The 461,373-nt window shown below is 58.0% G+C and carries 403 protein-coding genes and 26 pseudogenes (2 of these 429 running past the window's edge); 217 read left to right on the top strand and 212 right to left on the bottom strand.

Features of this window, described 5'->3' with window-relative positions:
- From AB8B29_RS26830 to AB8B29_RS26820, 3 genes are all read right to left on the bottom strand, one after another.
- Nucleotides 1-121 carry the beginning of an SPW repeat protein gene (locus tag AB8B29_RS26830; RefSeq protein WP_081999604.1) on the bottom strand. It extends 239 nt beyond the left edge of the window, so the window shows 121 of its 360 coding nt (coding positions 1-121); the start codon lies at nt 119-121; its stop codon lies off the left edge, out of view.
- A gap of 159 nt (nt 122-280) precedes the next feature.
- Nucleotides 281-2,374 (bottom strand): ABC transporter permease, encoded by a 2,094-nt coding sequence (locus tag AB8B29_RS26825; protein ID WP_439006864.1) that lies wholly within the window; start codon nt 2,372-2,374, stop codon nt 281-283.
- A 13-nt stretch (nt 2,375-2,387) separates the two neighbouring features.
- Nucleotides 2,388-3,644: an efflux RND transporter periplasmic adaptor subunit gene (locus AB8B29_RS26820; RefSeq protein ID WP_439006863.1), complete on the bottom strand. Its 1,257-nt coding sequence runs from the start codon at nt 3,642-3,644 to the stop codon at nt 2,388-2,390.
- A gap of 507 nt (nt 3,645-4,151) precedes the next feature.
- On the opposite strand from AB8B29_RS26820, the gene AB8B29_RS26815 reads away from it, so the two are divergent.
- Nucleotides 4,152-4,772, top strand: coding sequence for a GAF domain-containing protein (locus tag AB8B29_RS26815; protein ID WP_439006862.1), 621 nt, complete (start codon nt 4,152-4,154; stop codon nt 4,770-4,772).
- A gap of 297 nt (nt 4,773-5,069) precedes the next feature.
- Here the strand turns inward: AB8B29_RS26815 and AB8B29_RS26810 are convergent, their stop codons facing one another.
- The 5 genes from AB8B29_RS26810 to AB8B29_RS26790 form a co-directional block, all read right to left on the bottom strand.
- Nucleotides 5,070-5,861 carry an SDR family NAD(P)-dependent oxidoreductase gene (locus AB8B29_RS26810; RefSeq protein WP_047639786.1) on the bottom strand — a complete coding sequence of 264 codons (792 nt, stop codon included), beginning with the start codon at nt 5,859-5,861 and terminating at the stop codon, nt 5,070-5,072.
- Nucleotides 5,862-6,050: 189 nt separating this feature from the next.
- Nucleotides 6,051-6,374 (bottom strand): hypothetical protein, encoded by a 324-nt coding sequence (locus AB8B29_RS26805; protein WP_439006861.1) that lies wholly within the window; start codon nt 6,372-6,374, stop codon nt 6,051-6,053.
- Nucleotides 6,375-6,382: 8 nt separating this feature from the next.
- Nucleotides 6,383-8,182, bottom strand: coding sequence for a PHA/PHB synthase family protein (locus AB8B29_RS26800; protein WP_439006860.1), 1,800 nt, complete (start codon nt 8,180-8,182; stop codon nt 6,383-6,385).
- Nucleotides 8,183-8,338: 156 nt separating this feature from the next.
- Nucleotides 8,339-9,061: an acetoacetyl-CoA reductase gene (gene phbB / locus AB8B29_RS26795; protein ID WP_037191213.1), complete on the bottom strand. Its 723-nt coding sequence runs from the start codon at nt 9,059-9,061 to the stop codon at nt 8,339-8,341.
- 188 nt (nt 9,062-9,249) lie between these two features.
- A complete protein-coding gene (locus tag AB8B29_RS26790) occupies nt 9,250-9,681 on the bottom strand; it encodes a hypothetical protein (RefSeq protein WP_141694117.1) in 432 nt (143 codons plus the stop codon).
- Between the two features lie 29 nt (nt 9,682-9,710).
- Here AB8B29_RS26790 and AB8B29_RS26785 point away from each other — a divergent pair, with 29 nt between their 5' ends.
- Complete coding sequence (locus AB8B29_RS26785; protein WP_439006859.1) at nt 9,711-9,869, top strand: hypothetical protein; 159 nt, start codon at nt 9,711-9,713, stop codon at nt 9,867-9,869.
- 89 nt (nt 9,870-9,958) lie between these two features.
- On the opposite strand, the gene AB8B29_RS26780 is transcribed toward AB8B29_RS26785, so the two are convergent.
- The 4 genes and pseudogenes from AB8B29_RS26780 to AB8B29_RS26765 all read right to left on the bottom strand — a co-directional run bounded on the left by AB8B29_RS26780 (nt 9,959) and on the right by AB8B29_RS26765 (nt 13,051).
- Nucleotides 9,959-10,318 carry a hypothetical protein gene (locus AB8B29_RS26780; protein WP_439006858.1) on the bottom strand — a complete coding sequence of 120 codons (360 nt, stop codon included), beginning with the start codon at nt 10,316-10,318 and terminating at the stop codon, nt 9,959-9,961.
- 195 nt (nt 10,319-10,513) lie between these two features.
- Nucleotides 10,514-10,665 (bottom strand): annotated as a pseudogene (locus AB8B29_RS26775) (IS6 family transposase); the annotation flags it as partial.
- Between the two features lie 1,031 nt (nt 10,666-11,696).
- On the bottom strand, nt 11,697-11,858 hold the full coding sequence (locus AB8B29_RS26770) for a hypothetical protein (protein ID WP_173411603.1): 162 nt from the start codon (nt 11,856-11,858) through the stop codon (nt 11,697-11,699).
- Nucleotides 11,859-12,178: 320 nt separating this feature from the next.
- Entirely contained in the window at nt 12,179-13,051 is an 873-nt protein-coding gene (locus AB8B29_RS26765) for a LysR family transcriptional regulator (protein ID WP_047555620.1), read from the bottom strand.
- A 189-nt stretch (nt 13,052-13,240) separates the two neighbouring features.
- Here AB8B29_RS26765 and AB8B29_RS26760 point away from each other — a divergent pair, with 189 nt between their 5' ends.
- The 7 genes and pseudogenes from AB8B29_RS26760 to AB8B29_RS26730 all read left to right on the top strand — a co-directional run.
- Entirely contained in the window at nt 13,241-14,203 is a 963-nt protein-coding gene (locus AB8B29_RS26760; protein WP_439006926.1) for a TRAP transporter substrate-binding protein, read from the top strand.
- A 56-nt stretch (nt 14,204-14,259) separates the two neighbouring features.
- Nucleotides 14,260-14,724: a TRAP transporter small permease gene (locus AB8B29_RS26755; protein ID WP_246704816.1), complete on the top strand. Its 465-nt coding sequence runs from the start codon at nt 14,260-14,262 to the stop codon at nt 14,722-14,724.
- A complete protein-coding gene (locus tag AB8B29_RS26750; RefSeq protein ID WP_439006857.1) occupies nt 14,721-16,007 on the top strand; it encodes a TRAP transporter large permease in 1,287 nt (428 codons plus the stop codon). The genes AB8B29_RS26755 and AB8B29_RS26750 overlap by 4 nt, the downstream gene beginning before the upstream one ends.
- A gap of 2 nt (nt 16,008-16,009) precedes the next feature.
- Nucleotides 16,010-17,242 carry an aspartate aminotransferase family protein gene (locus AB8B29_RS26745; protein ID WP_439006856.1) on the top strand — a complete coding sequence of 411 codons (1,233 nt, stop codon included), beginning with the start codon at nt 16,010-16,012 and terminating at the stop codon, nt 17,240-17,242.
- Nucleotides 17,243-17,292: 50 nt separating this feature from the next.
- Nucleotides 17,293-17,745, top strand: coding sequence for a type II 3-dehydroquinate dehydratase (gene aroQ / locus AB8B29_RS26740; protein ID WP_037191196.1), 453 nt, complete (start codon nt 17,293-17,295; stop codon nt 17,743-17,745).
- A complete protein-coding gene (locus AB8B29_RS26735; protein ID WP_439006855.1) occupies nt 17,742-19,664 on the top strand; it encodes a bifunctional sugar phosphate isomerase/epimerase/4-hydroxyphenylpyruvate dioxygenase family protein in 1,923 nt (640 codons plus the stop codon). Before aroQ ends, AB8B29_RS26735 begins: the two co-directional genes overlap by 4 nt.
- 123 nt (nt 19,665-19,787) lie before the next feature.
- Nucleotides 19,788-20,260, top strand: a pseudogene (locus AB8B29_RS26730) (GSU2403 family nucleotidyltransferase fold protein); the annotation flags it as partial.
- 139 nt (nt 20,261-20,399) lie between these two features.
- Here the strand turns inward: AB8B29_RS26730 and AB8B29_RS26725 are convergent.
- The 5 genes and pseudogenes from AB8B29_RS26725 to AB8B29_RS26705 form a co-directional block, all read right to left on the bottom strand.
- On the bottom strand, nt 20,400-21,170 hold the full coding sequence (locus tag AB8B29_RS26725; protein WP_047639821.1) for an ABC transporter permease: 771 nt from the start codon (nt 21,168-21,170) through the stop codon (nt 20,400-20,402).
- A 4-nt stretch (nt 21,171-21,174) separates the two neighbouring features.
- Entirely contained in the window at nt 21,175-21,957 is a 783-nt protein-coding gene (locus tag AB8B29_RS26720) for an ABC transporter ATP-binding protein (RefSeq protein ID WP_439006854.1), read from the bottom strand.
- Nucleotides 21,958-21,964: 7 nt separating this feature from the next.
- Complete coding sequence (locus AB8B29_RS26715) at nt 21,965-23,011, bottom strand: ABC transporter substrate-binding protein (protein ID WP_439006853.1); 1,047 nt, start codon at nt 23,009-23,011, stop codon at nt 21,965-21,967.
- Between the two features lie 49 nt (nt 23,012-23,060).
- Nucleotides 23,061-23,501 carry a VOC family protein gene (locus AB8B29_RS26710; RefSeq protein ID WP_037191186.1) on the bottom strand — a complete coding sequence of 147 codons (441 nt, stop codon included), beginning with the start codon at nt 23,499-23,501 and terminating at the stop codon, nt 23,061-23,063.
- A 105-nt stretch (nt 23,502-23,606) separates the two neighbouring features.
- Nucleotides 23,607-24,561: pseudogene (locus tag AB8B29_RS26705) on the bottom strand (helix-turn-helix transcriptional regulator).
- A gap of 267 nt (nt 24,562-24,828) precedes the next feature.
- Here AB8B29_RS26705 and AB8B29_RS26700 point away from each other — a divergent pair.
- A pseudogene (locus AB8B29_RS26700) lies at nt 24,829-25,091 on the top strand (DDE-type integrase/transposase/recombinase); the annotation flags it as partial.
- A gap of 174 nt (nt 25,092-25,265) precedes the next feature.
- On the opposite strand, the gene AB8B29_RS26695 reads toward AB8B29_RS26700, so the two are convergent.
- The 4 genes from AB8B29_RS26695 to AB8B29_RS26680 all read right to left on the bottom strand — a co-directional run bounded on the left by AB8B29_RS26695 (nt 25,266) and on the right by AB8B29_RS26680 (nt 29,273).
- Nucleotides 25,266-26,288 carry an ABC transporter permease gene (locus tag AB8B29_RS26695; RefSeq protein WP_439006852.1) on the bottom strand — a complete coding sequence of 341 codons (1,023 nt, stop codon included), beginning with the start codon at nt 26,286-26,288 and terminating at the stop codon, nt 25,266-25,268.
- The gene (locus AB8B29_RS26690) at nt 26,272-27,807 is read right to left on the bottom strand and encodes a sugar ABC transporter ATP-binding protein (RefSeq protein ID WP_439006851.1); all 1,536 of its coding nucleotides are present in this window, start codon (nt 27,805-27,807) and stop codon (nt 26,272-26,274) included. The genes AB8B29_RS26695 and AB8B29_RS26690 overlap by 17 nt, the downstream gene beginning before the upstream one ends.
- Nucleotides 27,808-27,963: 156 nt before the next feature.
- Nucleotides 27,964-28,950 (bottom strand): sugar ABC transporter substrate-binding protein, encoded by a 987-nt coding sequence (locus AB8B29_RS26685; protein WP_037191174.1) that lies wholly within the window; start codon nt 28,948-28,950, stop codon nt 27,964-27,966.
- Nucleotides 28,951-29,057: 107 nt separating this feature from the next.
- Nucleotides 29,058-29,273: a hypothetical protein gene (locus tag AB8B29_RS26680; protein WP_037191172.1), complete on the bottom strand. Its 216-nt coding sequence runs from the start codon at nt 29,271-29,273 to the stop codon at nt 29,058-29,060.
- A gap of 11 nt (nt 29,274-29,284) precedes the next feature.
- On the opposite strand from AB8B29_RS26680, the gene AB8B29_RS26675 reads away from it, so the two are divergent.
- Complete coding sequence (locus AB8B29_RS26675) at nt 29,285-30,295, top strand: LacI family DNA-binding transcriptional regulator (protein ID WP_439006850.1); 1,011 nt, start codon at nt 29,285-29,287, stop codon at nt 30,293-30,295.
- A 334-nt stretch (nt 30,296-30,629) separates the two neighbouring features.
- Here the strand turns inward: AB8B29_RS26675 and AB8B29_RS26670 are convergent, their stop codons facing one another.
- The 7 genes from AB8B29_RS26670 to AB8B29_RS26640 form a co-directional block, all read right to left on the bottom strand.
- On the bottom strand, nt 30,630-31,364 hold the full coding sequence (locus tag AB8B29_RS26670; protein WP_439006925.1) for an NYN domain-containing protein: 735 nt from the start codon (nt 31,362-31,364) through the stop codon (nt 30,630-30,632).
- Between the two features lie 227 nt (nt 31,365-31,591).
- Nucleotides 31,592-32,341, bottom strand: a complete 750-nt coding sequence (locus AB8B29_RS26665; protein ID WP_037191163.1) for a ribonuclease activity regulator RraA — start codon at nt 32,339-32,341, stop codon at nt 31,592-31,594.
- Between the two features lie 21 nt (nt 32,342-32,362).
- Complete coding sequence (locus AB8B29_RS26660; protein ID WP_037191160.1) at nt 32,363-33,526, bottom strand: mandelate racemase/muconate lactonizing enzyme family protein; 1,164 nt, start codon at nt 33,524-33,526, stop codon at nt 32,363-32,365.
- 33 nt (nt 33,527-33,559) lie between these two features.
- Nucleotides 33,560-34,657 (bottom strand): ABC transporter ATP-binding protein, encoded by a 1,098-nt coding sequence (locus tag AB8B29_RS26655; protein WP_037191157.1) that lies wholly within the window; start codon nt 34,655-34,657, stop codon nt 33,560-33,562.
- An 11-nt stretch (nt 34,658-34,668) separates the two neighbouring features.
- On the bottom strand, nt 34,669-35,559 hold the full coding sequence (locus tag AB8B29_RS26650; RefSeq protein ID WP_439006849.1) for a carbohydrate ABC transporter permease: 891 nt from the start codon (nt 35,557-35,559) through the stop codon (nt 34,669-34,671).
- Complete coding sequence (locus AB8B29_RS26645) at nt 35,556-36,515, bottom strand: carbohydrate ABC transporter permease (RefSeq protein ID WP_037191152.1); 960 nt, start codon at nt 36,513-36,515, stop codon at nt 35,556-35,558. Before AB8B29_RS26645 ends, AB8B29_RS26650 begins: the two co-directional genes overlap by 4 nt.
- Nucleotides 36,516-36,589: 74 nt before the next feature.
- A complete protein-coding gene (locus AB8B29_RS26640) occupies nt 36,590-38,068 on the bottom strand; it encodes an ABC transporter substrate-binding protein (RefSeq protein ID WP_037191149.1) in 1,479 nt (492 codons plus the stop codon).
- Between the two features lie 209 nt (nt 38,069-38,277).
- Here AB8B29_RS26640 and AB8B29_RS26635 point away from each other — a divergent pair, with 209 nt between their 5' ends.
- The 5 genes and pseudogenes from AB8B29_RS26635 to AB8B29_RS26615 all read left to right on the top strand — a co-directional run.
- Nucleotides 38,278-38,988, top strand: coding sequence for a GntR family transcriptional regulator (locus AB8B29_RS26635; RefSeq protein WP_439006848.1), 711 nt, complete (start codon nt 38,278-38,280; stop codon nt 38,986-38,988).
- Nucleotides 38,989-39,040: 52 nt separating this feature from the next.
- Nucleotides 39,041-40,207, top strand: a complete 1,167-nt coding sequence (locus AB8B29_RS26630) for a mandelate racemase/muconate lactonizing enzyme family protein (protein ID WP_439006847.1) — start codon at nt 39,041-39,043, stop codon at nt 40,205-40,207.
- Nucleotides 40,208-40,274: 67 nt separating this feature from the next.
- The gene (locus tag AB8B29_RS26625; RefSeq protein WP_037191143.1) at nt 40,275-41,636 is read left to right on the top strand and encodes a mandelate racemase/muconate lactonizing enzyme family protein; all 1,362 of its coding nucleotides are present in this window, start codon (nt 40,275-40,277) and stop codon (nt 41,634-41,636) included.
- Between the two features lie 17 nt (nt 41,637-41,653).
- On the top strand, nt 41,654-42,853 hold the full coding sequence (locus tag AB8B29_RS26620) for a mandelate racemase/muconate lactonizing enzyme family protein (protein ID WP_037191140.1): 1,200 nt from the start codon (nt 41,654-41,656) through the stop codon (nt 42,851-42,853).
- Nucleotides 42,854-43,030: 177 nt separating this feature from the next.
- Nucleotides 43,031-43,462: pseudogene (locus tag AB8B29_RS26615) on the top strand (transposase); the annotation flags it as partial.
- A gap of 216 nt (nt 43,463-43,678) precedes the next feature.
- Here AB8B29_RS26615 and AB8B29_RS26610 read toward each other — a convergent pair.
- From AB8B29_RS26610 to AB8B29_RS26580, 7 genes are all read right to left on the bottom strand, one after another.
- Nucleotides 43,679-43,837 (bottom strand): hypothetical protein, encoded by a 159-nt coding sequence (locus AB8B29_RS26610; RefSeq protein WP_156151568.1) that lies wholly within the window; start codon nt 43,835-43,837, stop codon nt 43,679-43,681.
- Nucleotides 43,838-44,445: 608 nt separating this feature from the next.
- Nucleotides 44,446-44,907 carry a MarR family transcriptional regulator gene (locus tag AB8B29_RS26605; protein ID WP_047640932.1) on the bottom strand — a complete coding sequence of 154 codons (462 nt, stop codon included), beginning with the start codon at nt 44,905-44,907 and terminating at the stop codon, nt 44,446-44,448.
- 110 nt (nt 44,908-45,017) lie between these two features.
- Nucleotides 45,018-45,734 (bottom strand): SDR family oxidoreductase, encoded by a 717-nt coding sequence (locus AB8B29_RS26600; protein ID WP_047640931.1) that lies wholly within the window; start codon nt 45,732-45,734, stop codon nt 45,018-45,020.
- Nucleotides 45,735-45,802: 68 nt separating this feature from the next.
- Nucleotides 45,803-46,177: a hypothetical protein gene (locus tag AB8B29_RS26595; protein ID WP_047640929.1), complete on the bottom strand. Its 375-nt coding sequence runs from the start codon at nt 46,175-46,177 to the stop codon at nt 45,803-45,805.
- 27 nt (nt 46,178-46,204) lie between these two features.
- Entirely contained in the window at nt 46,205-47,086 is an 882-nt protein-coding gene (locus AB8B29_RS26590) for an NmrA family NAD(P)-binding protein (protein WP_439006846.1), read from the bottom strand.
- A gap of 558 nt (nt 47,087-47,644) precedes the next feature.
- Complete coding sequence (locus AB8B29_RS26585; protein ID WP_047640927.1) at nt 47,645-48,679, bottom strand: SDR family oxidoreductase; 1,035 nt, start codon at nt 48,677-48,679, stop codon at nt 47,645-47,647.
- A 28-nt stretch (nt 48,680-48,707) separates the two neighbouring features.
- Complete coding sequence (locus tag AB8B29_RS26580) at nt 48,708-49,703, bottom strand: aldo/keto reductase (RefSeq protein ID WP_439006845.1); 996 nt, start codon at nt 49,701-49,703, stop codon at nt 48,708-48,710.
- A gap of 102 nt (nt 49,704-49,805) precedes the next feature.
- Here AB8B29_RS26580 and AB8B29_RS26575 point away from each other — a divergent pair, with 102 nt between their 5' ends.
- Nucleotides 49,806-50,753, top strand: a complete 948-nt coding sequence (locus AB8B29_RS26575; protein WP_439006844.1) for an AraC family transcriptional regulator — start codon at nt 49,806-49,808, stop codon at nt 50,751-50,753.
- 300 nt (nt 50,754-51,053) lie between these two features.
- On the opposite strand, the gene AB8B29_RS26570 is transcribed toward AB8B29_RS26575, so the two are convergent.
- The 4 genes from AB8B29_RS26570 to AB8B29_RS26555 all read right to left on the bottom strand — a co-directional run bounded on the left by AB8B29_RS26570 (nt 51,054) and on the right by AB8B29_RS26555 (nt 57,683).
- Nucleotides 51,054-51,692 (bottom strand): glutathione S-transferase family protein, encoded by a 639-nt coding sequence (locus tag AB8B29_RS26570; protein WP_037191121.1) that lies wholly within the window; start codon nt 51,690-51,692, stop codon nt 51,054-51,056.
- 260 nt (nt 51,693-51,952) lie between these two features.
- Nucleotides 51,953-55,090 (bottom strand): efflux RND transporter permease subunit, encoded by a 3,138-nt coding sequence (locus AB8B29_RS26565; RefSeq protein WP_439006843.1) that lies wholly within the window; start codon nt 55,088-55,090, stop codon nt 51,953-51,955.
- The gene (locus AB8B29_RS26560) at nt 55,087-56,124 is read right to left on the bottom strand and encodes an efflux RND transporter periplasmic adaptor subunit (RefSeq protein ID WP_051963282.1); all 1,038 of its coding nucleotides are present in this window, start codon (nt 56,122-56,124) and stop codon (nt 55,087-55,089) included. Before AB8B29_RS26560 ends, AB8B29_RS26565 begins: the two co-directional genes overlap by 4 nt.
- 95 nt (nt 56,125-56,219) lie before the next feature.
- Nucleotides 56,220-57,683, bottom strand: a complete 1,464-nt coding sequence (locus AB8B29_RS26555) for an efflux transporter outer membrane subunit (protein ID WP_439006842.1) — start codon at nt 57,681-57,683, stop codon at nt 56,220-56,222.
- Between the two features lie 292 nt (nt 57,684-57,975).
- On the opposite strand from AB8B29_RS26555, the gene AB8B29_RS26550 reads away from it, so the two are divergent.
- The 3 genes from AB8B29_RS26550 to AB8B29_RS26540 all read left to right on the top strand — a co-directional run bounded on the left by AB8B29_RS26550 (nt 57,976) and on the right by AB8B29_RS26540 (nt 61,378).
- Nucleotides 57,976-58,659, top strand: coding sequence for a response regulator (locus AB8B29_RS26550; protein ID WP_439006841.1), 684 nt, complete (start codon nt 57,976-57,978; stop codon nt 58,657-58,659).
- Complete coding sequence (locus AB8B29_RS26545; protein ID WP_047555665.1) at nt 58,659-59,924, top strand: HAMP domain-containing sensor histidine kinase; 1,266 nt, start codon at nt 58,659-58,661, stop codon at nt 59,922-59,924. Before AB8B29_RS26550 ends, AB8B29_RS26545 begins: the two co-directional genes overlap by 1 nt.
- Nucleotides 59,925-60,049: 125 nt before the next feature.
- Nucleotides 60,050-61,378: an efflux transporter outer membrane subunit gene (locus AB8B29_RS26540; protein WP_162693736.1), complete on the top strand. Its 1,329-nt coding sequence runs from the start codon at nt 60,050-60,052 to the stop codon at nt 61,376-61,378.
- A 56-nt stretch (nt 61,379-61,434) separates the two neighbouring features.
- Here AB8B29_RS26540 and AB8B29_RS26535 read toward each other — a convergent pair whose 3' ends face one another.
- On the bottom strand, nt 61,435-62,136 hold the full coding sequence (locus AB8B29_RS26535) for a hypothetical protein (RefSeq protein WP_439006840.1): 702 nt from the start codon (nt 62,134-62,136) through the stop codon (nt 61,435-61,437).
- A gap of 228 nt (nt 62,137-62,364) precedes the next feature.
- Between AB8B29_RS26535 and AB8B29_RS26530 the strand changes: the two are divergent.
- Together AB8B29_RS26530 and AB8B29_RS26525 are read left to right on the top strand one after the other, a co-directional pair.
- Nucleotides 62,365-62,743, top strand: a pseudogene (locus tag AB8B29_RS26530) (IS5 family transposase); the annotation flags it as partial.
- Nucleotides 62,744-63,234: 491 nt separating this feature from the next.
- Nucleotides 63,235-65,154, top strand: coding sequence for a methyl-accepting chemotaxis protein (locus AB8B29_RS26525; protein WP_439006924.1), 1,920 nt, complete (start codon nt 63,235-63,237; stop codon nt 65,152-65,154).
- Between the two features lie 288 nt (nt 65,155-65,442).
- On the opposite strand, the gene cysG is transcribed toward AB8B29_RS26525, so the two are convergent.
- The 7 genes from cysG to AB8B29_RS26490 form a co-directional block, all read right to left on the bottom strand.
- Entirely contained in the window at nt 65,443-66,921 is a 1,479-nt protein-coding gene (gene cysG / locus AB8B29_RS26520; protein ID WP_439006839.1) for a siroheme synthase CysG, read from the bottom strand.
- On the bottom strand, nt 66,893-69,547 hold the full coding sequence (locus AB8B29_RS26515) for a nitrate reductase (protein WP_439006838.1): 2,655 nt from the start codon (nt 69,545-69,547) through the stop codon (nt 66,893-66,895). The genes cysG and AB8B29_RS26515 overlap by 29 nt, the downstream gene beginning before the upstream one ends.
- 232 nt (nt 69,548-69,779) lie before the next feature.
- The gene (nirD, locus tag AB8B29_RS26510; protein ID WP_376774291.1) at nt 69,780-70,124 is read right to left on the bottom strand and encodes a nitrite reductase small subunit NirD; all 345 of its coding nucleotides are present in this window, start codon (nt 70,122-70,124) and stop codon (nt 69,780-69,782) included.
- A gap of 10 nt (nt 70,125-70,134) precedes the next feature.
- On the bottom strand, nt 70,135-72,585 hold the full coding sequence (nirB, locus tag AB8B29_RS26505; RefSeq protein ID WP_439006837.1) for a nitrite reductase large subunit NirB: 2,451 nt from the start codon (nt 72,583-72,585) through the stop codon (nt 70,135-70,137).
- Nucleotides 72,586-72,603: 18 nt separating this feature from the next.
- Nucleotides 72,604-73,869 carry an MFS transporter gene (locus tag AB8B29_RS26500; protein ID WP_439006836.1) on the bottom strand — a complete coding sequence of 422 codons (1,266 nt, stop codon included), beginning with the start codon at nt 73,867-73,869 and terminating at the stop codon, nt 72,604-72,606.
- Between the two features lie 298 nt (nt 73,870-74,167).
- A complete protein-coding gene (locus tag AB8B29_RS26495; protein ID WP_439006835.1) occupies nt 74,168-75,403 on the bottom strand; it encodes a CmpA/NrtA family ABC transporter substrate-binding protein in 1,236 nt (411 codons plus the stop codon).
- Nucleotides 75,400-76,002 carry an ANTAR domain-containing response regulator gene (locus AB8B29_RS26490; RefSeq protein ID WP_047555896.1) on the bottom strand — a complete coding sequence of 201 codons (603 nt, stop codon included), beginning with the start codon at nt 76,000-76,002 and terminating at the stop codon, nt 75,400-75,402. Before AB8B29_RS26490 ends, AB8B29_RS26495 begins: the two co-directional genes overlap by 4 nt.
- Nucleotides 76,003-76,240: 238 nt before the next feature.
- On the opposite strand from AB8B29_RS26490, the pseudogene AB8B29_RS26485 reads away from it, so the two are divergent.
- Nucleotides 76,241-76,555: pseudogene (locus AB8B29_RS26485) on the top strand (GlxA family transcriptional regulator); the annotation flags it as partial.
- A gap of 219 nt (nt 76,556-76,774) precedes the next feature.
- On the opposite strand, the gene AB8B29_RS26480 reads toward AB8B29_RS26485, so the two are convergent.
- The 13 genes from AB8B29_RS26480 to AB8B29_RS26420 form a co-directional block, all read right to left on the bottom strand.
- Nucleotides 76,775-77,584 carry an IclR family transcriptional regulator gene (locus AB8B29_RS26480; RefSeq protein WP_037191093.1) on the bottom strand — a complete coding sequence of 270 codons (810 nt, stop codon included), beginning with the start codon at nt 77,582-77,584 and terminating at the stop codon, nt 76,775-76,777.
- A 170-nt stretch (nt 77,585-77,754) separates the two neighbouring features.
- Nucleotides 77,755-78,525 carry an amino acid ABC transporter ATP-binding protein gene (locus tag AB8B29_RS26475; protein ID WP_047555673.1) on the bottom strand — a complete coding sequence of 257 codons (771 nt, stop codon included), beginning with the start codon at nt 78,523-78,525 and terminating at the stop codon, nt 77,755-77,757.
- 13 nt (nt 78,526-78,538) lie between these two features.
- Nucleotides 78,539-79,198 carry an amino acid ABC transporter permease gene (locus AB8B29_RS26470; RefSeq protein ID WP_037191089.1) on the bottom strand — a complete coding sequence of 220 codons (660 nt, stop codon included), beginning with the start codon at nt 79,196-79,198 and terminating at the stop codon, nt 78,539-78,541.
- 6 nt (nt 79,199-79,204) lie between these two features.
- Nucleotides 79,205-79,867 carry an amino acid ABC transporter permease gene (locus tag AB8B29_RS26465; RefSeq protein ID WP_092575308.1) on the bottom strand — a complete coding sequence of 221 codons (663 nt, stop codon included), beginning with the start codon at nt 79,865-79,867 and terminating at the stop codon, nt 79,205-79,207.
- Nucleotides 79,868-79,924: 57 nt separating this feature from the next.
- Entirely contained in the window at nt 79,925-80,767 is an 843-nt protein-coding gene (locus tag AB8B29_RS26460; RefSeq protein ID WP_113084755.1) for a transporter substrate-binding domain-containing protein, read from the bottom strand.
- A gap of 483 nt (nt 80,768-81,250) precedes the next feature.
- A complete protein-coding gene (locus AB8B29_RS26455) occupies nt 81,251-82,573 on the bottom strand; it encodes an NAD(P)/FAD-dependent oxidoreductase (protein ID WP_439006834.1) in 1,323 nt (440 codons plus the stop codon).
- A gap of 11 nt (nt 82,574-82,584) precedes the next feature.
- Nucleotides 82,585-83,484, bottom strand: a complete 900-nt coding sequence (locus AB8B29_RS26450) for an ABC transporter permease (protein WP_439006833.1) — start codon at nt 83,482-83,484, stop codon at nt 82,585-82,587.
- 10 nt (nt 83,485-83,494) lie between these two features.
- The gene (locus tag AB8B29_RS26445) at nt 83,495-84,445 is read right to left on the bottom strand and encodes an ABC transporter permease (RefSeq protein ID WP_439006832.1); all 951 of its coding nucleotides are present in this window, start codon (nt 84,443-84,445) and stop codon (nt 83,495-83,497) included.
- Between the two features lie 81 nt (nt 84,446-84,526).
- Complete coding sequence (locus AB8B29_RS26440; RefSeq protein ID WP_112442171.1) at nt 84,527-86,200, bottom strand: peptide ABC transporter substrate-binding protein; 1,674 nt, start codon at nt 86,198-86,200, stop codon at nt 84,527-84,529.
- 78 nt (nt 86,201-86,278) lie between these two features.
- Complete coding sequence (locus AB8B29_RS26435; RefSeq protein ID WP_439006831.1) at nt 86,279-87,610, bottom strand: NAD(P)/FAD-dependent oxidoreductase; 1,332 nt, start codon at nt 87,608-87,610, stop codon at nt 86,279-86,281.
- 2 nt (nt 87,611-87,612) lie between these two features.
- Complete coding sequence (locus AB8B29_RS26430) at nt 87,613-88,311, bottom strand: SDR family NAD(P)-dependent oxidoreductase (RefSeq protein ID WP_037191069.1); 699 nt, start codon at nt 88,309-88,311, stop codon at nt 87,613-87,615.
- Between the two features lie 23 nt (nt 88,312-88,334).
- Entirely contained in the window at nt 88,335-88,820 is a 486-nt protein-coding gene (locus AB8B29_RS26425; RefSeq protein ID WP_047555692.1) for a MarR family transcriptional regulator, read from the bottom strand.
- A 277-nt stretch (nt 88,821-89,097) separates the two neighbouring features.
- Nucleotides 89,098-90,744 (bottom strand): ABC transporter ATP-binding protein, encoded by a 1,647-nt coding sequence (locus AB8B29_RS26420; RefSeq protein ID WP_439006830.1) that lies wholly within the window; start codon nt 90,742-90,744, stop codon nt 89,098-89,100.
- 348 nt (nt 90,745-91,092) lie between these two features.
- Between AB8B29_RS26420 and AB8B29_RS26415 the strand changes: the two are divergent.
- Nucleotides 91,093-91,311 (top strand): annotated as a pseudogene (locus tag AB8B29_RS26415) (DDE-type integrase/transposase/recombinase); the annotation flags it as partial.
- Between the two features lie 444 nt (nt 91,312-91,755).
- Here AB8B29_RS26415 and AB8B29_RS26410 read toward each other — a convergent pair.
- Nucleotides 91,756-91,974, bottom strand: coding sequence for a conjugal transfer protein TraD (locus AB8B29_RS26410; protein WP_037191065.1), 219 nt, complete (start codon nt 91,972-91,974; stop codon nt 91,756-91,758).
- On the bottom strand, nt 91,964-92,248 hold the full coding sequence (locus AB8B29_RS26405) for a TraC family protein (protein WP_047555898.1): 285 nt from the start codon (nt 92,246-92,248) through the stop codon (nt 91,964-91,966). The genes AB8B29_RS26410 and AB8B29_RS26405 overlap by 11 nt, the downstream gene beginning before the upstream one ends.
- Before the next feature lie 177 nt (nt 92,249-92,425).
- Between AB8B29_RS26405 and traA the strand changes: the two genes are divergently transcribed.
- Both traA and AB8B29_RS26395 read left to right on the top strand, forming a co-directional pair.
- Nucleotides 92,426-96,391, top strand: a complete 3,966-nt coding sequence (gene traA, locus AB8B29_RS26400) for a Ti-type conjugative transfer relaxase TraA (protein ID WP_439006829.1) — start codon at nt 92,426-92,428, stop codon at nt 96,389-96,391.
- Between the two features lie 229 nt (nt 96,392-96,620).
- A complete protein-coding gene (locus AB8B29_RS26395; protein WP_092575335.1) occupies nt 96,621-97,235 on the top strand; it encodes an HlyD family secretion protein in 615 nt (204 codons plus the stop codon).
- Nucleotides 97,236-97,267: 32 nt separating this feature from the next.
- Here AB8B29_RS26395 and AB8B29_RS26390 read toward each other — a convergent pair whose 3' ends face one another.
- Genes AB8B29_RS26390 through AB8B29_RS26375 form a run of 4 tightly spaced genes read right to left on the bottom strand, consistent with a single transcriptional unit; the run spans nt 97,268 to nt 101,274 of the window.
- Complete coding sequence (locus AB8B29_RS26390; protein ID WP_168596008.1) at nt 97,268-98,353, bottom strand: extracellular solute-binding protein; 1,086 nt, start codon at nt 98,351-98,353, stop codon at nt 97,268-97,270.
- Between the two features lie 44 nt (nt 98,354-98,397).
- Nucleotides 98,398-99,195 carry an ABC transporter permease gene (locus tag AB8B29_RS26385; protein ID WP_047555902.1) on the bottom strand — a complete coding sequence of 266 codons (798 nt, stop codon included), beginning with the start codon at nt 99,193-99,195 and terminating at the stop codon, nt 98,398-98,400.
- Nucleotides 99,196-99,253: 58 nt separating this feature from the next.
- The gene (locus tag AB8B29_RS26380) at nt 99,254-100,159 is read right to left on the bottom strand and encodes an ABC transporter permease (protein WP_439006828.1); all 906 of its coding nucleotides are present in this window, start codon (nt 100,157-100,159) and stop codon (nt 99,254-99,256) included.
- Entirely contained in the window at nt 100,156-101,274 is a 1,119-nt protein-coding gene (locus AB8B29_RS26375) for an ABC transporter ATP-binding protein (protein ID WP_112442189.1), read from the bottom strand. The genes AB8B29_RS26380 and AB8B29_RS26375 overlap by 4 nt, the downstream gene beginning before the upstream one ends.
- 252 nt (nt 101,275-101,526) lie before the next feature.
- Here AB8B29_RS26375 and AB8B29_RS26370 point away from each other — a divergent pair, with 252 nt between their 5' ends.
- The 5 genes from AB8B29_RS26370 to AB8B29_RS26350 all read left to right on the top strand — a co-directional run bounded on the left by AB8B29_RS26370 (nt 101,527) and on the right by AB8B29_RS26350 (nt 106,875).
- On the top strand, nt 101,527-102,216 hold the full coding sequence (locus AB8B29_RS26370) for a GntR family transcriptional regulator (protein ID WP_112442191.1): 690 nt from the start codon (nt 101,527-101,529) through the stop codon (nt 102,214-102,216).
- 108 nt (nt 102,217-102,324) lie between these two features.
- Nucleotides 102,325-103,680: an aspartate aminotransferase family protein gene (locus AB8B29_RS26365; RefSeq protein WP_439006827.1), complete on the top strand. Its 1,356-nt coding sequence runs from the start codon at nt 102,325-102,327 to the stop codon at nt 103,678-103,680.
- Complete coding sequence (locus AB8B29_RS26360; RefSeq protein ID WP_439006825.1) at nt 103,680-105,395, top strand: acetolactate synthase catalytic subunit; 1,716 nt, start codon at nt 103,680-103,682, stop codon at nt 105,393-105,395. Before AB8B29_RS26365 ends, AB8B29_RS26360 begins: the two co-directional genes overlap by 1 nt.
- Entirely contained in the window at nt 105,392-106,168 is a 777-nt protein-coding gene (gene fabG, locus AB8B29_RS26355; RefSeq protein ID WP_439006824.1) for a 3-oxoacyl-ACP reductase FabG, read from the top strand. The genes AB8B29_RS26360 and fabG overlap by 4 nt, the downstream gene beginning before the upstream one ends.
- A gap of 20 nt (nt 106,169-106,188) precedes the next feature.
- A complete protein-coding gene (locus AB8B29_RS26350; protein WP_112442199.1) occupies nt 106,189-106,875 on the top strand; it encodes a response regulator transcription factor in 687 nt (228 codons plus the stop codon).
- A gap of 477 nt (nt 106,876-107,352) precedes the next feature.
- Here AB8B29_RS26350 and AB8B29_RS26345 read toward each other — a convergent pair whose 3' ends face one another.
- Both AB8B29_RS26345 and serA read right to left on the bottom strand, forming a co-directional pair.
- The gene (locus AB8B29_RS26345) at nt 107,353-107,862 is read right to left on the bottom strand and encodes a L,D-transpeptidase (RefSeq protein ID WP_439006923.1); all 510 of its coding nucleotides are present in this window, start codon (nt 107,860-107,862) and stop codon (nt 107,353-107,355) included.
- Between the two features lie 407 nt (nt 107,863-108,269).
- The gene (gene serA / locus AB8B29_RS26340) at nt 108,270-109,508 is read right to left on the bottom strand and encodes a phosphoglycerate dehydrogenase (RefSeq protein ID WP_112442204.1); all 1,239 of its coding nucleotides are present in this window, start codon (nt 109,506-109,508) and stop codon (nt 108,270-108,272) included.
- Between the two features lie 561 nt (nt 109,509-110,069).
- On the opposite strand from serA, the gene AB8B29_RS26335 reads away from it, so the two are divergent.
- The 6 genes from AB8B29_RS26335 (at nt 110,070) to AB8B29_RS26310 (ending at nt 114,046) form a co-directional block, all read left to right on the top strand.
- Nucleotides 110,070-110,279, top strand: a complete 210-nt coding sequence (locus AB8B29_RS26335; protein WP_037191038.1) for a cold-shock protein — start codon at nt 110,070-110,072, stop codon at nt 110,277-110,279.
- 133 nt (nt 110,280-110,412) lie between these two features.
- Nucleotides 110,413-110,637: a hypothetical protein gene (locus AB8B29_RS26330; RefSeq protein ID WP_047555713.1), complete on the top strand. Its 225-nt coding sequence runs from the start codon at nt 110,413-110,415 to the stop codon at nt 110,635-110,637.
- Nucleotides 110,638-110,668: 31 nt separating this feature from the next.
- Nucleotides 110,669-111,049, top strand: a complete 381-nt coding sequence (locus tag AB8B29_RS26325) for a DUF6481 family protein (RefSeq protein ID WP_047555715.1) — start codon at nt 110,669-110,671, stop codon at nt 111,047-111,049.
- Between the two features lie 328 nt (nt 111,050-111,377).
- Entirely contained in the window at nt 111,378-111,557 is a 180-nt protein-coding gene (locus AB8B29_RS26320; protein WP_131511974.1) for a hypothetical protein, read from the top strand.
- A gap of 57 nt (nt 111,558-111,614) precedes the next feature.
- Nucleotides 111,615-113,006 carry an FAD-binding oxidoreductase gene (locus AB8B29_RS26315; protein WP_439006823.1) on the top strand — a complete coding sequence of 464 codons (1,392 nt, stop codon included), beginning with the start codon at nt 111,615-111,617 and terminating at the stop codon, nt 113,004-113,006.
- A 335-nt stretch (nt 113,007-113,341) separates the two neighbouring features.
- The gene (locus AB8B29_RS26310; protein WP_113084765.1) at nt 113,342-114,046 is read left to right on the top strand and encodes a hypothetical protein; all 705 of its coding nucleotides are present in this window, start codon (nt 113,342-113,344) and stop codon (nt 114,044-114,046) included.
- Between the two features lie 12 nt (nt 114,047-114,058).
- Here the strand turns inward: AB8B29_RS26310 and AB8B29_RS26305 are convergent, their stop codons facing one another.
- The 4 genes from AB8B29_RS26305 to AB8B29_RS26290 form a co-directional block, all read right to left on the bottom strand.
- Complete coding sequence (locus AB8B29_RS26305; RefSeq protein WP_439006822.1) at nt 114,059-115,915, bottom strand: dipeptide ABC transporter ATP-binding protein; 1,857 nt, start codon at nt 115,913-115,915, stop codon at nt 114,059-114,061.
- A gap of 1 nt (nt 115,916) precedes the next feature.
- The gene (locus tag AB8B29_RS26300; protein WP_092575363.1) at nt 115,917-116,774 is read right to left on the bottom strand and encodes an ABC transporter permease; all 858 of its coding nucleotides are present in this window, start codon (nt 116,772-116,774) and stop codon (nt 115,917-115,919) included.
- Between the two features lie 2 nt (nt 116,775-116,776).
- Entirely contained in the window at nt 116,777-117,799 is a 1,023-nt protein-coding gene (locus AB8B29_RS26295) for an ABC transporter permease (RefSeq protein ID WP_439006821.1), read from the bottom strand.
- A 78-nt stretch (nt 117,800-117,877) separates the two neighbouring features.
- A complete protein-coding gene (locus AB8B29_RS26290) occupies nt 117,878-119,413 on the bottom strand; it encodes an ABC transporter substrate-binding protein (RefSeq protein ID WP_439006820.1) in 1,536 nt (511 codons plus the stop codon).
- A gap of 435 nt (nt 119,414-119,848) precedes the next feature.
- Here AB8B29_RS26290 and AB8B29_RS26285 point away from each other — a divergent pair, with 435 nt between their 5' ends.
- The 6 genes from AB8B29_RS26285 to AB8B29_RS26260 all read left to right on the top strand — a co-directional run bounded on the left by AB8B29_RS26285 (nt 119,849) and on the right by AB8B29_RS26260 (nt 125,611).
- The gene (locus tag AB8B29_RS26285; RefSeq protein ID WP_439006819.1) at nt 119,849-120,277 is read left to right on the top strand and encodes a hypothetical protein; all 429 of its coding nucleotides are present in this window, start codon (nt 119,849-119,851) and stop codon (nt 120,275-120,277) included.
- 8 nt (nt 120,278-120,285) lie between these two features.
- Nucleotides 120,286-121,902: an AMP-binding protein gene (locus AB8B29_RS26280; protein ID WP_439006818.1), complete on the top strand. Its 1,617-nt coding sequence runs from the start codon at nt 120,286-120,288 to the stop codon at nt 121,900-121,902.
- Between the two features lie 76 nt (nt 121,903-121,978).
- Nucleotides 121,979-122,407, top strand: coding sequence for an organic hydroperoxide resistance protein (locus tag AB8B29_RS26275; protein WP_439006817.1), 429 nt, complete (start codon nt 121,979-121,981; stop codon nt 122,405-122,407).
- Nucleotides 122,404-123,585, top strand: coding sequence for a thiolase family protein (locus tag AB8B29_RS26270; RefSeq protein WP_113119460.1), 1,182 nt, complete (start codon nt 122,404-122,406; stop codon nt 123,583-123,585). The genes AB8B29_RS26275 and AB8B29_RS26270 overlap by 4 nt, the downstream gene beginning before the upstream one ends.
- Nucleotides 123,582-124,823 (top strand): SDR family NAD(P)-dependent oxidoreductase, encoded by a 1,242-nt coding sequence (locus AB8B29_RS26265; protein WP_113119459.1) that lies wholly within the window; start codon nt 123,582-123,584, stop codon nt 124,821-124,823. Before AB8B29_RS26270 ends, AB8B29_RS26265 begins: the two co-directional genes overlap by 4 nt.
- On the top strand, nt 124,820-125,611 hold the full coding sequence (locus AB8B29_RS26260) for a cyclase family protein (RefSeq protein ID WP_439006816.1): 792 nt from the start codon (nt 124,820-124,822) through the stop codon (nt 125,609-125,611). The genes AB8B29_RS26265 and AB8B29_RS26260 overlap by 4 nt, the downstream gene beginning before the upstream one ends.
- On the opposite strand, the gene AB8B29_RS26255 is transcribed toward AB8B29_RS26260, so the two are convergent.
- Complete coding sequence (locus tag AB8B29_RS26255; RefSeq protein ID WP_162740660.1) at nt 125,590-126,132, bottom strand: winged helix DNA-binding protein; 543 nt, start codon at nt 126,130-126,132, stop codon at nt 125,590-125,592. The two genes, AB8B29_RS26260 and AB8B29_RS26255, sit on opposite strands and share 22 nt — an antisense overlap.
- Before the next feature lie 97 nt (nt 126,133-126,229).
- Here AB8B29_RS26255 and AB8B29_RS26250 point away from each other — a divergent pair, with 97 nt between their 5' ends.
- On the top strand, nt 126,230-127,036 hold the full coding sequence (locus AB8B29_RS26250) for an aspartate/glutamate racemase family protein (RefSeq protein WP_439006815.1): 807 nt from the start codon (nt 126,230-126,232) through the stop codon (nt 127,034-127,036).
- 23 nt (nt 127,037-127,059) lie between these two features.
- Here AB8B29_RS26250 and AB8B29_RS26245 read toward each other — a convergent pair whose 3' ends face one another.
- From AB8B29_RS26245 to AB8B29_RS26225, 5 genes and pseudogenes are all read right to left on the bottom strand, one after another.
- Nucleotides 127,060-127,224 (bottom strand): amidohydrolase, encoded by a 165-nt coding sequence (locus tag AB8B29_RS26245; RefSeq protein WP_162740659.1) that lies wholly within the window; start codon nt 127,222-127,224, stop codon nt 127,060-127,062.
- A 258-nt stretch (nt 127,225-127,482) separates the two neighbouring features.
- Nucleotides 127,483-127,884 (bottom strand): response regulator, encoded by a 402-nt coding sequence (locus AB8B29_RS26240; protein WP_037191006.1) that lies wholly within the window; start codon nt 127,882-127,884, stop codon nt 127,483-127,485.
- Nucleotides 127,885-127,902: 18 nt separating this feature from the next.
- Nucleotides 127,903-129,147 (bottom strand): annotated as a pseudogene (locus AB8B29_RS26235) (sensor histidine kinase); the annotation flags it as partial.
- Between the two features lie 312 nt (nt 129,148-129,459).
- The gene (locus AB8B29_RS26230) at nt 129,460-130,236 is read right to left on the bottom strand and encodes an SDR family oxidoreductase (RefSeq protein ID WP_047640595.1); all 777 of its coding nucleotides are present in this window, start codon (nt 130,234-130,236) and stop codon (nt 129,460-129,462) included.
- 53 nt (nt 130,237-130,289) lie between these two features.
- Nucleotides 130,290-131,183, bottom strand: coding sequence for an aldose 1-epimerase (locus AB8B29_RS26225; protein WP_113119454.1), 894 nt, complete (start codon nt 131,181-131,183; stop codon nt 130,290-130,292).
- Between the two features lie 282 nt (nt 131,184-131,465).
- Between AB8B29_RS26225 and AB8B29_RS26220 the strand changes: the two genes are divergently transcribed.
- From AB8B29_RS26220 to yjfF, 8 genes are all read left to right on the top strand, one after another.
- Complete coding sequence (locus AB8B29_RS26220; protein WP_439006814.1) at nt 131,466-132,449, top strand: arabinose ABC transporter substrate-binding protein; 984 nt, start codon at nt 131,466-131,468, stop codon at nt 132,447-132,449.
- 74 nt (nt 132,450-132,523) lie between these two features.
- Entirely contained in the window at nt 132,524-134,029 is a 1,506-nt protein-coding gene (gene araG / locus AB8B29_RS26215) for an L-arabinose ABC transporter ATP-binding protein AraG (RefSeq protein ID WP_113119453.1), read from the top strand.
- Between the two features lie 16 nt (nt 134,030-134,045).
- The gene (gene araH, locus AB8B29_RS26210; protein WP_113119452.1) at nt 134,046-135,002 is read left to right on the top strand and encodes an L-arabinose ABC transporter permease AraH; all 957 of its coding nucleotides are present in this window, start codon (nt 134,046-134,048) and stop codon (nt 135,000-135,002) included.
- A gap of 195 nt (nt 135,003-135,197) precedes the next feature.
- The gene (locus tag AB8B29_RS26205; RefSeq protein ID WP_439006812.1) at nt 135,198-135,884 is read left to right on the top strand and encodes a FadR/GntR family transcriptional regulator; all 687 of its coding nucleotides are present in this window, start codon (nt 135,198-135,200) and stop codon (nt 135,882-135,884) included.
- A 379-nt stretch (nt 135,885-136,263) separates the two neighbouring features.
- Entirely contained in the window at nt 136,264-137,226 is a 963-nt protein-coding gene (gene ytfQ, locus AB8B29_RS26200; RefSeq protein ID WP_047555919.1) for a galactofuranose ABC transporter, galactofuranose-binding protein YtfQ, read from the top strand.
- 129 nt (nt 137,227-137,355) lie between these two features.
- Complete coding sequence (gene ytfR, locus AB8B29_RS26195) at nt 137,356-138,879, top strand: galactofuranose ABC transporter, ATP-binding protein YtfR (RefSeq protein ID WP_439006811.1); 1,524 nt, start codon at nt 137,356-137,358, stop codon at nt 138,877-138,879.
- Nucleotides 138,876-139,904: an ABC transporter permease gene (locus tag AB8B29_RS26190; RefSeq protein ID WP_037190980.1), complete on the top strand. Its 1,029-nt coding sequence runs from the start codon at nt 138,876-138,878 to the stop codon at nt 139,902-139,904. Before ytfR ends, AB8B29_RS26190 begins: the two co-directional genes overlap by 4 nt.
- Nucleotides 139,901-140,869: a galactofuranose ABC transporter, permease protein YjfF gene (gene yjfF, locus AB8B29_RS26185; RefSeq protein WP_037190979.1), complete on the top strand. Its 969-nt coding sequence runs from the start codon at nt 139,901-139,903 to the stop codon at nt 140,867-140,869. Before AB8B29_RS26190 ends, yjfF begins: the two co-directional genes overlap by 4 nt.
- Nucleotides 140,870-141,200: 331 nt before the next feature.
- Here the strand turns inward: yjfF and AB8B29_RS26180 are convergent, their stop codons facing one another.
- The 6 genes from AB8B29_RS26180 to groES form a co-directional block, all read right to left on the bottom strand.
- Nucleotides 141,201-143,459 (bottom strand): EAL domain-containing protein, encoded by a 2,259-nt coding sequence (locus tag AB8B29_RS26180; RefSeq protein WP_037190976.1) that lies wholly within the window; start codon nt 143,457-143,459, stop codon nt 141,201-141,203.
- 253 nt (nt 143,460-143,712) lie between these two features.
- Nucleotides 143,713-144,084, bottom strand: a complete 372-nt coding sequence (locus tag AB8B29_RS26175; RefSeq protein ID WP_037190974.1) for a response regulator — start codon at nt 144,082-144,084, stop codon at nt 143,713-143,715.
- A 71-nt stretch (nt 144,085-144,155) separates the two neighbouring features.
- A complete protein-coding gene (locus AB8B29_RS26170) occupies nt 144,156-145,208 on the bottom strand; it encodes a PAS domain-containing sensor histidine kinase (protein ID WP_037191935.1) in 1,053 nt (350 codons plus the stop codon).
- A gap of 215 nt (nt 145,209-145,423) precedes the next feature.
- The gene (locus AB8B29_RS26165; RefSeq protein WP_051963192.1) at nt 145,424-145,684 is read right to left on the bottom strand and encodes a hypothetical protein; all 261 of its coding nucleotides are present in this window, start codon (nt 145,682-145,684) and stop codon (nt 145,424-145,426) included.
- A gap of 54 nt (nt 145,685-145,738) precedes the next feature.
- Nucleotides 145,739-147,367, bottom strand: a complete 1,629-nt coding sequence (gene groL, locus AB8B29_RS26160; RefSeq protein WP_037190970.1) for a chaperonin GroEL — start codon at nt 147,365-147,367, stop codon at nt 145,739-145,741.
- Nucleotides 147,368-147,418: 51 nt separating this feature from the next.
- Nucleotides 147,419-147,733: a co-chaperone GroES gene (groES, locus tag AB8B29_RS26155; RefSeq protein WP_037190968.1), complete on the bottom strand. Its 315-nt coding sequence runs from the start codon at nt 147,731-147,733 to the stop codon at nt 147,419-147,421.
- Between the two features lie 279 nt (nt 147,734-148,012).
- On the opposite strand from groES, the gene AB8B29_RS26150 reads away from it, so the two are divergent.
- The 3 genes from AB8B29_RS26150 to AB8B29_RS26140 all read left to right on the top strand — a co-directional run bounded on the left by AB8B29_RS26150 (nt 148,013) and on the right by AB8B29_RS26140 (nt 149,349).
- Complete coding sequence (locus tag AB8B29_RS26150) at nt 148,013-148,285, top strand: usg protein (RefSeq protein ID WP_037190967.1); 273 nt, start codon at nt 148,013-148,015, stop codon at nt 148,283-148,285.
- A 222-nt stretch (nt 148,286-148,507) separates the two neighbouring features.
- A complete protein-coding gene (locus AB8B29_RS26145) occupies nt 148,508-148,981 on the top strand; it encodes an Hsp20 family protein (RefSeq protein ID WP_037190965.1) in 474 nt (157 codons plus the stop codon).
- Nucleotides 148,982-149,049: 68 nt separating this feature from the next.
- The gene (locus tag AB8B29_RS26140; protein ID WP_047555928.1) at nt 149,050-149,349 is read left to right on the top strand and encodes a DUF982 domain-containing protein; all 300 of its coding nucleotides are present in this window, start codon (nt 149,050-149,052) and stop codon (nt 149,347-149,349) included.
- Between the two features lie 631 nt (nt 149,350-149,980).
- Here AB8B29_RS26140 and AB8B29_RS26135 read toward each other — a convergent pair.
- A complete protein-coding gene (locus AB8B29_RS26135; RefSeq protein WP_081938662.1) occupies nt 149,981-151,156 on the bottom strand; it encodes a DUF2252 family protein in 1,176 nt (391 codons plus the stop codon).
- 303 nt (nt 151,157-151,459) lie between these two features.
- Here AB8B29_RS26135 and AB8B29_RS26130 point away from each other — a divergent pair, with 303 nt between their 5' ends.
- Together AB8B29_RS26130 and AB8B29_RS26125 are read left to right on the top strand one after the other, a co-directional pair.
- Nucleotides 151,460-151,756 (top strand): PRC-barrel domain-containing protein, encoded by a 297-nt coding sequence (locus tag AB8B29_RS26130; RefSeq protein WP_037190963.1) that lies wholly within the window; start codon nt 151,460-151,462, stop codon nt 151,754-151,756.
- Between the two features lie 107 nt (nt 151,757-151,863).
- On the top strand, nt 151,864-152,052 hold the full coding sequence (locus AB8B29_RS26125; RefSeq protein WP_439006808.1) for a hypothetical protein: 189 nt from the start codon (nt 151,864-151,866) through the stop codon (nt 152,050-152,052).
- A 42-nt stretch (nt 152,053-152,094) separates the two neighbouring features.
- On the opposite strand, the pseudogene AB8B29_RS26120 reads toward AB8B29_RS26125, so the two are convergent.
- The 3 genes and pseudogenes from AB8B29_RS26120 to AB8B29_RS26110 all read right to left on the bottom strand — a co-directional run.
- Nucleotides 152,095-152,184: pseudogene (locus AB8B29_RS26120) on the bottom strand (NAD(P)-dependent oxidoreductase); the annotation flags it as partial.
- Nucleotides 152,185-152,378: 194 nt separating this feature from the next.
- Nucleotides 152,379-153,086 carry a DUF72 domain-containing protein gene (locus AB8B29_RS26115; protein ID WP_037190960.1) on the bottom strand — a complete coding sequence of 236 codons (708 nt, stop codon included), beginning with the start codon at nt 153,084-153,086 and terminating at the stop codon, nt 152,379-152,381.
- Between the two features lie 474 nt (nt 153,087-153,560).
- Nucleotides 153,561-154,376: a transglutaminase-like domain-containing protein gene (locus tag AB8B29_RS26110; protein WP_037191927.1), complete on the bottom strand. Its 816-nt coding sequence runs from the start codon at nt 154,374-154,376 to the stop codon at nt 153,561-153,563.
- A gap of 384 nt (nt 154,377-154,760) precedes the next feature.
- Between AB8B29_RS26110 and AB8B29_RS26105 the strand changes: the two genes are divergently transcribed.
- From AB8B29_RS26105 to AB8B29_RS26095, 3 genes are all read left to right on the top strand, one after another.
- Nucleotides 154,761-155,069, top strand: coding sequence for a hypothetical protein (locus AB8B29_RS26105; protein ID WP_037190959.1), 309 nt, complete (start codon nt 154,761-154,763; stop codon nt 155,067-155,069).
- 67 nt (nt 155,070-155,136) lie between these two features.
- Nucleotides 155,137-157,785, top strand: a complete 2,649-nt coding sequence (gene ligD, locus AB8B29_RS26100) for a DNA ligase D (protein WP_037190956.1) — start codon at nt 155,137-155,139, stop codon at nt 157,783-157,785.
- Between the two features lie 56 nt (nt 157,786-157,841).
- The gene (locus AB8B29_RS26095; RefSeq protein ID WP_037191925.1) at nt 157,842-158,732 is read left to right on the top strand and encodes a hypothetical protein; all 891 of its coding nucleotides are present in this window, start codon (nt 157,842-157,844) and stop codon (nt 158,730-158,732) included.
- Nucleotides 158,733-158,941: 209 nt separating this feature from the next.
- Here AB8B29_RS26095 and AB8B29_RS26090 read toward each other — a convergent pair.
- The 4 genes and pseudogenes from AB8B29_RS26090 to AB8B29_RS26075 form a co-directional block, all read right to left on the bottom strand.
- Nucleotides 158,942-159,043: pseudogene (locus AB8B29_RS26090) on the bottom strand (Ku protein); the annotation flags it as partial.
- A 573-nt stretch (nt 159,044-159,616) separates the two neighbouring features.
- Entirely contained in the window at nt 159,617-159,976 is a 360-nt protein-coding gene (locus tag AB8B29_RS26085) for a hypothetical protein (RefSeq protein ID WP_037190952.1), read from the bottom strand.
- 179 nt (nt 159,977-160,155) lie between these two features.
- A complete protein-coding gene (locus AB8B29_RS26080) occupies nt 160,156-160,584 on the bottom strand; it encodes a hypothetical protein (protein ID WP_156143612.1) in 429 nt (142 codons plus the stop codon).
- A gap of 275 nt (nt 160,585-160,859) precedes the next feature.
- Entirely contained in the window at nt 160,860-161,072 is a 213-nt protein-coding gene (locus AB8B29_RS26075) for a hypothetical protein (protein ID WP_037190950.1), read from the bottom strand.
- Nucleotides 161,073-161,326: 254 nt separating this feature from the next.
- On the opposite strand from AB8B29_RS26075, the gene AB8B29_RS26070 reads away from it, so the two are divergent.
- Nucleotides 161,327-161,593 carry a hypothetical protein gene (locus tag AB8B29_RS26070; protein ID WP_113108969.1) on the top strand — a complete coding sequence of 89 codons (267 nt, stop codon included), beginning with the start codon at nt 161,327-161,329 and terminating at the stop codon, nt 161,591-161,593.
- Between the two features lie 257 nt (nt 161,594-161,850).
- Here AB8B29_RS26070 and AB8B29_RS26065 read toward each other — a convergent pair whose 3' ends face one another.
- Nucleotides 161,851-162,348: a BON domain-containing protein gene (locus tag AB8B29_RS26065; protein WP_037190946.1), complete on the bottom strand. Its 498-nt coding sequence runs from the start codon at nt 162,346-162,348 to the stop codon at nt 161,851-161,853.
- Between the two features lie 170 nt (nt 162,349-162,518).
- Nucleotides 162,519-162,974 carry a hypothetical protein gene (locus AB8B29_RS26060; RefSeq protein ID WP_439006807.1) on the bottom strand — a complete coding sequence of 152 codons (456 nt, stop codon included), beginning with the start codon at nt 162,972-162,974 and terminating at the stop codon, nt 162,519-162,521.
- 470 nt (nt 162,975-163,444) lie between these two features.
- Between AB8B29_RS26060 and AB8B29_RS26055 the strand changes: the two are divergent.
- Both AB8B29_RS26055 and AB8B29_RS26050 read left to right on the top strand, forming a co-directional pair.
- Nucleotides 163,445-163,648, top strand: a pseudogene (locus tag AB8B29_RS26055) (DUF2934 domain-containing protein); the annotation flags it as partial.
- A 44-nt stretch (nt 163,649-163,692) separates the two neighbouring features.
- Entirely contained in the window at nt 163,693-164,109 is a 417-nt protein-coding gene (locus AB8B29_RS26050) for an HD domain-containing protein (protein WP_037190945.1), read from the top strand.
- Between the two features lie 439 nt (nt 164,110-164,548).
- Here the strand turns inward: AB8B29_RS26050 and xth are convergent, their stop codons facing one another.
- The 4 genes from xth to AB8B29_RS26030 all read right to left on the bottom strand — a co-directional run bounded on the left by xth (nt 164,549) and on the right by AB8B29_RS26030 (nt 169,361).
- The gene (gene xth / locus AB8B29_RS26045) at nt 164,549-165,328 is read right to left on the bottom strand and encodes an exodeoxyribonuclease III (RefSeq protein ID WP_037191916.1); all 780 of its coding nucleotides are present in this window, start codon (nt 165,326-165,328) and stop codon (nt 164,549-164,551) included.
- Nucleotides 165,329-165,494: 166 nt separating this feature from the next.
- Nucleotides 165,495-165,953, bottom strand: a complete 459-nt coding sequence (locus tag AB8B29_RS26040) for a response regulator (protein ID WP_051963189.1) — start codon at nt 165,951-165,953, stop codon at nt 165,495-165,497.
- Nucleotides 165,954-165,990: 37 nt separating this feature from the next.
- Nucleotides 165,991-168,666, bottom strand: a complete 2,676-nt coding sequence (locus AB8B29_RS26035) for a PAS domain S-box protein (protein ID WP_081938660.1) — start codon at nt 168,664-168,666, stop codon at nt 165,991-165,993.
- Between the two features lie 215 nt (nt 168,667-168,881).
- Nucleotides 168,882-169,361, bottom strand: a complete 480-nt coding sequence (locus tag AB8B29_RS26030; protein WP_037190943.1) for a pyridoxamine 5'-phosphate oxidase family protein — start codon at nt 169,359-169,361, stop codon at nt 168,882-168,884.
- 350 nt (nt 169,362-169,711) lie between these two features.
- Here AB8B29_RS26030 and AB8B29_RS26025 point away from each other — a divergent pair, with 350 nt between their 5' ends.
- From AB8B29_RS26025 to AB8B29_RS25985, 9 genes and pseudogenes are all read left to right on the top strand, one after another.
- A complete protein-coding gene (locus AB8B29_RS26025) occupies nt 169,712-170,110 on the top strand; it encodes a hypothetical protein (RefSeq protein ID WP_439006806.1) in 399 nt (132 codons plus the stop codon).
- Nucleotides 170,110-170,886 (top strand): SDR family oxidoreductase, encoded by a 777-nt coding sequence (locus AB8B29_RS26020; protein ID WP_037190939.1) that lies wholly within the window; start codon nt 170,110-170,112, stop codon nt 170,884-170,886. Before AB8B29_RS26025 ends, AB8B29_RS26020 begins: the two co-directional genes overlap by 1 nt.
- Nucleotides 170,853-172,709: a malto-oligosyltrehalose trehalohydrolase gene (gene treZ / locus AB8B29_RS26015; protein ID WP_439006805.1), complete on the top strand. Its 1,857-nt coding sequence runs from the start codon at nt 170,853-170,855 to the stop codon at nt 172,707-172,709. Before AB8B29_RS26020 ends, treZ begins: the two co-directional genes overlap by 34 nt.
- The gene (locus AB8B29_RS26010) at nt 172,710-173,078 is read left to right on the top strand and encodes a hypothetical protein (protein WP_037190937.1); all 369 of its coding nucleotides are present in this window, start codon (nt 172,710-172,712) and stop codon (nt 173,076-173,078) included.
- Nucleotides 173,045-173,293: pseudogene (locus AB8B29_RS26005) on the top strand (mandelate racemase/muconate lactonizing enzyme family protein); the annotation flags it as partial. The gene AB8B29_RS26010 and the pseudogene AB8B29_RS26005, both read left to right, overlap by 34 nt.
- A gap of 184 nt (nt 173,294-173,477) precedes the next feature.
- Nucleotides 173,478-174,353, top strand: a complete 876-nt coding sequence (locus AB8B29_RS26000) for a carbohydrate ABC transporter permease (protein ID WP_037190935.1) — start codon at nt 173,478-173,480, stop codon at nt 174,351-174,353.
- Nucleotides 174,350-175,258: a carbohydrate ABC transporter permease gene (locus AB8B29_RS25995; protein ID WP_051963186.1), complete on the top strand. Its 909-nt coding sequence runs from the start codon at nt 174,350-174,352 to the stop codon at nt 175,256-175,258. Before AB8B29_RS26000 ends, AB8B29_RS25995 begins: the two co-directional genes overlap by 4 nt.
- A gap of 4 nt (nt 175,259-175,262) precedes the next feature.
- A complete protein-coding gene (locus tag AB8B29_RS25990) occupies nt 175,263-176,366 on the top strand; it encodes an ABC transporter ATP-binding protein (protein ID WP_037190933.1) in 1,104 nt (367 codons plus the stop codon).
- 42 nt (nt 176,367-176,408) lie between these two features.
- The gene (locus tag AB8B29_RS25985) at nt 176,409-177,656 is read left to right on the top strand and encodes an ABC transporter substrate-binding protein (RefSeq protein WP_037190931.1); all 1,248 of its coding nucleotides are present in this window, start codon (nt 176,409-176,411) and stop codon (nt 177,654-177,656) included.
- 70 nt (nt 177,657-177,726) lie between these two features.
- Here AB8B29_RS25985 and AB8B29_RS25980 read toward each other — a convergent pair whose 3' ends face one another.
- Both AB8B29_RS25980 and AB8B29_RS25975 read right to left on the bottom strand, forming a co-directional pair.
- Nucleotides 177,727-178,170, bottom strand: coding sequence for a VOC family protein (locus tag AB8B29_RS25980; protein WP_037190929.1), 444 nt, complete (start codon nt 178,168-178,170; stop codon nt 177,727-177,729).
- A 3-nt stretch (nt 178,171-178,173) separates the two neighbouring features.
- Nucleotides 178,174-178,608, bottom strand: a complete 435-nt coding sequence (locus AB8B29_RS25975; protein ID WP_037190926.1) for a VOC family protein — start codon at nt 178,606-178,608, stop codon at nt 178,174-178,176.
- 89 nt (nt 178,609-178,697) lie between these two features.
- Between AB8B29_RS25975 and AB8B29_RS25970 the strand changes: the two genes are divergently transcribed.
- The 8 genes and pseudogenes from AB8B29_RS25970 (at nt 178,698) to AB8B29_RS25935 (ending at nt 188,378) form a co-directional block, all read left to right on the top strand.
- Complete coding sequence (locus tag AB8B29_RS25970) at nt 178,698-179,717, top strand: IclR family transcriptional regulator (RefSeq protein ID WP_439006804.1); 1,020 nt, start codon at nt 178,698-178,700, stop codon at nt 179,715-179,717.
- Nucleotides 179,718-181,115: 1,398 nt separating this feature from the next.
- On the top strand, nt 181,116-182,105 hold the full coding sequence (locus tag AB8B29_RS25965; RefSeq protein ID WP_113102930.1) for a BMP family protein: 990 nt from the start codon (nt 181,116-181,118) through the stop codon (nt 182,103-182,105).
- Nucleotides 182,095-183,699: an ABC transporter ATP-binding protein gene (locus tag AB8B29_RS25960; protein ID WP_113102931.1), complete on the top strand. Its 1,605-nt coding sequence runs from the start codon at nt 182,095-182,097 to the stop codon at nt 183,697-183,699. Before AB8B29_RS25965 ends, AB8B29_RS25960 begins: the two co-directional genes overlap by 11 nt.
- A complete protein-coding gene (locus AB8B29_RS25955) occupies nt 183,696-184,778 on the top strand; it encodes an ABC transporter permease (RefSeq protein ID WP_113102932.1) in 1,083 nt (360 codons plus the stop codon). The genes AB8B29_RS25960 and AB8B29_RS25955 overlap by 4 nt, the downstream gene beginning before the upstream one ends.
- Entirely contained in the window at nt 184,775-185,731 is a 957-nt protein-coding gene (locus AB8B29_RS25950) for an ABC transporter permease (RefSeq protein ID WP_439006803.1), read from the top strand. The genes AB8B29_RS25955 and AB8B29_RS25950 overlap by 4 nt, the downstream gene beginning before the upstream one ends.
- A gap of 6 nt (nt 185,732-185,737) precedes the next feature.
- On the top strand, nt 185,738-186,466 hold the full coding sequence (locus tag AB8B29_RS25945; RefSeq protein WP_113102934.1) for a creatininase family protein: 729 nt from the start codon (nt 185,738-185,740) through the stop codon (nt 186,464-186,466).
- 36 nt (nt 186,467-186,502) lie between these two features.
- Nucleotides 186,503-186,859, top strand: a pseudogene (locus AB8B29_RS25940) (elongation factor G); the annotation flags it as partial.
- Nucleotides 186,860-187,158: 299 nt separating this feature from the next.
- Nucleotides 187,159-188,378 (top strand): IS3 family transposase gene (locus AB8B29_RS25935; protein ID WP_439006802.1). Its coding sequence is split into 2 segments (ribosomal slippage): nt 187,159-187,495 and nt 187,495-188,378, totalling 1,221 coding nucleotides; the frame shifts between segments, so codons are not numbered across the junction.
- Nucleotides 188,379-188,520: 142 nt separating this feature from the next.
- Here AB8B29_RS25935 and AB8B29_RS25930 read toward each other — a convergent pair.
- Nucleotides 188,521-188,790 (bottom strand): hypothetical protein, encoded by a 270-nt coding sequence (locus AB8B29_RS25930; RefSeq protein ID WP_113109130.1) that lies wholly within the window; start codon nt 188,788-188,790, stop codon nt 188,521-188,523.
- Nucleotides 188,791-189,859: 1,069 nt separating this feature from the next.
- A complete protein-coding gene (locus AB8B29_RS25925; protein ID WP_439006801.1) occupies nt 189,860-190,711 on the bottom strand; it encodes a helix-turn-helix domain-containing protein in 852 nt (283 codons plus the stop codon).
- A gap of 97 nt (nt 190,712-190,808) precedes the next feature.
- Here AB8B29_RS25925 and AB8B29_RS25920 point away from each other — a divergent pair, with 97 nt between their 5' ends.
- From AB8B29_RS25920 to AB8B29_RS25875, 10 genes and pseudogenes are all read left to right on the top strand, one after another.
- Nucleotides 190,809-192,125 carry an alpha-glucosidase/alpha-galactosidase gene (locus tag AB8B29_RS25920; protein ID WP_439006800.1) on the top strand — a complete coding sequence of 439 codons (1,317 nt, stop codon included), beginning with the start codon at nt 190,809-190,811 and terminating at the stop codon, nt 192,123-192,125.
- Between the two features lie 147 nt (nt 192,126-192,272).
- Complete coding sequence (locus AB8B29_RS25915) at nt 192,273-193,067, top strand: DeoR/GlpR family DNA-binding transcription regulator (RefSeq protein ID WP_037190907.1); 795 nt, start codon at nt 192,273-192,275, stop codon at nt 193,065-193,067.
- Nucleotides 193,064-194,014, top strand: coding sequence for an N-acetylglucosamine kinase (locus AB8B29_RS25910; RefSeq protein WP_168596053.1), 951 nt, complete (start codon nt 193,064-193,066; stop codon nt 194,012-194,014). Before AB8B29_RS25915 ends, AB8B29_RS25910 begins: the two co-directional genes overlap by 4 nt.
- 36 nt (nt 194,015-194,050) lie before the next feature.
- Nucleotides 194,051-195,304: an ABC transporter substrate-binding protein gene (locus AB8B29_RS25905; RefSeq protein ID WP_037190902.1), complete on the top strand. Its 1,254-nt coding sequence runs from the start codon at nt 194,051-194,053 to the stop codon at nt 195,302-195,304.
- Nucleotides 195,301-196,218: a carbohydrate ABC transporter permease gene (locus AB8B29_RS25900; RefSeq protein WP_037190900.1), complete on the top strand. Its 918-nt coding sequence runs from the start codon at nt 195,301-195,303 to the stop codon at nt 196,216-196,218. The genes AB8B29_RS25905 and AB8B29_RS25900 overlap by 4 nt, the downstream gene beginning before the upstream one ends.
- On the top strand, nt 196,218-197,075 hold the full coding sequence (locus AB8B29_RS25895; protein ID WP_037190898.1) for a carbohydrate ABC transporter permease: 858 nt from the start codon (nt 196,218-196,220) through the stop codon (nt 197,073-197,075). Before AB8B29_RS25900 ends, AB8B29_RS25895 begins: the two co-directional genes overlap by 1 nt.
- Before the next feature lie 11 nt (nt 197,076-197,086).
- Nucleotides 197,087-198,040 (top strand): SIS domain-containing protein, encoded by a 954-nt coding sequence (locus tag AB8B29_RS25890; RefSeq protein WP_047555785.1) that lies wholly within the window; start codon nt 197,087-197,089, stop codon nt 198,038-198,040.
- Complete coding sequence (locus AB8B29_RS25885) at nt 198,037-199,350, top strand: D-tagatose-bisphosphate aldolase, class II, non-catalytic subunit (RefSeq protein ID WP_439006799.1); 1,314 nt, start codon at nt 198,037-198,039, stop codon at nt 199,348-199,350. The genes AB8B29_RS25890 and AB8B29_RS25885 overlap by 4 nt, the downstream gene beginning before the upstream one ends.
- 41 nt (nt 199,351-199,391) lie before the next feature.
- On the top strand, nt 199,392-200,450 hold the full coding sequence (locus tag AB8B29_RS25880) for an ABC transporter ATP-binding protein (protein ID WP_037190893.1): 1,059 nt from the start codon (nt 199,392-199,394) through the stop codon (nt 200,448-200,450).
- Between the two features lie 32 nt (nt 200,451-200,482).
- Nucleotides 200,483-200,623: pseudogene (locus AB8B29_RS25875) on the top strand (sugar kinase); the annotation flags it as partial.
- Between the two features lie 176 nt (nt 200,624-200,799).
- Here AB8B29_RS25875 and AB8B29_RS25870 read toward each other — a convergent pair.
- A pseudogene (locus AB8B29_RS25870) lies at nt 200,800-201,200 on the bottom strand (IS6 family transposase).
- A gap of 562 nt (nt 201,201-201,762) precedes the next feature.
- Between AB8B29_RS25870 and AB8B29_RS25865 the strand changes: the two are divergent.
- From AB8B29_RS25865 to AB8B29_RS25845, 5 genes and pseudogenes are all read left to right on the top strand, one after another.
- The gene (locus AB8B29_RS25865) at nt 201,763-202,083 is read left to right on the top strand and encodes a nuclear transport factor 2 family protein (RefSeq protein WP_037190890.1); all 321 of its coding nucleotides are present in this window, start codon (nt 201,763-201,765) and stop codon (nt 202,081-202,083) included.
- A 650-nt stretch (nt 202,084-202,733) separates the two neighbouring features.
- Nucleotides 202,734-203,273, top strand: a pseudogene (locus tag AB8B29_RS25860) (SDR family NAD(P)-dependent oxidoreductase); the annotation flags it as partial.
- Between the two features lie 55 nt (nt 203,274-203,328).
- A pseudogene (locus AB8B29_RS25855) lies at nt 203,329-204,178 on the top strand (alpha/beta fold hydrolase).
- Between the two features lie 102 nt (nt 204,179-204,280).
- Nucleotides 204,281-204,806, top strand: a pseudogene (locus AB8B29_RS25850) (VOC family protein).
- Between the two features lie 11 nt (nt 204,807-204,817).
- Nucleotides 204,818-205,247: pseudogene (locus tag AB8B29_RS25845) on the top strand (L,D-transpeptidase); the annotation flags it as partial.
- Between the two features lie 340 nt (nt 205,248-205,587).
- Here AB8B29_RS25845 and AB8B29_RS25840 read toward each other — a convergent pair.
- Together AB8B29_RS25840 and AB8B29_RS25835 are read right to left on the bottom strand one after the other, a co-directional pair.
- Entirely contained in the window at nt 205,588-205,938 is a 351-nt protein-coding gene (locus AB8B29_RS25840; protein WP_051963178.1) for a DUF2934 domain-containing protein, read from the bottom strand.
- A 944-nt stretch (nt 205,939-206,882) separates the two neighbouring features.
- Complete coding sequence (locus AB8B29_RS25835) at nt 206,883-207,821, bottom strand: nucleotidyltransferase and HEPN domain-containing protein (RefSeq protein WP_037191887.1); 939 nt, start codon at nt 207,819-207,821, stop codon at nt 206,883-206,885.
- A 284-nt stretch (nt 207,822-208,105) separates the two neighbouring features.
- On the opposite strand from AB8B29_RS25835, the gene AB8B29_RS25830 reads away from it, so the two are divergent.
- Both AB8B29_RS25830 and AB8B29_RS25825 read left to right on the top strand, forming a co-directional pair.
- A complete protein-coding gene (locus AB8B29_RS25830) occupies nt 208,106-208,792 on the top strand; it encodes a winged helix-turn-helix domain-containing protein (protein WP_439006798.1) in 687 nt (228 codons plus the stop codon).
- 141 nt (nt 208,793-208,933) lie between these two features.
- The gene (locus AB8B29_RS25825) at nt 208,934-210,187 is read left to right on the top strand and encodes an 8-amino-7-oxononanoate synthase family protein (RefSeq protein WP_439006797.1); all 1,254 of its coding nucleotides are present in this window, start codon (nt 208,934-208,936) and stop codon (nt 210,185-210,187) included.
- 365 nt (nt 210,188-210,552) lie between these two features.
- On the opposite strand, the gene AB8B29_RS25820 is transcribed toward AB8B29_RS25825, so the two are convergent.
- Nucleotides 210,553-210,909 (bottom strand): transcriptional regulator, encoded by a 357-nt coding sequence (locus tag AB8B29_RS25820; protein WP_037190881.1) that lies wholly within the window; start codon nt 210,907-210,909, stop codon nt 210,553-210,555.
- Nucleotides 210,910-211,008: 99 nt separating this feature from the next.
- Here AB8B29_RS25820 and AB8B29_RS25815 point away from each other — a divergent pair, with 99 nt between their 5' ends.
- From AB8B29_RS25815 to virB11, 13 genes are read left to right on the top strand one after another with little or no spacing between them, the layout of a single operon-like run.
- The gene (locus tag AB8B29_RS25815) at nt 211,009-211,548 is read left to right on the top strand and encodes a hypothetical protein (RefSeq protein ID WP_037190879.1); all 540 of its coding nucleotides are present in this window, start codon (nt 211,009-211,011) and stop codon (nt 211,546-211,548) included.
- A gap of 3 nt (nt 211,549-211,551) precedes the next feature.
- On the top strand, nt 211,552-212,220 hold the full coding sequence (locus tag AB8B29_RS25810) for a lytic transglycosylase domain-containing protein (protein ID WP_037190877.1): 669 nt from the start codon (nt 211,552-211,554) through the stop codon (nt 212,218-212,220).
- The gene (locus tag AB8B29_RS25805; protein WP_037190870.1) at nt 212,217-212,519 is read left to right on the top strand and encodes a TrbC/VirB2 family protein; all 303 of its coding nucleotides are present in this window, start codon (nt 212,217-212,219) and stop codon (nt 212,517-212,519) included. Before AB8B29_RS25810 ends, AB8B29_RS25805 begins: the two co-directional genes overlap by 4 nt.
- A 4-nt stretch (nt 212,520-212,523) precedes the next feature.
- Nucleotides 212,524-212,862 carry a type IV secretion system protein VirB3 gene (locus tag AB8B29_RS25800; protein ID WP_037190867.1) on the top strand — a complete coding sequence of 113 codons (339 nt, stop codon included), beginning with the start codon at nt 212,524-212,526 and terminating at the stop codon, nt 212,860-212,862.
- Complete coding sequence (locus AB8B29_RS25795) at nt 212,837-215,221, top strand: VirB4 family type IV secretion/conjugal transfer ATPase (RefSeq protein ID WP_439006796.1); 2,385 nt, start codon at nt 212,837-212,839, stop codon at nt 215,219-215,221. The genes AB8B29_RS25800 and AB8B29_RS25795 overlap by 26 nt, the downstream gene beginning before the upstream one ends.
- Entirely contained in the window at nt 215,221-215,919 is a 699-nt protein-coding gene (gene virB5 / locus AB8B29_RS25790) for a P-type DNA transfer protein VirB5 (RefSeq protein ID WP_037190863.1), read from the top strand. The genes AB8B29_RS25795 and virB5 overlap by 1 nt, the downstream gene beginning before the upstream one ends.
- Entirely contained in the window at nt 215,916-216,149 is a 234-nt protein-coding gene (locus AB8B29_RS25785; RefSeq protein WP_037190860.1) for an EexN family lipoprotein, read from the top strand. Before virB5 ends, AB8B29_RS25785 begins: the two co-directional genes overlap by 4 nt.
- A gap of 3 nt (nt 216,150-216,152) precedes the next feature.
- On the top strand, nt 216,153-217,058 hold the full coding sequence (locus AB8B29_RS25780; RefSeq protein ID WP_037190858.1) for a type IV secretion system protein: 906 nt from the start codon (nt 216,153-216,155) through the stop codon (nt 217,056-217,058).
- Between the two features lie 32 nt (nt 217,059-217,090).
- The gene (locus tag AB8B29_RS25775; protein WP_081938678.1) at nt 217,091-217,372 is read left to right on the top strand and encodes a hypothetical protein; all 282 of its coding nucleotides are present in this window, start codon (nt 217,091-217,093) and stop codon (nt 217,370-217,372) included.
- A 5-nt stretch (nt 217,373-217,377) separates the two neighbouring features.
- Complete coding sequence (locus AB8B29_RS25770) at nt 217,378-218,049, top strand: virB8 family protein (RefSeq protein ID WP_037190856.1); 672 nt, start codon at nt 217,378-217,380, stop codon at nt 218,047-218,049.
- Entirely contained in the window at nt 218,046-218,906 is an 861-nt protein-coding gene (gene virB9, locus AB8B29_RS25765) for a P-type conjugative transfer protein VirB9 (RefSeq protein ID WP_439006795.1), read from the top strand. The genes AB8B29_RS25770 and virB9 overlap by 4 nt, the downstream gene beginning before the upstream one ends.
- Nucleotides 218,907-218,916: 10 nt before the next feature.
- Nucleotides 218,917-220,089: a type IV secretion system protein VirB10 gene (gene virB10, locus AB8B29_RS25760; RefSeq protein WP_439006794.1), complete on the top strand. Its 1,173-nt coding sequence runs from the start codon at nt 218,917-218,919 to the stop codon at nt 220,087-220,089.
- Between the two features lie 7 nt (nt 220,090-220,096).
- Nucleotides 220,097-221,110 (top strand): P-type DNA transfer ATPase VirB11, encoded by a 1,014-nt coding sequence (gene virB11, locus AB8B29_RS25755; protein WP_037190850.1) that lies wholly within the window; start codon nt 220,097-220,099, stop codon nt 221,108-221,110.
- 144 nt (nt 221,111-221,254) lie between these two features.
- Here the strand turns inward: virB11 and traG are convergent, their stop codons facing one another.
- The 4 genes and pseudogenes from traG to AB8B29_RS25735 all read right to left on the bottom strand — a co-directional run.
- A complete protein-coding gene (gene traG, locus AB8B29_RS25750; protein WP_037190848.1) occupies nt 221,255-223,168 on the bottom strand; it encodes a Ti-type conjugative transfer system protein TraG in 1,914 nt (637 codons plus the stop codon).
- Nucleotides 223,168-223,386, bottom strand: coding sequence for a conjugal transfer protein TraD (locus AB8B29_RS25745; protein ID WP_051963176.1), 219 nt, complete (start codon nt 223,384-223,386; stop codon nt 223,168-223,170). Before AB8B29_RS25745 ends, traG begins: the two co-directional genes overlap by 1 nt.
- A complete protein-coding gene (locus tag AB8B29_RS25740; protein WP_037190846.1) occupies nt 223,379-223,663 on the bottom strand; it encodes a TraC family protein in 285 nt (94 codons plus the stop codon). The genes AB8B29_RS25745 and AB8B29_RS25740 overlap by 8 nt, the downstream gene beginning before the upstream one ends.
- 266 nt (nt 223,664-223,929) lie before the next feature.
- Nucleotides 223,930-224,291 (bottom strand): annotated as a pseudogene (locus AB8B29_RS25735) (site-specific integrase); the annotation flags it as partial.
- A 390-nt stretch (nt 224,292-224,681) separates the two neighbouring features.
- Between AB8B29_RS25735 and AB8B29_RS25730 the strand changes: the two are divergent.
- Together AB8B29_RS25730 and AB8B29_RS25725 are read left to right on the top strand one after the other, a co-directional pair.
- Nucleotides 224,682-225,536 carry a type IV toxin-antitoxin system AbiEi family antitoxin gene (locus AB8B29_RS25730; protein ID WP_037190842.1) on the top strand — a complete coding sequence of 285 codons (855 nt, stop codon included), beginning with the start codon at nt 224,682-224,684 and terminating at the stop codon, nt 225,534-225,536.
- Nucleotides 225,523-226,440: a nucleotidyl transferase AbiEii/AbiGii toxin family protein gene (locus AB8B29_RS25725; protein ID WP_037190840.1), complete on the top strand. Its 918-nt coding sequence runs from the start codon at nt 225,523-225,525 to the stop codon at nt 226,438-226,440. The genes AB8B29_RS25730 and AB8B29_RS25725 overlap by 14 nt, the downstream gene beginning before the upstream one ends.
- Before the next feature lie 595 nt (nt 226,441-227,035).
- Here the strand turns inward: AB8B29_RS25725 and AB8B29_RS25720 are convergent.
- Nucleotides 227,036-227,746: a helix-turn-helix domain-containing protein gene (locus AB8B29_RS25720; RefSeq protein ID WP_037190835.1), complete on the bottom strand. Its 711-nt coding sequence runs from the start codon at nt 227,744-227,746 to the stop codon at nt 227,036-227,038.
- Between the two features lie 182 nt (nt 227,747-227,928).
- Between AB8B29_RS25720 and AB8B29_RS25715 the strand changes: the two genes are divergently transcribed.
- The 15 genes and pseudogenes from AB8B29_RS25715 to AB8B29_RS25645 all read left to right on the top strand — a co-directional run bounded on the left by AB8B29_RS25715 (nt 227,929) and on the right by AB8B29_RS25645 (nt 246,827).
- On the top strand, nt 227,929-230,667 hold the full coding sequence (locus tag AB8B29_RS25715; RefSeq protein WP_037190831.1) for a nitrate/nitrite transporter: 2,739 nt from the start codon (nt 227,929-227,931) through the stop codon (nt 230,665-230,667).
- A 15-nt stretch (nt 230,668-230,682) separates the two neighbouring features.
- Nucleotides 230,683-234,426 carry a nitrate reductase subunit alpha gene (locus AB8B29_RS25710; protein ID WP_037190828.1) on the top strand — a complete coding sequence of 1,248 codons (3,744 nt, stop codon included), beginning with the start codon at nt 230,683-230,685 and terminating at the stop codon, nt 234,424-234,426.
- Complete coding sequence (gene narH, locus AB8B29_RS25705) at nt 234,423-235,949, top strand: nitrate reductase subunit beta (RefSeq protein ID WP_037190825.1); 1,527 nt, start codon at nt 234,423-234,425, stop codon at nt 235,947-235,949. The genes AB8B29_RS25710 and narH overlap by 4 nt, the downstream gene beginning before the upstream one ends.
- Nucleotides 235,949-236,653 (top strand): nitrate reductase molybdenum cofactor assembly chaperone, encoded by a 705-nt coding sequence (gene narJ, locus AB8B29_RS25700; RefSeq protein WP_112441718.1) that lies wholly within the window; start codon nt 235,949-235,951, stop codon nt 236,651-236,653. Before narH ends, narJ begins: the two co-directional genes overlap by 1 nt.
- A 14-nt stretch (nt 236,654-236,667) precedes the next feature.
- Complete coding sequence (narI, locus tag AB8B29_RS25695) at nt 236,668-237,447, top strand: respiratory nitrate reductase subunit gamma (RefSeq protein WP_037190821.1); 780 nt, start codon at nt 236,668-236,670, stop codon at nt 237,445-237,447.
- Between the two features lie 114 nt (nt 237,448-237,561).
- Complete coding sequence (locus AB8B29_RS25690) at nt 237,562-238,353, top strand: peptidylprolyl isomerase (RefSeq protein ID WP_037191880.1); 792 nt, start codon at nt 237,562-237,564, stop codon at nt 238,351-238,353.
- Nucleotides 238,354-238,363: 10 nt separating this feature from the next.
- Nucleotides 238,364-238,648 carry a hypothetical protein gene (locus tag AB8B29_RS25685; protein WP_037190818.1) on the top strand — a complete coding sequence of 95 codons (285 nt, stop codon included), beginning with the start codon at nt 238,364-238,366 and terminating at the stop codon, nt 238,646-238,648.
- A 2-nt stretch (nt 238,649-238,650) separates the two neighbouring features.
- Nucleotides 238,651-239,901, top strand: a complete 1,251-nt coding sequence (locus AB8B29_RS25680; protein ID WP_051963174.1) for a molybdopterin molybdotransferase MoeA — start codon at nt 238,651-238,653, stop codon at nt 239,899-239,901.
- Nucleotides 239,902-239,906: 5 nt separating this feature from the next.
- The gene (gene moaA / locus AB8B29_RS25675) at nt 239,907-240,905 is read left to right on the top strand and encodes a GTP 3',8-cyclase MoaA (RefSeq protein ID WP_051963173.1); all 999 of its coding nucleotides are present in this window, start codon (nt 239,907-239,909) and stop codon (nt 240,903-240,905) included.
- A gap of 123 nt (nt 240,906-241,028) precedes the next feature.
- Nucleotides 241,029-241,589, top strand: a complete 561-nt coding sequence (locus AB8B29_RS25670; protein WP_112441720.1) for a DUF2478 domain-containing protein — start codon at nt 241,029-241,031, stop codon at nt 241,587-241,589.
- A gap of 107 nt (nt 241,590-241,696) precedes the next feature.
- Entirely contained in the window at nt 241,697-242,170 is a 474-nt protein-coding gene (locus AB8B29_RS25665; RefSeq protein WP_037190816.1) for a membrane protein, read from the top strand.
- Nucleotides 242,171-242,206: 36 nt separating this feature from the next.
- A pseudogene (locus tag AB8B29_RS25660) lies at nt 242,207-242,476 on the top strand (NnrS family protein); the annotation flags it as partial.
- A gap of 91 nt (nt 242,477-242,567) precedes the next feature.
- Nucleotides 242,568-242,906, top strand: a complete 339-nt coding sequence (locus AB8B29_RS25655) for an NnrS family protein (RefSeq protein ID WP_051963169.1) — start codon at nt 242,568-242,570, stop codon at nt 242,904-242,906.
- 906 nt (nt 242,907-243,812) lie between these two features.
- Nucleotides 243,813-245,495, top strand: a complete 1,683-nt coding sequence (locus AB8B29_RS25650) for a GMC family oxidoreductase (protein ID WP_081938651.1) — start codon at nt 243,813-243,815, stop codon at nt 245,493-245,495.
- Between the two features lie 336 nt (nt 245,496-245,831).
- Nucleotides 245,832-246,827: a GntR family transcriptional regulator gene (locus AB8B29_RS25645; RefSeq protein ID WP_112441722.1), complete on the top strand. Its 996-nt coding sequence runs from the start codon at nt 245,832-245,834 to the stop codon at nt 246,825-246,827.
- Nucleotides 246,828-246,842: 15 nt separating this feature from the next.
- Here the strand turns inward: AB8B29_RS25645 and AB8B29_RS25640 are convergent, their stop codons facing one another.
- The 3 genes from AB8B29_RS25640 to AB8B29_RS25630 all read right to left on the bottom strand — a co-directional run bounded on the left by AB8B29_RS25640 (nt 246,843) and on the right by AB8B29_RS25630 (nt 250,443).
- Entirely contained in the window at nt 246,843-248,372 is a 1,530-nt protein-coding gene (locus AB8B29_RS25640) for an altronate dehydratase family protein (RefSeq protein ID WP_112441724.1), read from the bottom strand.
- A gap of 104 nt (nt 248,373-248,476) precedes the next feature.
- A complete protein-coding gene (locus AB8B29_RS25635; RefSeq protein WP_037190806.1) occupies nt 248,477-249,208 on the bottom strand; it encodes a response regulator transcription factor in 732 nt (243 codons plus the stop codon).
- Complete coding sequence (locus tag AB8B29_RS25630; RefSeq protein WP_112441726.1) at nt 249,205-250,443, bottom strand: sensor histidine kinase; 1,239 nt, start codon at nt 250,441-250,443, stop codon at nt 249,205-249,207. Before AB8B29_RS25630 ends, AB8B29_RS25635 begins: the two co-directional genes overlap by 4 nt.
- A 299-nt stretch (nt 250,444-250,742) precedes the next feature.
- Between AB8B29_RS25630 and AB8B29_RS25625 the strand changes: the two genes are divergently transcribed.
- The 5 genes from AB8B29_RS25625 to AB8B29_RS25605 all read left to right on the top strand — a co-directional run bounded on the left by AB8B29_RS25625 (nt 250,743) and on the right by AB8B29_RS25605 (nt 256,176).
- The gene (locus AB8B29_RS25625) at nt 250,743-251,759 is read left to right on the top strand and encodes an ABC transporter substrate-binding protein (protein WP_037190798.1); all 1,017 of its coding nucleotides are present in this window, start codon (nt 250,743-250,745) and stop codon (nt 251,757-251,759) included.
- Between the two features lie 110 nt (nt 251,760-251,869).
- Nucleotides 251,870-253,333: an ATP-binding cassette domain-containing protein gene (locus AB8B29_RS25620; RefSeq protein ID WP_439006922.1), complete on the top strand. Its 1,464-nt coding sequence runs from the start codon at nt 251,870-251,872 to the stop codon at nt 253,331-253,333.
- The gene (locus AB8B29_RS25615; RefSeq protein ID WP_092576175.1) at nt 253,330-254,274 is read left to right on the top strand and encodes an ABC transporter permease; all 945 of its coding nucleotides are present in this window, start codon (nt 253,330-253,332) and stop codon (nt 254,272-254,274) included. The genes AB8B29_RS25620 and AB8B29_RS25615 overlap by 4 nt, the downstream gene beginning before the upstream one ends.
- Nucleotides 254,271-255,221 carry an ABC transporter permease gene (locus tag AB8B29_RS25610; protein ID WP_037190793.1) on the top strand — a complete coding sequence of 317 codons (951 nt, stop codon included), beginning with the start codon at nt 254,271-254,273 and terminating at the stop codon, nt 255,219-255,221. The genes AB8B29_RS25615 and AB8B29_RS25610 overlap by 4 nt, the downstream gene beginning before the upstream one ends.
- 34 nt (nt 255,222-255,255) lie before the next feature.
- Complete coding sequence (locus AB8B29_RS25605; RefSeq protein ID WP_037190790.1) at nt 255,256-256,176, top strand: SMP-30/gluconolactonase/LRE family protein; 921 nt, start codon at nt 255,256-255,258, stop codon at nt 256,174-256,176.
- Between the two features lie 560 nt (nt 256,177-256,736).
- On the opposite strand, the gene AB8B29_RS25600 is transcribed toward AB8B29_RS25605, so the two are convergent.
- From AB8B29_RS25600 to AB8B29_RS25575, 6 genes are all read right to left on the bottom strand, one after another.
- Nucleotides 256,737-257,117: a hypothetical protein gene (locus AB8B29_RS25600; RefSeq protein WP_037190787.1), complete on the bottom strand. Its 381-nt coding sequence runs from the start codon at nt 257,115-257,117 to the stop codon at nt 256,737-256,739.
- Between the two features lie 203 nt (nt 257,118-257,320).
- A complete protein-coding gene (locus tag AB8B29_RS25595) occupies nt 257,321-257,584 on the bottom strand; it encodes a hypothetical protein (protein WP_037190786.1) in 264 nt (87 codons plus the stop codon).
- Between the two features lie 119 nt (nt 257,585-257,703).
- On the bottom strand, nt 257,704-257,898 hold the full coding sequence (locus tag AB8B29_RS25590) for a hypothetical protein (protein WP_037190784.1): 195 nt from the start codon (nt 257,896-257,898) through the stop codon (nt 257,704-257,706).
- A gap of 70 nt (nt 257,899-257,968) precedes the next feature.
- Complete coding sequence (locus tag AB8B29_RS25585; RefSeq protein WP_037190781.1) at nt 257,969-258,184, bottom strand: hypothetical protein; 216 nt, start codon at nt 258,182-258,184, stop codon at nt 257,969-257,971.
- 363 nt (nt 258,185-258,547) lie between these two features.
- On the bottom strand, nt 258,548-259,438 hold the full coding sequence (locus tag AB8B29_RS25580; RefSeq protein ID WP_037190777.1) for a transglutaminase-like domain-containing protein: 891 nt from the start codon (nt 259,436-259,438) through the stop codon (nt 258,548-258,550).
- Between the two features lie 449 nt (nt 259,439-259,887).
- Nucleotides 259,888-260,925, bottom strand: a complete 1,038-nt coding sequence (locus tag AB8B29_RS25575) for a LacI family DNA-binding transcriptional regulator (RefSeq protein WP_439006793.1) — start codon at nt 260,923-260,925, stop codon at nt 259,888-259,890.
- Between the two features lie 162 nt (nt 260,926-261,087).
- On the opposite strand from AB8B29_RS25575, the gene AB8B29_RS25570 reads away from it, so the two are divergent.
- From AB8B29_RS25570 to AB8B29_RS25535, 8 genes are all read left to right on the top strand, one after another.
- Nucleotides 261,088-262,062: a substrate-binding domain-containing protein gene (locus AB8B29_RS25570; protein WP_439006792.1), complete on the top strand. Its 975-nt coding sequence runs from the start codon at nt 261,088-261,090 to the stop codon at nt 262,060-262,062.
- A gap of 94 nt (nt 262,063-262,156) precedes the next feature.
- Entirely contained in the window at nt 262,157-263,152 is a 996-nt protein-coding gene (locus tag AB8B29_RS25565; RefSeq protein WP_037190771.1) for an ABC transporter permease, read from the top strand.
- Nucleotides 263,153-263,163: 11 nt separating this feature from the next.
- Nucleotides 263,164-263,976 (top strand): ATP-binding cassette domain-containing protein, encoded by an 813-nt coding sequence (locus AB8B29_RS25560; protein WP_037190769.1) that lies wholly within the window; start codon nt 263,164-263,166, stop codon nt 263,974-263,976.
- Between the two features lie 97 nt (nt 263,977-264,073).
- A complete protein-coding gene (locus tag AB8B29_RS25555) occupies nt 264,074-264,979 on the top strand; it encodes a sugar phosphate isomerase/epimerase family protein (RefSeq protein ID WP_037190766.1) in 906 nt (301 codons plus the stop codon).
- A gap of 119 nt (nt 264,980-265,098) precedes the next feature.
- The gene (locus tag AB8B29_RS25550) at nt 265,099-266,271 is read left to right on the top strand and encodes a Gfo/Idh/MocA family protein (RefSeq protein WP_037190764.1); all 1,173 of its coding nucleotides are present in this window, start codon (nt 265,099-265,101) and stop codon (nt 266,269-266,271) included.
- Between the two features lie 79 nt (nt 266,272-266,350).
- Complete coding sequence (locus AB8B29_RS25545) at nt 266,351-267,292, top strand: sugar phosphate isomerase/epimerase family protein (RefSeq protein ID WP_037190762.1); 942 nt, start codon at nt 266,351-266,353, stop codon at nt 267,290-267,292.
- 433 nt (nt 267,293-267,725) lie between these two features.
- Complete coding sequence (locus AB8B29_RS25540; RefSeq protein WP_051963270.1) at nt 267,726-267,962, top strand: antitoxin MazE family protein; 237 nt, start codon at nt 267,726-267,728, stop codon at nt 267,960-267,962.
- The gene (locus tag AB8B29_RS25535; protein WP_037190759.1) at nt 267,959-268,312 is read left to right on the top strand and encodes a type II toxin-antitoxin system PemK/MazF family toxin; all 354 of its coding nucleotides are present in this window, start codon (nt 267,959-267,961) and stop codon (nt 268,310-268,312) included. The genes AB8B29_RS25540 and AB8B29_RS25535 overlap by 4 nt, the downstream gene beginning before the upstream one ends.
- Nucleotides 268,313-268,553: 241 nt before the next feature.
- Here AB8B29_RS25535 and AB8B29_RS25530 read toward each other — a convergent pair whose 3' ends face one another.
- On the bottom strand, nt 268,554-269,534 hold the full coding sequence (locus AB8B29_RS25530; RefSeq protein WP_037190757.1) for a zinc-binding dehydrogenase: 981 nt from the start codon (nt 269,532-269,534) through the stop codon (nt 268,554-268,556).
- On the opposite strand from AB8B29_RS25530, the gene AB8B29_RS25525 reads away from it, so the two are divergent.
- Nucleotides 269,535-270,533 (top strand): LysR family transcriptional regulator, encoded by a 999-nt coding sequence (locus AB8B29_RS25525; protein ID WP_439006791.1) that lies wholly within the window; start codon nt 269,535-269,537, stop codon nt 270,531-270,533.
- 62 nt (nt 270,534-270,595) lie between these two features.
- Here AB8B29_RS25525 and AB8B29_RS25520 read toward each other — a convergent pair whose 3' ends face one another.
- The 5 genes from AB8B29_RS25520 to AB8B29_RS25500 all read right to left on the bottom strand — a co-directional run bounded on the left by AB8B29_RS25520 (nt 270,596) and on the right by AB8B29_RS25500 (nt 277,207).
- Nucleotides 270,596-272,539 carry a heavy metal translocating P-type ATPase gene (locus tag AB8B29_RS25520; RefSeq protein ID WP_037190755.1) on the bottom strand — a complete coding sequence of 648 codons (1,944 nt, stop codon included), beginning with the start codon at nt 272,537-272,539 and terminating at the stop codon, nt 270,596-270,598.
- Complete coding sequence (gene hflK, locus AB8B29_RS25515; RefSeq protein WP_037190753.1) at nt 272,536-273,576, bottom strand: protease modulator HflK; 1,041 nt, start codon at nt 273,574-273,576, stop codon at nt 272,536-272,538. Before hflK (AB8B29_RS25515) ends, AB8B29_RS25520 begins: the two co-directional genes overlap by 4 nt.
- Nucleotides 273,577-273,578: 2 nt before the next feature.
- Nucleotides 273,579-274,589 (bottom strand): protease modulator HflC, encoded by a 1,011-nt coding sequence (hflC, locus tag AB8B29_RS25510; protein WP_037190751.1) that lies wholly within the window; start codon nt 274,587-274,589, stop codon nt 273,579-273,581.
- Nucleotides 274,586-276,313 carry a protease modulator HflK gene (gene hflK, locus AB8B29_RS25505; protein WP_439006790.1) on the bottom strand — a complete coding sequence of 576 codons (1,728 nt, stop codon included), beginning with the start codon at nt 276,311-276,313 and terminating at the stop codon, nt 274,586-274,588. Before hflK (AB8B29_RS25505) ends, hflC begins: the two co-directional genes overlap by 4 nt.
- Nucleotides 276,314-276,901: 588 nt before the next feature.
- Nucleotides 276,902-277,207 (bottom strand): hypothetical protein, encoded by a 306-nt coding sequence (locus AB8B29_RS25500; protein ID WP_037190746.1) that lies wholly within the window; start codon nt 277,205-277,207, stop codon nt 276,902-276,904.
- A gap of 445 nt (nt 277,208-277,652) precedes the next feature.
- Between AB8B29_RS25500 and AB8B29_RS25495 the strand changes: the two genes are divergently transcribed.
- The gene (locus tag AB8B29_RS25495) at nt 277,653-278,480 is read left to right on the top strand and encodes a transglutaminase-like domain-containing protein (RefSeq protein ID WP_037190743.1); all 828 of its coding nucleotides are present in this window, start codon (nt 277,653-277,655) and stop codon (nt 278,478-278,480) included.
- Nucleotides 278,481-279,234: 754 nt separating this feature from the next.
- Entirely contained in the window at nt 279,235-280,278 is a 1,044-nt protein-coding gene (locus AB8B29_RS25490; RefSeq protein WP_156143688.1) for a sulfotransferase family 2 domain-containing protein, read from the top strand.
- Nucleotides 280,279-280,415: 137 nt separating this feature from the next.
- Here the strand turns inward: AB8B29_RS25490 and AB8B29_RS25485 are convergent, their stop codons facing one another.
- Nucleotides 280,416-281,465 (bottom strand): hypothetical protein, encoded by a 1,050-nt coding sequence (locus tag AB8B29_RS25485; protein ID WP_156143689.1) that lies wholly within the window; start codon nt 281,463-281,465, stop codon nt 280,416-280,418.
- Nucleotides 281,466-281,815: 350 nt separating this feature from the next.
- Nucleotides 281,816-282,919, bottom strand: a complete 1,104-nt coding sequence (locus AB8B29_RS25480) for an acyltransferase family protein (RefSeq protein ID WP_051964182.1) — start codon at nt 282,917-282,919, stop codon at nt 281,816-281,818.
- A gap of 119 nt (nt 282,920-283,038) precedes the next feature.
- Between AB8B29_RS25480 and AB8B29_RS25475 the strand changes: the two genes are divergently transcribed.
- Nucleotides 283,039-284,253: an IS701 family transposase gene (locus AB8B29_RS25475; RefSeq protein ID WP_439006094.1), complete on the top strand. Its 1,215-nt coding sequence runs from the start codon at nt 283,039-283,041 to the stop codon at nt 284,251-284,253.
- A gap of 167 nt (nt 284,254-284,420) precedes the next feature.
- Here the strand turns inward: AB8B29_RS25475 and AB8B29_RS25470 are convergent, their stop codons facing one another.
- Nucleotides 284,421-284,729 (bottom strand): hypothetical protein, encoded by a 309-nt coding sequence (locus AB8B29_RS25470; protein WP_037200273.1) that lies wholly within the window; start codon nt 284,727-284,729, stop codon nt 284,421-284,423.
- 45 nt (nt 284,730-284,774) lie between these two features.
- Here AB8B29_RS25470 and AB8B29_RS25465 point away from each other — a divergent pair.
- A pseudogene (locus AB8B29_RS25465) lies at nt 284,775-285,467 on the top strand (IS5 family transposase); the annotation flags it as partial.
- A gap of 13 nt (nt 285,468-285,480) precedes the next feature.
- Here the strand turns inward: AB8B29_RS25465 and AB8B29_RS25460 are convergent.
- The 6 genes from AB8B29_RS25460 to bcsN form a co-directional block, all read right to left on the bottom strand.
- Nucleotides 285,481-286,424 (bottom strand): IS630 family transposase gene (locus tag AB8B29_RS25460; RefSeq protein WP_439006789.1). Its coding sequence is split into 2 segments (ribosomal slippage): nt 285,481-286,100 and nt 286,100-286,424, totalling 945 coding nucleotides; the frame shifts between segments, so codons are not numbered across the junction.
- Nucleotides 286,425-286,649: 225 nt separating this feature from the next.
- Nucleotides 286,650-289,031 carry a cellulose synthase gene (locus AB8B29_RS25455; RefSeq protein WP_439006921.1) on the bottom strand — a complete coding sequence of 794 codons (2,382 nt, stop codon included), beginning with the start codon at nt 289,029-289,031 and terminating at the stop codon, nt 286,650-286,652.
- Between the two features lie 14 nt (nt 289,032-289,045).
- Nucleotides 289,046-290,095: a glycosyl hydrolase family 8 gene (locus tag AB8B29_RS25450; RefSeq protein WP_037200276.1), complete on the bottom strand. Its 1,050-nt coding sequence runs from the start codon at nt 290,093-290,095 to the stop codon at nt 289,046-289,048.
- On the bottom strand, nt 290,092-292,566 hold the full coding sequence (locus AB8B29_RS25445) for a cellulose synthase BcsB subunit (RefSeq protein WP_037200278.1): 2,475 nt from the start codon (nt 292,564-292,566) through the stop codon (nt 290,092-290,094). Before AB8B29_RS25445 ends, AB8B29_RS25450 begins: the two co-directional genes overlap by 4 nt.
- Nucleotides 292,566-294,755, bottom strand: coding sequence for a UDP-forming cellulose synthase catalytic subunit (bcsA, locus tag AB8B29_RS25440; protein WP_037200279.1), 2,190 nt, complete (start codon nt 294,753-294,755; stop codon nt 292,566-292,568). The genes AB8B29_RS25445 and bcsA overlap by 1 nt, the downstream gene beginning before the upstream one ends.
- A 57-nt stretch (nt 294,756-294,812) precedes the next feature.
- Nucleotides 294,813-295,796: a cellulose biosynthesis protein BcsN gene (gene bcsN / locus AB8B29_RS25435; RefSeq protein WP_037200281.1), complete on the bottom strand. Its 984-nt coding sequence runs from the start codon at nt 295,794-295,796 to the stop codon at nt 294,813-294,815.
- A 691-nt stretch (nt 295,797-296,487) separates the two neighbouring features.
- On the opposite strand from bcsN, the gene AB8B29_RS25430 reads away from it, so the two are divergent.
- Complete coding sequence (locus tag AB8B29_RS25430; protein WP_156143690.1) at nt 296,488-298,413, top strand: hypothetical protein; 1,926 nt, start codon at nt 296,488-296,490, stop codon at nt 298,411-298,413.
- A 403-nt stretch (nt 298,414-298,816) separates the two neighbouring features.
- On the opposite strand, the gene AB8B29_RS25425 is transcribed toward AB8B29_RS25430, so the two are convergent.
- A complete protein-coding gene (locus tag AB8B29_RS25425) occupies nt 298,817-299,719 on the bottom strand; it encodes an alpha/beta hydrolase-fold protein (protein ID WP_037200283.1) in 903 nt (300 codons plus the stop codon).
- Nucleotides 299,720-300,003: 284 nt separating this feature from the next.
- Between AB8B29_RS25425 and AB8B29_RS25420 the strand changes: the two genes are divergently transcribed.
- The gene (locus tag AB8B29_RS25420) at nt 300,004-302,193 is read left to right on the top strand and encodes a TonB-dependent siderophore receptor (RefSeq protein ID WP_037200284.1); all 2,190 of its coding nucleotides are present in this window, start codon (nt 300,004-300,006) and stop codon (nt 302,191-302,193) included.
- A 305-nt stretch (nt 302,194-302,498) separates the two neighbouring features.
- Here the strand turns inward: AB8B29_RS25420 and fhuB are convergent, their stop codons facing one another.
- The 8 genes from fhuB to AB8B29_RS25380 all read right to left on the bottom strand — a co-directional run bounded on the left by fhuB (nt 302,499) and on the right by AB8B29_RS25380 (nt 313,587).
- Nucleotides 302,499-304,490: a Fe(3+)-hydroxamate ABC transporter permease FhuB gene (fhuB, locus tag AB8B29_RS25415; RefSeq protein WP_439006788.1), complete on the bottom strand. Its 1,992-nt coding sequence runs from the start codon at nt 304,488-304,490 to the stop codon at nt 302,499-302,501.
- Nucleotides 304,487-305,395: an iron-siderophore ABC transporter substrate-binding protein gene (locus tag AB8B29_RS25410; protein WP_439006787.1), complete on the bottom strand. Its 909-nt coding sequence runs from the start codon at nt 305,393-305,395 to the stop codon at nt 304,487-304,489. Before AB8B29_RS25410 ends, fhuB begins: the two co-directional genes overlap by 4 nt.
- Nucleotides 305,385-306,197 (bottom strand): ATP-binding cassette domain-containing protein, encoded by an 813-nt coding sequence (locus AB8B29_RS25405; protein WP_037200286.1) that lies wholly within the window; start codon nt 306,195-306,197, stop codon nt 305,385-305,387. The genes AB8B29_RS25410 and AB8B29_RS25405 overlap by 11 nt, the downstream gene beginning before the upstream one ends.
- Before the next feature lie 46 nt (nt 306,198-306,243).
- Nucleotides 306,244-306,717 carry a GNAT family N-acetyltransferase gene (locus tag AB8B29_RS25400; RefSeq protein ID WP_439006920.1) on the bottom strand — a complete coding sequence of 158 codons (474 nt, stop codon included), beginning with the start codon at nt 306,715-306,717 and terminating at the stop codon, nt 306,244-306,246.
- Nucleotides 306,718-306,761: 44 nt separating this feature from the next.
- Complete coding sequence (locus AB8B29_RS25395; RefSeq protein ID WP_439006786.1) at nt 306,762-307,352, bottom strand: sigma-70 family RNA polymerase sigma factor; 591 nt, start codon at nt 307,350-307,352, stop codon at nt 306,762-306,764.
- Between the two features lie 141 nt (nt 307,353-307,493).
- Nucleotides 307,494-308,237, bottom strand: coding sequence for a 4'-phosphopantetheinyl transferase family protein (locus tag AB8B29_RS25390; protein ID WP_439006785.1), 744 nt, complete (start codon nt 308,235-308,237; stop codon nt 307,494-307,496).
- A gap of 1 nt (nt 308,238) precedes the next feature.
- Nucleotides 308,239-309,558: a lysine N(6)-hydroxylase/L-ornithine N(5)-oxygenase family protein gene (locus tag AB8B29_RS25385; protein ID WP_439006784.1), complete on the bottom strand. Its 1,320-nt coding sequence runs from the start codon at nt 309,556-309,558 to the stop codon at nt 308,239-308,241.
- A 24-nt stretch (nt 309,559-309,582) separates the two neighbouring features.
- Entirely contained in the window at nt 309,583-313,587 is a 4,005-nt protein-coding gene (locus AB8B29_RS25380) for an amino acid adenylation domain-containing protein (RefSeq protein ID WP_439006783.1), read from the bottom strand.
- 326 nt (nt 313,588-313,913) lie between these two features.
- On the opposite strand from AB8B29_RS25380, the gene AB8B29_RS25375 reads away from it, so the two are divergent.
- From AB8B29_RS25375 to AB8B29_RS25350, 6 genes are all read left to right on the top strand, one after another.
- Nucleotides 313,914-315,065 (top strand): GNAT family N-acetyltransferase, encoded by a 1,152-nt coding sequence (locus AB8B29_RS25375; protein WP_439006782.1) that lies wholly within the window; start codon nt 313,914-313,916, stop codon nt 315,063-315,065.
- Nucleotides 315,065-316,453 carry an MATE family efflux transporter gene (locus tag AB8B29_RS25370; RefSeq protein ID WP_037200295.1) on the top strand — a complete coding sequence of 463 codons (1,389 nt, stop codon included), beginning with the start codon at nt 315,065-315,067 and terminating at the stop codon, nt 316,451-316,453. The genes AB8B29_RS25375 and AB8B29_RS25370 overlap by 1 nt, the downstream gene beginning before the upstream one ends.
- On the top strand, nt 316,450-317,631 hold the full coding sequence (locus AB8B29_RS25365) for a PLP-dependent transferase (RefSeq protein ID WP_439006781.1): 1,182 nt from the start codon (nt 316,450-316,452) through the stop codon (nt 317,629-317,631). The genes AB8B29_RS25370 and AB8B29_RS25365 overlap by 4 nt, the downstream gene beginning before the upstream one ends.
- A 105-nt stretch (nt 317,632-317,736) precedes the next feature.
- Nucleotides 317,737-318,981: a diaminopimelate decarboxylase gene (gene lysA / locus AB8B29_RS25360; RefSeq protein ID WP_439006780.1), complete on the top strand. Its 1,245-nt coding sequence runs from the start codon at nt 317,737-317,739 to the stop codon at nt 318,979-318,981.
- Nucleotides 318,982-319,168: 187 nt separating this feature from the next.
- On the top strand, nt 319,169-320,641 hold the full coding sequence (locus AB8B29_RS25355; RefSeq protein ID WP_439006779.1) for a cytochrome P450: 1,473 nt from the start codon (nt 319,169-319,171) through the stop codon (nt 320,639-320,641).
- A 1-nt stretch (nt 320,642) separates the two neighbouring features.
- Nucleotides 320,643-321,653: a lysophospholipid acyltransferase family protein gene (locus tag AB8B29_RS25350; RefSeq protein WP_439006778.1), complete on the top strand. Its 1,011-nt coding sequence runs from the start codon at nt 320,643-320,645 to the stop codon at nt 321,651-321,653.
- 71 nt (nt 321,654-321,724) lie between these two features.
- Here the strand turns inward: AB8B29_RS25350 and cysN are convergent, their stop codons facing one another.
- Nucleotides 321,725-323,617 carry a sulfate adenylyltransferase subunit CysN gene (gene cysN, locus AB8B29_RS25345; RefSeq protein WP_051964172.1) on the bottom strand — a complete coding sequence of 631 codons (1,893 nt, stop codon included), beginning with the start codon at nt 323,615-323,617 and terminating at the stop codon, nt 321,725-321,727.
- The gene (gene cysD, locus AB8B29_RS25340; RefSeq protein ID WP_037200301.1) at nt 323,617-324,513 is read right to left on the bottom strand and encodes a sulfate adenylyltransferase subunit CysD; all 897 of its coding nucleotides are present in this window, start codon (nt 324,511-324,513) and stop codon (nt 323,617-323,619) included. The genes cysN and cysD overlap by 1 nt, the downstream gene beginning before the upstream one ends.
- 355 nt (nt 324,514-324,868) lie before the next feature.
- Here cysD and AB8B29_RS25335 point away from each other — a divergent pair, with 355 nt between their 5' ends.
- Nucleotides 324,869-327,979 carry a glycosyltransferase gene (locus AB8B29_RS25335; RefSeq protein WP_051964178.1) on the top strand — a complete coding sequence of 1,037 codons (3,111 nt, stop codon included), beginning with the start codon at nt 324,869-324,871 and terminating at the stop codon, nt 327,977-327,979.
- Nucleotides 327,980-327,994: 15 nt separating this feature from the next.
- A complete protein-coding gene (locus tag AB8B29_RS25330) occupies nt 327,995-328,519 on the top strand; it encodes a hypothetical protein (protein WP_156143691.1) in 525 nt (174 codons plus the stop codon).
- Nucleotides 328,520-328,597: 78 nt separating this feature from the next.
- On the opposite strand, the gene AB8B29_RS25325 is transcribed toward AB8B29_RS25330, so the two are convergent.
- Nucleotides 328,598-329,404 (bottom strand): capsular biosynthesis protein, encoded by an 807-nt coding sequence (locus AB8B29_RS25325; RefSeq protein ID WP_037200328.1) that lies wholly within the window; start codon nt 329,402-329,404, stop codon nt 328,598-328,600.
- A 676-nt stretch (nt 329,405-330,080) separates the two neighbouring features.
- Between AB8B29_RS25325 and AB8B29_RS25320 the strand changes: the two genes are divergently transcribed.
- A complete protein-coding gene (locus AB8B29_RS25320; RefSeq protein WP_037200304.1) occupies nt 330,081-331,109 on the top strand; it encodes a hypothetical protein in 1,029 nt (342 codons plus the stop codon).
- A 63-nt stretch (nt 331,110-331,172) separates the two neighbouring features.
- Here AB8B29_RS25320 and tnpC read toward each other — a convergent pair whose 3' ends face one another.
- The 5 genes and pseudogenes from tnpC to AB8B29_RS25295 all read right to left on the bottom strand — a co-directional run bounded on the left by tnpC (nt 331,173) and on the right by AB8B29_RS25295 (nt 334,352).
- Nucleotides 331,173-332,708, bottom strand: coding sequence for an IS66 family transposase (tnpC, locus tag AB8B29_RS25315; RefSeq protein WP_037200306.1), 1,536 nt, complete (start codon nt 332,706-332,708; stop codon nt 331,173-331,175).
- 68 nt (nt 332,709-332,776) lie between these two features.
- Nucleotides 332,777-333,130, bottom strand: coding sequence for an IS66 family insertion sequence element accessory protein TnpB (gene tnpB / locus AB8B29_RS25310; RefSeq protein WP_037200307.1), 354 nt, complete (start codon nt 333,128-333,130; stop codon nt 332,777-332,779).
- Entirely contained in the window at nt 333,127-333,513 is a 387-nt protein-coding gene (gene tnpA / locus AB8B29_RS25305; RefSeq protein ID WP_037200309.1) for an IS66-like element accessory protein TnpA, read from the bottom strand. The genes tnpB and tnpA overlap by 4 nt, the downstream gene beginning before the upstream one ends.
- 119 nt (nt 333,514-333,632) lie before the next feature.
- Nucleotides 333,633-333,734, bottom strand: a pseudogene (locus tag AB8B29_RS25300) (transposase domain-containing protein); the annotation flags it as partial.
- A 153-nt stretch (nt 333,735-333,887) separates the two neighbouring features.
- Nucleotides 333,888-334,352 carry an Imm26 family immunity protein gene (locus AB8B29_RS25295; protein WP_081938859.1) on the bottom strand — a complete coding sequence of 155 codons (465 nt, stop codon included), beginning with the start codon at nt 334,350-334,352 and terminating at the stop codon, nt 333,888-333,890.
- Between the two features lie 121 nt (nt 334,353-334,473).
- Between AB8B29_RS25295 and AB8B29_RS25290 the strand changes: the two genes are divergently transcribed.
- Nucleotides 334,474-334,563, top strand: a complete 90-nt coding sequence (locus tag AB8B29_RS25290) for a hypothetical protein (RefSeq protein ID WP_439006919.1) — start codon at nt 334,474-334,476, stop codon at nt 334,561-334,563.
- Nucleotides 334,564-334,635: 72 nt separating this feature from the next.
- On the opposite strand, the gene AB8B29_RS25285 is transcribed toward AB8B29_RS25290, so the two are convergent.
- The gene (locus AB8B29_RS25285) at nt 334,636-335,208 is read right to left on the bottom strand and encodes a hypothetical protein (protein ID WP_037200310.1); all 573 of its coding nucleotides are present in this window, start codon (nt 335,206-335,208) and stop codon (nt 334,636-334,638) included.
- A 215-nt stretch (nt 335,209-335,423) separates the two neighbouring features.
- The gene (locus tag AB8B29_RS25280) at nt 335,424-335,843 is read right to left on the bottom strand and encodes a hypothetical protein (protein ID WP_156143692.1); all 420 of its coding nucleotides are present in this window, start codon (nt 335,841-335,843) and stop codon (nt 335,424-335,426) included.
- A 49-nt stretch (nt 335,844-335,892) separates the two neighbouring features.
- Between AB8B29_RS25280 and AB8B29_RS25275 the strand changes: the two genes are divergently transcribed.
- Nucleotides 335,893-336,282: a hypothetical protein gene (locus AB8B29_RS25275; protein WP_037200313.1), complete on the top strand. Its 390-nt coding sequence runs from the start codon at nt 335,893-335,895 to the stop codon at nt 336,280-336,282.
- A gap of 85 nt (nt 336,283-336,367) precedes the next feature.
- Here the strand turns inward: AB8B29_RS25275 and AB8B29_RS25270 are convergent, their stop codons facing one another.
- Entirely contained in the window at nt 336,368-336,529 is a 162-nt protein-coding gene (locus AB8B29_RS25270; protein WP_156143693.1) for a hypothetical protein, read from the bottom strand.
- 648 nt (nt 336,530-337,177) lie between these two features.
- Here AB8B29_RS25270 and AB8B29_RS25265 point away from each other — a divergent pair.
- Together AB8B29_RS25265 and AB8B29_RS25260 are read left to right on the top strand one after the other, a co-directional pair.
- Nucleotides 337,178-337,947, top strand: a protein-coding gene (locus tag AB8B29_RS25265; RefSeq protein WP_423742918.1) for an IS5 family transposase whose coding sequence is annotated in 2 segments (ribosomal slippage) — nt 337,178-337,517 and nt 337,517-337,947 — 771 coding nt in all. Because the reading frame shifts where the segments join, the coding sequence is not laid out codon by codon here.
- Nucleotides 337,948-338,085: 138 nt separating this feature from the next.
- Nucleotides 338,086-338,184, top strand: a pseudogene (locus AB8B29_RS25260) (IS5/IS1182 family transposase); the annotation flags it as partial.
- 6 nt (nt 338,185-338,190) lie between these two features.
- On the opposite strand, the pseudogene AB8B29_RS25255 reads toward AB8B29_RS25260, so the two are convergent.
- A pseudogene (locus AB8B29_RS25255) lies at nt 338,191-338,391 on the bottom strand (transposase domain-containing protein); the annotation flags it as partial.
- On the opposite strand from AB8B29_RS25255, the gene AB8B29_RS25250 reads away from it, so the two are divergent.
- Both AB8B29_RS25250 and AB8B29_RS25245 read left to right on the top strand, forming a co-directional pair.
- Nucleotides 338,388-338,888 carry a hypothetical protein gene (locus tag AB8B29_RS25250; RefSeq protein ID WP_439006777.1) on the top strand — a complete coding sequence of 167 codons (501 nt, stop codon included), beginning with the start codon at nt 338,388-338,390 and terminating at the stop codon, nt 338,886-338,888. The pseudogene AB8B29_RS25255 and the gene AB8B29_RS25250 overlap by 4 nt on opposite strands.
- A complete protein-coding gene (locus AB8B29_RS25245; protein WP_439006936.1) occupies nt 338,875-339,000 on the top strand; it encodes a hypothetical protein in 126 nt (41 codons plus the stop codon). The genes AB8B29_RS25250 and AB8B29_RS25245 overlap by 14 nt, the downstream gene beginning before the upstream one ends.
- 11 nt (nt 339,001-339,011) lie before the next feature.
- Here AB8B29_RS25245 and AB8B29_RS25240 read toward each other — a convergent pair whose 3' ends face one another.
- The 3 genes from AB8B29_RS25240 to AB8B29_RS25230 form a co-directional block, all read right to left on the bottom strand.
- Nucleotides 339,012-339,758, bottom strand: coding sequence for a hypothetical protein (locus AB8B29_RS25240; protein ID WP_037201268.1), 747 nt, complete (start codon nt 339,756-339,758; stop codon nt 339,012-339,014).
- Between the two features lie 451 nt (nt 339,759-340,209).
- Nucleotides 340,210-341,220 carry a zinc-binding alcohol dehydrogenase family protein gene (locus AB8B29_RS25235; protein WP_037201267.1) on the bottom strand — a complete coding sequence of 337 codons (1,011 nt, stop codon included), beginning with the start codon at nt 341,218-341,220 and terminating at the stop codon, nt 340,210-340,212.
- A 156-nt stretch (nt 341,221-341,376) separates the two neighbouring features.
- A complete protein-coding gene (locus tag AB8B29_RS25230; RefSeq protein WP_037201265.1) occupies nt 341,377-342,513 on the bottom strand; it encodes a D-mannonate oxidoreductase in 1,137 nt (378 codons plus the stop codon).
- Nucleotides 342,514-343,006: 493 nt separating this feature from the next.
- On the opposite strand from AB8B29_RS25230, the gene fba reads away from it, so the two are divergent.
- Complete coding sequence (gene fba, locus AB8B29_RS25225; RefSeq protein ID WP_037201263.1) at nt 343,007-344,071, top strand: class II fructose-bisphosphate aldolase; 1,065 nt, start codon at nt 343,007-343,009, stop codon at nt 344,069-344,071.
- 10 nt (nt 344,072-344,081) lie between these two features.
- On the opposite strand, the gene AB8B29_RS25220 is transcribed toward fba, so the two are convergent.
- From AB8B29_RS25220 to AB8B29_RS25190, 7 genes are all read right to left on the bottom strand, one after another.
- Nucleotides 344,082-345,824, bottom strand: a complete 1,743-nt coding sequence (locus AB8B29_RS25220) for a glycerol-3-phosphate dehydrogenase/oxidase (RefSeq protein ID WP_037201261.1) — start codon at nt 345,822-345,824, stop codon at nt 344,082-344,084.
- A gap of 61 nt (nt 345,825-345,885) precedes the next feature.
- Nucleotides 345,886-347,415, bottom strand: a complete 1,530-nt coding sequence (locus AB8B29_RS25215) for an FGGY-family carbohydrate kinase (RefSeq protein ID WP_037201260.1) — start codon at nt 347,413-347,415, stop codon at nt 345,886-345,888.
- A 53-nt stretch (nt 347,416-347,468) separates the two neighbouring features.
- The gene (locus AB8B29_RS25210) at nt 347,469-348,311 is read right to left on the bottom strand and encodes a DeoR/GlpR family DNA-binding transcription regulator (RefSeq protein WP_037201257.1); all 843 of its coding nucleotides are present in this window, start codon (nt 348,309-348,311) and stop codon (nt 347,469-347,471) included.
- Nucleotides 348,312-348,495: 184 nt separating this feature from the next.
- Entirely contained in the window at nt 348,496-349,443 is a 948-nt protein-coding gene (locus tag AB8B29_RS25205) for a D-ribose ABC transporter substrate-binding protein (protein WP_037201256.1), read from the bottom strand.
- Nucleotides 349,444-349,547: 104 nt separating this feature from the next.
- On the bottom strand, nt 349,548-350,600 hold the full coding sequence (locus AB8B29_RS25200; protein WP_092577636.1) for an ABC transporter permease: 1,053 nt from the start codon (nt 350,598-350,600) through the stop codon (nt 349,548-349,550).
- 22 nt (nt 350,601-350,622) lie between these two features.
- Complete coding sequence (locus AB8B29_RS25195; RefSeq protein WP_047639594.1) at nt 350,623-352,167, bottom strand: sugar ABC transporter ATP-binding protein; 1,545 nt, start codon at nt 352,165-352,167, stop codon at nt 350,623-350,625.
- Entirely contained in the window at nt 352,164-352,820 is a 657-nt protein-coding gene (locus tag AB8B29_RS25190) for a DUF2291 domain-containing protein (RefSeq protein ID WP_439006776.1), read from the bottom strand. Before AB8B29_RS25190 ends, AB8B29_RS25195 begins: the two co-directional genes overlap by 4 nt.
- A 921-nt stretch (nt 352,821-353,741) precedes the next feature.
- Between AB8B29_RS25190 and AB8B29_RS25185 the strand changes: the two genes are divergently transcribed.
- From AB8B29_RS25185 to derI, 7 genes are all read left to right on the top strand, one after another.
- Complete coding sequence (locus AB8B29_RS25185) at nt 353,742-355,292, top strand: FGGY-family carbohydrate kinase (protein WP_439006775.1); 1,551 nt, start codon at nt 353,742-353,744, stop codon at nt 355,290-355,292.
- A gap of 69 nt (nt 355,293-355,361) precedes the next feature.
- Entirely contained in the window at nt 355,362-356,873 is a 1,512-nt protein-coding gene (locus AB8B29_RS25180) for a glycerol-3-phosphate dehydrogenase (RefSeq protein WP_439006774.1), read from the top strand.
- 31 nt (nt 356,874-356,904) lie between these two features.
- A complete protein-coding gene (locus AB8B29_RS25175) occupies nt 356,905-357,837 on the top strand; it encodes a TIM barrel protein (protein WP_439006773.1) in 933 nt (310 codons plus the stop codon).
- Between the two features lie 127 nt (nt 357,838-357,964).
- The gene (locus tag AB8B29_RS25170) at nt 357,965-358,903 is read left to right on the top strand and encodes a sugar-binding transcriptional regulator (protein WP_047561472.1); all 939 of its coding nucleotides are present in this window, start codon (nt 357,965-357,967) and stop codon (nt 358,901-358,903) included.
- Nucleotides 358,904-359,022: 119 nt separating this feature from the next.
- The gene (locus tag AB8B29_RS25165) at nt 359,023-359,799 is read left to right on the top strand and encodes a DeoR/GlpR family DNA-binding transcription regulator (protein WP_037201241.1); all 777 of its coding nucleotides are present in this window, start codon (nt 359,023-359,025) and stop codon (nt 359,797-359,799) included.
- Nucleotides 359,796-360,566: a triose-phosphate isomerase gene (locus AB8B29_RS25160; RefSeq protein ID WP_037201240.1), complete on the top strand. Its 771-nt coding sequence runs from the start codon at nt 359,796-359,798 to the stop codon at nt 360,564-360,566. Before AB8B29_RS25165 ends, AB8B29_RS25160 begins: the two co-directional genes overlap by 4 nt.
- 10 nt (nt 360,567-360,576) lie before the next feature.
- A complete protein-coding gene (derI, locus tag AB8B29_RS25155; RefSeq protein ID WP_037199693.1) occupies nt 360,577-361,032 on the top strand; it encodes a D-erythrulose-4-phosphate isomerase in 456 nt (151 codons plus the stop codon).
- An 87-nt stretch (nt 361,033-361,119) separates the two neighbouring features.
- Here the strand turns inward: derI and AB8B29_RS25150 are convergent, their stop codons facing one another.
- The gene (locus AB8B29_RS25150) at nt 361,120-361,992 is read right to left on the bottom strand and encodes a glycerophosphodiester phosphodiesterase family protein (RefSeq protein WP_037199728.1); all 873 of its coding nucleotides are present in this window, start codon (nt 361,990-361,992) and stop codon (nt 361,120-361,122) included.
- A gap of 216 nt (nt 361,993-362,208) precedes the next feature.
- Here AB8B29_RS25150 and AB8B29_RS25145 point away from each other — a divergent pair, with 216 nt between their 5' ends.
- Entirely contained in the window at nt 362,209-363,336 is a 1,128-nt protein-coding gene (locus AB8B29_RS25145; RefSeq protein ID WP_037199687.1) for an ROK family protein, read from the top strand.
- Nucleotides 363,337-363,473: 137 nt separating this feature from the next.
- Here the strand turns inward: AB8B29_RS25145 and AB8B29_RS25140 are convergent, their stop codons facing one another.
- Together AB8B29_RS25140 and AB8B29_RS25135 are read right to left on the bottom strand one after the other, a co-directional pair.
- Entirely contained in the window at nt 363,474-363,938 is a 465-nt protein-coding gene (locus AB8B29_RS25140; RefSeq protein WP_174157327.1) for a hypothetical protein, read from the bottom strand.
- A 67-nt stretch (nt 363,939-364,005) separates the two neighbouring features.
- Nucleotides 364,006-364,971: a DUF1402 family protein gene (locus tag AB8B29_RS25135; RefSeq protein ID WP_037199685.1), complete on the bottom strand. Its 966-nt coding sequence runs from the start codon at nt 364,969-364,971 to the stop codon at nt 364,006-364,008.
- A 221-nt stretch (nt 364,972-365,192) separates the two neighbouring features.
- Between AB8B29_RS25135 and AB8B29_RS25130 the strand changes: the two genes are divergently transcribed.
- The gene (locus tag AB8B29_RS25130) at nt 365,193-365,408 is read left to right on the top strand and encodes a hypothetical protein (protein WP_051964093.1); all 216 of its coding nucleotides are present in this window, start codon (nt 365,193-365,195) and stop codon (nt 365,406-365,408) included.
- 177 nt (nt 365,409-365,585) lie between these two features.
- Here AB8B29_RS25130 and AB8B29_RS25125 read toward each other — a convergent pair whose 3' ends face one another.
- The 4 genes from AB8B29_RS25125 to AB8B29_RS25110 form a co-directional block, all read right to left on the bottom strand.
- A complete protein-coding gene (locus tag AB8B29_RS25125; RefSeq protein ID WP_197072844.1) occupies nt 365,586-366,713 on the bottom strand; it encodes a putative sugar O-methyltransferase in 1,128 nt (375 codons plus the stop codon).
- Between the two features lie 464 nt (nt 366,714-367,177).
- Nucleotides 367,178-367,903 carry a hypothetical protein gene (locus tag AB8B29_RS25120; protein WP_439006772.1) on the bottom strand — a complete coding sequence of 242 codons (726 nt, stop codon included), beginning with the start codon at nt 367,901-367,903 and terminating at the stop codon, nt 367,178-367,180.
- A gap of 59 nt (nt 367,904-367,962) precedes the next feature.
- Complete coding sequence (locus AB8B29_RS25115) at nt 367,963-369,963, bottom strand: glycosyltransferase (RefSeq protein ID WP_081938835.1); 2,001 nt, start codon at nt 369,961-369,963, stop codon at nt 367,963-367,965.
- 432 nt (nt 369,964-370,395) lie between these two features.
- Nucleotides 370,396-371,499 (bottom strand): class I SAM-dependent methyltransferase, encoded by a 1,104-nt coding sequence (locus AB8B29_RS25110; RefSeq protein WP_051964088.1) that lies wholly within the window; start codon nt 371,497-371,499, stop codon nt 370,396-370,398.
- A 424-nt stretch (nt 371,500-371,923) separates the two neighbouring features.
- On the opposite strand from AB8B29_RS25110, the gene AB8B29_RS25105 reads away from it, so the two are divergent.
- On the top strand, nt 371,924-372,259 hold the full coding sequence (locus AB8B29_RS25105; RefSeq protein WP_113108437.1) for a hypothetical protein: 336 nt from the start codon (nt 371,924-371,926) through the stop codon (nt 372,257-372,259).
- On the opposite strand, the gene AB8B29_RS25100 is transcribed toward AB8B29_RS25105, so the two are convergent.
- On the bottom strand, nt 372,247-372,918 hold the full coding sequence (locus tag AB8B29_RS25100) for a transglutaminase-like cysteine peptidase (protein WP_113108438.1): 672 nt from the start codon (nt 372,916-372,918) through the stop codon (nt 372,247-372,249). The genes AB8B29_RS25105 and AB8B29_RS25100 overlap by 13 nt on opposite strands.
- Nucleotides 372,919-373,830: 912 nt before the next feature.
- Between AB8B29_RS25100 and AB8B29_RS25095 the strand changes: the two genes are divergently transcribed.
- Genes AB8B29_RS25095 through AB8B29_RS25055 form a run of 9 tightly spaced genes read left to right on the top strand, consistent with a single transcriptional unit; the run spans nt 373,831 to nt 383,431 of the window.
- On the top strand, nt 373,831-374,748 hold the full coding sequence (locus AB8B29_RS25095) for a hypothetical protein (protein WP_051964086.1): 918 nt from the start codon (nt 373,831-373,833) through the stop codon (nt 374,746-374,748).
- 9 nt (nt 374,749-374,757) lie between these two features.
- Nucleotides 374,758-375,930 (top strand): glycosyltransferase family 4 protein, encoded by a 1,173-nt coding sequence (locus AB8B29_RS25090; protein ID WP_081938834.1) that lies wholly within the window; start codon nt 374,758-374,760, stop codon nt 375,928-375,930.
- 24 nt (nt 375,931-375,954) lie between these two features.
- On the top strand, nt 375,955-377,250 hold the full coding sequence (locus tag AB8B29_RS25085) for a glycosyltransferase family 4 protein (RefSeq protein ID WP_081938833.1): 1,296 nt from the start codon (nt 375,955-375,957) through the stop codon (nt 377,248-377,250).
- Between the two features lie 23 nt (nt 377,251-377,273).
- Nucleotides 377,274-378,926 carry a hypothetical protein gene (locus tag AB8B29_RS25080; protein ID WP_156143679.1) on the top strand — a complete coding sequence of 551 codons (1,653 nt, stop codon included), beginning with the start codon at nt 377,274-377,276 and terminating at the stop codon, nt 378,924-378,926.
- Between the two features lie 48 nt (nt 378,927-378,974).
- Nucleotides 378,975-379,742 carry a glucose-1-phosphate cytidylyltransferase gene (gene rfbF / locus AB8B29_RS25075; protein WP_037199665.1) on the top strand — a complete coding sequence of 256 codons (768 nt, stop codon included), beginning with the start codon at nt 378,975-378,977 and terminating at the stop codon, nt 379,740-379,742.
- A 2-nt stretch (nt 379,743-379,744) separates the two neighbouring features.
- Nucleotides 379,745-380,821, top strand: a complete 1,077-nt coding sequence (rfbG, locus tag AB8B29_RS25070) for a CDP-glucose 4,6-dehydratase (protein ID WP_197072840.1) — start codon at nt 379,745-379,747, stop codon at nt 380,819-380,821.
- On the top strand, nt 380,818-381,369 hold the full coding sequence (gene rfbC, locus AB8B29_RS25065; protein ID WP_037199663.1) for a dTDP-4-dehydrorhamnose 3,5-epimerase: 552 nt from the start codon (nt 380,818-380,820) through the stop codon (nt 381,367-381,369). Before rfbG ends, rfbC begins: the two co-directional genes overlap by 4 nt.
- Nucleotides 381,366-382,592, top strand: a complete 1,227-nt coding sequence (locus AB8B29_RS25060; protein ID WP_037199658.1) for a class I SAM-dependent methyltransferase — start codon at nt 381,366-381,368, stop codon at nt 382,590-382,592. Before rfbC ends, AB8B29_RS25060 begins: the two co-directional genes overlap by 4 nt.
- A complete protein-coding gene (locus tag AB8B29_RS25055) occupies nt 382,589-383,431 on the top strand; it encodes an NAD-dependent epimerase/dehydratase family protein (protein WP_037199657.1) in 843 nt (280 codons plus the stop codon). The genes AB8B29_RS25060 and AB8B29_RS25055 overlap by 4 nt, the downstream gene beginning before the upstream one ends.
- A gap of 86 nt (nt 383,432-383,517) precedes the next feature.
- Here the strand turns inward: AB8B29_RS25055 and AB8B29_RS25050 are convergent, their stop codons facing one another.
- Together AB8B29_RS25050 and AB8B29_RS25045 are read right to left on the bottom strand one after the other, a co-directional pair.
- Entirely contained in the window at nt 383,518-384,261 is a 744-nt protein-coding gene (locus AB8B29_RS25050; protein WP_034511416.1) for an ABC transporter ATP-binding protein, read from the bottom strand.
- Between the two features lie 37 nt (nt 384,262-384,298).
- Nucleotides 384,299-385,120, bottom strand: a complete 822-nt coding sequence (locus AB8B29_RS25045; protein ID WP_439006771.1) for an ABC transporter permease — start codon at nt 385,118-385,120, stop codon at nt 384,299-384,301.
- 300 nt (nt 385,121-385,420) lie between these two features.
- Between AB8B29_RS25045 and AB8B29_RS25040 the strand changes: the two genes are divergently transcribed.
- Nucleotides 385,421-387,892, top strand: a complete 2,472-nt coding sequence (locus tag AB8B29_RS25040) for a glycoside hydrolase family 3 C-terminal domain-containing protein (RefSeq protein WP_037199652.1) — start codon at nt 385,421-385,423, stop codon at nt 387,890-387,892.
- 45 nt (nt 387,893-387,937) lie between these two features.
- Here AB8B29_RS25040 and AB8B29_RS25035 read toward each other — a convergent pair whose 3' ends face one another.
- A complete protein-coding gene (locus AB8B29_RS25035; RefSeq protein ID WP_037199650.1) occupies nt 387,938-390,016 on the bottom strand; it encodes a bifunctional diguanylate cyclase/phosphodiesterase in 2,079 nt (692 codons plus the stop codon).
- Between the two features lie 535 nt (nt 390,017-390,551).
- On the opposite strand from AB8B29_RS25035, the gene AB8B29_RS25030 reads away from it, so the two are divergent.
- On the top strand, nt 390,552-391,817 hold the full coding sequence (locus tag AB8B29_RS25030; protein WP_037199716.1) for a pilus assembly protein TadG-related protein: 1,266 nt from the start codon (nt 390,552-390,554) through the stop codon (nt 391,815-391,817).
- A gap of 365 nt (nt 391,818-392,182) precedes the next feature.
- Here AB8B29_RS25030 and AB8B29_RS25025 read toward each other — a convergent pair whose 3' ends face one another.
- Both AB8B29_RS25025 and AB8B29_RS25020 read right to left on the bottom strand, forming a co-directional pair.
- Nucleotides 392,183-392,590: a helix-turn-helix domain-containing protein gene (locus AB8B29_RS25025; RefSeq protein WP_037199647.1), complete on the bottom strand. Its 408-nt coding sequence runs from the start codon at nt 392,588-392,590 to the stop codon at nt 392,183-392,185.
- Nucleotides 392,591-392,838: 248 nt separating this feature from the next.
- Entirely contained in the window at nt 392,839-393,750 is a 912-nt protein-coding gene (locus AB8B29_RS25020) for a LysR family transcriptional regulator (protein ID WP_037199644.1), read from the bottom strand.
- Nucleotides 393,751-393,892: 142 nt separating this feature from the next.
- Between AB8B29_RS25020 and AB8B29_RS25015 the strand changes: the two genes are divergently transcribed.
- From AB8B29_RS25015 to AB8B29_RS24985, 7 genes are all read left to right on the top strand, one after another.
- Nucleotides 393,893-394,999 carry an aldo/keto reductase gene (locus tag AB8B29_RS25015; RefSeq protein ID WP_037199639.1) on the top strand — a complete coding sequence of 369 codons (1,107 nt, stop codon included), beginning with the start codon at nt 393,893-393,895 and terminating at the stop codon, nt 394,997-394,999.
- Between the two features lie 169 nt (nt 395,000-395,168).
- Nucleotides 395,169-395,879: a 7-cyano-7-deazaguanine synthase QueC gene (gene queC / locus AB8B29_RS25010; RefSeq protein ID WP_037199636.1), complete on the top strand. Its 711-nt coding sequence runs from the start codon at nt 395,169-395,171 to the stop codon at nt 395,877-395,879.
- The gene (gene queD, locus AB8B29_RS25005) at nt 395,879-396,235 is read left to right on the top strand and encodes a 6-carboxytetrahydropterin synthase QueD (RefSeq protein WP_037199635.1); all 357 of its coding nucleotides are present in this window, start codon (nt 395,879-395,881) and stop codon (nt 396,233-396,235) included. Before queC ends, queD begins: the two co-directional genes overlap by 1 nt.
- On the top strand, nt 396,232-396,960 hold the full coding sequence (gene queE / locus AB8B29_RS25000) for a 7-carboxy-7-deazaguanine synthase QueE (protein WP_037199632.1): 729 nt from the start codon (nt 396,232-396,234) through the stop codon (nt 396,958-396,960). Before queD ends, queE begins: the two co-directional genes overlap by 4 nt.
- A gap of 285 nt (nt 396,961-397,245) precedes the next feature.
- The gene (locus tag AB8B29_RS24995) at nt 397,246-397,968 is read left to right on the top strand and encodes a response regulator transcription factor (RefSeq protein WP_037199715.1); all 723 of its coding nucleotides are present in this window, start codon (nt 397,246-397,248) and stop codon (nt 397,966-397,968) included.
- Nucleotides 397,965-399,344: an ATP-binding protein gene (locus tag AB8B29_RS24990; protein WP_037199628.1), complete on the top strand. Its 1,380-nt coding sequence runs from the start codon at nt 397,965-397,967 to the stop codon at nt 399,342-399,344. The genes AB8B29_RS24995 and AB8B29_RS24990 overlap by 4 nt, the downstream gene beginning before the upstream one ends.
- A gap of 204 nt (nt 399,345-399,548) precedes the next feature.
- Complete coding sequence (locus tag AB8B29_RS24985) at nt 399,549-400,205, top strand: DUF3313 domain-containing protein (RefSeq protein ID WP_197072838.1); 657 nt, start codon at nt 399,549-399,551, stop codon at nt 400,203-400,205.
- Between the two features lie 61 nt (nt 400,206-400,266).
- Here AB8B29_RS24985 and AB8B29_RS24980 read toward each other — a convergent pair whose 3' ends face one another.
- Nucleotides 400,267-400,620 carry an ArsR/SmtB family transcription factor gene (locus AB8B29_RS24980; RefSeq protein WP_051964083.1) on the bottom strand — a complete coding sequence of 118 codons (354 nt, stop codon included), beginning with the start codon at nt 400,618-400,620 and terminating at the stop codon, nt 400,267-400,269.
- Nucleotides 400,621-400,954: 334 nt separating this feature from the next.
- On the opposite strand from AB8B29_RS24980, the gene AB8B29_RS24975 reads away from it, so the two are divergent.
- Nucleotides 400,955-401,188, top strand: a complete 234-nt coding sequence (locus AB8B29_RS24975; protein WP_037199625.1) for a hypothetical protein — start codon at nt 400,955-400,957, stop codon at nt 401,186-401,188.
- A gap of 135 nt (nt 401,189-401,323) precedes the next feature.
- Here the strand turns inward: AB8B29_RS24975 and AB8B29_RS24970 are convergent, their stop codons facing one another.
- A complete protein-coding gene (locus tag AB8B29_RS24970; protein WP_113119589.1) occupies nt 401,324-402,214 on the bottom strand; it encodes an SMP-30/gluconolactonase/LRE family protein in 891 nt (296 codons plus the stop codon).
- Nucleotides 402,215-402,304: 90 nt separating this feature from the next.
- Between AB8B29_RS24970 and AB8B29_RS24965 the strand changes: the two genes are divergently transcribed.
- A complete protein-coding gene (locus AB8B29_RS24965) occupies nt 402,305-402,724 on the top strand; it encodes a heme-binding protein (RefSeq protein WP_113119588.1) in 420 nt (139 codons plus the stop codon).
- Nucleotides 402,725-402,786: 62 nt separating this feature from the next.
- Here AB8B29_RS24965 and AB8B29_RS24960 read toward each other — a convergent pair whose 3' ends face one another.
- Both AB8B29_RS24960 and AB8B29_RS24955 read right to left on the bottom strand, forming a co-directional pair.
- Entirely contained in the window at nt 402,787-403,818 is a 1,032-nt protein-coding gene (locus AB8B29_RS24960; protein ID WP_113119587.1) for an L-idonate 5-dehydrogenase, read from the bottom strand.
- A gap of 10 nt (nt 403,819-403,828) precedes the next feature.
- Nucleotides 403,829-404,776, bottom strand: a complete 948-nt coding sequence (locus tag AB8B29_RS24955; RefSeq protein ID WP_113119586.1) for a 2-hydroxyacid dehydrogenase — start codon at nt 404,774-404,776, stop codon at nt 403,829-403,831.
- A gap of 86 nt (nt 404,777-404,862) precedes the next feature.
- On the opposite strand from AB8B29_RS24955, the gene AB8B29_RS24950 reads away from it, so the two are divergent.
- From AB8B29_RS24950 to AB8B29_RS24930, 5 genes are all read left to right on the top strand, one after another.
- Nucleotides 404,863-405,621 carry an SDR family oxidoreductase gene (locus AB8B29_RS24950; protein WP_113119585.1) on the top strand — a complete coding sequence of 253 codons (759 nt, stop codon included), beginning with the start codon at nt 404,863-404,865 and terminating at the stop codon, nt 405,619-405,621.
- On the top strand, nt 405,590-406,132 hold the full coding sequence (locus AB8B29_RS24945) for a gluconokinase (RefSeq protein WP_439006770.1): 543 nt from the start codon (nt 405,590-405,592) through the stop codon (nt 406,130-406,132). The genes AB8B29_RS24950 and AB8B29_RS24945 overlap by 32 nt, the downstream gene beginning before the upstream one ends.
- Nucleotides 406,129-407,016, top strand: a complete 888-nt coding sequence (locus AB8B29_RS24940; RefSeq protein WP_047561513.1) for an NAD(P)-dependent oxidoreductase — start codon at nt 406,129-406,131, stop codon at nt 407,014-407,016. Before AB8B29_RS24945 ends, AB8B29_RS24940 begins: the two co-directional genes overlap by 4 nt.
- Nucleotides 407,013-407,345: a hypothetical protein gene (locus tag AB8B29_RS24935; protein WP_034511374.1), complete on the top strand. Its 333-nt coding sequence runs from the start codon at nt 407,013-407,015 to the stop codon at nt 407,343-407,345. The genes AB8B29_RS24940 and AB8B29_RS24935 overlap by 4 nt, the downstream gene beginning before the upstream one ends.
- Before the next feature lie 135 nt (nt 407,346-407,480).
- A complete protein-coding gene (locus tag AB8B29_RS24930; protein ID WP_439006769.1) occupies nt 407,481-408,512 on the top strand; it encodes a LacI family DNA-binding transcriptional regulator in 1,032 nt (343 codons plus the stop codon).
- Between the two features lie 47 nt (nt 408,513-408,559).
- Here AB8B29_RS24930 and AB8B29_RS24925 read toward each other — a convergent pair whose 3' ends face one another.
- Genes AB8B29_RS24925 through AB8B29_RS24915 form a run of 3 tightly spaced genes read right to left on the bottom strand, consistent with a single transcriptional unit; the run spans nt 408,560 to nt 412,277 of the window.
- A complete protein-coding gene (locus tag AB8B29_RS24925; protein ID WP_047561519.1) occupies nt 408,560-409,654 on the bottom strand; it encodes an ABC transporter substrate-binding protein in 1,095 nt (364 codons plus the stop codon).
- Between the two features lie 39 nt (nt 409,655-409,693).
- Nucleotides 409,694-410,764, bottom strand: coding sequence for an ABC transporter permease (locus AB8B29_RS24920; protein WP_113119582.1), 1,071 nt, complete (start codon nt 410,762-410,764; stop codon nt 409,694-409,696).
- 16 nt (nt 410,765-410,780) lie between these two features.
- The gene (locus AB8B29_RS24915) at nt 410,781-412,277 is read right to left on the bottom strand and encodes a sugar ABC transporter ATP-binding protein (RefSeq protein WP_113119581.1); all 1,497 of its coding nucleotides are present in this window, start codon (nt 412,275-412,277) and stop codon (nt 410,781-410,783) included.
- Nucleotides 412,278-412,489: 212 nt separating this feature from the next.
- Between AB8B29_RS24915 and AB8B29_RS24910 the strand changes: the two genes are divergently transcribed.
- The 4 genes from AB8B29_RS24910 (at nt 412,490) to AB8B29_RS24895 (ending at nt 416,286) form a co-directional block, all read left to right on the top strand.
- The gene (locus tag AB8B29_RS24910; RefSeq protein ID WP_439006768.1) at nt 412,490-413,692 is read left to right on the top strand and encodes an AraC family transcriptional regulator; all 1,203 of its coding nucleotides are present in this window, start codon (nt 412,490-412,492) and stop codon (nt 413,690-413,692) included.
- Nucleotides 413,693-413,877: 185 nt separating this feature from the next.
- On the top strand, nt 413,878-414,495 hold the full coding sequence (locus AB8B29_RS24905; protein WP_037199599.1) for a type IV toxin-antitoxin system AbiEi family antitoxin domain-containing protein: 618 nt from the start codon (nt 413,878-413,880) through the stop codon (nt 414,493-414,495).
- A gap of 164 nt (nt 414,496-414,659) precedes the next feature.
- Nucleotides 414,660-415,004, top strand: a complete 345-nt coding sequence (locus AB8B29_RS24900; protein ID WP_113119579.1) for a nucleotidyl transferase AbiEii/AbiGii toxin family protein — start codon at nt 414,660-414,662, stop codon at nt 415,002-415,004.
- A gap of 436 nt (nt 415,005-415,440) precedes the next feature.
- Nucleotides 415,441-416,286 (top strand): S1 family peptidase, encoded by an 846-nt coding sequence (locus AB8B29_RS24895; RefSeq protein WP_113119578.1) that lies wholly within the window; start codon nt 415,441-415,443, stop codon nt 416,284-416,286.
- Between the two features lie 86 nt (nt 416,287-416,372).
- Here the strand turns inward: AB8B29_RS24895 and AB8B29_RS24890 are convergent, their stop codons facing one another.
- Both AB8B29_RS24890 and AB8B29_RS24885 read right to left on the bottom strand, forming a co-directional pair.
- On the bottom strand, nt 416,373-416,783 hold the full coding sequence (locus AB8B29_RS24890; RefSeq protein ID WP_113119577.1) for a hypothetical protein: 411 nt from the start codon (nt 416,781-416,783) through the stop codon (nt 416,373-416,375).
- A gap of 82 nt (nt 416,784-416,865) precedes the next feature.
- Nucleotides 416,866-417,081, bottom strand: coding sequence for a hypothetical protein (locus AB8B29_RS24885; protein WP_162740670.1), 216 nt, complete (start codon nt 417,079-417,081; stop codon nt 416,866-416,868).
- 162 nt (nt 417,082-417,243) lie between these two features.
- Here AB8B29_RS24885 and AB8B29_RS24880 point away from each other — a divergent pair, with 162 nt between their 5' ends.
- The gene (locus AB8B29_RS24880) at nt 417,244-418,386 is read left to right on the top strand and encodes a polysaccharide biosynthesis/export family protein (RefSeq protein WP_047561879.1); all 1,143 of its coding nucleotides are present in this window, start codon (nt 417,244-417,246) and stop codon (nt 418,384-418,386) included.
- An 11-nt stretch (nt 418,387-418,397) separates the two neighbouring features.
- Here the strand turns inward: AB8B29_RS24880 and AB8B29_RS24875 are convergent, their stop codons facing one another.
- The 14 genes from AB8B29_RS24875 to tssA all read right to left on the bottom strand — a co-directional run bounded on the left by AB8B29_RS24875 (nt 418,398) and on the right by tssA (nt 437,024).
- On the bottom strand, nt 418,398-419,282 hold the full coding sequence (locus tag AB8B29_RS24875; protein WP_162740669.1) for a serine/threonine-protein kinase: 885 nt from the start codon (nt 419,280-419,282) through the stop codon (nt 418,398-418,400).
- Between the two features lie 23 nt (nt 419,283-419,305).
- Nucleotides 419,306-420,691: a type VI secretion system-associated protein TagF gene (tagF, locus tag AB8B29_RS24870; protein WP_113119608.1), complete on the bottom strand. Its 1,386-nt coding sequence runs from the start codon at nt 420,689-420,691 to the stop codon at nt 419,306-419,308.
- Nucleotides 420,692-420,702: 11 nt separating this feature from the next.
- Nucleotides 420,703-424,194 carry a type VI secretion system membrane subunit TssM gene (gene tssM / locus AB8B29_RS24865; protein ID WP_113119575.1) on the bottom strand — a complete coding sequence of 1,164 codons (3,492 nt, stop codon included), beginning with the start codon at nt 424,192-424,194 and terminating at the stop codon, nt 420,703-420,705.
- Nucleotides 424,191-425,711 carry a type VI secretion system protein TssL, long form gene (gene tssL, locus AB8B29_RS24860; RefSeq protein ID WP_113119574.1) on the bottom strand — a complete coding sequence of 507 codons (1,521 nt, stop codon included), beginning with the start codon at nt 425,709-425,711 and terminating at the stop codon, nt 424,191-424,193. The genes tssM and tssL overlap by 4 nt, the downstream gene beginning before the upstream one ends.
- Nucleotides 425,708-427,048 carry a type VI secretion system baseplate subunit TssK gene (gene tssK, locus AB8B29_RS24855; protein ID WP_113119573.1) on the bottom strand — a complete coding sequence of 447 codons (1,341 nt, stop codon included), beginning with the start codon at nt 427,046-427,048 and terminating at the stop codon, nt 425,708-425,710. Before tssK ends, tssL begins: the two co-directional genes overlap by 4 nt.
- Nucleotides 427,045-428,238: an FHA domain-containing protein gene (locus AB8B29_RS24850; protein WP_113119572.1), complete on the bottom strand. Its 1,194-nt coding sequence runs from the start codon at nt 428,236-428,238 to the stop codon at nt 427,045-427,047. The genes tssK and AB8B29_RS24850 overlap by 4 nt, the downstream gene beginning before the upstream one ends.
- A complete protein-coding gene (gene tssG / locus AB8B29_RS24845; protein WP_113102709.1) occupies nt 428,228-429,253 on the bottom strand; it encodes a type VI secretion system baseplate subunit TssG in 1,026 nt (341 codons plus the stop codon). The genes AB8B29_RS24850 and tssG overlap by 11 nt, the downstream gene beginning before the upstream one ends.
- Before the next feature lie 21 nt (nt 429,254-429,274).
- Nucleotides 429,275-431,056: a type VI secretion system baseplate subunit TssF gene (gene tssF, locus AB8B29_RS24840; protein ID WP_113119571.1), complete on the bottom strand. Its 1,782-nt coding sequence runs from the start codon at nt 431,054-431,056 to the stop codon at nt 429,275-429,277.
- Nucleotides 431,049-431,558: a type VI secretion system baseplate subunit TssE gene (gene tssE / locus AB8B29_RS24835; RefSeq protein ID WP_113119570.1), complete on the bottom strand. Its 510-nt coding sequence runs from the start codon at nt 431,556-431,558 to the stop codon at nt 431,049-431,051. The genes tssF and tssE overlap by 8 nt, the downstream gene beginning before the upstream one ends.
- Nucleotides 431,551-432,378, bottom strand: coding sequence for a type VI secretion system accessory protein TagJ (locus tag AB8B29_RS24830; protein WP_113119569.1), 828 nt, complete (start codon nt 432,376-432,378; stop codon nt 431,551-431,553). The genes tssE and AB8B29_RS24830 overlap by 8 nt, the downstream gene beginning before the upstream one ends.
- Complete coding sequence (gene tssC / locus AB8B29_RS24825; RefSeq protein WP_092575021.1) at nt 432,375-433,763, bottom strand: type VI secretion system contractile sheath large subunit; 1,389 nt, start codon at nt 433,761-433,763, stop codon at nt 432,375-432,377. Before tssC (AB8B29_RS24825) ends, AB8B29_RS24830 begins: the two co-directional genes overlap by 4 nt.
- Before the next feature lie 64 nt (nt 433,764-433,827).
- Nucleotides 433,828-435,306, bottom strand: coding sequence for a type VI secretion system contractile sheath large subunit (gene tssC, locus AB8B29_RS24820; protein WP_037199572.1), 1,479 nt, complete (start codon nt 435,304-435,306; stop codon nt 433,828-433,830).
- Between the two features lie 110 nt (nt 435,307-435,416).
- Nucleotides 435,417-435,929: a type VI secretion system contractile sheath small subunit gene (gene tssB / locus AB8B29_RS24815; protein WP_034511320.1), complete on the bottom strand. Its 513-nt coding sequence runs from the start codon at nt 435,927-435,929 to the stop codon at nt 435,417-435,419.
- Between the two features lie 105 nt (nt 435,930-436,034).
- On the bottom strand, nt 436,035-437,024 hold the full coding sequence (gene tssA / locus AB8B29_RS24810; protein ID WP_439006918.1) for a type VI secretion system protein TssA: 990 nt from the start codon (nt 437,022-437,024) through the stop codon (nt 436,035-436,037).
- 287 nt (nt 437,025-437,311) lie between these two features.
- On the opposite strand from tssA, the gene tssH reads away from it, so the two are divergent.
- From tssH to AB8B29_RS24740, 14 genes are all read left to right on the top strand, one after another.
- Nucleotides 437,312-440,059 (top strand): type VI secretion system ATPase TssH, encoded by a 2,748-nt coding sequence (gene tssH, locus AB8B29_RS24805; RefSeq protein ID WP_092574932.1) that lies wholly within the window; start codon nt 437,312-437,314, stop codon nt 440,057-440,059.
- A gap of 63 nt (nt 440,060-440,122) precedes the next feature.
- On the top strand, nt 440,123-440,599 hold the full coding sequence (locus AB8B29_RS24800) for an Hcp family type VI secretion system effector (protein WP_034511314.1): 477 nt from the start codon (nt 440,123-440,125) through the stop codon (nt 440,597-440,599).
- Between the two features lie 117 nt (nt 440,600-440,716).
- Nucleotides 440,717-441,265 (top strand): hypothetical protein, encoded by a 549-nt coding sequence (locus AB8B29_RS24795; protein ID WP_092574930.1) that lies wholly within the window; start codon nt 440,717-440,719, stop codon nt 441,263-441,265.
- Nucleotides 441,266-441,272: 7 nt separating this feature from the next.
- Nucleotides 441,273-443,597, top strand: coding sequence for a type VI secretion system tip protein TssI/VgrG (gene tssI / locus AB8B29_RS24790; RefSeq protein ID WP_092574929.1), 2,325 nt, complete (start codon nt 441,273-441,275; stop codon nt 443,595-443,597).
- Between the two features lie 7 nt (nt 443,598-443,604).
- Nucleotides 443,605-444,666, top strand: a complete 1,062-nt coding sequence (locus AB8B29_RS24785; protein ID WP_439006767.1) for a DUF2169 family type VI secretion system accessory protein — start codon at nt 443,605-443,607, stop codon at nt 444,664-444,666.
- Complete coding sequence (locus AB8B29_RS24780; RefSeq protein ID WP_092574926.1) at nt 444,666-446,357, top strand: PAAR-like domain-containing protein; 1,692 nt, start codon at nt 444,666-444,668, stop codon at nt 446,355-446,357. The genes AB8B29_RS24785 and AB8B29_RS24780 overlap by 1 nt, the downstream gene beginning before the upstream one ends.
- A 3-nt stretch (nt 446,358-446,360) precedes the next feature.
- Complete coding sequence (locus tag AB8B29_RS24775; protein WP_092574924.1) at nt 446,361-447,047, top strand: GAD-like domain-containing protein; 687 nt, start codon at nt 446,361-446,363, stop codon at nt 447,045-447,047.
- A gap of 220 nt (nt 447,048-447,267) precedes the next feature.
- Nucleotides 447,268-447,930 (top strand): GAD-like domain-containing protein, encoded by a 663-nt coding sequence (locus AB8B29_RS24770; RefSeq protein ID WP_092574922.1) that lies wholly within the window; start codon nt 447,268-447,270, stop codon nt 447,928-447,930.
- A gap of 12 nt (nt 447,931-447,942) precedes the next feature.
- Entirely contained in the window at nt 447,943-448,614 is a 672-nt protein-coding gene (locus AB8B29_RS24765; protein WP_092574921.1) for a T6SS immunity protein Tdi1 domain-containing protein, read from the top strand.
- A 248-nt stretch (nt 448,615-448,862) separates the two neighbouring features.
- A complete protein-coding gene (locus AB8B29_RS24760) occupies nt 448,863-449,570 on the top strand; it encodes a GAD-like domain-containing protein (RefSeq protein WP_113108575.1) in 708 nt (235 codons plus the stop codon).
- A 38-nt stretch (nt 449,571-449,608) separates the two neighbouring features.
- On the top strand, nt 449,609-449,731 hold the full coding sequence (locus tag AB8B29_RS24755) for a hypothetical protein (protein WP_280518158.1): 123 nt from the start codon (nt 449,609-449,611) through the stop codon (nt 449,729-449,731).
- A gap of 277 nt (nt 449,732-450,008) precedes the next feature.
- A complete protein-coding gene (locus tag AB8B29_RS24750; protein WP_092574917.1) occupies nt 450,009-450,206 on the top strand; it encodes a hypothetical protein in 198 nt (65 codons plus the stop codon).
- 18 nt (nt 450,207-450,224) lie between these two features.
- Nucleotides 450,225-450,467: a hypothetical protein gene (locus tag AB8B29_RS24745; protein ID WP_092574914.1), complete on the top strand. Its 243-nt coding sequence runs from the start codon at nt 450,225-450,227 to the stop codon at nt 450,465-450,467.
- Nucleotides 450,468-450,545: 78 nt separating this feature from the next.
- Nucleotides 450,546-451,016, top strand: coding sequence for an SMI1/KNR4 family protein (locus tag AB8B29_RS24740; protein ID WP_092574912.1), 471 nt, complete (start codon nt 450,546-450,548; stop codon nt 451,014-451,016).
- A 68-nt stretch (nt 451,017-451,084) separates the two neighbouring features.
- Here AB8B29_RS24740 and AB8B29_RS24735 read toward each other — a convergent pair whose 3' ends face one another.
- The 10 genes from AB8B29_RS24735 to AB8B29_RS24690 form a co-directional block, all read right to left on the bottom strand.
- Nucleotides 451,085-451,513, bottom strand: coding sequence for a hypothetical protein (locus AB8B29_RS24735; RefSeq protein ID WP_092574910.1), 429 nt, complete (start codon nt 451,511-451,513; stop codon nt 451,085-451,087).
- A gap of 414 nt (nt 451,514-451,927) precedes the next feature.
- Nucleotides 451,928-452,956: an IS110 family transposase gene (locus AB8B29_RS24730; protein ID WP_113119303.1), complete on the bottom strand. Its 1,029-nt coding sequence runs from the start codon at nt 452,954-452,956 to the stop codon at nt 451,928-451,930.
- 205 nt (nt 452,957-453,161) lie between these two features.
- The gene (gene dhaL / locus AB8B29_RS24725; protein WP_113119302.1) at nt 453,162-453,821 is read right to left on the bottom strand and encodes a dihydroxyacetone kinase subunit DhaL; all 660 of its coding nucleotides are present in this window, start codon (nt 453,819-453,821) and stop codon (nt 453,162-453,164) included.
- 57 nt (nt 453,822-453,878) lie between these two features.
- Nucleotides 453,879-455,975, bottom strand: coding sequence for a bifunctional sugar-binding transcriptional regulator/dihydroxyacetone kinase subunit DhaK (locus AB8B29_RS24720; RefSeq protein WP_113119301.1), 2,097 nt, complete (start codon nt 455,973-455,975; stop codon nt 453,879-453,881).
- 139 nt (nt 455,976-456,114) lie between these two features.
- A complete protein-coding gene (gene dhaL, locus AB8B29_RS24715; protein ID WP_113119300.1) occupies nt 456,115-456,756 on the bottom strand; it encodes a dihydroxyacetone kinase subunit DhaL in 642 nt (213 codons plus the stop codon).
- A gap of 13 nt (nt 456,757-456,769) precedes the next feature.
- On the bottom strand, nt 456,770-457,762 hold the full coding sequence (locus AB8B29_RS24710; protein ID WP_113119299.1) for a dihydroxyacetone kinase subunit DhaK: 993 nt from the start codon (nt 457,760-457,762) through the stop codon (nt 456,770-456,772).
- A 33-nt stretch (nt 457,763-457,795) separates the two neighbouring features.
- Nucleotides 457,796-458,569, bottom strand: coding sequence for an SDR family oxidoreductase (locus AB8B29_RS24705; RefSeq protein ID WP_113119307.1), 774 nt, complete (start codon nt 458,567-458,569; stop codon nt 457,796-457,798).
- Nucleotides 458,570-458,631: 62 nt separating this feature from the next.
- Complete coding sequence (locus tag AB8B29_RS24700; protein ID WP_113119298.1) at nt 458,632-459,621, bottom strand: substrate-binding domain-containing protein; 990 nt, start codon at nt 459,619-459,621, stop codon at nt 458,632-458,634.
- 85 nt (nt 459,622-459,706) lie between these two features.
- Nucleotides 459,707-460,711 carry an ABC transporter permease gene (locus AB8B29_RS24695; RefSeq protein WP_037199162.1) on the bottom strand — a complete coding sequence of 335 codons (1,005 nt, stop codon included), beginning with the start codon at nt 460,709-460,711 and terminating at the stop codon, nt 459,707-459,709.
- Nucleotides 460,712-460,765: 54 nt separating this feature from the next.
- Nucleotides 460,766-461,373, bottom strand: partial view of a sugar ABC transporter ATP-binding protein gene (locus AB8B29_RS24690; protein WP_113119297.1) — the end only. Its footprint extends 871 nt past the window's final position; only the last 608 of its 1,479 coding nucleotides appear in the window; the start codon falls outside the window, past its right edge; it ends in the stop codon at nt 460,766-460,768.

The following is a 461,373-nucleotide window of genomic DNA, read 5'->3' as shown; positions in this document are numbered from 1 at the left end:
TCCAAGCGGGCGCGCCAATGGGAAAGGAATCGGGGCCGTAGCTCCCGAATACCCATGGCGAGGCAATTAGCCACATGCCAATGATGAACACAATATGGTCCTGCCAGCGACGCTGTTTCATATCGCTTCTCCTTCACGCAACAAATAAAACTTATCGTGTCTTCAGGAGCCAATCATTGCGTTTGGTCAAATCCAATCGGTGTCTGCTTCAGCGATAAGCCGGCTGCGTACATAAGCTGCGAGATAGCGTGACGAACGATGCCCCCTGCTCGCAACACGCTCATTCGTACCGGAGCGCCTCGATGGGATCGAGATTGGCTGCCTTATGGGCCGGATAGTAACCAAAGAAGACTCCGACCATTGCCGAGAACAGAAAACCTCCTGTCATTGCGGCCACCGAAAGTGGCGCCGGCCAGTTGAAGACCTGTGAAATCACCAGGGAAACAGCAATGCCCATGACAATTCCGGCAATGCCGCCACTGACGCTGAGAAAGATCGCTTCGGCCAGAAACTGCAATAGAACATGTAGGCGCCGGGCACCGATCGCCATGCGCAGACCAATCTCCCGAGTTCGTTCCGTCACCGATACCAGCAGAATATTCATAATGCCGATTCCGCCGACAAGAAGAGAGATCGATGCGACGACCGCAAGCAGGAGGGCCATAATCCGGCTGCTGCTTTTAGCCGCCTCCGCGAATTGGCTGAGGTTACGGACATCGAAATCCTTGTTTTGGGTCGCCTTGATGTTGTGGCGTCGCGTCAGAATATCGTTAATGTCTTTGACCGCCTCGGATACTTGGTCGGCGCTCTTTGCCTGAACGAACAGCATATTGGCAAATCCCGTCAGGCGGGGTTGCAGATTGTAGGGATTCGGTACCGGCAAATAGACCCAGTTGTTGGGCGTTTGCACCTGGCTCGGTGCTGCAACACCCAGTACGCGTCGTTCGGCGGTCGTAAACGGGATCATGACAACATCGTCTTGATCTTGTCCCATTGCCGACTGGCCTTTGCCCGCCAGCAGGCCAACGACTCGCATCGGAACATTCCGAATTCTGATCGTCGCTCCGATCGGATTTTCGGTCGTAGCGAACAGCTGACGATAAACCGTCTGACCGATGACGGCGACCAGATCGCCATTGCGTTCGTCTTCGCCGCTTATCGGCGCGCCGGCGGCGATATGCCAATTGGTGATGGCCGGATAGGCTTCGCTGACCCCCTGAATATTCGTTGTCCAATTTTTGCTGCCATATTCGGCCTGGCCCTGCTGGCGGATGAGATAGCCGATATTCGCGACAGCTGTATCCTCTCCGATCGCCCTGGCATCCGCAACGGTCAGCGTGCTTGCGCTGCCATATCCTATCCGCGCGCCACCGCTTGTGAGCGCTCCTGGCAGAACCACCACGACGTTCGTTCCAAGGCTTTCGATTTGTCTCGCAACGGCGTTGTTTGCACCTTGTCCAACTGCCACCATCACGATAAGCGCCGCCACACCGATGAAGACGCCCAGCATCGTCAGTATCGATCGCATCTTGTTGCGACGGATAGCCTGCCCGGCTGCACCGAGCGCCATAAGCCCGAAGGCGAGGCCACCACTGGATTCCGATCGCACTCTGCCATCATTGTCGGCGCTCGGCACTAGAGACACATTGGCCCGGTTGCGTTCGATCTTTCGTTCATCCGCAACGATCTGGCCGTCGCGCATGGTTACGATACGATCGGCATAGGCGGCGATGTCCGCCTCGTGCGTGATCAGCACTATAGTTACGCCTTGGTGGCGATTGAGAGCGACAAGGACTTCCATGATCTCATGCGAGGTCTTCGTGTCGAGGTTTCCCGTTGGTTCGTCCGCCAGAAGCAGATGAGGAGAGTTGATCAAAGCGCGCGCTATGGCGACTCGCTGCTGTTGGCCGCCGGATAGCTGACCGGGCGTGTTGCGTTCGCGATCTCCAAGCCCCAAGCGAGCAAGCGAAGCGCGCGCATGTTCTACCGCACCGGCACCGTCGACCGTGCCAGCTTTGGCATAGTAGAGCGGCAGGCGAACATTTTCGAGGGCACTCGTACGCGGCAACAGGTTGAAGCTCTGAAAGACGAAACCGAGTCGTTCGCTTCGAATAGCGGCGAGAGCCGGTTCTGTAAGTTTCGCGACATCGACGCCCTCAAAAAGATAGCTACCGCTGCTTGGGCGATCGAGGCAGCCGAGAATCGATATCAATGTGGATTTTCCTGAACCTGACGACCCTACGATCGCAATGAATTCGCCCCGCTCGACCTTGATATTGACCCCGCGGATCGCCTTGACCTCCGTGCCGCCGACCACAAAAGTTCTTGTGACATCCTTCAATTCTATAACGGGCTGAGTTTCCTGAAATGTCATGGCAGAACCGCCTTTACAATCTAAGGAGGCGGGAGAGAGCCGACGAATTCGATGATGTACTTTGTCCGACGATGACCTTGTCACCGACGGACAGGTCGCCCGCCTCGATCGCGGTGAAGGACTGGTCGCTTATACCTGTTCTTACGGGCACCAGGGTCAGCACACCGCTGCGCTGCACCCATACATGTGCCGCCTTCATATCTGCGGGGTAGGGTGTTGTGGACGGAATCGAGCCCTCTCTTGGCTGGAACCGCAGAGCCTGGTTGGGAACGCGAAGGACGCTCGTCTGATGATCGGTAACAATGCTCAGCGACGCGGTCATACCCGGTTTCAGGGCAAGATCCGCGTTGTCGACGCCGACGACCGCATCGAAAGTGACGATATTTTGAACGGTTTGCGGCGATTGCCGAACTTGTTTGACTTTACCTTCAAAGGCTCGCGCCGGAAAGGCATCGACACTGAAAGTAACCGGCTCGCCCTCTCGGATAGCCCCGATATCGCTTTCGCTGATGTTGGTATCCACCTGCATTCTGGTTAGATCGGTGGCGATGAGGAAAAGTGTGGGGGTCTGGAAGCTCGCGGCCACAGTCTGGCCCTGGCTCACATTGCGGGAAACTACGACGCCATTAACGGGTGAGCGTATGTTCGTATAGTCGAGATTGATCTGCGCGGCGGCAAGCTCGGCTTTGCGCTGCTCGATTACCGCCTGGTCAAGGGCCACCTGCGCTTCGGCCTGCTCGGCAAGGTTTTTGGCGATATCGACGGTGTCCTGAGAGACTGCTTGAGGCTCTATGAGACGGCGGCTCCTTTCATAGTTCAATTGCGCATAATCCAAATTGGCCTTATCTTTGCTCATCTGAGCATTGGCGACCGATAGATTTGCAGAGTCCTGATTGACGGTGGTCTGGTAGGGGCGTGGGTCGATAGTCGCACACACCTGTCCCGCCTTGACCACGGTATTGTAGTCGCAGCGGATCTCCGTGATCGGGCCGGATACATAGCTGCCGACGATGATGGTGAGTTCCGGATTGACTGTTCCGGTTGCTGTCACCTGCCGTACCACGTCACCTTTAGTCACGAGGGCGATCTCGAAGGACGGCGTTATAGGTTTTCCAATGCGCTGCCAGACAACGATGAACGCAAACGCCGACACGACCGTCATGCTTGCCAGCAACCAAGGCCAAAGCACCCGGCGTTTCCGCGCCTTCGGCGTTGTCGCCGGCGCGGAAACCTCACGCAGTAGCGGTCGCGCTTCGATTGAGCCATCCATGCACCATACTCCTTCTGTGCTCCAACTCTGCCATCGCGAGACAGTCTGGACATTGATCTGGCGCAAAGGTCATAGAGTGGACGTGGCGGCTATCGCCTCCAAAACGTCGTGAGATCGATCTCATCTCCAAGAGCGATGCATCTACTGCACGCCGGCTGGGTATCCCCGGTTACGAAGGCTGTGCCAGAATGGCTGTGCTCCGCTGCGCCGCAGTAACTCCGCGCAGGCGGGCCACGATTATGTGGCGTGAGAGCCTCCGGTCGGCCAATCTGGAAGCGATGGCGTATCCGATATCGATTGATACGGCCATCCAGCCATCGATCGATCATTATGACGATATCCAGACGCATAAGCGCTAGATTTTGGTATTTACATTCCTCTTGCTGAAACAAGCAAAAGTAGAAATCCCTCCAATGATTCCGAAATCAAAAGCTGTTCTCAGCTGTACATGCGAAGATTTGGAGGTTAAGCTAATTTAGCCTTCTGCAAAGACTATGTGAGGGGCGGATGCGACGCTTCATCGTTCGGCAGAATATCGAGCGCTTCGAGCGCCTGCTTAGCGAAGGCTTGGACGATCATGAGCGCTCGATGTTTGAGCAACTGCTCGCTCAAGCGCGCAATGAATTATACTGGCTGGAGAATATTTGGTCACAAACCTGTCCGCATCTCGGTATTTCGGATTCCGCCGGGGCTAACGCCGAAAGATGTCTCGATCGCGTTGTCATGGCCCGGGGCGCCAACTTTGGAAGTTTGCAGCTGTTGGATATCGACACGGCTCATCTCTGCCTTATTGCCCACCACAATTTTGATCGCTCTTCCGTCGAACAGTTTGCAAGGGTGCGGAACGGAGAGGCGACGACCTGCGATGCCGCTCGCATTTTACAAGCATCCGTCTTCGTTGAAGATATCGAGAGTGCCGATGGGTTTGCTTCTTTGAGAGGCTGGACTCGCAGGATCGGTATTCGAGCGATCCAGACAACGCCGATATTCGGCCATTCCGGAAAGTTCATTGGCGCGTTTTCCACGCACTATGCGAGTCCACGTTCCTTTTCGAGCGAGGAAAGGGAAATGAATTCTGTCAGTTCTGAACAGTTTAGACGCTTGTTCGCTGACATGGGACGAACATAGGTTGCGAACCGGCATTAGTTTCCGATGCCGATGAGAGCGACAAATAGTTGTTGGCTGACGTGGCCAAAATGGCTGTTTTTGGAGATCCGTTCTGGTGGTGCGACTTCTATTTTCTGAAGGATTCCTAGAAATTGAACGCACTCAGCGCTGCTCATCCGCAGTTTGTTCTTCTGAGGCAACGGAGTGATCGCCGGTTCAAATCCCAACAAGAGCCTCACCTGCGTTTATAGTCACGCAGGCATGGCGCGGATAGAGTCAAGGCTTCGGATGCAAGGACGGCGTTCTCTCCCGTGACAATCAGAACGCGCTCTTCACAACGCCGCCATCGACCCGCAGTGCCGCGCCATTGGTGGCCGAGGATAGCGGGCTTGCCACATAGGCAACCATGGTTGCGATTTCCTCAGGCGTCGTGAAGCGTTTGATCAGTGAAGTTGGTCGGATTTTCTCGAAGAACTCGGTCTCGAATTGCGCGAAAGTCTTCCCTTCGGATCCGGGCAACGCGGCGACAAAATCGATGACGCCGCGCGACTTCGTTGGACCTGGCAACACGCTGTTGACCGTGATCGCGGTGCCAGCAACGGATTCGGCGATACCGCGCGCCGCTGCGATCTGGGCCGCCTTGGTCACGCCGTAGTGCACCATCTCGGCAGGAATATGTACGCCGCTTTCGCTCGATATAAAGATGATGCGGCCCCAGTTACGCTGGCGCATCGCGGGCAGATAAAGACGGGCGAGACGAACACCTGAAAGCACGTTGACATCGAAGAAATGCCGCCAGTCAGCATCCGGGATTTCTTCGAACGGCTTGGGTTCGAAGATGCCGAGATTGTTGATCAGGATCTCGACATTTGGAAAGCGTTTCGTAATCGCATCGGCGGCTGCTTCAGTTCCGAGATCGCCGGCAAATCCGTCAACGCGACCGCTTCCAATCGCGACAAGTTCGGCGACCGTGCGATCGACGGCATCTTGGGTTCGTCCATTAACGATGACATGGGCGCCCTCGCGAACAAGAGTTGCCGCGATTGCATGACCGATGCCGGCGGTGCTGCCGGTAACGAGAGCCAGTTTACCGTTGAGTTCGAGGTTCATGAGAATTCTCCGATGAAAGACACAACAGATCGATTGAGCATGAAAAGCGCGTTAACCGAGAGGCGGCGGCGTCGCATTGAGCTTTGCCACCCTACGGCAGATCCGGTTGGTAGACCAGTTTGCCTTCCTTGATAACGATGGTCGATCCACAGGGCTCGCGAGACGCGACTGCCAGCGCATCATCGGAGTTCATTGCTGTGTAGACGACCTTTCATCCGCGCATCGACCTCCTTGCGCTGCAAATTCGACTGCTCGCGCGGCAGCGGCATGGCTGTGTGCCGTCGTCTCGATCTCGACCCCGTCGAGCGATATGCCGGCGTTGGTCGCCGCGGCGCGAATCTTCGCCTCTGGTCCTATCAGCAGCGGGGAGATCAGGCCCTCGTCGCGCGCCTCCACCGCCGCCAGGATCGCCTCCGGGCTACAGGGGTGCACGCCGGCCGTCCGCAGCGCAGGCGCGGCTCGGGCCCTGGCGATGAAGTGTTCGTAACGGTTATGTGGGAGGAAATCGGTCATGGGCCGGATCATCGCTGCATCACGTAGCTACCAGGCGCATCGCAAAGCGGAGGGTAGCCCTTGATCGGAGCGCCCATGGTGGGCGGCGCGACGGGTTCGCTATTTGTCTGCGCCGACAGCCACGCCTCCCAGGCAGGCCACCAAGATCCGTCGCGAACCGGCGCTACCGAGTACCATTCATCCGCGCTAAGGCAGGGGTCGTCTGGCTTTTTCTCCAGCATTCGGAAATACCGACCGCGATGGCCTGGCTCGCTGACAATACCCGCGTTGTGACCACCGCTGGTCAAAACGAAGGTTACGTCGGTATCGGTGAGATAGTGGATCTTATGGACCGAGCGCCAAGGGGCGACATGGTCACGTTCCGTGCCCACGGCGAGGATTGGAACACGAATGTTCTGGATGACGGCAGGTTGGCCATCAACCATATAGCGGCCGGAAGCAAGGTCGTTATGAAGAAAAAGGTTGCGCAGATAGTCGGACTGCATTTGGTAGGGCATGCGGGTGGCGTCGGCATTCCACGCCATCAGATCGTTCAGCGGCTCGCGTTCACCCATCAGATATTCGTGGATCATGCGGGACCAGATCAGGTCGTTGGACCGGAGCATCTGGAAAGCGCTAGACATTTGCGAGGCCTCGAGTGTGCCATGCTGCCACATCATGGCCTCTATAAAGGCGATTTGACTGTCGTCGATGAAAAGTTGCAATTCACCCGGCTCGGTGAAGTCGGTCTGTGCGGCAAAGAGCGTCACCGAGGCAAGACGATGGTCGCCGTCCTGCGCCATGGCGGCTGCCGCTAAGGTCAGTATCGTTCCGCCCAAACAGTAGCCGGCTGCATGAATCTTACGATCCGGGACGATAGCCGCGACTGCGTCGAGTGCCGCCATCACCCCGAACCTGCGATAATCATCGAGCGAGAGATCGCGATCTTCCGCGGTCACATTGCGCCAGGAAATGCAAAAAACGGTGTGGCCGCGTTCCACGAGGAAGCGGATCAGGGAGTTGGCCGGCGAAAGATCAAGGATGTAATATTTCATGATCCAGGCCGGCACGATGAGTACCGGCTCGGCTTGAACGGCGTTTGTCGCTGGTGCATATTGTATTAATTCGATCAGATGGTTGCGGAAGACGATTTTTCCAGGTGTCACCGCGACGTTCCGCCCGACCACGAAATCTTCCGTCCCGACTGGAGGCTGTCCCATCAGGAGGCGGTGACAATCCTCGGCCAAGTTTCGGGCGCCAAACAATAGATTTAGACCGCCGGTCTCCATTGTGCGCTGGATCGTTTCGGGATTGGCCCATAGCATATTGGCCGGCGATGCCATGTCGAGCCATTGCCGTATCGCAAACGACACGACGTCCTCATGATGCTGGGAGACGCCCGTGACATCGTGCGTGGCGTTGTGCCACCATTGCTGGGTCAAAAGGAACGCCTGCGCCCAGAAGCGATGGGGCCAACGCTGCCAGGCTTCATCCTGAAAACGCTCGTCGCCCGGGAGTGGCTCGATGCACCAGGGTGTGTCGGGATCTAGGATGGACTGTAGCATGTGAGTGAGGAGACGCATCGACTTCTGGTCCGCCTTTACGGCGAGTTCCGTTCGCTTACCCGGCGCCGCGGCGAGATGCGCCCCCCAATCGGCGAAGGCGAGCCAGAAAGCGGTCGGTGAAAACCCAAATGTCGCGCGGGCGATCGACGCACTTGTCATAAGATCGATTGCGCGGAAGCTTTCACCCAGGAACGGATTGCTCATGTCGGGTTCCGACGGCGCGAGGAGCTGAGCTTCCGTGGCTTTCATTGGGAGTGTGTCCATAGCAACATTTCCTTGAGCGGCGAATGAACCATCTTCCTTCGTTCTCACGCGGTTTCGTCGCAAAGTGTGGGGCAGCTTTCCGAATCTGAGTCTGTTACCTCCCGGAAAGGGGCGAGTAATCGGGCAATCCTGGGAGATGAGATTTCCCGCGTTACGCTACGACATATATCTACCGCCGTTGATCGACAGTGTTTCGCCGGTAATGAAGCCGGCCTTGTCCGAGACGAGAAAAATGGCGCCGCGCGCGATTTCCTCGGGTAGAGCCAGCCGTCTGGCTGGAACCGCATCGACGATCATCTTCAGGATATCGGGTCGCACGGTCGCGACCATGTCGGTCTTCGTGTAGCCCGGTGCAATCGCGTTGACCGTGATACCGCGCGGGGCACTCTCAAGCGCCAGTGCTTTGGTGAAGCCGATCATTCCTGCTTTGGCCGCTGCGTAATTGGTCTGCCCCGCCTGGCCCATGAGGCCGTTGACCGAACTGATGTTCACAATACGTCCAAAATTTCGCTCGCGCATGCTCTCGATCACGGCTCGGCACATGTTGAAGCATCCACCCAGATCGATATCGATGACAGAACGCCATTGCTCCTTAGTCATCTTGTGCAGCATGGAATCTCGCGTAATTCCCGCATTGTTGACGAGTATTTCGACCGGACCCAGCTTGGCAGCAACCTCAGCAACGCCGTGTGCGCAGGCATCGAAATCGGCGACATCCCAGGCGAATGTCGGAATTCCGTTTGACCGACCGAAGGCCTCGGCCCCTGCTTCATTGCCGAGATAGTTGACACAAACCCGATAGCCTGCCGCCTTCAGCGCCAGGCTTGTGGCGGCACCTATTCCTGTGACACCGCCCGTGACAAGTGCGATACGATTCATCGATGCCTCTAATCTTGTTGATCCAGCCGAGCCGCAAATATCAAGCGCTCACGTCGCCTTTGCTTGTTTGTTCTGGACCAGCATCAATCCGGCTGCGGGTCAGACACCATTGGAATCCGACCACGAGCACCGGTTTCGTCCAGCTTCCTTGCGTGCGTGGCGCGAGAAAATGCAATCCAGGAAGTTGTTTATTTCAGCGTTACAACAATGCCGCTTGCTGCAAGGTTGAGCTTCAGGCCCGACGTTTTTGAATGAAAATGGACGATGACCCCGTTTTGGTTTTCGAGCACCGCCACCGAGCCACCGCCGGCGATCGTCGCGCCGGCGCCAGCGGCGAAATAAGTGCCCGCGGCGTCGGCGGGATTCTTCAGATTGTAGACTGTTCCGGCGCCATCAATGCGATCAATGCCGATGTCAACAACACTCAGTCCCGAAACGGTGAAGGGATAGGGCTTGCCTTTGAACAACAGAGTTCCGTTGCCCCAGGTATATCCAACGCCAGCGGCGACACTGCCACCAGAGAATGCAATCGTAGCCGATGGGGCTTCTTGAGCGAAGCTGACAGCCGGTGACGCCAGAAGTGCGATGGTCATCAGACAAGTAGTTGACAAGCGTGACATGCGAACGTTCCTTCTTTGAGATAGAAATTTTGGAAATCAAGAAAACCGGCGTGGGCGCAAAACCGGCCTCGAAAAGCGCGACAATCTCGGAGCCATCGGTGGATGCTGAGTTGAGCGTGCTGCCCGCCAATTTCGTGATCGACCAAACCTCGGGTACTTTCCATTGGCATCCCGCTGCTATTTTCTAGCCATCAGCGGGCAAGAAGATTGCGGAATCATCGATGGTTAAGGAGGCGAGGGCACTCCCTGGCGCGTGACCGCGCTCACGGTTGCAGTGTTAAGCGTTTTTGGCCTCTTCTCGCACGATGCCGGCGGTATCGGACGCAAATCGCGCGTTGATCGCCAGGGTTTTGCTGATTTCTTTCGCATAGTCCGAAACCGCATCGCGCCAATAGTCGCCGATGACATCCAGGGTATCATTGGTTTTTTCCGCAGCTATGACGTCATCCATCAGCTTGATGTCGCGCTGAAAACGGTGCTGAAGGAATGATAGGCCTTCGACCTGATAGCGAAGCAATGCTTTCGCTATCGTTGTCGGTATCTTCAATGCGGACCCAGTCGGGTTGTTGCCATCGCTCAAGGCCAGGAATGACGCCATCGGAAGCTCGAAAGCAGACTTTAGAACTTGTTTCTGCATGACACGTTTTCTCCATTGAATACGCAGAAGCCTACCGCGCCGAGAAGGAAGCCACTTTGATCGAAGTCAAGAACCGATCTTCAGTTTCATCGGAAGCCGGAACCACGGTCGCACGATATCGGACAGCGGATTTCCGGCAGCTCACGTCGGTGGAAAGTTGTCTCTCGCGGAGATGAGCGTAATAGCCATGGATCGGCGGACGATCCAGCGATGAACCGTGGAGTGGTCGACGTGAATCCGCGCTCGGCCATCATCTCTTCCAGATCACGCAGGCTGAGATTGTAAGCCAGACACCAACGTGCGCACAGCAGGATTACAGATCGGTCGAAGTGACGGCTATTGAACATCAACGAGCTCCCTGAAATGGAAGAGCCTATGCTCCAGCCAACGTTACCGTGTGGTTTGCGACAGAGCAGACGCAGGTGCCCCAGGTTCCGGCGGGTGAAACTTTGCGCAAGCGTACCGGTTCGAAAGAATGTGATCTTCCGGCTTTCGCTCATCTGCGTTAAACACGCGCCGCAGCTCTAATATCTCCCGGAGCAGCACCAATTTAGCCTCACTCCGGTGGGGCTTTTCTTTGACTTCAATCGTGGCGGTCGTTTCGCGAATGGCGTCCTTGCGCGACATCTTGCAATGTCAGCGCCTTCGTCCTCTGGTCTGGTGAAAATCGCTTGGGGCTGCATGATGGAAACGTCCCGAGTCGAATCGATGACTTCGGTCGTCCCCGTCCTGTACAGCAATGCATGTTCAACCCCCGAGGTTGGCAATTTTGCAACACCGACTATGTCCGCTAAATTTCGAAGTTCTTATAGATGGACAACGGGAGAGGTTAGCGCTGATATGAAGTCGCAGGGTCCGGTCTTGGTTCGAAAGCAATGCGATGGGATTTTTAAGCTGGTGGCACATGGAAATGATCAGATTGCGCAGCTGGCTCGATACTCGCGCCGTTGCTGGATCATACGAGCCGTGGGCCTGCGATGCGATTGATCGCTTCGAGCGTGAGATCGAGGCTTTCTGTCGACGATCGGGATTTTTCGTCGTGATGTGAGGGTCGAAACTTGTGCAGGCAGCAAATGTTTCAACCCAGACAATAAGTCGGTTGGAACGAGGAGACCAATTACGAAATGGCACTCTGGACGGCATAAGGCAGGTGCATCGAAGATGCTGGTATAGAATTCATTCTGGAAGACGCCGATGGCTATGGAATCCGGATCAAGAAGCCGCAATTGCCGCCATCGTAGGCTCGACTGCAAACAAGCTCGCGCGGCATGGGGACATATGTAGCGAACATCGTTGTCGTATGGCGGACCGCTTTAAAGCAGAGGACGGGGCAAACTAGATCTCTTTTGATTGGGGAACAAAGACGTAAAAGCGGTGGTCAGGCCCGGTCTTGCTCGAATGCGTCGGCATCGAGCGCCTCGATCCGTTCGACATCGACGTCGTCCAATGCAGTGAACTCCTTCGTGCGTGCCGTCTGCGACAGCCGGCCGTCGATCCGTTCGAGGAATTTGTGCAGCAGTTCGACTTGAGCTGTTGGCATGTCGACGATCATTGCCAGGGCGCTGAAAAATGTCGCAATCAGGCTGGGCGAGCTATTTGGCCCATTGGATAATCTCCAGTGTCGCGACGACCTTCCTTAGACAACCATCGTCTTCGACCCTGCGGACCACACCATGCGATTGGCCAATTACGGCAATTGTACTTGTAATGCATTGCGCTAGCATAGACGACCACCTTTCGTCTGTGCCCACCGTTAACGTTCATTCCTATCGAACGACGCGCTTTCCGGCGAAAAATCCGAAATGACGCTCTTAATGGAAGCAGGACCGCCGACCGCGCCGTCACTTCGGGGCTGCCAGCCTAAGATGCCTGGAGCCGTTCAGCAGTGAGTTGAAATTCCGACCTTAGGAATGATGCAAGCTGGCGAACAGGAAGACGCGGTTGCATCGGCAGAATCATGGCAAGGCGCAGCAGAGGGAGTGTGGGCAGGCCGTCTCCTTCGCCGAGGCGGCGCCAATCGACCGGAACCGCGCTTTCCGGCAGCACTGTCAGAACATCTCCCGAAGCAACTGCCAAGCGAATGCCTGCGATGTCCGACGAGGAGTAAACGATACGCCAGTTTCGGGCCTGCTGGTCCAATGCCGCAAGTATCTGGGGTCGCGCGCGGCAGCCATCGGGAAAAAGTGCAAGGTGAAGATTGGTGGCCGTCTCCGGCGACCGGTTTGGGCCGCAACACCAGACCTGGCGCTCCTCGCGAATGATCTCCCCCTTGGGCTCGGAAACGCTCTGCGTCACGATCGCGACATCTAGGTCGCGCGATTCTACCATCTGTTCCAGCCGATGCGAAAAATCGTGCCGAAGATCGAGGCTGACATTCGGATGGCGAGGCACGAAACGATCCAAAAGGGCGGTGCCGAAAAGGGTGAGGTAGTCGTCCGGCATGCCGAGCCGAACCCGGCTTTCGTTTCGTCCTTCGAGAAGCATCGCAAGCGCCTCGTCCTCGATCGCGCGGATCCTGCGCGCATAGCCTAAGAGCCGCTGTCCCGTCGGGGTTAGTGAAACACGTCGATGCGCGCGCTCAAAGAGGCGCAGATCGAGCCGCTCCTCCCACTTCGCGACGGCCATGCTGACGGCAGCCTGCGTGCGGCCAAGCCTCTCGGCTGCGGCTGTGAAGCTCCCGGTTTCCGCTACGGCAAGAAACGCAGCCAAGGCATCGCTATCGAGGTTTCTCATGATCTATCGCACCAGTTTGATAGCGTTTCTATACGCCTGATGCAGCCTTTGTGAAAGATCAGTGACGCTTATGGATCAATAAGAAATCTCTGCTTTCGCCTCCGGCTGGCGCGATTATGGTTTCATCCCGTGCTTACCAATCCTAAGAAAAAGGGGAACAACGTGAAACACAAATTCCATGCCACGCTCATCTCGGCACTCCTGTCTGGCGCTGTACTTTCATGCGCCTTTGCCTTTCCGGCCGCAGCGGAAACTACATTGCGGCTCGCGCATGCATCGTCGCCGGACAGCCTGATCAACAAGGCGGTTGAAAAATTTGCGGCGGAGGTGAAGGAGGAGAGCAAGGGATCAGTCGTGATCCAGATCTTCCCGAACGGCCAGCTTGGCGACGAAGGCCCGATCGCGGACGGCGTCGGCGCCGGCGCGATCGACATCGGCCTGGGTGGATCGATCGACGCGATCGATCCGCGTCTCAACGTGCTCTCGCTGCCGTTCCTCTTCAAGGACGCCGCGAATGTGCACAAGTTCCTGGATAGCGAACAGGGGCAGGCAGTGCAGCATTTCGGTGAAAAACGCGGCTATCTCATGCTCGGCGCACTGGATTCAGGCTTCCGCCAGTTTGCCACCAGCAAAGCCATCGAAAAGCCCGCAGACCTCTCGGGCGTCAAGATCCGCACTCCGCCGAACCCGGTCATTCTCGCAACCATGAAGCAGTTCGGCGCGCTTGCCGAGTCCATCCCCTTCGGCCAGGTCTACACCGCCCTGCAGTCGCACGTCGTTGCTGCGGTGGAGCCAGAGATGCGCGATTATTACGATTCCAAGTGGTATGAAGTCGCAAAGCATCTGACCATATCCAACTATATCTGGACCGCGAATTGGTGGTTCATGAACAAGGACCGGTTTGACGCTCTGACATCTGAGGAGCAGGTGGCCTTAAGAAAGTCGGCGACGGACACAGTTGCCTGGTATCGCAGCGAACTCGACAAAGCTTACGCCGACACCCAGGCATCTCTCGAATCCAAAGGCGTGACGGTAACGAAGGTCGACACAGCTCCATTCGCCGAGATGGTCAAGCCGGTTTATGCCCAGTTCGCTAAAGAATGGGGCGCCGATCTCGTTTCCGCGGTCGAAAAGTCCGCGGCCTCGAACTGAGGTCTAAGCCAATGGAACGAGTTCACAATTCTGCCTCGCCGCTGCGGCGGGGTCCGTTGACGCGCGCACTGGAGCTTCTGGGCGTTATCGCGTTCGTCGTGATGTTCTTTTCGACCTTGCTGGGCGTGATTGCGCGTTTCTTCGAATTCGGCGGCGTCGAGTGGTCGTTCGAGGTGGCAGGCATCGCCTTCATCTGGATCACCTTCATCGGACTGCTCAATGCAGAACTGCGGGGAGAAAACGTCGCATTTGAAGCGCTCAATCAGTCGGCGCCTCCCGCTTTGAAGCGGGTATTCGACCTGATCTCGATCCTTGCCCTTGTGACCATGGGCGGTGCATTCCTGATCAGTGGCTGGGCCGTCTGGCAGCGTTCCGCGATGGTTCCAACTGCCGTTCTGCGCATGCCGACGGGTGTCATCACAGCAACGGTGCTGATCCTCGGCCTCGGTGCGCTGGTGATTGGCATTAGACGCCTGCTTGTCCTCACTGGTTTCAAGCAACGGCAGGAGGAGCCGGTATGACCGTCGCTGTTCTCATCATCAGCTTTTCCTTTTTGCTCCTGATCGGCGTTCCGATCGCCTGGTGCATGGGCATCGCAAGTCTCATCACAATCTATGTCGGCGGTCTGCATCTTCCGACTGCATGGTTCGCACAGCAGACGCTGCGCGGCGCTGACGCGATCACGCTTGCCGCAATCCCGCTCTTCCTCTTTGCCGGTGAGTTGATGAACCGTGGAGGGTTGACGACACGCATCATGAGGGTCGCCGAGCATATTTTCGGCCGCATCACCGGAGGCCTCGGTCTCGTCAATGTCGCAACCGCTCTCGTCTATGGCGGCATCAGCGGTTCGGCGACGGCCGACACCGGCGCGGTAGGATCGATCATGATCCCCGCGATGGCGCAGCGTGGCTACCCTAAGGCCTTTGCGGCTGCAGTGACGGCCGCCTCCGGTACCCTCGGCATCATCGGCCCGCAGAGTGTTATTCTGATCCTTTACGGAGTCCTGACCAACACCTCGATCGGGGGTCTGCTGGTGGCGGCTCTCATTCCCGGCGCTTTCATCGCCGCAACTTTCATGATCACGTCCTACATTGTGGCGCGACGCCACAATTTTCCGAGAAACGAGGCCCCTGCGATCTGGGGCGAGATCGGGCGTGACGTTATTGGCGCCCTGCCGGCACTTCTGATGCCGGTGCTCGTGCTCGGTTCGATCATCGGCGGCATTGCTACCGCGACGGAAGCCTCTGCATTGGCAGTGGTCTATTCCTTCCTGGTCGGTATCCTCGTCTATCGCGAGCTACCGCTTCGTTCTCTCTATGCTGCGGCATCCGCGGCAGTCGCAACAACCGGCGTCATTATGATGATCATGGCGTTGGCAACCCCATTCGGTTGGATTTTGACCGTTGAACAGGTTCCGGCCAACGCGGCGGCCTGGATCACAGGGCTCCATACGGGACCGATTGTAACGATCATTCTCGTTCTGGTCCTCCTAAAGGTCGTTGGCTTCTGGCTCGACCTCGGGCCGGCCCTGATCATTCTCGCGCCGATCCTGGTTCCGATTGCGCTTGCCGCTGGCATGACGCCCTACCAGACGGGGATCGTCTTCACCATGACGCTCGGCATTGGCCTTTTCACGCCGCCGATCGGCACAAACATCTTCGTGGTCTGCAACGTGGCCAAGCTCGACATGTGGTCGGTTTCTGTTTGGCTCGTCCCCTATTGGATCGCAAGCATCGTCTGCGTGGCGGGTCTCGTCGCGTTCCCGTCATTGACAGAATGGCTCCCGAAGCTTTTTGGAGTTTAAAAATGCAACATCTCGTCTGTGGGATATCCAGCGCGGGTCGGGTCGTGCCCGATGTGGATGGAGAGCCGTTTCTGGTCGAAAAAGCTCAGGGTCCCTACGTCTGGGACCAGAAGGGCCGAAGGTACGCAGATACGGCTCTCGGTTTCGGCGCGACGTTCTTAGGTCATACTGATCCGGACGTGACCGAGGCCGTGCGGGTTGCCATGGAACGTGGCTCGATGCCGGCCTACGCTCACGCTCTCGAGGAAGAAGCCGCCTCTAGTCTTGCCGCTCATACGAAAGACCTCAGTAAGGTGATCTTTCTAAATTCCGGCAGCGAAGCGGTTCATCTCGCCTGTCGTACCGCCCGTGCAGTCACGGGGCGGCGCAAGATCGTCAAGATGGCGGCTGGATACGACGGCTGGTTCGACGATGTCGCGTTCGGCAACGCCGGATCACAAGAAGCTCTGATGGGATCCAACGTTCGACCGAGCAACGGAGACACACTTCTGCTCCGCTTCAACGACGTTGCGGATGCGGAGCTTCTCTTTTCTGAATGCAACGACGTTGCAGCCATTGTCCTGGAGCCCATGATGGCGAATGCCGGGTGCGTCGTGGCCAAGCCCGGCTACCTCGAACACGTCGTATCGCTTGCGCGCAAGCGCGGTGCGTTGGTCATCATGGACGAAGTGCTCATGGGCTTCCGTCTCCATCCGGGCTTAGCCTCGCACCATCTTGGCATTTCTCCTGATCTTGCAACTGTCGGCAAAGCGATCGGTAACGGCTACGCAGTCGCAGCCTTGGTTGGCCATCCGGACATCATGTCCGCCTTCGAGGACAAGCGCGTCGCGCGCGCCGGGACCTACAGCGGCAATCCGGTAGCCTGCGCTGCCGTAAACGCATCGATGAAGGTCGTCGATACGATCGATTACGCTGCCTTGCGTCAGGCCGGCGACGCCTTGCGAGAGACCATCCGCGTGTCGTTTGAAGAAAACGGCGCAGATGTTGTTACCAGCGGATACGGCACTGTCTTCACCCTCTGGAGCTCGCGCAGCGCCCCAATCGACTATCGGGAGGCGGTCCAGAAGGCCGACCCGTCGTTTTCCGCCAACATGCATATCGCACTTCGCCGCGCCGGGGTGATGTCGATGTTCGGCACTTATGGCAGGCACTACATCTCTGCACGAAATAGCGCACCTGTCATGCAGCAACTGGCGGAAGGTTTCGCCTCCGCCGCCCAGCAACTTGCAGTCTGAAGTTGTCGGCCGGAGCAGTTCCGGCCGTCTTTTGCTTTAAGGGAGAGAGAATGCCTGTGATCTATGTCCTCAACGGACCAAACCTCAACCTTCTCGGAAAGAGGCAGCCACACATCTATGGCGGCAAGACCCTGGCCGACGTCGAAACCGAAGTTCGCGGCCTTGCAAGCGAGCTCGGATTCGATATTCGCTTTCATCAGAGCAACCGGGAATATGAGATAATCGACTGGATCCACGAGGCCCGGGAGGACGGGGCCGCGGTCGTGATCAATCCGGCCGCATTCACGCATACTTCGGTCGCAATTCTCGACGCCCTTAACGCCTTTGAGGGGCCAGTCATCGAGATACATATTTCGAATGTGCACCAACGCGAGAGCTTCCGACATCATTCGTTCGTGTCGCTGCGCGCCGACGGCATCATCGTCGGAATGGGGACCGATGGCTACCTGCTGGCTCTGCGCGGCGCGATTTCAAGACTGAATGCGCAGCGTAGCAAGAAATGAAGACGTCGATCGCAACAGTCTCGATCAGCGGCGAGTTTCCGGAGAAGCTCGCGGCGATCGCCAAGGCGGGCTTCACGGGCGTCGAAATCTTTGAGAACGATTTTCTAACCTATGACGCATCGCCGCGTCAGGTCGCTGCCCTGGTCCGTGATCATGGGCTTGAGGTCACACTGTTCCAGCCGTTTCGTGACTTCGAAGGCATGCCTGAGCCGATGCGCGCACGCGGCTTCGAGCGCGCCAAGCGGAAATTCGACATCATGGGCGAACTTGGCACCGATCTGATGCTGATCTGCTCGAACGTGTCTCCGTTCGCGGTCGGCGGAATTGACCGTGCTGCTTCGGATTTTCAGCAGTTGGGAGAACTCGCTGCGGCACACGCGGTCAGGGTTGGCTTTGAGGCGCTCGCCTGGGGACGGCATGTCAGCGACCATCGCGACGCTTGGGAAATTGTTCGACGGGCGGATCATGTAAACGTCGGCTTGATCCTCGACAGCTTTCATACGCTTGCCCGCAAGATTGACCCCAACACGATTAGATCGATACCAGGCGACAAGATCTTCATCGTCCAGCTTGCCGACGCGCCGTTGATCGATATGGATCTTTTGTACTGGAGCCGTCACTTCAGAAACATGCCAGGCGAAGGCGATCTCCCTGTTGTCGACTTCATGCGCGCCGTGGCGGCAACCGGATACGACGGTCCGTTGTCTCTGGAAATCTTCAACGATCAATTTCGAGGCGGCTCTCCGCGAGCGATCGCAGAGGACGGGCATCGTTCGCTGATCTATCTGATGGATTGCGTTGCGAGGCTAGAACCAGATCTGAGCACTGACGTCCCCGCTATGCCCAATCGGGTTCGTGCCGCAGGCGTCGAGTTTCTTGAATTTACGACGGACGAAGAGCAGAAACTTGAGCTCGAAGCACTGCTGTCGACGCTTGGATTTGCAAAAACCGGAAAGCACATCAATCGCTCGGTCGACCTTTTTACACAGGGCGATATCCGGATCGTAGTCAATACGGACACGAGAGGAGATACTTTCGCAAGTTCGTCATACGCGGTGCATGGTACCAATGCCTATGCGTATGGAATGAAAGTCGATGATGCGCGAGTGGCCGGCGACCGCGCCCGAAGCCTGGGCGCCGCTACGTTCTCAGAACCGCGATTTGGGGGAGAAGTCGCAGTGCCGGCGATCCAAGGGGTTGGCAATAGTGTGATTTATTTCCTGGATGATTCCGACGATCTGAAAACCATCTGGGATCGGGAGTTTGTTCGGGTACCCGTTGCTGATCCGGCAGACGATGCCCGCCTCACGCGGGTCGATCATATTGCCCAGACCACTCACTATGACGAGATGCTGACGTGGCTCTTGTTCTATACGTCGATCTTCGAGACCAGACGAGCGCCGATGATCGACGTGATCGATCCAGGCGGCCTTGTCAGGAGCCAGGCAATCGAGAGCCTGACCCAGCCGGGCTTCCGACTGACTATGAACGGTGTCGACAATCGCAAGACGTTCGCCGGCAAGTTCCTGGCCGAAGGCTTCGGAACGAGCATTCAGCACATTGCATTTGCGACTCAGGATATATTCGCAACGGCAGCTGCATTGCAGGCGCGCGGATTTCAGCCGCTGCCGATCTCTCGCAATTATTACGACGACCTCGAAGCACGTTTCGGGTTGTCGCCAGAGTTCTCCGACAGGCTTCGAGCGCACAGCATCCTCTATGACCGTGACGAGGCCGGCGAGTACTTTCAAATTTACAGCCGTACTTTGGGCCAGGGCTTCTTCTTTGAGATCGTTGAGAGAAGGGTCGGATACGCCGGCTACGGCGCTATGAACGCGCCGTTTCGCATTGCGGCACAACGCCGTCTATCTCGACCGGATGGTGTGCCAAAGGTGGGAGTGGGAAAAATGCGCGGGTAAGAGTCTTCCGGTACCCACATGCGACGACCGGATGCTGCCGGCCTGGCGATGGACAGCTGATTTGCGCAGCCCGGATCGAACTCAGGGATGCGTTACGTGACAGCAAGCCAGATGGAAATTAACCCGGTGGGTCGGTTCACCCCGGCGAACATCAAAGGGCGCAAATATTGGTACTTCGACATCCCGGACGGACACGGCGATACGAAACGTCGTTACGTCGGTCCTGCCGAAGATCCGGTTATCGCGCAGCGTAGCTGATCATAAGCGGGACAAGGATGACCTACGCGCTCGCAGGCGCTTGCCGATGGCGGTCTCTTTCGACTCTGGGGTGTTCTCATCGGGACGGTGGCCTTTCAGTGCTATTCGGGACTACTTGGCGTCCGCCTTCCCATGGCGCGGATCCACTACGCTTTCTCGACTTCCTCATAAGGGAGCCCGTCAGGACAATGCTGCTCCACCGAGGCGGTGTCCCAGTCGTCGTCCCTGACCCATCCCGGTATGCGGTCCGCAAGCTCATCGTCGCCAGCCGCCGAAACACTGACGGGCAGGGGCCAGCGAAGCGAGAGAAGGACGTTCGTCAAGCCGCGCTGCTCTTTGGGAACGGTCTATACCTCATAAGCTCAACGATCGTCCGACGCTGCGGACTTGCGCAACCTGCTACGCAAAGTTTGGGACTGATTGAGCGACGATGGTCGCCAAAGGCGTGAACGGCTGTCGCCACATTCAGCAACCGGTTCAACCACTCTGTCCCTGTCGTCGATGGAAAATTCGCTCGATCTGGGCGACAGCTGTGAAGAATACGATACCCGATAACGACGCAAGGAGCACCGCAGCGAAGAGCCTCTCCGCCTGATAGTTGAATGTCGACTGGATGATGACGGCGCCAAGCCCTTCGTTCGAGCCGATCCATTCCCCGACGATCGCGCCAATGACGCATGTCGTCGCGGAGATGCGCAGCGAAGCAAAGAGGAGAGGGGTTGCGCGGGGCGCACGCAGGCGCCAGAACGTCTCCCAATCACTGGCCGAAAGCACATGCATCAGCTCGAGTTCGTTGGCAGTTGCCAAATTGAGGCCCCGCGTTGTGTTTACCAATGTGGGGAAGAAGCAGAGCAGAGCCGCGATAATAACCTTGGGGAGAATTCCGAGACCGAAGACGAGGATGATGATCGGCGCAAGCGCAAGCACCGGGATCGTGTTGAACAACAACACGACCGGGAAATACGCCGTCCGAAGGCGAGGATTGTAAACGAAAACAATGGCCAAAAGCACAGCGAGGATATTGCCGAGCAGGAAGCCAAGCAGCGCTTCGTACCAAGTCGGAACTGCGTTCAACAACAGAAAACGCCATTCCGTTGCGAAGGTACGCACTACCGCAGCCGGCGTCGGCAGGATGTAGGCCGGAACACCAAGCGCTGGGATTAGCCATTGCCAAGCAGCCAATAGCGAACCGGCACCGATAGCAGGAAGGCCGGTCATTTCGACGATAGAGAGACGGTGCTTTATCATCCGGTCAAGCTCCTCCATCCCGCAACAACTGGCGCAGATGGGTTGCCGTTTCCTGAACCTCGGGGCTTTCACGGCGACAGAACCCATTATCGTCCTTCATCGGCAGCAGATCGATCAATGCCTGGACGCGTCCGGGATTGGCAGCAAGCACGAGCACCCGCCCGCCAAGATAGATGGCTTCGGTAATGCTGTGTGTCACGAAGAGGATGGTTGTTCCGGTGCGGTGCCAGATCGCCAGCAACTCATCGTTCAGGCGGTCGCGCGTGATCTCGTCGAGTGCGCCAAAGGGTTCATCCATAAGCAGGATGTCCGGCTCGCACTGCAGCGCCCGCGCGATGGCAACCCGCTGGCGCTGGCCTCCGGAGAGCTGATGCGGATAACGGCTGCCAAGATCCGAGAGGCCGACGAGGTCGAGCCAGTGGCTTGGCTTCGAATCCACCGATCGTGAAATGCTTTTCTTTCCGACCTGAAGCGGCAGTTCGACGTTTTGTCTGACCGTGCGCCAAGGTAGCAGGGTCGCTTCCTGGAAAACGAAGGCGACTTCCCTGCGCCGGCGCGCATCCGATGCCGTCTTGCCAAGCACGGTCAGCTGACCGCCAACAGGTGGGAGCAGGTCCGCCACTGCACGCAGGAAGGTCGACTTGCCGCAACCGGATGGGCCGAGAATTGTCAGGAATTCGCCCTTGCGGACAACCAGGTCGACGCCGGAGAGAACGCGGACTGTCTCGGTCGATCCTGCATATCCCAGATGCAATCCCTCCGCTTCGATAGCTATCGTGTCCCCCAACCTGTCCTCACGCAATCTTCGGACGGTCCGCAGCCGTCATCTCGAGAATCTTGGTTGAATAACAGTCCTCCAGCTTCGGAGCGCCAGACTTGAATTGACCGATTTTGTCATAGACGGTGATCTGTTCGGCAATTGCTGCCGGATCGAAGTCACCCCAGCCATCCCTGCCGGTCGCCGCGTCGAAGCTGAGCGACAGTATGCGCGACACCGTCTTCAGTTCGACGGCGAGATCGAGCTGCGGATAGGCCTCCACCGCGAGCTTGACTGCCTCGTCGGGATGTTGATGCGTCCATGCCCAACCCCTGGCAATCGCTCGTAGCACTTTTGCCAACGTATCGGCATGGTTTTCCAGGGCGTCGTCGGTCGCAAAATATACGTTGGCGTAGGAGGGCAATCCCGTATCTTTCATCATGAGATCGATCCTATCTGGTCCGATCACCGAAAGAGCCTGCGTGTTGGTGATCCAGCCGGTTACGGCATCGACCTGACCGGTGGTCAGAGGCGTTATATCGAAGCCAATGTTCGTAATGGTCAGGCTCGCAGGGTCGATGTTGTTCTTGAGAAGAATGGCATCCAGAACGTAGCGCGCCGTTGGCTGAATGCCGATACGCTTGCCCACAAGGTCTTGGACTGTACGGATGGGGGACTTGGGAAGGGAGTAGAAGGCAAAAGGCGCCATACGGAAGCCGCAGGCGAAAATCTTGATCGGAACGCCAGATGCACGGGCGAGCAGGAGCTGAGCCGAGTCCGAGAACTGGCCGAGCTGCGCCTGGCCAGTCACAACCGGCGGTACTGTCGCCGAATTGGGGCCGCCGGGAGAAAATTCAACTTCCAGGTCTTCCGCTTGGAACAGTCCCTGCTTGACGGCGACGATGTCGCCGATTTGTCCGTTGCTCATTAGCCAATCATATTTGATGACGACCTTGGCCGGATCTGCCTTTGAAATACGTGGGGTGAAGATGCTAATGCCTGCTGTTGCTGCAGCAAGGGCAAAAGCGCCTCCCTTCAGGACCGAGCGTCTGTCCAGGATCGTTCGCTTTCCATGTTCTGTCATGGCTTTGCCTTTCTCCTCTTATGTTCGGATGGTTTGACGGCATGGCATGTCAGTCGCTCTGGTCGATGTCTCCGACCGGGCCGCCATCGGCCCATGCGTAGATTTCCCAGAGATTGTCGTCCAGGTCAGCAAAATAACAGCAGCGTGCGTTCCAGTTGTAGTTCTGCGGCGGTGCCTGGAAGATCACGCCGGCGGCCTTGAGCTCCGCGTAGGCGGCGTCGACCTTTTCCGGGGAGGGGACTTCAATAGCTGCACAAGCCTTGTGCACACCGGGCGGTGCTTTGCGACCGGAGATGCCTGTATTCTCGGCAATATGGCCGATCTCCCAAAGCGCCAGCGTGATGCCCGCTCCTTTGAAATCGGCGAAGCCCGGAGCGCGACGACGCGGTTTGAAACCGAGGCGATCGACGTAGAAGGCAGAGGCTCTTTCGACATCCTCGACCAGAAAGCAGATGTCCGTAATCGGATTGATTTGCGCAAAAGCAGCCATATGAACTCTCCTGATGCGAAGAGTGTCGCAGGCCGCCGCCGCCAGGGATTTCAAATTCTTGCGATGCTCTTACGCAAAACTGCTAAGTTTGTTTCGCTCATTGGATCAAGGGCGGACCGAGCGCCGATATTCTTTTGGTGTCATTCCCATCAAGCGGCGGAAAACGCTGGAAAAATGTGCTTGGCTGGAAAAGCCGGTCGCGTAGGCTATTCCGGAAAGCGTTTCCTTTCCATCGGCGAGATAGAGCCGGGCCCGCTCGATTCTGCGCTCAAGGATGAAACGATGGGGGGCCATACTGGCAGCCTTCTTGAACTCCCTGCTGAAGTGGAAGGGGCTCATATTTGCCACACCGGCGAGTTCTTCGACGCTGAGATCGGCTCGTCCCAGCAGGCTCTCGATGTAATCGATCACGTGTCTGAGATTTTGCGAGGTCATTGGACGATCGCTCGGCGGAGACGCCGCCCCCAAAAGCTTCACGACGCAGCAGGCGAGCGCCATGCCGAGATGTTCTATCAGCAACGGATCGCTGCGGTCTCTCTGCTCGATGGCGAGGGCGAGGGATAGCGCGACCTGCAATGTCGTTGGGTCCGTCGTCGCGCTAAGTGCGTCGCCGTCCATATGCTCGGGATCGAAATCTCCGTTGACGAGACTGCTATAGAGCTTCGGCGATTGAAAGATGGAAATATAGTCGGCTTCGTCGCCGTCAACTTCAAGAGAAATGGTTGCGGGCTGAAAGCCCAAGGTAAAAGGTGCCCTAGTGACCTTGTGGAAGCTTCCTGTGCCAAGGCGATAGGCATATCTCCCGTGGGCTGTGCGGTTGATGGAGATGCGATGGAGCGAACCTCTTGAAATCATCTGACCCGCTGAGCTGCGATAGGTCTCGACGATCATGTCGTGCTGAATGAACGCCCGATAGTTCTCAAGCGACGGCCGGCTTATCGAAAATATCTGCGGATGGATGTCGAGCATTCTGTGTTCTCCATCGAGGAGAGAAGCAAATTTCGCGCCAAACTTCCAGCTCGGCTATGTCAGGCTGATTGGACAGTACTACCGGCGCGATCTGGTTTGCCCAGCCCAGCGAGTGTTGGCGCAGAATTCAACGTTGGAATATCGGAGCGATGCGTAGGCTTATTTTCGATGTCACTGCAGCGCATACAAGTTAGTGAGACTAACTCTTGGCGGAGCGAAGGTTGGCGGGAGTTTGATAAATCGTTGGGCATCGTAACGTTAACCTGTCGGCGATTGGCCCGTGCGATTTTGTGGCATGCACCGACGCTCTCGTGATCTCCTTTATCGCCGCCACCGTTTCCCAGCTGAAGTGATTGGCCACGCCGTCTGGCTGACTGTCGATCAGGGTGGTTTCGTTCTCCACATGTCGGTGCAAAGCCGCCGCAATACCAAGGCCGCCAAGCGTCTGATGCGAAAGCTTATCAAGGGCAGGGCCACTCGCCGCGTGTGATGATTACCGATAAGCTGCCATGCTACGGTGCGGCAAAGCGCGACATTACGCCCGGCGTCGAGCATCGCTCGTACAAAGAACTAAATAACCGTGCGGCGAATTCCCATCAACCCACACGACGGCGCGCGCGGCCGGCAAGAGGTCTCACCCGAGGTCCGTCAACTTTACGATGCCGGGCCGAATGTTCAAATCCGCTTAAGGTACAAATCGGCTCAGAAGATTCGCCCCGTTACTATCCGCGACAGCCATAGAGCCAGCCAGTAGTTCGGCAATGGCTTGATATGGCGTTGACGCGACGTCGCCAATCACCGCGTCTCGAGCATCCGCATTAAGCGGCCTCGATAGCTGTCGAGGATAACGGCCAGCACGATGACGGCGCCAATGACGATCGGCTTGATGTTGTCGTCAGCGCCCAACAGCTGCAAGCCCGTCGACAGCACCTGCAGGATACAGGCTCCCACCAGCGTTCCGACAATCGAGCCCTTGCCGCCCGAAAGGCTGGTGCCGCCGATAATGACCGCCGCGATGGCATTAAGCTCATAGCCAACGCCTGCAACCGGGCTGCCGACATTGAGCCGAAGCAGATAAACCATGGCTGCGATACCCGCCGTCAGCCCGGAAATCGTGAAGACCGCGATTTTGATCTTTTTTGGCTCATGCCCCGACAGCCGGACCGCCTCCTCATTGGTGCCGACCGCGAAAACAAATCGGCCGAACACCGTGTAGCGCAGGACAAACCAGCCGATGAGGACAACGACGATCGCAATCAGGAAGATCGATGGGAGTATGTCCCAGAAGATAAGGTTGCCGAAATCGACGAAAGGCTGCGGCAGGCCAGTGATGGTGGAGTTATCGCTGACGACGCGCGCCAGGCCGCTTGCAACATTTAGCATGCCGAGCGTGACGATGAAGGAGGGAAGCTTCCATTTCTCGCATACCCACCCGTTGACCGCTCCAAGGACGGCACCTGTGCCCATCGAAGCCAGCGACGCCAGCACGATCGCCTGCCAGGGGGAAAATCTGGGGTCGACCATGATCGTCGCACCGATGACGGTGCAAAGGGCAAGCAGCGAGCCGACCGAGAGATCGATGCCTCCAACGAGAATGACGAAGGTCATGCCGGAGGCAAGCACCGTGTTGATGGCGATCTGCACGAAGATCTTCAGAAAGTTCTCCGGCGTTGCGAAATATGGCGCCGTCACCGAGAAGAATATCAGGATCAGAACGAGAGCGATGGCAACGCCCGCTTCCTTCATCGAAATCCGGATGAGCTTGTCCCAGACGGTGCTCCCTTTCGCCTCGGCCTTGTTTTCAATGTTGCCGGACACGACTGTACTCCTTGTAGGCGAGTGAGAGGATCCTGCTCTCTTCGAATTGGTCCCGGGCGATCTCGCCGGCTATCTTGCCGTCCGAGAAAACGATGATGCGATGACAAATGCTGATGAGCTCGGGAAGGTCGGAGGAAACGACCAAGACCCCCTTTCCTTCAGCGGCAAATTTCCACAGAAGATCGTAGATCTCAGCCTTTGCGCCCACGTCGATCCCCCGGGTCGGCTCATCGAAGATCAGCACCTTTGGGCCGCGGAACAGCCATTTGGCAATAACCACCTTTTGCTGATTGCCGCCGGAAAACGTCCGGACTACCTGATGAACGGACGGCGTTTTTATATGCAGTTCCCGCACGAGGCGTTGCGAATGCTCGTCCTCGATCGTTCGACTGATCAAGCCTCTGCGAGAGACTTTGCCAATATCCGTGATGGTGGTGTTTTCGGCACAGCTCATGTCGAGCATCAAGCCCTGCATCTTGCGGTCTTCGGTTGCCAGGCACAGCCCTGCCGCAACCGCATCCTTAGGCGAATTGATTTGGACCGGCTCGCCATCTATGCGAATTTCCCCGGCCGCTTTCACATCTGCTCCGAATATGGCGCGAACTGCCTCCGTTCGACCACTGCCCACCAGCCCCGCAATGCCGACGATTTCACCCTTGGCGACGGAAAATGACAGTTTCGGGCCGTTTCGTGTCACCTTCAAGCCGGAGACACCGAGCGCTTCGCCCGATACGACGCTGTCGCCGCGAAAAGCACTATGATGCGAGAGCGTTCGTCCGACCATAAGTTCAACGATCTGCGGAATGGCTAGTCCTGCGAGCGACCGTGTAATCACATGCTGGCCGTCGCGCAGGATAGTGACATCGTCACCCACCTCGAAGATCTCCTCAAGCCTATGGGAGATGTAAAGCGTCGTGACGCCCCGCGCTTTCAACCGCTTCAGAATTTCGAACAGGCGATCGACCTCCTTGGAGGTCAAGGTCGCCGTCGGTTCGTCAAGAACCAGAAGCTTGCTTTCGTAGCAGAGCGCCTTGGCTATCTCGAGCAACTGCAACTGCGCGATGCTCAGGCGACTGGCAGGCGTCGTCGGGGCTACGTCGAGACCGACTTCTGCCAGGAGTTCCGCCGCCCTGGTGTTCATTTGCGTGTAGTTCACCAGGCCGTATCGGCGGGGTAGATGTTCAAAGAGCAGGTTTTCGGCAACGCTAAGATTGGAAAGAGGATGCAGTTCCTGGTGAATGACGCGGATGCCTGCCTTGAATGCCTCCAACGGAGAGGCTGGATCATAGCGCTCGCCGTCAAATAGGATTTGACCGTCATCAGGCCTGAAGACACCGCCGAGCAGGTTGATAAGGGTGGACTTGCCCGCGCCGTTTTCACCCAGAAGAACATGTCCCTTGCCGCGACCGATGCGTATCGAAACATCCCTGAGCGCCACGACGCCCGGGAATCGCTTGCCTATCCCCTCCAGCTTCAAGATGTAGTCATCTGCCGCGTCTGACACGTCCACCTCATGCATGGTCTATTGAAATAAGAAATGGCCGCCCGCCCGTTACTACGCCAAGGTGGCTCGAAAACCAGCTTTACCGGGCATTCCACGGGAAAGCGATCCGGCAGCGGATAGCGCCGGCCGAGCAGCCGGCGCTTTGTTTAGCCACTAAGCCAATGGCTCGGACTACTTGATGTCCTTGGCGGTAATGAGCGTGACGTCCGTCTTGACCCAGCCGCTGAATTTTTCGCCGGCGTATTCGCGAAGACCATACTTGATACCCAAGGCCGCCATCTCGGCACCATATTGCTCAACAGTGGCAAGCATTTTACCATCCTTGATCAACGGCTTGACAGATGGAATATTGTCGAAGCCGACGACCTTGATTTTGCCGCTCTGGCCAGACGCATCGAGAGCCTTGACGACGCCGAGCGCCATGGAGTCATTTGCGGCCATGACGCCCTGAATATCCTTATACTTGGTCAGGAAATTCGTCATGACGGTGTTGGCTTCTTCCGTCTCCCAATGGGCGGTCTTGCTGTCGAGAAGTTCGAGCTTGCCGTTCTTGATGGAGTCCATGAAGCCCACCTTGCGCTCCTTGGCGTTGTCGGCCTCAGGATTGCCTTCCAGGATTACGACCTTCGCGCCCGGCCCCAGCTCCTTGGCAAGAGCATCGCCCGAAAGCTTGGCGCCCTCAGTGTTGTCCGGCCCGAAGAAAGCAAGATCGACCCCGGCGGCCTTCTTCGCGTCCGCATCCAGGGGCACGTCGATGTTGATGACCTTGACGCCGGCCTTCACTGCCTTTGCAAGCGGAGTGACCATCGCCTTCGAGTCGGCCGGCGCAACGACGATGATGTCGTATTTCTGCGTCACGAAGTTTTCGACGGCATCGACCTGTGAGGCGAAATCACGCTCGTCCTTCATGCCGACGGCCTTGAAGTCGAACTTTTCCTTGTTCTCAGCCGCATACTTGTCGGCGCCTTCCTTCATCTGCTTGAAGAACTCATTGGACAAGGACTTCATGATGAGACCGACCTTGGGCTTGCTAGCCGCGAAGGCGGGCGACACGCCGCAAGACAGCGCAAGCATCAACGTGCCTGCAAGGCCAAGCTTCAACGCCGCACGGCGCGGCGCGCTGATCAAGACGGATTCATGCTTTTTGGAATTGGACATTTCTCTCCTCCCGAACGGTCCTGGGCTCAGCTCCACCTGAGTTGTCAACGACAATGAACCGTTTCCAGATACAATTGGGTAGCATGCTCTCAACAATTGTCAAGACGTCACAAATTAGAGCTAAAGTCGGCGTGGATTGCAATTTTCTCCATATGCTGCAGTATATGCGGTGAACCGTTTCCATCAGGCAGATGCGCTTTCCACTGCATGACGTCGCCGGCAGTCGAATTTGGATGCGTCGCTTCGATTAAGACGGTAGAGAGCACTTGCTGAAGCCCCGGATCACGCGACTTTTGGCCGCTGACGGCGAAGATGAAGGACATACGTTTCTGTTATGCCAAAGGTCGGAATTCGAGACGTTGCCAAGCTCGCGGGAGTTTCCACCGGGACCGTTTCGAGAGTTCTGAACAATCATCCCTCGGTCACACGGGATTTGAGGGCGCGCGTCAGCGGCATCATAGAAGAACTCGGCTATATGCCCGATCCGTCCGCAAGAAGCATGCGCAGCAAGGTTAGCCGCCTGATCGGCATCGTCATCCCTGATCTGACCAATCCCTTCTTCTCGGAACTCGTCCAATCAGCCGAGCAAGCTGCCGCAAGACGCGGCTATAACATCATCGTCATGACGTCTTTCGATCATGCGGCAAAGGAAGCAGACCGCATCGGGCAACTGACAAGCCGAAAGGTGGACGGCATCATTCTCGTTCCGAGCAACGATTTCCATACGATCAAGCTGCCGAAAGGGCTGCCGATCGTCGTGGTCGACCGTCTTATGCCCGGATATTCGGGCATCGCCTCCGACCACCGCAGCGGCGTTCGACTGGGTGTCGAATACCTTTTGAAACTCGGCCATCGTCGTATCGGCTTCATTTCAGGCCCAAAACATTCGGTCCCCGCCAGTGATCGTTTAACGGGTTATCGGGATGCGATGGAGCAGAACGGCGGCAAAGTGCAAAATGCCGAACCGTCGCTGATTGCCGAGGCGGCATTCGACTACGAGAGCGGGCGAGCGGCGGGAAACTATCTCCTCGCGCGTGCGCGTAGCGAGCGCCCGACAGCCATATTCGCGAGCTCGGACCAGCAGGCGATCGGTTGCATGCGGGCGGCATATGATTTGGGTATCCCGATACCCGCAGCCCTTTCCATCGTAGGCTTTGACGGCATCCCGCTGTCAAGCATGACAATCCCACGCCTGACGACAATGAAGCAGCCGATCCAAAAAATCGCGGCAGCAGCCGTGGCGGTCCTGTTGAATGAGCGGCCCGCACCAAGCGTCGACCATCCGATCTTATTCGCCTGCGAGCTTTCTGAGGGCGAAACAACTGCGGCTCCTCAACCAGACTAAGATTTTGGCATAGTCGCGCGGCCGCTTTATCGCAAGGAGCGCAATTTCTGACGCTCGCGGGCAGGGCGTCGAGCGTTTCGCCCACAGCAAATTCCACCACAACACAAAGTGAGGAAGTCCCCGTTCAAATGCAAAGCGACCGCGCAACCTGCGGCACCAAGGCTACCGTCCCTTGGGGTGGAAAGGACCGGTCAGCTCAGGCTTTTCTAAGTTCCTCAAATGGAACAACTTGATTGCGGGGTAGGGAGCGCTTGCCCAGCTTGCGAAATAGTCAACGCTGACGTCGTTATCCAAGCCGCGGACATTGCCCTTTGTCAGCCGCGGTTCGGTAGAATTACTTTTTGTCTCTTCGTTTCAAACGGATACTGATTGGACCGCCCTCATCCTGACTGAGCTCGAACTGATTTGTCTTGCGAACAAGGTCGCTGAGTTTTCGAAAGCCGAATGTGCGTGGGTCGAAATCCGGCGCGAGATTCAGGAGCTGCTTGCCAACTGTGCCCAGATTGACCCAGCCGTCCTCGCTGTCCTCCTGCAATAGGACTCTCTTGATCAGTGGGACGGCGGTGCTCGCCGGCTGCAGCGGTTTGTCGGCAGACGCGATGGCCTGGCCGTCCTTGGCCCCGCCGGGCAGCAGGTTTTCGGTATAGATGAACCGCCTGCAAGCCTGACGAAAACTCTCCGGTGTCTTCTGTTCGCCGAAACCGAATACATCCACGCCCTGTTCGCGGATACGAGCGGCAAGTCGGGTGAAATCGCTGTCCGATGACACGAGGCAGAGCCCATCGAAACGGCCGCTGTGCAGCAAGTCCATCGCATCGATGACCAAAGTAATATCCGAAGCATTCTTTCCTGTCGTATAGGCAAATTGTTGCTGCGGAATAATAGCGTGTTTGGCTAGCACATCAGCCCACCCTTTCGAGCGCGTACCGGAAAAGTCGCCATAGATCCGGCGGACGCTCGCCTCGCCGATCTTGGCGACTTCTTCAAACAAGCCGTCGGCGATCTTGGCCGATGTGTTGTCGGCGTCGATCAGCACGGCGAGGCGCGGAGAACGTGTTTCAGATGGCATTTCGCTCCTCATAGGTGAAACGGACCCGAACCTCACACAGGGTACTCGTTCGAAACCGACGCGTCAGCCGCTGTCACCAGAATTGGCCGTACTTCGTGCTCTCTCTCTCTTCGGCGGCAGGACCAATTGGCATAGACGGCGAGACGCTCGCGTCTCGCGTCCGTTGGACGTAAGCCTACGATTTGTTGCTGCTGCTCCACCTGCTTCCGTAGATGCTGCAATATAGGCTAACTTCGGTTCACCAGGTGGTTTGTTTTACGCCATTCTTCGTACTCTCCACGGGCATCGTCATGCAGCGGATAATATCGCTGCAACGACCCACCCTCCATAAGCTTCACTCGCGAAAACTCCTCCCAATCGTGATGCTTTTGCGACTCTTCGATTACCTTAGAGGCCATTGCGACTGGAAGCACCACCACCCCGTCGTCGTCGGCGACGATGATGTCGCCGGGGATTACCGTGACACCGCCGCAGGCAATCGGAACGTTGACGGCATTGGGATAGATGCTGGTCTGCACATGATAGTTGGGCGTCCAGCCGCGCAGCCATAGGGGGAGATCCAGCTTTTCAACATTGGGCCGATCGCGCATGCACCCGTCGATTACGATACCAGCGCCGCCTCTGCCTTTGAAATACGTCGACATCATATCGCCAAAGACGCCCGAGCTCATGTCGCCGCGCGCGTCGACCACGACCACATCGCCCTCCTGGGCGTGATAGAGCACGTGCCGGTGCAACTGCGTCTCCGGATCGGCATATTCTCCCTCGGTGAAGAGGTCGGGCCGCTGCGGCATGAACTGGAGGGTCAGCGCCGGCCCGACGATCGACTTCCCGCGGTTCTGCGGCACGGGACCGACCATGTGCGGATTGCGGAAGCCCATGTGGCCAAGCGTGCCGGCAACCGTCGCGGCGCCGATTTCCTGCAGTGCGTCGATCAGGTCTTTAGGCGGTCGGGTAATATCGGGAGTATGCGTCATTTTAGCCTCCGGTGGATGGAACTACCAGTTCGTAACAGAACCGTCGCGGCGCTTCAGGTGAGGTGCTTCCCAGAAACGAAAACTCTCCGCCTTGACCACCTCTTCGTTGACCTCGACGCCGAGCCCCGGCAGATCGCTCACCGGATAGTGGGGGCCGTCGAGCCGCGGTTGCACTGGGAAAAAGTCGGCATTGTCAAAGCCCAGCTTTGTTTCGGGCGCCCTGGTCTCGAGCCAAGCGAAATTCGGTACCGCAGCGGCGAGATGGATGGTCGCGGCCGTGCAGACCGGGCCGAGGGGATTATGCGGCATCAGGTCTACATAGTGCGCCTCGCTCCAACCAGCGACCTTCATCGCTTCGGTGAATCCGCCAACATTGCAGATATCGAGCCGGTTGAACTGATGGATGCCACGCTCGATGTAGGGCAGGAATTGCCACTTGCTGGAAAATTCCTCACCGATGGCGAACGGGATGTCGGTCATCGTGCGCAGGGATTCGTAGGCCTCCGGCGTCTCGTCTCGTATCGGCTCCTCGAGGAAGTCGAGTACGCCACGACCGAGCTTGTTACAGAAGCTCGCCGCCTCTGCCACCGACAGCCGGTGATGATAGTCGATACCGAGTACGACGTCGTCGCCCAGTGCCGCGCGCGCCTTGTTCAGCATAGTTGCGGTGGCACCAATCGACTCCCGCGGCTCAAAGATGTCCTTGCTGTTTTGCCCGACGGGGAAGAAGCGGATCGCCTGCCACCCCTGTGCGCGTAGTTCGCGGGCTCGTTCGATGGCAACATCGCCCTCGGCCTCGTCGCCGGTCGAGGCGAAGGTGGGAATTCGGTCACGCTGCTTGCCTCCCAGCAGTTCATAGGCCGGCACCCCCAGCGCCTTGCCCTTGATGTCGTGAAGGGCAATGTCGATGGCGGAAATCGCCGCCTGCAAAACGCGCCCGCCTTCGAAGTATTGGCTGCGATAAACTTCTTGCCAGATCCGACCAATCTGCATCGGGTCGCGGCCGATGAGAAACTCGCGATAGTGCTCGATCGCGCCGGCCACGGCCTTCTCGCGACCGCTCAAGCCGCTCTCGCCCCAGCCAAAGATGCCGTCGTCGGTCTCGACCTTGACCAGCATCTGGTTGCGCGTCCCTACCCATACCGGATAGGGTTTGATAGCGGTGATTTTAAGCTTCGCAGTCATCCACACCCTCGTTTCACACGCATCCGCTCTGTCTCAGTTGGCCTTGAGGGCCATTTCTGTTTCGCCATCGAACAGATGCATCCGCTCCTGATCGAACTCGAGCCAAATTGGCTCGTCGGGCGCGACGGCAATGGTCGGCGGGACGCTGACATTGACGATGGCGCCGGACAGGAACGCCTGTACGAAAGTGACGTCTCCGGTCGGCTCCACGGTGTAGGCCTTTGCAGGGACGCTTCCTGGCACCGCACTCTTGTGCAGTTTGATCGTCGAGTGACGTGCGCCGAGCACGATTTTCTTGGTGGTTGCCCGCGCGACCTTCCGGGCGTTTTCTGACGAGAGCTCGAGGCGCCAGCCCTCCGCGCTGGTCAACACTATGTTGCCGCTTGCCGTTGACGCCTCCAGCGGAACAAGGCTCATCGCCGGGCTGCCGACGAAGCTGGCGACGAACATGTTCACCGGATGGGCAAAAACCTGCGCTGGTGAATCGTATTGCTGCAGGTAGCCGCCGTTCATCACCGCCATCCTGTCGGCCATGGTTACCGCTTCGAGCTGGTCGTGCGTCACATAGATGATCGTCGCCTTGAGGTCCTGGTGGAAACGCTTGATCTCCGACCGCATCTGCACGCGCAGCTTTGCGTCGAGGTTGGAGAGCGGTTCATCCATCAGGAATACCGCCGGATCGCGAACGAGGGCACGGCCCAGCGCCACGCGCTGCTGTTGCCCGCCCGAAAGTTCGCGTGGCTTGCGCTCGAGCAGTTGCGTCATGTCGAGCACTCGCGCTGCTTCCTTGACCTTCCTGTCGATCTCGTCCCTTGGCAGTTTGCGCATCTGCAGGGGGAACGCCAGATTTTTGTAGACCGATTTCTGCGGATAGAGCGCGTAGTTCTGGAACACCATTGCGATGTCCCGGTCCTTGGGGTCGAGGTCGTTGACCATCCTGTCGCCGATGACGATGTCGCCAGATGTGATGGGGATGAGCCCTGCCACAAGGTTGAGTGTGGTTGTCTTGCCGCAGCCCGAAGGGCCGACGAGCGCAACAAATTCGCCGTCGTTGACCGTCAGCGAAACGTTGTTGACAGCTTTGAAGCTGCCATAGGTCTTGACCAGATCTTTGAGGACCACGTGGGCCACCGGCAACTCCCCTAGTGCTTGACTGCGCCTTCCGTAAGGGCGCGTACGAAGTATCGTTGCAGTACGAGGAACAGGACCACGACAGGCACGCTCATCATGAAGCTGGCCGCCATCAGGCCCGGAAAGTCCGTTGTATTTTCCGAGAAGAAGCGCTGGATGCCGACCGGCAGTGTCAATTGCTCGTTCTTGGAGAGGAAGGTGTAGGCGTAGATGTACTCATTCCATGCGCCAATGAAGGAATAGATCGCCGTGGCGATGATTCCCGGCGCCGAGAGCGGCATCACGATCAGGACAAAGGCCTGGAACCGCGTTGCCCCGTCGATGCGCGCCGCCTGCTCGAGTTGCACCGGGATGTTGTCGTAGAAGCCCTTGAGGAGCCAGATTGCCAGCGGCAGCCCGAATGTGAGGTAGGTGAGGATGAGTGACCCATGTGTGTTCACCAGCCCGATCGCGCGCATCAGAATAAAGAGCGGCACGAGAAAGATCACTGCCGGGAACATGTTGCGAAGCAAGACGGCGAAGAACAGAAAGTTCCGTCCCGGGAAGGTGAAGCGTGAAAACGCGTAGGCCGCAGGAACAGCCACGATTACCGAAAGGATGGTCGTGGCGGTGGAGACGAAAAGGCTGTTCCAGAAGAAGCGCAGGAAGTCCCGGCCGACGCTGTTTTGCGGATCGAGCAGCTTCTGGTAGCTGGCGAGAGTGGGATGGTCCGGCCACCATTGTGGCGGGAATTGCATGGCCGCGAAGCCGGACTTGATCGAGGTGATCAGCATCCAGATCATCGGCAAAGCGGTGTAAAGCAGCATGAAAACAAGGAAGACGCGTCCGCCCCACCGCCAGCCATCGATGCGCATATGGCGACGCGCCCGGCCTCGATGAGCAGTTTCGGCGATCGCGCTCATTCGCTTCCATCCTTCTGTTCGTTGCCGCTCAGCGCCCGGACGTAAAAGTAGCCGAACGACATAAGGATCAGGAACAGCAGCACCGAATAGGCCGATGCCACCCCCCAGCGCTGGCGACCGAAGGCAAGTTCATAAATGTGGGTGATCCAGATGTGCGAGGCGTTCGACGGCCCGCCGCCAGTCATGATCCAGGGGATGATGAACGAATTGAAGTTGGCCACTGCCAGCAGGAGGATCGTCACCGTCGAGACGTTTCTCAGGTGCGGAAAGGTGACGTGCCAGAACCGCTGCCATGCATTGGCTCCGTCGACTTTTGCCGCGCGCAGCAACTGATCGGGAACCGTCTGCAGGCCGGCCATCATCATGATCATGGCAAACGGAAACTCTCGCCAAATATTGACGACGATCAGCGAGGGCAACACTGTGCTGACGCTGTCGATGAAATTCGGCGGCCTGTCGGCCAACCCGAGGCCGACCAGCACCGCGCCGATGATCCCAAAGTCCGAATGGTAGATCCACTTCCAGATATAGGACGCGGCGACCGCGCTGATGACCCAGGGAATGATCAGGATGGCCCGCAGGATGCCGCGGCCGATAAAGTCGCGATGGAGCGCCAGGGCGCAGGCAAACCCCAGGACAAATGAGATGAGAGTGGATCCCAGTGTCCAGATAAGAGTGTTCGAGGTGACCGTCCAGAACACCGGACTTGTGAGGATGGCGATGTAGTTGTCGAGACCGACGAAAATCTTGTCCCGGAGTTGCAGGCCAGGCGGTGTGTTAAAGAACGACAGCTCGATCGTGTAGTAGATGGGATAGGCAATGACGATGAGCATCACGGCGATCGCAGGAAGCACGTATGCGTAGTCAGCGCGATGCTCCCAAATCTTTCGCAGCACGCCGGACCTGTCGGTCTGCAGTCTTCGGCGCGCCTCGGCCTTGCCAGTCAAGATCGTCACTGTGCCCTGCCCTTATTCTTTGGAGGAAAACCGGCTGCTATCGGGGCGCAGCCGGTCAGATCGGCAGGCTCGGACTAGAGTCCGCCACCCATCAGCTCTTTTACCCTCTTGGCTGCGTCGTCTGCTGCTTGATCGACGGTCATGGCTCCTGTCAGGGCATTCTGCAGCATATCGGGAACGATGATGTTCATGATCTCGGGCGATTGCGGCAGCGCCGGGAACGGGATGCCGTATGGCAGCATCGAGGTCGTGACATCAAGGAACTTGATGCTGTCCAGGCGTTCCTTCATCCATTTGGTCTTGAAGCCGTTAAGGTTTCCGGGGTTCGAGCCGGCGTAGGCCATCTTCAGCGACCATTCGGGGCTCGCCCACATGCAGCCCAGAGCCTTTGCAGCCGGCTCATCGACCTTGCCGCCCTCGACATATTCGGGCTTCAGGATGTGAATGTTGGAGCCGCCAAACACCACGGCACGCTTGCCGTCGGGACCAGTCGGTATCAGACCGTAGCGCATGTTGTCGATGACGGTCTGCGCTTTGTCCTTGTCGCTGCCCGTCGTCTTCTTCTGCAGGTCGAGCATGACGTTATAGTCGGAAGGGTGCGATACCATCATGGCGAGCTGACCAGCGAGGAAGAGGGGCTGGTTATCCGCCTGCTGATTGGTGAGTGCCGAAACCGGAACCGACTTGTCGCGAACATACATATCGTACGAGGCTTGCAATGCCGCCTTGCTCTGCGGGCTATCCAGCTCGACCTGCTTATAGGTCGGGCTCGCCGTAGCTTCGTCGAAGACGCCGCCGCCATAGGCCCACAACTGCGGCATGAAGCGATAGGGCGTATTGCCGGCGTTCTTGCGCGCCACGAGGCCGTAACCGGCAATACCGAGCTTGTCGTGGATCTGCTTGGAATATTTGACGACGTCGTCCCAGGTCGCCGGAGCCTTGTCTGGATCGAGGCCTGCACGCTTGAAGATGTCGGCGTTCCAGATGAACGCCATCGTCTCGTTGTTGGTTGGAACGCCGTAGGTCACCCCCTCCCAGGTTACGGCCTTCATTGCACCGGGCCAGAAATCCTCGGTCGAATACCCTACATCCTCAGGTTTGAGCGGTTGCAGATAGCCCTTTGCGGCGAACTCGGTGCCCCCCAGGATTTGCAGGCGCACCGCCATGGGTGCTGCATTGCCCAGAAGTGCGGTCCGAAACTTATCCAGAAGGTCATTATAGGTGAGGGCTTGTTCCTCAAGCTGGATGTTTGGATAGGTTTTGCGGAAGGTCTCGAAGAACTCCTTATAATACTGGCGCAGGAGGTCGGGGTCACCCTCGAAGACGCCCTGATACCAGAAAGTCAGTCGCCCCTTATAGTCGAGAGGGGTGACCTTGGCGCAATCGCCCGCCGTGTCAAATTCCTGTGTGCCGGCAATGGAGCGCACATATTCCGGCGACCACTTGCTCAAGTCGACCGGCGCACCCAGCGCAGACGCTGACATCAAAGATAGCGTCAAAGCGGTGGATAAAGTTCCGCGCACGACGGCACCGCCGAGTGAAATCCTCGTCATAGGTATCCTCCAGGTTCTCTCCCAAGCCGCTCTGCGTCGAGGCGAACGGTCTTTGCTCCCCCGGCCACGGGACTTTCCACCCAATGTATCCCTTTGACCGGATTATACGTTTTCAGATTGTAGATTGCCTGTCAATTGAAGAAATCGTACATTGTTTACGGAAAATTTGCGTGATATTGGAGTGGTGTGTGTATTAATTGGGGAAAGTCTTGGCTGAAACGAGCGATTTTAGAGCAAAGCCACCCGAAGGGATCGACGCTATCGGAGCCTCCAGCGAGGGCGCCTCGGTTTATCGACTGATCAGGGACGACATTATCGAAGGGCGGCTCGCTGCCAACGAGCGGCTTGTGGTTACCGACCTCGCCCGGCGCCACGGCACCTCAACCAACCCCGTGCGCGAGGCTCTGCAACTGTTGCGCGGGGAGGGCTTTGTCACCCTCATTCCCAATCGCGGAGCGCGCGTACGGCCCATAGATCAGGATTTTGTTCGGGACATCTACGAGATCGGAGTCTTGATCGAACCGGCACTGACGCGATGGTTCGTGAATATGGCCACCGTCGAGGACATTGCTGAACTCGAACGCATCCAAAGCCTAATTGAAGAGAACAACTTTGCCGACACGTTCAGGCACAGCGAGTTGGACACCGCCTTTCATACCGTGATGTATCAAAAGCACTACAACCGCCATGCGGCCGAGCTCTGGTGGAAGCATCGCGAAGTGCTTCGAGCCGTGAGCCGGCGTTTCAACTTCACGCTCGCCCGGCGTGCCGCGGTCCTTGGCGAGCATCGCGAGCTTATCACGCATGTGAAAGCGGGAAATGCGAACGAGGCAGCCGAACTCATTGCAAGCCATGTCGAGGGCTCCGGCCGCCATATCCTGGAACATATGCGTGCCCGTAACGCCGCTCGGGCGGGATAGAATACAGAGTCTGAATATCTTTATACGGACCACTTCAGCAAAGGCATTTGAGATGAAAATCACCAGCGTCCGGCCGTGGCTCATCAGATCCGATGCGTCCTATTGGGGAGAGTATCTGTTCGTCGAAGTGACCACAGATGAGGGGGTCAGCGGCTGGGGAGAGATCACCACCACGACAAGGCTCGCCAATCGCGCCCTCTGCACGATCTTGCGGCAAATCGGGGTCGCTTTGACAGGTGAGGACCCGGCGCGTATCGAGTATCTGTGGCACAAGATATTCCGCAGCTTCACCTACATGGGCAGTCGCGGCGCGGCAGTCGAATGCGTAAGCGCCATTGACATAGCTCTTTGGGACATCCGAGGCAAAGTTCTTGGCAAGCCGATTTACGAGCTGTTAGGCGGACCGGTACGCGACGAAATCGCGCTCTACACCCATCCCAACCAGGCCAAGTTTACCAGTAATGAAGCTGTGGTCCGGGAAATTCGAGACATTGTCGAGTCCGGCCACACTGCGCTCAAGTTCGATCCTTTCCCCCATCAAGGCTGCGCCGTCGATGGACAGCCTCGCGAACAGCGCGACGGCTATCTTGATGGTAGCATGACCCGCAAGGATGAGCGTGAAGCCGCCGAACTCACGGCTCTGATCCGCGAAACGGCGGGCTCTGATGTTGATATCCTCATCGATGCGCATGGCCGGTTCGACGTTCCCACCGCCATTCGCCTTTGTCGGAGCCTTGAGGAAGCTGGTCAGATCGACTGGTTTGAGGAGCCCTGTCCGCCTGAGAGCCTCAACGCGCTCAAACAGGTCCGTGAGAAGGTCAGTACCGCTATCTCCTGGGGCGAGCGCGGCCACACGAAGTGGGATTTCGTGCCGGTGCTCGAAAACAAGCTCGCCGACTACATCATGCCGGACGTCACCTGGACCGGCGGCATCACCGAACTCAAGAAGATTTCTGCCCTATGCGAAGCCTATTACATCCCGGTTTCGCCGCATGACGCAGCAGGGCCGATCAACGTGGTCGCGGGAGCGCAGGTGATGATGACCGTTCCTAACTTCTACAAACTTGAAACGTCAGAGTGGAACTTGGGCAAATACGATCATCTCATCGACAGACCACTCGATGTTTCGAACGGCAGCCTCAAGCTTACGTCCAAGCCTGGTCTCGGCGTTGAAATGAACCGCGACTACCTTCAAAATCACGAGATAGAGTTGGCCTAGCCAGCAACGCTCTGCGCCGCCTCAGCGTGCGCGACGACGAGCCCGCCGACCAGAACGAGGATAAATCATGGCAGAGGCAAATGGAGCCGACCAGGCGCTCAATCGGGTGAACACGCATTCCAAGCCGTCCGACCTTCGCATCACCGACATGCGGGTAGCCGAAATTGTCGGCGCGCCGTTTACCTCAACGCTACTCAAGATTTACACCAACCAGGGCATCGTCGGGCTTGGCGAGGTGCGCGATGGCGCCAGCGCCACCTACGCACTGATGCTGAAGAGCCGGTTGCTTGGCGAGAACCCTTGCGACATCGATCGTCTGTTTCGTCGGATCAAGCAGTTTGGCGGGCACGGCCGGCAAGGCGGCGGCGTATCGGCGGTTGAAATCGCGTTGTGGGATCTTGCCGGCAAGGCCTATGGCGTCCCTATCTACCAGATGCTCGGCGGCCGGTTTCGGGAGAAAGTGCGCGTCTACTGTGATACCGACGCCACCGTGCCGAGCGGTACCGAGACCGGCAAGCGCCTCAAGCAGCGCATGGAGCTCGGATTCACCTTCCTCAAGATGGATTTGGGATTGATGCAGATCGCGGATGTGCCCGGTGCGGTCGTGTTTCCTGCCGGCTCACTAGAAGGATACCGCGACGGTCCCCGTCGCGGGCCGCTGAAGACCATTGAGGAGCGGCGTGTCCGCAATGCTGCGTACGATTTGCATAACGTCCCGCACCCGTTTACCGGCCTGCACTTTTCCGAGAAGGGCCTCGACCTGCTTGAGCAATATATCGCCGAGGTTCGTGAGGTCATCGGCATGGATGTGCCGCTTGCGATCGACCATGTTGGCCATATCTCTGTGCAGAACGGCATTCGCCTTGCCAGGCGAATTGAAAAATACGTGCCAGCCTGGCTCGAGGATGTGATCCCATGGCAGTATACCGAGCAATACCGACAACTGCAGCACGCCACCACGGTGCCGATTTGCACGGGCGAGGATATATACCTCAAGGAGGGCTTCGAGCCTCTGCTCAATAGCGGCGGCGTCTCCGTTATCCACCCGGACCTGCTCACCAGTGGGGGTATCCTCGAGACCAAGAAGATCGGCGACATGGCGCAGGACCGTGGCGTCGCCATGGCCATCCATATGGCAGAAAGTCCGATCGCCGCAATGGCCGCGGCACATGTCGCGACCGCGACCGAAAATTTCATGGCGCTCGAATACCATTCCGCCGATGTTGACTGGTGGGACGATATTGTCACGGGCCTTCCCAAGCCGCTGGTGAAGAACGGCTTCATCACTGTTCCCGACAAGCCGGGTCTGGGGATTGACGATGTCGTGGACGAGGTGATTTCGGGGCATCTGCAGCCGGGTGTCACCGGCATTTGGCAGCCTACGGATCGCTGGGACGATGAGTATTCCTGGGACCGCACCTGGAGCTGAGACGAAAAGGAACGAAGATGAAGATCGCCGATCTCCGCTGCGCCGTTATCGGTAAACACCCGATCGTTCGCATCGTTACGGACGAGGGCCTCTATGGCTTGGGTGAAGTCGAATTCACTAAGCCCTACCTCAAACCCTTTGTGCTGCATTTCCGCGAGGCGCTGATCGGCGAAGACCCGACCGACGTCGAGAGAGTGATGCTGAAGATCCGTCAACGTGGTTCTTTCAAGCCGTACGGCGCGGCGGTGAGCGCTATTGAGCATGCGCTGTGGGATATTGCTGGCAAGGCCGCGGGCGTGCCCGTCTATAAACTGCTCGGCGGCAAGGTGCGGGACAAGGTTCGCGTCTACAACGGCTCGATTCGCCAAAAACGCATGGGCGACCGGCCGGAGGATTACGCCGCTGACGTCAAATGGATGATGGAGCAGCCGCAGAACTTCTTCATGGTCAAGCAAGGAATCTCGTTCCACTCCAACATGAAGGACACCATCGACGACTTCCACTACGGCGTGACGCAGAAGAAGGCCGGCTATCACGGTGCCATGGATCAGGGCGTGATCAGCGAGCGCGGTTTCAATCACATGCTCGATTGCGTGATCGCGATGAAGGAAGTGCTGGGCGACAAAGTCAGCCTGGCGCTCGACTGCGGCCCGGGCTGGATGCTGCCCGATGCAATCAAGTTCGCTCGGGCGGTCGAGAAGTACAATCTGATGTGGCTCGAGGACATGCTCACTGGCGACTATGTGCCTTGGGTCAATCCGCAAGCCTATCGGGAATTGACGACCTCCACCTCGACGCCAATCCACACTGGCGAGCAGATCTACCTGCGGCACAACTTCAAGGAACTGATCGAGACGCAGGCGGTACGCGTCATCGGCCCCGATCCAGCCGACGTTGGCGGCATCGCCGAACTCAAGTGGGTCGCCGAGCACGCCTACATGCACTCGATCCTGATGGCACCGCACGGCACCGCTAACGGCCTGCTGGGGCTCGGCGCGTTGATTAACGTCTGCGCCACATTGCCGGCAAATTACATCGCGTTCGAATATCCAACCGCCTCCGACCCCTGGTGGGAGGATCTGGTAATCGGCCTGCCGCCGCAGATCGTGAAGGACAGCATGGTGGACCTACTGGAAGCGCCGGGGCTTGGCCTCGATATCGACGCCGAAGGAGCCAGAAGATATCTCAGGGAAGAAGATGCGGGCTTTTTCGACTGAACCCTCCACCTCCCTGCCCATCTTGTCAGGCGCCAGGCAATAGTGTGCGGCCTGACGTATCGTCCGCATTCTGGGCATAGGAAGATAGACCGACGCCTGTATGGCGCTTCTCTGATCGAACAGTCCTGCAACCCGAATTCGAGCGTCCTTCGTTTGGCGACCTCCCGGCGCGGCTGACGAAAGCTGCATCTGGCTGTTGATGCCGGCCGTGGCGAGATCATCGCACATAGCCTGACAAATCAGGAAACCGGCGGTGTCTCGCAGCTGGCGCCGTTGCTTGATCAGATCAATGATGAGATCGACCAGTTCACTGCCGATGGAGCCTATGATGGCTATCCAACCTACGATGCAATTTTCCGTCATACCATGGACGCAAGGGTCGTCATTCCACCGCCCGCGAACGCGGTTGGACGGCCTAACGCCCAAAAGTCCTGCCAGAGAGATGTCCACATAGAAACCATGCAGTCAGATGGCCGGCTGAAATGGCAGACGTGCATCGGCTGTGGCAAACTGATCGAAACGGCAATGGGTCGATGCAAAGGCGTCATTGGACCGCGTATGCGTGCTCGCTCATTCCTTGCTCAACAGACAGAGGCTGCGATCGGTGTCGAAAGCAGTGCCCGGGATAAGCAGCGCATAGCGAACGCCTATCGCGACGCACGGGCCGTGTAGTGCTCCCGCAAATGTCGGACGCGTACTTTTTAGGTATGCCGTTGCGAGGGTCGCGTCGCGCTAGCTCATCAAAAAGCGGTTCGCGCTGCGCCGTACGGTAGCGTCCTTCGTGCAGCGCTCGCTGGAGCGCTGCCATTTTGTCCTGAGATCAACTTATACAGCAAATCCCGTTTCGGGCTCAATAATAACGATGGTGCCGATAATGGGGACGGTGCCGGTGATGGTCGTACCAACCCCGGTGATAACCACGCCAGTAGTGGCTCCGATAGCTGCGATGCGGTCTCCAATGATGCCGATGATGCCGTGGACCATGCCAATGGCGGTGATGACGATAGTGGACCGTCTGAACGGACGATTGAACTTCCGGCTTTGTCATATTCATCATCGGCGCGGCCGATGCAGCGCCAGCTCCGATAAGCAAGCCGACACCTAGGATTCCAGCAAGTAGCGTTTTGAAGACTTTCATAGTGAACCTCCCTGATCCTCCTCATCCTGAAACCTAAAGACTGAATGGGGGATGAATGATCGTCGGGCATGCAATTTGACGCGATGGACGGCCTACTGCTCGTCGGGAGGTTCAGTATCGATGTTGAAAGCGAGCCGCTCGTCCAAAGCTGCACGGTTCATCAACCGGCGCACCGCGACTTTCCGTTCATAATGTTCACAAGAGCTTCGGCAATCATGAGTTGACTGCGCGGCATCTCGCTAGAGGCTCGTCAAGGTGACGTCGTCTCACTCCTTGGCGGATACAGCTCCGGAAAATCAACGCTGCTGCGGCCACCGCATGTACACTTATCGAAAATGCAGCCGAAATTCAGCGAACCAGACAAGGCGCTTGCGAGAAATTTTTCGCTCACAGAACCGACGCGGGAACGTTGTGACTGACCTTACTCGCTCAAACCGGACGGCTTTTCGAAGGCTCAGTCTCCGGGCGAGACGACCGGCAAGTCGCCAACGACGATCTCTCTCAGGCTGTGCCGGAGCGTTGCGACGTTGGTGCTACCGTTCAGCAGCTCGAATTCTCGCTGCGCATCCTGCCAGAGAGGAGCCGCTCTCTCATGCAAGCGTCGGCCTTCGTCCGTGAGTTCAATGATACGAACTCGGCCGTCCACGGGTGATGGCTTGATCGTGACGAAGCCGTCGCGTTCCAGAAAGCCAACCATCTTTCCCATCGCCGTCCGCTCGATATCGAGCCGTTCCGCGAGAGCGTTGACAGCGGCACCGTCGGCTTCGTCGAGCGCCGCCAGGGTCAGGAACTGCGTGATACGAAGCCCGACGGGCTCAAGATGGGCATCGTAGAACCGCGTGATCTGGCGGCTTGCCTTTCTCATGGCAGAGCAATTGCATTGATCGATCCCAAGCGGTTGGTTCGCCGACAACATCTCGTTTTCCTTTCGAATCCTACTTATCGTCCGCAGGCTATATGGCGCAAAGTCCAAGGCTTCCGCATCACACAGCCTGCGGCTTGGCTGTTTCTCCACCATCTTCGCGCTTAGAACAATCCTGGCGGCGGCGTGACATAACCGGGCACCTCGGCTGAAAGCGTGCTCTTCAGCAGTGTCGTTCCCTGGTCGGCCATGATCTCGCTCTTGCCGGCGGCGAGCGCGTCATAGGTTTGGCGCACCACATCCCGCGGGCTGGCTTTTGGCACATCGATGCCATTGGTCAGGTCGGTATCCACGAAACCAACATGCAGACCGAGAACCTGGATGCCACGATCTTGAAGGTGAAAGCGAAGCTGGTTCGTGAAGCTCCATGCCGCCGCCTTTGATGCAGCATAGGGTGTCAAAATGGGCCGCGGAAGCCACACGATGTCGGATAGCACGTTGATGATGGCAGCACGCGGCTTGGCCGACAGGATCTGCTCGAAGGCCTGCGTGACGCGGACGACGCCATAATAGTTGGTGTCGAACAGACGCTGCGACTGCTCTTCGACATCGGTTGCCAGAGGTCCGTCGATAAGAGCAGCGATGCCCGCGTTGTTGATCAGCAGATCAGTATCCGCCGCCAGTTCCGCTGCCGCGGCGATCGATGCTTTGTCCGTGACATCGATCCGGACGGGGATGATGCCCGGTTCGTCGAAGCCGTTCGTATTGCGCATGCCGGCATAGACCTTCTTCGCTCCGCGACGATGGGCCTCGCGCGCAAACGCTAGGCCCAGGCCGCGATTGGCACCGGTGATAAAGACGGTGGTGTTGGTGACATCCATGACAAATTACCTCTCTAAAGCCACAGATCAGGGCATCCAATGTCGATACCCGCCTGCGGGCGTTGGGTTTAAAGAAAAAGGTCTTCCGGCAACTGGCCGGACAGTGCCTCGCGAAGATTGGTGGCGAGAGACAACACAGCACCAAGCGGGCTCATCCGCACGCTGACGCGTGGCACCGAACCATCGGGGTTGCGGTCGACAACTACGACGGCGTGCAGGCTCTCCCCGCTTGACAGGACCGCCTCGTATTCGAGAAAGAGGCGCGAGCCGACAGTCTCGAGAAACGTGGGATTCTGCGAAGCGTAGAAGGTCCCGACCGTGTTGACGGCCAGCTTGATCTCGTCCCGTCCGATGACCGCGCCTCGCAGCACGGAGCTGGTCAGTTCCGCGTCGACGGACAGGTCGTCCAGAAACGGGTGACGTTCGCCTTGAGTATTCGACATTGTTCAAACTCCTTGCCTCGACGGCTTTCACGCAAAGGCGGCACGATTGTTGGCGATGAATTGCTGGACCGAGAGGGCCGGCGTTCCGGTGATTTTCTCGACGGCATCGTTCGTGCCCGCGAAGACTCCATCACGATAGTTCTGAGCGACTTCGACCAGGTGCTGCACGAGGAAAGGCGGAAACTTGTAGAGATTTTCCATCTTGTCCTTGAATACCTCGATCGAGGTTGGCGCGTAGTCGATCTTCGCGCCAAGCACTTCGCTCGTGGCGGCGGCGATCTCGGTGTGGTTCATCTCGAGTGGTCCATGGAGGGGATAAACCTTGCCTTCATGTCCCAGCGGATCGGCAAGAAGATGCGCGATCACCCGTCCTTGATCATCCGTCGCGATCGGTGCATGACGCCCATCGGCAAAGGGGAACTCGATCTTTTTCGTGGCCCATATTTCCTTGGCAAAATGCGGATAGACGAGCCAGTCGGCAAAGAAGGTCGGGCGCAGATGCGTAGTCGGAACACCGGACCAGTCGAAGACTCGCTCGGAAACCCAATGGTCTTGCGCAGCGTGGCTCGCCGATTCACGACGCGCAGAAATCTGCGACATGTTGACGATTGCCGTGACGCCTGCTTCTTTTGCGGCCTGTGCGAAATAGGCCGCAGCACCGATAATGCCTGGCGCGATCGGATGCAGGAAATAGGCCGACCGAATGCCTTCCATGGCGGCGCGGATGTCATCGATGTCGGTGAAGTCCCCGACAGCGATATCAACTCCCCGCTGCCTAAGGGCCGTCGCCCGCTCGTCATCTGAGCGCACGTAGGCGCGCACCGACTTGCCCATCTTCAGTAACTCATCGATCGCCGCACCCCCCGTCCGTCCGGTTGCTCCGCTTACAAGTATCTCAGCCTCACTCATGATCTCGCTTCTTTCGTTTGTGAGAGCATATGCTCCTATACGGACAAAGATAGGGGCATATGCTTTTATCGTCAATAGGAGGCATTTGCATTTTTTAGGAGGCTCGTTTTTGGATCGACTGTGAACCGGCACCGAGGTCGCCGAATGTCCGGTAGTTAAGCTAATTTTGGACACTCTGCGTCATTGCTGTGTCGCAGACCATGCAGCGCGACATTTTTCTTTGATTGAGGAGGAGCTCTGCATGGTTGCTTCTACAAGTTCGTCCATTGCCCGGCGCAGGGTTGTCTACGCGGTCGACACGTGGTCGCTGCATGATGGGTTTTCGCGGGGTGGATCTTCCTGTGTTCAAGGCGCAATCTCGATCGAGCTGCGACGGATTCGACGGAATGACCCGACCCACGTCCACAGCAGGGACGCCCAGTGTCTCGTGAGGAGGGCGGTCGCCGCCTCGTAAAGTAACCCCGGTAGCTGACGTCGCCTCGTCGCGAGAAACGGCCATCATAGTCGATCTCGCCGGACCGATCGGCATATAAAGTACGATGTGGCAGTCGCCAGTCTCTATTCTGTCGTGTTGACCAACCCCAGCTTTATGAGGCTTTCGGCCGTGGCGACGATTGCGTCTTCACGTGAGCGTGGCGCCCAACCAAGCAGGCGCTTGGCTTTGTCTCCACTGGCATTCATGTTGACGCCGAGATGCGGCACGATCCCCCTCATCGCCGGATTGAAAAGCGCGACGACGCGGATGAACCAGTTGGGTAGCACGCGGGTGGAGACCTTTTTTGCGCCTTTCCCGAGACGTTGATTCAGCAGCCTGGCGATCTCGACCATCCACAGGCTCTCACCCGATGCGGCAAGGAAGCGCTCGCCGTTGGCGGCCGGATCGGTCATTGCGCGCAGATGCAGGTCGGCGACGTCGCGCACGTCGACAACGCAGGTGTTGATCTTGGGACAGCCCGGCTGACCATCCAGCAGGTTCTTGATGAGCCGGATCGAGTGCGAGTAATCGGATCCCAGCGCCGGTCCGAGAACGGTCGTTGGGTTGACGGTGGCCAGTTCCAGCCCGCTGCCTTCACGCGCGATGAAGTCCCATGAGGCTCGCTCGGCCAGTGTCTTCGATCGCTGATAGGGCGCGACGTTGCCGTTCAGGTCGCTCCAGTCGGTCTCGTCGAAGGGACGGCTTCGCGACTTGTGGCCGACGCCGATCGCACCGAAGGCCGAGGTGAGCACCACCCGCCTTACACAGGCATCGCGTGCCGCACGCAGCACCCGCAGGTTTCCATCGACCGCAGGCCGGATCCAATCCTCTTCGCGCACCTGATCGCCGGACGGCGTCGGTGAAGCCCCGTGGATGATATAGGCGCAGTCTGCGGCAGCCTCCACCCAGCCGTCATCGGCTGTGAGGTCGGCGGCGACAAATGAAAGGCGATCGCCCGGCTCGGCACCCCCACTCCTGAGGTTGCTGAGAACCTCTGCCTCTCGCGACAGTGACCTGAGCGTAGTCCGCACGCGATAGCCCGCCTCCAGCAGCGCCAGAATGCAGTGCTGCGCGATGAACCCGCTTCCGCCGGTTACGAGTACCAGCTCTTCACTCATAATGATCTCCAGTGTTGTTTGTCGCGCATCAGCGGTCGATCCCTGCCATGATCCAGGCGGGATAGCGATTGCCGGAGACGGTGCCGATCGCCAAAGCCTTGTCGAGTATCTGCATGTCGGCAGGCGTCAGCCGGACAGCGTCTGCCGCCACATTCTGCTCGAGGTAGGCGCGACGCTTGGTGCCGGGGATCGGCACGATAAAATCGCCCTTGTGCAGCAGCCAGGCGAGCGCGATCTGCGCAGGCTTTGCACCATGGGCTTCAGCGATGTCGAACACCGCCTGTGCGGCACGCACGTTTGCGTCGTAGTTCTCACCCTGATACCGCTCGTCGATGCGGCGGGTATCGCCCTCGGGATAATCTTCAGCGCGCTTCACCCCGCCGGCCAAAAAGCCACGTCCGAGCGGACAGAACGGCACAAGACCGATGCCCAGCTCGCGCAAGACGGGGATCACGTCGGTTTCGAGATTGCGTTCCCAAAGCGAATATTCGCTCTGCAGCGCCGAGACTGGATGGGTGGCATGCGCGCGGCGCAGCGTGGCAGCCCCCACCTCGGACAGGCCGAAGAAGCGCACCTTGCCTTCCTTCACCAACTCGCCGACCGTGCCGGCCACATCTTCGATCGGCACCTTGCGATCGATGCGGTGCTGGTAGAGCAGGTCGATGTGGTCGGTTTGCAGTCGCCGAAGCGAGCCCTCGACCGCCTGGCGGATCGCGGCGGGGCTGCTGTCGGTCTCGGCGCCGAGCTGGCGTCCATCCGCGAATCGGAAGCCGAACTTGGTGGCGAGGATCACTTTCTCCCGGCGGTCGCGGAAGGCGCGGCCGAGCAGCTCCTCATTGGTGTATGGTCCATAGCCTTCCGCCGTATCGAAGAAGTCGCAGCCGAGCTCGATGGCTCGATGAAGGGTGGCGATCGACTCCGCCTCGTCCGCCGGACCATAAGACTGGCTCATGCCCATACAGCCCAGGCCAATTGCGCCGACCTGCGGGCCTTGGGTACCCAACTTCCGCTTGCTCAATATCATGGGCCTCATCCTCTTGTGTTCGCATGGTGGCCCTGAACATAGACGCGGCAGTTCGGACGTTGAATGCTTGAGAATACGCAATACTTGCGCGATAATACGAAAATGATCACCGATCCCTTCTCGCAAATTCTCAGACTCGTGCGTGCCGAAACGCTGGTCACGGGTGGCTTCACGGCTGGAGGCCCTTGGGCGATCCGATTCCCGGCCCCGAAGACGATCAAGTTTTTCGCCGTCGTGAAGGGGAGTTGCTGGGTGGCGCTTGACGGCGAGGCGCCCATCCGGTTTGCAACGGGTGATGTAGGGCTGCTCTCGGCGCCGCGAGCCTTCGTGCTCGCCAGTGATCCGGATGTCACTCCCGTCGACGCGATGACGCTGTTCTCAGGAGTTGGGCGAACGACGGCCCAACTCGGCGACGGTGGCGACTTCGCGCATATCGGTGGGCACGTCCTGCTTGATCCGGCCAGCGGCCGCCTGTTGGCGGATGTGCTGCCGCCCTGGATCCACGTGCGGGCGAGCTTGTCCGCGGCCGCGACGTTCCGGTGGCTGCTCGATCGGCTCGTCGAGGAGCGTGCTTCCGATCTGCCTGGCGCCGAACTCGCATCCGCTCAACTGGCGCAGTTGCTCTTCATCCAGATCCTGCGGGCTCACCTGGCCGGAGCGCAGGACGAAAGCGGAGGCTGGCTAAGGGCGCTCAGCGATCCACGCATCGCGCCGGCCCTGCGTTTGATGCACCAGGATCCGGCGCGGGCATGGCGCCTTGAAGATTTCGCCGCCGCCTGCGCCATGTCGCGGACGACCTTCGCCGAGCGGTTCCGCAGCGTCGCTGGCATCGCGCCGCTGGCCTACCTCACTGAGTGGCGCATGCGACTGGCCGAGCAGGCGCTCCGGAATGAGGATGGAAAATCGGTGGCGTTGATCGCGCACTCCGTCGGCTATGCATCCGAAAGCGCCTTTAGCAATGCATTTAAGCGGGAAACCGGTAAGTCGCCAAAATCTTACCGGAACAATAATATGCACAAACGCAGTTTGACACAGCTGGAGGATGTCTGATGCGGCTCGGATTTGTTCCAACCATGTGCTTGATCCTGAAAAGACCGGAAATTCATATGCCAATGTTTTGACGGCCCGTAGCGGCGTAAGATCAATCGATCCTGGTTCAGGCTCACATTCTTTCAAGACCGCCGGGTCGAGCGTGACAATCAAGCGGGAAGCCAGGCTCGATGGCATTTGCCGCATTCAAGCACAAAACCTTCGGCGCTCTACCTCTCGAAATGGAACGGCGGCCTTTCACTCCGACAGATATCCTAGAGCCCTGCACCTTTAGCATCACCATCGCCCAGCAGGCCTATTTCAGTTGGGAAGCGGTGGCGGACACGGCGCGTCCAATCCGCGAAACGGATCGCGCCAGGCTTCGATCTGATCCAGGCGATCAGACCAGTGTCTTATGGCGGGATAGTCCTCTATCGGAAGGCGCGCAGCGTCGTTGAACGGCAAGAACGTCGCCATGCGAAAATCGGCGAACGAGATTGTCTCGCCAAGGATCCACGGTCGACCGGACAATTCACTTTCGAGAATGACCGCTGCTTTGTGGAATTGACTTAGACCCTCTGCAACCATCGTGTCGTCACACGGCCCAATACCGTAACGCAGCTTCGTGCCGCGCTCCCAATGAACGATATCACATGCCTTCATGAAGTTCTCCTTCGCCCAACTGATCCAGCGGATCATGTCCGGTTCTTCGTCATCGGTTCTCCAGAAGTTCGAGCCGGCGTGCCTGGACAGCCAGCAGGCAATCGCATCGCTCTCCCAAAGCGTTCGACCGGAGTGCTGCAAAATCGGCAAAAGAAGGTTTGGGTTGAGCGGCAGATATCGCTCCGATTGCCCCGGAGCCATCGGTGCGGCGAACTCGAATGCGATATCTGTTTTCAAGAACCGCGCAACGGCAACTGCAAGGCGTGGATTGGGGTTTCTGCTGAAATACAACTTCATTCGGTTTTGCCTCCGGTGTCCTCGTCGTAGAAGACGAACGAAGGCTCATCCTTTCGACAATCGCGAATCAAAAATCTTTCCCGAGGCTCTCGCCGAAGGTCGAACTCTTCGCGCGCCAGATGAGTGACGCCTTACTCAATTCAAACAATCTCCAATGGGCGCTCAGCCGATGGACGCTTGATGACGACTACAGGGAGGTCTAAAGCCTGTGCAATCGTCGCAATGCCGGCAAACCCTACCAGCAGACCAGCCAGCATTTGTCATGAAGCGGATCCATGTGACGGTCGGCGGCGCTCATTTTCTTTGATGATGCCAGCTTCCACGCGTGGGGGCTCCCCATGCTGTCCTTGATTGTGGCCGAAGAGCCGCCTCAGGAAGCTCACCAAGTCATCTACGAATGTGAAGATCGTCGGTATGACAAGCAAGCTCAAGAATGTCGAGGTGAGCAAACCGCCAATGACGACGATCGCCATCGGTTGGCGAAAACTGGAATCGCCACCACTCAGGCTCAAAGCGACCGGCAACATACCTGCGCCCATCGCGATTGTTGTCATGACGATTGGCCGGGCCCGCTTATGGCAGGCATCCACCAACGCGTCAAAGCGCGAGAGACCCTGTCGCCGGGACATAATCGCGTATTCGACCAGGAGAATGGAATTTTTCGACACCACTCCCATAAGCAATATCAGTCCAATAATGGCTGGCATCGAAAAGCTGGTGCCTGTGATGGCCAAGGGAAGCAATGCCCCGCCAAGTGCAAGCGGAAGCGCCATCAGGATCGTGGCAGGTTGGAAAAAATCATGAAACAGGAGTACGAGGACGGCATAAATACAAAAGACCCCTATAGCCATCGCCGTTCCAAAGCTCTGAAATAACTCCGAACTGCGTTGCAGCTCCCCCTGTTCTACCTGATATACACCTTGTGGTAGTTTGCGCAGTGCGGAAAGGGCTTGAGCTTCCTTATTCACATCCCCAAGAACGCGTCCATTGAGTTCTACCGACAGCGTGATATTTCGGGCACGATCGATCCGATCGATTTCGGACGGGCTGCCTCCAATCGTGATCGTTGCTACGCTTCCAAGCGACACCTTGCCATTTGTACCTGCGACCTGCAGCTGCGATATGGCATCGATGTCCCTGCGAGAACGGGGGTCAAATCGCACCCGAATGGAAATCTGTCTCTGCGGCAGATTCAGTTTCGACAGCTCGCTGGAATAGTCTCCATTCGTCGAAACCCGCACCGCCTCGGCGATCGATTCAGACGTGATACCAAGTGCTGCGGCCTTAGTGAAATCCGGCCTTATCTGGATCTCAGGGGCTTGTAGCGAAGCGCTGGACGTGACCGCTCCAACACCTTTGAGTGTTCGCAACTGGTTTTCAAGCGCGCTTGCGGCCTGTTCCAAGACATTGGAATCGTCACTTGCGAGAGTGAGCTCCAGTTTGGTGCCATTGCCTCCGGTCCCGACCTCCACGCGTACGCCGGGCAGCACGGAAAGAGCGTGACGGATATCGTCTTCGATCGCAGACTGTTTACGGCTGCGCTTATTAATGTCTTTCAGGTCGACGACAAGAGTGGCCTTTGTCACATCCGTCGTTGTCGTTGAATCGAGTCCGCTACCGCTTGAAGAGGTTCCGACGGCGCTGAAGACCTGCGTGACATCGGGGAGTTTGGAAATAATGTCGCTTGCGCGCTTCGATATGGCATCCGTCTGATCCAGGGCGCTGCCCGGTTGAAGTGTCAGACTAACCTGCGTCTGAGCATCGTCAGAGGCAGGAAAGAATCCAGTCCTCAGAAATGGAATAGTTGCCAAAGACAAGACGAGTAGAGTGCTCGTGGCAAGCAAGGTCAATTTGCGGTGGTTAAGGCAAGCTTTGACCATCGCAATGTATCCTCGCATGACCAGACCGTCCTCCTTCTCCACATGATGAGGTTTCATCAAATATGCGGCCATCATTGGGGTCAGAAAGCGCGCAACCAGAAGAGAGGACAACACCGCCACGGAAGCCGTTATGCCGAATTGCCGGAAGATGAGGCCGGGAATCCCGCTCATGAATGCAGTTGGGAGAAACACTGCAACCAAGGTGAACGTTGTTGCGATCACCGCCAGCCCGATTTCGTCAGCCGCCTCCAGCGCCGCATTCATGGGTGTCTTGCCCATCTGAATATGACGAGTGATATTTTCCACCTCGACAATTGCGTCGTCCACGAGAATGCCGACAACAAGCGATAGCGCGAGAAGCGTAACCGTATTGAGGCTGTAGTCAGTCAAATACATGACCAGGAACGTCGGTATGATGGAGAGTGGGAGAGCAAGCGCTGAGAGGCAGGTCGCGCGAAAGTCGCGCAGAAATATCCAGACAACGACGATGGCGAGAATGGCACCTTCATAAAGCATGTGCATCGAGCCATCATAGTTCTCGATGACGGGATTTACCGTTGTATAGGCTTCAACAAGCTCGACCTCCGGATGCGCAGATGCGAATTCCTTCATTTTCTTCTGGACGTCATCAGCAACCGCCGTATCGGAAAAGCCCTTTGATCGCTTGATCTCGACGGCTATCACGCGCTCTCCATCGAAATAGGCAAGAGAAGAACGGTCAGCGAAGCTGTCAGTGACGCTGCCTATTTCATCGAGCCGGACGCTTTTTCCGTTGGACAGCGGAATTGCCAACTTTGATAGATCTTCAATGGAGGGAAGAGCACCGAGGGTCCGTATGGTTTGACGGGCAGAGCCGATTTCGCCACGACCACCGGATTTGTCTGATTGAACAGACTTCACGCGGGAGGAAATATCCGAGGCGGTGATACCGAAGGATGTCATGAGGTTGGGATCGAGATCGATGTGGACCTCGCGGTCCACGCCGCCCAATCGATCGACTTCTCCTACGCCCCCTACCGATAGCAATGCCTTGGTCATGTCGTTGTCGACAAACCAGGAAAGCTCCGTCTCGTCGAGGTCTTTGGAGCGCACCGCGTAGGTTACGAGAACGGAAGATTGCACCGTCACCTTGGAAACCGTCGGCGATTCCATTTCGGACGGCAAATCGCTCTTGGCGCTATCAACAGCGTTGCGTACTTCGTTAAGTGCGGTTTCGCTGTTCTTTTCGAGCTTGAACGAGACGCTGATCGATACCGATCCGTCGGTGATCGTCGTTGTAATATGATCAAGAAGGCTGAGAGAGGCGAGCTTGTCCTCAATCTTACGTGCAACCTCAGTTTCAAGCTGGGTTGGCGCAGCACCTTCAAGCGATGCGGAAATTTTGATGGTCGGCAGATCCATGTCGGGAAAATTCTGGACCTGGAGCTTCGAAAAGGCGAGCAAGCCGCAAACTGTCAACAACACAAACAGTAATACAGAGGGCACGGGGTTGCGAATTGACCAGGCGGAAATGTTCATTTTGCCGCCCCTTCAACATTAACAAGCGCGCCTTCCGAGAGGAAAGCCCCGCCAGATCGCACAAGCATCTCATCGCCCGCCAAGCCAGCTGTAATCTCGACGCGGTTCTCTCTTCGGCGACCGACATCAACGCGGATCCGGTGTACTCGGCGTACTTGATCAATGGCAAAGACGTAATTGATACCGTCTCTGAAAACCAAACTGGTTTCCGGCACGGTCAATGCTCTTTTCGTACCAATATCGATGTTACCAGATACATAGAGACCAACACGGGGTTGAGGCTCTTTAGGCAACTCCACATAAACAATCGAGCGGCCTGTATCGCTGCTGACGGTTGGTGCGATAAGTCTGACCTTACCCTGAAACGCCTTTCCGCCCGGCTCCGTGACTTCCGCGGGCAACCCTATCTCGACCTGCGGAAGATATTGAGCTGACACTTCAGCCTGCCATTCGACGCGCTGCTGGCGAATAAGACGAAAAAGCTCCGTGCCGGTGGACACGACTGCACCTAGCGAGGCTGATCGCGAGGTGATGATGCCGTCGTCGACGGCGGTGATAGTGGTTTGCTCAAGTTTAATTTGCTGGCTCTCAAGCGTGGCCCGTTCAGAATCAAGATCTGCCTTCGCGGTCTGCTCCGTGGTCAGGTATTCCACTCTCTTCTGGTCGGACAACGCGCCCGATCCTCCGATCGTGCGCGCTCGATCCGCGTCGACCTTCGCCTTTGCTAGATCTGCCTCTTTTGTAGCGACAGCCGCCTCCTCTTTGCGCAGATCGGCCAGCACGGCTTCCTGATTCAGCCGGACAAGAGGATCGCCCTTCTTGACGATGGATCCGACGTCGGCAAGGACCTCTGTGATACGCAAACCGCTCGTTTCAGATTCAATCACGGCTTCATGCCAAGGCTTCAGCCATCCACTCGCCGGGATTGTTTGAGGCCAGTCTTGGAGCGAAGGTTTAACCGTCGCGACAGTCAGTGCCGCGGCCCCCTTGGTTTGTCCCTGTTCTTCTGCCGCGACAGGGCGTGTTCCAACCATGCACGTCGATATGACGGCAAAAAAAGCCCCACAAATAACGCGCTTTAGGTCGTCGCGGAGATGGGGATTTCCCAGATAAGTCTTATGTGAAATAGTCATTGAGCGGATTGCTTTGCCTGAAGGTGCGGAGCCTCGTTCACGTCGCGAACGGCCGGCTGTGAAATGTCGATCGGACCGGTCCATCCGCCTCCGAGCGCTTTGTTAAGCGAGATATAATATGTCGCGATATCGGCTTTGGTCTCGATGAGACTTTTTTGGGCCGAGTACAAAGACCGGTCGGCGTCCAACACGTCGAACAGATCCCCTTCGCCGGCGATTTGCAGCTGCTTTGAAAGCTTCGCTGCCGCCCGATAGCCTTCGACCGACTTCGCCAGATCCACCGAGCGCGCCCTCGATCGATTGAGAGAAATTATGGCGTTCTGAACATCCTCTAGAGCGGTGAGGACGGATGACTGGTAGGAGAAGAGGTACTGATCACGTTGTGCCTTGGCGACATCAACCGCCGCCCTCAACTGGCCACCCTTGAAGATCGGAATCGTAACCGAAGGGCCAAACGACCATCCGATGGTAGATTTCTTACCCAGATCAGAAATGCTCGTGGCGGAAGAATCAATGGATCCGGTAAGGCTCAGCGACGGGTATCGATTAGCCTCGGCCTCGCCAATCTTTGCTGTCGCTTGGGCCAGTTCACGTTCTGCCTTGCGCACGTCTGGGCGGGTATTCAATATGTCGGCAGGTATTCCGACGGAGATCTTCGCGGGAGGAACGGGAAGCCTTGACCTTTTGCCGAGGACGCTCTCAAGCAGCAATGGCGACTTGCCGAGCAAGACCCCCAACCGATTGACTGACTTGGCATAGGAGATTTCATAGGATGGAACATCGGCATGGGTGGACGCCGCTTGAGCTTCGGCCTTGGTAACATCGACCAACGACGTACCACCCGCGCTATATTGTGTGCGCGTCAGCGCGGCCGTTTGGGCCTGAGATTTTGAAGAATCTTGAGCGAGTTCCGCCAGCTGCTGATATTCGCGTGCCTGAAGATAATAGGTCGCGACATCCCCAATCAGGGTGACGAGCGTATCGCGCAGGTCTTCTTCCGCGGCGTCGACGCCATATTTCGCAGCCTCCGCCGTACGCTTATTGCCCCCAAATAAATCAAGCTCCCAGCTGGCATCGAAACCGGGCTGATAATCATTGTAGGCGGTAGCCGGCGTGCCACCAGACGCGGCCGTGCGGTTGCGTGTCGCGGAGGCCGTGCCCTCGATCGTCGGGAGCAGTGCGCCAACCTGCTCGCGATAGGTCGCGCGAGCTTCCCTTATCTTTGCTTTCGCCGTAGCGACATCGAGATTGGCCGCGACGGCTTGAGCAATAAGGTCATCGAGGATCGGATCCTTCATTTGCTTCCACCACTCCGCAAGTGCTGGTGGCTTGTCCGGATTATCGTGCGCTCTGGTGTTCCAGCTCTTGGGCATGGAAAGCCCCGGCTTCTGGTAGTCTGGGCCGACGACACAGCCGCTGAGCGCACCAGCCAAAAGAAGCAGAGTGCTAAACTGGTGCATATTCAGCCATCGGGCTGAGCTTCGACACCAGCCCTGTGTTGTAGGCGCCAGCTTGCTCCTGCGAGCTCCGCTATCGGTATCCAGTCCCGCCCCCTCTAATGGCACGGGATAAGACTGCGAATGGGATTCAGTTGTCTCAGTCAATACGAGGCTCCAGGGGCAAATTGCCGACGGCCCTCTGATAGCGACTGTGATGTTAAGCGACGTTAAGGAAGTGTAAAGTTGTGTAAAACTTCTTCCGATCGGCGTTGTTGGGTGTATTCGTGCCGAGGAAATGCTCACGGAACCTGATATGGCGAAAGTACTTTTGATCGATGACGACAGTGAGCTGACGACCCTTCTCAGCGAATATCTTGTAGAGGAAGGGTTTCAGGTTGAGACGTCGGAAGATGCCCGTGTTGGCATAGCTAGTGCCGCCGACCAATCGGTGGACATCATCGTTCTCGACGTGATGATGCCGCGGATGAACGGCATAGACGCTTTGCAACGCATCCGTCGCCTAGGCGATGTACCCGTTTTGATGCTGACGGCAAAGGGAGATGACATCGATCGAATTTCCGGTCTCAATCTTGGCGCGGATGATTATGTCGCAAAGCCGTGCTCTCCCGGTGAACTGGTCGCTCGCATTCGCGCTATTCTTAGGCGAGCAGGAAGCAGGCCCGGTGATGAAAATATTCTTCAGGTCGGTGACCTCGCCTTACATCCGGCCGGTCGAACCGCCCAATGGCAAGGCAAGCCGCTGGAATTAACGGGTGCGGAATTCAACATACTCGAAGTGTTGGCACGCAATGCCGGGCAATTGGTACCAAAGCAGGAAATCTCTCGGCGCGCATTCGGCCGACCTCTTACGCCATTTGACCGTCGCATCGACGTTCATATCAGCAGCGTACGCCAAAAGCTCGGCACCCGTGATGACGGCACGTCCTGGATTCGCTCCATCCGCGGCCAGGGATATCAACTGGTGCAGGAGTACTGATGCGAAAGTTATTTTGGAGGATTTTCGCAATTGTTTGGCTTACAATGGCTCTATCAATCGCGATACTGTTTGCGATCGGTTCTGTCTTTGGACTGGTACCTCCCGCGCAAGAACTCCGCGACCAACGGACATCTTTCGCGCTCGATACAGCCGCTAGGTTATTGGCGACAGGCGGGGTTGACGTATCACAACAATTCCTGTCCGCCGTTGCGCAGACGCCGTCGCCAGTCCATCTGAAACTGACGGTCATCGGCGGACCAATGGAATGCACCATCAAGGTTACGGATAAATTTGAAAGACGTGTCGTCAATGCAGACCATTGCTTTCAACTGAGCGCCGAGGCGACGGAAGTCGGCTTTCTATCACGCAATCTGCCGAGGCTCGTCCCTTGGGCTTCAGCCATGTTTGCTGCTGCACTCGCTGCCTATTGGCTGGCGCAATATCTAACGCGGCCCGTGGAACAATTAAGGGGTGGATTGCGCGCCTTGGCGCTCGGCCAATTCGATATACGAATCGGCAATAAGATCGATCGAAAGAGGGATGAGATTGCAGCGCTTGCTCATGATTTTGATATCACCGCGGCGCGTCTGCAGGAGTTCCAGAATATCCAACAGCGTCTCTTTCACGATATATCTCATGAACTTCGATCACCTCTGTCTAGGCTGCAGGCAGCAATTGGCCTTCTGAACAAGAATCCCAGTCGATTGCATGCAATGACCGAGCGTGTCGAACGAGAAATCGCAAGAATGGATGATCTCGTTGGCGAGATTCTGACTCTCGCCAGACTCACCACCACCGAGATTGAACCACTGGAGCGACAGACCGTTGATCTAGTCGACCTGCTTCGCGAGATTGCCGACGATTGCGCGTTTGAAGGCGCTTCGCGCAACATCACTCTGCTTTACGAGGGAGTAGGATCCTGCGTGACATCCGTTAATGGTGAGCTCATTTACAGAGCGATAGAAAACGTGGTGCGAAACGCTGTCAAATATTCCCCATCAAATACACAGGTCCTCATTCGAACCAAGAGGGAAGATCAGGCCTTCGCGATTACCGTGGTGGATCAAGGTCCGGGCATCCCCAAAGATATTCTCGAGGCAATCTTTCAACCGTTTCGGCGTGGAAGTGATCTTCCCCCTGGTGCCGTCGGTTTTGGCCTCGGATTAGCGATAACAAAACACGCCTTCGCACGCCATGGCGGCGAAGTACAGGCCGAGCTTCCAGCGGAAGGCGGACTGCTCATGCGTATGATTCTTCCTGTTTAACCACCCATAATTTTGCGAAAGTGCAGGCCATGTTCCACTCGCATGCTTTTTGCATTCCCATGATTCTTGCAATCGGAACCCTCAGCAGCTGCGTCGATACATCCGTAAGTGCACCGGCGGCAGACATGCCAAAGACATTCGTTGGCGCGACAAGACTAACAAGAGCCTCACCGATCAGCCAGGATTGGTGGCGCGCTTTTGCTGATCCTGAACTCAATAAACTCATTGAGCTTGGGAGCGCGAAAAATCCCGAGATATTGGAGGCTCAAGGCCGTGTTGGGCAGGCTCGTGCGAACGTCGATCTTGCATCGGCAAACTTGCTGCCGACGGTCTCCGGCGGGGTCGGCAAAGCGCGGGGTGACAAATACGGATTTGGCACATCGACAAATAGTTATGGTACCGCTTCGGGAAGCTGGCTTGTGGATATTTTTGGTGGCGCGCGGGCACAAAAGCGTGCGGCGGAGGCGCGCTTTGATGCTGCGGTGTTTGACGCCGCCGAAACGAGCCTAAACGTACTTTCGTCAATTGGGTCAACCTATGTGGACCTACGCTATTACCAAGAACGAATTGCGCTGGCACGCCAGACCGTTGAAAACAGAAAGCGCAATCTATCCTTGATGCGGGACAGTCAGGGCGTTGGACAAAGCAGTGGACTGCAGATCGTTCAAGCCGAACAGCTCGTGGCGAAAGCCGATGCAGAGCTTCCGTCACTCGAGATCCAGCTTGAGAGTTCTATCGCCACTCTCGCGAGCCTGACCGGGGTGCCGGATGCAGAGCTGCGTGCTGAACTTCATGATAAAGCGGCTCAACCGCGCCCGCGATACAAAATCGGAGTTGGCATCCCTACCGATGTCATCCGCAATAGACCGGATGTGCGGCGAGCGGAGAAGAACTTCATCGCCGCCGCCGAAAGCGTTGGAGTTGCAAAGGCGGCCTTTTATCCTTCCTTGGAGCTCAGCGGCTATATTACGCCGACAGCAGTCGTACACACCGGCCATGTCGACATCTGGCAAATGGCTGCCAATCTAACCGCACCCATTTTTGATGGGGGAAAGAACAAGGCAAATCTCGCTTCCGCGAAAGCACAATTGCAACAAGCACAAGCCGCTTGGCAATCCGCGGTTCTGAATGGCATCGCCGAAGTCGAAAAAGCGCTTGCGGCTTATAATAGAGATGGACGCAATATTGCCGCGCAAGAAAAACTTGCCTCAACGTCAGAAGAGACATTGCGACTTGGTAGGGTGAGTTTCCAGCTAGGTGCGAGTGAATTCTTCAATATTCTCGATGCTGAGCGCGACTACCTCGAGGCCCAGCAGTCGAGAGCACAAGCCATCCGCGATCAGGCACTGCACTACATAGCGCTCTGCAAGGCTGCCGCACCAGTCACGCAAGGTACTAGGGCGCGTGGACAAATCGCTGACAGTCCGCCGACCTACCGCTTGGGTTACAAGTGATGTCATACTTGTCCGGCGGTGGCTGCATGATTGGTATCGGCTAGCCGCGTTAGCCGCTATGCGACTAAGAACGCGGTTATTTCATCGGCCAAGCCAGCGAGAAAAGTGTTCCGATCCGGATGAGGTTCCGGCACATTTGGCGGCAATTCGTCCATGTAGGTGAAATGGCCGGCATCGGGATCAACTTGGACCGCCACAGATGCCTGAGCGGCGAGCACATCCATGAGAAAGCGAGATTGAGCCGGCGGCGTGATAGTATCCTTGGCTCCCACCCAGATTTTCATCGGCATCCTTATACGGTGAAGCGCGCCTGGACGGCGGAAGAAGTTCGTTGGCGGAGCCAAGAGGGCCAATCGCTCAAGGCGTGGAGTCGCGCCCGTAGTCAGTTGCTGCCCATCAAGGGTTTCGCCCTCGGCGCCTTGAAGGGCGAGCAGAGCTGTAGCTCCAATGGAATGCCCGATGCCAACGATGGGGAGGTTGCTGTAGGCGCAACTGTCTATAGATGCTTCGAGCCTGTGGATGCGCATGTCCAACTCGGCTTTGGTCGGGACACTTGAGGCCAGCATTTCGAAGTGTGGCGCAATGACCGTGCAACTCCTGTTAGCCATGGTCTGCAGCAAATGATGGTGGCGTGCCGGGTTACCGCCACGACCGACTGCGAACAAAGCAATGCACTTTGGCTGCTCGGCCTCGATCCGAGTGATGGTAAAGGGTTCCAACTCGTTGGATGCGATGTTGGTATCGGACTCAATTCCCATATTTTTCCTCAATCATCACAATAGGTTTAGCATCGTCTTCCGCGACAAACGAAGCCCAAAGTATCTCAATCATTGACGTCCCGACCAGTCACTGATTCAAGGCTGCTTTTTGGTGGCAGGTTTGAGCCGGGGCGATCTCACCGAAACAGAATGGCGCATTCTGAAGGGTCTGTTGCCAATCGAACCGAAGAACCGGGGTCGAGGCAGACGGTCCAAGAAGAACCGCTCGACGCCCTCGGACGACCGCTCGCCTTCATTCTGACAGGCTGCGAAGTGGCCGATTGCAAAGCATACGATGCCCTGATTAGCTTACCCGAACGCTCGCCGGGCGCCTTGATGGCAGACAAAAGCTACGATGCTGACGCCATCCGTGCCGAGCTCGCCGAACGGAAAATCGAAGGGGTCATCCCCGGCAGATCAAACCGCCGCGTAGATCGAACATGACCGGGCGCTCTACAGGCAGCGCAGCCGCATCGAGCGCATGTTCGGCCACCTAAAGGTCAATCGTGCCATCGCTACCCGCTACGATCAATTAGCCAACAGTTTCCTGGGCATGGTCTATCTCGCCACCGCCAGATACTGGCTTAAATTTGTCCACGCCGCCTAGTGTCCCAGAGGAAATGGATCCAGCCAGGCGCCCGCTGTCAAGCTAATGCCATCTCCGACACTGATTGATCGGGACCATTTCGCTCGGATAGTTAATTGCCCGCAGGGATCTGCTGCGCCTTAGAAGCGCACTGGAATCCGCGGAGCTGGAGCGCCGCCCTTACTTGGGCAAGCAGTCGGGAGCCAAGACAGCGACAGAATGACATTGGAGGAACAGTGGCTATGCACGAAGGTGATGAGGCCACAGTCGGCGGTCTGGCAGATATTTCCATTTCCTTCGCCCGCGCATTGTTTCATGCGTTGGGAACGTCGTTAAATGGCACCTTTCGATCGTATCCCGCGACCTGTTGATGGAAGATGCCGATTCCCACGTCAATGCAGCCGCCCTTTCCCGGCGTGGTGCACCAGCTTAGATGACGGGTAGCCCAGTTAAGCAATTCGCTATCTTTATCGGCTAGTTTATTGAAAATTTACCATGGGGAGGGGCTAAAAATGAAAATGTCTATCAGGACAGGACTGACATCACTCCTTGTCGTGCTTGCGCTCGCCTTCTGCGGCAACGCGCTTGTGTCGTTGGTGGGATTGAACGAAACAAACGCATCCACCATCTCACTCGGCAAGAATATGCTGCCGAGCGTTCGGACCATCGGCGACCTGGAGGCCGCCCTTACTGATAAACGCTTGGCCTATGCACAGCACATCCTATCGTTAACGCCAGAGACCATAGCCAAGGCGGAGCAGCGCATCAATGACGTGAAGCAAAAAGCCGCCCAGCAAATTACCGCCTACCGTGCTCTCGCCGCGTCGGATGTCGAGCGGAAGCTGATTGACCAGATTGATGCCGGTGTTGCGACTTACGACACTCTCGCAGCGCCAATGATCGAACTGTCGCGCCAAAACAAAAACGAGGAGGCAGCCGCCATCCTCAATGGGGCGATGCGGGATCAAGCGATCAAAAACGGTGAGCTGCTCAATCAACTCAAGGACGTCAACCTGGACGTTGCCAACCAAGCCGTCGGCAGCGCGGCAAAGGCATTCTCGTCGGCAATGGGAATCTCCATCGCGACCATCGTCGTTATTCTCGGGCTGAGCGGCTTTGGCATCTACTATGCGGTCAGGATCGTTTCGCTACCGCTGACCCGGATCACCGGCTCCATGAAGGAGTTGGCAGAAGGCGCCCTTGATCGAGAAATCCCTTATCGGTCGCGTGCCGACGAAATCGGGAACATTGCAGCTGCGCTGGAAGTCTTCCGCGAAAGTGCACTTGCCAATCAAAGATTGGAACAAGAGGTTGCTGCCCAGCGAACGCTCTCCGAGCGGGAGCGCGACCGCATTGCTCAGCTCGAAGAGGTGCGGGCCGAAGCTATGGCCTACGCAACGGCGCAACTCGGGAGGGGCCTGAAGCAGCTGTCTCATGGGGACCTGACCGGCCGAATCACGGAACCATTCGTCGCGGAACTCGAGAGCCTAAGGGCGGATTTCAACAGCGCCACGGCCCAGCTCGCGGAAACGCTGCGAGCGGTTGCCGATGCAACCGGCGCCATCGACGTCGGGACGAGCGAAATCAGCCAGGGCGCGCAGGATCTATCGAAGCGAACTGAACAGCAGGCGGCGTCGCTTGAGGAAACTGCCGCGGCCCTCGATGAAATTACCGTCAATGTATCGAACTCCTCAAAGAGAGCCGATGAGGCCCGAGCTGTAGCCGCGCAGGCAAATGCGGGCGCGGCACATTCGGGCGTTGTCGTGTCAAATGCTGTAAACGCAATGCAGAGGATTGAGCAGTCATCCAACCAGATCGCGAACATCATCGGTGTCATTGACGAGATTGCGTTCCAGACAAACCTCCTGGCGCTCAACGCGGGTGTGGAGGCCGCCCGAGCAGGGGAGGCGGGCAAGGGCTTTGCTGTTGTCGCGCAAGAGGTGCGTGAGCTTGCCCAGCGTTCCGCACAGGCAGCAAAGGAGATCAAGGATCTCATACGCAGTTCGAGCGTAGAAGTGCAGAGCGGTGTCAAGCTTGTTAGCGAGACTGGGGAGGCGCTGAAGACCATCGAAGGCTATATTATTACGGTCAACCAGCATATGGGCGCGATAGCAACCTCAGCGAAGGAGCAATCCGTAGGTCTTTCCGAAGTTAACATTGCTGTTAACCAGATGGATCAGGTAACGCAACAGAATGCCGCAATGGTCGAACAAACAAACGCGGCAAGCGCAACGCTCGCCGGCGAAGCAACCAGGCTGCGAGAGCTGCTCAACCAGTTCCAACTCGGCGTGACAAGAGCGTCGCAGGATGCGCCGCGCCGCAAACCTCCCGCCTCGCCGGTTGCCGTCACCGCTCTCCACAAGCCGGCCATTTCTCCGGCACGCAAAATGGCTAACACTGTAGCCGCAGCCTTCGGCGGAAAGACAGCGTGAGTGCTGGCAGTCGGGAAGAGTTTTGACGATAATCGGGGTTGATCCGTCAACGTTTGGAGTGTCAAACGGCGCGGAGAGCGCACCCCTCGGGCGGAGCGCAAAGTGCCGATCTTTGAAAATAATTTGAAAAAGAAAGTGGGGCCGCAAACACGATCGATGACGGTTCTATGGCATCTGCCTTTGACATCAGCACCACATCTTTCAGGAGTGAGTTTCCGGTCGCCAACCTGTTTCACAATGTTCTCCGACACGATATCTCGCCTACTTGTTGCGTGACGCCAAATCAGATCAAGCTACAGCAACGAAACCCACGGCCTTGACGGGAGTTTCTCGAAGATTGTCGGCGTCCGCGCTCGCAGTCCCGCAGGCTGAAACAGCGCCACCCACGGCGATCAGCACGGGATTTTCGTAGCCGATCTTCTCCATGCCCTTGGCAAGGTTTTTGAGGCTGCCGTGCCATTCCCGCTGGGTAGCGCGGCTGACGTCGGCCATGATTACGGCAGCGGTGGAAGGCGGCAGGCCGTTGGTGATCAGCCGATCGGCAATGAGCGGTGCTGTCCTGCCTCCCATGTAGAACACGGTTGTCGTATGGGGATCTGCGACGCATGCCCAGTCAACGTCTTCCGGCAGTCCGCCATGCCGAGAGTGGCCAGTGACGAAGCGCACGGACTGGGCGTGTTCCCGGTGGGTGAGCGGCATGCCAAGGCAAGAGGCCATGGCGCTTGCTGCCGTGATGCCGGGAATAACGTCGACGGGGATGTTCTCGCGACGAAGATGAGCAATCTCTTCGCCGGCACGGCCGAAAATCATCGGGTCGCCTGACTTGAGGCGAACGACTCGCTTGCCGGCCTTGGCGAGGGCCAACATCGTTGCGTTGATGTCCTCCTGCCTGCAGCTTTGGCGGCCACCACGTTTGCCTACCAGCATGCGTTTGGCCTCACGGCGGGCAAGTTCCAGCACCTCCGCAGAAACAAGATCATCGAACAGGATGACATCGGCGGCTTGGAGGGCGCGGACCGCCTTCAGAGTCAACAGTTCGGCGTCGCCCGGGCCGGCGCCCACGAGCGTCACGTGACCGGCAGGGTTAGCATTGCTACGAATTCGGTCTGCCTCCGCGATCAGGCCTGGCACCGCATCTGCGTCGGGCTCCTCGCCCGCGAAGGCGCGATCGACGAAACGTTCCCAGAAGTTTCGTCGTTGAACTGAGGTGAGGGCGTCTGTCACATGGGCGCGGATAGCCTGCGCAAGCTGAGCCCAGGATTTGACCGACCGCGGGAGGAGTGTTTCGATGCGCCGGCGGATAGCTTGGCCGAGGATCGGAGCAGCGCCGTCGGTCGAGATGCCAATCACCACGGGCGAGCGGTTAACGATCGAGCCGAACTTGAACTGACAGAATGCCGGCTTGTCGATGACGTTGACGGGAACACCGGCAGCGACAGCGTGATCGTGAAAGCAGCATGCTTCCTCGTCGGTTTTGCAATCGCCTACCGCCAAAGCAAAGCTCTTGAAGCATGCCGCCTGCCAAAATGCATCGTGGTGGACAAACTGGTCAAGTTGCTTCCGAAAGCCCTCGGAAAGCTCGTCCATGGGGCAGAAGACATGCACCTCCGCGCCCGCTGCTGCCAGAAGTTCGGCCTTCCACGCCGCCCCGTCGCTGCCGCCGGCGATCAGCACGGATTTCCCCTTGAGATCGAAAAATACCGGCAGCGAGGTGAGTGGAGCGATCCGCTCCAGTCTATCATTCCGCGGCTTGACGAAGGCAGCCATCGATAATCCCCTTAATTTCAATGCGGCAAGAGCCACAATTGGTTCCGGCATTGAGCTGTCTGCCGATAGCCTCGACCGTGTGGCAGCCGCCTGCGACGGCGCCTACGATCTGGTTGATGCCGACCGAGAAGCAGGAGCAGACGGTTGCGCCAGGGTCCATCTGATCGGTACCTGGCCGGCCGGCGAGCACCGCAAAGCGCGCGCGCGCAGTCTCCAGTGGTGTGCTGAGTTGCTTGACGGCCCAGTCACGCGATACGGCGACAGGTTCGGGCGCGGCATAAAAGGCGAGCAACAGCCGTTCTCCGTCAAAGAAGCCATGACGTTGCTGTCGCGTCGGGTTGTCGACATAGGCGAGATGCTCGCCACGATCAAAAAGGCCGAACGTATCGCGACACCAGGCTTCGATATCGTCAAGTGCCTTGTCGAAGCCGAATTCCACGCGCCATCCGGCTTCTGTCTTCGCGACCGCCCAATAGGGCGCCTCTAGCCGCTCAGGGCGGAAGGCGACAACTGCAAAACCATGATATGCCATTTCGGCTGGCCGTACCTTGACGCCGATATTCTTGAGCGCGGGCTGGCCGGAGATGGGGTCAGTGTGTGGCGCCAGCAGAGCGGCCACGCGCGCATTTGCAGAATACTCATCGTTCCAGTGCATCGGCACGAAGACGCCGCCGCGTGGCTGCCGCTCTGTGAGCAAGGCTCGTAGCACGACTGAACCGAAGGAATTTTCCACCCGTACCAACCCCGCCTTGTCGATGCCAAGTTCAGCGGCGTCCGCCGGGTTGATTTCGGCGAAAGGTTCGGCGAGATGCGACGAGAGCCGCGCCGCCTTGCCCGTGCGCGTCATCGTGTGCCACTGGTCGCGGATGCGGCCGGTATTGAGAATAAAGGGGGCATCCTTGCTTGTGCGGTCATCGCGCTCAGATTTTACGGAGATGAACCTGGCCTTGCGATCCGGCGTGTAGAACTGGCCATCGGCGAAAAATCGCGTGACGCCTTCGGGAGCACCTTTGCGATGCGGCCATTGGAACGGTGACATAGCCTCGAAGATACCAGGAGAGATATCAGCTTTCGCGCCTATGTCGAAGTCGCGTGTGCCGCCATTTTCGAATCCAGAAAGGGCCGCGTGTTCGGCGAAGATTGTGGCGGGATTGTCGTAGTCAAAGCCGTCGAAGCCCATCCGCTTGGCAACTTCGGCCATATGCCACCAGTCGGGCTTTGCGTCGCCGGGCAGATCCAAGAAATTGCGCTGGCGGGAAATGCGCCGCTCGGAGTTGGTGACGGTTCCGTCCTTTTCGCCCCAGCCGGCGGCTGGCAATAGCACATGGGCGAGTGCGGCGGTGTCGGTGTTCTTTTGAATATCGGAAACGACGACGAAGGGGCAGTTGCTAATTGCTTCGCGCACCCGGTCGGCATCCGGCATCGAAACGACCGGATTCGTCGCCATAATCCACAGGGCTTTGATGCGCCCGTCCGCCACGGCTTCGAACATTTCGACGGCCTTGAGACCGGGCCTTGCAGCCATGGTTGGCGAATTCCAGAAGCGTTGCACACGATCGCGCGCGGCTTCGTCCTCAATATTCATATGCGCTGCCAGCATGTTGGCAAGACCACCCACCTCGCGGCCACCCATCGCATTCGGCTGGCCGGTCAGCGAGAAGGGTCCCATGCCTGGTTTGCCGATGCGCCCAGTGGCCAAATGGCAATTGATGATCGCGTTAACCTTGTCGGTGCCGATCGAGGACTGGTTGACGCCCTGGCTATAGCAGGTCACCACCTTTTCGGTTGTTTCAAACAGACGATAAAAGGCCCGCAGTTCACCGGCCGCTAAGCCTGTTTCCTCCGAAACATCCAGCATGCTCCTGGTTTGCGCGGCTTCCAGCGCATCGTTAAAGCCGATCGTATGCGCCGATACATAGTCCTGGTCGAAAGCCGACGATCCTGCGAGATGGGCAAGCAACCCATTGAAGAGGGCAACATCCCCGTCGCTTTTGATCATCAAGTGCATGTCCGCAAGATCGGCGCTAACCGAGCGTCGCGGATCGATCGTGACAATTTTCATATCCGGTCGGCTTTGTTTTGCCGCTTGGATCCGTTGGTTGAGCACCGGATGGCACCATGCGAGGTTCGAACCAACGAGTACGATCAGATCGGCGAGTTCGAGATCCTCGTAAGTGCCCGGCACCGTGTCCGAACCGAAGGCGCGTCGATGACCAGCGACGGAGGAGGCCATGCAAAGCCGTGAATTCGTGTCGATATTGGCCGAACCGATAAAGCCTTTCATCAGCTTGTTGGCGACATAATAGTCTTCCGTCAGGCATTGACCTGAGACATAGAATGCGACCGAGTCCGGCCCATGCTCGGCGATGGCTTCACAAAATTTCGAGGCTACGAGATCGAGCGCGTCGTTCCAGTTTGCACGTTGACCGTCGATTTCCGGGTAGAGGACACGGCCGTCGAGATCGATCGTTTCGGCCAGCGCCGAGCCCTTGGAACAGAGCCGGCCGAAATTGGCCGGGTGCCCCGGATCCCCTTTAACGGAAGCCTTTCCGTAATCGTCGACCGTCGCAATAACGCCACATCCGACACCGCAGTAGGGACACGTAGTCTTCGTTTCAGTGGGCACGCTTGGTCTCCCCGATGCTTAGTCGCCGATGGTTTACACCCTCCTCTGACATCTCCCCCTCAAGGGGAAGGATCAGGAGCTCGCCGTGCCACTGGTCTCCACCCACTGAACAAGAGCGATACATGCTTTTCTTGTTCAAACGGGCAGCAGCAAACTCAAACCGATCTTCCGTCTTGAGGGGAAGATGTCTGGAACGAACAGAGGAGGGTACCACCGCGCACACGGACATGATCTATTCCGCCGCCATCATCATGCTGTCGAGAGCGATCGACAGCATGCCGTTCTCATTGCGCACAGGAATGGTCCTGACCGAGCCCTTGTCCGCGCCGAGAGCTTGCCCGGTTTCGAGCGAGATGACCCAGTTGTGCAGGGGGCAGGTGACGGCAGCGCCGTGGACGATGCCCTGGGAGAGCGGGCCGCCTTTGTGCGGGCAATGATCCTCGATGGCGAAGACCTCGTTTTCGGCCGTGCGAAACACGGCGATCTTGCCCTGCGGGGTTTTCACGCAGCGTGCGCCGCGCAGCGGGATGTCAGAGATGTCGCCGATCGGATGCCAGGTGTCTTTTGGCCAGTTCATGTCCATCTCCTTACTCCGCAGCCTGATGGAAGCCGACCGTCGCCATCGGCCGGAATTCGTGCTTGTCCTTGCCGGAAACACGCTCCGACCAGGGATCGACCTGCGCGAATTTCTGGCTGAAGACGAAGCGCTCGTAATAGGCCCTACGCTTGTCGGCATCCGTCATGATCTGGCGGCGGATCTCGTCGAGGCCGATGCGCTTGGCCCATTTGTAGATGCGCTCGAGATAGCGGCCCTGCTCGCGGTACATCTGCGTCAGCGCGACGATATGCTCCAGCGCCTCGTCCTCGGTCTTGACGAGGCCGAGCACTTCCGTACCCTTGATGTCGAGGCCGGCGGCACCGGCGAAGTGGATCTCGAAGCCACTATCCACACAGATGACGCCGATGTCCTTGCAGGTGGCCTCGGCGCAGTTTCTCGGACAGCCGGACACCGCCATCTTGAGCTTTGCCGGCGTCCACGAGCCCCACATGAATCTCTCGATGCGAATGCCGAGCCCGGTGGAATCCTGCGTGCCGAAGCGGCACCAGTCGGAGCCGACGCAGGTCTTCACCGTGCGCAGGCCCTTGGCATAGGCCTGGCCGGAGATGAACCCGGCCTTGCCGAGATCGGCCCAGACGGCGGGCAGGTCCTCCTTCTGGATGCCGAGCAGATCGATGCGCTGGCCGCCGGTCACCTTCACCATCGGGATCTCGAACTTGTCGACGACATCGGCGATGGCGCGCAGTTCACCGGAATTGGTAACGCCGCCCCACATGCGCGGCACGACCGAATAGGTGCCATCCTTCTGGATATTGGCGTGGACGCGCTCATTGATGAAGCGGGACTGGTAGTCGTCGGCATATTCGTCCGGCCAGTCGCAGACCAGGTAATAGTTGAGTGCCGGCCGGCATTTGGCGCATCCGCAGGAGGTTTTCCATTCCAGCTCCTGCATGACGGCGAGGATGGTCTTCAAACCCTTGGCCTTGATCAGTCGGCGCACGTCGTCATGGCCAAGCTCCGTGCAGTTGCACATCGGCTGTACCGCCTTCGGATTATAGGCATCGCCAAGCGTGATCGACATCAGTTGCTCGACAAGGCCGGTGCAGGAGCCGCACGAGGCGGACGCCTTGGTGTGGGCGCGCACATCGTCGAGCGAGGCCAGGCCCTTGGCGGTGATGGTCGAGGTGATCTTGCCCTTGCAGACGCCGTTGCAGCCGCAGATTTCCGCGTCATCCGGCAAGGCTGCAACGGCCACCATAGGGTCCAGCGGCGACCCTCCCTGATAGGCCTGACCGAAGATCAGCGTCTCGCGCATCTCGGAGATGTCGGTCGCCTTCTTCTTCAGGTCGTTGAACCAAGCACCGTCGGCCGTCTCGCCATAGAGCACGGTGCCGATGATGCGGTTGTCCTTCAGCACCAGCCGCTTGTAGACGCCGCCGGCCGCATCGCGCAGCACGATCTCCTCGCGATCGTCGCCATCGGCGAAGTCGCCGAGCGAGAAGAGGTTGATGCCGGTGACTTTGAGCTTCGTTGGCGTGTCCGAATGCACGAAGGCGGCGGAGCGGTCGCCCGACAGATGCGATGCGGCGACACGCGCCATTTCATAGAGCGGCGCCACCAGGCCATAGACCTGGCCGCCGACTTCGGCGCATTCGCCAAGCGCCATGATGCTGCCATCCGAGGTCTGCATGCCGTCATCGACGACGATGCCGCGGTTGACGGCGATACCGGCGTCCTTGGCAAGACCGATATTGGGCCGAATGCCGACGGCCATCACCACCAGCGTCGCGGGAATGATGCGGCCGTCATCAAGCTCGATGCCCTCGACCTTGCCGTTGCCGATGATCGCCTTGGTATTGGCCTTGGTGATGACCTTGATGCCGCGCTCTTCGACGGCCTTCTGCAGCAGATAGCCGGCGGCGGGATCGAGCTGGCGCTCCATCAGCGTTGCCATAACATGCAGAACGGTGACATCCATGCCGCGCGAGGCAAGACCGGCAGCCGCTTCGAGACCAAGCAGGCCGCCGCCGATGACGATCGCCTTCTCGCGCGACTGGGCGGCAAGCAGCATCGCCTGCACGTCATCGAGGTCGCGATAGGTGATGACGCCGGGCAGATCCTTGCCCGGCACGGGAATGATGAAGGGCACGGAGCCGGTGGCGATGACAAGCTTGTCGTAGCTCTCGACGACGCCGTGATCCGAGGTGACGGTCTTGGCCACCCGGTCGATGGCGACGATCTTGTGGCCTTTGTAAAGGGTGATGTTGTTCTTGATGTACCAGCCGTCGCCGTGGATGATGATCTGCTCGTAGTCCTTCTCCCCGGACAGGACCGGCGACAGCATGATACGGTCGTAATTGACGCGCGGCTCGGCGTTGAAGATCGTGACGCTGTAGCGACCGGGTGCCTGTTCGAGGAGGTGCTCCAGCATGCGGCCCGGCGCCATGCCATTGCCGACGATGACAAGTTTCTGGGTCATAGTTCCAAGTCCTTGAGATTAGGTGGCGGCTACAACGGGGGCAGAGGACCCACGGCGCTCGAGTTGCCTTACGGAGAGATGCATCCAGACGAGCGAAATCGCCACAATCGCGAAAAGCAGCAGGAAACAACTGGACCAAAGGCCGGTGATGTCCTTGAGCAGGCCAAAGACGATCGGCAGGATAAATCCGCCAAGGCCTCCCATCATGCCGACAATGCCGCCGACCGCGCCGATGCTCTCAGGGTAGTAGGCGGGGATGTGCTTGAATACGGCCGCCTTGCCGAGGCTCATGAAGAAGCCGAGGACGAAGATGACGACGATGAAGACGGCCGGGGTAATTCCAAATGCCGAGCTCGTTGGTGTGACAGCGGGCAGGGAAAGGACTAGGATAGCGACGGCCGACACCGCAAGCATTGCATACATCACGCTGCGTGCCCCCTTCTTGTCGGAGAGTACGCCGCCGAAGGCGCGAAAGACGCTGCCAGGAATGGAATAGGCAGCCGCAACCATGCCGGCAACCTCAAGATTGAAGCCATAGGCGCCGACCAGATAGCGCGGCAGCCAAAGCGAGAGGGCGACAAAACCTCCAAAGGCGAAGAAATAGTAGAGCGAGAAGCGCCATACCTGAACGTTTTTCAGCGGTGCGAATTCCTGAAGCAAGCTCCTGGATGCAACCCCGCGATCGCGACGAGCGCGGAAGGCCGGATCGTCGGTGGTGGTGAACCAGAAAACGATCGCCATGGCCGCGAGTACCAGCGCCCAGATTTCCGCAACCGCCTGCCATCCCCACGCGATCAGCACGAAGGGAGCGGCAAACTTGGTGACCGCCGCTCCGACATTGCCGGCGCCGAAGATGCCGAGTGCCGTTCCCTGCTTCTCTGGTGGAAAGAACGGGGAAACATAGGCGACGCCTACCGCAAAGGAGCCGCCGGCGAGGCCGACGCCCAGGCCGGCAATCAGCATTTGCATGTAAGTGGTTGCATAGGACAGGAGGAAGGTTGCCACCGCAGCTGCCAGCATTGTGAGCGTGTAGACCAGGCGGCCGCCGTAACGCTCTGTCCATATCCCGAGCAGGATACGAACGACCGATCCGGTGAGCACGGGTGTGCCGACCAGCAAGCCGAATTCGGTCTCGCTCAGGCCGAGTTCCTGCTTGATGCGAATGCCTATGATCGCAAAGATCGTCCAGACGGCGAAACAGATCGTGAAGGCGAATGTGGAAATCCACAATGCTTTCGCCGGTTCGCCGGCGGACATGGGCTGTGTTTTCTTAAGAACAGACATGGCTTCTCCCGGGGCTCGACAAGGTCGTGCCAATCCATCATTGAGGGTCAGAAACACAAAAAGCCGCACCTCAGGGCGCGCGTACGAAAGTACACGGAATATCCTGATCGGCGGCTTTGCCTGAGGCGTCCGTCATTGGACGCTAAAATGCGGCCTTTCGGCTTGCTAGTTTAGAAGCAAGGACCGTGCCAATTCGAAATTGGCCCCCAGTTACGGCGTTCCAAGCAAAAAAGCTTCCGCCGGGCAGGCCATGAAGCGATTAAATCAGCAGTGCGCGCTCCCAATATTTGGGCATTGCTCACAAAGTAGGCATGTCGGTCGTGTTTTTTTGAGCCGCGACATATTCATCAATGCGATCAGGATCAAAAAGGGTGCCGTCGAAAAACCCGTCTGGGCCAAGCGTCAGCATGCCACTTGAGCCAACGGGCGTTTCCATACGCAAGGCGCCCTCGACCTTGGAGCTTGCGGCTGGCATCGCGAGACCCAGCGCCTTCAGAGCGTTCCGGTAAATATCCGGTCGATAAGTGTTGCCGGCGATACGCTGGTGAGATGCGGTGTGTTTGACCTGACCCCAGCGAACCATCTGTGTGTAGAACCAAAGCGCGTGGCTCTTCCACGGAAACGTCGCCGCCTTCGCGTTTGGGACGAAAAAGTCCTTTACGGTTTGAGTGTGCTGGCCACCGATTCTAAGCTCGCCCGTCACTGCGGGCCGCAAAAATTCCACAGACTTGTCGATGTATGCAGGTCCGGAAAGCAATATGGCAAGCTCCTCATGGTTGGCAACATCGGCACACCAGAGTGACGCATTGTAAAGCGCCGTGAGCAATGCGGCGAGGGCTTCGGGATGGCTGTCGCCCCAACGGCCATTCACTCCCAGTACCTTTTCGGGGCTGGATTTCCAGATCGCGGCCTTGACCGTCGCGAGATGCGCACCTCGTTTCAAAACGCCGAACGTATTCCACGGTTCACCGGCGCAATAGCCATCGATGAAACCAGCCTTCAGTGCATTTCCCATATCCGCAGGAGGCAGGATTACGATCTCAACCTCCCGATCGGGATCGATGCCGCTCGCAGCAAGCCAATATCGAAGTTCGTAGTTATGTCCGGAATAGGGATGCACCACGCCGAAACGGAGCTGATCTCCAGTTCGCTGTGAGATCACCCGCCGCAGCGCCATGCCGCTTGAGCGGGCATCGAGATTGCCAATCGCACCATTCTCGACCATTGCCCGCCACAAGCCACCCGACACCGTGACGGCATTTCCGCCGAGGCCAAGCGCCATGGGCACGATCATTCGCGGCGCCGGCGCCGTGAGTCCAAGGTTACAGGCGATCGGCATCGGCGCGAGGATATGGGCAACCTCAAAGTGCCCGACCGCTAATCTATCCCTGATCGTTGCCCACGAACGCTCGCGCACGAGCGTGAGATCCACCTGCTGCGCTTCGGCAAAGCCCTTCTCTTTGGCAACGACCAGGAGGGCACTGTCCACGAGCGGCAAGAAGCCCGCGGTGATTTCGTACCTACTCGTCTTCATGTGTCCCCTCCCGGATCGAGCAGGCTTGCCGCGGTAACGAGGCTTTGAGCAATCTCGACAATTTTCCTGTTCTGGCCCATCGCCGTTCGCCGCAGGAGTGCATAGGCCTCCATCTCCGAAAGCCCGCGGGCGCGCATCAGCAATCCCTTGGCGCGCTCAATCAGCTTTCGGTTTTCCAGCTCGCCGCGTGCTTCTTCAAGCTCGCGGCTCAGTCGCGAAAACGCATTGAAACGACTAATCGCCATCTTAAGGATGGGACGAACACGTTCCTGCCTTAGACCGTCGACGATATATGCTGAAACCCCAGCGTCCACGGCAGCTTCAATGGAAGCTTCATCGGACTTGTCTACGAACATCGCGATGGGCCGATTTACGGCACGTGATATCTGAAACATGCTTTCCAACACGTCCCGGTTGGGGTTTTCAAGATCGATGACAATCACATCAGGATTGATCTCGGTGATCCGCCTCGCAAGACCCGTCATATCGGCGATGATTGTTACGTTGTCGTACCCTGCGTCCCGCAAACCTTCTTCAATGATGGATGCGCGAATGCGGTTCTCATCAATCACCAGTACATTCAGACTGTTAGGTTTCATGAGATCGACGCCACAGGTTATCGGCATTCATTCAATGTCAGGCGCGCAAATAGTGACGGCCGAAACGAAGAGACTCCGCACATGCGGGAAGTCTGCTTCAAAATCAAGCGCTGTCTTGGGTATTGTTGCACGAATAGTGACATGGCAGATATTGGGGCGGGTGTCTTCGCCCATTGAACCTCGGGCCGCTGCAATCTGGAGTAAAAAATATTACCAGATGTCAAAACTAACCGAAGCAAGCGCGGCGATCGATCTGGTGATCGCATTGGTGGAACGGGATCTTGGCGTCGAAATCGCGTGATCTGTCGTACGCAAGCTGGTCGTCTATCATCGACGCCCGGGAGGCCAGCCGCAATTTTCGGAACTTCTGGACATCGTTCCCAAGCCGGACCGTATCCAACGGGCGTTGGCCTACGCGCGGTGCAACCTTCAAACGGAACTCTCGGTTATGCAGTTCGCGAAGGTAGCGAACCTCAGCCCGCGCCAGTTCAACCGAGCATCCCAGATGGAGACAGGTCAGCCGCCAGCGGGGGTGGCCGAGCGCTTGCGCGTGGGAAGCCGCCCGGCGAGGCTTAGCTGGCTGTTACCCTCCTGTTCGGGGTAGCGAACTCTAGTTGTGACTCCTCCTCCGACTGAATCGTGGGCTAGCGGAGGCTGAAGGCGGAGGATCCTGGCACATTAGAGCGTCGGCGCTTATCATGCACCGCATTTTCGGGATGAAACCCCTGGTCAGTGATGCTACGTGGAACAGGCGGCAAAAAGATTCTGTTCGTTATGATTGAGATCCGAAGAAACGGCTTTTTGTCGAACGGAAGCCGAGCCTTTCGGACATCTCATGCGCGGCTTTCAGAAGACTGTCTAGATAGGAGGCACGGTTGCGCAGGCCGTCCTCACGTGGGGCAACCAGGCAGAGAGTGGCGATGCACGAGCCCTCGGCCTGATAAATTGGGACAGCGAAGCAATGAGTGAAATTCTCCACCTCGCTGTTGAAGGTGAAATATCCGTCGTCGGAGGCCTGCCGCACCTGAGCGATGAAATCCGCCGGTTCCAGCTGTCTACCATCCGGCAAGACGAAATCCTCCGGCGGAATGAAATCAAGAATTTCTCGATCCGAAAGATGCGCGACAAGCAGACGTCCGGAGGCTGTCCAGGGAATGGCGACGAGTTCGCCGACATTCGAGGAGATGCGGAACGGACGGATGCCCTCGCGCATCATGGCGACCGTGTATTTATTGCCTTCCAGCAGGCACATCTGCGCGGTTTCGCGGGTCTCCTCTGCCAGAGCGTTCAGCACGCGATCGCATTCGCGCATTAAATCGAATTGTTCGGCATAGGCAGTTCCAAGGAAATAAAGGCGACGGCCGAGAAACACCCGGCCATCGTCCCCTTGATAGTCAAGCATGCCGTGGCCGAGCAAAAGATTGACGAGTTCATAGATAGACGAGCGCGGGGCGCCGATTTCCGTGGCGATCTCGTTCGGACGCATTGGCTGACGCTTCATCCGCAGAAATTCAAGGATTTCAAAAGCTCGATCTAGCCCACGCATGCGTCGCGATACGGTATCGTTCGGTGTGTCGGCCATGCTCTTCTCCGAATATTCTCAACCGGTCGCAACCGGCGCAATGGGATGCAGTGCGGCGGTGGGTTCTTGCCGATTATTCGGCATTGATGCCCGATGGCCCTCAAGGAGAGGCTGCGATAGCATTCGCCTGTGTGCTAACGCAACGCTTGTCCCGCGCCACCTTATCTCTCTCAGTTGAAACTTGAGGTCTTGAGGAATTCGGCAAGCCGATCTGTTTTCGGACGCACAAACATGTCCTTCGGGTCTCCTTCCTCACAAATGACGCCTTGATTCATGAATATGACACGCGATGAAACCTCGTAGGCGAAGCGCATTTCATGCGTCACGAGCAGCATCGTCATGCCGTCGGCGGCGAGCCCCTTGATGACTTGAAGAACCTCGCCCACCAGTTCGGGATCGAGGGCTGACGTCACTTCATCGAACAACATCAGCCGCGGCGCCATGGCGATTGCACGGGCGATGGCGACGCGCTGCTGTTGGCCACCGGAGAGCTGGCCGGGATAATGGTTGGTGCGGGTTGCAAGGCCAACGCGGTCGAGCCATGTGTCGGCGACGGCGCGAGCTTCCGGCTTCGACATCTTCTTCACCTTGACGAGGCCCAGCATCACGTTTTCGGCTGCGGTCATATGCGGAAAAAGATTGAACTGCTGGAAGGCCATACCCGTCAGCGCGCGTTGACGCGCGATTTCCTTCTCGCTCTTGCGGCGGCGGGTGCTACCGTCGACGTGATAGCCGATCTCCTCGCCATCGAGGCTGATCTTACCCCCCTCAAATTCCTCCAGCATGTTGACGCAGCGTAGCATCGTCGTCTTGCCGGAGCCGGACGAGCCGATAATGGAAATGACCTCGCCCTCCTGTACGCTACAGTCGACGCCCTTGAGGACCTCATTCTGGCCGTAGGTTTTGCGCAGGCCCTGGATGTCTAGAATTGTCTTGGCCATCGGTCGGATCTCCTCAGGACGGCAGTGCGGTCTTGCGCTCGACATATTTGCCGAAACGCTCAATACCGAAGTTGACGATGAAATAGAGAGCGCCAGCGAGAAAATAGAACTGGAGGCTCATGAAATTGCGGGAGATGATCTCCTGTGTGCGCAGGAGCAGCTCGGCAACGCCGATGACGGATAGCAGCGTCGAGGCCTTTACCATCTCGGCGGCTGTATTCACCCAGGCCGGCAGGCACTGGCGCATTGCCTGCGGCCATAAAACCGAGGTGAAAGTCTGGCTGAAAGTAAGGCCGATTGCCTTGGCGGCCTCCGTCTGACCTTTCGGGATGGCCTGAAGCGCGCCGCGCACGATTTCACCGACATGCGACGAGCAAAAGATTGCAAGGGCAAGGACACCAGCAGAAAACGGTCCCAGATTGAGACCTACCGCGGAAGAGACGTAATAGCTTGCCAACACGAGCACGAGCACGGGCGTGCCGCGGATGATATCCGTATAGGCCCGGACGGTAAGGCGTAAAACGGTACCGCCGTAGACGAGCGCCAGACCGACGAAAACACCGAGCAAGGAACCGGCGAGAATGGCCAGCAAAGAGATCGACACCGTCACGCCAACGCCGTTCATGATAACGTAGCGGGCGATCCAGATTTGTTCGAAAAATGTGTGGGACATCCGGTCTTACCTGGGCAGAGCCAGCCGGCGCTCGACGAAGCGCATCAGGGCAGCGATGAGGAAACAGGTTGCGACATAGAGAGCTGACGTGACCAGCCAGGTCTCTATGACGCGGAAACTCTCGACATTGATCTTGCGGGCCGCGAAGGTGAGTTCCGGCACGGCGATGGCGGCGGCGAGAGACGTGTCCTTGAAGAGCGAGATGATCGTCGAGGACAATGACGGCAGCACGTTGCGCAACATCAACGGGGCGATGATGGAGCTGCGGATCTGCATCGATGTCAGGCCGATGGAGAGACCGGCTTCGGTCAGGCCCCTCGGAATTGACAGCAGTCCGGCGCGGAATACTTCCGCCAGATAAGCTCCGGAATACAGCGCAAGCACCAGAACGAAACTCTGCAGCTTGTCGAGGCGGAAGCCCATCTGCGGCAGCGCGAAGTAGGCGAAAAGCACCAGGACGAGGATCGGCAGGTTGCGGACCACCGTGACATAGACCTGCGCCGGCACGACTGCGATACGTTTTTTTGACGTCAGCGCGAAGGCCAAGACGAGACCGATCGCAGAGCCGATCAGGATCGAGACTACGGCGAGGCCGAGGCTGAGCGCCAGACCGCTCAAGAGAAAGTCGAAGTTGCGCCAGACGGCTGCGAAATTCAGCGTGTAACCCATGGCGGGCCGTCCCTTTTCAGGCTGGCGGAGCGGGGAGGTTCCCGCTCCGCTCTGCTGTTACTTGAACTCGACCGGGAAGCCGATCTGCGGAGGGGTAAGATCCTTGCCGAACCAGGTCTTGTAGGACTTGGCGTAGCTATCGAATTCGACGCCCGTCATAGCTTCGTGCAGCGCGGTGTTGACGAAGTTCAGCCAGTCCTGATCGCCCCGCTTGACCGCGCAGGCATAGGTCTGCGGGTTCCAACCGAAGCCGGCATCCTTATAGCGGCCGGGATTCTGCGTCATGTACCAGGCGAGCGACGACTGATCGGTGGCCACCGCATCGGCACGTCCCGATTCCAGCGCTTGATAAATGAGATCGACGGATTCGTACTGATCGACCTTAGCGTCGGGTAGGGCCGCATGGACCATGGACTCTGCATAGACGTTCTGGAGAACCGAAATGGTGATCGAAGAGCCGGCCGCCTTCAACGCGGCATAGTCGCCATATTTGCCGTCAGCCTTGAGCATCAGCCCAACGCCTTCACGATAATAGGGAATAGTGAACGCAACCTGCTGCGCGCGTTCACCAGTAACGGTCATGAACTGGCAGGTAATGTCGACCTTGCCCGTCGTGATGTTCGGGATACGGGCGTCGGACGACTGGTTTACATATTCGATTTTATCGGGATCGCCGAAGAGTGCCTTGGCGATGATGTGGCCCATATCGACGTCGAAGCCCTGAAGCTTGTCGTCCGCGCTCTTGAAGTGCCATGGCGCGTTGGTGCTGCCGGTGCCGAGGACAAGGTGCCCGCGAGCGAGCACTTCGTCGAGTTTGCTGCCGTCGGCGAAGGCAGGCGTGGATGAGAGGAGGGTTGCGGCGACCAGCGACATCACGCCGGCGCGGAAGGAAATAGTCATAGCGTTCCCCTTGGTTAAGCGCTTTTGGATATCCAATATACCGGACATGTGTCTGTTCTCTTGGATGGGCATATCAAGGAGCACGGCTGATGACTTGTCAAGAGTGGCTGATGTTGCCGATCGTTAAGGATGTGAATGTGAGGACGAGTTGGCATCCGTCTTTCCGATGACCTGCTTCGGATCGCGGGCGTCAACGCTTGATCAGGAAGTCCAGAGCTTCGAGGATGTCATGCTTCCGAACCTGACGGCGACGGAGACGAACCCCGCCGTCCGGCAAGCTCGGGCGGTCTCGGATCAGTGTATTTTCAGCAATGCAAGTGTGAGGCCGGATGATGATCAATCTGTCCGTCGTGATTTGACCCGTCTTTCCGCTTGGCACCGACCCTGCTAGGCGGAGACAGGCCTATGAAATGCTTCACTATTCTGAACCAATTGCGGGATCAAAGGTTTGCTCGTTCGGAAAAGCTTAAGGTGATGTTACCGTTAAGCGTGCGGCGGCAGGGGAACACCGGCGAGTTTTGTCTTGATCCAGTCCGAAACGCGATAATAACGCAGGGTGAGCTTAGGCCCATAGTTCATGTAGAAGGGCGCTGACGTCAGCGGCTCCAGCTTGAGCGAAAGATCCTTCTCGGGCACGCCCCTAGCCCATTCCGCCAGAATGCCGCCAAGCATGCTGCCTGTCGGCACACCGCGGCCGGAAAGACCGGTCAGCGCGACAACGCCGGTTGCCAGGTCATAGAGGCGCGGGACCGTGCGATATTGCATGTCCAGCTCGCCGAACCAGAAGTATTCCCAGCGGATCTCCTGTTTGATCTGCGGATGCAGCCACTTCAACCTATCGCTCATGACTTGCCGCGTGTATTCCATGTCGCGGCCACGTCGACCCATTGGAAACATGGAGGCGACGATTCGTCCTTCGGCATTGTATTTGTAAACATAGATATCGCCGCGGCCATCGTAGATGGTGGTGTTTCGCGGCAGGATCGATTGGCGCTCGTCATCGGAAAGCGGTTGGGTAGCGGCGACGAAGACTTTCTGGATTTTGAATGTCTGGTCAAGTTTCGGCCAGCCGCCCACAGTGTAGGCGCCGGTCGCGAAGATCACCTTGTCAGCGATGACCTTGCCCTTGGCCGTACTGATCGCCCATCCGTCGGCCTGGCGCTCGCATCCGGTCACCGGCGAGTTGGTGTGGATGATGCCGCCTTCCTGGATCACCGCCCGCGCGAGACCCCGGGAATAGCCGAGCGGGTTCAGATGCCCCGCCTCCTCATGCAGCCAGCCGCCATGAAAGCGCGGACTGCCGGTGATAGCCATCACTTCGTCCTTGTCGAGCGCCCGGGTCCTGGCGCCGACGGCATTGTAGGTCCGCACCTTCTCCTGGATCGTCTTCATCGCGCTAGGGTAGGGAGCGCCCATGACATAGCCGTTCTGCTGCCATTCGCATTGGATCTGATAGCGCCGGATCATGCTGGAAACGCGGTCATTCGCGCGGGTCTGCCGGGCGATCAGCCGCTCGGCCCAGGGCTCGTCCAGCATCGCGCGCAATTCGGGCAGGCTGTAGTGCGTGAAGGTCGGCGTGCAATGCCCGGCATTGCGGCCGGAGCCGCCGAAACCGATTTCTTCCTTTTCGAGAAGCCCGACGCTGATGCCGCCGCTGGCAAGCTCCAGCGCCGTCGTCAGTCCGGTATAGCCACCGCCGACGATGCAGACGTCTGCCTTGGTTGTGCCTTCCAACTCCGTGGTTTCGGGAGCCGGCGGTGCCGTCGCGTACCACAATGTCGTCTTGAACGGCGAAAACTTGGCCATGGCGGTTTTCCTCAGTTCAGGTCGCTGCGGGCGTCGAGCGCGTCGCGCAAGCCGTCGCCGATAAAATTGAAGCTGGTGACGGCAAGGGTGATGGCAACGCCGGGAACGATCGCCAGCCACGGGGCACTGGCTAGATATTGCTGGGCACCGTTCAGCATGTTGCCCCAGCTTGGCAAGGGCGGCTGGATGCCGTAGCCGAGGAAGCTGACATAGGCCTCAAGCAGAATGGCACGTGCCACCGTCAGGGTAGCCGCTACGATGATCGGGCCCATTGCGTTCGGCAGCAACTCGCGAAACATGATCCAGCCGTTGGAAAGGCCGAGCATGCGGGCCGCCAGCACAAAGTCGCGTTCGCGCAACGAGCGCACCTCTGCCTCGACGATGCGCGCGACCTCCATCCAGCTCGTTACAGCTATAATGACGGTGATCATGAAAGGGCTCGGCTTGATGAAGGCGGCGAGTGTCAGCAGCAAGAAGATGCTGGGGAATGACAGGAAGGCGTCGACGAAGCGCATCAGAAGCATGCCGAGGCGGCCGCCATAATAGCCGGCGACGACACCGATCGTGGTGCCGATCAAGGTGCTGAGCACCATGGCGAAGAAGCCCACCAGAAGCGAGATGCGGCCGGCCATGAAAAGGCGCACGGCAACGTCGCGCCCGAGCGGATCGGTCCCGAAAATATGGTAGCCGGCCGTAAAGGGCGGCGCGAAGCGGTGGCGCAAATCGATGAAAAGCTCGTCATAGGGAAGTAGCGACGGCCCGATTAGGCAGGTAAGGATGATGAGCGTGATCATGGCGACACCGAGGAGGGCGAGCCTGTGGCGAGCGAAACGGCGTAGCGTACGGTTCTGCCACCAGCGCGTATGCGCGGATACGGGCGAGGAGAGGCTGGTGGGGGAAGAGGAAGACATGGCGTTTCTCCTAACCGAGCCGGACGCGCGGATCGACGAAGGCGACCAACAGATCCGCGAGCAGATTTCCGATCAGCGCAAAGACTGCCGAGAACATCAGAAGGCCCATGACGACCGGGTAGTCGCTGTAGCCGAGACTATCGAGAAAGAGCCGCCCCATTCCCGGCCAGGTGAAGACGGTTTCGGCCACCAGCGCGCCCCCGAGGATCGTCGGCAATTGCACGCCGGCAAGGGTGATCATCGGCAGCAGAGAATTGCCGACGACATGCCGCATCAACACGCGTCGAGGCGATAGGCCCTTGGCCTTGGCGGTGCGGACGAAATCCTGGTTGATGACCTCGAGCGTGGCGGTGCGCATGTAGCGGCTCCACACAGCAATGTTGACAAGGGCAAGCACCAGGCTCGGCATGATCAGGTGGATCGCATAATCACCGAGCGAGCCATTGCCGACCGTGTACATGTTGCCGGCCGGCAGCCACTTCAGCTTCAGCGAGAAGATATAGATGGCGACAAGGCCGAACCAGAAGGTCGGGATCGACAGTGCCACCATGGCGCCGATGGTGGCGCTATAGTCGAAGATCGAATAGCGCTTGGTCGCACCCCTGATGCCGATCCAAGTGCCGAGAACGATCGAGATCGCCATCGAGGTGCCCATCAGGAGCAGCGTGGCGAAGAGGTGGCCGAGAATGATCGACAGCACCGGCTGGTTGTCGCGATAGGAATGGCCCCAGTCGCCCATCAGCATGTGCCGCAGCCAGTCGAGATACTGGATGGGCAGGGGACGGTCGAGGCCCATCTGCGCGGCGATCCGGTCGAGAGCCTCCTTGGTCATGCCCGGCGTCAGCGTATATTGGGATAGCGGACCGCCGGGTGCGAGGGTGAGAACGGCAAAGCCGATCATCGATACGAGCAGCAGCAGTATCAGGCTCTGCCAAAGGCGACTGAGGAGATAGCGAAGCATGGCATTCGTCTCCGACGGTGATGAGATGGGAAGCAGCCAGCCCTCCGACCCGCAACGGATCGAAGGGCTGGAACGGGACGGCTAGGCCTTGGCCCAGTACCAAGTGCCGACGTTCCATGTGTCGATGCGCACGTTGACGTTGGGGATGACGTTTTCAACCCCTACCTTGTGCCCGCGCACGGTCGCATATTGGAACAGCGGCAGAAAAGGTAGGTCGTGGCGCATGATCTCCTGGATCTTCTGGTAGACCTTCTTGCGCTCCTCCGGCACGAAGATCTGGCCGCCTTCAGCCAGGAGTTTGTCGACTTCCGGATTGGCATATTGCCAGGAGTTCTGACCGGCTCCGCCTTTGGCGGTGATTGCGGTGGAGCGGAAGTAATCCGACGTGTCGGGATCGGAGCCGGTCTGGAAGTTGATGCCGACGACGACGGAATCGAACTTCGACATTGTCCAATAATCGCCCCACATGACCGCCGGCGGCAGGTTGGAGATGGTGAGCTCCACGCCGATATCCTTGAAGGTCTGCTGCATGAACTGCTGCACCTGCTCACGGATATGGTTGCCGGCGGTGGTGGAGTTGGTGAAGGCGAGCCTGACGCCGTCCTTCACGCGAATGCCATCGGCACCGGGCTTCCAGCCGGCATCGTCGAGGATCTTCTTGGCCTTGTCGGTGCTGAATTCCTGCTTCGGCAGGTCTGGATTATAGTAGAAGGACTGCTGCGGTATGTAACTCTCGGTCGGCGTCGGCAGGCCGTAATAGAGCGCATCGATAATCGTCTGCTTGTCGATCGCGCAATAGAGCGCCTCGCGTACCGCCGGGTCCTTGAACTGGGGGCGCTCCATGTTGAAGCCGACGGATTCGACGGTGGCAGCGGGAACAACGGCGACGGCCTTGCCATCCAGCCCCTTGGCCTCGTCATAGTGATCCGGCGTAATCCATTGGAGGCCAACGACGTCGATATCGCCGGTCTTGAACTGCGTATAAAGCACCGTCAGGTCGGGAATATATTTGTAGACCAGGGTCTCGAGGTAGGGACCCTCCCCGTAATAGTCGGTGTTGGCCGCAAGCGTGATGTGATCGCCGGCGATGCGTTCGACCCATTTGAACGGGCCTGTGCCGATGGGCGCGTTGTTGAAGGGCGCGCTGTTCTTGTCCTTCTCCGCGCCAAGGATATGCTTGGGCACGATGAAGGTGGCGGCGAGGATCGACGGGTAGGGCGCAAACGGCTTTTCCATCCGCCAGGTAATTTCCGTCGGCGAGACGACGGTGAGATCGCGCACCAGCTCGTGACCAGTCTTGCGCCAACTGCGGAAATCCGGATCGACCATGAGTTCGAGGGTGAACTTGACGTCTTCGGCGGTGAACGGAGTGCCGTCATGCCATTTCACGCCGTCGCGGAGTTTGATCTTCCACTTAAGACCGTCGGCCGAGATGCCGCCGTTTTCGACGGTCGGGACTTCGGTTGCAAGCGCGGGAGAGAACTTGCCATCCGGGGTGACGTTGAAGAGCGGATCGAAGACGCTGAAATGGATACCCTCATCGACTTCGATGTGTATCAGGTGCGGATTGAAGACGGTCGGCTCCTGCGAAAAGCCGATGACGAGCTGACCGGTCGGCTTGGCGGGCGGTGCCGCGAAGGCTTCGCCGCGGCCGAGAATATTGGGCATGATCAGCCCGGAAGCGCCGAGCGCCATCATGGTCAGCGCCTGACGGCGGGTGGGTTTCAGGAGGATAGTGTCGTTTGCGTCGGACATGTTGTTCCCCTTTTTGTTGGTAGGACGTTGGCTGTTCTTCTCTCTTATTGTTTTTGCTGTCTTTTATTGGCGAGCAGGTCAGAAACCGCTGATCAGTTCGATCTTCGAACCGTCGTGGAAGCGGGAGAAACGGAAGTTCTTGGGATCGACGATCGGCGGCTTGCCGGTGACGATATCGGCCATCAGCCGCCCGGCGGCCGGACCGATGCCGAAGCCGTGGCCGGAAAAGCCGGTCGCGATATGGAAGCCTGGAATGCTGTCGATCGCGTCGATCACCGGCACGGCATCGGGCGTCACGTCGATATAGCCAGCCCAGCGCTGCGCGATCTCGGCCTTTTCGAAAACCGGGAAGGCTTTCTTGAGGTTGGCAAGCGCCGTATTCGAAAGCTTGGTCGATGGTTTCGGATCGAGAACGCGGCAATATTCGAAGGGGCTTGCCTCATCCATCGCCCAGCGGTCGGGAATGCGGACCTCGTCAAGAAAACGGCCGGAGAGGCGGAAATTCAGCGAGCGCCATTCCTTTTTGAACGCCGGCAAGAACTTGCCGGCATAGCGGAAGGATTTCGGCACGATGTCGACGATGTTCTCGTGACCGGAGGCGATGGTGTAGCCGCCATCCTGGCGCTTTCGCAAAGCAAAGCCGTTGGCCCAGATCGCCTGCTCGGGGCCGCCTTCCAGCGGCTTGGTGCGCAGTACGGAGTTCATCACCTTCAACTGCGGCAGGTCGAGTCCGAACATGCCGGCAAACAGGCTTGACCAGGCGCCGCCGGCGAGAACGACCGCGTTGCAGGCGATCGGGCCGCGCTCGGTGATGACGCCCGAGATTTTGCCGCCGGCCGTCTCGATGCCGCGCACGGCGCATTCAGTGAGGATCGTCGCACCCTTGTCGCGCGCGGCTTCGGCGATTGCCGGCGCTGCGCGTTGTGGTTCCGCCCGGCCGTCTGACGCTGTAAAGAGCGCGCCTTTCAGGTCTAATTGGGAGCCCGGAAAAAGGCTCTTGAATTCAGCGGCGCCAACCATGCGGCTATCGAGCTGATAGCCCTCGAGATTCCGGTTCCATCGCTCATGATCAGCATATTGCTTGTCGTCGGCGCAGGTAAAGACGATGCCCGCTTTCCTGTAGCCAGTGTCGCGGCCGGTGCGTTTGTCGAGCGTGCTCCAGATGCGCAGCGCCTCCGCCATCAGCGGTACCTCGCGCGGGTCACGCCTGGAAATGCGTACCCAGCCCCAGTTGCGGCTCGACTGCTCCTGGCCGATTCCCCCCTTTTCACAAAGCGCGACACGCAGACCGCGCTCAGACAGTTCGAGGGCTGTCGAGGTGCCGATGATGCCACCGCCGATGACGACGACGTCGACTTCCTTGGGCAATTCCGTATCCCCATGCACGGGGACTACATAGGGGCCGGGCATACTCAGTAAGACTCCTCTAGCTGGCAGTTGATCGCAAACTCCGCGACGCTTGCTTCGTTCGGCAGCTCGATCAGCATGGAAACGATGCGGGCGAGATCCTGAGGGCTCGTCATCTCGCTATCGGCCTTGCCGCTGATGCCGCGCGCCATGTCGGTTGCGACAAAACCTGGGCATATGGCCGTCGCGCGGATGCCGAGATCGAAACCTGCGTGGCGAAGCGCATGGGCGAGAGCGACAGCTGCGAATTTTGATACGGCATAAAGCCCGGATTTAGCGCTTTTGACCCGCTTGCCGGAAAGCGAACCAATGATAATGACGCGACCTCGGCCGCTTTCGGACAAAGCAGCCCATGTGGCTTTTGCCAGACGCTGCGGGGCTTTGACATTGACCTCAAACAGCTGGTCCATGTCGTTGTCATCAGCCTCGATGACGGTCTTGGGGATCATGATGCCGGCATTGGCAACGACTGCGTCGATGCGTCCGAAAGCATCGATTGCCGCATCGTTCCAGCGTATCCCGGCCTGCGCATCAAACGCGTCATAGGCAAAGACATGGACGCGGGCAGGGTCGGCCCAGGCCGGCATTTCCGGCTGCCGCATGCCGAGCGAAAGGCGCCAACCGCGGGCGGCCAATTCTTGCGCCAGGGCAGCACCGATGCCGCGGCTGGCACCCGATATCAAGGCGACGCGGTCTTCACTCATAGCCTTCTCCAATACTCGGTTCGTCATGATCGCTCCAAGATACGCCGATAGGTCCGGCGCAAGATGTCGAGGACCAGGTCGTGCTCTTCATCGGTCATCTCCGAAAAGAATTCGCGGGACTGCAGCGTCACCAGCCTGCGCACATGCGCAGCAAGCTGGGCGCCTTTGTCGGTGATGTAGAGGGCTTGAGCGCGGCTATCCTCCGGTGCGATTTGTCGCCGCAGGAGCCCATGTCCCTCCATCTGATCGACAAGCCGCCCCATGGCCGAACGGTCCTTGAAAATCACCTGGGCGATCGTGGAAGGGCGGATGCCGGGATTTCCATCGACAAGAAAGAGCGTGGTGATCTTGCCCGTACCCTGGGCGACATCGAGACCTTCGAGCTTCTCGTCGAGATCGCGGGACACCGCGATGTTGATGCTGCGGATGTAAAAGCTCAGCGTATCCTCGAGCACATCGATGTCGATGTCCTTAACAGAGGTAGGGCCATTCTTAGTCGGTGTCGTCATGGCACGGGGCTCGCGAAGGCAGCAGAAATCCACGCCCGCAATCCGTCAAGAAAGGGGATATCGCTGAGATGAACGACAATGGATCGTTTGAATTTTCGACGATATGAAACGTCGGATAGTGGACAAATGCAACTATTTTTTTCGACGTCGGTACAAATTTTAATCGCGGAAAGTCATTGCCTATTTCATAAGCTTGGTGCGCCGTGAAAAAGGCAACATGATCAGAAACATCCCGTTTTACATCCGCAGCAGTAGAGTCCCGGACAAGCGATCCCCTTTAAGCACTTGCTTCCCAGTCACCGCCGGGAATAGCTGCGACGAGGCGTTGCGTATAGGCGTGAGCTGGCGCCTGGAAAATCTGTGATGGTGGTCCATATTCGACGATCTCACCCTTGTACATCACCGCCACCTCGTCGCAGATCTGGCTTGCGACGCGCAGGTCATGGGTAATGAAGACCATCGCCACTTTGGTATCCTGCTGAATCTCGGCAAGAAGCTGAAGGATCTGCGCCTGAATGGAGACGTCGAGCGCGGACACGGCCTCGTCGGCTACGAGCAGCACTGGGTCGAACATCAACGCCCGCGCGATACCGATGCGCTGTCGTTGGCCTCCGGAAAATTCGTGCGGAAAGCGATCATAGGCGCCCTCGTCGAGGCCGACGCGTTTGAGCAGCCGCAACGCCTTGGCCCTGGCCTCCTGCATCGACATCGCGTGTGCCATCGGCCCGACCGTCAAAATTCGGCCGATCGTATGGCGGGGGTTGAGCGATGCAAACGGATCCTGAAAGATCATCTGGATATAGGGTCGCATCGGCCTGAACGCCTGATCAGACATGGTCGCGATATCGCGACCATCAAACAGAATCTTGCCGCCGTCCGAGTTCATCAGCTTCAAGAGCACGCGGCCGAGCGAAGACTTGCCCGAGCCCGATTCACCGACGACTCCGAGCGTGCGGCCCTTACGAATGGAGAAGCTGACATCGTTCACCGCATGCACAACCCGCGCTTTGGAGAAAAAGCCGCCACCGCTTCGATAGGTCTTGTTGAGGTTTTGCACCTCCAGCACGACAGGCGTGTCGGTGGCCCCCTCCCGATCCCTACCGGTCATTCGAGGAACGGCGGCGATCAGCCTTTGTGTATAGGGATGGGTCGGCTCCGTCAGGATCTGCAATGCGGGCCCCTGCTCGACCATACGACCCTTTTCCATGACGATAACCCGGTCGGCAATTTCAGCGACGACGCCGAAGTCGTGGGTGATGAACATGACGCTCATGTTCTTGCGCCGCTGAATCTTGCGAATGAGATCGAGAATCTGCGCCTGCGTCGTGACATCGAGCGCCGTGGTCGGTTCGTCGGCGATCAGGATATCGGGATCAAGCGCCAGCGCCATGGCGATCATCACCCGTTGGCGCTGGCCGCCAGACAGGCGGAAAGGATATTGATGCTGCAGCATGACAGGGTCGGGCAATCCAACCTCGGACAACAACTCCTGTACCTTTTCCTGCCGGCTCGAAGGGGTGCCGACCTTATGGGTCTCAAGGACCTCCAGGATCTGATCGCCGATCGTCATCAAGGGGTTCAGCGCCGAAAGCGGATCCTGGAAGATAATGGAGACAGCCCGACCGCGCAGCCCCTGAAGTCTTTTCGGATCAGCGCTCAAAAGGTCAATGCCCTGGAATCGGATGCTGCCGCTCGTGACCCGGATAACCGGCGCCAGCAGGCCCATGATGGCGTTCGCCGTTACCGATTTGCCGGAACCGGATTCACCGATAATGCAGAGAATGTCGCCCCTGTACAGATCAAAGGAGATATCCTCGACCGCATAGGCGCGCTCCATGTTCTTGGGAAGGCTCACAGTCAGTCCACGCACCGAGAGAACCGGATCGCTGAAGGCAGCGACATTCTGGATATGGGATGGGGTCATGGAAACCTTCCTTGCTCTGAACCAGGGACAACACGCCGTCTCAGCGAGAACTCGTGATTGACAGAAGCAAGAAGGATGCCGGCATTACCGGACATGACGCAAGCAGAGAAATTCCTTGAGCGAATATTCAATTTCACGACGTCTGTGGCTTTTCGCAATCGTCCTTTGACGTTCAGGCGCTATCGACATTTCCTAGTGCTTGCTGGCTTGTAGGATTGGGAAAAGCCCGCCGACCATCTCGGCGTGCAATACGGGTCTCTTCAAGTGGGTGTTGCTGAAGAGCCCGGGGATGTCACTCCGTCGGACAGGTCAATTCACAAAGGTCCGGGGCACAAGGCGCCGATGCTGGTCAAATATCTCAACATCATTGAACAGGACCACCGGTTTATCAAGAAGCTGAGCCGCCCGATGAGAGGCTTCAAATCTTTCTAGTCTGCGTCAGCAACCCTGGATGGCATCGCTGTGGCGCGTATGACCCGCAGTCACCAATTTCCAACCAGTGGCCAATCGGCATTTCAGCAATTCGCTGCACAATTGCGTCCGGCGATAGCTGTTTCTGCGGCCTAAAAAAGTTTGCGACAGCCAGCCCTAATCACGAGAAATTTGCCATTTGACGATTGGGCGAAAACACTGAGGTCCGAGCGCCTGGCGCTCCGCACGACCTCATCATCCACCAGGTCAACATCCTCGAGATGGAACGGCGAAAGCTATCGTCTCGCTCAAAGCCGCGCCAGAAAGGCAGGCTAAGATCCTTTGGGAAATCACTACGCGCGCAAGACGCCCCCGGCTCGGGCTACGCCCTCCCGGCCGTCTCATACGCGCGTAAAGCGTGGCCGACTTTTACTCCGCCGCGTGGCAGGGTTTTGCTCCGCCCTTGACACGCCTCTGAAAGATTTTTGCGTTCCGCGGGGTTGCTATCCGGGCGAAGGGCCTTCAGTAGGTCCTCCTTGAAGAATTGATGCGTAAGACCGAGCTGCGTTTCTTGCAAAAGGTTCAGTGACTGAAGTGACTTTACCGCACTGACCGATCCGCCGATCGCGCGGATGCATTGAATTCTTCAATCCCGATACTGCGCAGTTGTTCATATTCGGGAGCGCCGGGAAACAGCTTCGCCAATGTTACGAGGCCGCCCAGCAAGAATGCTCGATCAGCATCTCCTAGGCCCGCTCTTACGACCATTGCACCTAGCAAAGCCTGCTGACGCCGTTGAGCCGTTTGCTCAGCCGACATGCGGATGTTCCTTAGCCGTTCCAGACCTATGATCCGCCGGTTGAGACGTTTCAGAGGTGGTGAGAGAGGTCTCTTTTGTCTGCCTGCGAAATCGAGCGGCAATCTCGTTAAAGAGTGCGTCGATCTGCGTGTCGGTAATCTCCATCTCGGCCACGCCCGACTTTGTTGCCGCACGTGCAAATCGTTCGGCAGACTTAACTATCAATAATCTTTTACGTTCCATCAGCGCCTGAATTTGAGTGTCGAGATCTAGAACCGTTGATTTTGAAGCCATATTATCCATATCCCCGTGTCGGTGAAGCTAGGTAGATGCCATTATACTGACTAGTAAGAGTTAGTAAAATAGATTATTTTGATCCGATAGAACCCGTCAGGCGAAACAAATGCCTCGCGTTGGCGGTTCAGGGAGCGATTTGACGGATGCATACTGAACTAGACGGAGAAACGACTATTGCCGATCATGTTTGTTAGGGCACAACTGATCAGTCGAGGCGCTGGACGTTGCGTGATTGCCGCCGCCGCCTATCGCCATCGTAGCCGGATGATCGATAAACAGACCGGCATAGCCTACCGTTCTCGGGGCGATACCGCGGAACTGGTGCATGAAGAATTGGCGCTTCCTGCGGACGTGCCGACCTGGCTAAGCAACGCGATCGAGGGCCGATCCGTGGCCGGCGCCAGCGAGATCCTTTGGAATGCGGTTGAAGAGTTTGAGACGAGAGTGGATGCCCAGCTGGCGCGCGAGTTGATCATCGCACTGCCGGAGGAACTCACACACGAGGAGAACGTGACTCTGATGCGCGAATTCGTGCGCGATCAAGTGACAGCGCGCGGCATGGTCGCCGACTGGGTTTATCACGATAAGCCGGGGAACCCGCACGTCCATCTGCTAATGACCTTGCGGCCTCTGGCGGAAAATGGATTCGGGTTGAAGAAGGTGGCGGTCATCGACGATGACGGTCAGCCGGTGCGCATGCCGGCGTTGGATGCCTCGAAGAAGGGCAAGCAGGTCTATCTGAGATGGGCCGGAGACAAGGAAACGATGAGGGAGTGGAAGTTCGCCTGGGCCGAAATGGCGAGCCGGCATTTGGCGCTCGCCGGCCATGATGTTCGTCTCGATGGCCGCTCTTATGAGGAGCAAGGGATCGGCGGACTTGCGCGGCACCATCTCAGTCCGGCTAAGGCAGCGTCGCAGCGACAGGGCGCTCAGATGTTGTTCGCACCCGCCGAACTTGCGCGGCGGCAGGCCATGGCCGACCGGTTGTTGAGGAATCCCGAGCTGTTGCTGACCCAGCTTTCCAACCAATATTCCACCTTCGATGAACGCGACATCGCCAGAGCGCTCAACCGCTACATCGACGATCCCGCAGCCTTCGCAAATATCCGCGCTAAGCTGATGATGTCGGATGAACTGGTGCTCTTGAAGCCGCATCAGGCATATTGGGAGAGTGACGCGTCAACAGAACCTGCAGTCTATACAACGCGCCAGACGTTGCGCACCGAATGGGAGATGGTAAAATCTGTAGAGGTATTGGTAAGAAGCGGCGGCTTCGCGATTGGCGCGAAACGGGTACGTGCCGCAATCGAACGACTTGAACACCGTGATCCCAATCTGTTGTTCCGGTTGGATGCTGAGCAAGTGGATGCGGTACATCATGTTACCGGAGACAGCGGGATTGCGGTCGTCGTCGGCCTTGCCGGTGCCGGCAAGTCAACACTGTTGGAGGCTGCCCGACTTGCTTGGGAAGGTGATGGTCGGCAGGTGGTCGGGGCAGCGCTTTCGGGCAAGGCGGCCGAAGGTCTGGCGGTGAGCTCCGGCATCCAGTCACGCACACTGGCTTCTTGGGAGCTTGCCTGGAGCAAGGGCCGTGATCTGCTTGGGCCCGGCGACGTGCTCGTCATCGATGAGGCCGGCATGGTGTCATCGCGTCAGATGGCGCGGATGTTAAGGGCGGGAGAGCAGGCAGGAGCCAAGGTGATACTGGTCGGCGATGCCATGCAGTTGCAGCCGATCGGGGCAGGGGCCGCCTTCCGCGCCGTCGCCGAGCGCATCGGCTTCGCTGAACTGTCCGATGTGCGTCGGCAGCAACAGCAATGGGCCCGCGCTGCATCGAGGCAACTTGCCGAAGGCGCGGTGGAACAAGCGCTCGATGCCTACGCCGCCCAGGGTCATATCATCGAGACGCAATGCCGCGACGAGGCGATCGACAGGATCGTCGCCGATTGGTCGCAGGCAAGGAAGGAGCGTCCGGACGACCGCAAAATTGATCGCAAACAGAGCCCTACTCGGGACCAGACGGAAGCTATTCTTGATAGCCGCGCTTATCCAGATCCTCATCTAAGGGGCGACCAACTCTTAGTGCTTGCCCATACGAATGAGAGCGTGAAGCGCCTAAATGAGGCATTGCGTTCGGTGATAAAGGAGGAGGGGTTTTTGAACCATCCTCGCTCATTTCGGACCGAACGAGGCATGCGTGAGTTCGCCGCTGGCGACCGTATCATCTTCCTAGAAAATGCTCGCATACCCGATCCTGGCCGAACAAAGCCGACGATGCAGCCGGTCAAGAATGGCATGCTAGGCACGGTTATGTCGACGACGGATCGGTTTGGCGCTACGCTATTCACGGTACGCCTCGACAATGGCCATATGGTCGTATTCGGCGAACGTCATTATCGTAACATCGATCACGGCTATGCGGTGACAATCCATAAATCGCAAGGAGCGACGGTCGAGCGCAGTTTCGTGCTGGCGAGCGGCATGATGGACCGCCATTTGACCTATGTGGCGATGACCCGTCATCGTCATCGCGCCGACCTCTACGCAGCACGAGAGGATTTCGCGCCGCGGCGGCGATGGGACGGAAAGACACGCGTCGCCCATAGTGCCGGCGTGACCGGCGAACTTATCGAGACTGGTCAAGCAAAGTTCCGCGAGGGAAGCGAGGTTGATCCGACGCCCTATGCCGATCTCAGGACGGACGACGGCAAGCGACATCGAATGTGGGGCGTTAGCCTACCGGCAGCCCTTGCGCAAGCCAACATCAACATTGGTGATAGCGTTACGTTGCGAAAAGACGGAATGGAGCCCGTCACGGTCAAAGTGCCCGTTATCGACGAAGAGACGGGCGCGAAGCGCTACGAGGAGCGGCGGGTCGAGCGCAATGTCTGGACGGCAATTCGGGTAGAGTCAGCTGGGGAGAGACAGTCACGGATTGAAATGCAGAGTCATCGCCCGAAACTGTTCAACGAGCTCGTCGAACGCCTTTCGCGCTCGGGCGCCAAGTCGACGACACTCGACTATGAGGCGGAAGACGGCTACCGGCGATATGCAAGGGATTTCGCCCGCCAGCGCGGGATCGTCTGGCTGGCGGACAAGGTCGGTGCCATCGAGGATGCCGTCCACAGACAATTGGCCTGGTTCGCGGAAAAGAGGGAGCAGCTTGCTGCTCTCTGGGAACGGGCGGGCAATGCGCTATCGTCCGCTATCGAGAAGGATCGGCGTGTAATCTATGGCGACGCAAGGCACGTTTTGCGAGATATCGACTCGGAGGATGGTGTAGTCAGCGCGTTAGCACGCAGGGAGCTGGGACATTCGTCGACCGTTGCCACCGCAGCAATGCAGCGAACCTTGCGTTCAACTGATGCCTCCGCTCCACCAATACTTCCCGCGGTGACCGAGTTCAGGACGTCGATCGAGGAGGAGGCGCGCGATCGGACACTGGCTAAACCTCACTATCATCAGGCGCGAAAGGCCTTGACGCAGGCCGCGGAGCGCATATGGCGTGATCCGGCAGGCGCGGTGCAGATGATCGAAGATCTCGTCGTCAGAGGTGTCGCACCCGGTCGGATTGCCGCTGCCGTGGACAGCGATCCCGCCGCTTACGGAGCGTTGCGTGGCTCGGGCAGGATGTTGGATCGGTTGCTGGCTGCCGGGCGCGAGCGCAGGCAGGCGAGCGAGGCCGTTGCAAACGCCGCGACGCGCCTCTCCTCATTGGCTTCGACCTATGCGTCCTCGTTCGAGACGGAGCGTCAAGCCGTCGAAAACCAGCGTCGGCGCATGGGCATCGCCATTCCAAGCCTGTCGCAAGTAGCCCAACGCGAACTGACGCGAATTATGGCAATGGTGAAGCAGAACAGACAGTTATCGGAGGAGATGATCGCCGGGCTCGATCCGAAAATCCGGGATGAATTTGCCACGGTTAGCACTGCGCTTGATGCTCGCTTCGGACGCGGCGCCGTCTTGCGCAACGACAACGATCTAGTCAGCCTAGTGCCTCCTGAAATACGAAAGACATTCGGCGCAGTGCGAGATAACTTTAAAATCCTACAACAGATCGCTCGTCTCGATGAAAACCAGAGGATTATTTCAGAGCGCAAGGCGCGGGTTGCGGGTCAAACGCGGACCATGGAAAGATAGACCTGGGGCAACGGGTAACCATGCCTTAACATCGAGTCCGAGGAAAGAATACTCATGGTGCCAACCGATAACCACGAGCAAAGTGGAGTCTTCGATGGGGATCTAAAAGCCAGCCTCGCCCACTGTTTTGAGCGCATATAGGACTTGGACTGCCAACGCCGCCCATTTTGATCAATGCTCGGTTATCCGCTCGACGCTGGTTGATCAAGACGCCGGTTCAAAGGCCGGTATGATCGCCGCTGTTGAGACGGACCAGAAGGAGGAGACGCTCGCCGCGGAGACCGGCCAGCTCGAAGAGCCAAAGGCGTCACTGGCGGTCACCACGAGCGATGGAGGGAAGACGGTTAGTACCTCTGTCGCTGACAATGTTCAGAAGGCGGGAGATGCTCACGGCAAGCCGACGAACTGGGACGATCAGCACTCCGATCGATGGCACCATCCGGTCGGCCTCGATCAACAAGCCTATATTCCGAACAGCGACATCGGCTTCGTGTCGGTCGGGCAACCGGCCGTGGTCAAGATCGAGGCGTTCCCGTTCACGCGCTATGGCGTGATCCATGGTCGCGTGACGGCTGTCGCCACCGACGCCATTCCGGAGCCGGATGCCAACCAGCTCGCGGGCGATCCGACCAAGCTGCCACAGGCAACCGTGCCAACGGCGAATGTGCAGCGGGTTCAGAACCTCGTCTTCCCCGTTACCATCAAGCTCGACAGCAGCGTCATGAACGTTGACGGCAATTCGGTAACGCTGTCTCCCGGCATGGCCGCGACGGCAGAGATCAAGACCGGTAGACGAGGGATCCTCGAATATCTGTTCTCGCCGATCGTCGAAGTCACGTCGTAGGCCATGCAGGGACGGTGAATCGAATCCACTCACTAGCGAATCCAATTGTTCCAGCGTTGAAGCAACATTGCATTGTTGGCGTTGATCCAGTCCGCATCCGGCACGACAATGTAATCGCGAACATCCTCAGCGCTTGGCATGGTCTTTCTAACCTCCTCAGGGATCAGTGCAGCCGCCTCGATGCTGGGAGGAGTGCAGGACAGAATAGTGCAGGCCTGTGCCTGAGCTTCGGGAGAGTTTAGCCAGAAGGCAATCAGTTTCAGTGCATTGTCGTGATGGGGCGCACCTTTGATCAGTGCGATGCGATCGCCAACCAGAAAGGATGCCTTATAGGACCAGCCAATGGGCAGACCCTCAGTTTGCATCGCCTTTGCTCGCGTTAACCAGATCTGGCCGAGTGAATAATCGCCATTGCGGAAACCCTGCACGCTCTGATCGCCAGTCTTCCACCAGATCGAGACAGCTGGGCGGATTTGATCAAGCCTCTTCAACGCACGATCGACATCGAGAGGAAACAACTTGTCTCGCGGTACGCCATCGGACAGAAGGGCAGCTGCCATCACCCGCCAGGGATCGTCAAAGTTGGGAAACGCACGCCCACCCGGAAATTTCTTCGTATCCCACATATCCGCCCATGTCTCCGGCAGGGGATCGCCGACCTTGCCAACCCGATAGGCCAGCAGAGTGGCCGTCGACTGAAGAAGAGCGCCGCCGGCCACACAGGCGTGAGGTCCAAGATCCTTGCGGTCGATAAATTGGCGGCAGAACTCGGTGAGATCCTCCGTGACCTCACGATGTGCTTTTGAGGCTGCCTGTATCTCGCCGTCAAGGTATAGATCCCAGGTGACGTTGCCTGTCTTTACCATTGCACTGGCTTTGGCGCGCATTTCAGCATTGGTGGCGACAACCGTCACAACCTCGATGCCTGTGGCCTTGGTGAATGGGTCGAACCACGCCTCTTTAAGGGCCCGGTCATACGCCCCACCGGTTGAGGCGATGATGACTTGTCCTGCAGCTGTCGCCGATTGTGGAGGGGCAAGTAGCCCCAGGAGGCCGGCAGCAGCATAGGCCAATCGCCGGAGTTGGAATTTACGTGTCGGATAGCTTTCAGATGACATGGAATGTTCTCTTTGTGTGTGTTTTGAATTTGTTGGCTTCGGCGTCATTGACCGGCTTTGCGGGCGGTCAGCAGGTGTGTCGTTCCCATCAGAAGCAAGGAGACGGCGACGAAAACCGCAGACGCAGCGGCAATCACCGGCGTCAGATTGAAATCGATGTCTTCGAACATCTTACGCCCGATTGATTTTCCGCCGGTGTCCGAGATGAAAAAGGCGACAGTCGCCTCGTCGAATGATGCAAGGAAGGCGAAGACGGAGGCAGATGCGATGCCGGGCGCAATATTGGGCAGCACAACTCGAAAGAATGTCTGCAGCCGGTTTGCGCCACAGCTCAACCCCGCAAGCTCCAACGTCGGATCGAGGCGCTGGAGCGATGCCGTAACCGTAATAACGACATAGGGGATGGCAAGCACGGTATGTGCGATCAGAAAACCGATAAAGCTTCCAGTAAGCTGCAACGGTGAGAAGACTAGATATAGGGCAACGCCGAAGACGACATGCGGAACGATCATTGGCCCAACCGACAGGACCTGAAGCGCGTTTTTGAAGGGAAGATCCCCCCGGACGATGGCAAGCGACGCCATGGTTCCTATGATGGTGGCGCTTGCAGTTGTCGCAATTGCGATCTTGATACTAAACCATGTCGCCGCCATCCAGTCCGGATCACTGAAATAGACCTGATACCAGTGCCAGGTCAGTCCCTGCGGCGGGAACTGAATGTAATCGGTTTGGCTTAGCGACATCGGGATGATGAGCAGCGTCGGCAGAATTAGAAAGAACAGGATGCTTCCGACGAGCACGCCAGCACCGATGAGCGCTGCTGCCCTGCCAAGGGGATGCAAAGCCGCGAGCCTGAGCCTGCCGGTCGCAGCGAAAAGTGGTGGTAAGGTGGAAGATTGATCAATGAACACTGCTGAATCCTTTGCTGAAGGAAAGCGCCTTGCGAAATACGACGATGAAGACGATCGTCATGGCGAGAAGAACCGTCGACAGGGCGGCGGCAAATGGCCAGTCGAGTAGAACAGTGGTCTGCTGGCCGATCAGGTTCGCCATCAGCATCGAACCCGGGCCTCCGACCAGAGCCGGCGTGATGTAAAAGCCCAGCGCAAGAACGAAACACATGGTTGCGCCGGCAAAGACACCTGGGAGGCTGAGCGGCAAGGTCACGAAGAGGAAGGTCCGGATCGCCCCGGCTCCAAGATTGCGTGCCGCTCGGGCATAGTCCTGTGGGAGCATTTGCAAGGTGGAAAAGATTGGGACAATGACGAAGGGCAGGAGCACATGCGTCATCGCCAGCACGACGGCACCTTGCGTGTAGAGAAGCTTGAGCGGTCCATCCGTCAGGTTTGTCGCGACGAGTAATGAATTGACGATGCCGTGACGCTGAAGCAGCACGATCCAGGCATATGAGCGGATGAGAACCGAGGTCCATAACGGAATGAAGACGCATGCCGCAATGACCAAGGCCAGCCTCCCTTTGAGGCGGGCCATGGCAAGGGCGACGGGGTAGCCTAAGAAAACGCAACTAACGGTGACAGCAGTGGCGATTCCCACGGTATTCGCAAGAACGGCCGCGTAGAGAGGATCATCCAGAAGGCGCCCGTAATTGGCGAATAGGCCTCCGATAAAGCTGAGGGTGATTAACTTGGTCAAAGGATAAAGGAAGCCGATCGCATAGATCGCCAGAAGCGGCAAGACAAGTAGCCAGGAAGAGATGGCTGCATAGTGTCGTGCAGAACCGGGCCGCATCCACGTGGCCGGCCGTAACTGGTTTGTCGCGGTCGAAGGGGAAGCTGGCAAGGTCATGCGGCAAATCCTTCCTTGATCGGGAAGGTTTGCACCCTCGCTTCATCGATCAGCAGATTGACACTGCTTCCTTGTTCGAAGGCCGTCGCTTGTCCGGCGGGCAACTGCACCCGCAGGACAACGCTGGGCAATCTTGTGAGGCGGACAAGCAGGATGTTGGTCGAGCCGAAGAAGACAGATGCCTCTACGATTCCGGCACCCGTACTGTCGCGATTTTGACCTGATGGTGCCAGACTTATATGTTCGGGCCTGATGGCAAGATGAAGCGGCGAACCCTTTACCAAATGGATGGCACTGCCATCCGAAACGGTTGGAGCCCTCAACAGGAGGTCTTCCGCCACCTGAAATACATGTTTGCCGCTCTCGGTCCCGACATAAGTACCGGGCACGAAGTTCATCACGCCTATGAAGTCAGCGACGAAGGCGTTGGCAGGTTTGCCGTAAAGCTCGGTAGGCGTTCCTATCTGCTGCAATTCGCCTTGCCGCATGACCGCAACTCGATCGGACATCGCCAGAGCTTCGTCCTGATCGTGTGTGACATAGACAACGGTCGCGCCGAGTCGCTGCTGTATGCGTTTGAGCTCGAATTGCATCGCCTCGCGCAGCTTCTTGTCGAGTGCGCCAAGTGGCTCGTCCATGAGAATGACCGGCGGATCGAAGACCAGCGCTCGGGCAACTGCAACCCGCTGCTGTTGCCCGCCTGATAGTTGGTTCGGATAGCGATCCCGGTATTCGGACAGTTGAACGAGTTGAAGTATCTCCTCCAGTCGCGATTTAAGCGGCGCTCCCGAAAGCGCGCGGCGCATCTTCAGCGGAAAAGCAATGTTCTGTCCTACCGTCAGATGCGGAAACAACGCATATTTCTGAAAGACCATGCCGATATCACGACGGTTGGGTGGCAGAGGCGTGACGTCTTTGTCGCCAATGCGGATCGTCCCCGCGGTCGGCATCTCGAAGCCGGCAATCATTGTCAGCAGCGATGTCTTGCCGGATCCAGACGGACCGACGATCGAGACGAACTCGCCCGGTTCGATCTCCAGATTTGTGCATCTGACAGCCCAGATGTCTGCATAGCGTTTTTGGAGTTCCGAAAGGATCAATCTTCGGCCAATCAAATCATTACCCTCCTTCTGTTAAGTGAGAATTCCCCATTTTTTTCGCGCTGCCTTAGCCATCCGCGAACGGTGCTAGCCTCTTTTTGGCAGCCCTGCAGATCGCTTGAATGCAGAATTCATTGAACCAGCAACCCGGTGACAGTCACAAAGCGGGCTGCTAAAGCTATTTTGATGTGACAATCGCTTTGCGAAAACTTCACATAATCTTTTTGTTGCATCAAAATATTGGCCTGTCAACAGCGGGAACGGAAAATGATATTAGAACTGGGAGAAGGTGCGGGTTTGGATAGGCAGGCTAGCGGGTTGGGGGATACCGCATATCGGGAAATGAAGGAGCGCTTGATCCGAGGTGTCTATGAGCCCGGCTACAAGATGACGGTACGCGCCGTTGCTGAGGAGCTGGGGATCAGTTCGACGCCTGCTCGCGATGCCATCAATCGCCTGATCGGTGACGGCGCACTGGTTTACGCCGGTCCCAAGACGGTGATTGTTCCTGTTCTTAGGGAGTCGGATTTAAAGGAGATAACCTCGATCAGACTTGCTCTGGAGGGTCTTGCGGCCGAGCGGGCAGCTTTGCATGGGAATAGTCAAGATATTGATACATTACGACAAATTCAGGATGAAATAAATTCGGCTCTGGAGGTGGGTGACTACACGGCAGCGCTTCGGCACAACAAGGAATTTCATTTCTCGGTCTATCGCATGGCAGACCTTCCCTATCTAGTCTCAATGATCGAAGGGCTCTGGCTGCGCATCGGTCCGTCGCTCTACAACCTCTATCCGGAGTTTGCTGAAGAGAAGTACGGCGTGCGCAATCATGAGATGGCAATGGAGGCACTCGCTGAGCGTGATGGCGCCGCTTTGAGGGCCGCATTTGAGAGCGATATCCGCGATGGCTATCGCAGCCTGCGGCGCGCGGCGAGGAGAAACTTGCGCTCTTGATGTCAAAATTTTGATGCATTGACTTGACGGCGAGTAATTTTGTTGCAACAAAAATATAAAGGCGGTGCAAAGACACGCGTCTGAACTTGCAACAGAAAGCCTCCTATCATGTTTACGGACAAAGCTCAGGGACGAGGCTGGTCGGCTATTCGAGCCCGATCAGCTCATCTCTTTCGCCGGGGAAAAGGCGTTTTTCCGGCTGGTGTTACACGCTCCACGATCGAGAGGGATCCCATCCCGATTTACGTCGCCAAAGGCGAGGGAGCCTATGTCTGGGATGCGGACGGCAACCGTCTGCTCGACCTCAACAACAACTTTACGACATTGATCCATGGCCACGGTTTCGCGCCCGTCACGGAGGCCGTCGAAAAAGTCTTGAAAATGGGCACATGTTTCGCCAATCCCACGGAATATGAGATCGCGCTAGGCGAACTACTGGTCTCGCGCCTACCGGCGATGGAACAGGTGCGTTTCGTCAATAGTGGTACCGAAGCCGTCATGTTTGCCATCAAGGCTGCGCGGGCCTTCACCCGACGATCAGCAATTGTCCGCTTTGCGGGTTCCTATCATGGCGCCTATGACTGGGCCGAGGCCGGTCAGGGTGGCGTGATCGTAGACGACGCTTCCGGGAGAAATTTGCCTAAGCTCGGTTATCCCGGCGCGCCGCAATCGATCGCCGACAATGTCCTTGTTCTGAATTTCAACGATGTTGCCGGTATAGAGCATTCAATCGCGCCGAGAGCAAACGACGTCGCTGCCATTCTCATCGATCCGATGCCGAGCAGGGCAGGCCTGCTGCATCCGGCGCCCGACTTCATCGCAACAGTATCTGCCGTCGCCCGCAAATACGGCATTCTTGTCATTGCCGATGAAGTTCTCAATCTAAGGCAGGGTTTTGCCGGTGCTTCGGCCCGCTATGGTCTTGAACCGGATCTGATCACAGTCGGCAAGATCATCGGGGGCGGCTTTCCAGTGGGCGCCATTGGTGGCCGCACGGACGTCATGGCTGTGTTCGGTAGTGACGATGAGGCGCCGCTCCTTTCACAAGGCGGTACGTTTTCGGCGAATCCCGTGTCCATGGTTGCCGGAAAGGCTGCAATGGAGGCCATGACGCTCGAAGCCTTCGACCGTCTAGAGCGATTGGGGGATGGTTTGCGCAAGGGGTTGGCGGATGTAGTCCTGAAACGGAGCGCCCCGTTTTCAGTTTCCGGAGCGGCGTCTTTGTTTCGCATCCATCCGAGGAGGATCGCGCCGACGAGTTTCCATATCGCGACCATGACATCGGAGGAGAATGACGTCATGCGGGCGCTCTCGCGACATTTCCTGGCATGCGGGATTTTGCTGCCGTTCGGCGCCGCGGCATGCCTGTCGACACCGATGTCTGGCGCCGATGTCGAAAGCATTGTCGCAGTATTTGATGACTTTCTGGAAAAGAACAGCAGAACGGGTTGGGAGGGACGGTAATGAAGGAAACCTCAATGATGGGTACGGTCGCCGATCGGATCGCAGAAGCGCTCGGACGTCATGGTGTTGAAATGATTTTCGCCCAGAGCCTGCCGTCCGCGCTCATCCTTGCCGCCGAGGCGCGCGGCATTCGCCAGATTGCCTATCGGCAGGAAAACATGGGGGGAGCCATGGCGGATGGCTATGCCCGTAGCTCCGGAAAAGTCGGGGTTGTTGCCGCCCAGAATGGCCCGGCCGCGACCCTCCTTGTGCCGCCGTTTGCCGAGTGCCTGAAGGCGAGCATTCCGGTTGTAGCAATGGTCCAGGATGTTGAGCGTGACCAGACGGACAGGAACGCTTTCCAGGATTTTGATCAGATAGCCCTATTCCAATCCTGCACCAAATGGGTCCGGCGCGTCACAGTTGCTGAACGGGTCGACGACTACGTCGATGCGGCGTTCACTGCCGCCACCTCCGGTCGCCCCGGCCCAGTAGCCTTACTGTTGCCGGCTGACCTCTTACGTTCGCCCGCGCCCGTCGCCGGAGCACCCCGCATCAGCAATCTCGGACGATGGCCGCTTGATCGAACCCGACCATCGGATCACGATCTGCAAACAGCCGCCGAACGGATCGCCAATGCCCGATCGCCCGTCGTTCTTGCCGGCGGCGGTATCCATTGTGCTGGGGCAGCTGAAGAACTGGCACGTTTGCAGGATGAGGCAGGCCTGCCTATCTTCACGACCAATATGGGGAAGGGCGCTGTCAGCGAATTCCATCCACTGTCTGCCGGTGTCCTGGGCTCCCTGGTCGGCCCGCGATCCCTTGGCTTCTACAGCCATGAGCTTATGTCAGAAGCGGATCTGGTCGTCCTCATCGGGACTCGCACCAATCAGAACGGCACTGACAATTGGCGACAGATACCGGCCAAGGCAAGTGTGATCCATATCGATATAGATCCAACGGAGGTAGGCCGAAATTATGAGGCTCTCCGACTTGTCGGCGACGCGAGGGAAACATTGGCGGCGTTGCGCCAGTCGCTTGAAAGCTGCGACCTCGCGCTCAGACGAAACTTGCGCGCGCCTCTCGAAGAGCGGACTGCTTCATTCTGGCGACATTTCGATGAAGCGCGCCATACTCAGTATGCCTCGGTCGATTCTCCCATTCGTCCGGAGCGGGTCATGGCTGAGTTGCAGCCCTGGCTGCAGCGCGATATCGCAATCGTCGCGGACGCCAGCTATTCCTCCATGTGGATTCTTGGGCAGCTGAGGGCGCCACGGGCGGGCATGCGTTTCATCACACCGCGAGGCCTAGCCGGACTTGGATGGGGTTTTCCGCTTGCGCTCGGCGCTAAGGCTGCCGAGCCGAAGCGTCCAGTGGTCGCGGTCGTCGGCGACGGCGGTTTTGCCCATAGCTGGGCCGAGCTCGAAACGATGATGCGGATGCGTTTGCCGGTGACCATCATCGTGCTCAACAATGGCATTCTGGGTTTTCAGCGCGATGCCGAGACAGTGAAGTTCGGCCAATATACCTCCGCGTGCCATTTCGCCGAAGTCGATCACGCCGCGCTTGCGAAAGCCTGCGGATGCCCTTCGATCCGCATCAACGATCCCGCAGCACTCGCAGCAGCTCTGAAACGTGGCATCGAAGGAAACGAACCGCTGCTCATCGAAGTGATGACGGATCCAGAGGCACATCCACCCCTGTCACTGTTCGCTGAGATGGATCGTGCAGCATGACCTCGGCTTCTCGGCAAAAGCTTGCTGTCGTGACCGGCGGCAGCTCGGGAATCGGCTTGGCAACCGCTGCAAGCCTACTCGCGCATGGCTACAAAGTGGCTATTTTCGGGCAGCGCCGCGACCATGTTGCAGCCGCAGAGCAAATGCTTTCGGCGCGGTTCGGCGCTGAGAATGTCTTTGCTCGGACGGTGAACTTGGCCAAGCCGATACAGATACAACGGTTCTTCCATGCGCTGGAGCGCAAGTGGACCACGGCGGATATCCTCATAAGCAACGCGGGTATATCCCCAAAGGGCGAAAACGGTGCAACACCATTCCTACAAATCACCACCAACGAGTGGCACTCGGTTCTCGCGGTCAACCTGACTGGCGCAATGCGGTGTTGCCAGGCCGTCCTACCGCACATGATCGACCGTGATTTCGGGCGCATCGTGTTCATCAGTTCGATTGCTGGCCGCACGATTCCACAGATCTCGGGTGCAGCTTACGCCGCGTCGAAGTCAGCGCTTGCCGGGTTGGCTCGCTCGCTAGTGGCTGCCTCTGCCGGTCACCGCATTACCATCAATCTTGTCGCTCCCGGCAGGATTACGACGCAAATGGCAGGGGCACCAGACGGTGAGACCAACAGGGCTGCGCTTGCTCGCATTCCACTCGGACGGATCGGGACACCGGAGGATGTTGCAGCCGCCATCTGCTTTCTCGTCTCGGAAGAGGCGGGGTTCATCAATGGTGCCGTGCTGGATGTGAATGGCGGTGAGTTTGCTCCGCTATAAAACAAGCCGGAGGAGGAGATATGGATTTTCGAATTCTTGTCCATTCGCACGATGTGCAAATGTTTCTGCTTCTGCAACATCTTCTCGCCATTGACGGGTTTCCTGTCGCACTTGTGCGCACTTTAGACGAAACGGTGCGCGCACTGCGTGACGATAGCGTGCGAGTCGTCATCATGTATGGCGCGTCCTCTGAAATGGGCCCTGGGGGCTTGCGATCTCTCAAGATCGCACGGCCTGAAATCGCAATTGCTCTCCTTTGCAATGAATTCGACAAATTGAGGGATCCATTGTTCGAAAAGGATGGTGCCGATCTTGTTTTAACGCGCCCCTTTGATCCGGTTCGTCTCATCGCATTTCTTCGCTGCCTCAGGTCAGATGCTCTGATCGAAAAAAGCGGCGTCGCGGCAGAGGCCAATGTGCTTCGCTACGCCGACCTCGAAATGAATTCAGCTACCGCCAAGGTGCATAGAAGTGGTCACGATGTCCCATTGACCGCCTTGCAGTTCCGCCTGCTACGCCATCTCTTGCAAAATCCTGAAGCTGTTCAAAGCCGTGAGACGCTGATTGATGCAGCGTGGCCAGCGGATGCTGATGTTGAGCCACGGACGGTGGATATTCATATAGGTCTCATTCGCAAGGCACTTCGAATGTTGGGGCCGGATCTTATTCGTACTGTTCGTACGCGTGGCTATGCGCTGACCAACTAGTTCAGCCTGCGGGCTGAACGCTCCACTCCAAAGTAACGAGGCGCCCCGCGCGCCTGTTCTTCTGCTCGCCATTGTTGTAGTAGCTTGCCGCCCTGGGTCACAGTTTTATACAGGGATTGTTGCATGGCTCCTGCAGGGGAACGCCACGATGCGCCGCCTCGATCAGATCGCTGGATCGAAACCCGTGGACAAAAAACCTCCGGATCCAGACCCGCTCGCTTGCAACGTGCGTTCAAGATTGATCCTTTTGCCCCCATTGATCGATACGGCGGAAAACTTGGCCGGGCAAGGACCTAGCGCGAGTGCGGTGGCATATCAGCGGAATTTATGACCGGAGCGCCATAAAGGCCGTGTTCCCAAGGGATATCGACATGCGCTGTGATTTAAGCCGGCTTGGAACAGCGCTGATCTGGCCCTTTCAAGGAGAAAACGGCATATGGCCAGATCTCGGCAGACCGCACCAGCGCTGGGGTGCAATCAAAGCACGACGACCTTTGTACCGACGGCGACTCGGCCATAGAGATCCATCACATCCGGATTTGCCATGCGGATGCAGCCAGAGGATACCGCCTTGCCGATCGAGTTGGGCTCATTGGTGCCATGGATGCGGTAGAGGGTGGAACCGAGATAGAGCGCTCTCGCTCCAAGGGGATTATTGAGACCGCCATCCATGTAGTCAGGCAATTCCGGCCGGCGAGCGATCATTTCCTTGGGCGGCGTCCAGGTCGGCCACTCTGCTTTGCGGCTGATCGTCTCCGTGCCCTTCCAGGCGAAGCCCTGCTTGCCGACACCGATGCCGTATTTGAGGGCAGTTCCGTCGTTGAGCACGAGATAAAGGCGCTTTTCCTTTGTGGAGATCACGATTGTGCCAGGATCGTAGCCGGAAAAGGGGACAACCGTGCGCGGGATGGGTGACCGCGCCAGGCTCGCCCGCCTGTCATCTTTGACGCCAGAATTGAATTGGGGAGAGATCGCGCCTCGATCGATCGAAGCCCGCCGTTGTGGACGGGGTTGCGACGGGAAATCGCCGTTTTCGTCGTCATAATAGCCATAGGGGTCACCCCGATAGTAATAGTCATCGTCGAAACGACGATCATCGCGATAGCGCGGCGGCGCCTCCCGCCCATAGTGCGGAGTAGCATAGCCGCCATCCAGGTCATCGCCATAATCCGGCAAATACCGCCATTCCTGGGCATGCACGGAGACGCTTGTCATCAGCACAGCCAGAGCGGGCAAAAGGATCAGTCTTGAAGTCTTCATGTCACAACCAACTTCCCGAACAACGCACGGGGCTGCGCCCCGCGTCGGCGGGGTATGCGTGCCGCCGACAATTTCGGAAGCGACAGGCATAATTGTGGCAGCGGCGATCGAAAACGAAGATTTTGCGGACGGCGTCAGTAGAGCAATCGAGCTCGTATCGTTCCGGGGATCTGGCGAAGCGCATCAAGTATGTCATCGGCTGTCTGGCCGACGCCCTCGGCTTCGATGACCACGTAGCCCGTGTCGCCGTGCGTCTGCAGGAACTCACCGACGATATTAAGTGCGCGGGACGAAAAAATCGCATTCAGACTGTTTAGCATGCCAGGGCGATTTTCATGAACATGGATGAAACGCGTGCCGTTTGGACGTGGCGGCAATTGAACCTGGGGAAAATTGACGGCGCCCAGCGTCGAGCCGACGTCGGAATATTCCACAAGCTTCCTGGAGACCTCTCCTCCGATGCGCTCCTGGGCTTCTTCGGTCGAGCCGCCAATATGCGGCGTCAGTATGACATTGTCCAAACCCTGGAGCGGCGTTTCGAAACGCTCGTTGTTTGATGCCGGCTCCTTAGGGAATACGTCCACGGCTGCCCCCGCGAGATGTCCTTCTTTCAAAACCTTCGCAAGCGCTTCGAGATCCACTACGGTCCCGCGGGAGTTATTGATGAAAAGTGCTCCCTTTTTCATTCTGCGCAGTTCGGTCTCTGTTATCATGTTTTGCGTCGAACTGGTTTCGGGGACATGCATCGTCACGAAATCCGAGATTTCGAGAAGCTCGCCGAGGGTGGCCATCGATTCTGAATTGCCGTGGCGAAGCTTGTCTGAAGGATCGAAATAGCGCACGTTCATGCCCATGCTTTCCGCAAGAACGCTAAGCTGCGAACCGATGTTGCCATAGCCCACGATGCCAAGCGTTTTTCCACGCACCTCACGACTGCCGACAGCAGATTTGTCCCATCCGCCCTCATGCGCAGAAGCAGAACGCGGGAAAATCCGCCGCGTCAGCATTATGATCTCACCGATCACAAGCTCGGCAACCGAGCGGGTGTTCGAATAGGGAGCGTTGAAAACTGGGATGCCGCGTCGGCGGGCCGCATCCAGGTCGACTTGATTTGTCCCCACGGAAAAACAACCGACGGCAATAAGTTTTTTTGCGGAGCTGAAAATCTCCTCCGTCAGCTGGGTGCGCGAACGAATGCCGATAATGTGCGCCTCGGCTATATGGCTCTTGAGATCCTTGTCATCCAAGGCCTTCGGCAAATGCGTCACATTGACGTAGCCGGATGACGTAAAATAGTCCACGGCGCTCTGGCTGATGCCTTCAAGCAGAAGGACGGAAATCCGCTCGCGCGGGAGAGAAAGTTGTCGGGTCATTGAATTGCTTTCGATTTTCGAATTCGACGAAGCCGGGGTTGCTTGTCGGCCGTAAAGCTCGCAGATATGGCAAAATCTTTAGCGACCATCCAACGGAAAACGCAACAACAAACTCCACTCCGACGGCAGATAGGGAGGTGTCAGTCCGTCCAATCGCGCCGAAAGATCCGCTAGGAGACGACATTGACGCTGTCGCTTTGGAGGCTCAAAGCCATCACCATCGATACTTGATCAGGACCGATTGAATTGACGAAGACAGCCAGGCTCGCAACGCGGCGGATGTAGGACGTACGGGCTTCCGGCTGGTGCCAGCCAACGATATCAGTGGCCGGATGTAAGATTGGAGCGTGCAACCTTATGTTGAGAGACGATTACCTGAAAACTAAAAGTTGACAATCCGATACTGGTGGCCTATACGGTGATCGTCGATATTTGCTTGCTGAGCTTTGGTTACCGCGCGTTTGGCACCGCGCCCTGAACGAACCTTCCTTTCAAAAATCGCTACCACCATCCGCAACGCTTTCGTGTTGTGGTTTCTTTATTGCTATGAAAGGGTTCATCATGACCACTGGCACAGTTAAATGGTTTAATTCCACCAAGGGCTTCGGCTTCATCCAGCCTGACAATGGCGGCACCGATGCCTTCGTACACATCTCCGCTGTCGAACGCGCTGGTATGCGTGAGCTCGTCGAAGGCCAGAAGATCGGCTTCGAACTGGAGCGCGACGTCAAGTCGGGCAAAATGTCGGCCTGCAATCTCCAGGCTGCCTAAGGCACCCGGTATCGGCTTTCCCTTGACCACGGATGTACTGGCACTGTTGAGAGCATGATACCAAACCAAGGTCAGGCAGATTGCCTGGCCTTTTTTATTGCCGCATTGACCCAGCCTTAATCCAGGAAAAATCATGACACAGACATACAGCAAATCTCGCCAGAAGGCGGAGATCGCTTTCGGCAATGTCCAATCGCAATTCTTTGCCCGCAACAACGCCGTCGATGAACTCGACTTCCTTGCCCGTTCCCGCGAGGAAAAGACCCTGCGCCTTCGTGAAGCGCGTCTTGCAAAGGAACTGCAGGACCGCACCGCGGCGACCGCTTCCCTCCTGGCTAAACGCGCCAGGAAGCCCTGATCTATTTTAACCCGAATCCCAGGATAGACATTTGAAGAACTCCAGAAACACCGAGCTTTCCGATCGCCGCGCGGCAGCCGCGCAAGCAAAGACGGCTCTCCTGACTGCCTATCGCACGGCGCAGACGGCGGCCCAGCCGACCAGGTTGGCGCGGGAGGCGGAACGCGTGGCCGTGGCCGCGGCCCGGGAGGAGCGGCGTCTTGAACGCGAGCGGGTAAAGCTTGAGGAGCAAGAGCGGCTGGTAGCCGAGGCGGCCGAGCGGCAGGAAGCCGTAGTTGCTGCAGCCCGCGCCGAAACCGAAGCGCGTGAGACAGCCGAAAAAGGCCGTATGGCTCGCTTGATCGAAGATGAAGCCACTCGAAAGGCTGACCGCGATCGGCGCTACGCCAACCGCAAGGCCCGACAAGCTTAGTGGCACGTCTCTCTAAGGCCGGTAATCGACCCACCTCGGTTGTTAATCGGCCTTGCTGCACGACCCATCGGCCCAATCCTGCGCAAGGTATGTCGCTGCGTTGAATGACGGTCGCCTACGGCATCGTCGCGACTTCGAACTAAACCCAGCGCCGAATGAATCGCTGCTGAAAGTCTGTCGCCTACGGGAGCTTCCATCGTAGAAAATACGGGCGAGCTTCAGGCAATCAACACGGTCGGGCAGATCGCTATTCAGGAAATCCTGCGGATGGTCATCCGCTCGATGGCGCCCGAGGCAACTTTACGACAACGCCAAGGCGGAAAACTTCGTGAAGACGCTGGGGGTTGAAGCGGTGTATCCGCTGGCGTTCGAAACCAATGACGATGTCAACGAACATCTTCCCTACTTCGTCGAAGAGGTCTACACAAACGTCGGCTCCATTCAGCGCTCTGCTTCTTGGGTCACCAACAGTTCGAGCATTAGCACGTCTAGCAGATCAGCAACCTGATCCTTGCCCACCCCAAGGGGACTACTTCAACTTCAGGCAATTCGAGACCATGGTTTGATGAGAGAAGACTTCATTCAATCGCTCAACGAGGAGCTTGGCGCCGACGTTCTCTTTGGCGCAGACATTCCAGCACGTTTCCGCAATGACTGGGCAGGGCTTGAACCTGTCACGCCATTGGCCCTGGTGCGTCCGCGCACGACCGAACAAATATCAGCAACGCTCAGGCTTTGTGATCGTTTCAAGATTTCGGTCGTTCCCCAGGGCGGATTGACGGGTCTTGCTGGCGGCGCCCGCCCGATCGAAGGCGGCGTTGCGCTATCGCTCGACCGCATGAACGGCATTGACGAAATCGACCCTGTCATGGCGACGATGACGGTCCAGGCCGGTACGCCGCTCGGTGTCATCCAGAGGGCCGCGGAGGAAGCGGGGCTTTTCTTTGGGCTTGATCTTGGCGCGCGCGATTCCTGCGTCATCGGCGGAAATCTTTCCACCAATGCCGGCGGCAATCGCGTCATTCGCTTCGGCATGGCGCGCGAACACGTGCTTGGCCTTGAGGTGGTCTTGCCCGATGGTACGATCGTGCGCTCGCTCAACAAGATGCTGAAGAACAACGCCGGCTATGACCTAAAGCAGCTTTTCATCGGCTCCGAGGGGACGCTCGGTATCATCACCCGCGCTGTGCTGCGCCTACAGGCGAAGCCCGCGGCGCTCGCCAGCGCCTTGTGCGGCTGTTCCGGCTTTCCGGCCATGCTGGAGTTACTAAAGAGCGCCCGGTTGCGCATGGGTTCGGCGCTGATCGCTTTCGAGGTCATGTGGCCGAGCTTCTATGATTTCATGACTGGCAATCTACCCGAGCTGCGGCGGGCATTGTCCGAACCGCACGGTATCTATGTGCTGATCGAAGCAGGTGGGCGCGACGCGGACGAAAACCGGACGATGCTCGAACATATCCTGTCTGATGCCCTTGAAGAGGGTTGGGTGTCCGATGCGGTCCTGTCGTCCTCGGAGCGGGAAGCCCGCGAACTCTGGGCGGTTCGCGATAGCGTTTCGGAATATGGGCGGCTCATGGGACCTCAGACTGCGTTCGATGTCGGGCTCCCCACCAGCGTTGCCGGCAGCGTGGTGAGCGAGATTGAAGCGGCGATGAAAAATCGCTGGCCCGATGCAATTGCGCTCAGCTACGGCCATATCGGTGACAGCAACCTGCATTTCGTCTGCAACATCCCCTCGCTTGGCAATTCGCAGCCGCATAAGGAAATCACCGAGCTTGTGTTTACGGCTGTCGGCCGGGCGGGCGGCACGATTTCCGCCGAACACGGGATAGGCCTGCTGAAGAAGCCCTATCTCAAGCTCTCCCGCACGCCGCAAGAGTTGGCCCTGATGGAGCGCATCAAGCGCGCTATCGATCCGAACAATATTCTCAACACCGGTAAGGTGCTGACGATTTGAGCCGCCCGTCTCTGAAGCTAACTCGGTGGACATACCGGCGAAGCAAGCTTCGAGTTCCTGAGCTCGAACCGGACCGGGCCTCCATGTTTTCATCGATAGCGTCCTTGGAGATTACATGAATCACCTCAAGGGCGACAGGAAGGCGGCGGAGAAAAGTCGTAAGAGGCAATCTGTCATGGCGAGTGCGCGAGGCATAGAGGAACCAATCGGGCGCGATATGTTTTAAGTTTAAACTTGTTTTTTGCTCTGTATCGCTCGATACTGAAATCTCCGCGGTGGGCTTTGAATACCGGTTTGGCCTGTCACCGTTTTCTAGCGAGTACGGAGAGTTCGACATGGCCTTCGCCTATCTTGCCTTTTTCGAAAGCTCCGACGACGGTGACCTCGCAATTAGCGAAGCCGATCTCGCAACCGTTGCCGCAATCATCAAGACAACTCCCGGCCTTGCATCCGCGAATCTCTATACGCCCGAGACGACCAACGACATGTACAACAAGGTCGAGCGATCGCCGGTTCTTGGACTTCAGCTTTATTTCGATCAACTGACCACACTCGAAAGCGCCATCGGCCCTTCGGGCCATCTGCAGCAGCTCGCGGCCTTTGATGTTCTCACCAGCATAAGGGGTACCAAGGCGACGCAGCAGGCGATGTATGTGCGGCCGTTTCCGGTCGATGACGGCAAGCTGCGCACCGGTGACGGTCAGTTGCCATGCAGCTACGTGGTTCACTATCCCGGCCCCGCCGGGGATATGAATGCCTGGCTACACCACTATGTTAGCCACCATCCGCAGGTCATGCGCACCTTTCCGGATATCCGCCAGATCGAGGTTCTATCACGGGTCGACTGGTGCGGCTTCCTACCCTGGGAGCGCGTCAATCACATGCAGCGAAACCGGGTGATGTTCGATAACCCCGTCGCCCTACAGACCGCCTTGCAGTCTCCCGCGCGCGTTGCCATGCGGGAGGATTTCAAGACGCTTCCTCCCTTTGAAGGCGGCAATTCGCATTTTCCGATGGCGACACGGATCATCGTCCCATAAGCAAAGACGCACCTATTCGACCTGATAACCTGTCTCGGTCAATACCGGCGACCATTCGGCTTGGACGTCGTCCGGCGGCACGGAAGCGAGCAGGCTCTGCGTATAGGGATGCTGCGGGTTGGCGAAGACCGTTTCCGTCGCCCCGCTCTCCACCACCTCGCCGCGATACATCACCAGCACGCGGTCGCAGAGATAGCGCACGACGGAAAGGTCGTGCGAGATAAACATCATGGAGAAACCGTGTTCGTCCCGCAACTTCAATAGGAGATCCAGCAGTTGCGCCTGAACCGAGACATCGAGGCCCGATACGATCTCATCGGCGACCAGAATGCGCGGCACCGAGCAGAGGGCGCGGGCAATATTGACGCGTTGCTTCTGGCCACCGGACAGTTGTGAGGGGAAGCGCATCGCCGCATCCGGCGGCAGGCCGATTTCAGCGAGCAGCTCGGCGGCGCGATCCATGCGCTCTCGCTTGCTGGCGTGGAGGCCACTCGCCTCATTCGCCTGGGTGACGATGCTACCGACCTGGCGGCGCGGATTGAGCGCCGATTGCGGATCTTGAAACACCATCTGGATATGGTCGCGGCGATAAGCCTTTTCCGACGATCCATTGGCGGTAATGTCGCGGCCCGCAAGCGTGAGGCGACCTTCGGTCGCTGTATCCAGCCCGACGACAAGACGGGCGAGCGAGCTCTTGCCGCTACCGCTTTCTCCGACGATGCCAACGAATTCGCCTTCACCGAGCGTGAAATCGACGCCGTTGACTGCCCTAAACTTGGGGTTCCTGTTGAAGGGGCTCCAGGCGACCGTGTAGGCCTTGGTAAGCTTTTCGCCTTGCAGATAGTTCTTCGCTGTTTCGACGTTGCGGGCCGGAGCCAACGGCGGCGGCACGATCTCAGGCGTCTTTTCCGTGCGGATGCAGGCGGCGATATGGTCGGGTGCAATTTCCGCAAGCGGCGGCTCGGCCTCGGTGCAGGCGGCGACGGCATTCGGACAGCGGGAGGCAAAACGGCAGCCGGTAATATCCTTCAACACGCGCAGCCCCGGCATGCGCTCCGGCAGGATGTAGAGGCCGCGGCGCTCTCCACTGATGGTGGGATTGGCGAGTTGAAGACAGCGCGTATAGGGATGTGCCGGCGCCGAGAACAGTTGCTTGGCGGGTCCGCGCTCGGCCGGACGCCCGGCATAGAGCACCATGATCTCATCGCTGATCTGCGAAGCAAGCCGCAGGTCATGGGTGATGAAGATGACCGCCGTGCCGTCACGCTTCTGCATCTCGGCGATCAGCTTGACGATACGGGCCTGGATGGTGACGTCGAGGGCCGTTGTCGGTTCGTCGGCGATCAGCAGGCGCGGGCGGCTGGCAAAGGCCATGGCGATCAGGATGCGCTGGCACATGCCGCCGGAAAGCTCATGTGGGTATTTGCCAAGTAGCGCTGCGCCATGTGGCAGGTGCACCGCTTCGAATTCGGCAAGCGCCCGCTGCCGCCAGTGTTCGCCCGGAGCAAGGCCAATTCGCAAGAGATGTTCCCTCATCTGCTGACCGACGGTCAGCACGGGGTTGAGGCCGGACAGGGGCTCCTGCGGGATGAAGGCGATGTCCCGACCGAGCAGATTGCGACGGCGCTCCGACGCCATTGCTACAAGGTCCTCACCGGCGAATTCTAGTGTCCCCTTGGTGACGGCGAAGCCGCTCGGGAGGAACTGCGAAATAGCGCGGCCGATCATCGACTTTCCGGCGCCGGACTCGCCGACGAGGCCGAGAATCATGCCCGGTACCAGCGTGAAGTTGAGATCGCTCAGGACGGGAAAGGACTCTTTGCCCCCGAATGAGTCTACACAGAGGTTTCGTGCGGCTAATATGGTCATGTCAGGTCCTCTCCGTCTGCGTCAGGCGCGTGTCGAGGGATCGGCGCAGACCGTCTCCGAGAATGTTGAAGCCGAAGACGGCAAAGAAGATCGCGAAAACCGGACAGAGAAGATTGAGTGGCGCCTCGTAAATGTTCTGCCGGGCGTCGGCGATCATCTGTCCCCAGGCGGGCGTGTCTGCACCGACGCTCATGCCGACGAAGGAGAGGATCGCCTCGACGATGACGGCGACGCCCATTTCCAGGCTCATGAGCGTGATCAGCAGCGGCAGTGTGCCGGGCAGGATTTCGCGCGTGATCGTGCGCCAATGGGAAAAGCCGACGAGCTGGGCGGCGGCCACATAGTCCCGCCGTCGCAGCACCAGCACCTCGCTGCGTAGCACCCGGCAAAAGCGCGTCCAGTCGACGAGCACGATTGCGAGGATCACATTGCGAATGCCGGTGCCGAGGCCGACCATCAGGATCAACGACAGGATGACGGGCGGGAAAGAGAGCCAGATTTCCACGACGCGCCCGATCAGCCAATCGACCCAGCCGCCGAAATAGCCGGCGATATGCGCCAGGATCGCGCCGATGATCATGGCGCCGAACGAGGCGATGAAGGCGACGGTGAGCGCAACGCGCGTGCCGAAGATCAGGCGCGAGAGGATGCAGCGTCCGAGGCTGTCGGTGCCGAGCGGAAACATCGCGTCGCTGCCATCCGCCCAGGCAGGCGGCGTCAGGATGGACAAGAGGTTCTGTTCATTCGGATCGTTGGGTGCGATCCAAGGCGCGAAAATCGCGCAGACCGCCAGGATGGCGATGATGACGAGGCCTGTCTGAACGCGGCCGGATCTCAACCAGAGCGGAAGATGTTTCATTATCAGCGCGCCGTCAGTTTTGGGTTGAGGATCAGGTAAAGACTATCGACCACGGTATTGATGACGAGGACGGCGACGCAATAGGTCAGGCCCGCGCCCTGAATGATCGGCAGATCGGCATTACGGATCGCATCGACCATCAGATTGCCCATGCCGGGGTAGGAATAGATGAGTTCCACCAGGAGCGTGCCGCCGAACAGAAAGCCGAACTGCACGCCCATCAGGCTGAGTGTCGGTAGGATGGCGTTCTTGAGCGCGTGGCGGATGAGGATGCGTTTCTCCGACAGGCCGCGCAGCCGCGCCTGCTGAATATAATCATCCTGATAGGCGTCGAGCAGGCTCGATCGCAGCACGCGCATGAGCGACGGCGAAAGCGCGATGCCGAGCGCGAGGCTCGGCAGTATCATATGCTTGATCGCGTCCCAGAAGACCGCAATGTTGCCGGTGATGAGGCTATCGAGCAGAAGAAAACCCGTCATCACCGGTCGCTCGAAGCCGGGGCTGAGGCGTCCGGTAAACGGCAGGAGATTGAAGAAGACGCCGAAAATCAGGAGCAGGAACAGGCTCCACAGGAACTCCGGCAGCGACAGAAGCAGGATGGAGAGGAAATCCATCGCGGCTTCTGCGCGCGTTCCGCGCACGTAGAACAGGAAAAGCCCGCCGGCGAGGCCGAAGACAGTGGCAACGACCATGGCGAGCACCGCCAGCTCGATGGTCGCGGGCAGCGTCGAACCGATCAGCGAGGACACGTCCTGGCGGAAATGGATCGAGCGACCGATATCGCCATGCAGGAGCTTGACGAGCCAAATGCCGTATTGCTCGATGAGCGGCCGGTCGAACCCCATCTCCTTGCGCATCGCCTCGATCTCTTCGACCGTCGCATTCGGTGGCATCGACATTGCCGCCGGATCGACCGGCAGGACGCGCAGGATGCAAAAGAGAAGCGCGGACACGATGAGCAGGATCGGTATCGCGGTCAGAAGACGTTTTACCAGCAGTTTGGCGATGGTCACGAACATGCGCATGCCTTGTCTTACGAAGCCAGGAAGGCAGCCCGGAGCGAACCCCGGACCCCATGGTCTTTCAAGCTATGCAGCGCAAACTCACGACCACGACATGGTGTTGCCCAGGATCCAGGCGTTGCCATACTTGGCGTAAGCGAGGTTCTTTTTGCGGACCAATGTCTGGACGCTCTGCAGGAGCGGAATGGTGGCTCCGGTTTCGACGGCTTCTTTTGCAAGATCCCGGTAGCCGGCCACGCGCTTGTCATAGACAGGCTCGGCGAAGAGGTTGAGAACTTTCTGGCCGATCTCCATTCCCTTCCATGCGCCGAACGGCATTTTTGGATTCAGCAGATAGCCGGAGAAGATCTCGGGGTCACCCGTGGCGTTGTCGAAGCTATAGAGGGTCGCCTCCGGCAGTTTGCCGCCACGATTGAGCTCGAAATACTTCGAATATTCGATCTGCTGTATCTCGCACTTGATGCCGACCTTTCCCCACATCTGAACAAGCGCGCGGGCGATGTCGAAATCGCTGGGGAACTGGCCGTTGGTGGCCGCAAGCGTGATGGTTGCAGGCTTGTCGGCGCTGAAGCCGGACTTGGCGAGCAGCTCCTTGGACAGGGCTGGATCGTATTTGAAGCTGTAACCTTCGACGAAACCTGGTGTGCCAGGCGTCGCGGGAACCGAGAGTGGGACGGCCGCACCGCCATAGAAAGCCTTGGAAAGGGCAGCCTTGTCGATGGCGTGGTGTGCGGCAAGCCGGACATTCTCGTCGGCAAAGCCCATGTCGTTGCGGATCTGCAGCAGGATGATGCGGGTGAACGGATTGATTTCGGCGGTGAGCCCCTCCACCTTGCCGAGACGTTCGGCCTCACGGACGGGGATGTTGACGGTGAGGTCGATCTGGCCGGACTGGATGGCGGCGGTGCGCGCCGAAGGATCCTTGATGATTTCGATGGTGACGTTCTTGATCTTCGGCTTTGCGCCGAAATAATCATCGTTGCGCTGAAGCACGATGCGTGAGTTCATCTGGTAGTCGACGAGCTTGTAGGGTCCAGTGCCGACGGGCTTTTTCAGGAACCCATCCTGGCCGACGGATTCCATGTATTTCTTCGGAACGAGATAGCTTCCGAGAAAAGCCAGCCATTGCGGCGCGGTCGGTGTCGGTGCCGAGAATTTCATGATGCCGCTGGTCGGCGACGTAACTTCGATCGCGGTCAGATTGCGCCAGGAATTGGCGATATCGAGCTTCAGGCCGGATTTGATGCGATCGACGAAGGTGTAGCTGAAGTCATCCATCGTCATCGGATCGCCATTGTGGAACTTGACATCGTTGCGGATCTCGAACGGCATGGAAAGACCGTCGGTGGCAAGGTCCCACTTGGTAATGAGATTGGGGATGAGCTTCAGATCGGGCGACTGATCGAGCGGCTGGTCAAAGACCAGCTTGAAGATCGGCTGCGCATCCGGAACGAAGCGCTGGTTCGGATCCCAGGACGGCACGTCGCTTGGCCAGCCGATGGAGACGCTGTCGGTGTCCGCCGCATAGGTGAAGCTTGCGCGCGAGAGCACGGCGCCGCTGACTGCAGCAAGGCCGAGCATCTGCAGGAGATTTCTGCGGTCTAGTTCAAAAGTCATCACGATCCCTCTGGTGTGCACACCTGGCCTTGCTGCTCTGTGCAGCGATAGGGGCCGGTGAGCCTGCGGCGGTTGTTGAACGCAAGCCTGCAATCTTGCCGAGGGCTTTTTGGTTTTTGCTATTTTAGCCTCTTTTCGCGGGCTTCCCCTTAGCAATTACGGAGATCGTAGAACGGGCTAAAAATTACTTCAAGCCTAAAATTTATTGATTACTCGAATTTCATTCGGCAAGGGATGTTCCGGGATAAAAGGCGGAAAAATAGGCGTTTCAGGTGGGTGGAAGCGCAAGGCGTCGTTTTCTTTCGGCGCAAGAATGTGGCCAGGTCCGATCGAAGCCGAAAAAAACATTGACGCTCTTTCAAGTTATTTTATGCTTAAAATGTCGTTTGAGCGAATTGATCCTATCATCCCGGCAAATCCGAAGAGGGGACGTTGATGCTAGACCCGCATTGCCATTCAAGTAGCATCAAGGTAGAGCGCCCCGCCGCTCTCGCATTTGAATTGATGTCGGATGGGCTGAAGCAGGGAAGCTGGGCATGGGGCAGCTTCGACCGGAGAGAGGTCGAGCCGGGCCTGTTTTGCGGCACATCGATTTTCTCCGGCAAACAGACCTATGTCCGCCTCGATGTGGATCGGGATCGTTTGCAGGTGGATTACGAGGTCGGCGGGTCGAAGGAGGCCATGCAGTTTCGCAACATGTCCCGCGTCATTCCCGGCGACCTGTTGAAGATGGGGCAGAACACATGCGTCGTCACGCTGCTGACCTGGCGCCTGCAAACCCAGACCGACGCGGAATGGATCCAATTCGGCACGATCCATGAGGCGGAGATGTTCCTGATCAAAGGTCTTCTCGAGCGCGAATGAAGGACAAGATGACACATTCTCCCCATCTATTGTTTGCCGACCGGGCACGCGCCAACCCCGAAGCAGCCTTGTTGATCGCACCGGCCAGCGCCGGGCTACCCTATGCGCCACAGGGGTTTCGTCACAGCTACGGCGAGGTGTTCGCTGAAGCTGCCGCGCTGAGCCAAAAATTTGCGGCCGCCGGTTACGGCCTTGGCTCGCGGGTGGCTCTGCTTCTGGAAAACCGGCCGGAATTCTTCACCTTCTGGCTGGCGCTGAATGCCATCGGCGCGTCGATCGTGCCGATCAATCCGGATCTGCGGCGTGACGAACTTCTTTTCCAGCTCGATATGGCCGAGGCGCCGCTGCTGATCGCGATTGCCGAGCGGCTGGCGGACCTTGCCGACATCCATCCCGGCAAGGTCACGGTAATCGGGGCGAACGACGACATTCCGCCGTCGCCTGTGAGGCTGACGGCGGAGCCGGGCGGCCCGGACGCGGAATGCGCCCTGCTGTTCACATCCGGCAGCACCGGCAAGCCCAAGGGCTGCATGCTCTCCAATATCTATTTCATCCGCCTTGCCGAGTGGTACACTACTCAGGGCGGAGTTGCTGATATGGCGGAGGGTAGCGAGATTGCGCTCACGCCGCTGCCGATGTTCCATATGAACGCGCTTGGTTGCACGGCGGTTGGCATGATCATGAAAGGCGGCGCCATTGTGCCGCTCGATCGCTTCCATTCCAAGAGCTGGTGGGCCTCGATCGCCGATTCCGGTGCAACCATCATTCATTGTCTCGGTGTCATTCCGGCCATCCTGCTGCAGATGTCGCCAGTCGAGGCCGAACGCGCGCACAGGGTCAAATTCGCGCTCGGCCCCGGCGTCGATGCCCGGCACAAGGTCGAATTTGAGGAGCGCTATCGCATCCCGATCGTCGAAGCCTGGGCCATGACCGAGACAGGTGGGCGGGCCGCCACCACGACGGCGGCCGACGATTACGCGCCGGGACTGCGCTGCATCGGCCGGCCGCGCGCCGGCATGGAGTACAGGATCGTCGACGATGCCGGCAACACGGTCGACTTGGGGACACCCGGTGAGCTTCTGGTGCGGGCGGAAGGGCGCAACCCGCGAGACGGTTTCTTCAGCGGCTATCTCAAGGATGAGAAAGCGACGGAAGAGGCCTGGGAAGGCGGCTGGTTCCACACCGGCGATGTCGTCTATGCCGGCGAGAACGGGTTGCTCTACTTCTTCGATCGCAAGAAGAGCATCGTGCGCCGCAGCGGCGAGAATATTGCCGTACTTGAAGTCGAGGCAGCGCTTGCCAAGTTACCCGGCATCAAGGCGTCGGCGGTGACGCCGGTGCCTGACGATCTGCGCGGCGAGGAGGTTTTCGCCTTCATCGTTGAGGCTGAGGTTACAGCAAGCGGCGATCTTCAGCAGCGCGCCTCGCGTATCATCGAGGCCTGCGGTGCATATATCGCCTATCACAAACTGCCCGGCTATGTGGTTTTCATCGAGAAGCTTCCCGTCAGTTCCACACAGAAGGTCCAGCGCGGCGAGATCAAGACCATGGCGGCCAAGGCGGTCGAAGACGGCTCGGCGATCGACCTGCGCAAGCTAAAGGCAATGATCCGCAAAGGTGGCTGATGTGGAGCGCTTTCGAAGAGCGAGTGCATCTGTTATATAATAAATCAAAGCTAAAATCCTTTCTAAGGAGATCCGTATGACACCGGAAAAAATTCTCTATGAAACCGCTGTCACCGCTTTCGGTGGCCGGGACGGCAAGGCGCAAAGCGCCGATGGCAGTTTTGTGGTTGATCTTTCCGTGCCGAAGGGGCTTGGCGGGCCGGGCGGGGAGGGCACCAACCCTGAACAACTGTTCGCTGCCGGCTATGCTGCCTGCTTCCTCGGTGCGGTGAAGCTGGTCGCGCGCACCCGGAAAATAGCGCTTGCCGGCGACACGTCGGTGACTGCCAAGGTCGGCATCGGCCCGGTGTCAGTCGGCTATGCGCTCGCGGTCGAACTCACGGCTTCGCTGCCGGGCATCGACAGAGCTCTGGCGGAGGAGATCGTTGCCGGCGCTCACGAGCGTTGCCCCTATTCCAATGCCACGCGCGGCAATGTCGATGTGGTTCTGACGGTGGCCGGATGACGGCTTCGCGCCCCCGCAAATCCTATGACGGCGTGGTTCTGGCGGTGCCGGTGGCGGTGCCCTATGAGCGATATTCGATCGAGAGCGCGCATTGGTGGATCGGTCGGGCGTTACGAACGCTGGCAGACGGAGCGGGCATCAGCCATCGGGAATTCGACGGCTTTGCGGTCTCGAGCTTCACCATGGGACCGGATGCGGCGATCGCGCTGACGCAGCATTTCGGCCTGACGCCCCGCTGGCTGGATCATCTGCCAATGGGCGGTGCCTCCGGCATCGTCTCGATCCGGCGTGCGGCCCGCGCCGTGCAGGCGGGTGACGTGAATATCGTCGCCTGTGTCGCGGCCGATACTAATCAGGTCGACACGTTTCGCAAGACGCTCGCCAGCTTCTCCCGCTTTGCCCAGGACGCCTCCTATCCCTATGGCGCTGGTGGACCCAATGCCAGTTTCGCGCTGATCGCTCGGGCCTACATGGATCGCTACGGCGCTACACGCGAGGACTTCGGCAAGCTGTGCGTCGCGCAGCGCGACAATGCGCTGCGCTATCCGCATGCGCTGATGAAGAAGCCGCTGACTTTGGAGCAGTACATGTCGGCACGGCCGATTGCCGAGCCGTTTCATCTCTTTGATTGCGTCATGCCCTGCGCCGGCGCCGAGGCTTTCCTGGTCATGCGCGAGGAAACCGCAGTGTCGCTCGGCCTTCCTTTCGTGCGGCTGCTGTCGGCGATCGAGCGGCACAATGCTTTCCCCGATGATGCCGTGCAGACGCGCGGCGGGTGGGTGATGGATCGCGACGAGCTCTATGGCATGGCCAGCCTGACGCCCGATGATATCGACTTCGTGCAGACCTATGACGATTACCCGGTCATCTCCATGATGCAGTTCGAGGATCTCGGTTTCTGCGGTAAGGGCGAGGGGCCGGATTTCGTGCGCCAGCACACATTCACGATCGATGGTTCCTTTCCGCACAATACCTCGGGCGGGCAGCTCTCGGTGGGGCAGGCGGGCGCTGCCGGCGGCCATCTCGGCATCGTCGAGGCCATGCGCCAGCTTCTGGGCGCGGCGGGCGGCACACAGGTGGCGGACGTCAAGGTCGGCCTCGTGTCCGGTTTCGGTATGATCAACTACGACCGCGGTCTGGCATCGGCGGCGGCGATCCTGGCGAGGCAATCGGCATGACCCGTCCGCTCGCAAAACCACTACGCAAGAACCCGCTTTCCCGCACCAAGGTGCCCTTGCTGCCTCCATCGGCGCGTAGCCGCAAGGCGCAAGGGCTGACGCTTGCAGCCGCCACGGGCCGCTTCATGCTGCAATGCTGCGCCGAATGCGGAACATATGCTTATCCGCCGCGCGACGCCTGCCCGCGCTGCCTGTCGGCAGCACTTCCCTTCGTCGATGCGCCGACAGGCGGTACGCTGCTTTCCAAGACTTCGGTTGAGGTTACCAGTGATCCCTATTTTCGCGAGCATATGCCGTGGCGGGTGGGGCTCGTTCAGCTCGATTGCGGGCCAAGTGTGGTCACGCATCTGCATGGCGATTGTGCCGGCACCGGTAGCCGGGTGACGCTGTCGCTGCAACTCGACAAAAGCGGCCAGGCCGTTTTCTTTGCCAAACCCGTTTCGGAGACGCCGCATATGGAAGACGATCCTCAATGGCGTGAAATGACAGCCGACCCGAAGTATCGGCGTATGCTGATCACCGACGGCCGCAGCCCCATGGCACTGGCTCTGGCCGCCGCACTGAAGAAGGCGGGTGCGTCCACGATTTATGTCGGCATCGCCAACCGCTGGAAGCCCTTTGACGGCCAGTTGCAGCTCGAGGCGATCGACGGTGTCGAGATCGTCGATCTCGATCTCACCAGCGAACGGTCGGTGCAGGATCTGGCGGCCGATATCGGCGCCAAGGTCGAAGTTCTCATCAATACGGCCGACCATGTGCGGCCTGCCCATCTTTTCGACGCGGGCGCGGCCAATACCGCGCGCGACACAATGGATCATACGGTCATGGGTCTGCTGCGCCTTGCCCAATCCTTCGGACCGGTGATGCGGGCGCGCGGCGCGGACGGTGTTGCCGCGGCCGCCTGGCTCAATATCCTCTCGGTGCACGCGCTCAGCAGCGACCCGCAATTCGGCGTGCATTCGGCGGCGCATGCCGCCTGCCTATCCCTCTCGCAATGGCTGCGCACGCAGCTTCGTCCCGGTGGTGTACGGGTGATCAACGCCTTCGCCGGGCCGCTCGACACGGAGTGGTTCCAGACTGTGCCGCCACCCAAGGTCGCGCCCAAGACGCTGGCCGATGCTATTGTCGACGGGCTGAAGCGTGGGCTTGAGGATATCTATGTCGGCGACGTCGCCAAGGATCTTTATGCGCGGCTTCTCGATAATCAAAAGGCCGTCGAACGCGAGGCGGAACAATGAGCGTCGATATTCTCGAAACAATGGCTGGTTCGCTTGCCAGCGGTGACATCCGTGTGGTGGATCTCACCCATACGCTTTCACCGGACTTTCCTATCATCGTCATGCCACCGGAGCTGGGCCAGCCCGCCCCCTTCCGCATGGAACGTATTTCCCGCTACGATGCCGGCGGGCCGGCCTGGTACTGGAACAACCTCTCCTTCGGTGAGCATACCGGCACGCATTTCGATGCGCCGATCCACTGGTATACGGGCCGTGATCTGCCGCTAAATTCCGTCGATACATTACCGCCGACGGATATGATTGCGCGGGCCTGCGTCATCGATTGCTCGCGCGAAAGCGTCGGAAACGCGGATTTCCTGCTGACTGTTGCCGATGTGATGGTGTGGGAAGAGCAGCATGGTCAAATTCCGCCACGCTCGTGGGTGTTGCTTCGCACTGACTGGTCGAAACGCAATGGTGCAGCTTATGCCAATCTCCTCGCCGATGGTGCGCATACGCCGGGGCCGAATTCGGAGGTCATGCAATGGCTAGTGACCGAGCGCGACATTCTCGGTTTTGGGACCGAGACCATCGGGACCGATGCCGGGCAGGCGGGCCATTTCTCGCCGCCCTATCCGGCGCATCACTATCTGCATGGCGCCGGGCGCTACGGGCTGCAATGCCTTGCCAACCTCGACCAATTGCCGGCGACGGGCGCGATGATTTTTGCGGCGCCTCTGAAGATCCAGGGCGGATCGGGAAGTCCTCTACGCGTGTTGGCCCTGGTTCAGTCGCGCTCGACGGTATGAGGGGCGATCGCCACGCGCCTGGCAGCGGTATCGTAGAAGCTCGTCAAAAGCTCCAGCATTTCGGTCGCATCGCCGAGTCCTTTTTCCGCGTGGTCCATTTTCTGGATGAGCGAGATAAGCAAATGCCGGCGCAGGGTGCGGTAGTCCTGCGTCAGCTTGCTGCCTTTGCGTGTCGGCACATAAAGCGTGTCCTTGCGCGACCGGCCCTTCACTCGCTCGATTAGCTGCAGGGCCTGCAATTTCTTGATCGCATATTGAATGTTGGCGGTGTCGTCGCGGCCGAGGAGGCGGGAGATTTCGGCAAGGCCCTTCGGCTTGTTGCGGTAGCGGATCGTATGAAGGACGGCGGTGTCGAGGCCGCTGAGGCCAGACCCGGCAAGCTCGCTGGCACATTCCGACTGCCAGCGCACGAAGGCCGCGGAAATCCGCCAGAGCGACCATTCGAATTCGGTCAGCGCCGCTTCCGCCACTTCCGTCGCCGTCTCGTCGAGTGGAATTTCGTTTGCTGTAGGCGAATTCATTTGGTTCTCCAGAGTGGATATGGCTACGATTAAAGCCTTAAATTCCCGTTTTGACGAGAGCAAAACGACGCGTGACAACGAACAGGACGAGGGAACAATGCGCATATTCTGGCAAAGCTTCATCGACGCCACGGCCAGCGCCACTTACATGCATAAGCTTTCGGACTACCTGAACGGCATCGCCGAGCTGGGTACGACAGTCGAGGTTTTCGGCATCAGTCCGCCGGACAGGCACTTCGGGCGGCTGGCGGAATTCCGTTGCGCGGCGATCGCGATAGACAACGGGCTCGAAGCCGAGAAGCGCGGCTATGATGCGGTGGTTCTCGGCCATTTTCAGGATCCCGGCCTTTTCGAGCTCAAATCAGCGGTGAACATCCCGGTGATCGGCGCAGGCGAGGTCTCGATGCACTATGCCGCCCGCTTCGGCCGGCGCCTTGCGCTTGTCACCCTCGATGACGTCTTTCAGACCTGGCACTATGAGCAGGCAGATCTCTACGGACTGGGCGACCGGGTGAAGCACGTGGTGGGGATGAATTGCGCGCCATCCGATTTCAGCGCCGCCTTTGCCGGCGACGGTGAGGCGCGCAAACGTATGCTTGCAGCCTTCAGTGCCTGTGCCGAACCGCTTGTGCGCGATGGCGCCGATGTCGTGGTGCCGGCCGGCATCCTGCCCGGCCTGCTGGTCGGCGGCGAATATGGCTTCAAGGTACTGCATGCGCCGGTCGTCAATCCAGCTGCGGTGACCTTAAAGAGCGCCGAAATGGATGTGCGCCTGCGGAAACTCAACGGCATGGACGTGAGCCGCGGCCCCTTCTGCTCGCTCGCAACGTCGGAAGCAGTCAAGGATTTCCGCAGCTTCGTCGCCCATGGCCGGCAGACGCCGTTGTTTTCAGACGACGTCTGAGTGATCTCATCCGATCGTTGGCGTCAGCGCAAGCGCAAGCGTTGCGGCGCTGCCTCTGCCGGGATCAGCGACGCATATTTCTCGCCATCGAGTTGCTTGCGATGCTCGGTTTTCGCCGCGATGACCAATGTCGGATCGGTCAGCGCCCGCACGGCCGAAGCGGCCATGATCTTGCCGGCTTGCAGCATTCAGTCGACTGACGGCAGCGAAGGTGCAGCTTTGTGTGGAATTCCTAGCCACGAGGCTCAAGGTGCAGGCGGCATTAATGCCTTCCTTGAGGAGCGCTTGCGATAGCATCCGGGATGCTTCTCCGGATTTAACCGTGAAAAGCTGCCAATTGTGCAGCCCCTCGATAAGGTCCTCGGTCGACTGTGTGTTCGCCGTCTGACTGCGTGCAGAAATACGCCATATGCTGCTCACCGTATCGGATCTGCTTCCTGCCTCGTTCAAAATGCCCGATCGTTCCTGATGTCATTTCCAAGTCGCGCCACGCAACCCTCAATCTTGGCCAGCAGGATCTCGAAATCGATCGGCTTAGTCAAATAGTCGGCCGCGCCGGCTCGCAAGCCAGTTACAATATTCTGCTTGTCGGTCATTGCGCTCAAAAAGATAAAAGGAACATTGGAAAGTTCCGGATAGTTGATTTGGATTTCTGCAAGCAGCTGATGTCCGTCCATCTCCGGCATCGTAATATCGCAAATGACGATATCCGGCCATTTGGATATCAGGAGTTCCAATCCCTCTCGTCCGTTGGAAGCCTCGAGCGTTGCGAACCCGGCTTCCGCCAGTTCTTCGACAATCAATTCCCTGATCTCTGCTTCATCATCAATGCATAGGATAGTGGTCATTGCGTTACCCTTTGATGCTCATGCAACATTCGAAAGTTCCGCCGATTGCAACAGGGTTTTCTGCCGGATCGGAAGCGTCACGATGAGCGACGTGCCCTTGCCTTTTTGGCTTTCAATTTCGATAAGTCCTTGGTGCAGCTCGACTATCTGTTTCACCAAATGCAAGCCGATACCTGTGCCGGGGATTCCTGTCGAAGTTCGCGCGCGAAAATATCGCTGAAATATCTTGGGCACATCGTCTGCGTCGATGCCGACACCATTGTCCTGCACCACAACTCTTATCACATCACCCTCCGCCGACCCCGAAACATGAATATCTGGGTTACCAGGGGCGTATTTGACGGCATTTGACAGGAGATTGGAAAAGACTTGCTCGAGAGCGAGCTTGTCGCCCTCCATATATTCAGGCAATGAATCAATGTTCAGCAGGATGCGATGAGACTTGCTGATCGACGACTGGCGATGGCAACAAGTCTCGATCATCGCTTTTAACGGACATTGCTCGTACCGAATTTGAATGGCTCCGTTTTCCATTCGGCTAGCGGCAAGTATGCTTTCCATCAGATCGACGATTCTCAAGACGGACGATCGAATCTGTTCGGCTTTTTCGCGGACAAATTGAGATGGCATCTCACCTTTCGCGCGTAACAAGCGCTGCGCGGCTCCATCTATAATGGCCAATGGCGTACGGAATTCATGCGAGGCAAGCGCGACGAATTGGCGCTGTAGTTCATTGATGTTTCGTTCTTGCAGCAGAAGCCGTTCAAGCTCACGCGCTTGCTCTTCGACTTCTCTCGTTCTCAAAGTGACGGTCGCTTCGAGTGTCTGCTTGTGTGCAAGCAAGGCCTCGGCGTTTCGAACGCTTTCCGTAATGTCTTCATGGGTCGCAACATAGCCGCCATCCTTCATCGAACTGTGCGTAATGCGGACGACCCGAGCGTCTTGAAGAATAACGTTTTGGCTAGCCCTTCCGCCTTTTTGCGCCGCTTCGCCAACCACATCGAAGTAAGTGGCTGTGTGAAGAGGTCCGATGCCGAGGCCAGCACGATGGTCAAGTATGGCTTCCAGCGCGGTTCCTGGCGCCGTAAGGTCTACGGGGAGATCATACATTTGTGCATAGGACAGGTTGCACAGTATCAGTTTCTTTTCGGCGGAAAACATGCACAAACCGTGAGGCATGTTGTCGAGGGCAACGTCGAGAAGACCATCCTGTCGCCTGACAGTCCAAATCCGTTCATCCGTCATCGTAAGAGAACCTCGGCGTTGATACCGGATCAGCATAAAAGCGGAATACTAAAGATATATTGACTTACGCGAGTAATTTTTCGTCGATTGTGTCCCCTATAGCAATCATGAATTGAGGATTGCCGAGTCCGATTTAGCTTGCTTCGAAGCGGGGCATCCAACGTTTCCGCACCCCGGCCCTGCGCTATTGTTTGTAGGTCAATGGGTGGCGAACTATCGGCTGGAGGCGCCGGTACTCAGCGGTTCCTTCCTTCGACATCATTGGATGGTTTCGGCAATAAGCTCTCGCCTAGACACTGCAGGCGCACTCGCCAACGGGAATTCCTTAGACTATTGGTGCTGCATGACGCTCAACCCGCCGTCCACAGTCAGGCAGGTTGCATTCATGAAGGGGCATTCGTCCGAGATCATGAAAACCGCTGCCATGGCGATCTCTTCGGGTGATGCGATGCGGCCGCCCGGATGAAGCTTCAGCGTTTCGGCCTTAGCTTTTTCCGGATCCGGGAAACTATTCCAGTAATCCACGACTTTCTGCGTCGCGACATAGCCAGGTGCCAGGGCATTCACGCGAACGTTCTTCGAAGCATATTCGATCCCCAGCGATTTGGTCATTCCCAGAAGGGCGTGCTTGGCGAGCGGATAGGGAAAGGTATGCGGAATGATCGTGAAGGCATGCGTCGAGGCGATGTTAAGGATCACGCCGCCCCCGTTGACGATCATCTGTGGCAACACGGACCGGCAGCAGTTCCAGGCCCCCTTGAGGTTGATGTCGAAGCAGCGCTGCCACTCCTCATCCGTTGATTGCAACGGTTCCGCAAATACATTGACGCCAGCATTGTTGACGAGCGCATTGAGGCTTCCGATCTGCTTGTCTGCCTCGGCGATGGCCGCCTTTATAGCCGCCGCGTCGGTAATGTCGGTGGCGTGGTGACCGAGGATGGCGCCCTTCGCCTTCAGTTCAGCAGCCGTTTGCGCAAGAACCGATTCATCACGATCGACAAGGAAGAGACGTGCGTCTTCAGCTGCAAAAGCCTCTGCGATTGCCCGTCCAATTCCCTGAGCAGCACCTGTGATAAAGACCCTTTTGTCAGAAAGGCGGTTCGGCATCCTGTATTTCCTCTTCAAGCATTGCTGAACATGATGGCTGGTCAGGATTGGCATTATCCCGGGATTTCATGGGGTTGCAGCCGGATTGAGCCCTCAAGACCTTCCCCGTGGTGAAGAACCTTCAGATCGCCCAGACCTGGCAGGTTATGGCCGTTGGCCAAATGGGACATTGGCTCGAAGCAGAAGTAGTCTCGGCGAAATTCGGGGTCAAACTTGCTATCCGAAAGAAATATGAACGTATGCTGGAAAAGTGGGTCCGCGGTCAGGGTGAGGGCCGTGCGGTTTTCCGGCCAGGTGATTTGCGCCTCGCCGCTCCAGTTCTCGAAGCCGTTGTTGATCCAGCGGTTGGGCAAGGGAGACGGTCGCGAAAAGTCGAGCTCGGTTGGAATGTCGGTGGGCTTACCAGGCAGCCAGCCGGCGGTCTCGGTCCAGTAACGCTGCGCCTTCGCGCAAAGCGTCGTCTGTTCGGTCAGCGGAAAGAACGGATGCCAGCCGAGCCCGAAGGGCAGGGCATCTTCGCCGGTATTCACCAATCGCATATGCAGCCTAAGCCCGTCGGCAGACAAAGTGATGGTCTGTCTCACGTCGTAGCTGTAAGGCGTCCCCTGTCCTTGGTGGCGGTAACCGATCTGCACTTCGTCGCGGCTGCGGGACAAAAGCGACCATTCGCCCAACCACCCGTCGCCATGAAGATAATGGGCGTCCCAGGACGTGTTGGGCAAAAGGGAGTAGGTGCGTCCCCCGAATGCGAAACGGTTGTTGCGGACGCGATTGCCGAAGGGGACAAGCGGATAGCAGGCGGAGGAACGTGCATCGGCAGCGTCCTGCGCGGGTCTCAGAAGCGGGATCTTGCGGCTATCCACCAACCAGGAGAAATCGAGCAACAGGCCGCCCGACGTCGAAACACGGGCCAAAAAAGAGCCCGCCTGCAAGTCGATGAGAGCCATTGAGCGGCTGCCTTCCCCGAGCTGATCCTGAATGCGCGGCACCCTATATTTGGTCAGGTGAAAGTCAATATATATGTACTATTTATTTCTATAGTTCGCTGGATGTATTCCGCTCAAATCCTTTCAATGACAGGGAAATGAGACATCTTCCTCAAGATTGACCGCTAGAAACCGCACTCATATCCAGAAAAATCATACACAAATATTGACTGGTATGATGTTTCTTTTTATTCAATATCGGCTGCCGATGCGTGGCAGACCGAGATTTTCAGGGAGAGAGACATGCGTTTGTTCAAAGCAGCCATCGTGGCTGGCACGTTAGCCGTTTTGGCGGCTGGCTCCGCTTTTGCAGAGGACGTCAAGATCGGCTTCATCGTAAAACAGCCGGAAGAGCCGTGGTTTCGGGACGAATGGAAGTTCGCCGACCAGGCCGCCAAGGAGAAGGGCTTTACCCTCGTCAAGATCGGAGCCGAGGATGGCGAAAAGGTCCAGTCGGCAATCGACAACCTCGGTGCGCAAGGCGCCCAGGGCTTCATCGTCTGTACACCCGACGTCAAGCTTGGCCCAGGCATTGTCGCCAAGGCCGCGGCCAATCAGCTGAAGCTGATGACGGTCGACGACCGCCTGGTCGATGCCAACGGCAAGCCGCTCGAAGATGTTCCCCATATGGGCATTTCGGCCTCGAAGATCGGCGAAACTGTGGGGCAGGCAATCGTGGACGAGGTAAAGAAGCGCGGCTGGGATTTGAAAAGTGTCGGTGCGATCCGCGTTTCCTACGATCAGCTTCCGACGGCAGTTGATCGCGTCGAAGGCGCCATCTCCGTGCTGAAGGCAGCAGGCTTGCCGGCTGCGAACATCTATGACGCCCCGCAGGCGAAGACTGATACCGAAGCGGCCCTCAATGCGGCTACGACGGTTCTCAACAAGCATGCCGACGTGAAGTATTGGGTTGCTTTCGGCCTCAATGACGAAGCCGTGCTCGGCGCCGTGCGCGCGTCTGAATCGGTCGGTATCGCGGCCGACAACATGATCGGCGTAGGCATCGGCGGCGCGGATTCGGCGATTAACGAATTCAAGAAGCCTTCGGCTACGGGCTTTTTTGGCACCGTCATCATCTCGCCGAAACGCCATGGCTATGAGACTGCGCTCGATATGTACGACTGGATCGCCAACGGCAAAGAGCCGCCGAAGCTGACGCTGACCTCCGGTTCCCTAGCGCTACGCGGCGATTACGAAAAAGTCCGCAAGGGTCTCGGCATCGAATAATCATCCACACAAGATGATTTTTAAATCCCGGCGGCGTCATCAACACCGCCGGGTTCTTCCCCGATGGAGCGATGATGGCCTTCCTCGAATTCAACAATATTTCCAAAGGCTACCCCGGTGTCCAGGCGCTTTCCAGCGTCTCCTTCGACGTGGAGAAGGGGGCGATCCACGGATTGATGGGCGAGAACGGAGCCGGCAAATCCACGCTGATCCGTATTTTGTCCGGCGATCAGGCCGCGGATCAGGGTAGCATTCTCATTGGCGGCGAGGAACAGAGGTACGGGTCGACCCGCGATGCGTTCCATGCGGGCGTCATCGTCATCCATCAGGAGCTTCAGCTGGTTCCGGAGCTCACTGTTGCCGAGAATCTCTGGCTCGGGCGCTTTCCGAGCAGGGCCGGGGTGATCGACAGCAAGACACTGATCCAAACCGTTCGCGCCAAGCTCGACGAGATCGGCATCGATGTCGATCCTTCTGCCAAGGTTTCCGCGCTTTCGATCGGCGCCCGCCAGATGGTTGAGATCGCCAAGGCGGTGATGCTGGATGCCCGGGTAATCGCGTTGGATGAGCCGACGTCGTCGCTGTCGTCGCGCGAAAGCGAAATTCTGTTTTCCCTGATCGACAGGCTGAAGGCGCAGGGCGCGGTCATCCTTTACGTTTCGCACCGCCTAGACGAGATTTTCCGGCTTTGCGACAGCCTGACCGTCCTGCGCGACGGCAAACTTGCCGCTCATCATCCCGATATCGGCGAGACGACACGTGAGCAAATCATCGCCGAAATGGTTGGCCGCGAAATCACCAATATCTGGGGCTGGCGCGAACGGCCGCGTGGCGATATCCGCCTCGACGTCAAGACTCTGTCCGGTTCAAAATTACGCAATCCGATCAGCTTTTCTGTCCGCAAGGGGGAGATCCTCGGTTTCTTTGGGCTGATCGGCGCGGGGCGAAGCGAGATGGCGCGGCTTCTATACGGTGCCGATCATCGCCATCAGGGTACCGTCACTATTGACGGCGTTACCGTTTCGCCCGGCAATCCGAAGGCCGCGATCAATGCAGGCATGGTTCTGTGCCCGGAAGACCGCAAGTTCGACGGCATCATCCAGGGTCGGTCGATCGAAGAGAACGTCACGATCTCCTCAAGGCGACATTTCTCTCCCTTCGGGATATTGAACCCGAAGAAGGAAGCCTCCGTCGCCGATCAGTTCATCGCCAAGCTCAAGGTTCGCACGCCGTCCCGCAAGCAGGACATCATCAATCTTTCGGGCGGCAATCAGCAAAAGGTCATCCTCGGCCGCTGGCTTTCGGAGCAGGGCATCAAGGTGCTGGTGATCGATGAGCCGACCCGCGGCATCGATGTCGGCGCCAAATCGGAGATCTATGAGATTCTTTATGAGCTGGCGGCCGGCGGAATGGCGATCGTCGTCATTTCGAGCGAGCTTCCCGAAGTCATGGGTATTTCCGATCGCATCATCGTCATGTGCCAGGGCCGCGCCGCGGCCGATGTCGCGCGCGCCGATTTCGATGAGCGCAGAATTCTGACTGCCGCCCTCCCCGATAAGAACGCCGCCGGCACAATTTAATTCAGGAATTATAACGATGAACTCGTTGAAAAAAATCCTTCTCGGCGAACAGGGCCTCGTGGTGATCTTCGCCATCGCCTTTGTGATCGTCTCGATCTTCGTTCCGAGCTTCCTGACGGAGCGCAATATGCTCGGTCTGCTGCAGTCGGTGGTGACGATTGGCATCGTCGCGTGCACAATGATGTTTTGCCTGGCGTCGCGTGACTTCGATTTGTCCGTCGGTTCTACCGTCGCCTTCTCGGGCATGATTGCCGTCATGGTGTCGAACTCGACCGGCTCGATCCCGCTCGGCCTCGTCGCAGCACTGATCTGTGGCAGCATTGTCGGCGTCGTCAACGGAGTCGTTATCGCCAAGTTCCGCATCAACGCGCTGATCACGACGCTCGCCACTATGCAGATCGTCCGTGGGCTGGCGCTGATCGCTTCCGATGGGCGGGCCATCGGCATTAACGATCCGGCCTTCTATCAACTGGCCCTCTCCCGCTTTCTGACGGTGCCGACGCCGATTTGGATTATGGTCGTCCTCTTCATCATCTTTGGTTTCGCTTTGAACCGCACCGTCTTCGGCAAGAATACGCTAGCGATCGGCGGCAATCCCGAGGCCTCGCGCCTTGCCGGCGTCAATGTCGTCAACGTGCGCATCTGGATCTTCGCATTGCAGGGCCTTGTGTGTGCCATTGCCGGCATTCTGCTTGCCTCACGCATCACATCGGGCCAGCCGAATGCCGCAACCGGGCTTGAGCTTTCGGTCATCTCGGCTTGCGTGCTCGGTGGCGTGTCGCTCGCGGGGGGCAGGGCGGCGATGACCGGCGTGATCGTTGGAGTCCTCATCATGGGTATCGCCGAAAACGTCATGAACCTGCTCAACATTCAGGCTTTCTATCAATATCTGGTGCGCGGCTGCATTCTTCTGATTGCCGTCCTTCTCGATAATTTGCGGTCGTCGGCCGCTGGGCGTGGTGCTCGATTGTGACGAACGATCAGATTCCTTGGGAGAAGTCCGCAGACCTTGCAATTGCGCATTGATGCCGGAGCGTGGCACCGCTCATGATCTTGGTCGGGCCAGCGGAAGGGAGTGCAGGTGAAGAGTACGCGTTTTGGATCTCCGCGAGCGACGCATGTTGATACGCCACCTGCACAGGGAAGGCGTAGCGTGCGGGAGGAGTTGTTGAAGAAACTGATTGGACAGATCGTCTCCGGAGATATTGTCGAAGGTTCCCTGCTTCCCAATGAGGCGGAGCTTTCCGAGGTGTATGGTGTCAGCCGCACCAGCCTGCGGGAAGCCATGCAGTATCTGTCGGCATTGGGAATGGTCCGGTCGCGCACGCGCGCTGGGACCAATGTTCTGCCTCGTGAGAACTGGAACTATCTGGATCCGCTGGTTCTGGATGCGACGCTGGAGCTCAGCAATGATCGTAGCTTTTATGAATCATTGCTCGATGCTCGACAGCTGCTGGAGCCGGCTGCGGCAGCGCAAGCCGCTGCGAATGCCACGGCAAAGCAATTGGCACAGATTGCAGAGGCTTTCGAGGACATGGTAGCCGCAAACGCACGCGACAATGAAGCATGGAGCCAGGCAGACCTCGAGTTTCATACCGCGATCATCAATGCCAGTGGAAATTGGGTCTTTCGCCAATTCGCGACTGCCATCCGGGCCGCGCTGCTTGCGAGTTTCCGACTGACCAACCGCGCCAGCCAGTCGCATGAATATGCGATTGCGCGGCATCAGGACGTGCTGGATGCGATCCGAATGCGAAGGCCGGATGCTGCTCGCATCGCCATGGAGCAGCTAATCGGCACTGCGCGGATTGAACTCAGTGATGCACTGCGCGAGAGTAGGCCAGAGGGAAAATAGGAGCGCAAGCGCCTTAGCCAATTTCCTCTCCTCTCGTCACGCTGTTAAGTCTTGTGTTTTCTTGACCCATTTCGATCGAGTGAACCGCGAGCCAGCTCAAAGCTCCTGCGCCGGATGGGTTAGCAAATGTTGACGAGGGCGCTTTAAACACTGGAAGGCGACGGCACGGGTCGAACGCCCCGTTCACTAAAGCGGATCACGCGCGAAACGGGCCACGCCCGTTCATTACATCTTCACATCGACCCTTGGTGACTGTTACCATGCCGTCCGCATGACACATCTTTTTGTTGCATCGCATCATCGAATACTGATTTACAAAAGTATTACTATATGATTTTTTGACTGCGGGCCTGAGAAGATGGGCCTTTGGGAGGATATCATGAAGTTGAAGACTGCACTGATCAGTGCCACGATTCTTGCTACCTGCATGTTCACAGCCGCATCGGCAAAGCAGCTGGTTGTCGGCTTCTCGCAAATCGGTTCGGAGTCCGGTTGGCGTGCCGCTGAAACGACCTTGACCAAGCAGGAAGCCACAAAGCGCGGCATTGATCTCAAGTTTGCCGATGCGCAGCAGAAGCAGGAAAACCAGATCAAGGCAATCCGTTCCTTCATCGCACAGGGCGTTGACGCAATCTTGCTGGCGCCAGTCGTCGAAACGGGTTGGGATGCCGTGCTGAAGGAAGCCAAGGAAGCCAAGATTCCGGTTATTCTGCTCGACCGTACGGTCAACGCGCCGAAGGACCTTTATCTGACCGCTGTCACGTCCGACTTGGTTCATGAGGGTAAGGTTGCCGGCGACTGGCTCGTCAAGACGGTCGGCGACAAGAAGTGCAATATCGTTGAGCTGGAGGGCACGACTGGCTCCTCGCCGGCCATCGCCCGCAAGAAGGGCTTCGAGGAAGCCATCAAGGGTCACGACAACCTGAAGATCGTTCGCAGCCAGACGGGCGACTTCACCCGCTCCAAGGGCAAGGAAGTCATGGAAAGCTTCCTGAAGGCTGAAAACGGCGGCAAGGACATCTGCGCGCTCTACGCCCACAACGACGACATGGCCGTCGGCGCCATCCAGGCGATCAAGGAAGCGGGCCTGAAGCCGGGCAAGGATATCCTGACTGTCTCCGTCGACTCGGTTCCGGATCTCTTCAAGGCGATGGCCGCCGGCGAGGCGAACGCGACGGTGGAGCTGACACCGAACATGGCTGGTCCGGCCTTCGATGCGCTCGATGCCTATCTGAAAAACAAGAAGGAGCCGCCAAAGTGGATCCAGACCGAGTCCAAGCTCTACACGCAGGCTGACGATCCGCAGAAGGTCTATGAGCAGAAGAAAGGCCTCGGCTACTGAGACGAGGGGCGACCGCACCGGGCGAACAATTCAGCCGATGCAGTCTCTTACATCGAATGCCGGCGCATCATCTGTATGCGCCGGCTATCGCTTTCGAATATTGGCTCAACCCAAGGACATTCACGCTTCATGGCTCACGACGTCGAGCGACTTCTGACAGCGACAGGCTTTTGCAAATATTTCCCAGGCTCGACCGCCCTCGATCATGTCGATTTCACTTTGATGCGCGGAGAAGTCCATGCGCTGCTCGGTGAAAACGGAGCGGGAAAATCGACCTTGATCAAATGCATGACAGGCGCCTATCGCCGAGATGCAGGCACTTTGGTTCTCGATGGCACTGAGATTGATCCGCATGATACACTCGCAGCCCAGAAGCTCGGTATTGGAACGGTCTACCAGGAGGTGAACCTGCTCCCGAACCTGAGTGTGGCGGAAAATCTGTTTCTCGGTCGCCAGCCGAGGCGCTTCGGCTTGGTCAGCAGCCGCGTCATGAACGGCATGGCCAGGGATCTGCTGGCGCAATACGGCATAGACATCGACGTTGGCCGTCAGCTCGACCGGTTCTCGGTCGCCATCCAGCAGGTGATCGCGATCGCCCGTGCCGTCGATCTCTCCGGCAAGGTTTTGATCCTGGACGAACCGACCGCAAGCCTCGATACGCAAGAGGTCGCCATGCTGTTCGGCATCGTCAGGCGGCTGAAGCAGCGTGGCCTGGGGATTGTTTTTATTACGCATTTTCTCGAGCAGGTTTATGAAATCTGCGATCGAATCACCGTTCTCCGCAACGGACGCCTGGTCGGCACGCGGGATGCGGAAGGACTTTCACGGCAAACGCTGATCGCCATGATGCTCGGCCGTGAGCTTGCGCAGGCGGAGAGCGCCGCAAAGCAGGTTACCAACGAAAGCGGGCCGGTAAAGTATCGCTTCGCGAATTTCGGCAAGCGCGGCAAAATCAAGCCCTTCGATATGGAGGTGCGTGGCGGCGAAGTGGTCGGCATCGCCGGTCTGCTCGGGTCTGGCCGCACCGAGACCGCCGAGGTACTCTTCGGCGTCGAACGATCAGACAGCGGCGAGGCGACGGTCGAAGGCAACACCGTTACGCTTTCCAGTCCGCGCGCCGCCATCAAGAACGGTTTCGGCTTTTGCCCGGAGGACCGCAAGACAGACGGCATCATCGGCGATCTTTCCATCCGCGAAAACATTGTCATGGCCCTGCAAGCGCGTCGTGGCTGGGCGAGGCCTTTGGCGCGCAGCGAACAGAACGCCATCGCCGATCGCTACATCAAGGCACTGGATATCCGCACGACCGACCGTGAGAAGCCGATCAGGCTTCTGTCGGGTGGCAATCAGCAGAAGGCGATCCTTGCGCGGTGGTTGGCGACCAACCCAAGCTTCCTGATCCTTGATGAACCGACGCGCGGCATCGACGTCGGCGCGCATGCGGAAATCATCCGCCTCATCGAAGATCTTTGCCAGCAAGGCATGTCGCTGGTGGTCATTTCATCCGAACTGGAGGAACTTGTCGCCTATAGCTCGCGCGTCATCGTCCTGCGGGATCGCGAGCACATTGCCGAGTTGACCGGCAGCGAGATAACCGCCGGAAATATCGTCGAGGCCATTGCCACCACTCAAAATACCCGTGAGGACGCATGATCTCGCAAATTAAGGCATCCCTGTTTCGCTTGATGCCGCAGCTCATTGCGCTGGCGGTCATTCTTCTGTTGAATTTCATTATGTTCCCGCAGTTTTTTCATCTGGAAATTCAAAATGGTAGACTCTACGGGAGCGTGATCGATGTGCTGAATCGCGGTGCGCCTGTCGCGCTGCTATCCATCGGCATGACGTTGGTCATTGCCACCAAGGGGATTGATCTTTCGGTCGGTGCGGTCATCGCGATTTGCGGCGCAGTAGCCGCAGCTTCAATCGTTGCAGGCTATTCGCTTGCCTATACCCTGTTGCTGACGATCGGCGTGGGTTTGGCATGCGGCCTCTGGAATGGCTTTCTCGTGGCTGTTCTCGATATCCAGCCGATCATTGCAACACTGGTGCTGATGGTGGCTGGCCGCGGCATAGCGCAATTGATTACCGAGGGCATGATCCTCACCTTCAACAATGACGGGCTGATCTTCCTAGGCAGCGGCGCCTTTGCCGCGTTGCCCATGCCCGTGGTAATCTGGGTGCTCGCGGCGCTTGTCGTCATCCTGTTGGTCAGGCGCACGGCGCTTGGCATGCTGGTCGAAGCGATCGGCATCAATCGCCGGGCAAGCACGCTCTCCGGCATCCAGACGCCGGTGCTGCTGATTGCGGTCTATGCGCTGAGCGGCCTTTGCGCTTCCATCGCCGGTATCATCGTTTCGGCCGACATCAAGGGCGCGGATGCCAACAATGCCGGCTTGTGGCTCGAGCTGGATGCGATCCTCGCCGTGGTCGTCGGCGGCAACTCGCTACTTGGCGGTCGCTTCAGCATTGTCGGTTCGTTGATTGGGGCGATGATTATTCAATCGGTCAATACAGGCATCCTTCTGTCCGGTTTTCCACCGGAGTTCAATCTGGTCATCAAGGCAATCATCGTTATCGTCATTTTGGTCATCCAGTCTCCTGCCCTGCAGTCCGCCACCGCGTTCTTCCAGCGGCGCCGAGGCGAGGGACAGATGGTCCATAAGGAGCAGGCGAAGTGAATTCGAAATATCTTCCACTGCTCGCGACCATCGTCATCTTCATCCTGGCCTATGCGGGTTGCGTGGCGGAGTATCCGAACATGCTGTCGACGCGGGTGGCCGGCAACCTGTTGACCGACAACGCCTTCCTGGGGATTGCCGCGGTCGGCATGACATTCGTGATCATTTCGGGCGGCATCGACCTGTCGATCGGTTCGGTCATCGCCTTTACCGGCGTTTTCCTGGCGATCATCCTGCGAGACACCTCGATCCATCCGCTGTTGGCTTTTGCTCTCGTGTTGCTGATCACTACGATCTTCGGCGCCGGCATGGGCGCCATCATCCACTATCTCAGCATGCCGCCCTTCATCGTAACGCTGGCCGGCATGTTTCTGGCGCGCGGAATTGCCTTCGTGATCTCCATCGACAGCATCCCGATCGAGCATGATTTCTATTCGCGGCTCAGCGATCTCTATTGGCTGATGCCGGGCGGCGGTCGATTGACCTTGATCGGCGGCGTCATGCTGCTCGTCTTTGCCGGCGGCATTGTCCTGGCGCATCGCACGCGCTTCGGCGCCAACGTCTATGCTCTGGGCGGCGGCGTGCAGACGGCCGAACTCATGGGGGTTCCGGTTGGCCGCACGACCATCCTGATATACGCCTTGTCCGGCTTTCTCGCCGGTCTGTCCGGAATCGTTTTTTCTATCTATACATCAGCAGGATATTCGCTTGCCACGGTCGGTGTTGAGCTCGACGCTATTGCGGCCGTGGTCATAGGCGGAACACTGTTGACGGGAGGCGCGGGGTTCGTTGGAGGAACCCTCATCGGAATCCTGATACAGGGCCTGATTCAGACTTACATCACCTTCGACGGATCGCTTTCCAGCTGGTGGACGAAGATTTTGATCGGCTTATTGCTGTTTGCATTTATTCTGATGCAGAAAGGCCTTCTTCTGCTTTCCCGATTCAATCGACGTTACGTCTAAGGGAAGGGCGGTGCGGTAACATCAGCGGAGGGTAGATGTGGAATGCGTTGTCACGGACGTTGACTCGCAGTCCGGCGTACAAAATCCGTTGCCGCTGGTTCGACTCCGCTCGAGAGCGCCGATTGTGGCTTTCTTAGCAGTCTCAGTTCGACAATAGCGATGCCGTTGTGGCTTTTGATCCGCTCGACAAGGCGTTGCGCGAGACCTTTGCGGCGCCTCCGCTGGCTGAAGCTCGAACCGAGCGATGAGGTCGCGGAGATTCACAATTTGGTTGACCAAGCCGTTTGTGGCTACGGCCGATTCCGGGGGGCGAGGAAGCAGAGACTAGCCTTTATCCCACCTCTGAAAGTTCTTTATCCTTCGGGCGGCAAAATTCGATCAACTGCTTTGAGCTCATTGGTCGTGCCAGAGCGTATCCCTGCAGAAAGTGGCAACCAAGATCTCTCAGGATCTTCACGTGCTCCATTGTTTCCACGCCCTCGGCAACGATGTCGATGTTCTGCGACCGGCCGATTTCGATAATCGAGGAGACCAGACGCCGTTGAGATGGAGACGCGACAATCGGCTTGATAATTTCCCGGTCGATTTTAAGCCTTCGCGGCTCGAGCCTAAGTAAGCTTATGATGCTGGCATGCCCGGTGCCGAAATCATCGATCTCGATTTCAATTCCAAGCTCTTTGAGAGCTGGAACTATGTGATTGAGAACAGGCTGAAGATCATCGAAGGAGATTGTCTCCAGCAGCTCGAAACATAGGCGACCTTTCGCGAAGGGAAGTTCGGATAGCTCGGCAAGCAGATTTGCCTCCACCAGCCGACGCGCAGAAATATTGACCGAAACACGCGGGATGCGCATTCCCAGGCTGTCCCATCTTGTAAGCTCGAACAGAGCCTTCTGCAGGATTAGCCTATCCATGTCGCCGGAACGTCCCAAATTTTCCGCGACAGCGAGAAATTTATCCGGGGCGAGCAGACCGTTTCGCGGGTGATCCCAGCGCGCAAGTGTCTCGACGCCGGCGATATCCAATGTGCTTGCATTGAACTGCGGCTGGAAAAATGCAACCAGTTCGTCGCAATCGAGCGCATGATTGAATTCATCCGCCAATTCCTTCGAACCGATTGCGGCGCTACGAAGCGCTTCGGTGAAAATGGCCGCGCGACCGCGGCCCACCTTCTTCGCCTCGTACAGAGCCAAATCGGCATCCAAAAGCAATTGGCTCAGGTCCTGCCCACGAGCATATTCAGTTTCCCAGGCGACGCCGACGCTTGCGCCGACCACACACTCCGAGCCATCAACGAATAGCGGCTGCTTGAGTGTATCGACAATCTGTTGGGCCAATTCATTTGCCTTAGGCGCGGGATCGGCGCTCCAGGTTGCGAAGATGAACTCGTCTCCACCGATCCGAGCCGCTACGTCGTTTGGGCCGGCCAAATTGACAAGGCGCGAAGCCACTGCCTGCAAGACCGTATCACCTCCGGCATGCCCTTTCGTGTCGTTGATCTCCTTAAATCGATCCAGATCGATATGAATCAGTATCAGACAATCTTCTGGATCGGGCCTCGGCGATTGCGAGATCATCTGATCAATAAATCGGCGATTGGGAAGCCCCGTTAGTGCGTCATGCAACGACAGGTATTCGAGCCTCTGCCGCGCTCGAACGAGCTTTTTCTTGTGAAGGCGAAGTTTTTCAATGGTTCTTTGGCGTGATTTGGTCAGAAAGCCTACCCAAACAATTGGCGCAACGACACACAAAGACAACAGGCAAGCATAGAGCTCAAAAGTGGCCATGCCGCTGTTTTGGCCCCATCCGCCCTTAGGCACTGCGACAAGGGTCCATCGGCCATAAGTCATATCAACGGATGCCACGACCGGATTCTTCGAAAAAGTTTCCAGGTCGCCGAGAAAAACTTGTTTGGCCAACTTCGGTTCCGCTACGGCGCTGACGGCAATCTCAAGGTCGGTCGATTCAAGGCCACTATCTTGGTAGAGCCTTGGTATGTCTACGATTCCAGAAACAAGACCCCAGAAGATCTGGCTTGTTCTGTCATTGATATAAACCGGGCACCTGACCACGAAAGCCGTTCCGCCCTGCACGAGCTCCACAGGGCCCGTCAAAACGATATTGTGGGTGTTGCGCGCCAGCATTGAGCTATCCCGTTGCTTTTCGTTCGTTCGATAGTCGAGTCCGATCGCTTTTTCGTTTCCCTTTTCTGGATAAACCCACTTGACCACCATGCCGGGGGCTGCGGCGAAGCTTCGCAATTGTGAATCCGGCTGCAAAATCTCCGCGGCGAGTTTGGAGAAAGCGCTTTGGTCCATCGCCGGATTGACTGTGATACCGGCCGCCAGGCCTTGCAACAGTTTCACGTTGCCATTGAGGTTCGTCTGAAGCCGAGATGATATGGTGGCAAGCTCACCGGCAACAATTGAGCGTTCGTCGGCTAGCGATCGTTCCAGCCTCCAGTTCGTTGCAACACAGACGACGAATACTGCAATAGTCGTCGCAAATATTGCCGGAGCAAATGCGCTGGTATGGCTTACTGCAGAACTCGCGAAGCCACGCAATATTTTTTGTTTTCTTCGAAACTTCATCAGATTGCCGGTATAGGAAACGGGCCTGCATCCTTACACAGTTTCTTTAAAGCAACGCTAAGTCCGCTAACCAACCTGCTATTGAGGAAAGCTGTCTATGTTGTTGGGAAAGCGCCGTAAAGTTATCGGCCTCGGGTTAAAGTGCCCTCGCAAATTCTCACGTCTGAACGAGAGCCGCGACGTCGCGTGGGGTAAATATCAAGCCGGCGTGCGATCAGACTCCGCACGCCTTTGCTCGCGCAGACGTGAGAGATCAGTTTCCCAAAAGCATCCCGGCTATCGCGTTTGCGATGGCATGATCGCCGTAAGGCTTCGAGAAGAATTGGCTTCCCTCAGGAAGGCTGCTCTCTTTGAGGATGGCCCTGCCGGAAGCAACGATCAATTTTACCGGCGGCCATCGGCTACGGATGTAGTGGGAGAGCTTGATGCCGTCCATTGTTCCGGGCATTTCCACGTCGGTGAAGACGAGATCGATATCGGCTCTCGATTCCAGAATGCGAATTGCCTCGTCGGCGTTGCTTGCCTCGAGCGCCTCGTAGCCGGCGGATCGGACGAGGTCGACGGCGCCCATTCGAATAAGCGCGCTATCTTCGACCACCAGGATGACCGCCTTGCCATTAAACATATGTCACTCGGTTTTTGTGTGAGCCGGGAACCCTGGACTCAGTTGATAACGTTTCGGTGAAAGGTCAGTTCCTATGCGGCCGCAGGGATTCTGGTTCGACGGTCGGCATCCCCGCGATGACTTATGATCACTGCGGTTCCTGGGCTTGCGTCGTTCAACTTAATCTCACCCTGTAGGTTCCGGGCGAGGGCCTCGACGATGCCTGTGCCTAGTCCAGCCTTGGCAGCAACGCTGCCAGTGGGCATGCCTACTCCATCGTCAGCTACCGAAAGTGTCCAGTCGCTGCCGGTCGAGCGATAGTCGATCGCGATCCTTCCCGTCTGCTGGTCAATAAAGGCGTGTTTGAGAGCGTTGATCACCAATTCGGTCACGATAAGCCCCAGGCTGACGGAGACGTCCGCTTCGACGGCGCTGTCATCCACCGTCACCGATATCGAGAACCGGCTCTCGTCAGCAATCATCGATGCGCCGAGGCTCTCGCAAAGCTGGGTGAAATAGCTACGAAGTTCGACATTGCCGCCGCTCGATGTCGAGAGTTGTCGCTGAACGGCCGCAATCGACATCACTCGGTGATGGGCGTTGTGAAGATGTCCGCGCGCTTCCTCCGACTGCACCCGACGTGCACTCTGCATAAGGACGCTCGCAATGATCTGAAGGCTATTTGCGACGCGATGCTGAACTTCCTGTATCAGGATGGCTTTGTCCCGGACGAGGTCATCTTTCAGTTTTGCTTGGGCGCGCGCGTCGGTCACGTCGGAGAGGGCAACCAGCAGCCGGATATGGTCCTTGTTGCCGTCGTCAAGGATTTGCGCATTGACGACCAGTTGGCGTGTCTTCCGGTTTGGCCGCATAAGGTCAATTTCGTAGGCCTCGATCCTCGCACTTCCGGCTGCCGTCGCCTTCAGAAGAGAGGTGAGCCTGGGCATCGCCCATTCGCCGTCTCCAAGCTGACTCAGCGCCCTGCCGGGAATTGTCGCAGGATTGATCTCGAAGGCTCGGCAGAACGATGTGCTCGCCGCAATGACCTTCTGGTCTGCAGATAGGAACAGCAACGGCTCGTTTGATGAAACCACGACGGCAAGCGTACTCGCTGCCTCGAAATGGGCAATCGGTTCTTTGGACATGAAAATGGCCCTCATGGGCCGAAAACTCGCGTAGCGAATCATCACTCGGCAGGAGCGCCGTCAATGCAAACCTTGGAATGACGCTCTAAGGCACGCTAGCACATCCGCTTCCGATCGGCATCACGCTTTATTGCCGTAGCAGGACCTTAAGCCAATCGATACTGGTTCGCCTTCTGCCAGAAAATCGACCCCAAAGATATTTGATCGTACTGGGTCTACTTGCCGGGATATTGAACGTCTTGCTCCTTGCTTCCAACACTTGTTGCTGCGCTGGACTGGAGATCAGCCATCTGCATCGCAGCCGACAGAAGTTCCTCTCGACTATGGAAGCCACTGTTATAAAGCCTGGCAACCGCCATTGTCAGCTTGCCTACAGCGACTGGATCTTTCGAGATACCCCTGGCACTGGAAATCTCCCTTACGACGCCTGCGCAAAGCCGGGCATCCTCCCGCGACAACAGTTGCGTTGAATTCATCTTCCCCTCCGAAAGTGGCCCGCCCCTTGATGGGGCGGGCTAAGCGTATCACTCTTAGAAGTCCATGCCGGCACCGGTGGGGATCGCCGGAGCGGCTTCCTTCTTTGGTTTTTCGGCGATCATAGCTTCCGTTGTTACGAGGAGGCCGGCGACAGATGCCGCGTCCTGAAGCGCCGTGCGCACGACCTTGGCAGGATCGATGACACCCTGGGCGTAGAGATCGCCGTATTCACCCGTCTGGGCGTTCCAGCCGTAGGAGAATTCCGCCTTCTCGCGCAGCTTGCCGACGATTACCGAGCCTTCGGCGCCGGCGTTTTCGGCAATCTGGCGCACCGGCGCTTCGACTGCGCGGCGAACGATCTCGACGCCGACACGCTGGTCCTGGTTGGCCGTACTAAGATTGTCGAGCGCCTTGACGGCCCGCAGCAGCGCTACGCCGCCGCCGGGTAGGATGCCTTCCTCGACGGCCGCGCGGGTGGCATGCAACGCGTCGTCGACGCGGTCCTTCTTTTCCTTGACCTCGACTTCCGTCGAGCCACCGACACGGATGACGGCAACGCCGCCGGCGAGCTTGGCAAGGCGTTCCTGCTGTTTCTCGCGGTCGTAATCGGAAGAGGTTTCCTCGATCTGCGCGCGGATCTGCGCAACGCGGCCGTCGATCTCGGCCTTGGAGCCGACGCCATCGATGATCGTCGTGTTCTCCTTCTCGATCGCTACCTTTTTGGCTCGGCCAAGCATGGTCAGCGTCACGTTCTCCAGTTTGATACCAAGATCTTCGGAGATGACAGTGCCGCCCGTGAGGATGGCGATGTCTTCAAGCATGGCCTTGCGGCGATCGCCGAAGCCAGGAGCCTTGACGGCAGCGATCTTCAGGCCGCCACGCAGCTTGTTGACGACGAGCGTTGCAAGAGCTTCGCCTTCGACGTCTTCAGCGATGATGAGGAGCGGCTTGCCGGACTGGACCACGGCCTCGAGCACCGGCAGCATGGACTGGAGGTTCGAGAGCTTCTTCTCATGGATCAGGATGTAGGGATCCTCAAACTCGACCCGCATCCTGTCCTGGTTGGTGACGAAGTAGGGTGACAGATAGCCGCGGTCGAACTGCATGCCTTCGACGACTTCGAGTTCGGTTTCGGCAGTCTTGGCCTCCTCCACGGTGATGACGCCCTCGTTGCCGACCTTTTCCATCGCTTCCGCGAGATAGCGGCCGATTTCCTCGTCGCCATTGGCCGAGATGGTGCCGACCTGGGCAATCTCGGAATTGTTGGAAATCTTGCGGGCGTTGGTCTTCAGTTCCTTGACGACCGCGTCGACAGCCAAATCGATACCGCGTTTCAGGTCCATCGGATTCATGCCCGACGCCACCGCCTTGGCGCCCTCCCTGACGATCGCCTGGGCAAGAACTGTTGCGGTCGTGGTGCCGTCGCCGGCAATGTCGTTGGTCTTTGACGCGACTTCGCGCAGCATCTGTGCGCCCATGTTCTCGAACTTATCTTCGAGCTCGATTTCCTTGGCGACAGTGACGCCGTCCTTGGTAATACGCGGTGCGCCGAAGGACTTGTCGATAACCACGTTTCGGCCTTTGGGACCGAGCGTCACCTTGACGGCGTTGGCGAGTACATCGACCCCCCGCAGCATGCGGTCACGGGCATCGGTGTTGAATCTTACGTCTTTCGCAGCCATTCTGTTCACTCCTTTAATAGGCAGCAAGTTCGACTGGTGATTGGAAGCGCCTTAAGCGGCCTGCTTCTGCGTTGCCTGGGCCTCGATGACGCCCATGACATCGCTTTCTTTCATGATCAGAAGGTCTTCGCCGTTGATCTTGATCTCTGTGCCCGACCATTTGCCGAACAGGATGCGATCGCCGGCCTTGACGTCGAGTGCCTGCAACTGGCCGGCATCATTGCGCGCACCGGGGCCGACAGCGATGACCTCGCCTTCCTGCGGTTTTTCCTTGGCGGTATCGGGAATGATGATGCCGCCTTTGGTTTTCTCTTCGGATTCAACCCGGCGGACAAGAATGCGATCATGAAGCGGTCGGAACGACATGTTTTCCTCCAATGGACAAACAATGATGACGTTGTTCCCCGGCCGGACCGGATGACCGGTCCGGGCGGGCGCAAAACCTCGATCGAGCGTCTTGCGCGAAATGATCTGGTTTGGCGGATTTTCGATTTCAAGAGGTCAAAATAAAAAAATTAGCACTCTTCAGGAATGGCTGCTAACACACTGGCAAGGAACAACAACCTGGCCTCGAGCATTCAAAAAATCATTGATGGCTGCAAAAATTTACACCACCTTCAGACTGTTACGAAACGGAGATGAAGCATGCGATTTTCATCGGATCTGGAGCGTCAGCTCAACGGTTATGGCCTTACCACCGCGCATATCCTCTACCGCATTCCCGATTTCGAATCCGTCCTTCAGACTTATGTCTGGCAGGACTATGATTTGGCTCCTGATTTTCCTGAGATGCAGAAGTTCCTCAACTACTGGCAGGCTAACCTTGACGGGCCGCTGCATTCAGTGCGCTACACCCATCAGCGTCTGATCGGACCCAGCGAATGGCGCCGCGTTGAAGGCGAGTTCAAGCTGCATTGAGGCTCGAGGGTCTCCATCCAAATCCGGACGTTATGGAGGCCCAAAGAGAGCTCAGTCGCCAAGGAATATGCAAGCGAGAAAAATTTTCAGTCGAGGCTCTTGAACTCAAAAATCCGAAAAACCAAATCGATTGCCGCCAGCCGCTGAGAAAAGGGCTGGTCATGCTGGGAGCGCTGTCTTTCGGCGCTTCCGTATCCATGTTGCTTCAAGGAGGATATGGCTATGGCAACGACTTATAACTATGCACCCCTGTTCCGCTCGAGCGTTGGCTTCGATAGGATCTTCGATCTTCTGGAAAATGCCCAACGCGGTCGTTCGATCAGCGATTGGCCGCCCTATGACATCATCAAGACCGGAGACGACAGTTACCGAATTACGATCGCGGTGGCGGGCTTTGCTCAAGACGATCTCGACATCACCTTCCAGTCCAACCTTCTAACCGTGACGGGCAAGAAGGAGGAGACCCCTGGTGAGGGCTACCTGCATCGCGGCATTGACGGCCGGCCGTTTGAACACCGGTTTGAGCTTGCCGACCATGTTAGCGTGAGCGGAGCCGATCTGAAGAACGGTCTGCTGTCGATCAACCTTATTCGCGAGATCCCGGAGGCACTCAAGCCGCGGAGAATCTCCATTGAAGCCGCGCCCGCTTCGACATCGGCTGCACCGGCACAGATCGACGCGCAGAAGGCAGCTTAATCCGCATTCTGTTGATGGACGCTGCCACGACGGCGCCCATCAACATCTGGGTTGGGAAGGAGAGCATGATGAAACCCGATATGTTCCAAGAGCCCGTTTCTATTCTTGTCGGTCTCGGCTTTCCGGCCGAGATTCGTTCGGTGACGGAAGCTTATCGACATCTCATGGAATGGCCGGCCTCTTCTAGAGACCCCGCGCATTCAATCGCGCTCAAGGCCTGCGATGCGGCACTACGAGGTGAAATTGAAGCTGAGACCGTGCGCGGCCTATTTGCCGCCTTCGCCGAGAAACACGATCTCCTGGCGCCGGACGGCGATGTCATCGTCGCGTCCCGGCTGCGGCGGGACAGAGATCCGCACGTGCGTTGAGAGGCGTCGATGATGGAGAATATCTTGAAACAAGCCGTCAGCGATTCCGTGGCGATTGGTCTGGCTGTTCTGATGTCGCGAACGTCAAGTTTCGGCGCCTCATTGACGTCGTGACGACAGTCCGCGCTTCCGAAGATGACAATCGGACGAACGTGGCGGACTGAGCGTTGGATATCCAGGGATCGATTCGAAGACGGTTTCGTACGGGGAGCGCTTAAACCGGTTCGATCCACGGGGTGCGTTTGCCTCGGTCAGCGCTTTGGCAGATGACGAACCATAGTCTCGATCCAGCGACGTGTTTCGTCGACTTGGTAACTGCCATAGCACCTCGACCAACGCACAAAATTTCCACGTCGTGAACGCTCACCGGGAAATGGATAGCCGCGAAGTTGGGGCAAATCTTCAACTCCGATCAATTTCGCGCCGGTTGCTGTCTTTCGCGCGAGATTGATTGTAGCGAGCGTTCAATAACGCCGCCGGGTCCGTTAATCGGAAAGTTTTCTGAAGGTCTATCGAAGTAACGAAGCTAGGCCGGTGGATGGCGGTTTGCTCCGTCGACGCGACAAGCTCTATCGGCTGAGCCAGCCCGTGCGGTTCATGATCGGTGCCTGTTTCGGCAGGGTTGCTGCTGCTAGTGATGTTCGAGCGCGATTTGCCGGCAATGTTCGAGATAGGCTTTGTCATGGATCGACAAGAGCTCGGTTACGCACGTCCAGAGCCACGACGGTGCATCCGGCTTCCTCTTGCGCCCGCTGGTAAGTTCGCCGGTCCACGAACGCCACTCTTGCTCGCCCATCTGCCGGGCGTGAGCAAGGCCCACGACCCCGCCGAGATAGTGGCCGATTTCGCAGAGTTCTTTTGCGCCAAGACGTCCGAGGTCGATTTTCATATCCTGGGGCGCGATCTCGCGAACGAACACAGCCTTGTCCATCACCCTTGCCGCAACCATGCGATTGCCGAGATTGGGTGACAGAGCCTTTGCTCCCGCGACGACCCTTTCGGCATCGTCGCGCGGCATTCCGGATCCGGCCGCCGAAGGGGCGGCGGCACCCATTGCCTCCTTGATATCAAGCAACGAAACCGGCCGGTGCTTGCCATCGCCAACCAAAACAGCGCATCGCAGATGGCCGAGCGAACTGCAGCCCTTGACCCAGTAAGCTGCGTCAAGCACGGTCTGATTGCCCGATTTTTGCAGTTTTTCCGGCTCAAGGACGATTTCCCCCAGTTTCCTCTGCCGGCAAAGCGCAAGAACCGCGGCGCGTTCGGATCTGTGCAGCGGCCAAAGGCGCTTGTTGCGGGGAAGCAAGGGGTGTTTTGTCTGAAAATTCTCCATTGCGAGATCTCGCCAGCGCCTACGCAATGAATGTCTGACAAGCTTTCTGATGTCCTTCGGTTGGCGCAGGTGCGGTGTGTGCGCCTGACTTTCCCCGGATGCGGATTCGTATCCACCAATAAGGGCATCCAGCATTCTCGCAGTGGTCACACCAGGAAGGTCAGAATCCCGCGCGGCGGAGGCGAGAGAAAGCCCCAGCCTTATGAGATCGTGAGCGGGATTGCCAATGACAGCCTGATCGAAATCCCTGATCTGAACGGCAACGTCGCCGTTGCGATCCGCCAATGCCCCGAGATTGCCCAGGTGACAATCACCACAGATCCACACGGCGGGTCCGTCAGGGACTGAGAAAGAGTGTCGGGCGAGCCAGTTGTAAAACAGTCTGGTGGTCCCCCTGATGTAGGCTTCCGGGGACCGTGCCATCTTGAGGTTTCGTCGGGCGATCAGGAGAGAATCGCGGTCCTTGGCGCTCATCCGTTAGCCCTCGCGTCGCACATCGTAAGGCGCGGCGTGCATCCTAATAGGCGGTAATTCAAAATGCGTGTCCGCTGCACGGCCATCCTCGCGAACGCTTGGAATAATTATCATAACGCCGCCTCGTCGGAACAGTTCCGCAGGCCGACCGGCGTTGCCTCTGAGCCCCACTTTAGCGATCGACCGGCTGGGCGTTGCCTTTCGCTGACGCCGTAGGACATTGAAACTCACTTGTGAGCGTGGGCACGGAACAAACTTCGTTCGCTTCGGTTACCCCTCCTCAGGAAACAAGGAGGATCACCAATGGATCATACAAATCATGTTCGCCTCGCCACGACTGAACTGACGCCTGCCGTGCTTGAAGGCGCGACCATTTACGGCGCGGACGACCACAAAATAGGCACGCTGGATCACATCCACGGCTCCGGCGTCAGCGGCACCGCCGTCATCGACGTAGGCGGCTTCCTCGGCATCGGAGCAAAGCCCGTAGGCATTGCGCTGACCGATCTGCAATTCATGCGCGACGAGGATGGCGATGTCCATGCCGTCACAAACTGGACAAAGGATCAGCTCAAGGACATGCCAGAGCACAAAGACTAGCGTCCTAAGCTCACGAACGTCAAAGCCCGGCCATCGCGCCGGGCTTTTCCGTATCTCGGCGACCTTGTAGAGCTCGGCGATCCGTAGGCAACTCCTGGGCGAAACAATTGAACAACGGCATTCAGTCGCAACTGTCGCTGATCGCGGTGATCGAAGCCGCGATCAATCCGTATTGCGTGGCGAACGCTGAGAAGGCTTCTTCGTTAAAATCGAGCAGGACGATGTCGGTCTTTTGCCCGCTTACTTCATTGATTTTCTGGAAATTCCTCACGGGGGAGGCTCATCGTTCGCAATGAATGATAAGGCCTCTGTTCCCCTCCGAATGGCGATCCTTGGCGTCAAAGGATCGGTCTACCGCCGGTAACCGCGATCGTGGCGCCAGAGACATAGCTGGATAGAGGATCGGCCAACATCACGTACGCCGTCGCTGAACCGCCGAAGAGTTCCGGTCCGATAACAGATCGCAGGACCCAACAGCCACCACTTAGACCAGATGGCGGCCATCTTCATCTTCAGACTACTACCAGGCGATTTCATAGAACGACGCCCCGCGGCTCTCTGGGTCACAGGAAGGGATATTCCTGTGTGGGACAACGTTGGCAACCAAGTGTCGTGGATCGATTTAGACGTTGAAGTTCGGCATTATGCCACGCAACGTTAGCGCATTTTCGCAGGCCGCTCCCGACGCAGTGTTGTCGAAAACGCACCAGCTGTCGGCGGCAAGCAACCCCGCAAAGGAAAGGATCTCCTGGTCGTTGTAGCTCGAATAGTAGATCTTTGGTTTGCCGTGCAGACGAACATAACGAGGCGGATGCAGAAAATCCACAGTCCGCCAGACCGGAGCGGGATCTGCCAGCACCCGGTCAAGCGAATATCGGTCAATCAGAGCCCTTGCTTGGGCCGCCGCCCAGCTTTCGTGTCGAACCTCAAGAACGATTGGGCCGGGATGCGCACTTCGCATCGTCTCGAAGGCGCGCTCGGCATCATACGGATCGAATATCAAACTCGGTGGCATCTGGCAAAGCAAAGGCCCGAGTTTCTCGCCCAGCGGCAAGATCTTCTGGAGAAAGATTTCGAATGCTCCGCCGATGTCTTTTAGCTTGCGAACATGGGTGATCTCTTTCGGAATCTTGATCGCAAACCGAAAATCTTTCGGAACTGAATCAGCCCATCGACTGAAGGTGGCTGCTTTATGCTGCCTATAAAACGTCGAATTTATTTCGACGCCCTTAAACACCGCCGCGTATCGGCTAAGTCCACTTCCCTCTTCGGGAAAGCGGTCGGCGACTGCTTTTGGAATTGACCAGGCGGCTGTGGCAATGATCGGCAAGTTCCAGTTCCTATCGATGGGCGGAAGCGCTTGAAGAAATTGCGTGATGCCTGTCAGTAACCGAGAAGCCGGGGCCGTTGTTCCAACTGTCCATCGCCGGCAGGCGGGCCTGAACACGGCGATACACCGCTCGGGCGACCTGGGCAGCCCGCGGACTCGCATCGATCTAATGCGACTGGCCGACAACAGCGCCAGCTTCTCGAGAGGTCAGATTTACGGAGCCGCTGGCCGAAGCGGCCGACCCTAATCTGACGCCGTCTCTGGCAAACGACCATTCAGCAGATGAAGCGCCCCGGTCCTTACAGTCGGTAGTTGGGCAAAACCGTACGAAGCTCGAGATCGATGGCCCGCCATGACTTCAAGAAGGAAATTGGCTCCGCACTCCCGTGATTACAATACGTCGCTCGAGCAACATCGCCCCGACCAAGTGTTGGCTCAGTGCCGCGTTTTTGTGACGCTTCCAGATGGCCACGTTTAAGCGGCTCCGGGAATTTCCTCTGTCACAACTTCGAAACGCGACAGGGTTGCAGGGCCGAAGGCAGTTGTGAGCGCAACATCGGTGGCGTCCCGGCCGGTCGCCATCAAAATGCGCCCAATGCGCGCCTTGTTGTGCCGGGCATCGACGGTATGCCAATGGCCTCCGAGATAGACTTCGAACCAGGCGCTGAAATCCATCGGGTTAGGATCCCTGGGGACGCCGATGTCGCCTAGATAGCCTGTGCAGTACCGTGCCGGGATGTTCATACAGCGGCAAAGCGTGATGGCGAGATGTGCGAAGTCGCGGCACACGCCGACGCGGTCATTGTATCCGCCAAACGCCGTCCGGAGGGGATTCGCCTTCTGATAGTCGAACGTGATGTGATTGTGTACGAAATCAAGGATTGCCTTCACCCGTGGCCACCCGAGGGGCGTGGACGAGAACTGCTTCCAGGCGAAGTCCGTCAGTTGGTCGGTATCGCAATAGCGGCTACCCAGCAGATAGACAAGCACCTCGTCCGGCAGATCCTTGATATCGTGCTGAAATGCATGTTGCGGCACCGGATCTGGAAGACCTCCGTCATAGATCTCGAACTCTGTTGAGATCGTGGTTAATCCGGGCGGTGCGACGATTCGGCTGCAAGCATTACCGAAGCCGTCAATGTATGACCAAGCCTCGATTGGCCGATCGAAAATCACGACCTGTTCCGTAAGAAGATCCACGCGGCGGGAGGGGTGAATGTTGAGGACCAACAACATGGGCGTGGCCTGCTGGCATTCATAAGCGAGGTGAAAGCCCGCGCGTATCTTCATCATTGTGTCCTTCGTACGAGATATCCGCCAGAAGCGATCATTCAGCGGCAACGCGCGGGCAACGAAGGTGTTCCGCTCACTCGTGGAGTCCTAATGCTGCGATCATCGGTCGTGACTTTCACCTGTACGGACATGTCGGCAAAATCGTATGGACTTCCGTCGCAGCTTAATTCCCCACCAAACAGGTCTTGTCGCTCATCCTAGCTTCAAGGATCCGGGAGCCGGCGCGGATCTCAGTTGAGGACATACGCCGAAACAAAGAGAGAACATAGTCAATCTTCGCGGCGGTATCAGCAAGTCCAACTATATGGCTCCTGCACACTGGGAAACTACTAGCCCGCCAGGGCGTTTTGATTCTGTGAGATTAATAGCAGGAGAAAGGCAATGGCAGACGACAGTACCACGACAACGTGGGCGACGTTTGACACCCGCGAGGCGGCCGAGCTTGCCGTCGAACATCTGGTTGAGCTGCGCGGTATCTCAAGGCCGGACATTTTCATTCAATCTGCCACGACCGAAAATACCGCAGGCTCGGCATTGTCCGGTAGTGACGCCTCTCACGATGGAGAAGCGCGCACCGACGTCGCGCTCGAAGGTGAGATCGTGATTTCCGCCGGCGTCGCCGCCGATCAGATCGCCGTCGTTCAACGCAGTCTGGGTGATGCTGGCGCGATCCGTGTATTGGGCCGCTAGGTCGCCAATGGAAGCCGGCAGGAAAGCCGGATCTCTTCTTTGCCAGAATTGGAGGAGCTTGGAGTTTATGACCGACAATCTTTCGACGTACCGTGCAAAGCGCAATTTCAAGAAGACCGGGGAACCGAGTGGCGAAGCTCAAGTCAAGCCGTCGAACCGCCGGCGATTCGTGATCCAGAAGCACGATGCTACCAGTCTCCACTATGACCTTCGGCTTGAACTCGACGGCGTCTTCAAATCCTGGGCCGTGACGAAGGGGCCTTCGCTCAATCCGCACGACAAGCGGCTGGCCGTGGAGGTCGAAGATCATCCGCTGGACTATGGAGACTTCGAAGGCACGATCCCGAAAGGGCAATATGGCGGCGGTACGGTCATGTTGTGGGACCGTGGCTATTGGGAACCGGAGGGCAGCAAGTCGCCAGAAGAGGCTCTGAGGAAGGGCGACTTCAAATTCACCCTGGAAGGCAAGCGCCTCCATGGGAGTTTCGTCCTCGTTCGCATGCGGCACGACCGGGATGGCGGCAAACGGACCAACTGGCTGTTGATCAAGCATCATGACGACTTTTCGGTCGAGGAGAACGGCGCCGCTGTCCTTGAAGAAAACGCTACGTCGGTGGCGTCCGCCAGGACGATAGAGGCAATCGCATCCGGAAAAGGCAGGAAGCCGAGGCCATTCATGCTGCAGAATGCCGAGGTCGAGGCGGATGCAGTATGGGACAGCAGTCACGGTCTTGCCGCCGAGGGACGCAACACAAGGACCAAGATCGCGAAAAAGCCGGCCGCCACCAAGCGGACGAAATCCGCCATGCCGGATTTCATCCCGCCGCAACTGTGCGAAACCCTGGCTCGCCCGCCATCAGCCGACGGTTGGATCCATGAGATCAAGTTCGACGGCTATCGCATTCAGATGCGAATTGAGGATGGTAAGGTGACGTTGAAAACCCGCAAAGGCCTGGATTGGACAGGCAAGTACCCGGCCATTGCCAGGTCGGCTTCCGCTCTTCCAGATGCCATTATTGATGGAGAAATCTGCGCACTCGACGAAAACGGCGCCCCGGATTTCGCCGCTCTGCAAGCCGCGCTGTCGGAAGGAAAGACCGACGCTCTGGTCTACTTCGCGTTCGACCTCCTTTTCGTCGGGGACGAAGACGTGCGCGAGCTCCCGCTCACCGAACGAAAGGAACGGCTTGCGGCGCTCTTGTCGGGCGCCGGCGAAGATCCGCGTCTGCGCTTCGTCGAGCATTTCGAAACCGGTGGCGATGCCGTTCTCAGATCTGCCTGTCGTTTGTCGCTGGAAGGGATTGTCTCCAAGCGGGGCGATGTGCCGTACCAATCGGGCCGCACGGAGACCTGGGCGAAGTCGAAATGCCGGGCAGGGCACGAAGTCGTCATCGGCGCCTACGCAAAAACCAATGGCAAGTTCCGATCGTTGCTCGTCGGCGTCAATCGCGGCGACCACTTCGTCTATGTCGGGCGCGTCGGCACGGGCTATGGCGCCAAGACCGTCGAGACGTTGCTCCCCAAACTGCGGGAGATGGAAACATCTAAATCGCCGTTCACGGGGATAGGCGCGCCGAAGAAAACTTCCGATATCGTTTGGCTGAAACCAGAACTCGTTGCCGAGATCGAGTTTGCTGGCTGGACGGCCGATGGCCAGGTGCGTCAGGCGGCCTTCAAGGGCTTGCGGGAAGATAAGCCGGCCGCAGAGGTCGAGGCCGAGAAGCCGGCCTCACCCGCCAAAACCGAGGTGCCCGACCCCGAGACGTCGAAACCTGCGCCAAAGCCCTTTCGCAAGGGCGGGAAGGTGGAGGTGATGGGCGTGATGATTTCCAGTCCGGACAAGCCGCTATGGCCGGGTGCCGGTGATGGGGAGCCGGTGAACAAGGTTGATCTGGCGCGCTATTATGAAGCCGTCGGCTCCTGGTTGATCGACCACATCAAGGGGCGACCTTGTTCCATTATCCGCATACCCGACGGCACTGGGGGAGAACAGTTCTTTCAGCGACACGCCATGCCGGGAACATCGAACCTGCTGGAACTGGTTACGGTTCTTGGCGACAAGAAACCATACCTACAGATCGATCGGGTCGAAGGTCTTGCTGCGATCGCCCAGATCGGCGGTGTCGAGCTACACCCGTGGAACTGTGAGCCTGGTCAGCCGGAGGTGCCCGGCCGTCTGGTGTTCGACCTCGATCCCGGTCCCGATGTCAAATTCTCCACCATCGTCGAAGCTGCCCGCGAAATTCGCGACCGGCTGGACGACCTCGGGCTCGTCAGCTTCTGCAAGACGACGGGTGGCAAGGGACTGCACGTGGTGACGCCGCTTGCCGTGCCGAAAGGCAAGAAACTCAGCTGGGACATAGCGAAGGGCTTCGCCCATGACGTCTGCGAGCAGATGGCACGTGACAATCCGGGTCTCTACCTGATCAAGATGGCCAAGAACCAGCGTGAAGGGCGCATCTTCCTCGACTACCTGCGCAACGATCGTATGGCGACGGCTGTCGCACCTTTGTCTCCACGGGCGCGGCCGGGCGCCACGGTGTCGATGCCGCTGACATGGACCCAGGTCAAAGCGGACCTTGATCCAAAGAGATTTACGGTTCGCACAGTTCCTGGGCTGCTTGCGACAAGCTCGGCATGGCAGGATTATTGCGACGGTCAACGGCCGCTTGAACAGGCTATCAAGCGCCTCGGGAAGTCCAGACAGGTAGCTTGAGCGTTCGTGGCGGCCTGGCGACTGAACAGGATTTCGAATTCGTGCGGCAAGGCACCATGGAAAAGGAACAGAACGAAGCCACCTCAACTGAGCCGCGCGTTGGCGCAACGACAGACTTGCCTCACGATCGGATTACCGTGCAGCGCTTTCGTGAGTCTTTCCCGCGTGCACGCTGGAGTGACACCTTAAATGCCTGGTTTGTGCCCGGCCGGACCGCCGAGAGGCGAATTGGACGCTGGCGCGCCGAGATGGAAGCGGAGGCGGACGCTTTTGCCGACGAAAAGGGCAGGGATGCTTTCGCATTCGATCCAATCGAAAGCCGCTATCTCGAAGCGACGCCTTCGGCCTTTCAAATCCGGACACCCTACTCGCGCACTGTCGTGAACGAAATACGAGAAATCCCGTTCGCGCGCTGGGACGCGGATCGCCGGCTGTGGACTGTCCCTTACCGATCATACGACGAACTCCGCCGACGATGGTCCGCAATCGAGGCGGCAGCCGCGCGCAACGAACCCGAGGTTAGGAAAGCGCGCCGCGAGGCCACTAAGGGCACGGAGGAAGAGGAGATATCGAAGGCGAAATTGAAGGAGCGTAGGCGAAAACGCTATCCTGTTCCCGCTGACGATGTCCCGCCGTTCGAGCGTGCGGTCGGTACGCATGCCGGTGTCGTTATCTTCATCGGCACGGATGCCGAGCTGGCAAACCCCGCGACTGTCAGTGCGTTCTATTTTCCTGCAGGGCAGAATGAGGAGCATGTATGGGCGCGGTGGCGGCTCGGTTCTTTGGAGGAGCTGGTGACGACCTGGCCGGCACGAATGCGATCTGGAGAGGAAGAACTCATTCGAGGTTGGTGGTTCCCGGATCTGGAAGAATTGCGAACCGCGCGGCAAAAGGCCAGATCAAGACGGCGCGCCCAGCAGCGCAAGGAAGAAAAGCATGGCAAGTAAGTGGTGATAGCTGGGAGAGAAGCGCCCCGATTGGGCAGGCGGCAGATGCTGAACGAGCTTGAAAAGCTTCGAGCTCGCCGCAGATCTACCCGCGTGAAATGGTCAGGCTACCGTCCGGTCGGGGCATCCCGTTCGGCCACCGTTGAAACGGGGTTTTGGAAAATCTCGGCTGGTTCGGCAAGCGACTCACACCGGAAATGTGCGCGGATGAGCGTGTTGGCGATCAGGCCCTTAGCATGTGGGCGAATGAGAACGGCGGGCATCCGTCGGAACAGAATAGTCCGGGCAAGGGCCGCGACCTTTTCCATTTTATGCCGTCCCGCAGCCTATCGCTTAGTCTCGACTAAGAGTAGCCATTTCAATTGTCTCGATCAGATCTGTGGGTGGCGAAGGCTTTGACAGCCATACGCCGATGCGAGGGCTGGCTCCCGGTCGGCGACAGCGATGACGTCGCGGAGTAGACCATAAATGGGACGTTTCTCTTTACTAACATCTGAGCATTCCGTCTCGCAGGCGCGGATCGACGATGGCGAATACAGGGCTGCTTCGGTTGAGCCAGGCTTCCGCGTCTGCGCAGGATGAGATGGTTCGAATTTCTTGAAAGCCCACATTGCCGAGAGCGTCTTCAACGTCGAGCGCTATTAATGGCTCGTCTTCTAGCAGTAGGACAACCCGACCGCCACCTCTCCCAAATACCGCACGAAAGTACTAATGACACGCGTTGCCGAAATGAGGAGCGCGCTTGAAACAAGATCAACGTCGACGAAAATCACTTCTCGCCAACCCTTTGGAGGTCCAGGCATTTTGCGTTGGCATTGACGCTGGAAGGAATAGCACCGGACGAAGCCTCTTCTGTCCAAGATAATCTAGATCGATCGGCGTTCTCAACGCGTTGCGCCGAAGACCCAGGCGAGGGCGGCGACGACCGCCACTGCTGTTAATGGTTGCTTGCGGATCCGATCTTCGATTTCACGAACCGCGCTCCAACCATCAGCCTTGGCAGTACGTGCCGTCTTCGAAACTAGCGGTGAGCCGAACGCCGCCTGCTGCCGCATCGCGCTGTTGGCCGCCTCGGCATCGACCCGCACGACCGAAACCGCACTACGCGTGGCCGAAATCGGGTCGGACGCGGGAAAAGTGCCCTCGAGCCCGGTATCGAGCTCGCTCATTCGGGCGCGGGTCCGCTGCTCCTTTTGTTCCTTACGCATGGACTGGACCGCAGGCGATTGTTTGGACGTCGGCATAAATGTTTCCTCCATAACGTTTAGGTGGTCAGGGTAGCGATCGCGAAAGACGGCCCCTGCCGATGGGGGCGCAGATTTGCCGGTTTCGGAAACCGACTTTCTTGGTTGTATGGCCATGGGACGGCCAGGCAATCGAGGAAGATCGCAGTACGCTGAACTTCGCATAGCCGCCCTCATGATCAGAGCCGTACCTCCTTACCAGGGTAAGCCGTCCCGATCGCGCTGACGACCAGTAGTTTTGCCGCCAATGCGATAAGACCCAGTGGTAAAGGATGGATAAGTCTTCCGGCCACAAAGGCCGCACCAGCTGCCGCCGAAAGCTTCAGCCATGGATGTGAACCCATCTGCGCATGCGCGCAGCCATCAACCCATTCAACTTTGGCGTCAACGACCCTCGCCGCCTGAATGAGGATTGTGTTGACGCGCGCTCGGACAATCGCAATGTCGGTCTCGAGAGCTTGCAAACGCATTTCCAGTTCTTCAAGAGCGTGAGGCTCGTCTACGACATCAGCACCCTCCTCAAAAGAACGGTATTCGTCGAGAATTGTCGGTGCGCCGGCAATTTTGTTGCCTCCAATGCTGTCAGATTCGATATCGTTCGGGTTCATTGTGAATTCCTCAACATCTGGAGGGGTCTCGCACGACATATGGTGGCTCATCGCCAGGGATTGTCACGAAGTCTCCCGGCATCGATCAGCTAGCAAGGAACTCGTGCAGACCAACAATGTTCCGCCAATGCAAGAGTGCCCTTGCCCGCCGCCCACGAAGTCTGGCGATCGGTGGTGTAGAGCAAGCGCGATACAGAACAGAAATTGGGTTACGTTTGCAACAGCGTAGCCCGGCGCATATCAGCGAAGAAGATTTTCCAGGCCGCTGTGATCCTCTACCGTACATCCATTTCTTTTGTTAGCTCGTTGATCGATGGGGCTCGTCGTTTCGCTGCCATCAGCAGATCCAATTCGATTGATGAGGGTCCGAACCGGACGAACAGGCTTTTGGCCGTTTCCGCCGTAAGTCCATACTTTTTCTGAAATTCTGCCAGAGAATAGGGAATACCGCGTATCGGCCGACGCCGCTTGCAAAGCTGCGCTTCCATCTGTAACCATCCCGTTTGTTTCACTCATCTAATGGATGGCCACATAGAAAGTTCCGTTCACCGCAGTGTTAAAAGTCTCCCTTTGAGGATGTGAACCGAACGTTTTTGGCCGCATGACATCACTGGTTGCTTGGCAGGGACGATACCATCGACAAAAGTAGCGAATTCAGGTCCTTCTCCCGCTCACAGTCCTCTCGAGCCGATCGATCCAATCATGCTTTTGAGAGTTTTTCTTGAAGGCAACATGGAAGAGCATGATGGACATCGATCCTCCAGTCGTCATTGGGGCCGGTCTCGGGTTGATGGCACCAACGCTTACATCCAGCTCTTTGGTGAGCGTCAAAAAGCGCGCTCAGGCATTGCAACTGGGTCTTCAATTCGGCGCGGAAAACGGCACCGTTCTGGGCATGGCGCTCGTCGGTTCGCTGGTGGTTCGTTCCGACGCCTTCGTCACTGGCGCGCATGCCGCGCTGATCATTTCAGCGTGTCTTCTTTTGGCGGCAGGGGTAGCTATTCTGTAGTGGTCACGTTTGGCTCTTGCAAGCGAACCGGCCGTGCTGACATTCCAGAAATTGGGCTTGTCGCTTCTGTAGCGTCGACCAAAAATCGTCCTCACCGCAACTTGTAGAAAACAGAAAACCGGGACCCTCCCATTCCAGGCCGGTTAATGCCCCGGTGGGATACACAACGACCCGCCTGGTAGTGCGATCCACCCGGCACAAGGCTAGAGTCAAGTGCAATGCAAGGTAGAAACTGCGAGCCCAAGCTCAGCTTTCTGCTATGCGTCCGGCGGTATATGGGACTCCACGCCAATAGTTCGCAGATTGTTGCGAACTTCGACGACGCCGGGCACGGACAGGACGAATACTTCAATGTCTCGGAACATTGACCTCGTTTCGACGCTGCCGTCCAATGTCACGATGCCGTTGTTGGCATGCACATCGATGCTGTCGGCATCGATCTCGTCGTCCTGATCGAGCCATTCGGTAATTGCCGCTTCCAATTCATCGCTGCCGATGCGATCCGTTGATAGAGGGCCGGCGGTGTGCGCGGAGTTTTCCTCAAGGCTCGTCGCGTTGGCTGCGTCTACGATGAGATACGTGTCGGCCTCTTCGTCGAAATTCGGCGGGTTGGCGCCATATCCCCGATTTTCCGTATTGGCCGAGCCGAGCCCACCTTCGTCAGGATACGGCCAGCCATCACGTTTGTCGCGGTCTTGATAATCGCGATAATCCTCTTCCCGTGACAGATTTTTCGATTTTCGAGACTGCGTCATGATTATCTCCTTTGTTCTGATCAGTTAAACAAAGGAGCCCCGATTTTGTTTCAATCATATCTGTCACGTGATGGCCAAATGGATGAATGATCAAGACCTGACATCCGACCTTCCAGGCTGGCGCGCGGTCCACTCATCTACCCATTCTGCGCCCCTTGCGCGAAACTTGCTCATTTGTTCGTGCGCTCGAGCAGGATACGCATTTCGTCGAAGCGCCGCTTCCGGTCGGCATCGGCATCGCTTGCGGAATAGCAGACCTGGGACACGCAGAACCGCGTGAGATGGTAAGGTGGGTCGGACTTATCGAATTCACATTCGAAGCTGTCGATCATATCTGACTTGCTGGTTCCAGGTCGGGTGGAGTACGTCAAACGAGCTCCGGGCGGCTTCAATTCTGGAAAGGATTGGATGATTCCGACGTTGAGATGATCCGTCAAAAGGAAATTCTTGGCGACGACCTGGCATATGTTTTCGAGCTGAGGTGATTGAGCCTCTGCCACGGCTGGCGGCAACAGGAGGGTGGCCGCCACGATCAACGTCTTCAATGCTTTTTCTCCGATGTTCGGGAGTTCGGTCATTCTCTGGCGGGGCCAAAAATCACTGCTAGTGCCTTGAATAGTACCCATGGATGATGGCCTTTCCGCAGTTCTAAAATGACTGCATATCGACGTTGAGCGCGCATTTTATAGTCTTTTCAAATGTCTGCTGTTGGAGCAGCTGTGCCGGTGATTGCGTTCAATGGTAATTGATGAGCGTCACCACTCCCGGAGATTCGCCTATGAACCGATGAAAGAACGATCCAACGTTCTTTCGGTTCCGGAGAAGCGGACGAAGACCGGGTTCTTTTCGCCCTTCCGCTGGAACAGATCGGCCGATGATCTCGTCAGAGGTGTCGCCATCAGGACATCCCTCCAAATACAGCATGTCTGCGCCAGTCGTCCGCGGAGTGAGCGAAAGCTTTTGGGGTCGGCGAGCACAATCGGAACAATGCTCCACAAATTGAGTTAGTCACGAGGCAACGGCACCAAGCAAGAGAAGTTGCGAAACACGTTCAATCCTTGCGGTGCGCGAATTGCCAATTGGGTCACGGGGAATTATGGCTACTGACAAACATGAACAAATCCGCCGCCGCGCTCACGAAATCTGGGAGAACGAGGGTCGCCCCGATGGCGCTGCGTTGCGCCATTGGCTGCAAGCCTGCGATGAACTGGAGGAGGACAATGAGCACGAGACATTGCAAGACCTGCTAGATGCGGACGATCATGACGCTGAAGCCCTTCTTCATGCCTCCGGCGAAGCGTCGTCAAACCGGACGCGTAAAAAGACCGCAGGGCATTGATCGTCATGCAACATCTTGACCACGCGATCCAAATCGCACTCGAGGCCCATGAGGGACAGGTCGACAAGACAGGCCGGCCGTTCTTTGAGCATTGTCAGCGGATCGCGCTTGTCGTTTCCGGCAGTGAAGCTCGGACGGTCGCATATCTTCATGACGTCGTCGAGAAGGGAAGAGGTTGGACGCTCGACCGCCTGAGGGAAGAAGGCTTTCCGCCAACGATTGTGTCGGCTGTAGATGCAATGACGCGACGGATGGGGGAAACAGATGATGAGTTCGTGAGACGGGCAGCATCAAATCCGCTTGCGCTGCCCGTCAAGCGAGCGGATCTCGAAGATAATTTGTGGCAGGCAGAGCAGACCGGCATGAACCCTGAGAAATATCAACGGGGGCTAGATATCCTGTTCGGCGTGATAAACGGCTAAACGGCGCCTTCGCCCGCCTAAAGCACCCGGCAGCCCATACCTCAACGAAGGCGGGTTCCGTTGGAAAACATCGCCGGGCTCCATATTCGCGGACGTGAAGAGCTTCTCGCGGACGATGCCTGGCGAGTGCGAAAAGATGCGCGGTTGCTGACTGCCGACGATCGAAGAACATTGCGATGCGCCACGCGGCCAACAGAGCGAAGCTCGGCCCCATCAGCGTCAACCAGAGCTAGGTGCCACACTTTCCTCACCAGCCTCTGGCAGCGTGCCTACGCCCGGTGTCTTTGTCTCGTCGATCAGATGTTCGGATGTTCCGCCGAACTTGCTGGCTTTTTCTCGTTTTGTGCCTCAATTGCCTGTTGCGCCTTCTTGTCTTCTTTCGCCATTCCTCTGATCCTTCCTATTCGTATCCCCTATTGGCCATCATCGATTTTCGTCTTCAGGCCGGTTCGTCTATCTCGATCATGACGGGGGCGTGGTCGCTGGTGTGGTCCCAGCTTCTCGGATCTCGATAGACGTTGGCTGACCGTAAGAACGGCGCAATGGCGGGACTTAGGAGAAGATGGTCGATACGCAGTCCGGCATCGCGCTCAAAGGAATTCCGCCAGTATTTCCAAAAGGTATATATCCGCTCGTCCGGATGAAGATGCCGGATCGCATCTGTCCAGCCCTGTGCGACGAGGCCCGCATAGGCCTGACGTACTTCTGGGCGGAACAGTGCGTCGTCCCGCCAGCGCTCCGGGGCATAGACATCCATATCCGTCGGCATGACATTGAAGTCACCCACGAGCAGCGCGGGAACCTCAAGCTCGAGCAGGTCCGCGGCGTAGTCATGCAGGCGTCGGAACCAGGCGAGCTTATAGTCGAATTTCGGGCCGGGTGCGGGGTTGCCATTCGGCAGGTAAAGGCAACCCACGAGCAAACCATTGACGGCCGCCTCGATATACCGGCTGTGGGTGTCTTCCGGATCGCCTGGAAGCCCACGCCGCGTGAAAACAGGCACCGTGCCCTTGGCGAGGATTGCCACACCGTTCCAGTTCTTTTGGCCGTGCCAGATCGCGCCGTAGCCGGCGCGCTCGAGCTCGCGATGAGGAAACCTGTTATCAGGTGCCTTGAGTTCCTGAAGGCATGCAACGTCCGGGATATCCTCTTCCAACCACCGAAGCAGAACCGCTAGACGCCCATTGATGCCGTTGACGTTATAGGTGGCTATCTTCAGCATGTTTTCCTCGTGCGTGACGCAGGGCCGTCGCATCCGCAGGTCCGTGTTGCGCGGCCCGCACTCGACAAGAAAAGGCGAGCGGGTGGCAATTTGTTCCGAGCGAAGGCACATCGCCGCGCCGGTACAAAGTAAGCGTCAACCGATAAGCCCTGCAGCGCTGCTATCACGAATTGCCGGTGCCGAGAGCAGATTGGACAGCTGCTACCAAGGAAGCCATCGAGTAGGGTTTAGTAAGCCATGCGATCGGCTGTGCCGGAGCGGCGCGAGCGCGGATCTCCAGATCCGAATGGGCCGTTGAGAAAATCGAGCGGAGGCCATATGTTTTAAACAGTTCGAGCGCGGTATCGACCCCGTCCAACGTTCCGGGGAGACGAACGTCCATCACCACCAGCGTAGGAGTTTCCCCGCCAGCAATTTGCAAGGCCTCTTCGGAGGAGCTTGCCAGCGTTACCTCGAAGCCGGCTGTTCTCAAAGCTTCCTCCATTTGGATTGAGATCAGGAAATCGTCTTCAACGATCATAATCCGGGTCGGCACGCCGGGGCTGCGATCGAGGGCCGGCTTGTCGACCCACTGTTTTGCCGGCAGTTTCTCGTGCGCGGGCATCAGGATGAGATCCAGCATGCAACGATGATGGGGTCCGAAGCCGTCGAATAAGCTTTCAGGAAAAATAAATGCTGCATCGTGTCCTCGGTTCAGTTGTGACAGAAAACTGACCACGCAACTGTCGTGCGAGGCCTTGAACCAGCTTCAATCCGGACGAACGGTGTCGAACAGATTCCCAGTCAAAGCCGGGACCATCGTCTTCCACAAAAAGGCAAATCTTGCCATCTGCCCTCAGGAGGCCCGCCTCAAGTGTTCTTTCGCGCGCGTTGCCACCGTATTTCAGGGCATTCGTCAGAAGTTCGTTCAATATGAGGGCGAGCGGCATTGCCGTATCGTTCGCCAGTACCGTATCATCGATCGAATATCGAATGGTGACCTGTCCTGGGAACGTCTGACGTGCGGTTTCGCAGACTGACTCTAGAAGTTCTCTGGCGGAAAAATGCGCGGCGTCCGTCGTGCTGTAAAGAACCTGCTGCGCCGCAGCCATTGCGGCAATTCGCTTGCTGGCATCGCGAAGAATTTCGCGCGCTTCGGTATTATCCGTCTTGCGACTTGCCAAGCTCACCAACGACTGGAGCATCTGCATATTATTTTTGACACGATGGTTCAGCTCGTTGAACAGCAAGCGTATCTGTGTTTCCGCCTCTTTTCGTTCGCTGATGTCGACCAGCATATTGATCCCACCGATGACGGCGCCCGTTTCGTCGCGCAATGGTGTGGGGTGAGGGATGAAAGGTATCCGCGTCCCATCCGGCCTTTCCGCGACGGCCTCCACCCCCCGCACGATACGACCCTCTTTCACCGCAATCGCCATTGGGCATTGGTCATGGGGCAGCGGCGTGCCGTCGGGCCAATAGAGTTTCGAACTCACGCACCATTCGTCAGAGCCGATTATGGGGATGCGGCCTGCAAGTTCAACGGCTGCTTCGTTGTAGTAGGTGATCTTGCCGTTGGCGTCGGTGGTATAGATTGCTGCCGGTATCGCTGCGAGCAGATCTTTCATTTGCTGTTCGTTGCTTCGAAGCTTAGCCTCCGCAGCCTTGCGATCCGTGATGTCGCGCGCGATTTTCGAAGCACCGATAACCCTGCCGTGATCGTCCCGGATGGGCGAAATGGTCAACGAGATTTCCACCAGTGCGCCGTCCTTGCGTTGGCGCACCGTCTCAAAATGATCAACGCGCTCGCCACGGCGAATACGCCCGAGGATGAGGGGTTCTTCATCCAAGCGATCCGGCGGAATAATCATGGTGATCGGCTTGCCGATGGCTTCTTCCGGCGGATAGCCGAATAGACGCTCGGCACTGTCGTTCCACGACGTAATGATGCCGTTAAGATCTTTGCTCACGATCGCGTCATGGGACGACTCTACGATTGCGACAAGCTGGTTGGCGGCGCGTTCGGCTAGCTTACGCGCAGTTTCGTTGCGAACCCGCTCCACAGCAAATCCGAGTTGCCGGGCGACGGTCTGGGCCAGCCGAATCTGCGATTGGCTGAAGGCATGCGGAAGATCATAATAAGTCATGAACTTCCCCAAAAGGCGGCCTTGCGAGATGATCGGAATGAAGGCCAGTGCGCCAATCCCCTCACTGCGTATCGCATCCCTTAGTGGTCTAGGCAGATCCGCTCTCTCTATATCTTCGATTGTAATAGGCTCCGGATTGGTACTCTGCAAGGACCAGGGAGAATGACCCGCGACCGCTGACTGATAGGCGGGTGAAAGGCGACGTGAGGCGACAAAGTTCAACTCTCCTGTCTCGCTGAACAGTAAAACCGCAGAGCGGTCGCAACGGAGTGCTCGCCCAATCACACTCAGAGCGAGCTGGTAAACGTCATCAAGGGTCGCCGCGCGCTGAAGGCCATCGGTAAATTCATAGAGCGCAGACTGTTCTTCCACGTGGCGCAGGAGGGCGATTTCAGCTTCTTTACGAGCAGTCACGTCATGCTGAACACGCACGGCATATAGAAATCGACCCTCTACGTCCTTGACACTCTCCGAGGTCACCGCAATCCATAGTTTGGTACCATCGCGCCGAACGATGCGCTTCTCAATGGTATAGTGATCTATCTCTCCGCGCACCTGACGTCGGAATTCATGTTCGTCGATATCAGCGCTCTCCGCCAAGAACGGATCGAAGATCGAGCGATCCAGCAATTCGCTCGCAGGATAGCCGAGCAAATCTGCAAGGCATTCGTTAACGCGCCGAAGTTTACCATCTGCGTTGACTTCGGCGAGGCCGATGCCTGCGTGATCGAAGGTGGCGACGAGGCGCTGCTCCTGGCGCTTAACGGTGTCCTCTGCCTGAATGCGCCGAGTAATATCGTGAAAGCAGCTGATGGCCCCATCGATTACCCCATTTTCGCCCTCCACAGGCTCGATGTGGACCATCACCGAGATCACAGACCCGTCAGGCCGCTCAAGTTTTCCCTCTAGCCCGTGAATTGCTTCTCCCGTCCGCAGCACGCCCGCCATGGGCGCTCTTGCGGGCGAAATCTGCCGGCCGTTCAAGTAGAACTTGTGGGAGCCGCAAAACCGGTCGTCGTCAGAACCGATCGCCGGTACCCGACCCCAGAGTGCTGCTGCCTGCTTGTTGAACCAAAGAATGCGGCCCCGGACATCGCAAGCATAAATTGCCAAAGGCAGGTTTTCGATCAGATCCGGCTTGGGCTGTAGTGGGAATTCAGACCGCAAGACATGAGGTAAAGCGGACTCCACTACAATATCATTACGCATATCAGGAACCTTCGCTTGAACCCGTCTTTGCTGAAACGGCGCGTCATGTGGAAAGTTCCATTAAGGACGCGTCGCTGGCTGACGTCTTCATCCAAATTCCGGATCTCGTCAGGATCGTGGGGACCAACAGCTCGGCAGGGAGGAAAACGCGATGGCACCTGCGTACCAAAGGCCACCGAACGTCAATCTCCCTGCGCCGAAAATGCATTCATAGCTCAGAGATCAACCTTGGCATTTTCTCCGATATCCGGCTTTGCACTCGATATCGCGGCAGCGACCATTTTGATGTAGCTGACGATCGTGCCCGAGCAGTCCCAAAACTCCGCAAAGGACGGGGTGACTTTCAAAACCCTGATCGCAGGGTCATTCGGGCTGTCCCACCATATCTTCGCGGGTGGCCCCCATAACTCGTCGATCCACCGCCGATCCTTAAGAATCTCGACTCGCCCGGAAACCGAGACATATTTCTGCCTTTTCGTGTCGGCGTAGGCCAGGCACACGTCGGGTCGCAACGCAATTTCCTCGTCCTTGTGAGCCTTAACATCGGTCAGGAAATAGATCGCGTTTTCTATGCGCTCAGCGTGAGCCGTCATCGGCCGCGCACGCAGCTCAGACCCATTTTGCGTGGCCAACATGCAAAAGCCGATTGTTTCGACGAGATCCCAAACGCGCGTCGCATCGTCCTGTTCGGTCATGTCGCTCTCCCGCTGTTAGAGATACCAAACCCCCAATGCCGTCTGGTTGTTCCCTTCCTCTGGGTTGCTGTCTTGAAGTCTCGCTACCTCGCTATCCGGTGATGTTACGTGGGCGGAAGGGGAGTGAAGGGCCGCGGCTGCGGGTCAGATCAACCTGCGGCTAGTCACGGTGTTCCGGCGCGCCGAAGTCCGATGCCGATTAGAAAGTGCGAACCTCCGTGGATGTCACGCTGGAAATCAGCAGGAACCGATCGGCACAAATCCCGAAAGTCGCCAGTCCGTCCGACAGTGGACAGGAACCTGACGAGGCCTTCGCGAGTTCTGCTTAATGATGTGATAGGAGAGATGAGATGCAGGTTACAGAGACACGCGTTGCGTTGAGCGATGGGTCGACAACGGTGGAATTCGTTAGCGAGGGATCCGAATTCGTTTCGTTCACCTTCAGTACCCCGAACGACGCCCTCGACGACTCAGGGGCGATCACCCACGCCAAGGCCCTTATGGTTCAGCTTGCCACTTTTGGCGACGAACAAGAAAGAGACGGTAGCGTCAACCGCTACGATGCTTTGAGCAACGGCAATTTTGATGAAGGAAGTAGGGCCCCGGAGCCTGTTCCCAGTGCTCGGTCCAGCAAGGACGCGGATGTTTTTGAAGAAGAACTCGAACAGGGGCTGGAGAATAGCTTTCCCGCCAGTGATCCTGCCTCCGCAACCGTGACAAGTATTCCCTCGAGGCGATCGGGCAACTGATGGCGAACCGTGTCGCACTGGTGACTGGCGCGGGTTCCGGGATCGGACGGGCCTCGGCCATACTCCTAGCCTCCAGGGGATATTCGGTTGGCGTTCTCGGTCACAACCAAGAAGAGATAATAGCCACGGCTGCCGCGATTGCGGAGAGTGGCGGAGCAGCCATTGCTCTGGCCGCGGACATAGCCCTCGAAAATCAGATGAGAGAAGCCGTTCGCGCGATTGTCAGACAATTTGGCCATCTTGACGCTGTTGTCGCCAATGCTGGGATTAACGGTGTGTGGGCTCCAATCGACGATCTGAAGCCGCACGAATGGGACCAGACTGTCAGGGTGAATCTAACGGGAACCTACCTGACACTTCACATCACGGTCCCGGAATTGAAGCGCAGCGGCGGCGGCTCGATCGTCGTCGTCTCGTCAATCAACGGTACGCGCACATTCACCACGCCCGGTGCGACGGCATATACCGCGACGAAGGCTGCACAGGTCGCCATTGTCCAGCAACTGTCGCTGGAACTTGCCCGCCACCATATCCGTATCAACGCTGTCTGCCCCGGCGAAATTGAAACCAACATTGAGGCCAATACCGCGTTGCGAGACGAGGCCGAAACTGCGATCCCCGTTATCTGGCCGGAGGGTCAGGTTCCCATTACAGGCGGCGCACCCGGCAAGAGCGAGGACGTTGCCGAAGTAATCGTTTTTCTCGTCTCCGACGCGGCGCGGCATGTCACCGGAACGCCGATATGGGTCGACGGCGGCCAGGGGCTGCTGCGCTGATGGACGCCATCAATTTGAACAGACAATTTGCCTGGGGGCCAATTCTTCATGACGACGGTAGCGCGAGTTTTCGCTTGTGGGCGCCGGCCCTCCGGGAATTGAGCCTCCGAATAGACGGCCAGGTTCTTGCGATGGAGCGGAATATCGAGGGCTGGTTCGAAACGCTTGTCGAGACGAAGACGGTCGGCACGCCATACGGATTCGTGCTTCCGGATGGAAGGATCGTGTCCGATCCAGCGTCGCGCCAGCAGGCGACGGATGTTAGTGGCCTATCGATCCTTGGCGATCCGCATTCATATCGCTGGCAAAATCGGGATTGGAAAGGCCGTCCTTGGGAAGAGACGATAATTTATGAGATCCACATCGGGACATTTACGCGCGAGGGAACTTTCCGGTCGGCAATCTCAAAGCTGGAACAGCTCGCGAGTGTAGGCATCACTGCCGTTGAGATCATGCCATTGGCCCAGTTCCCGGGCGGGCGTGGCTGGGGCTATGATGGTGTCCTTCACTATGCGCCCCACAATGCCTATGGCTTACCCGATGATTTCAAGGCATTTGTGGACGCGGCCCACGGCCATGGCCTGATGGTTTTCCTCGATGTGGTCTACAACCACTTCGGTCCGGAAGGCAACTTCCTCGCGGACTATGCTCCCGACTTTTTCCATAGCGACAACCCAACGCCATGGGGACCAAGGATCGCATTCGAACGGGATCCCGTGCGGCGCTACTTTCTCGACAATGTCGTCTACTGGTTGAGAGAATTTCGCGTCGACGGGCTGCGCTTTGACGCTATCGATCAGATTGACGATAGTAGTCCTCTTCACATCCTGGAAGAGATACCGGAGACGGCCCATGCGGCAATCGGCAATCGGCGCCTCCATCTGATCACGGAGAACCCGGCAAATGGTGCCGAGCTGATCGCGGACAGGGCGGGTGGCGGACGCCTCTACACGGCCGACTGGAACGACGATTTTCATCACGTCTTGCATGTCATCGTCACGGGCGAGAACCAGGGCTACTACGCGCCGTTCAGAGAACATCCCTGGGAGAAGCTTAGGAGGGCTATGGCCACCGGCTATCTCCGGCAGGGAAAGCACATTCTTGGCGACCGACGCGTGCTGACTGAGGCGTTATCTCCAACGGCATTCGTCCACTTTCTGCAGAACCATGATCAGGTCGGAAACCGGGCGCTTGGCAATCGTCTTCATACCATGGTCGACGAGCGTGCCCTTCGGGTACTCACCGAAATCCTTTTCCTGTCTCCACAGATCCCGCTTCTCTTCATGGGCGACGACCATCTAAGCTCGAAGCCCTTCCGTTTCTTTTCGGACTACCAGGGGGATCTCGCCGCGGCAATTCGGGAGAGCCGCCCGAAAGAGGCTGAAAACTTCGGCGGGCTGCCAGAAGGTATGCGTGTGAGTGATATCCCCGACCCCAGTGCTGCCGAGACTTTCCTGCAATGTAAGCTCGATTGGCAGGAGATCTCCGACGAAGGGCGCCGCGAATGGAGCGACTGGCTTCGACGCCTGATCGGCTTCCGGCGCGATCACATCGTTCCCCCCCTATTCCATGCCCGGGGATATGCCGGCTCGATTGTCACCGCGCCGGAGCGGTGTCTCTTTGTGGACTGGCGGTTCGTAGACGTTGTCCTGCATATGCGCGCAAACCTGTCGGAGGAGGACGTCATCTGTGACAGATCGGCTTCGGAGACGATTTATCCGTCCGAGCAGCGGACGGAATCTGGCTTGCCACCCTGGTCCGCGACCCTATTCATGACGAGGCTGTCAGAGCGGGAAGCCGTTAACGATGACGAGGTTCGTTAGATGAGCGACACCGAGATGATCAATGGATTTGAGCTTACCATGATCGATGTGGGACCGAGGTCTCTGCCCGTGGGTTACGGAGGCTCGGGGCCGCCGCTGCCGCTCACGGACATCCGCGCACGGCATATGACGTGGGGCCGCGTAGCTGATCTGCTGATTACATGCAGAATGGTCAATCGTTTGGGAATTCGTCATCCCTTGGTCGCGCCGGCCGTCAAGCCCCCCGACGAAGAGTTTCTGGAAGTAGAGAAAGAGAAAGGCGATCGGGACGGTCATGACAACCGATGCTGCCATGACCGCGCCTCAATCAGTGTTGAATTCGGTGGAGAACTGATACCGCGAACGATCTCCTCGGACTCGGCGCGCTGATCCAGGTCTGCGCCAGCCTGCCGAACAATTTCATCGCCTTCGAATACACGACCGGCGATCCCGACTGGTGGTGCGACATCGTGGAGGGCCTGCCCCAGACGATCGTGAGGAGCGGCTTCGTCGATATCATCGAGCGGCCGGGCATGGGCGTCGATCTCGTGCCGGAGAAGGCGAAACGCTATCTTGCGGAAGACGATCGCGATTTCTTCGACTGACGCGAATGTCTCGGCGGCAGTGGCTCGTCAAACTGCGCAATCGGGAAACGAGGCTGAAATCCGATTGACATTGCTGTTTTACGATTCCTATAGTTGGTCCGTTATGAACTAGAGGAAGTTCATATAAAAACTGGTTGGCGGCGTTTCAGAGGAGTGAAGCGCTTGCAGCCAAAGGAGGAGGCTCATGGGAATCCGATGGAGCCGCGTCACCCCGCATTTGGCCGTTGCGCCTGCGGCCCTGCTGACGCTTGTCTTTTTCATTGGGGCAATCGGCTGGACCGTCTATCTATCATTCACGGCCAGCCGCCGCTTTCCGGACTATGAACTGATCGGTTTGAAACAATATTGGCGGCTGTTTCATGATTCATCATGGCTGCTGTCCCTGCAAAATCTGGTGATCTTCGCCCTTGGCAGCCTGCTGTCGATCGTCGTCGGCTTCATCCTTGCGGCGCTGATCGATAAGGAGGTGCACGGCGAGGGCTTATTCAGAACCATCTTCCTTTACCCCTTGGCGGTTTCGCTGATCGTGACCGGCCTGGTGTGGCGATGGCTGTTCAATCCCAGCCTCGGTATCGAGAACGTTCTTCATTCGCTTGGCTGGCAAAGCGCATCCTTCAACTGGCTCGCAAGCCAGGACACGGTCATGTTCGGCGTCATCCTTGCCGCCGTCTGGCAATCGACCGGCTTCTTCATGGCGCTGATGCTGTCCGGACTGAAATCGATTAACACCGAGATCTGGCAGGCCGCGCGTCTAGACGGCGTACCCTTCTGGCGCCTCTACATCGAGGTGATCATTCCGATGATGAAGCTCACCTTCCTGACCTGCATCATCTTGCTCTGCATCGGCGTGGTGAAGGCCTATGACATCATCGTCGCCATGACCAACGCCGGCCCGGGCGGCGCGTCCGTCATGCCTGCCTATTTTGTCATCGACGCCTACTGGCAGAAGCAGAACCTCGGTTTCGCCTCGGCGGGCGCGACCGTGATGCTGCTGACCACGCTCGTTCTTTTCCTGCCGCTCGTCATCGTCACGGCTATCAGGCAGAGGAATGCGACATGACGGCGATACCCCTGACATCGCAATCCGCTAACCAGGTGAAAGCCCGTCGTCGCCCGTTCATTCGGCCGCATCGCGTGGTGGTCTTCGTCTTCCTGCTGATGGCCGCCGCCTTCTTCGCGGTGCCGCTCTACGTCATCGTGGTGACGTCGTTCAAGACGATGGACCAAATTCGGCTCGGGCAGATCTTCTCCCTGCCCTCACCCTGGACGACCGATGCCTGGACCTACGCCTGGACGCAAGCCTGCTCCGGCATGAACTGCAACGGTGTGCGGGTGGGTTTCGTCAATTCGCTCTATATTCTTGCGCCGAGCCTCGTGCTGACGATTTCGCTCTCGATCATCACCGGCTACGGGCTTGCGCTCTGGAACGTCAAATGGGCGAACGGCTTCCTGTTTGTGCTCTTCATCTGCGCCTTCGTGCCCTTCCAGATCATCATGTATCCGCTGATCAAGATTGCCGGGACGCTGCATATATACGGCACGACCTTCGGCATCGCGGTCATTCACAGCGTCCTGTCGCTGCCCTTCCTGACCCTGATCTTCCGCAACTACTTCCGAGGAATGCCGCCGCAGATCATCGCGGCGGCGATGATCGACTCAGGCTCGTTCTGGCGGATCTTCTTCGAAATCGTGCTGCCGATGTCCGGCAACATCATGATCGTCGTGCTGATTCTGATGATCACCGGCATCTGGAACGACTTCCTGGTCGGCCTGACCTTTGGCGCGCAGGATACGCAGCCGATGACAGTCGTGCTCAACAACATCACGGTTACGACCACCGGCGCCAAGAATTATGCCGTCGACATGGCGTCGGCGCTGCTGACCGCGCTGCCGCCGCTCGTCATCTATTTCGTCCTCGGTAAATTCTTCGTGCAGGGCATCACGGCCGGCGCCATCAAGGGATAGAGGCATGCCATCCATCGCATTCAACAATATCGTCAAGAAATTCGGCGCGCTCACCGTTATCGAGAACCTCAATATGAGCATCGGCGACGGTGATTTCCTCGTGCTCCTCGGCCCATCGGGCTGCGGAAAGACCACTCTCCTCAATCTGCTGGCCGGGCTACTGGAAATCGATGGCGGCGAGATCCTGATCGGCGAGCGCGACGTCAGCTATCTCGACCCCAAGGATCGCGGCCTCGCGATGGTGTTCCAGTCCTACGCGCTCTATCCGACCAAGACCGTGCGCGGGAATATGAACTTTGGGCTCTCGTCCCGCGGCATCACCAAGGCGGAAGCGGAGCAACGCATCGCCTGGGCGGCAAAGCTGCTGCAGATCGAGCATCTGCTCGACCGCAAGCCTTCCCAGCTCTCCGGCGGCCAGCGCCAGCGCGTTGCCATCGGCCGGGCGCTGGTCAAGCAATACGGCGTCTGCCTGTTCGACGAACCGCTCTCCAACCTCGACGCGAAGCTGCGCAACGAGATGCGGATCGAGATCAAAAAGCTGCACAACCAGCTGAACAACACCGTCGTCTACGTGACGCATGACCAGATCGAGGCCATGACCATGGCGACGAAGATCGCGGTCATGAACAAGGGCGTCATCCAGCAGTTCGGCACGCCCGATGAAATCTACAACGAGCCCGCCAACCTGTTCGTCGCCGACTTCGTCGGTTCTCCGGCAATGAACGTGCTCGACTGCACAGTTCGGAGAAACGGCAGCGGGCTGGTGGCCGTGGAGGACAAGGGCAGCGCCGAGATCAACCTCGGCCACTATAACTGGAAGGGACAGGCGGCGGAGAGCGGCGCGGTCAAGGTTGGATTCCGCGCAGAAGAACTTTTGACGGAAGAACGAGGTGATGCGGGCGCGACCATTCGCTTCGATTGCCCGGTCGAATATTTCGAAAAATCGGGCGCCGATGCCTTCGCTTTTCTGACCATGTCCGGAAAGAGCATCGCCGTCCGCGTCGATGGACGCGATGCGAATCGCTATCGCGGCAGACAGAGTCTGCCCGTCTATCTGCCGCTCGATAAGCTTAATGTCTTCGATGCGCCGACCGGCCGGCGGCTCTAGCCAGAATTCAAAAGGCCGGGTTTCAAAAGGGAGGAATGACGCATGAGGAAATGGAAATTTCTGGCGGGGGTAGCGCTGCTGCTTGCAGCCACCACACTTGCAGGCAATGCGCGGGCGGACGATATCGTTGTTTATCACACATGGTCGAAACCTTCCGAAATCGCTGCACTCGGCGTGTTGCGTGATGCCTGGGCCAAGGACGGACACCAATGGAAGGATCTTTCGATCGCCCATGATTCCGGGGCCAATGTCAGCCTGATGAACATGATCACGGGCGGCAATCCACCTGCGATTTTCATGAACTCCGATCCCGGCATCTATCGCGATTTGAACAAGCAGAATCTCGGCATGCCGCTGACCAAGCTCTTCAACAGCATTGGAGCCACCAAAAACTTTCCGCCTTCGGTGCTGAACAACATTACTGTCGACGGTGAGATCATGAAAGCGCCGGCGACGGTGCACATCGACGGCATGATCTATTACAACAAGCATGTCGCCGATGCGGTCGGCATCGATCCGAAATCCTGGAAGTCGCTCGATGACCTGTTCGCCGCCTTCGACAAGGTGAAGGCCGCGGGCTATATCCCAATCGCTCAAGGCGGCGATCAATTCCAGAAGGCATATCTGCTGCAGGCACTTATCGCGGCTGAGGAGGGCCCTGATATCTACAACCGCTTCTACGGCGAAAAGCCCGACAAGAGCGTGCTCGACACACCCGAAATGCGCGCCGCGCTGAAGCGATTTCGACAGATCGCCAATCACACAGATCCGGGATCGCCGAACCGTCAGTGGAACGATACGACCAATCTGGTCATCACCGGCAAGGCGCTGCTGCAGATCCACGGCGACTGGATGAAGGGCGAGTTCCTGGCGGCGAACAAGAAACTCGGCACTGATTTCGATTGCATGAACATTCCCGGTACCAGGGCCGTCGTCGTGACCGTCGATTCCTGGGGGTTTCTCAACACCGGCAATGCGGAAACTGCCAAGGCACAGGAAGACTTTGCCAAGCTTGATGTCGATCCAAAACTGAACGCGGAATTCGTCCTGAAGAAGGGCGCAAGTCCGGTTCGAACCGACGCCGACACGACCAATCTCGATGCCTGCAACAAGCTCGTACTCGATACGCTTAAGGACCCGAACAAGCAGGTATCGAACCCCTTCAACACGGCCGACGCCGATTGGTACCGGACGATCTGGGAAGAGGCCGACAAGTATTGGAGCGATCCGAAGCGCACTGACGACGACTTCATCCATGCCATGCAGGATGCCTACGACCACATCTTCTGAGCTAAGCGCAAAAAAGCCGAGGCCGCCAGGCTAGGCGGCCTCGGGACCCATAGTAACGGTTAGAGGCCGGTCAAACGGTTTCCGCCCGCAGCTTTTCAATTGCCTTCAGCTGGATGCAATGGGGCGCCATTTCCATTACCTCGATCTGCGTGCCGTCGGGATCTTCGATCCATCCGCCGCGATTGCCATCAATCCCGCGTTTGGTCTGGCGCGGCTGGCTCGGTTGAATGCCAGCTTCTGCAAGCTCCGCGAACGTCTTGTCGATATCGTCGACCGTGAGGCAGATATGGAAGATGCCAATCACATCCGGTCCGGTTTGCGGCCGTTTTACGCCCTTTGGGAAAAGTTCGAGATACTGGTCGTCATTGATCCTGAGATAGACGATCCACGCCTCTCCCTGATCATTCAGCAGGCGCGTCATTTCGCGAAAACCAAGCTTTTTGTAGAAAGAAAGCGACTTGTCGAGATCGCTCACGCGCAGGGCGATATGCCCGAGATGTCTGAACAGATCCATGGCTCAGGCCTGTCCATTGATGCGGCGGATGGCGGCCGTCTGCATGGCGTCGGCGCCGAGCTGCATCAGCTCGATCCGGTTGCCTTCGGGGTCGGCGATCCAGGCCTGGTAGTTATGATCGACGCCAAGCTTCTTTTCGGCCGTCAGGGTAACGCCGCGACCGGTAATTTCCGCGATAGCCGCATCGATATCATCGACTTCAAGGCAGAGATGGTTGTAGCCGACATTAGCAAACGGCGGCGCGCTGTCGCCGACGCCCTCGGGAAAGAGTTCGATGAACTGCGTATCGGTAATGCGCAGATAGACGATCCAGAGACGGTTATCACGCTCCAGCCTGAACATTTCATCGAAGCCGAGTTTGTTGACGTAGAAATCCATCGAACGTTCGATGTCCTTCACGCTCACGGCAACATGCCCGATCGCTTTCACATTTTTCATTTTTCTTCCTCCTCCTTGAAATCCTCCGGAAGCGCGGCTTTTCAAAGAGCGCCTTGCTCCAGAGCAGCATCAGGCAACGATAGAATAGCTTGAGTATTCCGTTGCCTTGTTTACATTTGAACCGGATGAAGTTCATTTGCGAATTTATCGAAACTTTCGCTCCAGAGTCAACCGAAGCGAGCTACAATTGCGCCAAAGGCATGCATTGCTTATTGAACGCAGAGCATCCCCTCATCAGGCCAACAGGGTTCCGAATGCACGAGATCAGTGAAGACGCCGCCCAGAAGTATCGCATCCCGGTCATCGAACAGATGGTCGAGGTCTTCGCGCTATTGGAGCGCACCCCCGAGGGTGCGACGATCCGTGATGTGGTCAAGGCGGTGAAGCTTTCGCGGACGACGGTCTATCGAATGTTAAACACACTGAGCGCTCACGACTTCGTCCATCGTTCTCCCACTGGCAGTTATACACTTGGCCGGCGGCTCCTGACACTTGCCGCCCACGTCGCTCCGTCTGTGGCAAGCTACGACTTGCTGGCGATTTCACAGCCGTATCTGAATAGAATTTCGGAGGTGACAGGGGAGGGCAGCAAGCTCACAGTTCCCTCAGGTGACAATGTTCTGGTGGTCGCTGCTGCCCAGGGCCGCGGTCAGTACGCGCTGACTGCGTCGGCAGGCCAGCGGCTTCCCTTCCATGCTGGGGCTGCCGGCAAGGTCCTGCTTGCTTTCGCAGCGCAGGAGGATATTGCTCGCCAGCTGACAAAGCTCGAGAGTTTCACCAGCTTCACGATTTCCGACCCTCACCGGATGCTAAAAGAACTAGAGAACATTCGTGCCGCCGGATGGGCGCGGGATATGGGCGAGCAAATGTCCGGCGTTCATGCCATCGCCGCCCCGATCCGCGATTATCAAGAGAAGGTCGTCGCGGCGGTCAGCGTACCCTTCGTTGCTGGCGTCAATGAACGGCGAATTGAGGAAATCAGGCGCGTTGTGCTTTCGACAGCGGACGCAATCACGAGGGAGATCGCGCAGGCGAAACCAGCGGTCGTTTCGGTTGAGGCAGCCGCTGTCAACCCCAGCCTGCATCGCAAGACGGCGAAGAGGAATTAAAAGCGCTTCGGCGAGATCCGAGCCTCTCCTCTATCTGCCTGCGAATATCGTTGGCGAGTGGATGGAGCGCTTCAGCGGGTAACGAACCACAGGGCTGTAGCCCATCCGTTTTATGACCAGGCGCATTAGCGGCCGCGCTGGAGTGACATGAGGTGGTCGTCAAGCTGTCGCGCATGCGATATCACGTTATCTCGTCAACGACGAGAGAGGGTGTGGTTTTGTGAAATCAGGCCAGCGTGCCGATCACGGCCTTCCTGTCAGACATTCGAACACGCTCCAATAGCATTGCTGCACGGACCAAATTTCAACATTTTGCATCTATGCGGCCCGGATCGAAAATAGCTTGATTGGTCCAGCATACCGCATAAGCGCAACGCGTCCCCTCGACGGGCTTGCGGCAGTCAACCTTTCGAGCCTCACGGCGGAGTTCTAACTCGCTCATAGTTATGTGCCCCTCGGCAGAGAAGGTAGCATGAAACCGCTGCTAATTAGAAATATGGCAAATGACTGGGCCATATAGGAAAACGCGATGGCAAACGCTCTCTACACGCGACTGCAGGCCACGGCAAAGCGCCAGATTGAGATTTCTGGCCAAAGCGGTAGAGGGCGGCGAAGGTCCCGAAATGGCATACACTGCCAAGCTCGTGCCGACGACGTGCGAGCAGCGCTGTGTCGACGGCACCACGATCCTCGCCGTGAGAGGCACATCTACAGTTCATCAGTCGGGATCGCCATCGTGCCTCAGGTCGGTGACATCGTTTCAGCAGGCGGCGTGGACGACCACATCGTTGCCGACGCTGACAACTATGATGGCGTGACCAGTACTATTTTCATCGTTCATAAAATATAAGTTGAAACATATGAGCGGAGTACTCCCTCTTGGATGGTTGTCGCGGCGTCTATTGTGGCGACAATTAATAAGAATGATCTATTAATGCCGTGGCCGACAAGGCGGACATTCATAATCACATGGCGCCACGGAGATAGCGCCGGCGCCCGCCCGTTCCATATTCCCGCCTCGCATGCCAGAGCGACACTGCCGTGATGTGAAAACATGTCCGTGTTCTCTTAGGGAGTTAATTTTTAGACGGCACGTTTACAAGCCTAGTAATTGAGCAATAGGGTATTGCCGGAAGCTTCGCTTGAGGCTCAGACTGCCCCATTTCAGTAGGCATTTTCGTGGCATCCTCATCCTCAAATCTTACCGATGGCCTTCTTATCAACGCTCTTAATGAGGTGCTGGTACGCTGGGGTTTAACGCTAGTAGCCCTCGTTAGGTACGGGGCTGACAAGCTGCTGTGTGTGGGTCACCTCTGTGAACGTATAGACCGGGCAGACTCATCCGATCGTCTGGTGATCGAGTGGCCCTGAATTCACAAAAAACAAGAGAGGGAACTGATGATAAGTATTTTCAAAACATTGAGAGAAGGGGTGCAGCTTCTGGCGGCGGTCATGCTGATCGCTTTTGGTGGCTCGCAGGCGGTTCATGCTGCCGGGTTGAAAATCGCGATGGTCATGCCTGGTCCGATCAGCGACAATGATTGGAATTCGGTCGGCTACAACGGGCTTCAGGCGGCTGCCAAAGCGTTGGGTGCAGAGGTTGCCTATTCAGAAAATGTCAGCGATGCGGATGCCGAGCGTATTTTGCGCGACTATGCATCGCGCGGCTACAAGTTGATTTTTGCTCACTCGTTTTCCTATGGCGATGCCACCCTGAACGTCGCCGAGGATTTCCCGGACACAACGTTCATGGCGGGAACTGCCAAAGAACTCGCTCCCAATGTCGGCAGTTATTCCAACCCCGATTATCAGGGCGCCTATCTGGCCGGCATGCTGGGCGCCGGGGCATCCAAGAGCAAGACCATCGGCTGGGTCGGCGGCATGCCGGCGCCGAATATGCTTGCCAATTTCCACGCCTACGAAGCCGGTGCCAAGGCGATGGTTCCTAGTGTGAAGGTTCTCCATAGCTTCATCGGCTCCTGGTTTGACCCGCCCAAGGCCAAGGAGGCCGCGATTGCTCAGGTCGAGCAGGGGGCCGACGTTTTATCAGCGCAGGGCGTCGGCGTGATCGATGCCGCAAATGCCAGGAATGTGTTTGCGCTCGGCGCCATGACCGATCAGAACCATCTTGGACCTAAAACCGTGCTGACGAGTGTTCTATGGGATCTCGGTCCTCTTATCACAGCTGTCGGCAAAGCTGTCGAGGATAAGACTTGGAAGAGCCAGAACTGGTCCTTCGGCATTCCGGAAGGTGCCGTCAGGCTCGCCGATTTCCACGGGCTGGATGCCGGCGTTTCCCCGGATGTGCTGACGGCCGTCAAGGCAAAGTTTGATGCGATCAAGTCTGGCGCTTTCACCGTGCCGCTGGATACGTCAAATGCCGACTGAGAATGAAGGTTTTTCCGCAACTTCCGGCATAGCGTCGGAGGTTGTCGGGGAGGCTGAGACGAAAGCTGCGCCGCTGCTCGACATGCGGGGCATTCGGGTCATTTTTGGCAGTTTTGTAGCCAATGATGCTGTTGATCTCACCGTCAGGGCAGGAGACATTCATGCCCTGCTCGGGGAGAATGGTGCTGGCAAGTCGACCCTGATGAAGGTTTTGGCCGGTCTCCTGGTTCCCTCCAAGGGCGAGGTACGGATCGGCGGGAAGAGAGAGACAATAGCAGGTGCTGCTGAAGCCATGCGGCTTGGTATCGGCATGGTCCATCAGCATTTCATGCTGGTGCCTCCGCTCACCGTTGCAGAAAACGTGTGTCTTGGTCTTTCTTCTGCCGGGAGGCTCATTCCCAATCTCAAGCAATGCGCCAACAATATTCGGGCGCTGGCAAAGGCCTATGATCTGGATGTTGACCCGAATGCCCGCATCGCCGATCTTTCGATTGCCAGCCAGCAGCGGGTGGAAATCTTGAAGGTGCTATATCGCGGCGCCCGCATCCTTATTCTTGATGAACCAACAGCCGTGCTGGCGCCGCAGGAAGCCAGCGGATTATTTCGCATCCTGCGCCTGCTCGCAGCGGAGGGCGTGGCAATTATTTTCATCAGCCACAAGCTCGACGAAGTGATGGCGTTGACCTCGCATGTCACGGTGCTCCGACACGGCCGCGTCGTGGCGAGCGCCGCCACCGCGGATACAGATGCACGCAGTCTGGCACGCATGATGGTTGGGGCAGATATCGCTTTGCCAAAGCTGGAAGACGCAGTCCCCTTGGGCGCTGTTGCCGAAGACGGCAAAGGCCCCGTGCTTTCGGTCGAGAGCCTCGTCTGCCGTGATACAAGCGGCGTTCGGTGCGTCAGCGGTGCCAGCCTGAACGTAAGGTCAGGCGAAATTGTCGGCATCGCGGGCGTTGATGGGAACGGTCAACAGGAATTGGCCGAGGCGATCGTCGGCCTGCGCAAAGTCGAAGGTGGCTCGATCAGCATAAACGGCTACGCGGTCACGCATGGTTCTGTCGCGGAGCGGATCAACCTTGGTCTTGCCCACATACCAGAGGATCGCCACCGCACGGCATTGGTGGAGTCGATGACGATAGGCGAGAATGCCGTGTTGGAGCGCGTCGGAGATGCGCCATTCTCCAGAGGCGGTTGGATCGACAAGGCGGCGATAGCATCGCTTGCAGATACGATCATCAAGGATTTCGACGTACGCACTACGGGCCGGGAGCAGAAAATCGGAACGCTCTCGGGCGGCAATCAGCAAAAGGTCGTCCTCGGGCGGGCACTTTCGCGTGATCCCAGCCTGATCGTCGCCGTTCAACCCGTTCGTGGTCTGGATATTGGTGCAACCGCATTCGTTCATCGAGAGCTTCTCGCCCGCCGCGCTGCCGGGGCCGGAGTGCTTCTGATCTCGACTGAGCTCGATGAAATCCTCGCGCTTTCAGACAGAATTGTCGTCATGTTCAATGGCAAGGCAATCGGCGAGTTGAAACGGGAAGAGGTGACCGTCGAACGGTTGGGTTTGATGATGGCGGGGCAGGTGACATGAGCGGAACAGAAGATGTTCAATTGAAACGGCCGTACGTTCCACCCGCATTGGTCAGCAGCACGGCTTCGGTATTAGCCGCCTTCATAGTGGGCGCAGTGTTGATCGCTGCAGTCGGCGTCAATCCGCTGACGGCATATGGTGCACTTTTCGATGCGGCCCTCGGCAGTCGCAATGGGCTGTCGGAGACCTTGGTGCGCACCGTACCGCTTGCGCTTTGCGGTCTCGGCATTGCACTTGCCTTCCGGGCTGGCGTCTTCAATGTTGGCGCCGAGGGACAGTTATATCTTGGTGGGACCGCAGCGGCTGCCGTCGGCGTCGCAGGTTCCGCTCTTCCCTCTGTCCTCCTTCTGCCGGCAATGATGCTGGCGGCGGCGCTGACTGGTGCGCTCTGGTCGGGGCTCGCCGCCTGGCTGAAACTTCGCTTTCGCGCTGATGAGCTGATCACCACGATCATGCTGAATTACGTGGCAATCGATTTCGTCTCCTTCCTTCTGCATGGACCGCTTAAGGATCCCAATTCGCCGTTGGCGCAGACAGCGCGACTGACCACAGAAGCGCGGCTTCCCACTCTTTTGTCTGGAACGCGCCTGCACGCCGGCGTTCTTATCGTCGTAGTCGCTGTCATTCTGGCACATCTGTTTCTCTGGAAACGGGTGGGTGGCTTCCGGTTGCGTGTGGTCGGTTTTAATCCGCGCGCTGCGCTCAACGCGGGGATCGATGTGCGTTACACTCTCATGCTCGGCTTTCTGATCAGTGGCGCGTTCGCCGGCCTTGCAGGCTTTGCCGAGGTATCCGGCGTGCAGCGGCGCATGATCGAGAACCTTTCACCCGGTTTTGGCTACAGTGCCATCATCGTAGCGCTGCTCGGTCAGACCAATCCTGTCGGTGTATTGGCATCAGCGTTCCTGTTTGCGGCGTTGCAGATAGGAGCGACGACTATGGAGTCGGCGGCGGGCGTGCCGAGCACGCTGACGACAGTCATTCAGGGGCTTGTCGTTCTGTTTCTCATCGGCAGAGCGGCGTTGCCGCTCGTCTCGGGCTGGCTTTCTCGCCGATTGCGACCGGGGGCGGTAACATGAATATGCTGTCCGCTCTGAACGATCCGGTATTTGCTGGCTTTCTAGCGGCTTCAATGCGGTTGGCTATACCGATCATGCTCGCAGCCCTTGGCGGACTCTTCGCGGAGCGGTCGGGTGTCCTGAACATCGGACTGGAAGGCATTATGCTCATTGGAGCCTTCGTAGGTTTCGTTGTCACATTTGCAACTGGGCAATTGGCCATAGGTATTGTTGCCGCCGTGCTCTCTGGCGTCACCGCCGGCCTTCTGCTCGGCCTATATACGATAACGCTCAGCGCCAATCAGGTGGTGGTTGGGATTGCCTTGAACCTGCTGTCGGTCGGCGTTACTTCCTTCTTCTATCGCCTGTTCTTTGGGGCGGCCACGGATCGACCGCGGATCGAACCCTTCGCGCCTGTTGACTTCGGCGGGCTCGGTGATGTCCCGCTGGTCGGCCCGCTGCTGTTTCGTCAGGACATGCTGGCTTATCTCGGGCTCTCATTGATCGTTCTTACCTGGTTTGTGATGAAGACGACGCGATTCGGGTTGAATATCCGTGCTGTCGGCGAGCATCCCGAGGCAGCCGAGACACTTGGCGTCGATGTCGTCCACACGCGGTATATCGCGATCGCTCTTTCCGGTGGACTGGCGGCACTCGGCGGTGCTTTTTTGTCGCTTTCAGCAACAGGCGTCTTTCTCGACAACATGACGGCGGGTCGCGGCTATATCGCCCTTGCCATCCTCATTCTCGGTCGCAGACATGCCATTGGCATTCTGTTTGCCGCTCTCCTCTTCGGCTCCGCGGATGCTCTGCAACTGCGAGCCCAGCTTCTGCCCATCAATGTACCACTGCAATTTCTACTCATGTTGCCGTATGTCTTGACGATTGTGGTGCTTGCCGGATTTGCCGGCCGTCAAGGCACGCCCGCTGCCCTCGGGTTGCCCTTTCTCCGCAGTGGTTCGCAAAAAGGATAACTGACGATGCTTGATCTTCATGAAGCTACCTCGCCTGAAGTTGGGCAGGCGATTAGCAAGGGTGCGGTCGCCGTGCTGGCCGTTGGTGCACAGGAACAGCACGGTGCACACCTGCCGCTGTCGACGGATACGGTCATGGCACAGGGCGTAGCGCGGCGCATTGCCGAGGCAATCGGCGGTCTTCTGTTGCCGCCGATTGCCTACGGTGACGCATGGAACAACGAAGGATTCCCGGGCACACTGTCGCTTTCGCCAGACACCATGCGCGCGATCTTCATGGATATCGGTCGGGGACTTTCACGATCCGGCTTCAGGGCGCTCGTCATCGTCAACGGCCATTTTGGAAATCGAGAGCCGATCGCGCTGGCCGCCCGTCTGCTGAAGCAGGAGACGGGTTTCCCCGTGTTTTATCTGGATTATCCAGGCATAGAACAAGCCGCAAACGATATCTGCGACAGCAAACCCGCCGCGCCGACCTTCTACCATGCGGACGAAGTCGAGACCTCGATGATGCTGGCGCTGGCCCCTCATCTGGTGAGAATGGACAAGGCCGCAGCGGAATATCCGACATTCCCCGCGACGTTTGGCATGGAGGCGATCAGTCTCAGCACGTTCAACAAATCCGGCGTCTTCGGCGACCCAACGTCGTCCACGGCAGCCAAGGGTGAGGCGCTGATTGCGCGTATCGTTGATGAGAGCGTCAAACTTGTCGATTTATTCCTCTCGGATAGATGACAAATGCGATCCGATCGCTGTTGCTTCCTACCGGAGACGCCGTGCATCCTCTTCGTCAACCGGATGGACGAACCGAGAGGGCGGCTAAGGGACGTGGTCGCCGCGCTTCAAGACTACGCCAACCACACGCTTTTGCTTCGCCAGATCCCGATCCGCGAGGGGGACAGGATCATAGGCAGTTGCGATCTGATTTCGGGACGGGCGTGGCGCTATCGGGAAGGCCAGACTTCGGCGCTGATCGCAATCCCCGAAAGCGCGGCCGAGCGCGAGCACGAAGCGCGCAGCGAGCTCCTGGAACACCTGTCCGAATTCGATGACCGGCTTCTCGAAGAACTGATCGAAGATCGCGAGCCGCCCAGCAACGCGCTCTATGCCATTTCATCGCGGCTTGTGTGACCATTCGCTGACGCTCGGGGATGGTTATCCGGCATGGGTATAGCATGGTTAGTCGTTGAAGTATGTTGGAGGCTTGATGACACCAGTGAAAAGTTACTAACTTCTGCGCAATGTGTCGCCCACTTAGGGTTCCAATTGCCTCAAAGAAAATTGCCCTGCCAGGTGGGGCCAGGCAGGGCAACAACAGGAGTACTGTTAAGAGCGCGAGTCGGATGTGAACTGGAGTTGAATTAGCCCCCGAAAGGCCCGGACATGCTCCCCCACTTAGCTAAGTGGGTAGGAGTAATGTTGGTAATATGACTAGTAGCAACTTTAAGATGGAAGTCCTTTCGGGCCCCGAGCGCCGCCGTCGCTGGAGCACGTCGGAGAAGCTGGCGATCATTCAGGAAACCTACGAGGCGGATGCGACGGTGAGCATCGTCGCTCGTCGGCACGGCATCCAGCCAAACCAGTTGTTCGCCTGGCGCAAACTGGCGTCCCAAGGGGCGCTGACGGCGACGGCCGCCGAAGAGGAGGTCGTTCCGGCTTCCGAATATCGGGCACTTCAGGCCCAGGTGAAAGAGCTGCAGCGCCTGTTGGGCAAGAAGACGATGGAGAGCGAAATCCTCAAGGAAGCTCTCGAGATCGCCGGTGGCCCAAAAAAACATCTGTTGCGCTCGCTCTCTCTTCCGAGGGGGATTTTGGAATGAAGACCGTCTGTCAAACTCTGGGTGTCGCCCGCTCGAATATCGCCGCCCGTGCCACAGGCTCCCCTTCCAAAGCCAGAGGACGCCCGCCACTCCCGGATCGGGAATTAGTGGACGACATCAAGGCCGTCATCGCCGACATGCCCACCTACGGCTATCGGCGTGTCCATGCCATCCTGCGCCGGAATGCCCGCAAACAGGGGCGTTCGTGGCCCAATGCCAAGCGCGTCTACCGAGTCATGAAACTGCACAACCTGTTGCTTGTGCGTCATACCGGAGCGGTCGATGATCGCCTTCACGACGGCCAGGTCGCCGTCGCCCGCTCGAACACCAGATGGTGTTCCGACGGCTTTGAGATCGGCTGCGACAACAAGGAGAAGGTTCGTGTCGCCTTCGCCCTCGATTGCTGCGACCGGGAGGCAATCGCCCATGTCGCCACCACAGAGGGCATCAAGAGTGAAGACGTGCAGGACCTCGTGATCACCGCCGTCGAGAACCGCTTCGGCCGCATCAACATGCTATCCGAGCCCATCGAATGGCTCACCGACAACGGCTCCTGCTTCATCGCCAGGGACACCGCATCCTTGCTCCGCGACATCGGCATGGAGCCGTGCACGACGCCGGTGCGCAGCCCACAATCGAACGGCATGGCCGAGGCGTTCGTCAAAACCTTCAAGCGCGACTACGTCTCGGTGAACCCCACCCCAGATGCCGAAACCGTCATCGCTCAACTGCCGTTCTGGTTCGAACATTATAACAATCTTCACCCGCACAGCGCGTTAGGATATCAATCGCCCCGCGAGTTCATCAGCTCGCATTCTCAAACCTGAGCATGTCCGGTCTTTTGGGGGCAACTCCAGATGTGAACTGGAGTTTAGTAACTTGCGCAGCTCAATCTATCATTGTGTGACAGTTTTGTGAATTGTGGCATTCGCATCAGGCGAGAGGGGAAGAACTCGCCGTTCGCACCAACTACTCGCAAACGGTTTCGCGCACTACTACCCGATGATGATGACGGTAGCCGTAGCGCCTCTCTGTCCAGCACCGGCGATGATACCTATAGCGCGGAGCGTCATAGTATCCATCATCTGCGTAGGTCGGTGGATCGCTGTAATAGCGTGGCGGCGGCGCATCATAGTCGTAGCGAGATCCGACTCCGTATTCAAAGTAGACCTGAGAGAATGCCGGCGATGCGGCCAAGGTCGTTGCGAGCGCCAGCGACGCGATTACAATTCTTTTCATGTCTTTCCATTCCCATTTACATACAGCTGTGACGCGCTATCCCGCGCCTCAGATGTAGTATGCCATGAGCGGCGCTCGTGAATACGGACCAAAGTCCCGACCAAGTAAGGACTTAGGCCTTAGAGCTTGTGAAAGCTCTGTTCGCTAGCGTTGCGTGGCCTCCTCGTACTCAAATCGTAAGATGAGATATCGTCTCCAACCGAATAAGTAGGCGGTGGCGACTGAGGGTTTATACGTGCTCCCGCCTGCAAGATGAGCGGTGTTATGCCCTTTCAAAAATATGCATCTATTCCAAATGATCTCAATTTTCGTGAAGCGTTATTGCTTTGGGCTCGCAAGTTTGTCAGATCCGACACGGGGGCAACGCGCGTTACTCAGCGGACGATTGATGTGTTGTGCGCCAATCCCAGCCTCCTCGACGGACGTGAAATAAACGAAGCGACTTTCATGCTATTGCGTCGGCACGCGTTCAATGAATTCGAATTGTCGTCTGAGCAAGGCCATCGAGGTGATGGCGCCATGTCCGGGAAAAGCTGATGTGCTGAGGCGAATAGGCCGTTACGATCGGCAGACCGAGCATGTCGGCGTCCGCCCTCACACGCATGGGAGCATTGTTTACGGAGCAGCGTCGACTAAAATTATCTTATTTGTATTAGATACTTAACTCCGGGCTGAGGCGTCATATAACGCCTCCATCGGATGAGAAGTTCGATTCCTTTCCTCTCCGCATTGACTGCTCGGTCCGGCGACGACATGTCGTCGGCCGACGCCTGCTCAGGCAAAACACCGATTCCCTTGAAGGCGGGGGCTTGCTCCCTTTGGAGCGTTGAAAATCGGATATCATTTCCGCAACCGGATGGTTTTGACCACTACTAGGTGTTCTTACCAATGAGGTGATCCGCTTCACGTCGACGACGGAACCCCGATATCCACCAATTGGTGGTCTTTGGTTGTCTCTCCAATAAACGTCGGCCGATAAGTTCGATCAACGCGGGCGCCAATGTTGTGCGTTTTATGGTGGTGGCCGTTGCTCGGGCTAAGTAATCCCCATTCCAGTTTCGACACCTTGCTACCTCGGCCTGGTGGAAACGCGAAAGTGCCTGGGCGTCATACCCGTCTGCCTTTTGAAAACTTCGTAGAAACGAGCAGCCGACCCAAACCCGCAATCGTCCGCGATGTCCAAAATCGAGTCATCCGTTTCGGCTAGCCTCTGCATGGCGCGAGCCAACCGATACCGGGTCAAGTACTCCATCACGGATATTCCCAATACGCTGCGAAATGCTCTGCTGGCAGTGGTCGAGTGGACGTTCGCGTGCTTTGCCATCGCCGCCAGTGTCAGCGCTTCACCATACCGCTGACCGATCAAATTAGTTAGGAGTTGGGTGTATCGTATCTCCGAACCCGACAATCTCGGATTGGAGGCCATTACAGGCCTGTCGAACGTGTGATCGAGAATCAATCGCCGGACCACGATCGACACTTCATCCTTTACCAGTTGCTGGCGCGCCGAGCCGCCTACCAGCCATTCATCGGCCCAGCGCTCGCGAACGTTGATGGTCCCGCTGGAGGCTCCGGCTTCGTTTACGAACGCACCCTGAAGGACTGCCTGTCTCGACGCCGCGTCGATCGGCAAAGCGAGAAAGTCCACGAGAGGGAGATAGACGCATACCAGCGGAGACTCCGGAGTGACGAAGATGGTCTGGTGCGGGATTGCTGCCCAGAACAGCACCATTCGACCCGCTTCTACATATTCCTGTTTCCCGTTGAACAGGTAGGTCATCGATCCCTCAAGGAGGAGATTGATCTCTATGTGGTCGTGCCAATGGGCAGAGATCATCGTGTCCGCGACGTGGCGCTCAACCGTAAAGTCTCGCGGGGATCCAATCCACTTACCTTCGCTTGCCGTCGATTCGTTGCCCACACATGCTCCGATCCTGGAATTATTTTCCATTTAGCAGGAAGAAATTCTCGGTGGGAAGAGGCAATCAGTTGTCGGTCATCAACTCGGGAGCAACCCCATGCCGAAAATTTGCCTCGTTGGAGCCGGAAGCACCGTCTTCGCTCAAAACATTCTCGGTGACGTCTTATCGACGCCGACCGACCACGACTATGTCATCAGCCTTTTCGATATCGATCCGGAGCGGCTGAAAACTTCAGAGATCGTGGCCCGTCGCATCTGCGAGGCCTTGCATCTGAACCGTGTGCGGATCGAAGCGACGCTCAATCGGAGGGAAGCGCTAAAAGATGCGGATTTCGTGATCCTGATGATGCAGGTGGGCGGCTACAAGCCTGCGACCGTGACGGATTTCGATATCCCGAAGCAATACGGTCTGCGTCAGACCATTGCAGACACGCTGGGCATTGGAGGCATTTTCCGGGGCCTTCGCACCATCCCAGTCCTGGAAACCATCTGCCGCGACATGCAGGAAGTCTGTCCAGACGCCTTGCTTATGCAATACGTGAACCCGATGGCGATCAATTGCTGGGCAATCAAGGAGATCGCGCCGGAGATCCGCAATGTAGGTCTCTGCCACAGCGTTCAGCACACAGCGGGCCACCTTGCCGAATGCCTGGGAGAAGACATCGGCGAGATCAACTACCTTTCCGCAGGGATCAATCACATTGCGTTCTTCCTGAAGTACGAGAAACTTCATGCCGACGGCCGGCGCGAGGATCTGTATCCCCGGCTAAAGGCGCTTGCCGCAGAGGGCAACGTGCCCGAGGACGACCGAGTGCGGTTCGATGCGCTCAAGAGGCTCGGCTTCTTCGTTACGGAGTCCAGCGAGCACTTTTCGGAATATACGTCCTGGTACATCAAAGATCGACGCCCGGAACTCATCAATGAGCTCAACATCCCGCTCGACGAGTATATCCGCCGATGCGAGGTCCAGATATCCGAGTGGCACGCTCTACGACAGGATCTGGAGGGCGGCAAGCCAATAGACATCTGCCGGAGCAACGAATATGCTGCTGGCATCATCCATGCTGCGACGACCGGGAAGCCCGCTCTCATCTACGGCAATGTGCCCAACGCAGGGCTGATTGAGAACCTTCCCCCCGAATGCATCGTCGAGGTGCCGTGCCACGTGGATCGCAACGGAATTCAACCTATCCGGATCGGCCGGATTCCTTCTCAGCTTGCCGCTGTCATGAAGTTGAGCATTTCCGTCCAGGAACTCACGGTAGAGGCCGCTCTTACTGGGAAGCGGGACAGGATTTACCAGGCAGCGCTCCTTGATCCGCACACTTCCGCTGACCTGTCGCCGGACGAGATCTGGCGCATGGTCGATGACCTGATCGAGCGACACGGCGATCTGCTACCCTCCTATCGCTGAAAAGCTCAACATCGGAAGACACACAACGGCGCTCATCCAGCGCCGTTTTTTGTTCGTTAAATCGATCATAAAACGTCAATATTATGATTGACAATGAGCGAAATGACCCGTTATGTGATCATCATTGAATGACGAGAGGAGGTGCTCATGAGTCTGACCAATGGTTTGAAGACCGATCGGCTCGATCTCATACGTAGTCATCTCTATGCGAATGGGTTCTCTAGTATCCAGGATATTGCCGACGCCGTGGGCGCGTCGCTCGCTACGGTTCGACGCGATCTTCAGGTGCTGCAGGAAGCGGGCGCCATCGATCGCGTGCACGGGGGTGCCCGGATCGCGGAAGGTACTTCTGTGGAACTGGCATTCCAGGAGCGCGAAAAGCGGCAGCTGGCCGCCAAGCGCGCGATCGCCGCGCACGCGTATGAGCTCCTGTCCCCCCGAACGGCCATCTTCCTCGATGCCGGGACGACCGTTCTGCAGTTAGCCAAGCTGATCCGCATCAATCCGATTCCTCTGCGGATATTCACGAACGGTTTGATCGTGGCTCAGGAGTTCATAAACGTTCCAAACCTCGAAGTCGTTCTGGTTGGAGGACAGCTTCGCAGCGAAAACGCGTCCCTCGTGGGTCCGCAAGCCGAAGCCATGCTGGAATCCATCTGGTTCGACCAGCTTTTCCTTGGTGCCAGCGCGATCAGCAACGATGGCGCGATCTACAGCGTCGACAGTGCAGAAGCCAGCGTCAATCGAAAGATGCTGGCTCGGTCAAACAGCAAGTTCGTCCTCACGGACTCGACGAAGTTCGGTACGACTGCGACCTACAAGGTTGCCCCACTCAGCGAGGCAAAGTTGATCACGGACGACGGTCTGTCCAACGAATGGCGCACGCAGCTCGAAAAGGCCGGTGTCGAGACTTTGTTTGCTGATCAGGGGGCGAAGTCTTGAGGCCTGACCTGATTCTCGGCGTTGACGGTGGCGGCACGAAAATGATGCTCGCTCTTGCCGACCGAAACGGCACCTTCCTTCGAACTGGCTTCGGGGGTGGTGTGAACGCCATGGACAATCCCGGTTGGCGTGACGAACTCAGTCGATGCCTGGAGCCCTTCCGTCACCAAGAAGGGTTGGTCTCGGTCGCGGCAGCCCTCCCGGTCTTCGGTGAAGTGGCGACGATTTCGCGGCAACTGGACGAGGTCGTCAACCGAGCGTTTCCGAACGCCCGCACTCGCGTCCTGAACGATGTAGATGCGGCACATCTTGGAGCCTTTGCAGGCAGGTCCGGGATACTCCTGCTCTCGGGCACGGGGTCGATGGCTTGGGCGCGAGATCGGGCGGGTGAATCTTTTCGGGTCGGCGGATGGGGCGACATTGTCGGGGATGAGGGCAGCAGCCACTGGATCGGTCGATTGGCACTCAACGCGGTGAGTCAAAGCATCGATCGGCGTTCTGCTCCGACTGCCTTGACCGAAGCGATCTTCTCTCACCTCGGGCTGGACCGGAACAATCCTATGGAGTCGCTGGGCTCCTGGGCAACAGCGCACGCTAGACGTTCAAGCATTGCCGCTCTGGCGGCGGTCGTCGATCGCACAGCGGCAGCAGGCGATGATACCGCAATTGCTGTTCTCGAATTGGCTGCGGACCAGCTTGCGAGCCACCACCTTGCGATAGCCGCGCAGTGCGAGCCGGGAGCAAACTGGACCTACGCGGGCGGAACGTTCCGAAGCAGGCTGCTACTCGATGCACTGGCAAAGCGGATTGGCCGTCCCCCGGTTTGTCCGAGCTTGCCCCCAATCGGCGGAGCTCTTTTCGCTGCCGCCCAACTTCTCGACTGGCCCACAGATGAAGGCTGGATCGAACGCGTCGCAAAATCGGCGAAGGCGGCGTTTGAGCATTGAACCGATGCCGGGTCTAAACATAAGAAGGATGGGAACATGCGTAAGAAATTCTTGTTACTGCTCACTTCGGCCGCGCTGGCCATCGCTCTCCCTGCTGCCGCACAGGACAAGCCCCTAGCGGGTAAGTCCATCACCGTGCTGATGCCATCGCCACAAGGGCCTGACATTGCATCGGCATTCGAAGCGGAGACGGGCATCCATGTCGATTTGCAGACACTCTCGTGGGATGACATCCGACCGAAACTGGTGACGGCCCTCGTCGCAGGCACTGCCCCCGCCGACGTGACGGAATTCGACTGGTCCTGGACGGGCCAGTTCGCAGCTGCCGACTGGTATATGCCCCTGAACGATGTGGTCGACGCTGACACGATCAAAGACATCGGTGTTGCCAAGATCTTTACCGTCGATGGCAAGCTTCTCGGGATCCCATACACCAACGATTTCCGCGTGATGCTGGTCAACAAAAAGCATTTCGCCGACGCGGGGGTCACAGAGACGCCCAAGACTCTCGATCAGCTGGTCGCAGCGGCAAAGAAAATCAAGGAAAAGGGCATCGCCACTTATCCGATCGGCCTACCGCTTTCAGCTACCGAAGGCGCATCGACGAGCTGGTATCTTCTGACGAAGGCCTTCGGCGGCGAGTTGTTCGACAAAGATTTCAATCCGCTCTTCACCAAGCCTGACTCGGCAGGTTACAAGGCGCTCGCATTTGAGCTCATGCTTCTGAAAGAGGGTCTGGTCGATCCTGCATCTACCGGACTGAAAGATAGCCAGATCAACGAAGGTGTCTTCTCACAAGGGCTCACAAGCATCATGATCTCGGGTGAACCCGGTCGCCTTGGCTCGATGAACGATCCGAAGCAGTCGAAGGTTGCCGGACAGGTCGAGGCAATCCTCGTTCCGACGGAAAGCGGAGAAACACGCAGCTTCGGTCTGCCGGAGGCGCTTGCCATTCCGAACGTTTCCCCGAACAAGGACGCGGCAGTGGCCTTCGTCAAGTGGTTCACAAGCCGCGAGTTTCAAAAGAAAAACATGGCGAACGGCTTCCTTCCGACCAGGACGTCTGCATTGAGCGAGCTGAACTCCGAAGGCAAGTTGAACAGCGGTGACGCGTTGATCGCGCAATCGAAGACCGTCGAAGCGCTTTTCCCGCAGGGAACACCTCCGTGGTATCCCCAGCTCTCGAGCGGCGTGAACACCGCGATCAACAGCGTTGCCAAGGGCCAGATGACCGTTGATCAGGCAGTGGAAAGTATCGCTTACGCAACGAAGCAGGCAATGGCGCAATGAGCGCTGTCTCCTATAGCGGGACCGCGGCGAAGAAGGGTGTCGGCCGGAATGCCGACACCGCGCTAGGCGTGCTGTTGGTGTCCCCGATATTCATAACGATGGCGGCCCTCGTCTTCTACCCGATGACGCGGACGATGTGGGACAGCCTCCATCGGATCAACCCGATGCAAGCCGGGACGCCATTCGTCGGACTTGATAATTACACTCGAATGCTGTCCGACGCCCAGCTCGGCAGCACTTGGATGAATACGCTTATCTACGTTGTGCTGGCGGTTGTCGCCGAAACGGTATTTGGCGTCCTGGCCGCATCGTTGATCAACCAAATCAGGGTAGGTCGGCAGTGGGTGCTCGCGGCGGTCATACTACCGTGGGCTCTCCCGGGTGTCGTAAATTCGGTCATCTGGCTCTGGATATACCAGCCGGGCGCAGGCCTCCTGAATGGTATCCTGACATTTTTGGGACTGCCTTTCGAGAACCATGTCTGGTTCAATGACCGCACGAGTGCGATCATTGCCGTCACTGTCGTCCACGTGTGGCGGATGATGCCTTTAACGATCGTGATCGTACTGGCGGCGATGCAAAGTATCCCGGCGCACCTTTATGAAGCAGCCCGTATCGACGGAGCGACACGACCACAGATGTTCGCTCTCGTCACGTTGCCGCTGGTACGAAGCGCGATCGCTGTGTCGATGACCAACGCTACGGTGAATGCATTCAACCTCTTCGACGAGGCGTGGGTCTTGGGCGGATCAAGCCTGGAAACTCGGCCGATCCTTGTTCAGATCTATCTCGAGACATTCCAGAACTTGCGTTTCTCCTATGGCATGGCCTTGTCGGTTGTCATCACCTTCGTCTCATTGCTCATCTCGCTCGTCTACGTTCTCCGGGTCTATCGCAACACGAGGTTCGATTGATGAAAACATCGCTCCATCATCGTGTGATGATATGGATGGGCATCGCCGTTCTGCTGGTCTGGTCTCTCGGCCCGATCTACTGGACGGTCGCCAGTTCGGTAACGCCAACGGACGACTTCTCGGTCAGGCCGATCCATTTCTTCCCGCAGCATTTCACGTTCGACCACTATTCTCGACTTCTCGGCATCAATGTCGACCGTATCGGAGGGGTCGAGGTATGGCGGCAGTTTCGACTGGCGCTTCTAAACAGCGTGATTACTTCGGCGGCCGCCACGCTTCTATGCGTCGCGGTGTCCGCGCTCGGTGCCTATGCGTTCACTCGCATGCGCTTTCCCGGGCGTGACGTTCTCTTCGGACTGGTTGTGGCAACTCTTGCCGTTCCGGCTTACGCCGTTCTGATCCCGCTCTACCAGATCATGATCAAGATGCATCTCGTCGATACCTATGTCGGGGTTGCCCTTATTTACGTGTCTGCCTACCTGCCGCTGTCGCTCTGGCTGTTGCGCAGCGTGTTCGAAGCGTTGCCGCTGGCACTCGAAGAGGCTGCGCAGCTTGATGGGGCAGGGCGCTTGTACATCCTTTTCAAGATCGTACTCCCCCTTGCAGGCCCCGGTCTGACGGCAGCAGCGATCCTGACGTTTCTAGGGGCCTGGGGGCAGTACCTCGTGCCGCTCATTTTCTCGCCTCAGGCGACCAAGCCGTTGACGGTATTGATCCCTGAGTTCGTCACCAAGAACTTCATCGACTACGGGCTGATCACGGCCAGCGGTTCCATCGCGATCGTTATCCCGGCCTTGGTCGTCATCTTTCTCAACCGATATCTGGTCAGCGGATTGCTGGCAGGCTCGGTCAAGTAATCGGAGCTAAAATGAACACCACCGAAAAAGTCATCCGCGAGCAGTTTCCATTTTGGGAAAAGGCGCGGGGTGCGAACAGTGCGACTGCCAGACAGGACGTCCTCGTTTACGTGGGATGCGGAACTTCCTACTACCTCGCCATGTCGCTTGCCGCCTACGCGAACCGCGCCGGCCGCCGAGCTATCGCGGTTCCCGGTGCCGAATGGCTCAACCGACCCTCCTACTTTTGGTCCGACTGGAAGAACACCCATGTCGTTGCGATCTCTCGCAGCGGTGAAACGACCGAAACCGTTGCCGCCGCGAAAAACAGCCGGGAAAACGGCGCCTTCGTGACGGCACTCACCGTCGAGGCGGACAGTACGCTTGCCAAGAACAGCGATTCGGTCGTCACATCGCCGACACATGCAGAGGAAGGTATCGTCATGACCGCCTCCGCGAGCTTGATGCTCTTGCTCGGTCTGCAGATGGTAGGCTCCGAAATCCCCGCATCGATCGTCGCTTCTGCCCAAACTCTTGCAGAGAAGCTGGATGAAGTCCTCGACTATGAAGTTTTGGACCGCGGCCATTTTGTCTTCCTCGGTGGCGGCCCCTTGTTCGGTATCGCTTCGGAGGGCGCGCTGAAGCTTTTGGAAATGAGCCAGGTTATGACGCAACCGTTTCATCCCCTCGAGTACAGACATGGCCCGATCAGCCTCGTCGACGCCAAGACGGCAGCCGTCATGCTCTACAGCACCGATCAGAAGGATGCGGAAATGAAGCTTGTCGAGGAGCTGCGCGAAAAGGGTGCCTTCGTGATCGGGATCGGCGGTCCGGGCGATATCGAACTCGCGGTCGACTTCGATCTGTCGCTTGCGGGCCTGGCTCTCCTGCCTGCGCTTCAGATCCTCGGAGAGCGGGTCGCGCGGTCCCGCGGCATCGACACCGTCCAGCCAAGGCACCTCACGAAGGTTGTGAAGCTGGCATGAGCGAGATCGTCGACCAGAACCGGAAAATCGCATTCTCCAAGCTTTTCGGCGAACGGAAGCGAGAGTTGCCACGCGGCATCGTTTCCGTTTGCTCCGCACACCCGCTCGTCGTCGAGGCCGCGCTACGGCGCGCCTCTGACGAGGGCAGCGTTGCCTTGATCGAGGCCACCTGCAATCAGGTCAACCAGGAAGGCGGCTACACGGGGATGACACCGGCGGCTTTCCGCAGGTTTATCGAGAGGATAGCCGAAAAGGTCGGCTTCCGTCCAGAAAACATAATTTTCGGCGGCGATCATCTCGGACCCAACCCGTGGAGGAAGCTCGCCGCCGAAGAAGCGATGTCGCGGGCTGCGAAGATGGTGGAAGCCTATGTCGAGGCGGGCTTCGAAAAGTTGCACCTCGACACCTCAACGGGATGCGCCGGGGAAGCAGCGGCTTTGCCTGATGAACTGACCGCCGAGCGGGCGGCACGGCTTGCGAAAGCAGCGGAGGACGCAGCGCGACGCGCCGGCCGCCGACCGCCTGTCTATATCATCGGAACCGAAGTTCCGCCTCCCGGCGGCGCGACACATGCGATCGAGGAACTCGAAGTGACGAGGTCAGAAGCTGCGGCGAAGACGCTGGCTGTGCACGCGGCCGCATTCGACGAGGCGGCCGTCTCGGAGGCAATGGACCGGGTCATAGGGGTCGTCGTTCAGCCCGGTGTCGAGTTCGGAAATGCGAACGTGGTCTTGTATAAACCTGAAAAGGCCCGCGAACTTGCATCCAGACTCAATCGTATGCCGGGTTTGCTATTCGAGGCCCATTCTACGGATTATCAGACCGCTGAGGGACTTTCCTCTCTCGTCGATGACGGATTTGCGATCCTGAAAGTCGGACCCGGTCTGACCTTCGCACTGCGGGAAGCGTTTTACGCTCTTGATGCGATCCGAGCCATTCTCTTGCCGGAACGTACCGCAGGCAATTTGCCAGCAGAAATGGAAGCGATCATGGTAGGCCAGCCGCAGCATTGGTCGGGCCATTATCATGGCTCCAGCGATGAGATGCGATTGCAACGGCACTTCAGCTACAGCGACCGCATTCGCTATTACTGGCCAGAGAGCGAGGCACTGCGCGCGGTGGAAAGCTTGTTTGCAGAGCTTCCCGATACAATCCCTGAAACCCTCATAAGCCAGCACCTGGCTCGTGTTTACCCAGACGTTGTAGCGGGACGGGTACCGCCGCGAGCGAGGGATCTCTGCCTCGCAGCGATCGACAGCGCGTTAACGCCCTATTCGGTGGCAACGGCCACTACTCGTCAGTTGCGATAAGCGCAGCCCTCGCCGCAAAAGCGTTCAAACCGGAGATACCCATGGCGTCAGTCAGCGTCGCGAATGCTCGCAAGAGTTATGGCCACCACGAGATCCTTCACGGGGTCGACATTGATATCCAGGACGGCGAATTTGTCATCCTCGTCGGCCCGTCGGGGTGCGGGAAATCCACGCTTCTGCGGATGATTGCTGGGCTCGAAGAGATTTCCGATGGGCGAATCTCCATCGGAGGTCGCGTCGTCAACGACGTAGCGCCAAAGGAAAGGGACATTGCGATGGTGTTCCAGTCATATGCTCTTTATCCTCATATGACCGTCGAGGAGAACATGGGGTTCTCGCTCAGACTGGCAAAAGCTCCTAAAGACCAGATCAAGGCGCGCGTTCGAGAAGCAGCCCAGATATTGAGCCTCGAACATCTTCTCGAACGCCATCCCCGCAACCTGTCAGGAGGGCAGCGCCAGCGCGTCGCGATGGGTCGAGCTATCGTTCGCAATCCGCAAGTGTTCCTTTTCGACGAGCCGCTTTCCAATCTCGATGCGAAGCTACGCGTGCAGATGCGCTCGGAAATAAAACAGCTGCACCAGCGGTTGAGGACGACCACGATCTACGTGACGCACGATCAGATCGAGGCGATGACCATGGCCGATAAGATCGTTGTGATGCGTGATGGCTACGTGGAGCAGATCGGTTCGCCCCTCGACCTCTACGACCGCCCGGAGAACCTTTTCGTCGCTGGGTTCATCGGCTCACCCGGAATGAACTTCATCAAGGGCAAGAGCATAGGGGGCAGCTTTGTTTCAAACGATGATGTCACACTTCCGTTGCCTCCGGGGATTTCGGTTCATGATAGCCACGAGATCACTTATGGCATACGACCCGAGCACCTTGGCGTGGAGGGCGACGGCTTGAACGGCGAGGTCGTGCTTGTCGAACCGACCGGTGCCGAGACGCAAGTGACCGTGAAAGTCGGGCCTGACCAGATGATTGCAAGTGTTAGGGAGCGCCTTGACCTTAGAGCCGGCGATCATATCAAATTGTCGCCCAATCTCGCGAAGGTGCATTTGTTCGACTCGGTGAGTGGAACGCGGCTTACGTCGTAAATGTATCCGCTTGCCGGCTATGGGAGATCATATTGAATAAGATCCTAGTTATCGGAGAAGTCCTCGTCGAGATCGTCGCGCTCGAAAAAGGCTATGGCTTCCGATCTCCCATGAACCTAGTCGGCCCGTTCCCGTCCGGTGCGCCACCGATTTTCATCGACCGAGCCGCAAAACGGTTCTGTCGCAAACAGGTAGCGAACCGACCGCCGGCATTGGGATCCGTGATTTTCTGCCCTGTTTCCCTGCAAACCGTGTCTTGGTGAGGTGAAGGGTATCCAACTCTTCGGGCCCGAAAACGGTATTGCCAAGTTGTTTGAGGCTGGTTGCGTGCCATTACGGGGCGGCTATTTTACGCCGCCATTTCAGCGGTGTACTCGGCCCACAGGCCGAATGCGTCAATCCGTGCATGGCGGTATGAAATGGCGGTAAGACTGTCGCGGCGAGGGCGGAAGATCGTATTGATTTGGTCATGAGCTGACAGGAAGCGTTGCGCCTGACGAGGCGATTTGAACCGCCCCATGATCTTCTCGCGTTTTCGGGTCAACCGGTGCGAGTTTTCAATTCTGTTGTTCAGGCCCTTATGCGCCCGATGATCGGCATCCGGCGCCAGGGTCTGTATAAGCTCGACGTAGCTGCCAAGCTTGTCCGTCACGACGACGCGCGGCTCGCCAAATTGCCCCTGACCAGTCCGGAGAAGAAACGCTTGGCCGCCTTGGTGTTGCGGCGCCGCTGAACCAAGATGTCGAGCACATCGCCATCAGCATCGATCGCCCGCCAGAGCCAGACTTCTGTCCGCCGATTGCAATGACGGCCTCATCCATATGCCACTTGTCATTTGGCTTGGGGCGGTCCCTGCGAATGCAGGTGGCAAAATGGCGATCAAAGCGATTAATCCATAATCGGACAGTTTCCCGGCTGACGATCACGCCGCGTTCAGCAAGCAGGTCTTCCACATCCGTCGTGCTCAGCGAAAACCGGTGAATAGGCCCACACCGCATAAGCAACAATCTCACGCGGAAAGCGAGACCCCTTCAGCCGGGGAAAAAGGCTCGGCAATTTCATTGCGCCTCGATACCTGATAAGCTAGCCTCAAACAACTTGGCAGTACCGTTCCGGCAGGTGATGAACCGGCTTCCGCCGGAATTCCCCTCAGATCGGCTCGTGAGAACAGTGCGGCTTTCCGCCGGGCTTGATCTGTGGAGGCCCGTAAACTGGTTTGCGGCTCTGGCTTTGCGGCCGCTCTGATCAGTGGAAAGTCGAGCGCTCGATGACTGGGCGCTCATGTCAAACCCCAATTGAAGAGGGAATATGTATGCGTAGAAGCTTCATATCGACTGCGGACGTGGTGGATATCCTGTCCATCCAAAGGGTTTTGAGCCGGGTTGGATCGTATGCCGATCAAAAGCGATGGGAAGATCACCGCCAACTTTTTTCGGATGAGGTGGTCATTGATTTCGGAGGTGTCAAACCGTCGCAGATCATTAGCTCCGATAATCTGATGAAATGGAACAAGGCGTCCTGTAAGGGCGTGAAGACCCAACACATGTTCACAAACCAGGATGTGGAGATTATGGGCGATACCGCGACAGCTACCTCAATCTGTGCAACATATGCTGCAGCTAGCAGAGCTTGACGATTATCTTGTCTGGGATCTGTCCCTTAAGTTCGAAATGCAGATGTAAATAATACGCCTGTCCATCGCCGCCGCGACTTATACTCCTACGCCGCTGCGTTTGATGTTTGAGCTCCATTGGTGATAGGTTCAAAGCTATCCAGCTGGAGCATCATCGACTTCTACCCTGCTGATGCTCGTTCGACGTAACGCAAAATTCTGGTGACAGTTGACCGACTAACACCTGCCTCTCGGACGATACAATCCGTTGACTTACCTTCGGCCTTCAGCCGCAATACGTCGTCGGATTTGTGTCTCATGGCGGAAGCTGACGAATCACGTGCCACCCGCGTGCCGAGGGAGAGGGACACTGTATTTTCGAGCGCTGAGGTTTCGTAATCCTCGGTCTTAACGGGCGCCATAACACGCTCCTTTGCAATCATTGGACTGTCAGAATTAATGACGCCGATGTTGCTGCGAGTAAATTCAGATCTTAGGAGTATCTGATGCAAGCTTTATTCGGTACGGACGCTGAGGCACGCATACCGGCCTCGTTGCAATACTAGTGAACCGCGTACAAAATAACTTACTCTGGAACCGACGCCATTTGAAATGCCGTCTTTTGTAAGTATGCGGATTCCGACGTGAAGCCGGCATTCCGATCAAAGACCGGCACGCCCGAAGAATATCGACCGATGTTCGAAGTGAACGTTTTTGGTCTTGTCGAAACTACAAAAGCAGCCTTGCCCATCCTGCGACGTTCGAGGGGAACGATCGTCAACATGTCGTCCGGCGCAGGGATCGCGGGCAGCGGCGGCGGCGGATATTACAATGCCGCAAAGTTTGCCGTGGAAGGGATTTCCGAAGTGCTCGCCGGCGAGCTGAAGCAGTTCGGCGTCCGCGTACTGATCGTTGAGCCTGGGCCGTTTCGCACCGATTTCCTTGGGCGCTCCATCACGATGGTGGCCAATGAGATGCCGGAATACGCCGCGAGCTCGCGCAAGCACTACCGTGAAACCAACAACGGCAGTCAGGCGGGCGATCCCGACAAGGCGATCGCGGTGATCCTGCAGGCAGTCGATGCCGATGACGCCCCGCTTCATCTGCCGCTCGGCCCGATCGCGCATTCGATCGCTGAGCGAAAGCTGGCGTCCTTCCGCAGCGATATCGACGCCTGGCGCGAGATCACGATTGCCACCGATTTCGACTAGCACTGACCGCTGGCCGCAAAATCTTTCGAACGTTAACATCGACTGGAAAATCATTATGATCGCAACTTTGAAGGGGTTTACCCAACAGCTGGTGCCGGTGATTGGCATCAAGATTAACGCCGTCACGGGGGGGCGCGGGTCCGCCGATCCTTCTGCTTCACGGCTGGCCGGAGATATGGTGGGAATGGCATCATATGATGCCGCTGCTGGCCGAGTATTTCAGCGTGGTGGCCATGGATCTGCGCGGCGCGGGTTTTTCCGACTGCCCGCTTGACGGCTATGACAAAGCGACGATGGCGCGCGACGCGCACGAGGTCATGGTTGCGCTTGGGCATGAACGCTACGCCGTGTGTGGCCATGACATTGGCGGAATGGTGGCATTGCCGCAGGCCGCCATTTATCGAGAAGCTGTTACGCACCTGGCCGTTCTCGACGTTCCGCTTCCCGGCTGGACACAATGGGAGGCGACGACTGCAGGGATTTGGCACTTCAGCTTCCATATGAACCGGGATTTACCAGAGCGCCTGATTTATGGCCGTGAATATGATTATGTTTCGAGCTTCATGGCGGAGCGGTTCTACGATCACAGCACCTTCAATCCGGCGGACATCGAGATCTACGCGAAAGCAATGGCCCTTCCTGGCCGCACGCGTGGTGGCATGGAATGGTATCGTACCTTCGCTGCCGATCATGCGGCCGCGCTCGAGTACAAGAAGCAACCGCTCGATATACCGGTGCTAGGTCTCGGCGGGGATAAGCGCTTTGGTGCGGATATGGTCCCGATGCTTAAGGAGTTTGCCAGCGACGTGACTGGCGGCTCGATTGCGCGGTGCAGCCACTATGTCGCGGACGAGCGGCCGGATGAAGTAGCGGCCGCTCTGATCGATTTCCTCAAGGCCAATTGAAATTCTCTAATGCCCCGTCGCGGGCGCGCGGAGCACGACATTGCAGGCGATTTTCGCCCGCAACTATCGCGTTCGTCGATTCAACAAGAAAGGAAAACTACTATGACCACACCTGTCGTTCGCGGCGTTAATCATATCGGCATCACGGTGCCCGACATCGAAGCAGCAAAATCGTTTCTGGTGGAAGCGTTTGGCGGCCAGGTGATCTACCAGTCCTTCGGACCGCAGGATCCGCCGCGGTAGGGACCCGAGTTCGAGCGGGCCACTGGCGCTTTCCCTGGAACGGTCGTGCGTGCACAGGCGATGGTTAAGATCGGAACCGGACCGAACATCGAGCTCTTCGAAATGCACGGCCCCGAACAAGCCCAGCCCGTCCGGCCGAGCGACTTCGGCACTACGCACTTCGGTGTCTACACCGACGACATCGACGCATCGGTGGAGTGCTTCGAAAAGGCTGGAGGCACGTCTCTTGCCGCACCGCGCGCTATTCCCTACGCAACGGAAAAAGGTGCTGGAAACAAGGTCTGCTACTGCCGCATGCCTTGGGGCACGGACGATTGAGTTCATCACCACTCCCGACCGCATGGCCTACCATGACCAAACGGATCTGCGCCGGTGGCAGGACTAGGACAGAGCGGTATGAGTTTTGAAAACACAACGTCTCGCCGCAGCTTTCTGTCCTTCTCTGCGATGGCTGCGGCCCCGGCGCTGGCAGGTTGCGCCTCCACCTCCGGCGCCGGCCGGATGGTGGGGCAGCAGCCGACGCCTCTCCCAGATCCGATCCGCCCCATTCAGACCGCCCCGGCGCCGACGGATGCAGAGCTGGCCACACCATGTACGGCCCAATTGAGAATGGTGGCTTCCTCATTCCGCCGGTTCCTTACCAGCAGATCGATCCGCGCCACTATTGCCATCAGGTCATCGATCTGACTGGCGAGGCACTCGGCACCATCGTCGTGGACACCTCCTCGTGCTTTCTCTATATCGTCCAGCCGGGCGGGACTGCGATGCGCCACGGCGTCGGTATCGGCCGCGAGGGCTTGCTTGGCGGGGCGATGGCCTCATCCAGTAACGTCAGAAGTGGCCGCGCTGGAAGCCGCCGAATGGCGTTGATGCACGGATCGCCTAACGATGATGGGATAGTTGGCTGCGATCGCCTCAACCTCGTGCCACCGCTATGCCCTTCAAACACAATGCCGCCCGCCGCCATCGTATCGGCAAGATGAAGTTCAAGGGGACGAACTGGGCATAATACGAAGCTGGCCTTCGCCGTCGCGGCAGTCTGACACTCCTCCGGGTGTCAAGCGAAGTGAAGATTTGACCCCGCGGCTTCTCATTTCGCCTGCCACCGGGGTTTCCTGGTTAGAATAAGTTGGCAGTCAGCGTCTAATGCGTCGTAATTTCCACCGCTATTCTTGGGTGCCCGCGATAGTCTCGCGCTCACTTGCGTCTTCAACGTCGCTCGCGACAGGCAGGGTATCCCGATGCTCTCGGATGAATTCCTTTCGTGCGGCGAGCTTGGATACTTCGTCGTTCCCAATCGCTACACCACCAGGCGCGAACTCACCGTCAATCTGCTTCTCCGCCCGTTCCCAATGTTCAAGGTGTTTGCCCTCGGGCTTTCCTTCATGCTCCCATATGGCATACGCCCGCTCTCGGATCTCGTTTTCGCGATCGCGGACGTTGGACGGCTGCGAAGTTTCAACATTCCCACTAGCTGTAGGGTCGATTGATGATTTGGTTATCCTGTCGCGTGCCATGATGATCTCCTCTTTGGGTTATCAACAAATGTGAGGAGCGAATGTTCCAAACATGGTTGCGCTATGCGCACGCCGGGCGCGACCGCTTCGAATACGGGATCGAGGACCGATCGCTGGGAGGAGGCGCCGTTAAGTGCCCTAGCTTCCGACGCGACGGGAACGCAGTTCCACCCGCGAACGTTGCGCTGCTCGCGTCCTGCCGGACCAGCCGCACCAAACCCACCACCAAAGAAGTTAGCTCGCTCGGAATAATGCGAGGAGCGGGATGTCTACCCTCATGAACACTTCGAGAAAGATCAGGATATGACAGTGACAGCCTTCTTTTGCGGTATGCGCATTCTGGTGGCGACATCGTTCCTCGCCATCGCGCCGTTCATGGGTCGATGAGACGTATGTGAAGGTCAAGGGCAAGTAGGGCGTCTTTACCGAACCGTCGGCAACACCGTGATTCGATCGATCCCTTTCTGTCCCCGAGCTACAATACCAAGGCCGCAAAGCGCTTCCTAAGCAAGGCACTTTCTAGCTTTATCCATCAATGAGAACGGCGCCTTTCTAGTTGCGCAGGCGGTGGAAGATGCCCAGCCAGAATTGATGTTCTTCATCGTCACCCTCGCACCAAGCCTCAAATGCGCACCATGCCACGGTCGTTGGCGCGCTGTCTCCGCAAAGCGCGATCGTGTCATGGACTATTTGATGATTATTACGAGCAGTATCGGATTTGCCGTCAAAGCAGCCGCCAGAACGCGTCGTTGAATTTCGAGACAAGTCAATACCTCCTGCGTCCGGCGCAGGGAGTTGATTTTGGAGCCGGACGTTGGAAGCTCATTTAGGAGCTGCGAAGGTCGATCCAGCCGACCATCCTATCGTCCTAGGCATTTTGCTCGTGACAAACATGTCACGCCGAAAGGGCTTCGTGGAAGAAATCCGAATTCTTAATTCTGCGACTATGATCGTTTCCGTGAGCGGCGATCGGCTTCTTCCACCTCTATCCTCAATACTTCAAGATGATCCTGACAGACTGCTTCCACCTGATCGATCAAATCCGTCGTGCGGTTCAAGAGCCAGGCGAGCGCCTCACGGCTTATCTCATAGTGCTTTGAATAGCGCGCCTTGACATATGCTTCATTGAGAATGTTGAACCAGGCGACAAAGCGCTGCTGATCGCGGGGCCAAGCGTTCGCCAACTGCTGCGCCTGACTTTCAGCGAGGCCACGCAGGTGCTTGAGATTGTGGGAGGCTGGGCTGTAGTTGGTCAGCACGAGCAGCAATGTTGCGTAAGCCTGCTCGATCGATTGGTGCAGTAGGAATGCCGCTTCCTTAAGCTTGCCTTTCGCCGTAAAAAACTCAACTCCCTCCGAGAAGCTCTTCGCGAGAGGCAGCCGATCTTGCAAATACTCTGCTGCAAATTTGTAGGCGTCCGCAGGGTGAAGAAGATTGGGATTGGCTAGCGGCGTGTCATCAAGCTCATATAGCACAATGCCATCTCGGCGGAGGTCGACGAACAAATACCGGCCTTGCTTGAGTAGGGTGTTTACCTCGCGAAGTGAATGCACGATGAAGTTCACCGGCGTCTTGATTTCCGGCAAATGCATGAACCGATCCGCGGCCTTCTGCCAATAGCCGGAGAAATCGGTAAGCTTGCGATTGTTGACGACAATCAGCAGATCGAAGTCCGAGCGGTATCCTTTTTTGGTATACGGCTCATCGACCCAGCCACCCCGCGCATAAGATCCGAACAAGATGATTTTCAGGATGCGGCCACGCTTCTTGAAGTCCGCTGAGCCGCCCTTCAGCGCGTCTTCAAACTCCTCATGTAACACCTCGATGACCCGAGCGAGCTCGCGCTGCTTGAGCGGCGGTAGATGGTCGATGCTGGACTTCATGAACAAGGGCGGCTCTTTCACGGACATTAGATAGGCATAAAGGAGCTTGCGCTCCAAATCCACAGGGTGCGCGAAGGCTGCGAGAAAAGCAACAAAAATGTTGCATCAAAAATCGGAGAATCATACTAGACTTTTATGTAGGAAATGCGAATATTGAGCGACGTAGCGCCAAAATCGACAGAAATATGCGAAATGCGACGATTTTTCCGCTATGTTTGATGCAGCATAATTCCAAATCATTGATCTGGTAGCTACAAGAGAAGGGCTGTCGTATGAACCCAGAGGTGCTTTTCTGGTCGCAAAATCCCGACTTTTATCTCGTGTTCAGCCACATTCTCGCAGTGGAGGGGCTGAGTTGCGTGCTCTTGGACGAGGAAGAGGTGGGAGAGCTTGCAGGACGCACATCTGTTTTAGCGATTGTCCTCGACACCGAAAACAATGCTGAGCATGCGCTGCGCGTTTGCAGCCTGATCAAGGCCGATCGGACAACGGCGCATATTCCTTTGCTCGCGCTGATTCCCGGCGGCGATGAGCGGCACTATCTGGATCTCCTCAAGGCCGGTGTGACCGAAAGTTTTGTTCGCCCGATTTCGCCGGCAAGGATATTGGGCTATCTGCAATCTCTCCTGTCGGGATTGCCTCTGGGAATGGGAGGCATTCGGCGGGACGGCAGTACGTTCAACGTTTGGAAACTCAGTATCGAGGTAAGCAAGAGGCTGGTCAGGCACGGTTCGAAAGAAATTCAGCTAGGCCCGATCGAATTCAAGCTTCTATGCCGTTTGCTTCAAGCACCAGGCCGCGTCTTCAGCCGATCGGAACTCATCGAAGCGGCCTGGCCTCCGAATTACTATGTCCAGCCAAGAACGGTCGACGTTCATGTCGGCCGGTTGCGCCGCATGCTGGAGCAGATGATCGGTCGCAACATTATCCGCACGATCCGGTCCAGCGGTTACGCGGTTGAATTTGGCTAGTCCCTACAGCTTCACATATGATCGACTATGTCACATCAGGCATATTGTATATTGCAGAAGATTTCCGGCCCCGTTTATTGAAGTTGCTGGGGCGATGATTTCAACCTCCGGTCTGCACACTGACTGACCGGAGTTTGAAATATGGAAAAGAAGATTTCCGCACGTTCTAATCGAAACGGGAAAGCAACTCATCGTAATACGGGCAGCTTGATCGATACGGCTGGGCGCCATTTCGAAGCTGCCCATTACCAAGGTATCATGTCGATTTACGCCCATCCGTCGGAAGGTAGGGCCGTCAGGCCGAACTTCGAGGATCGCGTGGTTGTCGACTTTGTCCGATGCTCCTATTTGGGTCTGGACAATCATCCCGACATTGTCGAGGGTGCCGCTGAAGCCGTACGGAGTTCGGGCACACTGCATTGGTCGTGCGCCCGCACCCGGTTGAACTTTGCAAGTCTCGGTGAATTGGAAGAATCCCTCTCCGATCTCTTCGCCGCGCGGGTGATCACTTACACCACAGTGCTCGCAGCCAATATGAGCGCCCTGCCGTTGGTCGCATCTGGCCATCTTACTGGTGGTCTTAAGCCCGTCATGGTGTTCGATCGCCTAGCGCACGCAACCCTTGCCCACCACAAAGGAACCATTGCCCAGGAGACACGTGTCGAGACAATAGCCCACAACGACCTCGATGCTCTCGAGCGGCTATGCCGCCAGAATAAAGCCGTCGCATACATCTGCGACGGCGTCTACTCCATGGGTGGCAGTGCTCCGATATCCGCGCTGCGCCGTGTCCAAGAGCAATATGGCCTGTTTCTCTATATTGACGATGCGCACGGAATCTCGCTCTTCGGCAGGCGTGGTGAAGGCTTTGCGAAGTCCCTAATTGGTGAATTGGGCGACAGGACCATTATCGCAGCCTCTCTCGGCAAAGGCTTTGGTGCATCTGGCGGCATGCTCATGCTGGCTACGGCGCATCAGGAGGTCCTGTTCCGCAGATTTGCAGTGGCTCATGCATTTTCGGCATCGCTCAACACGGCCGCTATTGGTGCCGGCCTGGCATCCGCACAATTGCATCGAACCGAAGAATTACCCCATCTGCAGCGAACGCTACAGCAAAAAATAGCCTTGCTTGACGGTCTGATGCCGACGGAACAGCATGGAGCCCGGCTTCCGATCCGCACTGTCCATTTTGGTGATGAATTACTCGCGATTGGCGCCGCGACGAGTCTCTTCAGGCAAGGCTTTTACACCTCGGCGATCTTCTTTCCCACCGTATCAAGGGGCAACGCCGGCCTGAGGATATGCGTCACTGCAGGCCACGCAGATGAGGAAATCCGGTCTCTCTGCGCAGCAGTAGTTGCGATCCAGGATGAAATCCAGGCAAATTCGGAATAATCGGCGAGCAGATCTCGGCGACGAGTTCAAACGGCACATCTGATCTCGCATCCTGCAAACGTCATTCTGTGATCGGCGACCATTTGGAGCGCCGACCTAGCAGTAGCTGCAAGAAACGAAGATCCGAGGCGTATAAGTGGATTTAGTCCAAATCGCTTGCAAACGCTCTATAGAAACGCAGGTTCTCGCGAGGTTTGGCGAGCCTTTTTGACGAGGGGCGCGAGCCAATCGTTCGTCCGCAGTTAGAAAGCGCTTGTTCAGCATCTTTTCTGCGCAAAACCGATATTGCAGATGCGATCATCTGCAATCGGTCATCGAATTATAGTGCATTATAATATATAGTATAATCGCACCCCTTGCCCGTGCTAGCTACTCTGCCCAAAGGCTCGAAGCTTCTCAAAAATCTCAGGTGCGATCTCGAATTGACGTGCCTTGCCGCGTCCCATGGAATTCTTCACGAAGGTCTCCGTGAGCATGCCACGTTTGAGTAGCGGTTCTATGACTTCCGAAACGCCCATACGCGTCAGCTTCGTAATTTCAACGAGATTTGAGATAGTTAGGGCCTGATGCCCCTGATTCATGATGTAGAGAATGCTCATCATACCGACCTGCTTCAGTCTGGATTGCGGCGTCTCGTCTTCCTGCGGATGGTCCATGATTTCGCGCAGGATGAAGGCTGCGAACGAAAGACTGTGCAATTGTGTGTTGAAGGTGCTTGTCATCTTTTTAACTGCGTTATATAAGTTAGTATGAGCGACGAAAGACTTCCCAAGGGAAGTCGCAACGATCGCTTGATGCTGTCACATCGAAGGGTCCTAGCCATGAAAAACCTTCTGGTTGGTATAGTCTCCGCCGTTGCCGGCTGTGTTCCCATATACCTTATTTTAGGGGGTGATGCGCGCGCCGATGACTGGGGATGCCAGGTTATCCTGTGCCTTTCCAATCCGGGTGGCCCAACGCAATTTGCCGAATGCCGCCCACCGATCAGCAAGCTCTGGCAGGCGCTCGCCAAGGGGGCTTCCTTTCCAACTTGCAGCGGCGTCGGCTTCCGGGCCTCCCAACCCGGCTATGAACCCTATTCATGCAATGACGGCTATAGCCTTTCCGCACGCTATGGTGACCGCGGCCAGGAGGCCATCTGTATTTCCGCAACGCTTCAAAAGGTCGATGCCCGATATTGCCGCTCCGGCCGCGATAGCGCTGCCGAAAACACCGATTTGGTCGCTTTGGCTCGATGGCAGCGTAGGGAAAGGCACCTGCAATGCATGGGTTATCCGACTGAGCGACCGAGCAGGCGCTTGCAGCCGCATTACGTCGACGTGACCATCGACGGTGTCGGTAGCCAACGTGTGTGGTATTGACCGATGACCGTCGCCTTCACAGATCTTGCTGAAACCTGCGCACCAGCGGTTGCGATGGAAACGCTGGCTGCCGTCGTCAGCCTGGAAAGCAATTTTCAGCCCTTCAATATCCGCATCAATAGCGGCCTTCCGCTTGAGCGGCAGCCAAAAAGCAAGGCGGAGGCGATCGAAACCGCAGTCACGCTGGTTGCTGAGCACCAGGACATCCAGCTCGGGCTTGGCGGTGTGGGGATCGAGGAACTGCGTAAGCTCAATCTAACAATCTCCGATGCTTTCGATCCCTGTCTCAATCTTAAGGCGACCGCGACCTTGCTCGACGGTTACTATCGTCTGGCGGTCCGCGCAGGTGCTGTTTCGGGACAGGCCGAGCGCGTGATGCTGCAATCCTATTATGGGCGCTCCGATCCTTCCGTCGGGAAAATGGTTCGATATGACGAGCAGATCCGGCATGAGGCAAAGCGGCTTTCGGCGAGATTGGCCTCGTTGGCGATCGGGCAGGGACCTCACAGGCCGGATGGTGTCGACGCCAAGGCAATTGCGACACCCTCCGTCGCTAACTCCGAGGCATCGCAACAGCCGGTAGCGAGAGCGCCATTCTGGGATGTGTTCAATGTGGCGCGACGCTCGTCCGCGCTCGTTTTCCAAAACGATCAACCGGAGCAGCCTGAATGATATCAAGGATTAACATCCGTGCACTTGCGGCCATTGTCTCTATGGCTGCTGTGTTTTCGGCAGTCACGATCGAACCCGCCTTCGCCCAGAGCACCGGCGGCATCGAGACGGTTCTGCAGAACATCGTCACATTGCTCACGGGCAATGTCGCCAAGTTGCTCGCGACGATCGCCGTCATCATCGTCGGAATTGCGTGGATGTTCGGTTATCTCGATCTGCGAAAGGCAGCCTATGTCGTGCTTGGCATCGGCATCATCTTCGGTGCCTCGCAGATTGTCAGTACGATCTCAGGGGGCTGAGACAATGCCAGACAAAGTCAAACTTGAGGAAGACACGCTTTTTCTTGCTTGCACGCGGCCGGCGATGATTGCCGGTGTCACAATGGAAGCTATGGGCGCCAACGTCATGATGACGACAATCCTCTACATCATCGCAGGCTCGATCGCCTACGCGCTTGTCGGTGTAGTCTTCCATCTCATCTTTCGCGCGCTCGTCAAGCATGACCACAACATGTTCCGCATTCTGCTCGCCTGGATCGAGACGCGCGGCCGTTCGCGCAATGGCGCCTACTGGGGCGGTGCTTCGCTGACGCCATTGAGGCTCGTGCGGCGCTACGATGAGAGGGACTTGGGCCTTGCATAGCGCTTCTCTCCTCAAATCCCGCGAACTCGATCCAGAGACCTTCATCCCCTATATCCGTCATGTAGATGAGACGGTGATTGCGCTCGATTCAAGAGCTCTAATGGTGATGATCTCAATTGAGGGCGTATCGTTCGAGACAGCCGATAGTCTAGATCTGAATGGCCTTTATCGCGACCTCAATACGCTCTACCGCAATATCTCCGACGAGCGTTTGGCAATCTGGACCCATATCATCCGGCGCCGCGACGACACCTATCCCGATGGCGAATTCTCCAATCCTTTCTCGGCATCGCTCAACGGCAAATATCGCGAGCGAATGGTGCGGGAGGACTTGTTCCGCAACGACCTCTATCTCAGCTTGCTATGGTATCCGAACCGCGATCCCGCTGAGAGGTTTGCGAGCTTATTAGTGCGGCTGCGCAAAGCGCGCAACACAGCTTCCGAGCTCGACGCGGATGGGGTGAAGCATCTGCGTGACAAGCTCGCTGATCTAATGGCGGGGCTGCAGCGTTTCGCGCCCCGCGTGTTGTCGATTTGCGATGAGAAGGGCATTCTGTTTTCCGAGCCCAGCGAAGTGTTGCATCAGATCATCGGCGGTCGCCGTGAGCGTATTCCGCTGACACAGGGAAGGATTTCCGCCGCCATTTATTCTGATCGCGTGATCTTTGGACGAGAGACGGTTGAGATCCGCCACGAGGGCGCCAGCCGCTTTGCCGGCATGTTCGGCTTCAAGGAATATCCGGCGAGGACCCGCAGCGGCATGCTCGACGGCATTCTATCGGTCCCTTTCGAGTTGATCCTGACGCAGTCCTTCGCTTTCACCTCAAAAACGGATGCGCGCTCCATCATGGGACGCAAGCAGAACCAGATGGTGAGTGCTGGCGACAAGGCGGCGTCACAGATCGAGGAACTCGATGCGGCGATGGACGAGCTCGAATCGAACCGTTTCGTGCTTGGCGAGCATCATCTGACGCTTGGGGTATTCGCCTCCACGGTCAAGGAACTAACCGACAATCTCGCCAAGGCTCGCTCCCATCTGACCAGTGGTGGCGCCGTCGTTGCACGTGAGGATCTCGGGCTTGAGGCGGCCTGGTGGGCACAATTGCCGGGTAATTTTCGTTATCGAGCACGCTCAGGCGCAATCACATCGCGGAATTTTGCAGCACTCTCGCCGTTTCATGCCTATCCGTCGGGCAAGAAGGACGGCAATGAATGGGGGCCGGCCGTCGCCATGCTCAAGACCGCGTCAGGTGCGCCGTTCTATTTCAATTTCCATTGCGGCGATCTCGGCAATACTTTCGTCTGTGGCCCGTCGGGCGCCGGTAAGACCGTGCTGGTCAATTTCATGCTGTCACAGCTCGAAAAGCACGATCCGCACATGGTCTTTTTCGATAAGGACCGTGGCTCCGATCTCTTCGTGCGCGCCGCCGGCGGCATTTATCTGCCGCTCAGGAACGGGGAGCCGACGCGATGTGCGCCGCTGAAGGCGCTGGAGTTGACGCCGGCAAACAAGGTGTTCCTAGCCCGCTTTATCGGCAAGCTAGTCAGCTCGACGGCACGCGATCTCTCCGCTCGCGAAGCCGACGAGATTGCTCTCGCGATCGAAGGCCTCGTCGATTTGCCAAGAGGACAGCGCACGATCGGGGCGCTGCGCGCGTTCCTTAATAATGCCGATCCGGAAGGGATTGCCGCCAGACTGCGCCGCTGGGAGAGCGGAGGGCCACTAGGCTGGGTCTTCGATAACGAGGCCGATGACATCGGCATCGGTTCCAAATTCCTCGGCTACGACATGACGGACTTTCTCGACAACGAGGAGATCCGCACGCCGCTCATGGCCTATCTCTTCTACCGCGTCGAACAATTGATCGATGGCCGGCGCATCATCATCGTCATCGACGAGTTCTGGAAGGCGCTACAGGACGAGAACTTTATCGATCTCGCCCAGAACAAGCTTAAGACCATCCGCAAGCAGAACGGCTTGATGCTTTTTGCCACGCAAAGCCCTCGCGATGCCATCAACTCAGCGATTGCGCATACCATCATCGAACAATGCCCGACGCAGGTCTTCCTGCCGAACTCACGTGGCGATCGTGCCGACTATGTCGATGGCTTCAAGCTTACCGAACGGGAGTTCGAGTTGCTTTCGCGCGAGCTCTCCATCGAGAGCCGCCGTTTCATCGTCAAGCAGGGGCACAACAGTGTTGTCGCCGAGCTCGATCTCGGCGGCTTCGATGACGAACTCGCAATCCTCTCCGGCCGGACAGCAAATATTGAACTCGCCGATGCAATCCGCGCCGAACTTGGAAGTGGCGAGGATGACTGGTTGCAGCCTTTTCAGCAAAGAAGGAGTGCAGGCTGATGTTTCGACCCAAACTGGCTACCCTGACGATGGCGGTCGCCCTAATTCTTTCAACCAGTCCCGCGGACGCACAGGGCATACCTGTGATCGACCAGGCAGCGATTGCCAAACAGATCGAAAGTATCATTCAGCTCAAATCGCAGCTTGATGCGCTGAACCGGCAGATCCAACAGGCCGAGCAGCTTTATGGCTCTCTGAACAAGCTGACAAATATGGCCGATATTGCCGGCGTCTTAAACGATCCCTCGATCCGAAAGGCGTTGCCTGAGGATTTCTCCACTATTGAGCGCCTTCTTAAAGGTTCAGGTTCAGGTGCGCTCGGTGACGCCGCCTCAAAATTCTTAAGCAACAATTCGACCTATAAGACGAGTGCCAATGATTTTTACGCCCAGGAACTGTCGCGCGTTCAGAACAGGAATGCCGGACAGATGAGCCTCGGTCAGCAGATCTACGACGCCGCAACCAAGCGGATCGACGGCATCGACCAGCTGCGCCAACAAATCTCGTCAGCAAGCGACGCTAAAGACATTGCCGACCTACAGGCGAGGTTGCAGGCAGAGACGGCCTTTCTCCAGACCGATGTGCTGAGAATGCAAGGCCTGCAGATGGTGCAGCAGGCCGAGAGGCAGATCGATGAACAGCGCAAGGCCGAAGATTGGCGCAAGCGCATGGATGCCATGGGAGCGGCACTGCCATGAAGTTTCTTGTTCTCTTCACACTGGTCGTCTCATTGTTCGGCTGCTCAAAGGAATCCGAGCGTGTCCATTCCGTCGAGGAATTTCTTGCGGACGAGCAGCTGCTTACCAACACGATTGCAAAGTGCCGCAACAATCCGGGTGAACTCCAAGGCACGCCAAACTGCATGAATGCCGCAGCAGCCGGTTGGAAAGCTCGCCTAGAGCGCATGGGTAAAGCGCTCGGGGGCTAAGCCATGTATCAGGTCTTTGCTTTTGTCGATGGGCAGTTCAAGGCGCCGCTGGAGAGCTTCATTTCCTCGGGCACATCAAATATTGCCAGCTGGGTCGCCGGCCCACTAACGGCGGCTTTGACACTTTATGTCATTCTCTATGGCTTTCTGATCCTGCGTGGGTCCGTGCACGAGCCGATTTTGGATTTTGCCTTTCGGGCGATGAAGCTCGCCATCATCCTGATGCTGGTCAGAAACGCCAGCGAGTATCAAACCTATGTCAGCAAGATCTTCTTCGATAGCTTGCCAAAGGAGATCTCGCAGGCGTTGAACTCCGGAACCGTTCCAAGTGCCTCGACCTTCGATAGCCTTCTGGACAAGGGTCAGAAGTGCGCGAGGGAAATCTGGTCGCACGCCTCATGGGGCATCGACATCGTCACTGGTATCGGCGGTATGCTGGTCATTTTGGCAAGCTTCGTGGTCGCCGCGATCGGTTATATCGTCTCGCTCTATGCACGGCTCGCGCTGGCGATCGTGCTCGCCATCGGACCGATTTTTGTGGCGCTCGCTATGTTCCCCTCGACGCGGCGCTTTACCGAGGCATGGATCGGACAGCTGACCAATTTCGTGGTTCTGCAGGTACTGGTTGTTGCGGTCGGATCGTTGCTGATTACCTGTATCGATTCCACCTTCACAATGATCGAAGGTTACAGCGACGTACTCATGAGGCCCGTCGCGCTCGGCGCGATTTGCCTCGCTGCCGTCTACGTCTTTTATCAGTTGCCAGGAATAGCCTCGGCCCTTGCCGCAGGCGGCGCCTCGCTCACCTACGGCTATGGCGCGGCGCGCGATGCGCATGAAGGCACGCTTGCCCGGGGGGCGCGTGCCGTCGCCCGTGGCCTGCGATCAAAAGGGGCTGGCTGGTGGTGAATTTCAAGCAACGACAAAATGGCTTCTTCAGGATGATGCGAATATTTGTGGTCTTATTCGTCGCGTCGGCACTTGGCAGTTGCGCGTCACTCTCCTATCCCCTGCCCAAATGCGATGGTCACTCGCGTCGACCGCTCAATCGAGCCATGTGGCAGTGGGACGATGATCGTCGACCTATACCGCAATCCCTGGACCGTCCGTCAAGGCAATCCGCCGGCACGCCGCATGGATATATCGAGGAAAAACCGGACGGCGTTCCCACCGCCTTTGCGCATTTCGATGTCGCGAACTCCTATCGACCGTGCGTGGAGTAATGGCGATGGTCACGACGGATAATCTCAAGAGCTATTTCGAAAAGGCGCGGCGCTTCGATCAGGATCGCATGATTCAGTTGGAACGCTCGGCCCGTATCGCCTGGTTCATCGCGATTGCGGCCGGCGCTCTTGCCGCAGTATCGATAGTTGCGCTTGCCGGCCTCACACCGCTGAAGACCGTCGAGCCTTTCGTGGTCAGGGTCGACAATTCGACCGGTATTGTGGATGTCGCTTCCGCGCTTACCTCAACCGCCGGCACTTACGATGAAGCGGTGACGAAATATTTCGCGGCGCGCTATGTGCGTGCTCGCGAAGGCTACGTCTGGAGCGAGGCGGAAGAGAATTTTCGCACGGTCTCACTACTGTCGACGGCATCGGAGCAGACCCGCTTCACTGCTCTGTATCGTGGCAGCAATCCGGATTCGCCCCAGAACATTTACAGCCGCAGTGCCTCGTCACGGGTCAATATCGCCTCGATCTCGCTGATCAGCGGCAACGTCGCGTCGGTTCGCTACATGCGTACGATCACTCGCGGTGACGAGGCGCATACGACCCATTGGGTGGCGACGCTCACCTTTTCCTATGTAAATGCGCCGATGTCCTCGACCGATCGGTTGGTGAACCCGCTCGGCTTTGTCGTCAGCGATTATCGGTCCGACCCGGAGGCCATCAATTGAAACGTCGCTATTTGATTGTTCTGCTCGCGGTAGCAGGCTGGTCTTCGCCCGCCCTTGCGCTAGAGACGCCGCGCGGCGCTCCGCAAGACGGTCGTATCCGCTTTGTTGACTATCAACCCTACAATATCACTAGGGTCGTAGGTTCGCTGCGTTCGTCGGTCCAGATCGAGTTTGCGGCCGATGAAGAGATCGCTCATGTGGCGCTTGGAAATACCGTTGCCTGGGAAGTGGCACCGGCCGGCAATATTCTCTTCCTAAAGCCACGGGAAAACCAGCCGGTCACCAACATTTCGGTGATAACCACGCGCCGGGATGGCTCGACTCGCAGCTATCAGATGGAGCTGACGGTCCGAGATGGACCGGTTGCTGCCGGTCAGGATACTTACTTCTACGTCAAATATCGCTATCCGGCCGACGAGGCTGAGCGTCGGCGCCAAGACGCCGCCGCGCACGCGCAGGCGGCTCAAGCAGGGCAAGCAGACCAAGTATTGGCACTGCACGAGCAACATGGACCACGCAACTGGCGATATGCGGCACAAGGATCGACAGCCCTCGAACCACAGGCGGTCTATGATAACGGCAAGATCACGACCTTTGCCTTCAGCGCTAATCAGGAAATGCCGGCAATCTATATGGAAAACTCAGACGGCACCGAAAGCCTGGTACCGAAGTCGGTCGATGGGGAGCTTGTGCTCGTTCACGCGATCAGCCGCAAGTTCATCCTCAGAAGGGGAGGCGATGTGCTTTGCGTTTTCAACGAAGCCTACGATCCAGCAGGCATCAATCCCGATACCAATACCACGTCTCCTTCAGTGGAACGCGTTGTGAAATCGCAGGCACCAGCCGCGCAGCAATAGGGAGACGGGAATGTCTGATGAGATGGAGGAACCTATTCCCGGAGAACGTGCCGAGACCGCTGTCAGCGGGCGGGCCAATAGTAATCCGGTTCTGAAGCGCGGCGCCGTGGTCTTGGCGATGGTTGCTTTCATAGGATTTTCGCTCTGGTCGATGCGCGATCAGCAAAAGCCAGATGCCGGTCAACCCGAGCGTGTCGTCATCCGCCAGAATACGGACTTCGAGCCAGCCAAGGAGGAACCGAAGACTACAATCACTCTTCCGGAAGCGCAGTTGCCAACGCCTTTGGCGAGAGAGCAAGCCGTCGTGACAGAAGATCCGTTGTTGGAGTCTGCCCGTCGTGCGCCCGTGATGGCCTATAATGGGCAGCAGACTTCGCCGCCACAGCACGGCGATGGCGCCGTTTCCTCAGATACTAGCTCCAATTACCTTCCCCTCCCGGGAATTTCCGCGGCGCTCAACGGACAGGGTGAAAACGTAGATCAGCGCTTCAATAGGATGTTAACACCGACGCGCCTGGAAGGATCGCGTGCCGGCACGCTAGGCAACCGCGATTTCATCGTCGCCATGGGCACCTCTATACCTTGCGTGCTTGAGACGGCCCTTGCATCCGACCAGCCGGGGTTCGCCAGTTGCGTGATTAGTCGCGACGTGCTCTCCGACAACAGCCGGGTGGTGCTCATGGAAAAGGGAACACAGGTCGTTGGAGAATTTCGTGGTGGCTTGACCCGCGGCCAGAAGCGCTTGTTCGTGCTTTGGAACAGGGCAAAGACGCCGAAGGGCATCATCATCACGCTTGCGTCACCCGCAACCGATTCGCTCGGGCGAGCAGGTATGGACGGTTATGTCAACACGCATTGGTGGGAGCGGTTTGGAAGTGCCATACTGCTTTCGATCGTCGGCGATGCCACCACTTATGCTGGCACCCGGCTGCAGGACAGCGATGTCCAGGCGCAGAATACCACGTCAGCGGGCCAGCAGGCTGCGGCGATCGCCGTCGAACAATCGATCAATATCCCGCCGACGCTGACGAAGCATCAGGGCGAGCTTGTATCGATCTTTGTTGCCCGTGACCTTGATTTCTCCGGTGTCTATAGCCTGCACGTCATCGAGCCGCGCAACAAGGTTCTTGATCGGGCGGCATCGGGGGATTTCAGATCTCGAACGACGTTAGTGACGAAGTAGGACGAGGATGACCGAAGCTTCCGACGCAGGCGTCGTCCGTGAGCTGCTTTCGCCACTATCGCGCTTCCTAAAAGACGCATCACTTTATGAGATCGTCATCAACCGACCAGAAGAGGTGCTGACGGAGGGGCCAGAGGGATGGCAGTCTCACGAGCTCCCGAAGCTTGGCTTCGACAAGCTCATGCGTCTAGCGCGTGCCGTCGCGAGCTATTCGAACCAGGCGATCGACGAGTCCCGGCCGATCTTATCGGCTACCTTGCCGGATGAAGAGCGGATCCAGATCGTCGTACCACCGGCAACGACCAAAGGCACGGTCAGTATCACGATCAGAAAGCCGTCGGCGGTGACGCTGACATTGGACGATCTCGAAGGTGCTGGGTTGTTTTCTGAAGCCACCGCCGTGAGCACCGGCGTCGCATCGTGGGATAAGAAACTGATCGATCTTTATGAGGCGGCCAATTACGCGACATTTCTGCAAAAGGCCGTGCTCGCGCGCAAGAATATCATTATCTCGGGCGCGACCGGGTCGGGCAAGACCACCCTGTCAAAGGCATTGATCCGGCACATTCCGGAGCAAGAGCGGATTATCTCGATTGAAGATACGCCGGAACTGGTCATCTCGCAGCCCAATCACGTCAGGCTTTTCTATTCGAAAGGAGAGCAGGGGCTGGCGAAGATCGGCGTGAAGGATCTTCTCGAATCCTGCCTCAGGATGCGTCCTGATCGTATTCTTCTGCAGGAACTGCGCGACGGCGCGGCCTTCTACTATATACGCAACGTGAATTCGGGGCACCCTGGGTCGATCACAACTGTACACGCGGATTCCGCGCAGCTGGCATTCGAACAATTGACGCTGCTGGTGAAGGAATCCGAAGGTGGCCGTGATCTTGCTCGCGATGATATTCGTGCGCTGCTAAGGGCCGCCATCGATGTCATCATACAGTGTAAGAGATCCGATGGCCGATTTCTCGTCACAGAGATATATTTTGAACCGTCTGTGAGATCGAAATCAGCGAGATGATCGACGCGACAGGTCCTCGTTCTGGATCGCGACCCCACGTGCTGTCACGAGCATTGGCTTCCTCGCGCCTGTTGGAAACCGTCGACGAGGGAGCGGAACCGCTTTAGTTTGTCGGAAGATCGGAGCTGTTGCGGGACGTGAGCCTCAACTTCTCCAGAAACGATTGGCTTTGACAGCCAGCTTCATCTCTTTACGCCGAAAATAAATCGCCCGACCGCAACGGATTGGGCTGTGACCTTGCACGATGATAATCTGCTCATCCTTGCGCATGGACTGGGTGATTTCGTGCGGCAGGATCAGCGGCCGGCGATGGAGGTTGACGTTTTCTGATTGGCGCGTTCCGCCATTCGCATTACCCCAACCGAGGTTGCGTGAACGACTGCGCACCTCGACGGTCATTTCTCCACATTGAGCCGATACGCTTCGAGCGGTTTCCAGCGCCTTAATCGCCGCGTAGGACGCGAATGCGCATCCGTCGATCCAGGACGTTGCGCCATCTTTCCCGAAATGACGCTCGAGCTGGCCGACCGATTGATACATCAGCATCAAGGTGATCCCGTATTTACGGCCACGGTCGCGTGCCTCTTCGAGCGCGCGCATGTATCCCAGCAGATCAACCTCATCAAGCATGAATAGGGCCCGGCGCTGGAAGTCACCGTCGGCCTGGATCATGGCATTCAGTAGTGACCCGATAATAACCCGGCCAATCCCCGGATAGGAGCGCAGGATTGAGGCGGGGATGTTGAGAAATACATCCTTAGATCCTTTGGCGATGTCACGCGATTTGAAGGCATTGCCGCAGACGAGGCTTGCGTAATTGTCCAGCGAAAGCCACTGCGTGTCCTTGGAGGCGGTCGAATAGACGCCGGAAAAGGTCTGCTCGGTCATATTGGTAAACACGCCAAGGGTTTCGCGGATGAAGGCGGATCCAGAGTTTTCCTGGATGTCTCGTAGCATCGAAAGGACGGATGGCTCAGGCTCGGAGACGATAAGGCGCAAGCTACGCAGGGTGCGGCGGCCGGCATAATCGGGAGAGAACATGACGTGGGCGAGCAGACCTGTCAGAAGATTGTGGGCCTGGTTCTGGAAATAGGCGTTGGTGGAAGATTCGATGCGCAGACTGTCAGACAGCAGCATCTGAGCGATACCGACAATATCCTCCTCCTTGCGCTGCGACGTCTCAATGCCGTCAAGTACGTTGAAGCCCATCACCGGATTGGTCGGGTCGAGCACCATGACTTCGCGGCCAAGAGCCTGCATACGGTGGTCAAGCACCATCGGCGCAACCTCTGTCGACGGATCGAGGCAGATGAGCGGTCCCCGATAGCGTAGCGCGGTCGGTATGACGTTGCTCGTTGTCTTAAAGCCGCCTGAACCGGCAAAGAACAGCATGTGGGTTGAATCAAAATCCTGACGGTAGGTCAGAAGCGGCGCTTTCCCGCCCCGTCCCCAGGTCGGGAGTTTGTTTGGATCGAAGGAAAGATCGCGAACGAGTTCACGGTCGACGCGGTAGCGCTCTCCGACAACGATCTCTCCATCCGCGGGAAAGAGTTTCGCGGCCGCCGCCATGGGCAGCCAGTCGGCATCGCCGAAGACGCCACGCCTTGCTCGCTTGATCGGATCGGAAACGACGACCGATACTCGTGCCGAAGTGGCGACAAGGCCGAAGCCGACGATGATGCCCACCACAGCGAAGGCATCGAGGTACGATAGCGCTCCATCCCATGTGATGATTTGCCGACCGACTAGCGGCACGAGGCGGGAATATTCGCGGGCGCAGTAGTATCCGGCGACAGTCAAAAAGCAGCCCAGGCCTGCGATCGCTATCGGCTTGCGGCGATGCTGCGGCAGGGCCAGAACGATCAGCAATCCCGTGGCTGGGCCAATGAGAAGTACGGGCACGGGTGCGGCACGAAGGAACCAGTAAGCGCCCTTTATAGGCATGCCGCCGGCCCACAATTGCCATTGCGACGAGACGATTGCAGCGGAGAGCGCCGTGGCGACAATCGGAACAAGGGCCAACAGCATGCTCGAATGCAGCCTGGTACTGAGCGCCATTATCCGATTTCCCTATTGGGCGTCGAGCTCAGTTGGGCTGCAAAAGCCTCAGTGCCGATCCGCGTCAGCCACTGCTGCTCGGTCGAGCTTACAAGGATGTTTGCCATCGGCAAGAAGTCGCCAGAGAGAACGGCGCGGTCTGCGTTCGCCAATCCGGCCCTGACGACGATTGCGCCGAGTCTGAACTTCGTGCTTTCGCCATGCGCGCTCCTAGCCATTTTGGGGAGTCTCGGCCACGGCTTCAGCCGCAGGAGCTGGCGATCGAGGTGTTTGAGGGGATAGCTGGGTGAGGTTCTTGACCTCTGGCTGAAATCGTCGGGAGATATCGTCGAAGATCGCATCGAGTTCTTCATCCGAGATATCCAACTCGGCTAGGCCGGACTTTGTTGCAGCCCTGGCAAAGCGCTCCGCCGATTTTACTATTAGAAGTTTTTTGCGGTCTCTGAGTTTCTCGATCTGTGCGTCAATATCTGAAATAGCTGATTTTGCCGGCATTGGAAGCATTCTCCGGTGTTGCGCGGGCACCAATGACATCGATTATACTATAATAAATAATATAGTTAAATGGTTATGTTGATTCAGGCTCAAAAATCCATAACCCGCCAGATAGGGCGGTGCCCAAGCCGAAAGGCTGCTGACGTGGGTCTGGTGAACCGCCCGACGACAATTTGATGATTGTTAACCGAGGGAGAAGTTAGGTGCGGAAATCTTCTGCAAACGGAACCAAGGGACAGACCGACTGGAATGCCATCAACTGGTGGCAGGTCAATCGGCGCGTTCGCAATCTGAGACAGCGTATCTTCCGGGCTTGCCGTGGGCAGCTTCTGGGGCTTCTTGGGAAGTGGCAATACTTCCCCAGGCCCCAGGCCCCAGTCCCTCTCGAGCGTGACGTTGAAGAAAAATCGCAACGCCGAAATGGCGATGTGGATCGAGCCGGGCATCAGCTTCTTCTCGTTGGCGAGATAGACCTGATAGGTTCGAATATCCTCGCGGCCGAGCAAGTCTGGCGACTTGCCGAAGTGTCGGGGAACAGCGACACCTGTTGCAGATACGAGAGCTGGGTATTGAGCGAAAGATTGCGCACCTGCATGTCTTCGCTCATGCGCTGGCGAAGTGGGGTCATGATGAGCTCCTCTGTGCGATGGAATGGGCTGGAAAACAGCCGTCCCATCCTTTCGCAGTTGGGGCTCCTACTGCATATCTGACCTACTTGCCGCTCCGGCGTAGCGGAGCGGGTTAGTCCAATGCGGATAACTCAAAGTGGTGAAGGAAGACAAGCGTGCAATCTTCAGCCCCCCCGCCCATGCGCGTGGTCTGCAAAGCGTTGCCAAATCCAAGGAAGGAGCCGCCGCGTAAGCGGCGGTTCCCCTTGTTCTGGCGAGAAAAATCGCGCCGCCAGAGGCGGGCGCTGGATATAAGAGGTTTGCATATTATCGGATATACTCAATGTTATTGAGTATATTGAGATGTTGGAAAACTTGAAATGGTTTGAGAATCGTGTAATATACTCAGTATGGCTATGCAATCTGCATCACTGTTAAACCGACTTGAGAAAGATCTCCCGGAGGGGCTGGTCGTGGATGCCGCTTGGCTGGAAGAGCGCGGTATCGCCAGTAATTTGCGTGCTTACTACGTCAAGGCCGGCTGGCTGGAACAGCCGGTGCGCAGCGTCTATAAAAGGCCGCGTGGCAGGCTGAGCTGGCAGCAAGTTGTTATCTCTCTTCAGACCCTGCTCTTGCGAACACCGTTCTATGTCGGTGGGCGCACGGCATTGGAGCTACAGGGCTTTGCGCATTATCTTTCGCATGAGACCAAGACTGTTCACCTCTACGGGCCGGGCAAGCCGCCCGCATGGCTGAACAAGCTGAACCTTCCCCAGCGCTTTGTCTATCACAACAGCGCGACCCTCTTCCGGAATGATCCCGTAACAAAGGAGCTCGGCAGTCTTGCCTGGGATATCGCGGACGGAACAGGCCGTGATCTCACCCGCTTTCAGGGCAGCAGCCTGACCTCGTTTGCCTGGGGGCAGTGGGATTGGCCTTTGACGCTTTCGCAGCCCGAGCGCGCCTATCTCGAAATGCTTGATGAATTGCCGCGCCATGAGAGTTTCCATCAAGCCGACATGATCATGCAGAGCGCAGCAAATTTCAGCCCGAAACGGCTGCAAAAACTGCTGGTGGATTGCGGCAGTGTGAAGGTCAAGCGCCTGTTCTTCTATTTCGCGGATCGGCATGGCCATGCATGGCTCAAGCGTCTGGATAAAACCGCCATCGATCTCGGCAAGGGCAAACGCATGCTTGTGCCCGGCGGCAAGCTCGATCCGGCCTATCTCATAACCGTGCCGGAGGACCTCAATGCCGTTTCGTGATCAGTATCAGGCCCAGGTCAGGCTCCTCATGCGCCTTATTCCCACCGTGGCGCGAGAAGCCTGTTTTGCGCTCAAGGGCGGAACGGCGATCAACCTCTTTGTGCGCAACCTGCCGCGCCTCTCCGTCGATATCGATCTGATGTATCTGCCAGTGAATGAAAGGCCGGAGGCTCTGGCGGACATCGACGCCGCCATGAAGCGCATCAAGGCGGCAGCTTTGGCGGAACTGCCCGGCGCGCGCGTTACCGAAAACGTCCATGATGGAGCGATCCTGCGCCTTCTTGTGATGGCCGAGGGAACACAGGTGAAGATCGAAGTTTCGCCCGTGTTGCGCGGTGTGGTTCACGAACCTTCCACGATTCCCGTCACCGAGGCCGTTGAAGAGGTCTTCGGCTTTGCCGAAACCAGCGTCCTATCCTTCGAAGACCTTTTCGCTGGCAAGCTGGTTGCCGCCCTCGACCGTCAGCACCCGCGCGACCTCTTTGACGTGCGCGGCCTGCTCACCAATGAAGGGCTGAGCGATGACCTGCGTGAAACTTTCATCGTGTATCTGCTCAGTCACAACCGCCCCATGGGCGAAGTGCTATCAGGCCGCGTCAAAGACCTTGCGAACGAATACCAGAACGGCTTCGAGGGCATGACCGAGGAGGTTGTTGCCATCGAAGAGTTGATAGAAACGCAGCATGAAATGATCGAGGTGCTAATCGGCGGCATGCCGGATCATCACCGTGAATTTCTGATCGGCTTTGAGCGCGGCGAACCGGACTGGCCCTTGCTCAAGATAGGTCATGTCGCAGAGCTTCCCGCCATCCGCTGGCGGCAGCGCAATCTCGACAAGCTCAAGCCCGAACAGCGTTCCGTTCTGGTCGAATTGCTGCGATCTTCCCTTGAACGGCGCGTATAGAAATACCCGCCCCCTCAGCTCTGAACACCGGAAAGCAGCGATATGGGGAGCGTCAACCGGGAAGGGGAAGTACGGCAAGATAAAGCGAACCGGGGTTTCGCGCTCGCCTTGCTCGTAAGGGATTGTCTGCAATGTTTTCCAGCCGGAAAACATTGCAGACGCAGCTCGAACAGGCACGCAATGCAGGACCTGAGTTGGATTTACGCTGCACAGATATGCGCCGCGCGTTCATCCGGACCTTTGGCGTGTCTGCCGACGCCCTGCGCAGGAATGCTCGAGGGGAGGCGGACGCGACCGCTTGATTTGGAGCCTTGGCCACGGCTTTCTAAGATTGGCATCCGCGAGCGCATTCTCTTTGAAAATGAGCTGCCGGTAGATTCATTAGGCAGCAAGCCCGAGTACTGCCTGTTCGACCAATCGCAAGAATTGGGTTTTGCGAGCCCCGGAACCACGCATCTCTGCGATACGATACTCACATTTGCACACCAGCCGGCGATTGCCGCCGCCGGGTACTGATAAGATTAATGTTCGGCTTCTAGTGCCAAATTCTCAACTTCAGATAGTGGTGTGGGATGGCTTGCCCCAGTGAGGCGAATCAGGGCTCGATGTCATCGTTATCCGTTCCGTCGATCAGCGGATCGGGCGAGCATTCGACCGCAAGCCGAGCAGCATCGAGAATTGCGATAGTCTGGCCCTTGACCTTGATACCCGACTTCTCCAAGCGCGACAGCGCTCGCGAAAACGATTCCCGGGTTATGCCGAGTTCTGACGCAATGAGATTTTTCTCATACGGGAACACGGCCTGGCTTGGCGTGCCTTGCCGTTGAGACAAGGAAAGGATGTAACATCCCACCCGCTGCGTCGAGGACCTGAGCTTTAGGTTCTTCACCTGCCGAACCATGCGTCGGAACTGCTGCGCGAGGCTTCCAATCACTGCCTGCGCCAGCAAAGGGTCAACCTCGACTGCTGCGCGAAAGGTTGCCGCATGGATAAGCAGGAATCGCGACGGTTCCGGCACGCGAGCCTGCATAAGATAAGGCGCACCTGTCACGACAGCAGCCGGAATTATAAGGTCCGGGGCGTGGACGGCCTCGATCAACACCTCGCGGCCTTCGGCGGATCGCCCAAACAATTGGACCGATCCCGAGAGCACAACCAGTTGGAAGTTTGGAACCTCGCCCTGTTCGAACAAGATGGTGCCTGCAGAAACGCCATGGACGACGGCATTTCGCAGTAAGTCGGCCCGCTTTGCCTCGGATAGCGTTCGAAACAGCGGCAACGCTTCCGGTATAATTTCCTTTTCCATTATTACGTCCAACCGATTGTCTCCCCGATTGAGCTCCTCAATCGCTGCCTCATCATCTGTGATAATTGTCACACCATTCCTTGACCTAGATCAATGTCGCAAGACGGCGACTTCGGCAGCTTAGCTTCGAACGGAGACGAATTCCGTTCCTTGGAGCCAACTATCGAAAGGGACCGTCTGCGATGCAAACGACCGCGTATCCGAAGTCCAGTCAAATCTTGGGCGCGAGCACAGCAGCGTTCACGGTCTGCTTTGCGGTCTGGACCATCTTCTCCATCATCGGCATTCGCATCCGTCAGGAACTTGGCCTCAGCGAAACGCAGTTCGGCTTGCTTGTCGGCACGCCGATACTCACTGGCTCCCTGATAAGGGTCGTGCTGGGCATCTGGACGGATCTTTATGGCGGCCGGGCCGTCTTCACGGCGAACATGCTGGCCGCCGCCGTCGCTACATTTCTGCTGTCCTACGCCCATACCTACCCCCAGATGCTGTTAGCCGCACTCGGCGTCGGCATCGCCGGTGGCTCCTTCGCGGTTGGCGTCGCCTATGTTTCTCGCTGGTTTCCGGCAGAAAGACAGGGAACGGCGCTCGGCATCTTCGGCGCCGGTAATGTCGGCGCGGCGATTACCAAATTCCTTGCACCTTTCGTGCTCGTCGCCTTCGGGTGGCAGGTCGTGGCGCAGGTCTGGGCGGCAGGCCTCGTCCTTACGGCCGTCGCCTTCTGGTTCACAACAAGCGACGACCCCGTCATCGTTGAACGTAGGCGGTCCGGGATCAAGCCGAAGAGCGCCTGGCTCGAACTCGAACCACTGAAGAACGTGCAGATCTGGCGCTTTGCGCTCTACTATTTCTTCGTCTTCGGTGCGTTCGTCGCGCTCGCGCTGTGGCTGCCGCAATATCTCATCAACGTCTACGGCCTCGACATCAAGACAGCCGGTATGATCGCGGCCTTCTTCTCGGTGCCGGCGAGTCTCTTTCGTGCTTATGGCGGGCACCTCTCGGACAGCTTTGGCGCACGGCGTGTGCTCTACTGGACTTTCCTGGTCTCGGTCGTGGCAACTTTCATCCTGTCTTATCCGCCGACCGACTACGTGGTCCACGGCCTCAAGGGTACGACTGCCTTCCATCTTGAGATGAGCCTTGTCGGTTTCATCATTACCATCTTCGTGCTCGGCTTTTTCATGGCGCTCGGCAAGGCTGCCGTCTACAAGCACATCCCGGTCTATTATCCCGAACATGTTGGTTCGGTCGGCGGCCTCGTCGGGATGATCGGTGGCCTCGGCGGCTTCTTGCTGCCCATCCTGTTCGGCGTCTTGCTCGACCTTACCGGTTTATGGACGAGCTGCTTCATGGCGCTCTTCGTGCTGGTCTCCGGTGCGCTCCTTTGGATGCACGTTGCCATCCGTCAGATGGAACGTGGAACGGTCGGCAAGGCGCTCGCCACACTTCCGTCCTTCCCCGAGATGCAGGGCATGCCCAAGCCCGTGGTCGTGCCGCAGAATGGCGGCGCGCTAATGGATTGGCGCCCGGAGGACCCCATCTTCTGGGAAGAGAAGGGACGCAGCATCGCCCGGCGCAACCTTTGGTTTTCGATCCCGGCACTGCTGCTGTCCTTCGCCATCTGGCAGGTGTGGTCCGTCGTCGTCGCCAAACTCCCGCTCGTCGGTTTCACCTTTACGACCGACCAGCTCTTTTGGCTCGCCGCATTGCCCGGCATTTCGGGCGCGACGCTCCGCATCTTCTATTCCTTCATGGTACCAATTTTCGGCGGCCGGCTTTGGACCACCCTTACGACGTGGTCGCTGATCGTTCCGGCGGTCGGTATCGGCTATGCCGTGCAGAACCCGGATACTCCCTACATCGTATTGCTCATCCTGGCGCTGCTCTGCGGCTTCGGCGGCGGCAACTTCGCTTCCTCTATGGCCAATATCTCCTTTTTCTTCCCGAAGGCGGAAAAGGGCAATGCGCTCGCGCTCAACGCTGGGCTTGGGAACCTTGGCGTCAGCGTCGTCCAGTTCGTGGTGCCGCTCGCGATCACCGCGGGAATATTCGGCTGGCTCGGCGGCGATCCGGCCATGGTCAAGGGGGGCACGGGAACTACGCCACTCTGGCTGCAGAATGCCGGCTTTGTTTTCGTGCCGTTCATCGCAATCTCCGCCTTCTCGACATGGTTCGGCATGAACGACATCGCTTCGGCCAAGGCGTCGTTCGCCGAACAGGCCGTCATCTTCCAGCGCCGGCACAACTGGATCATGTGCTGGCTCTACACCGGCACATTCGGGTCGTTCATCGGCTACTCTGCCGGCTTCCCGTTGCTATCCAAGATGCTGTTCCCCGAGGTGAATGCGCTGCAGTTCGCCTTCCTCGGCCCACTCGTCGGCGCCCTGTCGCGCTCGGGAACGGGTTGGCTTGCCGACAAATACGGCGGCGCGCGCGTCACCTTTTGGGCCTTCGTCTTGATGATGGCGGGTGTCGCGGGGGTCCTATGGTTCATCGGCATCAAGGATCAGCCTGGCGCATTCTATGGCTTCTTCGTGGCGTTCCTCGTGCTGTTCTTCGCGACGGGCGTTGGCAACGCTTCCACCTTCCAGATGATCCCGGTGATCATGGCGAAGGAGATGGGCCGCTTGATGCCCAAGGCCGATACGGAGACGCGCCGCCGGCAAGCGGAAAAGGAATCCGCCGCCATCACCGGCTTCACCTCGGCGATTGCCGCCTTCGGCGCCTTCTTCATCCCCAAGGGCTACGGCACCTCGATCGCCCTCACGGGAGGGCCGGAAGCTGCTCTTTGGGGCTTTCTGCTCTTCTACGTGAGCTGTCTAGCGATCACCTGGGCCGTCTACACCCGCAAGGGCGGCCTTCTCCACGATATCGAACGCGCCAAAAAGGGTGCGTCCATCCGTCCGGCCGCAGCCGAATAATCAGGGGCAAAAGCAATGTCGCATTTTCTCGACCGGCTCACCTTCTTCCGTAAGACCGTAGACGATTTCTCCGATGGCCACGGCATCGTGACCAATGAGGATCGTTCCTGGGAGGACGCATACCGCAAGCGTTGGCAGCACGACAAAATTGTGCGCTCCACGCATGGCGTGAACTGCACCGGTTCTTGTTCTTGGAAAATCTATGTCAAGGGCGGCATCGTCACCTGGGAGACGCAGCAGACCGACTATCCGCGCACTCGGCCGGATCTGCCCAACCACGAGCCTCGCGGCTGCGCACGCGGCGCCTCCTATAGCTGGTATCTCTATTCTGGCGCGCGGGTGAAATACCCGATGATCCGCGGGCGGCTGCTGAAGCTGTGGCGCTCCGCGCGCGCCACCATGCCGCCCGTCGCGGCCTGGGCTTCGATCGTCGCGGACGCGGACAAGCGCCAGTCCTATGTCAAGATCCGCGGCCATGGCGGTTTCGTGCGCGCCACCTGGGACGAGGTGAACGAACTTATCGCGGCCGCCAACGCCCACACGGTGAAGGCCCATGGCCCCGACCGCGTCATCGGCTTCTCGCCAATCCCGGCCATGTCGATGGTTTCCTACGCGGCGGGCGCACGCTACCTGTCGCTGATGGGCGGCGTGTGCATGTCGTTCTACGATTGGTATTGCGACCTGCCGCCGGCCAGCCCCCAGACCTGGGGCGAGCAGACAGATGTTCCCGAAAGCGCGGACTGGTACAATGCCGGCTTCATCATCGTCTGGGGATCCAATGTGCCGCAGACGCGGACACCCGACGCGCATTTCTATACCGAGGTCCGCTATAAGGGCACCAAGAGCGCAGTCGTCAGCCCGGATTATGCCGAGGCGACCAAATTCGCCGATATCTGGCTCAATCCGAAACAGGGAACGGATGCCGCGCTAGCCCTCGCCATGGGCCACGTCATCCTTCGCGAATATTACCTCGATCGGATGGTTCCCTATTTCGACGACTACGCTCGCAAATATACGGACCTGCCTTTCCTGGTCCGCCTGACCGAGCGGGATGGCCGACTCGTTCCCGAACGGCTTCTGCGGGCTTCCGAGATCGCTGGTGGCTTGGGGGAGACCAACAATCCGGAGTGGAAGACGGTTGCGATCGACGAGGGCACCGACGCTCTTGTCGCGCCGCGCGGCTCGATTGGCTATCGCTGGGGTGAAACCGCCAAATGGAATCTCGAGGAGAAAGATGGCGAAGGCCATGAGCTTCGCCTCAAGCTGACGCTCGCGGGTGAAGGCGCCGAGATCGTGGCCATTGATTTTCCTTACTTCGGCGGTCGTGCCACCGAGCATTTCGTCTCGACAGACCACGGAGAGATCCTCACCCGGAACCTGCCAGTCCGCCGGATTAAGCTGAGCGACGGCGCGGAGGTGGCGGTTGCCACTGTGCATGATCTGATGATGGCCAATTATGGTCTCGACCGTGGTTTTGGCGGCGATCACGCGGCCAAGAGCTATGATGAGGATGTGCCGTTCACGCCCGCTTGGGCGGAGCGCATTACGGGCGTAAAGCGCGATGCGATCATCACGGTCGCCCGTGAATTCGCTACCAACGCCGAGAAGACCAACGGTCGATCGATGGTGATCCTCGGCGCTGGCGTGAACCACTGGTACCACATGGACATGACGTACCGCGGGATCATCAATCTCTTGGTCTTCTGCGGCGCTATCGGTCAGTCGGGCGGCGGATGGTCGCATTATGTGGGGCAGGAAAAACTGCGCCCGCAGACAGGCTGGACACCGCTGGCCTTCGGCCTCGATTGGAGCCGTCCGCCGCGGCACATGAATTCCACGTCGTTCTTCTACGCTCACACGGACCAGTGGCGCTATGAAACGCTGACGGCCGCCGAAATCCTGTCGCCCACCGCACCGGACGGCGACTGGAACAAGAGCTTCATCGACTACAACGTTCGCGCCGAGCGCATGGGCTGGCTGCCCTCCGCTCCCCAGCTCAAGCAGAACCCGCTGACGATCGCGACTAAGGCCAAGGCTGCCGGTCTCGAACCGAAGGATTATGTTGCCAAGGCGTTGAAATCCGGCGAGCTGGAGCTCTCCTGCCACGATCCCGACGATCCGGCCAACTGGCCGCGCAACATGTTCATCTGGCGTTCGAACCTGCTGGGTTCATCCGGCAAGGGGCACGAGTATTTTCTCAAGCATCTGCTTGGCACGACCCACGGCGTGATGGGCAAGGATCTCGGTACAGAAGGGGCGGTCCGCAACACCGAGGTCGTGTGGCACGAGAACGCGCCGCAGGGGAAACTCGACCTACTCGTCACTCTAGATTTTCGCATGTCGACCACATGCGTCTATTCCGACATCGTGCTGCCGACGGCCACCTGGTACGAGAAGAACGACCTCAACACCTCCGACATGCACCCCTTCATCCACCCGCTCTCTGCCGCGGTGGATCCGGCCTGGGAGTCGCGGTCCGACTGGGAGATTTACAAGGGCCTTGCCAAGTCCTTCTCGGAGGTTTCATCCGAGGTACTGGGCATCGAGCAGGATGTTGTTCTCACCCCCATCCAGCATGACAGCCCGGCCGAGATGGCTCAGGCCTTTGACGTGAAGGACTGGAAACTCGGCGAAATCGAGCCCATTCCCGGCAAAACCATGCCGTCGGTGGCGCTTGTCACCCGCGACTATCCCAACCTCTATGCCCAGTTCACGGCATTGGGACCGCTGATGGCGAAAGTCGGCAACGGAGGAAAGGGCATTTCCTGGAACACCAAACACGAAGTGGAGGCGCTTGGCGTCTTGAACGGCATGCGTCTCGATGGCGCGGCCAAGGGCCTGCCGAAGATCGAGACCGACATCGACGCAGCCGAGGTCATTCTCATGCTGGCGCCGGAGACCAACGGCGAAGTCGCGATCAAGGCATGGGAAGCCTTGTCGGAGATCACCGGCCGCGAGCACGCCCACCTTGCCTTGCCGAAGGAAGACGAAAAAATCCGCTTCCGCGATATCCAGGCCCAGCCGCGCAAGATCATCTCGTCGCCGACCTGGTCCGGCATAGAGAGCGAGAAGGTCTGCTACAACGCCGGGTACACCAACGTCCACGAGTTGATCCCGTGGCGCACGCTGACCGGCCGCCAGCAGCTCTACCAGGACCACCTGTGGATGAGGGCCTTCGGCGAGGGCTTCGTCACCTGGAAGCCGCCGGTCGACCTGAAGACGATTTCCGCCATCAAGGATGTCCGCCCCAATGGACACAAGGAAATCGTCCTCAACTTCATCACGCCGCACCAGAAGTGGGGCATTCATTCGACTTACACTGACAATCTGCTGATGCTGACCCTCAACCGCGGCGGCCCGGTGGTGTGGATCTCCGAGACCGACGCGAAGACGGCTGGTCTGGTCGACAACGACTGGGTCGAAGTTTTCAATATCAACGGCGCGCTGACCGCGCGCGCCGTCGTCTCCCAACGCATCAAGCCGGGCATGATGATGATGTACCACGCCCAGGAAAAGATCGTGAACACGCCGGGATCGGAGATGACGGGCAATCGCGGCGGCATCCACAACTCGGTCACCCGAACGGTGCTGAAGCCCACGCACATGATCGGTGGCTACGCCCAGCAATCCTACGGCTTCAACTATTACGGAACCGTGGGCTCCAACCGCGATGAATTCATCGTCGTCCGCAAGATGGCCAACGTCGACTGGCTCGAAGGGCCGCTCGAATCTGAAGCGCCGAAGGAGGTAGCAGAATGAAGATCCGTGCTCAGATCGCGATGGTCCTGAACCTCGATAAATGCATCGGGTGCCACACCTGTTCCGTTACCTGCAAGAACGTTTGGACCAACCGGGAAGGCGTCGAATACGCTTGGTTCAACAATGTCGAGACCAAGCCTGGCGTCGGCTATCCCAAGGAGTGGGAAAACCAGAAGAAATGGAACGGCGGCTGGCGGCGCAAGAAGAACGGCCGCATCGAACCGAAGATGGGCGCCAAATGGCGTATCCTCGCCAATATCTTCGCTAACCCCGATCTGCCGGAGATCGACGACTACTATGAGCCGTTTACCTTAGATTATGAGCATCTGCATACGGCGAAGGAGTCGAAGGCTTTCCCCACCGCCCGCCCGCGTTCAGCCATTACCGGTGAGCGCATGGAAAAGATTGAATGGGGGCCGAACTGGGAGGAGATCCTCGGTGGCGAGTTCGAGAAGCGCTCGAAGGATGTGAACTTCGAAGGTGTCCAGAAGGATATCTACGGACAGTTTGAAAACACCTTCATGATGTACCTGCCGCGGCTGTGCGAGCACTGTCTTAACCCGGCCTGCGCCGCGGTTTGCCCATCAGGCGCCATCTACAAGCGGGAAGAGGATGGCATTGTCCTGATCGACCAGGACAAGTGCCGCGGCTGGCGCATGTGCGTTTCCGGTTGCCCCTATAAGAAGATCTATTACAACTGGTCGTCCGGAAAGTCGGAGAAATGCATCTTCTGCTATCCCCGTATCGAGGCGGGACAGCCGACGGTCTGTTCGGAAACCTGTGTCGGGCGCATCCGCTATCTCGGCGTTATCCTGTATGACGCCGATCGCATCGAAGCAGCCGCCAGCACGCCGGATGAGAAGGATCTCTATCAGGCTCAGCTCGACGTCTTCCTCGACCCGAACGATCCGGCCGTCATCGCCCAGGCGCGTGCCGACGGCATTCCCGACAACTGGCTGGAGGCCGCCAAGCTCTCGCCGGTCTGGAAGATGGCGATGGAATGGAAGATCGCCTTCCCGTTGCATCCAGAGTACCGCACGCTGCCGATGGTCTGGTATGTGCCACCGCTCTCGCCGATCCAGTCCGCAGCCGCGGCCGGTAAGATGGGCGTCGACGGGGATATGCCCGATGTGCGCAGCCTGCGCATCCCGCTCCAGTATCTGGCCAATCTGCTGACCGCTGGAAAAGAGGAGCCGGTGGCGCTGGCGCTCGAACGCATGCTCGCGATGCGCAGCTACATGCGGGCCAAGACGATCGATGGCCGCTTGGACGAGGCGATCGCTGCGCGGGTCGGCCTGACGGGGGCTGCCATCGACGAGATGTACAAGGTGATGGCGATCGCGAACTATGAGGATCGTTTCGTCATCCCGACTGCGCATCGCGAATGGAGCGAGGACGCGCAGGAGATGCGCGGCTCCTGCGGCTTCTCCTTCGGAAACGGCTGCTCGGGCGGCTCCACCGAGACGAACCTCTTCGGCACGAAGCAGACCAAGCGGCCGACCAACCCGATGGAGATCGCGTGATGACCGAACAACCTTCGAACAGGACCTTCAAGGCGCTCTCGGCGCTCCTGGCCTATCCGACCAGGGAACTCACGATGGCGATCCCGGAAATCGAAGCGGTGATCGCAGCCGAGAGGTTGGTATCACAAGAAGCGGTGAAGCAGTTGCATCCCCTGCTTGTCGATCTCGACACGCTGGATTTGTACCATCTCCAGGAACGCTACGTCGAATTGTTCGACAAGACGCGCCGTCACTCGCTGCATCTCTTCGAGCATATCCACGGCGAGAGCCGCGACCGAGGCCAGGCGATGGTCGATCTGGTCCAGCATTATCAGCGCAGCGGCCTTCTGATCGCCGCGAATGAACTGCCCGACTTCATTCCGCTTTTCCTGGAATTCCTCTCCGTTCGCCCGCTCGAAGAGGCGCGTGGCCTGCTCAAGGAGACGGCTCATATTCTCTCGTTGCTCGAGGAAAGGCTCGCCAAGCGAAGCGGAGGCTATGCCGCCGTATTCACGGCCATACTTTCGATCGTCAGTGATGTCGCCGTGATCACTGACACTATCGAAACCGATGACGAGCCCGACGATCTGGCGGCCATCGATGTCGCTTGGGAAGAAACGGCCGTCACATTCGGTCCAGGGAACGCCACCGACGGCTGTTCCGTGGATCGGCTGAGAATACAGATGCGCGCCGCCAATCGCGACGTGCGGCATAGCGCTACCTAGCGGAGAGAAAAGCAATGTCCAATGCAATCAACTACGCGTTTTTTGGCTGGTATCCGTATCTCTGCCTGACTGTATTTCTTCTCGGCAGCCTCATCCGCTTCGACCGCGAGCAATACACGTGGAAGACGGGATCCTCTCAGCTTCTGCGGCGGAGCCAGCTTCGCTGGGGCTCCAATCTCTTCCATCTGGGTATCTTGGCGATCTTCGGTGGACATTTCGTCGGCCTGCTGACGCCAATTTGGATTTTTGACGCGCTCGGCATCTCGCACGGTTTCAAGCAAGGGCTCGCGATCGTCGTGGGGGGCCTCGCCGGTATTGCCTGCTTCATCGGGATTGCGCTTCTTGCCCACCGCCGGCTGTTCGATGCTCGGATCCGGAACACGTCCAGCTTCGGCGACATCGCCATTCTGTTGCTGCTCTGGCTTCAGCTTACGCTTGGGCTCTCCACCATCTTCGTCTCGCTCGGCCATATGGACGGCCACGAGATGGTGAAATTCATGAATTGGGCACAGGGGATTGCCACCCTGCAACCGTCTGCGGCCGCCTACGTTTCCGATGTGCACCCGATCTTCAAGGCCCATCTCGTTCTGGGAATGACCATCTTCCTGGTCTTCCCGTTCACGAGGCTGGTCCATGTCTGGAGCGCACCGGTCTGGTATCTCGGGCGCCCGGGCTATCAGATTGTGCGCACGCGCTTTGCGGGGCGTCGGTCACCCGCTCCAATACCGACAGCCCGGTTCCCCACGCCTGCGCGGCCTGCCGCAGGCAGTCCCGCCCGCCAGCCTGCGGAGTAAATCATGACAACGCTCGTTATCAATCACGCGGCCAACCGCCAGCCATCTTCCGAACATCCGCACGAACATCGGCCCGCGACACCTGACACAAGGCCATCGGGCGAGCGTGTGGCGATGCCCCCAGTGACCGTCAATGGCGTGACGATATCGCGTAAGGCGATTGCCGCCGAGGTGCAGAATTTTCCGGCCCGCAATCCCGGCGAGGGCTGGAGGGCGGCGACACGTGCTCTGGTCATTCGCGAATTGCTCCTGCAGGAAGCCCGGCGTCTTGATGTTTGCGTCGAACAGAAGACCGACGAGGACGGGCGCCGGGAGACAGCGGAAGACGCGCTGGTGCGCGGCCTCATCGAACGCGAAGTAAGTGTCCCCGAGGCGGATGAGGAGACGCTCCGCCGGTTCTACGAGAACAACCTTCGCCGCTTCGTAACGCCATCGCTCTACGAGGCCGATCACATCCTGATAGGCGCACGCCGCGATGATGACGAAGCCTTCGCGGCGGCCCGCGAAAGGGCCTCATCGCTGAGAGCCACCTTAGCAACCGCGCCAGAGCGTTTCGCGACATTGGCGCGCGACTGTTCGGATTGCCCATCAGCATCCCTCGGGGGCAGCCTCGGCCAGATCGGGCCGGGCGATACGACATCGGAGTTTGAGGCCGCTCTCATCGCGCTTGCCCCCGGCGACATCTCGACGCCGGTGGAGACGCGCTACGGCGTCCACCTCATTCGCCTGACGCGGCGGATCGACGGCCGCCAGCTGCCATTCGAGGCCGTGCGGGAGCGCATCGCCTCCTACCTGGTCGAGCACGTCCAACGGCAAGCGACGGTGCAATATCTGACTCTTCTTGTCGGTCAGGCGGCGATCAGCGGAATTGCCATCGACGGCTCTTCATCGCCGCTGGTGCAGTGAGGAGGACGCGATGCTCGGAAATCTCATTGCTTCTCTGGACGATCCGAAGGTCGCTATGGGCCTCCTCGCAGCCTTCGACGAGCCAGCCTTGCTGGCGCGTCTGGCTGCGGTCGCCGATGCATCGGGCCGGCTGCCGACCGATATCGTTGGCTCGACCGTGCGCAATTTCATGGAGACAGCGTCCGACGATCTTTGGACCCAGCTGATCGGCATCATGAACCGTGCGGACGATCCGGGCCTCGCGGCCATCCGCGCAATTCTTGAAAAAGCCTTGCCGCAGATAAAGGGGGTCTGACGATGCGCACCGTCCACCGCGATAGTTGCTTCGGCCCAGGCAGACAGATGGTGTCTTTCGATACCGCGCGGCGTGCTGCCGCCGCGCTCGTTCAGCCGCTGAATCGGTCGGAGGAAGTGCCACTGGCCTATGCTGCCGGACGTATCCTGGCGACTACGATCGAGGCTCCCCGCGCCCTTCCGCCATTCGATCAGGCGGCCATGGACGGATATGCCGTTTGCCTATCCGGCAGGGAAGGCGTGCCGTCGGTCCTTCCCTTGGCTGGCCGCACGGATGCCGGGGACCCACCGGGCATACTAGCCCAACGCACGGCGCATCGCGTCATGACAGGTGCCGCACTGCCGAGCGGCGCCGATACCGTCGTGATGCAGGAGCACGTCACGCGCAGGGGCGATCTCGTGCAGTTCGGACTCGATATCGAGCCCGGCGCCCATATCCGGAAGCTTGGCGAGGACGTAGCGCAGGGAGCCGTCATCCTTGAGCCAGGCCGCTTGATCGGCTGGGCCGAAGTTGCGCTTTTCGGGGCCCTCGGCGTCAAGACTGTCTCGGTTGCCCGTCCCCTTAGGATCTCGGTTGTTGCGACCGGTTCCGAACTTCGCGATGTAGGCGAGCCGCTGCCAGCAGGCGCTATTTACGACTCCAATGGGCCTATGCTCGCCGCGCTTTTGACAGCGCCGAATATGTATATCACGTCCCTGACCGTACGGGACGATGTGGCTGCGATCGCGCATGCGCTCGAAACTCAGGCGAAATCGGCTGATCTTGTGATCACCACTGCTGGCATGTCGGTTGGAGACGAGGATCATGTTCGCGATGCCGCCGCTCGAGCCGGCGGTTGGCTCGACATCGTCAAAGTGGCGATGAAGCCTGGCAAGCCGCTTGCCTTCGGCAAGATGGGGGACGCGTATTTCGTCGGATTGCCTGGCAACCCGCAAGCCGCGGCGTTTGGCGCGCTCGCCTTCGTGCGCCCGATGATGAGGGAGCTTCTTGGCCAGGCTCCAGCGAACCTCATCACGGCCGAGATAGGCTTCGCATGTGCCCGCAAGCCCGATCGCACGGAACTCCTGCCGGTTCGCCTGAACGTCAAGCAGGGCCGATTGACCGCCCATCGCAGCGGACCGGATGGTTCGCACAGATTGATGCCAATGACGTCCGCCGACGCCATTGCGATCGTGCCGGGCGCATCAACGCCTGCCCAAGCCGGCACGTATCTCGAAATTCTCCCATTCGATCAACCGCGATTCGCAGGATAGGTGGCATGGCCTGTTCCCTTATTGACAGTCTTGGGCGCCGGGTCAGCTATCTCCGTCTTTCGGTGACGGACCGCTGCGACTTGCGATGTGTTTATTGCATGGCGGAGGAGATGACCTTCGTTCCACACCGCGAGCTTCTCACACTGGAGGAACTCGATCGGCTGGCGTCGGCTTTCGTCGCCCGTGGGGTCTCGAAGATCCGCACTACGGGCGGAGAACCTTTGGTGCGAAAGGGTGTCTTGACCGTGATGCAGGGGTTGTCGCGCCATCTCGCGTCGGGAGCGCTCAAGGAATTGACGCTCACCACGAACGGGACACTCCTTGCCGAATATGCCGAAGCGTTGGCGCGTGCCGGCGTTCGACGCATCAACGTCTCTCTGGACACGCTCGATGCCGCACGCTTTCGGGCGATAACGCGGCGAGGCACGCTGGGCGTCGTCATGGATGGGCTGCGATGCGCGCGTGAAGCGGGCCTGCATGTGAAGCTCAACACTGTCGCGCTGAAAGGGATTACTGAGAGCGAGATCCATGATCTGATTGTCTTCGCTCATCGTCAGGCAATGGATCTGACGCTGATCGAGACCATGCCGCTCGGTGATATCGGCGAAGACCGCACCAACCAATATCTGCCGCTGACTGAACTGAGGCGACTGATCGAGACGCGCTGGACTTTGATCGATACGCCGGAACGCACCGGTGGCCCGGCTCGCTATGCCCGCATCCGAGAAACTGGTGGCAGGATCGGCTTCATCACCCCGATGAGCCACACATTCTGCGAAAGCTGCAACCGCGTGCGGGTGAGCGCGACTGGAATACTCTACACGTGCCTCGGCCAGGAGGATCGAGCCGACCTGAGGGAAGCGCTTCGTGGCTCCGAGGCCGACGACGCGCTCCACGCAACCATCGATAAGGCAATCCAAGCGAAGCCGCGTGGGCATGACTTCCGGATTGATCGGGGCGGGCGGCCGGCGCTCGCACGCCACATGTCGATGCTCGGCGGGTGAAGCAAATGCTCAATCCAATCCGTCATCCGAACTGCGGCTCAATGCGTGAAGGCTTTTTGTTCCGTATCGACACGTTCGCTGCCTGTGCCCGTCAGCGGACGCAATTGTACAAGGGGGTCTTGCATGCAGATCGCTAGTCGAAGCTATCCGATCACTGCAATCGCCTATTCCGACGGCGTGCAGTTCGAGGCCTTCCTGCGGGAAGTGGCTGCGGTGATGGCCGATGACGGCATTCGACTGGCCGGTCTTATCCAGCGTAGCCAGCCGAAACCTGACCGCCTGAAATGCGACATGTATCTGCTGGATCTCGCGACCGGCGCGCGTCATGTCATATCTGACGACCGTGGCCCTCATGCGCGTGGTTGCGTCCTGAATACCGATCGGCTGCTGCATGCCTGCGCAACGGCGGAAGCCGGGTTGTCCGACCAAACCGATCTCCTGGTACTCTGCAAATTTGGAAAGGCTGAGGTTGAAGGCGGCGGTTTCAGAGCACTGATCGCCAAGGCGTTTGAACTATCCGTTCCTATTCTGATCGGTGTCCCGTTGGTCAATCTGACGCCGTTTCGCGAATTCTCCGGAGGGTTCGCGCGTGTGATCGAACTGGCCGAACTCGGCTCCGATCCGCTCACTGCAGCGGAACGCCTGCGATCCGATCCGCGCCAAGAAATGGTGGGTGCCGCATGAATTGGCCGCTGGAAAAGATGTTATTCGTCTACCCGCCCCCGCTTTCGCTTGGGACGCACGATGTGATGCCGTTTGCTCTCCTGCTACCGATCTTCGAGGGGTGAGCGATGGACGACATCACACTGGCGCGCGCGCTGCACGTCCTTGCCGTGATCCATTGGATCGGCGGACTGGCATTCGTCACGCTGATCATATTGCCGTTGGCGAGGTCGCGTCACAGTGCTGAGGAAGCCTTGGCGCTGTTCGAGAGCGTAGAACGGCGTTTCTCGAAGCAGGTCCGGATCTCCATTCCGCTTGTCGGTGCGACAGGGTTTTGGATGACCTATCGGCTCGACCTTTGGAATCGCTTCGTCGATCCGGATTTCTGGTGGATGGGATCCATGCTCGGCCTGTGGCTCGCCTTCATGCTCATGCTGTTCGTAGTCGAACCGCTTCTGCTCACAAGGTTCGCGAACCGCGCGCGCCGAGATCCGGCCGGCACAATCCGCCGCATGTGCCGTCTTCACCAATTCCTTCTGCTGTTCGCAGCCTTCACGGCGTTCGGCGCGGTCGCCGGGGTTCATGGATTTAATTTCCTCTGACGTGGTACAAACCATAGCCTTCGGAGTCGATCGGCCATGAAACGCACAGCAGAGACACAAAGGTCATGGAGCGGCCCGGCCTTGTGGAGCCGTGGCTTCCGCCCCTTCTTTCCGGGCGCCGCTCTTTGGGCCGTGGTGGCAATCGCTATCTGGCGGCCTTTCTTCACGGGCGAGATCGAAATTCCGACCGCATTTTCGCCAGTCGACTGGCACATTCACGAGACGATCTACCCCTATGAGGCGGCTGTTGTCGCGGGATTCCCACTAACTGCGATCCCTAGCTGGACGGGCTGCCTGCCTGTTGCCGGCTGGCTGCTCGTTCTGCTCGCCACGCTGTGGGCCATAGGCTGGGTGGCAGTTTTTTTGCGCGAAAATTGGATGGATCCCCGCCACACTGATGGATCCGGCCTTTCTCCTTATATTTGGCGCGGTGGCCGCGCGCGAGGTCATCGCGGGAAAGAATCAGCGCAACGTGAAGGTTTTCGCTTTGATACTCGTGCTCGTGATCGCCAACGCTGGCTTCCACATCGAGGCGATGATGACCGGCGCCGCCTCGATCTCGGCTCGCGCGGGTCTTGCCGTTATGCGCCTTGCCAGCAAGATGTATGCGCTAATCAATAACAAGGCGGCCTTGAGAGCCTGCTATCGCGACAAGACCCCAGTCGGAGATTTTCGACGTCTGTCCGATCTTGCTCACGCAACCGGCGGAAGATCGTTGGACACCGCCACATCTTAGCGAACTATTTCTTGCGCAGAGTCAGGAAGGTCCCTGTCAAGACTGTCATGCTGGAGAATGCTGGACACTATCCCATCGAATAACCCGGTTTGCAGCAGATGCATGATGCGGTCGTCGTGTTCGTCAACATGGCGACCTCGCTGCTTGCGGCATGAAGGTCCGTCATAGATTCGGAATATTGTTGTGGGGTCGAGCTCGGAAGACACCGCAAGAAATATTGCCCATTTTCGAACGCATGCTGTAACAGGAAGAGTGTCGTTGACGTTGTTACTTCTTATCAGCCTTCGGAATAGGATCGGCAAGGCGTGGTAATATTTGATGCGATGGCATTTGTCGCATGCGCACTAATGACGGCTTCTGAAGCGTGCTCCACAAGGAGCCCGATATCGCTCTGTTGACCGGCACCGCCGCAAAGGGCGGCCTCCACTGCGATCTGGTGGAAGAAGCACAGCGCCTCTGAGATGGGAGAGTATTCGCCGGCCAGAGAGGAATTCGAGCACGTCTTGCATGCATGTGAAGCGATTACGCGGCTTGATTCGGGATCGCCCGCTCCACCAATCGCAAGAATCGGATGTTGCGAGCTCCCGAGATGTTTTCTTTCATGGCAACGCCTATCTTCGGTTTGCCATTGCGGATGCCTTCTTTTTCGGCTGGACGACGACCGGGATTGCAGAGCGTCCAAAGCTGTTACTAATCCTTTTGCTCGAAGTGACGAGTAAATTCATTCCACTTAAGGTGAAATTGTTCTGCGGATGGTGAAGCACTAGCGTGCCCCCGCAGGTCTGCGCCTCCACCTTCCATCCGGTGGCGATCGCGCCAAGACCTATCCGCAGTGCCGCAAGGGGACGTAACGGGATTGCGGCTGCTGCTGAAAGGACGCTAGCTCGAAATTTTGGGGGGGGGCAGATGTTTGCGGATTTAGAGGTCTTTCAACAGGTGTTTGACGTGTGCGTCACGGGCGCAGGCCCGGTCGGTATTTCCGCTGCACTGGAATTGAGCCGGCGAGGCCTGCGAACGCTGCTTATCGAAGCCGGGCCGAAACGATCGAAACGACCTCACCAAAACGAAACAGGGTTCGACGTAGGAGACGATATCTATCACGCAGCGGACCGACTTACTTCGGCCACCGGACTTGGCGGCACGTCCGAACGATGGGGTGGGCAATGCGTTGAGCTTGATGATATAGACTTCGAAGCAAGAGATTATGTCGCACACTCCGGTTGGCCTATTGCTCACGAAAAGATTTCGCCTTTCTATCAGCGGGCGCGGTCTCTTTTGAGCAGTAATATCGGCGACCAGCGATCGGATCCGGAGCCGGAGCCGGAGAGTGATTTTCCAGCATCCCGGGAAAGCTGGACACGAATACGCAACACAGCGAGAGCCAACAGGGCTGAGATCGCTTCGTCGCAGAACCTCGTCGTCGCTTTAGACGCGAGGGTCAAAGCTCTGGTATTCGACCCAGTGGAAGAACGGGTCCATTCCATGTCGATCGCCTGCCGCGGTGGTTCGTACAAGGTGCGCGCCGACCACTATGTGCTGGCCTGTGGCGGCAGGGGCAACACCCGGCTGCTGCTGAACCTCCAGGTTGCGTTTCCGCAATTGTTCGGCGGAAGCGATGGGCCGCTCGGCCGCTTCTACATGGGACACCTCGCCGGACAGATCGCGCAGATCGAATTCGCCACCAAGGAACATGCCGAACGGTATCTTTTTAAGCGCACATCCACCGGAACCTTCGTGTGTAACCGGTTTCAACCCGCCCCCCAATTGCAACGGGCACTCGAGTTGCCGAATATCGCTTTTTGGCCCACAAACCGGAGGGCTGCTTTCGATGAGGTCGATCCGGCGCTCTCGCTGCTATATCTTTGGAACAGTCGGAAGACCGTCGTTCACAGGGCGAGATGGGGCGAAGCCGACCGATCCCGTTACTATAATGTGCTGCGTAATGTCCTGCGCAATCCTCTTGGCACGACCTCTGCCGCGCTGGCGCTGTTTAACCAAAAATACCGCGTGGCCGAACCATATGTTCTGCTGCGCAGGCCTGACATGAGATACGGCCTTCGTTACCATGGGGAGCAAATTCCAAGCAGTTCAAACCGCGCCTTCCTCAAGCCCGTGCAAGATGCGGACGGCCAGTTCAAGCTCGAGGTCTCATTCCAATATTTACCTCAGGATTTTCGCGGCACGCTCCAAGCACATATCGCCCTTGATCGCTGGCTCAAGGAGCGCAAAATAGGCAAGCTGATATTCGATACAGCCCCCGAGAATCTTGAAGAGCATATCGCCGCACAAGCCAAAGACGGCTACCATCAGATCGGGTTGACCAAGATGGGCGTGGACCGCAACCACGCCGTCGTCGACCACAACTGCCGCGTCATCGATATCGCTAACCTCTACATCGCCGGTAGCTCCGTTTTCGCTACATCCGGACAAGCCAACCCCACGCTTCCCGCCGTCGCCTTGGCCGTCAGACTCGCCGAACATCTGGCTACTCTGGCCCGCCGTCAAAGCGCGGCTGCAGGTTTGTCGACGAGCAGCCGCTTGGAACCTCAAAGGGGAACGCCTCTGAGTGTCCCGCGAAGCATTTGCTGATGTCGTGCTGCGTATCGTGCGTCTGATCGGCCGGCTGAGAATTACGCGAAACTCGGCGTTGCTCGCCGAGAAAGTATCGGGCAGCAGGGTGTGTCCGGCTTTTTTGCCCCGGTCCTCTACGATCGCTAGACGGTCGAGAAATTGCGCGGCATTCCTCTCAACGAAACGCGAGGAACGTATGACACCATCATCGGTGCCGTCACCTCGGTCGGTAAAAATGTCCTGCCGCGCGTTGCTGCCCTGCACGACGGTCTTTCCAGGATTGTTGTCTTCCTCCCAATTGTGCGATGTTCCTCAGCGAAACGGCAGGATCTGCGCACTAGGGAAATGGGCGGTATGAGCGTATCGGACTTGGAGGGCAGCGGTGGACCGCGCAAGAGGAGCCTTTATGAGGAGCTTCATGGGCGGCTGAAGGCTGAAATCCTGGAGGGTGCCGTGCCGGAAGGCATCGTGCTGACCGAGGCTGCCCTTGCCGGCATTGTCGGCAGCAGCCGCGCGCCCGTTCGGCAGGCGCTGCAAATGTTGGTCGAGGATGGCTTGATCAATCGCTTCGAGGGCCGCGGTTTTGTCGTCGGCTCGTCGGGAACGCCGCCCAGACGGGAGAAGCTGGCCGACTATCTCGGCAAGCTGATCGAGGCCGATGCCAGGCCGATGTTTGCCTGGCAGGCGCTTTATGAAAATGTCGAGCGCATCGTTGTTTACCGCTCGTTTTTCGGGCGCTACCGTATCAATGAAAACGAGCTTGCGCGGCATTTCGGGGTCGGCCGTGCGGTGGCGCGCGATGTGCTCCTGAAGCTCGAAACGCTCGGCATTATTGAAAAGGACGACAATTTCCGCTGGTCGATCGTGCCGCTCGACAGCCAGCGCATCCGCGATCTCTACGAGGTGCGCGAGCAGATCGAGCCGATTGCGCTTTCAAGCGCCTTGGGCGGCCTTTCGGATGATCATATCGGCATGATGCTGGCGCGGCTGTCGACGGCGCTTGCTGATTATCCCGACGTTTCGGCCTCGACCATGTACGAGCTGGAGCTCGATCTTCACCTTCGCAGCCTTCAGGCTTGCCCGAACAAGGAATTCCTGAGCATCCTCAGGCGGACACATTGCATCCTGACGCTCAGCAAGCATGTCGTCGGCATTCGCATCAAAATGCCGGAATACGAGCCGTTTCTTGCTGAACATATCGGTGTCTTCGAGATGATGCAGCGGCGCGACGAGGAGGGGCTACGCAAGGCCATGCGCAACCACATCCGCAATTCCGAGCCGAATGTCCAGTCGCGCGCTACCTATATTCGCGAGCATTATCAGCCTGATGACTACAGCTTCATCGCCTAGCGGACAAAGGCGGTATCAGGTGATCGCGCCGACCTGCCAGGGCACGAATTCATTATCGCCGTAGTCGAAGGTTTCGCTCAGCGTCTTCTTGCCGGAGGCAACTGCAATGATGTCCTCGAAGATGCGCTCGCCGGCCGCCTCGATCGTATCCTCGCCGCTGACGATGTCACCGCAATTGATGTCCATGTCCTCACGCATGTGATTGTACATCTCGGTGTTGGTGGCGATCTTAATGCAGGGAGCCGGCTTGAAGCCCGACACCGATCCTCGGCCAGTCGTAAAGCAGATCACGTTGCAGCCGCCAGCGACCTGGCCGGTGACGGCAACCGGATCGTAGCCCGGCGTATCCATGAAGACGAAGCCGGTCTTGTCGACGATCTCCGAATATTCGTAGACCGCCTTAAGCGGCATGGTGCCTCCCTTGGCGACGGCGCCGAGCGATTTTTCCAGAATGGTCGTGAGCCCGCCGAGCTTGTTGCCGTAGGACGGGTTGTTGTTGAGTTCCGCTCCATTGCGCCGCGTATAGTCGCGCCACCAGTCGATCCTGGATAGCAGTTTTTCAGCAACGTCAGGCGTTGCAGCGCGCCGCGTCAGCAGGTGTTCCGCGCCGTAGATCTCCGGTGTCTCCGCCAGAACCGATGTCCCGCCATTGCGAACGAGAAGATCCGAGGCATATCCGAGCGCCGGGTTGGCGGAGATTCCCGAATAGCCGTCCGATCCACCGCATTCCAAAGCCAATTTCAATCCCGAAAGCGGCTGAACGGTCCGTTCGGCCGCGTTGACCTCGGGAAGCATATCCCGGATCATTTCGGAGGCGGCGGCGATGGTCTTTCGCGTGCCGCCGAGATCCTGAATGGTCATGGTGCGCAGCCGGTTTCCCTCTTCGAGCTTGTAGTGCTCCAGAATAGGCGCAATTTGGTTGGTTTCGCAGCCAAGCCCGATCATCAGGATGCCGCCGAAATTGGGATGGCGCGCATAGCCCTGGAGGGTACGCGCTAGGTAGCGGTAGCCCTCGGAATTCATATTGATCGCGCAGCCGCCGCCATGGGTGAGTGCGACGACGCCATCGACATTGCCGAAGCCTTCCAAGCCGCCGGTGCGGTTGAAGTGCTCGGCAATATATTTCGAGACGGTGGCCGAGCAGTTGACCGTAGTGATGATGCCGATGAAATTGCGGGTGCCGACGCCGCCAGCACCGCGATCGAAGCCCATGAAAGTGCGACAGTCCTCGCGCGATAGCATTCCCGTCTCTTCGATATCGACACTGAATTGGTAGGGATGCTCGGATTCGATGACGGCGAGATTCTGCAGGTGCACATGGCCTCCCGCCGGAATGAATTGCGTCGCTATGCCGATCGGCTGGCCAAATTTACGGATTTCCTGACCGGCGGGGATATCGCGCACCGCCACCTTGTGTCCGCGCGGGATCTGCTCGGCGGCGATCAAACCTTCGATGCCGGTCTGGTTCCCGGCACGGATCATCGCGCGGGCAACCGCGACGTCGTCTATGGGATTAAGGAGGATGACAGGCGAAACGGCGGACATGAAGGGTTCCGTGAGGTTGGATTAATGTCTATTGCTAGCAATAGACAATCATTCGACGGGGAGGGCGTCAAGCGTGATTGACGCCGGCGGCAAAGTTCTTTCCATCAGCTGTGCGGTTGGCGTGCAAGCCAGGCGCTCAGATCCGCCTCGGCCCGCTCCAGCGCGCTGTGATTGAGTAGCTTTCGAAGGAGCGCGACGGCAATGGCTCGCGCCCGCAGATTGAACCGGCCCTCGTCGCTCTGGGCACCGAGCGGCTGATAGACGCCAAGTTTGATGTAGAGCTGCTGCAGCCGGTTCTGCACGCTGCGTACCGACAGATTGCGCCTGTGCGCAATCGCCCGATCGGTGAGGCCGAGCGCGATGTCGACAAGGATTTCATACTCGGCCTCGGTGAAACCGTTGATGGTGCCGAGGCTTCTTTGCTGCATGCCGCGCACTTCGCGGTCGATCACGCACTGGCTTTCGATGAAAATGCTGCGCAGCGCAAGCTTCAGCCGGTCGTCGGAGGCCGATTTCAGGACATAACCGTAGACGGCACCGACCGGCACGATGCGAGAGACGCCGCGGACATAGGCTTCGTCCGAGTAGTTCGACCAGAACAGGATGCGCGTTTCCGGGCGCTCCTTCCAGATGGTGCGCGCGGCCTCGATGCCGTTGCGCTCGCTCATCTGCAGGTCCATGACGATATGGGCGGATTTGCAATCGCGCGCCAGCCGCTCTCCGGTTCCACCGTTTTCTGCTTCCAGCACGCCATCGCATTCGGGGAGGGCGGCGCGGATGGCCTCGCTCAGATAGGATCGATGGAGAGGATCGTCCTCGATGATCAGCACCTTCATGCCGCAGCTCCCTTGGCCGATAGCTCTTTGGCGGGCAGGCTGACGCTGACCAGCGTGCCTCCGGAGGCCGCCGCGGCTTTGATCTCGAAGCGCGCCGAAATCAATCGCGCCCGCGTCTTCATGTTTTCGATACCGCCGCCGGAGGATCTGTGGGCGTTGCCAAGCCCGAGGCCGTCATCGATGACATCGATGGTGACAGCTCCCTCGGTGGCCATAAGATGAACCGCAATGCTGCTTGCCTGGGCATGGCGGATCGCGTTGTTGATAGCTTCCTGTGCAATGCGAAAAAGCGCGATGCTGACTGATTGCTCGAGGCGGTCGATGGCACCGCTCGTTTCATCGTTCAGCCTCCATGTCAGCGTTGCCCCGCTTTCCTGGATCGACCGTTCGAGGTGGTTCTCCACCGCCTGGGCAAAGCCAAAGAGCTGAAGGACCGAGGGCTTTGCTTCCTCAATGATTTGGCGAAGATCGTGCATGCTGTGCTGCAGACCCCGGAAGAGAGGTTCGAGCGCCTCGCCTGTGACGTCAGGCTGACGCGCCAGCCGTTCCAGCCGCCGCGAAAGTCGAGTGAGATCGGCGAGAATCTGGTCGTGCAGATCCATGCCGATGCGCTGGCGCTCCGCCTCAAGGGCCTCCGTCAGTTTCAGCGCGCCGAGCCGCAGGCCTTCCTCGCGAGCCCGTGCCTCCGCCTCGACGATAGCGGATCGTTTCGCCTGATCGGCCGCGCGGATGGCGAAGAAGTGCGGAGCCAACAGATCGGCAATCACACGTGCGCTTTCGACATCCTGCATGTCGTAAAAGCCCATCTGATGGCTGGAGCAGGAGAGTGCCCCGATGACGTGGCCTTGGACTTTGAGGGGGACATGCAGGCGGCTGTGCAGCGATTGATGGAAGATCGGATGCGAAAAGGCCCCCTGGAAATGGAATTGCGGGTCGCTCCAGGCGTCATCCGTCAGCAGATGGTCGGTCTCGCCCCACAGAAGCGTGCGGATGGGGCTGTTGCTGACGGGAGCGGGAAAGCGCTTGCCCCAATCGGTCTCCATTCCGCTTTCGTAGGCCGTATGGAATTTTTCATCCACCATGATGATGCAGACATCGAGGTGATCATGCGGGATGACATGGTTGATCTCGGCCGCGACCGCCTGGATGACGGAGTGAAAATCGAGCCGTCCGGCGATGAGCCTTGAAATGTTGAGGTAATGGTCAAAGACCGATTGCGGCGCCAGATCGCGCAAGACAGGCCCTCCCAGGCAACGCGTCGACCTCAACTCCTCCGGCCGATCGCAGCATGTAAATTTCCAACGCTATTAAGCGCCGAACAAAGTCGTTCGTCCTGCGGACTTGCGCATCTTTTCTGCGGGATCCCGCAAGGTCCCGCCCTTTAAGCGCCTGTACAAGCGTCACAATCTCGGACATCCTGTTTCTACTGAAAGGGGAACCTTCAGTGCAAATAATATTTTCGATCGTTCGTTGAGGAGCGCGCTCGAAAATCTTGGCCTGGAAGTTGAAGTACAGGCTCTTTGGGAGGAAAAAAATGAATATTACCAAGATGCTTCTGGCGTCCGCCGTCATCGCGAGCGTTGCCGTACCGGCTGCTGCTTTTGCAGATACGTCATCCAAGAAAATTGCCCTGTCGAACAACTATGCGGGCAATTCCTGGCGCCAGGCCATGCTCACCAGTTGGCAGAAGGTGACCGGCGAGGCCGTCAAAGCCGGCGTCGTTGCCGCCGCCGACCCGTTCACGACGGCAGAAAACCAGGCGACCGAGCAGGCCGCGCAGATCCAGAACATGATCCTGCAGGGTTATGATGCGATCGTCATCGATGCCGCATCGCCGACCGCGCTGAACGGCGCGATCAAGGAAGCCTGCGATGCCAAGATCGTCGTCGTTTCGTTCGACGGCATCGTCACCGAACCCTGCGCCTGGCGCATTGCCGTCGACTTTAAGGGCATGGGCGCAAGCCAGATCGAGTATCTCGCGAAGAAAATGCCGAAGGGCGGCAATATCCTGGAAATTCGCGGGCTCGCTGGCGTTTCCGTAGATGACGAGATTTCGGCCGGCATCCACGATGCGGCCTCTAAATATCCGCAGTTCAAAATCGTCGGTTCGGTGCATGGTGACTGGGCGCAGGATGTTGCCCAACGCGCCGTCGCGGGTATCCTGCCGAGCCTGCCTGACATTGCCGCGGTCGTGACCCAGGGCGGTGACGGCTATGGCGCCGCGCAAGCATTCGCAGCCGCAAAGCGCCCCATGCCGACGATCGTTATGGGCAACCGCCAGGACGAGCTTGCCTGGTGGAAGAAGGAGAAGGACGCCAGCGGCTACGAAACCATGTCGGTTTCCATCGCGCCCGGCGTCTCGACGCTCGCCTTCTGGGTCGCCCAGCAGATCCTCGACGGCCAGCAGGTGAAGAAGGATCTGGTCGTGCCGTTCCTGCGCATCGATCAGAACAATCTCGAAACCAACCTTGCCTCGACCCAGGCTGGCGGCGTCGCCAATGTTGAATACACGCTAGACGATGCCAAGAAAGCCATCGCCACGGCGAAGTAGTCGATATCAACCTGCTATTTAAAACCAGCGCCGCCCGATGAGAAGGTGGCGCTGGGCAGACGCAACGCCCGACCGGACGATCCATGATTGCAGTCAAAGACAATGCTTCGATGAGACAGGATGCCGAGCCGCAAGCGGTCGTCTCGGCCCGCGGCGTTAAGGTACATTTCGGTGCCGTCAAGGCGCTTGATGGCGCCGATGTTACAATTCTTGCCGGCGAATGTATCGGTCTTGTCGGTCACAACGGCGCCGGCAAGTCGACGATCGTCAACGTGATCAATGGTGGTCTGAGCCCGCACGAAGGCATCATCGCCTATGAGGGCGACGATAAAGTGCATGGCATCAACGCTGCGCGTGCGCATGGCATTCGTTGTGTTTTCCAGGAGTTATCGCTCGCGCCCAACCTGACCGTCGTCGAGAACATGCGGGTCGTTCACCGCAGCCTCGCCGGCTGGAACTGGCGGCGGCAGGCTGCGGCGATCATCCGCGCCAAGCTCGACGAGATTTTCACCGGCCACAAGATCGATGTCATGCGCACTGTCGGCGAACTTTCCATCGCTGAGCGGCAGATGGTGGAGATCGCGATTACCTTTTGTGCCGTGGGGGAAGAGCCGAAGCTCGTCATTCTCGATGAGCCCACCTCTTCGCTCGATGCCGGATTGGCGGCGCAACTGATGGCCTATGTCCGGGCTTTCGTCCAAACAGGCGGCGCCGTGATGCTGATTTCGCATATCCTTGGCGAGATCCTGTCGACCGCGAGCCGCATTCTGGTCATGAAAGACGGCCGCGTCGTTGCCGATCGCGCGGCTCAGGATTTTACCGTGCACAGCCTTGTTCAGGCGATGGGTAGTGTCGTCAAGGAACAGGATCGCAAAGTGAGGAACGAAGAGCGTGTCGCGGCATCTCCCATTCTTGCGTTGCCCGCGCGCGGCGGCAAGGGTCTTGCCTTCGCGGTCCGCAAGGGCGAGGTGATCGGCCTTGCCGGTCTTGCTGGCCACGGCCAGACCGAAATGCTCCTCGATCTCCATCGGTCGCTCTCGAGCAACTGGCTGCCGGGTAGGCAGGACAAGATCACCTTCGTTGCCGGCGACAGAAGCCTGAATGGCACCTTTCCCCTGTGGAGCATTTTGAAGAACCTCAGCATCGCATCGCTGGGCGAGCTCTCGCAGAAGTACCTCGTCAACAGACAGCGGGAAGAAGGCCTGGGAGCCGACTGGAAGGGCCGCATCGAAATCCGCACGCCAGCCATGGAAAACGGAATCCTGTCGCTATCGGGCGGCAACCAGCAGAAAGTTCTGTTTGCTCGTGCGCTAGCGACCACGTCGCCGATTGTGCTGATGGACGATCCGATGCGCGGCGTCGATATCGGCACCAAACAGGAGGTCTACAGGATCCTGAACCACGAAGCAGCGGCCGGGCGCACCTTCATCTGGTACTCGACCGAGATGGATGAGATCCGCCTCTGCGATCGCGCCTATGTCTTCCGCAATGGCGCCATCGTCGCGGAACTGGTCGGGGACCAAATCACCGAGGAAAATGTGCTGGCCGCTTCATTTGCCGGAGAAGACGCATGAACCGTCCATCTTCCGCCACCTTGCGCCTGCTGATCCCGGCGCTCTCGCTTGCCGTCCTGCTCGTCGCGGTCTTCTATTTGCAGCCGCGCGCCATGAGCTATATCGGCCTCAATCTGCTCTTCAATCTTGCCGTGCCCATTGCGCTCGCGACGATAGCCCAAATGTTGATCATGTCGGTCAACGATCTCGATCTGTCGATGGGAACCTTCGTCAGTTTCACCGCTTGCGTGGCGGCGACCTATTTGCAGTCGTCCCCGCTCATTGGCATCCTCATCCTGGCTGCAGCGATTGCCGTCTATGCCGTAATCGGCATCATCATCTATATCAGGGATCTGCCGTCGATCGTCGTAACGCTCGGCATGAGCTTCGTCTGGGGCGGTCTGGCGGTCCTTTTGCTGCCGGCACCAGGCGGTACCGCGCCGGATTGGGCGCGCTGGCTGATGACCTCTAAACCGCCACTTGTCCCCATAGCAATCGTCGCGAGCGTCGTCATCGCGTTGATTTCCCACCTGATTGTCATGCGCTCTTCCTTCGGTGTTCTTATCCGCGGTGTCGGTGGCAATCAGCGATCGCTCCAGCGTGCGGGCTGGTCCGTCGTCAGCCTGCGTGCAGCGGCTTACGCTCTGGCCGGCCTCTTCGCCGTGCTGGCCGGTGTTGCGCTTGTCGGCCTTACGACCTCAGCGGATGCGAATATCGCGCTGCGCTATACTTTGCTGTCGATTGCCGGGGTCATCCTTGGCGGGGGCGAATTCACGGGCGGGCGCGTCTCACCGGTGGGTGCCGTGATCGGCGCGCTGACGCTGACGTTGGCGGGCTCCTTTCTGTCTTTCCTGCGGATCTCGCCGGACTGGCAGATCGGTGCGCAGGGTGCGATCCTGGTCATCGTGCTTGCCCTGAGGCTCTTGCTCAACCGTGTCGAAAAGCGGGAGAAACAATCATGATCGCTCTTCGTGCGCTCGGCCGGAAGCCCTGGATCTGGTCCTTTGTCGCTGCCATCCTCGTGTGGATCATCACGGTGCTTTTCACCGGCGGCGCCAGTTCGATCGGCCTGTCGCAGGCCGCACTCACCTTTGCCGCCTTTTCCGTCATCGTCGGCATCGGGCAGATGTTCGTCATCACGCTCGGGCCCGGCAATATCGATCTCTCGGTGCCGGCCACCATGACGCTTGCCGGTACGATTGCGCTGAAGCTGATGAATGTCGAGGACGGCATGGTCGTGCCGGGTCTGCTGGTGTCGATCGTGATCGGTCTCGGCATCGGGATCGGCAACTATGCGCTGATCAAGCTGTTGCGCATTCCACCTATTATCGCGACCCTCTCGATGAGCTTCATCATCCAGTCGGCGGCCATTTGGAGCAATCGCGGGCTGCGTATCAAGCCGCCCGAGCAGCTGGCCGATTTCACCACGTCCGGTGTGCTCGGCATTCCAAATGTCGCCATCGTCGCGCTGCTGCTCTCGGCGCTGGCCTGGGTCTTGCTGGAGAGGACGATCTACGGCCGTTGGATTTCGGCGATCGGACAGAGCATGTTTGCCGCGCGTATGGCCGGCATTCCCGTCGATGGTACGCGGCTTGCGACCTATGTACTCTGCGCCATTCTCGCCTCGATCTGCGGCTATCTTCTCGCCAGCTTCTCCGGGGGCGCAGCTCTCAATATGGGGGCCGAATATTTGCTGATGTCGATCGCCGTCGTCATCATCGGCGGCACGGCGGTCGCCGGCGGCGATTCAAATGTGCCGGGCATATGGGGTGCGTCCCTGTTCATGTTCCTGGTCGTTTCCATGCTGAACACCTATGGTTTCGGCGCAGGCCCAAGGCTCATTCTCACCGGCTTAATCATCATTGCCGTCATTCTCGTTGCCGGCGGCCGTCCCATCGGCGGGCGCTGACACTGTTCCCAGCGGTCTTTACAGGAAAATAGCAATGCCAAACGACGCACCGTCCATCTACGAAATGTACGACGCGCGGTTCCGCGATCTCGTGGTTCTCAGTGCCGGTCTTGAGGAACTCTATTCCGATTGCCGCTGGGCGGAGGGGCCGGTCTGGTTCGCAGATACCGGATGCCTGATCTGGAGCGATATCCCGAACGAACGCATGCTGCGCTGGGTGCCGGGTGGGAGCGTGTCGATCTTCCGCGCTCCCTCGAATTTCGCCAACGGCAACACGCGCGACCGCCAGGGGCGATTGGTATCTTGCGAGCATGGCACCCGCCGAGTGACGCGCACCGAGATCGATGGTTCGATCACCATTCTTGCCGATAGCTACAAGGGCAAGCGGTTGAATTCGCCCAACGATGTGATCGTCCGCTCCGATGGAACCGTCTGGTTCACCGATCCGACCTACGGCATCCTGTCGGACTACGAGGGTTACAAGGCAGAGCCGGAACAGGCGACACGCAATGTCTACAGGCTGGACCCGGCGACCGGCGATCTGGAGATCGTGGTCGACGATTTCCGTCAGCCGAACGGCTTGGCCTTCTCACCGGACGAGACCAAGCTCTATGTCGCTGACTCTGCCGCAAGCCATGACATCAATGCTCCGCGGCACATTCGCGTGTTCGACGTGATCGATGGAAACAAGCTCGCCAACGGCCGGGTGTTTTGCGACATCGACGCGGGCATTCCGGATGGATTCCGCGCGGATATTGCGGGTAATATCTGGACGAGTGCCGGCGACGGCGTGCATTGCTTCGCGCCCGATGGCACCTTGCTCGGCAAGATCAAGATACCGCAGACGGTCGCCAACCTGACTTTTGGCGGGCCTCGCCGCAATCAGCTGTTTATCGCTGCGACGCAATCGGTATACCGCGTCTACACCACAGCCACAGGCGTCCAACTGCCCTAGAGATAGTTGGCCCGTTCAGGCGCGTTGAAGTTGATTGTAGCGGTCCTCCGCTACTCTTCGCTGACGATTGCGGACAGCCAGCCCTTAATTTCGTATTGATATTTTTCGCCTGCTTGGCGCAGGTCGACGGATTACGGCTGAGACGACTTCTCTGAAGGCTTTCGCCGGGCCGGATACGGCTGCCCGAAGGGCCACACCATTGGCATTCCTTCTCTTGGAATAGAGAAGCGGCTCTGCCTTGTGGGGCAAGGCAGAGCCGGGAGACCTATAACGGCTCACTTAGTGCGACCAAGTGTCAGGGGTGTGAACTTGTCCGTCCGCTAATATTACACTACTCAAGGGTGAATTCCTAGATAATAAATCATCCTTTCGTGACGCGGCGCCTCCGGGTATGTAGGCCTGAGCTCCTTAGTGAAACGAGGAAAATTACAGGGATGACGCGAAATTCTTGGCGACGGCGCGACGACGTTCCGCCGATCGACGGCGGTCCCTCTTCATCAAATTGGCGGTAAATTCAGGCCGGATATGGTCGAGCCTGCGAGAATCGGACGGGCTGGCATCTATTGCAGCTTTTGACCGTCAAGAAGACCATTCTCATAGGCAGCCGCAAGAGTGCTGTTTTCCGGATATGGATTGGGCCTATCGTTCAGGTGTCGTCTTCCTGCAGAAATGCCTTGTTCATAGGCTTCTCTTTCTCTTTCCGATGGGGTCCTCGGCATTTCTCGTCCGAAGCGCCTAATGGCTCTCGAGGTGGCGAGATCGCGTAGTATATTGCAATCAACAATTCCACTTTGGTAGAGCTTGATCAGATCCACCGCAAACATCTCTCGGTTGACATCGTTCAAAACGAACCAGGGCTGAGCAATGATAACGTCGAAAATCTTTTGAAGATTGTCGATCTCCTCTGGTTGAAGAACGCATTCGATGAGGTAGCGACGCATGACTTTCCTCCATCGTACAAGATACTCTCTTTCAGCCTCCCGTGAAATGACAATCAATGGCAGAACTGGAAACCCTATTGTCTCTTGCAAATCCCAAATTGCGGTACATGCGAGCCGAAAAATGTAATCGTTTGCACGACATCGCATTTGCCCATGAGGTGGGGCGCGAGCGTTCGCACGATCCCGTCTATCCGCGACCTATCCTAAGTTGCCAGCTTGGAGCCATGCGGTTTCAAATGCTCTGCAATCAGTTCCCGAGCCGCTGCGAATACGCCGCTTTGGTCATCGCCCTGGCTTTCCTCAAGCATTTGAAGGGCGTTCTCATACATATCGCGCTCTGCTTCCGCGCTGACCGCGCCGATCCGCCGAAGATGACCGATCAGCGCTGCAAGCATGGCGGAATTCGAAAGCGCCACCGCGCCGGCTGACAGGGCGGCGGCATCACGGTTGTTCGGTTTGCCGGTCATGTGTTCCTCCCGACGGTGAAGTTCCTCCCAGAACGGTCGTCGCTGTAAAATAAAGAAATATCAGAAGCCGCGCGAATGTCGATGGCGAGGATTCGCCTTCAAGTTACGATCGGGCGCTTTTAGCTGAGGCGGGCAATCGTATCGTCGAGGTTGTCGATCGCGAGTTGTTCGCGGGCGATCATGCCGTCAATATCGATATCTTCGTTGACCCATTTCGCAGCTGCGCCCTGCAACTTCATCGCCAGAAGCTCATTGCGATGGGCGACTTTTTCGTCTCTAATCTTGACAAGCTTTAAGCGAAAATCATCATTCATTTCAAATCCCTCCGCCGGGGGTGGTACTCATCGATAACTCGCGTTAGCCGCCGGCTCGCCACTGTTGATCTCACTCGTGCCCACGTCCGCGATAGGTCGTTGGAACGCCGGCAGCCTCATGGCATTGTGCGAGAGTTTCCAGCCATGCCGACAATCCAGTCGGCACTTCGGCATTCCCTGCTTCCAGCGCCTCCACCCATGACAAGTCGCATTGCAGGGCACTCGCCAGATTGATGGGCGTCCAGCGGATATGCAAAAGGCATTCGGAAAAACGTTCTGGGGTCATGGATCTTCCTATTTTTGACGTAACATTCACCGTGCCAGAGGGACACGTGAAGTCAAGTACGATGAAAGTTCCACTAGTCTTGCAGATCTATGCCGAGTTGCCGCAACGCCATTGGCTTCCCTGGATGAAGAAGGTATCCGACCTCAACTACGGCATTGCGAAGCGGTGCATGACGATGACAAACGCGAAGAGCTCTGCCTCGTGGCATTGAGGCAGAGCTTAAAAAGGCCTATTGAAAAGACCTCCCTGTGCGAACCTCCGACTGGGGGGCGCAAGTGTTCGCACGATCCGTGCTTTATCGGAGCTCGCTTAAACGAACCTGAAAGGCGAATGGGCGCCAGCCTGGTCCGGGGGACATGGACCTCAACGCCTCGCGCTGCGATCATCGGTCGTGACATTCACCTGCACGGACATGTCGTCGAAATCGGATGCGCTGCCATCGTAGCTGCCCCACAGGGGTATCGCCTGTTTCGGGTCGCGGGCGACGCCGACGCGGATCAGGTCGCGGTTGCCGACGATACCGTTGGTGGGATCGAACTCCACCCAGCCGGCGCCCGGAAGGTAGATCTGGCACCAGGCATGGGTCGATCCGCCCCCGAGCGGCAACGAGCCGTCACGGTCGGGAACATAGATATAGCCGGTGATGAAGCGGGCAGCGAGCCCAAGCGATCTCGCCGCCTCCATCATTAGCAGTGCAAAATCGCGACAGGTTCCACGCCGAAGCTGCAGGGTTTCCAGCGGAGTCTGCGTGCCATGCGCCAACCGCCGGGCGTAGATGAAGCTCTCGTGGATCGCGTAACATAAGGTCATCAGCAAGCGCCCAGTTTCGGTAGGCTGGCCGATCCGCACGAATTGCCGCGCCCATTTGCCGACCGTATCCCCCGGATCTGGGTAATGGCGATGAATTGTCCGCTCCAGATCAAGTGCTTCCTCCGGATCGTATGCAAAAGGATAGGTCAAGGCCGCCTCGTCGATCTGAAGGTCGATTGCAATGTGAGGCGTATGGTCGAGGCGAATGGTTGTTTCGAAGCGAAGTTCACGCGAGGCTTCCGCAAAACCAACCAGGGCGACGCAATTGCCGAACACGTCATGGATCCATCGGACGTATTCCGGCTGCGGATCGACCTGCAGGTGGGAGCTCAACAGCGTCTGGTCGAAACTGTCCCTTGGCCTGAACATCAGCCGGTGCTCGCCAAACTCCACAGGTCTTGTGTAGCGATAGGAGGTGATATGCCGGACGGAGAATGTGGTCATCCAATCACCGATGATAGTTGCGAGGGCAGCGTTACCTATAAATCCTGCATCTCTTTTTTGCTTGGAAGCGATGCGAGAGCCAATGCCATAGCAGACGCCGCCTGACGATCACAGGCACAAACGCCGGCAGTCGCCGATATGCGTCTGCTTCGTAGGGTTTTCCGAGCTTCGATCGGAAGTTTGGCAATTTTATATTGGGTTTCTCAAGGAAAAAGTGCACCATCGCGCTCCGCGCGGGTCCATATGCGAACCACTGATATCGCCGCCGGGCAGGCAACAGCGGAGTCTAAGCGTATTCGCCTCGACATGTAAATTGGGATGGGTAGTCGAAGCACGTTGCCTTGCTTGTCATTATCCCCACCGCCGCCACCAGGCTCAATTTATCGTCGACGCCGGTCAAATCGGTTCTTCGATACTGAGACTGCTGCCCGATATCTCGCATTGCAGGCTCACACGCTCTCTGGAGTTATCGTCTCAAACGGCACGATACGTTGGAGAATTGCCGGGCTGTCGCGATGGGTCAGGGAGGCAATCATTGTTGCGACCAATTCGTCAGAGATTCGGTCCATCGGATGACACAAAGCTGCAGTGATTAGGCCTTCCGTCAGTCCCTTACGCGTCTCCGGACCAAGGTCGCGGCAGACCACCTTCACCTTGTCTCTTCTTTCGGGAGCCGCCTCGCGCAGTGCCCTGAGAACCCCCGAAATCCCGCCTCCAATTATGAAGATACCTCTCAGGTCATCGAGTTCGGACAGCAATTGGCTAACGATCCGATGAGCCTCCTCGGGCTCTTCATGAGTTGGCCGGCTATCGTCGATTTGGATGTGAGGCGCATGCTCGCGCATATATGAGCGAAAGCTGGCATCCGAGACGTCCTGGCATTGGTAGCGGTGATTACCGATGAACACTGCAACCCGCCCGGGCGATTGGGCAGTCTGGGCTAAAAACCATGCGGCAGTTCTGCCCAGTTTCCAATTGTCGGTCCCGACGTAGCCGGCGCGATCTGGAGCGCTCTGATCCGTTATATAGGCAACGGTCGGCTTGCCTCTAAGCTTGAGAGAATGAATTGTCTGTCCGATCAGGGGATGATCTCCCGCAATGACAGAGACCGCATCGCATTTTTCTCCCAGGGCATCCAATCTGTTTGCGATGTTCTCGGGACTTAAAACGTCGACAAATTCGACCAGCGCCTCGACTTTCTCACCGGATCTCCGCTGACATGCATTGACGACGCTGGAGCCGAAGAGGCGGTATAGCTCTCGGGTCGACTGCTGCAAAAGAAATCCGAAGCAATATGAGGGGCGGGCATTTCTTTGCCGGTCTTCGATGACGCCCCGACCATAGAAGCCGATTTCCTCCGCAGCCTTTTGAACTCTCTCGATTGTCCTCGGTTTCACAGAGGATGAACCGTTAAGGATCCTGTTCACGGTGGAAATGCTCACCTTGGCGGTACTGGCCAAATCCGCGATCGTAGGGCGCGCCTTCATGACATTATCCAATTCATTTTAGAATGGAATGAAAGATACAAAATATTCATTCCATTGCAATAGCTATTTCGAACAAGCAGTTCATTTGGTACTACTGCCTGGCGTTGCCGAGATCGATCAGAGGAGATGTGATCTCGAGAGCAACTTTCGGGAGGAAATCTAATGAAGTTCGTTAAGGGTGCCCTCAAAGGGTTATTGGCGGCGTCTGTTGTCGCCCTTTGTGCCTCTGCCGCCCTGGCCGCCAATATCGCCGTGGTCGGTGGCAAGACGGATGACGAGTTCTGGAGCCGCATCAAGAAGGGTGTCGATGATGCGAGGCCCGTTCTCGAAAAGAACGGCGGTACGGTAACTTATCTCCAGCTGCAGACCTATGACAATCTCGGTCCGGACGCAGCGCAGCTCGTACGCACCGCGATGAGCCAGGGTGTGAAGGGCATCGTGGTCCCTGACTGGGTGCCGGCGGCAGAGGATGAAGCGATCAAGGCTGCTATTCAGAGCGGGATCAAAATCATCCTCATGAACGCCGGCAATATCGATAAGGCGCGCGAGCTCGGCGCGATCAACTATGTCGGCTCGGACGAATATGTCGCCGGCAAGGCTGGCGGCGAATATATGGGATCAAAAGGCGCAAAGAATGTCATTTGTGTCAATACGCTTCCAGGTGCTGCCAATCAGGAGGCCCGGTGCAAAGGCGTGATCGATGGCATCACCGCTAGGGGTGGCAAGGGCAAGCAGTTGCCGCTGCCGGCCACGAGCTTCGGTGATCAAACGGCAATTGCCGAGGCGGTGAAGGCCACACTCATTCAGGATGACACAATCGATGGCGTCCTCAACGTCGGAGCGACCGACGCGGACGCCGCTGCGAGCGGGATCAATCAAGCAGGCAAGGTGGGGAAAGTCGTCCATGGCACTTTCGATCTGAATGCATCGGGATTGGCGCGCATCAAGGACGGCTCTCAGACCTTCGCGATCGACCAGCAGCCCTATCTCCAAGCCCTGCTCAGCGTAACGCTACTGGCATCCCATCTGGACTTCGGCACCAACCTGCCCACGGCGCCGGTGCTGACGGGTCCGGGTATCGTCGATGTTTCCAATATCGACGCGGTCATGGTCGGCGTCAAACAGGGCGCCCGATAGATCGGGCAGGCTTCGCTCCGGCCCGCGAGAAACTCGCGGATCGGCAATGAGACGTCCCATGCTTCGAAAAGAAGCCTGATTGGGGATACAGCAAATGAACAATCTGTCTGTCGGCAACCTCTTGCGCCGCCCTGAGGCGGGTGCCTTTCTCGGGCTCTTTGGAGTGCTGGCGTTCTTCATCATCTTCGGAAGCGCCAAGTTTCTGGAACCTGCCGGGGCCGCGAGCTGGCTGAACGTCGCTGCCAATCTCGGCATTGTCGCTTTGCCGATCGGACTTTTGATGATCGCCGGCGATCTCGACATTTCAATCGGCGCGATGATCCCCGCCGGTTCGATGACGGTGGCGATCATATCCGGCTATTACGGTTTTCCGATCTGGCTCGGCATGCTCGGGTCGATCGGCATCGGTCTCATCGTCGGTCTGACCAACGGCTATCTCGTGGTGCGCACGGCGGTGCCATCGCTGATCGTAACACTCGGCACGCTCTTTGCGGTCCAGGGACTGATGCTCGGCGTCTCGGTTCTGGTAACCGGAACGACCAGCGTCGCCCTGACCGCCGATCCGTGGGCAAAATTCCTCTTCGGCCAGTTTCTATTCGGGTCTTTCCAGGTGATCATCGTCTGGTGGATCGCGATCACCGCTCTCTTCGTCTTCTTCATCCATTTCTCGCCGTATGGAAATTGGGTCTTCGCGATGGGTGGAGACAGGGGCAGCGCGCGGAATGCCGGCATCCCCACGGCGGGACTGACCATCATCCTGTTCGTGCTCTCTTCCACGAGTGCGTCCTTCGTCGGCATGTGCCAGGCCATCCTCTTCAATTCGGCGCAGGTCTCCGGCGGCATGACCTTCATCTTCAACGCGATCATCTCGGTTGTCGTCGGCGGCGTCCTGTTGACTGGCGGCTTCGGTTCCGTGATCGGGATCTTCTTCGGGACGATCACCTTCGCCGTTGTGAACCAGGGCATCTACTTCACAACCTTCGACCGCAACTGGTCGAGCCTCATCATCGGCGTCATGCTGCTGATCGCGGTGCTTATGAACAACACGTTCCGTCACATGGCGCTGACCTACTCGCCGAAGAAGAAGTGAGGGATCAGGATATGAGAACGCCTATTCTTGAACTCGAAAACGTCAACAAGTCCTTTGGTCCGATCGATGTCCTTCATGACATCACGTTGAAAGTCCATCCGGGGGAGGTCCTTTGTCTTCTTGGAGACAATGGTGCAGGCAAGTCCACTCTCATCAAGACATTTGCCGGCGTCTACAAGCCGACGAGCGGGACCGTGAGGTTCGAAGGCAAGCCGCTGATCTTCAACAACCCGCGCGATGCCGCCGATATGGGCATCGCGACAGTGCACCAGTTCGGCGGCACGTTCCCGCTGATGAGCATCGGCCGCTCGTTCTTCGTCGGTCGTGAGCCGACCAAGGGCTTCGGCCCGTTCAAGATCTACGACCGCAAAACGGCAAACGACATCGCGGTGAAGGCGGTGCGCGAATTCGGCATTACCCGTATCGACGACGGCGATCGCCTGATCGGCGGACTGTCGGGCGGGGAACGCCAGTCGCTGGCGATTGCCCGGGCGGTCCATTTCGGCGCCAGGGTGCTGATCCTCGACGAGCCAACGGCAGCACTCGGAGTCAAGGAAGCCGCCCACGTGCTTCGCATCGTTCTCGAAGCGCGGCGTCGCGGACTGGCAGTCATCTTCATTACGCACAACGTCATTCACGCGATGACGGTCGGCGATCATTTCGCTGTCCTGATCAAGGGCGAGAAGGCGGCCGACTTCCGCAAGGGCGAAAAGACGAGGGAGGAGATCACCGATCTCATGGCAGGCGGGGAGGCGATGGCCGAACTGGAGGCTGAGATCGAGGCTCATTCATCCGCGAATGGCGGCCATTCCCCGGCGGTCTGAGCGATCGGCCAAACGAACACGGCCAGACAATCGAAACCGGCTCACCCGCCATCGCGGGTGGGGCTGTCAAGTGCAACCATTTTAGAGGTGATCAATCATGAAAATCGCGCTCGACCCATTTATGCATCGACATCTTTCCCTTGAGGAACTCCCTTCGAAGGTCGCCGAACTTGGCTACGAGTGGATCGAACTCAGCCCCAGGGCGGACTTCCTCGAATGGTTCAAGGCGCCGCGCGTTTTCCCCTCGCGGATCAAGTCCTTCAAGAAGGCGCTCGCGGACGCGAATGTAGGCATTGCCTCTCTCCTGCCGATGTACCGCTGGGCGTCCAACGACGAGGCCGAGCGGCAGGCCGCCGTCAAGCATTGGAAGCGCGCCATCGAAATCTGCGTCGAACTCGGCGTCGATACTATGAATTCCGAATTCGGGCGCGGTCCTCACCCGGATAGAGGCTCCTGCTATTGCTGCCATACCGGATCGATGATCGAAGCCTGCGAGGATGCCTGGTGGCGCTCGATGGACGAACTCGTGGCGGTCCTCGAACGCGAGGGCATCAACATGCACGTCGAACCGCACCCGGAAGACTGGTGCGAAACGCTTCAGCCGGCATTGGATATCATCCGGACCGTGAACTCGAAGAACGTCAAGTTTCTCTATTGCGCGCCGCACACATTCTACTTCGGCGACGACACCAAGGCGATGCTGCGCGAGGCCAAGGACGTGCTCGCCCATGTCCACGTCGGCGACACCTTCAATCATAGGGCGTCCTCCGGACTTCGGTATATCCTCAATCCTCCCGGCACGAACGCCCGCGTGCATCAGCACCTCAACATCGGTCAGGGCGAGGTTCCGTGGGACGATTTTTTCGGCACCCTGGCTGAGGTCGGTTTCGACGGTATCATGACCGCCTGCGTCTTTGCATGGGAGGACAAGGCCGACCACTCCGGCAAGTTCATGCGCTCGGAGATGCAGCGTTTCGTCGACAAGTACTGGGCGGCCAAATGACAGCGGATAGGCCCGTCTGCAGCCAGCGCCCCAGTGAGCCCTCGGCGCGCTGTAGCCGAGGCCGACGCGGCTGTGCCGCCACTTGAAATTCACAGACACTACTCCTGGAAGGACAGACAATGATCAACGGAGAAAGACAGATCGAGCGCCCCCTGCGCTGGGGCATGGTCGGCGGCGGCCGCACTGGGCAGGTGGGATACAAGCATAGAACCGGCGCTCAGCGGGACGGCACTTATCGGCTGGTCTGCGGAGCCTTCGACCTTGATGCCGAGCGCGGACGCGACTTCGGCATGAGGATCGGCGTCGCGGCGGACCGATGCTATGCCGACTACAAGGAACTGATCGCCCGCGAGGCCGGACGCGAGGACGGCGTCGAGGTCGTTTCGATCGCCACGCCGAACTTCACACACTACGAGATCACCAAGGCCTGCCTTGGAGCCGGTCTCCATGTGATTTGCGAGAAGCCTCTGTTCTTCACCGTCGCGGAATGCGACGAGGTCGCGAAGCTGGCGGAGAAAAACGGCCTGATCGTCGGTGTCACTTACGGCTTTACCGGCCATCCACTAGTTCATCAGATGGCGGCGATGGTCAAGAAGGGCATGCTCGGCGACATCCGGATCGTCGACATGCAATATAGCCATGGCTTCAACGCGGGCGACGACACCGGCGCAGGGGAAGCCCTTAAATGGCGCACCAATCCCAAGACCGCCGGCTCGACCTTCGTGCTTGGCGATATTGGGACGCACCTTTACTATCTCTCCGAAGTCGTGCTGCCGCACATGAAGATCGACAAGCTGCTTTGTGACCGCAAGGCCTTCATCCCGACCCGGGCTCCACTCGAGGACCATGCCACCGTTCTTATGCACTACGACAACGGCGCCCGCGGTCGCCTCTGGGTATCCTCGGTGAATGCGGGGAACATGGGTTCGCAGCGCTACCGCTTCGTCGGCTCCAAGGCGTCGGTCGAATGGTCCGACGCTCAACCCGACCAGCTGATCTACGAAGTGCAGGGCGAGCCGAACCGCACGCTGCATCACGGCATGCCATACCTCGAGGAGGAAAGCCTTGCCGTCGACCGCATGGGCGCGCTGCACACCGAGGGCCTGGGGGATAGCTGGTCGAATATCTACCTCTGGATCGCCCAGGCCATAGATGCCAAACGCCGTGGAGACGAGGCTTTCCTTCAGGGCCATCACTATCCGGGCATCAAGGCCGGCACCGAAGGTGTGCGTTGGCTGGAAAACTGCGTCCGCTCGGCTGACGCGGGCGCCGCTTGGGTCGACTTCCAGTGACCCAGCAGAGGACGTGCCGGACTTCCTCCGTCCTACTCCTAGGCGCGTCCTCACCCTCCTTGTTTTGAAAGACAACACGATGAAACTCTCTATTTGTACCGACGTGATGGGCGACCTCTCCTTCACGGATATGCTCGACAAATGCGTGAAGCTCGGCGTCGAGGGTATCGAGATGACCGGCGGCGGCTGGTCACGCGGTCCGCACTTCCGGGCCGATGAGCTCCTGGCCGACAAGGGTCTGCTCAAATCCAAACTCAAGGAGATCGAGGCCCGCGGCCTGCAAATCGCCGCCCTCAATTGCTCCGCCAATCCCCTCGATCCAGGCGACATGGGCAAGCGCCACCGCAAGGAGATGGAGGACACGATCCGGCTTGCAGGCGAAATCGGCGTGAAGAAGATCGTTACCATGTCCGGTCTGCCGGAGGCCGGTCCCGGCGACATGGTGCCGAACTGGCTCGTCTACACCAAGAGCTGGCCGAACGAGATGCCGGAGCGCGACCGCTACCAGTGGGAAGATCGCGCCTTTCCGCTCTGGCACGATCTTGTGAGGCTTGCAGGCGAAGTCGGCGTCGAGAAATATGCGCTGGAGAATTTCTCGGCGATGCTCGTCTGGAACCCGGAGACCCTGTTCCGCCTGCGCAACGAGGTTGGTTCGACAGTCGGCATGAACCTCGACCCGTCGCATCTGATGTGGATGGGTGCTGATCCGATCGCATCGGCGCGCGCGCTCGGGAGCGCGATCCACCACTGCCACGGCAAGGATACTCGCATCGAACGCGGCCTGGCTGACGTGAATGGCTTGCTTGAGCTGAAGGACGTCACCGACGTCGCCAACCGCACATGGAACTACGTCGCCGTCGGCGCCGGCCATGATCTGCAATGGTGGAAGGAGTTTTTCTCTGTAGTTCGCATGGTCGGCTACGACGACTGGGTCAGCCTCGAGATGGAAGATTTCACCATGTCCACCGATGCAGGCATCCAGTCCTCCATCGACGCACTGCAGGCGACGATCAGCCGCTGATCAATGATCGCGGGTGACACTTCGCCCGCCTTCCTTCCGGTTTGTTTTCGACGAGGCCGGCAATATCCAACCTGATCACGATTACCGATGTGCCGCATTGCTGGGGGGTGGGTGACGTAAACGCCCTCCGATTTGCCAGGTAGGGAAGCAGCTCTGGACGAGTCCACCGCAAACGAAAATTCGCCATCCCGTATGGGCATTTTCCGTTGCAAGAGTGTCAACGGCGGGAGATTGATCCATCGGGAGGTGCCGAGAACATCTCGGACAGCAGAGGGCTTCGCGACCTTAGCTTGGACCATCAGGTTCTCGTAGGCGATGGAATTGGAAATGGCGGACACCGGCTCGGCGCAGCGCCGATGCCGGGGAGGGTCGCTTCTAGAAAGGATGTTGGCAAGCTTGTAGGCTTCTGATAAGTTACATGTAACCAACAATGATGGAGAAATACGTGGCCCTTATATCAAAGCGCATTCCCTCGCGCGTGAAGGTCGGAGAGCATCGCGCCCGATTGCGTGCCCAAGGTTTGCGTCCGATCCAGATCTGGGTTCCGGACGTGCGTGCACCATCGTTCAAGGCCGAGGCCCACCGCCAGTCGCTTGCCGTTGTGGCAAGCGTGCATGCCGACGAGGATCAGGCATTTGTCGATGCTGTGTCTGATTGGGGTGATGGGTGAGGCGCGGCGATATCTGGACGGTCGCGGGTGGCAAAGATTATGCGGGCAAGCCGCGCCCCGTCGTGATCGTGCAGGACGACAGTTTCGACGCCACGGATTCGATCACTATTTGCGCCTTCACATCAGACGAGACGGAGGCGCCGTTGTTCCGGCTTGTTGTCAAGCCGAATGACCGCAACGGTCTGCGCACGGCATCCCGGCTGATGGTGGATAAGATCACAACCGTTCCGAAATCGAAGATCGGCGGGCAGGTCGGACGGCTTGACGATGAGGACATCGTGCGCCTCAATCAGGCGATGCTGGTCTTTCTCGGGATGGCAGTGTCGCCAAGAACAAAAGGAGAAGTTTGAGCGTCAGAGTGTGAAAAAAGTGCAAAGATGACCCCGTCGAGAGAGCCCATATACAGAGGCATTTGCTAAGGATCTGGAAGTGCACTTCCTCCAGTGAGGAAAGATGGCTCTGCCTTTTTCCCCAACAAGGGCAAAAACTGTCTCCCCATTCTTCGTTATGCAAATGCGTGTCCTTCAGAACGAACGCGTCACTGGGCAAAGGGCGAGCTGGGGGCATCGTCGAACTAACTATCCTCTGTCTTCACATGTGCACGACTACCTTTCCACCGGCCTCGTCCGTCTCCATCAGCCTGTGCGCTGCCTGGATATCTTCGAAACGAAACACGCGGGCAGGCTTTGCCTGATAGAGTCCTCGGGCCGCATTGTCGGCGATTTGCTGGAACGGAATCTCGCTGAGTGGATAATCCTGGGTGCCGAAGACGAGCGCGCTGGCGAATGCGCTGAGGTGGGCGCCGCTCGGCATTTGGAAGACAGGATCAAACTGGGGCAACGGCGCGCCGCCGCCAAGAAACCCTGCCAGGCAAACGCGACCGCCCCGCCGAACCGCCGCCAGAGAATCGAACACGGTCGTGGTGCCGATAAGGTCCAGCACCGCATCGACGCCAGTCGGCGCGATATCATGCAACTTCGCCGCCAATTCGTTGCCGCCAACTATGACATGCGCCGCGCCGAGCCGGTACAGCATATCAGCGCGATCCCTTCGGCGCGTGGTGGCGACCGTTCTCACTCCCAAACCTCTTGCGATGTTCAAGGCCGCCTGGCCAAGCGCAGAAGTCGCCCCTCGGATCACCAGCGTCTGGCCGGGAGCCAGTTGGAGATTTCCAACCAGGCACGTCCAAGCAGTGGCGTAGGATTCAGGAAGAGCCGCAAGCTCTTCCCAAGGCAGGTCGGTGTCGATGGCGACAACGTTTTCCCGAGGCACGCTCACGAACTCCGCGTAGGAGCCGTTGCGGGTGCGGCCCATCCCGCCCATAAGCGCAATAACCTTTTGCCCCGGCGCAAAGCCTCCCTCGAGATCGGCCTCGACGCTGCCGGCACACTCGATGCCGCTGATCTCCGCCACCTTACCCCAGGCACCGCTTCGAAAGTAAAGCTCCGCTCGGTTCAAGCCAAAGGCCTTGACCGCGATCAGAATTTCGCCTGATCGTGGATCGGGTCTCGGGCGTTCGGAGAGACTAAGAACTTCGGCGGCGCCGGGGCGGGTTATGATAATGGCGCGCATGTGTTTGCTCCTTTTTTCCTCTCAGAAGACATACAAGCGCCCGGCAAAAATGTATTTTACAAAGTTTCTCCAAACATTGTAGATTTTATCGCCATGAATGGTCTCACGCTCGCCCAACTCCGCTCGATCGACGCCGTCGTCTCCGAGGGATCGCTGCAAGCTGCCGCGCTGCGGCTCGGCCGCACGCACCCAACTCTGCATACGGCCATCATCAACGTCGAACGCCAGATCGGCTTCCCCCTGTTTGATCGAACTGGGTATCGCATGGTCCTTACGCCCGCCGGAGAGGCGTTCCTGGCGCGTGCCAGACGCGTGCTCACCGAAATGGCGGACCTTCAAGTCTATGCCGCCCAGCTCGCCGCCGGTGAGGAAAGCGAGTTGCGAGTCGTGATCGGTGATCTATCGCCGCTTCCCGAAATGCTCCAACTCCTGCGTGGTTTCTTCGATGGTCGGCCGGCCACTCGATTGCATCTTCAGTTCGCGGCGATTTCCGGGCCATGGGAATTGCTGTTGGAGGATCGTACAGACCTCATTCTGCATCACGTCGATCAGAGTGATCCGCGCTTTGAAACGATCACCCTCCGTCCTGTTCGCCTGATTCCAGTCGCTGCCCCGAACTTTCTGCCCTTTCCGATAGAGGAGGCATCGCCGGAACGAATGCGGGAAATGGTTCAATGTGTCATTCGGGACAGCGCGCAAAATTTGCCCGAGAGAAGCTACTATGTCATCGAAGGTGCGCGGACTTGCACGGTCAGTGATCAGCTCATGAAGAAGGAAGTGATCCTGCAAAGCCTTGGCTGGGGCCACATGCCTGATTTTCTTGTCGATGCCGAATTGCGGGAAGGCCGTTTGATTTCTCTGGCCAACGGCTATTTCGGCGGCGGCGTGATTGAGCTGGTCGCCGCCCGGCGGTCCGGCCGGGCACATGGGCCAGCAGCGTCGGCACTCTGGCGTCTGCTGCAGGCGAGCGCTGCGTCGACGTTAAGTGGCAAACCGTGACGATAGTACTGATCGACATTAGCTGGTGTATAGCATAGCAGATGATGTCAGCAGACCTTGCCTCATGCCGCCAGTGGTTCGTCATATCGCATCAGCCGCCCGGCGTTCGCCAGCACCAACAGTGTGCTGAAATTATGCAGGAGGGCGGCGACAACGGCCCCCGCCGCTCCGAGAAAACCGAAGCCCGCCAATACGACGATCGCCACTGTCCAGCCGAGGCCAGTGATAACGTTGGTTTTCAGCGTCCGGCGACAGAGCCTGCTGAGCCGGATGCATGTGCCGAGCCGTCGCAGATCGCTGCCGATCAGGATGATGTCCGAGGAGGCAAGCGCAATATCGGCGCCGCCCGCGCCTAAGGCAATCCCGACGGCACCGGCCTTGAGGGCGAGCGAGTCGTTGATCCCGTCGCCGACGACAAGAGGTTTGAAGCCGCTTTTCGTCTCGCTTAGCACGCGCTTCAGCTTGTCTGCGGGCAAGGCCTCAGCCGCGATGTCGGTTATGCCGATCTCGCGCGCGAGGGTATGTGCGACCGATTGGCGGTCGCCGGTGAGTAGGAGCTGTCGATGGAGCCCGAGCGCTCGCAACTCCGTCATCGCAGCCGCCGCTTCGGGCTTGATCGTGTCCGACAGGAGAAGCCAGGCGACAAAATTTCCGCCGATCGACATGCCCGCGAGCGGACCGTCATGCACGGGAACCGGGGGAACGACGACGGACAGGCGTTCAAACAATTGGGGACGTCCGAGGGCCACTTCACCCATTGCCGTGCTCGCAACGACGCCCAAACCTTGAAATTCCCGAACGCTCGTCAGGGGGTGATAAGCATCATGGGCGACGAGCAAGGCCAGCGCTCGGCTCACCGGATGACTGCTGGCAGCGCCCAGAGAGGCGGCCAAGGCCCGAACGATCTCTCGATCCGTATTGGCGGTAAGCCTGATGTCCTTCAGCCGAAGCCGACCGAAGGTGAGGGTGCCGGTCTTGTCGATGACCAAGGAGGTCAGGTCTGCCAGCTCTTCGAGAAATGCCGAACTACGGATGAGGATGCCGTGGCGCGCGGCGACTGCGATACCGGCAATCGCCGTTGCCGGCGCGGACAGGACCAGGGCGCAAGGGCAGGCAGCAACCAGGATCGCAAGCATGATCTGGTCATTGTAGGTGAGGAACCAGGCGATGGCCGCTATCGTCAACACGAATGCCAGATATTGCTGGGCGTAACGCTCCAAGAGCCGGGTAATAGGCGGCTTTGAACTTTCCGCGCGCTGCATCAGCGCGATGACTTTTCCAAGCGTCGAATCCTCACCTGTTCGGGTCACCTCGATCTCAAGACGACCGTCCAGGTTGATCGCGCCACCGAAGACGTCCATCCCGGCGGAGACTTCGAGAGGCAAGGATTCGCCGGTGATTGGCGCGGTGTCGAGGCTTGCCTGTCCCTCCCTGACGCGACCATCGGCGGGAATGCGGTCTCCCGCTCTTACCTCCACCAAATCGCCGGGCTTTAGAGATACATTGTCGACTTCACGCGTCCGGCCGTCCGGTGCGATCAGCCGCGCGTGGCTGCGGGTCAGACGTGCCAGCGCCTCCATCGCTTCTTTTGATCCGATGACGCTGCGCTCCTCCAGCACATGGCCGAATATCATGATGATCGGCAGAAGTGCGGCGGTCAGCAGATCGCCCGTCGCCCAGGCAGCCAGCATCGCCAGGGCGATCAACTGATCGGTGATGCCGTGCAGGCTTGGATGGCGCAGACTATGCCAACCGGACCGTACGACCGGAACTGCGACGATCAGCGAGGCAGCCGCCAGCAGAAGCTGGCTGACGCCCTCTTCGTCAGGCGCAAGCCAGCGCCAGCCGATGCCGAGCGCGAGCAAGCTCAAGGCGATCATGGCGAGTGTGAGCTGAACGGCCGCCGCCTGCTTTTCGTTGGCGGTCAGCAGGCCGGCGCTGAGCATATGGCCATGATGGTGCGCGTGGCCGTGGGAGCCGTGCGAATGATCGGTCGCGACACTCATTTGTCGGCTCCCTGCAGAATGAGCCGTGCGTCGTCCCGGGGATCGACCGTGACCACCGAGCCTGCCTGCGACAGGATTTTGCCAACGCGATCCCGATAGAGGCGCCAGAGAAGACCGGGGTCGCTATCGGACCCTTGCGCGTTGGCAAAGCCGGTGACGGTGGCCGTGTCGGCACGCGCCTTTGACAGCCGTTCGCTGGATTGCGCTTCCGCCACCTGCACGATCCGGTCGGCTTCCTGATCGGCGGCCTGCTTGTCCTTTTCCGCGTCGTTTTGCGCTGACGCAATGGCCTGCTCCGCCTGCTGGCTTGCCGTCAGCACCCCGTCGAATGCGCTAACGGCCGGCGTCGGGAGCGCGGATTGAACATCGGCGCGGTCGATCTCGATCCCGAGACCTGTACCCTTCGCTTTCAGGGAGTTTAGACTGCTATTGATGCTGCTCACCAGGTCGGCGCGCAAACGCTCGCGACGCTCGGCGATATCGCTGCCGGCGGAGACCAGCTCCGGGCGTGCGACCAGAACGCTGTCCAGATCGCGTGAGGCGCAGATCACAACGGCGCTTCGGGTCACGAGGCGGTCCAGTGCCGGAAGGACGTGCTCCTCTTGCAGGACGTAGGTGAAGGGGTCGGTCACCCGATAGAAGACGCGGATGTCGAGCTGAACGACACTCGCGTCGGCGGTCAGCAGGTATCCCGATCCCGCCAGGGTATCGCTTTCCATTGAAGCGTCGGCCTCGCCGCTCTGAGCCGGAGGCGAGCGAAGCAATCCGTTGATCCGGCGTTCCAAGACCGTTGCGGCGTTGGGCAGAAGCAAAACCTTTTCGAAAGGCGCGGGCAGGGCCCATAGCAGGCCAGATTCCTGTACCCTATCCAAGGCGCCCAGGCGCAGGACAACGGCCCGGCTTTGCGGTGCGATCTCCCTGATATTGGATGTCGCCCAGCCGACGGCCGCCAGCACCACGATGGTGGACAGCAGCACGGAAACCAGACGAACAGCCTGATGTTGCGCCGCCGAATTCCTATCCCCGACCGCATTCATCTCTAACGTGCTCCGCCTGCCGATGCGGCGCTGGGTGGACCATCGATCAAAGCCCGGAACGGCGCGGCATCGGTGCGTAGGACAAGGCGCGTGTTGGAATTGACGATCGTGCCGAGCGTGTCGAGCGAGCGAAGCAGTTCGTAAAGCTCCGGCGCGCTCTTATAGGCAGTTCCATAAATCTGCGCCGCTTCGACGCGGGATTTGGCCTCTATATCGGCAGCCTTCACGGTCGCGTCCGCCCGCAGGACTCCCGCGTCGCGTTCGGCTGCGGAGCGAATTTCCGCGGCCTGACGCTTGCCGACCGCCGCTCGCTCGGTGGCGATGGTCTCACGCTCGGCCCGCATGCGGTCGACGGTGGCGTTTAGCGTCACCGACGGTAACGTCAGGCGCTCGATACCGACATCGACAACCCGCAAGCCATAAGTGTCGAACAATTGCTGCACGATCTGGGCCTTGAGCTGTGCTTCCAACGCATCGATCCGAAGCTTGTTCGGATCGGGATTGATCAGCGACGACAGGTCGAAATTGCTGGCTGTGGTTTCAAGCGATGACCCGAGGAACGTGCGGATTTGCACTGCCGCCTGATCCGGCTGGTTCTGAACCGACCGCACGAAGCGCTTGATGGCATCCGGATCGGGGGGAACCTGCCAGATCGCATAGGCCTGCGCGATGATCCGCAGCCCATCCTTGGTCCCGACATCCTGCAGGCCGCTGGACGTTGATTTGGCGCGCAGATCGACGTCGATGGTCTTTTCCAGGGGAATGGGAAGCCGGAAGGCGAGCCCCGGATCGATCAGAACGCGAGCGGGATTGCCAAACCTGGTGATGACGGTCGCGGCTCCCGATCTCACCTGGACGAGGCAGGCGGCAACCAGAATGATGGCGACGACGATCATCGCGACGATCAGGCGGGACCACCGAAAGGGCATCGTCTCGTTGTGATCATCGCCGTGAGAATGATGATGATCGTGACCGTGATGGTCCGAGTCCGGATGGGCGTGCGCGTCAGTCATCGGCCGGTTTCTTCGCTTTGGTATGGAATGTTAGGCTCGGCATTTGTTTTGGGATCGACCGGTAGCATCATGCTCCGGAGATCGAGGGTCGGAGTGATGCTCCCGCCGATGCGGTGATCGATGACAAGAGCCTTTGAATGGGATAATCCCATCGCTAGTTGATTGAAGTATTCCTCTGTCAGAAATGCCTGTCCCGCCTCGTGGAAGGCCGATTGCTCGGCCTGGAAGCGCAGCTTTGCGACCTCCGAAGCCGCGATGCCTTCCCTTGCCTTCGCGATCGCATCGTCCTGTCGGAGGCTGGCATTCAATTGCGCCTCGTTCGTCTGTTCGGCTGCGGCTCCCCGCTCGCGCGCAACCAGTGCCTCGGCGCTGATCTCTGCCGCCTGGACACCGTGAAATGCATTGGCTGCGCCGGCGGGTGGGTGGATGGCCTCGATGACCACCGCCAGGATTTCGACACCGCTGTTCAACTCATCCATGCTCTTCTGAACTGTTGAGGCAATATCGCCTGCCAGTGACAACCGGCCCTCGCTCAAGACATCGTTGAGCGTTCTTCTGGCAAAATCATGCACCAATACCCGGTTCGCTGTGCTTTCGATCAAGGCCGGCAGATCGGCGACCCGATAGGCGGCCTTCATTGCCGCCTGGTCCGAAAGACCGATACGGTAGACGAAGCGGACGTCCATGTTGACGATCTGAAAGCTTTGCTCGCCGCCGGTGCCGCTGGCGATGACCTGCGATTTCTCGCTGATGTGCGAGGCATCCCATAGCCGGTTCGCACTTTCCGGCGCTAGTCCTTCGGCATCGGCCAGCGGCTCGCCATTGCCGTTCGTGCTGACGGAGGTTGCCAGCTCGTGCACGCTGCCGTTCTCGATGGCAATGACACGGCCGAACGGCCACGGAAGACCGATGTGAAGGCCGGAATGCAGAATGTCCTCAGCCTTGCCGAACCGCTCATAAACGCCACGGCCGGTCATCGGAATTTCGCGCACGCCGCTCAACAGCCAACCCAGAAGGAGTGTTCCAAGAATGATGGCCGGAGCGGTCTTTCGAATGAACGAGAAAGCCCAAATCTGCCGAAGGTCGATGCCGTGTTTGGTTCGCAATTCAGATTGGATGCCGACCAAAAGCTGAGGTGGCCACTGAAGCGTGCCGGCGACAAGGCTGGTGGCGATCAATGTCGGCTCGCGGCTGTCGTTTTGCGGGCGGAACATGGAGGCGATCGCGCGGAACAGGAACTCAAGCCCGACGAGTGCGACAAAGCCTCCCAACGCCGCCAGGAGTTTGATGGGCAGTCCAGATCCGCGCGCGCTCAGGAACAGGCAGAAGCAAGACAGGACGAGCACGAAAATGGCCACGCGCGCCAATTGCGAAATTGCTCTTGCCTCGGGCCACTCCGCTGCATCGGTCGCGGCGAGTCGTCTTTCCGTCACAAGCAGAAGAAAGGCGAAAGCCAGACAGGCCGCAATGACGACGAGGAACGGCGTTCCGATCGCAGCGCTATCCGCCTTCAATGTCCAGCCGGTGTAGACGATCAAGCATGCGAACATGGATAGACCGGCGACCCGGAGCGGGCTGGCTCCGATCCGCAACAGGAGTGATCGCCCCGCGAAGAAAGCGCTTCCCGTCCATCGCTCGATCAGATCGGGCCCTTCCGTCTCCCGCTGCGACCACGGCGACGTCACGAAAGCAATGAGCCATTGCGCGGGTTTCCCGAGCCGCATACCGGCGAGACCGGCTTTCTTTCGACGCCACTCTGCAACGTCGTAGGCAGATCGAAGCCCGGTGCCAAACAGGATAAGTGCAGCGGCGTTATTGCAAAAGAAAGCCACCCAAATTGGGTTAAGGCTGAACGTATTTGCAATCAGAGCACAGAGCAAAAGCAGGGCCGCAAAGATTGAAACGCTGAAACCCTGGTTTGCAATATCATGCGCTTGAACCGCGGCAAGTTGGAAGTCTGCTCGGTTTTTGATCTCAGGAAGCTGCTGCGCGTCGTCGGAACTAGTTTTCGGCATTCCCATACTTTATGCGCTCTTCCACGCCGCATTGAAGAAAGGTTTTCTATCTATTTCGCCAGCACCGCAGTCATTTGGGTGTAGGGATACGTTATTACGTATCGTACCCTTATCTGCAAGGCTTCGCCTTGAAAAAGGAAAGTCGGCTGATCGGCATCACTTGCGCCGTGTAGCCCCCCGGAAACTAACATAGTTTAGCCTACGACGGGCTCGGTCGACGGCGCCCGTTGTCTGGACAGAGCTGACCTTATGCCACGCGCCGGGTATCGGATCTTCGCAACGCGGCGGCGCGGGTTCTTAAATCCCTGACCCGTCGAGCTGCTGGGTGTCGTCGCCTTCCCAGGGTGAGGGCATCGAGGTGCGATTGAGATTAGCCGAGGGCATCGGCATCCAGCACTTCAGCTCCGGCTCGGCATATTCGATGACGCGGCCGGGCGAGGAATCAGAGGCGCGCCAGCCTTCTACGCCGAACTGATCGCCATTCGACCAGTAGGCGAGGTCGACTTCTGCCGGCCCCTGTTCGGACGGGCGTACCGTGACGAGGATCCGACTGCCGTCTTTCGGCGCGCTTGCCATGTGGCGCCAGCGGTCTGGCTCGTCCATCATTTTTCCTCCTGCCTTGCTGCGGGTTGAAGTGTCGCCTCACCATCGAAAGCGGTCAACCCAAACTTTCCACAACCCATCCTCTATTGGTCGTACTTCGTTTAGAACAGTTGCAGGAACGCAAGAAGCATGCCGAACCCGGACGCATTGCTTCGTCCGCCGGCCTCCAACAGGGCTAGCCGGGGCGGGCGTTTCGAACACGGTGCCGCCAAAAGGCAACCGCCGTCCGCGGCGCTCCGACCGTCACATAGACCGTCGCCCCTCGCGCGGAGGTTCCTTCTCACATCGTTGCGACCCGCCAGACATCGTTTCGCCTTTCAGCTATTTGGCGTTTGTCGTTCCGACCACCGTGTTCTAATATGATGAAAGACATGCGGACACTCCGCCACGGTTGACGGCGACGCCCCGTTCAATCCGCCATAGCGAGCGTCAGGGATATGACCTTATGCTCATCCGCTATGGGTACGACATTACCGTAACTTGCGCACAACCGACACCGATGCTGACCATGCTGACGCCGCGTCCCGAGCGCTCGGCTGATGTTCGATCGCCGGATGTTGTTGTGACAAGCCCTGAGATAGCAACCACCACCTATCTGGATTTGTTCGGCAATGTCTGCCGCCGCTTCATCGCGCCGATGGGCGACCTGCAGATATGGGGGGACGGAACCCTTGAAGACAGCGGTACCCATGATCCTGCTTTTTGGGATGCGCAGGAGATCGCAGTCGGTGAGCTGCCGGACGATTGCCTCATCTACCTGATGGGAAGCCGTTATTGTGAGACCGACCGTTTGAGCCAGATCGCATGGGACAGGTTCGGCAACGTCGCGCCGGGATGGGGCAGGGTGCAGGCGATATGCGATTTCGTTCACCAACACATCATCTTTGGCTATCAGAACGCCCGCTCGACGCGGACGGCGCTAGAAGCCTACGAAGAGCGTATCGGCGTCTGCCGCGATTATGCTCATCTGGCCATTGCCTTCTGCCGCTGCATGAATATTCCGGCACGCTATGTCAACGGTCACTTGGGCGATATTGGCGTGCCGATCCTCGACCCAATGGATTTTAGCGCCTGGATCGAAGTTTTTCTTGGCGGTCGATGGATGACGTTCGATCCGCGCAATAACGTGCCGCGCATCGGCCGCATCGTGGTCGCCCGCGGTCGGGACGCAGCTGACGTCCCGCTTATAGTTTCCTTCGGTCCGCACGTCTTGAAGTCTTTCCGGGTCTGGACCTATGACGTCACCGATGCACAACCTCCGGCCACCCGGTAGCAATGGCTGGGCGCGACGGCAGCCCGGTTCCGAGAGCTCGCCGTTTTGTGCATCGTGTAAAGTTTGGTCCCGTTGTAGCGAATACTGCTGCGCCGCCAGGTAGGACGCGCGCCGCTGACAGCGTCGGCGGCTTCACTACCTGACGCCGGAGCAGCAGGGAGCTTTCCGCGCCGGCTATGTGGATCCGCTCATTGCCCGCGGGTGAAAGCGGCTGTATTGTCGGCGACCTCAAACATCGTGAGCATGCTGATGGAGCCTAAATGCGAGAGCGTGTTTCAAGCTTTAGCGGCGCCCGGCATACCCGGCAGCTCTGAAATTGCGTCGGGTGTTGGCAGAGGATGTTGGAGACGCTGAGATTGGGGGACGGTTCGGATTTGTGCTGATTACGGGACCTCAGACACAAGATGGTAGGGCTGGACGAGGTAGTCGGAAGGGATGCTGCAGTCGGGACGCAGGTGCAGGTTCTCAATTGAAGATATGCTGGGGAAGGCCGACACGACACTTTTCCGGACATTGATCGCAAAACCGTAGAGGCCGTTCCATCCATCGACTTCGGGTGCATCTCTCATTCATGCTGACAGAAACGCCAACTCAGCACGCCTTTGCCAACGCTATTCGATCCCTCGAAACTATCATCTTCTGTAGGTAACGGTTACACGAAGAAAAGCCGCTTGCGCTCGAGAGGAAATTGCTTAAGACCTCTTTTGAATGCATGCACTTTTACCTGTATTTTGTTGATGGGGTAAAGACCTAATTGCGCACAGTTGGATATGTTGACGGGATCGTGGGAGGGGAAATTATTGGGTGGGCGCGGGATCTCGACGATCCAAGTACGCTCGCTGAAATTAGGATAGTAGCCGACTCAAGGCATGTTATTAAATGGAAGCCGACCCACTATCGATCTGACGTCTGCCACAACTGCGGAGAAGAGGGAATTTTTGGCTTTCATGTGCCAATTCCGTTCCTCCTAAATTTCGGCACGAAATTTAGCTTTTACACCGCCGATGACTGCTTACTTGACGAGGGACACGTTGAGATCCCTTTAGAAAGCGCATTTGAAGTCGGTCCTGTTTCCATCCCTGAATGTAATATCTACTTGCACATTCAAAAAACGATGGGGACGAGCGTAGTAAACTTAATTCATCATTTGCTTGAGAAGAGCCGATTTCTATCCATCTATCCCCAGTTTGGTCTGACAATACCACAGTTTGTCGGTCTTCCATTGATTCAGAAAAGAACGCTATCTCTGATACTCGGGCACACGTCTTTTGGAATTGATAAATACTTGGGGAACCACGCGAGATATATTGCGGTTGTACGCGAACCAATTTCGAGGGTTCGCTCTAATTTGTTCCATATTCTTGGCAACACGGGTCCGAGGTATAGTATTTCCGGCGTTGAGTACGCGCTCGATAAGGTGGTCAATAATGGACTGACTGCCGAATTTGACAACCTCCAAGTTCGAATGATCGCGGGTCTAGACGATAGCGTGCTTCCGCTGGATAAAATTAAGTTCGATGATGCCCATATCGCAATTCACCATTTAGAGAATCGCTTTAAATACGTCGGCGCATTCGAAAATTTCAATGAGACCGCCAAAGATCTTCTAAGGTCTCTTGGTCTTGGTGAACGAGAATTGCCTCACCTAAATGAAGCAAAGCCCGATATTATGCAGAAATATCAGGATGTGATCGAGCGGATCGATTGGGATCGTATTCGGATGCGGCATTTGCCCGAAATTGTCCTTTACGAGCATGTTGTAAAAAATGAATCAATCGCCATGACGACCACTACCTAGTTTTAAATCTTTGCCTCTGGCGGTTTTTCGCGGAGAATGCGCAGGGCGTGGCTACATCTCTGCGCTCTATCCGTTGCGTCACGAAAGATACACCCTTGTGACCGCATAGGTTCGACCTCTACCGCAAGCTCGGAATTTCAGAAGCGACGTTTTGGCCGCGCAGTATCAACCAATTTCCTCAAAGGAGCCGTCAATCTCCATGATTTGCTGTTCAGCAGAGTGTCAAGTCGACCAAGGATAACCGCGTTTTCCTCTTCGTATTTTTGGGCTGTCTCCAACTCCCTTTCAAGGCGCTTCACCTCAGCTTCCATAATGTTGCATTGCGTGGAGAGCTTTGCAACATCATTGGAAAGCCTCGCGACATCCTCCGCTGCGGTCTGCCTTTCCTGTCTCACCCGCGTGAGCTCGCGGCGCAAGGCGATGAGATCGATATCGGATGTCGTGGGATAGCGATGGATCGATTGGCCGGCAGCCTCTCCGGCTTGGTTCGGCTCGGCACCGCCAAGTTCGGACCCGACCCGAACCAAGGACATGGACGCGACTTGATCATGGACCGATTTTGCCGCTTCGGCGGTGATCGTGTCGGGAAGTATGGGCTTTAGGGTCTCGTAAAGATAAGACCAATCCTCGACCATGCGCGGAAAGACCGGGAATATAAGCGGGATGCCCGCCTTGGCGGCGCTATGCACCAGTCTATGAAAACCAATAGCGAGCAGCCGCGCTTGGTCGAGGGGGTTCAACGAGTAGATGATCCCGCCGGGGGTATAGGCGAAAACCTCCCATGTGGCATCGAGCCGGTCCGCCATCCAACCAACATGTTGGTGTAGGTGACGGTGTTCAAGGATGCTTCTGCTCGAAGCCGCCTCGACCAGGTCCCGCATCGGAATGATCATGGCGTCGAAAGAAAACCGATTGCTTGCCAGGATTTCGTCGATGTATTCGCCAGACCAAGGCGATTTCAGGACATATGGCAGATTTTCGTTCGGCTCCACGAGGGGTAGGCGTTCGAGGCCGGCGTTGGCGTTTGCTTCCCAAGCTTGCGACTTGTCATCAGGTTTGAAGCCCGTGTCCAGACCCAAGGCGGAAAGGTACCGTACAAGAAAGCTTGTACCCGCCCGGCCAGTGCCAGCAATGAGGAGATGGTGCGTTGGTACAGGGCCTTCAACGGTCTCGTTAGCATCTTGCATGATCAGACTAGCTCAATGTTCCGGCAAACCGGAATTGCGAAGGTGCTGCCGGATCCCATGAGGGCAACGCGAACATTCCGCGTCGGGTACATGAAACCGGCAACGATGCCCCCCCACTTGAGCATCATCGTGATCGAGTCAGTTTAGACGGCTTGCCGGGTGAAATCCATCCTCAAACAGGAAACTAAGTTCGTGGTTGATATCTTCTTAATCTTGCGCTGTTGTGAAGCACACGTCATTCAACCTGGGCGACCGGCACTAGCTAACAGGTCCCGCTGGCGGCGGAAAATATGGTGCTTGCAAAAGGTCGAGTTTTCTTAAGTTATTCGGTCACGAGAATATGGAATTGGTCAGACAACGAGCGAAGGCTGCCGCGGGCCTGTTTTCCTTGAATACGACAAGCCCACATTCATGAAGGGCTTCTCGAATATTTGGTAGCTAACGAAGGCGAACGGAACCAGCGCGAGGAAACAAAGCAACGCCCAGACCTGTCCAATGTAGTAGTAAGAGATATTCATAATGTGTCGTTGCACGAAGTCTGCCATGAGGAATACGACATAGAAGTGCCAGAGATATATCGAGTAGGAATATTTGCCGATCTTTGCGATGAATCGTGACAGCAATCCGCGGGAATGTTGGAATGAGCCGTCGTAGTAGGCAATGAGTGCGCTAAAGAAAGCCCCTTCAATCGTAGGAAGAATAATCCAGATAGGAGAGGGCGAGGGGTATTGCGGCATTCGGTAGAAGCCGCCCATCCGGTCAAATAGATAATAAAATACGCAAAACACTGCCCCTAGTACCAGAGCAAGGACGTGTTTCCTGATGATCATAGAACGGTAGTGGTAGGCCAAAATTCCAAATACAAATTGGTCTAGGCGGCCAGCGAGCGTCCAGTAGGCGGGCCAGAAAACGGTACCGTTCCTGATGAATAAGAATGTTCGCAAACCGAGTGCTAGGAATATCGCCGCGAAAAGAAGCGCTGGCGATTTCCGGCAGAGAAACAGCAGGAGAGGAAGTAAAAGGTAGAAGTGGAATTCCACCGTCAGGGACCACGCACCATTGGGCAGTGTCGGTTCGATCAGACCGGTCGCAAGGCTCCTTGAATAGCCAACGAGGTCAGCTCCAACGACATACTCCCGCACGCCCTCCACTACCAACATCGCAAAAAGTAAGGGCAGGAGCCGGGTCACTCGACGTGACAGGAATGCAAGGTAGTTTACCGATCTCCCGTCAAGAATTTTCGCGAACAGATAACCGCTTAACGTCATGAAAAGAGCGACGCCCGTATGCCCCTCATCCAGCAGAGCAAGCGGGAAGATCGATGGTGCACCTTCAAAAGGCACTGGGTAGCCGTTCGCGTAATGCAGGAAATGCCAGCTGAAAACCATGAATGCCGCAAGCGCGCGAATATGATCGAGACCTAGGTCCCTGGTTCGTTTTTTGGTTTCGGTCATCGCTCGAAATGGGTCAGATGAGAATACTTGTTGGGGGCTATACCAATCGAGACAGCATTTCAATTCCTGACTAGCATTACAGTTGCATATTTCTATAAACTCTGAATCTATGGGTCTCCATGATTCGGAGGTCATGGATGATGGGTGCATCAATCGAGACGACGCTGGAACTTTGGGCATCGTCGCTGCGTGACGTCAAGGCTCGTATGCGGCGACTGTTTACGCAGGAGCGAGTTGCAGCATCCGCGAACCTTTTCCTGGACGGCTTGCTGGGTGACGAGCGGCGAAAGACAGGTTGGATGCGCGCTGAGGCGGCCGGGGATCCCGGTCCGTGGCGGCAGCAAGCCATTTTGGGTCGCGGACGCTGGGACGCGGATGGACTTCGCGACATCGTGCGAGAGTATGTTGTGGAAAACCTCGCCGCCGATGATGCGGTCCTGGTCATCGATGAGACGGGCTTCCTCAAGCAGGGCAAGACATCGTGCGGTGTTTCGCGTCAATATACAGGTTCGGCAGGCAAGATAGCGAACTGCCAGATCGGTGTGTTCGCCGCCTATGTGTCCGTTCGCGGTCATGCCTTTATCGATCGAGCCCTGTACTTGCCCAAGAGCTGGACCGGTGATCCGGCAAGGCTTGCAGCCACCCATGTTCCTGAGGCTATAGCCTTCGCTACCAAGCCAGGCCTGGCTGTCGATATGATACGGCGTGCGCTGGCAGCCGATGTGCCGTTTTCATGGGTGGCTGCAGATGCGGTCTATGGCGTCGGGGACGTTGAAGGGACCCTGCGCGGAGCCTGCAAAGGCTACGTTCTTGGGGTTAAATCGGACCACCATTTCGGCTCCTGGTCGGGCAAGCCTCCGGTCGCCGGCACAGCTCAGGAGATCGCCCGTGACCTCGATCCAAAAGCATGGCAGCGTCTTTCCGCCGGTGATGGCACCAAAGGCGCGCGGCTTCATGACTGGGCCTACTGCGAACTCGCCGATCTCCATGCCGACGAATATAACGAGACGGAAACGGGCCTTTGGACCCGTGGCCTCCTGATCCGGCGCAATATCAGCGACGGCGATCTCGCATTCTTCACCACATGGTGCCCGGCCGGAACGGGCATCCAGACGCTCGTTTCCGTTGAAGGCCATCGCTGGGCCATCGAAGATAGCTTCGAGACCGCCAAGAACGAGCTCGGACTCGATCACAACGAAACCCGGTCATGGCATGGCTGGCATCGCCACGTCTCCCTGGTCATGCTCGCCTTCGCCATGATGGCGGTGATCCGGTATCGCGCCAATGACGTGACGCCCCAAAAAAGACCGCGGATGCCGCCCATCAGGATTTAATCCGCTGGTCTATCCAGGAAGTCCGGCGCATCGCCACAAGGCTTGCCCAGCGTCGCATAAAGCCCGCCTACGTCATCGCGTGGTCATGCTGGAGGCGCGCCCATCAGGCTGCCGCTCGACGAGCGCATTTGAAAGCAAAAATGCAACTGTAATGCTAGGCCGTGAACTCATAAACCGGCGTTGCTATCGGTCTCCGGGAACCGGTTCTCCATAAAATCGAAGTGCAGGGCCGTAGTGTCGTCGCTCACATCATAGATGTAGAGGGTTACCGGGCACCCGGCTTGGTTCGCCCAGTTGATGGCTTCTTGGACAGACACGTTGTCTCGCCTGTCGTGATCGATCACCACAAATGGCGACATTTCCTCCGCCTGATCGGCATCAACGCAGCTATTATCATGCTCTGTAGCTTCAATGATGGCGTTCACCTGCTTCCATCGGTAGGGTCGCCTGCGGTGATCAATAACATTCCAGATCATGAAATCTGCGCTTTGTGTCGCGCCAGTTAGCTGATTCAAGGTGGCATGAGCCGATATGACCTTACCGACTTCGAATGGCGAACGATAGAGCCGATCCTGCCCAATAAACCAAGAGGTGTGCCCCGCGTTGATGACCGCAGGGTCTTAAATGGCATCTTCTGGGTTCTGCGATCCGGAGCACCTTGGCGAGATGTCCCTGAACGATATGGACCATATACGACTTGCTGTAATCGGTTCAGGCGCGGGACGATAGCTGGCGTCTGGGATCGTATAATGGAAGCGGTTACCAGTACACAAACTGGCGGCGTTCTGATGATAGACGGCACCTCGGTGAGGGTGCATCACTCTGCCGCAACGTTGAAAGCAAGTCATCCAGATCGTTGCGTTGGGCGCAGTCGTGGAGGTCTAACAACGAAAATCCATGCCTTGATTGACGGACTTGGGCTGCCAATCAAAGTCGTTATCACGCCCGGTCAGGTACACGACCTTACAGCAGCAACCGAAATGCTCGATGGCGTTCGCGATGGTGACACACTGTTGGCTGATAAAGCTTACGACGCAAATTGGCTACGCGGAATGATGAGAGCGCGAGGCTCGTGGGCGAGCATCCCGCCGAAATCGAACCGGAAACGCCCAACCGTCTTCAGTCCGTGGCTGTATAGAAAGCGCAATCTTATTGAGCGGTTTTTCAACAAACTCAAATGCTCTCGACGCATAGCGACGCGCTACGAGAAGCTAGAGCGCGTCCATTTTACTCGGGGTCATAACCGCATGCCTTGAAGTAGTTAGCGCATTCTTGGGGTTTGAAGAGCGTGACGATCTGGCCGACGGTGTGCCAGAGTGCTTCGACGGTGCGTTCTGCTCTGGCTCGCAAAAGTGCCTTGAGCTTGGAGAAGGCCTTTTCGATGGGATTGAAGTCAGGGCTATAGGGTGGGAGGTAGAGTAGCCGGCAGCCGGCACCTTCAATAGCCTGCCGCACGCCGTCTGCTTTATGCGCAGGCAGGTTGTCCATGACGACAATGTCGCCGCGCGTCAATGTTGGAAGGAGAACCTGTTCGACATAGGCCCGGAACGCAGTCCCGTTCATCGCACCATCGAGGACCATAGGCGCAGTCATACCCGAGAGCCTGAGCGCACCGGTGAAGGTCGTGGTCTTCCAGTGCCCATGTGGGATCGCGGCTCGGCAACGTTCGCCGCAAAGCGATCGGCCGCGCAGCCGGGACATTTTGGTGCTCAAGCCGGTCTCATCGATGAAGACAAGCCGTGCGGGATCGAGATCGAGTTGACCGTCGAACCAGTCGCGACGGCGCTTTAATAGGTCGGGACCTTCCTGCTCCAATGCATGTGCGGTCTTTTTTTGAAAGTCCAGCCGCGCTTGCGCAGCCAGACATCGAGGGCACTGCGACCAATGGAGACGTTCTTCTCTTCAGTCAGACGCAGGACCATCTCATTGAGCGTAATGTCTTTTTCCTTCTCGATCATGCCGATGATAAAATCCTCATGGGTATCCAGACGAGAGCCTCCGCGCCGTCCTTGTTTGGCCGGCGCCAATTGACCCTGCCTCGCGCTGGCGATCCACGCGATGGCCGTTGAAATGCCGATCCCGAACCGAGCCGCCGCCGATCGTGCCGACATGCCGTCACGGGACGCAGCAAGAACGCGGCTGCGAAGATCATCACTGAACGCGCGGGTCATATTGCCTCCGACCAAATCACCAGTCGGGCCATGGAATCAGAAATCGACCAACAAAGGAATCCTCATTCCGATTCCGCGTTCAACGGATGCGCTCTAGGTTCAACTTTCCTGGCGATGACAAAACTCGCATGCATTCGCGTTGTCCTTCGACATTATGAGGCCGCGACTTAGATGAGGCCTGGATTGTTGAAATTGACTGCAGCGATCACTATGGGGCAGCTGACCTTAATACCCCCCCGGCTGCGGATGGGTCGCGAGCCTCAGGTCTCGTAGGCCGCGATTGCCGTCGCGGTTGCCGGTTGCGGCGACCGCGGTGAAGATGCGCTCAGCGTCGTCATACATTTTGAGATTGAGATAGCAGTATCCGCGCAGCACCATCAGGTCCACACGCTCCTGCTGAAGCTGCGAGCGCTGGTCGAGATAGAGGAGGGCCTCATGGTACCGCTTGCCCGAAAAGGCCGAGAGCGCGCGATCCGAGAGAATGGCCACTTGTAATTCAGCGGCGCGCTGGTGGTTCATGGGGGCTTTGGTCGCCGCGACGGCGGCGTTGTTGGCAAGCCCGGCTCGCAGATAGGCGAGGCTTTGCCCATAGGCGGCCTCCTCGCGCGACTTTGGATCGGTGTTGTTCAACGCGACGCCAAAGGCTTCCACGGCTTCCATCGGTCGATTGAGGTTCATCAGGCACCAGCCGCGCGATAGCGCGTTTGCCGGTGCCAGCAGTTCGGCACTGATCGTGGTTGTACAGCCGGCCGGACTGCGTGCGCCGCGTACGACCGTCCTGGTGCGGCCTTCCGCTTGATTGTATTCGACTGGTGGCGCGCGGCGAACGGGCGCTGCGGGCTCCGCGGCGGCCTGCGAGTTGACGGGTGGTTGCGTGATGGGGGCCAGAGGCGTTGCTTGGGGAGCCGCCAGAGGCGCGCTTTGGAGCGATCCCTGCGGCGCGATCTGCGGTGTTACCTGGACTGTCTGGTTCGGAGAGGGCAGGGGTGCCGAGGTCGGCGTGCGCGTCGCCGGCTCGCCGAGAACGGCGATACGCTGCGAACGGCCTGCCCAGAGCCGCTGGACTTCGGCGACACCTTGCCGGTCGTTCAGCTGATTGCGGGTGATGGCCAGTCCATAAGCGGATGGTTCGTCGTCCGGCTTCCAGCGAAGCGCCGTCTCGAACCAACGCGCCGCCGCCTGCGGCTGGTTCAGCGAACGAGCATACCATCCGAATTGTTGGGCCGTCGGAACGTATTTCTGCTTCACTACTTCGCCGGCCATTCGTCCAAGGACGTCCTCGCTGAGATTGGCGGGCGGCTGCAAGGCCATCAGATTGGCGGTGGCGGCAAGATAGGTTGCCATCGCGTCCTTGGATTCGTTGCGCCATTTGTACATCGCCTCTTCGGCCTCTTGCGGCTTGTGGTCGGCGATCAGCACCAATGCCAGGCCCTGCGAGATTGCTGCGGAATCTTCCTTGGCGTGCGCGGCCTCGAACCACTGCTCCGCGTCGCTGTAATTGCTGCGGCGCAGGTAATACCAGCCGAGAAGCGAATCATCGGACGCTAGCCCTTGGCTGCGGGCGACGCGTTCGACCTGCGAGAGATAGTCCTGAGAGACGGTCAGTTTCGGATCGTCATTGCCCTGCGCCACGAAACGGCGTGCAAGGTCGGTCCTTAGGCTGTCGAATTCCCGCCCGCCATTGCCGTCGGGTTTCTCGAGGGCCAGCAGGTCCTGCATGGGCTGATAAGACAGCAGTGCCGCGGCTTTCTGGATAGTCGCAAGCCTTTCCTGCGGATTGGTGCAGCTCTTCAGCATATAGGTATAGGCGTCCTGCCCGCGCTTGACCCGATCCGTGCGGATAAAGGCTTCCGCCACCCGCCACAGAATGTCTATGTCGCTGCAGGTGAGCAGGCTCTGCGTGTTGGCGGCGATGTCGATGACAGTCGCATATTGCTTGAGATCGGAGGCGTTGACGAGGCGCGCGCGCGCTTCGGCGACGTCGAGGCGTTCCAGCAGATCGGCGGGCGGCTGCCATCCGGCTTCTGCGGTCTGACGGTCGGCGATCGCCTTGCGCAGCTCAGCATAGCGGCCCTCAGAATAGAGCTGCCACATGGCTTCCAGCTGCTTGTCGCTGTTTTGAGGAACGGCAAGCGGATCGGCCGGCGGTGTCCAATTCGGGTAAAGCGTTTGCAATCTGGAGATTTCGGCCTGCAGCCGCGCCTTGTCGCCGCGGCTGGCGAAATAGCGCAACGCGCTTTCGTCCACCTTCGGCGGGCTAGCCGGTTGAGCCTGGCCCGACTGCTGCTGTGCCGGTTGTTGCTGAGCAGCTTGGGGTGCCGTCGACTGCGGTGCGGCCTGTGCCAATGCGTCAGGCGCCGGCGCATTCGCTTGCGGATTGCTCGGCGCGTCGGACAGGACGGCGGATGGTGCCGTCGCCTGAATGCGGTCGGCGACCGCGCGTAAATCGACTGTTTGTTCCGTAGCGCCGCCCGGCTTGATATCGGCGGCAAGCAGAGTCTGCGGCTCCAGGCGGCTCGATTTGGCCAGCTTGAACTTGTCTTCAGGCGAGACATGATCCTTCGTCGCGAGGGTGAAACCCGCCACGGCCACTGCCATAAAAGCCATGATCAAAGTGGATTTTATAAGCACTCCGGATGTTTCTCCGCGACGAAAGCCAGGCCCAACAATTGCAAAGTGGACGGGTAGTAAAGGGACGGCGCGAACTGCCGAACCGAGGTGGGTAGTTTCGTTCCGTTAACCACACACGCCACAACATCGTTAACAATTCTATAACCGGGGTCGGTAAGCAGCTGTTTTGGCTTGCCCGTTGCCAGATCGATCGTGCCCGGTTCGTCCCCTTCGACGGTCATGCCTTGTCGCAGCCGTATCAGCAAAACCTTGTCGTCTATCCCGGCTCGCGCCAGGTAGAGCGGTATCCTGATGGCATTATAGCCAAACTCTGCCTCGAAGCCATCGGCAGGTTCCGGCCTTGCGCGCAGGCTCACCCAATCGGCCGGCAGTTTGCGCGGGCCGAACTGCATCGAGCGCAACAGGGCAACGCCATCATCCGTCAGTTTTTGCCATCGATCGGAGGGCGCCAGCAGCGCCATGACGGGGATAGCCTCGTAAATCCAATAGGATGGATTGATGATGGGGCCATCCTTCCGGCCCGGGGCCTTGTAGCCATCAACTCCGGGAAGGAGCAGCGTCCGGCCGCCGGAATCGATCACGACACGGGAAAGAAGCGCTTTTGCCATGGTTGCGGCGGCCTGCAGATAGTCCTTCTTGTTCCACGCCGATCCCGCAAGCGCCAGCGCGTAGGCGATCAAGAGGTCGCCGTCGGAGGCATTGTTCGTGTCCGTTATATGCGGCATGACGGCGGGATCCCATTTCCAGGCCGCTAGGCCATCGTCGCGCAACAGCAATTCGGTTTGTGTGAAGTACCAGATCTGCTCGAAATCGGCCGGGCTGTTGGCGAGATAGGCGAGCAAGAGGCCATAACCTTGCCCTTCGCTGTGGCTGACGTTGCCGTTGCCATTGTCGACGATACGGCCGCTTGCATCGAGGAATTTCGTCTTGTAGGCGATCCAGGCTTCCGGATCGATCGCAGCATGTTGAGCTGCGACCGGTTGGGCTACCGCCAGGATGACAGCGCCGCAGATTGCAAGGATGAAGCGCCAGCGTCTCATTCGCGCCTGCCGATCTTCGAGAGAATGCTTGCGGTGCTGACGCCGAGCAGCAGCGAACCGATCACGAGCAGGAAGGCGTAGGACAAGATATTGCTGGAAAGCCAATTGGCGGCGATCAGGCGATAATTGGTCAGCGACCAGGGCTGCGACATGACTAAATCGAAGCGGCTGACAGGCACCGTGTCGATCTTTCCCGTCTTGCCGGAATAGACAGTGATGCGACCGCTGATTTGCGGCCAGTCGAGTTGCGACGTCATGGCCTCCACGCCAGCCCGCAGATCTGCGGCGCTCGGTGCTGTGATCACGGTCCAGGTGGCGTCGTTGGTCGAGTTGGCTTCCTGGGCGATCAGGAACGTATTGGCATTCGACGGCGTAAACACCTGCTCCGAACTCGGCATGAAGCGTAGCGAACTGAGCGAGATATCGAAGTTGCGATGCATCCATTGCTGGAAGCGGTCGAATTGACCCTGCAGCAGACCACCGCTGATGCGGGAGCGCCAATCCGCGATCGTGACGGAGGCGTCCTGCGTGCTGGCTTGCCCTGGAGTGGGTGGGCGCCAAGCCACCTGGCTCGTCGCCGCGATATTCATTTGCGAAAGGATCGTCGACGGTAGTTGAGAGATCGAACCGATGAAGATCGCGTTGCGGCCACTGATCGTGTTCGGCGAGCTAGTCGGCTCCACGGAGACCGGGTGTCCCGCAACGATCGCCATCTGTCCGAGCAGGGTTGCGCTCGCCGACAGCGTATCGGCATCGGCCCGATCGATGAAGAGGGTGGTCGGCTCGGTGTCGCGATTATAGGGATAGCCGGTTCCCGCAAACGCCGCCAGGTTGGGGCGCTGTGCGACCCTTGCAAAATCCGGCATGCGGAACTGGCTTGTGTCGAACAGCGCAAAGCGCGGCGTCGTGCTGGACGTGGCGGCGGGCGCGCAGGCAGTATCCTCGTCGGTCATCAACATGGCCTCGAGCGTCAATGTATTCAGGCCCGGCTTGAAATGGCGCATGGTGATGCGGATGGGCAATTGCCGGAAGATGCCACCGCCGCTGGCAGTAATCGGTTTCGTCGTGGCAATGCTGCCATTGACGTAAACGTCGATATGGCTGCCGGGGCGCACGTCCTTTGCATAGGCGGCGTCCAGCAGGATGGTCGCTTCCCCATAGGCATTCGCATAGAAGTCCGAGGGGATCGCCACGTTGAAGCTGGTGTGGAAGCGACGCCCGGAGAATTCCGTCGTCTTCACGCCCAGTTGCTCGAAGGAAAGGCTGGTGCCGGAGTAGATCAGAGGGGCATCCGGCGCCGTCCATCGCTGCGTAACCAGCAGATCGCGACGGGTGCCAGGGTCCCTGTCGGTCGGTGAAACGACCATATCGATCGCGGCAGAGATCGCCTGCCAGGATGGGCCGCTGATGAGCAGAAGCTGCTGGCCGCTGCGCGGATCGGTCGCGAATGTCGCCAGCGCGCCGCTCTGTGCCGAGGAAGGTGCGGCGAAGACCGGCTGCAGTTCTGCAGGTGTGCCGACGACAACCGTCATTTTGCCCGGTCCTGCCGGCGGTATTCCATCCGTGGCAAAGGAGAACGTCTCATTCGGCATGCCGCTGAGGAGCGACAGGCCTTGCGCAAGCCGCAGCAGCGGCTTGGTGGTACCGGGTTGAGCCAGCGCCGGCACCACGATATTGTATTGGGTCTTCCCGGCACCATCGACGCCGATCGCGCGGATTGCATCGGTGGTCGACAGTTTCTCAGCCTCGCGGCCGGTGAAGCTCAGATAGGTTTTTTCCGGATCGACATCGGACCAAAGTTCATAGGTCGATTGTATGTCGCAGTCGGTGCGATGGCGTTGTGTCGCCTCGAACGTCAGCAAATTGGCGCCCGGCTGCAAGAGCCCTCGCGGAATGTCGAAGCTGACATCCGAAACACTATCGGGCGAACCGATTTGCTGCTGGTGAACTACCCGGTCGTTGAGAAGGACGGTGAGTTGCGATGCTTCAGGAGCGACGACGACCGCGTTCTGATAGGCAAAATTGAATTTCGCCGGTGCCGCCGCCTGTTCGGGCGTCAGATAGATCGACCAGGATCTGCGATCGTTCTCGCCTTCCAGCCGAAACTTCGCGAAGGGGACGACGTAACGCCGGAACGCAGGTGTTGCCGGTGCCGCCTGTTTCACAACCGGTGCCGCCTGCGGTGTCACTTGAGCAGGGACGGCGGGCGTCGTCATATGCGGCGCGACAACCTGCGGCGTAGCTGCCGGCGGCACTATCGCTTGTGGAGCAGTCATCTGGGGAGCAATTACCAGCGGAGCCACCGCCTTGGGTGCCTCGGTCTGCGGCGTTGCCGGCTGTGGCGTGAAAATCTGCGGTGTGGCCGGCGGCTCGCCTTTCGGCCGTTCACCCGACATATCGAAGGGCGTCGTTTGCGCCTGCGCGACGGCGGCGGTGATGAGGAAGATCAGTGCTGGAAGGATGCGTCTCATCAGCCTTTCGCCTTCGCGTCCTGCCGTTGCTGCCCCTTTTCGGCCCCGACTCCCTTGAAGAGATAGAGCAAGCCCCGGCTGGTCTGGTAGAGCGATAGACCCAGGAACCACACCGTTCCGCGGATGATGCCAGGGTTGCGGCGGCGTGCCTGCTGAAATTTCGTCCACTGATCGGAGTTGGCAAAGACGAGATCGGCGATCAGCCGGTGATCGGCTGCACCTTTCGGGACATATTGGCACCCGATAGTCGTGATATCTCCCATCTGCTCGATATTGCGGATGATGACCGACAGCGTCACCATCTCGGTGCCGCTATAGGGCTGGAAGCGGACGATGGCTTCGGAACCGATCTTCACCAGGCCCATGTCCTTGTTGAAGACGTTCAATCTGGCGCCGTGAACGGACACATCCTCGATAGAGGCGGAATTCCATTTGTCGCCGACGCCGAATTCGCTGCGGCGATCGACCCTGACGCGCCGCGAGGAGGCGCGCTCTCCGCGCTCGGAGACGACACCCAGCGCGCAACCGGAGAGGATCAGGTTGATTACGTTCCAGCCGCCGACGACGAGCGTGACATCAGCCTTATAGGGCTCGGCATAGACGCGGTATATGGTCACCGCCAGCGCAATGACCTGTACGGCAAATATGACGAAGAATGGGCGGCTGATTTCGGAAAGACGGCTGACGGAGATCGATTCGTCCTTGGCCGTGACCTTGAAGGTCGGCTTGCGGGGGTTGAGCATGACCGAGATGACGGCGGGCAACAGATGCACCGTCTGGACATATTCGTAGAGCTCGGAAATCCACGGCCAGCGGAAGGAGCCATAGAGATAGTTCTGCATCATCAGGTTCACGAGCATATAGGCAAGCGTATAGGCAAGGAATTCGCTGCCTGAGGCCGTGAATATCTCGAGATCGAAAAACAGATAGAAAAGCGGCGCGAACAGGAAAATGACGCGCGGAAACGGGAAGAGCCAGAACAGCGTCGAGGACATGTAGCACAGGCGCTGGGGCAGGGTCAGACCACGCTTCAGCAGCGGGAAGCGGAAGCGCAGAATCTGCATCATGCCCTGCGCCCATCGGCTGCGCTGGCCGATGAAGCTCGCAAACGTTGCGGGCTGCAGCCCGGCGATCAGCGGCTTGTCGACATAGATGCTGTTCCAGCCGGCGCCATGGAGCGCAAGTGCGGTTTCACAGTCTTCGGTAATACTGATGCCGCTGAAGCCGTTTTGGGATTCCAGTGCCTTGCGGCTAAGCACGGCTGCGGAGCCGCAGAAGAAGGCTGCATTCCACTTGTCCAGACCGCGTTGAATGATGCCGTAGAACATCTCGTTCTCGCTCGGCATGCTGTCGAAGGTGCGCAGATTGCGCTCCAGCGGGTCGGGATTGATGAAGAAATGCGGAGTCTGGACGAGAAAGAGCTTCGGATCGTCCTCAAAGTAGCCGACCGTCTCGCGCAGGAAATCGCGCGCGGGCGCGTGATCGGCATCGAAGACAGCGATCAGGTCGCCATCGGAATGTTCGAGTCCATTGTTGAGGTTGCCGGCCTTGGCGTGTTCGTTGCGCTCGCGCGTCAGATATTCGACGTCGAGCTCCACACATAGCTGTTTGAGCTCGTCATGGCGAGCAATGGCAGCCTGGGATTCAAGTACCTTGGTGGAATTTCGCTTCTGTGCCGTGCCGCCGTCGTCAAGCAGCCAGACTCGGAGCTTATCGGCTGGGTAGTCCATCGCCTTGGCGGAGGCGAGCGTATTGGCGAGAAGATTGGTGTCCTCGTTGTAGGACGGCACGAAGACGTCGACGGATGGAAAATTTTGCGTCTTCAAGGCACGGGCCGTGCGCGGGGGCAGGGGTGTGGCGACGATGAAGAGGCTGAGCATCAGCATCGCCACGTTATACATTTCGGCGAGATAGAGCAGCAGCCCCGGGATGAAGTTTTCAAGCTGGTTGACGGGCGGCAGCGTGCTCGTCGTCCGCCAATACACATAGCGCAGCACGATTGCCGTGCCGAAGGCGAGCGCGACAAGCCGCCAGGTGCCCTGACGCTTGAGGATCTTGATGATCGCCATCATCGTGACGACAACGGTGCTGGCGATCAGCTGCGTTTGAAGGTTGACCGGCAACGTTATAAGCACCACCCCGCACAGCGCGATCACGGCCCATATCAAGATGCTGCTTGCTGTCTGCATCGATCTTCCTTCAAGGGTATTGCCAGGCGCCATCCTGGCGCCCCGACGTCGTCCCGCTTAACGGCGGCAAGCTTCAGATATGCCTGCATCTCCGTTACAGTCCGGTAAAGGCACGATGACGCTGCTTCCAGCGGCTGCGGGCGGATGCTGCGCCGTGGTCGCCGGTGCGCTGCCTGCAGCTCCCGTCTGCGGCGTGTCGCCCGGCCCATCGGGGAGCGGCACGCGCGGACCAATCATTGGCGGCAGCGCTGGGGCGGCCTGCGGCTGAACGACGACCGGCCGGCGCGGAACGAAGCGGCGCGCTGCCACTGGAGCGGTCTGGTAGCCTATGCTGATCGGGGGAGCGCGATAGGCGGCCGCGTCAGGATAAACCGGCTCGCCGGGCTTGCCCAAGAGGGCGTCGGCACCCCGCGGAGCTCCGAACGGGTTCAGGGCGGCGGCGTCGAAACGGCCGGCGATCGTGTAGCCGTAGACTGTGCCCAGCAGCTGGCGCTCGGTTGCGTGTGCGTCGCAAAGCCTGAGCCTAACCTGCACCATACCGAAATTGCGCTGCTCCACCGGCGGAGAAAAACCTGCCTGGATCTGCTGCCAGGCATAGAGACAGGTGTCGCCATTTCTGCTTTGGCCCGAAGCATAGCCGAACGGTCCGTAGCTGTTCTGCACGAAGGTCGCCGAGCGTGCCAGCCGTACACCGGGCACGGCCGATGCCATCTCGCGGGCTATCGCGAGGTCGCTGATCGTGTTGTACGGCCTGCTGCCGAGCCCTGGATTGGATCCCGTCAGGCCGAGAAACTGCACCTTGAGGAAATTCTGGCCGGGGACGGAAGACGACGTTGAAAGCGAAATCGTCTGCTCGACATCCTTTGCATGCCTGCGCTCGACCACATTCACGATCGCCGGACCACCGGGCGGCGGAAAAGCCAGCGCCTTGTCATTGTCAACCGTTTCGACACCGATCGACTGCCTAATGTGACCCGTTGTAGTGCATCCTGCCGTCAAGCCGGCTAACGTCATCAGCGCTATCGTTTTAAGAAGGTGCATCTTGTCGGGTCACGGCAAAGTGTTTCTGTGTTATATTATCCGCTAAATTGCGCGGTGGAGCTGGGAATCAAGTCCTTTTGATAGCACGAATAAGCGGGATTATGGTTAACCGCCGGTTAATAGAGATTTTTTGATTGTGATGAGTAAGGTCAGCTACTCCGATTGACAATTCAGCCTCAATGTCGTCGCATAGTCGAGTTTGCGTCTGCTGAATGAGCCGAAATTTTGTATCGTAATCCAAGTGTGCGATGTGCCTCCCGCACTGACCACCATTCGTTTAAAGCCGGATCGTGGAATAGCGCTTTGGTGCTTTTTCAATTTACGATGACGATCGCTGGTTCGTTGAACCCCTAGGAGTCGTCTTTCAATGGCTCATTCTGAAGAGTTCAGATCACCTACGCTCGAGCTTTCCAACTTCTTTGAATCGATGTGGGCTTTCCTCTTCGAAAGGTGTTCTGGCCCACGGCTACTAAACCACGGTAGGAAGCTTGATGCACGGCAGTCGGGCTCAAACTGAGAGAGCTCAGATTCTCTGATATCAAAGGTCTTGACGCTTCTGGTTCAAACCTTGTATCAAGCCACATAATCTTCAATTCGGGTGCTTGTGACACTTAAGTATATATAAATAATAGCTTAAGGCTGTGAAAATACAGAAGTTTTTATCAAATTTATAGCGGGTTACGTCATAACCATGACCGACGTTGTGATGGTATTGGGGATGCATCGTAGTGGCACCAGTTCTGTAGCCGGTGTGCTGACGAAACTTGGTTGTGCGGCGCCAAAACACCTGATGCCGGCAAATTCCGGAAATGCACTCGGCTATTTCGAATCTACATCATTTATGATGTTTCATGACGAACTTCTTCTCTCCGCCGGGTCGGTATGGAGTGATTGGCGTCCATTCAATCCTTCATGGTTTCTATCCCCAGAAGCTGTTAATTTCAGGCAACGTGCGAAAGAGTTGTTTGCTGATGAATTTGGCGACCAACCCCTTCCAATACTAAAAGATCCTCGTGTTTGTCGATTTGCACCATTTTGGTTTGACGTATTAAAGGATATCTCCAAGACGCCGCGCGTTGTCATTCCTATCCGTCATCCATTTGAAGTTGCGCAATCTGTGCAGGCGGTTCACGGTTTGCCTTTGTCTCAAGGGTTGCTTCTTTGGCTGCGGCACGTTCTCGATGCGGAATATGGTACGCGCTCTGTGCAACGATCGATTTTCACGTGGACAGAGTTTCGTCAAGACTGGCGGCTGGTTTGCCAGCGGATCGCCTCGGAGACAAGCCTTGTCTGGCCGCGCCTGTCAGACCATGTCGCACATGAGATTGATATCTTCCTCTCGGCAGAACTTGTGCACTATGAATCGCAAGTCAAGACGACAGAATGGACGTCACGTGCATACAGCGCGCTTGTTGAGCTCACTCGCAATCGTTTTTCAGCTTCGGCGCAGGCGGAACTCGATGACGTTCGTTTTTCCCTAGACCAAGCGAGTAGTGCTTTTGAGTGTCTATTGATCGACAATGAGATTGATCTCGAAGCGGCTCGCGAGGTGTCGCGTAATGCTAGGGAGACTCAAGCGAGAGAGCTTGATACGCATCGCCGAGAATTGGAGGTTCAGACTACCCGCAACGCTAATTTGGAAATGGCGCTCGCAGAGGCGATACGTGAGAAGGAACAGCTTGCCGAAATCCTGTCTACTGTCAAAGCAGATCGCGATGCTCTGAGCGATTGCAAGTTCAATCTTGAGACGGCTCTTGTCGAGGCACAAGGCAATCATGACGAGCTCGCTGAAGCGCTCCTTACTATGTCAAAAGAACGCGACAGCGTATTGAGGACGCATGAAGGCATAAAAATTGAGCGTGACGTGCTCGCAGAAAGATTAGAACAGGCAGAAGGCGCAAAATGCGCCCTATCGTCGAGTTTGGAACAAATGTCAAAGGAGTTGGAACAAGTTTGGTTTCAGTCATCGCAAACCATGGCAACTCTAGAAGCAACCCGAACGGAAGAGCTTGCCAGAGCACACCGCAACCACACTGATGTCCTGGCGGAGATCGAAGAGACTCACAGAAATTATGTCAGGAAAATTCGCGTTGATCTGATTAATGCTGAGGCAGCGTTCTACTCCGCCAAACTCGAAGCAGAACGTCCAATTATCGAGCGGCTGATACCAATCACTCTGCGCCGCCGCAAGTTTGCCAAGTTGCTTTTGAGCAGTGGGCTTTTCGATGTTGATTACTACTGCTTACACTATCCGGACCATGTAATTCGAGTTGCAGAACGCCCGGCTGAGGCGGCTCTTACTGCTGCCCTTCACTATATTGAATGTGGCTTTTGCCACGGATTTCAACCAAATGTGGTATTCGATAGCAACTGGTATCTCGAACATTACGAAGACGTGCGTCAAGCAGGATTGAACCCACTTTGGCATTATTTTCGTTATGGCTGGCGTGAAGGTCGCGATCCTGGCCCCAGCTTCAGTACAAATTGCTATTTGAGGGACAACCTTGACGTGAAGGATTCAGGGGCAAATCCGGTGTTTCACTATATTCATTTTGGGCGCTACGAGGGGCGGCAGCTTATCTCGAGAGATTGTGCTCTAGCAGAAATGGCACGATAGATACACAAAAACTCTCAGAACATCACCTGACGGCAGTGAGTGTCTCGTAGGCATTCAAGGCTTTAATCAACTGTATGACCTCTATTGACAAGCCTCATTGATGTCGAGATGTAGCAAGATGGGCTCGTCGTTGTGCATGAAGGCTAACTATAATCAAGGCAGCTTTCCTCTTCCCCAAGGGGCAACGTTGACTTCCCATTCCCGCGCCAAATCCGCCGCCCAAGTCTGTGGTTCTTCCCCCCACTCGGCAAATAAAAATTCGAAGAATTCAATTTCCGGGAACTTCTGATACCGATTATCGCGAATCCTCAGATTCCCAAGTGGCCCGGTTCATCTTGTACGGGCGACGTGGCGGCGGCTGAATCCTCATCAGCAACCATAGCCAAATGTGTCAATTCAGTCTTTACATCACTTTACGGAACGCAATCTGAATAGCCCTGTTCAAGGCGGCCGGAAGAACAGACATATGGTTCTCGCCGGGATATTCCTCGAATATGGCAGTCCCTGCGAACGACGCCGATGTTGTCCATCGCTGCGCCATGTCACGGGCGAGTTCGATCGTGCGAGTTTCCTTGGCGCGCTCCTGCCTTTTGTGCTCATCGGGCGTGCCCTTGTGGAAAGGCGCGAGCTTCTCGCCTTCATATTCGCCGGACGAAAGGTGCAGCTCGATATCGAGGGGAGCCTCAAGATTGTCCAGGAGCGCTCTTTCAGTCGCAAGGATCGCTGCATCTTCCCAGAAGATCGCCGGGCTCGCCGCAATCAAGCGGCTGAAGGCGTCTGGCTTCGAAAACAACGCATAAAGGGCGAACAAGCCGCCGAACGAGTGGCCGAAAAGCGCCTGGCGTGACCGATCGACCGGAACCTGCTTTTCTACCCAGGGCTTCAGTTCGTTTTCGATCAGCTTGAGGAAGCGTTCTCCTCCACCTGTCCTGACATCCGGCGCGCCAGGGAAAAATGGCGGATAGGTCCGCCCAGGTGGCGGGCTCAAATCCCAGGAGCGCCTCAGCGGATCGTAGGGTTCGTCCGATGGATAGCCGATAGCGACGATAACGCCTTCACAGATATTGGTACCGTTCGGATAGGCGGCCTGCACTTTGAGCGCGTCGACGGCGGTTGCAAAGCAGGCATTCCCGTCCGTCAGATAAAGAATCGGCCACCCTTCGGGCGGGGGCGATTTATCGGGTCGATAGAGAAAGATCCTGTGCGGCTGATCGGCGTTTTCGAAGGTGATATCGGCAAATGTTGCGCCCGCAAGTGTAACAGGCGTCAGCGGAACCGCTGCATTGAGTGATAACGGGTGAGGCATGGTCTCTCTGGGCGATCGCAAGGGCGGGCGCGGCGCAAAAGAGGCTGCCGCTTCAAAAAGATGACAAGATACCTCATATTATTAGAATCGAAATTTGCCAAGCAGATCAGGAGCTTCAACCTCGCAATTTTTGCGGTGTCCCTCCCTTGGAGGCAACTTTGGTGCGTCAAAGATCCGATATCGACAAAAAAGATGACTATTAAAGTCATGTATTCTTGACGACAGCAGCGCCTGCAATCTAATTTGCGCCATCTTTTACAGGAAAGGGCAGGCGAAAAGGGAACATGGGACAGATATTCTATAATAATATCAATTATTTGGGAAGAAATTCATTTCGATTGGGGCGCGCTGCCACTGCACTGGTCACCTTGTTTGCGCTGAGCGGCAATGCCTTTGCGCAGGATTCTACAGCCAGTGAGAATGCGGGCGGCGCGACACAGCTCGCTCCGATCGTCGTCAGCGGCCAGTCGAGCGGCACAAGTGACGATAAGACAGTCGCTGCCAAGAAAAGCCGCGGTGCCACGAAGATCGATACGCCGCTGGTTGAGACGCCACGCGCCGTTTCGGTGGTCACCAAGAAGGAGATCGAGGAGCGGGGTGCGCAGAGCATCATCGAGGCGGTGCGCTATTCCGCCGGCGTCCAGACCGGTATGAACGGCTTCGATCCCCGCTTCGATCAGATCTTCATCCGCGGCAACAACATCACGACGACGGGCGATTTCCGCGACGGCCTGCGGCAACCCTACATGAATTATGGAATGTTCCGCACCGATCCCTATGCGCTGGATCGGGTCGAGGTGATCAAGGGGCCTGTGTCCGTGCTTTATGGTGCGGGCTCGCCGGGCGGCATCGTCAACAAGATCTCGAAACTGCCGACGGAAGAGACGATCAGGGAAGTCGGGGTCGTCTACGGAACATCAGATCGCGCCCAGACCATGTTCGATTTCGGCGGCCCGGTCACCCAGGATGACGATACGATGTTGTACCGGATCGTTGGCCTGGCGCGAAAAGGTGACACCAATTTCGATATTGCCGACGATCGCTATCTGATACAGCCGTCCTTTACCTGGAAGCCGGACGATTCCACTAAATTTACGGTCTATGGCTCGGCGCAGGCGGACGAGACGGATGCCAATGTCGGCGCCATGGTCGGTCCCGACGGCAATATTCTCAATTTGCGCGACAGCGATCCCGACTATGACTACCAGAAGACCCGCCAACAGCAGGTGGGCTACCAGTTCGAGCACGAGTTTGACGGCGGCTTCACCTTCCGCCAGAATCTTCGCTTCTCTCATATGGATCTGAGGGCTCGCTATCTCAGCACCTACAGCTGGACCGGCACCGTCGCCCATCGCGGCGCGACCGCGATCCGGGACGCGATGAACGTATTCCAGGTCGACAACCAGCTCGAATCCAAGTTCGACACAGGCCCAGCCTCGCATACCATGCTGTTCGGCCTGGACTACACCAATGTGAATTCGTCCTTCGGCTACGGCTTCGATGCGACGACCAGCGCCGCTTATGATTTCGACATCTCCAACCCGACTTACGGCGTTTCCGGCCCGACGCCGGACTATAATTACAGCCGGGTCAGCGCCAGCATGCGGCAGGTGGGAGCCTACGCTCTCGACCAGATCGAGCTGGACAAATGGCGCTTCACGCTTGGCGGACGGCAGACGTGGGTCGATCAATCCAGCGACACGACCTTTGTTTCCTCCGGGACGAGCACGTCCGAAAACATCAACAACAAGGCGTTCTCCGTCCAGGCCGGCGCACTCTATCTTTTCGACAACGGTATAGCGCCTTTCACCAGCTATTCGACCTCCTTCGATCCCGTGACCCAGCGATCGGCATCCGGCAGCATTCTGGACCCCACGAAGGGGAAGCAGTATGAGCTGGGTGTGAAGTACCAGCCGCCGGGTACCGATATTCTCTTGTCCGCTGTAGCCTATCATCTCGTCGAGACGAACAAGCCCGTCCTGGTCAATCCCCTGACGCTCGTCTATGCCTCGCTGGGTGAGGTCACCAACAAGGGCATCGAACTGGAGGCCAAGGCGACCGTTGCCGACGGCCTGGATGTGATTGCCGCCTACAGCTACAATCATTCGGAAATCACCGGTGGTGACGACGTCGGCAATTCGCCTTCGATCACACCGAAGCATATCGCCAGCCTATGGACGAATTATGCCTTCCAGGAGGATTCCGTCGCCAACGGCCTGACGGCCGGCGCCGGCATTCGCTACACCGGCGAGACCTATACCAGCACCGCCAATACCTCCAAGAACGACGCGAGCTTCTACCTGGATGCAGCCCTTTCCTACGACTTCGGGGCTGTCGACAAGAAATACAAAGGCCTGACGGCATCCCTCGACGTCCGCAACATCGCCAACCGGCGCCTGACGGTCTGCGACAGCGGCTATTGCTATTTGGGTCAGGGCCGCAACATCACGGCATCGCTGAAGTATCGGTGGTAAGTGATTGGCGGGCGCTGCTTATTTGGTGTGGCGCCCGTCATCTCTCCTGTGGTGAATTTGAAGCTTGGACGCCGCGGCTTATCCGCTACCGCACTCAGTGTACTCACCGGCTTATTGAAGCGGATTGTTACGATTCCACCGGCCAAAACCTGTCACTAAGGTCTGTCAGCGACTGAATAGAATGCGCCTGCTACGCGCCGATCGCGCTCTAACGTGATGCTTTTGGGCGCTGCAAGTGTTCCAGCCTGCGTCATGAGACTGTGTCGCGAAAGACAAGGAGCGACGGAAGCGAGCCTTCATGGATCTTATGTCGTCCTGCGCCGCTTCATCAGCAGCACCAGCAACAACGGCGCACCAACGAGTGCCGAGACCAGCCCGGCCGGAATTTGATACGGAAACACAATCATCCTGCCGAACCAGTCCGCGAGCATCATGAGCCCTCCGCCGGCGAGCGCTGCTCCGGTAAGCTGCGGGGCTGCGCGTCGCAGCTCAAGCTCTCGCGCCAGATGGGGCCCCATGAGGCCGATAAAGCTCAAGGGACCGACGACGAGTGTGGCGGCGGCGGTCATGGCGGCGGCCAGCGCGAAGAGAGATGCGCGGGCAAGGTTGACGCGGATGCCGATCGCCTGTGCGGCCTGTGGTCCGAGTGGCAGTAGATCAAGCCAGCGGCGGGCGAGGAATGCCAGCGCGAGGCCTATGGCAGCGGCAATTGTGGCGGAAATTGCCTTCTCTGTATCAACGAGATAGGTCGATCCGCTCATCCATTGCATGATAGTTAGCGCGCGCGGATCGCCGCCGGCGGAAAGCACGCTGATGACGGCATCCAACATGGCACCCAGCGCGATGCCGGTCAGCAATACCCGTTCCGGTGCGAAGCCGGAACGCATGCCGAAGGCGAAGATGGCAAGCAGGACGGTGAATGCGCCGATGCCGCCGAAGCCGAGCTGAGCGGCCATGCCGGGTGCGGGCAGGATGAAGAGTGCGGCTGTGACGCCGATGGTGGCGCCGGCCGAAATGCCCAGCACTTCGGGGCTTGCCATCTCGTTGCCGCTAAGCCGCTGCAGGATTGCGCCGACGACGCCAAGCATCGCTCCGGCGGCAAAGGCGCCAATGACACGCGGCAGACGATAGGGCAGCACGTCGGTCCAGTTCAAATAGGCAAGGGTAGTCCATGTGCCATCCGGCGCGCGTCCGAAAAAGATTGCGCCGGCGAGCAGAGCGAGAAGGCCGCCGATCGTTGCAAGGAGCAGTTTTTGCGAGGTGTGTGCAGTCCGGTTCGGGCTGTGCGATAGGGCCGGCACGGTACGCTGTATCGTCTTCAGACGCGGCAGCATCAAGAGCAGCAGCGGAGCGCCGAGCAGGGCGGTAATGGCTCCCGTCGGCAGGAAGGTCGAGGAAGCGCCGGAGAGCAGCACCAATGCCTCATCTGTCAGAAGCAGCAAGCCGGCGCCGATGAGAGGGGACCAGATAAGCTGGCTCCTCATCTGCCGCGCGCCGGAAAGCTGCGCGATCCGAGGGGCAATAAGGCCGATGAAGCCGACGACGCCGACGGCGCTGGTCACGATAGCGGCCAGCACGATGGCAAGGCAGACGGCGGCAATACGGGTCCGCTTCACCGAAAGGCCGAGCCCGCTGGCACCGCCGTCGCCAAGTTCCATAAGCGATAGCGGCCGCGCCATCAGGAAAGCGGCGATGGTGAGAATCGTGATTTTCGGAAGGAGCAAGAGGGGGATGGTCCAGCTCTGCTGCGCCAGCGACCCGGCACCCCAGATGAAAAGGCCGGAGAGGTAGCGGTCGTTCATCAGAACGAGGATGGCAGCAAGCGCGCCGCTCCAGACGCTGACGATCAGTCCCGAAAGCACGAGTGCAAACGGCGAAAAGCCTCGTCTTGCACCGATCAGGAAAACGACGGCGGCTGCCGCGGCACTGCCGAACAGAGCGACCGCATCGCGGCTGAAGCCCTCAAGCGCCGGAAAGGCGAGCATGACGGCGACGAGCGCCAGGTTGGCGCCGGCGGAAATGCCGAGCGTAGAGGGTGATGCAAGCGGATTGCGTAGCACTTGCTGCAGCAGAGTGCCTGATAGTGCGAGCGCCGCGCCGGCCAGCAGCGCAGTCGCGATTCTCGGCAGCGTCGAATAAATAAGCAACAGGCGCTGCGGATCATAACCGGCGTCCTGCACCATCAGCCGCGAAAAATCCGGCGCGACCTGATGCCCGATAAGCAAGCCGGCAAGCACCAACAGCGTCACCGCCACGGCGGCGGCGCCGAGGGAATTGTTTCCATTGGTGCGGATCATGCGAGCTTTTCCAGGTGATCGAGCAGAATACGGGCGAAGCGCTCCGCCTCCTGAACCATGCCGAACATCAACGTGCCGGGCAGTACTGAGACTCGACCCGCCTTAACGAAGGGAAGGCTGGTCCACAGGGGGCTGTCTTGCAGATTGTCGAGTATATTTGGTGGAATAAGAGGTTCGAAGGCTATCAGCCGCAGGCTTTGATCGAGCGTTGCCAGTTGCTCCAGGCCGATCGTTTCGAAGCCCCAGAAATTGCCGGGTCCTGTCCAGGCGTTCCTGAGGCCGATCCTGGTCATGACGTTCTGATAGAGGCCGGTGCCGCCATAGATGCGGGCGTGGCGCTGATCGACAAAGTTGACGAGCGCCAGTGGCGGAGGCTTGAGTCTGTTCACCCGGCTGGCGCAATCGTCGAAGAACTGCTCGGACTGCGTCAGGAAATCGGTTGCCTGCTGTTGACGGCCGATGGCGGCGGCTAACAGCCGAGTGGCTTCGATGGAGCGTTGCAGGGCTTCACCGCCTTGGGCATAGATCGTCAGCTCCATGACCGGCGAAATCACTTCCAGGCGTGGCTTTAGGGGTGCGAGATAGGGTGTGGTCAGGATCAGCGCCGGTTTCAGGCTTGCCAGGATTTCGAGATTGATCTCGTTGGTGGTGCCGAGATCGACGACCCCGGCCGGCATTTTCGGCTCGACGACCCACCTGTCCCAATCGGCAAGCGAGGCGATCGCCGCGGGTGTGACGCCGAGCGCCAGCAGCGTCGAAGCAAGGCCGTAGTCGAGCGACACGATCGGTCCGGATACTGCCGCGCCGGCATGTCCCGCGCGTGGGACGGCAAGGAGAGCCGCGGCGGCAAGAAGCGCGTTGCGGCGCGATAGCCTCAAGCCGTGGAAATGATCCTCAGATGACATAGGCGAGCGGCGTTCCATGCACTGGATGAGCTGTCACGCCCATGTTCGTGCCGTAGATCGTATGCAGCGTTTCGGCCTTCATGAGGCTCGGCGCGGGGCCGGCGGCAATCAGCCGCCCTTGTTTCAGCGCATGCAGGTGATCGCAAAAATGCGAGGCGACATTGATGTCGTGCAGCACGAGGATGACGCTCAGGCCCTTCGTGCGGCAGAGCTCTCGCACCAGGCCGAGGATCTCCATCTGGTGGGCGATGTCGAGTGCCGAGGTCGGTTCGTCGAGAAGGAGGCAGCGACTGTCCTGCGCGACCAGCATGGCGATCCAGACCCGCTGGCGCTCGCCGCCCGAAAGCGTGTCCACCATCCGGCCCTTCAAAGTGTCGACATGCGTCAGCCGCATCGCGGTCTCGACTTTTTCGCGGTCGAGATCGGTGAAGCGGCCCAAGGCGCCATGCCAGGGATAGCGCCCGCAGGCGACCAGTTCCTCAACGGTCATGCCGGCGGCCGATGTGGTATCCTGCGGCAGATAGGCGACAGCACGGGCAAAGGCGCGCATGTCATAGGAAGCGGCGGAAACGCCGTCGAACAGGATCCGTCCACCCGTCGGCTGGATCTGGCGCGCCAGCAATTTGATCAGGGTCGATTTGCCGGAACCGTTATGGCCGATCAGTCCCGAGATCTCGCCGGCATTGAAGGTAAGATCCAGCGGATGGAGAATGGTCTTGCCATCGACGTCGAAGTGGAGGCCCTCCGTCGTGAAGACGGATACCGGATGCTGGCCGGCTTTGGGGATGGTTTCGTGTTTCATGGTCGTTCCTGCTAAGCAGCATGGCCTCGTGATATTTCGATCGCCTTCAATTGGCGGCCGTTAACGGCTTGACGAAGAACAGGCATGGATGGTCCTCGTGCCAGAGGGTAGGGAACACCTCGGCACGGATAAAGCCGTTCCCGTCATAGAAGGCGCGCGTCGCATCGTATTGCGGTTCATCCTTGCCGCGCGGCGCAAGTGTCTTCACCGTCAGCAGCTTGCAACCAGCGGACCGGGCGAACCGTTCGGCGGCGGCAAGCAGCCGCTTGCCCACGCCGCTGCCATGGTGCTGCCGCCGGGTGGCGATGACCAGGATTTCCATAGCGGCGGGAGGATGGGCCTGTACGGCAACGAAGCCGGTAACGGTGCCTTCGTCGAGACAGCCGAACATCGGCAAGGTTTCGACGGCTTTAGCACATGCCTCGATGACCTCCGGTTCTGTGAACCAGTCCGTCAGCTCCGACATGATGGCACGACAAATATCGCTCTTGGATTCGGTTATTTCGATAGCTTCCTGCATCTGTTCTTCCTTACCGGCTGGTAGCGTCATTCGGCGCTCCCGTGTCAGGCTCGCATCTCTGAGGTTCGTGGTGTTCTGCGCGGGCTGTGCGCGCGGCCGGCGGCATAATCCTGGTCGGCCTCGAGCGATATTGCAGCGAGGCAGCGTGAATGCGCCTCTCTCAACAGGCCGCAAACGAGGGCGCATGAGACGCCTGCTTCTTTGGCGATGATGTTTTGCGGAACATCCTTGAAATAATGCTCCTCGTAAAACTTGCGCGTCCTCGCGGGCATCGCCTCGACCGTGCAGCGGAAGGCTTTGTATGCCTCCGCCTCGTGCAGATGCTCTTCGGGGCTTCCGTAGGCCGATGTGTTGCCGCCGACCTCTTCTTCGACGAACAGGCCTCTCTCATAGCGCAACCGTCGCATGTGGTCCGTCGCCAGATTGCGTACCATGCGCATCACATAGGGGCCTGGTGCCGCTATGTCCTGCTTGAGCGGTTTGGAGACCAATTGCAGAAGCACCTCCTGCACGACATCTTCGGCCAATGTCATGCTGCCGGTGATCCGGCGCGCGATGGAGAGAAGCTTGGGATAGGCATGAAGGGCTGTTTGAAGTTGCTCATTGGAAGTCGACTGCAAAGTGTTGGCAATCATGTCGGGCTCTCGCTGAAATCCAAAGTTGCATTTCGGTGTGCCCCTCTTTTTCAGCGCACCGTATAAAACATGATAAGGTTAGTCAAGATAAAATCTAAAGGCTGGGAACCATCTTTCCTTGCGTCGGTTAGTGATTTGATTTTACTTTAATTTTAAACGGCCATCGATGAGGCTTCCAACGTCTGGATGCTGCTGCCAAACAGGTTCGGACAGCATTTGCGAGGCCGCGACGGCCCATAGAAAGTTAGGTGCATTTTCGCTACGGCAAGAGCCGAAGCGGATGAAATTAGCTTCATTGAATGCCCGATTTAACATATTTTCGGTTGTATTCGCCGGCTCGAGCGCGATGCCTCTGGGATCATCAAGGAAGCCGCGGCCACGGCACTTCAACACAGCCTCTTTTCGAACCCAATATGAGAGAAATGTCCTGTGTCGTTGCTCTGGCGGCTGTCGCTGGATGTCGTCGAGTTCCCGCTCGCACAGAATGAACGGCATGATTTCGAGCGCCTCGGTTTCGGAAATCCTATCCGGCTGCTCGATGTCGATTCCCACGCGACCGCCGCGGCAGACGGCGAGAGCAACCCTGTCTGTCGTGTGGGAAAGATTGAAGTCGATATCGGCATGATCCGGCAGATACGGCCTGCCATATGGCGTAAGCGAGATGGTGAGGGCCTGTGGCGCGCAGCCGACCATTCTGCCGATAATGCTGCGGCAGAGAAGGCGTCCGGCGATGAACAAGCGCGCAGCATCGCGTGACCGAAATGCAGCGACGCGTGCTTTTTCCGCGTCGCTCAATAGAGCGGTCGAGATATGAAGCCCGTCGCGTAAATGCAGGCTGTGAAGCTCGATCTGCGCGATCTCTTCTCCCTTTGGGAAGGCGGGCACCTTATTCCGCAGCCTGTCCCAGATGCGAAGCGAGTTCGGATTGATGTCCCTGGGTTTCCCACTGGACGATGGGATCGAGCTGACCGAGATCGAAATGCTCACGGCCAAGCAATGCATTGGCGATGACGGCGCTGCGCCAGGCGGCAAGGCTGAGCTGCGGTTCCGCAATCCCGTGGCTGTGGCGTCCGGCATTGAGGACGAAGATGCGATTTTCGCGCGGGCCGTCCCATGTCAGCGAAAAATCGCTTTCCAGCACCGGCTCGCCGATGGAGTTCAGCTCGATGCGGTTCTCAAGCGAATGCAGGAATTCGGGAAGGACGAAGCGATAGCCTGTGGCAAGCACGATCATGTCGACCGCCAGCGTCTCGATGCTGTTGTCGAAACCATTGCGCATGGTAAGTGCGATTTCGGGACCATCCTGTTCGGCCGCGACGACATCGCGGAAGGGGCGTAAGGAGATGCCCTGATCGGCGCCACCGGCCGCTTCGAATTTCCTTTCATAGAGCCGGCGATAGAGCTTCTTCAGGGTCGAGGCGGAGACGCCGTCGCTCGCAAGCACCTGCCGGCGCGTGTGGGTGAGCCGCAACGCCTCGGGAAGCTCGTGAAAGCGCTCCATGTAGCTCGGTGTGAAGAGTTCGTTGGTGAAGGGCGTGGCATCAAGCGGCTCGAAATTTGGCCGGCGGCTGATCCAGTGGACCGACGAGACGGCGTTCTGATCCAGGAGGGCATCGACGATCTCCGCACCGCTCTGGCCGCCGCCGATGACGGCAACGCGCGGGGCCTTGACGTCGCCAAGGCGAGTGGCGGCCTCGCTGCTGTGAAAGGTCATCGACTTCGGCAGTTGCCCGGCCCAGACCGGGCGCGCCGGGATCTTGCCGACGCCGACGGAGAGATTGCGGGCGCAAACCGGGCCGTCGTCAGTCGCGATGGAAAATAGACCGTCTTTCGCATGGACTTCGCGCATGCTTGCACCGAAACGAAGCGACGTCAGGCCGCGCGCGACCCATGCGAGATAGTCAGCGAATTCCTTGCGGGGAACGGCCTCATATTCCGCATTAAGAAACTGGTAAAAACGTTTGTGTGCAACCAGATAGGAGAGAAAGCTCCATGGGCTGGTCGGGTTGGTGGCGGTAACAAGATCCTTGAGGATGGATGTCTGCATTTCCGCGCCGGGCAGCATCATTCCCGGATGCCAGGCGAAGGCAGGTCGCCGCTCGAAAAAGCGGACCGAAAGTTGCGGTATGGAGTCGAGCTGGGCGGCAAGGCTGAGGTTGAACGGACCAATTCCGGCCCCGGCGAGGTCGAGCACGTGCGATGTCATGATGCAGCTCCAGAAGGATGTCGATTAGTTGTTCTTGCCCGCGGGCAGGATGGTCGGCGCGAAAGCGTGGTCCAGCCGTCGGGCGAAGCGCTGGTGGAATGGCGTCTTGCCGATGATCGTCAGGTGGTTGGTGCCATTGACGATCTCGGAGGCCGTGGCGTTCGGCGAATAGCGGCGCCAGTCGATGACGTTGAGCGCGCGTGTGAGGGAATCCTCGGCGGCAAAGGCATGGATGCGGAAATCCGAAGGCGCAAGGCGGTAGTTTCGGAAGATCATCGCGTTGTCGACCAGAATCCAGAACGTGTGCTCTTCGGAGCCGATGTCCGGACCATCCGTCGGCAGCTTGACGTTATGCTTGACGATATGGTGGAGGAACTGTTCGTAGACCTCGCCATCCATCGCGGCAAAGAGCCTCTTCCAATCCTCGCGCATCGGCGTCTTCGCGAGCCAGCTTTGCACGGCGGCATGAGTACTGTCCCTGATGCCGTCTTCGAAGCGCGGCATGATGCCGACGGTGAATTCCTCGTCCATGTCGCAAACATCGACCATGCCGATCATGCGCAGGTCGATGTCATTGCCGAGCTGCCGGGCGGCCTCATAGGCAAGAAGCCCGCCCCAGGACCAGCCGAGGAAGGCGCAGGGCCGACCCTTGGCCTTCTTGCGCACCGCTTCCGCATAGCGCGCCGTGATGTCCTCGACACGGGTGCTGAGCGTCTTGGTCTCGGTCAGCGAATAGCAGATGAAGCCGGTCGCCGGCTGTTCAGGGCCGAGATAATCCACCAGGCGCATATATTCGCGCGTCGAGACGAGGAGGCCGGGGAAGCAATAGAGAACCGGCCGGTCGCCGTTTCGCCGGAGATAGACGACGTCGACGCCGGTCTCGTCGCGGCTTCCCTCGATGGCAAGCGCCAGGTCGCGGATGGTCGGATGATTGAACATGTCGGCTATCGAAAGCGGCCATTCGGGATGGCGCATCTTCAGGCGTGAGACGATGCGCACGGCGGCCAGCGATTGTCCGCCGATATCGAAGAAGTTCTCGGTGACACCGATTTCGCCGATGTCGAGAATGTCCTTCCACGCTTCGAGGATTGCCTTTTCCTTCTCGCTTGCTGGCGCGACCAGTTCGCGTTCGATGCGAGGTGCGGGCAGGGCGGCGCGATTCAGCTTGCTGTTCGGCCCCATCGGCAGCTCGTCGATGATCATGATGGTTTGCGGCACCATATAATCGGGTAGGGCGGTCATGGCTGCGCGGCGCAGTTCGGTCACGCTTAAGCTTTCGCCCTCGCGCGGAACCACATAGGCGACGAGCGAGCTGCGCCCGCCTTCATTGTGCAGCAGTACGACGGCTTCGGCGACGCGCTGGTCGGATCGCAGCACGGCCTCGATCTCGCCGGGCTCGATGCGGAAGCCGCGCAATTTGATCTGATGATCGACGCGACCGGCGAATTCGACGATGCCATCCTCCCGCCAGCGGCCGAGATCGCCGGACTTATAGAGTCTGCCGCCTAGCGAAAAGGGATCGGGAATGAAACGGTCCGCCGTCAGTTCCGGCTGGTCGAGATAGCCGCGCGCCAGGCCGCTGCCGCCGATATGGATTTCGCCGATCACGCCGACCGGAACAGGTGCGAGGTCGGCATCGAGCACATAGATGCGCCGGTCGCCCACGCCACGGCCGATCGGCGCGACCGTCCCCTCGAAGCGGGTTCCCGCCGGGATTTTCCAGATCATCGGCGTCATAATTGTCTCGGTCGGGCCATAGCCATTGATCAGCATCTGCGCCTTTAGGTTCTCGGTGATCATGTCGAACACCGCTTGCGACAGCGCCTCGCCACCGAAGGAATAGAGCCGCAGCCGCGGTATGTCGCTGTTTTCGCCGGCATATTCGGCAAGTCCGCGCACGTAGCTTGTGGGAAGGCTGGCATTGTTGACGCCGTGCCGCTTCATCACGGCGAAAGCATCTTCGGGCGTGGCGAGCTTGTCCTGTGTTAGCACTACGCCGCCACCCGCCATCAGCGGCACCATCCAGCGCTCATGCCCGCCATCTGACGTAAATGGCAGGACGGGATATTCGCAAGAATCCTCGCTCATTTCGTAGATGCGCAGGGTCGCCTTACAATGATGCGCCAAGGGACCGTGCTCGACCGCGACACCCTTCGGGACACCTGTCGAGCCGGACGTGTAGATCACATATGCGAGCTGCTTTGGGGCTATGGCGGTGGCGGGCGCGTCGCTGCTTTCCGACGAGAGAGCGGTTGCGTCGAGATTGAGATACGGCGTGGCGATATCGCTGGGCAGATTGGCGATGTGCCGCGTGCGGGAGATGACGAGCGACAGGCCGGGAGCGGTCAGAATATGCCGGTTGCGCGCTTCGGGGTGATCCGGCTCGACCGGTGTAAAGGCGCCGCCTGATTTCAGCACGGCAAGAATGGCGATGATTGCATCGATCGACTTTTCGAGCGCGATGGCGACGCGCTTCTCAGGCCCGATCCCCAAGGAGATCAGGCGATGCGCGAGCCGATTGGCCGCCGCCTCGAGCTCGCCGTGCGTGACCGATTTCTCCCCTTGCGCAACGGCGAAGGCATACGGCCGCCGTCTGGCTTGTGCGGAGATGACCTCGTGGATCGGCACTCCGTCATCCGGCTCGGGTATGTCGGGATACGGCGCAGATAGCCTGTCCAGTTCTTCCGGCGAAACGAATGGGATGTGCTTGATCGCCTCGCCGGGGTTGCTGCCCAGCCGGGCAAGGGCGATAACCAGATCATCGGCGAAGCGGGCGATCTGCTTGGGATCATGCTTTTGCGGATCGAAGCCGATGCCGATGCGAAGCCTATCCTTGGATACCTGGGAAACAGTGACGACAAGCTCGGCATCGCGGCGCGCCGGAGGCTCGACGAGGCATCGGATCGGGGTTCCATCCGTGGCCGATTCCATAAACTGGAGCGGTGCCCGTACATCGAGAAGCGTCTTGACGAGGCCGGTGGTGTCAAAGAATTCGTCACGTCGCAGCAATGCGTCGACAAGAGCCTCGAAGGGTAGGGATTGCCGTGCGGCGGTCTGGATTTCCTCGACGAATGTCTTGCGGACACCCTCAAGCCCCATGGCACCATCCAGTTCCGCGGTGAGGATCAACACATCCTCGCTGCGCGCCGCGATCGTCGGCGTCGCCGGCCGCGTGACCAAACCGATCCTTTGGGTGTCGTATCCGGTGTGGCGACGGAGGGCGATGCTCAGCGCGGCAAGAACGTCGCGGGACGTCTCAACCGTCGACTGTGCGTGTGCAAGGGGCTCCGGAGCGGGCACCTCCACCAAATGCTCGAACCATGCCTCATCGACTATATCCCGTCCGGCCGTTGCCTGCGGCGGGAGCGACGCGATGTTTTCCTGTGCCGTCAGGCGTTCGAACCAGAAATCGACGAGCTCCGGCGCCGGATTGCGTGGCGCGCTATTGCCGGTCATCCAGGATGCTGCGTCCGGGAGCGCGGTTTCGCTAACATCAGCCAGCACATTGGCGCTGCCGCGTATATTGCGCAGGAAATCCTTCGCAAGCAGATCGAGCGTTGCGGCATCGGCAAGGACGGCGTGGAGAGAAAATACCGCGCCGACCGCTTGCTCGTTCCTTGACAGCAGAACGAAACGGGCGGGATTGCCGCTGGCGAGATCTATGGCGCGCGCTCGTTCCGCCGAGGCCGCTGCTGCAAGCGCCTCGTCCAGACTGTCGTCGGCCGCCAAATCCGCCTCGATCACATCGACATGACGACTATTCCTCAGGATCTGCTGCACAGCGCCGCCGGCTCGAGCCTCGAATTCCGATGTGATGAGCGGATGTTGACGCGAAAGTGCCGCAAGCCCTTTGCGTGCTACTGCAAGAGCGATGGGAGGGAAGGCGATAGCAAGAATTTGCCGCCCATAAATGACCTCGTTGCCCGTCTCTGATAGAAGCCAAATTCGCGACTGTGTCGGCGATAGCGAGCATTTCGCGACGTGATCCGAGTCATCAACCGCATTGGCGTTTCGGTCATGAATAGTCATTTCTTCGCTGTTCTCCTCGAAGATATTTTAATACACAGCCAACATAGTTAAATAGAATAGTGTACATATCTCAATAGTTATAATAACTATTGAGTTAAATGCGTCATCTATATTGACTTTGTGGCGCCAATAAATTCAATTCTTTCGTGAATTACATCGACGCAGTTGCATAACGAACGGCGTTCGCAGAAATTCAGAAAAATCTCAAAAATATTTCCAAAAAATATTTTGAATTCCGCGGGGCGCCGTTCGTCACTGCGGAATTAGCGCTGTGTGCGGCCTTGCCGATTCCAATGACGCGCGGTTTCGAGAGATGGAGAAGAACTATGGATGCTTCCGTAGCGATGAGGAGCGAAACGATGGCGTCGCAGTCATTCGATCTGCGTCTGCCGGCCGCAGGCGTTGCGAGCCATGCGCTCGCCTGCGGCCAGCCGCTTCTCGTATCGCACGGGCTGATGTCTGGCAGTTTCCGCGTCGAATATCATGGAGTGGAGGTAGCCTCGGGCAATCTGTCGGGTCCCGCCGACGTTCTGGTCTTCGACACCCTATCCGCGGCAACGGTGGCGGTTGCCGCCGACGATATTGTCAACGCCGTGCTGGAAGCCATTTTGACCTGCAATCCGCAATTGGGCTGCGTGGAGGTCAAGCTCGCGGATGATAGCCTCGTCAGGCGCCTGCTGAATTTGGGCGTGATCGAGCAGCGCGGAGACCGTCTGATCGCGCGCCCCGAAACCTTCTTTCAGCAAACGAAGCCCTGGCTCGGGAGCATTCCTCACGCCTATCCGGAGGTGCCGATCCTGACGAACGGCGCCCTTCATCCGCAAAGGCCGCCGAAGCCGACGGGTCGGGTCTACAATCGTTTCATACCCTGGCTGAATACCCAGCTTGGATTTCACGTGGCCGATGTCGAGGCCGACCTCGAGCATTTCCATCGCTGGATGAACGATCCTCGGGTCGCCGCCATTTGGGAAGACAGCGGGGACCTCGCCTATCACCGCGATTTTATTGCCGGCCGCCTTGCCGATCCGCGCACCTTACCGTTGATCGGGACTTTCGGCGGTATTCCCTTCGGCTATTTCGAGCTCTATTGGGCCAAGGAAGATCGGATCGGACCGCATTATGACGCTGACGGCTATGATCGCGGCTGGCATGTGGCGATCGGAGAAGATGACTTCCGCGGCAAGACCTTCGTCAGCGCCTGGCTGCCGTCGCTGATGCACTACATGTTCCTCGCCGATCCGCGCACACGGCGCATTGTCGGCGAGCCGATCCACCATCACAGCCAGCAGATCCGCAATCTTGACCGGTCCGGCTTCGCCAAGATCAAGCACATCCAGTTTCCGCACAAGAAGGCGTTGCTGGTCATGCTGCTGCGCGAGCGTTTCTTCATGGATCGGCTGCTCTCGCCGGACCTTTCCGGTCTGACGGATGGCGATGGTCTGCCCGTGCTCGGTTCGCTAGCGCGGGATGCCGCGTGATGAAAGCATCCGTCGACATGAACGATCCGCGCATCCTGCGGCTCGTTCTGACGGTCGCGCTTCCGGCCGTGGCCGGGTTGGCCGCCAGCGCCGGGCATCACGCGATAAACGCGATCTTTCTTGGTGCCCTCGGGCCGGAGGTACTGGCAGGCATCAGCCTGGTCATGCCGCTGTTCCTGCTGGTGGCCGCGGCCGGTCAGGGACTCGGCATTGGCCTCGCCACGCTTTTGGCGCGACATCTCGGCGAGGGCAATCTGACGGCCGCCTCATCGGTTGCCGCGACCGCGCTCGCTGCGACGATCCCGCTCGGCATTGTCTTGTCCGTGCTCATCTATCTCGGACTGCCCTACTTTGTCGGTGCGCTGGGAGCGAGCGATAGTCTGCTCGCGCCCGGCCTCGACTATGGACGGTTGCTCGCCTTCGGAGTCACGCTCGGGTTGCTGCAGGCGGTCTGCGATTTCATTGCGATTGCCGAGGGCAACTCGCGCTTTTCGATGATCGTCCTGATCGCAAGCTTTGCCCTGAACGCCGTTCTCGATCCTGTCTTCATCTTTCTCTTCAAGCTTGGCGCATTAGGCGCCGCGCTGGCGACCATCCTTTCCGCCCTGGCGGCGCTTGCCTGCTATACCGTCTATTTCATCCGCAGATGGGGCACGGTCCGCGTGACGAGCGGATTGGTTCGCTGGCAATTGCTGCGGCCGATGGCGAGGATCGGCGTTCCCGCCGCTGCCACGAGCGTCGTGACCGGGTTCGGCTTTCTCGTGCTGATGCGTGAGGCTGCGGTCCATGGTGGCGACACCGGAGTGGCGGCTACTGCGATTGCCGTTCGACTGATGACGTTGGGTCAGCTTCCCATCCTCGGCTTCTGCCTTGGGGCCCAGAGCGTCGTCAGCCATGCCTTCGGCTCTGGCGATGCGCTTCGGCTCAAAAGCGTGATCCGCATTATGCTGGCGGTAACGGTGCCCGTCGCGTTGCTCTATTCCGTTCTGCTGTTTGTGGCTGCCGAACCGATGGCGCGGCTGTTCACCGGTCGTCCGGAGGTCGTCGATGAGGCTGTGGCGTGGCTGCGCGCCCTCTTTCCGGTCTTTCCCCTGGCCGCCTTTCAGTCCGTGCTGCTCGTGATGCTGCAATCCCGGGGCAGGGCCGGCTTGTCCGCGCTCGTAGGGCTTGCGCCGCAAGGCTATCTCCTCATTCCGCTTCTGCTCCTGCTGCCGCTCTGGATGGGTTTTGCGGGCGTGTCCGCAGCTCCTGCGGCAGCTGGAATCCTCGCCGCCATGCTCGGCCTCTTCGTCGCACGGAGAGAATGGCTTGCCATTCTGCCCGTCGAAACCGAGGGACAACTGACTGGCCAATCGACACTCCACTCCCGACCAAGAGGAACGTCATGAACGAGACACCGAGATTCGATGCCTATCGGCAAGCCATTCCCGATACGCTGATGCCCCGCCGCGACGACCCGTTCGACGCAGCGGTACCGCCGATCTATCAGACGTCGCTGTTCCTGTTCGACAGCTACAAGGAGCTCGAGGATGTCTTCGCCGGCCGCTCGAAGAAGCCGATCTATTCGCGCGGCGACAATCCGACGGTGCAGCTCCTGGAGCGCAGGATCGCCGAGATGGAGGGCGCCGAGGAGGCGCGCGCCTTTGCGAGCGGCATGGGCGCCATTGCGGCGGCGGTCCTTGCCTTCGTCGGCCCGGGAGATCGCATCGTCACCGTGCGGCACGTCTACAGCGATGCCTTCCGCTTCTTCGAAAAGGTGCTGAAGCGCTTTGGCGTCATCGTCGACTATATTGACGGCACCGACACCGAGGCCATGATCGCGGCCCTTCCCGGCGCACGGCTTGCCTATCTCGAAAATCCAACCTCGATGGTGTTCGAGCTGCAGGATCTGCCTGTCATCGCCGAGGCCGCGCGCCGCCACGGCGTCGTGACGATCGTCGACAACTCCTGGGCAACGCCGCTCTACCAGAACCCGCTCGCCCTCGGCATCGATCTCGTCATCCACGCGGCCTCGAAATATCTGGGCGGACAGAGCGATACCGTGGCGGGTCTTGTTGCCGGCTCGAAGGCACATATCGGCCGGATCAACAGCGAAATCTACCCCTATACGGGTGCAAAGCTGGCGCCGTTCGAGGCATGGCTGGTCCTGCGCAACCTGGAGACCCTGCCGTTCCGGATGCGTCATCACCACGAGGCCGGCCTTGAGGTCGCGTCCTGGCTTGACGCACATGAGGACGTGACCAATGTCATGCACCCGGCGCTCGGCGAACATGCCGGCAAGCGCACTTTCAGCGGCTTCGGCGGGCTGTTCTCGTTCGAAGTTTCCGATCGCATCGATGTGGCAAATTTCGTTGACGCGCTGCGCCTCATTCGCATCGGGGTCAGCTGGGGCGGCCCGGAGAGCCTCGTCGTCCCGGCAAAGGCGGCGCTCAGCATCTCGCCGGAGACCAATGTCTTTGCACGATTTGGCGTCAGCGACCGCACGATCCGCCTGAACGTCGGGCTTCATTCAGCCGCAGCCGTTATCTGCGATCTTGAGCAGGCGCTGCTGACGGCAAGACGATAGCAATTTCAGTGTCTCAGATTGCCAAGCGGGCGGAGTGGCACTACTGCTCCGCCCGTCCTATTATCCATTTTGATTTTATTCCCGCCCCACGCTGACCGAGAAAAGATGACCATTCCTTCCAATGAAATACTGAGCGCGTTAGCAGCGGAATATGGAACGCCGCTCTGGATCTACGATGCCGCCGCGATCCGTCGTCGCATCAGGCAACTGTCCGCATTCGACGTCGTGCGCTTTGCGCAAAAGGCCTGTTCCAACATTCATATCCTGCGGGAAATGCGCAAGGCGGCCGTCCGCGTCGATGCCGTTTCCCTCGGCGAGATCGAGCGGGCGGCACGGGCAGGCTTTGCAACCGGCACCGCGTCCGAGGCAGCCGAGATCGTCTTTACCGCCGATGTTTTCGACCGACCGACGCTTGAGCGGGTCATTGCCGACAAGATCGAGGTCAATATCGGCTCGATCGACATGTTGCATCAGCTGGGCGAGCGCTCGCCGGGCCACAGGGTTTGGTTGCGCATCAATCCGGGCTTCGGACATGGCCATAGCAACAAGACCAATACCGGCGGCGAAAACAGCAAGCACGGCATCTGGTTCGAGCAGCTGCAGGACGCGGTGGCGCTGACGCAGAAATATTCCCTGAGGCTCGTCGGCCTGCATATGCATATCGGCTCCGGCGTCGACTACGGCCATCTGCAACGCGTCTGCGGCGCGATGGTCGGCTTCTGCCGCGATCTTGGCGTCGACATCGAGGCGATCTCCGCTGGCGGCGGTCTTTCCGTGCCTTACAAGGAAGGTGAGGAAGAAATCGATCCCTCGCATTATTTCTCGCTCTGGGATGCGGCGCGGCGTGAAGTCGAGGCGCATTTCGGTCATCCGATCCGACTGGAGATCGAACCTGGGCGCTTCTTGACTGCGGATTCCGGGGTGCTGCTCGCAGAGGTGAGGGCCGTCAAGACCATGGGCCGGAACCGGTTCGTGCTTGTTGATGCCGGCTTCAGTGATCTCGCCCGGCCGGCCATGTATGGCAGCTATCATCATATCTCGGTTATTCCCGGAAAGACGCCGCGCAGCGGGGCGGCAACAATCTTCCCGACAGTCGTAGCCGGCCCCTTATGCGAATCTGGCGATGTCTTCACCCAGGCGGAATCCGGAATAGTGCAGCAACGCGATCTCCCCGAAACCCATGTCGGCGACTATCTCATTTTCCATGGCGCCGGCGCTTATGGCGCGACGATGTCGTCGAATTACAACAGCCGGCTCTATGCGCCCGAGGTGTTGATCGATGGCGGAACGCATAGGTTGATCCGCAGGCGCCAGACATTTGATGAGCTGTTGGCCTTGGAGGATGTCTAAGCGAGAGCATCGGCTTCTTGGCAGGGTGCCGGCATAAGCGAGCGGGGACACAGCAACCATTTTGTGGTTGATGCGCCGTTCTTGTCCGGAGATCTCATTCAAAGATGTCGACGAGCTCTCCTGTCATCAGCGCGGGGGCTTTTCCGCGGTTGCGAAATGAATATAGTGGGCACCACCGGGCGACGTGGTGCCCGATCTTCATCTCATTGTCCTTGGCCACAAGGCGCGAAAGTTCTGCACCGACATGCTGGCCTGGCTTGATCAGAAAACCGAAATCGTTGAGCACGCCGATCAGGCGACGCAAATTTTCGAGCCGGCTCATGCCGCCTATTACAGCGGTAGGCCCGGTCAGCCGCTGAAGCTTATGTTGCAGGCGCGCAGCGATTTCCTGTCCATCTGGCGGCGCGCGGATTATCGGGAGCATGTAGCCGAGTTCAAGCTTTTCGGGCGTCAACTCGTCATCGTCAATTCGCCGGATGCGATCCGTTACGTGGTCGCCAAGCGCCATGAAAATTTCGAGCGCAAGACGCCGCAGATGCGCCGGGCGCTGGAATATCTGCTGGGCGACGGGCTGTTCATCTCCGACAAGGAGACCTGGAAACAGCGGCGGCCGCTGGTCTCCGATATCGTGCACAAGAACCGCGTGCCGGCCTTCGGCGCAATCATGCAGAATACCGCAAGCGAACTCGCCGACCGTTGGCAGGGCCTTGGCGATGGCGCTGAGGTCAATGCCCTGTTCGAAATGGCAGGGCTGACGGCGGAAATCATCTCACGCAGCGTCTTCGGCAACGATCTTGGCGAGGACAGCGCCAATGCCGTTACCGAAGGCTTCGCAAGCTACCAGGCCTTGGTCGATTCCATCAATGTCGGTTATTTCCTGGGCTTCGACGAGGGGCTGCCGATCGTCAAGACGCCGAGCCTGCGCCGATCGGTGAAACGCATCCATCGCATCATCGATCAGGTGATCGAGGATCATTTGGCCGGCAAGGGGGACAACAGCTCGATGGTCGAGCTCCTGATCCGCCGGCAGCGGCGCAATCCGGAGCTGAAGCTCGATGTCGTGGCGCTCAGGAACGAGGCGGCGACGATCTTCATGGCTGGACATGAGACCACTGCCGCGACCTTGACCTGGGCATGGTATCTGCTTGCCGGCGCACCCTGGGTGGAGGAGGCGGTTCATGCGGAAATCGAAACCGTCTGCGGCGACCGGGTGCCGTCGATCGATGACGTCGCGAAGCTTGACTGGTGTCGGGCTGTCATTGAGGAGACGCTGAGGCTTTATCCGCCGGTGCCGATCCTGGCGCGGCAGGCGGCCGAAGCAGACGAGATCGGCGGCGTGAAGGTGCGCAAGGCGGCGCTCGTCCTGATCGTGCCGTGGATACTGCATCGCACGGAGACGCTTTTTCCCGAACCACATCGCTTCTATCCCGAACGCTTTCTCGGGGAGGGGCGTCCAACGCCTTACAGCTACATTCCCTTCGCCGCCGGCCCCCGCGTGTGCCCCGGCCTGCAGTTCGGCCTCACCGAGGCGATCCTTTGCCTCGCAATCCTCGCCCAACGCTTTCGGGTGCGCGTGAAGGAGGGCCACAAGGTCCAGCCGCAATGCCGCCTGACACTGCGACCGCGTGGCGGCATGCCCGTGACGCTGCACAGGCGCTAAGGTGGCAACCGGCGACGAGACCGGCAGAAAAACTGCCGGCGGCAAACGCAAAGCCTGGACCTACGAGGCTCCCAAGGCACCACCGCTCGCCGATTTCCTGGCCGGCGGCGATCGACGCAAGGCGTTTCTGCGCTACTGGCTTTATGAGAATGTCGACAACGCCATAGATCTCCTTTTCTACTTTGCCTTCATGCTTTTACCTGCCCGAGCGTGTTCCGCGCTCGGCGGGTGGCTAGGCCGGCTTCTGGCGCCGCGTTTCCACAAAGGGGCTTATGCTCGCGCCGCGGCCAATCTGAAGATGATAAGGCCGGATCTCAGCGGCACCGAACTCGAGACGCTTCTGGAGCGTTACGCCGATTCACAAGGCCGGCAGATGGCCGAATATTCCGTCGTTCCCCGATTGGCGCGCCACCATGTCCGCAAGATCGGCACGCAAGGATTGGTCGAGCGTTGCGCCGAAGGTCCGGTGATTTTCATCGCGCCGCATGTCAGCAACTGGGAGGTGCTGTGGCATTGCCTGCTCGACATGGGACTGGCAGTGACCATGAACTACGACCCGCCCAAGCGCCGCTCGCGCCACTGCATCGTCAACCGACTGCGCAAGGGTGCGGGCCTCGGGATCCTGAAACCCGGCCGCAGCTTCGTGCGGCCGGCGCTGCGGATCCTGGAGAATAGCGGCAACCTGCTGATGTTCTGCGACGAAGGTTTTAATGGTTACATCCGCGCGCCCTTCTTTGGCCAGCCAGCGCATCTGGAGGGCAACTACGCCATCATCGCGCGGATGGCGCGTAAGACGAATGCGTTGATCTACCCGCTCTTTATCGCACGGGAAGGAGGAGCGAGCTTTGTGCTGAAGGCATTGGAGCCGTTCAGGCTGCCGGCAACTGACGCGCCGGAAGATCAGCTTACCGAGGATGTTCGGCTCTTGAATGCAGTAATCGAGCCAATTGTGCGCGAAAATCCGGAGCAGTGGTATTTTATCGACAACCGAATGCCAGCTGCCAACATCTGAACTTCATGCTGACGGAGCTTGCGGATGGAACTCCCCGTTTCAGCCGCTTGGTGCATTGGCAATGCCAGCCGTCATATTTGGTTCAGATAATCTTCGACGCGGTGCGCCAGATCAAGTGGATCATGGCCTATGGTATGCAGATGGATATCTGGATTTTCAGGCGCCTCATAGGGCGAAGAAATACCGGTGAAATTGGGGATCTGTCCCGCCATAGCCTTTTTATAGAGACCCTTTGGATCGCGCCGCACGCATTCTTCGATTGGCGTGTCCACAAAGACCTCGATAAATTCACCGTCAGGCATGAGCTCGCGCGCCATTTGCCGCTCGGATTGGAACGGCGAAATGAACGATACCAGCACAATAAGGCCGGCATCGGTCATCAGCTTCGCGACCTCGGCAATGCGCCGAATGTTCTCCACGCGGTCCTCGGCCGTGAAGCCGAGATCGCGGTTGAGACCATGGCGGACATTGTCGCCGTCGAGCAGGAAAGTGTGCATTCCCTTCGCATGCAACAGCTTCTCGACGAGATTGGCGATCGTCGATTTGCCGGATCCCGATAGGCCTGTGAACCACAATACGACAGGACGCTGGTTCTTCTGCTCGGCACGGGCGGCTTTGTCGATCGTCAATGCTTGCCAGTGGACGTTCTGCGCGCGATGCAGCGAATGGATAATCATTCCGGCGCCGACGGTCGCGTTCGTGAATCGGTCGATCAATATGAAATTGCCGGTTACGCGATTTTCGGCGTAGCTGTCGAAGCAGATCGGCTGCTGGGTTGACAGGTTGCATACGCCGATCTCGTTCACCGCCAGCGTTTTTGCGGACTGATGGGCGAAGGTATTGACGTCAATGCTATATTTGAGCGCTGTCACGGTGGCGCTCACACTATCCGTCTCGGTCCTTAGAATATAGGCGCGGCCGGGTATCAACGCCTCATGGCTGAACCAGATGACATGGGCTTGGAACTGGTCGGAAACGTTGGGTCTTTCGGTCGGAGAAACCAGCAGATTCCCACGCGATAGTTCGACTTCATCGCTTAAGACCAACGTGACGGCCTGTCCCTCAAAAGCCGAGGTCTGGTCCCCATCATAGGTGACGATGCGCTTTACCGTGGTTTGCTGGCCAGATTTTGCGACCGTGACGGCATCGCCCACGCAAACCGTTCCCGACGCAACCTGGCCGGAAAAGCCGCGAAAATCGAGATTTGGTCGATTAACCCATTGTACCGGAAAGCGGAATGGCTTTTCGGAAGCGTTGCTATCGGCCGAGATGCTTTCGAGATGGTCAAGCAATGACGGACCATCGTACCACGGCGTGTCTGTCGATTTTGTCGCTATGTTGGCGCCATAGCGCGCGGATATCGGTATCGGCCTGATGGTTGCAAAGCCGAGTTCCTTGGCGAACGCTATATAATCGGCGACTATCTTTTCATAGGTTGCCTGCTCATATTGCAGCAGATCCATCTTGTTGATCGCAAGCACGACATGGCGGATGCCAAGCAGCGAGGCGATGTAACTGTGGCGCTTTGTCTGCTGCAGGATACCTTGACGGCAATCGACCAGGACAATGGCAAGGTCAGCCGTCGATGCGCCGGTGACCATATTGCGCGTATATTCCTCGTGACCGGGAGCGTCGGCCACAATGAACGTGCGCTTCGGCGTAGAGAAAAACCGGTAAGCGACATCAATCGTGATCCCCTGCTCGCGCTCTGCGTCCAAGCCGTCGACCAAAAGCGCAAAATCCACGTCATCGCCCGTGGTGCCGTATTTAGCGCTGTCCCGCTCCAAAGTGGAAAGCTGGTCTTCAAAGAGGCTTTTGGTATCGTAGAGCAAGCGCCCTATGAGTGTTGACTTGCCATCGTCGACGGAACCGCAAGTCAGGAAGCGTAGGAGAGATTTGCTATCCTGGTGAGAACGACAGCCATCCACATGACAAAGAGGAACGGGGCTGATCCCATCATTCATCAAAAGTAACCTTCGCGCTTCTTTTTTTCCATCGAACCTGCCTCGTCCTTGTCTATAAGGCGGCCCTGTCGTTCCGAGGTGCGAGCCGCCAGCACTTCGCCAACGATATCCTCAAGTGTCGTAGCGGTCGATTCTATAGCGCCGGTGAGGGGGTAGCAACCAAGCGTGCGAAAGCGAACCATCCGCTCTTCCACCACATCCGTCGCAGCGAGCGGCAAACGTTCGTCGTCCACCATGATCAACATGCCGTCCCGATCAACCACAGGCCGTTTGGCGGCGAAATAGAGTGGCACGATCGAGATCTTTTCCTGCATGATGTATTGCCAAATATCGAGTTCGGTCCAGTTCGACAAAGGAAACACTCGAATCGACTCGCCCTTATTCACCAGCGTATTATAGGTTTTCCACATTTCGGGGCGCTGGTTTTTCGGATCCCAGGAATGTTTTACGGTGCGAAAAGAGAAGATGCGCTCCTTGGCACGCGATTTCTCCTCGTCACGCCTGGCTCCGCCGAAAGCGGCATCGAAGCCGTATTTATCGAGCGCTTGCCGCAGCGCTTCCGTTTTCATGATCTGGGTGTAGGTATTCGAGCCATTGGTGAACGGACTTACGTGCTGGTCGACGCCGTCGCGATTAGTATGAACAAGAAGCTCGATGTCGTGGTTGGCTGTCATGCGATCACGAAACCTGATCATCTCCTTGAATTTCCACGTTGTGTCGACATGCAGGAATGGAAACGGCGGCTTACCGGGACAAAATGCTTTCATCGCAAGGTGCATCATTACCGATGAATCTTTGCCGATGGAATAAAGTATTACTGGATTGGAAAACGTGGCAGCGACCTCGCGGAGAATGTGTATTGCCTCTGCCTCGAGCTTTTTCAAATGGGGAAATATAACGTTGGCCTTTCTCGGGGTTTTCCTTGGTTTTATAAATCGTCTGTAACTGCGATGATTTCTTAGTCTGGATGTTATTGGATTTCCACATTGTCGCGAAGCCAGATGTCCTTAGTTCCCTTCAGGTGCTCCACGAACTTGGGCCATCAGGAGTTGAATTTTCCGGGGTTATGAGGACTGCCATTTTCTATTTTGTGGCAGCCGCAGTATTGCTCTCCTATTATCCCTTCGCTAAACATCCTTCGACTCTCTATTTTAAATCATGGGTTGTTTCCGATGAATAGGGCTATCCGTCTCTAAGCGAGCGCATGGCACCTGCTCCTCCGGTTATGGAATTTACGAAGGTTGATTGCGAATGGATTTCGAAAATATCATAAAATTCGCCCGAAATAGCAATCATAATCCCCTTGCTGATGAACTGACGTCGCTTGGCGCATCGCTCGACGCACTTAACTTCGATAGCCAGGGTTATTTGTTTGCAAATCCGGATATCGCCGCGGCTGTTGGTCGAAATATTTCTGCTGCCTACACACATTGGCTAACTCATGGCCGGGCCGAGGGGCGCCTTGGATCCGGGCTTTCTCCATTCTCCAAAAGGAAACCTCCTCGGTTTCCGTTAGGCGAATCCAACATTCATATTGTCTTTTACGGCCCGCTTGCCGCCAAGAACGGACTTGGAGAGGCATCGAGGGGCTACGCCGCGGCGCTGCGGTGCCTGGGTCTTTCGGTCGAGTTTATCGACATCACCGCGGCACTCTATCCACATGAGAAGTTTCCACCTATTGCGAAGTCTCGAGCAAAAGCGGACATCGTCATCATTCATCAAAACGCTGATGCTTTGCAAAATCTTTTCAATTTAGTTTCTCGTGAAATACTCGATGACGTCTATGCCATCGGTATTTGGGTATGGGAGCTTGCGGCGTTCAACTCAGAATGGATTGCGAATTTTGCGGCGTTCGATGAGATTTGGTCCCCGAGCCAGTTTTCTGCCGATGCAATTAGATGTTTAGCGCCTCCAGCGCTGCCAGTTGTCACGATTCCGCACGTCATTCTTCCACCCAATAAGAGCGCGAATTTTGGGCGATCGCATTTCGGAATCCCAGAGGGTGCGTTTGTATTCCTCTATGCCTTCGATGCGAGTAGCGGAATGGACCGGAAAAATCCGGAGGCACTCATAGAAGGTTTTACGTCGGCCTTTGGGAATGCCACAGATGTCGTCCTGGTGATGAAGTGTCATTCGACAGGCCATGCCACCAGGCGCTTGACTGAAATCCGCAGGGCTGCCGATCGTGGCAATATAATGCTGATCGATAGTCTGCTTGACGAAGACGAGAATTGCTCGCTCAAGGACGTTTGCGATGCATTCGTTTCCCCGCATCGCGGGGAAGGTTTCGGACTTAACATCGCCGAGATGATGATCCTCGGGAAGCCGGTTGTTGTAACGGGCTACTCCGGTAATTTGGAATTCTGCAACAAACAGAACTCCTTCTTCGTGGATTATGACCTGGTTGAGGTTTCGGACGAGGCAGGCCCTTATCCCATTGGGTATGTGTGGGCATGCCCGAAGCACGATAGCCTGGCCGCCCAGCTGAAAGAGGTTCGTTCTCAAACCGCAAGAGTTAAGAAAATTGCGTCGAAGGGGCAAAGGGACGTAACGGCCAAGCTCAGCAAAAAGGCAATTGCCGCCCTGATGTCGGAGCGCTTCGCGGAAATCAGGATTGCAGGAGACGACGAATGGTCACGTTTGATCAATCAGGAAAAGAAGGTGAGGTATGTCTGGCAGCATCCTCTCTCTTTGTCACCTTGCGAAGAACCGTCCATCTCAAAGGATGCCGAGTGGCCGGTTATCAGCGTTATTGTTCCAGTCTACAATATTTCAAAAGATTACCTGGAAGCGTGCGTAGCTTCCGTACGGGCGCAGCGGTATCCATATTGGGAGCTGTGCCTATGCGATGACGCATCAACATTGCCTGAGACGATCGAAGCGCTTGAGCAACTGCAGGGAATTGACCACCGTATCAAGGTAAAGCGCCTGTCTCAGAATGTCGGTATCTCGCGCTGCAGCAACGCAGCAGTGGAGATCGCTACAGGTTCCTACCTGGCATTTCTCGACAACGACGATACGATTTCTCCAAGGGCGTTGCTTTCTTACGCAAAGACCATACGGGGCAACCCAGATGCGACGCTCTTTTATTGCGACGAGGACAAGATTTCCACATCGGGTGAATATGTCGATCATTATATGAAGCCCGACTGGTCGCCAGAGCACCTGGAGTCGGCGATGTATGTCCTTCACATGATCGTGGTAAGGAAGTCTCGCTTCCTTGAGCTTGGCGGCTATCGTGAGAAATACACAGGGGCGCAGGATTATGACCTCGCGCTCAGGATATCCTTAGCGGGCGATCCGGTAGTGCATGTTCCTGAAGTTCTTTATCATTGGCGGATGATCGAGGGATCTGCCTCGGCTCAGGTCGATGCCAAGCCGACAGCCCTCTTGAACGCACGCGCTGCGTTGACAGAATATGCTGAAAAGAAATTTGGGCCGGCGGCATCCGTCGAAGATGGCAAGTTGATGGGACTTTTCCGCGTTACCAGGGGACGTCGTTTCGCACCGCCGGTAACCTTGGTGATTACTACCAACAATGGAGTTAAGGACATTCCAGGACGTGGGAAAATTAACCTCGTTGGACACCTGGTGTCCTCGGTAGTCGATCGGACAGACTATCCTAACTATGAAGTTGTGGTCGTAAGTAACGGCTCCCTGGATGAACAGGTTCGCCAACTCTTGAAGCAGCAAGGTCACCGCGAAGTCTGCTATCACTATGAGGGGCGGTTTAATTTTGCAAGTAAAGCAAACTTTGCCTTTGAGCAGGCCAAAACTGAAATCATTGTCCTGCTGAATGACGACATGGAGGTGATTGAGCGGGATTGGCTATGGCATCTAGTGGATTATATCGATCGTGCCGATGTAGGTGTTGTCGGTGCTAAACTCCTATATCCGGACGGTCGAATTCAGCATGCCGGCGTTGTTTTGGGTGTGAATGAGACCGCCGCCCACATCTATCATGGGCACCCGGGCGATTTGGTTGGTTACAATGGCTACCCGATGACAATTCGCAATTATAGCGCCGTCACCGGCGCGTGCATGGCCACGAAGAAATCCATCATCCGAGAGGTTGGCGCCTTCGACGAGAAGTTCGAGATCGACTTCAACGATACCGACTTTTGCCTTCGGGTTCGTGAGGCCGGCTACCGTGTGGTATACAATCCGTTTTGCGAGTTGTATCACTTCGAAAGCCAGACGGCCGTGAGAGCATCGCAAAATCCTAAAGAGAAGGACCAGTTTCTTGGGCGTTGGGAGACGATTATAGCAAGAGATCCCTATTACAATTCAAATCTTCGTAATGATTCCATCACATTCGAGGCCAAGCCCGGCGTTTGGAGCCGTGGCCGATTTGAGAGTTGAGCACTAGGGATGCACATGTCAAATTTTGAATTCCTGCAGAAGCAATATGCAGAGGCCGTTCAGGAAATAGCTCTGCTGAGGCGAGTCTTGTATTTGGTGAATGAGAGCTTGGATACAAACGCAGATGGAGCCGTTGCCGAGAAACATGCCGAAATGGGGGCTGCAACTCGCTATTACCGTATTGCTGACCAGGAGTCGAACGTCCTTGAGAAGACCTATGTTCTAGAGCTCGCAAAGCTTATGTTCCGCGCTGGTGTTATTCCGTCTTCGGAGATATTTGATGAGAGCGCCTACCTTTCCGAGAATCCTGATGTTGCGGGTGCTATTGCGACGCGGCGCTTTGGTTCAGGGTTCGAGCACTGGCTGGCGCACGGATTATCAGAGGGTCGCTCTGCAATGTCCAAAGTCGTAAGCGTTGATCGTCTTGGTGAAGAAGTGATTTCTGCCTATAGATCCTACAAAATCAAAAGGACTCAAAGGACCAAGTCTTGGTTGAACTCTTTGCTTCGTTTTTTCACAATAGCTCGTCAACGAGCGTAGGCGTCGTTGCTCATACGGACCGCGCTGGAGCACACCTGAAGCTAGCGTCAATTTGATAGACGCGTTTTTTAAGAATGCTTACCCCTCGAGCATCTGTCTGCGGAAAACCCGCTCCACTGTTAAGCCCAAAGCAAGTGTGACGAGACCGAAGCCCCAAACATACATTGGATCAACCAGTTTGTCGCTATAGCTTTCGTAATATGCGGTTCGCATCCACTCCACGCATTGCAAAACTGGATTGTAGGAAAGAGCAACGGCAATCTGATCAGGGAGATTTGAGGCCACAAACATGGTACCGGAGGAAATATACAGGCAGACCAGCGCAATTTGCCATACAGTTAGTATCATCGGCAAAAACATCCCGACGACCCCGACCAATGTTCCGCATCCGACGGCGAGCAGTATGACCGCCATGTAGCAGCTAACTGCTTGTTCCAGATCAAATGGCCATGGATTTTGACCAATCGCCCAGAGAATCACCATTATCACCGTCAGCGTTATAGATGACGAGATTATTTCTAGGCAGCCCCGGCCGAACATGACATCAAGTGATGTCACTACGGGAAATGCCAGCATAGGGGCGTTCATGAGAACAGAATATCCCATGAATCGGGAAACATACATAAAGGTCAAAGTCGGAACGAGGCCGGTTGCCAAAAATAGAGGCATACTCTCGCCAAATGCTGCGGCGCGACCAGCCAAGCTGTTAATGATAATCAGCACCACCATGTGCGTCAGAGACCAAAGCGGAACGATTGCAAAGCCGAGGCCATGATTGAAGAAACGGGTGCGCATGTCGCGTAAGATCACTGCGCTTAAAACGTTTTTCTCCGTGATCAGGGCTTCCAGGACTTGATGGCGTTTCGGCCGATCGTGAAATTTCATTGTTTTGCTCTGAGCCGTTACTGAGGCTACCGCTGCCCTGCCTACATATGCTAGTATCATCGCTTCATTGTTCGATCCAGCTTAAATAGTTGAGCAGCGTAGATGCTGATCCTTTGCTGGGTTCGGTAGTGTCAGTACCGGAGCATGTATGGATGCCCCCGTTCATGCAAGGCTTTTATCGAGCGATTTGGGCGTGTGATCGGGTGCGGTCATGTATCAGGCCTTTCGTCGCGACTCGATTTTGGCCGCTGGCCGGTATGGATTTACGCGAACCTGGTGCAAATCAATACTGCGAGCTCATGGCTCATTGCTCCGGATGCATTTCCAGGCTCACTCTCACCGATCTTTGTCCTTGCCGTTCGTTGACCTCCTCACACGCGGACGATTCCACCTGGCAACAGCGCAGCGTTTTGCTAGGCCGCGGCCGGGCTGGAATTCCTTTAAATTTCGTTCTTCGTCATCATGGCCCAGATCGTTCGTGCCATTTTGTTCGCGAGAGCAATTGCAACGAGCATGCGGGGCTTACGCGCGTAAGCGGTGTCTTGCTAACATATTGATTAAGGTTTCATAGCCGATATCCGGGCTAGCAGTGGTCATTGGCGCGGCAGCTTTCTCCTTTGCCATCATTCTTGAAATCGGTAGTATTCCAAGCCATCGCCAATGAACTGGTTGAAGCATGCTGAAAATAGATAGCGGGCGATTACAAGACCCGAAAAGCCTTTCACCGATTGAAATTGCCAAGGAATGCGAGACCCGTGGACGATTGATTGTTCAGTTCAGCAGGCAAGAAGCCTATACGCCCGCGATTTTGGCGTCGCTAAACGAAGCCTGCAGGCTTGCCGAAGATCGCCTTCAAGTGCGATTCTACGGACATTACGGCGGGCGTTTCGATGCAATGACTCTCCGTCATCTGCCTGAAACACGTAACCTCGCAGTCGATTGCCTGACTGCAATAGACAATGAGGATGAAATCGGGCAGCTCCCAAATCTGAGATCGCTTGACTTCGGGGTCTTCGAGCTGGACCGCCCTGACTTTCTGAGAACGATAGAAACTCGCCGTTTGGCGCGGCTCTCACTGGGTGAAAACCGCAAGCGGAACTTTGATCTTTCACCCCTGGCCGACTGCGAGATACTGGACAGCCTTTTTATCCAAGGCCACTCAAAAGGTATCGACGGGTTGGAAGGCGTGCCTCAGTTGGGGACGTTGACGCTAAGTGGCTATGCCAAGAAACATGCGCTGAATTTTGTGAACGGCATATCGGCACTGAAGGAGCTGAAGTTGATCTTGGGAGGCCGTTTCGACCTTGACGACCTGTCGAGCAAGTCACTTGAAATTTTGCAAATTATCCGTGTGCAGGGCTTGGCAACGATGGGTGATCTGTCTCGGTTTCCCGAACTGTCGGCGCTTCGCATTGAGGACCAGATTCAACTAAAACAGGTGGACCTGAACGGAGCGAGCCTGAAGCGACTTGCACTGATCAATTGCAAAAACCTGGTGGAGTTGCCTGGTTTGGAGACGCAGGATCAACTTCGGGAATTCTCAGCGTCCCGCGTAGCACTCGATCTTGACAGTCTGCGTGATCGGGAGTGGCCTTCAGCTACGCGATCTGTCAGGCTTTTCTCCAGCAGAAACAAATGGAACGATGACGCCGCAGCTCGGCTGACTGCGAGAAATCTCAATGAGAGGGTCGACCTCTGGCTTTGATCGCTGCAGGTTCTATTAGGCTTGATATCGCCAATTCGGGCCGACTGTTGTCCCCTTCGGGCGTTATACAGCCAAATGATTCCACGGCATCAACTCATCGATCCGATTTTGCTTGTGACCGTTTACGATAGCGGTGAGCGTGGCCGTCAGAAAGGCAAGCGGATCGACAGCGTTGAGCTTGCAGGTCTCGATGAGCGAGGCGATGATCGCCCAGTTCTCCGCTCCAGTGTCGTGTCTTGCGAACAGAGCATTCTTTCGGTTCAGCGCTATCGGCCTGATGGTTCGTTCGACCGTGTTATTGTCGATCTCGACGCGACCGTCGGTCAGGAAGATGCCGAGTCCGTCCCAGTATTTGGCTATATATGCCAGTGCTTCGCCGAGCGGCGATTTGCCAGCGACGCGGGCACGGTGATGCGTGAGCAAGGTCCGCATGTCCGCGACCAATAGGGCTGACCGTGCCTGCCTCCCAGCGAGTCGAGCGTCGGCGTCGAGCCCCCGCAGCTCTGCTTCGATGCGATAGAGTTCGCCGATCCGCTTCACGCCTTCCTCGGCAATCGGTGCAGAGCCGGTGCGAGTGATCTCGACCAGCTTGCGACGCGCATGCGCCCAACAATAGGCAAGTCGGATGTTCGGCCCAACACGATCCGGCGCGATCAGCCGATTATATCCCGCGTAACCGTCGACCTGAAGGATACCCGTGAACCCCTGCAATATCCGTTCGGCATGTTGCCCGCCGCGACCTGGCGCGTAGGTAAAGGCGACGCCCGGCGGCGCTCCTCCGCTCCATGGTTTGTCGTCACGAGCCAGCGCCCAGAAGTACCCGGTCTTGGTCTTGCGGGAGCCAGGATCGAGGACCGGCGCACGGGTCTCGTCCATGAACAGCTTGCTAGACCGCTTCAGGTCGGCGATCAGAGCGTCGAAGACCGGGCGCAGTTCGAATGCCGCCCGGCCGACCCAGTCGGCGAGTGTGGAGCGGTCGAGATCAACGCCCTGGCGGCTCATGATCTGGGCTTGGCGATAGAGCGGCAGGTGATCGGCATATTTGGAGACCAGCACATGCGCGATGGTCGCCTCCGTCGGCAACCCGGCGTGGATCAATCTTGCAGGCGCTGGAGCCTGGGCAACGCCGTCGGTGCAGGAGCGGCAGGCATATTTGGGGCGACGCGTGACGATGACGCGGAATTGCGCCGGAATGACATCCAGCCGCTCGGAGACGTCCTCGCCTATGCAATGCAGGCCGCCGCCACAGGCGCAGATGAGGCTTTCCGGTTCGATGATCTCCTCGACGCGAGGAAGATGAGCGGGAAGAGAACCGCGATTGGTAGCACGGAGTTTAGATTGCGGCTTCCCTGAGGGGCTATCGGCTTCATCTTCGGCGTGGGTCGCCGCTATGGCCGTCTCCAGGTCTTCCAGTGCAAGATCGAATTGTTCAGGGTCGGCCTTCTCGGATTTGCGGCCGAAGGCTGCCTGCTTGAAAGCGGCAACCAGCTTCTCCAGCCGCTCGATCCGGTCATCCTTGCGAACTTCGCGGGCTTGCGCCGCGATCAGCATGGCCTTCAGCGCAGCAATGTCGTCTGGAAGATCGGCGGCGTCCAACATGCCCCAAGTCTATCAAACCCCGTCAGGCTTTGCCGGAACAATCCGCTGCCCGAGTCATCGTGCCGCATCTATTCAATGGCGTCCGGCGGTCTCGCCTCTACGGAACGGACCCGACGCCAGTCAAGGCCCGCAAACAACGCTTCGAACTGTGCGTGGCCCAGCGTCATCAGGCCATCCTTGATGGTCGGCCACGTAAAGGTGTGTTCTTCCAGCCGCTTGTAGGCCATGACCAATCCGCTGCCATCCCAGTAAATCAGCTTCAATCGGTCTGCTTTACGAGACCGGAAGACGAAGACCGTTCCGGTAAATGGGTCCTTGTGCAGTTCGTTTTTGACCAGCGCCGCCAGGCCATCATGGCCCTTGCGGAAATCTACCGGCTTTGTCGCCACCATGATCCGGACGCGGTTCGATGGAAAGATCATGACGGAACCGCGCAGGCACGCGCGACAGCGGCGATGCGGGCGGCAGACGCACCTTCTTCCAGCCGAATGGTGACGGACCCGACGATGATCTCGGGACGGCTGGCTTTCTTGATGGGCGGTTTCGAAACAGGTAGATCGACGATTACCGCTGCGAACTCAACCGCGTTCTCGGGTTCTGGCAGAACCAGCTTGCCCTGCCGCGCCATCGTTCGCCAGGTGGAGAGGTGGTTCGGCTTCAAACCATGTCGCTCGGCAACCTCATTCACCATCACTCCGGGCCGAAGACTCTCGGAAACGATCTGCGCTTTTACCTCGTCCGGCCAGTGCCGATGACTCTCACGCCCAGACTTCCTGGTTGTGAGAAACTCCAATGTACTTTCCATGGAGAAACTCCCGTTGCTCGTCCATGGATAGGCGATCACAGATCAGGGCAGACAGGACAACGTGGGAGTGTAACAGCGGTTACTTACGCGCCAACATCGTAAGCGGTGAACTGAGACCGTTACTTCCGGAAGCTCCAGGGCATGAGGGCGTCGATATCGCTCGATGGCCATCCGGCGGCGATGCGTTCGAGGGTCTGCGTTAGCCAAGCGAACGGCTCTACCTCGTATCATCAGGAGTAGAGCTAAAAAGACCTATTGAAGGTAAGCGCTGTCTCGGTCCCCACCTTGAAGCTCCTACCGTTCGAAGACTGCCGTCGTGAAGGTGCGACGGCGCTTCGCCGCAACATAGGGCGTTCCGACAAGGTCGATCAGCGCTATTTTCGGGGCCGCATTGATGCCCACCACTTGTTCGAGATGCCGTTCAGATGATCACGAAGTCTGTCTTCAACATGCTCAGGGCTCCAAACAGCAGCGCATTCTAGGCAGTCCGCCTCTTCAAAGCTGAGCGGAGACTCGGCATTCGCGATGGCATCATACGCTGAAATTCTGCCCGAAATCCGGTCCTGCTTGAAAAACACCGCGCCGTCCAACGCGGACACCGTGGGTGGATCAACCTTTCCCACGATGGGCCATCGCCCGGACTTCGCAGCGCTGTCCATCACCCATAGCTTGAAGAGAACCGCTCGATCTCCCACGTCTTGAAACGGTTCTCCGCATTCGGAAATACCGTCGAGAAAAGCGAACAGCGGATTTGTTAGGGCAACGGCGTGAAATTGCTTTCCGTTTCCAATATCGATCCTAACGATATCGCCTCGTTTCTGCTTTCTGCCTCTGACCATCCCGCCCTCGCTGTTCTAGCAGCAAGTTTAGCGGGTGCCGAGAAGTCCGCAAAGGGCCGACGGAAGCCTTTGGTGCGTTTTTCTCCGCTGGATAATTCCACGGTAAGAGTTCGTCGATCCTCTGGTCTACCTGGCCAGCACGCTGACCGCCATCACCAATGGCCACAAGCAGAGGCAGATCGAGGAACTGTTCCCGTGGAATAGTGCTTAGTGGCCAGCGGCCTCACTCAGCCAAAATATGCCAAACGTAGAGCAGTCAACCCGGAGGGCTGTAAGCGTCTCCTCAATCGTTTGTGGAAACCCAGTCTGGGGGCAATCGGCGCTGTTCGGGAAAGCGTCTAGCCAGTTCTTCTTTGAACCTGCGTTCTCTCCAGATCGGCCCACCAATATGCCATTCTGCAGGCTCTGCCCCGAAGTCCGCTGTCAACCGTTTTGGGATGTGATGCTCTGCGTCCCAGGCAGCAATGATTTCCATGTCTTGGATCGCTGGATCATGCACCATCGTTTCGTGGCTAAGAGTATCACCTCGCCAGACGGAAACTTTGAGCGCGCCAACTGGCCACTGAACTATCATCCGGGGGTCAACAGACTTTGCAAGGGGCGCTCTCCCAAGCTTTTTCCAAAGGCCCGCGCGAAGGGCCCGTCCTATCGACGGATGGACGACGGCCACTGCCGTCATAACAGGCTCGGTAATTATATCATCGACAGCCGCAACGTGGCGGTCGCGCCGACGGAAAAACTCTATCACTTTATCCGCAGCTACTCGGCCATAATAAATCCATCCCTCTTCTCCAGCAATCGCATACAGAGTTCCAGGCTTCAAATCAGTTTTGGCAGAGGGATCAATCTCGAACATCGCGTCATCCTTGGACTGGTTCCCAAACGGCGTCAATAAAGGCATCAGGTTAAGCAACGGAATGCATCACGATGTGTGATGGCAACACCGCTTACGCTAAAGATGGCTATCGGGCCCTTGCCGTGAGCTTGATGCGGAGAGTTGATATTTGACGGTCATGCTGCTATTGCGAGTGATCACTCCAGATGCGGCACGCGGTGACCGCTTTTCTTATGTCAATCGACTATAGCCTTGTAGATGGGCCGCGAGGCGGGCTCACCTTTGATTTCATACCTTGCGACCACGACTTTTGCGGCCAGTTTGACTATGATCGCTTTAGTCCGGCTGTATTCAACATACGAGAAGAAGCTTTCTTGTTCATCGAGGGCTTGGTAGCCCGTTCCTTCCCTGATTGGTCGAGAACCCGTCGTCATTGGGGCACCACATGGATCGGGAAAGATACCTGGCTCGATATTATCTGTCGATTTGACGAACTCAGGCGTGACGTGAGGGGGAATGCCCCCCTGAGTGTGATTATGGACAAATACGTCTTGTACGCCGGATTGATGCCGCGCAAACATAAGTTCCATCGGAAAGCACTGCTGACATTCCTTGACCGGTTCGAGGAGCGCGTAACGATAGTGATCCAACACCATCCCTATTTGCTGATCGGCGGCATTTGACGCGTAACAACGCGATCCCACTATGACAGACCTTGACCACGCTACCTTTGAGGGCATTGCCGATCTCGTTTTGGAAGTGCCGTACTCAGACAATCATGTTCGGATGATCATTAACGATACATTGCCATGGACGGCCGATCAGGCTCTCTCGTTCCATGGATGGTCAGACGAAGAGATCATAACGTTTCAAATGGATTTCCTAGAGCAAAAGATAGACGCCTGCATAGGCGTTGCGGGAAGCGAGGCGTTCCGGCTCAGGCATCCGGACACTACCCGGGACAACATTCGGCTCGTGCTCAGGTTCAGGCATTTGCCTAGTCCAAGAGCGGAGGGATTTCTGATGCCGATCGAAAAGCGAGTGAAGAGCGAAGAAATGCAATTCCGCTACGGTTATGGTGGCGACGAAATGTAGCGCTTGACACAACCGAGCACTCGGCAGCCAGGATGGGCGAAATCCGCTAATACCGCGTGGCCTGCGCATCTGTCATAGATTTCAGTCAAGGTGTGACTGGCACACCGGTTACGCAAGGTCCGTAACCCTTGAGCGTCCACTCATCCGGCGTGCGCTTGATAGCTTCCCAGAGCTTAAGCTGCCTGAAGGACATCCGGCTCCAGCCGTCATTAATCTCGTCCCAAAGCTTCTCTTCTGGAAATGACACGGTGGCCTCCATGGCGGGCGATGATGCTATCCTGGGCTCTCAATAAATCGCTAGAGATGCATTTGCAATGAATGGAGCGACGGCTGCCGCCCACTCACGCCGACACTTTGCAGAAAGGCAAAAGAGAGGGTCAGTAGGCGGAATCGGGGTCAAAATTGTGCAACCGGCGTTTTGCAGCCCATTGATACTAGGTCGTGAACCCATAGATGAGTAACGGCACTGGAAAGGGGGCGTTTCCTCAATTACACTTATGGGATGGACTATCCCGATCAGATTGATGTTGTGTGGCTGGCTTCCGATCCAGTAGGGCAGGTGGCTGCTATGGTCACTGCAGGTGAAGGGCCGATCCCGATAGCGGTACTCGCACTCTCTGATTGCATCGCGATCGAGGAAGTGCTTCTCGGCCTACCTGTCATTGGAGAGGCTTTGCTGAACGTCCAGTTGCCCGACCCGACCAGTTTCGGTGAACTGAGTCGGCGCGATCTGTTCGTATACGACTGGACAGATGTCCATCGAACTAGCGCCCGCGCCCTACAATCGTACGAACTGATGTGCTCGCCTACTGTTCGGCTTAGGTCACATACCCATAAAATAGTTTTTGTTTTTAATGGATTGTGATTCACTGCTTCCGTTGATTTGGAGGCAGTGATGGCTCGCTTTGATTTGACGGATTTCGAATGGTCGGTGATTGAACCGCTTCTTCCAACGAAGGTACGCGGCAAGGCGAGGGTTGATGATCGGCGGGTGCTGAATGGTATCTTCTGGCGACTGAGAACGGGTGCGCCCTGGGCGGATATCCCGGCTCGATATGGTCCCTATACCACCTGCGTAAATCGCTTCAACCGGTGGCGCCATGCTGGGCACTGGGAGCGTATTCTCAACGCAATATCAGAAGCTTACGATGGCGACATCCAGATGATCGACAGCTCGTCAATCCGCGTACATCAACATGCTGCCAACGGCCAAAAAAAGAAGAGCGATCCGGTTGCATGGGTCGCTCGCGTGGCGGACTGACAACCAAAATCCATGCACTTGTCGATGCTGATGGCCGTCCAATCTTGCTGAAGCTGACGCCAGGCCAAGCGCATGATGGACGTTCGGCTGCCGATATGTTCGAGACTGTTCGGGCCGGAAATATCCTTCTGGCTGATCGTGCCTACGACAGCGACGCGTTGCGCCAAAACCTCAAAACCCGTGGCGCATGGGGATGTATTCGCCCTATGCCAAACAGGGTCAATATTCCCGTCTTCAGCCCATGGCTCTACAAACAGCGCAACGCGGTCGAGCGGTTCTTCAACAAACTCAAACACTTCAGAGCAGTCGCAACTCGATACGACAAACGCGACGACAACTTCCTCGCATCCGTCCAGCTAGCCTCAATTCGAATTTGGCTCCGATCTTATGAGTCGGTCACCTAGTCCTGAGGATTTGCCCGTGGAGCTACTCGCCCTAGCTTACAGTGCTAAGGCTGCGTTCGGTGATGTCTTCATTCGGGCCGTTGATGAACGAATTACCTAAACCCTTCCCGGCGAGCGACATTCTGATTCAAGGTCGCCATGAGCCGATATGACTTGACCGACCGCGAGTGGCGCGTGATCGAGCCGGTGCTACCCAACAAGCCAAGGGGCGTTCGCCGTGTCGTAAGCGGTGAACTGAGACCGTTACTTCCGGAAGCTCCAGGGCATGAGGGCGTCGATATCGCTCGATGGCCATCCGGCGGCGATGCGTTCGAGGGTCTGCGTTAGCCAAGCGAGCGGATCAACATCGTTCATTTTGGCCGTTTGAATGAGTGTTGAGATCGTCGCCCAAGTCCGTCCGCCGCCGGCATTACCGGCGAATAGGCTATTCTTGCGAACGATTGCAATCTACCGAACATACTGCCCATATCGGGGAAGAAGTCGAGATCCATTACCGCTGGCACGCGCTGTATGGTCGGTTTGTCCGCCGTCACTACGGGGAGCAACGCCGCGGATCCGACGTCATCGTTGTTGAGCACGAACCTGGAGTGACGACGGTCGTGGAGCGGTGGATGTTCGACCGCGCGATCTGTGCTGCCATGAAGTTGGGAGAGCCGCAGGTATCGTTACAAGCGCTGACGGACCTCGATCGGGTACTCAAGGATCATCGACTCAGGCAAGTCTTTTCGGATGGCGCAACTGTTATCGAGGAGGCATGTGATGAAAGCGCGGCGGCACCGCGCCATCGCAAAACGACCCTGCCAGCTCAGCACGACGTTGGAAACGCCCGAGCTGACGCGGATGAACGCCGTGGAGCGACAAGCCATGATTTTGCGCCTTGCGCAATTGATCCTGCAGGCGGGCGGGACAAAGATCACGAGGACAGCGATGACGCACGTTGATCTTCCCACATCGCTTTTGAAGCGTAAGGCCGTTGTCTATGTCCGTCAGTCCACTCCTGCGCAGGTGCAACTCAATCGCGAGGGCGAACGTGCCGCAAGCGGCACAGACTAGCACGCCTGGAGCTATCCTTTGCTCTTCGGACAAAGATCGGTCTTCTGTTTATCCATGACTGATTGTGCCTTCAGATCATTGTTTTCATTGTTGACGAATGAGGCTGCAGAAAGGCGATCGCGCAATATCCGGGTGATCGTACCTTGCTTAGCCAGAGCATAAGCAACCTCATGTTCTCCTATTCCGACGTCCTGAACGACAATATTCCGTAGACCTGTCAGTGTCTTCGCATGGGTCTCATCAAGGCTATGAGCGGAATGGTAGTAGATCAAAGCTTCGCCGGGCGGCGATCTCCTCACTAGGTCCGATAGATCAAGATCGTCGTACCCGATCATGTTGATCTCGGTCATCTTCGCTTCCCAGCGGAGATCTTGGTTCGGCAGAAGGAAGTCACTGTGAATGTTGATCTGCGGCGCGATTGAGAGACAGTGATCAGCTTGGAGAAGGCAGGCATACAAGAGCGCGCCGTGACCACCCATAGAGCTGCCTATCGTGATGATCTTCGTTATTCCGTGTGTGGCGACATAGGCCTTTATGCTGGCAATCGTATGCGTGAGAGATGGGCTAAATCCGAGGCATGCGGAATGGTACCAGTGCTGGAAAGAGTCCCGCATGAATATCTTGTGAGTTGCGAATTCGCCGACGATGTTTTGCCACTCGAAGTTACCGGCCGGAACAGAATGACCACCATAGCTAGTAAAGGCGATTACGAGTTCAGTGCTTCCGATCATCGGAAGGATTAAGCAGTCCTGTCTCATTTGATGGTCGCCTCTATTCTACTTGCACTGCATCACTTGATCCAATCCACATCGTCTGACAATAGGGGCAACAAAGGCTGGGCGGAGTGTTGGCCCATCGCTTTAATCTTATTGAAGTCTTCAGCCATTTGTCACGGTCTCCGGCTCTCCAGAAATGCGAAACTCCGGGCTGTTCTGTCAAGTCCTTTCGTATCGAAGAAGCAAATGAAACTCGTCCAGAGCGCGGGCCGAGTGCTTAAGCGTTCGCTAAGTTTGCGGATGATCTAGGCGTTGGTCGCGATCACACTGGTCGACTTAGCGTTTGCAGGACATCGCATTCGTCCCAAAGTCTTTTGTCTTTGCGAACACGTGCTTCTTGCAGTCCGGCTTCAGAAGCCGTCGGCAAGCTTGAGATGCCGCTGATGACATTGTCAGCATCTTGAAGGCGACGCGCACATTGTGAAGGCGTGGGTCAGACCTCCAAGATAGCCTTAATAACCCCCGCCTCTGGCTGCAGCCACTCCTTAAACAGCACAGCCCCTTCCTCGATCGCCCCGCGATGGGTGTTTAGCGCCGCCGCCGGAACACGGCCATTCTCCATTTGCCTCACAACCTCCGCAAAATCATCGGGCTGCGCATTGCGGCTAGCAAAGAGCGTGGTTTCACGCTTGTGAAATTCCGGATCGGAAAAGGTGATATCGTCGCGAACGACGCTGACGAGTACGTAGCGTCCAGCGTGGGCGACAAAACCGAAGCCGCGTTGCATGGCACGGGCATTGCCGGTCGCGTCGATCACCACGTCGAAGAAATCGCCGTCGGTGAGGCGTTTTGCATGGGCTTCGGCCTCGTCATTGGCGAGCAGCGTCCGGTTAGCACCGAGCGAGGCGATCGTGAATTCGAGGCGGTCCTCGCGCATGTCCATGACGGTCACGTCGGCGCCGCGCGTCTTGGCGAAGATGATGGCGGACATGCCGATCGGGCCGGCGCCGACGACGAGAACGCGGTCGGTCGCGGTGACGCCGCCACGCTTGACGCCATGGGCGCCGATCGCCAGGAATTCGATCATCGCGGCTTCGTCCAGCGAGGCCTTGCCGGCAGAGACGACATTGGGCTCCGGCACGCAGATGAATTCCGTCATGCCGCCGTCGCGATGGACGCCGAGGACGGCAAGGTTCTGACAGGCATTGGTTACACCGCGGCGGCAGGCAATGCATTTGCCGCAGGCGAGATAGGGAACGATATAGACGTTCTCTCCTTTTTTCAGGCGGCTCGATCCGCCCGCATCCTCGACCGTGCCGGAGAGCTCGTGGCCCATCACGCGTGGATATTCGAGGAAGGGATGCTTGCCCTGATAGATGTGAAAATCCGTGCCGCAAATACCGATGCGTCTGATGCGCACCAAAACCTCGCCTTCCGCAGGGGTGGGGACATCGCGCTCGATCAGGGATAGGCGGCCGGGTTCGTCACAGATCAATGTTTTCATGGCAATACGCTCTCGATGGGCCGACGACGCCGACCATAGCTGTTAGAATTCCGTATCCTATTGAGGTCGCAAGTCGGATGCGCGGCGGCCGTTTGACGTCCGGAATACGAGCCTCACCGGTCTGCCACTCACTTAGCATCTGAATGTCCTATAGTCTCACGACGCTGTCTCGTTCAAAGGATAACGGGCTGCAATTTGCCTCAGTATGGGCGCCTCTGATGCGCTGCCCGCTTTCTCGGCCCAGTACAGGAAAGCACGGATGCGCCGGGCCACCTTTTCGGGGTGATGCTGGGCGATATCGGCGATGCGATGATCGAGGAAGGGATTAAGGAAACGATCGAACGTCGTTGTCACATAGCTCGTCGCCTCATCGCCCATGCCGTTTGCGGCAAAGCCGGGCAAGACTTCGTTTCGATAGAGCGCGTCCAGCCTTGCGCGAATGCCGGCATCGGCAAGGATGGCGCGCACGGTCTCGTCGGCTGGCCGGCCCTCTCTTTGCCAGGTTTCAGCAAGGAACGTATGGCCGAGATTGAGAATATGCAGCTTGAGGCGCTCGTAGGGCTCAAGATCCTCGGTCAGCATGATGCTCTCATGTGTACAAGGCAGCCGGACGCCCGGCGCGCGCTTGATCGCCCAAAGCGCATAGGGCTCCGCGACGGCGCCGATCGGCTCAATCGGCTCGGAGACGATCCGGTCGACCAGGGTCTCGGCAAAGGCGACATTTTCGTCCAGCCAGGCAAGAAAGTCGGGTGCCACGCCGTTCTGTTTGACGCAGTCGACGACGGTTTGCTTCAGGACGCGGCCATTCCCGGTCATCAATTCGCAGGGAAGAATCACCAGCGGGCGGCCGGATGCTTGCCAGCGCTTGACGAGAAGTGTTGCAAGTTTGGCCGGAAACGAGCGTGGAATTCGACCGTCCTCGCCGAAGCCATCCTCGTCGGGCCAGGTTTTATATCCCGTTTCGCCGGTGTTGGAGATGATGAATTCGGCATCTTCGGCGAAGAGCTGCGAAAGCTCTTCCCAATGATCAAGGGCGGACATGCCACGATCGACGCTGGTGACGCGTACCGTGCGGTCGACAGCTTGGCCATTCGACATGCCGCGGATGATGACCGGGTAGCCCTCTGGATTTCCGAATGCGCCGACGCGCCCGCTTCTATTGCTGGAACCAGAAATCTGGACCACAGTGATCGGGCCGACATCCTGGCCGGATTGCCTGGCCTCGTGCACGAAGAATGCCGCATGCGCCTGTAAAAAACGGCTGGTGCCGAACTGGATGATCCGCGAGCTCACGCCAGGGTCTCCGTGCCTTCGGGGCAAGTCACTGTCATTCGCGTGCTGTGTTGAGACGTGGACATCCATCGATCCTCCCGGTGAATGTTTTTTATCTATAGAAAACAGATTGCGCCGAACGTCAAGGGTTTTTAGATGAATAAAGCAAAGGCAATGACGTTGCGCTCAGTGGAGGGGACCGATGTGAGGGACAATCACGACATGCCGGCAATGGAAGCAAGCCTGCAGCCACAGTGATCAGCAATTCTTCATAGAAATCACAACAAAATGTCATAAATTATGTGATTTTGTCGCTACTATCCGTTATGAACCAATCGAGATGATGCGTCGCACTATGGAAGCTTCGCTTATGAAACGGACGGCGTCCGATACTTTCCAAATATTGACGATTTTTCGACGCCAGAGACTCCGTTCCCGTGTCGTAAACCAGCGCGCCGCTCAGGGGCATCGTCCACGCGATCTTAGCCACCCATCATGACCAGGAGAAAGTTGAATGGCACGTATCACCTTGAGGCAACTGCTCGATCATGCCGCTGAAAACGGCTACGGCGTTCCTGCTTTCAACATCAACAATATGGAGCAGGCGCTCGCCATCATGGAAGCGGCTGATGCCGTTGGGGCACCGGTGATCATGCAGGCGTCGAGAGGGGCCAGGGCCTACGCCAACGACATCATGCTGAAGCATATGATGGACGCCGTCGTCGAAATCTATCCGCATATTCCGGTCTGTGTGCATCTCGACCATGGCAATGATGCCTCAAGCTGCATGACGGCGATCCAGGCCGGCTTCACCTCCGTGATGATGGACGGTTCTCTCAAGGTCGATGCGAAGACGCCCGCGGATTGGGACTATAATGTCGGCGTGACGAAGACGGTCACCGACATGGCGCATCTCGGTGGCATATCCGTCGAAGGCGAACTCGGCGTGCTGGGTTCGCTGGAAACCGGCATGGGCGAGGCCGAGGATGGCCATGGCGCCGAAGGCAAGCTTTCGCATGATCAGCTACTTACCAATCCGGACGAGGCCGTCAAATTCGTGCGGGAAACCAAGGTCGATGCGCTGGCGATCGCGATGGGTACCTCGCATGGCGCCTATAAATTCACCCGCAAGCCTGACGGTTCGGTGCTGGCGATGAACGTGATCGAGGAGATCCACCGCAAGCTGCCCAACACGCATCTCGTTATGCACGGCTCTTCGTCAGTTCCTGAGGAGTTGCAGGAGATCATCAACAAATATGGTGGCCAGATGAAGCCGACCTGGGGCGTGCCCGTTGAAGAGATCCAGCGCGGCATCAAGAATGGTGTGCGCAAGATCAACATCGATACCGACGGCCGCATGGCGATGACCGGCCAGATCCGCCGCGTGCTGCAGGAAGACCCGAGCGAATTCGATCCGCGCAAATATATGAAGCCGGCCATGGCTGCGCTGACGAAGCTCTGTAAGGAACGTTTCGAGCAGTTCGGTACGGCCGGTCACGCCTCGCGGATCCAGCCGCTTTCCGTCGCCGAAATGGCGAAGCGCTACAAGTCCGGCGCGCTGGACCCGATCTTCTCCTGATTTTGAGCGATCAGCGTGCCGCCGGGCTCGCGGCCCGGCGCGCGCTTTCCTCGGTCAAGGTGCGGCCGTGGAATTTCGATAGCGAGGTGACGACATCGTCGATCTCCTTGGCCAGTCGTTGCGCATCCCACTGCAGGGCTGCCGCCGCGATCGCACCAATTTCGCGCAAACCCTGCGTGGTCAGTAGTCCCTCGATCGCCATGGTCGTGCGGCGGAAGACGATGTCGGACAGATGCACGACAAGCTCCTGGCGGGCGATCCAATCGATTTCGAGGGCGCTGTGGCGCGCCGCGCCGCTGATGCGCTGGCTATCCGTGTAGTCCGAACGATGGGCGAGGATCGCCGCCGCGGTCGTGCCGTATCGGCTCAGCAGCTCGTCGACCCTGCTTGCCTCCACACCGGTCTTTGCGGCGATCGATCGGATCCAGCCCGCGCGCTCGCTGGAGCTTACCGGGAAATTCGATCCGCCGCCGATGGCCAGCCGCTCGGTGGATGTCTTGCGCGTGCGCTGAAGGCGCTTCAGCACGGTATCGGACACTTCCTCGGCGAAACCCCGGAAGGTCGTCCACTTGCCGCCAACGAGGGAAATAACGGGGAAGGGCCGTCCGGCCTGCGCTTCGACGACCGGTGCGGAGTGGTCGCGACTGATCAGGCCCGGCGACGAGGCGTCCGAGGCGGGCAGGGGGCGGATGCCGCTATAGCTATAGGTCACCTGTTCCCGCTCGAAGTGAAGACCCGGCAAAAGCGCTCGGACGCTATCGAGGAAATATTCGATTTCCGGCTCTTCGCAGCGCACATTGTCGGGGTCGTCGCAGGGAATGTCGGTCGAGCCGACCAGCGCCTGGCCGAGATAGCCATAGACCAGGCAGATGCGGCCGTCATCGGCCTCGAAATAGATCATGTGGCCATTCAGGCTGCGCACCAGTTCGGGGTGATCGAGCAGGATATGCGATCCCTTTGTTCCGCCGATCAGGTGAGAGGGAGCGCCGAGCGCCGCATTGACGTGATCGATCCACGGGCCAGCGGCATTGACGACAAGCTTCGGCTTCACCGAAAAGGCATATCCGTCCGAGCGTTGGAAGGTGAGCAGGCCGTCGGTCGCAGACACCAGCTTCGTGGCGTTTGCCGCCAATGACTTCTCATTGGCCCCTAGTCCGTCGCTGACCAACTCGTAGACCAGCCGTTCCGGCCGGCTGATCTTGGCGTCGTAATAGATGCCGCCGGCGACGATCTCAGGCGTCACATGCGGCATTTCCTTGAGCGCGCGGCTTTTCAGCAGGAACCTGTGGCGCGGCATCACCCGGTTGCGCGAACCGAAGAAATCGTAGAGCGCAAGCCCGATCTTGACGAGGACGGCGCCGCGGCTTCGGGGAGCGGTGGTCGAGCCCGTCAGCGTGCGAAGGGCTGCCCATATGCCGCGCGTCCAGGAGAAGATCGGCACGAATGTCGGCAGCGGTTCGACGCAATGCGGCGCGTTCTTCAAGAGCAGATTGCGCTCGAGCGCCGACTGCGCGACCAGCGCGAATTCGCCGGTTTCCAGATATTTCAGGCCGCCGTGAATGAGGCGCGATGGCGCAGCACTCGTTCCCGAGCCGAAATCGGATTTATCGACGATGAGGCAGTTCACGCCCTGGGCGCAAAGGTCGCGAAACAGCCCCGCGCCATTGACTCCAGCGCCGAGGATGACGACGTCGACATCTCCGTCTTGAAGTCGGGAAAAGCGTTGTTTCAGATCGGCGGCCATATCGGTCATAACATCATGGTCCTGGTGAACGGCCGCGAAAACAGATCGTTCGCGCAGCCCAATTGGCTGTCTAGTCTTGGGAGGGTTGAGCTGCGAGATTGCCGAGCCTCGGCCAGAGCGGCGTCATGGCGTCGGCGATGTCCTTGAAGAGTTCATAACGCACCCGGTAGCCGGCGCTGCGGGCGGAATCGGGGTGATAGGTCGTGGCGATCCTGACGACATCGCGTGGGTCGCTCTGCGGATCGGCATAGATCCCGACGCCGGCGCCGGCGCAGAGAGCAGCACCCCAGGCGGCCGCCTCATCGGTTTCCGTCACAGTGACGGGAATTCCAAGCACGTCGGCAAACATCTGCACGACGATCGGATTGCGCGATACGCCACCCGCAAGCCTCGCCTGATTGAAGGAAAAACCGTCACTTAACGCATCGACATGGATCTTGTGGTTGAAGGCGATACCTTCGAGAACGGCGCGCAGCATGTCGCCGCGGTCGTGCCAGCCGCCAAGCCCGAAGAAGCCGGCGCTCGCCGCCGCACCGTAGGGGGAGCCGAACAGGTAGGGATGGAACAGCGCGCTCGAGGGTCGGTTGAAGGCGGCCTCGATTTCCGGTGCCAGTAGGGCGTGGATTGAATGGCCAGTGGCTTCGGCGCCCGTGCGTTCGTTGGAGCAGAGCTGGTCCAGAAACCAGTCGTAGTTGGCCGTCGATGCCGGCGAGATCGACATATTGTTCCATTGGCCCGACGCAATGGCGTTGCGGCAGAACCAGCGGCGATCGACACGCGGCTCCGAGGACAGCGTTTCGTTGATCGAATAGGTGCCGGCGATCACGGCGACGACACCTTCGGCATAACCCCCGGCACCGAGCGCGGAGGCCGTCACATCGTGCAGGCCGGCGACGACAGGTGTTCCCTCGGCAAGGCCCGTGCGTTTGGCGACCGCTGCCGTCACATGGCCGACGACCTCATCGGATCGCGAGGCGTGCGGCAGCGCGCCCACCAATTCGTCCACACCGAAAAGCTTCAGCGCATCCGGCGAATAATCCTGAGTCGAGACGTCGGTAAAGGAGGTGCTGGCCTCGGTGCGGTCGGTTCCGGCGACGCCGGTCAGGCAGAAGCGCAGCCAGTCCTTGCAGCTCAGGATATGGCCGATCTCAGCGAAGCGGGCCGGCTCGTGCTCCTTGATCCAGGCGAGCAACGCCGAAGGGGCTGATACGTGCGGCACCTGGCCTGTGAGCACCAGGGATTGGTCGGCGACCGGCCCTGTCAGCCATCGCTCCACGATCGATCCGGCACGGCTGTCGAGCGAAAGAATGGCGCGTCCGAGCGGCTTCTTTGATCTGTCGAGTAGATAGATCCCGTCGCCATGCGCAGTCGCGGCAATTGCCTGAATGTCGCTTGCGGGGCGATTGCTGAGCTTGATCGCCTCGGCTATGGCGTCGGCCGTCGCCGTCCAGAGCTGGTCCATGTCGCGTTCGACATGGCGGGCCTTGGGCATGAATTGCGTCACACGGCGGCGGGCGGCGGCAAGCGGCGTTCCGTCGATGTCGAAGATCACCGCCTTGGTGACGGTGAGACCGCTGTCAATTCCGAGCAGACTCGGCATTCCTGTTACTCCTGATGGTGGACGATCTCAGGCCGCCCCGCGGGGCTCAACCGTCAGGATCGCTCCTTGTCGCTCCTGGCGACGACCACATTGATATTCTTGTTCTGCATGCGCTCGAGATGGGCAGCGGGCGTTTTCTCATCGACGATGACGACATCGAACTCGCTTAAGGACGCGAAACTATGCAGCGCCCGGCGGTCGAATTTCGTGTGGTCGGTGAGCAATATGCGTTTGGCGGCACTGTTGAACATGGCCCGCTTGATGTCGACGATCTCGGGAGACTGGTGAAACACCACGTCGTCGATGATGGCCGACATCGAAATGAAGGCAACATCGGCTCGCAACCGATTGATCTCGTTGATGGTCATGCGCCCCATGAAGGCGTTGCACCAGTTGTAGTACTGCCCGCCAAGCGCCAGGAGCGTCACGTCGTGCATGTCCTTCAATGCGTTCATCAGCGTCAGAGAATTCGTGATCGCCGTCAGCGGCACCTTGGCCGGCAGTTGCGAGGCCATCTGCAGCACGGTGGTGGAATCGTCGAGGAAGATCGCCTGGCCCGGTTCGATGAACTGGATGGCGGCCGCGGCGATCAACTTCTTTTCGCTCGCCTGCCGGTTGGCGCGATAGACATCGCTCGATTCGATCAGGCTGGTGGCGGTCGCCGTGACGATGCCGCGCGTCTTGCGGAAGAGACCGCGAGCCACCAGTTCGTCGACATCGCGATGCGCCGTCATCAGGCTGATGCCGAAGCGCTCGGTGAGATCCTCGATCCGCATCGACCCCTCAGCCATGACGGCCTCGGCGATCAACTGGCGCCGGGCGAGCTGGCGGGAATGCCGGCTGTCGCTAGGCAGTTCGTCTTGCAGGAACGATGCGGGGCTTGTTTTCTGGGTCACTTTGGCCTCTGAGGCTGAGCCTTACGGGTGTCCGCTTGGTGCCATGAATATCATGTCAAGGCAAAAAGACTATAGAGAACAATTTGCTATTTGGTTTACCGAAAGTTCTGCTTGATGTCCGGTAGGGTCTTCAAGCTGTAACGACGCAAGGGTGGGGACGCCGTTGCCGGCGTCCCCGATATCATTACTGCGACAGGACGAACGGTCCCGTGTACTTGTCGACATTGTCCTTGGTGATCAGGATGCAATCGAAGAGCTGCTTTTCGCTCGTGGCGCCGGTCTTGCCCGTCTTGATGAAGCTGTCGGCTTGCTTGACGGCCTCTGCGGAGAAGACTGCGACCGGCTGCAGAACCGTATATTGCAGTTCGCCGGCCTTGATGGCGGCAACAGCGTCCGGGGAACCGTCGAAGCCGCCGACCTTGATATTGGCGAGCTTGCCGGCTTCCTTGAGGGCGGCAATCGCGCCGAGCGCCATTTCGTCATTGCCGGAGATCACGCCGATGATATCGGGGTGAGCCTGCAGCATGGACTGCATCTTGTTGTGGCCCTGGGTGCGATCCCAGTTGGCGACTTCCTTGGCGACCTTCTTCAGATCCGGATACTGCGTCAGAACGGTTTCATAGCCGTTAGAGCGGGTGGCGGCGTTGTTGTCGGAAGGCGCGCCGAACAGTTCGGCATACTTGCCTTTATCGCCAACAGCCTCGACCCACTGCTGCGCACCGATAGCGGCACCCTGGGCGTTGTTGGAGACGAGCTGTGCCTTGGCGAGGCCTTCCTGGTTGATTTCAGCATTGACCAGGAAAACCGGGATGCCGGCAGCAACGGCCTTCTTGACCGCACCGACGGAACCATCGGCATTGGCCGGGTCGAGAATGATAGCAACCGACTTGTTGGTGATGGCCGTGTCGATCAGGTTGCTCTCGGTGTTGGTGTCGCCCTTATGCGCACCGACCGTTGCCGTATAGCCGAGCTTTTCGGCTGTTGCCTTGGCGACATTGCCTTCCGTCAGCCAATAGGGGTTGGACGGATCGTTGACGATGATCGTCATCTGGCCGGCGGCCCATGCTGCTCCCGTCAGAAGCGGTGCAACCGCAACCGCTGCCATGATAATGCGCATACCTTTTTTAAACATTAGTCTCTCTCCCTTTTGATGAGCTTAGATGTTACCGGCGAACCGGCGGTGCTTTCTCCGATCGGCTGTAATCACCGATCGGTGACAAGTTGGAGTGCAATGCGTCAGCCGGATTTGGCCCGACGTCCGTATTGGATGCTGTTCATGAGCACTGCGAGCACGATGACCGCGCCGGTGAAGACGGTCTGCCAGTAGGCCGAGACACCGATGATCACCAGGCCGTCCGAAAGGAATCCGATGACGAAGGCACCGAGCATCGTGCCGCGCACCGTGCCGCGACCGCCTGTCAGCGCCGCGCCGCCGATGACGACAGCGGCAATCGCGGTCAGTTCATAGGTGGTGCCGGCTGTCGGGCCGGCCGATGTCAGCTGCGAGGACAGCACCAGCCCTGCAATGGCGGCGCAGACGCCGGAAAACACGTAGACGAGAATCTTGACCTGCTTGACCGGGACACCGGAAAGATCGGCGGCGCGCTCATTGCCGCCCGAGGCATAGAGCCAGCGGCCGAAGGCGGTACGGCTGAGAACGACGCCGCAGATGATTGCAAGCGCGGCGAGCACGATGACGCCGATCGGGACGCCGGCGAGACGATTGAAGCCGAGCCAGTCGAAGCCGGTATTGCCGAGCTCCGGCCGACCGCCGAGATTGTTGTAGGTAAGACCGTTGGTCATCAGCAATGCGATGCCGCGCGCGACATAGAGGACGCCGAGCGAGGCGACGAACGCCGGAACCTTCAGGTATGCGATGAGCACGCCGTTGACAGCGCCGACGACGGCGCCGAGCGCGCAAGTCAAGATGACGACGGCCCAGACCGGCGGATAGAGAATGACGCCGAAGCTCGAAATGGTGACGCCCTGCATCAGGAAGCCGGCGATACAACCGGCAAGGCCGAGGGTAGATCCAACAGACAGATCAATGCCGCCATTGAGGATGACCAGCAACATGCCGATGGCAAGAATGCCGAAGATGGCGACATGCGAGGCCATGGTCAGGAAGTTGCTGAGCGAGAAGTAATAGGGCGACAGGAAGGAGAAGACCGCGATGATGACGATCAGCGCGAAGAAGGCGCGCCCTTCCAGGATCAGCCGCACGAGGTTGAAATTCCGCCGCTGTCCGTTCGAAATGGGTTTCTTTTCAGTGATGTTCGTGACTGACATAATCAGTGCTCCATGAATGCGGCTAGTGCGCGACCACTGCTTCGCCGGAGGCGGCCATGATCTTCTCTTTGGGGACGTCGGGACCGAATTCGGCTGATATCTTGCCGCGGTGCATGACGATGATGCGATGGGCGATGCTGAGGCACTCGGCGACTTCCGACGTCGAATAGATCACTGCAAGGCCTTCCTTGGCGCGCTCGGCAAGCAGCTTGAAGACTTCGGCCTTCGCGCCGATATCGATGCCGCGGCTCGGCTCGTCGAGCAGGATCACCTTCGGCGCCGTCGCAAGCATCTTGCCGATGACGACCTTCTGCTGGTTACCGCCTGAAAGCGAACCGATCGCAGCGTCGCCGCCATCGGTCTTGATATGAACCTTGCGGATCGAGGTGTCCACCAGCGCCCGCTCGCGGCCGCCGGACGTGAAGAGACCCTTGGTGAAGGCGCCGATACTGGCAAGCGACAGGTTCGAGCCGACGGTCATCGTCTGGACGAGACCGTCCCGCTGCCGGTCTTCCGGCACCAGAACCAAGCCTTGGGCGATGCGGCCGGCAATGCTGAGATGGCCGACGTCGTTGTTCCCAAGCAGAACGTGGCCGCCGCTCGATCTCAGGCGTCCCGCGACACATTCGAGCAACTCGGTGCGTCCGGCTCCCATGAGTCCGTAGATGCAGACGATCTCGCCGGCCCGGACCTGTAGCGACATGCGGTCGACGGCGTTGTAGGCAGCACCAGACGGGCCGGGAACGGTAAGGTTGTCGATCGTCAACGCGACGTCGCCCATCTTGTGGCCGGTCGGCGGGCTGCCGAGATCGAAATTGTCGCCGACCATATTGCGCACGATCCATTCGAGATCGATGTCCTTGCGCTCAGCGTAGGCCGTCATATTGCCGTCGCGGAGCACGACGGCATGGTGGGTGATCTGCAGCGCCTCTTCCAGATGATGCGAGATGTAGACGATTGACACACCACGCGCCGTCAGGTCGCGAATGACCTTGAACAAGACCTCGACTTCGGTGGCGCTGAGGGCCGATGTCGGCTCGTCCATGATCAGGATGCGCGAATTGACCGAAAGAGCGCGGGCGATTTCGACGATCTGCTGCTGGCCGAGGCGCAGATCCTCGACAGGCGTCATCGGGTCGATATGCTCTTCGAGTTCCTCCATCAGCGCCCGTGTCTGGCGCTCTTCCTCGGCGAAATCGACGACACCGCCCTTCATGATCTCGCGACCCATGAAGATGTTGTCGCGCACGCTAAGATTGGGCGCGAGGCTCAATTCCTGATGGATGATCGAGATGCCGCAGGAGCGCGCATGTGTCGACGAAGCGAAGCTGATCGGGTTGCCGTCGAGGATGATTTCGCCTGATGTCGGCTGTATGACCCCGGAGAGGATCTTCATCAGCGTTGACTTGCCGGCACCGTTCTCACCGAACAATGTCGTGACTTCACCGCGCCGAATATCGAAATTCACGCCCTTCAGTGCGTGGACGCTGCCATAGGACTTGGCGACGTTGCGGGCAGCGAGAACGACTTCGCCTGTGCCGGCTTCTTTTTCCTCTGCCTGGCTCATTTCAGTTCGACCTTCACAGGGGTGACCAGCCAGTTCTTGGGATTGATGAGCTTGAACACGCCGATAACCGTTGCCGTCTTGCCCGTCAGCTTCTCGGGATCAAGACTGCCGAGGGTCGCCTTCTTCATCTCGTTGTTGATGGCGGAGCCGGCATCCTGATATTCGATCTGGTTGGTGAACTGGCCGAATTGGATCTTACCGGTCGCATCGCGAAGATCGGTGCCGTTGATCGCCGGGCCGGTCTGCACTCGAACGGTGATACCCTCAGGCAGGCCCTCCACCTTGAAGTCGTTGAGGTTGGCCTTGCGGTCGCCAAATGTACCTGACAGCGAGACGGGAAGCACGGGGCCGGTGCTGGTGGCGACACCATATTTCGTGCCGGCGGCCTTCTTGTCGGCCAGAACGGCATTGCCGAGCGTCACCGCGTCGACAGCTCGCTGTTGGACATCTGCCAGAACCTTCGGAAATTCCTGGGCGCCATAGGCTTCCGGCGAGAAGGCCTGCTCGCGCACATCATGCGTGGAGCCGATCTTGACCACCTTTGTATCGGCGGCAATGGCGCCGATCACGATCACGACGGCGGCAATACCGGCGACGATCTTGAGCTTGGAGCCGGTCGGCTTGGCGGTTGCGTATTGAATTTGCGTATTCATGTTCAAACGACCTTCGGCATATCAGCCGGATTGCCTGATGGAGAACGAGAAGAAAGGCGCTGCGATCGTGGCAACGATCTAGCGAGGGCCTAGCGCGCCACATCGGGCATGCAGACGCTCTGCTCGGTTTCGGGACAGGCCGTCACCGGAAGGAAAATTCAACATCAGGAGCCTCCTCAGCATGCGGGCGTCCGTCTCCTCCAGCCGCCCAATGGAACCCACAATCATCTCGTTTCCGTAATAATTGTGATAGAAGTGTGTTAATAACTGCAAATCATATGTTATAAATTTCAGAGCGTGTCAACTGCCATCTGTTGCGTTTCGTGAGCCGGCCATCTCCCCATACGCTGGCGTTCCGTACTTCGAGTATGCCGCAAGCCCTCTTTAATGAACCAGTTTTGCAGCCACGCCGAATTGTCTGCATATGAGACGCGTTCTCAAAAGAAAGCCGTTCCAAACAATTGATAAATATGAACATTATTCGTGCCCGTGTGAATGAAGGCTATGCATCGCTTCTTGCGGTACCGACTCTGTTCGCGGATAGGCGCTCCTCGCATTGCTCTCGCCCAGCTCACTTTCGTAAGCCCTCCTCGGTGCAGCTGGGGAATTGACAGCGCCCATTTTATATGAAAAAAATTACAATACCAGAAAAATATTACGACATGTGTGATATCTCTGTGGTATAATGTGGATGTTTATAAACAGGCGCTGTTGCATGATGGTCGGGCGATATGATTTGTGGACTCGAGGGCGAGGTTCTCTTGGCCCGGGATGGTCCGCTTTTCGGTGCTGAAAATAGCCGTGGTGCAAGCGGCTTGGAGCAGACCCTCAGGCTCTGGGTCGATCGGGGAGGAATGAACGTGCTTTTTGTCGATGCGAACGTCTCAGTTGCGGGGCAGGTTGTGGCGGAGCCGGCGCACAATGCCTAGGAGCGACGGGATCATTATCGGGATCGATGCCGGAACCTCCGTTCTCAAGGCCGTTGCCTTTGAATTATCAGGCAGGCAGATCGCTTCAGCTTCGGCGCGAAATCGATATCAGACAGGCGAAGGCGGCTCGGTCACGCAGTCGCTCGGCCAGACGTGGTCGGACTGCGTCAGCGCGCTGCTTGGCCTTAGCGATAAGGTGTCGGATCTCGCCTCCCGCGCGGTTGCCATTGCCGTTACGGGGCAGGGGGATGGAACCTGGCTTGTCGGTGCCGGCAACGCCCCGGTTGACGATGCCTGGCTCTGGCTCGACGCCCGGGCTGCATCGACCGTCACGCGCCTGAGCGCTGAGGCGAACAACCGTGCGCGTTTCGAGGCGACCGGCACGGGTCTCAATACCTGCCAGCAGGGTGCGCAGCTCGCCCATATGGATCGCTTCATGCCGGAGCTGCTCGATCGGGCTGAAACGGCGCTGCATTGCAAGGACTGGCTCTATCTCAACCTGACTGGCGTGCGTGCGACCGATCCGTCGGAAGCAAGCTTCACCTTCGGCAATTTTCGCAGCCGCCAGTACGATCCCGTTGTTATCGACGCGCTCGGCCTTGGCCGCCGCCGCTCGCTTCTTCCAGAAATCATCGAGGGCACCGAAATCAGCCATCCCCTGACCGCCGAAGCGGCCAAGGCCGTGGGGTTGCTCGCGGGAACGCCGGTCTGCCTCGGATATGTGGATATGGTCATGACCGCGCTCGGCGCCGGCGTGCGCACCGGCGGCCAGAATGCTGCCTGCTCGACGATCGGCTCGACGGGCGTGCACATGCGCGCGAAGGCTGTGCCGGACGTCCATCTCAATGACGAGGGTACCGGTTACGTCATCGCCCTGCCGATCCCCGGGATCGTGACGCAGGTTCAGACAAATATGGGCGCGACGATCAATATCGACTGGATCCTGCGGATCGCGGCGGATCTGATGTCCGATGGTGACCGGCAGGTCTCCTATTCGGACCTTATTCCGCGCATCGATACCTGGTTTGCCGAAAGCCGCCCGACGAACCTTCTCTATCATCCCTACATTTCGGAGGCGGGAGAACGGGGCCCCTTTGTCAACGCGCATGCCCGCGCCGGGTTCACCGGGCTTTCCACGCGTCACGGCTTTGCCGACATGCTGCGCGCCGTGGTCGAAGGGCTCGGCATGGCGACGCGCGATTGCTATGCGGCCATGGGAGATATGCCGTCGGAATTGCGCATCACCGGGGGCGCCGCCCGCTCGCGCGCCTTACGCAGCTCCCTGTCTGCCGCCGTCAAGGCGCCAGTGCGGATTTCGGATCGCGAAGAGGCGGGTGCTGCCGGGGTGGCGATGATGGCGGCCGTTGCTATCGGCGCCTATCCGGACATGGACAGCTGTATCGCCGAATGGGTGACGCCTTTGCTTGGCGAAGCCGAGGCACCGAATGTCGAGGACGCCGAGCGCTACGACCGGCTGTTCGACGCCTACAAGGATATACGAGAAGCGATCGCGCCCACCTGGGACAAGCTTGCACAGCACTAGCCCGACATGGAGCTGAGGCGCCCTTGAAATTTGATTTGATGATGCCCGAGGCATCCGAAGGAGCATGACATGACTGAACCCGAAATCTTGGATCTCTTTGTGATCGGCGGCGGCATCAATGGTGCCGGCATTGCCCGCGACGCAGCCGGCCGGGGTCTTTCGGTCATGATGTGCGAGAAAGGCGATCTGGCGGAGGGAACATCCTCACGGTCCGGCAAGCTGGTGCATGGCGGTCTGCGCTATCTCGAATACTACGAATTCCGTCTGGTGCGCGAAGCGCTGATCGAACGCGAAGTGCTCCTGAATTCGGCAAGCCACATTATCTGGCCGATGCGCTTCGTGCTGCCGCATAGCCCAACGGATCGTCCCGCGTGGCTCGTTCGCCTCGGTCTTTTCCTTTACGATCATCTCGGTGGCCGCAAGAGGCTGCCGGGCACGCGCTCGCTCGATCTGCATCGCGATCCCGAGGGCGCACCTATCCTCGACCAGTATTCCAAGGGGTTCGAATATTCCGACTGTTGGGTTGATGACGCACGCCTTGTCGTCCTCAATGCACTCGATGCGGCCTCCAAGGGCGCGCAGATCCTGACGCGCACGGCCTGCATCAGCGCCCGTCGCGATAAGGGTGGCTGGATTGTCCAGATGCGCGACCAGCGCTCCGGTGAAGTGCGCACGGTGCGCGCCAAGGTTCTGGTGAATGCATCAGGCCCATGGGTCAACGACATCATCAACCGTGTTGCCGGCTCCAACAGCCGCCGCAGCGTCCGCCTCGTCAAGGGCAGCCATATCATCGTTCCGAAGTTCTGGAGCGGGCAGCAGGCCTATCTGGTGCAGAACCACGACAAGCGTGTGATCTTCATCAACCCCTACGAAGGCGACAAGGCGCTGATCGGCACGACCGACATTCCCTATGAGGGCAAGCCGGAAGAGGTGAAGGCCGACGAGACGGAAATCGACTATCTGATCGCCGCCGTAAACCGCTACTTCAAGGAAAAGCTGCGTCGTTCCGATGTGATCGAAAGCTTCTCCGGCGTCCGGCCGCTGTTCGACGACGGCAAGGGCAATCCTTCGGCCGTAACACGCGACTATGTCTTCGATCTCGACGAGACCGGCGGCGCGCCGCTTCTCAACGTCTTCGGCGGCAAGATCACGACGTTCCGCAAGCTCTCGGAGCACGCCATGCAGAAGCTTGCCAAGTTCTTCCCCAAGATGGGCAGCGACTGGACGCGTGACGCCAAGCTTCCGGGCGGCGATATCCCGAATGCCGATTATGTCGCTTTCGCCGATTCCCTACGTTCGGCCTATCCCTGGATGCCGCGCGCCCTCGTGAACCATTACGGCCATCTCTATGGTGCACGCACCAAGCAGATCGTCGGGGGTGCTACGTCTCTTGCCGGGCTCGGACGCCATTTCGGCGGCAATCTCTATGAGGCGGAAGCTCGTTACCTGGCGGCTTCGGAATGGGCGCAGAAGGCGGAAGATGTGCTCATGCGCCGCACCAAGGAAGGGCTGCGCATGACAGCCGAGGAAAAGGCGGATTTCTCCGCCTGGTTCGATGCCGAACTGGCGCTGGCCGCCTGAACCATTCGATCATTGCCGGGAACCGATATCCATGCCCTTGACCCTTTCACTCAACACCAACCCGCTGGTAAACCGCTTCGCCGAGCCGGCCGACCTGATCGAAACGGTCGCGCGCGACCTGCGCATCCGAGATCTGCAGCTGACGCATGAGTTCATCAATCCCAGCTGGCAAGCCCCCGTCATCCGCCGGCTGACGCGCGATATGCAGGCCGCGTTGAAGCGCACCGGCGTTCGCGTGACCTCGGGCATGACCGGTCCATACGGTCGCCTCAACCATTTCGGCCATCCGGACAAGGATGTCCGGCGCTACTATGTCGATTGGTTCAAGACCTTTGCCGACATCACCGCCGATCTCGGCGGCCATTCCGTCGGCACGCAATTCTCGATCTTCACCTACAAGGATTACGACGATCTCGTCCGGCGCGAGGACCTGATCAAGATCGCGATCGATTGCTGGGGTGAGGTCGCGGAGCATGCCCACGCGGCCGGCCTTTCCTATGTATTCTGGGAGCCGATGAGCATCGGCCGCGAATTCGGCGAGACCATCGAGGCATCTCTTGCGCTGCAAGACCGCTTGACGAAGGCGCGGCTTGCCGTGCCGATGTGGATGATGGCCGATATCGATCATGGCGATGTCACCTCGGCCAATCCCGACGACTATGATCCCTATGCCTGGGCGCGCGCCATCCCCAAGGTTTCTCCGATCATCCATATCAAGCAGAGCCTGATGGACAAGGGCGGCCACCGGCCCTTTACTGCGGAGTTCAACGCCAAGGGTCGCATCCAGCCGGCGCCCTTGCTTGAGGCTTTTTCAGAAGGTGGTGCCAAGGACAACGAGATCTGCCTGGAGCTGTCGTTCAAGGAGCGTGAGCCCAACGATCGCCAGGTTATCTCGCAGATTGCCGAAAGCGTCGCCTTCTGGGCACCTCATATCGACACGGGCGTTGGCGACTTGCATATCTAGCCGTGGAAACAGCTGAATCTTGATTCTGCAGCCAAATCAGCCACGAGGCGATGTTAGAGGCGTTAAATCGAGATCGGAAAACGAACAGGCGGACCTATATGCGTGATGAAGTAGGGAGGAGCGGCCGATGACCGATGCCGACGCTTCGCTGGCCGTGCGGGCGGCCTGGCTGCACTATGCCGGAGGATTGACGCAGTCCGAGGTAGCCAAGCGTCTCGGCGTGCCCTCGGTCAAGGCGCATCGACTGATCGCGCGGGCGGTTGCCGATGGCGTGGTGAAAGTGACTATCGATGGCGATATCGTCGAATGTGTCGAGCTTGAAACGAAGATCGCTGCACGTTTTGATCTGCAATATTGCGAGGTTACCCCCGATCTCGGCGAGGAGGGGTTCGCGTTCCGCGCTCTGGGCCAGGCCGGCGCCGGCTTCCTGCGACGTGAAATCGAGAGCGGCAACAACAAGGTCATTGGCCTCGGCCATGGGCGCACGCTCTCGTCCGCGGTTCACCACATGTCTCGCGTCAGCGCCAAGGATCTGCGCTTCGTCTCGCTGCTCGGTGGATTGACCAGAAACTATGCCGCCAACCCCTATGACGTGATGCATCGCATCGCCGAAAAGACCGGCATGCAGGCACATGTGATGCCGGTGCCGTTTTTCGCCAACACGCGCGAGGATCGGGATGTGCTGTTGGCCCAGCGCGGCGTCAAGGAAGTGTTCGACCTGGCAAACGGCGCCGAGCTGAAGCTCGTCGGCTTGGGCACGGTCGATACCAATGCACAACTCGTGCTCTCGGGCATGGTGGAGCCGCACGAGATCAAGGAGGTCACGGCTGCCGGCGGTGTCGGCGAAATTCTCGGTCATTTCTTCGATGCGGACGGCAATATTCTCGAGACGACGTTGACGGCGCGCACGCTGTCGGCATCGCTGCCGCGTTCGAAGAAAGAGCGGTTGGTGGCGCTTTCGGGCGGCCTGCCCAAAGTCGAGGCCATCCGGGCGGTTCTGAAGAGCCGCTGTCTATTCGGTCTGATCACCGATGAGAGGACAGCACAGGCGCTATTGAAGGATTAGGGCTGGATCGCGTCGAGCGAAACACAAGATTGCATCAACATAACAGAAAAAATGTTGAATTGTGAGATTTTGCTGTTATATTCTATTTGGTTCCATCCGAGTGAAAGCTGGAGTGCAAGGTGAAGCGGGAAGAGCGCCAGCAATCGATCATCAATCTGCTCGTCGAGCAGAAGACGGTCGATCTCGACGATCTGGCTGATCGCTTCACCGTGTCCAAGATGACCATTCATCGCGATCTCGATGATCTCGAGCAGTCAGGCGTGCTGCGCAAGGTTCGCGGTGGTGCGACGATCGATGCCGGCACCCAGTTCGAAAGCGATTTCCGTTTCCGCGAGCGCCAGGGGCACGAAGAAAAGCTCAGCATGGCGCGCTGCGCGCTCGATCTGGTCGAGCCCGGCATGACCGTTATGGTCAATGACGGATCGATGGCGGCCGTCCTCGGCGAGATGCTGCTGCAGAAGCGGCCATTGACGCTGATAACCAACAATGCCGCGATCATAGACCGCCTGAAGAGCGAAAGCGGCATCACGCTGATCGCGCTCGGCGGCATCTATTCCGCGAAATTCAATGCCTTTCTGGGCGTTGTCACCGAGGAGGCGCTGTCGCGGCTGAGAGCCGACATCGCGTTCCTGTCGACACCTGCCATATCAGGCAGGCTTGCCTACCACATGGACGATAATGTCGTGCGCACGAAACGGGCCATGATCGCTTCGGCCGCCAAGACCTGCCTGCTCGTCAGCCATCAGCGCATGGGGCATACGGCTCTGCATGTGATGGCCGATCTTGCTGATTTCGACGCCGTGATCACCGATCGCGCTCCCGATGGCGCGATTCTCGAGCAGTTCCGCCGAGACGGCATCACCCTCACCATTGCTTCTACCCAGGATATGACATGACAGATACGCCTCGCTATTGGATCGGCACGAGCTGGAAAATGAACAAGACGCTGGCTGAGGCGCGCGCCTTTGCCGAAGCCTTGCGTGCCGCCGATGCGCTGAGAGATCCGCGCATCCAGCGCTTCGTCATCCCGCCATTCACTGCCGTGCGCGAGGTCAAGGCAATCCTGTCTGACAGTTCCGTCAAGGTCGGCGCCCAGAACATGCATTGGGCCGACCAGGGCGCCTGGACGGGAGAGATTTCACCGCTGATGCTGAGGGATTGCGATCTCGACATCGTCGAGCTCGGCCATTCCGAACGCCGTGAGCATTTCGGTGAAACCAATGAGACCGTGGGCTTGAAGACCGAGGCGGCCGTCCGCCACGGACTGATCCCGCTCATATGCATCGGCGAGACGCTGAGCGATCGCGAAAGCGGTCGCGCGACGGAGATCTTGAGCGAGCAGGTGGTCGGCGCGCTTTCGAAGCTTGCGGCCTCGCAGAAGCAGGCTCAGATCCTGCTGGCCTACGAACCAGTCTGGGCGATCGGCGAAAGGGGAATTCCCGCCGAACCTTCCTATGCCGACGCACGCCAGGCCGAGATTATCGCCGTCGCGCAGAACGTGCTCGGCCGAAAAATTCCATGCCTCTACGGCGGATCGGTCAATCCGCAAAATTGTGACGAACTCATATCCTGCCCGAACGTAGACGGGCTTTTCATCGGGCGCTCCGCCTGGAACGTCGAAGGCTATCTCGACATCCTCGCCAAGTGCGCCGCCAAACTCTGAGGAGACTACAATGAAGCTTGCAATTGCTGGAGACAGCGCCGGCGAGGGCCTGGCCAAGGTTCTCGCCGATCATCTGAAGGACCGTTATGAGGTGAGCGAAGTGTCGCGCACGCAGGACGGCCCGGATGACTTCTATGCCAATCTCGCCGACCGCGTCGCTTCCGGCGTCCTCGACGGCACCTACGACAAGGCAATCCTCGTCTGCGGCACCGGCATCGGCGTCAGCATTTCCGCCAACAAGGTGCCGGGCATCCGCGCGGCCCTGACCCACGATACCTATTCGGCGGAACGCGCCGCGCTGTCGAACAACGCCCAGATCATCACCATGGGCGCCCGCGTCATCGGCACTGAACTGGCCAAGGCCATCGCCGACGCTTTCCTGGCCCAGACCTTCGACGAGAAGGGACGGTCAGCCGGAAACGTGAATGCCATCAACGAGGTCGATGCGAAGTACAACGCTCGCTAAGACCTGTCTCCCAAGACGCAGCGAGCCCGGCTGATCCCTCTCGATCGGCCGGGCTTGTCTGTATTTGGCGGCAAGGTGACCGGGCGGTTATCTTGCGCGGCGGCCTGCCAGCCATTGCTTGAACTCGACATTGGTGTCCGTCTGGATGGCGCCGACGCCGGCCTCGACGAGCGCGCCCCATACACTTTGCGGATCCTTGACGGCGCGGCTGTCGTTGAAATCGAGATTATGGGCGACGTCGAGCGTGTTGACCCACATCCGGATGTTTTGACGCTCCAATTCCTCGCGGCCAGCCGCAAGATCGGCGATATCGGTGAATTTCACCTCGACCATCGGCGCGCGTAGCGGCTCGATCAGCCGCAGATCTTCGGCGAACTTGCCGGGCCTGGCTCGGAACATCGGCATATATGGGATGGAGCCGAACCAATCGGCATCGAGTATCGGGAAGTTGCCGCTCTCTGGCTCGACATCGGACTTGATGATGACGTGACCTTCTGCACCTAGCCGCCGCACCGTGGCGATCACCAGCGGCAGTTCGCGTAGAAATTTCGTGTCGATATTGACGAAGACGCGCCCACGCGCCTCCTCGAGTGCTTCCTCCAGTGTCGGCACATGCTCGTCGGTCAGTGGCGCCGACTCGCCGCCTGCGCCTGCGCGAAGGCGTGCATCGCGCACCGTCGCGAAGTCGGTTGCGCCGACGACGCCCTTGCCGGATGTGGTGCGGTCAAGCGTTCTGTCGTGGATGACGACAAGCGTGCCGTCCGCGGTTGCCTGGGTATCGATTTCGACAAATTCGACGCCCAGTTCCGCGGCAGCGCGGATTGCCGCTAACGAGTTTTCCGGCGCTGCCGTCCATAGGCCGCGATGGGCAATGGTGAGAATATCCGGGTTTTCGCGCGAGAGAGCCGAGTAAATGTCGGCAAGGCGAGGCGAGGGCGAGGCGGCAGTCTGACTGGGCATCAAGATGACTTTCCGGTCCTGATCGGTTTCAATGACGATATCGCATCCCTGCTTTTCAGATGAAGAATGCATGCGCAGATGGTTTGATCGTCTATTAATACGCATAAAGTGTAGTATTTGTGACAGAGCCTGTTAAAGGTCTCATGGGGCGATGCGGTCGGATTGCGAGAGGGCATGCGAGGGCTAAGCCGGGGGCAGAAGGATGAGTATATATCTATGGCTGCGTCTGAAGGATCTCCGTCGGCGAGCGAGAACGAACGCCTCATCCTCGATATCGTTCGCCGGCATGAGCCGATCGCACGCGCGACGATAACGGCACATACCAATCTGACCCAGCAATCGGTGCATCGCCTGGTCGAGACGCTGCTGACGCGGGGGCTGCTGTGTACCGGTGCACCGCTCAAGGGCATGCGCGGCCAGCCAAGCCCGACGATCCAGCTGGTGAGGCATGCAGTCTATTCCGTCGGCATTTCCGTCAATACCGACGCCGTAACCCTGTCTCTCGCCGATTTTGGCTGCAACATCATCGCGCAGCAGACGTTGGAGATGGTCCCGAGCGATCGCCGGGCAACGCTTGCAGCACTCTCGCGAACGCTTCAATCCATTCTGAAGGAGCATGCCGTGTCGCGCGATCGTCTTATCGGGCTTGGCTTTGCCATGTCGGGCTTCTTCGTTTCGGACAATCGCGCTTTCAACGCTCCGGAACCCCTAAGGGACTGGTCGCTATTCGACCTGCGACCCGAATTGGAGGAGATCTTCGAGCTGCCCGTTTGGCTGGAGAACAATGCCACGACAGGCGCTATCGGCGAAAGCCTGCGCGGCGTCGGACTGTGGTGTCCCACCTTCGCTTACCTCTCCTTCAATTACGGCTTTGGCGGAGGTCTCGTGCTGGAGGGCAAGCCCTATCTGGGCTTTCACGGCAATGCGGGGGAATTCAGTGTCATCTACACGCCCGAAGAGTCAACTCGACGCCCGGCCTTGCAATATCTGATCGCTGCCTTGCGCAAGAATGGCATCAGCATCGTCTCGGTCGAAGAACTGCGACAAAACTTCGATCCGACCTGGCCGGGCGTTGAGGATTGGCTCGCGGAGACCATGCCGGCGCTCGATCGATCGATCGCGACGTTGATTGGCGTGGTCGATCCGCAGGCCATCGTCTTTGGCGGGCAATTGCCGGCGGAACTCGGACGGATGATGATATCTCGCCTGAACATGCCCTCCGGGCGTCGCCATCGTTACGGCGTCGCGCCAGGGGAGGCGCGGCTGGTCCTCAGCGAGACGAAGGGGGATGCCGCCGCCATTGGTGCAGCGCTCCTGCCTTTGAAGTTCCGCTACTTTTTGTAACACAGCCGCTTTAATCGGTGCGTATTTGGATGCGCAGTTTGGCTTCGACCCACCACGAAAATGTGAAGGGGCGGGCGTAGCCAACTGCTCGAAGTTTGCCTCGGCTCCGAGAGACAACCGGATTTCGTTCCGCCGCATCATCGGTTCGGCGCATTGTCGGAAGGCATTGATAATTCACCGTCAGGGTTTTCTGGACGACCGCAATTGACGCGCAATTTGTCATGCGTTTCAACGAGCCCAATCTTGCCGACGAACATGAGCGGCTCACGCACGGATATGCTCATGCTGGCCGCGTCGAGCAAGGTCTTGCATCGACGCATGATTGATCCGGATTTTCTAGAAAACGCGGCGCTTAAATCTGCGCAAGTGCTGATGGTCGCCGCCGCAATTTTGCGGACGGCTGTGCGGATCTCAGCATCGCGGGGCCCCGGATGCGGAAGGTATTCCCCAGCATCGGCTTCCTCGACATCTGTTATGTTCTGGCAAACTTCCCTGCCTCCGAGTCGGATATCAAGCTGTGCCGCTTCAGCTGGCAGGGATGGAAGCGGCATGATTGGCAAAATGAGCGCGCATGGGTCGAGGAGAAGATTGCGAGAGGTCATATCGCCTTGGTTGCTTAAAGCGCGCGACGCAGGCCGGTCGTAGATGTTGGCATATCTGCGCTAGCCGCTATTGCGTGAGCAGCCCGCGCAACTCCGGTAGCTTGTCATTGACCAGCCAACCGTAATAGTTCTCCTCCGGCAGCTTCTTGCCGCCGGCAGCATCGGCTGCCTGCCGCAAGGCAAGCGCTCGGCGCCGCGGCTGCCCGACATTATAGAGTGTGGCGGTCAGACCGGGATTGTCGGTAATGTCGAAACCCTGGGCCTTATAGACATCGATCGCGTCCCTGACGATCGCTGCGATATAGATGACGCTGCGGTCGGGATCCATGATGTCGCGATAGATTGCCTGCGGATCGTCGGCGGACAGTCTCGGCAAGCCACTGGTCGCATGCACGAGGTCGGTGACTTCGAGTGCGGTCAGCGGACTGATCTGGCCAAGACCAAAGGTCTGGCCCGCAAAGAAGGGCTGGAAGAAAGCACGCTGGAACGTCATGTTTTCATAGGTGATGCCGTCGATGACCTTGCCACGAAAACTTTTGTCCCAGGTTTCGTCGCGGCATTCCCACAATTCGGCGCTGCCGGTGAAGGCGTCGCAATGGGTGAATTCCGGCTTTTTCAGAAAGGATTGAACGCTTACGTCCTTGTAGCCGAACTTGAAGTCGGCCTGGGAATAGGCGAGGGCCTTGACGTAATAGGACTTCACCCTGTTGACGATCGTGATGTTGTACGTGTGTTCGCCGACCAGCGCGCCGACGATGTGGATGGGGTCGATCTGATAGGTTTGCGCGGCCTTCTTGATCGAGGCCATCAGCTCTTTATCCTCGCGAAGCACGCCGACGATCTTTTGGTACTTCTCCTCGTAGGTCGTATCGAAAGCCTTCGCTCGCAACGCTGATGTGTTGGGTATCGGCGGCTGTACGCTGTTGCGATTGCCTGGGGGCACCCGCACCAATTCGTGCCCGAGGCAGGCGCCTGCGAGGGTCAAAATAACAAGAAGGCTAAGCGCAGGGGTTTTCGACAGGCTTGTTCGCATTCGCAATGGCTTTCTATATCGGCTCTAACACATCAATTTTGATTGAGATGGACCCTACCCGGCGCCGATGAAGCGAGCTTGAAGAAGTGCACTCCGCACCGGGGTATCTCAGTCCGAGACAGTTCGAGGATAGACGTTGACGTTTGTCTTCAGCATAATTACATTTCCGGAGCTGCCGCGTACAAGCCGCAGACGCTGATGGACCGGAAATGCCACGAATTTTGACGATCGTCTTTCGGTGCATCTGGGCGTTTGCCCTAACTGCGATCGCCATAGGCTTCGGTGCGATGTATGGTTGGGAAAAGCATGGTCTGGTTGCGGCCATCGCGCTTGGGTTTGTTGGTCTCGTGGTCAGTTGGCCCTTCGCCTATTCACCCGCAGCGTTCTTTGAATTGTCGTGCCAATTATTATGCGAATTGCTGATGAGCCTAATTTGATGATCCTCGGTCGTGATGCTGTCGGCACGATGCCGCTTTATCCGTCACCAATCCTAAGTTGCCAGCTTGGAACTATGCGATTTCAAACGCTCTGCAATCTGTTCTCGAGCCGCTGCGAACTCGCCGCTGTGGTCATACGAGCGACACGAGTGCGATAGACACCCAAAAATGGCGATATTAACGAAAGAGAGAAGCCAGCCGCCGGAGCGGCTGCGTTAGCCGCCAGGAAGTACTTGCTCGGATAGCCTCGAGCATTCGGAGGTTCCTCTCGAACGAGAACACCTCTTCGACATAGCCGACACGAAGCCAATAAGGGCATCGTGATCGAAGACTTGACGGGTAAAGCGACTGGCACAACTTTATCGTCTTGAAAAGGTTTGCCTCATGGTTGATCGATATGAAGGTCTCGCAATTTGCGCTAATCCAGGCGAGATACTCCGTTGCCGTCTTTTCTCCCATTTCTGTCAGGGAATCGACATTGAGCACGACATCGACTTGCCCAACTGAATGAAGCTCAGACGGCGGCAATAGAGCGATCCTGCCATTTTTCGGCGTCGTGTCGCCGAGCAGCCAGATAGCATCATCGCCTAAAACAGAAGCAAGGAAGAGCGCCTGCCCAACGATCGTCATGGGCAGATCGATGATCGTGTATTTCAACCCCAAGCGATTCCCGAAGTATGCGGTTCTCCCCATCCCGCCGCCAATCTCCAGACAGCTTTCAGCAGCATATCTGCGGACAAGAATAGACTGATATACCGCCTGAATCGCGCGGTAGGAAATCAGACCTTTTGACGTTGCAATGCCGAACTCACCGGCGAAAGGATTCGGAAAAGAAATTTTTCCTCCGAAGATGCCATCGACAATCTCAATAGCCTCCTCAACCGATTTAATCTCCGGCTTGGTATCGTAGGCATAACGCCCCCCGCCGTGAGGGTTGGAAAGATCGACTTCTCCTAGAGCAACCAACAAATTGTCGATCTCGGCCTTCGTGCCGTCGTATGCACCTTTCCAACCATCGCCTATCGCATCCATCACATCTTTGGCCAGATTATCGACGCCATAATAGAGGTTCGTAGATTGCGGATCCGAGAGCAGATCCATAAGCAACCGGTCATCATCCGACATAAGCGCCTGATGGATTTCAGTTTGTTTGGCACCGATCATCGACCAGATGGCCGAATCTTCAGGTGTAGACGATCGGCTTAATGCCAGCCTATAAGAGTTTTTGATGCGGGAAATGAGAGAAGGGTTCGGCCTCATGCCGAACTCTACTTGCGCCAGTTTTGCGATTGAAATACCTTCCACGTCGTTCCCCCTCCGGTTGTCTTTGTGAACGATTAGCATCAGCTAATGCGAATGTCGATTCCGGAAGTTCGCCCGATCGCCGTAGGTCGCGATACTTTTCTTTATATAGCTAGCAGTTGAGGCCTCGTCCTTTGCTGGATCGTATCCATCCGAGCAGGGCCTCAGGATTTTGGCGCCGCGTGTGGTAAGGTGGGTTCATGAAGATCGATGAGGACAAGATCGACGATGCCGTTTTGGCGCTATTATGGTTGACAAACAGCGCTTACATCACAGCAGAGCCAGTGCTGGAAAACAGGGTGAATTCCTGACCGGCAATTGGGTTATCAAACGTCGTGACAGTGACCGCAGTGCCCGCATATTCCAGAACGGAACCCTGCATGTTCCCAACCTCAGACGTCGTGTCGCCGGACACAACCATTGTTTTTCGCGGGCAAAAGCTCAATGCTACAGCGGGATTTTCTATTTTATCTGGGGAATATGCTGAATTCCGGCTCGATGTATTTACCCCACGTACCCTCTGATATTTCTTTTTTGCGATCAAAACTCATTGCATCATACGTGCGGGTGACGTTGTCATGGACGAGTAAGTTTTCTTGAAGGCCTTGACGGAAGGTCCTGCTTTCCGGCCACCTCGGAACCGCATAGCCTCGACCATCTGCCCCAACAACAAGTACTGACTGGCCTCGCTCAAAAAACTGGCGAGTAAAGCTGTTGGGTCCACTTTCAACATGAAAAGCGCTGTATTTGTTTGGAATGCGCTTTGGAAACATTGCCAATAAATCAGTGCGCCTCATAATGAGAGAGTTGGATCTGAGGTGAACGTTGGGAAATGGTGGGATTGTATAATCCAGCCCGTGCAACGATTCGAAGGATCCAGTCGCCCCGACGGCGCCGACGGTCGGGCCAAAGTTGTTCAAAAGTTTCGCAATCCAACCGTGGGAGTTGGGTTCGGCATTAGAATTAAGTAGTCCTACGAGATCGTGTGTCAGCTCTTCTGCCGCAACTCGATACGCGCCCAAGTCAAAGTTATCGTCGTCTGTTGAGATGGCCCTATAATGGATAGCACTAAAAATCGCCTTGGCTTTGGCCAAATCGTCCGCGTTATCAAAACCTTTGAAAATAATAATTAAATCGTGGTCTGCGCCGGCGGGATGCCTTTGATAAGCGCTCACAAAGCGCTTGAAACGCAAGAGTGGTTCGGTGTCGCGTCCACGGGCTACGTATAGAAATGCAGGTCTTCCCTGAGACATCAAAGCTGCCTTGGGTTCAAGGAAATGCGATAACTCGAGGGCAAAATGTTGAAAAACTCCTCGTTGTAATAGGGGTCTTGCGTAACCATTGTGGCCCAGCGCTTACCAAAGTAAGCAGCTTCCGAGTGATCAAGCTTGGCATCGCGAGATTGCGACTCAAAGTGAGTGAGCTCGGCGAATGGAGTGTACACGGCAGTCAACCCAAGGGCGCGCACTTTTAGGCAGTAGTCAACGTCGTTGTAGCTAACAGCAAGCCCCTGTGTATAGCCACCCACCGATCTGTAAATTGAAGCACGGGTCATCATGCAGGCGCCAGTCACAGCAGAGTAGTTGCGGACCGCGCAAGTACTATAAAAATAACCTAAATCTGATCGCGGCATCCAACGCCTAACGTGATCCGGGCTACCCGAAGTAATGACCACTCCAACATGCTGAGTCGTTTCGTCAGGATATAGTAGTTTTGCGCCTACTACACCGACATGTGGTTTCGCAAACTGATCAAGCATTCTCTCAATCCAGTCGGGCACCATCGGCTCAATATCATCATTCATAAGGAGAAGGAATTCCCCTTTGGCGTGACGTGCACCCAGGTTCAGTTTCGTAGCAACGTTAAATCGAGGCTCATTAAAGGTAACCATTTTGCAATCGAATTTTTCAAGCGATTGACGTTGGCTCTCTGAAAGATCGCCGTTGTCGACGACTATGAATTCCAGGTTTTTGAAATTGGACTGCGCGATCCTTTCAATGCAGTTCACAATGAGGTCAATCTTCCGCTCGCCGATGGTTACTACATTTCCTGCTGTTGGTATCACGACAGAGACAAGGGGCGGATTTTTCCAAGTAATGTCGCTTCTATATGCGCCTAAGCCGTCTACTATAGGTCGCACGAGGCCTGCACGTCCGGTCCTGTTCAATCGGGCGGTGAGCGCGGCCACGTCGCTATCTTCAGTAATCTCATGCTCGCGCTTATGAAGTAGAACGACGCGCAAATGCTGGACGGATTTAACACTTTCAGTAAACCGCAGAACAAAGTCGTAGTTGCTCACTGACCCTTTAAAAAGGCTAATGGCGGTGGGCAAACGATAGCACGCTGCCCGTCCAATGTAGTTGAAGGACTCCAAGTAATCTGGGCTCCAATCAGGTTTGAAAAACGGATCGCTTCGACGACCATCTACTAGGACGTCCTCATCACCGTAAAGCATATCGGTGTTAGGCTGAGCATTGATCGCAGACGCGAATCTATAGAGCGCCGTACTATGCAAGACATCGCCGGCGCGGAGCCAAATGAAGTAGTTCGGACCCGTTGCATCGTCATAAACGGGAAGCATATCGACAACGGTTTCAGCGATTGCATAGCGATCATAGATCTGACTGCGCAGTGATTTTATCGTCTCCTCGCGGTCGGCGCGGCTGCCGCCTTCGATAAACACCACAAATTTGGGGAGATAGACCATCGCCCGGACATGGTTACTCAACTCCTCAAACTCAAAGACGAAGCGTTGCCTTTCTCGCAATAAAAAGCGCCTGTATTGCCGGTTGCTGTCAATAGTTGGGAGTTTCTGGTTTCGCCCCACACGAAGATAGTGCGCCAGCGGCAGTTCGTCACCGATGGTGGAACTTCCAATCTGATCTGCGTACCAGCCTGTGTCGAACTCTGGCGATGGATCACGGCACGCTTTCGAGCCACACATGGTATAATGAATAAATGGGTTTACGCCGGCTTTTTGAACGTCTGGGTAGTGAGATAGATACCAATGTGGATCGAAATACTGGTTCGGCATTCGATTTTCGTATACGCCACGACCGGCATAGTGCTCAAGCGGATCAATGCCCGCCTGTGCTACTTCCGGGTATTTTTTTAGGTACCATTGCGGATCGAACAAGCCCGATTCTTCTTTGAAGCTGGGATATGCCGATTCTTTGAAGCCGGGGTGAGCCGACGGACTTACACTTTTCCGCCCAATCGCCCGTTTTAGAACGCGTTCTATCAAGCCAAGCATCGCCGCCCTTGAATTTCAGCAAAAATACGCACTTGAAGCATGTTGCATTGCATCATCCAACTGATTTCGGACTAAGCCATAAAACTCGTTGCATGGCAAACCTTCAATATATCTTTCGCTTTACGAATGGCTGGGGGGCGCCACATTGACCAACTTGGTCGGGACAGCGGGGCCTGAAAAGTGGTGGGTAGATCGGGCTGGTTGCGGTGTCCGGTGGTGGCGCTCAACAACAGAACCGCAGATCCATAGATCAGCGAAGAGAACTAGCCATGCCCCAAGGGCAATATGGGTTCCTCGGCGGCATCGGATGGCGCCGAATCTTCGGTGTTTGCCACCGGAGGCTCAAGTGTCTGGGGCTGATCGTCAGCCGTTCCCATTGCCAATTCGGACAACGTTGCTCAAAACGCGCATCTTGCCCAACAATTCGACGAATTAGTGGCGAAATACCGCTTTCACATATCGTAATGGCGTGGTCAGCCGCATATATCGGAGCGGCGCAGTCAGCCGCCACGAATAGCTGTTTTTCAAGCTTGCGATCTCTTGTCTCGCATGTGCCAGCGCGTCATTGACAGAAGCCAGCGCGTCATTGGCGGAAGCTATCTCTTGCTGCGCTTGCGTTAATGCCTCGTTGGCAGACGTTGAAACGGTGCGCAGCTCGGCGTCCAGCTGTTCAATTCTGCGCACATTTTCCAGTGTGGTGGCCGAGAGTTGCACAAACTCGGCCTGTCGTGCTGTGGCAGGCATCAGGTTACGAGTAATATGCAATGAATTAAGTAGCTCTTTGCTTCCTGACAGAGGTTTGACTTCGGTATAGTCTAGTACCTTGAAGACGTTGCCAGTGATATGGCGCCTATTTTCTTCACCGTCGAGGACTTTCTTTCGAATGATGCAAACAGAGTTGCCAAAGGCCACTTCATCGATTTCAAGGCCTGCATCATTGACGGCGACGTCATATCGCGAAGCATAATTTTGCAATAGATTGAAGCCAACGCGGTCGTCACGCCAGAACTCTTTGTTTACTACATCGGCCAGCAGTTTCAGAAACCCCATGGAACTTAGGTCCAGGTCCGAACCACCTCCAAAGCCTTCCCAATAGGATGTGTGGAGGTCTTCAATCACGTATACCCCACCAGGCTTTACCTTCGGAAAATATAGCGCAAAAGATTGAATTACATCACTTACCAGATGAGAGCCGTCGTCAATGACAATATCAAAGGCCGCTACATCACTTGTGACTGCCTGATAAGAATTTGCGGAATTTGCGTCGCCGATCACCACGGAAATACGCGGATCTTCAAACGTTAGGTCCCGGCACTTTTCGTCAATGTCACAACCAACAATTCGCGTAGCATTCGCAAAATACTTCGCCCATATTTCGAGGGATCCACCATTTTGTATCCCGATTTCTAGAAGGGTTATGGGCCGTTCTCGGAATCGAGCGAAGTGATCATCATAGGCGCCAAAATATGTGGTCCACTTGTCTGACCCCAATCGGTCGTGGGCCTCAAAAATCTCGCGTAGCGTCGGCAGCTGCATTGCTGTTTCCTATCTTACAAAGTAAGCCATATACTTCGTGGGCCAAGGATTGCAATCAAAGAAATGCAAAACAAAGTTGGTAGATAATAAATTGCGACACTGTGAAGAATCTGCAAGTAGCGTCAGGATCTGAGCCGCCATGCTATAAAGCATCACGATCACTACTGCCGTATAAGCTGAAAGCATGGGAGGCGGTGGCTAGTATGAAGCGATTTCATTGCCATATATGAACCAGAGCCCAAAATAAACCCCGCGCCGCGCATAATCTTCCTATTCAATCGACCAGCGAAGGTGAGGTTGGGCGTTTCTTCCACTCGGCGAATCACGATAAACTTTCGTCGAAAGGCCTCGGCGCGGACACGCCCAGTATGGCGCCGCCGGAGGTGATGATGAAATTGTCGCCCTGCTTCTGAAAGGGATACCGGTGAAACATCTTCTGATGGCGGGAGGTATTTTGCTCGCGGCGGCACCAGGCGAGGCGGTACCGACGACGGCCGATGTTCCGGCTCTTGCGAAGGCTGCGGTCGCGAGACGTATCGACGTGCCGACTTCGGCAATTCACATCTTGACCGCCAAGCCGAGTTCGAAAATGCCCGGTTTCGTAGTCTGCGGCCGCATTGACGGTACTCGCGGTGAGGGCGGCGAACAGGCCCCGGAAGCGGAGCGTTTTTTCGTCATCATACCAGGCGATTTCGCCATATTGGACAAGGACGGCAAGAGCCTTATAGACACCTATTGGTCCGAAAATCACTGCGAATGAGCCTTCAGCCCCTTGCTGATCATGGCGAGTTCTTCGGGCGTGCGGCCCGATTCCAGCCGGACCCAGGTGTTCGGATTGTCAGCGGATTGGCGCTTGATGAATGTATAGCCGGTTCCGCCCCAGGTTTTGATGGAGTCGGTGAGATTGTCGAGGACCAGATCGCCGTCATTCGTCCGGGCCATCAGGACGAGATGTCCCTCATTGTGCGTGTCGAGGACCACGGTCAACAGCAGCGCCGAACGCGGCCAGCCGGCTTCTACAAGCAGCTTCTTTTTCAGAAGGACATAGTCGTTGCAATTGCCGGCGCCGTCGTCCGGGTAGGTCCACCAGTTGATGATGCCGAGCTTGTAGATTCCGTAATGATCGTTGTCGCCGATGCCCTGAATCTTGTGATTGACGAGGCTGTTGATCTGCTGCAATTGCGCTCCGCGCTCTTGGTCGATCGTGACAAATTCTTCACTCGTCTGGCCAGGTACGCATTCCGCAGGCTGCGCTGTGCAGAAGCCGGTCCAGCCGACGGGTGCACTGGCATCGGTGATGATGCGGGCAAACCGATGCGCTTCAGTGGCAGCATTGGCGACGGGTTTTGCGGTGGTCGCTGTCGAAAACAGCAGGCCGGCAACGAAGAGAAAGCTGGCTGCAACGAGGAATGAACGCATATTCGGCTCCATGAATTGGGTTCATGAAATCCGATGTGGTCAAATTTATTCAGAAGAAGATTATTCGCATTTTAGCAAAGCTACGTTTTTTGCGATCTGGGCTGTCATAAACATTGGCCCGAGCGACTGGTGTTTGAGCCGCCGTTTCGAACGGAGAGATTTGTCGTCCAAAATTGTCTGCCTGGTTCTCTTCAGAGAGGTCAATCACCGACGATGTCGACAATCTTCACCCTCACGAACTTCCCCCAGGCGGTCGGACTATCGCATAGAGAGCTCTTGATTTGACATTAGAGGAGACCCAATCCAGTGAGCCGCATTGTGGCCGAGAACAGTCATATTTTCGACACTGTGGAAACCTACCGGAAACTATTGAATAGTTCGAAAGATGCATCTCATTAGAGCTGCCAATATCACTCCTGGGAAGGCTGGTATGTACGTGAAAATATCAACATTTTGCGATCGACTGCGCGAAAAAATTCAGCCAAGTTTTCAATTCTATGAGCACTGTCCGAAAGAGGGTGGCTTCTTCGGTTGCGCTTGGGAAGCGATTCGTGAGCGGACATGAATTTCCCGCTGCAGACAATGCACCTTTCAATCTGAGCGATGCTTTGCATAACGATCAACGCGGTAATCCCCACGCTGATCTCGATTGGATAAGCAATAAGCACGTTTTTGGTATTTTCGCCGGCATATTTTCGCATCGGGATGCTTTAGAATTTGAGCGAGCGCAAATCGTGCAACGCCCCGCGCTATCGAAGACCAGGGCATGCAGATTACTAGAATACAGCATGCCGAGGTATTAAAGAGACTGGCTATGCTCGCGGCTGGCAGATAAGAGAGCAAGCTCCCGCGGGTATTTTTGGATGGCTGCAGGCAAGCTCCGACAGAGGCGTCGCTAAAGGTTGGTATGACGTGATTCATATTCCAGTTCAGATATTGTCGAGCACGGTAGAGTTCGAGCGTTACATCGAGGATTGTGTTCTGGCGCTGCGCCATCAGAACGGAGTTGGCAAGCAATACAAGCTTACCGCAAATATCGTTGTATATGAGCCGGTGCGGGCAGCCACGATTGCACGAGTCCAGGCGCTGTCAAACGATCATTTTGTAGCGAATGTTATCAGCATAGACCGAAATTGCGGCTATGGCGAAAAACAGAATTTGATATGGAGAGAGTATACGAAGAAGCTGGTCGAGCCTTTTGACGCATTCATAACCATGAATCCGGACATGATCCTCATGCCCGATGTGCTCGATAAGCTGTATTCGACCTTCATCAGTAGCGCCGGCCGTGCAAATATCGTCGAAGCTCGACAGTTTCCAATCGAGAATCCGCCAAGGACCTTTGACCGTGAGACGCTGGAGGTCAATTGGTGTAGCGGGGCCTGTATATTGATCTCCGCTGCTTTTTTTGAGCGGGCGAACGGGTTCGACGAGGCGATCTACCTTTATTGCGAGGATGTCGATCTTAGCTGGCGAGCCTGGCTGGACGGGGGTGTGTGTCTCTATCGTTACGACGCCGTTGTTGCACATATGACGCGAGGGATCTTCGAGGCGCGCTACAACTCTCATTCGGTGGCCACTCATGAATTCAACATGGCCCTGAGCCACCTGATCCTCACATGGAAGTATTTTTCGGCGAATAGAGCGGTATTTGAATCCAAGATGAAATTGTTCTGGGATAATCAGTGGATTGCTCGCCATACAAAGGAAGCCGCACTTGCTCAACTCGAGGCCGTCAAGCCGAAAATCGAACGGTTTGCCAAAACGCATCCCAGAATTGATATCCTTGATTTTGGTCTATATTCCGGCATGAGACCCAATCTGATCTGAGGTACGCCATTGAAAATCTCATTTGATGGCTATGCCCTCAGATTTCCACGCACCGGCATCGTGAATTATGGCTACGCAGTTGCACGCGGCTATCGTGAACGTCTTGCTCCTGAAGATTTCAGGATTCTCATAGGGGATCGTAATGTTACGGACCCAGAGATTGCAGCGTTTCTGCAACGCGGCGACGTCATTGCCATCTTGGAAGGGAATAGAGAAACGCTCGTCGAAAAGATCCGACGTAAGTGGGCCGGAAATTCCTTTCGAAATTATATGCCCGGCCTCGGTTCGGCAATTGCCCAGGCGACAGAGCATTTTGATGTTTATCATTGCATTGATTGGTTTTTCGAACCTCCGTCAAAGACGAGATTCAATGCGATTACTTACTTCGACTTAACGACGACCTTATTTCCTCAATTTCATGAGGAACTGAATATCACAAAAGAACGCATGAAAATGAAGCGTTTGGCGGACTTCGATCATGTATTTTGCATTTCCGCAGCAACAAGAAATGATCTTTTGAATCATGCCGATGTAAGTCCAGACAAAGTGAGCGTGAACTATATCGATGCTGATCCGATTTTCGATCGGGGTGTATTCTCTGATCGCGAGCCGTTTCTTGCGAAGTTCGGCATTCCGCCAGGTCATCGCTACTTATTGTCCGTATCGACAATTGAACCACGAAAGAACTTCCAGCAGGTCCTGGATGCGTTTGGGGCGTTCGTTCGTGCCAATTCTAGAGAGCCATATGTTTTGGTCTGCACAGGCATGTGGGGTTGGAAAAACGACGATCTGAAAGATTATCTTGCAAAATGTGGGTTTGCGGACCGCGTGATTTTTACCGGTTTTGCCGATCTGGCGGACTTACCAGCCCTATACCATCATGCGGACTGTTTTCTATATCTTTCCCTCTATGAAGGATTTGGTCTGCCTATTCTGGAAGCCATGAAATCGGGATGTCCTGTGATTTGTTCCGATACGTCATCTATGCCGGAGGTTATTGGAGATGCGGGAGTTCTAGTCTCGCCATCTGACGTCGAAGGAACGGCAAAAGCGATTGAAGCGATCGTGCATAGTCCTGCAGATGCCGATAAGATGAGGGCTGATGGTTTGATCCGAAGCAGGAATTTCTCGTGGGATCATCATCTTGATCGCTTGATGCAAGTCTATGCTCAAGCCTTATAAGTCCGGCAAGAGAGGTGCTTTGGTATGGCCTTAAAGGTTGGTTTTCTGACGGAACGATTGCTTTTGGGCTACGGTGTCGATCTCGTAGTGCATGAGTATGCGTGCTTTCTTACCAAAAAAGGCTATGACGTAAGCGTCCTTTGTCATCGGCTCGATAGTTCCGTTCCCCGACCTTATAAAGTGGTCGACCTATCCGCTGAAAAAGAACTTGTCATGACCAGCTCTGCGGCTCGCAACACAGTGACCTTAGCGGACTATTTCAACCAATCGGACAACGACGTCTGGGTCGTCAATACATCGCCATTCTATGACGTCATGCCACTATTGCGCGCGCCTGTAGTGGCTATCGAATACGGAACTCCACCGGGCCGTTTTTTTGGACTGGAAATTGGCCGCAATCTTGACGCTTCCGTCTCATATCGTTTCCAGAACATATTTCCTAAACTTCGTGCTCAGGACAAAATCCTATGCATTTCCCGCAGTATCCAGGACTGGTTGCCGGAAAGGCTACGCGGCTTGTCAAAGGTCGTCTATCTCGGCTGTGATCACTACGAAAGAGCGACGCCTGAACAAGCTCGCAAGTTCCGCGAAGATCTGAAACTTGAAGCTCATAGCGTCCTAGTTCTCTGGGTTGGGCGTGTTCAGGCCAAGAATGACGAACAGCCATACAAGGGATTCTCTGAATTTCTTGAGCTTGCCACTCGCGCGAGATCCCGACAGTCGACGCTTCGATTTGTCGTTGTTGGCAGAGGAGGAGATGACGAGACGAAACTGCTGCGTTCCCTTGGAATCGAGCCATGTCTCAATCTACCGGCTAGTCGCATGGGGGCGGCATTTGCTGGCAGTGACATTTTTGTCAGTACGTCACATTGGGAAGGGCTGAATTTGCCCCTACTCGAGGCTCAGTATCAAGGCACGCCCGTGATGGCATACAGACATGGCCCCCATACCGAGGTCGTTTGCGATAGTGAGACGGGATTTCTCGTCGATAATGCTGAAGACCTGCTGGAGAAACTATTGTTGCTTGGCAACGATGAGAACTTGCGACATCGGTTGGCGTCACGCGCTCAGGCCTTCGCAGCGGGTTTTACTTGGGAAAAGAGTGCCATTGAGTTGGAAGCTGCACTACGCGCTGCGGCTTATTCAGATAAGGATAGCGGGACAAACCAACCGGCCATTGATCTGCGTGGACGCGGGACCTTCGCATTTTTGCTGAGAGACACTTATAATCGTCATGGATTTTTGTTTTTCTTGAAAAGAGCTGCTCTTTCCCTCCGAGTCCGTCTGCGGCGATTTCTTAGATTCGGGAGTAGCTTTTGATACCCATATCACTCGACGATTTCGTGCTTTCCATTCTTGTTGGAGAGCACCATCAAGCAACGGCGGCGACATTAGAGTGCCTTGAGCAGTGGCGAGTAAGAAGCGCGATCACAGTCGATCTCGTCGTCAACCACAATTCTCAGCTCGACTACTTCACATATTTAGAGCAGGTGAGGGAGCGTCATCCAGGCAAGCATCTGCTTATCATGCATGCCGACATCTATTTTGCAGAGGACTTTCTGCATCGGTTGATCGAGCAGATTGCCCTTATCGAAGAGGCCGGCTTGTCCTGGGGACTGCTAGGTCCGGCAGGTGTCAGCTATCCATATTTCAAAATCGTTCGAAATATGGTCGATTATCATGGAATTCTTTATCCCTTCCCACATCCGTTGCCGGCAGTACACCTCGATGGTCACCTGCTCGTAATCCACAAGGATCTCGTTTTCGACTTCAATAAGGATTATCGAGGCTTCCATCACTACGACACGTTGCTTTGCATCCGCTCTTGGTCCCAGAGCTTACCCGTTTTTGTCATCAATCTTCCCCTTCGACATCTTGGTCAGGGTAATGTCGCGGAATGGCAGGAACGTTCTAAGGCGCTTGGTCGGGATTTGGGAAGGACCTATGGCAACAAGACAATTGTAACGTCGATGGGCCCGGTGGAGCTCGATGTAGAACCCGACGTAACGCGTGATTTCTACAAACAAGAGGTAGAGTCTACCCTGGCTCGCCTGTTCCATCACCGGACGTTACAGGAGGTCACGCTCGTTTTACGCTGCGACGATGCGAGCGAAAGCAGCTTCCGGGAGGCGCTGCTCAGCGTTTGCGGTCAGTTTGATAAACCGTCACGGGTGATCGTGGTGTGTTCAGACCGACTACGCCAATCTTTGGAACTGGAATGCAGCTACTTCGGCATGTTTGTTGACATTCGCGTCTTGTCAGCAGGTCCAGCGGCGATCGTAGCTTCCGAAGATGTGTTAATGGGATGCGGCGATGAGATAGCGGCGCTATTGCCGGCGTCTGGGCTGGTTTCTTTTCTCGATGCCAGCACATCCTTGTTCCCGAATTATGTTCGGGACGCGCGCCAATTTTATGTCTTGGGCGCCGGTGTTGAGAATATCGTCGCTGTCCTCGACATGAATTACGCAGTTCTCGAAAGCAACAGACAGGGTGCTGAGCTCGAGCCCAGGCTCATTGAGGGGTGGAAGACCGAGACCATTGAGGACATCGTTTCCGGCGGGATCATCCCGCTGGCTTCCTTCGTTATGCCAATCGGAACCTTCCGTTCCGTTCTTAACGATCATAAGGGCGGCGCGCTCAGCGAAAGGGTCTTTGTATTTAGGCTAGTCGCGCGCGCACCTGTCTTTTTCTTAAGGAGGCTTGGCGGTTACTTGCGAACAGCTGTCAAACAGTTGTCCGCCGACGCGGGGCCACTTGCCGAGATTGCAATCCAGGGCGAATTCTTACGCTCTTCCTATCCCTTTGCTTATCTCTGGATGAAGCAGCACGTTAAAGCAGCGTCGGTACCTGTGCAGGTACCCACTTTTGGAACCGTGCATCTCTCTCGAGAGCAGTTGCTCGTAAATAAAATCGTGCAGTATCCACGCATCGTCGATGGCATTTTCATGCTCCACGGCTTAATGAAGCGCTTGCGAAAGCGGGTCCTTATGAGATAAGCGCGAAGTGCAAACACCAGCGGCTATGGGACAGACAGGGGATATTTGATGAAAGCGGTCATTCTGGCGGGCGGATTTGGAACGCGAATAAGCGAGGAGTCGCACCTGCGTCCGAAGCCGATGATCGAGGTCGGTGGCAAGCCGATCTTGTGGCACATCATGAAGATGTATTCGCACCATGGCATCAATGATTTTATTATCTGCCTTGGATACAAGGGATATGTGATCAAGGAGTATTTCTCCAATTATTTCCTGCATATGTCGGATGTCACATTCCGCATGCAGTCGAATGAAATCGAAATACATCAGCGCAACGCTGAACCTTGGAATGTCACTCTTATCGATACGGGTGAAAAGTCGATGACGGGGGGGCGCTTGAAGCGTGTTGAGCGCTATTTGCACGACGACACCTTCTGCTTTACCTACGGCGATGGTGTTTCGGATATCGACATAACGGCACTTATTGCACATCACCGCGCTGCCGGCCGTAAGGCGACGGTGACTGCCATTCAGCCACCCGGCCGCTATGGCTCGCTACTGATCGAGAATGGCGCAGTTCACCAATTCCAGGAAAAGCCAGCCGGCGACGGCGTTTGGATCAATGGCGGTTTCTTTGTGTTGGAGCCCTCGGTCATCGATTATATCGAGGGTGATCTCACGGTATGGGAACAGGATCCCCTGCAGGCACTTGCACGCGAAGACCAATTGTCTGCCTACAAGCACACCGGCTTCTGGCAGGCCATGGATACGCTGCGCGAAAAGAATTTGCTTGAAGAAATGTGGGCGTCTGGTCAGGCTCCCTGGAAGAGCTGGTAGGCATGTTCAACAACGTTTATAGGAACCGGAAGGTTCTGGTTACGGGCCATACCGGCTTCAAGGGCAGCTGGCTTTGCCTGTGGCTGCGTATGCTTGGTGCTGAGCCGGTGGGTCTTGCTTTGCCACCCGAGACCCAGCCAAGTCACTGGGATCTGCTGGGTTTGGACATGCGATCCGAGTATGTCGATATCCGAGATCGCGTCAAAGTTCGCGAGATCGTTGAAGACAGCCAAGCCGAGATTGTTTTCCATCTTGCGGCGCAGCCTCTCGTTCGACGCTCTTACCGTGAGCCCATTGAAACGTGGGATGTCAACGTCACGGGAACGGTCAATGTTCTTGACGCGTGTCGCAATAGCCGCGCCGTCAAAGCCATCGTCTCGGTAACCACCGATAAGTGCTATGAGAATAACGAATGGGTTTGGGGATATCGGGAAACCGATCGATTGGGCGGGCACGATCCGTACAGCGCCTCGAAAGCAGCCGCTGAGATTGCGGCCGCGAGCTACCGCCGGTCATTTTTGGATAAGGGCAATCAGCTGCTTGCAACCGCGCGTGCAGGCAATGTAATCGGAGGCGGCGATTGGTCGGAGGACCGGCTTATTCCTGATTTGGTTCGTGCGGTAAAGTCAGGCCAGACCCTGGAAATTCGCTCGCCAGCTGCGACCCGCCCGTGGCAGCACGTTTTGGAATGCCTATCCGGCTACCTCATGCTCGGTGAAGCGTTGCTGTCAGGCGAGCGCAAAGCGGCGGAAGCATGGAACTTCGGCCCTGAGAAAGAGGGGAACCGCCCGGTGGAGCAGGTGCTCCAAGCCGTCAAGGCGCAGTGGGCGGCAGTGGAGTGGCATCGTTCAGCGTCGCCACAGCCGCATGAAGCCAATCTGCTTTATCTGGACAGCAGCAAGGCGCGTGAATTGCTGCGATGGCGGCCGGTTCTTTCCTTTGAGGAAACCGTTGAGATGACAGCTTCCTGGTATCAGGAGTTCATCGAAAATGAAGCGGTATCCTCGATCCGGCAGCTGGAGCAATACTGCGCGCTTGCCTCGCAGAGGGGTGTTGCCTGGTCTGAGGCTGTTGCATGAAATTGATCGAGACCGAGATTGAAGGACTGTTTATTGCCGAAACTACGGTCATTGGCGATGAGCGTGGGACGTTTTCGCGGGTCTTCTGCCAAGACGAGCTTGGTGACGCGCTTGATGATCGGGTCATCCGCCAGGCGAATATGTCGATGACGGCTGCCGTTGGTGCGGTGCGTGGCATGCATTTTCAGTATGCGCCACGTGCCGAGACAAAAATTGTCCGTTGCATTGAGGGGCAGGTTTACGATGTCGCGGTCGACTTGCGGCGCGGATCCCCAACATTCTTGCAATGGCATGGCGTCGAGCTTTCTCCTGAGAATGGTCTCGCTTTCATAATCCCCGAGGGATGTGCACATGGATTTCAAGTGTTGAAAGCCAATTCGCGCCTACTCTACCTGCATACAGAGTTTTATTCTCCGGCACACGAAGGCGGCGTTCGCTATGACGAGCCGCGGGTCGGTATAGCATGGCCATTGCCGCCAGCTCACCTTTCATCCAGGGATGCCAGCCATCCCTTTCTTGACGCAAATTTCGACGGAGTTGACCTATGAAGTGCCGCCATTGTGCAAACGAACTCAAGTTTGTCTTCCTTGACCTTGGTCACGCTCCGGCCTCCAACGACTATCTCAGTGTCGCAGACTTGACGCGCTCAGAGATTTACAACCCGTTGCGCCTTTTTGTCTGTGACGAATGCTGGCTGGTCCAGACCGACGACTATAAGAAGGCCGAGGATCTCTTTGCTCGTGACTACGCGTATTTTTCCTCAACGTCGCAAAGCTGGCTGCGTCATGCGCAAGCCTACAGCGATGCTATCGAAAAGCGCCTTGGATTGTCGTCGAACAGCTTTGTTATCGAAGTTGCGTCCAATGATGGGTATCTTCTGAAAAACTTCGTGGCTAAGGGAATCCCGTGTCTCGGTATCGAGCCGACGGACAGCACTGCGGATGCTGCCGAGAAGCTCGGCGTGCCAACGCTTAGGCAGTTTTTCGGCGCTGAAACGGCACGGACTTTAGTGAAGGAAGGCCGATCCGCCGATCTGATTTGCGGCAATAACGTTTATGCGCACGTGCCCGATATCAACGATTTCACGGCTGGGCTTGAAATCGTTCTCAAGCCCGGTGGAACGGTAACGCTCGAGTTTCCGCATTTGATGCGGCTCATGGAGAGCGTTCAGTTTGATACCGTGTATCACGAGCATTTTTCGTACCTTTCGCTTGGCGCCGTAAAGCGAATTTTTGAGCGCGCCGGGTTGCGGCTGTTCGACGTGGAGGAAATTCCCACCCACGGTGGAAGCTTGCGAGTCTATGGTTGCCGCACTGCCGACACGCGCGATACATCGCCTCACGTGGCTGAAGTGCTGCGGCGCGAGGAAGAGTTTGGTTTAAGCAAAGTCGACACCTATTTGGACTTCCAGGATAAAGCGAACGCCATCAAGGATGAGTTCCTCTCCTTTCTGCTGGAGCAGAAGAAAAAGGGTAAGATTGTCGCTGCCTATGGTGCAGCCGCAAAGGGCAACACTTTAATGAACTATGCCGGGCTGAAGACGGACCTCATTCAGTTCGTATGCGATGCTGCGCCGTCGAAGCAGGGGAAGTTCATGCCGGGCAGCCATATACCGATACTTCATCCCGACGAGCTGAAGGCCCGCAAGCCTGATTGGGTTGTAATCCTGCCCTGGAACATTGCCGAAGAGGTGGCTGGCGCGCAGTCTGTTATTCGTAGCTGGGGTGGTCAGTTTGTGGTGGCCATTCCCAAGCTGACTGTGCTGCAGTGAAGATCGCCGTATCTGGGGCCACTGGTTTTGTGGGCGGGCATGTCGTAGCCCGTCTCCTTGCCGAAGGGCACGAGATCACAGCTATAGCTCGAGATGCGAGCAAAGCTGCGAAAATGTCCTGGCCGGACAAGGTCAAATTCGTGAGCTGTGATCTGTATATCGATCCGGAATCGCTTGCTGCGAGGATGGATCGGCCCGACGTATTTGTTCACCTCGCTTGGCCAGGTCTTCCCGACTATCGTGGGCTGTTCAACCTCACGCATAATCTAGGGGCCGAAATAGCCTTGTTCCAGAGGCTTGTCGAATGGGGCGTGCCTCATTTGGTCGTCGCCGGGACTTGCCTTGAATATGGATTGCAGTTCGGTCCTTTGGCTGAAGACGCGGAAACAAGGCCGACTACACCCTACGGGCTGGCCAAGGATACGGTTCGAAAAACTCTTCAGCTGATGCAAAAAACGCAACCGTTCACATTGCAGTGGATGCGTCTGTTCTACATGTATGGGCCAGGCCAGTCGGAAAGAAGCCTCCTATCGCAGCTTGATAAAGCGCTCGCGGAAAAGCGGCAGTCATTCGATATGTCACTAGGCGATCAGCTTCGTGATTACCTTCCGATAGAGGAGGTTGCCGAGCGTTTTGCGCGTGTGATCATGCGACCAGACGTTTCGGGTGTGATAAATTGCTGTAGCGGACGCCCCACTTCAGTGTTCGACTTGGTCGAACGACATCTACGGGCGAATTCAGGCTCCATTCGACTGAACCGTGGTGTTTATGGCTATCCCGATTACGAAGCACTTGCCTTTTGGGGAATGCCCGACAAATTGAGAACGCTTGGTTTTTGAACAATAAGATCCAAGCTTTGTCCCAGCGAGCTAATGTACTTTCTCAGCGGCGACGCCTGCGGACTTCGCCGAAGAGACGCGCTTGGTTACGGGCCGAAATAGGCGTCCAGCACTTCGCTCGGTGCGCCATCCATCCGCACTTTGCCGTGTTCAAGCCACACCACTCTGTTGCAATTTTTTGCCAGAAGATCCTTGGCGTGACTAGCGATTACGAGAATCTGGGTCTTTTCAACAAGCTCGTTTAAACGCTGGTTGGCTTTGGCCTTGAATCCCTCGTCGCCTGTCGCCAGCCATTCATCCATGATCAGGATTTCGGGTTGAAGAATGGTGGAGATAGAAAATGCCAATCGCAATTGCATGCCTGACGAATAGGTGCGAACCGGCATTTCAAGGAAATCACCCAACTCGCTAAAGTCCTCGATTTCCTGCAGCCTTTCCTTCATCTCTTCCTTTTTGAAGCCCAATAGAGCGCCCCGAAGAAAAATATTCTGACGCCCTGTGGCTTCTGGGTCGATCCCGAGAGAGATGTTGATGAGCGATGTGCATTTGCCTCTTATGTCGACCTTGCCCGAAGTCGGTGCATAAACGCCCGTCAGCACGCGCAGAAGTGTCGTTTTGCCCGAGCCATTGTGGCCTATGAGACCAATCCGGTCATGCCGGCTCAGTTCGATATTGATATTGTCCAGTCCGCGGACGACGACGACACCGCCACTTTCAGAGTTGATCGAGCCACCAGTCGCCATTTTCATAACGCGATTTTTGAGCGACCTGCCGCGCGCGTTATAGATCGGGAAGTCGACTGTGACATTCTGTAGAGAGATGGATGTCATAATTGCCTGCGTTTTCTGAGATGTCTGGTTTCTTTGCTCACAGCCAGTAGGCAATGCGGGCTCTGTATTTTTTCAATAGAAGAAGCGCGAAAGACCAGCCGACAATCGCTATGCCGATAGCAACAACCCAGTTTGCTGCTGTAACAGTTTGCCCAAGAAGCGGATTTCTGACGACCGAAATCAAGTGAAAGAAGGGGTTGTAGTCGAGCATGACGTGCGATGCACGTTGCGGCAAATGGTCCGGCATCCACATGATCGGCGTGACGTACATCATCACTTGCATGATGTTCTGCACAATTTGGGTCAGGTCGCGATAGCGAGTGCATAGGATCGCCAGCGTCAATGCGATCCAAGTCATATTTAACGTCACGATAAAGAATCCCGGCACTATCAATAGTGCCGAAAGCTCTATGGATTTCCAGAATATTAGCAGAACGATCGGAAATATAACCAGGTTATGCGCAAGTATTACGGAATTTCGATACCATACTCTCAAAATGTATGTGAAGAATGGCAGATCCAATTGCAGTATTATATCGCTATTGGATATAAATCCGGAGCACCCCTCGCTGACGATCTGCGTGTAATAACCCCAAAAAATCAGGCCAACGCATATGAAGGGAAGAAATTCGCTCATAGGCGTATTGAAGATCGTGCCGAAAACGAGACCTAGTGCTCCGATCAAGACCCCCATGTTGATGGTGAGCCAGAACGCGCCGATCCTGGATCGTCTGTAGCGCTGCGCCACATCTTGCCATCCGAGCAAAGCAGCCAGGCGGAAATTCGATAAGGCTTCCGTAATATCCCACACGGCGCCGTGATAAGGCACTTCGTTACTTGCGATTTTCAGATTTCTCACCGGCAATCCATTTTCAGCTTCGTCTCCTGCTTCAGCAACAAAGACATGCGATCATTTTAAGGCGAACCCCTAGCAAAGCATGGAAACCGAGAATAGCCCCCTTATGCAAATTTACCCAAAACGGCTATCGCGACGCCTCATTGTGGACGGCGGTTAGAATAAGGCCAACCCGGAGAGCTGTTCTCTGTTGCGCTGTTGCCTGCTGGCGATTTGAACCAGCCAGTGTTATTCGACAAGCACAAAGGCAAAAGAGAGTGGCTGTCCTAAAGCCGGCGAGTGCAGAAAACTTCGGGAGGTTTTATGATCGACGATATTCTTGACCGGATGACGCTTGAGGAACAGGTTTCGCTGCTTGCGGGTGCCGATTTCTGGACCACCGTGCCAGTTGAGCGTCTCGGCGTTCCGAAGATCAAGGTCACGGATGGTCCGAATGGCGCGCGAGGTGCCGGCTCGCTGGTCGCCGGCGTCAATGCGGCCTGCTTTCCGGTTGCCATCGCGCTTGGCGCGACATGGAACCCGGCGCTAGTCGAACGCATGGGTGTGGCGCTGGCCGGCCAGGCGAAGAGCAAGGGCGCTGCCGTCCTGCTGGCGCCCACGGTCAATATCCATCGTTCAGGCCTGAATGGCCGCAATTTCGAATGCTACTCCGAAGATCCGATGCTGACGGCAGCGCTCGCGGTTGCCTATATCCAGGGCGTGCAGAGCCAGGGTGTTGCCGCGACGATCAAGCATTTCGCCGGCAATGAGTCCGAGATCGAACGACAGACGATGTCGTCGGATATTGACGAGCGCGCGCTTCGCGAAATCTACCTGCCGCCGTTCGAACAGGCCGTGAAGAAGGCCGGCGTGATGGCGGTCATGTCCTCCTACAATAGATTGAACGGCACCTATACCAGCGAGCACCCCTGGCTGCTGACAAAGGTCCTGCGTGAAGAATGGGGTTTCGACGGTATCGTCATGTCTGACTGGTTCGGTTCGCATTCGACCGTAGCAACGGTCAATGCCGGGCTCGATCTGGAAATGCCGGGGCCGTCGCGCGATCGCGGCGAAAAGCTCGTGAAGGCGGTACGGAACGGTGAGGTCAAGCCCGAGACCGTCCGTGCGACCGCCGGCCGCATCCTGACGCTGCTTGAACGCGTCGGCGCCTTCGAGATCACCCCGGATTTGACGGAGCATGCGTCGGATTTGCCCGAGGATAGGGCTCTGATCCGTCAGCTTGGCGCCGAAGGCGCGGTTCTCCTTAAGAATGATGGCATTCTACCGCTGCAAAAACCAGGGCTCGGGCATGTGGCCGTTATCGGGCCGAATGCCGCCGAGGCGCGCGTCATGGGCGGCGGCAGTGCCCAGATTGCCGCTCATTATAAGATCAGCCCGCTTGAAGGCATCCGCGCGGCGCTATCGAATGCCAACAGCATCCGCTATGCCGCGGGCTGCCGCAACAATCGTCTGATCAATCTCTTTTCCGGCGAGATGCGAGTGGAATACTTCAAGGGCCAAAACTTGGCCGGTTCGCCGGTGGCGGCGGAGCCGGCGAATAAGGGTGAGTTCTTCTGGTTCGACCTGCCGTCCCCCGAGCTTGATCCGAGCGACTTCTCCGCGCGCATGACGGCTTTCTACACACCGACGGAAAGCGGCGAACACATCTTCGGCATGACCAATGCCGGCCTTGCCAAGCTCTATGTCGACGGCAGACTGGTCGTGAACGGTTATGACGGCTGGACGCGCGGCGACAATTATTTCGGCACGGCCAATGTCGAGCAGCGTCAGGGCGTACACCTTGAGGCCGGCCAGCAATATCAGATCGTTGTCGAGTATTGCTCTTCCGCGACGACCGAGGAGGGGATCAATCTGACGGCCGTCCGCTTCGGCGTGGAGAAACCTCTCGGCGAAGCGGACATGGGAGAGGCCGTCGAGACGGCACGTGCCGCTGATATCGCGCTGCTGTTCGTTGGCCGCGATGGGCAATGGGACACCGAAGGGCTCGATCTGCCCGACATGCGCCTGCCCGGCCGGCAGGAAGAGCTGATTGAAAGGGTGGCGGCGGTCAATGCCAATACGGTCGTCGTGCTGCAGACGGGCGGACCTATTGAGATGCCATGGCTCGACAAGGTCAAGGCTGTGCTGCAGATGTGGTATCCAGGCCAGGAACTTGGGAACGCCGTGGCCGATGTGCTGTTCGGCGACGCCGAGCCCGGTGGCCGCTTGCCTCAGACCTTCCCGAAGCGCCTGGCGGACAATTCCGCGATCACAGACGATGCCGCGATCTATCCCGGCAAGGACGGACATGTGCGCTACGCCGAAGGCGTTTTCGTCGGCTACCGTCACCATGATACGCGCGGCATCGAACCCTTGTTCCCCTTCGGTTTCGGTCTCGGTTATACGCGCTTTTCCTGGGGCGAGGGGCAGGCGTCGACGACGGAGATGGAACCCGACGGCATCACCGTCACGGTCGACCTCACCAATGTCGGCGACAGAGCGGGATCGGAACTGGTGCAGCTTTATGTGCGGCCGCTTGCCGCGACGGTAGAGCGACCGGACAAGGAGTTGCGCGCTTTTGCCAAGCTTCGGCTTGCTCCTGGAGAAACGGGCAGGGCGTCGCTGCTCGTCAAGCCCCGCGATCTCAGCTATTTCGATATGGAGACGAAGGCGTTCCGCGCCGCTGCCGGCCGCTACCAGCTTTTGCTGGCTGCCAACGCGACGGATATCCGCTCGGCGATCATGATCGAAAACCCCAGGGAATGGATCGGCAAAACCTCGGATCGCTCCATCTGACGTCGTAACAGGGTTGCCGTTAGTGGTCAGGCCATACAACTGCCGCTAACGACGGCGCATGCGCACGGGCGGGATACGCCCCGAAAATGAGGAGCCAAGCCCGTCGTCGGCAGCATGATCCGGCTGAAAGATCTGGCCGACCGGTTTTGGCCGTCCAAGAAAGAAGCCCTGGGCCTCGTCACAGCCTTCGGTGCGAAGAATCTCGAGCTGGTGATTGGTCTCGACGCCCTCGGCCAGAACGGGAATTTCAAGGCTCTTGCCGAGCGCGAGGACGGCGCGGACGATCGCCTTCGCCTGGATGCTGCGCTCCACCTCGCTCATGAAGGAGCGATCGAGCTTGATCTTGTCGAAAGGGAACGAGCGCAGCGTGTCGAGCGACGAATATCCCGTTCCGAAATCGTCGATTGCAATGGTGACGCCAAGCGTTCGGATCTGTCGCAGCACATGCAGGGTGCGGCTCTTGTCGGCGATGATGGTGGATTCGGTGATTTCCAGTTCGAGCCTTGCCGGAGACAAGCCAGTTTCAAGCAGGATCGAATGGATAAGCTTGGCAAGATCCGCATGGGCGAACTGCACTGGCGAGAGATTGACGGCGATCTTGTAGGGCCTGTCCCATGAGGCTGCCTGCCTGCAGGCTGTTCGCAACACCCATTCGCCGATCATGAGGATGGTACCGCTTTCCTCGGCGATCGGGATGAATTCCGATGGCGGAACCTGGCCATGTTCGGGATGGTTCCAGCGCGCCAGCACCTCGTAGCCGCAGATCTCGCCGGTGCTGACCGAGGTTTGCACCTGATAGTGCAGTTCGAGCTGATCCAGTTCGACGGCACGGCGCAGATCCTGGGCCAGCGTGTGTCGGGCGCGCGCTGCCTCGTCCATTCTGGATTCGTAGAAACAGACGGCGCGGCCGATATCGGCCTTGGCACGATACATCGCGAGATCGGCATTGCTGACAAGGCGCTCCTGGTCGATGCCGTCATCGGGATAAACGGCGACGCCGATGCTTGCTCCGGTCACGGTCTCGAAATCGTCGATGCGGATCGGCTCAAACATGGTCTTTTCCAGACGCGCCACGAAATCCAGCAACTCGCTCTGGTTCAAGAAGCGCTTGGCCGCCGCAAACTCGTCACCGCCGACGCGCGCGACAAACTCGCCGTCCTTGATGAGGCGAGCAAGTCGGCGTCCGATGGCCTTCAGGGCCTGATCGCCCGCCTTGTGGCCGCGCAGGTCATTGATCTCCTTGAAGCGGTCAAGATCTATGCCGATCACGGCGAGTTTTGCGCCGTCTTCCTTGGCGCGCTCCATCTCGCCGCGAAGATAGTCGCTGAAGCTGCAACGATTGGGCAAGCCGGTCAGCAGATCGTTGAGCGCCATATGCTGAAGCTTCTCGATGGATTCGCGCGAGGCGCGTTCATCGATCATGTAACTGGCGACGCCGGTGCCGATGATAAGCAGGCCGCCGCCGGCGACCGCAACGGCCATGGCGCTCAGCGCGTAGGAATCGGCAAGGCCGGCGTCAGTTGCCAATGGTGTGACCGATACGGCGCTCATCGCGGTAAAATGAAGTGCGACGACCGCAAGAACGAGGAGGACAAGAGCAGCCTGCGGCGCAAGACGCCAAGGTCGACGGATCGCCTGATTGAAGGCAAATGCCGCCAAGGTGACCGAAAGCACGACGGAGCTGATGACATAGCTTTGGTTCCATTCGACGATGCCATCGACGTGGTAAGCCATCATGCCGGTATAATGCATCGTCGCAATGGCAAGGCCGACGCCGGCGCCACCCAATTCCGGCGCTAGCCGCGGTGTGCGGGACAGCATCACTGCGAAACCAACGCTGGAGCCCGCCACGGCCAGCAGAAATGATGCCATCGTAAGGATCGGATCGAAGGTGACAGGAGCGCCGACCTCATAGGCCAGCATGGCAATGAAATGCGTGCACCAGACGGAGGAACCGGCGGCGACTGCTGTCAGGAAGATCCAGCCGCCGCGCTGCAGTCCTTGCGTTTTTTCTGCTCGCTGCAGCAAGCCGAGCGTGATCCATCCACCGCTGATACAGACGAATGCTGCAAGAAGAACGAGCCACAAATTATGTTCTGTGACGATGCATGAAAGAACGCGCACGCAGAAATCCCAAATCTATTTTGTGGCAGCGACAGATCCTTAATAGGCCGTCGTCGCGCCGGAAATCGCCGCGCAGATCCTTCGTGGATGAACACTGAAGATCGCGTAAAGACGCTTGCTACAAATCGCGTGAAACTGCGCTTCCGCACTGGTTTGTGATCTCATCATCACGTCGCGGATCAGCCATTAGAGCCGCGCTTCCCGCCATTTCAACGATCGGCTCGAATTTGGCAAGCAGCGAAGGTGATCTCTCGTCAGAACTCTGATCCGAGAACTGACTCCAATATTCGAAGCTTAAATTTGGTTTCAAGTAACTCTGTTGGAAATACAGCAAATCCTAAAATGTAATGCTGGATATTAGCCGAATATCAATCTTTATGCGCGACAATGTATTTAAGTATATTTGAAAATTATACTAAGCATGGATTGTGCTTAGTATGTTATGCAATTTCCATTATATGAAAGCTCGTTCGTGAAGAGACCGAAAGCCCGCATCAGACCCTTCCGCAGACTTCAGCAGCTATCGCGAAAGCTGATGGCTGATCGAGCCGGGAACTTCGCTACGGTCACGGTCTTGCTTGCGGTTCCCCTGATTGCCGCTGCCGGAATGGCAATAGACATCACCAACGCGCTGATGGCCAGAACCGAGCTTTATAATGCGGCGGATGCTGCAGCGCTCGGCGCGATCGCTGACTCGTCGCCAGCGGTCGCCGCCGCGCTGAAGATGACCAGCGACGGCACCGTCAGCGTCGGTCAGGATGATGCACGGAAACTCTTCTTCGGCCAGACGTCCGGCGACCTGCAAAATGTGCCTGTCAACGTGAATATTTCGGTCAACAGGGTTTCGAATGTCGTCAAGTCGACGGTGAACTTCTCCGCCAGCGTGCCGACGACTCTGATGCAGATCATGGGGCAAACCTCGATCCCGATCAGCGGCACGGCTTCCGCGCAATATCAGACGGCAAGCTTCATCGATTTCTACATGTTGTTGGATAACACGCCTTCGATGGGTGTGGGCGCCACTTCGGATGACATCGCGATGATGCAAAAGAACACCACCGACACCTGTGCTTTCGCTTGTCACAATCTGGATACCACTAATAATTATTATAACTTAGCGAAACGTCTTAATGTCAAGATGCGTATCGATGTGGTACGGCAGGCAACGCAATCGCTGACGGATACGGCTGTCACTAACCGCTCGACCCCCGACCAGTATCGCATGGCCGTCTACACGTTCGGTACCAAGGCGGAAAGCGCGGGTCTGACCAGCGTGTCCGCTCTGTCTTCCGATATGGCTCAGGTTAAGACCTCCACCGGCGCGGTCGATCTGATGACCACGCCCAAACAGAATTACAACAACGACCAGGACACGAGCTTCGACACGATGTTGACGCAGCTCCAGCCGATCGTCGGCACGGGCGGCGGCGGAACGACAAGCTCGGATCGCGCTAAAGTGCTGTTCTTCGTGACCGATGGGGTTGGCGATAGCTACAAGCCCAGCACGTGCACCAAGCCGACGACGGGTGGTCGCTGTCAGGAGCCGCTCGATATATCCTTCTGCAAGCCACTGAAGGACCAGAACGTCAAGATTGCCATTCTTTATACGACCTATTTCCCGCTGCCGCAGAATCCTTGGTACAATACCTGGATTGCGCCGTTCCAATCGCAGATCGGCACGAACCTGCAAAACTGCGCGTCGCCCGGCCTCTATTTCGAAGTCAGCCCGACACAGGGTATTTCAGATGCGATGAATGCACTGTTCCTGAAGGTCATTCGGACGCCTCGACTGACAGGCTGACGGGTGCATCCGATGACCGACCAGGTCGTGCCGTCGCACGATTGTCTGCGCGGCCGTGCATGTGAGGGTGGCTCCTGGCTCCAACGCGATAGAACTCGCCCATCATGCGGGTGCTTCGGGTTCGAGACGGAGCTGCTTCCAACGAGCCTCTTATTTGCAACGACTGTGACCTGCTCGCCATCCATCGATCAAAATTAAGGAATTTCGATTTTCTGAAGGGATTATAGAGCGCTACGCAGCATCGCTACGCGATTTGCGCTCGCAAATGAGCTGCTCCTATCGGTCTCTCAAGCGGTTGGCTGTCGCCCGGTCAGAGCATCGCGTGGAGCGCGCGACGGCATATGCCGCTTAGGCCCACGGGTGGGCTACGCCGTGACCAGCGTTTTGACCAGGCCTATGATCTTCTGCCGTGTCTTTGTGTCCTTGATCTTCGCAAAGGCGCGATTGAGTTCGGCACCTTCATCAGATGAAAGGAAGCTGACGAGGTCATTCTTGACGCCCATTGCCTCGTTTGCCGAAGCATTGGAATGGGCTACCGGGTTGTCGAAGAAATGCGAAATCGACACGCCGAGGCAGTCTGCAACACGCTGCAACCGGCTGGCGCCGACGCGATTTGTGCCCTTCTCATATTTCTGGACCTGCTGAAACGTCACGTTCAGCCCTTCGGCAAGCGCCGTCTGGCTCATGCCCAACATGCGCCGTTGCATCCGGATGCGTCTTCCGACCTCGATATCGATTGGGCTGGGTGGCTTTCGCTTCGACGTATCTTGCATAGACCCTCTTTCTGGCGATGGTGCAGCCCATCGAACTGCGGGGGGTCGACGGGCGGGAGGCTGCGGGATCCTGGACATCATGTCGGCAGAGCCCTCGACTTATGACTGCCGGGTGTCATATGAGACGGCAATGTCAATTCATCCCGGCCGTCGTCACGGCATCCGATTCTTGCGCATTTGGTACAATGTTTGCGCTATCTGAACATTACGAAGGGCGTCACGCGGACACCCCTAGCCCGACACGCGGCCTAGTTTACAGCCGATTCGCGGCCGATTTGCCTTATCGTATCGATAAAGGCCCTGAGTTTTGGCGCCAGCTCGGCTCGACGCGGAAAGTATAGAAAAAGGCCGCCCTCGGTGACGGCGTAGTCGGCCAATACATGAACCAGTCGGCCAGCCTGGATGTCCGCCTGCACCAACGGTTCGAAGGCATAGGCAAGTCCGATGCCTGCCAGTGCAAGCTCTATCGCCGAATGCGCTTCTGTCACGATCGCTTGACCGCCGACCGTGACGGCCACATCCCGGCCGTCCTCGACGAATTCCCATTGATAGAGACCGCCGGAGCGGATGAGCCGGTAACCAATGCAATTATGATTGGAAAGTTCTCCCAGTGTCGTCGGTCGTCCATGGTGGCCGATATAGGCGGGGGAGGCGACCACGACCGAGCGAAAGGGAGGGGTGAGACGGATCGCCACCATATCCTGAGCAATCATTTCGCCGATACGTATACCGGCATCGAAGCCCTCGGAGACGATGTCGGTCAGTCGCTCGTCGGAAAAGATTTCCACCTCGACCTCGGGATAGCGTTCGGCCATCGCGGCGATCACCCGCGTGACAGCAAGCGGCAGGCAGACGCGCGCGGCATTGATGCGCAAAAGGCCGCTTGGCCTTCCCTTGACGGCGCGGATGCGCTCGATCCGTTCGTGAATATCCTGCAAAGCTGGCGTCACGGTGCCGATCAGGCTCCTGCCGGCTTCTGTCAGCGCCACGCTGCGGGTCGTCCGCGCGAAAAGCGGCTGGCCGAGCCGTTCTTCTACCAATCGGACGGCATGGCTGACAGCAGATGCACTCATCCCCAGTTCACTGGCAGCAGCGGCGAAACCGCCGCGGCGGGCCACGGCGACGATAACGGGAAGGTGAGGCAGCAGATCGCGATCCATTCATGAACTGTATCGCACAATGCATGCGAATTAAATGATCTTATCGCAGGGCGGGAAAGGGGGAATCCTGTGCAGGTCAAATCGCCGACGGGCTTCATCGACCATCCGGACGAGGCCGGACGCGGCAATGAGGAGCACATCCATGAGCATGGAATTCTACACTCTCGGCAATAGCGGCCTGAAAGTAACGCGGCTTGCCCTCGGCACCATGACCTTCGGCACGGAATGGGGCTGGGGGTCGGACAAGGCGACAGCTCGCGCCATCTTCGACGCCTATGTCGAGGCTGGCGGCAATTTCTTCGATACCGCGGATGCCTATACCGGCGGCACGTCGGAAACCTGGCTCGGCGAGTTCATCGCCGAACGCGGACTGCGCGACGAGGCGGTGATCGCGACTAAATTCAGCATGAACCTTCAGGCACACACACCGAACGCCGCCGGCAATGGCCGCAAGAACATACTGCGCGCCGTCGAGGGCTCGCTGAAGCGGCTCAACTCCGACCATATCGATCTTTATTTGATGCATTGCTGGGACCGCCTGACACCGCCCGAGGAGGTCATGCGTACGTTTGACGATCTCGTCCGTTCGGGAAAGGTGCTTCACGTCGGCCTGTCGGACGTGCCGGCCTGGTACGCGAGCCGCGCCCAGGCCATTGCCGAACACAGAGGCTATGCGCCAATATCGGCATTGCAGCTCGAATATTCGCTGGCGGAGCGCAATATCGAGAATGAGTTCATCCCCTTCGGCACGCGCTATGGCGCCGGCATCATGGCGTGGAGCCCGCTGGCGAGCGGCCTTCTGAGCGGCAAGTACCGCCCGAGCGCGGCGGAGCCGACGGCCGGTCGGCTCGAGACCGTGCGAGGGACGACAAATCCGGGCTTTCAGAAATTCAACGAGCGCAACTGGGCAATCGTTGCCGAACTGGAAAACGTATCTGCCGAGCTTGGGCGCAGCATGGCGCAGGTGGCGGTAAACTGGGTAATGACCCAACCGGGCGTGGCCTCGGTCATCATCGGCGCAACGAAGCTGGAGCAGCTGAACGACAACCTCGGCGCATTGGATTTCGAGATTCCCTCGGAGTTACGGCAGAGGCTCGACGATGTCAGCGCCTTGCAGCCGACCTTCCCTTATTCCTTCTTCGGATCTGAGATCCAGGGCGCTATGACCGGCGGTCAGACGGTGGGCGACAAGCCGGCCGGTTACTATCCGGATCTGAATATTTCGGGGAAGTTTGCCGGCGTCAGCTAAACCTGCAGGCAACGACCTACGAAGCGCCGGCAGCGATGCCGGCCCAAAACCGTTATAGTGCCAGAGTCCTTGTTTCCGCCGAGTTCTGCTGCTACTGAGCGCGCAGTAGCCCGTAAGGGCAATGAAATCCGGTCGCAGCCCACCCGGTCAAAACAAGGGATCCTGAATTATGAAGACTATCGTCGTCTGCTCCGGCGGATTGGACTCCGTTTCGCTCGCCCACAAGGTGGCGGCCGAACATCAGCTCATCGGCCTCGTGTCTTTCGATTACGGCCAACGGCATCGCAAGGAAGTGGAATTCGCTGCAGCCTGCGCCAAGCGTCTCGGCGTACCGCATGAGATCATCGACATCACCGCCATCGGCAAGCACCTGACCGGATCGGCGCTCACTGACGACATAGATGTGCCTGATGGGCACTATGCCGAAGAGACCATGAAGGCGACCGTCGTGCCGAACCGTAATGCGATCATGCTCGCAATCGCTTTCGGGCTTGCGGCGGCGCAAAAGGCGGATGCTGTCGCTGTCGCTGTCCATGGCGGCGATCACTTCATCTATCCGGATTGCCGGCCGGGCTTCATCGATGCCTTCCAGCAGATGCAGAACCACGCTCTGGAAGGCTATGCCAGCGTCTCGCTCTATGCGCCTTTTGTGACTATTTCGAAGGCGGATATCGTCACGGACGGCGCGCGGCATCAGACGCCCTTCGCCGAAACCTGGTCCTGCTACAAGGGCGGCACTCGCCATTGCGGGCGCTGCGGCACCTGCGTCGAGCGGCGCGAAGCCTTCCATCTTGCCGACGTCGAAGACCCCACGGATTACGAGGATCCCGATTTCTGGGTAGCCGCGACGACGGGCTTTTCGGCGCAGGAGGTGAAGTGATGTTCCGCATCACCAAGGAGTTTCATTTTTCCGCCTCGCACCAGCTGGCGCATCTTCCCGACGATCATCAATGCGCGCGGCTGCATGGGCACAACTACATCGTCGTGGTGGAGCTTTCGGCCGCCGAGCTCGACGGCAATGGCTTCGTGCGTGACTATCATGAGCTTCAGCCGCTGAAGCGCTATATCGACGACAATTTCGACCATCGCCATCTGAACGATGTCCTTGGCCATGGCCGCGTCACGTCGGAGTGTCTCGCCAGGCATTTCTACGATTGGTGCAAGGCCCGTCTGCCCGAGACGTCGGCGGTGCGCGTCAGCGAGACGCCGAAGACCTGGGCGGAATACCGGCCATGAGCGAGGCGCGAATTCGCGTCAGCGAAATATTCGGACCGACGATCCAGGGTGAGGGCATCCTGATCGGCCTCCCCACGATTTTCGTGCGCACCGGCGGCTGCGACTACCGCTGTTCCTGGTGCGATACGCTGCACGCGGTCGACAGCGATTATCGCGATCAATGGCAGCCGCTGTCGGTCGAGGAGGTCTGGCTGGAGGTGACGAGGCTTTCCGGCGGCAGGCCGCTGACGATATCGCTCTCGGGCGGCAATCCGGCCATCCAGCCACTCGGTCCGCTGGTTGCCCGCGGTCATAGGGAAGGCTATCGCTTCGCGCTGGAAACGCAGGGGAGCGTCGCCAAAGAATGGTTCGCTGAGCTCGACACGCTTGTGTTGAGCCCCAAGCCGCCATCAAGCGGCATGGTGACGGATTGGGGCGCCTTCGACGATTGTCTGCGCATGGCGGCGGAAAAGCCGCAGGTCGCGCTGAAGATCGTCGTGTTTGATGATGGCGACTATGCCTACGCGCGCTCGGCTGCCTCTCGCTATCCGCAACTGCCTGTTTATCTGCAGCCCGGCAACCATACGCCGCCGCCCCCCGATGCCGACGATGCTATCGTCGACATCGAGGGTGTCATGGAACGGATGCGCTGGCTCGTGGACAAAGTCAGCGATGACAGGTGGTTTGAGGCGCGGGTCCTACCGCAATTGCATGTGCTCCTCTGGGGCAACAAGCGCGGTGTTTGAGCAGGGCCGGAGCCGGGGAGGCCGTCGCCTTCTCTTCTGCGGCCGCAACATAACTCAACATTTTCGAACACAGCTTCACGAGGCACCTGCTATTTTCCCCGAGCTTCAACTTTTGGAAAGGCATCGTGTCGGAAGAAACCTATGACCGAGCATGGGTAGCGCTTGTCACCTTCTCGTGGGAGCTGCATCACGGACGTGAACGTGACAGATCAACGGTCCGGTGAGATAATTTTGTGCGCGAAGGATCGCGCGCCCGGCATTCCAGCGAAGGCAGCGACCCGCGACATGGCGTTTTCCGAACAATCTCATATTCTTATCGTCGAGGACGACACCGATATAGCGGGCATGCTGGTCGAGCTCGTGACGAGCAACGGTTTCAGGGCAATCTCCGCGTCAAACGGCGCTGATATGGATCGCCTGCTTTCGCGGCAAGACTTCGATCTCATCGTGCTCGATGCCATGCTTCCCGGCGAGGATGGTTTCAGCATCTGCCGGCGGCTGCGCGCAGATCGAACCGTTCCAATCCTTATGCTGACCGCCCTGCACGAGGACGTCGACCGGATTCTAGGCCTCGAACTCGGGGCTGATGACTATGTGACAAAACCCTTTAATTCCCGCGAGTTGGTGGCCCGCATTAAAAGTATCTTGCGAAGAGCCGCTTACACCAAGCAACCCGATGATAGCTTGGTGCCCTTGTCTTTCGCCGGCTGGCGCATCGATCCGAAAAGCCGGCAGCTCTTCGATGCGGACGGGGCAGAGGTCTCCATGACGACGGCGGAGTTCGACCTGCTCCTGGCCTTCTGCCGCAACCCCAACAGGATACTGACGCGCGAGCAGCTTTTGTCGATGACGCATGCTGGTTCGGCCGGACCGGTCGAGCGCAGCATCGACGCTCACATCAGCCGCGTGCGCCAGAAAATCGAGCCCAATCTCAAGGAGCCTTCCTTCATCAAGACCGTACGGCTCGGAGGCTATCTGTTTGCTTCCAAGGTGGAGCGATTGACATGATGAGCTTTCGCGCCGCCTCCATCCGTACGCAGATCCTCATTTTGGCGACGCTGTTGACCATTCTCGTTTCCGTCGTTGCCACGGTCTCCGAACCGTACATCTATGGTCGGCATGACAAGGGCATCCAGATCGGCCTGCTGGCGGGCAGGATCGAGTTGGTCCTCGACCAGTTCCGGCGCACCCGTTCGGTCGAAGAGGAAGCTGCCGTTCTGAAGTCTGCCGCCGATCTTGGCGTTTTGGTGGAGAAGGCACCCGCCGCGCAAACCCGAACGGAAGGCGATGCCAACGCGTCGAGCGACATCCCGACACGCGTGCGTGGCTTGCTCGAAAGCAGTTTTTCTCAATCTATCGAGTGGCTGTTTATCGGCGCGACGCAACCCGATGCCCTCGTGGTGAAAGTGGATGCCGAACGCGCGCTTATCTTTCACATGCCGGTCTTTTCGCCTTACCTCTGGCTCCTTCCGGCTGTGGCAAGCGGGATCTTGAAGATCGTCATTCCGATTGCGCTTCTGGCCTATTTCAGCAGTCGGCTAATCACCCGACCGGTCGCCCGTTTCGCCGCGGCCGCCGAGGAGGCCAGCATGGATGACAATCTCGAGAAGCCCTTCGTCACGGAGGGAGCGATGGAAATCAGGAGCCTTGCTACCTCGCTCAATGTCATGCGCAGTCGGATATTGGAGATGGTCGACAGTCGGACGCGGATGCTGAGCTCGATCAGCCATGACTTGAGGACTCCGCTGACACGACTGCGGATGCGGGTCGAGCGCTGCGAACAACAGGATCTGCAGCGTCAGATGCTTGCCGATATCACCACCTTGGGCGCCATGATCGATGAGAGCCTGGCGTTCCTGACGAATGCCTCTCATAGCGTGCCGTCCCGCAAGGTGGATATTTCCAGCCTGCTTCAGACGATCGCGACGGATTTTTCGGAGACGGGCATCGATGTGAGCTTCGTTGGGCCACGTCGGCTCACCTGCATGTGCAAGCCGCAGTCCATCACGCGGGCCGTGAGCAACCTGGTCGAAAATGCCTCCCGCTACGCAAGTTGGATCGAAATCGGACTGCAGAGTGCGGCTAACGGTGGCGTGCTGATCAGGGTCAGCGACAACGGCCCGGGCTTAAGCGACAAGCTCAAGGCGCGGGTTCTTGAGCCTTTCTTCAAGGCAGACAAGGCCCGCACGACGGGTGCTGGCGGTGGTTTCGGTCTCGGCTTGCCGACCGCGGAAGGCATCGTGCGAAAAGGCCACAATGGAAGATTGACCTTGCTCGACCGCAAGCCCAATGGCCTCATCGTGGAGATCATGCTCCCGCCGGGGCATGATCAGGTCGTGGTCCGATTGGCCGGCGCGTCACGCAAGGTGCCCGAGACGCATTAGATCGCCACTCTGATCGGCGATCATAAGCGAAGTCTGGCCGTCGTTCCCACGGCGTATGCGTGCGGCAGGCATTTAGGCTCTTTGGCCCATGGTCGCAATCCAGGCGAACATTTCCGAACATTAAAGAAAACACCGCAATCCGGCGGCGCAATAGAACTCGCTCTGGGAAACTCCATTCACATTCCTCCAGGAGCTCAATCATTGTTGAGAAGATCTATCGCCGGCGTCGCGCTGATTGCCTTGTGCTCGGCTGTTGCGGGCTGCACGACCGCCGATCCGACCGTCTATTCCGGTCTGGCCTCGGCGCCGCAGCTCCAGCCTAATAGCCAGGACGAAACCGGCCGTATGCCCTACCGGTACAAGGGGCAGGTCGATTGGCGGTTGTATAGCAAGATCATCGTCGACCCTGTCTCGATCTACAACGGTTCGGACAATCAGTTCGTCAAGATGGCCGAAGGAGACAAGTCGTTGCTCGCAAGCTATATGCGGGAGCAATTTACTGAAAAGCTCAGAACACGCTTTGCAATCGCAAACATTCCCGGCCCTGCCACCTTAAGACTTCGTTTGACGCTCACCGGAGCAAAGACGACCACGCCGGTCCTCGGTCCCTTCTCGCACATCGATGTAGGTGGTGGTGCCTATAATGCCGTTCAGGCGGCACGCGGTCGCGAGGGCTCCATGACGGGCTCGGTGAATTATGCCGTCGAGCTCTACGATACCGTGAGCAATCGCCTTCTACTCGCCTACGTGACCAAGCAATATCCGAACGCCATGAATGTCGGCGCGAGCTTTTCGTCGCTGGCGGCCTCCAAGGTCGGCATTCGCAAAGGCGCCGATGCTTTGCTGGTGGAGATGAAGTGACCTGATGCCTGCGCTCGCCGCTATCATCCGATCGGCTTGCGCAGCAATTGCCCGCACAGCCTCAAGATTTGCTGCGCTCGGAGCTATCGGCGACGTCTTGCGCCGTGCGGTCCGGATCGGCTTCAAAGATCTCCGATAGGGTCTTCAGGATGCGCTGCACGCCCGGATGGTCGCAGGTATAGTATCGGAATTGCGCTTGACGGCGCACCTTGACGATTCCCGACTGATGAAGCCGCGTCAAATGCTGGCTGAGAGCCGATTGCGATATTCCAAGCCTCTTGGCGAGGCTGTTGACGTCCTCCTCGTGATCCGACAGGTGGATACAAACCTCCAGGCGTTTCGGATTGGAGAGTTGGCTTAGAAGATCTGCATGGTAAATGAGGCGCTCATCTTCTTTTGTCTGATCTGAATACATGACGCGACCGATCGTTATTAGCGAAGCTGTTCAATCTTCGGAGGTCAGGCGACATGCGATAATAAACGCGAACGTTGCAAAATTATATTCTGATTTGTTGCAAAACGTTGCGCCCACGCGGAGCAACCGGACCTCCCACTCAGGCCAATTGTCGTTTATCGGCCTTTCGTGACGCGACAACTAGGGCCTGAGCGCAATTTGGGAATATGTGCGCAAGTCGTTTTGCAATTATTCTGTAACAAAATCGAACCGACTGCCTTGTTTTTGTCCGGCTTTTGACATCGCAATGCTAATTAAGCGGTTTATCTTCTGCTCTAACGAACAGGAGCAAACCATGACCCACAGGGACTTGACGATCGCTGAAGTTCTTGAAGATCCGCTGATCCGACAGGTCATGCGCGCGGATCGCATATCTGTCGCCGGAATGGCGAACCTGTTGCAAGATGCGGCACTCAGACTTCAGCGCGCGGAGACGGTCGGACGCGATGCCGGCCAGGACCTGTCGGTCGGCCTGAAGCCGATGGCTCGCATCCGCCTGCGTTCTGGCACGCAGGCCGATCTGCGCTGAAGCCATGAGTTGCGTGTGGCGACGACAATCGCCGGGTAATCGGCGATTGTCGTCGCGAAGATTCAATTCCCTGTAGTTGAGTAAACAGGCGGCCCACGGCCCAGGATCGAGAGCCTGTCTACCGGCGGCCGTTTGTTAAAGCGTCCCGCTGCGGTTGAGCGAAATCGCATACACGCTTGTGGTCGCTGTTATGAACAGCCTGTGCTTGCCGCGCCCGCCGAAGCAAAGGTTGGAAACCGTTTCCGGCACCAGGATCTTGCCCATTACATGCCCGTCCGGCGCGATGCAATGCACGCCGTCGGCCGCCGACGACCAGAGATTGCCGTCGGTGTCGAGCCGCATGCCGTCGGCGCAGCCTGGCGAAATCGCATGGAACACTTCTCCCCCCGATAGGCGCCAGTTTTCGCCGACGCTAAAGACGCGGATGTGCTGCGGATCACCGCTATGCATGCGGCCGGTATCGGCGACATAAAGCTTTTTCTCGTCGGGGCTGAACGCGAGCCCGTTCGGGCAATTGAAGTCCGTCAGCACCGCCTGCATGGCGCCGGAGGGATCGACGCGATAGACGTTACAGTGCAGTTCCTGCTCGCTTCTATGCCCCTCGTAATCCGTCGCGATGCCGTAATGGGGATCGGTGAACCAAATGGCGCCATCCGAGGCGACGATGACATCGTTGGGCGAATTCAGCCGCTTGCCGTCATAGCTGTCGGCGATCACCGTGATCGATCCGTCGAACTCCGTACGCGTCACGCGCCTGCCGCCATGCTCGCAGCTGACGAGCCGGCCCTGACGGTCGCGCGTATGGCCATTGGAGAAATTCGACGGCTCACGAAAGACGCTGGTGCCGACACCCGGGATCCAGCGCATGATGCGGTTGTTGGGGATATCGGAGAACAGCAGGCAATTCAGGTCTCCGAACCAGACCGGGCCTTCCACCCAGTCGAACCCGGTGGCAATCTGCTTGACGGGAGCGTTGCCGAGGACGAATTTCCCGAAGACCGGGTCGATGATCTCGAAGAACGACATTGTGACAATACCTCCCATAATGTTACACCGCCTGATCGATGTGTTATCGATAACATATCCAAATCAGTCCGCAAGCAGGGAGGATAGTGCATGAGCCACATTCTGGCGTCGAGTGTCTTGAGCGATAAGGGTGTGATGACGTTGCTGACATCGGCAATTTCGGCCGCCGCCGCGATGGGTCAACCGCAATGCATCGTCATCGTCGATCAGAGCGGCATGACGCTCGGTTCGTTCCGCATGCGCGGCTCGCGTTTCCAGTCGCTGAAAAGCGCGCTTGCCAAGGCGCGGACCGCTGCCTCGATAGGCGCGCCGAGCCATTCCCTGCCTGAGCATGCCAGGTTGCTGCTGGCTGCTGCAACGCAAGGGGAGGCGACGGGACTGCGCGGCGGCCTGCCGATCCGCTTTTCGGGTACGGTCGTTGGCGGGATCGGTGTCGGATCGGGCTCCGGCGAGCAGGATGAGCAGGTCGCCCTTGCTGCCCTCACGGCGATTGGTGCCGATCTCGAATAAGATGAGCCTGTCGGGTGAGATCCGCCCTCGTCTTGGACGGATCTCAGGCCGTTCCTCGTCGGTCAGGCAAAGACGATCTGTGCTTTCATGGCCTTGCTGCGATCCGAGGCGATCTCGAATGCGCTGATCGCATCGGCAAGCGGCACCGAATGGGTGATGAGCGGGCGCACGTCGATCAGGCGCTTGCGCATCAGGTCGACGCCGACGGCAAATTCCTCATGGAAGCGGAAGGAACCGCGCAGTTCCAGTTCCTTGGCCGTGATCGCCATCATCGGTAGCGTCATGTCGCCGCCGAGACCGAGCTGCACGATAATGCCGCGTGGCCTCAGCGCCGCGATCCCACCAACAAGAGCGGCAGCAGCGCCCGAGCACTCGTAGAGCACATCGAAAGTACCCTTGTCGGCCGAATAGGCGGCAAGCGCTTCAGGCTCGTCCTTGGTGTTGATGATCCTGTCGGCGCCTGCTTGCTTTGCGAGCGACAGCGTGAAATCCGAAAGGTCGGTCGCCACGATCTCGGCCGCGCCCGCGCGCCGCGCTGCGAGGATCGACAAAACGCCGATCGGACCGCAACCGGTCACGAGAACCCGCTTGCCGAGCATCTCGCCGGCGCGTCTCGTCGCATGCAGGGTGACGGCAAGCGGTTCTGCCATGGCCGCTTCGCCAGGTGTCAGGCCATCCGCCGGAACGCATTGGATCGCGTCTGCAACCAGCGTCTCGCGAAACGCGCCCTGAATATGCGGAAAGGGCATGGCGCTGCCGTAGAAGCGCATGTTGAGGCACTGATTGTGCAAGCCCTGCTGGCAGTAGCGGCAGGTCCGGCAGGAGCGGGAAGGAGAGACGGCGACGAGCTGGCCGATCTCAAGGCCCTCCACGCCGGACCCGAGTGCAACAACAGTCGCGCTGACCTCATGTCCAAGGATCATTGGCTGCTTCAAGCGAACGGTGCCGAAGCCGCCGTGATGATAATAATGTAGGTCGCTGCCGCAGACCCCGCCGGTCGCCAGTCTCAACTTGACCTCTCCAGCGCCCGGTTCCTCCTCCGGATACTCCTCGATCCGCACATCCTTGGCGGCGTGAGCGACAATGGCCTTCATGTCTTTCTCCTCAAAGAACGGGTGTGGGCAGCGGCTGGCCGGCAAAGTGTGCTGCGAGATTGTCGCGCACGAGCTGGCCCATGGCCTTGCGCGTCTCAATCGTGCCGGAGGCATGATGCGGCTGCAGCAGCACATTGTCGAGCGCCAGAAAGCGTGGGTTGAGCTTTGGCTCGCCTTCGAAGACGTCGAGCGCCGCCGATCCCAGCTTGCCGGTCTCGAGCGCCTCGAGGAGGGCTTCCTCATCGATATTGGAGGCTCTGGATATATTGATCAGCATACCCTCCGGCCCGAGCGCCTCGATCACCTGGCGTCCGACGATATGGCGGGTCGCGGCCGATGCAGCAAGCGTCACGAACAGGAAATCAGATTGCCGTGCCAGTTCAACGGGATCGGCTACGAACTTCATGTCGGATGCGAAAGATTTTGCCTCGACATCGGAATAGGCGATCTGCAGGTTGAAGCCCTTCAGGCGCTTGGCGACCTCGAAACCGATGCGGCCGAGGCCGAGCACGCCGGCGCGCCGTCCCCAGACGCGGCGCTTGAGGGGATAGAGACCCTTCCCAGCCCAGCTGCCGTCGCGCACCCATGTTTCAGCGCCCAGCATGCCGCGCGATTGGCACAGCATCATGGCGACACCCAGATCGGCAACGTCATTGGTCAACACGTCAGGCGTATTCGTGACACGGATGCCACGTTCGCGGCAGGCTTGCAGATCGACCGCGTCGAAGCCGACGCCATAGACCGAGATGAGCTGCAGATTGGGGCAGGCTTCGATCATGCCGCGATTGGCGCCAAGTTCACCGCGTGTCGCGATCGCCTTGATCGATGGGCCGACCTCGGCCAGAAGCTTGGCTTTGTCGGTAGCCTCGAAATAACGATGGACCTGAAACGCTGCATCGAGCGGTTCCTGATCCCATTGCGGATAAGGCCCGATCTGCAGAATTGGCAGCTTGTCCATCTTTCGTCTCCTCACTTGACATCGAATGTTATCGATAACATAAACAGGGAGAACAGTCTTTGTCGAGATAAAAAACGGAGGAAACCGTGTCTCTTGGCCTCTTCGATCTAAAAGGGCGGCGCGCCCTGATTACCGGTTCATCGCAAGGTATCGGGCTTGCGCTCGCCAAGGGCTTGGCGGCGGCGGGCGCCGAACTGGTGCTCAACGGACGCGACGAGGAAAAGCTCGCCAAGGCGGCGGGTAGCTTCGACGGCAAGGTACATATTCTGCCATTCGATGCCACGGATCATGAGGCCGCGCGCCGCGCGGTGGATGCTTTCGAGGCGGACAAGGGCGCGATCGACATCCTGGTCAACAATGCCGGAATGCAGTTCCGCACGCCGCTGGAAGATTTCCCCGCAGACGCCTTCGAACGGTTGCTGCGCACCAACGTATCGAGCGTCTTCAATGTCGGTCAGGCCGTCGCGCGCCATATGATCAAGCGCGGCGCCGGCAAGATCATCAACATTGCCAGCGTCCAGACGGCGCTGGCACGGCCGTCGATCGCGCCTTATACGGCAACCAAGGGCGCCGTCGGCAATCTCACCAAGGGCATGGCGACGGATTGGGCCAAATACGGGCTGCAATGCAACGCCATCGCCCCCGGCTATTTCGACACGCCATTGAATGCGGCGCTCGTCGCCGACGCCGATTTCTCCGCGTGGCTCGAAAAGCGCACGCCGGCCGGCCGTTGGGGGCAGGTCGAAGAACTGGTCGGCGCCTGCATTTTCCTGGCGTCCGACGCATCCTCCTTTGTCAACGGTCATGTGCTTTATGTCGATGGCGGCATCACAGCCTCGCTCTGATAAGGTGCAGCCACGCCGCTTCGTCGTCATGGGCGTCAACGGCTGTGGCAAGTCCTCGGTCGGTGCAGCACTCGCTGCTCGTCTTGCTGGTGTCTATGTCGAGGGAGACAACGTGCATCCGCCGGCCAATGTCGCCAAGATGAGCGCCGGCATCCCGTTGACCGACGCTGATCGCTGGCCATGGCTCGACAGGGTCGGCGCGCGCCTGGCACTGGCGGACGATACGGCGCTGATCGGATGCTCGGCCCTGAAGCGCGTCTATCGCGATCGGATCCGCTCCCTCGTCGGCGCGCCGGTTTCCTTCATCCATCTCGACGGCACGAAGGAGACCATCCTTCGGCGCCTGGAGGCGCGGCGGGATCATTTCATGCCGTCTGCCTCGCTGGAGAGCCAATTTGCAGCACTTGAGCCGCCCGGTGCAGACGAGCAAGCTATCACTGTCAATATCGACCAGCCGCTGGATATGGTCGTGGCGGCGATCATCGCCGCATTGGAGGAGGAGCAGTTATGAGCAACAAGGTGGCGCTGATCGGCGCCGGTGCGATGGGCGGTGCTATTGGCGCCCGCCTGGTGGAGACTGGCAACGAGTTGACGGTTTTCGATCTCGACAAGGAGAAGGTGGCCGCGCTCACAGCCAAGGGTGCACATGCCGCCGACAGTGCCGCAGCGGCAGCCGCGGCATCAGATTTTGTCATCCTGAGCCTGAACTCGCCGAAGGTCGTCCACAGCGCGGTGTTCGGGCCGGGTGGGGTTGCCGAAGGGGCGAAGCGCGGAACCTTGATCATCGATATGTCGTCGATCGATCCGGATGCGACCAAGGCGCTCGCCGGCGAAGCGGCGGAGAAGGGGTTGCGCTGGGTGGACAGTCCACTCTCCGGCGGCGCTCCGAAGGCGCTGATCGGACAGTTGACCTTGATGGCGGGTGGTGACGCAGAGGACGTCTCGGATGCCCATCACGTGCTGCGCCATGTCGCATCGAACTACACTCATATGGGGCCGGTCGGCGCGGGTCAGACGACCAAACTCATCAATCAGGTCCTCTGCGCATTGAATTTTCTGGCGGTGGCGGAGGCAACGCAACTGGCGCTCGACGCCGGTGTGGATGCCGCCAAGATCCCGCAGGCATTGAAGGGCGGTCGGGCCGACAGCGCCATTCTTCAGGAATATATGCCGCGCTATGTGACCAAGGATTATCGCCGCACCGGCCGGATTGACAACATGGTCAAGGATCTGAACGGCGCCCAGGATCTTGCCCGACGCACCAACACCGCCATGCCGCTGACGGCCGTCTGCGCCGAGATACATCGCATGCTGACGGCCGCCGGCCTCGGCGGCGAGGACCAAGCTGCATTGATGGAATTCTTCAAGGGACCGAACAAGGAAATCGCCGGATGATCACCCGATACGCATTATTCGAAGGCAAGGTCAGGGAAGGCGAAGCGGAGGCCTTTCGCGCCGCCGTCATGGAGACGATCCTGCCGAAATGGAAGCAGTTTCCCGGTGCGCTCGACGTACGCGTTACCTTTGCCGAAGCGCGTGACGAGGGGGCTCCGGAATTTCCGATGATCCTCGCCGTCAACTATCCGGACCTGGCGGCTGTCGAGGCTGCCCTTGCCAGCCCCGTGCGTACCGAAGCGCGGGCGGCAACTGAAGCCGTGCTGTCACGCTTCTTCGAAGGGCGCATTCATCATCATGTGACACTCGCCCATGAGTTCCAGCTGTAGGCCAATCTCCTGAGACAATCGTTACGCGGGGCCGAAAGGCTCCGCATTTCTCATTGTCTGGATGGACGAAAGACGCACTTGCTATTAGCGGGGAAGCCATATTACTCTCATGGTAACGATAACATAAGGCCATTGATGAGTAGCAATCGCAAACCGCCCACTATGGCAGACATAGCCCGCGTCATGGGAGTTTCTCCGATGACGGTGTCTCGTGCGTTCAAGGCGGACAGTCTCGTCAGCCCGGAGACCCGGGAAGCGATTCTGAAGGCGGCGGAAGATCTGGGTTATGTTTTCGACAGCACGGCCTCCAACCTGCGTTCGCAAAAATCCGATTTTGTCGCCGTCACCATTCCCTCCATCAACAACGCCAATTTCGCCGACACGGTCGGCGGGCTTTCCGACACGCTGGCCAAGCGGGGAATGCAGATCCTGCTTGGCTATACGAACTACGATATCGATGAGGAGGAGCGGCTGATCGAGCAGCTTCTGCGCCGCAAGCCGCAGGCGCTCGTGGTGACCGGTGGCTCGCACACGGCGCGAGCGCGCCGGCTTCTACAGACGGTGGCCATTCCGATCATCGAAACCTGGGATATTCCAGCCGATCCGATCGACCACTTTGTCGGTTTTTCCAACACGGCGGTCATGCGCGATATGGTCGATCACTTCGTCGCCTCCGGCTGTCGGCGTATCGCCTTTATCGGTGGCGACGTTCAGCGGGATTCGCGCGGCAGCGAGCGTCGACTTGGCTTCATTGCAGCGATGCAGGCGCATGGCCTCGACGCTTCGAGACTGATCGCCGCCGGGCCTCCGCCAATTTCAATGCGCGAGGGCGCCAATGCCATGGCGAAGCTGATCGAGATCTATCCGGACACAGAGGCGGTCGTTTGCGTTTCCGACCTTGCCGCTTATGGCGCGCTGACGGAATGTCGCCGGCTGGGCGTCCCCGTGCCGGAGCGCTTTTCCATCGGTGGGTTCGGCAATTATGAAATCGGTGAGGTATGCGTACCGACGCTGACGACGATCAATGCCTTTGCCAGGGAAATCGGCGAGCAAACCGCCCAGCTGATCCTCGATATTATCGACAATGCCCAGCCGGTCGGCAATGTCAGGATTTCAACGCAATTGATCGTCCGTGATAGCAGCCGTCAGCTTCAGCTTGTCCGTTAAGTGAAATGGCGCCGCCCGAAGACCGCGCCATTTCCGCGCAACTGGGATCATTTGCCCCAGATCTTCTTGTACTGATCTCTGTAGCCGTTATCCGGATCGAAGCTGTTCTTCGGGCCGCCGTCGGACTGAATGTTATCTGATGTCACCACATGCAGCGGCGACAGATATCCGGACCACTTCTCGCCGGAAAGAGCCCGATTGAGTTCGTCGACCAGCTGCCAGCCCTGGAGATTGAGCGGCTCGGCCACGGTCACTTTCTGATACTGGCCAGCGCGGATGCGCTCATAGGCCGATTGCGAGCCATCGCCGGCGGCGACATTGATCGGCGCATCGGTTCCGCCCTTGCCGGCGGAGGCGAGCGACGGACCCATGAAGTCGAAATAGAGGTCGTTGATGGCAAGCGAATGGGTCCAGCTGTCCCCATATTTCTGCAGCAGCGACGTGGTCAGCTGCGGCATGCGCTGTGACGTCTCGGCGATCGGCGTGTCGACATATTCCAGCACCTTGCCGCCCAGGCGCTCAATCTCGACCTTCATCCTGTCGGCCTTGGCAATGGCGATCGCATAGGTCGAGTCCGTGAAGATGATCACGCCCGGCTTGCCCTTGGCATCGACGAAGGCCCAGTCGGCGGCCGCCTTCGAGACTTCCATGGCATCGGTGCTGACATTGGCGAACAATCCGTTCTTGTCGTCGGGGCCGATCACCGGGCCTGCGTGCCAAGCAACCAGCGGGATCTTGGCAGCCTTTGCCTCTTCAAGCGCCGGTGCCTGCTCGACCGCATCAAAGCCGTCGATGATGATGCCGTCGGGCTTGAGCGCCATGGCCTGACCGAAAGCGGCCGTGCGTCCGCCGATCGAACCCGCGCCATCGAGAACCTTCACTTGCCAGCCGATGGCCTTGGCGGCTTCCTCGACGCCGTTGCTGACGCCGAGAATGCCGCCGTTCTTGAGATCGCCGGCGAGAACGACGATCGTCTTGCCCGCTTGCGCCTTCGGGCCGGTCGCCGGGCCGTCCCACTTGGTGACCGCCGTTGCATACTTGTCCACGACGGCTTTCGCATCCGCCATCGGATCGGCATAGGCATGGCTGGCGCACAACACGAATACGGCTGTCGTTGCCTGCAGGAATTGTCTGCGTTTCATTTCGTCTCCTCCCATTGGACGTTCAAACTGAGCTGATGTTCATTTCTCCGCTGGCGCGGCGGATAGTTGCGGCTTGTGGACCGGGGCCATGCGCCCGGCGTGACTGCGCCGGCGCTGCGCATATCCGGCAATGCCGATGGCAACGAGCAGGGTGACGCCGTTAAACAGCGGCTCGACATAAAAGGAGCCGCCGAACTGCTGGATGCCGGCGATACCGACCGCAAGAATAATGACGCCGATCATCGTGCCCCAGACGTTGACGCGGCCGGGCTTGATCGTGGTAGAGCCGAGGAACGCACCGACCAGCGCCGGCAAAAGATATTCAAGCCCGACGCTTGCCTGCCCGATGCGCAGCTTGGAGGCGAGCAGGACGCCGGCAACGGCGGCAAGCGTGCCCGAGGTTACGAAGGCGCCGATGACGAAGCGGCGGACAGGGATGCCGTTCAGGGCGGCGGCCTTCGGGTTGGCGCCGATGGCATAGATGTAACGGCCGATCGGCAGATATTCGAGGACGATCCACATCACGAAGGCGAGCACGAGGACATAGATGCCGGTGATTGGCAGGCCGAATACCATGGTGCCGTTCAGTGCATAGAAACCCTGCGGCAGCATGCCGACCACCTGTCGGCCGCCGGTATGCCAGAGCGCGATGGCATAAAGCACGGTGCCGGTGCCGAGCGTTGCGATGAAGCTGTCGATCTTGGCGATTTCCACCAGGAGCCCGTTCAGGAAGCCGGTAAAGGCGCCGAGCAGGATGACGATAAGCACCGCGACGGGCCAGGGTAGGCCGAACATCGTCTGCAGGCTGATCGCGAGCACATGCCAGAGCACGATGCCGTAGCCGATCGTCAGGTCGATGCGGCCCGCCGCCATCGGGATCATCGCCGCGAGCGACAGGATCGCGATAATGGTCTTGTCGGAAATGATCGAGCGCAGATTAAGCATGGTCGGGAAAGTCTGCGGTAGTAGAATGGAAAACAACAGGATCAGCAGGGCCGTCAGGATGACGAGGCCGTAGACCGGCAGAAGACGCTGGATTTTCTGGCCGAAGCTCATTGCCGACAGCTCGGAGCGTGTGGGTTCGAGCGCATTAGATTCGATCGATTGCATGGTTTTCCTCTCCGGTTCAGGCCGCTTCGGATGCAGATGCGGCGGCGATCACCGCCGGTGTTGTCAGGTCGGCACCGCTGAGTTCACGCACGATCTGGCCGCGCGAGAACACAAGGGCACGATGGCAGATGTGGGCGATTTCCTCGAAGTCGGTGGAAACGACGAGAACGGCAAGGCCGCCTTCCACCGCCTCGGCGATCAGCCGATAGATATCAGCCTTGGCGCCGACATCGACGCCGGCGGTCGGATCTTCGGCGATCAGCAGCTTCCGGCCCGTCGCCAGCCACCGTCCCACAACGACCTTTTGCTGGTTGCCGCCAGATAGGGCCTCAATCGCAAGGCTCTGGTCGTTGGGCCTGAGGCCGACCCGGCTGCCGAGCGAAAAGGCCTTCTCGGCTTCGTTGCGCGGCGAGAGGAACGACATCAGGCCACGCCCGGAGGCGCCAGGATTGAGAAAGGTGTTTTCGCGGAGGCTGAGCGACATCGCGACCGATTCTTCGGTGCGGTCCCTGGCGATCAGGCCGATGCCGGACGCCATGGCGGCGACCGGGCTCGAAAGGTTGGGTTCCACGCCGTTGAGCCGCACCGTGCCGCTCGATGCTTCGCAGCCGAACAGCGCGCGTCCGATCAGTTCCTGGCCCGCGCCCCGCAATCCGACAAGCCCGAGAAGTTCCCCCTGCCGGATATCGAAGGATACCGGCCCGGCGCCGCGGCAGGCGAGATCCTTGACCGAGACGATGGCCGGACCGGTCATTCGTTCCGCCTTGACAAACAATTGGTCGGCCTTGCGCCCGACGATCATCCGGATCAGTTCGTCCGACGTGGTTTCGGAAACGGGCTTCTGTCCCACCAGTTGTCCGTCGCGCAGCACGGCGACGCGGTCGGCGATGCGGAAGATCTCATCCAGCCGGTGCGAGACGTAGATCATCGCCACGCCGCGCTCCTTGAGCGGGCGAATGGCCGCAAACAGCTTCTCGACCTCATCGGCGGGCAGGCTGGCTGTGGGTTCGTCGAGGACCAGAACATCGGCCTCGACAGCCAGCGCGCGGGCGATCGCGACCAGCGACTTTTCCGTTCTCGTCAGTTCCTGGACGCGCGTCGAGGGATCGAAATCACAGCCGACGAGCTTCAAGGCCTCTGCCGTTCGCCGTTCGGTCGCCCGCCAATCGATCAGCCGGCCGCGCAGCGAATAGCCCTGCGCAAGCCCGACATTCTCACCCACCGTCATCCATTCGATCAAGCCGAGATCCTGATGGATGAAGGCGATCGGTTGGCGCTGGTTGGGTTGCGGCGGACGATGCTGATATGGCTTGCCGCGAAACAGAATCTGTCCGCCGTCCGGCCTGTAGATGCCTGCCAGTGTCTTGATGAGCGTCGATTTGCCCGCGCCGTTTTCGCCGAGAAGCGCGAGGATTTCACTCTGCTTCAGATCGAGCGATACATTCGACAGGGCACGCGTTCCACCAAACTCCTTGGTGATATCGCAGAATTCGAGCAGCTTTCCGTCGTCCATCCCGCTCCTCCCAAAGCTTCGATGGGAAGAGGCTATGTTATCGATAACATTCCGTCAAGAGGCTCCACGCTGGCATGATGCTTCCCGCCGGTTCCGTGCGTTGATGGGAAGGTTGTCGTGCGGCAGCAGGGATAAACTTCTTTATGATTAAAATAAATCTCCAGATGTTCGCAATCATCACATGAATATCGAAACAATCGCTAATTTAATTCATGGTACTAATCACGGCAGTACTATCGCCCTTTGGGTACAATATTTCTTGGGTAGTGCATTTCGGCGACGAATGCTCTAGTGTTAATTTACAGCAAGGGTGTAAATTAAGATATACTCGCGTTGTCGTTGAGCAATATCTCGGGAGGCGCGCCCTTGGGCGCTGGAGAGGGCTATATTTGAGATACGCTACTCAATCCATGTTCAAGATCGAAGATGCCGATGCCGAGGAGATGACGGCACACTATGCCAGGACCTTGTTTCCCGCCGTCGTCGAACCTTTGCATCGGCGCGCGCTGATCTCAGTTGAAGACCGTCATTACACGGTGGGCTATTGCAGCATCTGGAACGGCAAATGTAATTCCGGCATGAGCGTGTCACTCTCGGGCGGCCCGGATGCCTACGGGCTTTACATTCCATCCTCGGGCGGGATGGCGATCGATGTGGGATCCAGGGAGCTTGTGTCGAAGCCGGGCGAGGGGCTGGTGGGTGATATGTCCTCATTCGAAAAGCTGACATTGCACGAGCAGCGCAGCCATATGGGCATTGCGTTCGAGAAATCGGCGCTCATCCGGCAATTGAGTGAACTGCTCGACGCCCCTGTACTCGACGATCTGGAATTTACCGATACCGTCGACCTGTCGTCGGCAAGAGGCATGCAGATCGCGACCCTTGGAAATCTTATCTGGCAGAGCCTGACGGTGGAAGATGCTGACCGATCCTCCTCCGCATTCACTGAGCATCTGTTGCAGGCGATGATGATCGCGCTGCTCGAAGCCGTGCCGCATAACTATTCGGAACGAATGCTGAAGCCGGCTTCACCGGCCATACCCAGACGGTTGAAACGGGCGATAGAATACATGCATGCCAATGTCGGCTCGAATATGGGTATCGCCGAAATCGCGCGTGAGGCCGGCACGAGCGTTCGCGCGCTGCAAGCCGCCTTTCAGCAGTTCAAGAATACGACGCCTCTCAGCTATTTGCGAACGATACGCCTGCAGGGCGCACGCGGGGCATTGATGGATCCGGCCCGTTCGCAGGCGGTCGCCGAAATTGCGCGTGGTTGGGGATTTTCACATATGGGGCGTTTTGCCGCCCTCTATCATCAAGCTTTCAGCGAAATGCCCTCCGACACAGCCAGGCTGCGCCGACGCGACGACCGAATGGACCGACGTCAAATGAAAATACGGGTCAGACAGTTGTGAAACTCAACAGTTTTTATCGGAAGGCTCGTCGATTCAGTGAAATGACGTGCAGGTTAAATTTCCCTTAAGGTCACTGGGCCCACCGTAAAATGGCGAGAGTCTTCGCACACATGGGCTTTCTCGAGCCTGGCCGTTTTGATACAAAACCTTGGATAATAGATCCCAATATCCGAGTTTTTATATCAATGCCCGGCTCCGTCACTCAACGTCAAATCGCGCTGGCCGTGCTCGCTGAGCGCGGCATAGCACGTCTGGCAGAACTGCGGAGGGCAGGTGTGACGGCGGCCACCATGAGCCGAATGGAACGGGATCGGGAGGTGATACGGCTTGCGCGAGGTCTCTATCAACTTCCTGATGCGGAGCTTGATGCCAACCACAGTCTGGCAGAGGCCGCTAAGCGCTCTCCAAAAGCTGTCATCTGCCTTGTCTCGGCCCTCGCCTTCCACGGGCTGACGGACCAGCTTCCAAGACAAGTGTGGCTTTCCATAGGCAACAGGGATTGGGCTCCAAAACCGGATCGTATGCCTATTCGCATCGTGCGCTTCACGCAAACACTGCTCAGCGAAGGTGTCGAGATTCACACCATCGAGGGGGTTCCCGTAAAGATTTTCGGAGTTGCCAAGACAATTGCCGATTGCTTCCGCTATCGCAACAAGATCGGCCTATCCGTGGCAATTGAGGGGCTTCAGGAGGCTCTAAGAAAACGAAGTGCTACTCCTGGTCAGATAGCCAACCAAGCGGTGCGCGGTGGCGTTGGCACCGTGATCCGCCCATACCTCGAGGCGCTGACTGTCAATGGCTAAACAAGTCAGAAACGTCGCAGCCTCGGTGTGAGCTCGCCTGTTGCAACTCGCCAAGACAAGCGGACAAAGCGTCGATTTGGTTCTGACATGCTTCGCGCTTGAGCGGCTGTTGCTTAGGCTCAAGCCAGTCGCCCTACGCTGGTCGCTTCGTTCTGAAGGGGGCAATGCTGATGATGAGTTGGTTTGACGATCCGCACCGCGGCACCCGTGGTCTCGATCTGTTGGGCTTTGGAGACCCGGAACTTGATCCGATGCTGAAAACCTTTCCGGATATTCTGGCGCAACAAGCTGATGACGGCGTCACGTTCGATGCCGAAACTCTTCGTGTGGATCGTATCTGTGAGGGAGTGGAATATGGTGGTCTCAGACTGCGGATGGTCGCTTCGATAAGCGCGCCCGCATCAACCTTACGGTTGACATCGGTTTCGGCGATGCACTTGTGCCCGATGCTGGATTTCCCTGCGCTTAGGCTCCGCGCCTATGCGCGAGAAACGGTTGTTGCTGATTAGTTTCAGGCCATGGTCATGCTCGGGGCAGCCGACCGTGGTCAAGATCGAGGCGTTCCCATTCACGCCTTATGGCGTGATCCATGGTCACGTGACGGCAGTCGCCACGGACGCCATTCCGGAGAGCCGGATGCAAATCAGCTCGAAGGCGATCCAAGCAAGCAGTTACAGGCAACCGTTCCGACGACGAATGTGCAGCGGGTCCAGAACCTCGTCTTCCCCATGCCATCAAGCTCGACAACAGCACCATGAATGTTGAAGGGAGTTCCGTAACGCCGTCCCCCGGCATGGCCGTAGCTGCGTTGAGCAACTGCTGAACTAGCCTGGACCTGCGCCTGGTGCAGTTGTATCAAAGAGGTGCGGCGCAATTACGGGTGGGATATGCGAAGAATAGTTTTGGCGTCGCAGGCCAAACAGAAGCGGGAGGGAAAGCCAGTACATGTCACAATTATCAATGGAGTCGCTCTCAATCGTTGCTCGGCAGCTGCCGCAACTATTCGCAATCATACTTGTATTGATCCTCGGATCTTCTCACGCCAAAGCAGGAGCCATTGGCGTCGATAATCGGCACCCAATCGATCAGTATGCCCTATCACACAGCATGTCGCCGGATGAGGCCCGCAAGAAGTTCGGTGCGTCGGGCCGGATCATGTGCCCCTTTGGCGAGGCTAGCGCCTTCCTTATTTTCAAGTCCAATATTGTTGTCACGGCAAGACATGTTCTTTTTCCCGAAGCGAGCATGGGCGGCTACGCTGGTCGGATGTCGATTTCGCGTTGTGGCTTTGAGGTGAGCGACGGCAAAGGGTCGAAATGGCACAAGGTCGATGTTCGATCTTTCCTCTATCCCGATGCCAAGCAACGTTCGCTGACGGACCGCTTTGATTGGGTTGTAATGCGACTATCCGAACCAGTGACCGAGTTCGAGCCTTATCATATGCCTTCAAAGCCTGTTTCTGCGGGCGACAAGATCATAATGGCTACTATTCGCCAGGACAACTTTCTTCCCGATGACTGGAACGAGCGAATTCTCAGTGATTGTAGGATACGTGCGATCGACAATATTGATGGCGTCGCCGCCAGTGGCATTCGCACAGATTGTTCCTCCGGCCATGGTGCGTCGGGTGGGGCATTGCTCCGCCAAGGACCTCAAGGTCTGGAAGCAGTTGGCGTCATGAGTTCGATGAGTGCGTCCTGCACGAAGTTCAACCGCAAGCGCTGTTACACCTTTGCCGTCGGTTTCGAACCGGAACTTGTCGCAGCCGTGCACAAACTTGCCGGAGAATGAGTCTTGGTTGCGATGGTGGAGAACGCGGGATGACGTTGAACCGACGGCGACCTTGATTTCACAGCGGTGTTATTCTTGAACCGGAACTATTCGCCGACTGAGTTCACGATACGGCAAAGGTTTTTACCGACTCCGGGAGCCACTTGCCCTGGTTGCACGATAAACACCGCATCGACCCGGCTACCCTTGCCATTCTTGCGGACGACGACGCGCAATGTCTGCGGCCGGCCGGATCCGCTCGTCTCCTGTTGCGCAGTCAGGGTGCCGAGTTTCTTTTCCACATTCACATCGACAAAGCCTTCCGCCAGAACGGCCTGGGAAACCTTGTCGAAGGCAACGTTGGAATTGATAGAAGGGAAAACCATCCAGGTCTTGTAGGTGATGCCGGTTACCAGCGGAACGCCGCTGCTCTCGTAATGTCCTGCACAGGCATCGGCCAGCACAGGAGTTGCTGGGAGGATGGCAAGCGCGAAGGCGCAGGTAATTCTTCGGAGCATGGTTTACAGCCTCGTTGATTGTATCGAAAGACAGCCGGGTCGTTGCGTGAACACAAGCGCCATCTAACCGCGCATATCTATATCAAATTGATCGCGCATAGATAGTGAAATCCGCATATCTGATTGTCATTTCCCGATATGAAAATGGCGTTCGCTGAATAAATCGACCTCCAAAGGGAGATCCGCACAGGTGCAATATCAGTTCGCGTGCCCGGTCACCGGCAATGCCCATGCCGGTGCCCACCGATTCGTTTTTTGCAAGCGTTTCAAGCTCAAAACCTGATCCGGCAGCAGCCATGAAGAGTGCGCTCGGAGGGCAAAAATGGTGATCGGTTGCGAATTGGACACATTGGTAAACAACCAGACTGTCATAATTCATTATTTATTAGGCTCGCATATTGCCTCCCGCCTTATGGTTGATATTTCTGCCGTGCCTATAACATCCGAAGGAGGTTCGGGAATGCGGAAATTGGCGGCGATTTTACCTTTGGTTGTCCTCAGCGCCTGTGCAAGGCCGTCCGACGGACCAAGCGCCGGCAACATACGCAATGCGACGATGCCGCATACGAACGAGAGGATTCCGGTCGTTCCGCTGGCCAACGCCCCGATGGGCGGACAGGTCGTTGCCCCGTCTTATGCGCCCTCTGATCAAGGGCTTGCACGGCTTCGCTCGGGCGGCTTTTCAGACGCCCGCCTTCGTCCCGGTGACGTTATCGACGTGACCGTGCTTGATACCGGCGAGGATGGATTGCTGTCCACCACCCAGAGCAAGTCGCTCAATCTCGGTCGATTCACTGTCGATTCGCGTGGTTTCGTCACCATGCCCTATGTCGGCAAGCAGCGGGTGAGCGACTCGACACCCGAGGGCCTGCAGTCGCAGATCGTGACCGCACTCAAGGGCTCATCCGTCAATCCGCAGGCCGTGGTGACGGTGGTCGACAAGCCCTCCAGCGCCGTCACCGTCGATGGCAAGGTTCGCACTGCCGGACGCTTCCCGTTGACGGCGCGCAAGGAACGCGTGCTTGACGTTCTCGCCCTTGCGGGCGGGGCTTCTTCTGCGCCGAGCGACACGAACGTCACGCTTACACGCGGTTCACAGCGCGCGACCGCGCCGCTGGATCGGGTTCTGCAGGACGACAAGCAGAATGTCCGCCTGCTGCCCGGCGATCAAATCTTCGTCGACGGCACATCGCAGAGCTTCACGGCGCTCGGCGCCTTCAAGAGTGTCGGCGAGTTTCCGCTGGAACCGGGCAAGACGACGCTGGCCCAGGCGCTCGCCCGCGCCGGCGGATTGCTCGATGACCGCGCCGACTCGCGGAACTTCTACCTCTTCCGCAATCAGAAGATCTACACGCAGGCCGCGGCCCCCCTGGCAAAGGGCGCCAGCGTGCCGACCGTCGTTTCGATCAAGCCTGTCATTTACGGCGTCAATCTGAAGGACGTCTCGAATTTCGTCCTGATGCAACAGTTCAAGATGCAGGACGGCGATACGCTTTACGCCAGCAATGCCGGGCTGGTCGACGCCGCCAAGCTGCTGACCGTCTATCAGAAGAGCGTGCCGACGGCAGCCGCCCCACAACCGGGCAGCTCGTCTGCTAACTGACGGGTTCCGGGTTAGTTTTCAGTTATGAGTTGAAGAGCCGCCATGGCACTTGGCGGCCTCTTGGGCGGAGAGTGATCCATCAGTTTTCTGGCGGCGCTCTTCAGCTCGACCACGGCGTCTTCCGTGTCGCTGCAATGTTCAAGAAGCATATTCATGACACAGCCGGCCGAATAAAGATCGGCACGAGGATCGACGGCTTCGCCTCGATAGAGTTCCGGCGCGGTGAAACCCGGCGTTGCCACCTTGGCGATATCGAGATCGCCATAGCGCGCGCCCTGTTCCAGGGCGGTGCCGAAATCGGCAATCTTCAATCGCTCGAAATCATCGCCACATAAGAGCAGATTGGCGGGAGAGATATCGCCGTGGACATAGCCGGCCGTATGTATCGCATCCAACCCGAGAAGCAGCGACTTCATTGACTGCCTGATGTCAGCCGAAGAAATCGATCCCGCCGCCAATCGTTGCGACAGTGACGGCCCCGCCCATTCCATGATGATCGCCGGCCGCCCGTCGGCCAATCGTATGGCGAGTTGAGCCGCGACGAGATTGGGATGGTGGAGCGTCATGCCGATACGCGCCTCCCGCAACAGCATGGCTCTGGTTACAGCCTCATTGGCTCGATCGGCGCTGATGGTCTTCAGCGCGTGCGATGTACCGAGATCACGGTGGCGCAGACGGGTGATCTCCGTGCGCTCATGAGAACAGATGATCGCCTCAACCAGAAATGTGCCTGCAACGAAGGTCGCTTCGCCGTCGGGCATGGATGGCATGCGCCGGTCGAGCGCATCGCGCAGGCGATCGACCAGAAGATTGCGAATGTCTGCCGGTCGCTCGACTTCGCCATCATGTGTCAGGAGACGCAGCAACCCGGCAAAGCTCGCCGCGATTTCTCTCATATGCTTGGAATCTGGTTCCGGTGTCATGTCGCGCCGATGACGATGGCGCTAACATTCTCGCGGCAGTTGGCGATGAGCGCCTCCTGAATCAGGGCATCGGCAGCCTGGTCCATCGGAGCATCGATCAATATCTCGGCGATGACCCGATCCGTGAGCGTGCGGGAAAGCGGGCCGCTGGCAAGCAGCAGCCGATCACCGCGTTGAAGATTATCGATGACGATGTCCGAGGCGAACTGTTCCTTCAAACCCAGGCCTCGACCGAGCATGCGCCGCATCCCGATGTCGAGGTGATCGCGGGTGAGGAGCCGCATCATGCCGTCACGCAGCAAATAGCAGCGCGTGTCTCCTGCCCATATGGCTGCAAATCTGCCGTCGAACAATGCCGCGACGACAATGCTGGCAACGGGTGCCTCCCGCTCTCCGTTCGTCCCCTTCGCGCGCAGGATGGCGTGCGCGTGGCTGAGCTTGCTTCTCACATCCTGGACCAACGTCTGCAACGCCTCGCGCTCGGGAATGCCGGCGAGTATCTGGGTCGCGGTGCGTGCCGCCTCGATGGCACCGATGCCGTCGCCGACACCGTCGGCAATCGCGAAAATGCGCGGCTTGTCGCAAACGAGGAGGGCGTCGGCATTAAGCGACAGCCGCGTTCCCGGATGGCTGGCGTGGCTGCTTTCCATCGTCCATTCGGATTGGGGTGTCGCTACGGATTCTACCGCCTCGATCGCAACAGCCACGACCGGGCGTGCCGCCAGTTCCGAAGGCTGCGACGTCTTGAGATTTTCCGCTGTGACGAGTTTGACAAAATCCTCAACCGTCGGCGCCGCCATAGTGCGAAATCCCTTGCCGTGACGCGTCCCGGGATTGATGCGCCACCAGAGCGAAGCAGGCAGGGGCGCATCACTCGCTGTGGCGGATTGATGCGTGGTTGAGCGGTTATCGGCAAGCGGCAGGCGCAGCCGCTTTATCCCTTCGACAAAGCGCTGCATCTGGAAGTCCGACTTTGCGGAGGTTTCCGCCAGCGCTTCGGCGGCGGCGAACCAGCTGTCGTCTTCGCAGAGATCGCGGAGTTGTCCGGAAAATCTCTGCAATTGCGCTGCGATAACAAGCGGAAAGCTCCGCCCCACACGGTCGCGGCTCGGCAGAAGCACGCCGGCAACAACCCCGGGTGCCCAAATACCGCTACCGACGACGAAGCGCCAGGCCACTGTCGCATGAAACAGCCGTCGCCATTCTGTTGCCAACGCAGCCTCGAGCGCGATCAGACCACCCCGGATCCATTGGTCGAGCTCGCCTTGCAAGCGCAAGCCAAGCGCGGAAGAGACGAAATCGCCATGCGTCGGCAATTTGCCGAAGAAGCCGATCGCGTCGGCTTGGGTCGACGATTGGGTGCGGGCGAGATGTTCGTTCATCGACCGGACCGTCAAAATTGCGCCGGGCAGCTGAAATCGGACAATGCCTGCAGCCGGAACGGATTGAGGACGGAACCGAACTGCACGTCGAATTCAGCTGTTCGGCCGCTGTCTTCGAAGCGGGCCCGGAAAAGATCCGGCCCTTCGACCGTGACTTTCGCGGCGTCGAAGAGGCGGAAGGGCGACCAGTCGCCGCCTTGCGTCATGGCCTCCTGCCAGCCTCCGGGCAGAAATGCGATCCGGGATTGATTGTCCGCGCCCGCAGCCGGCCAGCCGATGGATTTCGATTGTATCGGCCCATGGAAATAAACGACGCGCTCGCCCTCGATCTCCATCATGACGGCATTGGCCGAATCCGACAGCGATACCGGCTTAACGTTGATGGAGATCGCGGGTTTCTCGCTGCCGGCAGGGAAGAAGGCGCGTTCGATCTTGCTGGCATTTTCGAATTGCGCGATCGCCTGGCTCGGGATGCTGTCGCCGCCGAAAGTGCCTCGCCAGCCCCAGGGCTGTGCGCTGGTATCCACGAAGGCATCCAGCCGGTTCTTGAAGAAGGTCTGGAAGAGGCCCTGCGGTCCGAAGAGGCGAACGAAATCCGCCATGGCGATATCCTGTACGGATGTCCGGTCGAAAGGATAGCGGCCGGTGACGATGCGGGCACAGAGATCCGCACCTTCGGTGGCCCAAAGATCGTTGATCCGTGCGCGCGCCGTCTTGACCGCTAGCGATCCGATATCGGCGGCGACCGCGACCATCCACGCGTCCGCCGGCGCCGGCAGGCCGCGCGCCTGCTGAAGCAGGTCCTGATTGGCGTTGGCAAGCTGGCCGCCGGCGTCGAAGACGCGCGCGACCTCCGCCGTCGATGTCGCGGCACGCGACAGCTGGCTATAGATATTCTGCAAAATGGGTTGAAGGTTCTGGATCTGGGAGCGAGGCTTGTCGCTGCTCCCTGCCGTTTTTTCGTCCGACGAGGCGGCCTGCGTATTGTTGCTGTTCACTTCGAGGGCCGCACGTAGCGGGCCATAGGGATCAGGCGTATTGGCGACGCTGGTTGCGACCGAGGCGAGGGCGGCATCCGGAACATCGTTGAGCGAAGCGACCTCGGTTCCTGCCGTTGGGCGCAGATCCGTTGCTGTCGCGATAGATTTCAGCACCATCTCGACAGGACTGGGATTGGCCGCCAAGATCCTCGCCGTTTCGGTTGCGTCGGCGAGACTGTTTGCCGGCCGCACCTGCAGATCGGCAAGAAGCGTCGACCATCGCTGCTGGAATGTATCGAAATAAAGCTGCAATGCCGCCTGCGCGATGGTATCCGCGGTCATTCCGGTAGGGTTGCTGTTGTCGCCGCGAACCCATTGTTCTTTAAGCGCTTCGGACGCCGCTGTTTCGACTGTTGGCAGCACGACTGTGCGATAGCCCTTGCCGGTGAAAATTCCCGGCATGCCATCGCGCAGCGCCGCTTTTGACTTTCGCTGGAAGACTTGTGCGCCGAGCGGTCCCAAAGCGTCCCCGGGGATCCATGGATCGAGCTGACGTGCCTGACGGGAATGGGTGAGAATGTCATAGGCGCGCGAGGCAAGGCTCTGTGGCCGGATGGTGTCGCGTGCCTTGGCAATCAGCGTGTTGTCGAGTTCGATCGCCGGCAGGCTGCCGGCGGCCAAGGCCTCGACATGCGTGACCAGAGCCTTCCGGGTGGCGGCGCGTCCTTCGCCTGGATAGAGCGCGGCAAACATGTCTTCCGCCTGTTGCGAGACGAAATCCTTGTCGACAGGGCCCAGCCCACCGAGCATCCCGTAGAGTTTCAAGCTGTCGAAGGTCTTCTGGACGTCGGGAGACTGCTTGAGCTCCGTTTGAAGCTCCACCAGCATGCGCGGCAGCAAGAGGGAATTCAGCGCCCGCTGATAGGCGCCGCGTTGGCGGCTGGCGATCTTGCTTTCCTGGTCGAGACCGAAACTCGTAGGCCAGATCCTTGCCTCGTCAAAGCCGCCAGTCACGGCGCGCAGATTGTCCAGAGCCGGCAGGACCCGCAGGAAATCCGCGTCGTTAACATCGCGCACCGGAATGCCGTTCGCCAGCTTCTCGTAATTGTCGATGCGCCGCTCGGCGGTGGCAATGGCGCGCGAGTTCTGGAAATAGGTTGCGGTCCAGCCGGTGAAGACGATTGCGAGCGCCAGCGCTGCCGCGCCATAGGCGATGCGCCGGATCATCGTTTGACGGCCAGACAAGCGCCTGTCACGCGCGACCAACGACGCCTCGCCGAAGATGACATCCTTGAAGAGGCGCGACAGGAAATAGCTGCGGCGCATGCGGGGCGCTTCCGCCACCGCCGTCTCCCGGCCTTGCGTGCCGGATGCGAAATAGACGCCGCGCATCAGCGGCGCTTCGATAAGGCTTGACGAGGAGCAAAGCTCGCTCAGCACTTCCTCCAACCGCTCGCCCAGAGCGGCGAGCTCAGCAGGGAAACGGAATATCCGGCCGCGAACTTCGATGTTCGGCTCCTGCTGCAGTCGTTCGATCAGCATCGCGTCGACCCGCTGCTGCAGCAGCGCGAATTCCTCCATGAAGCGTTCGGGCAGCTTTTCGCCCTTGTAGCTCTCGTCGAGACCGAAGGTCGTGCCCCAGACCTGTTCGCGGTCGGTCTTAGCAAGCCCATCGAAAAATTCGACGAAGCCGGTCAACAGATCGGCCTTGGTCAGAATGACATAGACAGGCACCCGCGCCTGCAGATATTCGTCAAGTTCGGACAGCCGCTTGCGGATGGAACGCACTTCGTCGAGCTGCGCCTCATGATCGCGGCCGAGCAAGTCGCCGATCGAGAGCGTGACGAGGGCGCCGTTGATCGGCTGCGACCGGCGGTATTTTCTCAAGAGACCGAGAAAGCCCTCCCACCCTGCCTTCGATGCGCCGTTCAGATCATCCTGGGTCGTATATCGGCCGGCCGTATCGATGAGGATCGCCTCGTCGGCGAACCACCAATTGCAGTTGCGGGTACCGCCGACGCCCTGCACGGAATTGCTTCCAAGGGCATCACCGAGCGGAAACTTCAGTCCCGAATTGCTGAGCGCCGTAGTCTTTCCGGAGCCAGGGGCGCCGAAGATGACGTACCAGGGAAGCTCGTAGATGTAGCCGAAGCGCTTCTTGCTGATGCGACGCAGCAGCAGCAGTGCTTCCTTGAGGCGGCTATGGATCTCTCCGACTTCGGCCTGCTGGCTCGCTGCATCGTCGCTGATACCATCCACGAGTGCCTTGTCGCGCTTGCGGGCGCGCAGCCTCGAGAGCAGCAGATAGGCGAGCCAAACCGCAATGACCGCGCCGATTGCGATCAGGCGGGCACTGACGGTGGCGAACGGTTTGAAGGTGCCGTAGCCGATCGTATAGCCGTAGAACCAGATGAGGACGCAGATGGCTGCGACCCAGATGAGCGATATGAAACGCTGGCCAAGAAGGCCGGCATAGACCGAGACGTAGGAGCGAAGCGTGTAAAATATGCCGAGTGGGTTCATCGGGCAGCCCCCGTCGTTGCTGCCGGCGTGGGGGACGCGTTGCCGCTCACGGGCCCGGTCGTCGACTGCGGATTGAGGGCGGCGTCACCAAGCCGTTGCGTCGGATCGGTCAGCACCAGGATTTCCGTGCGTCGATTTATTTCGCGGCCCTCCGGCGTGTCGTTGCCGGCCAGCGGATCGCTGTCGGCCCGTCCCTCCGTCAGGATCGCATCCTTACCGGTATAGGCAGCGAGGATGTCGCCGACGGCGCGGGCACGGGCTTCGGAGAGATGCCAGTTCGACGGAAATTGGGTCGTGCGGATCGGAACATTGTCGGTATAGCCGACGACGACGGCGCGGAACTTCTCCGAGGCAAGCGCACCGCCGATGCGCTGGAGAAGGTCGCGGAACCGGTTGCTGACTTCGGCGCTGCCGGTATCGAACAGGCCGGAATTGTTGATGCGGACCAGCAGCCGCCCGTTGGAGTTGGAAAGGGTGACGAGCTTGCGGTCGACTTCCGGCTGGAGGAAAGCCAGAAGATTGTCGAGCGGGCTCGGAGCCTGCTTGACCGCCGGCGCGGCCGTTTCGGGTTGCTTCTTTGGCGGCGGTGGAACTTCGGCGACCGTCTCCCTGGGTTTCGGCGTGTCGATCAGAACGCTCGGCGTATCGTGCGGCGGCAAGTTTGCCAGACGCTCGAAGGTCGCATCCGAAGCCCTATTGAGCGAGAGCGTGAAGAACATGTAGCCGAGCGCAAACAGCAGGGCGAGAACGGAAAGAACCGTCCATAGCGCGACTACGGTGCGCAACGGCTTGTGTCGGGCGGAAACGCCGCGCCAGTGCGGCGACAGTTCGCGCTCGAAGACGCCATATTGTCCGAGCAAAGTCTTATAGAGGCTATCGCGGATGCGTCCGAGTTCCAGCGAACCGCGCGGCGAAACGCGCGTGCGGCCTTCGAAGGCGAGCGACAGGCAGAGATATATAAGGAGCAACAAGTCCTTGTTGGTGCCCGGGCTTTGCTGGAAGTGGTCGAGGAGATCGAACACCCGGTCGCCGCCGGTGACGTCCATGTGGAAGGTGGAGACGAGACCCGAGCGCGCCCAGCCGGCGCGCACGCCCCAGCGCTTGCTCAGCACAACGTCGTCGATGGTTGCGCAGACTACATAATGGGCTGCCCGCGCCCGCTCCGGACTGATACGGGCGCTGGCGAGATCGCGCTCATAGCGCCCGACGGCCTCGATCGTCACACGCCGCAACTCGGCGATATCAGGCTGTTCGTCGGTGTTGCGGAGATTATGGGCAAGGTTCAGCAGGGGAGCGGCCGAGCGCACAATGGTCGGAACGTCCTCGCCGCCAAAACGGAAGTTGCGGATCAAGGTATCGACGGACCAGCCGCCGGGTGCCAGAGCCGGCTGCTGATCGAGTTCGTCATCCAGGATATCGGCCATCTGGCGGGCGGCGTCGTTCTTCTTGGCGCCGCTTTCCGTCAGCTCGATGATGGTTGGCAACTCGTGCCATGGTGTCGATCGTGGTGTGTTCATTCTCTGAGAGCCCACAGTTCCATCTCCAGGCCAGGGAAGTCGCCGGCAAGATGCAGCGCGATCGCGCCGGAGGTATCAAGCTGTTTCCAAAGCGGATTCTTCGTATCGAGTTCGAAATAGATCGTTCCGGACCGGTAGGGCAGCTGCCGCGGCAGAACCGGCAGCGGACGGACGGGGATGCCGGGCAGTGCTACATTGACGAGTTCGGCGATCCGCTCGACAGGGCCGATCTTGATCTGCGCCGGCAGCTTGCGCCGCACGTCCTCCGCCGACATCTCGGCGCGCACGGCAAGCACGAAGCCCGCATCCTTGAGCAGCGAGCGGTCGTTGATGGTGCCGACGCGCACGTCATGCCGCCGTTCGATGAGCTCGATTGCGACCGCAGCCTGTTCCAGCACAGAGGAAAGAGAAGCGCGCAGGTCATTGAAAACAGCTGAAAATGTCGTCTTCAAATCATCGTGCCGGTAAGGCGGAAACTCGCTCGCCCGCTTGCTGTCGGTCGTGAATGTGGCGAGCTCGCCGGCAAGCTCGATGCACTGCTCGTAGAAGGCCATCGGATGCATCCTCGATGCATTAGCCGCAATGTGGCGCAACATCGGATCGGCGCGATTGAGGATGTGCAGCAGAAAATAATCGCCCACCTCGGCGGTACCACGCACCGTTGGATCGCCGATGCGCTCGGCGATCGCTTCGGCGCGGTGACGCACGATGCCGAGCAATTCGGTGATCAACTCGTTCAACCGCGCTTCGGCCGCGCAGTTGAGGCAGGGCGCGATATAATCGGGATCAAGAATGACCGCCCTGTCCGAGCGCACCTCGATAACGCGGGCAAGGCCGATCAGTTCGTAGCCGGCAAGCTCGTCACCGGTCTTCAGGTAGCGCAGGCTCAGGCGGCCGACATCGATCGGCGCCATGAAGTCGGTTTCGATATTGGAATCCGGCGCCTCGTAGAGCGAGGCAGTGACGCGCACGCTGTTGCGCATCGCGCTGCCGTTCAATGCGACGTCCGCCTTGCCGGGCTGGCGCGCCGGCAGGGCGAGATAAACGATGGCATTCTTCGTGGAATCGTCCAGATCGAGCGGAGGCGGCAAGTCCGCGTCGATGGGCGCTTCGAACGGCGTTCCATCGGGCAGGATGCCGCGCAGGTTCGACAGCGCGAACTGGCCGATGGCAAGCGCGCTGCGGTCGACGCCGATTTCCGCAACGCCCCAGGGATAGGGCGACAATCCGCGCGCGGTGGTGCGGACCAGCCGTTCCGTCCAACGATCGGCCTGCTGGAAATGCTGTACGCGAAGGAACATGCCCTCGCTCCACGCCACTCGATTTTCGTTCTTCATCGGGTGTTACCCGTCCTCTCTGCAATGGTGCTGATTTCCTGTTCGTCGCGGCTATCCGCTGAGGCGCGTACTGCCTCCGCAAACAGATCGCGGACGGAAATGCTCCGGCCGTCCCGTTCGAACTGGGCGCGATAGGTCTTCCAATAGTCCCGGCTGCCATGCCACAGCACCTTGCGGGTGGTGGCATCGACATGGGCTTCGATCATACGGGGCTCGAACATGCGGCTCGCCTCACGAACGAGATTTTCTAGGCCGGCGTTGAGGGCGGACTGCCTCGCGATGAGCGCCCGAAGCCGATCTGTCAGCTGCGCGGCTCGCTCGCGACTGAAGAGCGAAGTGGGCGAATGGACACGATCATCGTCGATGCCGAGGATCGACGCCTCATCGGTGAGCGTCTGCTCCAACATATCGACAAGAGCCTCAAATTGCTGGAGCGGATCGTCCGACAGCAGCAGGGCTTCGTCTTGCACCCCATAACTTGGGTCTTCCGCTCCCCGGGTATCGTTTGCCGGAACGATGGCTTTCGTCGTATCCGCGGCATCGCGACCGGAGCTGCGCGCAACCGCCACGGAGACATGCATCGCCGGGCCATGCTCCAGCTGGCTGCCCAGATTGAAGTCCGCGTTCCAATCGTCAGGCAAGATCGGCTTGATGCCGTCGATATCGGGCGGACCGCCCCAGCCGACATCGACGTTGCGGCTCGACTGCTTGTCCTTTCGCGTCGATTGCGGAATTGCGGCGATCCAGTCTTCTCCGCCGCGCTGGCCGAGTATGCCGTTCGCCGTGCCGCCGCCGGGCGCGATGTCGGCTAGGATCGAGGAGATGGTCATCGTCTCGTCGCTCAGCCGCAGATCGGCGGCGGGATCGTCGATATCGCGATCGGCTTCGCCGGTGATGACGACATTGAAGGCGATGTCGCCGAAAGCGATCTTCGACTTGTCCGTCAGCCTTGCAGTTTCACCTTCCAGGATCGTGACGCCGTCGACCTGGGTGCCGTTGGCGCTCTGGTCGCGCAGCAGGAAACCGCCACGATCGCGCTCGATCACGCAATGGATCTTCGAAACCAACCGCCGCGGGTCCGATACCTGCCAGTCACTGTCCGGTGACCGGCCGAGCGTGCGTTTGCCGCGCTCGAAGAACCAGCCCTTGCTCGCACCCTCACCAGCGATCTGACGCAACTCAAGTCGCATGGGCGCCTCCTTCGGTGGGTTGCGCGTGTTTCGAGCGCGGCTCGGTGATGATAGCGTCGCCGCTGTCACGATCCGCGCTGCCGACGCGTGCCCAACTGTTCCAACCGAGTCTGGGCGGATCACCGTCTTCGCCCAGCCGGCAGAAAGGGATGTGCTCCTTTTTGAGGACGACCTGAATATCGAAATCAAGCGCTGGGCCGACATAAAGGCGTGTCAATGCAAAGAGCGCGTCGATGTTACGGCTATCAGGGGAAAGGGAGCAGTAGTCCTTGTAGTCGACGGGTCCGATGACGACGCGAAAACTACCGCCGAAGTCATGGATCGCCGCTCCCGCCGTCGCGTTTACCCCCAGCTGCACACCGTGGGGCTGGCCCATGCGGCTGCGCTCCTCGATGGGGATGGAAAGCCAACGCCCTTTGAACAGCTCGATTGCCACGGGCAGCCCACTGAACTCATGCAGCATGGCCTGCAGATTGACCGCATTACGGGTCCGGGCCGCAAAGAAACCTGAAAATCTGAGGATGAGCTCGTCGTCGGGCCGAACCTGCTCCTTCAGTCGAGCCGTGCCGAAGCCCGCAAGCGAAAAAAGCGTCGTTACGAAGGAGTTTCCGTTTCTGTCCGGATTCCATCGCAGCCTGCGGGCAAGGCGATACTTCTCGCTGGCATCGACGAAAAGCTCGGTCAGACGGCTGGTGAAAAGATCGAAGAAGCTCGCAAGCCCGCGGGCGCGATTGCGCTCCTCGCGCATCACAAGTTCATTGTAGCTCGGCGGCATTGCCCCGAGCGGGCCGAGCAAGCCGCCCATGCTGGCACTCAGCGACGCACCATTGCTTTTCCGCTTGAAATCGTTGACAGCGAGCGGGGCCGGCGAAACGCCGACTGGCGAGGACACCGACAGATGATCGCCAGCCGAATGTTGGGCAACGCGGAATGCCGTCGTCGGCTCGAAACGACCGGGGTCGCGTTCGAGCAGCGATGCGAGCATGTCGCTGTCACTCGGCCGGAATTGCTCCATTGTCTTCAACCCATCCTTTCGTCAGAGCAGGGGCCGCTCGGCGGCGCGTGCCGGCCAGACGGCAATCGGTTTTGATTGTCCCTTCAATGAGATGGAGAGACGGGTGAAACTATTGATCGAGGTGTAAAGACCGAAAAACCGGTCGAGAACGCTGCCAAAGAGATAGGCCGAAGGCCGGTCGATCGCCGCGGGATCGAATTCCAGCCGGATATCGGTGCCGGGAACCATGCCGCCACTGCCTAGACGGGTCATCGAGCTCTTCGCTTCGATCCGCACCAGGGCATCGGCAAGCTGTCTGGTCTCGCGGCTGTCGCGGAAAGCATAGAGCGAAAAGATGTCCTTCAGCGCGGCCCCGTCATTGTCGAAAATGGAGAGATGGTTGAGCTGCAGATGCGACATGAGCCGCCAGTTGCGGCCTTGCTGCTCGTTCATCCGCACGGAAGGGGTGGGGGCCATCAGGGCCTCGACGGCGCCCACCGCTTCGCTACCGGAGGCAAGCTGCAGATAGGGATGGCCGCCGCCGAACGGCAGTTGTTCCGGCAGTTCGCGATTGAGGCAGAGCGCGTCAATGCTGGCGATCTTGTCTACAGGCCCACTGGGGCGGTGTGCGCGATCCACGAAGGCAATTTCCATGTCCGAGGTGCCGTCATCGGCATCGAAACGGCGAGCGCATTGCCAGAACAGCGACGAGGCTCCACCCTTCAGGCTGCGGCCGAAGAAGGGCTGGCAATGCTCCTCCTCGCCGGCGCGTCCGGACACGAGCACTCTGTCGATCGCATAGATCTCGCGCGTCTTCTGCCGTCTGGCGTCCGGCAGGACACGGTATTCGGTGCGCGTGCCGTCAAGCGCGATCGGCTCGCAGGTCTGGAGGAACAGATTGACCACCGGCGTCGCGTTGAGAACGAAATCGCGTGCCGAGATCGTCCGCTCCAGCTTTGCGCTGGTTTCGTCGAGATAAATGAAGATCTCCAGCGTTTGTCCTTGCCAGGCTTTCAGGCCGACAATGTCGATGAAGAGGAACTTCTGCGGCAGCGCGAAAAATTCGGTCAGCAACCGGTAGCCGGCAAAGCTTGAGGCGGGATAGGGCAGTATGGCTTCGTCCGGTTCGAATCCGACCGGCCGCAGCGCCCAGGCCGGCAGCATCACGGGGGCCCGATCATCCGCATGATGCGCAAGTGCGATGCCGAGGGTGTGGTTGACGAGAAGCTCGTGGATGGCGACCGCCTGCTGCCAGGACGAGCCGATGTGCAGCCGGAGCCGATCAAGGCCGATTTCGCTCAACGGCTTGTTGGTGTCGCGCGCGCGGATCGACAAACGCAGGCAACCGGCAGCACCGGCATGCGGCGAGGGCGGCGCGCTGATCGGATGGCCCGCCAGCGAAGCTGAGACGATCTCGATCGGCGCAACCTCGGTATCCTGGGTGGTGCGAAAGCGGCAGCTCTCGCCGCCGATCGGCTCGGCGAAGATTTCCGTGTGACGCGGAACAGTCTGAACCGAGGCAAGCGTGTTGCTCGGCGCAAAGCGCACGATGCTCATCGAGGGTAGTGGCGCCAGATAATGCGGGTAGAGCGTTTCGAGCAGGCCGTCGGTCAGTTCCGGAAACTCGTCGTCGAGTTTCTGACGCACGCGAGCGGCCGAATAGGCAAAACTCTGGATCAGCCGCTCGACATGGGGATCATCGGCGACTTCGCCCGTCAGGCGCAGACGGCCGGCGATTTTCGGAAAGGCGTCTGCGAAACGCGCAGCACGGCGGCGGATGGCGGCGAGTTCGTCATTGTATCGCTGCAGGAAGCCGTCAGCCATTGCCGGCCTCCACAAGGAAACGCTGCGTCGACGGATCGATCGTCGATTCAAAGCTGATCGGCGGCATGCCCTCATGCACCCGGAATGTCGCCTGGATGCGCATGCGCAAGGCGCGTTCGCCGTTGCCGCGGCTCTTCAGGATGCTCACGCGCACGTCGGAAAGGCGCGTCTCGAAAAGGGCGATCCGCCGCTCGATCAGGCGGGCAAGACGGCTCTTGGCTTCATCCGTGACGAGGTTTGCCGACACCATGCCATCGACGCCGAAGGATACCAGCGCATCGCCGAGTTCCTCATAGATCGAAGGCGGTGCGGTCGGGCAGCGTCGGGTGTTGAGCAGCGCTTCCAGATCGCGGCGGATGCATTCGCGCAGCTCGCGCAATTGCTCGGCCGCCGTCTGCGGCGCGTCCTGCAATCGATCCGGGTTCTCGTCGATCAGCCGATCGATGATCGATCTGGCGACGATCCTTTCCCGGGGCCTGTAGCGTTCGAGAGGGTCAACCATGGGCGGCGCGCCTCGTTTCGTCGGCGTTGCGGGACACGGCTTCCAGCATCTCGAGGTCATGGAAGGAGACGAGGTCGTCGCCGGCCAGAAAGCACTTCTGGCCGCGGCCGGTGGTGATGCCCGTGGGCTCCTCGATCCATTCTGTTTCGCGGCCGAGCAGCAGCTTTGCCCCTGTCGTTCCGTGATAGATTGCGGGCAGGAGAACTGTCGCGATGGCGCCATCGGCAAGCTCCAGTTCTGCCACACGGAAGGCGAGATCGCGTGGGCGCGATATGGGTTCGAGGCGAACGGCGGCGATCCTGGAAAAATCGATCCAGAGATAGGCTCCGCCGGTCATGATCGCTTCGAGCGCATGCGGAATTCGGTCGTCGAGATCGCGGAAATCCGAAACCGGCTGGCCGTTCCAGCTCATCGGCCGTTCGCCCCTGAGCTCCTCGAAGGATTGAAGTGCTGCTGCCGTTTCCGGAGAGCCGTCGCGATGTGCAACCGCCACCTTCAGTGCCGCCTGGTCGAGCCAGGTCGGGCCATTCGGGAAATCCGGGGTAGCTGCCTCATCGAACCAGGCAGACCGCGCTGCCATCGCCCGCAGCTGATTGCGCAGCAAGGCAAAGCCCATCGTGTCTTCCGGAGCGAAGGTGGCGGCGAGATTGCACTGAGCTTCCGCGCGCGCATAGTCGCCGGCAAGGATCAGCAGGTCGATGAAGAGATGTCTGGCGTCCTTATCGCCCGGCGCCACCTTCAAATGCGCCTTCGCCTGCTCGATCGCATTCTCGAGTGCATTTTCGCGGAGTGCTTCGGCGATCTTGGCGGAGAGAGTCATGCGGACATCCTTTGCGGCGCGTTTGCGGGGCGGGAGGGCGCCTGGGTCGAATTCGCTACCTCCGCGATGAGATGGAAACTTGTCGACACGTCGTCGAGCTGGAAATGCGGCTGCAGCCGCACCGTGCAGGCAAACATGCCCGGCTTGCCGGGAATCTCGTCGACCGTGATGCCGGCCGAGCGCAATGGGAAGCGGATGCGCAACGGCACGTCGGCATCGTCGTTGCCGAGGGTGTAGCTGGAGAGCCAGTCATTGAGCTTGCGCTCGATCGAGACTGTGTCGGCAAGCCGGCCGATCTCGTCGCGCATGATGACCTTGAGATAATGCGAGAAGCGGGAGGCGCAGAGCACATATTGCAGCATGGCGGCGATGCGGGCGTTCTGCCGCGCCTGCTCACTCGAATAATGCGGCGGCGCATGCAGCGACTGATTGGAATTGAAGATCACCGAGGAGGAAAGATAGGTGGTTGCGACCGGCACGAGGCCGAGCTCGCAGAGTTGCTGCTCCTGGGTATTGGTCAGGCGTATTTCGACCGGCGCCTGTTGCGAAAGCCCGTGACTTTCGGTCCCGAGATCATAGGGCGCCAGCTCCTGCGGGCTCAGCAAGCCGCCATCGACCGCATCCTGGGTCACACCGCGAATATCGGCGAACCATCCGGATTCGATGAAGTTGCGAATGACGATCATTGCAAAGGCAAAGGCGCCATTGCCCCACAGCAGGGTGCTGCCGTCGGCGGCAATGTTTTCGCGGAACGGAAATTGATCGTCGCGTTCGCGTGCGAACGCTTCGTAGGGCGAGCGCATCAGGATTCGCGGCGCGACAAGTCCCAGAAAACGCGAGTCTTCCCGCGCGCGAAGCCCGTTCCAGCGAATGCGGGTGGGATCATAGGCGAGCCAGGAGAAATCCTGGACCCGGTTCAATTCGTTGAAGTGCTGCAGGCCGATCGCCTGCGGCGAAGCAGCCGCGACGAATGGGCAAAAGGCGGCGGCGGCGGCCATGCCGATCTGGGTCAGAGCGCCGATCGTATCGCCGCCGCTTGGATCCTGGGGCGACAGTTCGTAGTCGCCGATCAACAGGCCGAAGGGCTCGCCGCCGGGCATGCCGAATTCGCGGCTGTAAACCAGCTCGAAGAGATGGCTCTGATCGAAATCGGTCGTGCGCTCGAGATGGCGCGACAGCTGTGCCCAGCTGACGCTTAGGAGCTTGATTTTCACGTCATCCGATTGCCCGGTGTGGTGCACCAGCATGGCAAGCCCGCGCCACCGTGCTTCCATCGCCTGGAACTCGGGATGGTGCAGGATAGCGTTGACCTGCCGGTTAAGGGCATCGTCGATCATGGCGATCACGCGATGCACCTGACGGGGCCAGGCGGCTCTCGATTCCATCGTCGTCGCGATCATCTTGGTTGACTGAAGGCGCGCGGCGGGATGACCGCCGCGCGGTCTCCCCCTAGTTCTTGCTCGGAATACGGGCGACCATTCGCAGCGAGGTGGTCAATTCCTCCATCTGAAGCCAGGGTCGCATCCAGGCAACGGCGTTGTAGGAGCCGGGCTTGCCCGGAACCTCCTGGACCGTCACCTTCGCATCGCGCAATGGATACTTGGCGCGCGATTCCTCACCTGCGTCGTCGTTGGCGTTGACGTAGTTGGAGATCCAGCGATTGAGCCAGTTTTCGCAGTCCTCGGCTTCCATGAAGGAACCGATCTTGTCGCGGCCCATCACCTTGAGATAATGCGCGAAACGCGACGTCGCCATCATGTAGGGCAGGCGAGCGGAAACCGCCGCGTTGGCTGTCGCTTCCGGCTTGTCGTAGAGCTTCGGCTTATGCGTGGTCTGCGCACCGAAGAATACGGCATAGTCGGTGTTTTTGTAGTGGCAGAGCGGCAGGAAGCCGAGCTTGCCGAGCTCCGCGTCACGACGGTCGGTGATGCCGACTTCGGTCGGGCACTTGAGATCGAGGTCGCCGTCGTCGCTCGAGAAGATATGCATGGGCAGGTTCTCGACCTTGCCGCCGTTTTCGGCGCCGCGGATGGCCGTGCACCAGCCGCTCTGGGCAAAAGCGTCCGTCAGCCGCGTGCCCATCACGTAGGACGCGTTCATCCAGCAATAGGAATTGTGCTCGAGTTCGCCGGTCGTGGAATGCTCTGTCTCGTCGAAGCCGAATTCGTCGATCGGGTTGGTCTTCGGCCCGTAGGGCATGCGGGCAAGGACACGGGGGAGCGCAAGCGTGACGAAGCGCGAATCCTCGCTGTCGCGCAGGCTGCGCCACTTCGCATATTCCACCGTCTCGAAGATCTTTTCGAGATCGCGCGGACGGGCAAGCTCACGATAGTCGTCGAAGCCGAACATGCGGGGGCTTGCCGCTGAAATGAAAGGGGCAAAAGCGGCTGCGGCGATCGATGAGATGGCCTGCAGCGTCTGCACGTCGTCGAAGGAATTGTCGAATTCGTAGTCGCCGATGATCGCACCCATGGGCTCGCCGCCCGGTGTGCCGAATTCGTCTTCGTAGATCGACTTGAAGAGCCGCGACTGATCGAATTCCACGGCCTTTGCCAGATCCTTCGAGACGTCGCGTTTCGATGCGTTGAGCACGCGGATCTTCAGATTGACGCTGGTTTCGCTATTCTTGACCAGATAGTGCAGCCCGCGCCAGCTGCCCTCCAGCTTGGCGAACTCAGGCGATTGCATGATGGCCGCGAGCTGCCGGGAGATCTTGCGATCGAGTTCGGCAATGGCGTTGTTGAGAGTGACCGTCAGGTTGCGGTCGTAGGTGACGGTGCCCTTCAAGGCCTGGTCGGTCAGCGTCCTCAGGAGGTCCTGGGCGCGATCGGGTTCGGTTTGCCGGGTTGCTGAAACGATCTGCGTCAGCAGATCCTCCTCGGGCGCAAACTCGGCCTCTTTGGTCTTCAACTGGCTTTCAGCGCTCATTTTTCGATCCTTACGGAAAATGCGGCGATATCGGTGAAGCTTGTGCGCCCGCCGCTATCGGCTGCTTGAAACAGGATTGGCCGATCCGCTCCGCGGACCGCCGATTGCTATCAGCTTGCTGCCGGCTTTTCGTGGGCGCCAAGTTCGGACATCAGCTTCGAAAGATCCGCCTTGTTTTGCAGGACCTCTTCGAGCAGCCGCTCCAGCTCTTCCGAACGGTCCGCCTTGCTCATCAGGTCGCGAAGCTGGTTGCGGGCGTCGAGTAGGGCCTTTAGCGCGGGGACCTGATTGACGACGGAACCGGGTTCGAAATCCGTCATGCTCTCGAACTTCAGCGAGACGGCAATATCCGAGCCGTTGCCTTCGAGCGTGTTTTCGACCGTGATGTTCAGACCGGGGGTCATGCGGCGCATCACGTCGTCGAAATTGTCCCGGTCTATCTGGACGAACTTGCGCTCGCCGAACGGCTTCAGAGGCTGGGTCGGATTGCCTGAGAAATCGCCGAGCACGCCGACGACAAAGGGCAGTTCCTTCACGACCATGGCGCCTTCGGTCTCCACTTCGTACTTGATGTGGACCCTCGGCTTGCGCACTCGCTCTAGTTTTTCATGAACACTCGCCATAAGCTTCTCCTTCAATCCCAAGCGGCAAAATTCGCTTTTCACATGTGGCGCAACTCGATTTTGGAAAGGGCGGGTTGCAAAAAGTTGTGTGGCAGGTTGTACCGGTCACCCGCTCTTGTTGGATTTCGGCTGAATTCCGGCGGCCGTCAGCACGGCGTTTCGAGCCTGCTGCTCCGGCAGCAATTCGGCCAATAGTTCCGAGAAATCCATACGCCCACGCCGCACCATCGTCTCGATCGCCATCGAGATCGGCGAATGCGGCTCGGTGCGACGGAAGTAGCGCGCAACGGCGAGCAACAGCTCGAATGCCTCCTCGCGCGAGCCAATCGATTCGGCGCTCAAGGGCCGGGCACGCGGCTGAGCCGGTTCGTTCGTCCCTTCCGGCGCTTGCGGCACGACCGCGGCTTCGACTGTCTGGGCTTCGATGCCGGCAAGCGTGCGAAGCGCTGATGCGGCCTCAAGCAGGACATTGTGCGTGTTGGAGCTTGGTGGCGCCTTCGCCCCGCAGCGCTCGTTCACGATGGAGACGAGCCGCTCGAAGGCAGCGATGCAGCCGTTGACATGTTCGAGATGGGCACTCATCGCCGACGTGCCGGCTTCTATTACCGCCTGGTTCAGTTCCTCGCGTCGCCTGGTCTCGTTGGGTCGTTGCGAAAGCTGGAAATCCCAGAGCGAAAACTGGCCGAATTTCACGCCGGGCACGAGCGCTGTCAGCCTGATCGCCTGGATGATCGTGCCTTCGCCGCCGACCCCATTCAGCCCCGCCAAGGGCGCAAGACGCTCTTCTATGTCGTCCTCGCCGACCGAATGAAATTTCTCCCAATGCTTGTCTAAAAGCGACGCTATCGCCTGGTAGACATCCTTCAATCCCTCGAAACCGCGAAGACGTAGTTCTGCTTCCGCCAGCCACGCTAATACTTCGAGGTCCTTACTTTTTGAAGAAACAATCTGCAATCCAAGATTGCTGACGTCTGACCAAGCAGGTGAAAGGCTAATATTCTCACCAGGTGATATACCTCGTTCAGTAGCCCGAGCCTGGTTCCTTGCGTCTTTTATTCTATAGTATATTTCACGTGTAGAAGTATTGATGCGTATGTTTTCTCCACATGGCGCATCTTTGTCAAATTGAGTCTCTATGTCACGAACATTGAGCAGGGGATTAACTCCACATTTCCAACTACATCGCCTAAGAGCAAGATAGTTATGTCGATATATTTCGTTGTCAACTGTGTATATTCTGTAACGGATTTGTGACGATGCCAAATCGGAGGGCTTCGCAAAAATTAATGTTTGCGGGCTGGACACAATTGGATAACCGCCCTAGTTGTTCTCGCGGCATGGAGGATGCACTTAGTTTAGAAACCTAAGGAGGAAATTTCCACGTGTTCAACATCGATCTCAATCGTCTGATCAGAACGCTTGAGCCCGAATTGCGTGTGGGTCTTGAGGCTGCAGCGTCTCTCGCTGCGCGCGATCGGCACGCCAACGTGGATGTCGCACATTGGATACGTGCGCTGCTCGACGTATCTAAAGTTTGCTCGTTTTTTGAAGGGCTTAACGTATCTTCACACGCTCTGCGAGCCGAGCTTGATACCGCCATCGCGGAGCTGCCGCGGGACGGCGGGACAGCACTGGTGCTATCCCAACAGCTGCTTGCGCTGATGCGAGAAGCTTGGCTTGTTGCCTCGCTTCAATGTGGCCGGCACAGCATCGCCCTGGCCGACCTCCTCACCGCGCTGACCGACGATCAATCGCTGCGAATCATGGCCCGCGGCATGGCGCCTTCGCTGCGAAATCTCGACCGCAACGCGCTCGAAAAGCGGTTGAGTGCTGTATCGTCGACCGCTGGTGCAGCTTCATCGACGCCACATTCCGAGCCGATTCCTAGTGCCGGCGAGAACGAATTTCTGCGCCTTTACACCCGTGACATGACGGCCGATGCCAAGCTTGGCCGCATAGATCCCGTCATCGGACGCGACCGCGAACTCCGTCAGGTGATCGACATCCTGATGCGACGCAGACAGAACAATCCGATCCTGGTCGGCGAGGCCGGCGTCGGCAAGACGGCGGTCGCCGAGGCGCTGGCACTTGAGATTGCCGCCGGCAGCGTGCCGGACATGCTGAAGTCGGTTCGAATTTTGCTGCTGGATCTCAGCCTGCTGCAGGCTGGAGCGGGCGTGAAGGGGGAGTTCGAACGCCGCCTGCACGGTGTCGTTGCCGCGGTGCGGGCTTCAGCGGAGCCGATCATTCTGTTCATCGACGAGGCCCATGGCTTGATCGGCGCCGGCGGTCAGGCCGGGCAGGGCGACGCCGCCAACATCCTGAAGCCGGCACTGGCGCGCGGGGAGCTGAGAACGATCGCGGCAACGACCTGGAGCGAATACAAGCGCCACATCGAGAAGGATGCGGCGCTGACGCGACGTTTCCAGGTTGTTCAGGTGCTCGAGCCCGATGAGGAGACGGCTATCCGCATGCTGCGAGGCGTCGTCGACAGCTTCAAGGCTCATCACAAGGTTCGCATTCGCGACGAGGCGCTGGCCGCCGCCGTTCGCCTTTCGGCGCGCTACATCCCTGCGCGACAGCTGCCGGATAAGGCGATCAGCCTCATCGATACGGCTGCTGCTGCCGTATCCCTGGCTCGACAAACTGTCCCCGAGGCATTGAAAGGCCTGCGCTACGAGCAGGAGATGCTGGAAGCCGAGGTCGATGCGCTTTCTGCTGAGTCGCCCGCGCCCGAGCTCAACGCCCGCCTGGCCGTCATCGAGAACGAGAAACGTGAAGTAATCGCCGAGATCGAGCGGCTGCAGACCAAGCTTGACGAGGAGATCCGGCTATCGAAGGAGGCTGACCGAATTGAAGCCTTGCTAAAAGATGCCGGCGCGCAGCCGACCGAAGACGAGACGCCCGTGCGTGGCGACAATGTCGCGCTTTTCCCGCCCCATGGCTCGTCCCCGGAAACCATTCGTGCGGCGCTGGCGCAGGCGGAACGCAATCTCGCCGACTTTGCCGGAGAGATGCCCCTGGTTCCCCGGGTTGTCGACAAGGAAGTCATCGCCGGCATCGTCGCGCGCTGGACCGGTATTCCGGTCGGGAAGCTTCTGTCGGATCAGGTCGAGACGGTCAAGACGCTGGATGCCAGGCTCAAGGAGCGCGTCCTCGGCCAGGATGCCGCGATCGAGCGGATTTCGGCCGCCATGCGCTCCGCCCGTGCCGGACTTTCCGATCCGCGCCGCCCGCCCGCCGTCTTCCTGTTTGTCGGCATGTCGGGAACCGGCAAGACCGAAACGGCGCTATCGCTGGCCGATCTTCTTTATGGGGGCAGCCAATATCTGACGACCATCAACATGTCGGAGTTCAAGGAAGAGCATAAGGTTTCGCTGCTGCTCGGATCGCCGCCCGGCTATGTCGGCTATGGCGAGGGCGGGGTGCTTACCGAAGCCGTGCGCCGCCGCCCCTATGGCGTCTTGCTTCTGGACGAGATCGACAAGGCCCATCCCGGCGTCCAGGAAGTGTTCTACCAGGTGTTCGACAAGGGAACGCTCCGCGACGGCGAAGGCCGCGATATCGATTTCAAGAACACCACCATCGTCATGACTGCCAATACCGGCTCGGAATTGCTGGCGGCGTTTGCCTCCGATCCGGAGACGATGCCCGAGGGCGAAGCGTTGGAAGCCCTGCTGCTTCCAGAACTGCAGAAACATTTCAAGCCCGCTTTCGTCGGCCGTACAACGGTTCTGCCCTTCCTGCCGCTGAATGGCGCGACGCTGAGCGGCATCGTCGACATCCAGATCGGTCGCATTCGCGATCGCGTCGCGGCATCGTACGGCACATCGGTTTCACTGTCGGCAGAGGCCCGAGAGGCGTTGGTCGCCCGCGCCAAGGCGAGCGAAATGGGCGCCCGCGCCATCGAGACCATGATCGGACGCGATCTTCTGCCCGAATTGTCGACCTTCTTTCTCGATGCCGTTGCGGCGGGATGCAAGGTCGCCGGCATCACCATCAGTTTTGGCGATCACCGGTTCCTCATCGAGGAAAATCCGGTGGACGACAATGAATTCGCTGGCCGCAAAACAGGCGGCACGGCGAATGAGGCAGCCCCGGACGAGAACCATGTCCGGATGCGGCATTAGACGGAAAGGTAACCCGCCTTGCAGCGACAAGGCGAATTCAATCCCAACAGGAGAGCTGAGAGCATGCCGATTTATCTGCAAATCGACGGAATTCAGGGCGATGCCACCCACGAACAGCACAAGAAGTGGATGGATATCGAAGTCATCCACTGGAACGTTTCACGCAACATGAAAACGTCGGCCGGTTCGGCAGCGAACCGTGAAGCTTCCGAGCCCACCGTTTCGGAAGTGATCCTGACCAAGGTCAGCGATTCCTCGTCGACCAAACTGTTCCAGGAAGCATGCTCGGGCCGCACCGGCAAGCAGGCCGTGATCCATCTGGTAACGACCGGCAACCCGGGCGATACCTATATCGAATACACGCTCACCAATACGCTGATCGCCAGCTATTCGGTCGATTCCAATGGCGATCGCCCGGTCGAAACGATCAAGCTCAACTTTACCAAGATGGAAGTGAAGTACACGCCTTACGACGACTCGCAGTCGCCGCAGTCGCCGATGATCGCTTCCTACGACCTGGCAACGACCAAGGCTGCCTAACGATAGCACCGTTTTCCGGCGCGTTGCGATTAGACGCGCCGGAACCGTGTTCGATGCTAAATCGCCGCTGCGGCTGCGATTTGCACGTTTTTGACAACGTTTTTCATCGAGGTCGCCATGGTAGATTTTTCCGTTTCATCACCGGCACTGCAAATGGAGCCGGTGAGGCAGACCGACCTTCCGCCAATGAGGCGTGCAGGCCGCGGTCCTTCCTATGATTACTTCTCCTATCCCAGTGGTCCGCGCGAATTCGCCGCCCGGAACCAGGCCATGGGTGCCGCTGCATCTCTCTTTCGGATGTTTTCCGAAAAAGCCAATGAAATGTCGCTGACGCACTGGTTGCAGCGATGGCTGCGCAACAACGAAGCCAACATCATCCGGGAGATGGACACCAACCATCATTCCGTGTTCGTTGCCCAGTTCAACTATTCCGTCACCGACGGCGAGACCCGGGCCTATATGGCGCGAGGCGCCTATCTGCTCGGCACGGTCGCTTCACGCGCCGAGATCGGCAAGATCCTGACGCCGGAAGTGCTTTACGGCCCCGGCATGCACGAGACCTTGCCGAACGGCACGCTGTTTCAGATGGCCTATCTCGTCGGCGGCCGCAAGCAGGTGCTCGGTAGCGCCGGCAAGGCGGGTGCAGCGAGCTCACGGGTAGGATGACGCACAGATGAACGACCAGCCTTCGGCCAATGATTTCATCCAGGCGACTCGAAATCTCAGGGTCGTCTCGCCGCTTGGTACGGACCAGCTCCTGCCGGAGCGGGTGACGATAACGGAAGGCGTATCCTCGCTTTTCGATATCCGGCTTTCCGTGCGCGCCAAGCGGGAAGTCATCCAGCCGGAGGACTTGATCGGCCGCCTGGTGGATATCTCTATCGAAGTCCAGCAGTCCGAAGATGGCGGCGACGGCGTTCGCCGTCCCTTCAACGGTCTGGTGACCTCTCTTCAGGAGGGGCCTCCAATCACGCGCGGGCTGCGCTCCTATTCAATGGTCTTGAAGCCGCAAATGTGGCTGCTGTCGCAGCGCTCGGACTGCCGCATATGGATGGACAAGACCAGCATCGACATCGTCGAAACGCTGTTTTCCGAGCATGGCATTCCGGCACCCGACGTCTCCGGCGTGCTCACGACACCGCCGCCACAGCACTATTCGGTGCAATGGAGCGAGACCGATCTGGACTATCTGACCCGCCGTTTTGAAGAGGACGGCCTGTTCTACTGGTTTTCCCATGAGAATGGCAGCCACCGGCTGCATGTCGCGGATGGCGCGAACTCATGGGCCGGACCATCGCCATCAGCGCAGGGTGAGAGCAGGGTGCGTCTCGCTCAGGGGTCGACCGACCGCAACCATATCAATGAATGGATGAAGCATTACGCTTATATCCCCGGTCAACGGGCTGGCGCCGACTGGAACTTCGAAACCCCGCAGATCGTGCCGGGCACCACCACGCCTTCGCTGGTGCAGATGCCGGGGGCGATGAAGCGCGAGCTCTACGAATATCCCGCTCGCATCGCCTCTGTCTCGGAGGCCGAGCGGGCGCAGAAGCTTCGCATGCAGGCGAGCGAGGCCGACCACAATCGCGTCGTCGGGCGTTCGACATCGCGGATACTGGAGGCGGGCCGGCGGTTTACACCCTATGAGGTTGCCCATCCCGAACATGTCTACGAGGAGCACGTGATCATCCGCGCGACCCACGTCGCCGTCGATCCCTCCTACGAAACCAACATGGATCAGCCGGAATATACCAACGAGTTCGAGGCGGTGCCGTCACGCGTGCCGATGACGCCCCATCGCAAGACCGAGCGGCCGCGCATCCGCGGCACGCAGGTCGCCATCGTCGCCGGTCCCGACGGCGAGGAGATCCATCCGGACCAATATGGCCGCATCAAACTCTGGTACCCTTGGGATCGAAAGGCAAAGAAGGACGGATCGGACACCTGTTGGGTGCGTGTCGCCCAGAACTGGGCGGGCGGCTCCTGGGGCGGCCAGGTTATTCCGCGCATCGGCATGGAAGTCATGGTCGCCTTCATCGACGGCGATCCGGACAGGCCGCTGGTGACGGGCGTCGTGCCGAACCCGAGCAATGGCGTGCCCTACGACCTGCCGGGCAACAAGACCCGCATGGTCATGCGCTCCAACACGCACAAGGGCACCGGCTTCAACGAAATGACCTTCGAGGATGATGCCGGCCGCGAGAACATGTTCTTCCACGCCCAGAAGGACCAGACGACACGCATCCGCAACGACCGCACCAAACGCGTCGACCGCCACGAAGTCGCCTCCATCGGCGGCAACCGTGCGGTCGAGGTCAGCGGCAATCAGAAGCATGAGATCGGCGGATCGGTTAATACGGTGGTCGGTGGTACAGGCCCGATGGCGGTGGCCTTGATGGGAGCGGTGCAAGGGCTTTCGGGACAGACGGCCGGGCTACTTTCCCAGGCAGGTCAGATCGCCGGCGGAGGCGGAGCCGGCCTTGCCGCATTTGCCGGTACGCTGGCGTCCTCTGCCCTTGGCTTCTTAAGTGCCGGCGGCCTTGGCAGCCGTGAAGGTGTCGTCTCTGGCCCTAGTCCGCGTGCCGATGCAGGTACGGCGCTGGCGGGATCGGGAAGTGGTGTTGGAAGCGCCGCGTCGGATCTTTTCCCGTTACCGGGGATCATGAATACCATTGTCGGCTCTTTCAAGTCGGATACTGTCGGTGTTGCCCGCGTTGAGCAGATTGGCGTGAGCAAGGTCACGAATGTCGGTCAGACATCGCTCGAAAAGGTCGGTAAATTCAAGAAGGTAATCGTCGGCGAAGAGTTCGTCATCGAATGCGGTGCTTCGAAGTTCATCATGCGTCAGGACGGCACGGTCATCATTCTGGGGACGCATTTCAACTTCACGGCATCCGGACCGACACAGATCAACGGCAAGGTCGTCGATCTCAATAAGCCAGGCGGCGGCTTTGCCGAGGCATCGCCGACCTCGTCGGATACGACGGCGCAGGGCTGACGCGCTGATGTCGGTCGATAATCGCACGCCCTTTCCCTCGCTCGCTTTTCGCCAGTACAACCTGGCGGGCGATCTGCTTGGTGTCGTTGTCGCCAGAGGCACGTTCAAGCTGGCGAATGGTGGTCCGCTGGTCATGGCTGATGTCCAGCGGCCACTAGTCATGTCGGATGCCTATGACGGCGATCCGCACCAGACGCCGCAAATGGCCTGCACGGATCTGGCACCGTTCAAGCCGGGCACGGACGTAACCTTCATCGGTGCCGCCTTTGCTCCGGACGGTGTGGCAGCTTCTTCGTGGATATGCGGCCTCAAAGTCGGTCCCGTTCAGAAACGACTGCGCGTCCACGGACCACGTTTCTGGCGTGCGAAGACCCGCAAGACCTGGCGCGGGCTGGTCGACAAGAAGAAAGAGGATGCCCTTGACGGCTGGGAGTTGACCGCGGGCGACGCCGTAACCCATGTCCCAATCGATTGGCGGTTTGCGTTCGGTGGGCGGCTCGAGGACGGCGAGGCAGTCGAACGGAATCCGGTGGGGGTTGGACTTGTCAACGAGGATCAATTCTTCGAAAGACCAGAATGGCCGGCGCCGCAGATCGAGGACGCGGAAGCGCCCATTCGCTCTGTCAATGATAGGCCAGCGCCGGCGGGCCTTGGTCCGCTTTCGCCATTCTGGGAGGATCGGATCCAGAAAGCCGGTACCTATGACGACGCCTGGCTGAACGATCGGCATCCGCTGCTTCCGCGCGACTTCGATTTTTCCTTCTGGCAGGCGGCGCATCCCGACCTGGTGGCGGATCCCTGGCTACGGGGTGACGAGCCTTTCGAACTAGATCACCTTTTGCCGGGACTGGGGATGTTTCGCGGTCGTCTCCCCAACATCCGGCTGGAGGCTACGATCGATCGAGGCATGGGGCCGGCGCGGGGTCCCATGGTGCTCGACGGTGTCCACTTCGACATGCGGCCCGGTGTCGGGCGTGTTTTCCTGACGTGGCGAATTGGTTTCCCCTGGCCGGAGCGCCGCGGCCTGCCGCGTCTTGCCTTCGCAAGTTCCGTCGAAGGAGTGGCGTGATGGGCGAGAGGCAATTTCCAGACCCAATTTATGATGGGGACTTTGCCGCTCTTTATGGCCTCCCTCCCGATACCAAAATCATCGGCCCCCCGATGTCTGGCACGTTGCTTACAAAGACGCCGGACGGCAGCAGCCCCATGCTCAAATATGACGGGCCTTGGCCACCTCCCAAGAAGGAGGCGGCGAAGCCTGTGGAGCAGACACGCCCCACCGCCGCTGTTCCGCCGCCACCGGAGCTTATTCCAGATGACAGCAGTGCAATTGCGATTTGCTTGTCGCCGGATGTCTGCAAATCGCCAACTGCACCCGTGCCATACATGGTATGGGGCAAGGCTGATGATAAACAGAACTATTCTCCGGACGTGAGATCCAATGGCGATGTCATCAAGCGTTCCGATTCACGTTTCACGGCTACATACGGGGACCAACCTGGTACGGGCCTAGGCGTGAAATCAGGCACGGTGGGAAATGTCGTAACGCCAGTCACATCATCCAACATCGTTCGAGCAAATGGCGTTCCGGTGCAACGTCACACCGATCGTTGCACATTGAATAACGGCAACTGCCCTGGGGAGTATGTCAATGTGAAATCCACGGCGATGGATATGCCACCCGACGGTAACGATGCCCAGGACAGGAGTTGGTGGGATGCCGCGAAAGACACGGGTGGCGATTTCTGGAAGGGGATGACGGCAACATCGGGCACGGCGTCCAGCGGCGAGGGAATATTCAACAAGGTTGGCGAATGGTGGAACGACCCATCTCAGATCGGCCGGGACGCTCAATCCGCCTATGATAGCATTCCGACCGGCTCGGAGATCTGGCAGGGCACGAAGAATATTGCCGGCGGCGCAGCGCATGTGGCTGGTGAGGTGTGGAACGATCCGGTTGGCAGCGCAAAGGCGACGGGCGGCTGGGCGAAGGATCAAGCCGTCGGGGCTTGGCATGGCGTTGAGGCGGGCTACGAGAAGCACGGCGTTGCCGGTGCGGTCGGTGCGGTCGCTGGCATCGCGGTTGAGATCGTCAACCCATTGAAAAAGCTGAAGATGCTCGAGAGAGCCGCCGAGGTTGCGGAAGAACTTGGCGATCTGAAAAAGGCCGAGAAACTTAGGAAAGAAGCAGAGGAAATCAGGGAAAAGGAAAAGCAGGCGGAGCGCGCGCGCGAGGCGAAGGAAGAGGGGAAGGACGGCGCGCGAAGTACGCGCATCCATCACGTGGATTGCTTCGAAGCACCTCCTGGCATTGATCTTGCGGAATATGATCGTCAGCTTGACGAGCAAATGAAGACGATCAACGATATGACCGCTGATGATATGGCTTATTCCCACTGGGTGCTTGATAAGGCAGGAGGTACCGACGCCCTTAGGCAACCTTATGCACAGACCCAGCATCGAAATGAATACAAACAAATGTTAAAAGATAAGGGCTGGTCTGACGTGGATATTAAGAATCATATGCAGGGACTTCACGCTACTCACTTTCTTGATATGGTCGCGGGTGGTAATCCGACAGTATTTTCTAGAGATGCGGCTGGCAATCCGATACTTGGGGCGGGTGACGTAAATTCTCACATTGGAAGCAGCTGGACTCAGAAGGGGCGCGCCGCCTCATTGGGAGAAGAGGCAGAACGTATGCGCCGCAGTGGTCGAGCCGCTGAAAAGATGCATGTCGAGTTGAAGAGGTGTAAATAGATCATGCCGGCAATTCATGAAAATTTTCAATATGCCTTGGACGAGTATGGTCCAGTCAGACAAATCCGGCGCGCATCGAACGCGGAACTTTCGGAGTTGCATCGGATGCTGCCGCAGGTAGTGGTCGATTTTATCAAGGAAAAGGGCTTCTGCTCTTTTCACAATGGTCTATTTACCATGTGCAATCCGGAGGAGATGCGGGCGGTCACTGCGCTGGTATTCGGTGCCGACGACGATTTTCACCATCGGGATTGCCACGTCTTCGGCTACACTGCTTTCGGTGTTCTTTATTGTTGGTCAGACAAGCTCTACAATTTTCGGATAGAGTTGCCCCTGAATGTCATTTATTGCAGAGCTCTTACAACATCGGAAAACTGGCCGCCCAAAGCGAGTGCGGAGCATATTGCGTCGGGCATGATTCCGGATGAAGAAGAGGCAGATTTCCTGGATGTTGCCGGTACTCCGATGTTTGCAGCATGCCAACACGCCTACGGCGCAAACGAGACAAGCGAATGCTATGGTTTCTTCCCTGCTTTAGCGATTGCCGGCGCTTTCGGCCCAGCGCAAAGCGTAGAGCACATTAGGCGAGTGAAGGCACTTGAGCATTTCACCTTCCTTGCCCAGTTACAGCGCTTCTATCTTACCAAACCTGTTTCAGGCGGGCTGCAGGCGGTGCGGCCGATTGGCTAGTTGAGCGTCGGCAGCTTACCTTTCGCCAGTGCTGCTTGATACGTATCAGAGCTCAATATGAGATTGCTAAATCTGGTCATCCATTGTGATTCTTCTGAAGTTTCCTTGGACCCCTCGATTCGCAGCGGAGAGATCGCGGATCATAATCGCTGGAAGACTACGTGAAATGACGCCAAGAATTTAGGCAAAAAAAGGAATTTCGAACTGAGGAAGTGTTGAGATGAAGCTATCGAGGGAGGCTGCAGAGTATATAGAGGATTTCGGTGCCCCCCAATTACATGTAGCTTTCGCTAAAGAGGAAATGCACCAATTAGCTGGGAAATTTCCGGAGGAGCTAATCGCATTTATGAGCGCCTTTGGCCGCGCAGTTTTTCAAGATGGACAAATCCAGATCTGCCACCCTGATGATCAGAACTCAGTATTGACTTTGATTTTTGGTGGCGATGAGACTTTCTCCCATCAAAATTGCCATGCATACGCCTACAGCGCTTTTGGCGAGATTTTTTGTTGGCACAGGGATTACGGGCTGACGATAGTTGACATCATCGCGGGGAGCGTGACGTGTCGCTTGCTGACGAAAAACCTGTCGAGAGATGCCAATACCGATCGCACCTTTATAACGCCATTCGGTACGGATGCAGACTTTTACGATGTGAACGATAAACCGCTTTTCAAGCGCGCCGTTAAGAAACTAGGGTCGCTCCAGATAGGGGAGTGCTATGGCTTCGTGCCCGCCTTGGCACTTGGCGGGTCTCCAGAGCTTCAATATCTGAAGCGTCTTAGGTCACCCGAGCACTTTGCCATCGTAGCGCAGACAAATGATTTTAATCTTGTTGATGTTGAGGGCTACGGTGTATCGAAAGTTGTGAGGAAAATCGGCTGAAGCAGCGTTTGTATGAATAAGATTTATGAAGATATAGTGCATAAATATGGGAATCCGGTTTTGAAGATCCCGTTTACGGACCAGGAGCATTTAGCGCTCCGGAGATTTTTTCCAAACCAAGTTGCCGATTTTTGCTTCAATATTGGTCGGTCGGTTTTGCGTGACGGCCTCATTCAATCATGCCATCCCGACGATATGAGGGGAGTTCTTGCTCTTATCTTGGGCGCTGACAGAGATTTTTCGCACGACAATTGCCATGCTTTCGCATACTCCGCTTTTGGTGTCATCTTCTTCTGGATGGAAGAGTACGGGTATGGCAATATCAGTATTTATGAAGGGCGTTTGACACACAAGAACTTTGTCAAGGGTCAGCATGCAGGACCGATGGCAGTCAATGCGGTCTCGGTACCATTTTGGCTATCGGATCAGGCGCTGGATTTTGAAGACGACGCCGGTAAGCCCCTATTCAAGCGGGCAGCCAAGAAGCTAGGGTCTCTCGAAATTGGCGAATGTTATGGTTTCGTGCCCGCTTTAGCCCTTGGCGGAATTGCGGATATTGCTCACCTCAAGCGCCTGAAGGCGCCTGAGCATTTTGCTATCGTCGCGCAGGCCATGGAATATAATCTGATCGACGTGCAAGGATATGGACAGTCGGTCGCGGTGCGCCCGATAGGCCCGCGGTAGCCTTTTGCAGTGCTTCGGCGAAGCTAAGCAGCGACTTCGCAAGCTCTTGCGAAACGGTGTGGTGAGCAACTCGTTCTGAGTCGCGGTCGCCGGTTCGAAAGGAAATAATCCACTGCCGTACTGATTGGGGTGATAGCAAGCGATTGTCGTTTGGTTGTCGCGGGACGTCTGCAGGGCGAAAAGCTGGAAGCCTTACGAAGGTCGAACTAAAGATACGCGGCGAAAAATAACGATAGCATGGGTGTAAAATGCTTGATTCTTTTTTTGCGGACACGATTGACGAAATAGGGCCGCCACAGAGATGCATTCCACTCACGGTGGAGCAGGATGCCCGCCTTTCTAAATGCCTGCCCAGCAGCTTTATGGATTTTTTGCGCGCATATGGGCTGGGTGACTATTTCGATCGAAAGGTACAATATTGTGATCCGGCGGAATTTTCGTCCATCCTCGCTTTGGTTTTCGGCGCGGATTCTGATTTTAGCCACAAAGATTGCTTCGTGATCGCACAATCCGCGTTTGGTCGGCTCGTTTGCTGGTCTGAGCGACATGATCACTTCGAGATCGATCTTGTTGATCTGCGATTGACATCCAGCAAGCTCGCACCAACCGAATTCATCCTGCCCCCCGGCTTTGAAAAGCGGGAACGCAGTTCGGATCCAAACATTCTCGCTCGCTCGCTACTCGTCTCAGACCGTAGAGACTACGAAGAATTCGACGCTCAAGGCGAGCCTATGTTCGATCGCTGTGTATCGTCTTACGGCTTATTGGAACGAGACGAATGCTACGGCTACTTTCCAGCGGTTGCGATAGTCGGTCTGGATAGTCCCATGCGGCGGATCGAGAACATCCGGCGTGTAAAGGCGCTTGAGCATTTCACAATCCTGGCCCAGTTGGGCACCTTCCATCTGATGAAATTAGAAAGGGGGCAATATACGGCAGTACGTCCGATTGGATGATTGACGTTTGGTGCCTCGTGCCTTCCAGAAAATTCGTCATGGATGCGAGCCAATGCCTTGATATGGCGCGTTTATCTCAAGCATTTGTCGAGGCGGATGAAATGGCGCTGAAGCTTCTCAGCCCATGGGTCGGAGTTGCCGAACGGCAAGAGGCCGCATAGATGTCAAACTGCTCTTGGAGACCAAGTCTTGAGCTTTTTCTCACCTCAAGCGCCTGAAGGCGCCTGAGCATTTTGCTATCGTCGCGCAGACCATGGAATACAATCTGATCGACGTGCGAGGATATGGACAGTCGGTCGTGGTGCGCCCGATAGGGCCGCGGTAGCTTTCTGCAGTGCTTCGGCAAAGCTAAGCAGCGACTTCGCAATTTCTTCCGAAGCGGCCTGGCGACTTAGTCATCTTGAGTTGCAGTCCTCGCCGCGAAGCGGAGTAGAAAGAATGGTGGATCTTTTCGCGGAATTGCGGACAAACCCTAATTTCGATCCCGATGTGATCCAGGATGTAACTGAGATCAGTCAAGATAATCGCAGCTATCTTCAGGAGGCGACCGCTTATAGAGCCGAATATGCTGAGACGATTCTGCAGGCTGAAGTTCCATTAGATCATCAGGACGACAATGGCCAAACAGCCCTATAGTATGCAATTTCACGAGACATGAAGGATCTCCCGGCAAGTATTATCAACAAGGGCGCCAATCTGAGTTGTCTCGACAAATATGGTAATGACGGATTGTGGACAGCAGTGCTCTACCCAGGCCCCCGTTTGCCGCTGATTGAACTGCTTATAAAAAAAGGTGAAAATCCCCACCGCAAGAATGCCGCCGGGCGGTCTTCTGCTGACGTGGCGTTAACGAAGAAAAAACAGGCAATGATGATCCTTCTCGAACTTCGGCAGTAAACTCGGAATATGACGACAACATAGCACTATTCGGCGTATGAGAGTTTGAGATGTTATCTGGAGAACCACGTAATTTCCATGAAAGGACTACTGGCCTTTGAGCAGGCGCTTGCAATTGTGCGAGCTAAACCAGCCGCCTCAGATTTCTTCGGCCCGGCACCGGACGACAATGTCGACGCTGCAGAGCAGATGTTGGGTATTCGAATGCCACCCAGCTATTGCATGTTCCTGACGACTTTGGGGGTAGGCTCATTTGATGATGCCGAATTCTACGGAATCATCGCCAACAAGATACCCGGCAGTTCTGTGCCCAGCATGGTTTGGCAGACTTTGGAGAATCGCAAACTTGCCGGCTTTCCGGGGACCCATATCACCATTATGAGCAGCGGTTATGGTCCCATTTTCTGCCTTGATAGTTCCGTCGTGAACTCAGAAGACGAGTATCCCGTCGTAGAATGGACGCCGGCTGCCTCTGTGACGAATCCGGGTGAACGTTTGGCGGAAAGTTTTGGCACCTTCTTCCTGGATGAGATCAGCAAGCGAGCTTAGCGGTGAGGAAAAGTAACCCTTCGGTGAAGACTGCCTTGTCGTTACAATTGCGAAATGCCGTTCGGCTTTTATCTTTGACCGAGACCGTTCTGCGGTCGGCGTAGGATGTAGACCAACGTTAAGGCCACGAGGGTTCCAAATCCAACGAGAGGCCAGAGAACAGCAAATGCGATCTCCGCTCCGCTATTCGGATAAGGCATGCCCTCGAGAACTTCGCAAGCACTGGCATCGTAAACGAGAATGTCGAATGAGAGCCTGACGGCGAAGGCAGCTTGCCAGAGTGTGAAGAGGAAAACGGGGCTGCAAGCAATCGTCGCCGCTCTGAGGTATTTTGTCTGAAACAGACCAAGCACTGCGACGAGATAGAAAGGAATAGATATCACCACGCCCCAAAGGCGGTCCGCTTCTCCTTGGGTGCATGTCCCCGCCACACGGGCAAGCAAAGTGTTTAGTGCTCCGAGATAAAATGCCAGAACTGAAGTGATAGCCCAAATCATATGTTGCGCTCTTTGGAGTTGGAGGGGCTATTCCAAAGCAATCCACCGCTGAAGGTTGCCGGTTCGACAGTCTGCTCTTGCCTTGGGAACGAGGGCTGCTAGCTCCACGGAAGCAGTTGCTCTAGTTTGGTGTCAGTACCGGAGCATGTATGGATGCCCCCGTTCATGCAAGGCTTTTATCGAGCGATTTGGTCGTGTGATCGGGTGCGGTCATGTATCAGGCCTTTCGTCGCGACCTGATCTTGGCCGCTGGCCGGTATGGATTTACGCGAACCTGGTGCAAATCAATACTGCGAGCTCTTAGCTCATTGCTCCGGATGCATTTCCAGGCTCACTCTCACCGATCTTTGTCCTTACCGTTCGTTGACCTCCTCACACGCCGACGATTCCACCTGGCAACAGCGCAGCGTTTTGCTAGGCCGCGGCCGGGCTGGAATTCCTGTAAATTTCGTTCTTCGTCATCATGGCCCAGATCGTTCGCGCCATTTTGTTCGCAAGAGCAATTGCAACGAGCATGCGGGGCTTACGCGCCAACATCCGTGCAAGCCATGAGTTCTCCGGAGGAGCCTTCCGGCATGCCCATCGGATCACGGTCATTGCGCCGATGATCAAAAGCCGTCGGATGTCGCGCTGACCCATCTTCGATGTTCGTCCAAGTACCTGCTTTCCTCCGCTCGAATGCTGTCTTGGTACCAGACCTAGCCAGGCCGCGAAGTCTCGGCTCTTGCGGAATGTCGTCATGGTTGGGGCGAAAGCCTCAATCGCCATGGCGGTGATTGGTCCCATTCCTGGCATGGACATCAATCGAGCCGTGTTCTCAGAGCGTTTTGCCTCCGACTTGAGCGCCTTTTCCAAGCCAATGATTCGAGAAGAGAGCGCCTCAATCTGCTCAAGATAAAGCCGAGCGGTTTCCACGACAATAAGTTCGAGGCCGGAGCGGTCTTCCTCGATGATCTGCGTGAGCAAAGGCAAGTTAGCAGTTCCCTGTGGCGCGATAACCCCATGCTCGGCAAGATGGGCACGCAAAGCGTTGATAAGCTGCGTTCGCTGACGAACGAACAGATCCCGCGTCCGGAAGATCATCGAACAGGCCTGCTGGCTTTCTGTCTTGGATGCTACGAACCGCATGGACGGGCGAGTAGCGGCTTCAACGATAGCTTCGGCGTCGGCAGCATCATTCTTTTGCCGCTTGACGAAGGGCTTCACGTAAGCCGGTGGGATCAAGCGCACGTCATGACCAAGCTTGCCAATCTCTCGTGCCCAATAGTGGGCGGTGGCGCACGCCTCCATCGCAACGATGCATCTCGGCAATTCTGTAAAGAACGCAAGGACATGACTGCGTGACAGTTTTCTGCGCAGGACAACGCTACCATCGCTTCCTGCGGCATGAACTTGAAACACCCGCTTTGCAAGGTCCAAGCCGACAATGCTAACTTCCTTCATGGATGCTCTCCTCTACGTGACGTTTTGGCGAACGTCACTTTGACACATCGCGATGCCGTCGGTAGGGGGCATCCATTCCATCAATACTCCTCAATAGGAGCCGGCATTTTTTCCTCTCTTTCGTTATATTATTTCCGTGGGCACTTTCCGTGCGGATTTTCTGGTGTTTTTCCGCAGGGCCAGTTCATTGTATACTAAGAAAACATTAGCTGTTGTTCAGTCGCGCTTCCACAAACGCATCCCGCATTGCCCGCAAGATGATCACGGCCGAAGCCGCACCTGGATCGATATGTCCCAAAGATCGCTCGCCTAGCCGCGCCGCCCGCCCGCGGGCGGCGACCATAGAGCTTGTCGAGTTCGCGCCGGCTTCGGCGGCTTCCAGGATGGCGTTCCACATGCCGGCAACGGCGAGTTCGCGCGCCCTCGCGTTGATGGCGGCTTCGGCGGCGGGGATCCAGGCGTCGAGCATCGTCTTATCGCCACGTTGTCCCTTGCCGCGCTGCTGAATGCCGGCCCTCATTTCGTCGACGATCATCGCTTGGCAGGCCGGCGAGAGCGATTCATCTGATTTCAGCGCTTGCGAAGCCCTGCGGAAACCTGTCGCGTAAAGCGGCCCGGTCGAAGCGCCGACGGCATCCAGAAAGGCCGAGGCGGCGACGGCGAAGATCTGGGAGGGTAACGCCTGCGCGAGGTCGAGCTTCGTCAGTTCGGCGTTCACGGCCATAAAGCCGAGGGACATGGTGATTCCGTGGTCGGCGTCTCCTATCGCTCCGTCCAATTCCGAGAGGTGATCCTTCCCGGCATTGATCGCGATGGATATGCGCTGAAACATGCCGCTCAGGCATCGCGCGGCTTTTTCTGACATCGTTTTCCTCCCGATCCCAGCAGTCCCTAGGGCTTGCTGGGCAACATTCTTATACGATCATCCGACCCTCAGAGCGAAGGTATCGCATGGGTGGTACAGCAATTCCGTCAGCTCCTGATCGAGATGCAAAATGGATATGGATGCGCCGACCATATCGAGCGACGTGCAGTAGTGTCCCACCCAGTTCGCCTCGATCTTGATGTCCTTGGCGCTCAGCCGCTGCGCGACGCGCCGGAACAGGATGTACAGCTCCATCAGCGGCGTCGCGCCGAAGGAGTTAATCAGCACAGCGACCCGGTCGCCGGCGGCAGGCTTCATCTCGGAGAAAATACGGTCCATGACCCGGTCCGTGATCTCGTCCGCACTCATCATCCTTTCGCGGGTGACGCCGCGCTCTCCATGAATGCCCATGCCGAACTCGATATCGTCTGGCCCAATCTCGAAATTGTGGCGTCGCGTCTGCGGCAGCGAGCAGGGCTCCAGCGCAACACCCATGGTGAAGGTCCGGTCATTGGCCTTGCGCGTTATGGCCTCGCAGGTGTCGAGCGAGAGGCCCCTGTCGCAGGCCGCACCTGCGATTTTGAAGATGAAGAAATTGCCCGCAACGCCGCGGCGACCCTCCCTGTCTTCGATAGGGGACGACGCGATGTCGTCCGTCGTCAATACGGTCCGAACGTCGATCTGCTGTTCCTGCGCCATTTCCGCAGCCATCTCGAAGTTCATGACGTCGCCGGCATAATTGCCGTAGACGAAGAGCACGCCTTTTCCGCCGGAAGCAGCCTTGGCGCATTCGAGGATAGGCGTCGGCGGGGGCGACGAGAAGATATTGCCGATGGCGACGGCGTCGGCGAGACCCTTGCCGACATAGCCGAGAAAGCCAGGTTCATGGCCCGTGCCGCCGCCGATGACCAGGCCGACCTTTTGCGGCCGAGGGCCGTTGCGCGCGACCAGTGCCCGGTTCGATCCCTTGATCGGCGCGAGATAGGACGCATGCGCCTTGACGACACCATCCAGCATCTCGTCGACGACATCATCGGGATTGTTCAGGAACTTCTTGATATGCGTGCGATAGCTGCTGGGCAGCGCAACGCTGTTATCCGCTTTCGGGCGCTGGGTTGCCTTCGGGTCGAACTCCGTCACCCCATCCGCATTCAGAATGCCGCGACCGGTGGCCGCATCGGTGATGAGCACATTGATATAGCCGCCGCGCAATGCGGCAAGAATGGCTGGCACCTTATCGAAGCCGCCAGCGACCGCGATGCGCAGCCCGATCGATTTGAGCATGTCGAGGGATATGCCGATGGTTCTGTCATCGAGCGGACCAGCGACCGGTTGGCCTTTCGGATCGATGAAGCGGCCAGCGACGACGCCGACGGCATTCTTGGCCAGATAATCCTGAAGCGAGACGGATTCGAAGAAGCCGCTCGTGTGGATCGTCGAATTCGGCCGCAACGACGATATGCCGAAGAGGGCCTTGTTGGCTTTGGAAAGGATCGAAAACTGATCTTCGATCAACGGCTCGCGCAGCAGGATATCGCGGACCTCCGTCGTCGAGACAATCGCCGGAGCCGTAATATTGATCAGCTTGCCGCCAACGGCATTCGCGAAGGCCGCGGCACAGAGCTCCGGCGTATAGGCGAAACGCGCCCGCGTGCCGCCGGTCGCCTGAACGATCGTGACATCCTGCAGGTTTGGAACATTGGACTGTTCGGCGATTGCCAGAACCGTGCGGCCCCAGGCAAGGGCGAGCGTGTCGCCGGATTTCAGCAGTCTGGCGATGGCCTGCGCGCCTGCTGTCCCGAGGCGATCGATCAACGGGCGTGTTCCATCGTCGCTCGGCACCACGAGACAGTCATGCAGCCCGAAATGGCGTTTGAGCTCCTGTGCGATGGAGAGCGAACTCAGGCGCGAGGGTTCGAGCGAGATATTGACGATGCCGCGGCTGCGTGCGTCGGCCAGGTAGCTGTTCACGGTTGCCCGTGAAATGCCCATGATCTCGGCGATATCGCCCTGGGTCTTGCCGTCTTCATAATAGAGCCAGCAGGCCCATACATAAGGATCATCGCCATAGCGAAGTGGCATAGCGTCGAGCGCGTCCGGCACGCCCGCTTTGCTTCCACCCGTTTTGCTGACCGAAGATGCCTTGCCTGTCATGATGATTCACAATTCCCTTTTTCCGCTCGAACATGAAAGCAATGGCGTATGTTTGCAAATGCTTCTTCGGACGGGGGCGGCGCGCGGCCCCATGCAGGGTCATGGGATCGCGCAGCCTTGGGAGATCAAATGTCCCTATCTATTGCAGCCTCGAAAGAGCGCCCAAGGAAAGCTCCTTCAGGATGATGGCGCAGGATGTTGCACCGGCATCAAGCACGCCGAGCGAGCGCTCGCCCAACCGGCTGGCCCGGCCGATCTTGGCGACCAAGTTGAGCGTGGAGTCGCGCCCGGCCTCGGCCGCCGCTACCAAAGCATCGAGCGCTTCAGCAAAGGATTTGCCGGCGGCATCCGCAGCGTCAAAGGCTTCGATTGCCGGAATTAGCGTATCCAGCAGCGTTTTGTCGCCAAGCTTTGCCGAGCCGATCGCCTGGATGCCTTCCAGGCCGGCATGCAGCATCCGGCTATAGGTGGCGCTGTCGATCGCTTCGACACCTTCCAGTTTCTCGGCGAACTCGGTGAACATGACGCCATAGAGCGGACCCATCGATCCGCCGATCTCCGTCATTAGGATCGTGCCCAGCGTGTCGAGCGAAGCGGCAAGCGAGAGGTTTTTGCCTTTCAGGCGCTCCGACGCCATGCCGAAACCCTTGGCCATGTTCACGCCGTGATCGCCATCGCCGATCTTGCCGTCGATCTCGCTCAGATAGGCGCGGTTTTTGACGATGCGGTCAGCCATCGCGAGCACGATGTCGCCCGCCGTTGCATTGTTGAATGTCTGCATGATTGCGTTCCCCTCAGAGCAGCGTCGTGCATTGAATTTCGACATCCAGAAGCTTTTTCAGCTCCGGGTCGAGCGCCATGACGGTCAGTGTCGCGCCGACCATTTCAAGCGAGGTGAAATAGTTGCCGACATAAGTCTTGTAGATCTTCAGACCGCGCTCGGAGATCTTCGCCTCGATCGTGTCGTTCAGGATGTAGAGCTCGTTGACCGGTGTAGCCCCGAGGCCGGATACGAGGACAGCGACTTCCGTGCCGGCGGCCAGGTCGTGATCGTCGAGAACGATCTGGCACATCGTCTCGGCAATTTCAGCGGCGGTCTTCAGGGGCTCAACGCGAACGCCGGGCTCGCCATGATGGCCGATGCCCACTTCCATCGTGCCAGGCTCGATCTGGAAATTCGGATGACCAACAGCGGGCAGGGTGCAGGGACCAAGTCCGATGCCGACGGAGCGGCAACTGTCGATCGCCTTCTGAGCGGCGACGCGTACCTCTTCGAGGCTTGCGCCAGTCGCCGCCTTGGCGCCGCCGATCTTCCACATGAAGATCTCGCCGGCCACACCGCGGCGCTTCTCGCGTTCCTCCGGCGGAGCGGAGCAGACGTCATCATTTGCGACCACCGTTGCGACCTCGATACCGCCCTTGGCGGCGAGCTTGATTGCCATCTTGACGTTCATGTTGTCGCCCGCGTAGTTGCCGTAGAGGCAGATCACGCCGCGGCCCCCATTGGCTTCGCGAATGGCATCATGGAAGCTCTTGGCCGTCGGCGAAGAGAAGAGTTCGCCGACCGCGACCGCATCCAGCATGTTCTTGCCCGTGTAGCCGATAAAGGCCGGTTCATGCCCCGAGCCGCCGCCGGTGATCACCCCGACTTTTCCGGCGTGGGGAGCATTCTTGGCGATGACGACGCGTGGGTTTTCGGCCAGACGAACGATATCCGAATGCGCCTTGATGAAGCCTTTTACAGTGTCTTCAACGACTTCATCGGGGTTGTTGATGAACCGCTGCATGGTCTCTCCTGTCGAATTGTCGAGCGCTTGCGCTCAAAGAATTGTGTAGCCGCCATCGATCAGAAGATCGGCGCCGTTGATCATGTCCGCACCGGCCGAGGAGAGGAAAACAGCCGCGGCTGCAATCTCCTGCGGATATGCGAAGCGACCGGTGGGGATGCGTTTCTTCGCAGCCTCGCCCTTTTCGCCGGCCCAGGCCTTCTTGCCGAGCTCGGTCAGAACGATGGTCGGGGAAATGGTGTTGACGCAGATGCCGTGCTTGCCCCATTCGGCTGCAAAGGTCTTGGACATGCCGATGACGCCGAACTTGGAGGCGCAGTAAGCGACGTGTTCCTCGATGGCGACCGTGCCCGCCTGCGAAGCGAGGTTGACGATCTTGCCGCCCTTACCGGCGGAAATCATGGCGCGGCCGACGGCCTGCGTTACGAGGAAGGTTCCTTTGAGATTGATGTTTATCGTTTTATCCCAATAGTCTAGCGGCAGATCCTCAGCTGGTGCGAGAAAAACGACGCCAGCGCTGTTGACAGCAATATCGATGCCGCCGAAATGCGAAATCACATCGCTTACGGCCTTGTTGACCGAAACAGGATCGGCGACATCGCAGGCAAATGGTGCAGCACCGCCACCGATTTCGGCAGCCCTTGCCTTCGCTATGTCGACATTGATATCGAGAACGGCGACCTTTGCGCCCTTGGATACAAACGCTGCCGCGACTGCGGCGCCGATGCCGGATCCGCCGCCCGTGACAAGGGCAATTTTGCCTGACAATGGGAAGTTCAAATCAATGTCGGGAGGTGTCTCGGTCATCTTGTTCAAGCCTCTAGCTGGGGATTGGGTGGGGCGAAATCTTCGCCCCACCTGCATTGATCTTACTTGCGGGTTTCAAGCAGCTTGTCGACGTTGTCAGCCGTCACCGGGGTCCAGGGGACATTGTAGTTCTTGTCCTTGCCATCGTTGAACGGCATGGCGGGATACTGCGACCAGATCTTCGATTCCGGCTTATAGTTGCCCTTCTTGGCGGCGAAGATCGCGAGATCGAGCGCGCCCTGTGCCTGTGCACTGGCATCCTGCAGGATGGAGGTCATCGTACCCTGCTTGACGGCATGGAGTGCATCGGTGATGCCGTCGATACCGGCAATGGCGAAGTCCTTGACGTTGAGCTTCGCAGCCTTGATCGCCTCGATCGCGCCGAGCGCCATCTCATCGTTCTGGCCGATGACGCCGTTGATCTGGCCTGGATGTGATGTCAGCCAGTTTTCCATCAGCGTCTGGGCTTCGGCACGCGACCAGTTGGCGGTCTGGTCTTCCAGAACCTTCACATTCGGGCACTCGGCAAGAGCTTTCTTGTTGCCCTGGAGGCGTGAGATCTGCGCGGACTGGCCGACCGGTCCTTCAAGAATGACAACATTGCCCTTGCAGCCGATCTTGTCGAGCACTGTTTTCGCTTCCATGTAGCCGGAAACGGTGTCGTCAGAGCCGACATAGGCGGTCAGCAGATCGGAGTCCACGCGGGTGTTGGAGCCAACGACCGGAATTCCGGCGTCGTGTGCGGCCTGAACGGCGGTTGCGGCGGCTTCGATATCGATCGGCGCGAAGATGATCGCGTCAAACTTCTGCGTGATCATCGTGTTCACCTGCTCCTGCTGGACGAGAGCATCATAGCGGCCATCGAAGATAGTAAGATCAACATCGCCGTTCTTGACCGCGGGATGTTCCTTGAGTGCTGCCGACCAGATCTGCATGAATTCCGCATTCAGGCCGTAGGGCGCCGCGCCGATCTTCAGCTTCTTGTCCTGGGCGAGGGCCGGCGCGGCCAGAAGTGCAGTGGCCGCTGCAAGAGCAATCAGTAATTTCTTCATTAAAATTCTCCTCCGTTGAAAGTCCGGCGGCCGTCGTGGCGCGCCGTTTGGTTTCCGAGTGCGCAGCACCTGGATGTCTTGGGGCTTAGCCGCCCAGATTTCGCTTTTGGTCGAGCATCACGGCGCCGACGATGAGGGCGCCCTTGAGGACCTGCTGGTAGTAGGATTGGATCCCCATCAGATCGAGGCCGTTGTTCATCACACCGATGATCAACGCGCCGATCAGAGTGCCGGTGATGCGCCCGACGCCGCCGGAAAGGCTGGTTCCGCCGATGACGACGGCGGCGATCGCATCGAGTTCGTAAGCGATACCGGCCTGGGGCAAAGCCGAGCCGGTACGTGCGGCAAGCAGCATGCCCGCCAGTCCGGAAAGGCCGCCGGAAATGACGTAGACGAGGAAGCGCAGCTTGCTGACATTGATGCCTGACGTGGTGGCGGCGTGCGGATTGCCGCCAACGGCATAGATATAGCGGCCAAAGCGCGTGCGATTGAGAACCCACCATGCGACGGCAAAGACGATGGCAAGCAGAATGACGGGCATCGGAACGGACAAGACGCTGCCGGTGCCGATCCAGCGGAAATCAGGCGTTAGCGCCGGAACCGGTTTGCCGCCGCCATAGATCAGCGTCAGACCACGTGCTGCCGAGAGCATACCGAGCGTTGCGACGAAGGCGGGAACGGCGAAGCGCGAAACGATGACCCCGACCAAGGCGCCGCACGCCAGGCCGACCAGCACTCCGACGGTAAGCGCCACATAAGGCGGATAGGGCGCACCGAGAATGCCGGCGGTTGCCGAGGTCGTTGCGAAGCTCGCGCTAACGATGCCGGTAAGCGCAACGACGGAGCCAACGGAAAGGTCGATACCGCGTGTGAGGATAACGAATGTCATGCCGATTGCCAGCACGCCGTTTATCGACGTCTGCAGCAGCACATTCGAAATGTTGCCAGGCGTCAGGAAATATTCGTTCGAGACCGAGAGAATGGCGGCGAGCAGCAGGAAGGCGAGGAAAATCCCATATTCCTGGATGATCAATCGGCGCCGGTCGGAGCCGAACCAGGAATTGGGCTGATTGTCTTCAGTGGCGGACATTGCAAATACCTCTTGTTGCCGGGCGCTGTTTTTGGGCTTCGTCGTCTGTCGCCTTCACGTCGACAGGTGTACGAGCGTTTGCGCGTCGGCCTCCTCCCTTTTGAGAATTCCGGCACAGCGTCCCTGGCGCATCACCAGGATGCGATCGGACATGCCGAGAACCTCGTCTATTTCGGATGAAATCATGATGACCGTGCCGCCTTCGGCGGCGAAGTCGCAGATGATGCGATAGATTTCGCGCTTGGCGCCGACATCAACGCCGCGCGTCGGCTCGTCCAGAAGCAGCACCTTCGGCTTGCGCAGGAACCACTTGCCAAGCACGACCTTCTGCTGGTTGCCGCCCGAAAGGCCGGAGACAGACATACTATCGTGGGCGGCCTTGATGCCGAAACGCTTGATCATATCGAGGCTGGCGGCCGCTTCGGCTTGGCGATCCATCGAGAAATGCGGGCTCATTTCCGGCAGGCTCGCCAAGCAGATGTTGTTGCGCACGCTATCGGTGAGATTGAGCCCCGTCAGCTTGCGGTCTTCGGTCACGAAGGCGATGCCGTGTCGCATGGCCTCCGCTGGCTTGCGCACGGTGATCGGTTGTCCGCCGAGCTTGAGCTCGCCGCCGCTTGCCGTATCGAGGCCGAAGATGCAGTTGAAGATCTCGGTACGGC

Source organism: Rhizobium sp. 11_C7_N12_5 (genome assembly GCF_051811145.1).
GTDB classification, from domain to species: domain Bacteria; phylum Pseudomonadota; class Alphaproteobacteria; order Rhizobiales; family Rhizobiaceae; genus Rhizobium; species Rhizobium lusitanum.
The sequence above is the reverse complement of the archived record's forward strand: the minus strand, read 5'-3'. Positions and strand labels throughout refer to the sequence as shown.

Excerpts from the sequence above, each read along its gene's own strand:
- AB8B29_RS25565 (WP_037190771.1), top strand. The coding sequence starts at position 262,157 with ATGAACAATCTGTCTGTCGGCAACCTCTTGCGCCGCCCTGAGGCGGGT.
- nirD (WP_376774291.1), bottom strand. The coding sequence starts at position 70,124 with ATGAACTGGCCAAAAGACACCTGGCATCCGATCGGCGACATCTCTGAC.
- aroQ (WP_037191196.1), top strand. The coding sequence starts at position 17,293 with ATGCCTGTGATCTATGTCCTCAACGGACCAAACCTCAACCTTCTCGGA.
- tssG (WP_113102709.1), bottom strand. The coding sequence starts at position 429,253 with ATGGAGCAATTCCGGCCGAGTGACAGCGACATGCTCGCATCGCTGCTC.
- AB8B29_RS25655 (WP_051963169.1), top strand. The coding sequence starts at position 242,568 with ATGGATCCGGCCTTTCTCCTTATATTTGGCGCGGTGGCCGCGCGCGAG.
- AB8B29_RS26270 (WP_113119460.1), top strand. The coding sequence starts at position 122,404 with ATGACGGCTTCGCGCCCCCGCAAATCCTATGACGGCGTGGTTCTGGCG.
- AB8B29_RS25135 (WP_037199685.1), bottom strand. The coding sequence starts at position 364,971 with ATGCGAACAAGCCTGTCGAAAACCCCTGCGCTTAGCCTTCTTGTTATT.
- AB8B29_RS25795 (WP_439006796.1), top strand. The coding sequence starts at position 212,837 with ATGAGAGGGACTTGGGCCTTGCATAGCGCTTCTCTCCTCAAATCCCGC.
- AB8B29_RS25745 (WP_051963176.1), bottom strand. The coding sequence starts at position 223,386 with ATGGCTAGGAGCGCGCATGGCGAAAGCACGAAGTTCAGACTCGGCGCA.
- AB8B29_RS25605 (WP_037190790.1), top strand. The coding sequence starts at position 255,256 with ATGCCAAACGACGCACCGTCCATCTACGAAATGTACGACGCGCGGTTC.
- AB8B29_RS25800 (WP_037190867.1), top strand. The coding sequence starts at position 212,524 with ATGCCAGACAAAGTCAAACTTGAGGAAGACACGCTTTTTCTTGCTTGC.
- AB8B29_RS25640 (WP_112441724.1), bottom strand. The coding sequence starts at position 248,372 with ATGTCCGCCGTTTCGCCTGTCATCCTCCTTAATCCCATAGACGACGTC.
- AB8B29_RS25100 (WP_113108438.1), bottom strand. The coding sequence starts at position 372,918 with ATGCGTTCATTCCTCGTTGCAGCCAGCTTTCTCTTCGTTGCCGGCCTG.
- tssF (WP_113119571.1), bottom strand. The coding sequence starts at position 431,056 with ATGGCTGACGGCTTCCTGCAGCGATACAATGACGAACTCGCCGCCATC.
- AB8B29_RS25690 (WP_037191880.1), top strand. The coding sequence starts at position 237,562 with ATGCCCCCAGTGACCGTCAATGGCGTGACGATATCGCGTAAGGCGATT.
- tssC (WP_092575021.1), bottom strand. The coding sequence starts at position 433,763 with ATGGAATCGAGAGCCGCCTGGCCCCGTCAGGTGCATCGCGTGATCGCC.
- AB8B29_RS25975 (WP_037190926.1), bottom strand. The coding sequence starts at position 178,608 with ATGAAAAATGTGAAAGCGATCGGGCATGTTGCCGTGAGCGTGAAGGAC.
- AB8B29_RS25835 (WP_037191887.1), bottom strand. The coding sequence starts at position 207,821 with ATGAAGTCCAGCATCGACCATCTACCGCCGCTCAAGCAGCGCGAGCTC.
- tnpB (WP_037200307.1), bottom strand. The coding sequence starts at position 333,130 with ATGATCTTTCCATCGAACCGCGTCCGGATCATGGTGGCGACAAAGCCG.
- AB8B29_RS25115 (WP_081938835.1), bottom strand. The coding sequence starts at position 369,963 with ATGCTTGGCTTGATAGAACGCGTTCTAAAACGGGCGATTGGGCGGAAA.
- AB8B29_RS25865 (WP_037190890.1), top strand. The coding sequence starts at position 201,763 with ATGCGTAGAAGCTTCATATCGACTGCGGACGTGGTGGATATCCTGTCC.
- AB8B29_RS25430 (WP_156143690.1), top strand. The coding sequence starts at position 296,488 with ATGACCGACGTTGTGATGGTATTGGGGATGCATCGTAGTGGCACCAGT.
- araH (WP_113119452.1), top strand. The coding sequence starts at position 134,046 with ATGAACTCGTTGAAAAAAATCCTTCTCGGCGAACAGGGCCTCGTGGTG.
- AB8B29_RS25425 (WP_037200283.1), bottom strand. The coding sequence starts at position 299,719 with ATGCCTCACCCGTTATCACTCAATGCAGCGGTTCCGCTGACGCCTGTT.
- AB8B29_RS25955 (WP_113102932.1), top strand. The coding sequence starts at position 183,696 with ATGAGCGGAACAGAAGATGTTCAATTGAAACGGCCGTACGTTCCACCC.
- AB8B29_RS25020 (WP_037199644.1), bottom strand. The coding sequence starts at position 393,750 with ATGGATCGCGATCTGCTGCCTCACCTTCCCGTTATCGTCGCCGTGGCC.
- AB8B29_RS24940 (WP_047561513.1), top strand. The coding sequence starts at position 406,129 with ATGAGCAACAAGGTGGCGCTGATCGGCGCCGGTGCGATGGGCGGTGCT.
- nirB (WP_439006837.1), bottom strand. The coding sequence starts at position 72,585 with ATGACCCAGAAACTTGTCATCGTCGGCAATGGCATGGCGCCGGGCCGC.
- AB8B29_RS25395 (WP_439006786.1), bottom strand. The coding sequence starts at position 307,352 with ATGATTGCCAACACTTTGCAGTCGACTTCCAATGAGCAACTTCAAACA.
- AB8B29_RS26150 (WP_037190967.1), top strand. The coding sequence starts at position 148,013 with ATGCGATTTTCATCGGATCTGGAGCGTCAGCTCAACGGTTATGGCCTT.
- AB8B29_RS25785 (WP_037190860.1), top strand. The coding sequence starts at position 215,916 with ATGAAGTTTCTTGTTCTCTTCACACTGGTCGTCTCATTGTTCGGCTGC.
- AB8B29_RS26245 (WP_162740659.1), bottom strand. The coding sequence starts at position 127,224 with ATGCTGCAAGCCGGCAAGATCATGGCCGCTTCGGCCGTGCGGGCGCTG.
- AB8B29_RS25220 (WP_037201261.1), bottom strand. The coding sequence starts at position 345,824 with ATGACCGATATGGCCGCCGATCTGAAACAACGCTTTTCCCGACTTCAA.
- AB8B29_RS24730 (WP_113119303.1), bottom strand. The coding sequence starts at position 452,956 with ATGAAGGAAGTTAGCATTGTCGGCTTGGACCTTGCAAAGCGGGTGTTT.
- AB8B29_RS25965 (WP_113102930.1), top strand. The coding sequence starts at position 181,116 with ATGATAAGTATTTTCAAAACATTGAGAGAAGGGGTGCAGCTTCTGGCG.
- AB8B29_RS25450 (WP_037200276.1), bottom strand. The coding sequence starts at position 290,095 with ATGAGACGCTGGCGCTTCATCCTTGCAATCTGCGGCGCTGTCATCCTG.
- AB8B29_RS26780 (WP_439006858.1), bottom strand. The coding sequence starts at position 10,318 with ATGCAGAAACAAGTTCTAAAGTCTGCTTTCGAGCTTCCGATGGCGTCA.
- AB8B29_RS25385 (WP_439006784.1), bottom strand. The coding sequence starts at position 309,558 with ATGACATCGCACGTGCTCGACCTCGCCGGGGCCGGAATTGGTCCGTTC.
- AB8B29_RS24925 (WP_047561519.1), bottom strand. The coding sequence starts at position 409,654 with ATGAAACGCAGACAATTCCTGCAGGCAACGACAGCCGTATTCGTGTTG.
- AB8B29_RS25455 (WP_439006921.1), bottom strand. The coding sequence starts at position 289,031 with ATGGCTTTTATGGCAGTGGCCGTGGCGGGTTTCACCCTCGCGACGAAG.
- AB8B29_RS25320 (WP_037200304.1), top strand. The coding sequence starts at position 330,081 with ATGCTGAAAATAGATAGCGGGCGATTACAAGACCCGAAAAGCCTTTCA.
- narJ (WP_112441718.1), top strand. The coding sequence starts at position 235,949 with ATGACCGAACAACCTTCGAACAGGACCTTCAAGGCGCTCTCGGCGCTC.
- AB8B29_RS25050 (WP_034511416.1), bottom strand. The coding sequence starts at position 384,261 with ATGACATCCATCTCTCTACAGAATGTCACAGTCGACTTCCCGATCTAT.
- AB8B29_RS26465 (WP_092575308.1), bottom strand. The coding sequence starts at position 79,867 with ATGGGTTACACGCTGAATTTCGCAGCCGTCTGGCGCAACTTCGACTTT.
- AB8B29_RS26070 (WP_113108969.1), top strand. The coding sequence starts at position 161,327 with ATGATGGACATCGATCCTCCAGTCGTCATTGGGGCCGGTCTCGGGTTG.
- AB8B29_RS25410 (WP_439006787.1), bottom strand. The coding sequence starts at position 305,395 with ATGTCATCTGAGGATCATTTCCACGGCTTGAGGCTATCGCGCCGCAAC.
- derI (WP_037199693.1), top strand. The coding sequence starts at position 360,577 with ATGAAGCTTGCAATTGCTGGAGACAGCGCCGGCGAGGGCCTGGCCAAG.
- AB8B29_RS25620 (WP_439006922.1), top strand. The coding sequence starts at position 251,870 with ATGAGACAGGATGCCGAGCCGCAAGCGGTCGTCTCGGCCCGCGGCGTT.
- AB8B29_RS26285 (WP_439006819.1), top strand. The coding sequence starts at position 119,849 with ATGCTAGACCCGCATTGCCATTCAAGTAGCATCAAGGTAGAGCGCCCC.
- AB8B29_RS25680 (WP_051963174.1), top strand. The coding sequence starts at position 238,651 with ATGCGCACCGTCCACCGCGATAGTTGCTTCGGCCCAGGCAGACAGATG.
- AB8B29_RS25145 (WP_037199687.1), top strand. The coding sequence starts at position 362,209 with ATGGCTGCGTCTGAAGGATCTCCGTCGGCGAGCGAGAACGAACGCCTC.
- AB8B29_RS24960 (WP_113119587.1), bottom strand. The coding sequence starts at position 403,818 with ATGAAGGCCATTGTCGCTCACGCCGCCAAGGATGTGCGGATCGAGGAG.
- AB8B29_RS26710 (WP_037191186.1), bottom strand. The coding sequence starts at position 23,501 with ATGGCTGCTTTTGCGCAAATCAATCCGATTACGGACATCTGCTTTCTG.
- AB8B29_RS25585 (WP_037190781.1), bottom strand. The coding sequence starts at position 258,184 with ATGACCCCAGAACGTTTTTCCGAATGCCTTTTGCATATCCGCTGGACG.
- hflK (WP_439006790.1), bottom strand. The coding sequence starts at position 276,313 with ATGCGGCTCGGGAAACCCGCGCAATGGCTCATTGCTTTCGTGACGTCG.
- AB8B29_RS24980 (WP_051964083.1), bottom strand. The coding sequence starts at position 400,620 with ATGTATTCAGATCAGACAAAAGAAGATGAGCGCCTCATTTACCATGCA.
- AB8B29_RS25495 (WP_037190743.1), top strand. The coding sequence starts at position 277,653 with ATGCTCATCCGCTATGGGTACGACATTACCGTAACTTGCGCACAACCG.
- cysN (WP_051964172.1), bottom strand. The coding sequence starts at position 323,617 with ATGAATGATGGGATCAGCCCCGTTCCTCTTTGTCATGTGGATGGCTGT.
- AB8B29_RS26065 (WP_037190946.1), bottom strand. The coding sequence starts at position 162,348 with ATGACGCAGTCTCGAAAATCGAAAAATCTGTCACGGGAAGAGGATTAT.
- AB8B29_RS26675 (WP_439006850.1), top strand. The coding sequence starts at position 29,285 with ATGCCAAAGGTCGGAATTCGAGACGTTGCCAAGCTCGCGGGAGTTTCC.
- AB8B29_RS26765 (WP_047555620.1), bottom strand. The coding sequence starts at position 13,051 with ATGAGAAACCTCGATAGCGATGCCTTGGCTGCGTTTCTTGCCGTAGCG.
- AB8B29_RS25915 (WP_037190907.1), top strand. The coding sequence starts at position 192,273 with ATGAGTCTGACCAATGGTTTGAAGACCGATCGGCTCGATCTCATACGT.
- AB8B29_RS24930 (WP_439006769.1), top strand. The coding sequence starts at position 407,481 with ATGAGTAGCAATCGCAAACCGCCCACTATGGCAGACATAGCCCGCGTC.
- bcsN (WP_037200281.1), bottom strand. The coding sequence starts at position 295,796 with ATGCACCTTCTTAAAACGATAGCGCTGATGACGTTAGCCGGCTTGACG.
- AB8B29_RS26050 (WP_037190945.1), top strand. The coding sequence starts at position 163,693 with ATGCAACATCTTGACCACGCGATCCAAATCGCACTCGAGGCCCATGAG.
- AB8B29_RS25710 (WP_037190828.1), top strand. The coding sequence starts at position 230,683 with ATGTCGCATTTTCTCGACCGGCTCACCTTCTTCCGTAAGACCGTAGAC.
- AB8B29_RS25500 (WP_037190746.1), bottom strand. The coding sequence starts at position 277,207 with ATGGACGAGCCAGACCGCTGGCGCCACATGGCAAGCGCGCCGAAAGAC.
- AB8B29_RS24920 (WP_113119582.1), bottom strand. The coding sequence starts at position 410,764 with ATGCAATCGATCGAATCTAATGCGCTCGAACCCACACGCTCCGAGCTG.
- AB8B29_RS26250 (WP_439006815.1), top strand. The coding sequence starts at position 126,230 with ATGCGCATATTCTGGCAAAGCTTCATCGACGCCACGGCCAGCGCCACT.
- AB8B29_RS25945 (WP_113102934.1), top strand. The coding sequence starts at position 185,738 with ATGCTTGATCTTCATGAAGCTACCTCGCCTGAAGTTGGGCAGGCGATT.
- AB8B29_RS25650 (WP_081938651.1), top strand. The coding sequence starts at position 243,813 with ATGTTTGCGGATTTAGAGGTCTTTCAACAGGTGTTTGACGTGTGCGTC.
- AB8B29_RS25775 (WP_081938678.1), top strand. The coding sequence starts at position 217,091 with ATGATGCGAATATTTGTGGTCTTATTCGTCGCGTCGGCACTTGGCAGT.
- AB8B29_RS26455 (WP_439006834.1), bottom strand. The coding sequence starts at position 82,573 with ATGGCCAAGTTTTCGCCGTTCAAGACGACATTGTGGTACGCGACGGCA.
- araG (WP_113119453.1), top strand. The coding sequence starts at position 132,524 with ATGGCCTTCCTCGAATTCAACAATATTTCCAAAGGCTACCCCGGTGTC.
- AB8B29_RS26295 (WP_439006821.1), bottom strand. The coding sequence starts at position 117,799 with ATGCGCATGTTCGTGACCATCGCCAAACTGCTGGTAAAACGTCTTCTG.
- AB8B29_RS26300 (WP_092575363.1), bottom strand. The coding sequence starts at position 116,774 with ATGAAACATCTTCCGCTCTGGTTGAGATCCGGCCGCGTTCAGACAGGC.
- AB8B29_RS26275 (WP_439006817.1), top strand. The coding sequence starts at position 121,979 with ATGACACCGGAAAAAATTCTCTATGAAACCGCTGTCACCGCTTTCGGT.
- AB8B29_RS26495 (WP_439006835.1), bottom strand. The coding sequence starts at position 75,403 with ATGAAGACGAGTAGGTACGAAATCACCGCGGGCTTCTTGCCGCTCGTG.
- groES (WP_037190968.1), bottom strand. The coding sequence starts at position 147,733 with ATGTCGTTCCGACCGCTTCATGATCGCATTCTTGTCCGCCGGGTTGAA.
- AB8B29_RS26820 (WP_439006863.1), bottom strand. The coding sequence starts at position 3,644 with ATGGATGGCTCAATCGAAGCGCGACCGCTACTGCGTGAGGTTTCCGCG.
- AB8B29_RS25325 (WP_037200328.1), bottom strand. The coding sequence starts at position 329,404 with ATGAAATTTCACGATCGGCCGAAACGCCATCAAGTCCTGGAAGCCCTG.
- AB8B29_RS26450 (WP_439006833.1), bottom strand. The coding sequence starts at position 83,484 with ATGTCTTCCTCTTCCCCCACCAGCCTCTCCTCGCCCGTATCCGCGCAT.
- AB8B29_RS24905 (WP_037199599.1), top strand. The coding sequence starts at position 413,878 with ATGCCCGGCTCCGTCACTCAACGTCAAATCGCGCTGGCCGTGCTCGCT.
- AB8B29_RS25485 (WP_156143689.1), bottom strand. The coding sequence starts at position 281,465 with ATGCAAGATGCTAACGAGACCGTTGAAGGCCCTGTACCAACGCACCAT.
- queC (WP_037199636.1), top strand. The coding sequence starts at position 395,169 with ATGAAGACTATCGTCGTCTGCTCCGGCGGATTGGACTCCGTTTCGCTC.
- AB8B29_RS25245 (WP_439006936.1), top strand. The coding sequence starts at position 338,875 with ATGACGCACGTTGATCTTCCCACATCGCTTTTGAAGCGTAAGGCCGTT.
- AB8B29_RS24780 (WP_092574926.1), top strand. The coding sequence starts at position 444,666 with ATGGGCGAGAGGCAATTTCCAGACCCAATTTATGATGGGGACTTTGCC.
- AB8B29_RS26680 (WP_037191172.1), bottom strand. The coding sequence starts at position 29,273 with ATGTCCTTCATCTTCGCCGTCAGCGGCCAAAAGTCGCGTGATCCGGGG.
- AB8B29_RS24710 (WP_113119299.1), bottom strand. The coding sequence starts at position 457,762 with ATGCAGCGGTTCATCAACAACCCCGATGAAGTCGTTGAAGACACTGTA.
- AB8B29_RS26080 (WP_156143612.1), bottom strand. The coding sequence starts at position 160,584 with ATGAACCCGAACGATATCGAATCTGACAGCATTGGAGGCAACAAAATT.
- AB8B29_RS25670 (WP_112441720.1), top strand. The coding sequence starts at position 241,029 with ATGCAGATCGCTAGTCGAAGCTATCCGATCACTGCAATCGCCTATTCC.
- AB8B29_RS25575 (WP_439006793.1), bottom strand. The coding sequence starts at position 260,925 with ATGAAGGCGCGCCCTACGATCGCGGATTTGGCCAGTACCGCCAAGGTG.
- AB8B29_RS25335 (WP_051964178.1), top strand. The coding sequence starts at position 324,869 with ATGGATTTCGAAAATATCATAAAATTCGCCCGAAATAGCAATCATAAT.
- AB8B29_RS26085 (WP_037190952.1), bottom strand. The coding sequence starts at position 159,976 with ATGCCGACGTCCAAACAATCGCCTGCGGTCCAGTCCATGCGTAAGGAA.
- AB8B29_RS26725 (WP_047639821.1), bottom strand. The coding sequence starts at position 21,170 with ATGATAAAGCACCGTCTCTCTATCGTCGAAATGACCGGCCTTCCTGCT.
- AB8B29_RS25085 (WP_081938833.1), top strand. The coding sequence starts at position 375,955 with ATGGCCTTAAAGGTTGGTTTTCTGACGGAACGATTGCTTTTGGGCTAC.
- tssE (WP_113119570.1), bottom strand. The coding sequence starts at position 431,558 with ATGGTTGACCCTCTCGAACGCTACAGGCCCCGGGAAAGGATCGTCGCC.
- AB8B29_RS25295 (WP_081938859.1), bottom strand. The coding sequence starts at position 334,352 with ATGGTCAGAGGCAGAAAGCAGAAACGAGGCGATATCGTTAGGATCGAT.
- AB8B29_RS26585 (WP_047640927.1), bottom strand. The coding sequence starts at position 48,679 with ATGAGTGAAGAGCTGGTACTCGTAACCGGCGGAAGCGGGTTCATCGCG.
- AB8B29_RS26545 (WP_047555665.1), top strand. The coding sequence starts at position 58,659 with ATGCGAAAGTTATTTTGGAGGATTTTCGCAATTGTTTGGCTTACAATG.
- AB8B29_RS26620 (WP_037191140.1), top strand. The coding sequence starts at position 41,654 with ATGAAGATCGCCGATCTCCGCTGCGCCGTTATCGGTAAACACCCGATC.
- AB8B29_RS26470 (WP_037191089.1), bottom strand. The coding sequence starts at position 79,198 with ATGTCCCACACATTTTTCGAACAAATCTGGATCGCCCGCTACGTTATC.
- virB5 (WP_037190863.1), top strand. The coding sequence starts at position 215,221 with ATGTTTCGACCCAAACTGGCTACCCTGACGATGGCGGTCGCCCTAATT.
- AB8B29_RS25375 (WP_439006782.1), top strand. The coding sequence starts at position 313,914 with ATGGATGCTTCCGTAGCGATGAGGAGCGAAACGATGGCGTCGCAGTCA.
- AB8B29_RS25580 (WP_037190777.1), bottom strand. The coding sequence starts at position 259,438 with ATGACCACATTCTCCGTCCGGCATATCACCTCCTATCGCTACACAAGA.
- dhaL (WP_113119302.1), bottom strand. The coding sequence starts at position 453,821 with ATGTCAGAAAAAGCCGCGCGATGCCTGAGCGGCATGTTTCAGCGCATA.
- AB8B29_RS26535 (WP_439006840.1), bottom strand. The coding sequence starts at position 62,136 with ATGGGAATTGAGTCCGATACCAACATCGCATCCAACGAGTTGGAACCC.
- hflC (WP_037190751.1), bottom strand. The coding sequence starts at position 274,589 with ATGACTGACGCGCACGCCCATCCGGACTCGGACCATCACGGTCACGAT.
- moaA (WP_051963173.1), top strand. The coding sequence starts at position 239,907 with ATGGCCTGTTCCCTTATTGACAGTCTTGGGCGCCGGGTCAGCTATCTC.
- AB8B29_RS25895 (WP_037190898.1), top strand. The coding sequence starts at position 196,218 with ATGAAAACATCGCTCCATCATCGTGTGATGATATGGATGGGCATCGCC.
- AB8B29_RS25840 (WP_051963178.1), bottom strand. The coding sequence starts at position 205,938 with ATGGCACGCGACAGGATAACCAAATCATCAATCGACCCTACAGCTAGT.
- queE (WP_037199632.1), top strand. The coding sequence starts at position 396,232 with ATGAGCGAGGCGCGAATTCGCGTCAGCGAAATATTCGGACCGACGATC.
- AB8B29_RS26230 (WP_047640595.1), bottom strand. The coding sequence starts at position 130,236 with ATGCCGAACCGCCTTTCTGACAAAAGGGTCTTTATCACAGGTGCTGCT.
- AB8B29_RS26665 (WP_037191163.1), bottom strand. The coding sequence starts at position 32,341 with ATGACGCATACTCCCGATATTACCCGACCGCCTAAAGACCTGATCGAC.
- AB8B29_RS26540 (WP_162693736.1), top strand. The coding sequence starts at position 60,050 with ATGCCAAAGACATTCGTTGGCGCGACAAGACTAACAAGAGCCTCACCG.
- AB8B29_RS26135 (WP_081938662.1), bottom strand. The coding sequence starts at position 151,156 with ATGAGCGCCAAGGACCGCGATTCTCTCCTGATCGCCCGACGAAACCTC.
- AB8B29_RS26105 (WP_037190959.1), top strand. The coding sequence starts at position 154,761 with ATGGCAGACGACAGTACCACGACAACGTGGGCGACGTTTGACACCCGC.
- AB8B29_RS25175 (WP_439006773.1), top strand. The coding sequence starts at position 356,905 with ATGCCCTTGACCCTTTCACTCAACACCAACCCGCTGGTAAACCGCTTC.
- AB8B29_RS25730 (WP_037190842.1), top strand. The coding sequence starts at position 224,682 with ATGGCTATGCAATCTGCATCACTGTTAAACCGACTTGAGAAAGATCTC.
- AB8B29_RS25110 (WP_051964088.1), bottom strand. The coding sequence starts at position 371,499 with ATGCAGCTGCCGACGCTACGCGAGATTTTTGAGGCCCACGACCGATTG.
- tssB (WP_034511320.1), bottom strand. The coding sequence starts at position 435,929 with ATGGCGAGTGTTCATGAAAAACTAGAGCGAGTGCGCAAGCCGAGGGTC.
- AB8B29_RS25820 (WP_037190881.1), bottom strand. The coding sequence starts at position 210,909 with ATGACAAGCACCTTCAACACACAATTGCACAGTCTTTCGTTCGCAGCC.
- tssC (WP_037199572.1), bottom strand. The coding sequence starts at position 435,306 with ATGAGCGCTGAAAGCCAGTTGAAGACCAAAGAGGCCGAGTTTGCGCCC.
- AB8B29_RS26305 (WP_439006822.1), bottom strand. The coding sequence starts at position 115,915 with ATGACCATATTAGCCGCACGAAACCTCTGTGTAGACTCATTCGGGGGC.
- AB8B29_RS26590 (WP_439006846.1), bottom strand. The coding sequence starts at position 47,086 with ATGAGTGAGGCTGAGATACTTGTAAGCGGAGCAACCGGACGGACGGGG.
- AB8B29_RS24995 (WP_037199715.1), top strand. The coding sequence starts at position 397,246 with ATGGCGTTTTCCGAACAATCTCATATTCTTATCGTCGAGGACGACACC.
- tssI (WP_092574929.1), top strand. The coding sequence starts at position 441,273 with ATGAACGACCAGCCTTCGGCCAATGATTTCATCCAGGCGACTCGAAAT.
- AB8B29_RS25930 (WP_113109130.1), bottom strand. The coding sequence starts at position 188,790 with ATGAAAAGAATTGTAATCGCGTCGCTGGCGCTCGCAACGACCTTGGCC.
- AB8B29_RS25890 (WP_047555785.1), top strand. The coding sequence starts at position 197,087 with ATGAACACCACCGAAAAAGTCATCCGCGAGCAGTTTCCATTTTGGGAA.
- AB8B29_RS25015 (WP_037199639.1), top strand. The coding sequence starts at position 393,893 with ATGAGCATGGAATTCTACACTCTCGGCAATAGCGGCCTGAAAGTAACG.
- AB8B29_RS26460 (WP_113084755.1), bottom strand. The coding sequence starts at position 80,767 with ATGACTATTTCCTTCCGCGCCGGCGTGATGTCGCTGGTCGCCGCAACC.
- tnpA (WP_037200309.1), bottom strand. The coding sequence starts at position 333,513 with ATGGAAAGTACATTGGAGTTTCTCACAACCAGGAAGTCTGGGCGTGAG.
- AB8B29_RS24900 (WP_113119579.1), top strand. The coding sequence starts at position 414,660 with ATGCTGATGATGAGTTGGTTTGACGATCCGCACCGCGGCACCCGTGGT.
- tnpC (WP_037200306.1), bottom strand. The coding sequence starts at position 332,708 with ATGTTGGACGCCGCCGATCTTCCAGACGACATTGCTGCGCTGAAGGCC.
- AB8B29_RS26315 (WP_439006823.1), top strand. The coding sequence starts at position 111,615 with ATGAGAGAAGACTTCATTCAATCGCTCAACGAGGAGCTTGGCGCCGAC.
- AB8B29_RS26715 (WP_439006853.1), bottom strand. The coding sequence starts at position 23,011 with ATGACAGAACATGGAAAGCGAACGATCCTGGACAGACGCTCGGTCCTG.
- AB8B29_RS25380 (WP_439006783.1), bottom strand. The coding sequence starts at position 313,587 with ATGACTATTCATGACCGAAACGCCAATGCGGTTGATGACTCGGATCAC.
- AB8B29_RS26390 (WP_168596008.1), bottom strand. The coding sequence starts at position 98,353 with ATGTCATCTGAAAGCTATCCGACACGTAAATTCCAACTCCGGCGATTG.
- AB8B29_RS26405 (WP_047555898.1), bottom strand. The coding sequence starts at position 92,248 with ATGGCTTCAAAATCAACGGTTCTAGATCTCGACACTCAAATTCAGGCG.
- AB8B29_RS24850 (WP_113119572.1), bottom strand. The coding sequence starts at position 428,238 with ATGCGACTTGAGTTGCGTCAGATCGCTGGTGAGGGTGCGAGCAAGGGC.
- AB8B29_RS25240 (WP_037201268.1), bottom strand. The coding sequence starts at position 339,758 with ATGAGACAGGACTGCTTAATCCTTCCGATGATCGGAAGCACTGAACTC.
- AB8B29_RS26395 (WP_092575335.1), top strand. The coding sequence starts at position 96,621 with ATGATCGCCGCTGTTGAGACGGACCAGAAGGAGGAGACGCTCGCCGCG.
- AB8B29_RS26265 (WP_113119459.1), top strand. The coding sequence starts at position 123,582 with ATGACCCGTCCGCTCGCAAAACCACTACGCAAGAACCCGCTTTCCCGC.
- AB8B29_RS24830 (WP_113119569.1), bottom strand. The coding sequence starts at position 432,378 with ATGACTCTCTCCGCCAAGATCGCCGAAGCACTCCGCGAAAATGCACTC.
- phbB (WP_037191213.1), bottom strand. The coding sequence starts at position 9,061 with ATGAATCGTATCGCACTTGTCACGGGCGGTGTCACAGGAATAGGTGCC.
- AB8B29_RS24775 (WP_092574924.1), top strand. The coding sequence starts at position 446,361 with ATGCCGGCAATTCATGAAAATTTTCAATATGCCTTGGACGAGTATGGT.
- AB8B29_RS25980 (WP_037190929.1), bottom strand. The coding sequence starts at position 178,170 with ATGGATCTGTTCAGACATCTCGGGCATATCGCCCTGCGCGTGAGCGAT.
- AB8B29_RS25370 (WP_037200295.1), top strand. The coding sequence starts at position 315,065 with ATGAAAGCATCCGTCGACATGAACGATCCGCGCATCCTGCGGCTCGTT.
- AB8B29_RS26605 (WP_047640932.1), bottom strand. The coding sequence starts at position 44,907 with ATGTTGTCGGCGAACCAACCGCTTGGGATCGATCAATGCAATTGCTCT.
- narH (WP_037190825.1), top strand. The coding sequence starts at position 234,423 with ATGAAGATCCGTGCTCAGATCGCGATGGTCCTGAACCTCGATAAATGC.
- AB8B29_RS25330 (WP_156143691.1), top strand. The coding sequence starts at position 327,995 with ATGTCAAATTTTGAATTCCTGCAGAAGCAATATGCAGAGGCCGTTCAG.
- AB8B29_RS24965 (WP_113119588.1), top strand. The coding sequence starts at position 402,305 with ATGAGCCACATTCTGGCGTCGAGTGTCTTGAGCGATAAGGGTGTGATG.
- AB8B29_RS25540 (WP_051963270.1), top strand. The coding sequence starts at position 267,726 with ATGGAGAAATACGTGGCCCTTATATCAAAGCGCATTCCCTCGCGCGTG.
- AB8B29_RS26490 (WP_047555896.1), bottom strand. The coding sequence starts at position 76,002 with ATGAAACCTAACAGTCTGAATGTACTGGTGATTGATGAGAACCGCATT.
- AB8B29_RS26335 (WP_037191038.1), top strand. The coding sequence starts at position 110,070 with ATGACCACTGGCACAGTTAAATGGTTTAATTCCACCAAGGGCTTCGGC.
- AB8B29_RS26810 (WP_047639786.1), bottom strand. The coding sequence starts at position 5,861 with ATGAACCTCGAACTCAACGGTAAACTGGCTCTCGTTACCGGCAGCACC.
- AB8B29_RS25805 (WP_037190870.1), top strand. The coding sequence starts at position 212,217 with ATGATATCAAGGATTAACATCCGTGCACTTGCGGCCATTGTCTCTATG.
- AB8B29_RS26560 (WP_051963282.1), bottom strand. The coding sequence starts at position 56,124 with ATGGTTGGAACACGCCCTGTCGCGGCAGAAGAACAGGGACAAACCAAG.
- AB8B29_RS26800 (WP_439006860.1), bottom strand. The coding sequence starts at position 8,182 with ATGGACACACTCCCAATGAAAGCCACGGAAGCTCAGCTCCTCGCGCCG.
- AB8B29_RS26445 (WP_439006832.1), bottom strand. The coding sequence starts at position 84,445 with ATGCTTCGCTATCTCCTCAGTCGCCTTTGGCAGAGCCTGATACTGCTG.
- AB8B29_RS26145 (WP_037190965.1), top strand. The coding sequence starts at position 148,508 with ATGGCAACGACTTATAACTATGCACCCCTGTTCCGCTCGAGCGTTGGC.
- AB8B29_RS25950 (WP_439006803.1), top strand. The coding sequence starts at position 184,775 with ATGAATATGCTGTCCGCTCTGAACGATCCGGTATTTGCTGGCTTTCTA.
- AB8B29_RS26175 (WP_037190974.1), bottom strand. The coding sequence starts at position 144,084 with ATGTTTAATGGCAAGGCGGTCATCCTGGTGGTCGAAGATAGCGCGCTT.
- AB8B29_RS26170 (WP_037191935.1), bottom strand. The coding sequence starts at position 145,208 with ATGTCCAAAGAACCGATTGCCCATTTCGAGGCAGCGAGTACGCTTGCC.
- AB8B29_RS26770 (WP_173411603.1), bottom strand. The coding sequence starts at position 11,858 with ATGCCAACAGCTCAAGTCGAACTGCTGCACAAATTCCTCGAACGGATC.
- AB8B29_RS24875 (WP_162740669.1), bottom strand. The coding sequence starts at position 419,282 with ATGAGAGAAATCGCGGCGAGCTTTGCCGGGTTGCTGCGTCTCCTGACA.
- AB8B29_RS25195 (WP_047639594.1), bottom strand. The coding sequence starts at position 352,167 with ATGAGCCAGGCAGAGGAAAAAGAAGCCGGCACAGGCGAAGTCGTTCTC.
- AB8B29_RS26075 (WP_037190950.1), bottom strand. The coding sequence starts at position 161,072 with ATGGAAGCGCAGCTTTGCAAGCGGCGTCGGCCGATACGCGGTATTCCC.
- AB8B29_RS25545 (WP_037190762.1), top strand. The coding sequence starts at position 266,351 with ATGAAACTCTCTATTTGTACCGACGTGATGGGCGACCTCTCCTTCACG.
- AB8B29_RS24785 (WP_439006767.1), top strand. The coding sequence starts at position 443,605 with ATGTCGGTCGATAATCGCACGCCCTTTCCCTCGCTCGCTTTTCGCCAG.
- AB8B29_RS26370 (WP_112442191.1), top strand. The coding sequence starts at position 101,527 with ATGATATTAGAACTGGGAGAAGGTGCGGGTTTGGATAGGCAGGCTAGC.
- AB8B29_RS25280 (WP_156143692.1), bottom strand. The coding sequence starts at position 335,843 with ATGGTGTTGGATCACTATCGTTACGCGCTCCTCGAACCGGTCAAGGAA.
- AB8B29_RS24890 (WP_113119577.1), bottom strand. The coding sequence starts at position 416,783 with ATGCTCCGAAGAATTACCTGCGCCTTCGCGCTTGCCATCCTCCCAGCA.
- AB8B29_RS24770 (WP_092574922.1), top strand. The coding sequence starts at position 447,268 with ATGAAGCTATCGAGGGAGGCTGCAGAGTATATAGAGGATTTCGGTGCC.
- AB8B29_RS26815 (WP_439006862.1), top strand. The coding sequence starts at position 4,152 with ATGCGACGCTTCATCGTTCGGCAGAATATCGAGCGCTTCGAGCGCCTG.
- AB8B29_RS25400 (WP_439006920.1), bottom strand. The coding sequence starts at position 306,717 with ATGCAGGAAGCTATCGAAATAACCGAATCCAAGAGCGATATTTGTCGT.
- AB8B29_RS25445 (WP_037200278.1), bottom strand. The coding sequence starts at position 292,566 with ATGAGACGCATCCTTCCAGCACTGATCTTCCTCATCACCGCCGCCGTC.
- ligD (WP_037190956.1), top strand. The coding sequence starts at position 155,137 with ATGACCGACAATCTTTCGACGTACCGTGCAAAGCGCAATTTCAAGAAG.
- AB8B29_RS26280 (WP_439006818.1), top strand. The coding sequence starts at position 120,286 with ATGACACATTCTCCCCATCTATTGTTTGCCGACCGGGCACGCGCCAAC.
- AB8B29_RS25520 (WP_037190755.1), bottom strand. The coding sequence starts at position 272,539 with ATGAGTGTCGCGACCGATCATTCGCACGGCTCCCACGGCCACGCGCAC.
- AB8B29_RS24895 (WP_113119578.1), top strand. The coding sequence starts at position 415,441 with ATGTCACAATTATCAATGGAGTCGCTCTCAATCGTTGCTCGGCAGCTG.
- AB8B29_RS25555 (WP_037190766.1), top strand. The coding sequence starts at position 264,074 with ATGAAAATCGCGCTCGACCCATTTATGCATCGACATCTTTCCCTTGAG.
- tssK (WP_113119573.1), bottom strand. The coding sequence starts at position 427,048 with ATGAAGAACGAAAATCGAGTGGCGTGGAGCGAGGGCATGTTCCTTCGC.
- AB8B29_RS25060 (WP_037199658.1), top strand. The coding sequence starts at position 381,366 with ATGAAGTGCCGCCATTGTGCAAACGAACTCAAGTTTGTCTTCCTTGAC.
- AB8B29_RS26190 (WP_037190980.1), top strand. The coding sequence starts at position 138,876 with ATGATCTCGCAAATTAAGGCATCCCTGTTTCGCTTGATGCCGCAGCTC.
- AB8B29_RS24745 (WP_092574914.1), top strand. The coding sequence starts at position 450,225 with ATGAAGGATCTCCCGGCAAGTATTATCAACAAGGGCGCCAATCTGAGT.
- AB8B29_RS24705 (WP_113119307.1), bottom strand. The coding sequence starts at position 458,569 with ATGACCGAGACACCTCCCGACATTGATTTGAACTTCCCATTGTCAGGC.
- traG (WP_037190848.1), bottom strand. The coding sequence starts at position 223,168 with ATGGCGCTCAGTACCAGGCTGCATTCGAGCATGCTGTTGGCCCTTGTT.
- AB8B29_RS25625 (WP_037190798.1), top strand. The coding sequence starts at position 250,743 with ATGAATATTACCAAGATGCTTCTGGCGTCCGCCGTCATCGCGAGCGTT.
- AB8B29_RS25920 (WP_439006800.1), top strand. The coding sequence starts at position 190,809 with ATGCCGAAAATTTGCCTCGTTGGAGCCGGAAGCACCGTCTTCGCTCAA.
- AB8B29_RS25815 (WP_037190879.1), top strand. The coding sequence starts at position 211,009 with ATGAAAAACCTTCTGGTTGGTATAGTCTCCGCCGTTGCCGGCTGTGTT.
- tagF (WP_113119608.1), bottom strand. The coding sequence starts at position 420,691 with ATGAACGAACATCTCGCCCGCACCCAATCGTCGACCCAAGCCGACGCG.
- treZ (WP_439006805.1), top strand. The coding sequence starts at position 170,853 with ATGGGTCGACGGCGGCCAGGGGCTGCTGCGCTGATGGACGCCATCAAT.
- AB8B29_RS25275 (WP_037200313.1), top strand. The coding sequence starts at position 335,893 with ATGACAGACCTTGACCACGCTACCTTTGAGGGCATTGCCGATCTCGTT.
- AB8B29_RS25420 (WP_037200284.1), top strand. The coding sequence starts at position 300,004 with ATGGGACAGATATTCTATAATAATATCAATTATTTGGGAAGAAATTCA.
- AB8B29_RS25470 (WP_037200273.1), bottom strand. The coding sequence starts at position 284,729 with ATGATCTGGAATGTTATTGATCACCGCAGGCGACCCTACCGATGGAAG.
- AB8B29_RS24885 (WP_162740670.1), bottom strand. The coding sequence starts at position 417,081 with ATGGCTGCTGCCGGATCAGGTTTTGAGCTTGAAACGCTTGCAAAAAAC.
- tssL (WP_113119574.1), bottom strand. The coding sequence starts at position 425,711 with ATGAACACACCACGATCGACACCATGGCACGAGTTGCCAACCATCATC.
- AB8B29_RS25780 (WP_037190858.1), top strand. The coding sequence starts at position 216,153 with ATGTATCAGGTCTTTGCTTTTGTCGATGGGCAGTTCAAGGCGCCGCTG.
- AB8B29_RS25990 (WP_037190933.1), top strand. The coding sequence starts at position 175,263 with ATGCCATCCATCGCATTCAACAATATCGTCAAGAAATTCGGCGCGCTC.
- AB8B29_RS25685 (WP_037190818.1), top strand. The coding sequence starts at position 238,364 with ATGCTCGGAAATCTCATTGCTTCTCTGGACGATCCGAAGGTCGCTATG.
- AB8B29_RS24760 (WP_113108575.1), top strand. The coding sequence starts at position 448,863 with ATGCTTGATTCTTTTTTTGCGGACACGATTGACGAAATAGGGCCGCCA.
- AB8B29_RS25150 (WP_037199728.1), bottom strand. The coding sequence starts at position 361,992 with ATGCCCAGTCAGACTGCCGCCTCGCCCTCGCCTCGCCTTGCCGACATT.
- fabG (WP_439006824.1), top strand. The coding sequence starts at position 105,392 with ATGACCTCGGCTTCTCGGCAAAAGCTTGCTGTCGTGACCGGCGGCAGC.
- AB8B29_RS26140 (WP_047555928.1), top strand. The coding sequence starts at position 149,050 with ATGAAACCCGATATGTTCCAAGAGCCCGTTTCTATTCTTGTCGGTCTC.
- AB8B29_RS26420 (WP_439006830.1), bottom strand. The coding sequence starts at position 90,744 with ATGACCCCATCCCATATCCAGAATGTCGCTGCCTTCAGCGATCCGGTT.
- AB8B29_RS25885 (WP_439006799.1), top strand. The coding sequence starts at position 198,037 with ATGAGCGAGATCGTCGACCAGAACCGGAAAATCGCATTCTCCAAGCTT.
- AB8B29_RS25140 (WP_174157327.1), bottom strand. The coding sequence starts at position 363,938 with ATGACCTCTCGCAATCTTCTCCTCGACCCATGCGCGCTCATTTTGCCA.
- AB8B29_RS26350 (WP_112442199.1), top strand. The coding sequence starts at position 106,189 with ATGGATTTTCGAATTCTTGTCCATTCGCACGATGTGCAAATGTTTCTG.
- AB8B29_RS26670 (WP_439006925.1), bottom strand. The coding sequence starts at position 31,364 with ATGCCATCTGAAACACGTTCTCCGCGCCTCGCCGTGCTGATCGACGCC.
- rfbF (WP_037199665.1), top strand. The coding sequence starts at position 378,975 with ATGAAAGCGGTCATTCTGGCGGGCGGATTTGGAACGCGAATAAGCGAG.
- AB8B29_RS24750 (WP_092574917.1), top strand. The coding sequence starts at position 450,009 with ATGGTGGATCTTTTCGCGGAATTGCGGACAAACCCTAATTTCGATCCC.
- AB8B29_RS26410 (WP_037191065.1), bottom strand. The coding sequence starts at position 91,974 with ATGTCGGCTGAGCAAACGGCTCAACGGCGTCAGCAGGCTTTGCTAGGT.
- AB8B29_RS25200 (WP_092577636.1), bottom strand. The coding sequence starts at position 350,600 with ATGTCAGTCACGAACATCACTGAAAAGAAACCCATTTCGAACGGACAG.
- AB8B29_RS24910 (WP_439006768.1), top strand. The coding sequence starts at position 412,490 with ATGGTACTAATCACGGCAGTACTATCGCCCTTTGGGTACAATATTTCT.
- AB8B29_RS25365 (WP_439006781.1), top strand. The coding sequence starts at position 316,450 with ATGAACGAGACACCGAGATTCGATGCCTATCGGCAAGCCATTCCCGAT.
- ytfQ (WP_047555919.1), top strand. The coding sequence starts at position 136,264 with ATGAAGTTGAAGACTGCACTGATCAGTGCCACGATTCTTGCTACCTGC.
- AB8B29_RS25635 (WP_037190806.1), bottom strand. The coding sequence starts at position 249,208 with ATGAAGGTGCTGATCATCGAGGACGATCCTCTCCATCGATCCTATCTG.
- AB8B29_RS25725 (WP_037190840.1), top strand. The coding sequence starts at position 225,523 with ATGCCGTTTCGTGATCAGTATCAGGCCCAGGTCAGGCTCCTCATGCGC.
- AB8B29_RS26020 (WP_037190939.1), top strand. The coding sequence starts at position 170,110 with ATGGCGAACCGTGTCGCACTGGTGACTGGCGCGGGTTCCGGGATCGGA.
- tssM (WP_113119575.1), bottom strand. The coding sequence starts at position 424,194 with ATGAACCCACTCGGCATATTTTACACGCTTCGCTCCTACGTCTCGGTC.
- groL (WP_037190970.1), bottom strand. The coding sequence starts at position 147,367 with ATGGCTGCGAAAGACGTAAGATTCAACACCGATGCCCGTGACCGCATG.
- AB8B29_RS26475 (WP_047555673.1), bottom strand. The coding sequence starts at position 78,525 with ATGGCCAAGACAATTCTAGACATCCAGGGCCTGCGCAAAACCTACGGC.
- AB8B29_RS25960 (WP_113102931.1), top strand. The coding sequence starts at position 182,095 with ATGCCGACTGAGAATGAAGGTTTTTCCGCAACTTCCGGCATAGCGTCG.
- AB8B29_RS26255 (WP_162740660.1), bottom strand. The coding sequence starts at position 126,132 with ATGAATTCGCCTACAGCAAACGAAATTCCACTCGACGAGACGGCGACG.
- AB8B29_RS25720 (WP_037190835.1), bottom strand. The coding sequence starts at position 227,746 with ATGGAAAAGGAAATTATACCGGAAGCGTTGCCGCTGTTTCGAACGCTA.
- AB8B29_RS25595 (WP_037190786.1), bottom strand. The coding sequence starts at position 257,584 with ATGACCGGCAAACCGAACAACCGTGATGCCGCCGCCCTGTCAGCCGGC.
- bcsA (WP_037200279.1), bottom strand. The coding sequence starts at position 294,755 with ATGCAGACAGCAAGCAGCATCTTGATATGGGCCGTGATCGCGCTGTGC.
- AB8B29_RS25550 (WP_037190764.1), top strand. The coding sequence starts at position 265,099 with ATGATCAACGGAGAAAGACAGATCGAGCGCCCCCTGCGCTGGGGCATG.
- AB8B29_RS25190 (WP_439006776.1), bottom strand. The coding sequence starts at position 352,820 with ATGAATACGCAAATTCAATACGCAACCGCCAAGCCGACCGGCTCCAAG.
- AB8B29_RS24795 (WP_092574930.1), top strand. The coding sequence starts at position 440,717 with ATGGTAGATTTTTCCGTTTCATCACCGGCACTGCAAATGGAGCCGGTG.
- rfbG (WP_197072840.1), top strand. The coding sequence starts at position 379,745 with ATGTTCAACAACGTTTATAGGAACCGGAAGGTTCTGGTTACGGGCCAT.
- AB8B29_RS25715 (WP_037190831.1), top strand. The coding sequence starts at position 227,929 with ATGCAAACGACCGCGTATCCGAAGTCCAGTCAAATCTTGGGCGCGAGC.
- AB8B29_RS25560 (WP_037190769.1), top strand. The coding sequence starts at position 263,164 with ATGAGAACGCCTATTCTTGAACTCGAAAACGTCAACAAGTCCTTTGGT.
- AB8B29_RS26750 (WP_439006857.1), top strand. The coding sequence starts at position 14,721 with ATGACCGTCGCTGTTCTCATCATCAGCTTTTCCTTTTTGCTCCTGATC.
- AB8B29_RS25645 (WP_112441722.1), top strand. The coding sequence starts at position 245,832 with ATGAGCGTATCGGACTTGGAGGGCAGCGGTGGACCGCGCAAGAGGAGC.
- AB8B29_RS25900 (WP_037190900.1), top strand. The coding sequence starts at position 195,301 with ATGAGCGCTGTCTCCTATAGCGGGACCGCGGCGAAGAAGGGTGTCGGC.
- AB8B29_RS26180 (WP_037190976.1), bottom strand. The coding sequence starts at position 143,459 with ATGAAGTTTCGAAGAAAACAAAAAATATTGCGTGGCTTCGCGAGTTCT.
- AB8B29_RS25215 (WP_037201260.1), bottom strand. The coding sequence starts at position 347,415 with ATGCCGAGTCTGCTCGGAATTGACAGCGGTCTCACCGTCACCAAGGCG.
- AB8B29_RS26060 (WP_439006807.1), bottom strand. The coding sequence starts at position 162,974 with ATGGGTACTATTCAAGGCACTAGCAGTGATTTTTGGCCCCGCCAGAGA.
- AB8B29_RS26225 (WP_113119454.1), bottom strand. The coding sequence starts at position 131,183 with ATGGCTCTCATCGACTTGCAGGCGGGCTCTTTTTTGGCCCGTGTTTCG.
- AB8B29_RS25590 (WP_037190784.1), bottom strand. The coding sequence starts at position 257,898 with ATGAATGATGATTTTCGCTTAAAGCTTGTCAAGATTAGAGACGAAAAA.
- AB8B29_RS25170 (WP_047561472.1), top strand. The coding sequence starts at position 357,965 with ATGACCGATGCCGACGCTTCGCTGGCCGTGCGGGCGGCCTGGCTGCAC.
- AB8B29_RS26480 (WP_037191093.1), bottom strand. The coding sequence starts at position 77,584 with ATGGCCGACACACCGAACGATACCGTATCGCGACGCATGCGTGGGCTA.
- AB8B29_RS26290 (WP_439006820.1), bottom strand. The coding sequence starts at position 119,413 with ATGACTTTTGAACTAGACCGCAGAAATCTCCTGCAGATGCTCGGCCTT.
- AB8B29_RS24700 (WP_113119298.1), bottom strand. The coding sequence starts at position 459,621 with ATGAAGAAATTACTGATTGCTCTTGCAGCGGCCACTGCACTTCTGGCC.
- AB8B29_RS26360 (WP_439006825.1), top strand. The coding sequence starts at position 103,680 with ATGAAGGAAACCTCAATGATGGGTACGGTCGCCGATCGGATCGCAGAA.
- AB8B29_RS26260 (WP_439006816.1), top strand. The coding sequence starts at position 124,820 with ATGAGCGTCGATATTCTCGAAACAATGGCTGGTTCGCTTGCCAGCGGT.
- rfbC (WP_037199663.1), top strand. The coding sequence starts at position 380,818 with ATGAAATTGATCGAGACCGAGATTGAAGGACTGTTTATTGCCGAAACT.
- narI (WP_037190821.1), top strand. The coding sequence starts at position 236,668 with ATGTCCAATGCAATCAACTACGCGTTTTTTGGCTGGTATCCGTATCTC.
- AB8B29_RS26365 (WP_439006827.1), top strand. The coding sequence starts at position 102,325 with ATGTTTACGGACAAAGCTCAGGGACGAGGCTGGTCGGCTATTCGAGCC.
- AB8B29_RS25880 (WP_037190893.1), top strand. The coding sequence starts at position 199,392 with ATGGCGTCAGTCAGCGTCGCGAATGCTCGCAAGAGTTATGGCCACCAC.
- AB8B29_RS26650 (WP_439006849.1), bottom strand. The coding sequence starts at position 35,559 with ATGAGCGCGATCGCCGAAACTGCTCATCGAGGCCGGGCGCGTCGCCAT.
- AB8B29_RS26435 (WP_439006831.1), bottom strand. The coding sequence starts at position 87,610 with ATGCCCGGCCCCTATGTAGTCCCCGTGCATGGGGATACGGAATTGCCC.
- AB8B29_RS26425 (WP_047555692.1), bottom strand. The coding sequence starts at position 88,820 with ATGACGACACCGACTAAGAATGGCCCTACCTCTGTTAAGGACATCGAC.
- AB8B29_RS25025 (WP_037199647.1), bottom strand. The coding sequence starts at position 392,590 with ATGCAAGATACGTCGAAGCGAAAGCCACCCAGCCCAATCGATATCGAG.
- AB8B29_RS26630 (WP_439006847.1), top strand. The coding sequence starts at position 39,041 with ATGAAAATCACCAGCGTCCGGCCGTGGCTCATCAGATCCGATGCGTCC.
- AB8B29_RS24755 (WP_280518158.1), top strand. The coding sequence starts at position 449,609 with ATGGATGCGAGCCAATGCCTTGATATGGCGCGTTTATCTCAAGCATTT.
- AB8B29_RS26735 (WP_439006855.1), top strand. The coding sequence starts at position 17,742 with ATGAAGACGTCGATCGCAACAGTCTCGATCAGCGGCGAGTTTCCGGAG.
- AB8B29_RS26595 (WP_047640929.1), bottom strand. The coding sequence starts at position 46,177 with ATGTCGAATACTCAAGGCGAACGTCACCCGTTTCTGGACGACCTGTCC.
- AB8B29_RS26600 (WP_047640931.1), bottom strand. The coding sequence starts at position 45,734 with ATGGATGTCACCAACACCACCGTCTTTATCACCGGTGCCAATCGCGGC.
- AB8B29_RS26625 (WP_037191143.1), top strand. The coding sequence starts at position 40,275 with ATGGCAGAGGCAAATGGAGCCGACCAGGCGCTCAATCGGGTGAACACG.
- hflK (WP_037190753.1), bottom strand. The coding sequence starts at position 273,576 with ATGAATGCGGTCGGGGATAGGAATTCGGCGGCGCAACATCAGGCTGTT.
- AB8B29_RS26130 (WP_037190963.1), top strand. The coding sequence starts at position 151,460 with ATGGATCATACAAATCATGTTCGCCTCGCCACGACTGAACTGACGCCT.
- dhaL (WP_113119300.1), bottom strand. The coding sequence starts at position 456,756 with ATGCAGACATTCAACAATGCAACGGCGGGCGACATCGTGCTCGCGATG.
- lysA (WP_439006780.1), top strand. The coding sequence starts at position 317,737 with ATGACCATTCCTTCCAATGAAATACTGAGCGCGTTAGCAGCGGAATAT.
- AB8B29_RS26040 (WP_051963189.1), bottom strand. The coding sequence starts at position 165,953 with ATGCTGGATCTCATCCTGATGCCCGCGCACGAGAAACTGCCGGCAAAA.
- AB8B29_RS24800 (WP_034511314.1), top strand. The coding sequence starts at position 440,123 with ATGCCGATTTATCTGCAAATCGACGGAATTCAGGGCGATGCCACCCAC.
- AB8B29_RS25040 (WP_037199652.1), top strand. The coding sequence starts at position 385,421 with ATGATCGACGATATTCTTGACCGGATGACGCTTGAGGAACAGGTTTCG.
- AB8B29_RS24880 (WP_047561879.1), top strand. The coding sequence starts at position 417,244 with ATGCGGAAATTGGCGGCGATTTTACCTTTGGTTGTCCTCAGCGCCTGT.
- AB8B29_RS26550 (WP_439006841.1), top strand. The coding sequence starts at position 57,976 with ATGGCGAAAGTACTTTTGATCGATGACGACAGTGAGCTGACGACCCTT.
- AB8B29_RS24945 (WP_439006770.1), top strand. The coding sequence starts at position 405,590 with ATGTCGATGGCGGCATCACAGCCTCGCTCTGATAAGGTGCAGCCACGC.
- AB8B29_RS26030 (WP_037190943.1), bottom strand. The coding sequence starts at position 169,361 with ATGACCGAACAGGACGATGCGACGCGCGTTTGGGATCTCGTCGAAACA.
- AB8B29_RS24695 (WP_037199162.1), bottom strand. The coding sequence starts at position 460,711 with ATGTCCGCCACTGAAGACAATCAGCCCAATTCCTGGTTCGGCTCCGAC.
- AB8B29_RS26745 (WP_439006856.1), top strand. The coding sequence starts at position 16,010 with ATGCAACATCTCGTCTGTGGGATATCCAGCGCGGGTCGGGTCGTGCCC.
- AB8B29_RS26220 (WP_439006814.1), top strand. The coding sequence starts at position 131,466 with ATGCGTTTGTTCAAAGCAGCCATCGTGGCTGGCACGTTAGCCGTTTTG.
- AB8B29_RS25475 (WP_439006094.1), top strand. The coding sequence starts at position 283,039 with ATGATTCGGAGGTCATGGATGATGGGTGCATCAATCGAGACGACGCTG.
- AB8B29_RS25180 (WP_439006774.1), top strand. The coding sequence starts at position 355,362 with ATGACTGAACCCGAAATCTTGGATCTCTTTGTGATCGGCGGCGGCATC.
- AB8B29_RS25480 (WP_051964182.1), bottom strand. The coding sequence starts at position 282,919 with ATGACCGAAACCAAAAAACGAACCAGGGACCTAGGTCTCGATCATATT.
- AB8B29_RS26660 (WP_037191160.1), bottom strand. The coding sequence starts at position 33,526 with ATGACTGCGAAGCTTAAAATCACCGCTATCAAACCCTATCCGGTATGG.
- AB8B29_RS25810 (WP_037190877.1), top strand. The coding sequence starts at position 211,552 with ATGACCGTCGCCTTCACAGATCTTGCTGAAACCTGCGCACCAGCGGTT.
- AB8B29_RS26165 (WP_051963192.1), bottom strand. The coding sequence starts at position 145,684 with ATGAATTCAACGCAACTGTTGTCGCGGGAGGATGCCCGGCTTTGCGCA.
- virB11 (WP_037190850.1), top strand. The coding sequence starts at position 220,097 with ATGACCGAAGCTTCCGACGCAGGCGTCGTCCGTGAGCTGCTTTCGCCA.
- AB8B29_RS25995 (WP_051963186.1), top strand. The coding sequence starts at position 174,350 with ATGACGGCGATACCCCTGACATCGCAATCCGCTAACCAGGTGAAAGCC.
- AB8B29_RS25615 (WP_092576175.1), top strand. The coding sequence starts at position 253,330 with ATGAACCGTCCATCTTCCGCCACCTTGCGCCTGCTGATCCCGGCGCTC.
- AB8B29_RS26805 (WP_439006861.1), bottom strand. The coding sequence starts at position 6,374 with ATGACCGATTTCCTCCCACATAACCGTTACGAACACTTCATCGCCAGG.
- fhuB (WP_439006788.1), bottom strand. The coding sequence starts at position 304,490 with ATGATCCGCACCAATGGAAACAATTCCCTCGGCGCCGCCGCCGTGGCG.
- AB8B29_RS26825 (WP_439006864.1), bottom strand. The coding sequence starts at position 2,374 with ATGACATTTCAGGAAACTCAGCCCGTTATAGAATTGAAGGATGTCACA.
- AB8B29_RS25905 (WP_037190902.1), top strand. The coding sequence starts at position 194,051 with ATGCGTAAGAAATTCTTGTTACTGCTCACTTCGGCCGCGCTGGCCATC.
- AB8B29_RS25235 (WP_037201267.1), bottom strand. The coding sequence starts at position 341,220 with ATGAAAACATTGATCTGTGACGAACCCGGCCGCCTATCCCTGATCGAG.
- AB8B29_RS24935 (WP_034511374.1), top strand. The coding sequence starts at position 407,013 with ATGATCACCCGATACGCATTATTCGAAGGCAAGGTCAGGGAAGGCGAA.
- AB8B29_RS26580 (WP_439006845.1), bottom strand. The coding sequence starts at position 49,703 with ATGATATTGAGCAAGCGGAAGTTGGGTACCCAAGGCCCGCAGGTCGGC.
- AB8B29_RS24735 (WP_092574910.1), bottom strand. The coding sequence starts at position 451,513 with ATGATTTGGGCTATCACTTCAGTTCTGGCATTTTATCTCGGAGCACTA.
- AB8B29_RS25570 (WP_439006792.1), top strand. The coding sequence starts at position 261,088 with ATGAAGTTCGTTAAGGGTGCCCTCAAAGGGTTATTGGCGGCGTCTGTT.
- AB8B29_RS25530 (WP_037190757.1), bottom strand. The coding sequence starts at position 269,534 with ATGCGCGCCATTATCATAACCCGCCCCGGCGCCGCCGAAGTTCTTAGT.
- AB8B29_RS26330 (WP_047555713.1), top strand. The coding sequence starts at position 110,413 with ATGACACAGACATACAGCAAATCTCGCCAGAAGGCGGAGATCGCTTTC.
- AB8B29_RS26500 (WP_439006836.1), bottom strand. The coding sequence starts at position 73,869 with ATGTCTGTTCTTAAGAAAACACAGCCCATGTCCGCCGGCGAACCGGCG.
- AB8B29_RS24915 (WP_113119581.1), bottom strand. The coding sequence starts at position 412,277 with ATGGACGACGGAAAGCTGCTCGAATTCTGCGATATCACCAAGGAGTTT.
- AB8B29_RS24970 (WP_113119589.1), bottom strand. The coding sequence starts at position 402,214 with ATGTCGTTCTTCGAGATCATCGACCCGGTCTTCGGGAAATTCGTCCTC.
- AB8B29_RS25610 (WP_037190793.1), top strand. The coding sequence starts at position 254,271 with ATGATCGCTCTTCGTGCGCTCGGCCGGAAGCCCTGGATCTGGTCCTTT.
- cysG (WP_439006839.1), bottom strand. The coding sequence starts at position 66,921 with ATGGCTGCCTTCGTCAAGCCGCGGAATGATAGACTGGAGCGGATCGCT.
- virB10 (WP_439006794.1), top strand. The coding sequence starts at position 218,917 with ATGTCTGATGAGATGGAGGAACCTATTCCCGGAGAACGTGCCGAGACC.
- AB8B29_RS26690 (WP_439006851.1), bottom strand. The coding sequence starts at position 27,807 with ATGCATGAGGTGGACGTGTCAGACGCGGCAGATGACTACATCTTGAAG.
- AB8B29_RS25740 (WP_037190846.1), bottom strand. The coding sequence starts at position 223,663 with ATGCCGGCAAAATCAGCTATTTCAGATATTGACGCACAGATCGAGAAA.
- AB8B29_RS26575 (WP_439006844.1), top strand. The coding sequence starts at position 49,806 with ATGATCACCGATCCCTTCTCGCAAATTCTCAGACTCGTGCGTGCCGAA.
- AB8B29_RS25205 (WP_037201256.1), bottom strand. The coding sequence starts at position 349,443 with ATGTTTAAAAAAGGTATGCGCATTATCATGGCAGCGGTTGCGGTTGCA.
- AB8B29_RS26440 (WP_112442171.1), bottom strand. The coding sequence starts at position 86,200 with ATGTCCGACGCAAACGACACTATCCTCCTGAAACCCACCCGCCGTCAG.
- AB8B29_RS24955 (WP_113119586.1), bottom strand. The coding sequence starts at position 404,776 with ATGGACAAGCTGCCAATTCTGCAGATCGGGCCTTATCCGCAATGGGAT.
- AB8B29_RS26035 (WP_081938660.1), bottom strand. The coding sequence starts at position 168,666 with ATGCGTAATGATATTGTAGTGGAGTCCGCTTTACCTCATGTCTTGCGG.
- AB8B29_RS26565 (WP_439006843.1), bottom strand. The coding sequence starts at position 55,090 with ATGAACATTTCCGCCTGGTCAATTCGCAACCCCGTGCCCTCTGTATTA.
- AB8B29_RS25600 (WP_037190787.1), bottom strand. The coding sequence starts at position 257,117 with ATGCGTCGCTACCTCATCGAATGCGTTCTTCAACCAGAGGAGATCGAC.
- AB8B29_RS25985 (WP_037190931.1), top strand. The coding sequence starts at position 176,409 with ATGAGGAAATGGAAATTTCTGGCGGGGGTAGCGCTGCTGCTTGCAGCC.
- AB8B29_RS24765 (WP_092574921.1), top strand. The coding sequence starts at position 447,943 with ATGAATAAGATTTATGAAGATATAGTGCATAAATATGGGAATCCGGTT.
- AB8B29_RS25185 (WP_439006775.1), top strand. The coding sequence starts at position 353,742 with ATGCCTAGGAGCGACGGGATCATTATCGGGATCGATGCCGGAACCTCC.
- AB8B29_RS26610 (WP_156151568.1), bottom strand. The coding sequence starts at position 43,837 with ATGGTCCACGGCATCATCGGCATCATTGGAGACCGCATCGCAGCTATC.
- AB8B29_RS24720 (WP_113119301.1), bottom strand. The coding sequence starts at position 455,975 with ATGACAGGCAAGGCATCTTCGGTCAGCAAAACGGGTGGAAGCAAAGCG.
- AB8B29_RS26555 (WP_439006842.1), bottom strand. The coding sequence starts at position 57,683 with ATGCACCAGTTTAGCACTCTGCTTCTTTTGGCTGGTGCGCTCAGCGGC.
- AB8B29_RS25770 (WP_037190856.1), top strand. The coding sequence starts at position 217,378 with ATGGTCACGACGGATAATCTCAAGAGCTATTTCGAAAAGGCGCGGCGC.
- AB8B29_RS26010 (WP_037190937.1), top strand. The coding sequence starts at position 172,710 with ATGAGCGACACCGAGATGATCAATGGATTTGAGCTTACCATGATCGAT.
- AB8B29_RS26025 (WP_439006806.1), top strand. The coding sequence starts at position 169,712 with ATGCAGGTTACAGAGACACGCGTTGCGTTGAGCGATGGGTCGACAACG.
- AB8B29_RS26640 (WP_037191149.1), bottom strand. The coding sequence starts at position 38,068 with ATGACGAGGATTTCACTCGGCGGTGCCGTCGTGCGCGGAACTTTATCC.
- queD (WP_037199635.1), top strand. The coding sequence starts at position 395,879 with ATGTTCCGCATCACCAAGGAGTTTCATTTTTCCGCCTCGCACCAGCTG.
- AB8B29_RS26685 (WP_037191174.1), bottom strand. The coding sequence starts at position 28,950 with ATGTCCAATTCCAAAAAGCATGAATCCGTCTTGATCAGCGCGCCGCGC.
- AB8B29_RS26000 (WP_037190935.1), top strand. The coding sequence starts at position 173,478 with ATGGGAATCCGATGGAGCCGCGTCACCCCGCATTTGGCCGTTGCGCCT.
- AB8B29_RS26790 (WP_141694117.1), bottom strand. The coding sequence starts at position 9,681 with ATGTCACGCTTGTCAACTACTTGTCTGATGACCATCGCACTTCTGGCG.
- AB8B29_RS26110 (WP_037191927.1), bottom strand. The coding sequence starts at position 154,376 with ATGAAGATACGCGCGGGCTTTCACCTCGCTTATGAATGCCAGCAGGCC.
- AB8B29_RS24975 (WP_037199625.1), top strand. The coding sequence starts at position 400,955 with ATGACCCACAGGGACTTGACGATCGCTGAAGTTCTTGAAGATCCGCTG.
- AB8B29_RS26095 (WP_037191925.1), top strand. The coding sequence starts at position 157,842 with ATGGAAAAGGAACAGAACGAAGCCACCTCAACTGAGCCGCGCGTTGGC.
- AB8B29_RS26310 (WP_113084765.1), top strand. The coding sequence starts at position 113,342 with ATGGCCTTCGCCTATCTTGCCTTTTTCGAAAGCTCCGACGACGGTGAC.
- AB8B29_RS25665 (WP_037190816.1), top strand. The coding sequence starts at position 241,697 with ATGGACGACATCACACTGGCGCGCGCGCTGCACGTCCTTGCCGTGATC.
- ytfR (WP_439006811.1), top strand. The coding sequence starts at position 137,356 with ATGGCTCACGACGTCGAGCGACTTCTGACAGCGACAGGCTTTTGCAAA.
- AB8B29_RS25160 (WP_037201240.1), top strand. The coding sequence starts at position 359,796 with ATGACAGATACGCCTCGCTATTGGATCGGCACGAGCTGGAAAATGAAC.
- AB8B29_RS26430 (WP_037191069.1), bottom strand. The coding sequence starts at position 88,311 with ATGAGTGAAGACCGCGTCGCCTTGATATCGGGTGCCAGCCGCGGCATC.
- AB8B29_RS25285 (WP_037200310.1), bottom strand. The coding sequence starts at position 335,208 with ATGTTCGAGATTGATCCCTCTGCCAAAACTGATTTGAAGCCTGGAACT.
- AB8B29_RS26570 (WP_037191121.1), bottom strand. The coding sequence starts at position 51,692 with ATGAAGTTGTATTTCAGCAGAAACCCCAATCCACGCCTTGCAGTTGCC.
- serA (WP_112442204.1), bottom strand. The coding sequence starts at position 109,508 with ATGACCCGACAACTTTCTCTCCCGCGCGAGCGGATTTCCGTCCTTCTG.
- AB8B29_RS26240 (WP_037191006.1), bottom strand. The coding sequence starts at position 127,884 with ATGACCACTATCCTATGCATTGATGATGAAGCAGAGATCAGGGAATTG.
- AB8B29_RS24740 (WP_092574912.1), top strand. The coding sequence starts at position 450,546 with ATGAAAGGACTACTGGCCTTTGAGCAGGCGCTTGCAATTGTGCGAGCT.
- AB8B29_RS26525 (WP_439006924.1), top strand. The coding sequence starts at position 63,235 with ATGAAAATGTCTATCAGGACAGGACTGACATCACTCCTTGTCGTGCTT.
- fba (WP_037201263.1), top strand. The coding sequence starts at position 343,007 with ATGGCACGTATCACCTTGAGGCAACTGCTCGATCATGCCGCTGAAAAC.
- AB8B29_RS25030 (WP_037199716.1), top strand. The coding sequence starts at position 390,552 with ATGGCTGATCGAGCCGGGAACTTCGCTACGGTCACGGTCTTGCTTGCG.
- AB8B29_RS25825 (WP_439006797.1), top strand. The coding sequence starts at position 208,934 with ATGGAAAAGAAGATTTCCGCACGTTCTAATCGAAACGGGAAAGCAACT.
- AB8B29_RS25405 (WP_037200286.1), bottom strand. The coding sequence starts at position 306,197 with ATGAAACACGAAACCATCCCCAAAGCCGGCCAGCATCCGGTATCCGTC.
- AB8B29_RS26380 (WP_439006828.1), bottom strand. The coding sequence starts at position 100,159 with ATGACCTTGCCAGCTTCCCCTTCGACCGCGACAAACCAGTTACGGCCG.
- AB8B29_RS24990 (WP_037199628.1), top strand. The coding sequence starts at position 397,965 with ATGATGAGCTTTCGCGCCGCCTCCATCCGTACGCAGATCCTCATTTTG.